The organism is Acinetobacter schindleri (genome assembly GCF_010918895.1).
Lineage (GTDB): Bacteria > Pseudomonadota > Gammaproteobacteria > Pseudomonadales > Moraxellaceae > Acinetobacter > Acinetobacter schindleri.
In genome coordinates, this window is the sequence record NZ_CP044483.1 from 230,562 (window position 1) to 691,934 (window position 461,373).

The 461,373-nt window shown below is 43.0% G+C and carries 434 protein-coding genes, 20 tRNA genes, 6 rRNA genes, 5 pseudogenes and 2 riboswitches (1 of these 467 cut by a window edge); of the genes and pseudogenes, 282 read left to right on the plus strand and 183 right to left on the minus strand.

Translation table 11 applies throughout. The features are described from left to right. Window positions 1–136: 136 nt before the first annotated feature. The gene (locus FSC11_RS01065; protein ID WP_026056747.1) at window positions 137–1,192 is read left to right on the plus strand and encodes a serine hydrolase; all 1,056 of its coding nucleotides are present in this window, start codon (window positions 137–139) and stop codon (window positions 1,190–1,192) included. Between the two features lie 64 nt (window positions 1,193–1,256). On the opposite strand, the gene thrC is transcribed toward FSC11_RS01065, so the two are convergent. The 4 genes from thrC to xerD form a co-directional block, all read right to left on the minus strand. Beyond that, window positions 1,257–2,396, minus strand: coding sequence for a threonine synthase (thrC, locus tag FSC11_RS01070; RefSeq protein WP_004810136.1), 1,140 nt, complete (start codon window positions 2,394–2,396; stop codon window positions 1,257–1,259). A gap of 56 nt (window positions 2,397–2,452) precedes the next feature. Beyond that, on the minus strand, window positions 2,453–3,757 hold the full coding sequence (locus FSC11_RS01075; RefSeq protein WP_004810134.1) for a homoserine dehydrogenase: 1,305 nt from the start codon (window positions 3,755–3,757) through the stop codon (window positions 2,453–2,455). Between the two features lie 127 nt (window positions 3,758–3,884). Beyond that, window positions 3,885–4,700: a DsbC family protein gene (locus FSC11_RS01080; protein ID WP_103799971.1), complete on the minus strand. Its 816-nt coding sequence runs from the start codon at window positions 4,698–4,700 to the stop codon at window positions 3,885–3,887. Window positions 4,701–4,797: 97 nt separating this feature from the next. Further along, window positions 4,798–5,715: a site-specific tyrosine recombinase XerD gene (gene xerD / locus FSC11_RS01085; RefSeq protein ID WP_163164655.1), complete on the minus strand. Its 918-nt coding sequence runs from the start codon at window positions 5,713–5,715 to the stop codon at window positions 4,798–4,800. Between the two features lie 174 nt (window positions 5,716–5,889). On the opposite strand from xerD, the gene FSC11_RS01090 reads away from it, so the two are divergent. The 5 genes from FSC11_RS01090 to ftsW all read left to right on the plus strand — a co-directional run bounded on the left by FSC11_RS01090 (window position 5,890) and on the right by ftsW (window position 11,017). Continuing rightward, window positions 5,890–6,150: a FeoA family protein gene (locus FSC11_RS01090; RefSeq protein ID WP_004810128.1), complete on the plus strand. Its 261-nt coding sequence runs from the start codon at window positions 5,890–5,892 to the stop codon at window positions 6,148–6,150. Further along, window positions 6,147–8,003: a ferrous iron transporter B gene (gene feoB / locus FSC11_RS01095; protein ID WP_163164657.1), complete on the plus strand. Its 1,857-nt coding sequence runs from the start codon at window positions 6,147–6,149 to the stop codon at window positions 8,001–8,003. The genes FSC11_RS01090 and feoB overlap by 4 nt, the downstream gene beginning before the upstream one ends. A 36-nt stretch (window positions 8,004–8,039) precedes the next feature. Beyond that, complete coding sequence (locus FSC11_RS01100; RefSeq protein ID WP_004896377.1) at window positions 8,040–8,291, plus strand: DUF6587 family protein; 252 nt, start codon at window positions 8,040–8,042, stop codon at window positions 8,289–8,291. A gap of 162 nt (window positions 8,292–8,453) precedes the next feature. Further along, a complete protein-coding gene (gene murD / locus FSC11_RS01105) occupies window positions 8,454–9,800 on the plus strand; it encodes a UDP-N-acetylmuramoyl-L-alanine--D-glutamate ligase (RefSeq protein WP_163164659.1) in 1,347 nt (448 codons plus the stop codon). A gap of 20 nt (window positions 9,801–9,820) precedes the next feature. Continuing rightward, window positions 9,821–11,017 carry a putative lipid II flippase FtsW gene (gene ftsW / locus FSC11_RS01110; protein ID WP_004810120.1) on the plus strand — a complete coding sequence of 399 codons (1,197 nt, stop codon included), beginning with the start codon at window positions 9,821–9,823 and terminating at the stop codon, window positions 11,015–11,017. Here ftsW and FSC11_RS01115 read toward each other — a convergent pair. The 7 genes from FSC11_RS01115 to FSC11_RS01145 all read right to left on the minus strand — a co-directional run bounded on the left by FSC11_RS01115 (window position 11,006) and on the right by FSC11_RS01145 (window position 17,739). After that, complete coding sequence (locus tag FSC11_RS01115; protein WP_163164661.1) at window positions 11,006–11,266, minus strand: zinc ribbon domain-containing protein; 261 nt, start codon at window positions 11,264–11,266, stop codon at window positions 11,006–11,008. The two genes, ftsW and FSC11_RS01115, sit on opposite strands and share 12 nt — an antisense overlap. A gap of 49 nt (window positions 11,267–11,315) precedes the next feature. Beyond that, window positions 11,316–12,236, minus strand: a complete 921-nt coding sequence (gluQRS, locus tag FSC11_RS01120) for a tRNA glutamyl-Q(34) synthetase GluQRS (protein WP_227590994.1) — start codon at window positions 12,234–12,236, stop codon at window positions 11,316–11,318. Between the two features lie 2 nt (window positions 12,237–12,238). Continuing rightward, a complete protein-coding gene (gene dksA / locus FSC11_RS01125; RefSeq protein ID WP_163164665.1) occupies window positions 12,239–12,766 on the minus strand; it encodes an RNA polymerase-binding protein DksA in 528 nt (175 codons plus the stop codon). A gap of 210 nt (window positions 12,767–12,976) precedes the next feature. Beyond that, entirely contained in the window at window positions 12,977–13,789 is an 813-nt protein-coding gene (gene cpdA, locus FSC11_RS01130) for a 3',5'-cyclic-AMP phosphodiesterase (RefSeq protein ID WP_163164667.1), read from the minus strand. Window positions 13,790–13,794: 5 nt separating this feature from the next. Further along, window positions 13,795–14,418, minus strand: coding sequence for an NUDIX domain-containing protein (locus FSC11_RS01135; RefSeq protein WP_163164670.1), 624 nt, complete (start codon window positions 14,416–14,418; stop codon window positions 13,795–13,797). 75 nt (window positions 14,419–14,493) lie between these two features. Next, window positions 14,494–16,389, minus strand: coding sequence for a phosphomethylpyrimidine synthase ThiC (gene thiC / locus FSC11_RS01140; protein ID WP_163164672.1), 1,896 nt, complete (start codon window positions 16,387–16,389; stop codon window positions 14,494–14,496). An 86-nt stretch (window positions 16,390–16,475) separates the two neighbouring features. Beyond that, a riboswitch (TPP riboswitch) is annotated at window positions 16,476–16,606 on the minus strand. A 92-nt stretch (window positions 16,607–16,698) separates the two neighbouring features. Then, the gene (locus tag FSC11_RS01145; RefSeq protein WP_163164674.1) at window positions 16,699–17,739 is read right to left on the minus strand and encodes a hypothetical protein; all 1,041 of its coding nucleotides are present in this window, start codon (window positions 17,737–17,739) and stop codon (window positions 16,699–16,701) included. 292 nt (window positions 17,740–18,031) lie between these two features. Here FSC11_RS01145 and abuO point away from each other — a divergent pair, with 292 nt between their 5' ends. The 3 genes from abuO to FSC11_RS01160 all read left to right on the plus strand — a co-directional run bounded on the left by abuO (window position 18,032) and on the right by FSC11_RS01160 (window position 22,153). After that, a complete protein-coding gene (gene abuO / locus FSC11_RS01150; RefSeq protein ID WP_163164676.1) occupies window positions 18,032–19,375 on the plus strand; it encodes a multidrug efflux outer membrane protein AbuO in 1,344 nt (447 codons plus the stop codon). A gap of 482 nt (window positions 19,376–19,857) precedes the next feature. Beyond that, window positions 19,858–21,195 (plus strand): glycosyltransferase family 2 protein, encoded by a 1,338-nt coding sequence (locus FSC11_RS01155; RefSeq protein WP_071319773.1) that lies wholly within the window; start codon window positions 19,858–19,860, stop codon window positions 21,193–21,195. A 1-nt stretch (window position 21,196) separates the two neighbouring features. Continuing rightward, window positions 21,197–22,153: a hypothetical protein gene (locus FSC11_RS01160; RefSeq protein WP_227590995.1), complete on the plus strand. Its 957-nt coding sequence runs from the start codon at window positions 21,197–21,199 to the stop codon at window positions 22,151–22,153. An 88-nt stretch (window positions 22,154–22,241) separates the two neighbouring features. Here the strand turns inward: FSC11_RS01160 and FSC11_RS01165 are convergent, their stop codons facing one another. After that, a complete protein-coding gene (locus tag FSC11_RS01165; protein WP_163164680.1) occupies window positions 22,242–24,044 on the minus strand; it encodes an ABC transporter ATP-binding protein in 1,803 nt (600 codons plus the stop codon). A 150-nt stretch (window positions 24,045–24,194) separates the two neighbouring features. On the opposite strand from FSC11_RS01165, the gene FSC11_RS01170 reads away from it, so the two are divergent. Next, a complete protein-coding gene (locus FSC11_RS01170; protein ID WP_163164682.1) occupies window positions 24,195–24,818 on the plus strand; it encodes an alpha-ketoglutarate-dependent dioxygenase AlkB family protein in 624 nt (207 codons plus the stop codon). Window positions 24,819–24,912: 94 nt separating this feature from the next. Here FSC11_RS01170 and ruvX read toward each other — a convergent pair whose 3' ends face one another. The 3 genes from ruvX to recN all read right to left on the minus strand — a co-directional run bounded on the left by ruvX (window position 24,913) and on the right by recN (window position 27,680). Then, the gene (gene ruvX / locus FSC11_RS01175; RefSeq protein WP_004810094.1) at window positions 24,913–25,356 is read right to left on the minus strand and encodes a Holliday junction resolvase RuvX; all 444 of its coding nucleotides are present in this window, start codon (window positions 25,354–25,356) and stop codon (window positions 24,913–24,915) included. Then, entirely contained in the window at window positions 25,349–25,903 is a 555-nt protein-coding gene (locus FSC11_RS01180; protein ID WP_004810091.1) for a YqgE/AlgH family protein, read from the minus strand. Before FSC11_RS01180 ends, ruvX begins: the two co-directional genes overlap by 8 nt. A 115-nt stretch (window positions 25,904–26,018) precedes the next feature. Further along, window positions 26,019–27,680: a DNA repair protein RecN gene (recN, locus tag FSC11_RS01185; RefSeq protein ID WP_163164684.1), complete on the minus strand. Its 1,662-nt coding sequence runs from the start codon at window positions 27,678–27,680 to the stop codon at window positions 26,019–26,021. A 418-nt stretch (window positions 27,681–28,098) separates the two neighbouring features. On the opposite strand from recN, the gene ppnP reads away from it, so the two are divergent. The 3 genes from ppnP to FSC11_RS01200 all read left to right on the plus strand — a co-directional run bounded on the left by ppnP (window position 28,099) and on the right by FSC11_RS01200 (window position 30,254). After that, complete coding sequence (gene ppnP, locus FSC11_RS01190) at window positions 28,099–28,422, plus strand: pyrimidine/purine nucleoside phosphorylase (RefSeq protein ID WP_004810087.1); 324 nt, start codon at window positions 28,099–28,101, stop codon at window positions 28,420–28,422. Window positions 28,423–28,574: 152 nt separating this feature from the next. Continuing rightward, the gene (rlmB, locus tag FSC11_RS01195) at window positions 28,575–29,324 is read left to right on the plus strand and encodes a 23S rRNA (guanosine(2251)-2'-O)-methyltransferase RlmB (RefSeq protein ID WP_004810085.1); all 750 of its coding nucleotides are present in this window, start codon (window positions 28,575–28,577) and stop codon (window positions 29,322–29,324) included. Window positions 29,325–29,330: 6 nt separating this feature from the next. Next, entirely contained in the window at window positions 29,331–30,254 is a 924-nt protein-coding gene (locus FSC11_RS01200; protein ID WP_034424053.1) for a DMT family transporter, read from the plus strand. A 16-nt stretch (window positions 30,255–30,270) separates the two neighbouring features. On the opposite strand, the gene coaE is transcribed toward FSC11_RS01200, so the two are convergent. The 4 genes from coaE to pilB are packed head-to-tail and all read right to left on the minus strand — an operon-like array spanning window position 30,271 to window position 34,702. Beyond that, window positions 30,271–30,870: a dephospho-CoA kinase gene (gene coaE / locus FSC11_RS01205; protein WP_163164686.1), complete on the minus strand. Its 600-nt coding sequence runs from the start codon at window positions 30,868–30,870 to the stop codon at window positions 30,271–30,273. 1 nt (window position 30,871) lies between these two features. Further along, window positions 30,872–31,732, minus strand: coding sequence for a prepilin peptidase (locus FSC11_RS16375; RefSeq protein ID WP_108619239.1), 861 nt, complete (start codon window positions 31,730–31,732; stop codon window positions 30,872–30,874). Continuing rightward, the gene (locus FSC11_RS01215) at window positions 31,732–32,961 is read right to left on the minus strand and encodes a type II secretion system F family protein (protein WP_163164688.1); all 1,230 of its coding nucleotides are present in this window, start codon (window positions 32,959–32,961) and stop codon (window positions 31,732–31,734) included. Before FSC11_RS01215 ends, FSC11_RS16375 begins: the two co-directional genes overlap by 1 nt. A gap of 31 nt (window positions 32,962–32,992) precedes the next feature. Continuing rightward, on the minus strand, window positions 32,993–34,702 hold the full coding sequence (pilB, locus tag FSC11_RS01220; protein WP_163164690.1) for a type IV-A pilus assembly ATPase PilB: 1,710 nt from the start codon (window positions 34,700–34,702) through the stop codon (window positions 32,993–32,995). A 282-nt stretch (window positions 34,703–34,984) separates the two neighbouring features. Here pilB and tpiA point away from each other — a divergent pair, with 282 nt between their 5' ends. From tpiA to FSC11_RS01275, 11 genes are all read left to right on the plus strand, one after another. Continuing rightward, on the plus strand, window positions 34,985–35,776 hold the full coding sequence (tpiA, locus tag FSC11_RS01225) for a triose-phosphate isomerase (RefSeq protein ID WP_163164692.1): 792 nt from the start codon (window positions 34,985–34,987) through the stop codon (window positions 35,774–35,776). Window positions 35,777–35,789: 13 nt separating this feature from the next. Then, a complete protein-coding gene (secG, locus tag FSC11_RS01230; RefSeq protein ID WP_004810073.1) occupies window positions 35,790–36,119 on the plus strand; it encodes a preprotein translocase subunit SecG in 330 nt (109 codons plus the stop codon). A gap of 52 nt (window positions 36,120–36,171) precedes the next feature. Continuing rightward, window positions 36,172–36,256: transfer RNA gene (locus FSC11_RS01235), tRNA-Leu, on the plus strand. Window positions 36,257–36,310: 54 nt separating this feature from the next. Then, a tRNA-Met gene (locus FSC11_RS01240) sits at window positions 36,311–36,387 on the plus strand. 82 nt (window positions 36,388–36,469) lie between these two features. Beyond that, window positions 36,470–36,546, plus strand: a tRNA-Met gene (locus tag FSC11_RS01245). A gap of 62 nt (window positions 36,547–36,608) precedes the next feature. Beyond that, window positions 36,609–36,685: transfer RNA gene (locus FSC11_RS01250), tRNA-Met, on the plus strand. A gap of 196 nt (window positions 36,686–36,881) precedes the next feature. Beyond that, window positions 36,882–36,958 (plus strand) — tRNA-Met (locus FSC11_RS01255). 224 nt (window positions 36,959–37,182) lie between these two features. Next, window positions 37,183–37,707, plus strand: coding sequence for a ribosome maturation factor RimP (gene rimP, locus FSC11_RS01260; protein WP_163164694.1), 525 nt, complete (start codon window positions 37,183–37,185; stop codon window positions 37,705–37,707). A gap of 35 nt (window positions 37,708–37,742) precedes the next feature. Further along, a complete protein-coding gene (nusA, locus tag FSC11_RS01265; RefSeq protein WP_004810069.1) occupies window positions 37,743–39,227 on the plus strand; it encodes a transcription termination factor NusA in 1,485 nt (494 codons plus the stop codon). Between the two features lie 10 nt (window positions 39,228–39,237). Then, entirely contained in the window at window positions 39,238–41,946 is a 2,709-nt protein-coding gene (gene infB, locus FSC11_RS01270; protein ID WP_163164696.1) for a translation initiation factor IF-2, read from the plus strand. Beyond that, complete coding sequence (locus FSC11_RS01275; protein WP_004810065.1) at window positions 41,946–42,350, plus strand: ribosome-binding factor A; 405 nt, start codon at window positions 41,946–41,948, stop codon at window positions 42,348–42,350. Before infB ends, FSC11_RS01275 begins: the two co-directional genes overlap by 1 nt. A gap of 141 nt (window positions 42,351–42,491) precedes the next feature. Here the strand turns inward: FSC11_RS01275 and FSC11_RS01280 are convergent, their stop codons facing one another. From FSC11_RS01280 to FSC11_RS01330, 11 genes are all read right to left on the minus strand, one after another. Beyond that, on the minus strand, window positions 42,492–42,890 hold the full coding sequence (locus tag FSC11_RS01280; RefSeq protein WP_163164698.1) for a Na+/H+ antiporter subunit G: 399 nt from the start codon (window positions 42,888–42,890) through the stop codon (window positions 42,492–42,494). 10 nt (window positions 42,891–42,900) lie between these two features. Beyond that, window positions 42,901–43,176 (minus strand): monovalent cation/H+ antiporter subunit F, encoded by a 276-nt coding sequence (locus tag FSC11_RS01285; RefSeq protein ID WP_004810060.1) that lies wholly within the window; start codon window positions 43,174–43,176, stop codon window positions 42,901–42,903. Next, the gene (locus tag FSC11_RS01290; protein WP_004896311.1) at window positions 43,173–43,691 is read right to left on the minus strand and encodes a Na+/H+ antiporter subunit E; all 519 of its coding nucleotides are present in this window, start codon (window positions 43,689–43,691) and stop codon (window positions 43,173–43,175) included. The genes FSC11_RS01285 and FSC11_RS01290 overlap by 4 nt, the downstream gene beginning before the upstream one ends. Continuing rightward, window positions 43,691–45,502, minus strand: a complete 1,812-nt coding sequence (locus FSC11_RS01295) for a monovalent cation/H+ antiporter subunit D (protein ID WP_163164699.1) — start codon at window positions 45,500–45,502, stop codon at window positions 43,691–43,693. The genes FSC11_RS01290 and FSC11_RS01295 overlap by 1 nt, the downstream gene beginning before the upstream one ends. Further along, complete coding sequence (locus FSC11_RS01300) at window positions 45,502–45,867, minus strand: Na+/H+ antiporter subunit C (RefSeq protein ID WP_076754526.1); 366 nt, start codon at window positions 45,865–45,867, stop codon at window positions 45,502–45,504. The genes FSC11_RS01295 and FSC11_RS01300 overlap by 1 nt, the downstream gene beginning before the upstream one ends. Window positions 45,868–45,871: 4 nt before the next feature. Then, the gene (locus FSC11_RS01305) at window positions 45,872–48,709 is read right to left on the minus strand and encodes a monovalent cation/H+ antiporter subunit A (protein ID WP_163164701.1); all 2,838 of its coding nucleotides are present in this window, start codon (window positions 48,707–48,709) and stop codon (window positions 45,872–45,874) included. Between the two features lie 423 nt (window positions 48,710–49,132). Continuing rightward, window positions 49,133–50,515, minus strand: coding sequence for an AAA family ATPase (locus FSC11_RS01310; RefSeq protein WP_163164704.1), 1,383 nt, complete (start codon window positions 50,513–50,515; stop codon window positions 49,133–49,135). Between the two features lie 37 nt (window positions 50,516–50,552). After that, window positions 50,553–52,055, minus strand: a complete 1,503-nt coding sequence (locus FSC11_RS01315; RefSeq protein WP_071319786.1) for a UvrD-helicase domain-containing protein — start codon at window positions 52,053–52,055, stop codon at window positions 50,553–50,555. Window positions 52,056–52,070: 15 nt separating this feature from the next. Next, complete coding sequence (gene hisIE / locus FSC11_RS01320; protein ID WP_004896299.1) at window positions 52,071–52,853, minus strand: bifunctional phosphoribosyl-AMP cyclohydrolase/phosphoribosyl-ATP diphosphatase HisIE; 783 nt, start codon at window positions 52,851–52,853, stop codon at window positions 52,071–52,073. Between the two features lie 217 nt (window positions 52,854–53,070). Further along, window positions 53,071–53,958: an SDR family NAD(P)-dependent oxidoreductase gene (locus FSC11_RS01325; RefSeq protein ID WP_004810045.1), complete on the minus strand. Its 888-nt coding sequence runs from the start codon at window positions 53,956–53,958 to the stop codon at window positions 53,071–53,073. A 294-nt stretch (window positions 53,959–54,252) separates the two neighbouring features. After that, on the minus strand, window positions 54,253–55,530 hold the full coding sequence (locus FSC11_RS01330) for an O-acetylhomoserine aminocarboxypropyltransferase/cysteine synthase family protein (RefSeq protein WP_163164706.1): 1,278 nt from the start codon (window positions 55,528–55,530) through the stop codon (window positions 54,253–54,255). 317 nt (window positions 55,531–55,847) lie between these two features. Between FSC11_RS01330 and ettA the strand changes: the two genes are divergently transcribed. After that, window positions 55,848–57,509, plus strand: coding sequence for an energy-dependent translational throttle protein EttA (gene ettA, locus FSC11_RS01335; protein WP_004810042.1), 1,662 nt, complete (start codon window positions 55,848–55,850; stop codon window positions 57,507–57,509). A 57-nt stretch (window positions 57,510–57,566) separates the two neighbouring features. On the opposite strand, the gene FSC11_RS01340 is transcribed toward ettA, so the two are convergent. The 6 genes from FSC11_RS01340 to FSC11_RS01365 all read right to left on the minus strand — a co-directional run bounded on the left by FSC11_RS01340 (window position 57,567) and on the right by FSC11_RS01365 (window position 60,853). Further along, window positions 57,567–57,953 (minus strand): SEL1-like repeat protein, encoded by a 387-nt coding sequence (locus tag FSC11_RS01340; protein WP_163164708.1) that lies wholly within the window; start codon window positions 57,951–57,953, stop codon window positions 57,567–57,569. Between the two features lie 175 nt (window positions 57,954–58,128). Then, a complete protein-coding gene (locus FSC11_RS01345; RefSeq protein WP_004810038.1) occupies window positions 58,129–58,470 on the minus strand; it encodes a hypothetical protein in 342 nt (113 codons plus the stop codon). Window positions 58,471–58,636: 166 nt separating this feature from the next. Then, window positions 58,637–58,712 (minus strand) — tRNA-Glu (locus FSC11_RS01350). 34 nt (window positions 58,713–58,746) lie between these two features. Continuing rightward, a tRNA-Ala gene (locus FSC11_RS01355) sits at window positions 58,747–58,822 on the minus strand. A gap of 57 nt (window positions 58,823–58,879) precedes the next feature. Continuing rightward, entirely contained in the window at window positions 58,880–60,388 is a 1,509-nt protein-coding gene (gene gltX, locus FSC11_RS01360; protein WP_163164710.1) for a glutamate--tRNA ligase, read from the minus strand. 135 nt (window positions 60,389–60,523) lie between these two features. Next, window positions 60,524–60,853, minus strand: coding sequence for a hypothetical protein (locus tag FSC11_RS01365; RefSeq protein WP_004810034.1), 330 nt, complete (start codon window positions 60,851–60,853; stop codon window positions 60,524–60,526). 388 nt (window positions 60,854–61,241) lie between these two features. Here FSC11_RS01365 and FSC11_RS01370 point away from each other — a divergent pair, with 388 nt between their 5' ends. From FSC11_RS01370 to FSC11_RS01410, 9 genes are all read left to right on the plus strand, one after another. Next, a complete protein-coding gene (locus tag FSC11_RS01370) occupies window positions 61,242–62,243 on the plus strand; it encodes a sulfate ABC transporter substrate-binding protein (protein WP_163164712.1) in 1,002 nt (333 codons plus the stop codon). Window positions 62,244–62,497: 254 nt separating this feature from the next. Beyond that, entirely contained in the window at window positions 62,498–63,517 is a 1,020-nt protein-coding gene (locus tag FSC11_RS01375; RefSeq protein WP_005223477.1) for a sulfate ABC transporter substrate-binding protein, read from the plus strand. A 190-nt stretch (window positions 63,518–63,707) separates the two neighbouring features. Next, window positions 63,708–64,619 (plus strand): 16S rRNA (cytosine(1402)-N(4))-methyltransferase RsmH, encoded by a 912-nt coding sequence (gene rsmH, locus FSC11_RS01380; RefSeq protein WP_004896284.1) that lies wholly within the window; start codon window positions 63,708–63,710, stop codon window positions 64,617–64,619. A gap of 10 nt (window positions 64,620–64,629) precedes the next feature. Beyond that, window positions 64,630–64,962, plus strand: a complete 333-nt coding sequence (gene ftsL / locus FSC11_RS01385) for a cell division protein FtsL (RefSeq protein WP_004810026.1) — start codon at window positions 64,630–64,632, stop codon at window positions 64,960–64,962. A gap of 15 nt (window positions 64,963–64,977) precedes the next feature. Further along, complete coding sequence (gene ftsI, locus FSC11_RS01390; RefSeq protein WP_004896283.1) at window positions 64,978–66,801, plus strand: penicillin-binding protein PBP3; 1,824 nt, start codon at window positions 64,978–64,980, stop codon at window positions 66,799–66,801. Between the two features lie 11 nt (window positions 66,802–66,812). Continuing rightward, entirely contained in the window at window positions 66,813–68,309 is a 1,497-nt protein-coding gene (locus FSC11_RS01395) for a UDP-N-acetylmuramoyl-L-alanyl-D-glutamate--2,6-diaminopimelate ligase (RefSeq protein WP_163164714.1), read from the plus strand. 12 nt (window positions 68,310–68,321) lie between these two features. Beyond that, window positions 68,322–69,725 (plus strand): UDP-N-acetylmuramoyl-tripeptide--D-alanyl-D-alanine ligase, encoded by a 1,404-nt coding sequence (locus tag FSC11_RS01400; RefSeq protein ID WP_163164716.1) that lies wholly within the window; start codon window positions 68,322–68,324, stop codon window positions 69,723–69,725. Beyond that, window positions 69,726–70,844: a phospho-N-acetylmuramoyl-pentapeptide-transferase gene (gene mraY, locus FSC11_RS01405; RefSeq protein ID WP_004896280.1), complete on the plus strand. Its 1,119-nt coding sequence runs from the start codon at window positions 69,726–69,728 to the stop codon at window positions 70,842–70,844. It abuts the gene before it with no gap. Between the two features lie 58 nt (window positions 70,845–70,902). Beyond that, entirely contained in the window at window positions 70,903–71,706 is an 804-nt protein-coding gene (locus FSC11_RS01410) for a putative RNA methyltransferase (protein ID WP_004896278.1), read from the plus strand. A 71-nt stretch (window positions 71,707–71,777) separates the two neighbouring features. Here the strand turns inward: FSC11_RS01410 and ponA are convergent, their stop codons facing one another. Beyond that, window positions 71,778–74,306: a penicillin-binding protein PBP1a gene (ponA, locus tag FSC11_RS01415; RefSeq protein ID WP_163164718.1), complete on the minus strand. Its 2,529-nt coding sequence runs from the start codon at window positions 74,304–74,306 to the stop codon at window positions 71,778–71,780. Window positions 74,307–74,475: 169 nt separating this feature from the next. On the opposite strand from ponA, the gene FSC11_RS01420 reads away from it, so the two are divergent. The 16 genes from FSC11_RS01420 (at window position 74,476) to FSC11_RS01495 (ending at window position 95,072) form a co-directional block, all read left to right on the plus strand. Next, on the plus strand, window positions 74,476–75,534 hold the full coding sequence (locus tag FSC11_RS01420; protein WP_004810013.1) for a pilus assembly protein PilM: 1,059 nt from the start codon (window positions 74,476–74,478) through the stop codon (window positions 75,532–75,534). Further along, a complete protein-coding gene (locus tag FSC11_RS01425) occupies window positions 75,534–76,175 on the plus strand; it encodes a PilN domain-containing protein (protein ID WP_163164720.1) in 642 nt (213 codons plus the stop codon). Before FSC11_RS01420 ends, FSC11_RS01425 begins: the two co-directional genes overlap by 1 nt. Beyond that, window positions 76,169–76,888, plus strand: a complete 720-nt coding sequence (locus tag FSC11_RS01430) for a type IV pilus inner membrane component PilO (RefSeq protein ID WP_026056744.1) — start codon at window positions 76,169–76,171, stop codon at window positions 76,886–76,888. Before FSC11_RS01425 ends, FSC11_RS01430 begins: the two co-directional genes overlap by 7 nt. Further along, window positions 76,888–77,415 carry a pilus assembly protein PilP gene (locus FSC11_RS01435; protein WP_004810006.1) on the plus strand — a complete coding sequence of 176 codons (528 nt, stop codon included), beginning with the start codon at window positions 76,888–76,890 and terminating at the stop codon, window positions 77,413–77,415. The genes FSC11_RS01430 and FSC11_RS01435 overlap by 1 nt, the downstream gene beginning before the upstream one ends. Window positions 77,416–77,431: 16 nt before the next feature. Next, window positions 77,432–79,531, plus strand: a complete 2,100-nt coding sequence (locus FSC11_RS01440; RefSeq protein ID WP_163164722.1) for a type IV pilus secretin PilQ — start codon at window positions 77,432–77,434, stop codon at window positions 79,529–79,531. Between the two features lie 36 nt (window positions 79,532–79,567). After that, window positions 79,568–80,104, plus strand: coding sequence for a shikimate kinase AroK (gene aroK, locus FSC11_RS01445; RefSeq protein WP_004896271.1), 537 nt, complete (start codon window positions 79,568–79,570; stop codon window positions 80,102–80,104). Between the two features lie 27 nt (window positions 80,105–80,131). Beyond that, entirely contained in the window at window positions 80,132–81,211 is a 1,080-nt protein-coding gene (aroB, locus tag FSC11_RS01450) for a 3-dehydroquinate synthase (protein WP_163164724.1), read from the plus strand. Between the two features lie 13 nt (window positions 81,212–81,224). Continuing rightward, window positions 81,225–82,067, plus strand: coding sequence for a hypothetical protein (locus FSC11_RS01455; RefSeq protein WP_163164726.1), 843 nt, complete (start codon window positions 81,225–81,227; stop codon window positions 82,065–82,067). Window positions 82,068–82,528: 461 nt separating this feature from the next. Continuing rightward, window positions 82,529–87,004: a glutamate synthase large subunit gene (gene gltB / locus FSC11_RS01460; RefSeq protein WP_171260570.1), complete on the plus strand. Its 4,476-nt coding sequence runs from the start codon at window positions 82,529–82,531 to the stop codon at window positions 87,002–87,004. Window positions 87,005–87,076: 72 nt separating this feature from the next. Next, window positions 87,077–88,498 (plus strand): FAD-dependent oxidoreductase, encoded by a 1,422-nt coding sequence (locus FSC11_RS01465; RefSeq protein WP_163164728.1) that lies wholly within the window; start codon window positions 87,077–87,079, stop codon window positions 88,496–88,498. A gap of 184 nt (window positions 88,499–88,682) precedes the next feature. After that, on the plus strand, window positions 88,683–89,273 hold the full coding sequence (locus FSC11_RS01470) for a LemA family protein (protein ID WP_163164730.1): 591 nt from the start codon (window positions 88,683–88,685) through the stop codon (window positions 89,271–89,273). A gap of 29 nt (window positions 89,274–89,302) precedes the next feature. Continuing rightward, window positions 89,303–90,340, plus strand: a complete 1,038-nt coding sequence (locus FSC11_RS01475) for a TPM domain-containing protein (protein WP_163164732.1) — start codon at window positions 89,303–89,305, stop codon at window positions 90,338–90,340. Then, window positions 90,334–90,894 carry a TPM domain-containing protein gene (locus FSC11_RS01480; RefSeq protein WP_163164733.1) on the plus strand — a complete coding sequence of 187 codons (561 nt, stop codon included), beginning with the start codon at window positions 90,334–90,336 and terminating at the stop codon, window positions 90,892–90,894. The genes FSC11_RS01475 and FSC11_RS01480 overlap by 7 nt, the downstream gene beginning before the upstream one ends. A 220-nt stretch (window positions 90,895–91,114) precedes the next feature. Beyond that, window positions 91,115–91,597, plus strand: a complete 483-nt coding sequence (locus FSC11_RS01485) for a pilin (RefSeq protein WP_420867677.1) — start codon at window positions 91,115–91,117, stop codon at window positions 91,595–91,597. Window positions 91,598–91,658: 61 nt separating this feature from the next. Next, on the plus strand, window positions 91,659–93,347 hold the full coding sequence (locus FSC11_RS01490; RefSeq protein ID WP_163164737.1) for an O-antigen ligase family protein: 1,689 nt from the start codon (window positions 91,659–91,661) through the stop codon (window positions 93,345–93,347). An 87-nt stretch (window positions 93,348–93,434) separates the two neighbouring features. Next, complete coding sequence (locus FSC11_RS01495) at window positions 93,435–95,072, plus strand: PglL family O-oligosaccharyltransferase (protein WP_163164739.1); 1,638 nt, start codon at window positions 93,435–93,437, stop codon at window positions 95,070–95,072. A 54-nt stretch (window positions 95,073–95,126) separates the two neighbouring features. On the opposite strand, the gene bfr is transcribed toward FSC11_RS01495, so the two are convergent. From bfr to gmk, 6 genes are all read right to left on the minus strand, one after another. Continuing rightward, window positions 95,127–95,591, minus strand: coding sequence for a heteropolymeric bacterioferritin subunit Bfr (bfr, locus tag FSC11_RS01500; protein ID WP_163164741.1), 465 nt, complete (start codon window positions 95,589–95,591; stop codon window positions 95,127–95,129). A gap of 241 nt (window positions 95,592–95,832) precedes the next feature. Then, on the minus strand, window positions 95,833–96,027 hold the full coding sequence (locus FSC11_RS01505) for a bacterioferritin-associated ferredoxin (protein WP_005223443.1): 195 nt from the start codon (window positions 96,025–96,027) through the stop codon (window positions 95,833–95,835). Window positions 96,028–96,247: 220 nt separating this feature from the next. Continuing rightward, entirely contained in the window at window positions 96,248–96,631 is a 384-nt protein-coding gene (locus FSC11_RS01510) for a RidA family protein (RefSeq protein ID WP_163164743.1), read from the minus strand. Between the two features lie 75 nt (window positions 96,632–96,706). Then, a complete protein-coding gene (locus tag FSC11_RS01515; protein WP_163164746.1) occupies window positions 96,707–98,809 on the minus strand; it encodes a RelA/SpoT family protein in 2,103 nt (700 codons plus the stop codon). Between the two features lie 216 nt (window positions 98,810–99,025). Continuing rightward, entirely contained in the window at window positions 99,026–99,307 is a 282-nt protein-coding gene (rpoZ, locus tag FSC11_RS01520) for a DNA-directed RNA polymerase subunit omega (protein ID WP_004896248.1), read from the minus strand. A gap of 74 nt (window positions 99,308–99,381) precedes the next feature. Continuing rightward, the gene (gmk, locus tag FSC11_RS01525; RefSeq protein ID WP_163164748.1) at window positions 99,382–100,005 is read right to left on the minus strand and encodes a guanylate kinase; all 624 of its coding nucleotides are present in this window, start codon (window positions 100,003–100,005) and stop codon (window positions 99,382–99,384) included. A gap of 134 nt (window positions 100,006–100,139) precedes the next feature. Between gmk and ispH the strand changes: the two genes are divergently transcribed. From ispH to rplS, 12 genes are all read left to right on the plus strand, one after another. Continuing rightward, window positions 100,140–101,090, plus strand: a complete 951-nt coding sequence (ispH, locus tag FSC11_RS01530; protein WP_163164750.1) for a 4-hydroxy-3-methylbut-2-enyl diphosphate reductase — start codon at window positions 100,140–100,142, stop codon at window positions 101,088–101,090. Window positions 101,091–101,165: 75 nt separating this feature from the next. Further along, window positions 101,166–101,807, plus strand: coding sequence for a pilus assembly FimT family protein (locus FSC11_RS01535; protein WP_227590996.1), 642 nt, complete (start codon window positions 101,166–101,168; stop codon window positions 101,805–101,807). Continuing rightward, on the plus strand, window positions 101,798–102,319 hold the full coding sequence (pilV, locus tag FSC11_RS01540; RefSeq protein ID WP_163164754.1) for a type IV pilus modification protein PilV: 522 nt from the start codon (window positions 101,798–101,800) through the stop codon (window positions 102,317–102,319). The genes FSC11_RS01535 and pilV overlap by 10 nt, the downstream gene beginning before the upstream one ends. Continuing rightward, on the plus strand, window positions 102,295–103,281 hold the full coding sequence (locus FSC11_RS01545) for a prepilin-type N-terminal cleavage/methylation domain-containing protein (RefSeq protein ID WP_163164756.1): 987 nt from the start codon (window positions 102,295–102,297) through the stop codon (window positions 103,279–103,281). Before pilV ends, FSC11_RS01545 begins: the two co-directional genes overlap by 25 nt. Beyond that, the gene (locus tag FSC11_RS01550) at window positions 103,274–104,080 is read left to right on the plus strand and encodes a pilus assembly protein (RefSeq protein WP_163164758.1); all 807 of its coding nucleotides are present in this window, start codon (window positions 103,274–103,276) and stop codon (window positions 104,078–104,080) included. Before FSC11_RS01545 ends, FSC11_RS01550 begins: the two co-directional genes overlap by 8 nt. A 15-nt stretch (window positions 104,081–104,095) precedes the next feature. Further along, window positions 104,096–108,205 carry a PilC/PilY family type IV pilus protein gene (locus FSC11_RS01555; RefSeq protein ID WP_227590997.1) on the plus strand — a complete coding sequence of 1,370 codons (4,110 nt, stop codon included), beginning with the start codon at window positions 104,096–104,098 and terminating at the stop codon, window positions 108,203–108,205. Between the two features lie 11 nt (window positions 108,206–108,216). Further along, window positions 108,217–108,747, plus strand: a complete 531-nt coding sequence (locus tag FSC11_RS01560; protein WP_163164762.1) for a type IV pilin protein — start codon at window positions 108,217–108,219, stop codon at window positions 108,745–108,747. Next, entirely contained in the window at window positions 108,741–109,196 is a 456-nt protein-coding gene (locus tag FSC11_RS01565) for a type IV pilin protein (protein ID WP_163164764.1), read from the plus strand. Before FSC11_RS01560 ends, FSC11_RS01565 begins: the two co-directional genes overlap by 7 nt. 153 nt (window positions 109,197–109,349) lie before the next feature. After that, window positions 109,350–109,607, plus strand: a complete 258-nt coding sequence (gene rpsP / locus FSC11_RS01570) for a 30S ribosomal protein S16 (RefSeq protein ID WP_004281198.1) — start codon at window positions 109,350–109,352, stop codon at window positions 109,605–109,607. Window positions 109,608–109,633: 26 nt separating this feature from the next. Beyond that, on the plus strand, window positions 109,634–110,182 hold the full coding sequence (gene rimM, locus FSC11_RS01575; RefSeq protein ID WP_004787070.1) for a ribosome maturation factor RimM: 549 nt from the start codon (window positions 109,634–109,636) through the stop codon (window positions 110,180–110,182). Window positions 110,183–110,223: 41 nt separating this feature from the next. Continuing rightward, window positions 110,224–110,973, plus strand: coding sequence for a tRNA (guanosine(37)-N1)-methyltransferase TrmD (trmD, locus tag FSC11_RS01580; RefSeq protein ID WP_163164766.1), 750 nt, complete (start codon window positions 110,224–110,226; stop codon window positions 110,971–110,973). A gap of 174 nt (window positions 110,974–111,147) precedes the next feature. Further along, window positions 111,148–111,519: a 50S ribosomal protein L19 gene (gene rplS / locus FSC11_RS01585; RefSeq protein ID WP_004787066.1), complete on the plus strand. Its 372-nt coding sequence runs from the start codon at window positions 111,148–111,150 to the stop codon at window positions 111,517–111,519. Between the two features lie 66 nt (window positions 111,520–111,585). Here the strand turns inward: rplS and FSC11_RS16095 are convergent. The 4 genes and pseudogenes from FSC11_RS16095 to FSC11_RS01610 form a co-directional block, all read right to left on the minus strand. Next, a pseudogene (locus tag FSC11_RS16095) lies at window positions 111,586–112,539 on the minus strand (esterase/lipase family protein). Between the two features lie 102 nt (window positions 112,540–112,641). After that, entirely contained in the window at window positions 112,642–113,610 is a 969-nt protein-coding gene (locus tag FSC11_RS01600; protein ID WP_005223425.1) for an esterase/lipase family protein, read from the minus strand. 267 nt (window positions 113,611–113,877) lie between these two features. After that, window positions 113,878–114,888 (minus strand): lipase family alpha/beta hydrolase, encoded by a 1,011-nt coding sequence (locus FSC11_RS01605; protein ID WP_163164768.1) that lies wholly within the window; start codon window positions 114,886–114,888, stop codon window positions 113,878–113,880. A gap of 396 nt (window positions 114,889–115,284) precedes the next feature. Next, window positions 115,285–116,316, minus strand: a complete 1,032-nt coding sequence (locus tag FSC11_RS01610; RefSeq protein WP_163164770.1) for a lipase secretion chaperone — start codon at window positions 116,314–116,316, stop codon at window positions 115,285–115,287. A gap of 156 nt (window positions 116,317–116,472) precedes the next feature. Between FSC11_RS01610 and truB the strand changes: the two genes are divergently transcribed. The 3 genes from truB to FSC11_RS01625 all read left to right on the plus strand — a co-directional run bounded on the left by truB (window position 116,473) and on the right by FSC11_RS01625 (window position 118,762). Further along, window positions 116,473–117,378: a tRNA pseudouridine(55) synthase TruB gene (gene truB, locus FSC11_RS01615; RefSeq protein WP_163164772.1), complete on the plus strand. Its 906-nt coding sequence runs from the start codon at window positions 116,473–116,475 to the stop codon at window positions 117,376–117,378. A gap of 22 nt (window positions 117,379–117,400) precedes the next feature. Next, on the plus strand, window positions 117,401–118,168 hold the full coding sequence (locus tag FSC11_RS01620; protein WP_163164774.1) for a sulfite exporter TauE/SafE family protein: 768 nt from the start codon (window positions 117,401–117,403) through the stop codon (window positions 118,166–118,168). A 126-nt stretch (window positions 118,169–118,294) separates the two neighbouring features. Then, complete coding sequence (locus FSC11_RS01625; protein ID WP_076754444.1) at window positions 118,295–118,762, plus strand: hemerythrin domain-containing protein; 468 nt, start codon at window positions 118,295–118,297, stop codon at window positions 118,760–118,762. Between the two features lie 54 nt (window positions 118,763–118,816). Here the strand turns inward: FSC11_RS01625 and FSC11_RS01630 are convergent, their stop codons facing one another. From FSC11_RS01630 to serA, 4 genes are all read right to left on the minus strand, one after another. After that, the gene (locus FSC11_RS01630; RefSeq protein WP_163164776.1) at window positions 118,817–119,230 is read right to left on the minus strand and encodes a hypothetical protein; all 414 of its coding nucleotides are present in this window, start codon (window positions 119,228–119,230) and stop codon (window positions 118,817–118,819) included. A 20-nt stretch (window positions 119,231–119,250) separates the two neighbouring features. Beyond that, window positions 119,251–120,129, minus strand: coding sequence for an EamA family transporter (locus tag FSC11_RS01635; RefSeq protein WP_163164778.1), 879 nt, complete (start codon window positions 120,127–120,129; stop codon window positions 119,251–119,253). 245 nt (window positions 120,130–120,374) lie between these two features. Beyond that, complete coding sequence (locus tag FSC11_RS01640; protein WP_163164780.1) at window positions 120,375–121,250, minus strand: EamA family transporter; 876 nt, start codon at window positions 121,248–121,250, stop codon at window positions 120,375–120,377. Window positions 121,251–121,373: 123 nt separating this feature from the next. Further along, window positions 121,374–122,606 (minus strand): phosphoglycerate dehydrogenase, encoded by a 1,233-nt coding sequence (gene serA / locus FSC11_RS01645; RefSeq protein WP_004809918.1) that lies wholly within the window; start codon window positions 122,604–122,606, stop codon window positions 121,374–121,376. Window positions 122,607–122,960: 354 nt separating this feature from the next. Between serA and FSC11_RS01650 the strand changes: the two genes are divergently transcribed. The 3 genes from FSC11_RS01650 (at window position 122,961) to craA (ending at window position 126,370) form a co-directional block, all read left to right on the plus strand. After that, on the plus strand, window positions 122,961–124,370 hold the full coding sequence (locus FSC11_RS01650) for an FAD-binding oxidoreductase (RefSeq protein WP_163164782.1): 1,410 nt from the start codon (window positions 122,961–122,963) through the stop codon (window positions 124,368–124,370). A gap of 142 nt (window positions 124,371–124,512) precedes the next feature. Further along, window positions 124,513–124,890 carry a hypothetical protein gene (locus tag FSC11_RS01655; RefSeq protein ID WP_163164784.1) on the plus strand — a complete coding sequence of 126 codons (378 nt, stop codon included), beginning with the start codon at window positions 124,513–124,515 and terminating at the stop codon, window positions 124,888–124,890. A gap of 250 nt (window positions 124,891–125,140) precedes the next feature. Continuing rightward, window positions 125,141–126,370: a chloramphenicol efflux MFS transporter CraA gene (gene craA, locus FSC11_RS01660; RefSeq protein ID WP_163164787.1), complete on the plus strand. Its 1,230-nt coding sequence runs from the start codon at window positions 125,141–125,143 to the stop codon at window positions 126,368–126,370. 209 nt (window positions 126,371–126,579) lie between these two features. Here craA and FSC11_RS01665 read toward each other — a convergent pair whose 3' ends face one another. From FSC11_RS01665 to FSC11_RS01680, 4 genes are all read right to left on the minus strand, one after another. Then, complete coding sequence (locus tag FSC11_RS01665) at window positions 126,580–126,876, minus strand: DUF3817 domain-containing protein (RefSeq protein WP_163164789.1); 297 nt, start codon at window positions 126,874–126,876, stop codon at window positions 126,580–126,582. A gap of 213 nt (window positions 126,877–127,089) precedes the next feature. After that, window positions 127,090–127,653, minus strand: a complete 564-nt coding sequence (sodC, locus tag FSC11_RS01670) for a superoxide dismutase family protein (protein ID WP_004809907.1) — start codon at window positions 127,651–127,653, stop codon at window positions 127,090–127,092. A gap of 128 nt (window positions 127,654–127,781) precedes the next feature. Beyond that, on the minus strand, window positions 127,782–128,921 hold the full coding sequence (locus FSC11_RS01675) for an AI-2E family transporter (RefSeq protein WP_163164791.1): 1,140 nt from the start codon (window positions 128,919–128,921) through the stop codon (window positions 127,782–127,784). A 116-nt stretch (window positions 128,922–129,037) separates the two neighbouring features. Beyond that, window positions 129,038–129,682 (minus strand): ParA family protein, encoded by a 645-nt coding sequence (locus tag FSC11_RS01680; protein ID WP_163164793.1) that lies wholly within the window; start codon window positions 129,680–129,682, stop codon window positions 129,038–129,040. A 123-nt stretch (window positions 129,683–129,805) separates the two neighbouring features. Between FSC11_RS01680 and FSC11_RS01685 the strand changes: the two genes are divergently transcribed. Beyond that, window positions 129,806–130,282: a Holliday junction resolvase-like protein gene (locus FSC11_RS01685; RefSeq protein WP_004809901.1), complete on the plus strand. Its 477-nt coding sequence runs from the start codon at window positions 129,806–129,808 to the stop codon at window positions 130,280–130,282. Between the two features lie 11 nt (window positions 130,283–130,293). Beyond that, on the plus strand, window positions 130,294–130,872 hold the full coding sequence (locus FSC11_RS01690; RefSeq protein ID WP_163164795.1) for a hypothetical protein: 579 nt from the start codon (window positions 130,294–130,296) through the stop codon (window positions 130,870–130,872). A 14-nt stretch (window positions 130,873–130,886) separates the two neighbouring features. Here the strand turns inward: FSC11_RS01690 and FSC11_RS01695 are convergent, their stop codons facing one another. Then, a complete protein-coding gene (locus FSC11_RS01695) occupies window positions 130,887–131,513 on the minus strand; it encodes a class I SAM-dependent methyltransferase (RefSeq protein WP_163164797.1) in 627 nt (208 codons plus the stop codon). A 195-nt stretch (window positions 131,514–131,708) separates the two neighbouring features. Here FSC11_RS01695 and FSC11_RS01700 point away from each other — a divergent pair, with 195 nt between their 5' ends. Next, window positions 131,709–132,260 carry a hypothetical protein gene (locus tag FSC11_RS01700; RefSeq protein WP_004809895.1) on the plus strand — a complete coding sequence of 184 codons (552 nt, stop codon included), beginning with the start codon at window positions 131,709–131,711 and terminating at the stop codon, window positions 132,258–132,260. An 80-nt stretch (window positions 132,261–132,340) separates the two neighbouring features. On the opposite strand, the gene FSC11_RS01705 is transcribed toward FSC11_RS01700, so the two are convergent. Next, window positions 132,341–132,673 carry a HopJ type III effector protein gene (locus FSC11_RS01705; RefSeq protein ID WP_004896192.1) on the minus strand — a complete coding sequence of 111 codons (333 nt, stop codon included), beginning with the start codon at window positions 132,671–132,673 and terminating at the stop codon, window positions 132,341–132,343. 167 nt (window positions 132,674–132,840) lie between these two features. On the opposite strand from FSC11_RS01705, the gene crcB reads away from it, so the two are divergent. Next, window positions 132,841–133,221: a fluoride efflux transporter CrcB gene (crcB, locus tag FSC11_RS01710; protein WP_163164799.1), complete on the plus strand. Its 381-nt coding sequence runs from the start codon at window positions 132,841–132,843 to the stop codon at window positions 133,219–133,221. A gap of 62 nt (window positions 133,222–133,283) precedes the next feature. Here the strand turns inward: crcB and FSC11_RS01715 are convergent, their stop codons facing one another. Further along, entirely contained in the window at window positions 133,284–133,535 is a 252-nt protein-coding gene (locus tag FSC11_RS01715; RefSeq protein ID WP_004809889.1) for a type B 50S ribosomal protein L31, read from the minus strand. Window positions 133,536–133,652: 117 nt separating this feature from the next. Next, window positions 133,653–134,951 (minus strand): ABC1 kinase family protein, encoded by a 1,299-nt coding sequence (locus tag FSC11_RS01720; RefSeq protein ID WP_004809887.1) that lies wholly within the window; start codon window positions 134,949–134,951, stop codon window positions 133,653–133,655. A 255-nt stretch (window positions 134,952–135,206) separates the two neighbouring features. Here FSC11_RS01720 and FSC11_RS01730 point away from each other — a divergent pair, with 255 nt between their 5' ends. Next, on the plus strand, window positions 135,207–135,416 hold the full coding sequence (locus FSC11_RS01730) for a DUF1737 domain-containing protein (RefSeq protein ID WP_005223403.1): 210 nt from the start codon (window positions 135,207–135,209) through the stop codon (window positions 135,414–135,416). 238 nt (window positions 135,417–135,654) lie between these two features. Here the strand turns inward: FSC11_RS01730 and FSC11_RS01735 are convergent, their stop codons facing one another. After that, the gene (locus FSC11_RS01735) at window positions 135,655–137,013 is read right to left on the minus strand and encodes an MATE family efflux transporter (RefSeq protein ID WP_163164803.1); all 1,359 of its coding nucleotides are present in this window, start codon (window positions 137,011–137,013) and stop codon (window positions 135,655–135,657) included. 40 nt (window positions 137,014–137,053) lie between these two features. After that, entirely contained in the window at window positions 137,054–137,512 is a 459-nt protein-coding gene (locus tag FSC11_RS01740) for a DMT family transporter (RefSeq protein ID WP_048881797.1), read from the minus strand. 124 nt (window positions 137,513–137,636) lie between these two features. On the opposite strand from FSC11_RS01740, the gene hemW reads away from it, so the two are divergent. After that, window positions 137,637–138,791, plus strand: coding sequence for a radical SAM family heme chaperone HemW (gene hemW, locus FSC11_RS01745; protein ID WP_108619217.1), 1,155 nt, complete (start codon window positions 137,637–137,639; stop codon window positions 138,789–138,791). A gap of 119 nt (window positions 138,792–138,910) precedes the next feature. After that, window positions 138,911–139,867 carry an HNH endonuclease gene (locus FSC11_RS01750; RefSeq protein ID WP_163164805.1) on the plus strand — a complete coding sequence of 319 codons (957 nt, stop codon included), beginning with the start codon at window positions 138,911–138,913 and terminating at the stop codon, window positions 139,865–139,867. A 340-nt stretch (window positions 139,868–140,207) separates the two neighbouring features. Here the strand turns inward: FSC11_RS01750 and FSC11_RS01755 are convergent, their stop codons facing one another. From FSC11_RS01755 to hemF, 5 genes are all read right to left on the minus strand, one after another. Further along, the gene (locus tag FSC11_RS01755) at window positions 140,208–140,417 is read right to left on the minus strand and encodes a cold-shock protein (protein WP_004786992.1); all 210 of its coding nucleotides are present in this window, start codon (window positions 140,415–140,417) and stop codon (window positions 140,208–140,210) included. 356 nt (window positions 140,418–140,773) lie between these two features. Continuing rightward, entirely contained in the window at window positions 140,774–142,597 is a 1,824-nt protein-coding gene (locus FSC11_RS01760; RefSeq protein WP_163164807.1) for an acyl-CoA dehydrogenase C-terminal domain-containing protein, read from the minus strand. 391 nt (window positions 142,598–142,988) lie between these two features. Beyond that, window positions 142,989–143,777, minus strand: a complete 789-nt coding sequence (aroE, locus tag FSC11_RS01765) for a shikimate dehydrogenase (protein WP_004809872.1) — start codon at window positions 143,775–143,777, stop codon at window positions 142,989–142,991. Window positions 143,778–143,868: 91 nt separating this feature from the next. Then, window positions 143,869–144,075 (minus strand): hypothetical protein, encoded by a 207-nt coding sequence (locus FSC11_RS01770; protein WP_163164809.1) that lies wholly within the window; start codon window positions 144,073–144,075, stop codon window positions 143,869–143,871. Between the two features lie 282 nt (window positions 144,076–144,357). Next, window positions 144,358–145,302, minus strand: a complete 945-nt coding sequence (gene hemF, locus FSC11_RS01775) for an oxygen-dependent coproporphyrinogen oxidase (RefSeq protein WP_004809868.1) — start codon at window positions 145,300–145,302, stop codon at window positions 144,358–144,360. A gap of 238 nt (window positions 145,303–145,540) precedes the next feature. On the opposite strand from hemF, the gene hemN reads away from it, so the two are divergent. After that, window positions 145,541–146,914, plus strand: coding sequence for an oxygen-independent coproporphyrinogen III oxidase (hemN, locus tag FSC11_RS01780; protein WP_163164811.1), 1,374 nt, complete (start codon window positions 145,541–145,543; stop codon window positions 146,912–146,914). A 143-nt stretch (window positions 146,915–147,057) separates the two neighbouring features. Here the strand turns inward: hemN and ribA are convergent, their stop codons facing one another. Next, a complete protein-coding gene (gene ribA / locus FSC11_RS01785) occupies window positions 147,058–147,660 on the minus strand; it encodes a GTP cyclohydrolase II (protein WP_048881805.1) in 603 nt (200 codons plus the stop codon). Between the two features lie 310 nt (window positions 147,661–147,970). On the opposite strand from ribA, the gene dxs reads away from it, so the two are divergent. From dxs to FSC11_RS01825, 8 genes are all read left to right on the plus strand, one after another. Continuing rightward, complete coding sequence (gene dxs / locus FSC11_RS01790; protein ID WP_163164813.1) at window positions 147,971–149,875, plus strand: 1-deoxy-D-xylulose-5-phosphate synthase; 1,905 nt, start codon at window positions 147,971–147,973, stop codon at window positions 149,873–149,875. Window positions 149,876–149,994: 119 nt separating this feature from the next. After that, the gene (locus FSC11_RS01795) at window positions 149,995–150,825 is read left to right on the plus strand and encodes an inositol monophosphatase family protein (protein WP_004809859.1); all 831 of its coding nucleotides are present in this window, start codon (window positions 149,995–149,997) and stop codon (window positions 150,823–150,825) included. 449 nt (window positions 150,826–151,274) lie between these two features. Continuing rightward, a complete protein-coding gene (locus FSC11_RS01800; protein WP_163164815.1) occupies window positions 151,275–153,122 on the plus strand; it encodes a DEAD/DEAH box helicase in 1,848 nt (615 codons plus the stop codon). 402 nt (window positions 153,123–153,524) lie between these two features. Then, window positions 153,525–154,343, plus strand: a complete 819-nt coding sequence (locus FSC11_RS01805; protein WP_004809856.1) for an ABC transporter ATP-binding protein — start codon at window positions 153,525–153,527, stop codon at window positions 154,341–154,343. Next, a complete protein-coding gene (gene mlaE, locus FSC11_RS01810) occupies window positions 154,340–155,119 on the plus strand; it encodes a lipid asymmetry maintenance ABC transporter permease subunit MlaE (protein ID WP_004809853.1) in 780 nt (259 codons plus the stop codon). The genes FSC11_RS01805 and mlaE overlap by 4 nt, the downstream gene beginning before the upstream one ends. Next, window positions 155,119–155,796, plus strand: a complete 678-nt coding sequence (mlaD, locus tag FSC11_RS01815; protein ID WP_004809851.1) for an outer membrane lipid asymmetry maintenance protein MlaD — start codon at window positions 155,119–155,121, stop codon at window positions 155,794–155,796. The genes mlaE and mlaD overlap by 1 nt, the downstream gene beginning before the upstream one ends. A gap of 17 nt (window positions 155,797–155,813) precedes the next feature. Further along, entirely contained in the window at window positions 155,814–156,449 is a 636-nt protein-coding gene (locus tag FSC11_RS01820) for an MlaC/ttg2D family ABC transporter substrate-binding protein (RefSeq protein ID WP_205681848.1), read from the plus strand. Window positions 156,450–156,461: 12 nt separating this feature from the next. After that, window positions 156,462–156,752 carry an STAS domain-containing protein gene (locus FSC11_RS01825; protein ID WP_008303021.1) on the plus strand — a complete coding sequence of 97 codons (291 nt, stop codon included), beginning with the start codon at window positions 156,462–156,464 and terminating at the stop codon, window positions 156,750–156,752. Between the two features lie 268 nt (window positions 156,753–157,020). Here FSC11_RS01825 and FSC11_RS01830 read toward each other — a convergent pair whose 3' ends face one another. After that, complete coding sequence (locus FSC11_RS01830) at window positions 157,021–158,034, minus strand: CorA family divalent cation transporter (protein WP_004809844.1); 1,014 nt, start codon at window positions 158,032–158,034, stop codon at window positions 157,021–157,023. Window positions 158,035–158,187: 153 nt separating this feature from the next. Between FSC11_RS01830 and FSC11_RS01835 the strand changes: the two genes are divergently transcribed. Together FSC11_RS01835 and FSC11_RS01840 are read left to right on the plus strand one after the other, a co-directional pair. Then, complete coding sequence (locus FSC11_RS01835; protein ID WP_008303018.1) at window positions 158,188–158,778, plus strand: LOG family protein; 591 nt, start codon at window positions 158,188–158,190, stop codon at window positions 158,776–158,778. 31 nt (window positions 158,779–158,809) lie between these two features. After that, window positions 158,810–159,211, plus strand: coding sequence for an NUDIX hydrolase (locus tag FSC11_RS01840; RefSeq protein WP_005223363.1), 402 nt, complete (start codon window positions 158,810–158,812; stop codon window positions 159,209–159,211). Window position 159,212: 1 nt separating this feature from the next. Here the strand turns inward: FSC11_RS01840 and FSC11_RS01845 are convergent, their stop codons facing one another. Next, window positions 159,213–159,848: a ComF family protein gene (locus tag FSC11_RS01845; RefSeq protein WP_004896158.1), complete on the minus strand. Its 636-nt coding sequence runs from the start codon at window positions 159,846–159,848 to the stop codon at window positions 159,213–159,215. Then, window positions 159,835–161,880 (minus strand): ATP-dependent DNA helicase RecG, encoded by a 2,046-nt coding sequence (gene recG, locus FSC11_RS01850; RefSeq protein ID WP_163164817.1) that lies wholly within the window; start codon window positions 161,878–161,880, stop codon window positions 159,835–159,837. Before recG ends, FSC11_RS01845 begins: the two co-directional genes overlap by 14 nt. Before the next feature lie 34 nt (window positions 161,881–161,914). Between recG and FSC11_RS01855 the strand changes: the two genes are divergently transcribed. Next, window positions 161,915–162,733: an NAD-dependent epimerase/dehydratase family protein gene (locus tag FSC11_RS01855; RefSeq protein WP_163164819.1), complete on the plus strand. Its 819-nt coding sequence runs from the start codon at window positions 161,915–161,917 to the stop codon at window positions 162,731–162,733. A gap of 119 nt (window positions 162,734–162,852) precedes the next feature. On the opposite strand, the gene plsB is transcribed toward FSC11_RS01855, so the two are convergent. Next, on the minus strand, window positions 162,853–165,414 hold the full coding sequence (gene plsB, locus FSC11_RS01860; protein ID WP_008303010.1) for a glycerol-3-phosphate 1-O-acyltransferase PlsB: 2,562 nt from the start codon (window positions 165,412–165,414) through the stop codon (window positions 162,853–162,855). Window positions 165,415–165,699: 285 nt separating this feature from the next. Between plsB and FSC11_RS01865 the strand changes: the two genes are divergently transcribed. Then, the gene (locus FSC11_RS01865; protein WP_004809832.1) at window positions 165,700–166,572 is read left to right on the plus strand and encodes an acyl-CoA thioesterase; all 873 of its coding nucleotides are present in this window, start codon (window positions 165,700–165,702) and stop codon (window positions 166,570–166,572) included. A gap of 58 nt (window positions 166,573–166,630) precedes the next feature. Here the strand turns inward: FSC11_RS01865 and FSC11_RS16165 are convergent, their stop codons facing one another. After that, window positions 166,631–166,759, minus strand: a complete 129-nt coding sequence (locus FSC11_RS16165) for a hypothetical protein (protein WP_005223361.1) — start codon at window positions 166,757–166,759, stop codon at window positions 166,631–166,633. A gap of 199 nt (window positions 166,760–166,958) precedes the next feature. On the opposite strand from FSC11_RS16165, the gene FSC11_RS01870 reads away from it, so the two are divergent. Next, window positions 166,959–168,209 carry a dicarboxylate/amino acid:cation symporter gene (locus FSC11_RS01870; RefSeq protein ID WP_163164821.1) on the plus strand — a complete coding sequence of 417 codons (1,251 nt, stop codon included), beginning with the start codon at window positions 166,959–166,961 and terminating at the stop codon, window positions 168,207–168,209. On the opposite strand, the gene FSC11_RS01875 is transcribed toward FSC11_RS01870, so the two are convergent. The 7 genes and pseudogenes from FSC11_RS01875 to FSC11_RS01905 all read right to left on the minus strand — a co-directional run bounded on the left by FSC11_RS01875 (window position 168,191) and on the right by FSC11_RS01905 (window position 175,470). Then, window positions 168,191–168,610: a VOC family protein gene (locus tag FSC11_RS01875; RefSeq protein ID WP_163164823.1), complete on the minus strand. Its 420-nt coding sequence runs from the start codon at window positions 168,608–168,610 to the stop codon at window positions 168,191–168,193. The two genes, FSC11_RS01870 and FSC11_RS01875, sit on opposite strands and share 19 nt — an antisense overlap. A gap of 97 nt (window positions 168,611–168,707) precedes the next feature. Continuing rightward, window positions 168,708–169,652: a metal-dependent hydrolase gene (locus tag FSC11_RS01880; RefSeq protein ID WP_163164825.1), complete on the minus strand. Its 945-nt coding sequence runs from the start codon at window positions 169,650–169,652 to the stop codon at window positions 168,708–168,710. 249 nt (window positions 169,653–169,901) lie between these two features. Continuing rightward, window positions 169,902–170,678 (minus strand): annotated as a pseudogene (yihA, locus tag FSC11_RS01885) (ribosome biogenesis GTP-binding protein YihA/YsxC); the annotation flags it as partial. 99 nt (window positions 170,679–170,777) lie between these two features. Then, complete coding sequence (locus tag FSC11_RS01890) at window positions 170,778–171,218, minus strand: RrF2 family transcriptional regulator (protein ID WP_163164829.1); 441 nt, start codon at window positions 171,216–171,218, stop codon at window positions 170,778–170,780. 85 nt (window positions 171,219–171,303) lie between these two features. After that, the gene (hmpA, locus tag FSC11_RS01895; protein ID WP_005223350.1) at window positions 171,304–172,512 is read right to left on the minus strand and encodes an NO-inducible flavohemoprotein; all 1,209 of its coding nucleotides are present in this window, start codon (window positions 172,510–172,512) and stop codon (window positions 171,304–171,306) included. Between the two features lie 152 nt (window positions 172,513–172,664). Beyond that, window positions 172,665–174,248: a helicase HerA-like domain-containing protein gene (locus tag FSC11_RS01900; RefSeq protein ID WP_163164831.1), complete on the minus strand. Its 1,584-nt coding sequence runs from the start codon at window positions 174,246–174,248 to the stop codon at window positions 172,665–172,667. A gap of 19 nt (window positions 174,249–174,267) precedes the next feature. Continuing rightward, window positions 174,268–175,470 (minus strand): PLP-dependent transferase, encoded by a 1,203-nt coding sequence (locus FSC11_RS01905; RefSeq protein ID WP_048881821.1) that lies wholly within the window; start codon window positions 175,468–175,470, stop codon window positions 174,268–174,270. A 162-nt stretch (window positions 175,471–175,632) separates the two neighbouring features. Here FSC11_RS01905 and FSC11_RS01910 point away from each other — a divergent pair, with 162 nt between their 5' ends. From FSC11_RS01910 to FSC11_RS02055, 30 genes and pseudogenes are all read left to right on the plus strand, one after another. Next, the gene (locus FSC11_RS01910) at window positions 175,633–176,367 is read left to right on the plus strand and encodes a type 1 glutamine amidotransferase (RefSeq protein WP_163164833.1); all 735 of its coding nucleotides are present in this window, start codon (window positions 175,633–175,635) and stop codon (window positions 176,365–176,367) included. A gap of 274 nt (window positions 176,368–176,641) precedes the next feature. Continuing rightward, the gene (gene rpsJ / locus FSC11_RS01915; protein ID WP_000070912.1) at window positions 176,642–176,953 is read left to right on the plus strand and encodes a 30S ribosomal protein S10; all 312 of its coding nucleotides are present in this window, start codon (window positions 176,642–176,644) and stop codon (window positions 176,951–176,953) included. Between the two features lie 60 nt (window positions 176,954–177,013). Then, window positions 177,014–177,652, plus strand: a complete 639-nt coding sequence (gene rplC / locus FSC11_RS01920; RefSeq protein ID WP_004809812.1) for a 50S ribosomal protein L3 — start codon at window positions 177,014–177,016, stop codon at window positions 177,650–177,652. A gap of 11 nt (window positions 177,653–177,663) precedes the next feature. Continuing rightward, window positions 177,664–178,266, plus strand: coding sequence for a 50S ribosomal protein L4 (gene rplD, locus FSC11_RS01925; protein WP_004786925.1), 603 nt, complete (start codon window positions 177,664–177,666; stop codon window positions 178,264–178,266). Continuing rightward, window positions 178,263–178,583 (plus strand): 50S ribosomal protein L23, encoded by a 321-nt coding sequence (gene rplW / locus FSC11_RS01930; protein WP_004809809.1) that lies wholly within the window; start codon window positions 178,263–178,265, stop codon window positions 178,581–178,583. Before rplD ends, rplW begins: the two co-directional genes overlap by 4 nt. Window positions 178,584–178,594: 11 nt before the next feature. Then, the gene (gene rplB / locus FSC11_RS01935; protein ID WP_004809807.1) at window positions 178,595–179,419 is read left to right on the plus strand and encodes a 50S ribosomal protein L2; all 825 of its coding nucleotides are present in this window, start codon (window positions 178,595–178,597) and stop codon (window positions 179,417–179,419) included. Window positions 179,420–179,438: 19 nt separating this feature from the next. Further along, complete coding sequence (gene rpsS / locus FSC11_RS01940) at window positions 179,439–179,714, plus strand: 30S ribosomal protein S19 (RefSeq protein WP_004673001.1); 276 nt, start codon at window positions 179,439–179,441, stop codon at window positions 179,712–179,714. 11 nt (window positions 179,715–179,725) lie between these two features. Continuing rightward, on the plus strand, window positions 179,726–180,055 hold the full coding sequence (gene rplV / locus FSC11_RS01945) for a 50S ribosomal protein L22 (protein ID WP_001982638.1): 330 nt from the start codon (window positions 179,726–179,728) through the stop codon (window positions 180,053–180,055). A 1-nt stretch (window position 180,056) separates the two neighbouring features. Then, window positions 180,057–180,834, plus strand: a pseudogene (gene rpsC / locus FSC11_RS01950) (30S ribosomal protein S3). Then, on the plus strand, window positions 180,813–181,226 hold the full coding sequence (gene rplP / locus FSC11_RS01955) for a 50S ribosomal protein L16 (RefSeq protein ID WP_004809805.1): 414 nt from the start codon (window positions 180,813–180,815) through the stop codon (window positions 181,224–181,226). The pseudogene rpsC and the gene rplP overlap by 22 nt, the downstream one beginning before the upstream one ends. Next, window positions 181,226–181,423, plus strand: a complete 198-nt coding sequence (gene rpmC, locus FSC11_RS01960; RefSeq protein WP_004786915.1) for a 50S ribosomal protein L29 — start codon at window positions 181,226–181,228, stop codon at window positions 181,421–181,423. The genes rplP and rpmC overlap by 1 nt, the downstream gene beginning before the upstream one ends. After that, the gene (rpsQ, locus tag FSC11_RS01965; RefSeq protein WP_004809803.1) at window positions 181,420–181,677 is read left to right on the plus strand and encodes a 30S ribosomal protein S17; all 258 of its coding nucleotides are present in this window, start codon (window positions 181,420–181,422) and stop codon (window positions 181,675–181,677) included. The genes rpmC and rpsQ overlap by 4 nt, the downstream gene beginning before the upstream one ends. 91 nt (window positions 181,678–181,768) lie before the next feature. Next, window positions 181,769–182,137, plus strand: a complete 369-nt coding sequence (gene rplN, locus FSC11_RS01970; protein WP_001982634.1) for a 50S ribosomal protein L14 — start codon at window positions 181,769–181,771, stop codon at window positions 182,135–182,137. Window positions 182,138–182,146: 9 nt separating this feature from the next. Continuing rightward, on the plus strand, window positions 182,147–182,464 hold the full coding sequence (gene rplX / locus FSC11_RS01975) for a 50S ribosomal protein L24 (protein ID WP_004809797.1): 318 nt from the start codon (window positions 182,147–182,149) through the stop codon (window positions 182,462–182,464). Window positions 182,465–182,480: 16 nt separating this feature from the next. Beyond that, entirely contained in the window at window positions 182,481–183,017 is a 537-nt protein-coding gene (gene rplE / locus FSC11_RS01980) for a 50S ribosomal protein L5 (protein WP_004809796.1), read from the plus strand. Window positions 183,018–183,026: 9 nt separating this feature from the next. Further along, a complete protein-coding gene (gene rpsN, locus FSC11_RS01985; RefSeq protein WP_004809795.1) occupies window positions 183,027–183,332 on the plus strand; it encodes a 30S ribosomal protein S14 in 306 nt (101 codons plus the stop codon). 12 nt (window positions 183,333–183,344) lie between these two features. After that, window positions 183,345–183,740: a 30S ribosomal protein S8 gene (rpsH, locus tag FSC11_RS01990; protein WP_004809793.1), complete on the plus strand. Its 396-nt coding sequence runs from the start codon at window positions 183,345–183,347 to the stop codon at window positions 183,738–183,740. Between the two features lie 13 nt (window positions 183,741–183,753). Then, window positions 183,754–184,287: a 50S ribosomal protein L6 gene (rplF, locus tag FSC11_RS01995; RefSeq protein ID WP_004809790.1), complete on the plus strand. Its 534-nt coding sequence runs from the start codon at window positions 183,754–183,756 to the stop codon at window positions 184,285–184,287. A gap of 14 nt (window positions 184,288–184,301) precedes the next feature. Beyond that, window positions 184,302–184,652, plus strand: coding sequence for a 50S ribosomal protein L18 (gene rplR / locus FSC11_RS02000; protein WP_004281497.1), 351 nt, complete (start codon window positions 184,302–184,304; stop codon window positions 184,650–184,652). A gap of 2 nt (window positions 184,653–184,654) precedes the next feature. Beyond that, the gene (gene rpsE / locus FSC11_RS02005) at window positions 184,655–185,152 is read left to right on the plus strand and encodes a 30S ribosomal protein S5 (protein ID WP_004657688.1); all 498 of its coding nucleotides are present in this window, start codon (window positions 184,655–184,657) and stop codon (window positions 185,150–185,152) included. Window positions 185,153–185,157: 5 nt separating this feature from the next. Then, on the plus strand, window positions 185,158–185,334 hold the full coding sequence (gene rpmD / locus FSC11_RS02010; protein ID WP_004809788.1) for a 50S ribosomal protein L30: 177 nt from the start codon (window positions 185,158–185,160) through the stop codon (window positions 185,332–185,334). Window positions 185,335–185,337: 3 nt separating this feature from the next. Further along, window positions 185,338–185,778, plus strand: coding sequence for a 50S ribosomal protein L15 (rplO, locus tag FSC11_RS02015; protein WP_004809786.1), 441 nt, complete (start codon window positions 185,338–185,340; stop codon window positions 185,776–185,778). Window positions 185,779–185,823: 45 nt separating this feature from the next. Further along, window positions 185,824–187,143, plus strand: coding sequence for a preprotein translocase subunit SecY (gene secY / locus FSC11_RS02020; protein ID WP_171056626.1), 1,320 nt, complete (start codon window positions 185,824–185,826; stop codon window positions 187,141–187,143). Between the two features lie 19 nt (window positions 187,144–187,162). Next, the gene (rpmJ, locus tag FSC11_RS02025; protein WP_000867907.1) at window positions 187,163–187,279 is read left to right on the plus strand and encodes a 50S ribosomal protein L36; all 117 of its coding nucleotides are present in this window, start codon (window positions 187,163–187,165) and stop codon (window positions 187,277–187,279) included. Window positions 187,280–187,386: 107 nt separating this feature from the next. Next, window positions 187,387–187,743, plus strand: a complete 357-nt coding sequence (gene rpsM / locus FSC11_RS02030; protein ID WP_004281492.1) for a 30S ribosomal protein S13 — start codon at window positions 187,387–187,389, stop codon at window positions 187,741–187,743. A 19-nt stretch (window positions 187,744–187,762) separates the two neighbouring features. Further along, complete coding sequence (rpsK, locus tag FSC11_RS02035; protein WP_001040166.1) at window positions 187,763–188,149, plus strand: 30S ribosomal protein S11; 387 nt, start codon at window positions 187,763–187,765, stop codon at window positions 188,147–188,149. A 12-nt stretch (window positions 188,150–188,161) separates the two neighbouring features. Beyond that, window positions 188,162–188,788 (plus strand): 30S ribosomal protein S4, encoded by a 627-nt coding sequence (gene rpsD, locus FSC11_RS02040; RefSeq protein ID WP_004809780.1) that lies wholly within the window; start codon window positions 188,162–188,164, stop codon window positions 188,786–188,788. 16 nt (window positions 188,789–188,804) lie between these two features. Further along, window positions 188,805–189,812, plus strand: a complete 1,008-nt coding sequence (locus tag FSC11_RS02045; RefSeq protein ID WP_004809777.1) for a DNA-directed RNA polymerase subunit alpha — start codon at window positions 188,805–188,807, stop codon at window positions 189,810–189,812. A gap of 18 nt (window positions 189,813–189,830) precedes the next feature. Next, window positions 189,831–190,196, plus strand: a complete 366-nt coding sequence (rplQ, locus tag FSC11_RS02050) for a 50S ribosomal protein L17 (RefSeq protein ID WP_004786886.1) — start codon at window positions 189,831–189,833, stop codon at window positions 190,194–190,196. 219 nt (window positions 190,197–190,415) lie between these two features. Next, on the plus strand, window positions 190,416–191,921 hold the full coding sequence (locus FSC11_RS02055) for a flavin-containing monooxygenase (RefSeq protein WP_163164834.1): 1,506 nt from the start codon (window positions 190,416–190,418) through the stop codon (window positions 191,919–191,921). A gap of 62 nt (window positions 191,922–191,983) precedes the next feature. Here the strand turns inward: FSC11_RS02055 and FSC11_RS02060 are convergent, their stop codons facing one another. Beyond that, window positions 191,984–193,156, minus strand: a complete 1,173-nt coding sequence (locus FSC11_RS02060; RefSeq protein WP_163164835.1) for an acyl-CoA dehydrogenase family protein — start codon at window positions 193,154–193,156, stop codon at window positions 191,984–191,986. Between the two features lie 176 nt (window positions 193,157–193,332). On the opposite strand from FSC11_RS02060, the gene FSC11_RS02065 reads away from it, so the two are divergent. The 5 genes from FSC11_RS02065 (at window position 193,333) to FSC11_RS02085 (ending at window position 198,555) form a co-directional block, all read left to right on the plus strand. Next, a complete protein-coding gene (locus FSC11_RS02065) occupies window positions 193,333–193,590 on the plus strand; it encodes an FAD assembly factor SdhE (protein ID WP_163167696.1) in 258 nt (85 codons plus the stop codon). Beyond that, the gene (locus FSC11_RS02070) at window positions 193,583–193,969 is read left to right on the plus strand and encodes a hypothetical protein (protein WP_163164836.1); all 387 of its coding nucleotides are present in this window, start codon (window positions 193,583–193,585) and stop codon (window positions 193,967–193,969) included. Before FSC11_RS02065 ends, FSC11_RS02070 begins: the two co-directional genes overlap by 8 nt. Before the next feature lie 535 nt (window positions 193,970–194,504). After that, the gene (locus tag FSC11_RS02075; protein WP_163164837.1) at window positions 194,505–195,545 is read left to right on the plus strand and encodes a hypothetical protein; all 1,041 of its coding nucleotides are present in this window, start codon (window positions 194,505–194,507) and stop codon (window positions 195,543–195,545) included. A gap of 59 nt (window positions 195,546–195,604) precedes the next feature. Further along, window positions 195,605–196,183, plus strand: a complete 579-nt coding sequence (gene rrtA / locus FSC11_RS02080) for a rhombosortase (RefSeq protein WP_081405842.1) — start codon at window positions 195,605–195,607, stop codon at window positions 196,181–196,183. A 176-nt stretch (window positions 196,184–196,359) separates the two neighbouring features. Then, window positions 196,360–198,555: a TRAP transporter large permease subunit gene (locus FSC11_RS02085; protein ID WP_163164839.1), complete on the plus strand. Its 2,196-nt coding sequence runs from the start codon at window positions 196,360–196,362 to the stop codon at window positions 198,553–198,555. Between the two features lie 47 nt (window positions 198,556–198,602). On the opposite strand, the gene FSC11_RS02090 is transcribed toward FSC11_RS02085, so the two are convergent. The 6 genes from FSC11_RS02090 to rnr all read right to left on the minus strand — a co-directional run bounded on the left by FSC11_RS02090 (window position 198,603) and on the right by rnr (window position 205,438). Beyond that, window positions 198,603–199,490 carry a DMT family transporter gene (locus tag FSC11_RS02090; protein ID WP_163164841.1) on the minus strand — a complete coding sequence of 296 codons (888 nt, stop codon included), beginning with the start codon at window positions 199,488–199,490 and terminating at the stop codon, window positions 198,603–198,605. A gap of 55 nt (window positions 199,491–199,545) precedes the next feature. After that, window positions 199,546–199,977 (minus strand): hypothetical protein, encoded by a 432-nt coding sequence (locus FSC11_RS02095; protein WP_163164843.1) that lies wholly within the window; start codon window positions 199,975–199,977, stop codon window positions 199,546–199,548. Window positions 199,978–200,005: 28 nt separating this feature from the next. Next, the gene (locus FSC11_RS02100; protein ID WP_171056624.1) at window positions 200,006–200,206 is read right to left on the minus strand and encodes a YheV family putative zinc ribbon protein; all 201 of its coding nucleotides are present in this window, start codon (window positions 200,204–200,206) and stop codon (window positions 200,006–200,008) included. Between the two features lie 40 nt (window positions 200,207–200,246). Then, a complete protein-coding gene (locus FSC11_RS02105; protein ID WP_163164845.1) occupies window positions 200,247–202,286 on the minus strand; it encodes a M3 family metallopeptidase in 2,040 nt (679 codons plus the stop codon). A gap of 69 nt (window positions 202,287–202,355) precedes the next feature. Next, on the minus strand, window positions 202,356–202,910 hold the full coding sequence (locus FSC11_RS02110) for a hypothetical protein (protein ID WP_163164847.1): 555 nt from the start codon (window positions 202,908–202,910) through the stop codon (window positions 202,356–202,358). Between the two features lie 80 nt (window positions 202,911–202,990). After that, window positions 202,991–205,438 (minus strand): ribonuclease R, encoded by a 2,448-nt coding sequence (rnr, locus tag FSC11_RS02115; protein WP_163164849.1) that lies wholly within the window; start codon window positions 205,436–205,438, stop codon window positions 202,991–202,993. Between the two features lie 262 nt (window positions 205,439–205,700). Here rnr and FSC11_RS02120 point away from each other — a divergent pair. The 4 genes from FSC11_RS02120 to FSC11_RS02135 all read left to right on the plus strand — a co-directional run bounded on the left by FSC11_RS02120 (window position 205,701) and on the right by FSC11_RS02135 (window position 206,381). Next, window positions 205,701–205,790: transfer RNA gene (locus FSC11_RS02120), tRNA-Ser, on the plus strand. 16 nt (window positions 205,791–205,806) lie between these two features. Next, window positions 205,807–205,883, plus strand: a tRNA-Arg gene (locus FSC11_RS02125). Between the two features lie 48 nt (window positions 205,884–205,931). Further along, window positions 205,932–206,008, plus strand: a tRNA-Arg gene (locus FSC11_RS02130). Window positions 206,009–206,304: 296 nt separating this feature from the next. After that, window positions 206,305–206,381 (plus strand) — tRNA-Arg (locus tag FSC11_RS02135). 101 nt (window positions 206,382–206,482) lie between these two features. On the opposite strand, the gene FSC11_RS02140 is transcribed toward FSC11_RS02135, so the two are convergent. Further along, the gene (locus FSC11_RS02140; protein WP_163164851.1) at window positions 206,483–207,784 is read right to left on the minus strand and encodes an SRPBCC family protein; all 1,302 of its coding nucleotides are present in this window, start codon (window positions 207,782–207,784) and stop codon (window positions 206,483–206,485) included. A gap of 171 nt (window positions 207,785–207,955) precedes the next feature. Here FSC11_RS02140 and FSC11_RS02145 point away from each other — a divergent pair, with 171 nt between their 5' ends. Together FSC11_RS02145 and FSC11_RS02150 are read left to right on the plus strand one after the other, a co-directional pair. Continuing rightward, the gene (locus FSC11_RS02145) at window positions 207,956–208,453 is read left to right on the plus strand and encodes a YcxB family protein (protein ID WP_004809751.1); all 498 of its coding nucleotides are present in this window, start codon (window positions 207,956–207,958) and stop codon (window positions 208,451–208,453) included. A 31-nt stretch (window positions 208,454–208,484) separates the two neighbouring features. Further along, a complete protein-coding gene (locus tag FSC11_RS02150) occupies window positions 208,485–209,126 on the plus strand; it encodes a fumarylacetoacetate hydrolase family protein (protein ID WP_163164853.1) in 642 nt (213 codons plus the stop codon). A 59-nt stretch (window positions 209,127–209,185) separates the two neighbouring features. On the opposite strand, the gene FSC11_RS02155 is transcribed toward FSC11_RS02150, so the two are convergent. After that, a complete protein-coding gene (locus FSC11_RS02155) occupies window positions 209,186–209,986 on the minus strand; it encodes an AraC family transcriptional regulator (protein WP_163164855.1) in 801 nt (266 codons plus the stop codon). A gap of 106 nt (window positions 209,987–210,092) precedes the next feature. Between FSC11_RS02155 and FSC11_RS02160 the strand changes: the two genes are divergently transcribed. After that, window positions 210,093–211,019: a DMT family transporter gene (locus FSC11_RS02160; RefSeq protein WP_163167698.1), complete on the plus strand. Its 927-nt coding sequence runs from the start codon at window positions 210,093–210,095 to the stop codon at window positions 211,017–211,019. A 124-nt stretch (window positions 211,020–211,143) separates the two neighbouring features. On the opposite strand, the gene FSC11_RS02165 is transcribed toward FSC11_RS02160, so the two are convergent. Then, window positions 211,144–212,427, minus strand: a complete 1,284-nt coding sequence (locus tag FSC11_RS02165; RefSeq protein ID WP_163164857.1) for a YihY family inner membrane protein — start codon at window positions 212,425–212,427, stop codon at window positions 211,144–211,146. A gap of 110 nt (window positions 212,428–212,537) precedes the next feature. On the opposite strand from FSC11_RS02165, the gene wrbA reads away from it, so the two are divergent. Then, window positions 212,538–213,134 (plus strand): NAD(P)H:quinone oxidoreductase, encoded by a 597-nt coding sequence (gene wrbA, locus FSC11_RS02170; protein ID WP_163164859.1) that lies wholly within the window; start codon window positions 212,538–212,540, stop codon window positions 213,132–213,134. A 25-nt stretch (window positions 213,135–213,159) separates the two neighbouring features. Here wrbA and FSC11_RS02175 read toward each other — a convergent pair whose 3' ends face one another. Next, the gene (locus tag FSC11_RS02175; protein WP_163164861.1) at window positions 213,160–213,588 is read right to left on the minus strand and encodes a hypothetical protein; all 429 of its coding nucleotides are present in this window, start codon (window positions 213,586–213,588) and stop codon (window positions 213,160–213,162) included. Between the two features lie 855 nt (window positions 213,589–214,443). On the opposite strand from FSC11_RS02175, the gene FSC11_RS02180 reads away from it, so the two are divergent. From FSC11_RS02180 to FSC11_RS02190, 3 genes are all read left to right on the plus strand, one after another. Then, window positions 214,444–214,827 carry a hypothetical protein gene (locus FSC11_RS02180; RefSeq protein WP_004809738.1) on the plus strand — a complete coding sequence of 128 codons (384 nt, stop codon included), beginning with the start codon at window positions 214,444–214,446 and terminating at the stop codon, window positions 214,825–214,827. After that, complete coding sequence (locus tag FSC11_RS02185; RefSeq protein WP_163164863.1) at window positions 214,821–216,023, plus strand: CsgG/HfaB family protein; 1,203 nt, start codon at window positions 214,821–214,823, stop codon at window positions 216,021–216,023. Before FSC11_RS02180 ends, FSC11_RS02185 begins: the two co-directional genes overlap by 7 nt. 83 nt (window positions 216,024–216,106) lie before the next feature. Then, the gene (locus FSC11_RS02190; RefSeq protein ID WP_163164865.1) at window positions 216,107–216,784 is read left to right on the plus strand and encodes a hypothetical protein; all 678 of its coding nucleotides are present in this window, start codon (window positions 216,107–216,109) and stop codon (window positions 216,782–216,784) included. Window positions 216,785–217,044: 260 nt separating this feature from the next. On the opposite strand, the gene FSC11_RS02195 is transcribed toward FSC11_RS02190, so the two are convergent. From FSC11_RS02195 to FSC11_RS02205, 3 genes are all read right to left on the minus strand, one after another. Further along, window positions 217,045–217,620, minus strand: coding sequence for a xanthine phosphoribosyltransferase (locus FSC11_RS02195; protein ID WP_005223320.1), 576 nt, complete (start codon window positions 217,618–217,620; stop codon window positions 217,045–217,047). A gap of 90 nt (window positions 217,621–217,710) precedes the next feature. Beyond that, a complete protein-coding gene (locus FSC11_RS02200; RefSeq protein WP_004809730.1) occupies window positions 217,711–218,424 on the minus strand; it encodes a DUF3108 domain-containing protein in 714 nt (237 codons plus the stop codon). Window positions 218,425–218,575: 151 nt separating this feature from the next. After that, on the minus strand, window positions 218,576–219,265 hold the full coding sequence (locus FSC11_RS02205; RefSeq protein ID WP_071319875.1) for a hypothetical protein: 690 nt from the start codon (window positions 219,263–219,265) through the stop codon (window positions 218,576–218,578). A gap of 267 nt (window positions 219,266–219,532) precedes the next feature. Here FSC11_RS02205 and FSC11_RS02210 point away from each other — a divergent pair, with 267 nt between their 5' ends. Beyond that, entirely contained in the window at window positions 219,533–220,396 is an 864-nt protein-coding gene (locus tag FSC11_RS02210; RefSeq protein ID WP_205681856.1) for an energy transducer TonB, read from the plus strand. Here FSC11_RS02210 and FSC11_RS02215 read toward each other — a convergent pair. From FSC11_RS02215 to miaB, 5 genes are all read right to left on the minus strand, one after another. Then, window positions 220,393–220,692 (minus strand): antibiotic biosynthesis monooxygenase family protein, encoded by a 300-nt coding sequence (locus FSC11_RS02215; RefSeq protein WP_004896079.1) that lies wholly within the window; start codon window positions 220,690–220,692, stop codon window positions 220,393–220,395. The two genes, FSC11_RS02210 and FSC11_RS02215, sit on opposite strands and share 4 nt — an antisense overlap. Before the next feature lie 31 nt (window positions 220,693–220,723). After that, complete coding sequence (locus tag FSC11_RS02220) at window positions 220,724–221,116, minus strand: hypothetical protein (RefSeq protein WP_163164869.1); 393 nt, start codon at window positions 221,114–221,116, stop codon at window positions 220,724–220,726. A 143-nt stretch (window positions 221,117–221,259) separates the two neighbouring features. Continuing rightward, a complete protein-coding gene (gene ybeY, locus FSC11_RS02225; RefSeq protein WP_004809720.1) occupies window positions 221,260–221,742 on the minus strand; it encodes an rRNA maturation RNase YbeY in 483 nt (160 codons plus the stop codon). A 22-nt stretch (window positions 221,743–221,764) separates the two neighbouring features. Beyond that, window positions 221,765–222,841 (minus strand): PhoH family protein, encoded by a 1,077-nt coding sequence (locus tag FSC11_RS02230; RefSeq protein WP_004809719.1) that lies wholly within the window; start codon window positions 222,839–222,841, stop codon window positions 221,765–221,767. Between the two features lie 39 nt (window positions 222,842–222,880). Next, on the minus strand, window positions 222,881–224,338 hold the full coding sequence (gene miaB, locus FSC11_RS02235) for a tRNA (N6-isopentenyl adenosine(37)-C2)-methylthiotransferase MiaB (RefSeq protein WP_163164871.1): 1,458 nt from the start codon (window positions 224,336–224,338) through the stop codon (window positions 222,881–222,883). A 366-nt stretch (window positions 224,339–224,704) separates the two neighbouring features. Here miaB and FSC11_RS02240 point away from each other — a divergent pair, with 366 nt between their 5' ends. From FSC11_RS02240 to FSC11_RS02265, 6 genes are all read left to right on the plus strand, one after another. After that, window positions 224,705–226,606 (plus strand): lytic transglycosylase domain-containing protein, encoded by a 1,902-nt coding sequence (locus FSC11_RS02240; RefSeq protein ID WP_227591016.1) that lies wholly within the window; start codon window positions 224,705–224,707, stop codon window positions 226,604–226,606. Between the two features lie 31 nt (window positions 226,607–226,637). Then, on the plus strand, window positions 226,638–227,276 hold the full coding sequence (locus FSC11_RS02245; protein WP_163164875.1) for a ribonuclease T2 family protein: 639 nt from the start codon (window positions 226,638–226,640) through the stop codon (window positions 227,274–227,276). A 173-nt stretch (window positions 227,277–227,449) separates the two neighbouring features. After that, entirely contained in the window at window positions 227,450–228,436 is a 987-nt protein-coding gene (locus FSC11_RS02250; protein WP_004809714.1) for a malate dehydrogenase, read from the plus strand. A gap of 169 nt (window positions 228,437–228,605) precedes the next feature. Continuing rightward, complete coding sequence (locus FSC11_RS02255) at window positions 228,606–228,884, plus strand: DUF2789 family protein (RefSeq protein ID WP_004809710.1); 279 nt, start codon at window positions 228,606–228,608, stop codon at window positions 228,882–228,884. Between the two features lie 54 nt (window positions 228,885–228,938). Next, window positions 228,939–229,193, plus strand: coding sequence for a DUF2789 family protein (locus tag FSC11_RS02260; RefSeq protein ID WP_004809708.1), 255 nt, complete (start codon window positions 228,939–228,941; stop codon window positions 229,191–229,193). A 117-nt stretch (window positions 229,194–229,310) separates the two neighbouring features. Continuing rightward, on the plus strand, window positions 229,311–229,568 hold the full coding sequence (locus FSC11_RS02265) for a DUF2789 family protein (RefSeq protein WP_004809704.1): 258 nt from the start codon (window positions 229,311–229,313) through the stop codon (window positions 229,566–229,568). Between the two features lie 68 nt (window positions 229,569–229,636). Here FSC11_RS02265 and FSC11_RS02270 read toward each other — a convergent pair whose 3' ends face one another. Both FSC11_RS02270 and FSC11_RS02275 read right to left on the minus strand, forming a co-directional pair. Further along, window positions 229,637–230,164, minus strand: a complete 528-nt coding sequence (locus FSC11_RS02270; protein ID WP_108619613.1) for a hypothetical protein — start codon at window positions 230,162–230,164, stop codon at window positions 229,637–229,639. 59 nt (window positions 230,165–230,223) lie between these two features. Continuing rightward, on the minus strand, window positions 230,224–230,826 hold the full coding sequence (locus FSC11_RS02275) for a 2OG-Fe(II) oxygenase (RefSeq protein ID WP_163164877.1): 603 nt from the start codon (window positions 230,824–230,826) through the stop codon (window positions 230,224–230,226). 114 nt (window positions 230,827–230,940) lie between these two features. Here FSC11_RS02275 and FSC11_RS02280 point away from each other — a divergent pair, with 114 nt between their 5' ends. The 9 genes from FSC11_RS02280 to FSC11_RS02320 all read left to right on the plus strand — a co-directional run bounded on the left by FSC11_RS02280 (window position 230,941) and on the right by FSC11_RS02320 (window position 241,400). After that, window positions 230,941–231,798, plus strand: coding sequence for a 23S rRNA (adenine(2030)-N(6))-methyltransferase RlmJ (locus FSC11_RS02280; protein WP_163164879.1), 858 nt, complete (start codon window positions 230,941–230,943; stop codon window positions 231,796–231,798). Between the two features lie 37 nt (window positions 231,799–231,835). Continuing rightward, complete coding sequence (pssA, locus tag FSC11_RS02285) at window positions 231,836–232,654, plus strand: CDP-diacylglycerol--serine O-phosphatidyltransferase (RefSeq protein ID WP_004809697.1); 819 nt, start codon at window positions 231,836–231,838, stop codon at window positions 232,652–232,654. 18 nt (window positions 232,655–232,672) lie between these two features. After that, a complete protein-coding gene (locus FSC11_RS02290) occupies window positions 232,673–233,749 on the plus strand; it encodes a DUF6670 family protein (RefSeq protein WP_163164881.1) in 1,077 nt (358 codons plus the stop codon). A gap of 431 nt (window positions 233,750–234,180) precedes the next feature. Beyond that, window positions 234,181–235,718, plus strand: a 16S ribosomal RNA gene (locus FSC11_RS02295). Window positions 235,719–235,779: 61 nt separating this feature from the next. Further along, window positions 235,780–235,856, plus strand: a tRNA-Ile gene (locus FSC11_RS02300). Window positions 235,857–235,921: 65 nt separating this feature from the next. Next, a tRNA-Ala gene (locus FSC11_RS02305) sits at window positions 235,922–235,997 on the plus strand. Window positions 235,998–236,446: 449 nt separating this feature from the next. Continuing rightward, window positions 236,447–239,340: ribosomal RNA gene (locus FSC11_RS02310) — 23S ribosomal RNA — on the plus strand. Between the two features lie 179 nt (window positions 239,341–239,519). Next, window positions 239,520–239,634 (plus strand): 5S ribosomal RNA (rrf, locus tag FSC11_RS02315). Together the 16S, 23S and 5S rRNA genes with 2 tRNA genes alongside form the textbook arrangement of a ribosomal RNA operon. A gap of 149 nt (window positions 239,635–239,783) precedes the next feature. Further along, window positions 239,784–241,400 carry a Na/Pi cotransporter family protein gene (locus FSC11_RS02320; RefSeq protein ID WP_163164883.1) on the plus strand — a complete coding sequence of 539 codons (1,617 nt, stop codon included), beginning with the start codon at window positions 239,784–239,786 and terminating at the stop codon, window positions 241,398–241,400. On the opposite strand, the gene FSC11_RS02325 is transcribed toward FSC11_RS02320, so the two are convergent. From FSC11_RS02325 to FSC11_RS02335, 3 genes are all read right to left on the minus strand, one after another. Continuing rightward, window positions 241,363–242,745: a dihydrolipoyl dehydrogenase gene (locus tag FSC11_RS02325; protein ID WP_163164885.1), complete on the minus strand. Its 1,383-nt coding sequence runs from the start codon at window positions 242,743–242,745 to the stop codon at window positions 241,363–241,365. The two genes, FSC11_RS02320 and FSC11_RS02325, sit on opposite strands and share 38 nt — an antisense overlap. Window positions 242,746–242,998: 253 nt before the next feature. Next, a complete protein-coding gene (locus tag FSC11_RS02330) occupies window positions 242,999–243,421 on the minus strand; it encodes a protein tyrosine phosphatase family protein (RefSeq protein WP_008304907.1) in 423 nt (140 codons plus the stop codon). After that, complete coding sequence (locus tag FSC11_RS02335) at window positions 243,414–243,749, minus strand: protein tyrosine phosphatase family protein (RefSeq protein ID WP_004816001.1); 336 nt, start codon at window positions 243,747–243,749, stop codon at window positions 243,414–243,416. The genes FSC11_RS02330 and FSC11_RS02335 overlap by 8 nt, the downstream gene beginning before the upstream one ends. A gap of 124 nt (window positions 243,750–243,873) precedes the next feature. Here FSC11_RS02335 and FSC11_RS02340 point away from each other — a divergent pair, with 124 nt between their 5' ends. From FSC11_RS02340 to FSC11_RS02350, 3 genes are all read left to right on the plus strand, one after another. After that, window positions 243,874–244,770 (plus strand): alpha/beta hydrolase, encoded by an 897-nt coding sequence (locus FSC11_RS02340; RefSeq protein WP_163164887.1) that lies wholly within the window; start codon window positions 243,874–243,876, stop codon window positions 244,768–244,770. Further along, window positions 244,771–245,202 carry a thioredoxin TrxC gene (gene trxC / locus FSC11_RS02345; RefSeq protein ID WP_005223287.1) on the plus strand — a complete coding sequence of 144 codons (432 nt, stop codon included), beginning with the start codon at window positions 244,771–244,773 and terminating at the stop codon, window positions 245,200–245,202. Window positions 245,203–245,276: 74 nt separating this feature from the next. Then, window positions 245,277–245,648 (plus strand): acyl-CoA thioesterase, encoded by a 372-nt coding sequence (locus FSC11_RS02350; RefSeq protein WP_218954330.1) that lies wholly within the window; start codon window positions 245,277–245,279, stop codon window positions 245,646–245,648. Window positions 245,649–245,850: 202 nt separating this feature from the next. Here FSC11_RS02350 and FSC11_RS02355 read toward each other — a convergent pair whose 3' ends face one another. Together FSC11_RS02355 and FSC11_RS02360 are read right to left on the minus strand one after the other, a co-directional pair. Next, window positions 245,851–246,363 carry a DUF4442 domain-containing protein gene (locus FSC11_RS02355; protein ID WP_163164889.1) on the minus strand — a complete coding sequence of 171 codons (513 nt, stop codon included), beginning with the start codon at window positions 246,361–246,363 and terminating at the stop codon, window positions 245,851–245,853. Window positions 246,364–246,390: 27 nt separating this feature from the next. Then, window positions 246,391–246,879, minus strand: a complete 489-nt coding sequence (locus FSC11_RS02360; protein ID WP_004816006.1) for a YajQ family cyclic di-GMP-binding protein — start codon at window positions 246,877–246,879, stop codon at window positions 246,391–246,393. 91 nt (window positions 246,880–246,970) lie between these two features. Here FSC11_RS02360 and FSC11_RS02365 point away from each other — a divergent pair, with 91 nt between their 5' ends. Further along, window positions 246,971–247,285 carry a rhodanese-like domain-containing protein gene (locus FSC11_RS02365; protein WP_004816007.1) on the plus strand — a complete coding sequence of 105 codons (315 nt, stop codon included), beginning with the start codon at window positions 246,971–246,973 and terminating at the stop codon, window positions 247,283–247,285. 183 nt (window positions 247,286–247,468) lie between these two features. Here the strand turns inward: FSC11_RS02365 and mnmC are convergent, their stop codons facing one another. The 4 genes from mnmC to FSC11_RS02385 are packed head-to-tail and all read right to left on the minus strand — an operon-like array spanning window position 247,469 to window position 250,879. After that, a complete protein-coding gene (gene mnmC / locus FSC11_RS02370) occupies window positions 247,469–249,367 on the minus strand; it encodes a bifunctional tRNA (5-methylaminomethyl-2-thiouridine)(34)-methyltransferase MnmC2/FAD-dependent 5-carboxymethylaminomethyl-2-thiouridine(34) oxidoreductase MnmC1 (RefSeq protein ID WP_163164891.1) in 1,899 nt (632 codons plus the stop codon). Between the two features lie 39 nt (window positions 249,368–249,406). Beyond that, window positions 249,407–249,931, minus strand: coding sequence for an SH3 domain-containing protein (locus FSC11_RS02375; protein WP_163164893.1), 525 nt, complete (start codon window positions 249,929–249,931; stop codon window positions 249,407–249,409). A 5-nt stretch (window positions 249,932–249,936) separates the two neighbouring features. Further along, window positions 249,937–250,239, minus strand: coding sequence for a YciI family protein (locus tag FSC11_RS02380; protein WP_163164896.1), 303 nt, complete (start codon window positions 250,237–250,239; stop codon window positions 249,937–249,939). 28 nt (window positions 250,240–250,267) lie between these two features. Then, a complete protein-coding gene (locus FSC11_RS02385; protein ID WP_004816013.1) occupies window positions 250,268–250,879 on the minus strand; it encodes a septation protein IspZ in 612 nt (203 codons plus the stop codon). Window positions 250,880–250,923: 44 nt separating this feature from the next. Between FSC11_RS02385 and FSC11_RS02390 the strand changes: the two genes are divergently transcribed. After that, on the plus strand, window positions 250,924–251,775 hold the full coding sequence (locus FSC11_RS02390; protein ID WP_163164898.1) for a PHP domain-containing protein: 852 nt from the start codon (window positions 250,924–250,926) through the stop codon (window positions 251,773–251,775). 6 nt (window positions 251,776–251,781) lie between these two features. Here FSC11_RS02390 and FSC11_RS16225 read toward each other — a convergent pair whose 3' ends face one another. From FSC11_RS16225 to radC, 4 genes are all read right to left on the minus strand, one after another. Further along, window positions 251,782–252,240, minus strand: coding sequence for a hypothetical protein (locus tag FSC11_RS16225; protein ID WP_227590998.1), 459 nt, complete (start codon window positions 252,238–252,240; stop codon window positions 251,782–251,784). A 149-nt stretch (window positions 252,241–252,389) separates the two neighbouring features. Further along, window positions 252,390–252,809: a hypothetical protein gene (locus tag FSC11_RS16230; RefSeq protein ID WP_227590999.1), complete on the minus strand. Its 420-nt coding sequence runs from the start codon at window positions 252,807–252,809 to the stop codon at window positions 252,390–252,392. Between the two features lie 78 nt (window positions 252,810–252,887). Further along, entirely contained in the window at window positions 252,888–253,799 is a 912-nt protein-coding gene (locus tag FSC11_RS02400; protein WP_004816019.1) for a bestrophin family protein, read from the minus strand. Between the two features lie 68 nt (window positions 253,800–253,867). Next, window positions 253,868–254,566: a RadC family protein gene (radC, locus tag FSC11_RS02405; RefSeq protein WP_163164900.1), complete on the minus strand. Its 699-nt coding sequence runs from the start codon at window positions 254,564–254,566 to the stop codon at window positions 253,868–253,870. A gap of 113 nt (window positions 254,567–254,679) precedes the next feature. Here radC and coaBC point away from each other — a divergent pair, with 113 nt between their 5' ends. After that, complete coding sequence (coaBC, locus tag FSC11_RS02410) at window positions 254,680–255,954, plus strand: bifunctional phosphopantothenoylcysteine decarboxylase/phosphopantothenate--cysteine ligase CoaBC (RefSeq protein ID WP_005223254.1); 1,275 nt, start codon at window positions 254,680–254,682, stop codon at window positions 255,952–255,954. A gap of 202 nt (window positions 255,955–256,156) precedes the next feature. Continuing rightward, on the plus strand, window positions 256,157–256,660 hold the full coding sequence (locus FSC11_RS02415; RefSeq protein ID WP_005223251.1) for a hypothetical protein: 504 nt from the start codon (window positions 256,157–256,159) through the stop codon (window positions 256,658–256,660). A 57-nt stretch (window positions 256,661–256,717) separates the two neighbouring features. Here the strand turns inward: FSC11_RS02415 and dusA are convergent, their stop codons facing one another. Then, on the minus strand, window positions 256,718–257,746 hold the full coding sequence (dusA, locus tag FSC11_RS02420; RefSeq protein WP_163164902.1) for a tRNA dihydrouridine(20/20a) synthase DusA: 1,029 nt from the start codon (window positions 257,744–257,746) through the stop codon (window positions 256,718–256,720). A gap of 319 nt (window positions 257,747–258,065) precedes the next feature. On the opposite strand from dusA, the gene FSC11_RS02425 reads away from it, so the two are divergent. The 3 genes from FSC11_RS02425 to FSC11_RS02435 all read left to right on the plus strand — a co-directional run bounded on the left by FSC11_RS02425 (window position 258,066) and on the right by FSC11_RS02435 (window position 259,889). Beyond that, window positions 258,066–259,034, plus strand: a complete 969-nt coding sequence (locus FSC11_RS02425; RefSeq protein ID WP_227591000.1) for a tyrosine-type recombinase/integrase — start codon at window positions 258,066–258,068, stop codon at window positions 259,032–259,034. A 109-nt stretch (window positions 259,035–259,143) separates the two neighbouring features. Further along, window positions 259,144–259,692 (plus strand): hypothetical protein, encoded by a 549-nt coding sequence (locus FSC11_RS02430; RefSeq protein ID WP_163164906.1) that lies wholly within the window; start codon window positions 259,144–259,146, stop codon window positions 259,690–259,692. Window positions 259,693–259,715: 23 nt separating this feature from the next. Continuing rightward, window positions 259,716–259,889, plus strand: coding sequence for a hypothetical protein (locus FSC11_RS02435; protein ID WP_163164908.1), 174 nt, complete (start codon window positions 259,716–259,718; stop codon window positions 259,887–259,889). A 28-nt stretch (window positions 259,890–259,917) separates the two neighbouring features. Here FSC11_RS02435 and FSC11_RS02440 read toward each other — a convergent pair whose 3' ends face one another. From FSC11_RS02440 to FSC11_RS02490, 12 genes are all read right to left on the minus strand, one after another. Next, the gene (locus tag FSC11_RS02440; RefSeq protein WP_163164911.1) at window positions 259,918–260,184 is read right to left on the minus strand and encodes a hypothetical protein; all 267 of its coding nucleotides are present in this window, start codon (window positions 260,182–260,184) and stop codon (window positions 259,918–259,920) included. Next, window positions 260,181–260,468 (minus strand): phiTE_015 family protein, encoded by a 288-nt coding sequence (locus FSC11_RS02445; RefSeq protein WP_205681850.1) that lies wholly within the window; start codon window positions 260,466–260,468, stop codon window positions 260,181–260,183. The genes FSC11_RS02440 and FSC11_RS02445 overlap by 4 nt, the downstream gene beginning before the upstream one ends. Beyond that, window positions 260,468–260,836 carry a hypothetical protein gene (locus FSC11_RS02450; protein WP_163164916.1) on the minus strand — a complete coding sequence of 123 codons (369 nt, stop codon included), beginning with the start codon at window positions 260,834–260,836 and terminating at the stop codon, window positions 260,468–260,470. The genes FSC11_RS02445 and FSC11_RS02450 overlap by 1 nt, the downstream gene beginning before the upstream one ends. After that, a complete protein-coding gene (locus FSC11_RS02455; protein WP_163164918.1) occupies window positions 260,826–261,452 on the minus strand; it encodes a 3'-5' exonuclease in 627 nt (208 codons plus the stop codon). The genes FSC11_RS02450 and FSC11_RS02455 overlap by 11 nt, the downstream gene beginning before the upstream one ends. After that, window positions 261,449–261,949, minus strand: a complete 501-nt coding sequence (locus tag FSC11_RS02460; RefSeq protein WP_163164920.1) for a hypothetical protein — start codon at window positions 261,947–261,949, stop codon at window positions 261,449–261,451. Before FSC11_RS02460 ends, FSC11_RS02455 begins: the two co-directional genes overlap by 4 nt. Next, window positions 261,939–262,232: a pyocin activator PrtN family protein gene (locus tag FSC11_RS02465; protein ID WP_163164922.1), complete on the minus strand. Its 294-nt coding sequence runs from the start codon at window positions 262,230–262,232 to the stop codon at window positions 261,939–261,941. The genes FSC11_RS02460 and FSC11_RS02465 overlap by 11 nt, the downstream gene beginning before the upstream one ends. After that, on the minus strand, window positions 262,229–262,420 hold the full coding sequence (locus FSC11_RS02470) for a hypothetical protein (RefSeq protein WP_163164924.1): 192 nt from the start codon (window positions 262,418–262,420) through the stop codon (window positions 262,229–262,231). The genes FSC11_RS02465 and FSC11_RS02470 overlap by 4 nt, the downstream gene beginning before the upstream one ends. Then, window positions 262,414–262,584, minus strand: coding sequence for a hypothetical protein (locus tag FSC11_RS02475; RefSeq protein WP_163164926.1), 171 nt, complete (start codon window positions 262,582–262,584; stop codon window positions 262,414–262,416). The genes FSC11_RS02470 and FSC11_RS02475 overlap by 7 nt, the downstream gene beginning before the upstream one ends. Then, window positions 262,581–262,760 (minus strand): hypothetical protein, encoded by a 180-nt coding sequence (locus tag FSC11_RS02480; protein ID WP_163164928.1) that lies wholly within the window; start codon window positions 262,758–262,760, stop codon window positions 262,581–262,583. Before FSC11_RS02480 ends, FSC11_RS02475 begins: the two co-directional genes overlap by 4 nt. Next, window positions 262,757–262,972, minus strand: coding sequence for a hypothetical protein (locus FSC11_RS02485; protein ID WP_163164930.1), 216 nt, complete (start codon window positions 262,970–262,972; stop codon window positions 262,757–262,759). The genes FSC11_RS02480 and FSC11_RS02485 overlap by 4 nt, the downstream gene beginning before the upstream one ends. Then, window positions 262,951–263,076, minus strand: coding sequence for a hypothetical protein (locus FSC11_RS16385; protein WP_264821126.1), 126 nt, complete (start codon window positions 263,074–263,076; stop codon window positions 262,951–262,953). Before FSC11_RS16385 ends, FSC11_RS02485 begins: the two co-directional genes overlap by 22 nt. Before the next feature lie 212 nt (window positions 263,077–263,288). Further along, window positions 263,289–264,008 carry a hypothetical protein gene (locus FSC11_RS02490; RefSeq protein ID WP_163164932.1) on the minus strand — a complete coding sequence of 240 codons (720 nt, stop codon included), beginning with the start codon at window positions 264,006–264,008 and terminating at the stop codon, window positions 263,289–263,291. A gap of 227 nt (window positions 264,009–264,235) precedes the next feature. Between FSC11_RS02490 and FSC11_RS02495 the strand changes: the two genes are divergently transcribed. The 33 genes from FSC11_RS02495 (at window position 264,236) to FSC11_RS02655 (ending at window position 291,821) form a co-directional block, all read left to right on the plus strand. Continuing rightward, window positions 264,236–264,463, plus strand: coding sequence for a hypothetical protein (locus tag FSC11_RS02495; protein ID WP_163164934.1), 228 nt, complete (start codon window positions 264,236–264,238; stop codon window positions 264,461–264,463). A gap of 46 nt (window positions 264,464–264,509) precedes the next feature. Beyond that, window positions 264,510–265,004 (plus strand): phage regulatory CII family protein, encoded by a 495-nt coding sequence (locus FSC11_RS02500; RefSeq protein ID WP_163164936.1) that lies wholly within the window; start codon window positions 264,510–264,512, stop codon window positions 265,002–265,004. Next, window positions 265,001–265,930, plus strand: a complete 930-nt coding sequence (locus FSC11_RS02505; RefSeq protein ID WP_163164938.1) for a primase-helicase zinc-binding domain-containing protein — start codon at window positions 265,001–265,003, stop codon at window positions 265,928–265,930. The genes FSC11_RS02500 and FSC11_RS02505 overlap by 4 nt, the downstream gene beginning before the upstream one ends. Beyond that, window positions 265,927–267,675 carry a primase-helicase family protein gene (locus FSC11_RS02510; RefSeq protein ID WP_163164940.1) on the plus strand — a complete coding sequence of 583 codons (1,749 nt, stop codon included), beginning with the start codon at window positions 265,927–265,929 and terminating at the stop codon, window positions 267,673–267,675. The genes FSC11_RS02505 and FSC11_RS02510 overlap by 4 nt, the downstream gene beginning before the upstream one ends. Continuing rightward, on the plus strand, window positions 267,662–268,015 hold the full coding sequence (locus FSC11_RS02515; RefSeq protein WP_163164942.1) for a hypothetical protein: 354 nt from the start codon (window positions 267,662–267,664) through the stop codon (window positions 268,013–268,015). Before FSC11_RS02510 ends, FSC11_RS02515 begins: the two co-directional genes overlap by 14 nt. Window positions 268,016–268,028: 13 nt before the next feature. After that, entirely contained in the window at window positions 268,029–268,496 is a 468-nt protein-coding gene (locus tag FSC11_RS02520; protein WP_163164944.1) for a hypothetical protein, read from the plus strand. Between the two features lie 151 nt (window positions 268,497–268,647). Continuing rightward, a complete protein-coding gene (locus tag FSC11_RS02525) occupies window positions 268,648–268,854 on the plus strand; it encodes a hypothetical protein (RefSeq protein WP_163164946.1) in 207 nt (68 codons plus the stop codon). Continuing rightward, window positions 268,814–269,398: an HNH endonuclease gene (locus FSC11_RS02530; RefSeq protein WP_163164948.1), complete on the plus strand. Its 585-nt coding sequence runs from the start codon at window positions 268,814–268,816 to the stop codon at window positions 269,396–269,398. Before FSC11_RS02525 ends, FSC11_RS02530 begins: the two co-directional genes overlap by 41 nt. A gap of 457 nt (window positions 269,399–269,855) precedes the next feature. Beyond that, window positions 269,856–270,380, plus strand: a complete 525-nt coding sequence (locus FSC11_RS02535) for a phage terminase small subunit P27 family (RefSeq protein ID WP_163164950.1) — start codon at window positions 269,856–269,858, stop codon at window positions 270,378–270,380. 10 nt (window positions 270,381–270,390) lie between these two features. Then, a complete protein-coding gene (locus FSC11_RS02540; protein WP_163164952.1) occupies window positions 270,391–272,226 on the plus strand; it encodes a terminase large subunit in 1,836 nt (611 codons plus the stop codon). Then, on the plus strand, window positions 272,223–273,491 hold the full coding sequence (locus tag FSC11_RS02545; RefSeq protein ID WP_163164954.1) for a phage portal protein: 1,269 nt from the start codon (window positions 272,223–272,225) through the stop codon (window positions 273,489–273,491). Before FSC11_RS02540 ends, FSC11_RS02545 begins: the two co-directional genes overlap by 4 nt. Further along, a complete protein-coding gene (locus FSC11_RS02550; RefSeq protein WP_163164956.1) occupies window positions 273,466–274,206 on the plus strand; it encodes an HK97 family phage prohead protease in 741 nt (246 codons plus the stop codon). The genes FSC11_RS02545 and FSC11_RS02550 overlap by 26 nt, the downstream gene beginning before the upstream one ends. Window positions 274,207–274,275: 69 nt before the next feature. Then, window positions 274,276–275,595: a phage major capsid protein gene (locus FSC11_RS02555; protein ID WP_227591001.1), complete on the plus strand. Its 1,320-nt coding sequence runs from the start codon at window positions 274,276–274,278 to the stop codon at window positions 275,593–275,595. Window positions 275,596–275,674: 79 nt separating this feature from the next. Further along, entirely contained in the window at window positions 275,675–275,971 is a 297-nt protein-coding gene (locus FSC11_RS02560; protein WP_163164958.1) for a head-tail connector protein, read from the plus strand. A 1-nt stretch (window position 275,972) separates the two neighbouring features. After that, window positions 275,973–276,206, plus strand: coding sequence for a hypothetical protein (locus tag FSC11_RS02565; protein WP_163164960.1), 234 nt, complete (start codon window positions 275,973–275,975; stop codon window positions 276,204–276,206). 9 nt (window positions 276,207–276,215) lie between these two features. Beyond that, a complete protein-coding gene (locus tag FSC11_RS02570) occupies window positions 276,216–276,566 on the plus strand; it encodes a phage head closure protein (protein WP_163164962.1) in 351 nt (116 codons plus the stop codon). Then, window positions 276,557–276,985 (plus strand): HK97-gp10 family putative phage morphogenesis protein, encoded by a 429-nt coding sequence (locus FSC11_RS02575; protein WP_163164964.1) that lies wholly within the window; start codon window positions 276,557–276,559, stop codon window positions 276,983–276,985. The genes FSC11_RS02570 and FSC11_RS02575 overlap by 10 nt, the downstream gene beginning before the upstream one ends. Further along, complete coding sequence (gp17, locus tag FSC11_RS02580; protein WP_163164966.1) at window positions 276,982–277,350, plus strand: tail completion protein gp17; 369 nt, start codon at window positions 276,982–276,984, stop codon at window positions 277,348–277,350. Before FSC11_RS02575 ends, gp17 begins: the two co-directional genes overlap by 4 nt. Window positions 277,351–277,404: 54 nt before the next feature. Beyond that, complete coding sequence (locus FSC11_RS02585; protein WP_163164968.1) at window positions 277,405–277,941, plus strand: phage tail tube protein; 537 nt, start codon at window positions 277,405–277,407, stop codon at window positions 277,939–277,941. 73 nt (window positions 277,942–278,014) lie between these two features. Next, window positions 278,015–278,545 (plus strand): phage tail assembly chaperone family protein, TAC, encoded by a 531-nt coding sequence (locus FSC11_RS02590; protein WP_163164970.1) that lies wholly within the window; start codon window positions 278,015–278,017, stop codon window positions 278,543–278,545. 8 nt (window positions 278,546–278,553) lie between these two features. Continuing rightward, window positions 278,554–278,703 (plus strand): hypothetical protein, encoded by a 150-nt coding sequence (locus tag FSC11_RS02595; protein ID WP_163164972.1) that lies wholly within the window; start codon window positions 278,554–278,556, stop codon window positions 278,701–278,703. A 65-nt stretch (window positions 278,704–278,768) separates the two neighbouring features. After that, window positions 278,769–279,104 carry a hypothetical protein gene (locus FSC11_RS02600; RefSeq protein WP_163164974.1) on the plus strand — a complete coding sequence of 112 codons (336 nt, stop codon included), beginning with the start codon at window positions 278,769–278,771 and terminating at the stop codon, window positions 279,102–279,104. A 58-nt stretch (window positions 279,105–279,162) separates the two neighbouring features. Beyond that, a complete protein-coding gene (locus FSC11_RS02605) occupies window positions 279,163–283,047 on the plus strand; it encodes a tape measure protein (protein WP_163164976.1) in 3,885 nt (1,294 codons plus the stop codon). Between the two features lie 41 nt (window positions 283,048–283,088). Next, the gene (locus FSC11_RS02610; RefSeq protein WP_163164978.1) at window positions 283,089–284,300 is read left to right on the plus strand and encodes a hypothetical protein; all 1,212 of its coding nucleotides are present in this window, start codon (window positions 283,089–283,091) and stop codon (window positions 284,298–284,300) included. Then, window positions 284,300–285,220: a phage BR0599 family protein gene (locus FSC11_RS02615; protein WP_163164980.1), complete on the plus strand. Its 921-nt coding sequence runs from the start codon at window positions 284,300–284,302 to the stop codon at window positions 285,218–285,220. Before FSC11_RS02610 ends, FSC11_RS02615 begins: the two co-directional genes overlap by 1 nt. A 7-nt stretch (window positions 285,221–285,227) precedes the next feature. Then, entirely contained in the window at window positions 285,228–285,533 is a 306-nt protein-coding gene (locus FSC11_RS02620; protein WP_163164399.1) for a hypothetical protein, read from the plus strand. Between the two features lie 8 nt (window positions 285,534–285,541). Then, complete coding sequence (locus FSC11_RS02625; protein WP_227591002.1) at window positions 285,542–285,718, plus strand: hypothetical protein; 177 nt, start codon at window positions 285,542–285,544, stop codon at window positions 285,716–285,718. Further along, window positions 285,705–288,422, plus strand: coding sequence for a phage tail protein (locus FSC11_RS02630; protein ID WP_163164984.1), 2,718 nt, complete (start codon window positions 285,705–285,707; stop codon window positions 288,420–288,422). The genes FSC11_RS02625 and FSC11_RS02630 overlap by 14 nt, the downstream gene beginning before the upstream one ends. Then, entirely contained in the window at window positions 288,419–289,369 is a 951-nt protein-coding gene (locus tag FSC11_RS02635; RefSeq protein ID WP_163164986.1) for a hypothetical protein, read from the plus strand. Before FSC11_RS02630 ends, FSC11_RS02635 begins: the two co-directional genes overlap by 4 nt. Window positions 289,370–289,411: 42 nt before the next feature. Further along, window positions 289,412–289,693, plus strand: a complete 282-nt coding sequence (locus FSC11_RS02640) for a phage holin family protein (protein WP_034702970.1) — start codon at window positions 289,412–289,414, stop codon at window positions 289,691–289,693. Further along, window positions 289,690–290,439, plus strand: coding sequence for an N-acetylmuramoyl-L-alanine amidase (locus FSC11_RS02645; RefSeq protein ID WP_163164988.1), 750 nt, complete (start codon window positions 289,690–289,692; stop codon window positions 290,437–290,439). Before FSC11_RS02640 ends, FSC11_RS02645 begins: the two co-directional genes overlap by 4 nt. After that, window positions 290,439–290,699: a hypothetical protein gene (locus FSC11_RS02650; RefSeq protein ID WP_163164990.1), complete on the plus strand. Its 261-nt coding sequence runs from the start codon at window positions 290,439–290,441 to the stop codon at window positions 290,697–290,699. The genes FSC11_RS02645 and FSC11_RS02650 overlap by 1 nt, the downstream gene beginning before the upstream one ends. Before the next feature lie 477 nt (window positions 290,700–291,176). Continuing rightward, window positions 291,177–291,821, plus strand: a complete 645-nt coding sequence (locus FSC11_RS02655) for a hypothetical protein (RefSeq protein ID WP_163164992.1) — start codon at window positions 291,177–291,179, stop codon at window positions 291,819–291,821. Window positions 291,822–291,828: 7 nt separating this feature from the next. On the opposite strand, the gene FSC11_RS02660 is transcribed toward FSC11_RS02655, so the two are convergent. Next, on the minus strand, window positions 291,829–293,019 hold the full coding sequence (locus FSC11_RS02660) for an MFS transporter (RefSeq protein ID WP_163164994.1): 1,191 nt from the start codon (window positions 293,017–293,019) through the stop codon (window positions 291,829–291,831). A 953-nt stretch (window positions 293,020–293,972) separates the two neighbouring features. Here FSC11_RS02660 and FSC11_RS02665 point away from each other — a divergent pair. From FSC11_RS02665 to FSC11_RS02685, 5 genes are all read left to right on the plus strand, one after another. Further along, window positions 293,973–295,100: a Re/Si-specific NAD(P)(+) transhydrogenase subunit alpha gene (locus FSC11_RS02665; RefSeq protein ID WP_163164996.1), complete on the plus strand. Its 1,128-nt coding sequence runs from the start codon at window positions 293,973–293,975 to the stop codon at window positions 295,098–295,100. A gap of 11 nt (window positions 295,101–295,111) precedes the next feature. After that, entirely contained in the window at window positions 295,112–295,435 is a 324-nt protein-coding gene (locus FSC11_RS02670) for a proton-translocating transhydrogenase family protein (RefSeq protein ID WP_004783638.1), read from the plus strand. Between the two features lie 3 nt (window positions 295,436–295,438). Further along, window positions 295,439–296,884, plus strand: coding sequence for an NAD(P)(+) transhydrogenase (Re/Si-specific) subunit beta (locus FSC11_RS02675; protein ID WP_163164998.1), 1,446 nt, complete (start codon window positions 295,439–295,441; stop codon window positions 296,882–296,884). A 289-nt stretch (window positions 296,885–297,173) separates the two neighbouring features. Beyond that, on the plus strand, window positions 297,174–298,508 hold the full coding sequence (locus tag FSC11_RS02680) for an ammonium transporter (RefSeq protein WP_163165000.1): 1,335 nt from the start codon (window positions 297,174–297,176) through the stop codon (window positions 298,506–298,508). 18 nt (window positions 298,509–298,526) lie between these two features. Beyond that, entirely contained in the window at window positions 298,527–299,138 is a 612-nt protein-coding gene (locus tag FSC11_RS02685) for a hypothetical protein (protein ID WP_163165002.1), read from the plus strand. A gap of 77 nt (window positions 299,139–299,215) precedes the next feature. Here FSC11_RS02685 and rsfS read toward each other — a convergent pair whose 3' ends face one another. The 5 genes from rsfS to FSC11_RS02710 form a co-directional block, all read right to left on the minus strand. After that, window positions 299,216–299,620, minus strand: coding sequence for a ribosome silencing factor (rsfS, locus tag FSC11_RS02690; protein WP_004816041.1), 405 nt, complete (start codon window positions 299,618–299,620; stop codon window positions 299,216–299,218). A gap of 88 nt (window positions 299,621–299,708) precedes the next feature. Then, the gene (locus FSC11_RS02695; RefSeq protein ID WP_111810318.1) at window positions 299,709–300,491 is read right to left on the minus strand and encodes a hydroxypyruvate isomerase family protein; all 783 of its coding nucleotides are present in this window, start codon (window positions 300,489–300,491) and stop codon (window positions 299,709–299,711) included. Between the two features lie 45 nt (window positions 300,492–300,536). Further along, complete coding sequence (locus FSC11_RS02700; protein ID WP_163165004.1) at window positions 300,537–301,400, minus strand: NAD(P)-dependent oxidoreductase; 864 nt, start codon at window positions 301,398–301,400, stop codon at window positions 300,537–300,539. 32 nt (window positions 301,401–301,432) lie between these two features. Then, window positions 301,433–302,221, minus strand: coding sequence for a crotonase/enoyl-CoA hydratase family protein (locus FSC11_RS02705; RefSeq protein ID WP_163165006.1), 789 nt, complete (start codon window positions 302,219–302,221; stop codon window positions 301,433–301,435). A gap of 99 nt (window positions 302,222–302,320) precedes the next feature. Beyond that, a complete protein-coding gene (locus FSC11_RS02710; RefSeq protein ID WP_163165008.1) occupies window positions 302,321–305,131 on the minus strand; it encodes a GacS-like sensor histidine kinase in 2,811 nt (936 codons plus the stop codon). 368 nt (window positions 305,132–305,499) lie between these two features. Here FSC11_RS02710 and cysM point away from each other — a divergent pair, with 368 nt between their 5' ends. From cysM to FSC11_RS02735, 5 genes are all read left to right on the plus strand, one after another. Then, a complete protein-coding gene (gene cysM, locus FSC11_RS02715; RefSeq protein WP_163165010.1) occupies window positions 305,500–306,429 on the plus strand; it encodes a cysteine synthase CysM in 930 nt (309 codons plus the stop codon). 18 nt (window positions 306,430–306,447) lie between these two features. Further along, window positions 306,448–307,266 carry a 3'-5' exonuclease gene (locus FSC11_RS02720; protein ID WP_163165011.1) on the plus strand — a complete coding sequence of 273 codons (819 nt, stop codon included), beginning with the start codon at window positions 306,448–306,450 and terminating at the stop codon, window positions 307,264–307,266. A gap of 6 nt (window positions 307,267–307,272) precedes the next feature. Then, window positions 307,273–308,649, plus strand: coding sequence for a 23S rRNA (uracil(1939)-C(5))-methyltransferase RlmD (gene rlmD, locus FSC11_RS02725; protein WP_163165013.1), 1,377 nt, complete (start codon window positions 307,273–307,275; stop codon window positions 308,647–308,649). A gap of 44 nt (window positions 308,650–308,693) precedes the next feature. After that, the gene (locus FSC11_RS02730) at window positions 308,694–311,003 is read left to right on the plus strand and encodes a RelA/SpoT family protein (RefSeq protein ID WP_005223232.1); all 2,310 of its coding nucleotides are present in this window, start codon (window positions 308,694–308,696) and stop codon (window positions 311,001–311,003) included. A gap of 103 nt (window positions 311,004–311,106) precedes the next feature. Then, entirely contained in the window at window positions 311,107–311,757 is a 651-nt protein-coding gene (locus FSC11_RS02735) for a S24/S26 family peptidase (protein WP_163165015.1), read from the plus strand. Between the two features lie 49 nt (window positions 311,758–311,806). On the opposite strand, the gene secF is transcribed toward FSC11_RS02735, so the two are convergent. From secF to queA, 8 genes and pseudogenes are all read right to left on the minus strand, one after another. Further along, on the minus strand, window positions 311,807–312,781 hold the full coding sequence (gene secF, locus FSC11_RS02740) for a protein translocase subunit SecF (protein ID WP_171056659.1): 975 nt from the start codon (window positions 312,779–312,781) through the stop codon (window positions 311,807–311,809). Between the two features lie 8 nt (window positions 312,782–312,789). Then, a complete protein-coding gene (gene secD, locus FSC11_RS02745) occupies window positions 312,790–314,688 on the minus strand; it encodes a protein translocase subunit SecD (RefSeq protein WP_163165017.1) in 1,899 nt (632 codons plus the stop codon). 52 nt (window positions 314,689–314,740) lie between these two features. Further along, on the minus strand, window positions 314,741–315,070 hold the full coding sequence (gene yajC / locus FSC11_RS02750) for a preprotein translocase subunit YajC (RefSeq protein ID WP_004816064.1): 330 nt from the start codon (window positions 315,068–315,070) through the stop codon (window positions 314,741–314,743). 102 nt (window positions 315,071–315,172) lie between these two features. After that, complete coding sequence (gene tgt / locus FSC11_RS02755; RefSeq protein WP_004816067.1) at window positions 315,173–316,303, minus strand: tRNA guanosine(34) transglycosylase Tgt; 1,131 nt, start codon at window positions 316,301–316,303, stop codon at window positions 315,173–315,175. Window positions 316,304–316,462: 159 nt separating this feature from the next. After that, a pseudogene (locus FSC11_RS02760) lies at window positions 316,463–317,278 on the minus strand (hypothetical protein). A gap of 111 nt (window positions 317,279–317,389) precedes the next feature. Then, entirely contained in the window at window positions 317,390–317,956 is a 567-nt protein-coding gene (locus FSC11_RS02765) for a LemA family protein (RefSeq protein ID WP_163165019.1), read from the minus strand. 24 nt (window positions 317,957–317,980) lie between these two features. After that, window positions 317,981–319,009 (minus strand): hypothetical protein, encoded by a 1,029-nt coding sequence (locus tag FSC11_RS02770; RefSeq protein WP_163165021.1) that lies wholly within the window; start codon window positions 319,007–319,009, stop codon window positions 317,981–317,983. A 15-nt stretch (window positions 319,010–319,024) separates the two neighbouring features. Next, window positions 319,025–320,059 (minus strand): tRNA preQ1(34) S-adenosylmethionine ribosyltransferase-isomerase QueA, encoded by a 1,035-nt coding sequence (queA, locus tag FSC11_RS02775; RefSeq protein ID WP_163165023.1) that lies wholly within the window; start codon window positions 320,057–320,059, stop codon window positions 319,025–319,027. Between the two features lie 168 nt (window positions 320,060–320,227). Between queA and FSC11_RS02780 the strand changes: the two genes are divergently transcribed. Continuing rightward, a tRNA-Leu gene (locus FSC11_RS02780) sits at window positions 320,228–320,314 on the plus strand. A 165-nt stretch (window positions 320,315–320,479) separates the two neighbouring features. Here FSC11_RS02780 and FSC11_RS02785 read toward each other — a convergent pair. Next, a complete protein-coding gene (locus FSC11_RS02785; protein ID WP_163165025.1) occupies window positions 320,480–320,932 on the minus strand; it encodes a hypothetical protein in 453 nt (150 codons plus the stop codon). Between the two features lie 181 nt (window positions 320,933–321,113). Here FSC11_RS02785 and FSC11_RS02790 point away from each other — a divergent pair, with 181 nt between their 5' ends. After that, a complete protein-coding gene (locus tag FSC11_RS02790) occupies window positions 321,114–321,536 on the plus strand; it encodes an RcnB family protein (protein WP_163165027.1) in 423 nt (140 codons plus the stop codon). Between the two features lie 219 nt (window positions 321,537–321,755). Here FSC11_RS02790 and FSC11_RS02795 read toward each other — a convergent pair whose 3' ends face one another. After that, window positions 321,756–322,250, minus strand: coding sequence for a phosphate-starvation-inducible protein PsiE (locus FSC11_RS02795; protein WP_004891463.1), 495 nt, complete (start codon window positions 322,248–322,250; stop codon window positions 321,756–321,758). A gap of 181 nt (window positions 322,251–322,431) precedes the next feature. On the opposite strand from FSC11_RS02795, the gene FSC11_RS02800 reads away from it, so the two are divergent. Beyond that, window positions 322,432–322,638, plus strand: coding sequence for a hypothetical protein (locus FSC11_RS02800; protein ID WP_004816085.1), 207 nt, complete (start codon window positions 322,432–322,434; stop codon window positions 322,636–322,638). A gap of 69 nt (window positions 322,639–322,707) precedes the next feature. Here FSC11_RS02800 and FSC11_RS02805 read toward each other — a convergent pair whose 3' ends face one another. The 3 genes from FSC11_RS02805 to FSC11_RS02815 all read right to left on the minus strand — a co-directional run bounded on the left by FSC11_RS02805 (window position 322,708) and on the right by FSC11_RS02815 (window position 327,421). Further along, window positions 322,708–324,489, minus strand: coding sequence for an acyl-CoA dehydrogenase C-terminal domain-containing protein (locus tag FSC11_RS02805; RefSeq protein WP_163165029.1), 1,782 nt, complete (start codon window positions 324,487–324,489; stop codon window positions 322,708–322,710). Window positions 324,490–324,659: 170 nt separating this feature from the next. After that, window positions 324,660–326,462, minus strand: a complete 1,803-nt coding sequence (locus tag FSC11_RS02810) for an acyl-CoA dehydrogenase C-terminal domain-containing protein (protein WP_004816089.1) — start codon at window positions 326,460–326,462, stop codon at window positions 324,660–324,662. 329 nt (window positions 326,463–326,791) lie between these two features. Continuing rightward, window positions 326,792–327,421, minus strand: coding sequence for a hypothetical protein (locus FSC11_RS02815; RefSeq protein WP_163165031.1), 630 nt, complete (start codon window positions 327,419–327,421; stop codon window positions 326,792–326,794). Between the two features lie 136 nt (window positions 327,422–327,557). On the opposite strand from FSC11_RS02815, the gene baeS reads away from it, so the two are divergent. From baeS to FSC11_RS02835, 4 genes are all read left to right on the plus strand, one after another. Then, complete coding sequence (gene baeS, locus FSC11_RS02820; RefSeq protein WP_004891474.1) at window positions 327,558–329,213, plus strand: sensor histidine kinase efflux regulator BaeS; 1,656 nt, start codon at window positions 327,558–327,560, stop codon at window positions 329,211–329,213. A gap of 12 nt (window positions 329,214–329,225) precedes the next feature. After that, complete coding sequence (locus FSC11_RS02825; RefSeq protein WP_004891477.1) at window positions 329,226–329,912, plus strand: response regulator; 687 nt, start codon at window positions 329,226–329,228, stop codon at window positions 329,910–329,912. A gap of 294 nt (window positions 329,913–330,206) precedes the next feature. Then, complete coding sequence (locus FSC11_RS02830; RefSeq protein ID WP_163165033.1) at window positions 330,207–331,562, plus strand: amino acid permease; 1,356 nt, start codon at window positions 330,207–330,209, stop codon at window positions 331,560–331,562. Between the two features lie 430 nt (window positions 331,563–331,992). Next, complete coding sequence (locus tag FSC11_RS02835; protein ID WP_163165035.1) at window positions 331,993–333,675, plus strand: carboxypeptidase-like regulatory domain-containing protein; 1,683 nt, start codon at window positions 331,993–331,995, stop codon at window positions 333,673–333,675. 137 nt (window positions 333,676–333,812) lie between these two features. On the opposite strand, the gene FSC11_RS02840 is transcribed toward FSC11_RS02835, so the two are convergent. From FSC11_RS02840 to FSC11_RS02865, 6 genes are all read right to left on the minus strand, one after another. Continuing rightward, window positions 333,813–335,054: a KGG domain-containing protein gene (locus tag FSC11_RS02840; RefSeq protein ID WP_205681852.1), complete on the minus strand. Its 1,242-nt coding sequence runs from the start codon at window positions 335,052–335,054 to the stop codon at window positions 333,813–333,815. A gap of 790 nt (window positions 335,055–335,844) precedes the next feature. Next, window positions 335,845–337,290 carry a protein adenylyltransferase SelO gene (locus FSC11_RS02845; protein ID WP_163165037.1) on the minus strand — a complete coding sequence of 482 codons (1,446 nt, stop codon included), beginning with the start codon at window positions 337,288–337,290 and terminating at the stop codon, window positions 335,845–335,847. Window positions 337,291–337,415: 125 nt separating this feature from the next. Continuing rightward, window positions 337,416–338,582, minus strand: a complete 1,167-nt coding sequence (locus FSC11_RS02850; protein WP_163165039.1) for an acyl-CoA desaturase — start codon at window positions 338,580–338,582, stop codon at window positions 337,416–337,418. 516 nt (window positions 338,583–339,098) lie between these two features. Next, entirely contained in the window at window positions 339,099–339,812 is a 714-nt protein-coding gene (locus FSC11_RS02855) for a glycerophosphodiester phosphodiesterase (RefSeq protein ID WP_163165041.1), read from the minus strand. 145 nt (window positions 339,813–339,957) lie between these two features. Further along, the gene (locus tag FSC11_RS02860) at window positions 339,958–340,542 is read right to left on the minus strand and encodes a cob(I)yrinic acid a,c-diamide adenosyltransferase (RefSeq protein ID WP_004816112.1); all 585 of its coding nucleotides are present in this window, start codon (window positions 340,540–340,542) and stop codon (window positions 339,958–339,960) included. Between the two features lie 94 nt (window positions 340,543–340,636). Then, window positions 340,637–342,475 (minus strand): TonB-dependent receptor plug domain-containing protein, encoded by a 1,839-nt coding sequence (locus tag FSC11_RS02865; protein WP_163165043.1) that lies wholly within the window; start codon window positions 342,473–342,475, stop codon window positions 340,637–340,639. A 38-nt stretch (window positions 342,476–342,513) separates the two neighbouring features. Further along, window positions 342,514–342,732, minus strand: a riboswitch (cobalamin riboswitch). A gap of 145 nt (window positions 342,733–342,877) precedes the next feature. Between FSC11_RS02865 and FSC11_RS02870 the strand changes: the two genes are divergently transcribed. The 3 genes from FSC11_RS02870 (at window position 342,878) to FSC11_RS02880 (ending at window position 346,386) form a co-directional block, all read left to right on the plus strand. Further along, window positions 342,878–343,519: a phosphoribosylanthranilate isomerase gene (locus FSC11_RS02870; RefSeq protein WP_253170761.1), complete on the plus strand. Its 642-nt coding sequence runs from the start codon at window positions 342,878–342,880 to the stop codon at window positions 343,517–343,519. Next, a complete protein-coding gene (gene trpB / locus FSC11_RS02875) occupies window positions 343,503–344,732 on the plus strand; it encodes a tryptophan synthase subunit beta (RefSeq protein WP_004816119.1) in 1,230 nt (409 codons plus the stop codon). The genes FSC11_RS02870 and trpB overlap by 17 nt, the downstream gene beginning before the upstream one ends. 661 nt (window positions 344,733–345,393) lie before the next feature. After that, entirely contained in the window at window positions 345,394–346,386 is a 993-nt protein-coding gene (locus tag FSC11_RS02880) for a DUF2804 domain-containing protein (RefSeq protein ID WP_103800925.1), read from the plus strand. Window positions 346,387–346,444: 58 nt separating this feature from the next. Here FSC11_RS02880 and FSC11_RS02885 read toward each other — a convergent pair whose 3' ends face one another. Beyond that, entirely contained in the window at window positions 346,445–347,323 is an 879-nt protein-coding gene (locus tag FSC11_RS02885) for a metal-dependent hydrolase (protein ID WP_163165047.1), read from the minus strand. Between the two features lie 143 nt (window positions 347,324–347,466). Here FSC11_RS02885 and FSC11_RS02890 point away from each other — a divergent pair, with 143 nt between their 5' ends. Continuing rightward, complete coding sequence (locus tag FSC11_RS02890; RefSeq protein WP_163165049.1) at window positions 347,467–348,507, plus strand: helix-turn-helix domain-containing protein; 1,041 nt, start codon at window positions 347,467–347,469, stop codon at window positions 348,505–348,507. A gap of 47 nt (window positions 348,508–348,554) precedes the next feature. On the opposite strand, the gene FSC11_RS02895 is transcribed toward FSC11_RS02890, so the two are convergent. Further along, window positions 348,555–349,889: a Na+/H+ antiporter NhaC family protein gene (locus FSC11_RS02895; RefSeq protein WP_163165051.1), complete on the minus strand. Its 1,335-nt coding sequence runs from the start codon at window positions 349,887–349,889 to the stop codon at window positions 348,555–348,557. A gap of 367 nt (window positions 349,890–350,256) precedes the next feature. Here FSC11_RS02895 and trpA point away from each other — a divergent pair, with 367 nt between their 5' ends. From trpA to FSC11_RS02915, 4 genes are read left to right on the plus strand one after another with little or no spacing between them, the layout of a single operon-like run. After that, window positions 350,257–351,060, plus strand: coding sequence for a tryptophan synthase subunit alpha (gene trpA / locus FSC11_RS02900; RefSeq protein WP_004816131.1), 804 nt, complete (start codon window positions 350,257–350,259; stop codon window positions 351,058–351,060). After that, window positions 351,057–351,953 (plus strand): acetyl-CoA carboxylase, carboxyltransferase subunit beta, encoded by an 897-nt coding sequence (accD, locus tag FSC11_RS02905; protein ID WP_004816134.1) that lies wholly within the window; start codon window positions 351,057–351,059, stop codon window positions 351,951–351,953. The genes trpA and accD overlap by 4 nt, the downstream gene beginning before the upstream one ends. Continuing rightward, complete coding sequence (gene folC / locus FSC11_RS02910; RefSeq protein ID WP_163165053.1) at window positions 351,950–353,236, plus strand: bifunctional tetrahydrofolate synthase/dihydrofolate synthase; 1,287 nt, start codon at window positions 351,950–351,952, stop codon at window positions 353,234–353,236. Before accD ends, folC begins: the two co-directional genes overlap by 4 nt. Next, on the plus strand, window positions 353,233–354,264 hold the full coding sequence (locus tag FSC11_RS02915; RefSeq protein WP_163165055.1) for an SPOR domain-containing protein: 1,032 nt from the start codon (window positions 353,233–353,235) through the stop codon (window positions 354,262–354,264). The genes folC and FSC11_RS02915 overlap by 4 nt, the downstream gene beginning before the upstream one ends. 12 nt (window positions 354,265–354,276) lie before the next feature. On the opposite strand, the gene FSC11_RS02920 is transcribed toward FSC11_RS02915, so the two are convergent. Then, window positions 354,277–354,858 carry a dual specificity protein phosphatase family protein gene (locus FSC11_RS02920; protein ID WP_171521695.1) on the minus strand — a complete coding sequence of 194 codons (582 nt, stop codon included), beginning with the start codon at window positions 354,856–354,858 and terminating at the stop codon, window positions 354,277–354,279. A gap of 418 nt (window positions 354,859–355,276) precedes the next feature. Then, window positions 355,277–355,912 (minus strand): peroxiredoxin, encoded by a 636-nt coding sequence (locus FSC11_RS02925; protein WP_163165059.1) that lies wholly within the window; start codon window positions 355,910–355,912, stop codon window positions 355,277–355,279. A 322-nt stretch (window positions 355,913–356,234) separates the two neighbouring features. Between FSC11_RS02925 and secA the strand changes: the two genes are divergently transcribed. The 20 genes from secA to hisC all read left to right on the plus strand — a co-directional run bounded on the left by secA (window position 356,235) and on the right by hisC (window position 376,303). Beyond that, a complete protein-coding gene (secA, locus tag FSC11_RS02930) occupies window positions 356,235–358,961 on the plus strand; it encodes a preprotein translocase subunit SecA (RefSeq protein ID WP_163165061.1) in 2,727 nt (908 codons plus the stop codon). Window positions 358,962–359,096: 135 nt separating this feature from the next. Further along, window positions 359,097–359,450, plus strand: coding sequence for a hypothetical protein (locus tag FSC11_RS02935; RefSeq protein ID WP_163165063.1), 354 nt, complete (start codon window positions 359,097–359,099; stop codon window positions 359,448–359,450). 155 nt (window positions 359,451–359,605) lie between these two features. Continuing rightward, window positions 359,606–360,826: a bifunctional glutamate N-acetyltransferase/amino-acid acetyltransferase ArgJ gene (gene argJ / locus FSC11_RS02940; protein WP_103800872.1), complete on the plus strand. Its 1,221-nt coding sequence runs from the start codon at window positions 359,606–359,608 to the stop codon at window positions 360,824–360,826. Between the two features lie 160 nt (window positions 360,827–360,986). Beyond that, complete coding sequence (nadA, locus tag FSC11_RS02945; RefSeq protein ID WP_163165065.1) at window positions 360,987–362,054, plus strand: quinolinate synthase NadA; 1,068 nt, start codon at window positions 360,987–360,989, stop codon at window positions 362,052–362,054. A 153-nt stretch (window positions 362,055–362,207) separates the two neighbouring features. Further along, window positions 362,208–362,284 (plus strand) — tRNA-Pro (locus tag FSC11_RS02950). 35 nt (window positions 362,285–362,319) lie between these two features. Then, a tRNA-Arg gene (locus tag FSC11_RS02955) sits at window positions 362,320–362,396 on the plus strand. A gap of 34 nt (window positions 362,397–362,430) precedes the next feature. Further along, window positions 362,431–362,506: transfer RNA gene (locus tag FSC11_RS02960), tRNA-His, on the plus strand. Window positions 362,507–362,523: 17 nt separating this feature from the next. Continuing rightward, window positions 362,524–362,600, plus strand: a tRNA-Pro gene (locus FSC11_RS02965). 974 nt (window positions 362,601–363,574) lie between these two features. Beyond that, window positions 363,575–365,112, plus strand: a 16S ribosomal RNA gene (locus tag FSC11_RS02970). Between the two features lie 61 nt (window positions 365,113–365,173). Continuing rightward, window positions 365,174–365,250: transfer RNA gene (locus FSC11_RS02975), tRNA-Ile, on the plus strand. 65 nt (window positions 365,251–365,315) lie between these two features. Next, window positions 365,316–365,391 (plus strand) — tRNA-Ala (locus FSC11_RS02980). Between the two features lie 449 nt (window positions 365,392–365,840). Beyond that, window positions 365,841–368,734: ribosomal RNA gene (locus tag FSC11_RS02985) — 23S ribosomal RNA — on the plus strand. Window positions 368,735–368,912: 178 nt separating this feature from the next. After that, window positions 368,913–369,027, plus strand: a 5S ribosomal RNA gene (gene rrf, locus FSC11_RS02990). Window positions 369,028–369,287: 260 nt separating this feature from the next. Continuing rightward, complete coding sequence (locus FSC11_RS02995; protein WP_163165067.1) at window positions 369,288–370,739, plus strand: RNA polymerase factor sigma-54; 1,452 nt, start codon at window positions 369,288–369,290, stop codon at window positions 370,737–370,739. A gap of 177 nt (window positions 370,740–370,916) precedes the next feature. After that, window positions 370,917–371,249, plus strand: coding sequence for a ribosome hibernation-promoting factor, HPF/YfiA family (gene hpf, locus FSC11_RS03000; protein ID WP_004814456.1), 333 nt, complete (start codon window positions 370,917–370,919; stop codon window positions 371,247–371,249). 134 nt (window positions 371,250–371,383) lie between these two features. After that, window positions 371,384–371,635: a BolA family iron metabolism protein IbaG gene (ibaG, locus tag FSC11_RS03005; protein ID WP_004814457.1), complete on the plus strand. Its 252-nt coding sequence runs from the start codon at window positions 371,384–371,386 to the stop codon at window positions 371,633–371,635. 7 nt (window positions 371,636–371,642) lie between these two features. Then, window positions 371,643–372,899, plus strand: coding sequence for a UDP-N-acetylglucosamine 1-carboxyvinyltransferase (gene murA, locus FSC11_RS03010; RefSeq protein WP_163165069.1), 1,257 nt, complete (start codon window positions 371,643–371,645; stop codon window positions 372,897–372,899). Continuing rightward, window positions 372,899–373,600 (plus strand): ATP phosphoribosyltransferase, encoded by a 702-nt coding sequence (gene hisG / locus FSC11_RS03015; protein WP_004814462.1) that lies wholly within the window; start codon window positions 372,899–372,901, stop codon window positions 373,598–373,600. Before murA ends, hisG begins: the two co-directional genes overlap by 1 nt. Window positions 373,601–373,785: 185 nt before the next feature. Then, on the plus strand, window positions 373,786–375,087 hold the full coding sequence (gene hisD, locus FSC11_RS03020) for a histidinol dehydrogenase (protein ID WP_163165071.1): 1,302 nt from the start codon (window positions 373,786–373,788) through the stop codon (window positions 375,085–375,087). Window positions 375,088–375,214: 127 nt separating this feature from the next. After that, window positions 375,215–376,303 (plus strand): histidinol-phosphate transaminase, encoded by a 1,089-nt coding sequence (gene hisC / locus FSC11_RS03025; protein ID WP_163165073.1) that lies wholly within the window; start codon window positions 375,215–375,217, stop codon window positions 376,301–376,303. An 80-nt stretch (window positions 376,304–376,383) separates the two neighbouring features. Here the strand turns inward: hisC and pabB are convergent, their stop codons facing one another. Beyond that, complete coding sequence (gene pabB, locus FSC11_RS03030; protein WP_163165075.1) at window positions 376,384–377,715, minus strand: aminodeoxychorismate synthase component I; 1,332 nt, start codon at window positions 377,713–377,715, stop codon at window positions 376,384–376,386. Window positions 377,716–377,973: 258 nt separating this feature from the next. On the opposite strand from pabB, the gene filA reads away from it, so the two are divergent. From filA to filF, 6 genes are all read left to right on the plus strand, one after another. Continuing rightward, window positions 377,974–379,086, plus strand: a complete 1,113-nt coding sequence (gene filA / locus FSC11_RS03035) for a putative pilus system protein FilA (RefSeq protein WP_163165077.1) — start codon at window positions 377,974–377,976, stop codon at window positions 379,084–379,086. A gap of 188 nt (window positions 379,087–379,274) precedes the next feature. Next, a complete protein-coding gene (gene filB / locus FSC11_RS03040) occupies window positions 379,275–380,108 on the plus strand; it encodes a putative pilus system C39 family peptidase FilB (protein ID WP_163165079.1) in 834 nt (277 codons plus the stop codon). A 49-nt stretch (window positions 380,109–380,157) separates the two neighbouring features. After that, on the plus strand, window positions 380,158–381,333 hold the full coding sequence (filC, locus tag FSC11_RS03045; protein ID WP_171521696.1) for a putative pilus system protein FilC: 1,176 nt from the start codon (window positions 380,158–380,160) through the stop codon (window positions 381,331–381,333). A gap of 11 nt (window positions 381,334–381,344) precedes the next feature. Further along, window positions 381,345–383,012 (plus strand): putative pilus system OmpP1/FadL family transporter FilD, encoded by a 1,668-nt coding sequence (gene filD, locus FSC11_RS03050; RefSeq protein WP_004814477.1) that lies wholly within the window; start codon window positions 381,345–381,347, stop codon window positions 383,010–383,012. 43 nt (window positions 383,013–383,055) lie between these two features. After that, on the plus strand, window positions 383,056–384,216 hold the full coding sequence (gene filE / locus FSC11_RS03055) for a putative pilus assembly protein FilE (protein ID WP_163165083.1): 1,161 nt from the start codon (window positions 383,056–383,058) through the stop codon (window positions 384,214–384,216). A 10-nt stretch (window positions 384,217–384,226) separates the two neighbouring features. Beyond that, window positions 384,227–386,275 (plus strand): putative pilus system protein FilF, encoded by a 2,049-nt coding sequence (filF, locus tag FSC11_RS16170; RefSeq protein ID WP_205681853.1) that lies wholly within the window; start codon window positions 384,227–384,229, stop codon window positions 386,273–386,275. 80 nt (window positions 386,276–386,355) lie between these two features. On the opposite strand, the gene FSC11_RS03065 is transcribed toward filF, so the two are convergent. Next, complete coding sequence (locus tag FSC11_RS03065) at window positions 386,356–387,990, minus strand: phospholipase D family protein (protein ID WP_420867675.1); 1,635 nt, start codon at window positions 387,988–387,990, stop codon at window positions 386,356–386,358. 101 nt (window positions 387,991–388,091) lie between these two features. Between FSC11_RS03065 and FSC11_RS03070 the strand changes: the two genes are divergently transcribed. Beyond that, the gene (locus FSC11_RS03070) at window positions 388,092–389,102 is read left to right on the plus strand and encodes a metallophosphoesterase (RefSeq protein ID WP_163165085.1); all 1,011 of its coding nucleotides are present in this window, start codon (window positions 388,092–388,094) and stop codon (window positions 389,100–389,102) included. 22 nt (window positions 389,103–389,124) lie between these two features. On the opposite strand, the gene FSC11_RS03075 is transcribed toward FSC11_RS03070, so the two are convergent. From FSC11_RS03075 to trhA, 3 genes are all read right to left on the minus strand, one after another. Next, window positions 389,125–389,565 (minus strand): hypothetical protein, encoded by a 441-nt coding sequence (locus FSC11_RS03075; protein WP_163165087.1) that lies wholly within the window; start codon window positions 389,563–389,565, stop codon window positions 389,125–389,127. Window positions 389,566–389,708: 143 nt separating this feature from the next. Then, entirely contained in the window at window positions 389,709–391,016 is a 1,308-nt protein-coding gene (locus tag FSC11_RS03080; RefSeq protein WP_163165089.1) for an MFS transporter, read from the minus strand. Window positions 391,017–391,158: 142 nt separating this feature from the next. Continuing rightward, window positions 391,159–391,803 (minus strand): PAQR family membrane homeostasis protein TrhA, encoded by a 645-nt coding sequence (gene trhA, locus FSC11_RS03085; protein WP_163165092.1) that lies wholly within the window; start codon window positions 391,801–391,803, stop codon window positions 391,159–391,161. 101 nt (window positions 391,804–391,904) lie between these two features. On the opposite strand from trhA, the pseudogene FSC11_RS03090 reads away from it, so the two are divergent. Then, a pseudogene (locus FSC11_RS03090) lies at window positions 391,905–393,123 on the plus strand (class I SAM-dependent methyltransferase). Next, entirely contained in the window at window positions 393,117–393,548 is a 432-nt protein-coding gene (locus FSC11_RS03095) for a GNAT family N-acetyltransferase (protein ID WP_163165094.1), read from the plus strand. Before FSC11_RS03090 ends, FSC11_RS03095 begins: the two are co-directional and overlap by 7 nt. Before the next feature lie 60 nt (window positions 393,549–393,608). On the opposite strand, the gene FSC11_RS03100 is transcribed toward FSC11_RS03095, so the two are convergent. The 4 genes from FSC11_RS03100 to FSC11_RS03115 form a co-directional block, all read right to left on the minus strand. Beyond that, a complete protein-coding gene (locus tag FSC11_RS03100; protein WP_163165096.1) occupies window positions 393,609–393,959 on the minus strand; it encodes a hypothetical protein in 351 nt (116 codons plus the stop codon). A gap of 154 nt (window positions 393,960–394,113) precedes the next feature. After that, window positions 394,114–396,246, minus strand: coding sequence for a 3-hydroxyacyl-CoA dehydrogenase NAD-binding domain-containing protein (locus tag FSC11_RS03105; RefSeq protein WP_163165098.1), 2,133 nt, complete (start codon window positions 396,244–396,246; stop codon window positions 394,114–394,116). Window positions 396,247–396,256: 10 nt separating this feature from the next. Continuing rightward, the gene (locus FSC11_RS03110; protein WP_163165100.1) at window positions 396,257–397,462 is read right to left on the minus strand and encodes an acetyl-CoA C-acetyltransferase; all 1,206 of its coding nucleotides are present in this window, start codon (window positions 397,460–397,462) and stop codon (window positions 396,257–396,259) included. A gap of 220 nt (window positions 397,463–397,682) precedes the next feature. Continuing rightward, the gene (locus FSC11_RS03115; RefSeq protein WP_004814497.1) at window positions 397,683–398,693 is read right to left on the minus strand and encodes an AraC family transcriptional regulator; all 1,011 of its coding nucleotides are present in this window, start codon (window positions 398,691–398,693) and stop codon (window positions 397,683–397,685) included. A 212-nt stretch (window positions 398,694–398,905) separates the two neighbouring features. Between FSC11_RS03115 and FSC11_RS03120 the strand changes: the two genes are divergently transcribed. The 3 genes from FSC11_RS03120 (at window position 398,906) to FSC11_RS03130 (ending at window position 402,405) form a co-directional block, all read left to right on the plus strand. After that, window positions 398,906–400,027 (plus strand): CaiB/BaiF CoA transferase family protein, encoded by a 1,122-nt coding sequence (locus FSC11_RS03120; protein WP_163165102.1) that lies wholly within the window; start codon window positions 398,906–398,908, stop codon window positions 400,025–400,027. Between the two features lie 256 nt (window positions 400,028–400,283). Next, window positions 400,284–401,927 (plus strand): nitrite/sulfite reductase, encoded by a 1,644-nt coding sequence (locus FSC11_RS03125; RefSeq protein WP_163165104.1) that lies wholly within the window; start codon window positions 400,284–400,286, stop codon window positions 401,925–401,927. Next, on the plus strand, window positions 401,920–402,405 hold the full coding sequence (locus FSC11_RS03130; RefSeq protein ID WP_163165105.1) for a DUF934 domain-containing protein: 486 nt from the start codon (window positions 401,920–401,922) through the stop codon (window positions 402,403–402,405). Before FSC11_RS03125 ends, FSC11_RS03130 begins: the two co-directional genes overlap by 8 nt. A gap of 43 nt (window positions 402,406–402,448) precedes the next feature. On the opposite strand, the gene FSC11_RS03135 is transcribed toward FSC11_RS03130, so the two are convergent. The 3 genes from FSC11_RS03135 to FSC11_RS03145 all read right to left on the minus strand — a co-directional run bounded on the left by FSC11_RS03135 (window position 402,449) and on the right by FSC11_RS03145 (window position 404,982). Then, a complete protein-coding gene (locus FSC11_RS03135) occupies window positions 402,449–402,910 on the minus strand; it encodes a VOC family protein (protein ID WP_163165107.1) in 462 nt (153 codons plus the stop codon). 263 nt (window positions 402,911–403,173) lie between these two features. Continuing rightward, window positions 403,174–404,349 (minus strand): thiolase family protein, encoded by a 1,176-nt coding sequence (locus FSC11_RS03140; RefSeq protein WP_163165110.1) that lies wholly within the window; start codon window positions 404,347–404,349, stop codon window positions 403,174–403,176. A 111-nt stretch (window positions 404,350–404,460) separates the two neighbouring features. After that, window positions 404,461–404,982, minus strand: a complete 522-nt coding sequence (locus tag FSC11_RS03145; protein WP_163165112.1) for a GspH/FimT family pseudopilin — start codon at window positions 404,980–404,982, stop codon at window positions 404,461–404,463. A gap of 372 nt (window positions 404,983–405,354) precedes the next feature. Between FSC11_RS03145 and omp38 the strand changes: the two genes are divergently transcribed. Continuing rightward, window positions 405,355–406,425, plus strand: coding sequence for an outer membrane protein Omp38 (omp38, locus tag FSC11_RS03150; RefSeq protein ID WP_163165114.1), 1,071 nt, complete (start codon window positions 405,355–405,357; stop codon window positions 406,423–406,425). A 108-nt stretch (window positions 406,426–406,533) separates the two neighbouring features. Then, window positions 406,534–407,067, plus strand: coding sequence for a peptidase C39 (locus tag FSC11_RS03155; RefSeq protein WP_163165116.1), 534 nt, complete (start codon window positions 406,534–406,536; stop codon window positions 407,065–407,067). Between the two features lie 45 nt (window positions 407,068–407,112). Here FSC11_RS03155 and FSC11_RS03160 read toward each other — a convergent pair whose 3' ends face one another. The 3 genes from FSC11_RS03160 to FSC11_RS03170 form a co-directional block, all read right to left on the minus strand. Next, a complete protein-coding gene (locus tag FSC11_RS03160) occupies window positions 407,113–408,576 on the minus strand; it encodes an amino acid permease (protein WP_163165118.1) in 1,464 nt (487 codons plus the stop codon). Then, window positions 408,576–409,610 (minus strand): methyltransferase, encoded by a 1,035-nt coding sequence (locus FSC11_RS03165; RefSeq protein WP_004814512.1) that lies wholly within the window; start codon window positions 409,608–409,610, stop codon window positions 408,576–408,578. Before FSC11_RS03165 ends, FSC11_RS03160 begins: the two co-directional genes overlap by 1 nt. A 65-nt stretch (window positions 409,611–409,675) precedes the next feature. Next, window positions 409,676–411,046: a uracil-xanthine permease family protein gene (locus FSC11_RS03170; protein WP_004814515.1), complete on the minus strand. Its 1,371-nt coding sequence runs from the start codon at window positions 411,044–411,046 to the stop codon at window positions 409,676–409,678. Between the two features lie 162 nt (window positions 411,047–411,208). On the opposite strand from FSC11_RS03170, the gene typA reads away from it, so the two are divergent. Together typA and mscL are read left to right on the plus strand one after the other, a co-directional pair. Next, window positions 411,209–413,044: a translational GTPase TypA gene (typA, locus tag FSC11_RS03175; RefSeq protein WP_163165121.1), complete on the plus strand. Its 1,836-nt coding sequence runs from the start codon at window positions 411,209–411,211 to the stop codon at window positions 413,042–413,044. Between the two features lie 173 nt (window positions 413,045–413,217). After that, window positions 413,218–413,655 carry a large conductance mechanosensitive channel protein MscL gene (gene mscL, locus FSC11_RS03180; protein WP_004891580.1) on the plus strand — a complete coding sequence of 146 codons (438 nt, stop codon included), beginning with the start codon at window positions 413,218–413,220 and terminating at the stop codon, window positions 413,653–413,655. A 107-nt stretch (window positions 413,656–413,762) separates the two neighbouring features. Here mscL and FSC11_RS03185 read toward each other — a convergent pair whose 3' ends face one another. Together FSC11_RS03185 and mutM are read right to left on the minus strand one after the other, a co-directional pair. Next, window positions 413,763–414,047: a peptidylprolyl isomerase gene (locus tag FSC11_RS03185; RefSeq protein WP_163165123.1), complete on the minus strand. Its 285-nt coding sequence runs from the start codon at window positions 414,045–414,047 to the stop codon at window positions 413,763–413,765. Then, complete coding sequence (gene mutM, locus FSC11_RS03190) at window positions 414,047–414,904, minus strand: bifunctional DNA-formamidopyrimidine glycosylase/DNA-(apurinic or apyrimidinic site) lyase (RefSeq protein WP_163165125.1); 858 nt, start codon at window positions 414,902–414,904, stop codon at window positions 414,047–414,049. The genes FSC11_RS03185 and mutM overlap by 1 nt, the downstream gene beginning before the upstream one ends. A 383-nt stretch (window positions 414,905–415,287) precedes the next feature. Here mutM and FSC11_RS03195 point away from each other — a divergent pair, with 383 nt between their 5' ends. The 3 genes from FSC11_RS03195 (at window position 415,288) to FSC11_RS03205 (ending at window position 418,774) form a co-directional block, all read left to right on the plus strand. Further along, window positions 415,288–416,541: a carbohydrate porin gene (locus FSC11_RS03195; RefSeq protein WP_163165126.1), complete on the plus strand. Its 1,254-nt coding sequence runs from the start codon at window positions 415,288–415,290 to the stop codon at window positions 416,539–416,541. Between the two features lie 91 nt (window positions 416,542–416,632). Further along, window positions 416,633–417,757, plus strand: coding sequence for an NADH:flavin oxidoreductase/NADH oxidase (locus FSC11_RS03200; protein ID WP_163165128.1), 1,125 nt, complete (start codon window positions 416,633–416,635; stop codon window positions 417,755–417,757). An 81-nt stretch (window positions 417,758–417,838) separates the two neighbouring features. Next, window positions 417,839–418,774 carry an AEC family transporter gene (locus FSC11_RS03205; protein WP_163165130.1) on the plus strand — a complete coding sequence of 312 codons (936 nt, stop codon included), beginning with the start codon at window positions 417,839–417,841 and terminating at the stop codon, window positions 418,772–418,774. A 47-nt stretch (window positions 418,775–418,821) separates the two neighbouring features. Here the strand turns inward: FSC11_RS03205 and FSC11_RS03210 are convergent, their stop codons facing one another. Beyond that, the gene (locus FSC11_RS03210; protein WP_163165132.1) at window positions 418,822–419,640 is read right to left on the minus strand and encodes a tetratricopeptide repeat protein; all 819 of its coding nucleotides are present in this window, start codon (window positions 419,638–419,640) and stop codon (window positions 418,822–418,824) included. Between the two features lie 227 nt (window positions 419,641–419,867). On the opposite strand from FSC11_RS03210, the gene FSC11_RS03215 reads away from it, so the two are divergent. Continuing rightward, window positions 419,868–420,119, plus strand: a complete 252-nt coding sequence (locus FSC11_RS03215) for a hypothetical protein (protein WP_163165134.1) — start codon at window positions 419,868–419,870, stop codon at window positions 420,117–420,119. Window positions 420,120–420,162: 43 nt separating this feature from the next. On the opposite strand, the gene ygfZ is transcribed toward FSC11_RS03215, so the two are convergent. Further along, window positions 420,163–420,888 (minus strand): CAF17-like 4Fe-4S cluster assembly/insertion protein YgfZ, encoded by a 726-nt coding sequence (ygfZ, locus tag FSC11_RS03220; protein WP_163165136.1) that lies wholly within the window; start codon window positions 420,886–420,888, stop codon window positions 420,163–420,165. A 116-nt stretch (window positions 420,889–421,004) separates the two neighbouring features. Continuing rightward, window positions 421,005–423,143 carry a multicopper oxidase family protein gene (locus tag FSC11_RS03225; RefSeq protein ID WP_163165138.1) on the minus strand — a complete coding sequence of 713 codons (2,139 nt, stop codon included), beginning with the start codon at window positions 423,141–423,143 and terminating at the stop codon, window positions 421,005–421,007. A 781-nt stretch (window positions 423,144–423,924) separates the two neighbouring features. Here FSC11_RS03225 and acnD point away from each other — a divergent pair. The 15 genes from acnD to FSC11_RS03300 all read left to right on the plus strand — a co-directional run bounded on the left by acnD (window position 423,925) and on the right by FSC11_RS03300 (window position 437,430). Continuing rightward, window positions 423,925–426,531, plus strand: a complete 2,607-nt coding sequence (gene acnD / locus FSC11_RS03230; RefSeq protein ID WP_163165140.1) for a Fe/S-dependent 2-methylisocitrate dehydratase AcnD — start codon at window positions 423,925–423,927, stop codon at window positions 426,529–426,531. An 83-nt stretch (window positions 426,532–426,614) separates the two neighbouring features. Further along, window positions 426,615–428,375 (plus strand): ATP-dependent nuclease, encoded by a 1,761-nt coding sequence (locus FSC11_RS03235; RefSeq protein ID WP_163165142.1) that lies wholly within the window; start codon window positions 426,615–426,617, stop codon window positions 428,373–428,375. A gap of 132 nt (window positions 428,376–428,507) precedes the next feature. Next, window positions 428,508–428,651, plus strand: a complete 144-nt coding sequence (locus FSC11_RS03240) for a zinc ribbon-containing protein (protein ID WP_004814545.1) — start codon at window positions 428,508–428,510, stop codon at window positions 428,649–428,651. Between the two features lie 124 nt (window positions 428,652–428,775). Continuing rightward, on the plus strand, window positions 428,776–429,354 hold the full coding sequence (locus FSC11_RS03245) for a DUF4126 domain-containing protein (protein WP_163165144.1): 579 nt from the start codon (window positions 428,776–428,778) through the stop codon (window positions 429,352–429,354). A gap of 189 nt (window positions 429,355–429,543) precedes the next feature. Beyond that, window positions 429,544–429,756 carry a hypothetical protein gene (locus FSC11_RS03250; protein WP_163165146.1) on the plus strand — a complete coding sequence of 71 codons (213 nt, stop codon included), beginning with the start codon at window positions 429,544–429,546 and terminating at the stop codon, window positions 429,754–429,756. A 144-nt stretch (window positions 429,757–429,900) separates the two neighbouring features. Continuing rightward, window positions 429,901–430,599 carry a hypothetical protein gene (locus FSC11_RS03255; RefSeq protein ID WP_163165148.1) on the plus strand — a complete coding sequence of 233 codons (699 nt, stop codon included), beginning with the start codon at window positions 429,901–429,903 and terminating at the stop codon, window positions 430,597–430,599. 129 nt (window positions 430,600–430,728) lie between these two features. Next, complete coding sequence (locus FSC11_RS03260) at window positions 430,729–430,986, plus strand: hypothetical protein (protein ID WP_163165150.1); 258 nt, start codon at window positions 430,729–430,731, stop codon at window positions 430,984–430,986. A gap of 523 nt (window positions 430,987–431,509) precedes the next feature. After that, window positions 431,510–431,749 (plus strand): DUF6868 family protein, encoded by a 240-nt coding sequence (locus tag FSC11_RS03265; RefSeq protein ID WP_163167708.1) that lies wholly within the window; start codon window positions 431,510–431,512, stop codon window positions 431,747–431,749. 140 nt (window positions 431,750–431,889) lie between these two features. After that, entirely contained in the window at window positions 431,890–432,603 is a 714-nt protein-coding gene (locus FSC11_RS03270; RefSeq protein WP_005223125.1) for an SIMPL domain-containing protein, read from the plus strand. Window positions 432,604–432,769: 166 nt separating this feature from the next. Continuing rightward, entirely contained in the window at window positions 432,770–433,435 is a 666-nt protein-coding gene (locus FSC11_RS03275) for an RluA family pseudouridine synthase (protein WP_163165152.1), read from the plus strand. A 596-nt stretch (window positions 433,436–434,031) separates the two neighbouring features. Then, a complete protein-coding gene (locus FSC11_RS03280; protein WP_163165154.1) occupies window positions 434,032–434,967 on the plus strand; it encodes an SNIPE associated domain-containing protein in 936 nt (311 codons plus the stop codon). 239 nt (window positions 434,968–435,206) lie between these two features. Then, entirely contained in the window at window positions 435,207–435,590 is a 384-nt protein-coding gene (locus FSC11_RS03285) for a ribonuclease E inhibitor RraB (RefSeq protein WP_004814565.1), read from the plus strand. A gap of 222 nt (window positions 435,591–435,812) precedes the next feature. After that, a complete protein-coding gene (locus FSC11_RS03290; protein WP_163165157.1) occupies window positions 435,813–436,151 on the plus strand; it encodes a zinc ribbon domain-containing protein YjdM in 339 nt (112 codons plus the stop codon). 140 nt (window positions 436,152–436,291) lie between these two features. Then, the gene (locus tag FSC11_RS03295) at window positions 436,292–436,654 is read left to right on the plus strand and encodes a 5-carboxymethyl-2-hydroxymuconate Delta-isomerase (protein WP_008304470.1); all 363 of its coding nucleotides are present in this window, start codon (window positions 436,292–436,294) and stop codon (window positions 436,652–436,654) included. Between the two features lie 326 nt (window positions 436,655–436,980). Then, window positions 436,981–437,430, plus strand: coding sequence for a YybH family protein (locus FSC11_RS03300; protein WP_163165159.1), 450 nt, complete (start codon window positions 436,981–436,983; stop codon window positions 437,428–437,430). Between the two features lie 137 nt (window positions 437,431–437,567). Here the strand turns inward: FSC11_RS03300 and FSC11_RS03305 are convergent, their stop codons facing one another. Beyond that, on the minus strand, window positions 437,568–438,338 hold the full coding sequence (locus tag FSC11_RS03305) for a hydroxymethylpyrimidine/phosphomethylpyrimidine kinase (RefSeq protein WP_004814574.1): 771 nt from the start codon (window positions 438,336–438,338) through the stop codon (window positions 437,568–437,570). 93 nt (window positions 438,339–438,431) lie between these two features. Here FSC11_RS03305 and FSC11_RS03310 point away from each other — a divergent pair, with 93 nt between their 5' ends. From FSC11_RS03310 to FSC11_RS03335, 6 genes are all read left to right on the plus strand, one after another. Further along, window positions 438,432–439,082, plus strand: coding sequence for an HAD-IA family hydrolase (locus FSC11_RS03310; RefSeq protein WP_163165161.1), 651 nt, complete (start codon window positions 438,432–438,434; stop codon window positions 439,080–439,082). A 535-nt stretch (window positions 439,083–439,617) separates the two neighbouring features. Further along, the gene (locus tag FSC11_RS03315) at window positions 439,618–446,517 is read left to right on the plus strand and encodes a BapA/Bap/LapF family large adhesin (protein ID WP_163165163.1); all 6,900 of its coding nucleotides are present in this window, start codon (window positions 439,618–439,620) and stop codon (window positions 446,515–446,517) included. Between the two features lie 119 nt (window positions 446,518–446,636). Further along, on the plus strand, window positions 446,637–447,662 hold the full coding sequence (locus tag FSC11_RS03320; protein WP_004994718.1) for an IS30-like element ISAba125 family transposase: 1,026 nt from the start codon (window positions 446,637–446,639) through the stop codon (window positions 447,660–447,662). Window positions 447,663–447,964: 302 nt separating this feature from the next. Continuing rightward, entirely contained in the window at window positions 447,965–449,224 is a 1,260-nt protein-coding gene (locus FSC11_RS03325; RefSeq protein WP_163165164.1) for a carbohydrate porin, read from the plus strand. Window positions 449,225–449,384: 160 nt separating this feature from the next. Further along, window positions 449,385–451,787: a glucose/quinate/shikimate family membrane-bound PQQ-dependent dehydrogenase gene (locus tag FSC11_RS03330; RefSeq protein ID WP_008305437.1), complete on the plus strand. Its 2,403-nt coding sequence runs from the start codon at window positions 449,385–449,387 to the stop codon at window positions 451,785–451,787. 234 nt (window positions 451,788–452,021) lie between these two features. Next, window positions 452,022–454,148 (plus strand): TonB-dependent receptor, encoded by a 2,127-nt coding sequence (locus tag FSC11_RS03335; RefSeq protein WP_163165166.1) that lies wholly within the window; start codon window positions 452,022–452,024, stop codon window positions 454,146–454,148. A 109-nt stretch (window positions 454,149–454,257) separates the two neighbouring features. Here the strand turns inward: FSC11_RS03335 and arsH are convergent, their stop codons facing one another. Genes arsH through FSC11_RS03350 form a run of 3 tightly spaced genes read right to left on the minus strand, consistent with a single transcriptional unit; the run spans window position 454,258 to window position 456,335 of the window. Further along, the gene (arsH, locus tag FSC11_RS03340) at window positions 454,258–454,962 is read right to left on the minus strand and encodes an arsenical resistance protein ArsH (protein WP_163165168.1); all 705 of its coding nucleotides are present in this window, start codon (window positions 454,960–454,962) and stop codon (window positions 454,258–454,260) included. 4 nt (window positions 454,963–454,966) lie between these two features. Continuing rightward, on the minus strand, window positions 454,967–456,007 hold the full coding sequence (arsB, locus tag FSC11_RS03345; protein ID WP_163165170.1) for an ACR3 family arsenite efflux transporter: 1,041 nt from the start codon (window positions 456,005–456,007) through the stop codon (window positions 454,967–454,969). Between the two features lie 10 nt (window positions 456,008–456,017). Then, window positions 456,018–456,335 (minus strand): metalloregulator ArsR/SmtB family transcription factor, encoded by a 318-nt coding sequence (locus tag FSC11_RS03350; protein ID WP_163165172.1) that lies wholly within the window; start codon window positions 456,333–456,335, stop codon window positions 456,018–456,020. A gap of 83 nt (window positions 456,336–456,418) precedes the next feature. Here FSC11_RS03350 and arsC point away from each other — a divergent pair, with 83 nt between their 5' ends. After that, window positions 456,419–456,847, plus strand: coding sequence for an arsenate reductase (glutaredoxin) (gene arsC / locus FSC11_RS03355; protein WP_163165174.1), 429 nt, complete (start codon window positions 456,419–456,421; stop codon window positions 456,845–456,847). A gap of 339 nt (window positions 456,848–457,186) precedes the next feature. Here the strand turns inward: arsC and FSC11_RS03360 are convergent, their stop codons facing one another. Then, the gene (locus FSC11_RS03360) at window positions 457,187–458,521 is read right to left on the minus strand and encodes an ISNCY family transposase (RefSeq protein ID WP_015060273.1); all 1,335 of its coding nucleotides are present in this window, start codon (window positions 458,519–458,521) and stop codon (window positions 457,187–457,189) included. A 240-nt stretch (window positions 458,522–458,761) separates the two neighbouring features. Between FSC11_RS03360 and FSC11_RS03365 the strand changes: the two genes are divergently transcribed. Beyond that, window positions 458,762–459,229: a hypothetical protein gene (locus tag FSC11_RS03365; protein WP_163165176.1), complete on the plus strand. Its 468-nt coding sequence runs from the start codon at window positions 458,762–458,764 to the stop codon at window positions 459,227–459,229. A 132-nt stretch (window positions 459,230–459,361) separates the two neighbouring features. Here FSC11_RS03365 and FSC11_RS03370 read toward each other — a convergent pair whose 3' ends face one another. From FSC11_RS03370 to FSC11_RS03380, 3 genes are all read right to left on the minus strand, one after another. Continuing rightward, window positions 459,362–459,820 (minus strand): hypothetical protein, encoded by a 459-nt coding sequence (locus FSC11_RS03370; protein ID WP_178896421.1) that lies wholly within the window; start codon window positions 459,818–459,820, stop codon window positions 459,362–459,364. Window positions 459,821–459,833: 13 nt separating this feature from the next. After that, window positions 459,834–460,160: a hypothetical protein gene (locus FSC11_RS03375; protein WP_163165178.1), complete on the minus strand. Its 327-nt coding sequence runs from the start codon at window positions 460,158–460,160 to the stop codon at window positions 459,834–459,836. Window positions 460,161–460,538: 378 nt separating this feature from the next. Beyond that, a protein-coding gene (locus FSC11_RS03380) for a ribonucleotide-diphosphate reductase subunit beta (RefSeq protein WP_163165180.1) crosses the window boundary here: on the minus strand, window positions 460,539–461,373 show its 3' portion. 449 nt of this gene lie beyond the right edge of the window; only the last 835 of its 1,284 coding nucleotides appear in the window; its start codon lies beyond the right edge, outside the window; its stop codon occupies window positions 460,539–460,541.

Sequence of the window (461,373 nt, forward strand, 5' to 3'; positions counted from 1 at the left end):
CTACAGACATGTCATATTGAACTGTATCACGCAGTGTAGAGATCAATAATTGTTCTGCATTGTGGTAAATGTAATGTAAGCCATATTAGAGGTAATACGCAAATCAATCTTACCTCGTAAGTTGGGTGAAGGAATAGTGAAGAAAACACATAAGTCTTTGATGCATGTACTGGGTCTGTCGCTGGCAGTCAGCATGAGTACGACGACGAGTTTTGCTGAAATTATCATGAATTCGTCAGCAGCGGCCCCTCAGTCTAGCCTGAGCTGGTCTTCTGAACAGGCCAACCAGTTCTTGAGTGATGGATCGGATGCCGATGATGAGCCTTCTCCGCTTGGCTCTACGACAGTCACCACGACCATCCGTAGTCAGAATGGTCAAGCAGTACAAGAACCTGCCAAAACTGTACAGATTCTGGATACCAAGACCTATGGCACGCAGCCATCTGTCAATGCGCGTTCAGCGCTGGTAATGGACGCGCAGACCGGTGAAGTGCTGTATAGCAAGAACAGTAATACAGCAGTGCCGATTGCATCGATTACCAAGCTGATGACAGCAGTGGTGATCTCTGATGCACGTTTAAACATGAATGAAAAAATCACACTACAACAGGGTGATTTTTCATGTTCAGGTTGTAAGAGTTCAAGCTCGACGTTACGTGTCGGAGACACGATGAATCGTGCTGAAGCTTTATTGTTTGCACTGATGAAATCTGAAAACCCGGCTGCAGCAGCGTTGGCACGTACCTATCCAGGTGGTCGTAGTGCTTTTATTTCTGCCATGAATAGTAAAGCCAAAGCATTGGGTATGAATTCAAGTAAATTTCTGGAATCTACCGGATTGCATCCGGGCAATAAGTCATCTGCAAGAGACTTGGGGATTCTGGTAAACACCGCTTCGCAATACGGCTTGATCCGACAGTTCTCAACCACAGCAAGTTATGACTTTAACTTGGGTTACCGTGTGTTGAAATCGAATAACACCAATGCGCTGGTACGTAATGGTGGCTGGAATATTAATATTTCTAAAACCGGTTTCATCAATGAAGCTGGACGTTGTGTAGTGATGCATACCACCTTAAATAACCGTCCAGTAGTCGTAGTGTTGCTTGGAGCAGATTCATCTGCTGCACGTACCAATGATGCAACACGTCTCATGACTTGGGTGTCTAGTTTGCCGAAACAGCGTGTTTAAGCTTTTATAAAATATTTAAGTCATAAAAAAGCCCTGCAGATGCAGGGCTTTTTGATTCTGTCTCTTACATATTAGACAGAATAGAATCGCGTACTTGATCCAATGTTGCATCGATCGATAGCATTACTGCATCAGAACATTGTTTGATTGCAGTATCGGGATCTTTCAGACCGTTACCTGTCACAGTACAAACAATTACTGAGCCTTCAGCAATCTTGCCAGCTTTAATGTCACGAATTGCACCGCCGATAGACGCTGCAGAAGCAGGTTCTACGAATACACCTTCGTACATGGAAAGTAGACGTTGTGCTTCAAGAATTTCAGCATCAGTCAGTTCGTCGAACCAACCTTGAGAATCACGAACAACCGCTTTGGCATGGTTCCAGCTTTGTGGATTACCAATACGGATTGCAGTTGCCACAGTTTCAGGGTTTTCTACTGGTGCACCACGTAGGAATGGTGCAGCACCAGCCGCCTGGTAACCGACCATTGTCGGAAGACCTTCAGGTTTAGGACCGGTGAAGGCATCTGTTGCAGGATCATAAACCACTTGCTCAAACTGATCAGCAGGTTGGTTGGCAACGGCTTCGGTATAACCCATCCAGTGTGCAGTGATGTTACCTGCGTTACCGACAGGTAGGCAGTGGTAGTCAGGCGCACGGCCCAGCTCATCTACGATTTCGTAAGCAATGGTTTTTTGACCTTGCAAACGGTATGGATTGATTGAGTTCACGATCGTCACCGGAGCTTTATCCGCAATTTCTTTCACCAGACGCATACCATCGTCAAAGTTACCGCGGATTTGCATAGTGATTGCGCCATACATCATCGCTTGTGCCATTTTACCCATGGCAATTTTGCCTTCAGGAATTAACACAAACGCTTTCATGCCTGCACGTGCAGCATAGGCAGCCGCAGCAGCAGAAGTGTTACCTGTAGAGGCACAGATAATGGCTTTTGAGCCTTCTTCAGCGGCTTTGGTCACCGCCATGGTCATACCACGGTCTTTAAATGAACCAGTCGGGTTTAAGCCCTCGTACTTCACATAAATTTCAACATTTTTGCCAATAATGCGCGGAATATTCGCAAGCTTAATCAGTGGTGTATTACCTTCGCCTAGAGAAACAGCAGGGGTAGTTGCAGACACTGGTAAACGGTCGCGATAGCGGTCAACTAAACCAGTATAACGATTGGCATTCGACATGATGATGTTCCAATTGTGTGTAGAGCTTGGTGAGGAGTGTAAACCCCTCAACCCGATTAATTATCAAGCGATTCTAAACGAATTCGCACAATTTCGCCATGAATGACAGGAAGAGCTTGAATTTGCTTTAACGCTTCATCCATTTTCGCTTCCTTGACTGGATCAGTCAGGATCACGATAGGAATAAGGTCTTTTAAGCGAGACTGCTGCATGATGGCATCAATACTAATACCGTTACGGCTCAGAATAGAGGTCACTTCTGCAAGAACGCCGGTTTGATCTTCAGCGTTAATACGGATGTAGTAGCCTGTGGTCATTTCTTCACGAGGAAGAATTGGCAAGTCGCTTAAGCTTTCAAAAGCCAGTTGTGGAATTGTTCCTGCGCCATCCTCAGTGTAAGAGATGTCACGCACGATATCCACCACGTCAGCGACTACAGCAGATGCTGTAGGACCAGCACCAGCGCCAGCACCATAGTACAGTGTAGGGCCAACGGCATTGGCTTGTACCAGGACTGCATTTTTCACGCCATTTACATTGGCGATCAGTTGCTCCTCAGGAATCAGGGTCGGGTGAACACGAAGTTCAATCCCTGTTTCTGTACGACGAGCAATACCGAGGTGTTTAATACGGAAACCTAAGTCTTCAGCATATTTTACATCTTGAGCCGTGATTTTGCTGATGCCTTCGGTGAAGACTTTATCAAATTGCAGCGGGATACCAAATGCAATCGATGCAAGTAAGGTTAGTTTATGTGCGGCATCAATACCTTCAACGTCAAAGGTTGGATCTGCTTCAGCATAACCCAGTTCTTGCGCTTCTTTCAGTACATCTTCAAAAGCACGGCCTTTGTCACGCATTTCAGTCAGGATGAAGTTACCTGTACCGTTAATGATGCCCGCCAGCCAATCAATTTTGTTGGCAGCCAAGCCTTCACGCATGACTTTAATAATCGGGATGCCACCTGCCACCGCTGCCTCGTAAGCAATTTGCACAGCGTTGTCATCAGCAAGTTTGAACAGTTCATTACCGTGTTCAGCGAGCAAAGCCTTGTTCGCAGTCACGACCTGTTTGCCATGCAGGATAGCTTCTTTAATGACTTCATAGGCAGGATGAATACCACCCATCACTTCAACCACAACATCAACATCTGGCTGACGTACGATCTCTAGCAGGTCAGCACTTTGCTTGATACTGTCATCGAGTTCCAGGTCAGGACGCGGACGACGGGTACCCACATAAGTAATTTGAATTTCACGACCGGTGCGACGTTTAATCTCAGCAGCATTTTGTTTTAATAGTTTAAGGGCACCACCACCCACAGTACCAAGACCGAGGATTGCCAGACGAACTGGTTTCACGTCACACTCCAAATATAAACAGTTTTTTACGAGAGCCTAGATCATAGCTAAAAAAACGCGCTGACTCTAGGGTGATCTCAGAATATCTTTATGTATAACATAAAGTAAAATAACTTATTAAAATGAGTTATTTAAGACGGTCCAAAAGTTCAGCGGTCGACATATAACCACCCAGGTAAACACCTTCTGAACTATAGACACCCGGGGTACCGTTCACACCGATATTCAGACCCATTTGATATTGATCTTTCACAGGATTTTGACAGGTTGCTGGTGTAATTGATCCACCGGCAATGGCGGTATCGAAGGCAGCACGACGGTCAGCACTACACCAGATTGCTTCCATGGCTGGCATATGCTGCTCACCACGTGGCCACGCGATATAACGTACCTCAATGCCTTTATTGTTCATTTCATCCATCTGTTCGTGGAATTTATGGCAGTATGGGCAGCTAACATCGGTAAAGACATAGATAACATGCTTGGCTTTGTTGCCTTTGGCAGGGTAAATCAACAGGTCTTCTGCTTTTAGTGCTGCAAAGATTTTCTTGTTTACATCGGATTGCAGGGTTTCGCTGACATTATGCAGCTGTTTGTCACCCAGACGGATCACATCACCTTGAATGATGTATTTACCATCACTAGTCGCATAGACAGACGACATGCCTTCCAAGCTAACCCAGAACAGATTGGGTACTTCAGTGGTTTTAACGCCAGTGATTTTTGCCTTAATACCAGCCTTTTTGAAGTGACCTTCCAGGGTTGAGATCAGACGTTGCTGAGCATTACGTTCTGATACGGTAGATGCTTCACCCGTCGCTGGTGCACTTGCAGTTAAAGTATCTGACTTTTTATCGTTTTGATTAGAGTTGGAGCAAGCAGTAAGACTGAAACCTGCAGCAAGCATACATGCGATAAACAGACTGGAGCGGGCAAATGTCATGGATAACCCTTTTTGTTCTTAGATAAAAATAGATGCCTAGCATAACAAAAAAATAGTTTGCAGGTTGAACTTCTCTGTACACGTTGTCAGTTCAGGTTCAGGCCCGGGGATGATGTGATGCATGCAGCTGCTGCATACGCACTTGTGCCACGTGGGTATAAATTTGGGTGGTCGACAGGTCACTATGTCCCAACAGCATCTGCACGACACGTAGATCTGCACCATGATTCAATAAGTGGGTGGCAAAGGCATGACGCAAGGTATGGGGAGAAAGCTCTGCCTGAACACCGGCCTGTAGTGCGTAACGCTTGATCGCATACCAAAAATTCTGTCGGCTCATGATGCCACCATGCTGGGTCAGGAACAGATAGTCGGTTGCTGTCTTGTACAATTGCGGACGTGCTTCATTCAGATATTTCTCGATCCATTCGCAGGCGACCTGCCCCATGGGTACTAATCGTTCTTTGTTGCCTTTACCTACGATACGCAGATAGCCTTGTTTTAGGTTAATCAGTTCCAGTCGCAGGTTGAGTAATTCTGTCACACGTAATCCACAGGCATAGAGCACTTCCAGCATCGCCCGGTCACGTAAACCCAACGCAGTATTGATATCCGGTGCATTGATTAGTGCTTCAACATCGGCTTCAGAAAGATCTTTGGGCAGGGCACGTCCCAGTTTTGGTGTCTTGTGTGCAGCAACCGGATTGTCATTTCTCAGCTTTTGTTCACGCAAGAATTTATAAAATGAGCGCAGGGCGGACAAACAGCGTGCAATTGAACGTGGACTTTTTTGCTGTTTGGTCAGCTCAATCAATACATCCGAGACATCATCATGATCCCATTCTGGTAAGGCTTTAGTTAGGCAACTACTGCATTGAATTAAATCAGATAAATAGGCATTCCGCGTATGAGGACTTACGGTTTGTGCAATCAGATAGTCACGATAGCCATGCAGAAACTGGGCATTTTCCGGAATCTGGACAGGAGCGGGAATACGGGGTTTTTTATTCAACATAGGATGAAAGAATCTGATCTAAAAAAGCGATAATGAGTATTGATATTCTCCAATGTAGTTTAATTTTATTACAGTGTCGATGTGATATAAGCTAAATCGGTTTGTAATTAATCTTATTTGTTAATTATTCTCATTTGTTTGTATACTGTACAAAATAGTTTAGGAATTTTCGCGGTGCGTTTGTCGGATTTGAAAGTGAAGCAAACAGCTATCATTCGAAAGGTTAATCGAACTACTGATGGCGAGGGCGCTCAACACGATGTCGTGGCGAGTCGCCTGGAAACGTTGGGTTTTGTGCCTGGCACAGAAGTGCAGGTCATTACCAAAGGTATTTTTGGTGGGGATCCGATTTTAATTCAGGTCGGTTTTACCCGTTTTGCCCTGCGTAAGTCAGAGGCAGCCAAAATTGAAATTGAAGCTGGAGTGTCGGCATGAGTGATGCCTTACGTATTGCCCTTGTCGGTAACCCTAACTGTGGTAAAACCTCATTATTCAACCATTTAACAGGTACACGTCAAAAAGTTGGCAACTATGCCGGAGTGACAGTAGAACGTAAAGTCGGTCACTTTACTTTGCCATCGGGCAAGGCTGTGCGTGTACTGGATTTACCGGGCACTTACAGTCTGGATGCTACCAGTCCGGATGAAGCGATTACCCGTGATGTTGTACAGGGCAAAATTGCAGATGAAGAACAGCAGGATGCATTCCTGTGTGTGGTCGATGCCACCAATCTGAAACTGCATCTCGGTCTGGTTCTGGAAATGATCCAGCTCGGCCGTCCAGTGTTACTCGTTCTGAACATGATGGACGAAGCACGCCGTCGTGGGATGCAGATCAATACCCAGAAATTGTCCGAGCGTTTAGGTGTACCTGTCGTTGAAACGGTTGCAGTGCGCAGGTCAGGTGTTGAGAACCTGATGAATGCACTGGATCAGGGAAAATATGCTGTTCCAGAGACTGAAATGACCGGCTTAAGCGGTGACGGTCATCACAAAGTTGAAAGCATCCTGAAAGATGTGGTGAACTTTGTAGATCAGGAAGACAAGCGTACCGATTTTCTGGATAAAATTTTCCTGCATCCGGTACTCGGTCTGCTTAGCCTGGCGGTGATGATGTTTGTGATCTTCCAGGCGGTATTTGCCTGGGCGGCACCCTTCATGGATGGGATTGAAACCTTCTTCGGCTGGCTCGGTGAGGTAGTCGGAGATAACATTGCCCATCCTTTGCTGAATAGTCTGCTCGTAGATGGGATTATTGCCGGTGCCGGCGGCGTTGTGGTGTTCCTGCCACAGATTCTGATCCTGTTCTTCTTTATCTTGGTATTGGAAGAATCCGGTTATCTGCCACGTGCTGCATTCCTGCTAGATAAATTGATGTACAAAGCCGGTCTTTCTGGTCGTGCCTTCATTCCATTGTTGTCGAGCTTTGCCTGTGCAATTCCGGGCATCATGGCGTCACGTACCATTAGTGATCCACGTGACCGTTTGACCACAATTTTTGTAGCACCCTTGATGACCTGTTCAGCTCGTCTGCCGGTATATGCATTGCTGATTGCTGCATTCATTCCATCACAGTCGGTCTGGGGTATTTTTAACCTGCAAGGCCTGGTGCTGTTTGCTCTATATATGGCAGGCATTCTAAGTGCACTGATTGTTTCGTTTGTGTTGAAGTTTTTCAGCAAAGACAAATCAGAGCATATGCTGCTAATGGAACTACCAAGTTATCGTTTTCCAGATATCAAGAACGTCTGGATTGGTTTGCTGGATCGCGGCAAGATCTTCTTGAAGCGTGTTGGTGGCATCATCTTCGCATTGTCGATTCTGCTGTGGTTCCTGTGTACCTTCCCGCAACCGCCTGAAGGTGCCACGTTGCCAGATATTGATTATTCCTTTGCCGGGATGATTGGTCATTTTATCCAGCCGATCTTTGCACCGTTGGGCTTTAACTGGCAGATCTGTATTGCACTGATTCCGGCAATGGCAGCTCGCGAAGTGGTTGTGGCCGCACTGGGTACAGTTTATGCCTTGTCAGCAGTTGATGAAGATGCGATGTCTGAAGGGCTTGCAGCTTTGATTAGCGGTGGCGGTGACTTAGGCTGGACACTGGCAACCGGTTTATCGTTACTGGTCTGGTTTATCTATGCGCCGCACTGTTTGGCAACTTTGGCAACGGTAAAACGTGAAACAGGTTCATGGAAAACTGTGGGCTTTATGACAGTTTATCTGTTTGGTCTGGCATATATCATGTCATTCCTGACTTATCAGATTGCTTCACACTATTTCGGTTAATACTGACTGAAACAGCACAGTGAAGGGGAGATTGAGATGATTGAAATTCTGATTGTGACGGCACTGGTGCTTTGGAGTGCAGTGGTGGTATTTAAGAAGGTATTTCCGAATACTTCACGCTCGGTCTTCCTGAAGCTATCCAATGCTTGCGAAGCCCAAGGCTGGCATAAGCTGGCGAAATGGTTAAAACCTGCGATGGCGAGTGGCTGTGGAGGCAATTGTGCCTGTCCGGCATCCGAGCAGCCAGCAGAGAAAAAGCCTGCTCAGCAAGCAGTGAAGTGGAAATAGTTTTCCAGCAAACTTAAAAGTGAAAAAGCCATCATGTTTATGATGGCTTTTTTTATGCAATATACAAAAAAATCTGCAGAAAGATGAAACAGAAAAAGCATTCAAAACGGCAAAGTGCTAACATTTCAAAAGTTTCAAATTAGACCAGAACATGAGGCAAAAATGTTAATACAACGTGGTGGACTTAAGGTCGTTGCAGGACTTGGAATTTCAGGTGTTGCAGCAGTCAATTTCTTACATAACAAGGGCTATCGCGTTGCAGTAACAGACTCTAGAGCAAATCCACCGGGGCATGACCAGATTCCTGCCGAAGTACAAACCAGCTTTGGTAAATTTGACCAGGAATTATTACTCTCAGCAGAAGAAATCATCATCAGTCCGGGGCTTGATCCGAAACTTCCTGAAATTCAGGCAGCGATTGCCAAAGGTATTCCAGTGGTGAGTGAAATCCAGATTCTGCGCCGTTCTACCGATAAACCCATTGTTGCGATTACCGGTTCAAATGCCAAAAGTACCGTCACCACATTAATTGGTCTGATGGCCGCAGATGCGGGTAAAAAAGTGGCAGTGGGTGGCAACCTTGGCCGTCCTGCGCTGGATCTGACCAAAGATGATCCTGAACTCTATATTTTAGAGCTTTCAAGTTTTCAGCTGGAAACCACATCGAATCTGAAGGCTGAAGTGGCAGTGGTGCTGAATATGAGTGAAGACCATCTGGATCGTCATGGCGATATGATGGGCTACCACACAGCAAAACACCGTATTTTCCAAGGCGTCAAAAAAGTGGTGTATAACCGCGATGATTCACTGACTCGTCCACTGGTTCCGGATGCAACGCCAATGCAAAGCTTTGGTTTAAATGCACCTGATATAAACCAGTACGGCGTGTTACGTGACACGGATGGCACGATCTGGTTAGCGCGTGGACGCGAACGTTTATTGAAAAGTTCTGAGATGTATATTCAAGGCACGCACAATGTCGCGAATGCTTTGGCCTGTTTGGCTTTAGGTGAAGCAATGGGCTTGCCAATAGACAGCATGCTGGAAACACTCAAAACCTTTAAAGGTTTGGAACATCGCTGTGAGTTCGTTAAAGAAGTGCAGGGCGTGCGTTATTATAACGACTCTAAAGGTACCAATATCGGTGCGACTCTGGCCGCTTTAGACGGTCTAGGTGCGGCGATCGAAGCACAAGGTGGGAAAGTGGCAATCATTCTTGGTGGCGAGGGTAAAGGCCAGGACTTCACTGCTTTACGTAACTCATTGTCTAAATACGCGAAGGTAGCAGTGGTGATTGGTGTGGATCGTCCAATCATTGAAGCAGCAATTGAAGGAACCACGACACTTGTGCATGCGGAAAGCCTGCAGGAAGCAGTAGAAATCTGCCAGAGCAATACCCAGCCACATGATGTCGTGCTATTGTCTCCGGCATGTGCAAGTTTTGATATGTTCTCAGGCTATCCTGAGCGTGGCCGTCAGTTCGTTGCGTATGTCAACGCACTTAATTAAGAACAACAAGGATTCGTGATATGGCTGAGTTTGCTCAGACTGCGATCAATAAAATTACTCAAATCTACGAGCAGTGGCTACCCAAGTTACCCGCTGAAGTTAATCCACGTAATGTGCTGATTTTCTGTGTATTGGCTTTGCTATGTATTGGTTCGATTATGGTGGCATCCGCCTCGATGCCGTATGCAGAACGAATTAATGGCAATGCCTTTCACTATATTACCCGACATGCCATCTCGATCGGGGCTGGGGCAGCAGTCGCCTATGCTACTTATAAGATTCCTTTAAATCGCTGGTTTAACAGTACTTTCTTTTTATGGTTTGTGACCATTCTACTGCTATTGGCAGTATTGCTGGTCGGTACTGAAGTCAATGGTTCCAAGCGCTGGATTCGTCTTGCTGGCTTTACCTTACAGGCTTCCGAAGTAGCGAAGGTAATGATGGCAATCTTCACTGCAGACTACGTAGTGCGCCGTGCTGAAGAGGTACGCAACAAGATTTCCGGTTTGGGACGCTTAAGTATCATCATGGGGGCAACCATCCTGTTGGTCATGCTTGAGCCGGACTTGGGGGCAACCGTAGTCATCACGCTAACCATGCTTGGAGTGTTCTTCCTGGCGGGTGCGCCGTGGAACCAGTTTGGTCTGGCTTTCGGCGTCATTATTGGCGCGTTGATCGCTGCAATTGCTTTTGAGCCATATCGTCTGCAGCGTTTCCTGTCTTTCTCGAATCCTTGGGAAGATCCGCTGGGCACGGGTTATCAGCTATCTAATGCGCTCATGGCTTTTGGTCGTGGAGAATGGACGGGTGTCGGTCTGGGACACAGTATTCAGAAAATGTCTTACCTACCTGAAGCGCATACCGATTTTATGCTGGCAATTCTGGGTGAGGAATTCGGTTTTCTGGGCATTGCGATCGTTCTGATTCTGTCTTTCAGCATGATTGTCTGCTGTATTCGCATTGGTCATCGTGCCCTGAAAAACCATTACCTGCGTGCTGGTTATCTGGCATATGGCATTAGTATTATTTTCCTGTTACAGGTTTTGGTGAATGCAGGCATGAACATGGGCATGCTGCCAACCAAGGGTTTGACCCTGCCATTTATCAGTTATGGTGGTTCTTCGCTGATTATGTGTGCCATGATGATCAGCCTGATTCTCAAGATTGATGCCACGACTCGTGAAAGTAATCCAAGCCGTGAGGAATCAAGCTTCTAGATTAGACTGATGGTTCGAGTCAGGCTGGGCATGGTCGAGAACTGTGCTTGGCATGACCGTACCGCAGTGATTACAGCGCACAAAAGCATCCTTGGCTTTCGACAGGGGAATCAAGGGAATAAAGAATAAGGAAAAATAATTACGCTGCTGTCTCAGTTCGTAACCGGCTCGGGTTCGGCACACTGGACACAAGAACTGACTTTTCTCAATGACTTTGGTTTTCGGTCCAACACCAAAAATAAAAAACATAGACTGACTTCCACCTGAATTTTTCTTTAGCTTAAGCCAAAACAGCCCTTTATAAATAGTAGCCTTGTAGCTCAGTTGTGTGTGGAATCCGTTCGATATTCCATTGTGCCACCGCTTGTTTCAGCATTTTTTCCGGAGTATCCAGTTCAACTTCAGCTTGGTGTAAAGCCCGGATGGCCTTTTTCAATAACTCAGGTGCTTGAGTCAGATCGAGCGCCTGCGCCAGATTCTGTTTAGAGAGTTTCTGACCCTGATTATTCATTGCGAGTGGCAGGTGCATATACTGCAGACGAGGGTAGCCGAGCATTTGCCCTATATAAATCTGACGTTCGGTATTATCCAGCAGGTCCGCGCCACGTACCACATGAGTTATGCCTTGCAGGTAATCATCCACCACGACTGCCAGCTGATAGTTAATGATGCTATCACGGCGCTTCAGGACAAAATCTCCCAGATCATGCTTAAGATTAGAGCAATGATGACCTTGCAACGGATCATCAAAACAGATTTCGACATCTTCAACTTTTAAGCGAATGGCCTGATGTTCGAAAGCTAAGCCTAAATCACGGCAGGTATCCTGATAGATATGATTGGAACCGAGCATCTTGCGCGTACATTGACAGGCATAGACCAGACCCTGCTGACGTAGCTGTTCAATCACAGCATCATAAATGTCTAGGCGGTCTTTTTGAAAAATGATTTCGGCATCAGGATCGAAACCAAAGGCATCCATGGCACGAAGAATATGATCTTCACTGCCAGGATAAATGCGGGGAATGTCGGTATCTTCAATACGAACCAGCCATTGACCCTGATGGGCACGGGCATCGCAGTAGCTGGCGACTGCGGTAATGAGGGAACCAAAATGTAAAGGGCCGGTTGGCGATGGCGCGAACCGACCCACATAAGCCATCCTGTTGTCCCCCTCCTTTTTTAAAGGAGGGGTTAGGGGAGGATTATTGAATAACATGCTTAACCGTTATTTTGCTTCTCTTTGATTTCAGCAAGAGTCTTACAGTCAATACATAAAGTCGCAGTTGGACGAGCTTCTAAACGACGCAGACCGATTTCGATACCACAGGTTTCACAGAAACCGTAGTCATCATTTTTGATTGCTTCAATAGACTGTTCGATTTTGCGGATCAGTTTACGTTCACGATCACGGGTACGTAGTTCAATCGCAAATTCTTCTTCTTGTGTTGCACGGTCGTTTACATCTGGAAGTGCCGTATTTTCGTCTTGCATGGTATTCAGCGTACGGTCAACTTCAGTCATCAACTCAGATTTCCAGGCCAGCAGAATCTGGCGGAAATGTTCGAGCTGACCCTCAGACATGTATTCTTCATTTTTTTTCGGTTGATAAGGTTCGATACCAAATAAGCTAGCAGTAGAACCACCTTCAGTCGTTTTTGGCTTAGATTTGCGCACACGTTTTGTAGCTTTTTCATCTACCACATCAGTTTGTTCATCTAAGACTTGATTTTGGTTGTCATTCGCCATTTAGGGCATTCCTCATCATATGCATAGGTAACTACGCAAAAAATATGGTGATATGCAAATTTTTATCCACCCTGAAGAAAGATTATCCTCCTATGGGGGTCGTCATCATATAGACTTTTTATGCGTTTTGATAGTCTTTGATGGCGGGATTGTAGATATCACGTTTCCTTTAAGAGCAATAAAGTAAAGCAAAAAAAACAAATTGAAAAGTTAATAACCTGAAATTTCAGTATTAATTTTAGCTTGCTTTAAAACTACCCTTTGAATGTAAGTCTGGTACTCACCATTGTCTTTTAATTGTAATACGCGATAGCCGGGCTGTGCCTGGTCTAAGGCAAAATTTTCGCTCAAGGGTTTGAACTGTACACTGGTTGAAGGGGTAGACAGATAGCGTACGCCCTGCCATTCATTTTCAGAATCCTGATGCACATGTCCAAATAGCACCATTTTGACATTGGTATGTCGTGCAATCACATCTTTCAATGCTTCTGAATTTTTCAGCCGATGTTGGTCAATCCAGTGTGATTGCATCGCAAAAGGATGATGATGACAGGCCACGATCACATACTGCTTGCTATGCTCAAGCAATAACTGTTCCAGCTGATCCAGCTGTTTTTGTTCTACCCAGCCATCGACCCGACCTTTTACAGCACTGTTGAGCAGAATTAAAGTCCAGCAACCAAAGCTAATCGCATGCGCTTCATCGCTATTTTTATAAAAAGGGAAAATAGCGAGATAATCATCATGATTACCTGGAATCTGATAATGCGGCACATTCCACGCCCGCATAAATTGTAAGTAACGTTGATAGGTAGATTCTGCTGCAACCTGGGCCAGATCTCCGGTATGTACCACCGCATCAATATGCGGAAAACGCTGCTGAATGTCGTGTACGACCTCTAAAAAGCTCTGCTCCGGATTCATGCGGGCAAATTCAAGCTCAGGCTGGTCCATCAGATGCGTGTCTGAAATCTGGATGAGCGTCCAGACTTTTTCAGATGCAGGAGTAGAGGTCTGTGTCATCTGATCTACTCCTTTGGATAGGCTGTTGAGATATGTTGCTGTAACCACTGTAATGCCATAATGACGGGCGCATTTTTGAGGCGGTTATAACGGAATAATTCTGGAAGGTGGGCATAATCAAAAATATGCAGCTGGATATTTTCCCCTTCATCCGGCATGCCATGTACACCGCCATGTTCAGGCAGTTCCGCCTGAGCCACATAAAGGTGGAACAGTTCAGAGCAGGCACCCGCTGAAGGATAGAAACTATACAGATGTTGCAGCTCCTGGATTTCACAGCCAGATTCTTCCAGTGCTTCACGACGGATGCAATGCTCTGGAGATTCATCACCATCTAAAACCCCGGCGATAATTTCCAGCTGCCATGGGGAGTCGGTATCATCCAGTGCACCAATACGGAACTGCTCGATCAGGGCAAATTTTTGTTGTTGGTCATTATAAATCAGCACCCCAGCTGCAGGGCGCCGCGCAATCAGTTCACGCTGAATCGGAGGAATATATTCATTGCTCTCAAAAAGACGATGACTCAGCTGCACTTTTTCGACTTTCACGAATCCTTGATACAGATATTCGCGCTGTTGCAGGTCGACATCATTATAGTTATAGGACGCTTGCTGAATAATCTTCATAAATCAGAAAAGGATGAAAACATTTATTTCATCCTATCTGAGTTTTTAGCAAAAACAACTGATTTTCAGTGGGAATTAGACTTTATGATATAAATTTCGACCACTTTCAATGAAGCTGGTTTTCATGCTGTTAAGACCTGCTTCAACCTCTGGATCGAGCTCTGCTGCCTGCTGTGCATTTTTATGATTATTCGCATAATCCCGCACATTCTGGGTGATCTTCATCGAACAGAATTTTGGACCGCACATGGAACAGAAATGCGCTGACTTGTGTGCCTCTTTCGGCATGGTCTCATCATGCATGCTGCGCGCCGTATCCGGGTCCAGACTCAGGTTAAACTGATCTTCCCAACGGAACTCAAAACGGGCTTTGGACAGGGCATTGTCACGTGCCTGTGCACCCGGATGGCCTTTGGCCAGATCCGCTGCATGTGCGGCAATCTTGTAGGTGATGATACCGTCTTTGACATCCTTTTTGTTTGGCAGACCCAAATGTTCTTTTGGCGTCACATAACACAGCATCGCGGTGCCATACCAGCCGATCATCGCGGCACCAATGGCAGAAGTAATATGGTCGTATCCCGGAGCGATATCGGTGGTCAGTGGTCCCAATGTATAGAAAGGCGCTTCTTTGCAGACTTCCAGTTGCAGATCCATATTTTCCTTGATCATATGCATTGGCACATGGCCTGGACCTTCAATCATCACCTGTACATCATGCTCCCAGGCACGATGGGTCAGTTCACCTAAAGTACGTAACTCAGAGAATTGTGCTTCATCATTGGCATCCTGAATACAACCCGGACGCAGGCCATCTCCCAGACTGAACGAGACGTCATAGGCTTTCATGATTTCGCAGATCTCATCGAAATGGGTATACAGGAAGTTTTCCTGATGATGGGCCAGACACCATTGCGCCATGATTGAACCACCGCGTGATACAATCCCGGTCAGACGGTTCGCAGTCAGTGGGACATAACGTAATAACACGCCAGCATGTATGGTGAAGTAATCCACGCCCTGTTCGGCCTGCTCAATTAAGGTATCTTTAAAGATTTCCCAGGTCAGGTCTTCGGCTACACCATTCACTTTTTCCAGCGCTTGATAAATTGGCACAGTACCGATTGGCACAGGGGAGTTACGGATAATCCATTCGCGGGTTTCATGAATATTTTGACCTGTAGACAAATCCATAATCGTGTCAGCACCCCAGCGGGTTGCCCAGGTCATTTTTGAAACTTCTTCTTCAATGGATGAACCCAGTGCCGAGTTACCGATGTTGGCATTAATCTTGACCAGGAAATTACGCCCGATGATCATCGGTTCGCATTCAGGGTGGTTGATATTGGCTGGAATAATGGCACGACCCGCTGCCACTTCCTGACGTACGAATTCTGGCGTGATTTCGGTCAGGTTTTTCGCACCAAAGTTCTGTCCGGCATGCTGGCGCATGTCGACCCCTTCACGCTGGCGCAGGTTTTCACGAATGGCAATGTATTCCATTTCCGGTGTAATAATGCCTTGCTTGGCATAGTGCATCTGGCTGACATTGTGACCGCGTTTGGCACGACGGGGTTTTTGAATATGCGCAAAGCGGATATTGGCAGTACGGATATCGCGTAGGCGCTGGCGACCAAATTCGGAACTTAAGTCTTCTAGTACTTCGCTATCACCACGCTGTTCAATCCAGCTTTCGCGTACATGCGGCAGACCTTTGTTCAGGTCAATCGTGATTGCAGGATCGGTATAAGCACCAGACGTGTCATACACCATTAAAGGTAGATTTTTTTCACCGCCCAGGCCAGTCGGGGTATCTGTCAGTGAGATTTCACGCATTGGCACCTGAATATCAGGGCGTGAACCTTGAATATAGATTTTGCGGGAAGCTGGTAAAATACGGGTGAGATCTCGAGCTTCCTGCTCATGATGAGCATCGGTTGCGGGAGTGGAGAGATTCGTTAATTGGTTCATGGCAATGATCCTTAGAATGACATCAACGAATCAAGCACGACCAAAAACGCAGGCGGATCTATCTTATAGATAGAAAGAGGGCTTTAAGTTTTTAGAGGCTTGATTCCTACGCAGGTCTTAACCTGATCAGGTTCAACGGTACTCACCATCAAATTGCACTTTAAAAGGCTATTTTGGTGATCTCAGCGAGTGATTACTCGCGCTCCGTCAAGCTCAGGCGATCATATAATAGTTAGGGAATAAAAAGTAGACGTGATGCGCTACTTTCTAGCAGAAATATGCAGTAAAGATTTCAGGGAAAAAAGGCTGTTATAAACAGATGGCGTCCCTGAAACAGTCTTTTTTATAGTCTTGGGCTGGCATCTGAATTCCGGAATAATGGGCAATCTGTTCCCAGGCTGAACGGTTCTGATATTCGCTGTCAAGCACCTGTTTGCGCTGCTCTTCATTCATATCCAGAAACTCTACAAAGCGTTGTGCCTTGGAAGTGATACCGCCTTCATTTCCTTTAGACAGGCCGATAATGGTTTCCAGATGGCTGTGATCAACGGCATAACGATCCCGATAATCCTGGGAAATTGGCGCACTATTCATGCCATGAAACAGGAAGTAATTATATTGCTGTAGCAGATATTCGGCATCTTTCTGGTAAGGGCTTTGCGGAAAACGTTTGAGATAATCCTCCCAGTCCAGAATACGCGCAGCAATTTCAGCAGGTTCAATCATTAAGCGTTGTTGCGTGAATACCGGTTCAAGATTCTGCTGAGACAAGGTTTCAATAAAAGCACGTTCTGCTGCCGGGAGATAAGGTGCAAAGATACGAGCCAAATATTCAGGACTACGACGATAAGTCAGTTGCTGTTCTCCTTGCTCCACCACTTCGACATATGCTTGTCCCTTATGTTTAAGCAGGTACTGGTCACGGGCAGTCAGTTCAACAAAATGACTTTGCTGAATAGTCGGATGTTGAGCCATTTCCAGCGCATATTGTTCAAATGCACGTTGCTGGGCTGGTGTTCTTTCAACTTTCAGGAAACGGCTATACATGGCATTGGCATGACGCATCAGGTTTTTTTGCTGTTTATGCTCTAACAGTGGCAGACACACTTTAAGATTCTGATTGATCTGCTCAAGCGCAAAAGTCGTGCGCTGGTCATCAATTTCAGCCATCTGTTTTTCAATATTCTGGCACATCAGGCTAAAATCTTGAGTTGCAGTATTTTTCTTGACACTGGTTTCAGCAGGCTCAATTTCGACCTGCGGCTGTTTGGGCTGCTGACAGGCAAGCATCAGCAACAGCAACAGGGCAAGGCAGCTGGCAACTAAAATTGAGGAAAAACGTGTAGACACTATAACTCTATGCTCTGATACAAATAATGAATAACAGCGGGGAATGCGCCTATTGTATACATCTTGTGCCAACAGACTGTTTAGTATTGTGAAGCTGTTTGTTAAGCTGTTGTCATCGATTCAAAAATGTGAATCAATATAGGATAAATTCACTTATTTGAATTAAAAAATTAATAAAAATCATACGTAAGTTTAGGAATAGACAAGTAATATTTGTATCACTTTAAGATTCAAGCATTTGGCTATATTTTGTTATGTATGACGATGCAGCAGTTAGGGATTCACATTATAAATGAAGATAAAATTCATCCTTAGTGCCAGCCTATTGTGTTCAAGTTCTGCCGTATGGGCACTGGACTTGGTTGAGGCTTATGAGCGTGCCAAACAGAATGATCCAAACTGGCAGGCCAATGTGCTGCAATATGAAGCCGACCAGCTGAATCTTGGAATTGCCAGCGGTAATTTACTTCCAACTGTAAGCCTGTCGGGAAATGTGACCCGAAAAAACCAGTCGACTGATAATTCTGGAACACAAGGCTTGCCTGCGGAATTTGGGGAATTACAGGGTTCAAGTACAACCACCCGACAGATTGCTGTGACTGCGCGTCAACCTTTGTTTCGCTGGGATGCCTGGCAAGGCTACAAGCAGGTCAAAACCTCAGTAGAACTGAGTGAAGTCAATTTGCGTCTGCAGAAGCAGCAGCATATTTTGCAGGTAGCGGAAGCTTATTTTAATGTACTGCGTCAGCAATCCCTGACCAGTGCCTATTTACAGGAAGAGCAGGCGCTGGCTGAACAGTTGCGCATGATGAATGCCAAACTCAAAGAAGGTCTGGTTGCACGCAGTGATGTCAGCGAAGCCAATGCCCAATATCAGAGTGCCCAGGCTAACCGAATCGCCACACAAGTACAGTTGGTGTTGGCACAGGAGCAACTGGCGCAGTTAATTGGTCCTTATCAGGATAATCTGGCGGTCCTACGCAATGATTTCCAGTTCCAGAAACCATTACCAGCCAATATCCAGTCCTGGACCGAACTGGCACAAAGCCAGAACCTGGAAATTCTACAGGCTCGTCTGCAAAAGCGTTATTCCGAAGATGCCAAACGTGTTGAAGAAGCAGCACGTTATCCGCAAGTTGAAGCAGTGGCAACTTATGGTTATCTGAAACAGTCGCCAGAAACCGTTTTATCTTCGAATGGAGACTTTGATCAGGTCGGAGTAGAGGTCAACTGGAATCTGTTTAGCGGTGGCCGTACCAGTAAGAATATCCAAAAAGCAGGGGTGCTGGTGCAGCGTAGCGATGCCCAGCTGGATGCTGCGATGCGTAGAGCCAATACCGATGTGAAGCAGTCTTATCTACAGGTGGAAACAGATGAAGCCAAGCTGAATGCCCGCAAGGCGGCAATGGAATCAGCAGAAACTGTTTCCCAAGCATCCCGAGCACAATATCAGGAAGGGCTGAAAGCTATGGTGGATGTGCTGCTGGCACAGCGTAATGCTTTTTCTGCCAAAACTGATTATCTGAATGCTAAGTATGATTACCTAATTCATGTGCTGCAGTTGCAGGCCTCAGTAGGGCAGCTCAATGAACAGCAGCTAGCGGAAATGAATGCCTGGCTAGTAGAATATAACTAAAATCTAGCAAGCTCTTTTGAATAGATTGCCACCCTACTTTCATTATTGTAGTACTTTAGGACTGGGGGATTTCTCTCTAATACGGTTCGATGCAGCGTTAATTTTCCAGATAAATAAAGCTATAAAGAGAAGTCAATTTATAGTAAATTTTTATTATAAATTAATAAAAATGAAATCCTAATTATTTGTTTAAGATAGTGAATCATTTAAATGTTAATAATTTTTTAAGAATAAACTAATGTAAAAGTTACAAAAAATATATTTTTTAATAAAAAAATAATACAAAAAAGCGTACAATTGTGCGAAATGTGATCCAATCTCCCTTGAAAGTGTGAAGTAGTTCTTGAATTCACGCAGGCATATTTAATGCAACAGATATTTATATAAGAAAATATCCGCATTTCTTCTGATCACATAATTAATTCTATTTAGGATGGTTTAGGCATCCTATTAAGCAAATTCACGCATTGAAGAAAAAATCTATGATCATAGATGAAAATAAAAAAGCAGGGTCTGGGCTTTACTTTACTGTACAGCTTAAGTTCGTTGTAGCATTTATTGGTGCCTGCTTCTGGGCAGGATTTTCAATATGGATCGCTCAAGATTGGATAGATGATCTGAGTAACTACATTGGTCAATTTGCGGCTATTTTTTTCGTATATGGTATAGCTATTATTCCTGGTTTTATGAATTCATTTGCAGCTTTTAGTCTGCTGATGGATCGAAGACCGAAGCGAGAACCTTTACCCGTTTATCCTGGGATTACAATGCTGGTTGCTGCCTATAATGAAGCTGCCTCAATTAAAGATACACTGGTCAGTATTGCTCTGCAAAAATATCCAGGACCATTACAAGTAATTGTTATCAATGATGGCTCCCAAGATAATACAGCAGATATTGTTCGACAGGCTGAAGCCAAATATCCTTGGCTAGCCTTGCTGGATTTAAAGAAAAATGCAGGTAAAGCAAATGCATTAAATCAAGGTTTAAAAATTGCCGAACATGATCTTATCATTACTGTTGATGCTGACTCTTACTTACATAAAGTGGCATTAATTAATATTGTTGAGCGCTACAAGTTAGATCCCCCTAATACACGTGCTGTGGCCGGCAAGATTCTGGTGCGTAATTCTCGTGAGAATATGCTTACCAAGGTACAGGAATGGGATTATTTTCTGGGCATCGCTGCTACTAAACGTTTGCAATCTTTATATCAAGGAACTTTGGTTGCTCAAGGTGCTTTTTCTATTTATGACCGTGATGCATTAATTGAGGTGGGAGGATGGCCTGAATGTGTAGGTGAGGATATTGTGCTGACCTGGGCTTTATTGAAAGCAGGCTATCGTGTTGGGCATTGTGAGGACGCCTGTTTATTTACCAATGCACCCATGACTCTTAAAGTCTTTGTCAAACAACGTCAGCGTTGGGCACGTGGTATGATCGAAGCCTTTATCAAACATCCCGCTATTTTAATTAAACCAAGATTGTCTACATTTTTTATTCATTGGAATTTATTTTTTCCCTGGTTAGATATTGCTTTTACTTTTGGCTTTATCCCGGGGCTCATCTTGGCATGCTTTGGACACTATTGGATCGTTGGGATTATGACTCTTGCACTATTGCCACTGGCATTCCTACTTGGTCTACTTAATTACAAGATTGAGCGGAGCATGTTCAAAGATTTAGATCTCAAAGTAAGAAAAAATTTTGTTGGTTTCTTACTGTATGTGCTGACCTATAGTTTTCTGCTACAACCCGCCAGTATTTTAGGATATCTGGATGAAGTTTTCAGAACAAGAAAAACCTGGGGGACAAAATAAAATGAGAAGTTATAAAATCTGTCTGTATGGTGTTGCTTTAATCATTAGTATGACGAGTACCAGTAATTATGCAGATGTATTACAAGAAGATAAAATTGGAAAAGAGCATGCGGCTGGAACTGAATTCTTTTTCAGTGACGATAGCGAAGGTTTCCAGACTCGTAAATTATCAGCAGAATTTTTGCCTCAATATGAAGATGCTGATCATTATTTAGGGGTACGTGGCAGTGCTTATCAATATAGAGCTGATGACTGGAAACAAGATGGTCAGAAGATCTCATTTATTGGACGTGATATTGAATCTGCTACCGCTAATGGCTGGGTCTTAGAAGCGGGGCTATTCGAGCAAGGTGATCATACTTTATTAACTTTCGATGGTAGTTATCGTACGCTTCTTGCAGAAAAGACAGCTATTGAAGTTTTTGCTAACCGAGATTGGGTTGAAACCCAAGCTGCTTTAGAACATGGAACACATTTTACTTTTGTGGGTGCTGCACTGGATCAAGGTCTGGGAGATCATGTTACCGTAGTAGGAGTAGCGGGTTCACAGCTCTTTTCAGATGATAACCGCCGTGATCATGGACGAGTTAGGCTTATCTATCAGCCTTCACTTGACCTAGGCCTGACATTGCAAGCCCGATATCGCACTTATCGCAGTAGTGAGACGGATGTAGGGGGCGAGTACTTCAATCCGAAAGATTATCAAGAAAGCATGTTTGCTATTGGCTGGCGTAAACGTATTTCCGGATGGACCACCGGTATTACTGCCGGGCTAGGCCGTGAAAAAATTAATGATGATGCTAGTCAGAACACACGATTATTTGAATTGAACTTACAAAGTCCTGTACGTAGTGAGCAGTTTTTACGCCTGAATGCCGGATATAACCGCAGTGCTTCTTTCTATGGGCCAGATTATAACTATCGTTATGTTCGAGGTGAGTGGATTTTACGCTTTTAGGCAAAGTGAACTGGTTTGCTGAATAGCGGTCTATTAGGCCGCTTTTTCTTTAGATCTATGTTTGAGGGAATAGAACTTTTTCAGCTTTTTAACTATGTGTTTCCTCTTCTGAATCCTCCTCAAAGGTCTTGGCAATCTTTTCAATATTGAGGCTCTTTGCCATCGCGTCAAAGATTTGCTTATACACGCCGTCCTGATGATAAAGCTGATCATGCTCGCCATGTTCAGCAATCGCGCCTTCTTTCATCACGTAGGTATAATCCGCATCAATAATCTGTGACAGGCTATGCGAGATAATAATCACGGTACGACCTTGCTTGATCTGATCCAGACTCTGCTTGATCTGTTCAGCAGCAATGGCATCCAGGCTGGCAGTCGGTTCATCCAGAAAAATAATTGGCGGATTTTTCAGGAACATGCGTGCCAAGGCAATGCGCTGCTGCTGTCCACCAGAAAGCTGCAAGGCATCGGAATCATAACCATTGGGCAACTGTAAGATCTGTTCATGAATCGAAGCTTTCTGCGCAGCTTCAATGACATCTTGCATACTGGCACTGGTCTTGCCATAACGGATATTGTCAAAAATCGTGCCCTGGAAAATATGATTTTTCTGTAGAACCAAGCCAATATGATCACGTAAATATTGGGTGTCATAATCCTGAAGATCAATACCATCCAAGGTGATCTTGCCTTGCTGTGGTTCATAAAATTTATCCAGTAAACTAATCAAAGTGGATTTACCCGCACCCGATAAACCGACCAGTGCAGTGATCTTGTTAGGGCGGATTTCCATATTGATATCTTTCAGTGCATGGTGTCCATTCGGATAATAGAATTCGACATGGCTCAGCTGAAATTTGCCCTGAACAGGTGGTTTCTGCTGTCCACTGGATTCAATTTCATGATCTGCTTCCAGAATATTAAAGAAGCTCTCGGAATAGATCATGGCATCATTGACTTCATCATAAATCCGGTGCAACGAACGGATTGGCGCCGAGACATTATTAAACAACAACACGTGGTACATGATCATGCCAATACTCATCTGACCAGCAAGCACAAAATAAGCGGTCAGAATAATGATAAGGACGATGCCAATCTGCTCAATAAAGGTTTTCAGACCATCAAACAGAAAACTGGTTTGACGGGTTTTCATCTGATTATCGGTCAATTCACGCTGTAGGCCGAGCTGCTTTTCGGACTCAATCGACTCACGGTTAAAGGATTTAATTACGGTTATCGAGTTAATAATACTGAGAATGCCCTGACTCTTTTTCTCGCGACCATCTCTTAAACTACGGCGCCAGCCGCCCAGTTTTTGTGCCTGTTTGTAGGTCAGCCAGAAGTAAATTGGTACAATCGCCGTGGCTACCATCCCCACATAAATATTGGCATAGTACATCAGGCCTAAAGCTACAATCGCGCTGGTAAATAGCGGCAGAATATCAATGAAGAAGATCTGCACCAGACGCGTCAGTGAGCCAATGCCACGGTCAATACGGGTTTGCAATTTACCGGCCTGGTTATTGTCCTGATTAAAAAAAGCCAATCGATAGGTCAGAAACTTTTCAATAATGCCTTGTGCCAGATCCTGAGATACAAAAATTCGCAACTTTTCCCCATAGAATTTTTGTCCAAACTGCACAAAAGCATTAATCACTTCTTTCACCAGCAAGATCGCTGAAATGGTAATCAGGATATGCCAGCCCTCATTCAGTCCTTCACCTGCTTCAAGCAGCTTATTGATACTGTCGACTGCATATTGCAAAGTGATCGCGTTGACCTGAGCGGTAAATGAACCGATCAGGGTCAATATCAGGGTCGCAATCACCAGCAGCCGGTAAGGACGGACAAAGGGACGCAGCTTGTGAAAGAGTTGCCAAAGATCCATGCAGTATTATTTTTATTGTGAAAGTTAAAACAAGTTTATGCCCCTGAATGATCATTCACAAGAAGCTGATTTGTATTGATTTGTGCAATTTTAGTTGTGTGCAGAAAGCGAAAATGACAGGATAAAAGCTCTAAAGAGAATGAAACTGACATGACACTGGATTTGTTTTCACCCCAGCCTCAAACCAATCTTTTGCCCTGTGACGGGGTAGTAGAAGACCATGGTCTGATTTTGAATGGAGGGCAAAGTCAGAAATATCTCGACTATTTTTTGCAGCATCTGGCTTGGGAGCAGGATGAGGTTTTCCTTTTTGGCAAGCACCATGTCACTGCCCGTAAAATTGCCTGGTATGGTGATGCAAATTACCAATACCATTATTCGGGCAGCTTGAAGAAAGCCCATATCTGGCAGCCAGCACTATTGAGATTGAAACAGCATATTGAACAGCAGGTAGGTCATCCCTTTAATTCCTGTCTGGCCAACCTGTATGAACATGGTCAGCAAGGCATGGGCTGGCATAATGATAATGAAGCCAGCTTGATGTCAAAACGGCATGAAACTGTCATTGCTTCTTTAAGTTTTGGTACTACCCGCAAAATGCGTTTTAAACATAACTATACTGGGGATCTGGTAGAGTTGCTGCTTCAAAGTGGGCAGCTGATTGTGATGCGTGGGCAAACCCAGCAGTTCTGGAAACATCAAATTACCAAGACCACGAAAGTCATTACACCAAGGATCAATCTGACCTTTCGCTATTTTTATCCCGAAAATTAGAAATATATAAGGAGCAAGATTACATGCGTATTTATTTAAGATTTATTGTTTCACCTATCCATTTAAAAAAGCATCCATCTGGATGCTTTTTATTTTAAGGATTCACTCCGACCGGATGTCGATACCAGCTTTCAATAAATAGCGCTGCTGCAATACTGTCAGCCGCTAACTTTTTAGCTCGGCCTTGAGTCTGATAACTCTCTAATTCATCCCGCGCTTCACGTGTAGTGAGACGTTCATCGACCATCAAGGTTTCAATATTGGTTTGATGACGTAAACGGCGGGCAAATTTACGTGCACGCGCAGAAAGTTCAGATTCTGTATCATCCATATTCAGCGGTAGACCGACTAAAAATAAAGTCGGTTGATATTGCTTGACGATTTTCAGTAATGTATCCCAATTGGGAATTCCATCTTTCATGGGAAATAAAGCAAGAGGGTTGGCACTTTCAATCAGGGATTGTCCAACCGCCATGCCCATTTTTTGTGTACCAAAGTCAAACGCCATAATCATCTGTGGCGCGTTTACATCAGGCATGTCCAATCTCAGAAGACAACCAGTTTCGATCTACGCCCATCTTTTTATAGGCAGCATCCCAACGGTCGTCATAAGGTAAATTAAAAATTAAATCCATATCCGATTCACAGATCAGCCACTCACCTTTAGCAATTTCTTTTTCCAACTGGCCTTTACCCCAGCTGGCATAGCCAAGTGCAATCTGGTAACGTCCGACACCTTGGTTGTGGGCGATGGCATCTAGAATGTCCTTGGATGTGGTGATACAGACATTTTCGCCAACGGCAATTGAAGAATGCCAGGTAGGCTGACCAGTGTGCAACACAAAACCAGCTTCAGGTCGCAATGGGCCACCTTGCAACACTTCATGAGGATTGACATTATCTGCTTCGATTTCAAGATCATTCAATAATTCTTTGATCTGAATGCCTGCAGGTCGATTGATAATGATGCCTTGCGCTCCATCTTCGTCATGTCGTGCGAGATAAATGACCGTGTTGGCAAAAAAATCGTCACGCATTTCTGGTGGAGCAATCAGACAACGGTGTGTCAAATATTGTTTGTTCACCGAAAAGCTTCTCCTTAAAATCAATTTCTTGGCAAAGAAATCGTGTGATCTTCACCTTTAACTTACTAGAGCTTTGTTAATTCACCAACAGTTTTTTGTGAGCATTGTAATATTTTTAAACATGCTGAAACTTTAACTGACGTAATTGACGCGCGTGTTGCAGTGTTGTTTCATTAATTTCCACGCCGCCTGTCATTCGTGCAAGCTCTTGAATACGTTCATCTTCTTCTAGATCAAGAATTGTGCTGCTAGCCGGATCGGTTTGCTGCTTTTTCACCAGCAGATGTTGATCAGACTGTGCTGCAACCTGTGCCTGATGGGTGATACACAGAATTTGTACATGCTGCGCCAGATCGGCCAACAGACGTCCCACAATTTCCGCCGTACCCCCACTAATGCCAACATCAATCTCATCAAAGACCAGAACTTCAGCTTCAGTTTTTTCAGCATTCATCACTTGCATTACCAGTGCAATACGGGACAGTTCACCACCGGATGCCACACGTGCCAACGGCTGTGCCGGAATACCTTTATTGGCAGTAAATAACAGCTGAATAAAGCTCAAGCCTTCACTACTCGGTTCATCAAGTGGTTCAAATTTAAATTCAAAATAAGCTTCTGGCAGGGCAAGCTGTTTGACCTGTTCTGTCAGTTGTTTCGCCAATGGGCCAGCTGCTTCACGACGAATCTCATCCAGATGCTGTGCTTTGGCCAGAAACTCCTGATAAGACAATTCGACTTGTTCTGCCAATGTTTCTGGATCTTCGAGTTGATGCAATTGCGCTAGTTCAGCCTGCCAGGTTTCATACTCTTCCTTTAATAATTCGGGTTGGGTACGGTATTTACGTGCCAGACGGTGAAACACTTCAAGTTGTGAATTCAGCTCTTCCATACGTTCAGGATCAAAACTTTGACGATCCATAAAATGACGCAGGTTGGCTGTAGCATCTTCAATTTCACTCTGCGCATTGAGCAAAGAGGTGTAGATTTCAGAAAGCTGCTCACTGCGACCAGCATGGGACTCTACACGACGCAGGATAGAAGAAAGCTCCTGATTAATATTCTGTTCCGCTTCATCTAAGCCATTCAGACTATAGACACAGTCCTGCATGATCGCTTCATGATGAGAGAGACGATCAAATTCCTGTTCAATTTCCTGATAATCAATCTGTACTACATCTTCAAGTTCTTCGAGCTGCAGTTCCAGTGTTTCCATGCGCTGTTTGCGGGTGGCTTGAGCATCAAGCGCTGCCTGATGCTGGCGGATATTTTTATGCCAGGTACTGTATGCATCACGAACTGCCTGGGCGGGCTCATAAAAATTATAATAACGGTCTAACCAGTGTTTCGGGTAAGGTGGCTCCAATAGCTGTTGCTGGCTGTGCTGGCTATACAGTTGTACCAGCAAACGGCCAATTTCTTTCAGTTCAGACAGACTGCTAGGACGGCCATTAATCCACGCCTTGCTACGACCTGTAGCAAAAATCACCCGACGTAGATGGATTTCACCCGACTCATCATCCAGTTCATGTTCTTTTAGCCAAAGCGCTTCGGGACTATTATCCTGATAACTGAAGGTTGCTGTCACATCGGCTTTTTCTGAACCATAGCGCACATAGTTGGTGTCGGTGCGTTCACCCAGACAGGCCGAGAGGGCATCCAGCAACAAAGACTTACCAGCGCCGGTCTCGCCGGTGAGCACGTTAAAACCTTGATGAATATCAAGGGCCAGGTGGTCAGCTAAGGCAAAGTTGATCAGAGTTAAATGTGTCAGCATACACGCATCCAAGCTGCGAAAAGTTTGATTGAAATCAAGTAGGATCTGATATGCATCAGATCATGTATGTCATTATAAATCAGGATGAAACCCTTTGATTCTATCTTATATTATGGTCAATGATACAAGCAGATTTTGTAGTATTGTCAGTATGCACGACTAAAGCAGGTCAATCTTCCCACAAAATTGATTACTCCCTATAGTTCAGCGAATCCTACTAAATTTGATTTTGCATTGCAGAATTGTTCATCCTCCTTTAAATCACTTTATTTTATATATTTGCTTATTGAGTATATGTACAAAATATATACAGAAAATTTTAAGCTGAGCCAGGCAAACTTCGATTGATTAGTTAGGAGTGCGCATTTAAACTACAGCCATTCCAATATTATAAAACCCGTGCTCTGGAGATAAACGGATGTCAGCTCAGTTTGACCATGTTTCAGTACTTAAGAAATCAAATGTATATTTTGGCGGTCTGTGCATCAGCCATGTGGTTCAGTTTGAAGATGGTACGAAAAAAACCCTGGGAGTCATTCTACCGACTGAAACCCCACTTACATTTGAAACACATGTGCCTGAGCGTATGGAAATCATTTCCGGTGAGTGCCGTGTGCAGATTGCAGATAGCGAAGAAAGCGAACTGTTCCGTGCTGGCCAGTCTTTCTACGTGCCAGGCAATAGCCGTTTTAAAATCGAAACTGATGATGTATTAGATTACGTTTGTCATTTTGAAGGCTGATTTTATTATTTCATCTCCCTAACCGGACTGAAGCTGATCAGGAAATTTTCTGCCGAATCGGTTAAACTTAATTTATACAGAAATCCTGTGAAGCTGGCTTTGCAGGATTTTTCTTTTGCAGCATATTTCCCAAATTAATTTAGAGGTCGTTCATGGCTAAACCTGAGTATTTTTATGGCGTACATTCAGTTGAGTCATTACTGGAGCTTGAGCCTGAACGCGTCCTGACGCTGTTTACTCTGAAAGGTCGTGATGATCAACGCTTAAAGCGTGTATTAGAGCTTGCTGAGCCATTTGGGATTAGTGTGCAACAGGCTAGTCGCGACAAACTGGAAAAACTGGCAGGTTTGCCGTTCCATCAGGGGGTGGTAGCAGCAGTGCGTCCGCATCCAACTTTAAATGAAAAAGATTTAGAAGAGCTTTTAAAACAAGATTCGCAAGCACTTTTATTAGCGCTTGACCAAGTCACCGATCCGCATAATCTCGGTGCCTGTATCCGTACGGCAGCAGCCATGGGTGTTGTGGCTGTAATCGTGCCACGTGACCGTTCTGCAAGTTTGACACCGACAGCGCGTAAAGTCGCAGCCGGTGGTGCCGAGAAAGTTAAATTTATTCAGGTGACCAATCTGGCACGTACTTTGGGTCAGATCAAAGACGACTTTAATGTCCGCGTTGTGGGGACTATGCTGGATGAGAAAGCATTACCGATTCAGCAATTTGATTTTACTGGTACTGGTGTCTGTGTGGTAATGGGGGCGGAAGATACTGGTCTGCGTCCAATTACGCAAAGTCAATGTGATCAAACGGTCTATATTCCGATGGCGGGCAACTTGCAAAGTTTAAATGTCAGTGTGGCAACAGGTATGGCTTTATATGAAGCTTGCCGTCAGCGTAATGCTTAATCCCTGATGAGATTATCCACACGTGCACAAGGTTATTTTTTCCTCTTAACGACCATGTGTATCTGGGGCGGTTTTACTTTAACCGCTCGCCTGAATGCAATCTGGCAGATCAGTGCCTGGGATATTGTCGCACTACGCTTCTCTCTGGCTTTTCTGATTCTCATGCCGATTTTAATCTATCGTAAAGAGGCTTCTTTTTTACTGAAAAAAGAATCTTTTATCCTGGCTATGATCGGTGGAGTGGTGTATTGCCTGTTTGCTTATAGCGCATTCCATTACGCGCCGACTGCCCATGCCGCCATTTTCTTGAATGGCTGCATACCGTTGTGTACCGCAGTGATGGCTTATTTTCTGATGAATCAGGCTTTTGATAAACATACCTGGATCAGTCTGAGCATTATGATCGCGGTGCTGTGTCTGATGAGCGTACTGATGTATCAGGAAACAGGTGTGGCCTTTGGGGCAGGGGATGTCCTGTTTTTCATCAGTGCGATTTTATGGGGGATATTTACGGTCTTGTTACGTAAATATCAACTGTCTGCCTGGCAAGCCATGTGTGGCGTGGCAATTTGGTCGGCTGTGGTGTATGTGCCGATTTATTTACTGTTCTTACCTAAAAATTTAACTGTACCTGAGCCACAACATTTATTGTTTCAAACACTTTTCCACGGGGTGTTTGTAGTCATCATTGCAACCCTAACCTATGTGGAAGCGATTAAGCGGCTTGGCGCATTTAAAGCAGGCAGTATTACCAATCTGGCACCTTTTATTGCGGCTATTCTGGCAGTGCCCTTGTTGAATGAAACGCTGAGTCTGGCGATGGTCTGTGGTCTGATCGGGATGGCAATCGGTGCCTTGCAGCCATGGCGCTGGCTGCAACATCAGGATAGTTTGGCCATCAAACTTGAAGAACAAAAAAAGCAGTCTTGATGACTGCTTTTTTTTATTAATTCAGAGCTCTTTGTAAATATTGTTCATGGAGAGGCTGTAGATGCGCATATAAGTGCTCCAGATGGCCATCATTTAATACGATATCATCCGCCAGTTGCTGTTTTTGTTCACGAGGCATCTGAGCAGCAATAATACGGTGAATCTGTTCAATATTTTGACCATCACGCTGTGCAGCACGCTGGATCTGCAACTCAATCGAAGCATCAATCAATAAGGTATGGTCGGTAAGTTCATGCTGATTGGTTTCAAACAGCAGGGGAGACACCAGAATCACATAAGGACTTTGTGCATCCTGTAATTGCTGAATAATTGATTGGCGAATTGCGGGATGAGTAATGCTTTCTAAGATTCTACGGGCATCATTGGATTGGAAAATATGTTCGCGTAAAGCACGACGGTTTAAGGTTCCATCTTTCTGTAATACCCAGTCACCAAAAGCTTGCTGAATTTGTAGCAGTGCTGGCTGACCGACTTCGACAATCTCGCGTGCCACAACATCAGCATCCACGACCACAATACCATGTTGTTCAAACCATTGACTGGCAGCAGATTTGCCGCTGCCAATACCACCTGTCAGACCTAGTATAAATTTCAAATTATTGACCTAAATAGACTTTCATAATCTGCTCGCCCCACAGGAAAGCGATCCAGCCGGCAATGGCAATATAGGGACCAAAAGCAAAAGGCTGATTTTCCTTACGCACTTTTAGCAGGATAATGCCAATGATTGCACCGACGAGTGATGACAATAATACAACTAGTGGCAACATTAACGGTCCCATCCAGGCACCTAGTGCAGCCAGCAATTTAAAATCACCATAGCCCATGCCTTCTTTACCAGTTACTATTTTGAACAGGTAGTACACGACCCATAAACACAGAAAGCCAATGATATAACCCCAGATGGCTGAAGTTGGTGAGGTGTAAATTGCATAGCTATTCACCCCTAAGCCTAAAGCTGCAAGTGGAAGGGTATAGCGATCTGGAAGCAGCTGGGTATCAAAGTCAATAAAGGTTAGTGCAATGAGAATATAAGTCAGCACCAGACCGAACAACATTTGTACTGTAGGACCAAATACAGCCAAAACGGTCAATGCACAAACTGCTGTTAGAATTTCAATGAATGGATAACGGGCACTAATTGGATTTTGACAATTCGCACATTTGCCGCGAAGAGCCAGCCAGCTGATCACGGGGATATTTTGATACCAGCGAATTGGTGTATGACATTTTGGACAGGTCGACGCAGGTTTGCTTAATGTGAGCTTGCTTTCATCAATGATCGGTTGATCAGGGTGTAAAAACAGCTGGCAGTCGTTACGCCATTCCTGTTCCATCATTTTAGGGGTGCGGTAAATTACGACATTCAGGAAACTACCGATACAGAGACTAAAAAGCCCGACTGCAATATAGAGCGCAGTCGGGTTTTGAGTGAAATATAAAATAAGATCTTGCATTAAACCACTGAACCCATCTGGAAAATTGGCAGGTACATTGCAATAACAAGACCACCTACAAGCACACCAAGAACGGCCATAATCAATGGCTCCATCATGGAGGTCAAACCATCAACGGCATTGTCGACTTCATTTTCATAATGGGTCGCAACTTTATCCAGCATGGCATCTAGTGCACCAGATTCTTCACCAATCGAGACCATTTGCACGGCCATAGAAGGAAACTTATTGGTAACACGCATGGCGAATTGCAGTTGTTGGCCAGTAGCAACATCCTCACGAATTTTCATTACCGCATCTTCATAAACTACATTATTTGTAGCGCCTGCAGTTGATTCCAGTGCATCAATTAATGGAACACCAGCAGCAAAAGTCGTTGCCAGAGTACGACTATAACGAGCAATAATCGCTTTATAAACCAGATCACCGAAGATAGGTGCTTTTAGTGCAGCCTTATCCAAGAAATCACGGAATTTTTTACTGCGTTTTTTTGCTTCCAGGAAAGCAGTAATGACTACACCAATCCCAATGATCAGCAGGAACCAGTATTTCTGCATCCATTCAGACATATTGACTACCATTTTTGTAAATGCTGGCAAGTCTGCACCAAATGACGAGAAGAGATCCTGGAAAACTGGAACGACTTTAACCATCAAAATAATCGTAACAATAATTGCAACAACAACCACTGTTGCTGGGTATTTCATGGCTTTTTTAATTTTCTGCTTTAACAGTTCACTTTTTTCTTTATAAATCGCAACACGATCCAGCATGGTCTCTAAAGCACCGGATTGTTCACCGGATTCAACCAGCGAACAGAATAGCTTATCAAAGTATTGAGGATACTTGCGCAGTGCACCTGCAAAGGTATTTCCGCCTTCAACCTCACCTTTAATCCCGAGTACAACCACGCGCATTGAAGGATTTTCAAGGCCTTCCGCCACAATTTCAAAGCCTTGTACGAGTGGTACACCGGCTTTCATCATGGTAGCAAGCTGACGGGTAAAAATGGTGATATCCAGTGTGGTCACTTTTTTCTTCATCAGGCCTTCAAGAATATTCTTCTTTTTTTCTCGAATACTCTTGATACTGATACCCTGCTTACGCAACGTGACCTTGGCCAAGGCGAGGTTACGTGCAGGTATTTCCCCTTTAATCTTTATACCTTTACGGTCTACCCCTTCATAGGTGAAGGTCGGCATCATTTGACCTTTTTTCACTGAAGCCATGAGTTTATCCTTATTTTATAGCAGCACCTGATCATTCGCTGGTAACACGATTGACTTCCTGAAGAGAAGTCACCCCCTGCATTACCTTTAATAACCCTGATCGGCGTAAATTGTTAAAACCTGCGCGTGCGGAAGCTTCGGCAATCTCAATTGCATTGCCATCTTCCATAATAATACGTGAAATCTCTGGTGTCACTTTCATGACTTCATAAATACCGACTCGACCTTTATATCCTTCACGACATTCATTACATCCGACAGGTTCAAAAATATTAAATTCCGGATTCTGTAAATCATTATCGCTAAAGCCCATTTCAAGCAGGCTCTGACGTGGAATATCTGCCGGTTTTTTGCAATGTGGACAAAGGCGACGCGCCAAACGCTGAGCAATCACCAAATTCACCGAGGTGGCAATGTTAAATGATGGCACGCCCATATTACGTAAACGGGTCAAGGTTTCTGGTGCACTGTTGGTATGTAGTGTTGACATCACCATATGACCTGTTTGTGCTGCCTTGATTGCAATCTCTGCAGTTTCCAGGTCACGGATCTCACCGACCATGACAATATCAGGATCCTGGCGCAGGAATGATTTCAATGCAGCAGAGAAGGTTAGGCCGACTTTATTATTGACGTTAACCTGGTTGATCCCTTGCAGGTTAATTTCGACTGGATCTTCAGCAGTTGAAATATTCGTGTCTTCACGATTTAGGATATTTAAACCGGTATAGAGAGATACAGTTTTACCAGAGCCTGTCGGACCGGTGATCAAGAGCATACCTTGAGGCTTATCTAGTGCCTCCATAAATAAGGCTTTTTGATCAGGCTCATACCCCAAAGCATCAATTCCCAGCATGGCACTCGATGGATCCAGAATACGCAGTACCAGTTTTTCCCCAAACAGGGTTGGGAGTGAGTTGACACGGAAATCGATAGCCTTATTTTTAGAGAGTTTTAACTTGATCCGGCCATCTTGAGGCACACGCTTCTCGGAAATATCCATTTGTGACATAACTTTAAGACGTGAAGCCAGACGTGTTGCAAGCTGTAAAGGTGGCGTGGCGATTTGACGCAAGACCCCGTCGACACGGTAACGCACACGGTACATTTTTTCATAAGGTTCAAAGTGTAAATCAGATGCACCCATACGGATTGCATCAATCAGTAACTTATTAATATATTTAACAATTGGTGCTTCATCACCTTTATTGTCATTCTCATCATCTTTATTCGGGTCAGAGCTATCGATATCAACATCTAGATCAAAATCATCATCAAAGTCAAAGGTGCTTTCTTCAGTAAAATTCTGCTCGATCAGTTTTTCGAGTTTATTATGTTCAACAATGATGGTTTCAATGTTGAGTTTGGTCGCAAAACGAACGGCATCAATTGCCTCTATATTGGTCGGGTTACTGGTCGCGATAAACAGAATATTGCTATTTTTAAAGATCGGCAGTACGCGGTGTTTGGTAATAATCTTTTCATCAAAATCTTCGCGTACGATCAGGGCAGGATCATAAGCACTGATGTCAAATAGCGGTTCACCGAATTCAAGAGAAATCGTTTCTGCGATTTTGGTTGGCGAGAGGCGGTGATGTTCAATCAGATAGGGAACAATATCAATTTTATCTTTTTTGGCACTGCTCAAAGCACCCTGCATATCTTCTGCAGATATAACCCCTTCATCGACAAGTCGACGAATAAACCCCGTAAATCTTGGAGATCCCTGAATTGCTGTCATGCTCTAATATGCCCGTGAATCAAAATTGTTTTAATTGCTTTATCAAAATTATACGTTGCTTGCGTAAAATTACCATAGCGTAAAATGCTGCCTTCTTCGCATTAATATTCAAAATACTGAATGAATCCTAAGAAGTGATCCCCATAATCTTAAGTGATAACAAAAAATGAGCAGTTTGAACAGACCTGGCACTGAAAATGCCGCAAGAAAACTCTTCTTCAAATTTTCTAATTCCGTGTAGAATGTGCCCAATTAAAGATAGGTATTCAGAATAGGTTGTTTATGTCGTTGTCGACGATTACCCCATGGGTAGTGGGTAACTGGAAAATGAACCCGCTGCAGACAGATGCGCAGACATTGCTTCGTGGGGTGAAAGATTTACTTGAATCTACACCGATTTCAGCAGAAAAGTGTCATTTAGGCGTAGCACCTGTAGCAATTGCACTGACTCAGGTTCAGGCTGAATTGGATTCTGCCGTTCGTCCGGTTTATACCGTTGCTCAGGATGTATCTCGTATTGCAGGCATGGGCGCCTATACGGGTGAAGTGAGTGCAGAATTGCTGGCAGACAGGGGTATTGGTTATGTTCTGGTAGGACATTCTGAACGTCGTGAAATCTTTAGTGAGTCACGAGAGATTCTCAATACCAAAATCAAAAATGCTTTAAATGCAGGTTTGACTGTGATTTATTGTGTAGGTGAAAGTCTGGAACAGCGTGAAGCCGGTCAGGCGGAAGCTGTGGTATTGCAGCAAATCTGTGATATCGCGGCTGTAGTTGAAGCAGAGCAATGGAAAAATATTGTAATTGCCTATGAACCGATCTGGGCGATTGGTACTGGTAAAACTGCTTCTCCGGAAGATGCACAAGCGATGCATGCTCAGATCCGTCAAGGTCTAAAACAGATTACTGGTTATGGTGAAACCACTGCAATTCTGTATGGTGGTAGTGTTAAACCTGAAAATGCAGTAGAGTTGGCAGCCTGTCCTGATATCAATGGGGCACTGGTGGGTGGTGCATCACTTAATGCCGAGTCATTTCATAAAATTGCCCAGGCATTTGCAAATACACAATAATTAGGAGTTCAGCATGCAAACTTTTGTGCTGGTAGTACATATTATCTTAGCGATTTTGATGATTGTCTTGATTTTAGTTCAGCATGGTAAAGGTGCAGATGCTGGTGCATCTTTCGGTGGTGGCGGTGCTGCGACTGTTTTTGGTGCTTCAGGTTCAGGTAATTTCCTGACCCGTTTGACTGCAGTATTTACGGCATTGTTCTTTATTACCAGCTTGACTTTAGCGGTATTTGCTAAAAAGCAGACCACAGATGCTTATACTCTGAATAGCGTTCCAACGACTCAGACTGCACCTGCTCAATCGACTGAAACTTCACCAACTGCACCAAAAACTGGTGAATAATTTCGCCAAAGGCTTTCTTTTTGTGCATGATGCGAATAGAATGCCTGCAGCTGCGGTGGTGGTGGAATTGGTAGACACGCTACCTTGAGGTGGTAGTGCTTTCGGGCGTGGGGGTTCAAGTCCCCCCTTCCGCACCAACTTATAATCCAGAACATAAGTTGGTGTATGCAGCTAAAAAAAACTTCTGTTGTTGCGGGATGGAGCAGTCTGGTAGCTCGTCGGGCTCATAACCCGAAGGTCGTTGGTTCAAATCCAGCTCCCGCTACCAATCAATCCTTTTATAAAGACGCAAACTTTAAAGAGGCAACTTGAAACCAGTTTTAAGTTGAGAAGAGTTATTTGCATGTTGTTGCGGGATGGAGCAGTCTGGTAGCTCGTCGGGCTCATAACCCGAAGGTCGTTGGTTCAAATCCAGCTCCCGCTACCAATCCTTTAAAGATGCAAACTTTAAAGGCAGTTCTATGAACTGAAAAGTTTTTTGTATGCTGATGCGGGATGGAGCAGTCTGGTAGCTCGTCGGGCTCATAACCCGAAGGTCGTTGGTTCAAATCCAGCTCCCGCTACCACTTTTTGGAAAGTGTGATTTCGTTATTTTAATCAGTTGCAAGCTCGTCGGGCTCAACTCTTTATAAAATCTCGAAGATCGTTGGATTAAAGTCCAGTGAGCGCTACCAATTTTTCAGCGACAAAAGACCAACATATCGATAGAGATAGTTTTGATTGAAAACTTATCGTCTTTTGTATATAATTTTTGCACGTTGATGCGGGATGGAGCAGTCTGGTAGCTCGTCGGGCTCATAACCCGAAGGTCGTTGGTTCAAATCCAGCTCCCGCTACCAAGTTTCTTAAAAGAGGCTCACAACTATGGTGGGCCTTTTTGCACAGTGGGATTTGAAAAAATCCGAAATTGTGCATTAATTGGGGCGATTTACGCCCTTTTTTATTGGCTATCGTGTAGTGTCGACAAAATTTGGTCATATCTCCATGTTTCACTACTACTATAGTTTGTATTGGTTTGTAGTGGTCAAATAGATCATAAAATCGCACCAGATGACGAGAGTAAATGAAGCTATCAAATAAAACTCAAGCACTTCAGGACTTGATTGCACCTGCAGTTGAAGCCTGTAATGTAGATCTTTGGGGAATCGAATTTGTTCCTCAGGGTAAACGTTCTCTATTACGTATTTATATCGACAAGCCAGTCGATCCAACTGCTGAACCGGTCATCAATGAAGACGGTGAAGTGGAGCAGGGCCGCGGAATTGGTGTGCAGGACTGCGTACGCGTTACCCAACAGGTGGGCGCGATGCTAGACGTACATGATCCGATTTCAGGTGAATATGCACTTGAAGTGTCGTCTCCAGGCTGGGACCGTCCATTCTTCCAGCTTCAGCAAATGGCAGATTATATCGGTCAGACCGTTGCCTTACGTCTGATCAGTGCGGTGGACAACCGTCGTAAATTCCAGGCAAAACTGGTTGCAGTCGACCTTGAAAATGAAATGATTCAGGTAGAAGTAGAAAAGCAGCAGGTTCTGGACATCGACAGTCACAATATCGATAAAGCAAATTTGGTCTATCAAGATTAACTAAATCAATAAGAATCTGAACGAATAGGTGACATATGGCACGTGAAATTCTTACCGTCGTTGAAACGGTTAGTAACGAAAAAGGTGTACCTCGTGAAGCAATTTTTGAAGCACTAGAACAAGCTTTAGTTGCAGCGACCAAGAAAAAGTTCTACGAAGGAACCAACTCGGAAGAAGCACGTTTACGTGTAGAAATCGATCGTAAGACTGGTGACTACCGTACTTTCCGTCAGTGGGAAGTGGTTGCAGACGAAGATCATGAAATGCCAGCTTGTCAGGATGCCATCTCTGATGTTGATCCGGCAAAATGGTCAATCGGTGACATTCGTGAGCTGGAAGTTGAGTCAATCGATTTCGGTCGTATTGCTGCACAGATTGCTAAACAGGTGATTGTACAAAAGATTCGTGAAGCAGAACGTGCACTGGTTGCTGATGCTTATGAATCTAAAGTCGGTGAGCTGATCTACGGTGAAGTGAAAAAACAAACCAAAGACGGTTTCATTATTGACTTAGGGGACAATGCTGAAGCATATCTTGCACGTGAAGAAATGATTCCGAAGGAAATCCTTCGCCCGAAACAACGCGTAAATGCGATTCTTTTCAATGTCAACCGTGAAGGTCGTGGTGCTCAGCTACAGCTTTCTCGTGCTAAACCTGAAATGCTGATCGCATTGATGAAAAAAGAGATTCCAGAAATCTCGGAAGAAATCATTGAAATCAAGGCAGCCGCACGCCAGCCAGGTGTACGTGCCAAAATTGCAGTGAAAACAAATGACCACCGTATTGATCCGGTTGGTGCTTGTATTGGTATGCGTGGTACACGTATCCAGGCAGTACAACAGGAACTCAATGGTGAGCGTATTGATGTCGTAGTATGGTCAGATGATCCTGCTCAGTACATCGCAAGCGCACTTGAACCAGCAGATGTATCCAGTATTGTTATCGATGAAGATGCACGTACTGCAGACATCATTTTCGCAACGAGTGATCAGTTGGCTCGTGCGATTGGTTCACAGGGTCAGAACGTTCGTCTGGCATCAGAACTGACTGGCTACAAGCTGGATATGATGCTGGAAGAAGAATACTACGCACGTCAACAAAGCGAAGCGCAAAAATACCTGGACATGTTTGTAACACGTCTGGATATTGCTGAAGATTTGGCTATGGCGTTGGTAGAAATGGGCTTCACCTCGCTTGAAGAAATTGCATACGTACCTGCAGAAACGTTTGATGAAATCGAACTGGATGCGGAACTGGTTGAACTACTGCAAAGCCGTGCAAAAGAAGTTGCACTTGCTGATGCATTACAACAGCAAGAAAACGTACAAGCGCCAAGTGAAGAACTTGTTGCAATGGATGGCATGACAGCAGAGATCGCGCAAGCTCTAGCAGCTCGTGGTGTGGTAACAGTGGATGACCTTGCAGATCAGGCAACTGACGATATCGCAGATATTGAAGGTTTAGGCGCTGAAAAAGCGGGTCAGCTCATTATGAAAGCGCGCGAATCATGGTTTAACTAGGAGGTAGTATATGACGGACAAGTCGATTAAAGAGTTAGCCCTCAAATTGGGTCGCCCAGTTGAGAAGCTCCTGGAACAGGTTCGTGAGGCAGGTTTACCACAGAGCAAATCTGACGAAATTATTACCGCCGAACAACAAGATCACCTGATGAGCCATGTGAAAAAATCACAAGGTTCGGATGGTCATGCAGGACAAATCACGTTGAAACGTAAAACGACCAGTACGGCTAAAGTAGCCAGTACTTCGGGTAAGGCAAAAACCATTAATGTAGAAGTTCGCAAGAAACATACATTTACTAAGCCTGATCCAGAACAAATCAAGGCAGAAGCACTGGCAAAAGCGCAATCTGAACAGCAAGCAAAAGCTGAAGCTGAGCAAAAACCAGCAGCGCCGAAGCCAGCTGATGCACCAAAATCAGGTGCAAACAATGCCAGCAAAGCATTAGAAGCCATGCGTGCTGCTGCAAAGCAAACCAGCGACAAGCAAGAAGTTTCTAAAGCGGCTGTAGTTGTAAAACGCAAATCTACAAACAAACCAATTGTGAAGCAGGTTGTTAAACCGACTGAAACTGCTGAACAGAAAAAAGCACGTGAAGCGCAAGCAGCACAACTCAAAGCTGTTGAAGAAGCTGCACGTCGTAAGGCTGCTGAAGAAGCGCAACAACGTACGCTTGAACAAATGCGTCAAATGGCGTCTAAGTACACAGCGGAAGATACCACAGCAACGATTCGTGTTGTTGATGATTCTCCTCTTGCTGCTGGTCTGGTTGGTCAAGCATACGAAGACTCTTTCGCAAAAGAAGACCGTGAAATTAAACGTGGTACGAACACGAATAATACTCGCTCATCTAAGAAAGGCGGTCGTCGTGGTGAAGAGCAATCTTTCCGTGATAACTCACATAAACGTGGTCTGAAAACAAGTCAATCGAACAAACATGGCTTCGAAAAACCTGTTAAGAAACAAGTTTATGACGTTGAAATCGGTGAAACGATTGTCGTTGCTGACCTGGCTGCGAAAATGGCAGTTAAAGTTCGTGAAGTCATCAAATCACTGATGAAAATGGGTGAACTGGTTACTCAGAACCAGGCGATTGACCAGGAAGTTGCTGCGCTGATCGTTGAAGAAATGGGCCATCATCCGGTACTGGTTTCTGAAACTGCAGCAGAAGATACACTGATGGAGCAAGCTGAAGAGGCGCGTGGTGTGCAATCTACACGTGCACCTGTTGTTACCATCATGGGTCACGTTGACCATGGTAAAACATCGCTGCTTGACCGTATTCGTCGTGCCAAAGTGGCTGCGGGTGAAGCGGGTGGTATTACACAGCATATCGGTGCCTACCACGTAACAACTGATAAAGGCATCATCACTTTCTTGGATACTCCGGGACACGCAGCATTTACAGCAATGCGTTCACGTGGTGCGAAAGCGACTGATATTGTAGTGTTAGTTGTGGCGGCAGATGATGGTGTAATGCCACAAACTGCTGAAGCAATTGACCATGCGCGTGCTGCGGGTACGCCAATCATCGTTGCGATCAACAAAATGGATAAAGAATCTGCTGATCCAGATCGCGTGTTGAATGAATTGACGACCAAAGAAATCGTGCCTGAACAGTGGGGCGGTGATGTTCCTGTGGCCATGGTTTCTGCGCACACGGGTGCCGGTATCGACGAGCTTCTTGATCTGATTTTAATTCAGGCTGAACTTCTAGAGCTTAAAGCTTCTGAAGAAGGTGCTGCACAAGGTGTAGTTATTGAAGCACGTGTTGATAACTCTCGTGGTGCAGTAACGTCAATCCTTGTACAAAACGGTACCTTGAAAGTAGGTGATCTTGTTCTTGCAGGTTCATCATACGGCCGCGTTCGTGCCATGACAGATGAAAACGGTAAACGTATTCAATCTGCAGGTCCTTCGATTCCAGTGGAAATCTTGGGTCTTCCAGAAGCGCCAATGGCAGGTGACGAAGTTCTTGTTGTGAATGACGAGAAAAAAGCACGTGAAGTTGCTGATGCGCGTATGGATCGTGAACGTCAAAAACGTCTTGAGCGTCAATCTGCAATGCGTCTTGAGAATATCATGGCGTCAATGGGCAAGAAAGATGTGCCGATTGTGAATGTGGTTCTGAAAACTGATGTACGTGGTACATTGGAAGCATTACACGTTGCGCTTGCTGACCTGGCAACTGACGAAGTTAAAGTACGTATTATTGGTTCAGGTGTCGGTGCAATCACCGAGTCTGACGTAACACTTGCTGAATCTTCTGAAGCTGTACTTTTAGGCTTTAACGTCCGTGCCGACAACACTGCCCGTCAAAAAGCAGATGCTGACAGTATCGATATCCGTTACTACTCAGTAATCTACCAGTTGATCGACGATGTGAAAGCAGCCATGAGTGGTAAGCTTGCACCTGAACACCGTGAAACAATTCTTGGTGTTGCGCAAGTACGTGAAGTATTCCACTCTAGTAAATTTGGTGCAGCTGCGGGCTGTATGGTACTTGAGGGTACTTTACACCGTAATAAACCGATTCGCGTATTACGTGATGACGTGGTTGTGTTCCAGGGTGAACTTGAATCTCTACGTCGCTATAAAGAAGTGGTTGAAGAAGTTCGTGCCGGTATGGAATGTGGTCTTGCAGTGAAAGGCTATAAAGACATCAAACCTCTCGACAAGATCGAAGTATATGATGTTCAACTGATTAAACGGAGTCTTTAATGGCGGGTAGTCAGCGTCTTAAGCGTATGGCTGATACAGTTCAGAGAGAACTCTCTGAACTGATTCGTCAGGAGCTTAAAGATCCACGTCTGGGTGGTCTGGTGACCATCTCGGCGGTGAAAGTCAGCCCTGATTTAGGCTATGCTGAAGTTTATGTGACTGTAATGGGGCGTGAACTGGGTGATGAGCAAAGTGAAGCGGCAAATAAAGAAACGCTGGATGTGTTAAACAAAGCGTCCGGTTTCTTGCGCCACGAACTAAGCCGTCGGATCAAGACACGTATTACGCCACGTCTGCGTTTCCATTACGATAAAACCAATGCATATGGTAACTATATGTTTGGTCTGATTGCTGAAGCTGTGAAGGATTTACCTCCAGCTGAAGACAAGAAAGATGAAGAATAAGCACTGATCAAGTGCAATAAAAAAGCCACCTTCGGGTGGCTTTTTTATTGGGCAGAGGAATAAAGAAAAAGGAGTTTCGCTTATTTATACCCTCTTTTTATTTTTTTTCAGAAGGAAAATAGAGGGAAATGAAAGCGCTTACTATTTTAAATCCTCATCGCAGTTTTTCTTTTCAAAAAAAGCACGACGACGGGTTTTCTGCCAGGGTAGGGGACGTTCCAGTGCTTCCGGTACTTCACCACTCATTGAGCGCAAACGTAAGTGCAGTGCTGCCTGAGCCATCAGATTGGCCGAAACTGGTGCTGTAATAAAGGCAAACAGGGTAATCAGCACTTCAGCAAAACCAAAACGACCAAAGCTTGCAGAATAGATCATCGCAGCGATCAGAAAGCTACCGAGGCCCAGAGTGCTGGACTTGGTCGGTGCATGCAGGCGCATAAACAGGTCGGGTAATCGAACCATACCAATCCCGCCGACCAGCATAAAGAATGAACCGATCAGCAGGAAAATCGAGATCAGAATTTCTAGGTATAATTGCATCTGAGAACTCCTAATCGATCACATGGCCAGTGGTAAAGTAACGTGCCAGCGCAGCCGTAGAGACGAAACCTAACATTGCCACGAGTAAAGCACCTTCAAACATAAAGGTACTGGCCCAGTAAATACCGAGGATGACGACCAGACAGGTAGCATTCAGGAACAGGGTATCCAGAGCCAATAGTCGGTCCACAATAGAGGGTCCTATGACCAGACGTGCCAGACACAGGAACATGGAAATGGTCACAGCACCCAGACAAATCAGTAAGGCATAAGGCAAAATCGTCATGCATTTTCTCCAGTCTGAGCGCTAAAAATCTCAATCAGTGGACGTTCATAGCGCTGTTTGATAACTTCAATCTCAGCAGCTTCATCGTCGGTACTTAAGGCATGCACCAGAATGTCGCCACGATCCTGATCAATTCCCGCAGATACCGTACCTGGCGTTGTGGTAATGATCATTGCCAGTAAGGCATTTACTTCTTCATGTTCAGTATCCAAAGGAACACGGAACCATTTGGGATGCAAATTCTTGGTTGGCCCTAAGACCAGAATAGCGACTTTAATATTGGCAACAATAACGTCCCAGATCACCACAAAGAACAGACGAATGGCGGGTAGCCAGTGAATATTCGGTGTGTAGTCAATAAACCGGAATACCATTCGTGGGATTAGTACTGCAAGGACTAATGCGGTGACGAGTGTACCGGCATCTAGACTATGATTGAGTAAAGACCAGCTTACTCCGACAATGACGGAAACCAGTGGATGAGGGAACCAGCGGCGTAAGAACGATGCTTTCATTATGGTCCCTCCTGCGGTTTAAGCTGGTTATCGCTTGGCGCATTTTTCTGTTCAATATACTGTTCATTAATCTGACGCTGTTTGAATTCAGAAATATTTTCACCTTCTAAAGTTGCCGGTGAAATTACATATGGAATCAGATGTGCATTTGGATCTGGATTTTCCCCACCATATTTGGTTTCAGGCAAATATTCCGGATCAAATGGCTGCACGCTAATGACCTTGCCTTCAGCATCACGTTTTAATAATGCCGCTTCATAGACTGGATTATCTTTAATTTGTACAGCAGTGCGATACACATAATTATAGACAGGTGAAGCAAATACCACATAGGCTGTCAGTCCGGCGAGCAACAGGTAAATCACCTTATCATTACGCAAAGGTGCCCGGCTTGGCAGGGTTTCGTACTGGGTAAAGGCTTCAGAATGGACATTATCATCCGGTTTGCTGGTGCGCCAGAACAGGATAAAACCAACCCGGGTAAAGGCGAGAATACTCAGCAAGCTAACCAGTAGCACCGTAATAATGATAATCATCTGATAAGGCGAGCCTGTCGTAGCCTGCAAGATGAAGACCTTACCGAAGAAACCACTAAATGGTGGCAGACCGGCCATCATCAAGGCAATGATAAAGTAGACTATCGATACCAGGGTATTCTGTTTCATCTGTGGTGCGATTTTAAAATGATCTTTAAACTCACCACGCTGAGAGGTGATCCAGCCGCTAAGCATATAGAAAGCGGCAGCAATCACGGTACTGTGCACCATATAGTACAAACCGCCTGCCCAAGCTGCTGAATTATTCAAGGCAATCGCAATCAGAATAGTACCCACTGAAGACAGCAGCATAAAACCAATAAAGCGGCGCAAACGATCTGTGCCAATAGCTGCCACAGCACCATATAAGGAGGTGATCAGACCGATGACCATCAGACAGTTCATCAGAATCTGATGGCTGTATTCATCATCAAAGACCGTACCATTGACCCGCAGGATGGCATAAATACCCACCTTGGTCATGATGGTAAACAGGGCTGCTACCGGTGTGGTTGCCACAGCATAAGTTTTCGGAAGCCAGAAGCCGACAGGCAGCATGGCAGCCTTGATCCCAAACACCACAAATAACAGCAGCGCACCAGCAACTGCAATTTTATGCTGATCATTTTCCAGCGTTGGCATCAGTCGGGCAACGTCGGCCATATTCAGGCTGCCAACACTGCCGTAGATCATGCCTAAGCCAATCAGAAACAGGGCAGAAGCTAGCAGGTTAATTGTGACATAGTGAATACCCAGCTGGAAACGAGCCTTGCCTTGACCATGCAGAAGCAGGACATAAGATGCCATCAACAGGATTTCAAAGAATACAAACAGGTTGAACAAGTCACCTGTGAGGAAAGCTCCACTGAGTCCCATCAGCAGGAAATGCATCATGGCATGGAAATAACGCCCGCGCATGTCCCAGTCACGACTGGCATACCAGATAATCGGCACAGCCAGTGCATAGGTCAGTACCAGCATCAAGGCAGACAGCTGATCCAGAACCAGTACAATTCCGAATGGAGCAGACCATTCACTTAGGGTATAAACACTGATTTGTCCCTGACTGGTGCTTATCAAGTAACTGATTGAAACCACCAGGCCCAGCAGCGTCGAGACATGGCTGATGCCACGACGCCAAGGTTGACGCCAGTCTGTCGCCAGTGAACCTGCACCAGGATTACCTAATAACAGCAGAATGAATGCAGTGAATGCTGGCAGGAGAATACTGAAAATAGGTGTATGTTGGACCCAGAAATTATAAAGATCAGTCATTAAGGCTCATCCTCACGTGGGTCATGGTTTGATATTTCTTCTTTGGAATCAACGTGGTCTGTCCCTGATTCATAACGGCTGCGAAGTGCCAGCTGAACAATGAATGCCGTGGTGGCAAATCCGATTACAATAGCAGTCAGTACCAATGCCTGTGGCAGTGGATCCGTAGTTTTGGTGGTTTCTGTAAGGACCGCAGGTGCATTGAGCTGAATACGTCCCATGGCAAACAGAAACAGGTTGACGGCATAGCCGATCATTGCCAGACCCAATACTACAGGGAAGGTACGGGCACGCAGGATCAGGTAGATCCCGGTTGCTGTCAGGAGTCCAATTGCAGAGACCAATAAAAATTCTAGACTGATCATTGCATTATCCTCTTGGTACCGGGCCAGTCATAGACGAGTGACGTGAATCCCCAAGCACAGAAATCATTAACATGGTCGCACCGACCACGGTGACATAAACCCCGACGTCGAACAGCGCTGCAGAAGCCAGATGCATATCGCCCAGTATTGGGGGATGGACATAAATATGTGCACTGGTCAGGAATGGACGTGACCAGAACCAGGCAGCAACACCAGTTAGGCCAGCAAACATCAAACCGCTACCAATCCAGATTTCATAGAGACGACCAGATTTAGCACCCAGCATTTTTTCTGCATGATCCTGACCGATGGCAATGTACTGAATAATCAACGCTAAAGAAGTCACCAGGCCTGCGATAAAACCACCGCCAGGCTGATTATGGCCGCGCATGAAAATATACAGGCTCACCACCAGCGCAACTGGCAAAATCCAGGAAGCAGTAATTCGCAGCATCAGCGGGGAGGGATTAAAACGATAAGTCAAACCTTGAGTCATGGTAGTACCATGGGCACGCATACCATCCATCAGGCTCAATACGCCAATCGCCGCAATACCGAGTACAGTGATTTCACCAAAGGTATCGAAACCACGGAAATCCACCAGAATCACGTTCACCACATTGGTCCCGCCGCCGAGCGGTATTGACTGCTGGGCAAAGAACCAGGAAATTGAATTATGATCTCGGGTCATGACGAGCCAGGCTACCCAGGCAATACTCAGACCACCCGTAATTGCAATAATGGCATCGCGCCAGCGTCGGGTCGGGCTGGATTCATAAGGGGTAAGCTGTGGTAATAGAGACAGGCTCATCAGCAGCAATACTGTGGTAACTACATCAACGGTAATCTGGGTCAGGGCCAAATCTGGTGCCGAGAAACCGATAAAGATCATGGTCACGACCAGACCTACTGCACCGCTGATCAGTACGGCTTTAATCCGCTCGTGATGGAACCACAGCATCATCCAGCAGGCTGAGAATAATAGCAGCCATAAGATAATCGCTAAAGCCGGTGCATGAGTCAGTTCACGTGCGCCAGTACCAATCTGATGGGTCAGCAAAGGTACAGCAACCAGACCGATGGTAAAGATCACAATCCACAGCAGATAGCTTTGCAGTTTGCCATTTTCAGTGGCACGGCGGAAACGACGTGAATTTAGCAATAATGATTTTAAGAACAGATCAAATAAAATCCGGCCCTGAAATTTGCCCAAGCTTGGATCAAGATCAATTTCACGAATCAAGCCACCTTTGGCCAGCGAGAAATAGAACAAGATTCCGCCAATCAGGGCGATTACGCTCATTAAAAGTGGTGCGTTAAAACCATGCCAGATGGCAAGGTGGGTGCCTTCAAATGCCAGGTTTTGTGTGGCAGCCCGGGTAGTGCTATTAACAATTTTCTCAACCAGTAAGGCAGGCAAAATACCGACCAGAATACATAAGGTTGCCAGTAAAGTTGCTGGCGCACGCATGCCAAATGGGGGTTCATGCGCATTTTTATTCGGTACATGGCGTCCAATTGGACCATCGAAGAATACGCCGTGAACCAGACGAATCGAATAGGCTACCGCGAAAATACTGGCTAAAGTCGCGACAATGGCAGAGCCAATCATCACTGGACCACTTAGGTTGGCCAGCAGTTCAGTAAAGAACATTTCCTTGGACAGGAAACCATTCGTTAATGGGACACCTGCCATTGAGGCAGCAGTGATCATGGTAAGTGTTGCAGTAAAAGGCAGTAATTGCCATAAGCCGGACAACTTGCGTAAGTCGCGTGTACCCGATTCATGGTCAATAATGCCGGCAATCATAAACAGTGCAGCTTTAAAGGTTGCATGGTTAATGATATGGAAAATTGCAGCAGCCACCGCGAGTGGTGAACCAATCCCCAGCAGACACATGATCAGGCCAAGATGACTGATGGTTGAATAGGCCAGCAAGCCTTTCAGGTCTTCCTTAAAGATGGCAAAAAAGGCTGCGATGCACAGGGTAAATAGACCGATAAACGTAACAATATTATGGAAAAGTGCCGCACCAGCAAAAATTGGCAACAAGCGTGCGACCAGAAATAAGCCCGCTTTTACCATCGTGGCAGAATGCAGATAAGCAGATACCGGTGTCGGTGCTGCCATGGCATTTGGCAGCCAGAAATGGAAAGGAAACTGCGCACTTTTGGTAAAGGCACCCAGCAAAATCAGCAGCAGGGTAGGTACAAACAGGCTATGCGATTGGATCAGCTCGGTCATCCCAAGGATCTGATCAATCTGATAAGTTCCTGTAATCTCGCCCAGTAAAACGAAACCACCCAGCATTGCCAGACCACCCATGCCGGTAATGGTTAACGCCATGCGTGAGCCACGTTGGGCCACTTCATAATTGCTCCAGTAACCAACCAGCAAGAACGAGGAGATACTGGTCAGTTCCCAGAAAATTAATAAAATAATCAGGTTATTCGACAAGGAAATGCCGAGCATCGCTGCCATGAACAGCATCAGCAGGATATAAAGTTTGCTGAGCGAGTTCTTCGGACTTAAATAATAGTAGGCATAAATAAAAATCAGGGTGCCGATGCCACTGATCAGCAGAGCAAATAACAGCCCCAGAGAATCCAGGCGGAAACTGAAATCAATACCAAGTTGAGGCAGCCATGACCAGCTTTCGCTAATGACTGCGCCATCTAGCACCGCAGGCGCCTGGCTAAGTAATAATGCAAAACTGCTGAGGCTGACACCAATGGCCCCTAAGGCCGTTACCCCGCGCGAAAATCTTTTCAGCCACGAGACAAGGGTTGTGCCTAATACTAACGGTAACAATATAATAATCGGCAGCACACTCGTATCCATTGTCGTGAGTTAGGTCGTCATGAACCTAGGGTGAATCTTTATCTTTCAAGGATTACAGGAATGCAAGGAGCAGCCCAAATTTCTCAATCTTGAAAGCCAAATCGTATTCAAAGAATAAAAACAGTTGTATTGCGCAACTTATAAACGATAGCAAATTCCGATTTTACAATGAAAAATGCAAGTAATTCCGATCATATTACAGGATAACAACAACATCAATCTTTTTGTGTACGACTTAACAATTATACGATGACCCCATGAAAACATGGGGTGCATGCTTGAGCACATCGACCAGATTGAACTGAAAATAAAGATCAAACTTGAAGATTCTATTGAAAAAAATGGACAGCCTTGAAGGTCTGCTTCGATAAGGAGCTATTCAGAAAAATTAAATCAGGTTAATTCAAGAGCCAGCTTATTCGCTTAAAACGGAATTTGGGGAATTTTCCGGTCATTCTGATTCAGTAAACGTAGCAACTCCTGTTGCTGCTCTTCATTCAATGTTTGCTGAATCAGTTGCAAGATTGAAAGTGGCGTTACTTGTTCAAGCTCGGGCTCGAGCAGCACGATTTCCTCAGTATTCAGGGTTTCTTGACCTAGGCCTAAATTCGCATAGAGTTGATCAAATTGCGCTGGGATTGTATCAACTTGAACTGGATAGAGTTGTTTATCTTCAAGACACAAACATTGAAAATCTGCTGCCTGTTCCAGTAACTCAGGACGGTTACCAGTCACAATGATTTGCAGTTCAGGAAAGGCTTGATGTAGACGAGACAGAATGACTGCTGCCATTTCTTGATCCAGCTGATGATCAATCGCATCAATCAGTAGAATGCCACTGCCTTCCTTGCACGGAAACAGGCTTTTCGGATTGAGCAGACACAGGCGACGCACAATATCTCCAACTAAGGCAATCCAGTTGCGGATGCTATTCGGTAATTGCTGTAAAGTCTGGGTTTGTCCTTGGTAGCTCACCATCAGCTGCATTTTAGGTTGGTACTGCAAATAGAGATTGCTGACTTCAGGCAGAACGATCGACAAAGCTTCACGCAGGCTATTTAAACTCGGAGTATTCACCTGGATCTGGGCATGTTCAATATGTTTGACCAGTTCATCCATATTGTGTTTTTTATCCTGCTGCGAAGCGCGGCTCAGGATCTGCTCTAGAATCTGCGCACTTTGCGCATTTTCAATGTCGCTGATTTCCCGGAACCATTCAAAAAAACGGGTAAAAGTCGTGAAGGGAATAGCTGCAATTTCATAGGCATACACCGTCTGTAAAATCGCCGGATTGTTTTTACTGAGTAGATTGATTTCATTTACAAAACGCTCAGCCGGATAATAGGCAATCAGCGGTAAGCCCAGCATTGGATCTTTGGCGAGGGCTTTCTGATACAACGTGACCATCGCTTCGAGTTGCGATGTATCTACCTTACTCAGTCCCACACCCTGACTATTTAAAGTTTTATAAAGCTGCCAGCTGCACTGCTGGGTAGCAGATTGCTGTTGATCGCTACTTTCTGCAAAAGAGCCAATTTCTTCAGGAAAACGGACCTGAATATTGATCTTGGATTGCAGACGATATTGCATGATGTCCTGATCCAGCATCACCATACCGGCAGTACGCAGGTCACGATAGCGCGCAGCGAACCAGGTCAGTGCCTGATAGGCGCTACGCAGCAGCGCCGTTTTACCCGAACCCTGATCACCGAGAATTAAGGTAACAGGCAATTTATGATATTTAAATTCAAGCTGGATATCAGAAAAATGCAGGGTATGTTTGAGTTGTATGGATTCGACTTGCATAGACCACCTGTATCGTGATGCCTACATCCATGCCGTACTAGCCTGCTGCCTGCCGTAATGATAGAGGCATTTTAATTTTTAGCTGCTGAATCAGGTCATAAATGTGGTGAATATTTAAGCTTACTTTAGCACGTGTACAGGCCACGTAAAGCAGTCTTAACTCTTCATCACTAATCTTGTGATCTTTTTCATTTAATTTAAACTGGTAGTCATCTTCAATATGGACCCGGTCCCATTCCAGTCCTTTGGCTTTGTGGGCGGTGGAGATGATGTAGTCGGCCTGTCCGATTGGTGTGATCTTGGCCAGCGCAGTTTTCAGCGGATCGGTACCATGCTCATCGACCAGTTTCACCAAAGGTTTAATGTCACTGCCTTCATTGGTCTCGCAATATTCATGCACATCATGCCAGGAGTTAAACCAGGCCAGTTCAGGCACATCCACTACGCGTTTTCCCTGTTTCAGCATGGCAGCCGCTTCGACAAAACGGTTCAGCTTGACATGGTCGGCCTGCAGACTGACCTTTTCACCACGCACAAGTCCAGCAAGTAGCAGTTCCATGGCTCGGGCATTAGTACGGCATAAAATCGCATCACGCATTTTGGTATGTGGTTTATTCACTACTTTAGAGTTCAAATGCGGATTACCGAGTAAGGGCACGGTTTCATTCAAGGCTCCCAAAATTGCATTGGCATTCAGGGCAATTTCAGGACCAAAACGGAATGAGGTAGTTAGGCGGGATTCTGGTAATGGCAGTTGCTGCATGGCATTGACTGCACCACGCCAGGCATAAATCTGCTGATGCGCATCCCCGACATAGATCACCTGGGTGCTGCGCTGTTTTAGCAAAATACCTAACATCAGGGGGTCAGCATCCTGAGCTTCATCAAACAGTACATAATCCGCTGGAATATTCGGTTCTGACAATGCCCAGAGTTTCAGATAAATATCATGTCCGATTCCGGCCTGATGATTCGGATCAATCGATTCCAGCCAGCGACGCTCAACCGCAGGATAGAGTTTCTTTTGCAGGGCTTCGACATCGTCCGGATGTAACCAGCTTGGTGCCTGAATATGCCGTGGAGCAGGGTATTGCGAACTGGTTGAACAGAAATAACCGACCGCATTCGCGACCAGACTGGCCAGACGCGAAGGCATCATGACATATTTTTCATAACGGCCACCCATCATGCGGCGCAGGGTCATCGGCTCAAGGCGATATTCCTTGGCAATGAAGCTTGGACTGAGACGGGGCAGGCGCAGTTTATCCGTGACTCCACGTGGAACACTGCGATAGGCCAGTGAGTGGAAAGTCCGGCAGTCCACACCACGATGGAACTTATTTTGTGCTTCCGCAGCAATGGATTTGTTAAATGCCAGATACATGCCACGCCGCTGCGGCATGGCATCGCTGATCATTTGTAAAGTTGTGGTTTTACCTGTGCCGGCATAGGCAATCACTTTAAAAGATTTGCCCAGACGTGCGTTATCAATGGCAGTGGCCTGCTCATAGGTTGCGGTCGGTTTAATTGGCTCAGACACAGTTAAATTGAAAACTTAGTGTGAACGGTTGGCTTTTTCAACCAGACCGGATAAGCCCTGACGACGTGCCAGTTCATTTAAAACCAGTTGTGGATCAAGGTCGAAATAGCCCAGCATCACGATAGTATGGAACCACAGATCTGCCACCTCATAGATCAGGTCATTTTTATTGTCTTCGGTTGCTTCAGCTTTAAAGTCTTTGGCAGCAATCACAGTTTCAAAGCTTTCTTCACCGACTTTTTCCAGAATTTTGTTTAAGCCTTTGTGATAGAGCTTGGCAACATAAGATGAATCGGGATCAGCCTGCTTACGTTCAGCCATCATCTGACCCAGATAAGACAAGACCTCAACCTGTTCTGATTGGGCATTAGATGCATTCATCGCCATGGTATGCGGGTTTGCAGATTTTTCACCATAGATCGCTGCAGGATCTTTAATTTGTACATCGACAATTTCCCAGCCATTCGGCGTCAGTTTGCGATAGAAACAAGATTCACGACCAGTATGACAGGCAATCCCACCATGCTGTTCGATTTGCAGCACAATCACGTCAGCATCACAGTCCAGACGGATTTCATGCACCGTCTGAAAATGACCTGATTCTTCACCCTTATGCCATAACTTATTGCGGGAACGAGAGAAATACACGGCCTGATTCTTTTCTGCAGTCAGCGCCAGTGCTTCACGATTCATCCACGCCACCATCAATACACGACCGGTTTGATGATGCTGGGCAATGGCAGGTACAAGTCCTTGTTCGTTAAATTTTACTTCATCGAGCCATTGCAGGTTATTCATAAGGGTGTCCATCTGTTGAATCAATATCTAAATGTTTAATACATGCGGATCAAATATCCGTCCGATAGTGTACGTGATCTGAGATCATTTGCGGCAAAAATCTGCATCTGAAATGACAGGATCTGTCGTGATAATTCAGGGTATCTTGATTGATGACCGATCAAAATAACAAAGCCGCCAGCAGGCGGCTTGGTTCAAATTGCATTTTCGCCTGGACTTACCAGTGCTCACCCGGGAAGATACGTGCATATGCTTTCTGCACCCAGTTCAGCTTCTGTGGCTGACCTACAGAGGCAGATGAACTTGGGAACAGGTTGTAGCCGATTGACATCAGTTTATTGTTAATGTCTGGTGCAATTGCATAAGTAATTGAAGCTAGACGGCCCAAACCGGTAGCAACTTTTTTCGGTCGTTTCACAATTGCATGTGCAATCAGATCAGATGCTTCTTCAGGAGAAAGCGTCGGAACATATTTATAGATCTTAGTTGGTGCAATCATTGGCGTACGTACCAATGGCATATAGATAGAAGTAATTGCGATCTTATGTGAATTGACTTCTGCAGACAGACAGCGACTAAATGCATCCAAGGCTGCTTTCGATGCCACATAAGCAGAGAAGCGGGTCGCATTTGCCAATACCCCAATCGAACTGATGTTGATGATGTGACCCTGACGACGAATCATCATATGTGGCAGGATGTTCATCACCAGACGCACAGCACCGAAATAGTTTAGCTGCATGGTACGTTCAAAATCGTGGAAGCGGTCTACAGATTCATGTACCGCACGACGGATCGAGCGACCGGCATTGTTAATCAGAATATCAATGTGATCAACAGAAGCCAGAATCTGTTTGGATACTTCATCAATGGCGTCCAGATTATTCAGGTCACACGGAAAAACTGTTGCCATGCCGCCTTTTGCTTCAATTTCTTCTTTTACCTGGTCCAGAGTCTCTTTGGTACGTGCTACTAGCAGGACATGTGCACCTGCATCTGCCAGACGGTGTGCTGCTGTCAGGCCAATGCCGCTGGATGCACCCGTAATGAGGATGGTTTTGCCTTGAACTCGTTTCAGTAGATGTTTCTGTAGTCTGGATTTCACGTTTGTTATTCCTGAAATATGCTGTAGGTTTACGTTTTTTCTTATTTGGTTTGTACGTAGGTATGCACGAAAGTTCGTACACAATGAAGTCTGTATATGATAACGAATTATACAGGAAAATCCAGAGATTAAGTTGTTGAAAATAAGAGAAATTTTAGAGTAATTGCTCTATTTTTAAACTACGTTTCAATTAATTTTTATTGTGATCTAACCATAAGATAAAGCTCATGAAAAGTAAAGCCAGATAAAAAAACTCCATCAGAAATGATGGAGTTTTTTGCTTTAAAAGAGGGCTTAAACGGCTGCGAGTGACTGTTCCAGATCAGCAATCAGGTCATCAATGTGTTCAATCCCGATAGAAAGACGAACCATATCTTCACTCACGCCAGCCGATTTAAGTTCTTCTTGATTAAGCTGGCGATGAGTCGTAGTGGCCGGATGGCAGGCCAGACTCTTGGCATCTCCAATATTGACCAGACGGGTGAACAGCTGCAGAGCATCAATAAAACGCGCACCGCCTTCACGACCGCCTTCTACCCCAAAGGTTAAGATTGCAGACGGTTTCCCTTTCACATATTTCTGTGCCAAAGCATGTTGAGGATGATCTTTCAGGCCAGCGTAATTGACCCATTTTACTTTCGGATGCTGCTGCAAATATTCCGCAACTTTAAGTGCATTTTTAGTATGACGTTCCATACGTAGACTTAAAGTTTCCAGGCCTTGCAAAATTAAAAATACATTTTGCGGGCTGATCGCAGCACCAGTATTACGTAATGGCACGACACGGGCACGGGCAATATAGGCTGCTTCACCCAAAGCTTCAACGTAGTTTACGCCATGATAGCTTGGGTCAGGTGTATTCAGGGCAGGGAAGCGTGCTGCATGTTTACCCCATGGAAACTTGCCGCTATCGACAATAATGCCGCCAATTGAATTACCATGCCCGCCAATATATTTGGTCAGCGAGTGCACCACGATATCTGCACCGAAATCAAAAGACTTCTGCAAGACAGGAGTTGCTACAGTGTTGTCGACAATCACGGGTACGCCGTATTCATGCGCAATCTTTGAAATCGCTTCCAAGTCGATAATGTTGCCGAGTGGGTTACCAATTGATTCCACAAAAACCAGTTTGGTTTTGTCGTCAATCAGACCACGCAGTGCTTCCGGGTTTTGATAGTCAAAGAAGCGGACTTCAATGCCTTGCTTTGGCAGGGTGTGTGCAAACAGGTTATAGGTGCCACCATATAAAGTAGATACTGAAGCAATATTATCCCCAGCTTCAGCAATGGTCTGAATCGCATAGGTAATCGCAGCCATACCGGATGCCAATGCCAGTGCGCCAATACCACCTTCTAGCGCAGCAATACGCTGTTCCAGTACCGCTGTGGTCGGATTCATGATACGGGTATAAATATTGCCTTGAACTTTCAGGTCAAACAGGTCTGCGCCATGCTGGGTATTGTCAAAGGCATAAGAGGTAGTCTGGTAAATTGGCACCGCAACAGCTTTGGTGGTTGGTTCCGGGCTATAACCTGCGTGAATTGCTAAAGTTTCTGCTTTATAAGTCATGATCGTTAGTCTTCTTTGTGTTTTGCTTTAATAAAGTTGCTCAAATATTAGCACTTGAAATATGAAGAAAAGTGCATATTTATTCAGATGAATATCTTAATTAACGATATAACATCAACAAAATAATGCAAGTTCAGGTACTAAAAATTCTGTTTGAAAAATAAACAGGATTAAACTTGTAACAAGGCATTAACTTCACCGGAATGGCTTATGTTTTGTAGACATTCTGCGTATAATAGCCGATTATTTTTTCGCTCATGATTGAGCAGGGGAAATTCATTTTTTCCCCATCTGGTTTTTCAATTGAGGAGTCCTACGTGGCCCAATATATTTATACGATGAACCGAGTATCCAAGATGGTTCCGCCGAAGCGCGAAATCCTCAAAGATATCTCCTTATCATTTTTCCCAGGCGCAAAAATTGGTGTGCTTGGTCTGAACGGTGCGGGTAAATCTACTTTGCTTCGTATTATGGCGGGCGTAGATAAAGATTTCTCTGGTGAAGCTCGTGCGCAACCGGGTATCAAAATCGGTTATCTGGAGCAAGAACCACCTTTGGATGAAACCAAAGACGTTCGTGGTAATGTTGAAGATGGCGTACGTGAAGCACTTGATGCTTTGGCACGTTTGGATGAAGTTTTCGCTGAATATGCAGCAGAAGATGCAGATTTCGATGCACTTGCAAAAGAGCAAGAAAAGCTAGAAGCGATTATTCAGACTTGGGATGCGCATAACCTGAATAACCAGCTTGAACAGGCTGCAGCTGCATTAAATTTGCCAGCTTGGGATGCTGATGTAACTAAATTGTCTGGTGGTGAGCGCCGTCGTGTTGCACTTTGCCGTCTGCTTCTGTCTAAACCAGACATGTTACTTCTAGACGAACCGACGAACCATTTGGATGCATCATCTGTATCCTGGTTAGAGCGTTTCTTGAAAGACTTCCCAGGTACCATCGTTGCGATTACGCATGACCGTTACTTCCTGGATAACGTAGCAGAGTGGATTCTTGAACTTGACCGTGGCATGGGCATTCCATACCAAGGCAACTACTCTTCTTGGTTAGAGCAGAAAAATGCCCGTTTAGAGCAGGAACAGAAGCAAGAAGAATCTTTTGCTAAAGCGCTTAAGAAAGAACTTGAATGGGTTCGTTCTAATGCAAAAGGTCAGCAAAAGAAAAACAAAGCACGTATGGAACGCTTTGAAGAGCTTAACTCGCGCGAATTCCAGCAACGTAATGAAACATCTGAAATTTACATTCCACCTGGTCCACGTCTAGGTAACAAGGTTGTAGAAGTTGAAGGTATCAGCAAATCGTTTGGTGATCGTACGCTCTATAAAGATTTATCGTTTGTTGTACCGCCTGCTGCGATTGTGGGTATCGTCGGTGAAAACGGTGCGGGTAAAACCACACTCTTCCGTATGATGACAGGCGAATTACAACCTGATACGGGTACAGTAACTTTAGGTGATTCAGTTAAAGTTGCTTATGTAGGTCAGATTCGTGACACCTTAGATAACAACAAAACTGTTTGGGAAGAAGTTTCTGGCGGTTTAGATATCTTACGTATTGGTGAATACGAAATCGCGTCTCGCGCGTATATCGGTCGCTTTAACTTTAAAGGCCAAGATCAGCAAAAACGTGTCGGTCAGTTGTCCGGTGGTGAGCGTAACCGTTTACAGCTTGCAAAAATCCTGCAAATGGGCGCTAACGTAATCTTACTCGATGAACCGTCAAACGACTTGGACATCGAAACTTTACGTGCACTGGAAGACGCGATTCTTGTCTTCCCGGGTACAGTGATGGTGATCTCGCATGACCGTTGGTTCCTTGACCGTATTGCAACGCACATCTTGTCATTCGAAGGTGAAACACCTGAATTCTTCACCGGTAACTATGCAGAATTCGAAGAATACCGTCGTAAACGCGATGGTGATGACCTTGTTGCGAAACGTCAGAAATACCGCAAAATTGGTGCTTAACTAAAGCGCAAAAAACCAGCCCTAGGGCTGGTTTTTTATCCTATATTCTTAAGTTCTTCAGCTTTCTATTTCTGATAAAAGTTGTGCAGCCTTACTATGATTTTGCTGTTTGGCTTTATCTAACCATAATCTGGCCTGTTCATCATTTTGATCTAAACCTAGTTTCCCATGCAAATAATACACGCCAAGTCGATATTGTGCTTCCATATGTCCTCTTAACCCTGCACTCAGGTAGTTCCAGACAGCATTGCGTTGATAGATGTGTTTTGGGGGTAGGCGTTGGCTAATCTCTGGTACAGCCTGAAGTTGTTGCAGGGTCATACAAAGTGACTCATATTGCAAAGCCTGTAAATAATAAGTATCTGCTTCACTCGGCTGCTCCTCAATGAATAGAATAGGCGGATCATTACAAGAAAATAGAAAATTTATAATTTTTTTAAGCATTTTTATTATTCCTTTATGCTGCATCCCTGCAATAAATTGGAATCCTTTTTTATAAGAATAAATTACACCAATTTGTCTGATGATGTTTTTAAATTTTTAGATAATCCGATAAAACTAATCTAATGAAAGGCATAAAAAAGACTGCCGAAGCAGCCTTAAAGACGAGAGAGAAAAATCAGATTTCCCATTCATGATTACATTCACGGCATTTCCATTTTTTCTGGCTTTGCATGAATGCCTGCATAGAGATTTTAAAGTCAGGCAAGTCTTTATAGAACATAAAGCCTGCAATCAGACAGATCACGAATACAATCACTGTCGCAGTCTGTAGGGTAGTGCCTGCGCCGTCACCAAAAATCCACATACCAATACTGATGATCACCAGCAGAAGTAAGACAAATAGGGCAGGTACAAGAAGTACCAAGCTTTTTGGCACGACTGGACGTGCTGCTGGCTGACCTGGTTGTGCAAGCGGCATAATTTTAGGACTTTGACATTTCGGACAACGGTATTGCATTGCAACTCCAGAATTTTTCAATTTTGTCTATTTTAATCTTAATCATACAGAAAGCCAAAAGTGGCTCAAAGTTATCATAATAAATTTCAGACAATAAAAAACCCAAGTCGCAATGCTTGGGTTTTTTTATTAAGATCACCCTAATATATTATAGTGATCTTGAATATGGCGTCCCTACGGGGATTCGAACCCCGGTTACCGCCGTGAAAGGGCGATGTCCTAGGCCTCTAGACGATAGGGACAAATGAGGCAAATACACAAGTAAAGCAAGACTTTTGGTGGAGTCAAGGAGGATCGAACTCCTGACCTCTACAATGCCATTGTAGCGCTCTACCAACTGAGCTATGACCCCAGTCTGTGTGAGCGCTATATTATGGATATAACGTTCACACGTCAACTAAAAATTTAATTAAGCTTCATCAACTGCATCATTTTTCGGCAATTTTAAGCTTTCATTAAGTTTTTCCCAGACTTTCAGCTCTTTTTTGCTTGGACCACCGACAATTTCCAGGGCATGACGCAGACGGGCAAAGGTCAGGTCCGGTCCAATCGTCACCATGGTTTGCATCACTGGCGTAGATGCAGTTGAACCGGCAATGGCAATAAAGAAAGCTGGCATAAAATCACGTAGCTTGATGCCCATCTGGTTGGCAAGATCCATCAGAGTTTGGCTGACCGTATCATTATTCCAGGTAAACAGGCTTTCCAGACGCCAAATTGCAAACTGCAAACTTTGACGTACCTGTTCTTCAGTCAGTTTTTTGCTTTCAAACTGTTCTTTGCTCAGGGTCGGGAAGTGGTTGAAATAATGTGCCGACCAGTTTACCGCTTCAGACAGCAGGTTGATACGTGGTTGAATCGCAGCAGCGATTTCTTCCAGCTTCGCACGGTCTGCTTTCCAGGCCAGTAAAGTATCCAGCAGTTCGGCAGGAGAAAGTGCCTTAATCCACTGACCATTCAGCCAATTTAATTTTTCAACATCAAAGATCGGGCCGCCAAGAGAAACACGATTAATGTCAAAGTGTTCAATCATCTCAGCCAGCGTAAATTTTTCACGCTCATCTGGCATTGACCAGCCCATACGACCCAAGTAATTCAACAGGGCTTCTGGCAATACACCGATGTCTTTATAGTAGTTAATAGACGTCGGGTTTTTACGTTTAGACAGTTTTGATTTGTCCGGGTTACGCAGTAGTGGCATGTGGCACAGCACTGGCATATCCCAACCAAAGTATTTGTATAGCAATTGGTGTTTCGGTGCAGAAGGAATCCATTCTTCACCGCGAATCACATGGGTGATTTGCATCAGATGATCATCGACCACGTTTGCCAAATGATAAGTTGGCAGACCGTCTGTTTTTAACAGAATTTGCATGTCGACTTGCGCCCATGGAATTTCTACTTCACCACGCAACATATCATTGAAGGTACATACACCTTCAGTTGGCACTTTCATACGAATCACATGCGGTTCGCCAGCTGCCAGACGACGTGCGACTTCTTCTTTAGAGAGTTTCAAACCACGGCCATCGTAACGTGGTGATTCACCACGTGCCTGCTGTTCAGCACGCATTTCATCTAACTCTTGCGCAGTCGCAAAACAGTAGAAGGCATGACCTTTATCTACCAGCTCTTCAGCATATTTTTTATAGATGCTCATACGTTCTGACTGACGGTATGGCGCATGTGGACCACCAATATCCGGACCTTCAGACCAGTTCAGGCCTAACCAGCGCAAAGAATCCAGAATCATTTTCTCTGACTCAGGGGTAGAGCGCAGCTGATCAGTATCTTCAATACGAAGAATAAATTCACCGCCGTGCTGCTTGGCAAAGCACAGGTTAAACAAGGCAATATAGGCAGTTCCTACATGAGGAAAGCCTGTAGGAGAAGGGGCAATACGAGTACGAACAGTCATAGTCGGATGGAATCTAAATATAAATTTCTGGCTATTATAACGAAAAAGCCACATCACTTAATGCTTAATTCAACATTGAATGATATGGCTTTAGATCAGAAGCAGTTTTAAATGTTGCGAGCTGTCAGCTGATAATCAGGAATTGCTGCTAAAGAAGAAATTTTGCAGAAAGCGGGTAAAACTCTGGTTTTGATCGGCAAAAAAGTTTTGTGATGGACGTACTTTAATTGCAGTCAAAACTTTCAGGTTTTCTTCAGGATGCAGAGATTTTTCAGTTTTTTGCTGCTGAATTGCCTTTACAATAGGAGATGACTTAGTCACTGTTACTGCTGGTTTAGAGGCAGCAGCTGTTAGTGCAGCCGGATTATTAACTAGCTCAGGGTGCGCAACAACAGCGTTGCTGAATTGTGCGGTAAATAAAATGGATAGGCTCAGGATGCCGGTCTTGAACGTTGCAAATTTCATGTCCAAACTCCCTCTCTTGTTGTGGTGCTGGATTTATAGTCTTAGGTTTTTTGTTGTGTTGAATACAATTCAATCACATTTAACCTCTAAAAAGTAGAACCAAGTCACAAAATTTACAAAAAAAATAAATATGACAATGGAAAATTGAGAAAAATCAGAGATCACCTCATAACGGCGCTATTTTTAGCACAGGACTATGAAGAGACTATGAAGATTATATCCTAAAGTAATCAATTGATAGGCGATAAGTATAAAAAATGCAGAGAATTGTCATTTATAAGATATCTGAAAATAAGAAAAAATTTAAAATTATTATTATAAGCATATGATTGTTAAATATATTTCAAATTTATATAGTGTTTTTTAGATAAACAAAAGAGCTATTGTAATGAAAAAAATAATTGTATCTGCATTTTTCGCAGTGCTTTCGGGGACAAGTACACAGCTGGCAATAGCCAAAGATTTCCTGAATGTTTCCTACGATCCAACCCGTGAGTTCTATCAGGAATATAATGAAGAATTCGGCAAATTCTGGAAACAAAAAACCGGACAAACGGTTAACTTTAAGCAGTCACATGGGGGTTCAGGTAAACAGGCCCGTTCCGTAGTGGATGGTTTACAGGCAGATGTCGTAACATTGGCACTGGCCAATGACATTGAAGAAATCGTCACTGCTGGTCTGATTAATAAAGGCTGGCAAAAAGAGTTTCCGAATAACTCAGCACCTTATACTTCGACTATTGTCTTCTTGGTGCGTAAGGGTAACCCAAAACAGATTAGAGACTGGAATGACCTAACCAAGCCAGGGGTCGAAATTATTACTCCAAATCCGAAAACCGGTGGCGCACCACGCTGGATTTATCTGTCTGCCTGGGGCTATGCGCTGAAACAGCCGGGTGGTAATGATATCCAGGCCAAAGAACTGGTGAAAAAATTATATGGCAATGTCAAAGTGCTGGATTCAGGTGCGCGTGGATCTTTAACCACTTTTGCTGAGCGTGGCATCGGTGACGTGTTGTTGTCTTGGGAAAATGAAGCCTTGCTGGCGACTCAAGGTTTAGGTAAAGACAAATACGAAATTGTTTATCCGTCTATCTCGATCTTGGCTGAACCATCGGTGGCAATTGTCGACAAAAGTGTCGCGAAAAATGGTAATGCGAATCTGGCTAAAGGTTATTTGAACTACTTGTATTCACCGAAGGGACAGGAACTGGCAGCGAAATATTATTTCCGTCCGCGTGACCAAAAAGCGGCTGCAAAGTATGCAAAACAATTTCCAAAAATTCAAACCTTTACAATTGATAAAGTGTTTGGTGGTTGGACCAAGGCACAGAGAACTCATTTCGTAAATGGTGCAATCTACGACCAGATTTCTGCTGAAAACCGCTAATTTGCCATGGTTTTCTAAATACTTGACAAGACGGTGAAACGGATAAATTGCTTATCCGTTTTTTTCATATCTAAAGAATAAAATGCTATAAAACCTGCATAGCTCTATATTATTAAAATTTTTATTATATAAAACATGATATTAAAACAAAAAATAACTGAATATTACCCTGTATACACTTTGTTTGCTGAATTGCGAAAAATAACTTTATTTCATATAGTTATATGAATACAAGATAATCCTCCCTTGCTCTCATGAAAACTCAGTTAAAATCAATATTTAGCGCTGCCTTATTGGCAACAGGTTTGACATTTACCGCAACTGCCACGCAAGCAGCTGACCGTGATTTTTTAAATGTTTCCTATGATGCAACCCGCGAGTTCTATGACGAATTCAATAAATCTTTTGGTGCTTACTGGAAAAGCCGTACTGGTATTAATGTGAACTTTAAACAGTCGCATGGTGGTTCTGGTAAACAGGCACGTTCGGTTGTTGACGGTCTGAAAGGCGATGTTGTGACGCTGGCTTTAGCCAATGACATTGAAGAAATCGTAAAATCGGGCCAGATCAAAGCGGGTTGGCAAAAAGAATTCCCATATAACTCTGCACCGTATACCTCGACTATTGTATTTATGGTGCGTAAGGGTAACCCTAAAGGAATTAAAGACTGGAAAGATCTGACTAAACCAGGCGTGGAAATTATTACACCAAACCCGAAAACTGGTGGTCTGCCACGTTGGGTGTATTTGTCAGCTTGGGGTTATGCAGAAAAACAACCAGGTGGCAGCAAGGCAAAAGCTCAAGAGTTTGTGGGCAAGCTTTATAAAAACGTAAAAGTCATGGACTCAGCTGCACGTGCATCGATGACCACCTTTGCAGAGCGTAATATTGGTGATGTATTGCTAACCTGGGAAAATGAAGCTTTAGTGACGCAAAAAACACTGGGTAAAGACAAGTTCGACATTATTTACCCATCTCTGACGATTCTGACTGAACCTTCTGTAGCAATTGTGGATCGTACTGTCGAGAAAAATGGCAATAAATGGTTGGCAACAGGCTATATCAATTATTTATATTCTCCACTCGGTCAGGAAATGGCAGCGAAACATTATTACCGTCCACGTAATCAGGAAGTTCTAGCGAAATACTCGAAGCAGTTCCCGAAAATTAAAACTTTTACCATTGATGAAGTATTCGGTGGCTGGGCCAATGCACAGAAAACTCATTTCGTGAATGGGGCGCTATTTGATCAGATTTATAACTCAAAACGTTAATCTCTTGATTCAAGGTTTAATTTTATAAATAAAGAAGCTTCCTCCAAGGAAGCTTTTTTATCGTTTGAGCAAAAATAAAAACGGTTTTCTCTATGGAAAATAATATTTATCTACAAAAAGTCGTTTGGAGCTTTAGCTAAACAGAGTGATAATGTGCAGTTAAATTTTCCGCCCTATTGATTGAGTTTTTATGTCCCATATTTCTGTATTGCTTCACGAAACCGTTGATGCCCTAGTGGCTGATCGAAATACGGGAATTTATGTGGATGGAACTTTCGGCCGTGGTGGCCATACGCGTCTTTTATTATCTAAATTAGATGAAAATGCCCGTGTTTATGCCTTTGATAAAGACCCCCAGGCACTTGAAACAGCTGCGATCCTGGAACAGGAAGATCCCCGGTTTAAAATTATTCATGCCAGCTTTGCTGACCTTAAAGAAGCACTTGCTGAGCATGGTATAGAAAGCGTGGATGGCGTGATGGCGGATTTAGGCGTGTCATCTCCACAGCTGGATCAGGCTGAACGTGGCTTTAGCTTTATGAAAGATGGTCCGCTGGATATGCGCATGGACAATTCACAAGGCCCGACCGCAGCTGAGTGGCTGGTGAATATTGAAGAAGAAGCTTTGGCCAATATCATTTTCCAGTATGGCGAAGAGCGATATAGCCGCCGGATTGCCAAAGCGATCAAGGCTGCCGGATATATTGATACGACAGCCAAGCTGGCAGAAATTGTCAAAGTGGCACACCCGAAATGGGAAAAAAATAAACATGCGGCAACTCGAACTTTCCAGGCGATTCGTATTGCTATTAATAAAGAATTAGAAGATATTGAAGTTTTCCTGCCACAAGCCGTTGAAGTACTTAAACCTCATGGTCGTTTGGCGGTTATTAGCTTCCATTCATTGGAAGACCGTTTAATTAAACAATTTATTCAAAAAGAATCTACCTTAGAGGAAGACTCGGGCTGGGGGATGCCGCAACAACGCAAGGATACACGTCGACTGAAAAAAGTATCCCGTATCAAGGCAAGTGATGAGGAAGTGAAAGCCAATCCTCGTTCACGTAGTGCATGGCTCCGAGTTGCAGAACGTTTAGCTTAATAGGCAAATAATGAAAACTGAAGTGGTCGAAAGGAAGTTGAATCAGTCAGGGATGAAGAAAGCCATTACTTACGGCATTCTGTTGATGATGGTTTTCATCAGTGCTGTATTTGTGGTATTTCAAGTCTTTGAATATCGTCAGGATTATCGAAAACTGAGTAGCTATCTGCGTGAGCGTGATGATCTCAATGCAGAGTGGGGACGTTTGCTGATTGAGCAGCAGACCTTTGGTGCAACCGCCCAGATTGGAACACGTGCCGTGACCCAGCTCAGAATGTATTCTCCTCCTGTTTCACAGACCGTGGTGATTTCATTGCCACAAACTTCAGATGTAAAAAAATAAGGCTAGCGCTCAGACATGGTAGACAAGAAAACCAAGCAAGTGGCACGTAAAAAACAGTCCGTGACGACAAAAAATGCTTTAAGCGTTGATATTAGCCGTTTTTATATTATGTGGGCCGTGGTACTGCTGTGCTTTCTGGCTTTGATCGGGCGCGCTTTCTATGTACAGGTGATTAATAAAGAATTCCTGCAGAATAAGGCCAATGCCAAGATTTTAAGAACCGACAAAATTAAAGCCATGCGTGGTGTGATTTATGACCGTAATGGCGTACCACTGGCGATCAGTACTCCAATTATGCGGGTGGTGATTGATCCACGTGATTATTTTGATAATAAAAAACTCTATGATGAAACGATTCAGGCTTTGGAAAAGGATCCGAATAATCGCAAGCTGAAACGTCAGTTACCGGATAAAAACCTGAACCTGGATGAACTGGCTGATGCGGTGGGTATGGATCGTGCCGACCTGCGCAAGAAGATGGAAGCGCGTCCGCGTTCCCGTTATCTGATTCTGAAAAAAGAAGTTCCGCCTCAACAGGCTGAGCTGATTATGAAGCGTAATTTCCAGGGTGTATACACCGAGAAAAACTATAAGCGTTACTATCCGCAGCCACAACCGAACTCACAGATTATTGGCTTGACCAATAGTGAGAGCGTGGGGATTGAAGGCCTGGAAATGCAGCTGAATACCCGTCTGTCAGGTGTAGACGGCGAGCAGCAGATAGTACGTGATAAGAAGGGAAACCGCGTTAAAGACCCTGAAATTATTAAAGAAGTTGAAGCAGGAGAAAACATCACGCTTAGCATCGATTCACGATTGCAGTACATTATGTATCGTGAACTGACTGCAGCAGGTGTTGCAAATAATGCCCGTTCTGCAACCGCAATCGCGGTGGATGTGAAGACTGGTGAAATTCTGGCGATGACTTCATGGCCAGCTTATAACCCGAATGATAAAAACGGATTATTGAACAAAGATGCGATGCGTAACCGCGGTGCGGTCGACTCTTTCGAGCCAGGTTCAACCATGAAGCCGCTGACTGTAGCGATGGCGCTGGAAAGTGGTAAATATACAGCTAATTCAGTGGTGAATACGACCCCAGGGAGTATGCGGGTCGGGAATCACACAATCCGGGATACCCACAATTATGGGCAATTAACCTTGGGTGGTATTATCCAGAAATCCTCTAACGTTGGTGTCGCCAAACTGGCGCTATCACTGCCTTATGAAACCTTGCCGACTTTCTATAAACGCCTTGGTTTTGGTCAGCGTTCTGCCGTGAAATTCCCGGGTGAAAGTGCCGGTCTGATTCTGCCACCTAGTAAATGGAACGTATCTGAAGTGGCGACTATGTCTTATGGTTATGGTCTGAATGCGACGGTGCTACAACTGGCTGATGCCTATGCCATGCTGGCTAACAAGGGTGTAAAAGTCCCGCTAAGCCTGTACAAGTTAGAAGAACAGCCGAAAGGCGAGCAGATGATTGATCCGAAAATTGCAGACCAAGTTCTGCTGATGATGGAAACTGCAACCTTGCCAGGGGGTACCGCTACTCGTGCGACAGTGCCAGGTTATCGGGTTGCAGGTAAAACAGGGACTGCGCATAAATTGCGTGCTGACCGTAAAGGTTATTCGACCAATGAATACCGTGCTTTATTTGCCGGCGTGGCACCAGTCAGTGACCCACGGATCGCTATGGTGGTGGTGGTAGAAAATCCGCAAGGCACCTACTATGGTGGTACGGTATCTGCGCCGGTCTTTGCGCGTGTAATGCAAGAGTCTTTACGCTTGCTGAATGTCCCATTGGACAAACCTTTAGAATCTCCCCAAGTCCAGTAAACAGGTGATCAATGTCGATAACATTTCAAGATCTCTACGCCGTTCAAAATAGTGCTGAATGGATGCGACAATCCTTTCAGGGCTTTGAGCTGGACAGCCGAAAAGTAAAATTAGGGCAAATTTTTATTGCCCTGACCAGTCTGTCTCAACCTGAGAAAACTGTGGAATATGCGAGAAAAGCGCTATCTCTAGGAGCACTGGCAGTCATTTCTGAACAGGATCTCGGAATCTCTCCTGCATTAGTCGTGACAAATGTACGGCATCTAATGGGGGAGTGGCAGAAACGCTATCTGCAAGCGACCCAGCCAGTACAGGCTGCACGTATTCTGGCCGTGACTGGAACCAATGGAAAAACCACCATTTCACGTCTCGTGGCTGAACTCCTGATGCTGCAAGGCAAACCTTGTGCGGTGATGGGCACCACGGGCAATGGAATTTTGCCAAATCTGGAAGCCTCTTCGCATACCACACTGGATGCGCTGCAATTGCAAAATGCCCTACATGGTTATGCGCAAGCGGGCGCAGAATTTGCTTCGATTGAAGCCAGTTCGCATGGTCTTGAACAAGGCCGCTTAAATGGCTGTGATATTGAAATTGCAGCTTATAGCAACCTGAGCCGTGACCATCTGGATTATCACGGTACGCTGGAAGCTTATGCTGAGGCCAAGTCACGTTTATTCAAATTTGAATCTCTGAAAGTTGCGATCATTAATCTGGATGACGCACATGCTCAGGTGATGATTGAGGCGGCTCAGGCCAATCCAGCGCAGCCGAAAATTTTGACTTATTCATTGTCGCAAGCTGCTGACTATCAGGTACAAGATATTCAATACCGGATTTCTGGTGCAGAATTTAAACTGATCACTGCGCAGGGTACATTCACCGTACAAAGTCCACTCTTGGGTCATTTCAATATTGAAAACTTGGTGGCGAGTCTGGTTGTTGCAGAACAGGCTGGTTTTGATTTAGCAAATTTGATTGAGACTGTGCCTAATCTAAAAGGTGCACCGGGTCGTATGCAGGTACTGCGTGATGGTGAGCGCTTGTTTGTAGTGGATTATGCCCATACGCCAGATGCTTTGACACAGGTATTGGTGACTTTAAAACGCCATGTCAATAACAAGCTCTGGGCGGTATTTGGCTGTGGTGGTGACCGTGATCGTGGTAAACGTCCATTGATGACACAAGCGGCTCTCAATGGTTCGGATATTGCGATTTTAACCTCTGACAATCCGCGTACTGAAGATCCAGAGCAGATTTTTGCGGATATGAAGCAAGGTATAGATTTCGTTGGTAAAACTTATCAGGAAATTCATGACCGCCGTGAAGCGATCAAGTTTGTAGTGAAACATGCGCAAGCGGGTGATATTGTAGTCATTGCAGGCAAAGGGCATGAAAATTATCAGGAAATCGATGGTGTTCGCCATTGGTTTGATGATGTTGTCGAAGTACAGGCGGCCATTGATGCGCAGCACTGTAACTCTGATTCAGCATATCCAGCGCAGTAATAGGACGAATTTATGCATACTTCAACTACCAGTACTGTGCCTTTGGTACCTTGGACTGCAGCACAATTACAACAGGCGACTCAGGGTTACTGGCTGAATGACAAGCAGCCTGGAGGCGAAATTAAACGTATCCTGATGGATTCTCGTGATGCTGAAGCTGGTGATGCTTTTCTGGCTTTGAAAGGTGAACGCTTTGATGCACACGATTTCGTAGCGCAAGTTGCGGCAAACGGTTGCCAGATTGCCATTGTCGATCATCCGGTTGATGCTGAAATTTGCCAATTGGTTGTGAACGATACCCGTCAGGCGCTGGGTCGTCTAGGGGCTTTCCGCCGTCAGCAAAATCCACAACTCAAAGTCATTGCCCTGACTGGCAGTAGCGGTAAAACCACCACCAAGGAAATGCTGGGCAGTATCTTGTCTCGCCTGGCACCGACTTTGGTGACGCGCGGTAACCTGAATAATGATCTCGGTGTGCCTGTGATGTTGCTTGAGCTGCGCCCAGAGCATCAATATGCAGTGATGGAACTGGGGGCCAGCCATCAGGGTGAAATTGACTATACTGCTGGTCTGGTACAGCCGCACGTGGCCGGTATTATTAACATCGGGACTGCACATCTGGGCGAATTTGGCGGCCGTGATGGGATTTGCCGTGCCAAGTCAGAAATTTATTCGCATATTTCTGAAACCTCTATTATTCCTGCAGCGGATGATTATGCCGAGCAGATCCGAGCTGCTGTGAAAACCGAAAAGACCTTAAGTTTTGGTCAGGGTGGAGAGGTCTACGCAACTGAAGTGGAATTACATCCGCAGTCTGCAAGCTTTATCTTGAATACACCTCAAGGTAATAAAACAGTAAACCTGCCATTTGCTGGTGAGCATAATGTGCAGAATGCAACTGCTGCTGCGGCCTTATCTTTAGCCCTTGGTATCAGCCTGGATGATATTGTGGCTGGCCTGGAAGAGGCAGTAGGTGCCAAAGGTCGTCTGAACTTCATCAAGCACAAAGAATTTTTGTTTATTGATGATACCTACAATGCCAACCCAAACTCGATGCGTGCTGCCGCTGACGTTTTAGCACAGCAGGAAGGTATCCGTGTCATGGTAATGGGTGATATTGGCGAACTAGGTGCGTCAGCTGCGATTGAGCATTATAAGCTGGGTCGCGATCTGGTTTCGGTAAAAGGCCTGAACTTTGTGGTGGCAGTCGGTGAATTTGCACCTGCCGCACAAGAAGGTGCGCGTAGTACACAATATGGTAAGAAAATGCAAGCTTTCCTGAATCAGGAGCAGGCATTACCGTTTTTAATTCGTTTGATTGAAACACATCAACCTCAGCCGATGTCATTCCTGTTTAAAGGGTCGCGTTTTACCCATATGGAAACATTGATGGCTGCATTGATGGAGAAACTCTAAATGCTGTTATGGCTATTTGAACAACTGGCGGGCTATGACAGCACGTTTCAGGTGGTTCGTTATTTAACATTACGTGCTTTGCTCAGTGTCTTGACGGCATTGACCATTGGTTTGGTGCTGGGCCCTGTGATGATTCGCAAATTACAGGCACTGAAATATGGTCAGGCAGTCAGCTCATTTGCACCTGAAAACCATGCCAAAAAAATGGGTACACCGACTATGGGTGGTGTCCTGATTCTGCTATCAATTGGTATTTCGACCTTACTCTGGGCAGATTTGTCGAACCCATACGTGTGGATTGTACTTGCAGTGATGGTGATTTTTGGTGCCGTTGGTTGGGCAGATGACTGGATCAAGATCCGTTATAAGGATAATGCCGGTTTGCCTGCACGCAAGAAGTTTTTCTGGACCTCTGTAGGTTCAATTGGTGCCGGTATTGCGCTTTATGTGATTGCACAGCAACAACCGAATCCGATCGTGACAGCCAACATGCTGGATGTGCTGATTCCATTCTTTAAGGATCACACGATTCCACTCTCAATTATTCCACTCGGTATTGGTTTTATTATCTTTACTTATTTCGTGATTAATGGCGCATCGAATGCCGTTAACCTGACGGACGGTCTGGATGGTCTGGCGATTATGCCGATCGTACTGGTGGCTGCTGGTCTAGGTGTTTTTGCTTATCTTGCCGGTGATGTACGTTTTGCGAACTACCTGCATATTCCATATGTAAAATATTCATCTGAGCTGGTGGTGATCTGTGCCGCGATGATTGGTGCCGGCTTAGCCTTCCTTTGGTTCAACGCTCATCCTGCCCAAGTGTTTATGGGGGATGTAGGAGCTTTATCATTAGGTGCGATGTTGGGTACGATTGCTGTCATGGTTCGTCAGGAAATCGTGTTCGCGATCATGGCGGGTGTGTTCCTGGTAGAAGCGATTTCGGTCTTCCTGCAAATCGGCTCATTACGGATGCGTAATAAACGTGTATTCCTGATGGCGCCATTGCATCATCATTATGAAAAGAAAGGCTGGCGTGAAACCCAGGTGGTGATCCGTTTCTGGATTATTACGATTATGCTGGTAGTTTTGGGTCTAATGACCTTAAAATTACGCTAAGAAATGCATTTGAAAAAGTCGGCGCATGCCGGCTTTTTTGTTTTGGAGAAATTATCAAATGAACCTACTCATGTGTCCGGTGTGTCGTGAGCAGTTACGTCTAAATGAACGGACTTGGCGCTGTGACAATCAGCATAGCTATGATGTAGCAAAGCAAGGCTATGTGAATCTACATGTGGTTCAGCATAAACATAGTAAAAATCCCGGTGATACGCCTGAATCAATACAAGCGCGTCGTGCATTTTTAAGTGCAGGTCACTATGCTCCTTTGCAACAAGCAGTGGTACAAAAGATTCGTGAACTGCGTATTGAAAATCTGCTGGATATTGGCTGTGGGGAAGGGTATTACACTGATGCCATGCAACAGGAAGTACTACAGTGTGTAGGCGTGGATATTGCCAAAAATGCGATTCAGGTAGCAGCGAAGCTGAATAAAGAGATTACTTGGGTAGTAGGTACAGGCGCAACTTTGCCTGTATTAGATGAATCAATAGATCTATGTACCAGCCTGTTTAGCCCGATTCCGAAACAGGAAATTCTGCGTGTACTCAAGCCGAAATCTTATTTAATGGTTGTGACTCCTGCACCACAGCATTTGTATGCCATGCGAGAAGCACTATTTGAAGAAGTGAAACCACACGAGCCACAAAAGTTTGTCGAGCAGTTGCAAGATGCATTTGATTTAGTGAGTGAACAGATTGTTGAAGCGCCTATGAATTTGCCACAAGCAGACTTAAAAAACCTGATTGCTATGACTCCGTACGCTTATAAGGCTAAGCCGGAACGCCGTCTGGCCCTTGAACAGCAGGAGCAATTTGAATTGATGGCACAATACCAGATTTATCTTTTTCAAAAGAAATAATACTGATTATTATCTAAACAATATAAAGCCCTCAATTGAGGGCTTTATATTTGACTGCTTAATCGGGAAAGTTACTGAACCTGTTCAATCAGACTATCAAGAGAATCAGCTTTCTTTGGCTGCAATGGTTGTTCCTGCGTTGCTGGTGTTTCACCAGGTACAGTCAATTCTTCCCCCGGTAGATCTTCAAAATCATTTTGCTCACGTCTAGGTATAACGACTGGAGCTGGACGATACAGTGGAGTGGCCATTGGTGGAGAAGAGTGGTCTTCCTGTACTTCTTCTAAATCCTGATTGATGACTTTAGTACGATTAACTGGGGCTTTGGCTTTACGATCCAGACGCACCCAGGATTCTGGTGTACCTTTTAGCGCATTGGCCATAAAGTCGGTCCAGATTGGCAGGGCAGCTACACCGCCATACTCACGACGACCTAAAGTTGTTGGCTGGTCAAAGCCAACCCAGGTTACTGTTACCAGCTTGCCATTAAAGCCGGCAAACCAGGCATCCTTGGCATCGTTAGTCGTACCTGTCTTACCCCCCAGGTCACTACGCCCAATGCGTAAAGCTGCACGGCCAGTACCGTGCTGGATTACATCACGTAAAATATTAGCCATTTCGTAAGCAGAGCTGGATTTAAGAATACGCTGTGCCTGACGGTAATTGCTATGTTCAGCCGAAACTTTCGGTGCTACTGCTTTTGTTTCCAGTGAGCGGTTATTCATTTCGATCACTTCATCATCTGGCGTCACCACGTCAGCAGATGCAATCGTTTGTTCTTCCTGATTAATACAGGAAATGCAGGCATATTCAGGTTTTGCTTCAAAAATCGTCTTGCCATAAGCATCTTCAATACGGCTGATGAAATGCGGCTGAATTCGATAACCACCATTTGCGAAGGTGGCATAACCGGTTGCCATCTGAATAGGTAGTACTTGCGGCGTACCAAGGGCAATGGTGTAGTTGCGTGGAATCTGTTTATCTTCCAGACCAAAATCCATAAACAATTGACGGGTGCGCTCAATTCCCACCGTTTGTAGCAGGCGCACAGAAACAGTATTACGTGAAAGGTATAAGGCACGACGTAAAGGAATCATGCCCAGATAACGACCATCTGAGTTTCTAGGAGTCCATTTACCAATCGTAATCGGCGCATCATTCACCAGGGTATGCGGACTCATGCCGCGTTCCAATGCCAGTGCATAAACAAAAGGCTTGATGGTCGAACCCGGCTGACGCCAGCCTTGAATAGCACGGTTAAAAGTCGATTGATAAAAATTATAGCCACCCACCACTGCTTCAATGGCACCATTATTTGGATTGATGGCAATCAGCTGGCCTTGGACTTTAGGAATCTGTACCAGTGCCCAGGAAGTTTTTTGTGCATTAGGACGTAAACGGACAATATCTTTCAGTTTAACAATATCCGCCGCACGCTTGGGTGCAGCGCCAACACTATTGGCGTTTCGGTAACGGCGCGCCCATGACATTCCTGACCAGGGAACGGTGACGGTTGTTCCATCCAGCATTAAGGCTTCAAAACTATTTGGGTTGATTTTAGTGACTTGAGCAGGGTAGGTATTGGCAAAAGGCTGGAAATTTTTTAAGGGTTGATCATTTGCTTCAGCACCGCGCCAGCCATGACGCCGGTCATAGGCTTCAAGGCCTTCTTGTACCGATTGCTCAGCATACGCCTGACGTTGACTATTAATCGTGGTATAGACTTTATAGCCAGAATCAATAGCCTGTGCACCAAAATTCTGGATCAGTTCAGAACGAACCATCTCTCCAACATAGGGAAACTTATTGCGAGTGCTACGATCCGGCATATCCAGATTGATCGGTTCCGCAATCGCTTGCTGATACTGTGTCTGATTCAGATAACCAAGCTGCAGCATACGTCCCAGAATCCAGTTGCGACGTTCAAGAGCACGTTTGGGATTGGCGACCGGATTGTACTTGGAAGGGGCTTTCGGCAAACCGGCAATCATCGCCATCTGGGCAAGAGAAAGTTCTTCCAGGCTTTTGTTGTAATAGATTTTAGCTGCTGCTGCGATGCCATAAGCATTTTTACCCAAGAAAATTTTATTGACATAGAGGGTTAAAATTTCTTCTTTAGTCAGGTTTTGCTCAATTTTACGTGCCAGGAAAATTTCAGTCAGTTTGCGCTTCAGTGTTCGTTCTGGACTGAGATAATAGTTTTTTGCCACCTGCATAGTGATGGTCGAACCACCGGTCTGTACATCGGAACCAGTGACGCTTTCACTTAATGCCCGGCCCAAGCCTTTAAAACTGATGCCACTATGTTCGAAAAAGCTGGAATCTTCTGCAGCGAGGAAGGCATGAATAAATTCTGGTGGAATCTGATCATATTCCACAGGCACAGAAAGTTTGCCGCCATATTCTGCAATCAATTCTTGATCGGAACTAAATACTTGTAAAGGCTTAAGTAAAGGTGCCTTTTTAAGGATAGACATTTCAGGCAAAGATGGGGCAATATAAAGGTACATGCCATAAAAGCCCATCGGAATTGAGATCATAATTATGATAATGATCAAAAAAAATGGATGAACAAGGCCTGAACTGGATAGCTTTTTCATAACAAGTAAGTTTTAATAAGAGCTAATGGCAAACTAAGTGAGCGGTCAGTATATCCTTTAGATATACATAATGTTAGATGACTTATTGTATCTAGATAAAATTATTAGACCGATTATACCTAGTAGGCTACTTTATTTTTGGGGATAAAAAAATAATAGGAATGATATTGTGCGCAGGTTATATCGTAAGCCAAACAAGGGGTTAATAGGCGTCGACATCAGCTCGACTTCTGTTAAAGTTTTGGAACTCTCTATGAAAAGCGGACGGTACTGGGTAGAAAGCTATGCTTTAGTCCCATTACCAGAAGGTAGTGTTGTTGAAAAAAACATCTTAAATCCAGAAGCCGTCGGTGATGCTTTGGCTCGTGCTATTAACTTGGCCAATACCCAATCTAACCAGGCTGCATTTGCGATTCCTACGTCTATGGCGATCACCAAAACGATCGAAATGGATGCAGATATGACAAGTGATGAACGGGAAGTTCAAATTCGTGAAGATGCCGAACAATACATTCCATTCCCGCTCGATGAAGCCAGCATTGACTTTGAAGTCTTGCCTGATCGATTGTCTAATCCAAATCGTGTCAACGTTCTGTTGGTCGCAACCCGTATTGAAAATGTCGAAGCCCGTTCTGAAGTACTGCAAATTGCGGGGATCACACCCAAGATTGCAGATGTAGAAAGCTTTGCATTGGAAAATGCTTTCAGGGTGTTTGCTGATACTTTACCAATGGGCGTAAATACTGTCGGTATTCTGGATATTGGTCATAGCATGACAACTCTATCAGTTATGCGGAACAACAAGATTATTTATACCCGTGAGCAGGTGTTTGGGGGAAAACAGCTGACTCAGGAAATCCAGAATCGTTATGGTCTGTCTTTTGAAGAAGCGGGACGTGCCAAGAAAACACGTGCATTGCCAGATGACTATGATATTGAAGTCTTGGAACCATTCTTAGATGCTGTGGTACAACAGGCGGCTCGTTCATTGCAGTTTTTCTTTTCATCTTCTCAGTTTAATGAAATTGACCATATCCTGTTGGCAGGGGGGAATGCCAATATTCCGGGTCTGGCAAAATTATTACAGCAAAAGCTTGGTTACCGTGTCACGATCGCGAATCCATTTTTACAAATGGGCTTTTCTCCTCAAATTGATATTAAAAAAATTGAAAATGACGCGTCCTCACTCATGGTTGCATGTGGTTTGGCATTGAGGAGTTTTGATTAATGGCAAAAATTAACTTACTTCCTTGGCGTGATGAGCTCAGGATAAAAAGAAATAACGAATTTGTCGCATATTGCGTCGGGGCCTTGTTGCTAGGGGTAACAGCAGCTGGAGGAAGCTGGTTCTACTATGATCAAAAATTACAGGATCAAGAACAAGCCAACCAACTCATCATCAGTACCAATCAGAATCTGGATGTACAGCTAAAATCTCTGGAAGGTTTACAGGAACAGCGTAATGCGATTGTGGAACGCATGAAACTGATTCAAGGTTTACAAACCCAGCGTCCAATTGCCGTACATCTTATTGACGAGATTGTACGTGTGACACCAAGTGATATGTATATCACCAGATTTGTTCGTAGTGGTGATAAGTTCACTATTGAAGGGAAAGCAGCAAGTCCAAATACGGTTGCAGAATTATTGCGTAATCTCGAAGCTTCTACCTGGTACCGTAATGCTTTCATGAATGCATTCCTGGTGGCGGAAGAGAACAAGGACAAGGCGCCAAGCTCTATTATTCCACGTGTTGAAGAATCTTATGGCACATTTACAGTGACAGTGGATCTAGACCAGATTGCTCAACCGGTGCTTTCAGAACAACAGCCGCAAGCGGCTGCAGCAATAGGAGGGGCGACATCATGAGCGAACAATTTGATGAATTAGGTCAGGAAGCTGTTGTTGTACCAAAAAATAAAATGACGGTAGAAAAGTTTTTTCAGCAATTTAATACCCTCGATCCAAATAACTATGGTAGCTGGCCACTGGCTGTAAAGATTACCTGCTGGGTATTTATTGTTTTTCTGGTTTTGATGCTGGCTTATTTCGGTCTGATTCGAGGCAAGATTGAATCAATTACTCAGGCCAATGCGCAAGAACAGAATCTGTTAAATGAATTCCGTGAGAAAGATTCCAAACTGCGTAATTTGCAACAATACCAACAGCAACTTCAGGATATGGAAGCAAGCTTTAACCAACAGCTTGAACAGTTACCAAAGGAAACTGAAATCCCAGGTCTGGTTGAAGATATTAACTTGAGTGGTGTCAATGCCGGGCTGAAGTTTAAGAATATCCGTCTTGAACCTGAAGTAAAACAAGAGTTCTTTATTGAACAGCCAATTTCTATTGAAGCAACGGGTGATTATCATGCCTTTGGTTCATTTGTCAGCGGGATTGCAGGATTGTCTCGTATCGTGACGCTACACGACTTTACGATTACAGGCACTGAAAATAAAGAGAAGAAAACAGATATCCCGGTTGTAGATTATACCTTGAAGGCAAAAACCTATCGTTATGTCGGTAGTGCCAACTCAGCATCGGCAGATACAACAGCTGCAAATAGTCAGGGGGCACAGTAATGAAGATGATCAAGATTGCTTCAGCACTTACTGCCGGATTGATCCTGGCAGGTTGTGAATCACGTATTGATGTGGTCAATCAGGAAATGGCCAATATCCGCAATCAACCGGCATTGCCCATTGAGCCAGCACCCGATTTTGCTCCGGTTGAAACTTTTAGTTATGCAGCACATCAGCTAAAAAGTCCTTTCTTGCCAAGTTCATTGGCAGCAGAACTGAAAATTATGGCAGGGAAACGGGTTTATCCAAACCTATCACGTCAATTGCAACCCTTAGAAAGTTATCCGCTTGAAACTTTGACCATGAAAGGAAGTCTCAAAAATCAGGCTGGACAGATTATGGCTTTAATTAATACGCCAGATGGGGAAATTGAACGTGTACAGCGCGGTAGTTATATGGGACTTAATCATGGTCGGGTGATCCATATCACACCGACACAAATTGATCTGATCGAGATTATTCCAGATGGACGCGATGGCTATGTGGAACGCCCTCGCAGTATGGTCCTGATTGGGCCTGCGCCATAAGTTAAAGGGAATAACAATGAATAAAAGTTTTAAAGAATTTATTTTTGGGGATGCTAATACAATGAATCATGTGTTTCGTCAGTTTTCAATGGGGGCAGTTGCCATTGCTGTTATGCAGGCGGCAAGTGCACAGGTTTCGATGACCAATGTGGTGCCAATGCAAATTCCAGGACAAGGTACTGAAATTCGTGTGATGTTTAATGGCTTGCCACCTCAACCACAAGCTTATCAATTAGAATCACCATCACGTCTGATTCTGGATTTTGATAAAGCACAGCAGAATTTAAAGCAAAGCAGTATTGCTGTTGCAACGAAAGAAGCAAGTTCTGTAGATGTGACTTCAGATGCCCAGCGTGCACGTTTAACTGTGAATCTGGCTGATGCGGGTGCATTTACCACGCGTGTTGAAGGCAATACCTTTATTCTAAAAATCAATTCAACCAATCCAGTTATCCCTGTACAGCCAGTCGTACAACAAAATACTCAAGGCATTACCAATATTGGGTTCCAGCGCGGGGCGAAAGGTGAAGGTCAGGTCGTGATCGATCTGGCGAGTGGTAATACACCGGTTGATGTACAACAGCAAGGCACTAAAGTTATTGTACGGGCATTAGGCTCCAAGATCCCGGCACATTTAACCCGTCGTCTGAATGTGAATGATTTTGCTACACCTGTTTCGACAGTAGATGCAGTCAACCAGAATGGCTCTGGAGTGATTACCATTCAAACTTCAGACAGCTATGAATACATGGCTTATCAAACCGATAATAAACTGACAATTAGTTTAAAACGCCCAGAAGAGAAAAATCCATTACGTCCAAAAGCTGTTCAACATTATACCGGTAAGAAAATTTCTTTAGATTTTCAGGATATTGAAGTACGCCGAGTATTACAGCTGCTAGCAGATTTTACTGACATTAATATGGTTGCAGCAGACAGCGTACAAGGCAATATTACTTTACGTCTTAAGGAAGTGCCTTGGGATCAGGCTTTAGATATTGTTTTAAAGACTAAGAACTTGGACAAACGTCGTAATGGTAATGTGATCTGGATCGCGCCTGTATCTGAGCTCATTAAAGCTGAAGAAGAAGAAGCCAAAGCACTTGCACAAAGTGTAAAGCTTGCTCCTATTCAGACAGAGTATATGCAACTCAGTTATGCCAAAGCAGCGGATATTGAAAAGCTCATCACGCAAAATAAAGGAGCCTCAAGTACCGGTTCTAATTCAGGTAGTACAAGTGGAGATGATAAGGAAAGTCTACTGAGTTCTCGTGGCTCAATTTCAATTGATACTCGTACAAATACATTAATTATTAATGACACACAGCCCTTCATTGATAAAATCCGTAATATGGTCGATCTGCTTGATGTACAGGTAAAGCAGGTGATGGTTGAAGCACGTATTGTAACGGCAGAGACAAATTTTTCCCGTGATTTGGGCATACGTTGGGGATTGCAGCGTAATAATCCTAGTTTAAGCGCTGGTCCTAATGGTTCTAATGTCTGGGGTGGCGATTATTCTCCAAAATTAGATTTAAGTGTAGATTTAGGTACACCTACCGCCGGAACCTTTAGCTTTGGAATATTAAAGATTTCCGATTATATGCTTGATCTACAATTAACTGCATTACAGTCCGATGGAATGGGGGAGGTACTCTCGGCTCCTAAAATTCTTACTGGTGATAAGCAAAAAGCTTATATCTTAAGAGGTACAGAGATTCCTTATCAATCATATAGTGCGGAAGGTGGTACAACAACTTCATTTAAAGAGGCAAACCTTAAGTTAGAAGTAACGCCGAGTATTACTCCTGATGGAAAAGTACAGATGGAACTTACAATTGAAAAAGATTCAATTGGAGAGCTTACCTCTGACGGTCCAGCAATTAATACGAATGAACTGCAAACTAACGTGCTAGTAAATGATGGAGAGACTGTTGTATTGGGAGGTATTTTTGATGATTTTAAATCAAATCAATACCAAAAAGTGCCTTTTCTTGGAGATCTGCCTGTTATTGGGAATTTATTCAAGAATAACAGTAAAGTTTCGGAACAAGCCGAGCTCCTGATTTTTGTTACACCTCGAATTGTTAATGACAGTGTTTCAAGAAATCATTAATATATTTTGAAATTAACAAAATGAATAGGTGACTCCTTGCCAAGCAAAGAGTTTGAATCCCTGCCAAATATCTATTTGGTAGGGCCGATGGGGGCGGGAAAGACAACAGTAGGACGGCATTTAGCAGAATTGTTAGGACGAGAATTTCTGGATAGTGATCATGAAATTGAGCGTAAAACAGGTGCAACGATTCCCTGGATCTTTGAAAAAGAGGGTGAGCAGGGCTTTCGCAGTCGTGAGACGGTTGTCATTGATGAGTTAACTTCACGACCACAGTTGGTTTTGGCCACAGGTGGTGGTGCGGTGACTCAGGCGCCTAACCGCGAATATCTGAAACAGCGAGGCATCGTTGTTTATCTCTATACTCCTGTGGAAATCCAGCTCCAGCGAACCTATCGCGACAAAAACCGTCCCTTATTACAAGTTGAAAATCCGGAACAGAAACTTAAAGATCTGCTGGCAATTCGGGATCCGCTGTATCGGGAAGTCGCACACCATATTATTGAGACCAATCAGGGTGCTGCACGTGATCTGGCACAGCGTATTCTGCATCTCATCCTTCCGAAAAAATAAGTTCAGTAGAAAAGTGGTTACCCCATCATGCAAACCTTACATGTCGAACTCGGTGAACGTCGTTATCCAATTTTTATTGGTAGCGATTTAAATCCTCAGCAGCTGTTAGAACCTTATATTCATGGTAAACAGGTGATGATTGTCAGTAATGATACGGTGGCACCACTATATCTGGAACATTATAAGACAGCCTTGGAAAACCTGGGTAAAACGGTAGCGAACTGTATTTTGCCTGATGGCGAGAAATTTAAGGATATTCAACATTTAAACCTGATTTTTGATGCATTGCTTGAAGCGGGTTTTAACCGGGATTGTACGGTATTGGCGTTGGGTGGTGGCGTGATTGGTGATATGGCTGGTTTTGCTTCAGCCTGTTTCCAGCGTGGTGTGTACTTTATTCAAGTTCCAACAACTTTGCTTTCGCAGGTGGATTCCAGTGTTGGTGGTAAAACCGGGATCAACCATCCACTCGGTAAAAACATGATTGGTGCTTTCCAGCAGCCACAAGTCGTGCTGGCGGATATGTCCCAGTTATCAACCTTGCCAGATCGTGAATTATCAGCAGGTCTTGCTGAAGTCATTAAATATGCATTACTCGGTGATAAGGACTTCCTGGTTTGGCTGGAAGCCAATATGGAAGGTCTGATTGCTCGTGATGAGCAGTTGCTCGCTGAAGCTGTTTATCGTTCCTGTGCGCATAAAGCCCGTATCGTGGCGAACGATGAAAAAGAGCAAGGTGAGCGTGCTTTACTCAATCTCGGTCATACTTTTGGCCATGCCATCGAGTCTTATCTGGGCTATGGTGAATGGCTGCATGGTGAGGCGGTGGCAACCGGTATGGTCATGGCCGCTGATTTATCACAGCGTATGGGCTGGATTTCCGAAGCCGAGGTAGAGCGTACAAAAAAAATCATTTCTCGTGCCAAACTTCCGATTGTTTGTCCTAAAATTCCTCTGGATGATTTCCTGGGATATATGGCACATGACAAAAAAGTCTTAAATGGACAGTTACGTCTGGTATTGCTGGAACAATTAGGACAAGCGATTATCACCCGAGACTTTGATGTAGAATTAATGAAGCAGGCCATTCTGGCCAATCAAGCATAGGTAATTTTAGAAAATGACAGCACTCCATACGCCATGGCAAAAGATTCAGCATTATTTTTGGCTGGTGACTGCGGTAGGCTGTCTTTTTGTTGCGCTCATTTTTTGGGCAATTACAGATAAGGATCAGGTCACTCCTGTAGAGAAAAAGCCTGAAACAGAGGTCGAACTACTGATTCAACCAGAAAAAGTCGCTTCAATGACCCATCTTGGTGCATTAAATGAGGAAGTTCATCCGCTGGATATGACTACACGCACCATTGTAAATGCAAACCATGAAGCCGAGTTTCGTGGTACCAAATATGTTACTCAATTTAAAAATCAGTATGCGATTGAACTGTTTCGGGTCTCTGATGAAATAATTATTAAAAACTTCTTAAGAAAACAGATAGATCGTAATAAATTCATATATTTACGACTGTCAGACGAAAATATGCCTGAGCAATATGTTTTACTCTATGGTTCTTATAAATCAGCAAATCAAGCGAAGCAGGCACTGGATCATTTGAATATGGATTTGCCAAAATCAGTTAAACCAGCTGTGCAGCAAATTCAAGATTATCAACCTTATGTAAATAACTTAGGTTCTGATGAGCTGACGTCTAACCAGAAACTCTATCAAGTGCGATTAAAAAATGTGCCTCTACCAAAAGTAGAGGAAACAGTAGTTCCTAAACCGCAGAGCCAGCCGTCATCAAATACGCCAAGTACCACCAGTACAACCATTGTTCGTCGTGATCCATCGGGGAATATAGTAGATGTGCAGAAGTCTGAAAGCACTGTACTGTCAACGCCACGTGCTCAACCTAATGGTCAACAACGTGCTGAAGAACAAGAGATAAGTGATCCTTTTAACTAATACAAATTTGGGTGCGAGCTAAAATAGCGCACCCTGTATGAAAAAATGCTATAAATGTGCGCTTTTGGTGCAAAAAATACACAATAAAAATCATCACTCTGTATCTAATATTTGCTAAATCTTTGTCATTGGTATTGTTTCTGTCTTAGTGCATCAAGTTGGCATGTTCTTTGCTTTATTGGTGCATGAATTGAATTAATCTCCCTGTTTTGGCGCGAAAATGATTCGATGATTATGCGTAAGTGTCATATTTAGTCGTTATTTTTATGTGATTTCTGAGTCTTTTAAACTTTATTTTTCATGCGTATTAATCTGAAAAGGTTTATCTTCAAGGTGTGAAGAAAAGTTTTACTCTGCTAATAGAAATTTCCTCGAAAGTAAATTGGACGCCATCGCAAAGACGGATTTAGATTGTTTAACAGCCCGCCAGGGCTTTGTGATAAGAAGGGTACGCTATGCACATGCCATCGCCTAATAATGTAGCTCCCGCTCAAGGTTTATACCAACCGGATGAGTTTAAAGATAACTGTGGTTTCGGTTTGATCGCCCATATGCAGGGTGATGCAAGCCATGATCTCGTCAAGACCGCAATTCATAGTTTAAGTTGTATGACCCACCGTGGTGGTATTGCCGCAGATGGTAAGACTGGTGATGGTTGTGGTTTGCTTTTGGCAATGCCAAAGGAATTCTTTCGTGAAGAAGCAAAGCGTTTAAGTGATATTACCTTAAGCGAAATTTTTGCTGTAGGTACGATCTTCCTGAACTTGGATCCTGCACTGGCAGCACACGCAAAACAAGTATTAACCAAAGAAATTGAAGAAGAAGGTTGCCGCGTTATCGCATGGCGTGTGGTACCCACCAACAATGGCGCGTTAGGTGAGATTGCGATGCAGTCTTTGCCTGCTTTTGAACAGGTCATTGTTAACTGCCCAATCGGTGTCACTGAGGTTGAATTTAACCGTAAGTTATTCCTGGCGCGTCGTCGTGCCGAGCAGAAACTGACAAATGATCCATACTTCTATGTGACTACCTTATGCTCAACTGTGATCAGCTACAAAGGTCTGATGATGCCAGCAGCAATTGCTGATTTCTATACTGACCTGGCTGATGAGCGTCTGGCGTCACATATTGTAGTGTTCCACCAACGTTTCTCGACCAATACCTTGCCGCGCTGGCCGTTGGCACAACCGTTCCGTTACCTGGCGCACAATGGTGAAATCAATACCATTACTGCAAACCGTAACTGGGCGCTGGCGCGTACACCTAAATTCGAAAATCCATTACTGCCAGGCTTGACTGAACTGAACCCAATTGTTAACCGTACTGGTTCGGATTCTTCTAGTCTGGATAATATGCTGGAAATCCTCGTAGGTGGTGGTATGGACCTGTTCCGTGCACTCCGTATGCTGGTTCCACCCGCTTGGCAGAATGTTGAAACACTTGATGCTGACTTACGTGCCTTCTATGAGTTTAACTCTAAGCATATGGAAGCATGGGATGGTCCTGCAGGACTTGTAATACAGGATGGTCGTCATGCGATCTGTATGCTGGACCGTAATGGTTTGCGTCCTGCGCGTTGGGTCGTGACTAAAAATGGTTATATCACCCTGGCGTCTGAAATCGGTGTCTGGGGTTATGAGCCTGAAGATGTAGTATCTAAAGGTCGTGTAGGTCCAGGCCAGATTCTGGTTGTGGATACCTTGACTGGTAAAGTATTAGATACTCAGGATGTCAATAACCACTTGAAACGTATGCGTCCATACCGTGAATGGCTGCGTGAAAATTCAGTACGTCTACAGGGTAGCCCTGAGCTGGAAGAATACCTGTGCGATCAAGGCTTAAAAGGCGATAGCTTAAAAGCAGCACAAAAAATGTTCATGGTGACTTTTGAAGAACGTGACCAGTTATTACGTCCAATCGCAGAAAGCGGTCAGGAAGCTGTAGGTTCAATGGGTGACGATACGCCAATGGCCGTGTTATCACGTCAGGTACGTCACGTTTCCGATTACTTCCGTCAGCAGTTTGCGCAGGTCACTAACCCGCCAATCGATCCACTACGTGAATCGATTGTGATGTCACTGGAAACCTGCTTCGGTCGTGAACAGAATGTATTTGAACAGAGCCCAGAACATGCAGACCGTTTGATCGTATCCAGCCCGGTGCTGACGAATTCAAAAATGCATCAGATCCGTACCATTGGCCGTAAAGGTTACGAAATCGCGGATATCGACCTGAACTATCCAGAAGCGGAAGGTCTTGAAGCGGCGATTGCACGTATCTGTGAAGAATCTGCCCAAGCGATTCGTGATGGTAAGACTTTACTGGTTCTTTCAGACAAGAAAATCCGTGAAGGTTTCTTGCCAGCGAATGCTGTGATGGTCACTGGTGCAGTACACCATTATCTGATCAATACAGGTCTGCGTACCGATGCGAATCTGATTATCGAAACTGGTTTTGCTCGTGATCCACATCAGTTTGCTGTACTTCTAGGCTTTGGTGCGACAGCGATCTATCCATACCTGGCGTATGACGTGATCAATGATCTGGTTGCGAAAGGTGAATTGCTGGGTGATCCGGTATACGCGCAAAACAACTTCCGTAAGGGTATTGAAAAAGGCTTACTAAAAGTCCTGTCCAAGATGGGTATTTCAACCGTTGCTTCTTACCGTGGCGGTCAGCTGTTTGAAGCAGTGGGCTTATCCAATGAAGTCGTGAACACATGTTTCGTTGGTGTACCAAGCCGTATTCAGGGTGCAACATTTGTTGATCTTGAAAATGACCAGAAACAATTGGCTGATATCGCGTGGAAAAACCGTAAACCAATTGATCAAGGTGGCTTGCTGAAATTTGTATTCGGTAAGGAATACCATGCATTTAACCCGGACGTAATTAATTCACTGCATAAAGCAGTACGTTCTGGTAATTATGCTGATTTTAAAGAATATGCAGAACTTGTGAATAACCGTCCGATCGCAACGATCCGTGACCTATTTAAACTGAAAACAGACAATTCGATTGCACTGGATCAAGTGGAATCGGTAGAAGAGATCCTGCCTCGCTTTGACTCTGCGGGTATGTCTTTAGGTGCATTGTCGCCTGAAGCACACGAAGCGATTGCGATTGCCATGAACACGATTGGTGGTCGTTCAAACTCAGGTGAGGGCGGTGAAGATCCAGCGCGTTACGGCACCATCCGTAACTCGAAAATCAAACAAATTGCATCGGGCCGTTTTGGTGTGACTCCTGCTTACTTAACGTCAGCAGAAGTCCTGCAAATTAAAGTCGCGCAAGGTGCAAAACCAGGTGAAGGTGGCCAGTTGCCGGGCGGTAAAGTAAACGGTCTCATTGCTCGTTTGCGTTACTCTGTACCAGGTGTAACCCTCATTTCGCCACCACCGCATCATGACATCTATTCAATTGAAGATTTATCACAGTTGATCTTTGATTTAAAACAAGTTAACCCACAGGCGATGGTGTCAGTTAAGCTTGTTTCTGAACCAGGTGTCGGTACGATTGCGGCAGGTGTAGCGAAAGCCTATGCTGACTTCATTACCATTTCTGGTTATGACGGCGGTACAGCGGCTTCTCCACTTTCCTCTATTCATCATGCAGGTTCGCCTTGGGAACTTGGTCTAAGTGAAGCGCATCAAGCCCTTCGTGTAAATGACCTGCGTGGCAAAGTCCGCGTACAAACTGATGGCGGTTTAAAAACTGGTCTGGACGTTGTGAAAGCAGCAATTCTAGGTGCAGAAAGCTTCGGCTTTGGTTCAACACCAATGATCGCATTGGGCTGTAAATACCTGCGTATCTGTCACTTGAATAACTGTGCAACCGGTGTAGCAACCCAGCAGGATCACTTGCGTCAAGAACACTACATCGGCGAACCACAAATGCTGATCAACTTCTTCACCTTTATTGCTGAAGAAACCCGTGAATGGTTAGCAGCACTCGGTGTATCTAGTCTGAAAGACCTGATTGGCCGTACCGATCTGCTAGAAGTCTTGCCAGGTGAAACTGACAAGCATGCACATCTAGATCTGAGCAAACTGCTGGAGTCACATCCTGCAGCTGAAGGTAAAGCACAGTACTGTGAAGTTCAGGGCAATGCGCCGTTTGATAAAGGTATTTTGGCTGAGAAAATGGTAGAAGAAATTCTGCCAGCGATTGAAGCGGGTACTGGTGGCGAATATCACTACAGCATTGGTAACTGTGACCGTTCGATTGGTGCACGTCTGTCTGGTGAGATTGCAAAACGTTATGGCAACCTCAGCATGGAAGCTCATCCGGTTAAAGTAAACTTGCTGGGTACAGCAGGTCAGTCACTGGGTGTATGGAATGCCGGTGGTCTGCACATCAGCCTTGAAGGTGACGCCAATGACTATGTCGGTAAAGGCATGGCAGGCGGTCGTATCTCGATCTTCCCACCGAAAGGTTCACCATTCCAGACACAAAATACCGCAATTATTGGTAATACCTGTCTGTATGGGGCGACTGGCGGTAAACTGTTTGCTGCAGGTACTGCGGGTGAGCGTTTTGCGGTACGTAACTCTGGCGCCTTCGCCGTGATTGAAGGTGCGGGCGACCACTGCTGTGAATATATGACTGGTGGTATTGTGACTGTGCTTGGTAAAGTAGGCCACAACTTCGGTGCAGGTATGACCGGTGGGTTTGCCTATGTACTTGATCTGGATAATGACTTCGTTGACCATTACAACCATGAACTGATTGAGCTGAATCGTATTTCTACGGAAGCGATGGAAGAGCACAAAGAGTTCCTGGGTCGTATCCTGGATGAACATATTAAAGAAACAGGTAGTGCTTGGGCGTACAAGATCCGCCACGAGTTTGACTTCTATAGCCGTAAGTTCTGGTTGGTAAAACCAAAAGCTGCCAACTTGCAAACGCTGTTGAAAACAACTCAAGCTGATCCACAATAATTCCACTACTGCAGAAATAAAGGCAGATGCAAGGTAACTGTGAATCCCTTGCATCTACCCACGGAGAGAGACATGGCAGAACGCCTAAGTAATGACTTTCAATTCCTGGATGTAGCACGCCAAGATCCAGAGAAAAAAGAGATTGACGTCCGCAAAGCAGAATTTGTGGAAATTTATAAACCTTTCACAACTGAAGTGGCTGCAAATCAGTCACATCGTTGTCTAGGTTGCGGTAATCCGTATTGTGAATGGAAATGTCCGGTTCATAATTATATTCCAAACTGGTTGAAGTTGCTGGCAGAGGGCCGTATTTTCCAGGCAGCAGAACTGTGCCATCAAACCAATACACTGCCTGAAGTCTGTGGTCGTGTTTGTCCACAAGATCGTCTATGTGAAGGTGCTTGTACCCTGAATGATGGTTTCGGTGCAGTCACCATTGGTAATGCAGAAAAATATATCAATGACACCGCCTTTGCATTGGGCTGGCGTCCAGATATGTCCAATGTAAAATGGACTAATAAAAAAGTTGCCATCATTGGTGCAGGTCCTGCCGGACTTGGTTGTGCGGATATTTTAGTTCGTGCCGGCGTAAAGCCAGTCGTGTTTGACAAACGTCCAGAAATTGGTGGTTTGCTCACTTTTGGTATTCCAGAATTCAAGATGGAAAAAGATGTGATGAAACGCCGCCGTGAAATTTTCACGGGCATGGGCATTGAATTCCGTTTAAATACTGAAATTGGTACAGATATCACCATCGATCAATTGCTTGCAGAATACGACGCTGTGTTTATGGGGATGGGAACATATACCTACATGAAAGGCGGTTTTGCTGGTGAAGATTTGGATGGCGTTTATGATGCACTCGATTTCCTTATTGCCAATGTCAATCGTTGCCAGGGCTGGGAAAAAGATCCATCGGAATACATCAGCGTTGAAGGCAAGAAAGTCATCGTTTTAGGTGGTGGTGATACGGCGATGGACTGTAACCGTACCTCCATCCGTCAAGGTGCTGAGTCTGTTATCTGTGCCTACCGTCGTGATGAAGAAAATATGCCGGGTTCACGTCGTGAAGTAAAAAATGCACGTGAAGAAGGGGTGGAATTCCAGTTTAACCGTCAGCCAATCGAAATTGTCGGTGAAAATGGCAAAGTCACTGGCGTGAAATTTGTCACTACCCAACTCAGTGAGCCAGATAGCCGTGGTCGCCGTAGTCCGGAACCAATTCCAGGTTCAGAAGAAATTTTGCCTGCGGATACTGTATTACTTGCCTTTGGTTTCCGTACCAGCCCAGCGGACTGGTTTGCAGATGTCGAGATTAATCTGGATGGTTCTGGTCGTGTCGTTGCCGCTGAGCAGCAGCAATATAAATTCCAGACTTCAAATCCGAAAATTTTTGCCGGTGGTGATATGGTGCGTGGTTCTGACCTAGTAGTCACTGCGATCTGGGAAGGTCGTCAGGCTGCAGAAGGTATCCTGGATTACCTCGATATCTAACAGTTAAAAATTCACTGTAATCATTTAAGGAACCCGCTACGGCGGGTTTTTTAATCTTTAATTATTTCCAAACTTAAAATAGGAAGCATTAAAAAGATTATAAAAAGTAACAAAACTTTAGAAAATACTGTTTAAAATCAAATTAATTATATAAATATCAATAAAGAATTGAGGACGAGACATCATGCGTGTATTCAAACAATCTCTCATAGCTGTGATGCTGGCCAGTACCTTAACCCTGAGTGGCTGTGGCTATAACACTTTACAGGTCAAAGATGAGGCTGTGACTGCAGCCTGGTCTGAAGTACAGAACCAGTATCAGCGTCGTGCCGATCTTGTGCCAAATCTGGTGAATGTCGTAAAAGGTTATGCCGCGCATGAAGAGCAGGTGCTTACAGAAGTCACTCAGGCACGAGCCAATGTAGCAGGCCTCAAAGTCGATCAGGAAGTACTGGAAAATCCTGAACTATTCCAGCGTTATCAGGAAGCACAGTCACAAATGACCAGTGCTTTGTCACGTTTATTGGCGGTCACTGAAAATTATCCAGACCTGAAAGCTAATCAGCAGTTCCGTGATTTGCAAGTACAGCTAGAAGGTACAGAAAACCGGATTGCCGTAGCGCGTAACCGTTATATTACGACAGTACAGGACTTCAACTCTTATGCGCGTCAGTTTCCACAAGTCATGACCGCCAAAGTGATTGGCATGGACACCAAACCGAACTTTAGCGCCGAGCAAAGTGCACAGAAAGCTCCAACGGTTTCCTTTGAATAACTAAGATCTGTAAATAAGTGAGGAATCAGATGTCTGAGATGCTGCTGAAATACTGTGCTGGTTTAATTCTTATGTTGGGCATGGGAATGACAACACTTGTTTCAGCAGAAACGGCGACGGCTACAGATACTGAAGAAGTCATCGTAGCTCGTGAAATCTTACAGCCTAAAACGAATCAAAATACTCCGGATCAAAATACAGAAACTGCAGCATCACAGCCACAAATTGCCAATGATATGGCAGAAGGGCAGCTTCAGCGCGACTTGCCAAGTCTGAACGAACCGGTCATTGATCAGGCAAATTTACTCAGTCCTACTGAAAAACAGCAGCTGAGCCAGCGTATCCTGAAACTTTATAATGAAGGTAAAGGTCAGATTGGTGTGGTGATTGTACCGACTACCGGACAGGAAGATATTTTTGATTATTCCATGCGGGTCGCTGAGGCCTGGCAGCTTGGTTCGGCTAAACGGGATAATGGTTTATTGATGACCATTGCCATCAATGATCGCCGTATTCAGATTCTGACTGGCTATGGTCTGGAAGGTGTACTGCCGGACATCGTGGCAGGACGGATTATTAACGATAAAATCACGCCATATTTTAAACAAGGCCAATATGCTCAGGGGATTGATTCAGGACTGGAGGAAATTGAACGGATTTTAAATCTTGATCCTGAAATTGCCGCCCAAGCCGCGGATGAGCTAAAAGAGCGACACGAACAGGCTTATAAAGCCCAGCAAGCTTCTCAAGCAACTTTTGGTGCCGTGATTTTTATTATCATCGCTGGTGTGGTTGCTTCGATGATTTTCGGTAAAAAGCTCAGTGCTGCAACTGCTGCAGTTGCAGGCACAGCTGCTGGCTTAGTCAATGGCATGGGCTTAATTGCCAGTTTAATGATTGGGATTGGCGTATTTTTTGTATTAATCACTTCACTGGCGCAACTACTTTTGTATGCCTTTGCTTCTGGTGCTGGTCGTGGCGGTGGAGGAAGAGGTGGATTTGGTGGCGGCGGCTTCGGTGGAGGCGGTGGCGGCTTTGGTGGGGGAGGAGCATCAGGCTCATGGTAACAACGACAGATACAACAGAGATTGTCACACAGCCGAAGCTGGAAGAGTATGCACGGCCGAGTTTTAAACGCTGGCTCAAGCATTTCTTTTATATGCCGGCAACCAAGCGTTTTTTCTCCAAGCAGGATCAACATGCGATTGCACTAGCTGTTGAAGAAGCAGAGCATGGGCATGTGGGGGAGATTCAGGTCGTGATAGAAGGCTGTCTGCCTTCACGATCTGCCTATTACCAAGATACCTTATGTCGTGCCCGACAGCTATTTGCTGAACTTGGAGTTTGGGATACTGAATATAATAGTGGTGTGCTGCTATATTTAAACCTGTGTGAACATAAGGTTGAGATTGTGATTGATCGGGGAATTAAGAATGCAACGACCCAACAAGTCTGGGATGAAATCTGTCAAAGCATCATTCGAAATCTGGCTCAGCAACAGTATAAGGAAGGTATAATTGAGGGTGTGAAGCAGGTTGGACAGGTCTTAGATCAGTACTATGATCGTAAAATAGATGATTTAAACAATGAATTAGGGAATAAACCGATTATTCTGGGGTGATTTTAGTCAACTAACTGACATTTTTTGTCAGTTAGTTACACAAAAGAAAACAAAAAAATTACAAAAATAAAAATATTTTTTTAAAGTGCTGTTTTTTATCTCAATTTTATTATAATAAAACTTGGCACACTTAGTGCTAAATATAAAATTAAGCTAAATGAGCTTTTTCTTTAGGCTTATAAATAAACAAAAAACATTTGTGGAGAATGTTATGAACACTATGCAAAAGGGTTTTACTCTTATTGAATTAATGATTGTTGTAGCAATTATCGGTATTCTTGCTGCTGTAGCGATTCCTGCTTATCAAGATTACACTGTACGTGCTAAAGTAACAGAAGGACTATCTTTGGCGTCATCTGCAAAGACTGCTGTTTCTGAAAATGCTGCAAATGCAACTGCTTTTGGTAGTGGTTGGACAGCGCCATCAGCAACACCAAACGTAAGTAGTGTAAATATTAACTCAACTAACGGTCGTATTACGATTACATATACTACAGCTGTTGCTCCAGCTAATGCTAATACATTAGTATTAAGTCCTTTGAATGGAGATCGTGCAACTGGTACTGCTCTAGTAAAAGGTGTTCCACCTGCAGCTGGTTCAATTACATGGGTATGTCGTTCTGCAGGTGCAACAACAGCTGTTGCTAATGCAGGAGCTGGTACGCTTGAATCTAAATATGCTCCAGCAGAATGCCGTAACTAATATCTTAGACATTGAAAAAGCCAGTTATATAACTGGCTTTTTTTTTGAAAGGCAAAAGTAAATGATTTTAGAATTTTTTAAAAAATATTTGTTTATATTTTTATTTGGAATGGCTTATTTATATGGGGTAATTAGCCCACAGCATTATTCTCCAAGTTCTCATGATTTTTATATAAATACCATATGTTTTATTATTGTTTTAATAGGGTTGTTTTTCTTTTTTTTTAATAAAGAAATTAAAATAAATTATTCAAACTTAATTTGGGTGTTGATATTTTTTATTATATTGTTGCAACCTTTATTTAACAATATTATATATGTTGATGCTCTTATTTTCCCTTTGTCGGTGGTATTTGTTTGTTTTCTTATTTCGATTTTGGGTGATTATGTTAAAGAAAATTATAATATAAAATATATTTTATTAATTTTAAGTGGTTTTTTTGTGGTTGGTGCTTTTCTATTGTTTATAACACAATTAGCACATGTATTTAAATTAAATGAAATTGTAGATTTTTTTGGGCTGCCTTTACAATATCAAAGATTTTCTGGAAATTTATATCAATCAAATCAAACTGCTTTTGTATTTGTATTGGGCATATTATCAGTTATTTTTTTAGCGAGCCAAATAAAAAAATATAAATATTTAACGATTTTATATATATTTTCTCTTGGTATAGGGGTTGCCTTAACCTCTAGTAGAGTTGGCGTACTTATGCTGATTTTACTTGTTTTGATGTATAACATTTATTTAAACAATAAGAATCACCACTTTTTAAAATTTAACTATACATTTAGTGCATTTACAGGACTTTTTTCAGGGATTATTCTCTACAACTTTATTGCTTCAAATGACCAAATTATACAACGAACTTTAAAAGCAGTTGATGACCCTCGCATTTCGTTATTTAAACAATCTTTTTATATTATAAAAGATAATCCTTTCTTTGGTGTAGGTTGGAAGAATTTTTCAAGTACAAATTTAGAGTATTATCATTACTTAGATTGGATCAGTATTACAGATCACTCACATAATTTATTTACACAATTATTAGCAGAATTTGGTTTTTTATTTGGTGGAATGATTATTGGTTACTTTTTTTGGATATTCTTGAGGGGTATTTTTTTAAATAAATTTGACTCAATAAAATTTTATATACTAATGGTTTTATTGGTATTTTTATTTTATTCAATGTTTGAATTTCCATTGTGGTATTTTAGATATATATTTATTTTTTCTCTTTTCTTGTCATTTTTTAGTTTAGATGGGAAAAATATTTGCATTATTAAGAAGCCAATATTGATTTCAGTAACATGTTTTTGTTTATCTATTGTTTCAGTGTTCTATTTGGTTGAATATAGAAAGATCGCAACAACAAATGCTATTTTGAATGATATAAACATTGCACAAAAGGATAAATTTATAAAAGTCGCTAATATGAGCAATGTCATTGGATTTAGTAGCTTTAAAGATCAGTTACTTTTTAGTTTGGTTACACCTGATGGATTTATGCTTGAAGAAGCAATTTCTTTAGGTGATAGAGTTACTAAATATACACCTACGAGAGAATTTTTGGTTAAGCAAGGAACGTTATTGGCTTTGAATGGAGATACTACAAAAGCAATCAGTTATTTTAATCTAGCATGCAAGTATGATTGGAATGCAAAATGTTCATTAATTCGAAATGATATTTTACAACTCTATAAGGCTTATCCATCTTCTTTTGAGGATATTGTAAAAAGGGTTAATTGATTTTTTAAATATGACAATCAAAAGCAGATTCCCCATCTATCTGCTTTTTGATTATCATATGCCCAACCTCCATCGCACATTTTTCACATGAAATCCACGCTTGCCCTCATTGCAGCAATTCTGATCTCCCTCGCATGGCTTATGCCCATCCACTACCGCCCATGGATAACCTATACCGGTGAGCTCTATGCCTTCTTCGCTTTATTCGCGCTTGCTACACTCTATCTAAAAGAAAAACTCAAAATTCCAGCTCTCAGTCTGCCATTGTTGCTACTCGCCTGTGTACCACTGATACATTTTCTGACAGGACAGGTATTTTTCTTTAGCACCGCCATGATGGGCTTTATTTTTGTTTTTAGCTTTTGGCTGGCAAGTGTACTTGGCTATAACTTTTCTACAGGAAACTATAACCGGGAAGAAACTTTCGCTAATCTGAGCTATGTGTTTTTGGCTTCAGGGACGATTACTGGTTTAATTGCGCTGTGTCAGTGGTCTAATCTGGATTCAATATTGCCAGGCATGGTCAATATTAGTGGCAACCAGCGACCTTATGCCAACTTTGCCCAACCCAATAATATGGCAACTTTTTTAGTCATGGCTTTGATGAGCTGTTTGTACCTTTATGAAAAGAAAAAAATCCAGACCAAATGGCTATTTGCTTGTGCTGCTGTGATTGTTATGGGAGTGGCGTTAAGCCAGTCCCGTACTGCTTGGGTGGCTGCGATTGCGATCATGTTGTATCTAGGTTTCTATCAATATAAAGGCATTATCCGCCTGAAGTGGTATAACAGTATTCTGTGGTTTATCTTCTTTATTTCTTGTATTGTCGCTTTTCCATTACTCAGTCAGCTGGCTACACAGATCATGGATGCCCAAGTGGTGCAAAGCCGTGATGTAGTTTCGCGTGCTACAGGTGATATGTCACGACTTGCCATCTGGCAGCAAATGCTGGCCGCGATTCAAGCTCAGCCATGGTTTGGTTATGGCTGGTATCAAACCAGTGTTGCTTTTGTCTCGATAACTGATACGGTTCAAGGTCCGGTCTGGATTCGTAGCGCACATAATTTTATTATCGATTTCCTGATCTGGAACGGGATGGTGATTGGTATACCTTTCCTAGCTTATTTCGGCTACTTGGGCTATCAAATGCAGCGATGGGTAAAGACGCCGGAGTCAGTCATTGGCATATTAATGATCGGTGCTTTTGTCACTCATGCCATGTTTGAGTTTCCACAGCACTATGCCTATTTCCTGTTACCAGTTGGTTTTATTATGGGGACAGTACTGGCGCAGCGAGCTGATGTAGCTAAACAGCTTGTTATACCATCGTGGCTGATAAAAGCAATCTTTGCGGTGGGTGTTATTTTAATTGCAGTCATTTACCGGGATTATGATACCGCTGTACCAAAACTCGGTCAGAGCATTCGCTATGAACAGCAGCCGGAAAAAATTACCAATGAAAAGCCGATCTTCTTGCTGACAGAATTTAATCATCGTATTGCCTGGATTCGTGTAAATCCTTATACCAAGATGAGTCAGGATGAAATTCATGAATATGAAAAATTGGTGGTGAGTTATCCAACCAAATACAACTTGTTAAAATATATTCGTTTACTGGCTTACAATGGTTATATCAAAGAGGCACATCACCAGCTCTGGCGTTTGAATACCATTCAAAAAACTGAACTGAACTATAATGAAGTCATTAAAGATATGCCGAAATAATTTGAATCTAATAAAAAAGCCATCATCATGATGGCTTTTTTATGTCTTTTGAAATCAAAGCTGGCTTTGAATATAGTTTTCAATACTTACACTTTGAATCAGATCAAGCTGAGTCGTTGTCCAATCTAAATATTCTTCTTCTTTTTCCATGATTTCTTGAACCAGATCACGAGTCACATAATCCATTTGAGTTTCAGCTAAAGCCACGGCTTGCTGGATGGTTTCAATATTCTCTTTGACTTTGCGTACGTCACATTGCAACACTTCTTGAGTGTGCTGACCAATATATAGTTTGCCTAAATGTTGCAGGTTTGGCAGACCTTCTAAAAATAAAATGCGTTCAATAATTTTATCGGCATGTTTCATCTGCACGATCGATTCTTTGTATTCGGCAGAACCGAGCTTCTCAATACCCCAGTCATTAAACATGCGTGAGTGCAGAAAATACTGGTTAATTGCAGTCAGGTGGTGATACAACACCTGGTTCAGCTGATTAATTACATCACGATTGCCTTTCATTGTATCACTCCGTATAGCTTGATGACCCATTTGTATTTATGGGTTTTTATATCAGATTATCTTAAATCATATGACTCGGCAATGGCGAGTAATTTATTGAACTGCAAATGAAAATCGCAATCAAATAGTATCAAATGAAATCTAAAACAATAAAAACCCGCCAGAGTCGAGGGCGGGGAGGAGTAATGATCGGAGATCATTGTTTTTATCATTATATTTATAGGGGTATTCAATATGCTATTTAGGCTGCAACTGCCAGACGCGCCGCAATCTGGGAAACTTCATCACTGATGATCATACGAGCTTCAGGTGCACAGCGGCCGCAACACGTGCCCAGGTCAAGCATTTCGCGTACTTCACGATAGCTTTCCGCCCCATTGGCAACAGCTTCTTTAATGTCTTGATCAGTAATGCCACGGCATAGACAAACATACATGTCAGATAACCACAGTGATTAAATAAGATAAGTGATATTATTGATAATTATTATCGTTTGTCAATAAAAATCATTTGAAAATGCGTTCAAAATAATTGGGGATTTAGATAAAAAAATACCACCTGAGCGGAAATCCGAGTGCTGCTCGGATTTCCGCGTAGGAGCGATTTATAATTTAGAATTAAATATTGCAGATTGGGGATTTAGGGATTTTTATAACTTATTGATTAATAATCACTACACCATCCATTTCAACCAGTGCATCCTTAGGTAGGCTTGCTACACCCAAAGCTGCACGTGCAGGATAAGGCTGGGCAAAGTATTCACCCATAATCTGGTTAACCAGCTGGAAGTGAGAAAGGTCAGTCAGGTAAATGTTGAGCTTGGCAATATCTGCCAGAGAGCCGCCAGCTGCTTCGCAAACTGCTTTCAAGTTGTCAAATACACGACGAATCTGAGTCTCAATGCCTTCAACCAGTTCCATGCTGTATGGATCTAGACCAATTTGACCTGAAAGATACAAGGTATTGCCAACAAGAATCGCTTGCGAATAAGTACCGATCGCAGCAGGGGCATTTTCAGTATGGATCACTTGGCGGGACATCAATTTCTCCTTTTATCATCAACATACATCATATTAGATCATTGCCATGGGCAAAAGCATTATCGTTTTAAATGATCAACTTGCTTTGGAGGTTTCGGCAATATTGATCGGTTGGGGTAAACGGATAATACGCGGGAAACCATAATGCATGCGCAAGTCACGAATCAGCTGGGCAATCTGCTTACGGTTATGTACGACTACGTTGACATAAGTCTTACCTTCATAACTACGTACCGACTCTACCCCAGACTTGGCTTTGCGGCATTCATAGATCAGTTCGGAAATCTGTTCATCATCCATGGACAGGTCAATACAGAGATAAGCGGTAAAGCTGATATCTTCAATGTCCTCAGAGGTCCACTGCAGTGGCATCATATTTTCTGGATGCAGATTTTGTTCATGTAGCAAGTTATGGCAGCGTGCACGATGAACGATCAGGCCACGGCGGGTCAGATGACCTTGAATCGGATCACCCAGTACCGGATTACAGCAGTGCGCATATTTGACATCTACACCTTCTGTACCCTGAATTAAACGAGTCGAGTTGGAGCCAGTTTCTGCATCCTGAGCAAAAAGGTGATTGGCGACCAATTGAGGTAATAAATCACCCACAGCAATCTGTTCATACAGACGTTCCTGAGTCGGAATATGACGCCATTGCAGAATATTGGCCCAGTCCGCGTCAGTTAAATCCTGAATAGAACGATTAAATAATTTTAAAGCACGATTTAAAGCCTGTTCACCGACCATACGCTGCTCGTCAATATCCTGATCACGCAGGATGTTTTGAATCGCACGACGGGCTTTTTGAGTATTAATAAAGCTGAGCCAGTCTGGATTTGGTGAAGCTAACACATCAGTGATCACTTCAATGACTTGACCACTACTTAAAGGTGTAGAAAGCGGCTTGGTATCGCCATTAATTTTGGCGCCAACCGCATGGTTACCCAGGAATAGACTGGCAGAATAGGCGAAATCCACGACGGTCGCGCCTTGTGGTAATTCATGTAGCTGACCGTGAGGAGTATAAACCCAGATTTTTTCCTGATGCAGATAATCCAGTAATTCATTAAAAGTGGTCTTGGCACAATCACCATCCACCAGAACATTCAGATTCTGCATAGAAGCCTGAATCGCAGAACGGCAGGCTTGTGGTGCATTTTCACCCAGTACTACACCAAAACGTGCTGCCTTACGCATCAGTTCGGTTTGAATGGTCAGGGAAAGTGTTGTCTTTTCCCCTTTGATACGCATACTCAGCGACTGGTTGCCACCCGGCAACGGGCGACGAATATGATCGGCAAAACTTAATACCTGGAAGCTCTCTTCCAAGAGTTCTGCAAAGCGGTCACAGTCAGCAATGCTTTGTAAAATGATTTCAAAGGCATGACTATGGGTCAATTCCTGCAGGTTAATATCATTCTTAACGAAGTGGCGTAGCAACTCGATATTATTATTTTTCTTCTTGATTCGGCCCTGGATATTATACTGATTGAGTAATTCATTCAGTTTTCTTTCCCAGATCGCCTGATATTCACAGCGTTTGGATTTGGTTTGCTGTAGGACAGTCTGGACATTATTGTACATGTCCAGATCCAGGTTCTGGTAGCAGAGATGTTCCAGATTATCGGCCATCTCATTCATACCAACCAGCCGGGCCATCGGTACGAAAATTTCAAAAGTCTCTTTGGCAATACGTGCACGTTTATCTGGACGTAAGGCATCTAAGGTAGTCATGTTGTGATAACGGTCTGCCAGTTTCACAATAATGACACGTGGGTCCTGTAGGGTAGCCTGAAGAATTTTCCGGAAAGAAGCGGCTTTATTATATTCCTTATCACTGGATTGGCTTAGTTTGGTGACGCCGTCCACCAGTTCAGCTACCGTCTTGCCGAACTTTTCAGCAATATCGTCCTTATTGAAATCCGTATCTTCAATCACATCATGGAGTAAGGCTGCCATGAGGGTTTCGGCATCTAAACGCATATGCGCCAGGATGCTGCTCACAGCGATCGGATGCAGGATATAGGGTTCGCCACTTTTACGGGTAATGCCATCATGGGCAATATCCGCATAATCACAGGCGGCAAGCACACGCTCGACTTCACTGGCACTCAAATAAGCGTCGATGATGATATTAAGCTGTTGCTTGGCTTGACTGACCTGTGGGCCTGGCATAAAACACCTTTAAAACTGAATTCTTTACTAAAAATGCGCGAATACTTTAATGAAAAGCAAATCGCAAAGTTTGTCAATTTATTCCGTTTCTATTCACGGAAAAACTGCATAAACTTGGTAACTCGACCTTATGTTATAACCGTTCTAGACAGAATATAAAAGTCACAAAACAAAAAAAGCCTAGTTGAAAACTAGGCTTTTTATAGGAAGGGTTTCTTATTGGAAAGAAAAACCGTCCAGATTCAGGTTATTTGCTGAAAGTGCAAGGTCTAGACTAGAAGTCTGGTAGTCCTGGTCACGTTGTTTCAGGATGTCTTTAGATACATGACCTACTGCAATTTCACGTAGAGCAACAACGGTTGGCTTGTCATTGTCCCATTCTACAGTTGGTTCAATGCCTTGACGTGCCAATTGACGCGCGCGTTTGCTTGCCACTAGTACAAGCTCAAAGCGGTTGTCTACATGGTCTAAACAATCTTCAACGGTTACGCGTGCCATAAGAATTCTCGTTTGAATAATATTTTAACAGACTGCGAAGTATAAAAGGCTTTGCCTGTAGACTCAAGTTTTAATCACTCTTCGCTTGGCGTAATTAAAGCCTGAATCAGTTTTTCATGACGATTAGCTTGTTGATGAAGTACCAGTCGGTTGGCAATAATCACGGCTTCCAGATCATGCAGCGCTTTATTGAAGTCATCATTGATAATGACATAATCAAAGTTCACATATTGCTGCATATCTTCTACCGCACAGCCCAAACGATGTTCAATCACGTCAACAGAATCTGTACCACGGTTAGATAAACGTTGACGCAAGTCAAACTGGCTCGGCGGTAAAATGAAAATTTGTTTGGATTCAGGAAATAAGTGACGGACCTGCTGTGCACCCTGCCAGTCAATCTCGAGCAGGACATCATGACCTTTGGCCAGTTGTTCTTTTACAGTCGCTTGCGCAGTACCATAATAGTTACCAAAGACTTCAGCATATTCAATAAAGCCACCTTCATTGACCAGATTGAGAAAATCTTCTTTGGTAGAGAAGTGGTAATGCACACCATCGAGTTCGCCAGGTCGTTGACCGCGTGTCGTATGAGAAACAGAAACATGAAGATTGTTGACACGTTCAAGTAATGCTTTAACGAGGGATGTTTTGCCTGTTCCAGACGCAGCAGAAACGACAAACAAGAGACCCGACATGATATTTTTCCTGATATGATAAAATATCTTCTCTATTTTAGAGTAGAGCGACTTTAAACTAAATAGTTGTACGTCGATTGTTTTACATTTATTTCAATTGTTGCAGCATAAATTGAGTGAGTATTGAGGATTCTATGGAAATTGTTTTAGCCAACCCGCGTGGTTTCTGTGCCGGTGTGGATCGTGCCATTGCGATCGTGAATCGTGCCTTAGAATGTTTCAATCCACCGATCTATGTGCGTCATGAAGTCGTGCATAACAAATTTGTGGTCGATGACTTACGCCAGCGCGGTGCAATTTTTGTTGATGAACTGGATGAAGTTCCTGATGATAATATTGTGATTTTTAGTGCACATGGCGTTTCTAAAGCAGTCCAGCAAGAGGCTGAACGCCGTGGTCTGAAAGTTTTTGATGCCACTTGTCCCTTGGTAACCAAGGTGCATATTGAAGTGACCAAATATGCTCGTGAAGGGGTTGAAGCGATCTTGATTGGCCATGAAGGACATCCGGAAGTTGAAGGCACTATGGGGCAATATGACAAAAAAAATGGTGGTGAGATTTATCTGGTTGAAGATGAAGAAGATGTCGCTGCTTTAACGGTACGCAATCCTGAAAAAATCGCTTTTGTCACGCAAACCACTTTATCAATTGACGATACGGCGAAAGTGATTGATGCTCTTCGCCAGAAATTTCCTCTGATTCAAGGCCCACGTAAAGACGATATTTGCTATGCCACGCAAAACCGTCAGGATGCAGTGCGCGACTTGGCTGAACGTTGTGATGTGGTTCTAGTAGTAGGTTCTCCAAACTCTTCAAATTCAAACCGTTTACGTGAACTGGCGGAACGTATGGGGAAGGCGGCCTATCTGGTCGATAATGCCGATGAGCTAAAGCAGGAATGGTTTGCAGGTAAATCTCAAATTGGTGTAACTGCTGGAGCTTCAGCACCAGAAATTCTAATTAAGCAGGTCATTCAACGTTTGCAAGATTGGGGCGCAGATGTGCCTCAAGAACTAAATGGTCGTGAAGAAAATATCACTTTTAGTTTGCCTAAAGAGTTACGTATTCCAGTCACTCAAGCTTAAGATGTGACGCACTTATCACCTGATTTATAATTTTTTTAAAACAGATAACTGCTTTTTGCGGTTATCTGTTTTTTTATGCCATTTATCTCTAATTGTGTGGGTTTTGTAAAATTTATAGATATTATTTTTACTGAGGTAAAGTATTGTTGCCTTGGGGATGATATGCAAAAAAATAAAGGTCTTACATTAATTGAGCTGATGGTGACAATTGCTGTGTTGGCGATTATTGCGATGATAGCAGTTCCTTCTTTTACCGATATGTTAAATAAAAGAAAATTAGAAGGTGAGCTTAAGGATTTAGTACAAACACTAAGTTTGGCTAGAAGCCAGGCCACGTTGCTGAGAACGAATACTACAGTTGGATTAAACTCTTCTTTGCCAAGTACACCTACCAATTTTTTTTGGGCTCCCAAAACAAGTGACATTGTTATTTTAAATATACCTAATGGACATAATAGTCCACCAGACATTGTTTTTAATACGCAGGGAATGTTTATTCCGCGTAGCTTTACCAAGATGAAAAAAGTTACTAATACTGATGGTGATGAGGTATGGGTAGCTGATCAAATACGTATTGAGAGCGGTGAGATGATTAATCAATTGGAGCATTATCCTAGGACAATTATCCTGTGTTCTAAAAAAACTAGAATTTCAAAAACAATAACTTACTCAGTAATTGGTGCTCTTGAATCTGTAACCGAAGGGACATGTACATGAGTAAATCATTTCAGCGTGGTGTAGGGTTAATGGAAGTTTTAGTTGCACTTCTGCTTTTGGCTATTGGTGTATTAGGTTATGTTGCGTTGCAGGTGCGTGCTGTTGAAGCAAGTACTGAGGCAACACAGCGTTCTCAGGCATTATTTGTTTTAAGAGGATTAGCTGAGAGCATAAGGGCAAATAATGCAGGTCGTTTGAGCTATCAAGCATTGGTTAATGCACCTCAAACCTCTAATAGTGCAAGAGCTTGTATTAATACTGATTCTCTATGTACTGCGAATACACTTGCTCAAGCTGACGTTGCTCAAGCTCAAGCGAATGCAAATAATTTTGGTATGCAATTACGTATGCAGGTATGCCCAGGTGTGAATAATATGGCTGGTGAGGATCGTCGTATGTGCTTATATGCAGCATGGGGAGCAACTGATATATCTGGAAATACGAATGCTTGCATGACAGCAGCTGGTGTATATGTTGTTGGATCTAGTTGTCTGATGATGGAGCTATATTAATGAGAAAGGTCACTCCATTTAAACAGCAGGGTTTTACGCTATTAGAGCTTATGGTTGCTTTGGCATTGGGTTTAATAGTATCTGCTGCAGCTATCCAATTGGTATTAGGTAGCTTTATAACAACTAAACTACAAGATGCAAATTCACAAATTCAGGATGGTGGTTTATTCGGACTAAACTATATAGTTAAAGATATTCAGCTACTTAATTATGGCAATGGGAATAAATATGAGATTACAAAAAGTACTGACAATGGTGGCTTGGTATTAGATAACGCAAATATCGTAGCTACTACAGTAAATGGTATATCGATTGCTAATTTAATCAGTCAAACAAATGGCCCATCGAATATGACTGGTATTGCGAGTGACCAATTGACCATACAATTCATTGCTCCAACTCAGATGTCAAACTGTGAGGGGGTTAATGTGAGAGCTGGAGATTTGATTGTTCAGCGTTATTTTTTAAGAAATGATACAACACATTTATCTTTGGTGTGTGATGCAAATACACCGACCCCAATTAAAGTGACTGAAACAATAACAAATGCTGATGGCACTGAAACAAGTGCTGAGGTTAATAATCCACCACAAAATAGACCAACTAACTTGAATGGGCTTGGATCTGATGCGCAAGTAATTATTCCGAGAGTAGATCAATTTAAGATTCTTATTGGTGGGATGAATAGTGCTGGCCAGCTTGCTTATTATGATATTAATACTTTTAAATCCAAGGTTGGTTTAAGAGTGGTTGCTTTGAAACTAAGTGTTTTGGTGCGAGCAGAGTCTGTTGTTTCAAGTCAAAATATTGATCAAACCAAGGCATTTAATCTGTTTGGTATCGAGAATTTGACAGGTTTATCAGGGACTTTGGCTAACCAAACTGTTGCTAATCGAATTCCTAGGCAGGTGTATATTGCCACTATAGCGATTCGAAATGGATTGGGGAAAAGTGATGACTAAAAAAGAAATTAAATTTTTCCCTCATAATGAGAAAGGCTCAACATTATTGGTCGTACTATTCCTGTTGCTTATTATTATGGTTGTAGGGACATATGCTATTAAAACAGGTATGTATTCTTTAAGAATATCAACTAATGCACAAATTAACGAATTACTTACTCAATCGGCGGATACTCCTCTTAATAAATATTTGAATACATCAGATTTGAATTCGTTAATGAGTTATTCGACTGCTATTGGTGCGGCTATTGATGAAAAACAACCTAATAGAGAATTTATATTTTGTTATAAGCCCACGGTCAATCGTATTTTTGGATCAATTTTAGATACTTCTGTGATTACAGCGAAGGATGATTCAAAAGGTGCAAAACTAGTAGATAGCGGTACAAATGGTTTTTGTAATATAGCTCAGGATTTTGGTAGCGCAAGACAAGCCGTTGTCACACAAGTGGCTATAACAATTCCGCGTGAAAAAGATGATACGAAAGAGGCTGGATCGCACTTGGTAAGAGGTACTAATTTAAGTTCTGGTTCTGGGTTACCTAAAAACCTAATTTCAAAACAATCTGTTCGTGTAACTACTACGGCATTTTTACCAGCCTATGCAAGTATCTCTAGCGCTGATTTGCAGACTAATTGTTTGTCTAGTGCTAATGCCTTTATTTCAGATAATTTAAGTGCTTCTATGAGTAATAAAACTACATTAAAAGATTGTTTAATGAGCTTTAACGTTCCTGTTGTAAGTCAAGTGCAAGAATTTACTCTAGCTTCATCCTTAGAACAAACAGCAGCACCATAAGTTGAGGATATGATTATGCAACTCAAAAAAATTCAAATGTCAGTATTGAGTGCTTCATTGACAGCACTTATGTGTAGTGGTGTTGTTCAGGCAAGTGACTTACAGATCTATGCTATGCCGACGGCGGGTCAGAAAACACTTGTCATGATGGTTGATGTATCTGGAAGTATGGCATATAAAATGACAGATAATACAAATCCGGGACGGGGAGAAAAAAGCCGATTAGATGAATTAAAAGCAGGCTTACTTGAAGTTGTGAATAGTACTGATTCTAAACTAGAAAATATTGTTATTGGTTTAGGTAAATATCCAGGGAATGGTTATGCACAAAATCCAGAAGGCTCAACTCCAGCGAGAATGAGAGGCAAAATTTTGGTTGAGGCAAAAGCATTAGGTCCTTCGACTAAAACAAATGGCGTATTTGATTCTCAACAACGACGTGACCTGCTGGCGGCAATTAATGATTTAACCGCTATAGGTGGAACACCTACAGCTCACGGTCTAACGGAAGCAGCATCCTATCTGATGGGAACACGAACAGATAATTATGCTTTAGAAAGAGATGTGTTGGTATACGACCAACTATACCAAACCGTAGTAACGCAGACGCAGAAAGAAGAATGTTATGATTGGCGTACTAATAAATGCGATGATAGTCGGAATGATGTTCGAGAATTTGGATCGCCATCTAATGGAACTGTAACAACGAAAAAATGTGGAAATCTTGAAACTACTTGGATTACTGCAAATGGTCGAAATTATTATAAGTGTGCATCAGGTTGGAGTAATACTTCCGAAACATTTTCTAAGAATCAATACACTGAAGACTTCACTGCATGGTCTACACCTGGGAATTGGTCTAGTAGCAACAATACGAATGGTAGAAGAGAAAGAACTAAAACAAGAACGTTAACGACTTATTACTATGTTAATGGTCGAGATATAGTCGTTAAAGATACTTATAATACAAGTGACTATGCTGGTATAGCAGATTCTACAGGAACAATGATAACAGATGGTATTACGCATTATAAATCACCATTACCTGCAGTAGCGAAACGAGTAAGCTGTGATGGACAAGGGGTTTATATCTTATCTGATGGTAAACCTAATGCATCTTCAGAGTCAGCTGCAGAAACTCAAATGAAAAATGCCTTAGCAAATCCTTTAGGACAGCGTAGCGCGCCAACATTTACATGTGCAAGTGGTACTTTTACAAATGCTTTAAGTGGAGGCGATAGTACAGGGGCATGGCAATGTATGGGAGAATTTGCTAAGCAGCTTTTTAAAGGTATCAATCCTGCAGGTGTTCGTATACAAACGGCATTTGTTGGCTATAGTTCTGCATTTAGTACAGTTGGTGCTACAGGTGATGTGACAAATGCATGTAAATTAGGTTCTAGAAAATCAGGGGATACATGCTCGTACTATCAAAGTAATAAAATCACTCCAAATTTTACGGGTACTAAGCCTTATAAAATCAACCATAAAGAAGAGCTAACCGGGACGACTATTACTACAGAAGCGGGTTATGGTAATGGTGGATTTTACACGGCTAACTCTGCAGATGATGTAACTACGAGTGTTTTAAACTTTATCGATAATTTAGGCACAGATCCTTTAGCTCCGATCCCTACTGGAGCTCTTTCCGTTCCAGTTGATGCATTAAATCCTAATGGTCTACAAAATGTAGGTTATTTACGAATGTTAGAGCCAAATCCAGCTCAGCCAAGTTTGTTGGTTTGGACTGGTAATTTAAAAAAATACAGCATGAAAGATGGTGTATTAGTTGATGGTTCGACTAGTGTCTTTGATGTGACTGGTAATTTTATAGCGAATACTAAAAACTTATGGGGTGCTAGAACCAATTATGATGGTGGTAAGATTAACGTAGGCGGCACATATGAAATGTTACCTATGCCAACTAGCACAAATACTGGGAAGCTCAGAAATTTATTTACAGATGCCGCTAGCTCGACAGCGACTACAATTACGCGATTAAATACCTATAAATTAACAGGTGAATATGATTCACCAAAATTACTTTTAAAAATACCAAATATTTCCTCTGGTACACCGATTTCTAAAAATGCAGTTTTAGACACATTTAGATCTCAATCTGTTCTAAGTAGTTTCCCATTAGCTGTGCGATTAAAGCTTCTAAACTATTTAGGTTTCAATGTGGACCCTACATTAACTGATTTCCCCGCAAATAATGATGTGGAATATTCAGGTTCACCTTTTATTTCTATGGGAGGAATTATACATTCATTTCCAACACAAATGACTTATTCTGGTGTTTTGGCTGACTCAGGCAATTTACTTGCTGAAGATGTTCTACTTGAGGACGGTCAATATGTTAGAGCGCGCCAACAATCTGTCTTATATGGATCAATGGAAGGTGGTTTACACATAGTTGATTCACGAACAGGTGAAGAGCAAATGGTTTTTGTACCAACTGAAATTTTGAATGATTCAAGAGCTACAAATGGCTTAGTTCCAAAAGGTTCAGGTACACCAGCACCTGCTCATGGGGTAGATGGTCAATGGGTTGTAGATGCTACCTATCGAAATTCAGGTCAATACCCTGATGCACAAGTTGTAGCAACCCAAATGAATGTTTATGGTGGTCTCCGTATGGGGGGTAATAGTTACTATGCTTTAGATGTCTTAAAACCAACTGAACCTAAGCTAAAGTTTAGGATTGGACCTGATAACACAAAATTTGCACGTATGGGACAATCATGGTCAAAACCAGTACTTATTAATGTCCGTATTAATGGAGTACCTAAACGCGCTATGGTTGTCGGTGGTGGTTACGATGCATGTTATGAAGAGCCTAGATTTACTCTATCATCATCAAATACTCAAAGTGACAATGCTTCATGCACAGTAAAAACTAGAGCTAAAGGTAATGCTGTGTATGTGGTTGATGCTGATACAGGTGAGCGACTATTTTGGGCTAGTAATAGTGATTCCGATGCTAATAATGCAAATCTAAAGCATAGTGTTGTATCACGAATCAGTGTATTAGATCGAGATGGTGATGGATATGAGGATCATCTGTATTTTGGTGATTTAGGTGGACAAATTTTCCGCATTGATTTAGATAATTATCATGATAAAACTCCAAACAAAAACTTTGGTGTGCGTACTGTAAGACTAGCTAATTTGGCAACGGATGCTACAGGTGGAGCAATTACTAATGGTGATAATCCTCGTTTTTACGAACCTGTGACTCTAACCATTCATGATGAAAAAGATACTACAGGTAGTAAAACGTTTATATTAGTTGGAGCAGCCTCTGGAGATCGTAGTACACCTTTAGATGTTGCGCCAACTACTGGGCGAGATGGTTTGTCGCCAAATAGTGCTTTAACGGGTCGACCAACAAACAAAGTGTATGGTGTTTTTGATTTAGATTTTATTAAAAAGGATTTGATTACAAATACAAATCTAACAGGAGACTATACATCTACAACGACACTAACAGCAGTACCACTTGCAAATAGGTTAATTTCAAGAGATTTAACACTAAATAATTTGTTAAGTAATCCTCAAGTCGCACTTACTGGAAACCAAACTGCTTATAGTCAATACTTTAATAGTACCTCTCCCAAATATGGTTGGTATCGTTCGCTGTCTTGGAGTTGGGATGTTAATCCTCAGACAGGAAGCGAGCTTGCAAATGGTACATTTAGACAGCCAGGTGGTTTAAAAGCTTTTGAAGAGTTATTCGCAATTGCTAATAACTTATTTATTCCAGTTTATGATCCAGAGGGGACGGGTATTACCCCACAAGACCCTTGTTTACCTCGCGTCATTGGTGAAACAGATAGACAGCAATATTGTTTACCTTTTGGTGTCTGTGTTGAATCTTCAGGGGTAATAAATAGTGTGAGAGAGAAGAAAACAGGTTTCCGTGTTGAGAAACAAGGAGATGTTTGGAAAAACTCTAATGTAATTGGTAAAGGTATACAGGGTATTGCCTTGGCTAATAATAGTGGAGCGCCAGGAGGGGTAAATACTTGTGGTAACTTTACTTTATCAGGGAATACATCGGGTATTGGTAATTGGAAGTGTACACGAGCACTAAACCCAACACGTTGGTTTGAGAAAAGATAAAGGCTAACTATATGTTAAATAAAAAACTTGGCTTTACTTTAATCGAATTGATGATTGTCGTTATGATGGTAGCAATTATTGCTGCCATCGCTTTGCCTTCTTATCAAAATCAGGTTCGCAAAGCCGCCGAATCTCATGTTACTCAAGAAATATTGAAAATATCAGAATTACTGGAAAAGCATAAAGCTAAAAACTTTACTTACCGCTGCTTTGATTTGGCAGCTTATTATGGTGGTACAGCAAATAGATCAACTCTTACTTTACCAATAGGAGCTACAGGTAATGCTGTTCGTTATACAATTACTCTTGGACAGTCTGATAATACAAATACACCTTTGGTAACGGCAGCATGTAGTAATCCTCAGACTCAGGCCCTAGGAAGTGTGAATACGTGGAGTATCATTGTTACAAAGAATACTAATAACACTTTGGTAGGTGCCAAAAGTTATAACTATCTGATAAATAGCAGAGGATTGCGTTGTAAAAATAAGGCTAGCAATCTTACGACAACTGCTTGTGGTGAGGGAGCGGAGACATGGTAAGTCAAAAAGCATTTACACTGATTGAACTGATGATAGTCGTTGCAATTATTGGCATATTGGCTGCAATAGCATATCCATCATATCAAGAGTATGTCCGTAAGACAAAAAGAGCAGAAGTTAAAGCTGAGATGCTAGATATTGCTCGAAAATTAGCCAATTATAAAGCCACAAATTATAGATATAATAATGCAAATATCGCAAATTTAGGTATTCCAGCTACATTTCCACTATCACAACCTAACTATGATCTCACGATTACACCAACTAATAATGGACTGCTTACTGCGGATAGTTGGTTGCTAGTTGCCAGTCCAAGAGTCAATACTACTCAAGATGGTAGCGGGGTAATATGTCTAGATCATCTAGGAAGAAAGTTTTGGTCCAAAACAACAACAACTACAGCAGCTTGCCAAGCTGCTTTGTCTGCCACTTCGAGTTGGGAAGAGTAGGTCAGTAATAACCAAATTCAAAATTGTGGATAACCAACTTTTGATCTTTCATTCAGGGCAAACTTCGCGTAAAATATTGCCCTCTATGAAAGGGGTTTGAAGTGTTCCGGTGGTCGGTGCATGAATAATCCGTAAAAACTATAAGGTTCTATCATGGTTGTTATTCGTCTTGCACGCGGTGGTGCTAAAAAACGTCCGTTCTATCAAATCATTGTGACTGATAGCCGTAATGCACGTGACGGTCGTTTCATCGAACGTATCGGTTTCTTCAACCCTACAGCTCAAGGTAAAGCAGAAAAACTTCGTTTAGATGCTGACCGTTTTGCTCACTGGGTTTCTCAAGGTGCTCAACCTTCTGATCGTGTTGCTTCTCTAGCTGCTCAAGCTAAGAAAGCTGCAGTTGCTGCATAATTTTATATAAATTAGGTAGCTTGCCCATGACACCAACACAGAATGTTCCCGAAGATCGTATTCAGATTGGACAGTTACGTTCAGCATATGGATTAAATGGGTGGCTCTGGGTCTATTCCAATACAGAACCTATGAGCAATATATTTGACTATCTTCCTTGGTACATTGAAACCAAAGCAGGGTGGCAAATTGTCGATGTAAAACGTTGGAAACCACATGGCAAAGGCCTGGTTGTTTCGCTAAAAGGTGTGAGTGATCGCACTGCAGCAGACGGTCTGGTTGGTGCTAATGTCTGGATCTCTAAATCGCAACTGCCTCAACCAGGTGTGGACGAGTATTACTGGTCTGATTTGAAAGGTCTAACTGTGTTAGGTCTGGATGAAGAAGAACAGGAAGTCAATCTCGGTCAAATCCATGAAATGTTTGAAACAGGTGCCAATGACGTGATGGTAGTTCGCGCTACTGCTGACAGTGTCGATGGCGAAGAGCGAATGATTCCATGGCATAAAGATGTGGTACAGCGAGTTGATCTCGAAGCTGGTCGTATCTACGTGAATTGGGGCGTAGATTATTAATCCTTAAAGGGTTAACGCAGCAGGAAAATGAGGAGTCTGCGGTGTTCTTTGCAGTCATTACGCTTTTTCCTGAAATGTTTGAAGCGATTACACGTTTCGGTATTAGCGGGCGCGCAGCACAACGTGATTTGATGCAAATTCATTGTATCAATCCACGCGAATTTGCTGAAGGGAATTACAAACGGGTGGATGAACGTCCATTTGGTGGTGGTCCCGGTATGGTGATGATGGCTGAGCCATTAGCGAAAGCAATTCATTGTGCCAAAGAGCTTGCAAGGCAAGCGGGTGCAGTTCATGTTCCTGTGGTATATATGTCACCACAAGGGAAAACCTTAAATGAACCTGCGGTACAGGATTTCGTTAAATATGACGGACTGATCGTATTGTGCGGACGTTATGAAGGTGTCGATGAGCGTTTGATCCAAAAATATGTTGATCAGGAATGGTCGATTGGGGATTACGTTTTATCGGGCGGTGAACTCCCTGCGATGGTTTTATTGGACAGTATTATCCGGAGACTTCCGGGTGCGATGTCGGATGAACAATCCCATGTGCAAGACTCATTTGTGGATGGTCTTTTAGATTGCCCACAATATACCAAGCCAGACCATTTTGAGGGTATGGATGTGCCAGACATTTTAAAATCGGGACATCATGCCAATATTGAAAAATGGCGTTTTTTGCAGCGTTATCAGCGTACGCTTGAACGTCGACCTGAATTGGTCGAACAAGTCGAACTGACAAAGCAACAAAAAAAATGGCTAAAAGATTTGCAAGGAAATAGATCTTAATTTATTCTCCGAGCGCAAAAGGCAAGAAGCTTCGCTTTTTTGCCTCACTTAAATAGACTCTTTATGCATTGAAGCGGTCAAGCATAAAGGGAAAGTCAATCGGGTCTATGCGCTTTAGCCTCTAGCCCCAGTGGATATCAGACCTCTTCTGACCCACAATATTGGAGATACCCCATGAGCGGTAAGCATCCTTTAGTTCAAGCTGTTGAAAATGCTCAGCTTAAACAAGACATCCCAGCTTTTGCACCAGGTGACACAGTAGTTGTCCAAGTAAAAGTAAAAGAAGGCGACCGTGAACGTCTACAGGCGTTTGAAGGCGTTGTAATCGCTAAGAAAAACCGTGGTCTGAACTCTGCGTTCACAGTACGTAAAATTTCTAGCGGTGTTGGCGTTGAGCGTGTATTCCAAACTCACTCTCCAATCGTTGCTAAGATTGAAGTGAAACGTCGTGGTGATGTTCGTCGTGCTAAACTTTACTACTTACGTGAACTTTCTGGTAAAGCTGCACGTATTCGTGAAAAGTTGCCAGCTCGTAAACAAGGTTAATTTTAGCCTTGCTTCCAAGCAAAAAAATGCGCCTTTCGGCGCATTTTTTATGTCTGAATTTTAGGTTTATAAACCTTGCAGTTTTAAACGATTGGCATGTTGGCGGTAGACATTGACAGGATCCGGCGCAAAAGTCCCTTTGATGCCAAACATCAGGTTAATTTCATCTAAATGATTCCATGGATAATCATCACGGATAGTTTTACCAAATTTTGCCCTACACACCGATACGATGCCATCATTGGCACCTTCTTTATAGGCAGATAATCTATTTAAGACTTTCATGGCCACATCACTGATATCTAGAGCATTGGTTGCAGGCTGATTACCGGTGCTTGAATACAGCGCTATCCCTTGATCTTGATATTTTCCTTCACCACATTTCTTTAAGAATAGTCCCGTATTAAAAAGTTAGTTAAATTCGACTGTTCCTTCAATAGAGGTATTATGACCAGCTGCCAATGCATTTTGTGGGAACGCTTTCCCATCTAGCCCTTGTGCCCACATTAGTTTTCCGAAGGTATTAATCAGTACATTCAGTAGTTCAGCAGTGCCTGGGCTATTTGCTAGTTTCATAACATCAAATGCGACAATTGTGCCTTGGTTGGCATCGCCTACCGTTAGTACAGATGCAATTCGCTTAGGCATCACACCCGCAGCATAACGTACCGCATGTGCACCATGGCTATGCCCAATTAAATTGATAAATTGAGTTTTTTCGCATGTGTAGTGGCTAGGACTTCCTGAAGTTGAGCCACACATTGCTCGCTACCTAACTCGCTTGAGTTAAATGGGGGACATGCGTGTTGCAAAAGCGGTGGAACCATTTCGTGCTAAATCAGGCAGGATTTGATACCAATAATCCATTGCTAAATTTTCTGTTGCTAAGCGATTAAAGCCGAGGAGTGCATGTGCAAACACAATCGGATATTGGGTTTTTGCATAGCTTGATATGATAAATTTTGTTCCTGCTTGTTGGAGATGAGAGATATTGGCTTGAACATTCAAGGTTGATGTCATGGCTAATAGCATCAATGCAATATTAAGTTTCATAAAGTTCCATTTTAAGAAGATATGAAAAAGCCCTACTCATGTTGACTAGGGCTGATCATACAAATTGCTTTATAAGCCTTGTAGTTTTAACCGGTTGGCATGTTGACGGTAAACATCCACCGGATCTGGAGCAAACAGGTTTTTCAAGCCAAGCACCATATTCACTTCATCCAGATGGTTCCAGTTGTAATTATCACGAATGGTTTTACCGAACTTGGCGCTACAGCGTGATACCAGCCCATCATTTTCTTTACCGCCATCAATGAGCAGGGCAGTGACTTTAAGTGCTGAATCAGGATCAAGCAAGTTCGTGACTTGGCCAACACCTGTGAAGGAATAGTTGTAAATGCCTTTCTGTTGATAGGCACCTTCACCGCAAGCTGTAGTTGGCATACCAATTGGATATTTCTGATTAAATTTCGCAGATCCTGCCAAGGTTAGACTGCTACCACCTGCCAGAGAGTCATGTGGGAAACTGTTTGGATCCAGACCTTGTGCCCAAGTAATGGCTTTAGATACCAGATTGATACCTCCCACTAAAGGACCTTGTACAGGTGTTCCTTCTGCTTGCAGGATCAGGTCTGCAACAGGGGAACCTTTATGTGGTGCGCCGACTGAAGTCAGAGAAGCAACCAGAGCTGGTGCTACACCTGCGACATAGCGAATGGTTGGACCGCCGTGAGAATGACCAATCAAGTTGACTTTTTCTGCACCGGTAATCGCCAGAATTTCTTCAACTTGATGTTGAAGTTGTTCACCGCGGATTTCGGAGGAATTGAATGGTGAAACACGGGTTGCCCAGACATTGGCGCCGTTACGCGCCAGATCTGGCAGAATCTGGTACCAGTAATCTAAGCCAAACTGATCGGTACCAATCCGAATAAAGCCCGCCATACCATGTGCAAAAACAATTGGATATTTGGTTTTCGCATAGCTGGAACTGGCTTTTGCAGTGACCTGGCTGGCTTGGGTGGATGCCTGAGTACTGAGACATGTACCCACCAGCAGTAGACCAGTGATTAACACTCCACATTTCATCATATTTTCCTCACTTTGTTGTTTTAACCGGATGATCCTCATCCCGTTGTGCAAAGTTCCCTTATCGCAGGAACTCAGTTTTCTATGCTGTTACGGTTATAAAGGTACTACTTGATTAAAAAATAAGGGTCAGCCAATCGGGAAACCCACAGCAAAAACTTAAGTGATCTATTATTTTTCCATTACAGCTTTTAGATCACGGATAAACCAAATAAAAAAAGAATCAGAAAAAAAGCCTATATTTCACTGGAAATATAGGCACTCGCGTTATAAGCCCTGTAATTTGAGTCGGTTGGCGTGCTGGCGATAGAGCGCAACCGGATCTGGTGCAAACATTCCTTTCAGACCAAACATCATATTGGCCAGATCAGTATGGTTAAGTTTGTACTGGTCATGGATGACTTTACCCATGAATGCGCTACAACGTGACACCATGCCATCATTGTCTTTATTGCCATACGATAAAGGGCCTAACTGCATCAGGATCGTATCAATATCCAGAGCATTGGTGGCTTGGGCTACGCCTGTCCAGGAATAGTAATGAATGCCTTTACTGTCTTTCTGTTTTAAATTTTTATTACAGTTTTCGGTGGAAGCCAATACACCATCTTTCACCATTTGCTGTGCCACGGTGGCATTAAAGGTATTAGATCCGGTCTGGGTCAGAGATTTCATGGAGGCATCAAAATCAATTTCCAGTTCCGGCTTCAACTGACCGAGTGCAATCAAAGGTCCAACAATATAATCACCTAGAATATTGAAGGCAGTACGGCTCAGGCTATTGTTCTGGATATCATCTGCGACTTTGGAACCGTGGTAGGTGCCTGCCACGCCGGTAATCGAAGCGATATACTGCGGTTGGGTCGCTGCAACATAGAGTACCGTCGGCCCACCATGGGAATGACCAATCAAGTTCAGTTTTTTCTTGCCGGTAATGGCCAGAACATCTTCAACCTGATGAATCAGTTGTTCACCGCGATGCATCGTGGTATTTGCCGGAGACAATTGTGCAGCAAATACGTTCGAGCCATTACGAGCCATATCAGGCAGAATCTGATACCAGTAATCCAGTCCGATGCTATCGGTACCAATGCGTGACCAGCCTAGCCATCCATGTACCATCAAGATCGGATATTTGGTTTTGGCATAATCGGACTTGGTCTTTTCGATAACTTGTGTGGCACTTGCCGCTGCCTGGGTTTGTGCAGCAAAGCTTAAGCCCAAAGCCGCTGCTAAAGTCACAGTCAGTAACTGTGCTGTCTTGTTGAAAGTACGCATAACCGTCCCTTTTTAATTTTATCATTATTCAAGCAATCATTGCTTTTCTAGAGTGATGTAGCCCACACCATCAGACGTTTTAAAATAAAATACAGTCTTAGCCTTGAGTGACTGAGCCATTTTTCTTTGAAAGTAGCGGTATTTTTTCATTTTAGCTGTCTGAAACCATGTCATTTGGGGACATGTTTGACGGAAGGAAGTTTAATTTTAAGTGTATTTTTTATATACACATGTATTTAAATAAAAAGTCTTTGAAATATTTATAATTTGCTTAAGTAAATTTATGTAAAAGAAAATATTTTGAAACAATCATAGAAGTAGCTCCTTGAAGGTCAAGTACAAAATTGTCCAAATGGCATTGATAAAAAAGCCATCAACAGGTGATGGCTTTCAGGCTTAATCTGCGAAGGGTAGCTTACCTCCCTGATCATGTACCTGTTCAAAAGTTTCTACACGTAGACGTTCTTCCGGTTTTTTGAAATGCTGCGCACGTAGCTCTTGAACTGCTTTTTGCTTGGCACTGTCATTCAGGCCGCTTTGCATGATGCTATCACGCTCATTTAAATAGCTGGTCACACTGGACTTCCAGCTCGTGCGTTTACTATCCAGATTTTCCAGACGTTGTGTGGCTTCAGGGCCCACCAGGTTTAAACGCATCTGGCGGATTTCTGCAGACGAGCCACCACGCGCTTTAATATCTGCGGTCAGTTTGCGTAGATCTTCCAGCTTATTGAGCTGCTCCAGATTTTCCTGCCAATCTTCTGGAAGCTGCTGAAATAGTTCTTTCAGTTTCTGTGCTTTTTCAGCTTCACTTAAGTTCTTATCTGCCAGAACTGCCATACGGTCCAGTGTATATTCATGATAAGTATCTTCAGTGCCAAACAGCCCTTCAATTTCATAATTAGAGAAAAATCGTTTACGCAGATTCTGGGTGCTGGTATAGATACTGCGGTAATAGGCAGGATCTTCCTGATTCAGACCGGCAGGTGGGGTTATTTCACCAAGACTTTGACGATACTGCATATAACGATCCCACAGATCCAGAATCTGGGACAGGGCAGGCTCTTTGTGGTTTTGAGAAATATAGGTCTTAAAGTCCTGCTGAATCTGTTCAATGGTTTTTTCACCGTACTGGGTAATGAAATATTCAAAACAGTTGCGGGTCTGTTCATTCACGATCAGGCGATTACTGCTATCCAGCTGCATCTGACAGTTGATTTCGGTATCCTGCTGGCTGGCGCTGGCAAAAAAAGTATTGTTCTGGACACTGACATTCAGGGCGTTTGCTTCCCTATCTAGTATGGCTGGCTGAGCGCTACCTGGTTCATTCGAAGTCTGCTTTTCATCCTGAGGGGAAAGCCACAGTAACAGCGTGACCAGACACAGGATCACTAAAGCAACAATGATCCATATTTTATATTTCTGCATGTCCTATGCACCTTTATTTTGTTTTTCTTCAATTATTATCAAGAAATGAATCGGCTCAATATGCCATAAATACAGATTGAATAGCATAGAAAAGTTGTAAAACATTGACCAGGGTTTTACCATTGCGCCAACTTAAAAATTGTCTGATTTTTTGCCATGAAATCTTCATCTCCTAAAATTCAGCGTCGTCATATCAGCGGTGTGTTCCTGTTAAATAAGCCTCTAGGCATCAGCTCAAATGCTGCACTGCAAAAAGTACGCTGGCTATATCGTGCGCAAAAAGCCGGACACACAGGTGCGCTGGATCCACTGGCATCTGGTTTACTGCCAGTCTGTCTGGGAGAGGCGACCAAGTTTTCGCATTATCTGCTGGATTCAACCAAGCGTTATCAAACGACTATTTTTCTAGGTCATAGCACGACTACCGGTGATGTCGAAGGGGAAATCCTGCTTGAACAAGATGTTCCTGAACTGAATGAACAGCTAATCAAGGATACGATTGCCCAATTTGTTGGTGAAATCCAGCAAGTACCACCGATGTATTCAGCACTGAAAAAAGAAGGTCGTCCACTGTATGAGCTGGCGCGTAAAGGTATTGAAATTGAGCGTGAAGCGCGTCCAATTACCATTTATGCCATCGAACTTTTATCTTTTACTGAAAATAGCATCACGCTGGACGTGACCTGTTCTAAAGGCACATATATCCGTGTACTGGGTGAAGATATTGCCAAGGCATTGGGTACTTATGGTCATCTGACTTATTTGCATCGTACGCAAACGGGTCATTTTGACATCATTCCAAGTTATACCATTGAATATCTGGAAAGCCTGAGCGAAGAAGAGCGTGAAGCTTTATTGCTACCGGCTTATGCGCCCGTGCAGCATTTTCCGCAGGTTCAAGCCCCAGAAGGCCGTGCTGAATATTTTAGCCGTGGTATGGAAAGTAATATTGACCATCCGGTAGAGCCACAAGTGCTGGTATTTGACGGTGAGAAATGTCTAGGTCTGGCAGAAATTACTGATCGTAAGCGTCTGGTGCCGAAGCGTGTGTTAAATCTCTAGTAAATATTAAGAGAAAGTTGATATGGACATCGAGATCATCATCAGCCTGATTAGCTTTGCCTTTATGGCAGGGGCAATTGATGCCGCCGTCGGTGGTGGTGGTCTGATCCAGATTCCAGCGATTATGAGCAGCCTACCGTATCTGCAGCCAGCGACCGTGTTCGGCACCAATAAGCTGGCTTCCATTTTCGGCACCGCCTCCGCGGCACTTTCCTATTTGCGACAGGTAAAATTGCCGTGGGCTTTGCTCGGCGTAGTTGCCTTGTGTAGCTATATCAGTTCTTTTGCTGGCGCGGCCAGTGTCACGCTAATTCCGGTCGACATTCTCAAGCCTTTTGTGCTGGTCATGCTGATCGTGATCGCGGTCTATACTTTCATGAAAAAACAGTTCGGCCGGGTACATGTCGAGCAAAAATTGACACGGAAAATGCTGATGTTCGCTGCCATTGGTAGCTTGATGATCGGGTTTTATGACGGAATTTTTGGTCCGGGCACGGGCAGTTTCTTTATCTTTTTCTTTATCCGTTATCTGAGCGTGGATTTTTTACATGCGTCAGCACTTTCGAAAATTGCCAATTTCACTACGAATCTGGCTGCACTGAGTTTTTTTATTCCAACAGGTCATGTGCTGTTTATGGTCGGTGCTATGATGGCGGTGGCGAATATTGCAGGCTCGATTGTTGGGGTGAAACTGGCCTTTAAATATGGCAGCGGTTTTATCCGGATTCTGTTTCTCATACTGGTCAGTTTGCTGATCTGCCGGATGGCTTATCAGATGTTTTTGATTTAAAAATAGATGTAAACCATTCTCGATATTAAAGTTTTTTATACAATTTCTACTTATAAAACCTCCTGAATCCATGCCATTTCCTCTTTATGATGCAAAAAGGCATGACAAAAACAGGAGAAAAATTACATGACCACCATTTTTGAAGCACTCAGGGAAAGTCATGAAATTCAGCGTGATCTCGCTGAAAAATTATTACAAACTTCCGGGGATACGGCAGAACGCCGTGAGTTGTTCAAGCAGCTTAAAAACGAACTCTTTGCCCATGAAACCGCAGAAGACCGCTATTTCTATATTCCATTGATGATGACTGATTCGGGATTGAATATTACCCGTCATGCCTTGGCAGAACATCATGAAATGGATGAGATGATTGAAGAGCTGACTGCAACCGAATTTAGTAATCCGGGCTGGATTGCGATTGCCAAAAGACTTTCAGAAAAGGTTCATCATCACTTAAAAGAAGAAGAACATGGCTTCTTTCAGCAGGCAGGTAAAATTCTTGGAGAAGAGCAAAAGACCACTTTAGCTGTACAGTACAAGAATGAATACCAGCGTTATAAAGACATGAAAAAAGACATGCTGGTACAAAGTTAAGTTTTAAATTCAAAACTTAGAATATAAAAAAGATGGCTGAACAGCCATCTTTTTTTATTTATTTTCTAATTGGAATTCGATTTCAAAATTAGTATTGTCCCAATGAATTAACTTACCAATCCAATTGGTCTTCGCATTAAATCTTTTTGGATACTGGCTAGCATCATGCCCACTTAATATGTATTTAAAATCAGAAAAATTATTAAGCATTACAATAATGGGGCGAATAGGTAATTTAGAGGAATATGCTAAATCTAAATTTACTTTAAATTCATTACGTCCATGTCCAGACCATCGATCTATACGATCTTTATAAATCTGTTTTCTTTCGATGGGATGTTTTGTTAGTAGGGGTGCATGGCCCCATAAGCTTACTATAAGTTCATTTTTCGAGTTTATAGCAGATACAGACCAGTTAGAATTCTTAAGTTCTGCATCAAATTTTTTAAATTCAGCGACAATTCCCATAATATTATCCTTTTATATTTCTAACTGAGTTTTTCTTTTCTAGCCTGACGTGCAGCACGCAATGTGACCCCGACAGAAGCCAGCATAATACAGGCCAAAGCAATCCATTGTAATACGCCGATACGTTCACCAAGCAGGATAAAACCGGTTAAGGCTGCCAGCGCAGGAGAAAGGCTGGACAGTGTGCCATAGCTCATCTTGTTCAGCTGTTTAAGTGCTTTCAGATCCAGCGCATAGGGAATCGCTGTTGCCAGAATTGCAATAGTAATGGCTTTGCCCCACTGCTGGGTATCGAGAATTGCTGCCGCATTGTGATATAGTCCGAATGGAAGTAAACATAGCGCAGAAATACTGATGGCAATGGTCAGGGCATGCATACCCATATTCTGCTGTACCACACGCTGACCAAAGAAAATATAGAAGGCCCAGCATAGACCAGCACCTAATGCACAGGCAGCACCCAGCAGGTCAAACTGATGATTGGCAGCTTGTCCCCATGGCACCATCAATGCGATTCCTAAAATGGCCAGAATTACCCAGATATAATCACTGCGATTTTTAATCGATAACAGTGCCAGCCCTAGCGGTCCTACAAATTCCAGGCCGACTGCAATCCCTTGAGGCAGTCTGCCCAGTGACATATAAAACAGGATATTCATCAGGCCAAGTGCTGCACTGTAGCAGAGTAAATCTTTCCATTTGAGATAGGGGAGTCGCGAGATAATTTTCCAGGAACGGAACATCACACAGACAATAATGGCGGCAAAACATAGACGCAAAATGGTTACTGTCAGCGGGTCCAGTACAGTAAATAATTGCTTCGCGAAGGATGCACTGATCTGGTATGAAGTCATGGATAAAACCATGTACAACACAGCAAGGAGTTGGGCGTTTGGCATGGGAGTTTGATATGCCAGGCAGGCACAGAATTCAGGTCAGGGAGAAAGGCAGATTATAGCAAACTGGTTAATTTTTGATGAGTAGGCGGAAAGAATATTTTGTGAACAGTTGCCTTAAATTTAAAGCAAATGAATTTAAATTTTTAAGCTCCATAAATGACCAGAAAATTTTAAATTCAAAGTGTAAAAATCACTGCGCAAAACTTTGAATTTAAAAATTCCTACAGTAGAAAATGATCAATGATTTAAATATTTTTATTTTTGCGCTTTTGCATGGTCACTGTACAGCCAATTGAAGCGCTAATGATTGTGCCTAATGCCAGCCATTGGGTCCATAATAAAGTTTCACCCAAAAAGATAAAACCGGAAAATGCTGCAATTGCAGGTTCCAGACTCATCAAGGTTCCAAAACTCAAAGCGGTTAAATTTCTAAGTGCAATCATTTCCAGGGTAAAGGGCAATGCACTGGCCAATATTGCCAGAGCTAAAAAGTACATCAGGCTGATTGGTTCAAAAGTATGAGCTGGCATTCCTGCAAAGAGTGCAATTGGCATCAGTACCAGCATACCGACAAACATGCCTAAGCACACGGTATGGTTGCCGGAAACCCCGGAAGGCTTTTGTCCCGCGACGATATACAGTGCCCAGCAGGCACCTGCACTCAAGGCAAATAGAATACCAATCGGATCAAGCGGCTGTGCGGCCTGATCAAAGGGAAACAGCAGCACCAGTCCCAGAATTGCCAGTCCGACCCAGATAAAATCAAACTTTTGCCGAGCATGAAATAGCGCCACACTGAGTGGTCCAATAAATTCAAAAGAAACCGCAATACCAAGTGGCAGGCGATCAATCGCCAGATAGAACAGCATATTCATGCCAGCCAGAGCTAAGCCATAACTGATAATCGCTGACCATTTCACCTGACGGAAATTGATTTGCCAGATCTTAAAAATCAACGCCAACACGGCTACACCTAAAAGCAGGCGCATTACGGAAACCGTCAGAATCGGGAACTGGCCAAACAGATATTTGGCAAAAGAACCACTGCTTTGCATACTGATCATGGCGATCAGTAGAATTAACGGCGCTTGCACCATCGGTGCAATTTTAAAATCTGGCATGACTAAATTTGGCTTCGAAGTAATCGAATACTGTGCACAGGAGCGGACTGTACTCAGGGAAAATAAATCCCTAAAAAATAAAAAAACCGCAGACCGAAGCCTGCGGTTTTTTCAGTAGTTGAATTAGAACAATACGCGTACGCGGATCGTGCCTTCAACTTCGTGTAGCGTATCAAGTGCTTCTTTAGATGCAGTCGCATCTACATCCATCACGAGGTAACCTACATCACCTTTGGTCATTAAAGACTGACCAGAGATGTTGATGCCGTGTTCAGCAAACAGATTGTTAATCTTAGACAGAACACCCGGGATGTTTTTGTGGATGTGAAGCAGACGGTGTTTGCCTTCAGTCAATGGAAGCGCAATTTCTGGGAAGTTCACCGCAGAAAGTGTCATACCTTTGTCAGAATAAGCCACGAATTTTTCAGCAACTTCCAGACCAATATTCGCCTGAGCTTCCATAGTAGAACCGCCCACGTGTGGAGTCAGAATCACGTTTGGAATGTTACGCAGTGGAGAAACGAATTCTTCACCGTTCGCTTTCGGCTCTTTCGGGAATACGTCAACCGCGGCACCTGCAAGGTGACCTGATTTCAGTGCATCCGCCAGGTCTTCGATCACAACACAGGTACCACGTGCCGCGTTAATGAAGATAGAACCTTCTTTCATTTGCGCGAACTGGTCTTTGGTCATGAAATTACGTGTAGACGGAACATCTGGCACGTGTAGAGATACCACGTCAGCATTTGCCAAAAGTTCACCTAATGAACCGACCTGACGTGCATTACCTAAAGGTAATTTAGTCACTGTATCGAAGTAGATGACTTTCATACCCATGCTTTCAGCAAGCACAGAAAGTTGTGAGCCGATTGAACCGTAACCTACGATACCTAAAGTCTTACCACGCGTTTCGAATGAACCTACAGCAGATTTGTTCCAGCCGCCTGCATGTGTATCTGTTGATTTTTCAGGTACACGGCGAAGAAGAAGAATTGCTTCAGCAAGTACAAGTTCAGCAACCGAACGAGTATTTGAATATGGTGCGTTGAATACCGGAATACCACGACGCATTGCTGCATCCAGATTTACCTGGTTGGTACCGATACAGAAACATCCTACCGCGATCAGTTTGTTCGCAGCTTCAAACACTTCTTCAGTGAGCTGAGTACGGGAACGGATACCAATAAAGTGCGCATCTTTGATCGCTTCTTTCAGTGCTTCACCCTCAAGCGCTGTTTTGCGATAGTCGATGTTGGTATATCCAGCTGCATTCAATGTGTCGATTGCGTTCTGGTGAACGCCTTCTAGCAATAGAAAACGGATTTTATCTTTAGGTAGAGATAGATGTTGGCTCATTACGGCTCCGCTACAAAGGCCAAATTTAGTCGCGGTATAATAGCATAGGAAAGTACCTGATTTACATTTCCTTCGTGACGTGAATATCAGGTATTTTTGCAAGTGATATTGGTGAAAATGATGATTCTGGTTGAATTAAACTATCATTTTCAAAGGTATATTAGCTAAATTGTCATTTTTTCAGGGAATCGGTTAAAAATAGCTTATAATATTGCGCCATGCTTTTAAAGCAGCCCGTTTTGATGCTTTAATGGTCATGTATCGTCTGAATTTCATACAGGCCTTGATGCCTGAAAAATATGCAAATGAACAGACGACCTCTCTCTTGTTTACTTCATGCTAGGTCTGCAAACGATGAATGCTCCAGTCGCTTTAACCCCTGAGTTATTGACCCAATTGACTGCAATTGTGGGTGAAAACCGTATTAAAATCGATACGGACAGCCTCCAGAATTGGGGTCGCGATCATACTAAGCACTTTGATCCAAACCCGTCAGTCATCGTTTTCCCATCAACCACTGAGCAGGTTCAAGACATCGTAAAATTGGCGAACCAATTTAATGTTGCAGTGACACCGTCAGGTGGTCGTACTGGTCTTTCTGCAGGTGCAGTGGCTGCCAATGGCGAGATCGTAGTCAGCATGGACAAGATGAACCAGATTCTGGAATTCTTCCCGGCAGACCGTATGGTACGCGTGCAGGCAGGTGTCGTGACTGAACAGTTGCAAAACTATGCGGAAGAACAGGGGATGTACTACCCGGTAGATTTTGCGTCTGCGGGTTCATCGCAAATTGGCGGTAACATCGGGACCAATGCTGGCGGTATTAAAGTAATTAAATACGGCATGACCCGTAACTGGGTACTTGGTCTGACTGTCGTGACAGGTAAAGGGGATATCCTGCGCTTGAACAAAGGCATGATCAAGAACGCGACCGGTTATGCGCTACAACACTTATTCATCGGTGGTGAGGGTACGCTGGGTCTGGTGACAGAAGCGGAAATTAAATTAGAACGTCAACCACAAGATTTACAAGTGATGGTACTGGGTGTACCTGACTTTGATGCGATCATGCCGTTATTGCATGCCTTCCAGGCGAAAATTGACCTGACTGCATTTGAGTTCTTTGGTGAACTGGCAATGCAAAAAGTTTTGGCCAATGGTCATGTACAGCGCCCCTTTGAAACCGAATGTCCATTCTACGTATTGCTTGAGTTTGAAGCGCCATTTGAGCCGATTATGGACAAGGCGATGGAAATCTTCGAACACTGTATGGAGCAGGGTTGGGTACTGGATGGTGTAATGAGCCAGAGCCTGGATCAGGTAGAAAGTTTATGGCGTTTACGTGAAGACATCTCTGAGTCAATCGCACCGTTTATTCCATACAAAAATGACATTTCAGTTCTGATCACTCACGTCCCAGCATTTATTAAAGAAATTGATACGATTGTTTCTGAGAACTATCCTGACTTTGAGATCTGCTGGTTCGGTCATATCGGTGACGGTAACTTACACCTAAACATCTTAAAACCTGCTGATTTGTCTAAAGATGAATTCTTTGCCAAATGTCAGGTCGTAAACAAGTACGTATTTGATACCGTGAAAAAATATGACGGTTCAATTTCTGCGGAACATGGTGTAGGTATGACCAAAAAGCCATATCTTGAATATTCACGTTCAGCTGAAGAAATCGAATATATGAAAGCCCTGAAAAAGGTGTTCGATCCGAAAGGCATCATGAACCCGGGTAAATTATTCGATCTTTAATCTGGTCAAATTTACAAAAGCGCATCGAAAGGTGCGCTTTTTTTATTGTTGTGTAATCGCATTTACATTGTCTCAATAGTCGGCAAAAAGAAAGCCCGGCATCATAGTTTTTGATAATAAAGACAACAATGGAAACAAGACCATGCTACGAATAATTTTATTGGCAACTTTGACTTTGGGTGTGGCTGTAACAGGTGGTTGTGCAACGACGCAGGATACAATTTTTAAATTACAGTCACCAGATACCCCACTAGAGCAGGTTTTAAAATTGCGCCCTGAACTGCGTGAGAACATTGCAACAGTGGAACTACGTCAATTCTTTAATAATGTAGAGTCACCTACTGCAGGTCAGGTGAAAGTGACAGAAACCGGACTGAAAGATGATTCGGTAAAAGCCATTCAAACCATTTATCACTTTAAACTGGATGGTCGTCAGTGGGAGCTGGTCAATACCCAGAAAGCTTATCAATGCTTGCGGGGAAATGATAAGAAAAAATTCCAGCAAGAGCCGTGTCCATAATATTGTTTGCTCTTTAAACAGGTTTTAGTTAAAAGCGTATTTTAAGGATGCGCTTTTTTCTTTTTTTAAAGAATGGCTTAATTTATTTTAAATTTATAAATACGCAAATTATAGAAGTTATTAAATAGTTATATTTAGATAGACTTAACCCAAAAAGCTTTAAACAATAAACTCTGCTACACTTCGCTCAATTTTTTAAATTCAGCTCTTTTAAAAATTCTAAAAAGAGTAAATGAGCCTTAACTCCTCCATGCAAAATATTCAAACGACAAAACTCACCCGTGCCACCATTATGTTCCCGTTGGCGCTGGTACTGTTTGAGTTCTCCGTCTATATCGGCAATGACCTGGTACAACCCGCCATGCTCGCCATTACCAAAGAATTTGGTGTGAGCAGTACCTGGGCGCCGTCGTCCATGTCTTTTTATTTATTGGGTGGGGCATTTATTGCGGCTGTGCTTGGACCCTTATCTGATCGACTCGGTCGTAAAACTGTATTACTCGGTGGTGTCGCTTTCTTTGTTATAACTTGTCTGGCAATTCTGTTTGCTCCAAATATTGAAAGCTTTATTGCACTGCGCTTTTTACAAGGCTTCGGCCTGTCTGTGATCGGTGCAGTAGGTTATGCCGCAATTCAGGAAACCTTTGAAGAACGTGATGCCATTAAAGTCATGGCACTCATGGCAAATGTGTCTTTGCTCGCACCATTGTTGGGGCCTGTGCTCGGTGCCTTTATGATTGAGCATGTATCCTGGCATTGGGGCTTTATCGGCATAGCCTTCTTGGCTTTTTTGAGCTGGTTTGGTCTTAAAGCGAAAATGCCTGACCCTCAAATCAGTCGGGTTAAACAGCCGCTGAGTTATATCTGGGATGACTTCAAAGAAGTACTAAAGAATAAGCGCTTTGTAACACTAACCATGTCATTGCCTACCATCTGCATGCCGTTAATGCTGTGGATTGCACTGTCTCCAGTCATGCTGGTGGAACATTTGGGTCTAACCAGTATGCAGTACGGTTTGGCCCAGATTCCAGTCTTGGGCGGCCTGATTGCAGGTAATCTGGTCCTGCTGAAAATCATCGACAAAATGCCATTAGGTCACACCGTCATGCGTGCCGTCCCGCTGATGTTTATTGGAACATTGGTCATCGTCATGGGGCTGTTTATTCCAGACTATTTTGTACACTGCCTGATTCTTGGCATGACTCTAATCAGTTTCGGCGAAGGCTTGAGTTTTTCGGTTATTTACCGTTTTGCTTTGATGTCTTCTGAAGTGTCTAAGGGCACCGTAGCGGCTGCATTATCTGTACTGATGATGCTGAGCTTCTTCGCTGTGATTGAGCTGGTACGGGTGATTTATGAAGCTTATGCTATTTGGGGTTATAGTATTTCTTGTACTGTGCTGATTGCACTGTGGTTTGGCATTCCAAGAGCATGTTTAAGGACACTGATAGCAGAAAGAAAGGAAAGAGGGGAGTTTTAAGCCCCTCCTTTTTAAATTTTCATATAAATGAAAGTATTTACTTTATATCCCTTTGATAAAATGTATTGAATGTTCTCTCTCCCTCTGCGAGAGAGTTAGAGAGAGGGTAATATTAATAAAATAACCTCACCCTTGCGCTGCAGTGCTGCTCATCTCCTAAAAGGAGTGGGAATGTCCATTACCATTTGATAATGATTGCAATCCCCAAATTAAGCTTCAGCCGGCTGCTCCAGCTTTTTCAATTTCATATCAAAGATAAATGGCCCAAATGGCAGAATTGAAGCGATCAGGCCCATAATAAACATACTGAGTGCCCATTTCTGTTTTTCACATACCGTAAATAGTACTACCAGAAAAAGAATAAATAACACGCCATGCCCCATGCCGATATATTTCACCAAAACAGGATTGTCCATCATGTACTTCACTGGCATGGCAATAAATAACAACAGCAGGAAAGAAATACCTTCAATCAGGCCAACAAGGCGTAGGGTTTTGATGTTCATAAGCAAGTCAGAATATTTGGAAACTCTACGAGTGTAGCCGATATAAGTAGCAGAATAAATAGGCTTTATAATTATAAGTAATTGTATTTAAAATAAATAATTCAGAGTTGTGTAGTTGGTTTTAGCTGTGTTTTTATATTGGTAAAATAATCTGTATGATTTATAAGACATAAAAAAGCACCTCCGGGAAGGTGCTTTGCTGTAGTCAACGAATTAGATCACGCCACAGGCAATACGGTCACCGCCACCGCCAAGTGGTTTAGGTGAATCAGAGTAGTTATCACCACCGGCATGAACCATGATGGCACGGCCTTGAACATCAGCCAGCTTTAAGCGTGGTGCAACCACAGTCACTTTCGCAGTACCATCAGCAGCTACTTTCAGCGCTGGCAAGTCACCGAGGTGACCACTCATTGGCGTACCGTGATTCGGTGCCTGATTGGTATTCAGGTGACCGCCCGCAGCAATTGCAGCGCCGACTTTACCGTCTTTTTCAGCAGGGGCACATGAACCATTTTCATGGATATGGAAACCACGTTCACCCGCAGGTAAGTTGCTTAAATTAGTACGAATCACCAGACCCGCCGGACTATCAGCCAGGTAAACCATACCAATCGATTGACCCACACCTTGTGGAGATACAGCATTTACCGTAACCGCTTTCATATTGTCGATACTTGGTTGAGTCGAAGAGGTTGCACAACCAGTGAACAGGGCCGCACTGATGATACCCAGTGCAGATAACTTGAACATTGATGACTTAAACAATGCAGACATGATATGGCATCCCATACTTATTTTGATTTTGTGTCCTCATTGAAACAGAGAATTTATGACAATTCTATATGGATTAAGCACTTAAATGTTTTAGCTTTGTAATGCGATATAAGCGCTGCCAACACCACTTAAAGTGACGATGTTGGTGGATCTTTCTTTTCTTCTTCCAGATCATAGGCCAGCGTGGCTTTCGGCATCATCAGCGGTTCATTCTGGCCATTTTCATGCAGCCATTCACGCCAGATCGCCAGTAATACAGCTAGAATCACTGGACCGATAAATACCCCAATCAGACCGAAGCTGGCAATACCACCAAGTACACCAAACATGATCAGCAGGAATGGAATCTGGGTTGCGCCGGAAATGACCAATGGACGAATCACGTTATCGGCCGTGCTGACGATACAGACGCCCCATGCCATCACGCCAATCGCTTCGATGGTTTGACCTTGTGAAAATAGCCAGAGGGATACTGCACCATACGCCATAGGTGGGCCAAACGGAATCAGGGCAAAAATAAAAGTAATAATGGTCAGAACCATCGGGTTTGGCACACCTGCGACGAAGTAACTCACACCCGCAAGGAGGGCCTGTGCAATTGCAGTCAGTCCGACACCATAGACCACGGCACGCGTGGTATCAGAAATGGTATCCAGATAATGATGCACACGTGGGCCAATCACTTTTTCTAAGGCTTTGCTGACCTGTTTCAGAATGATTTCGCCATCACGGTAGAAAAAGAACAAAGACAGCATCGCAAAACCTAACTTAATCAGGTTTTTGCTGATTTCATTAAATACCACTTTACCGTAGTTCAGGTGCCCCTGAATCCAGATGGAAATATTCTGAACAATGCTGTTCGGGTCGTTATTGATATCACGTAAGGTACGGGAAATTTCCTTACCTACGAGGGGCAGATTACGAATAAAGTCTGGAACATTGAGATGACCAGAAAAGACCTGTTTCTGTAATTCGTAATACAGGCTACGACCTTCATGTTGCAGCAGGAAGATGGCAAATGTCAGTGGAATACCGACCACCAGCGTCACCATAATCATCATGATAATCGCACTCAGGTTCGGTCTTGAACCGACAGAGCGTTTGATAGATTGATACAGAGGCCAAGTCATATAGGCAATAATGGTTGCCCAAACTACAGGTACAATAAAGTATTTGAGTACATTAAAACTCAAATAAAGTAGGATAAAAAATAATCCAAACAATAAAACTTTTTGTAATGTAGGCGCGTATTGTTGCACTGAATTCAATGACTCATTCCTTAGGTCTGTCAGGCATATTAACTGAAAAAAAGCCGGGCGCAAATGTACACTGACAAAGTTATACGGATTCTTTTATCAAAAAAAAGATATCGTACGCTGCGAGTTTAGAACCATTGGGCTGGATCATCGATAATGGCATTTAATACAGGTTGCCATTGTGCCTGCATTTCCCGGTACATTTTTTGTGATTTATCGAAAATCGACAGACCTTCCATTGCCAGACGTCCATACGGTGCACGTTCAGAAATCCATGCCACTGGCTGCTGTTCAATCCGGTCAAAGAACTGCTGAATTTCCTGATTCGATGCTGCATTCGGCCTGTTACGATTTGCCAGAAGCAGGATCTGCACTTTACCTTTACGAATCCGCTTGATCTCCTGAAGATGTTTCAGAAAACGGCGGGTCGAATCGATATCAAAAAATGAAGGCTGTAAAGGAATGATAATGGCATGTGCTTCACTGACCAGTTGCTCGGCATGATCGCCATTCAGGGCGCCGGGTGCATCAATGATCAGGTATTCGATTTTCTTGGGTGTATCGCCAATAGATTTAGGACTACGCCAGTCCAGACTCTGAATCGGTGCAGCATTTTCAGGACGATGTTTTAGCCATTGCAGTGCAGACTTCTGGTTATCGGCATCAGCAAGCGCAACCTTGTAACCTTTTTGGGCCAGTGCTGATGCTAGGCTGATGGCAGTCATTGTCTTGCCACAACCACCTTTCTGATTTGCAACTAAAATTGTTTTCATGAGTCGGGGTGATTTATTTATGTACATTGCTAGCATATCATTCTTTTCTGATCGGCAGATGGCGGAAAACCTCGACTTCAGTCGAATCTACCCATAACTTCAGTGAAAATTAAGGAAGATTGAATGTCCATATGGATGGCAATGTTAATAGGAGCATGTATCGGGATTGTGCTGACCACACTCATTCTGGGGCAAAGCCGTAATGGCCGCATCAAGGCAGAATATGAACAGTACATTGCCGAGCTGGAACTGGAACATCAGCAGGCTCTGACCGCCGCCCAGAAGCGTAGCGTAAATACCAGCCGTGCTGTACTCAAGGGGAAAATGGCCGAACAGTTGGCACCGATTATGCCTGAATTTCAATATTTACCCAGTGATGCAAAGTTCCTGGGTGATCCCGTAGATTATGTGGTTTTCGATGGTTATACCGACTTCCGTGATGGTGATGGTCTGGCTGAAGATATTGAAGTGGTGCTGATCGATATCAAGAGTGGTGGCGCACGGCTGAGCAAAGGGCAACAGGCAATTGCCCGGGCAATTCAGGAAGGACGGGTACGCTTTGAAACCATCCGTATCGATTTTGAAGAATTCGAGGATTAGGAAAAGATCATATGGATAAATTACTGATTACCGCAGCACTATTCGCATTTGGGATCTGGGTCTGGTCAGAGTATTTTCGCGCCATCCCTCATCTGGAAGAAAGCGGCGTCCTTAAGAATTTTAAGGTAGAAGCGGTGCAGCCTGTTTCAGCAACGTATACAGTGCTGGATAAATCGTTCATCAAACCAAACCGTCGGGTTTTGCATCAGGCCAGTCCCTTTGTGGGCAGTTTTAATGATCTGGCCTATGTCAGCAATATTGATGTCTTGCTGACGACTCAGCCTTTGCCCACTATGCAGGCCAGACTGCAGCTCGATCAGCCGAAACGCTGCTTCCAGATTGAAGGTGCGATCAATACAGCGCAGCAGGAAGCAATTAAAACCCATGTACAGCATTTTAGCCTGATTGCCACCAATGAAAATATTGCCAATCAGATTCGCCATCTGAAATCAGGACAGCAGATTCATCTTCAGGGTGACATTGTCACTGTACAGTCGGGTACTACAGGTCAGGCTTTTCAGGCAGGAATCGGGTCGAAACATCGCGCCCAATGTCAGTTGCTTAAAGTGCATGCTATTCAGGTAAATTGATTTTATTTAATGCATCAAACAGGCTTACGTGCCCGGGCCAGCAACATACGCTGTCCAATACTTGGAATACCAGCGGCATCGATATATTTTACTTCATCTAGTTCAAAACCAGCTTCAAGTAAAGCAGTTTCAATATCCCGATCAAGATGGCAGCCATCCGCGACTTTCTTCTGAATCGGAGTCAATAAATACTGTAAACGCTGCACGTTCAGATTCTGCCGATTCAGTACATGTTCTACTACATGCAAAGTTCCACCTGGCATCAGTACCCGGTAAATCTCCTTCAGGCTTTGATGCAGATCAGGAATACTGCAGAGAGTCCAGGTTGAAACTACATTTTCCAGCTGATCACGATCAAAAGGTAATGCTTCAGCACTGGCAAGAATGTGCTCAACCACAAAAGGCGCTGCCTGAATCCGTTCTTGGCCTAATTTAAAAATTTCGGTACTTGGCTCTAAGGCATAGACAGTATCTACGCCTTGATAGAAGGGCAGATTCAGCCCGGTACCGAAACCGATTTCCAGAACTTCACCAGAAACCCCAAGTAGCAGTTCACGGCGCAGATTCATAAGTGATGGGGTTTGCATGACCTGATTTAGTAGGTGCGGGAAAATGTGTTTTTGATAAAGTTTATACAGCATGATTTTAGGTTCAATTTATTGCTGGATTGCGCTTAGCTTAACCGAAAATTCCTTGGTAAATATAATTTTTAGTACGACTCATTCATAGCACATTGTTACCAATTTCAACTATTTCCTTCATAAGTTCGCGCTAAGATATTTGGTAAACAGATGAACTGAGATGGTTGGGATAAAAGCAAGATGAGGTTGAAAAGCATGAAGCATATTGCCCTGTGTCTGGGTCTGATGTTACCGGTGCTGTCACAAGCATCCGTAGAACATAATATTGCCAAAGGCTTGCCGCCCGTGGCAAAAGGCCAGTCAATTTCGGTATTGCAGCCGTTTAAAGGTGATTTCCGGATCTTGGGTTCAAAAATTTATAATAATGATCCGCAGGCCAAGTTTTCTCCAATTGATTATGCAGTAAGTTGGGGACTATTTGCTGAACCAGAAATTGCCCGGCATATCACGGTAAACCAGTATGACCGCTATCTGAACTGGAAAATGGATCGTATTCCAGTGCCTAAAGCACAGGCCATGCAGATGGTATCCAATATGCATATCATTCCTGCCAATCCGCAGATTGCCAAAGCCATTAAACAGGTCAAACGTGGTGATCTGGTCCGCTTGAAAGGCGAGCTGGTTGAAGTGCGAGATAAAGATCTGGTGTGGACCTCATCATTGACTCCAACTGATACAGGTGATGGCGCGTGTGAAGTGTTTCGTGTCAATTCAATTCAGTGGATTGAAAAGGTACAACGTAGCTAGTGATAAAAGTTCATTCATGGCAATTTATAGAAAAAGAAAACCGCTCAAAGGAGCGGTTTTTTTATAGCTTGATTGAGCATTTATTTAGCAGCTAGCGCTTCGCCTTCAAACTGAATACCATCCCAGCCATTGAGCATGAACTGACGGATATTCTGGTGGTCGGTCGCTTCAGGCGTTGCCAGTACTGCGGCATAGTGTTCAGCAAACAGACTTAAGGTTTGCGCCTGATCCAGACCATTCAATTTAGCAAAAGAGAATACTTTTGCACTACCCTGGTTTTCAGTAGCTGCATTGGCTTGTTGCCCATTTTTAAAAGCTGTTGGTGTGTGCTGATAGCGTGCATCAATGAATGCAATTACATCAGCAAATTTTGCTTCGCCAGCTGCCAATTGAGCCAGTAATTCCTGAGCCATGGAGTTTTCCTTTAGAACTTAAATAAATATGAATGGCGTCGAATATACCAATTTTTTGGCAAAGATCCATGTTCATTGTGCAATTTTAGGTGCATGATGTTATTCATTATTCTCGCCCAGTATAAGGGTTGATAACGTATTCAGGATTGAAGGATAACGGAGAGGACATGAACTGGCTTTTGGTGGCAATGGGCGGCGCAATCGGGGCGACACTGCGTTATGCAACAGGTATGCTGATTTTCAAGCCGCAAATATTATTTCCTTGGCCGACCTGGTGGATCAATATTATCGGTTGTTTGTGTGCGGGGATCTTCTTTGCATTTAGCCAAAAATACAGCTTTCTACAGAATGAAGCACGGCTGCTATTCATGGTAGGGGTCTTAGGCGGTTTTACTACTTTTTCCAGTTTTGGTCTGGAAACTTTTCAGCTACTTAAACAGGGGGCGCTAACAATTGCTGTCAGTTATGTCGTATCCAGTGTGATTGTCGGTGTACTGCTACTGGGAATTGGTTTCTATCTGACTCAGCTGGCTTTAGCGCAGGCATAAAAAAGTCAGGAAACTAGGGAGATTTCCTGACAATAGAGGATTTAGAAATGAGACATTAAGATTTAGCTGCGTTTAAAGCGTGCAAAACGTTTATTGAAGCTTGCTACGCGGCCTTCATTACTGGTTTGACGCTGTTCACCGGTATAGAAGGGATGAGACGCACTTGAAATATCGAGAGTGACATAAGGGTAAGTTTTGCCTTCGTATTCACGGGTCTGGCTGGAATTCATGGTGCTGCCAATAACGAAATAAACATCGGCATTGGTGTCATGAAATAGTACTTCACGATACTCTGGATGGATATCTGGACGCATATTTTTACCTTGCTTGAACAACAATGACTAGATTTAATGTTATGTTATAATATAACAATATTATTTTCAATATAAGCCCGGTAACGATGTGTATCCTGGTGTAACTCTTGTTAAAGCTTAGGCACGTTTCGGCACCAGCTCCTCAAATACATCACTGAGATCATCTTTAACTTTTAAATGAATCAGGTTCCAATATTGTCCTGAAATGGTCCGGTTTACCATCAAAGTATCAGGAGAAGGTTTAAAAACGTCCCAATATTTTAAGGATGGCTTGATCAGCTCTACACCGTCATGGTGCGCCGAGTTTTCCTCAAAATCATAATAGCCATTTAGTGGGCGTAACAGTACTTCCAGCCACTGTTCATACAGTTCCTGAGGGAATTTTCCAAGCTCTGTAAGTGACTTAAGCGAGTCTAGCTGTTGCTCGATCATCGGAATATTCTGTTCCCGAGCTGCATGTACTAACTCTCTAAAATGACCAATCACTTCAGTAGATAAAGTTTTTACACCACCGAAATCGTAAATAATCACTGTGCCATCTTCACGGAAGGCGAAGTTACCCGGATGCGGGTCACAGTGGAAACGACGCAGATAGAAAATTTCCTGGCCAATGGCACGGAACAGGCGACGACCCAGATCATTACGGATTTCTACCGGCCAAGTACTGGCAGTTTCAATACTTTCACCATGTTCCAGACTTAAAGTCAGAATATGCCGTGACGAATAATCCGGATAGACTTGTGGAATCACAATTTTGCTATCCAGTGTTTCGTGGAAAGCACGAGCAACCTCTAAATTTTGTGCTTCGATTTCATAGTTTAGCTCATCGTCCAGACTGTGCTGAATTTCCTTAAACAGCTGATCTTGCAGTTTACGGTCAATTTTCAATACACCCATCAGACGTAACGCCAGACGGACCTGTTTTAGGTCGCTTTCACAAGCTTCTTCCACACCCGGATATTGCACTTTCACCACGACTTGCTGACCATTCGGCAAGGTGGCTTTATGCACCTGACCAATCGAGGCAGCCGCAAAAGGTTTAGGTTCAAAATCCTGGAAGATCTGCTCCAGCGGTTTGCCAAGCTCTTTTTCAACCTGTGCTTTAATCACATTAAACGGCATGGCTGGCGCCTGACGTTGCAGCTTGGAAATGGCACGTGCGACTTCAGGCGGAAAAATATCTTTATATTGAGAAGCGATCTGACCGACTTTCATCACTGCGCCTTTCATTTCTCCAAGGGTATCGGCAATCTGTACACCAATATCCTGAAAAAGTTTGCTGCGCGCTGCATTTTTCTGCTCTTCGTCGGCAGTTAAATTTTTAATAGAATTTGATAATGTTTTGCTGGCGATACTTGCTGTCATACCGGCAAGTTTCATAAAGCGACGACCGGGTGTGCTAGCCGTTTTTGCCATGCGGAATTCCTCAAAATCATCTTTTTAATGCTGTCTTTGATCATAGGCGACAAAGGCGTAAATGCCTATAACTAATTGTAGAGGTTGTGTTGCCAGCCCAATCTCATACTTCACAATTTCTTCAATAGTCTTCCAAAAACTATGCCAATACCACTTTGATTCATTACTTAGAGTGATTGGATTCACCATTAATTGTGAGTTTTTATGCATTGATGAGATTAGAATAGTCAGCATGATTTAAGCTAAGATTATTCCATGAAAGTTTATCGTTATTTTACCGGCAAGGATGATGTGCATTTTTGTGCCCGTGTCACCAAGGCATTAAATGAAGGCTATGAGCTGTATGGTTCACCAACCATGACTTTTAATGGGACAGAAGTGATTGTGGGGCAGGTTGTCATTAAAGAAGTAGCAGATGAATCTGAGATTCCCCAAGGTTTAAAAGCAGCTTTAGAAACAAACTAGAGTTTTGAATGATCATGCCCTCAGTGTTTCATTCGCATTTTTATCTTATTGTGTAGGTGGTTTTTACTTTCGCAGCGGCAAAAGTAATAAAACCCCTTTATTAATCTGATGCTCTATCCTGAGCACGCTTTAAGCACTGCTTTAAAGCATGGCACAAGACCACTGATCAACGGCGACATCCATGTCGCTTGCGAGCTAATTGAATATAGGATTGAGAATTCATCCTTTTTAATTCTTTTTAAGCCTGCTGAATTAAACGTTTATTGTTGCCATAAAGGCGCATCAGCAGTAGTACACAGGCCACACTCAGACCGACAATCAGCCCTACCCAGACACCTGCCGCACTCATATCCGTAAATCTGGACAGATAGACACCGACCGGGAAGGCAATCACCCAATAAGCAATCATGGTGATCCACATCGGGCCTTTGGTATCTTGCATACCACGTAAGCAACCTGCCGCACTGATCTGCCAGGCATCCATCAGCTGATAGGCAATAGCAAATAGCACCAGATACACTGCGATCTGGGAGACCTGCATTTCTGAGGTATACAGCGCCACAATCTCATGCTTAAAGAACCACAGCAGCAGCATGGTCAATACGGCGAGTATAGTAGCAGTGGCTAAACCCAGCCATTGCACCTGACGCATCGCGACCCAGTTTTTCTCGCCATAATAGGTTCCAACACGGATCGTCAAAGCAATTGCTAAAGACATCGGAATCATAAATAGCTGCGATGTAATGGAGATCGCAATTTGATGTGCTGCGACAATAGTTTCACCCAGCGGACTCAGGACAATCGCTGCCGTACTGAAAATGCTCACTTCAAAGAAAATTGCCAGACCAATCGGTAAGCCTAGCTTGAGAATACGTTTGAGCCAGTAAGTATTAATTTTTTCCCAGTGAGTAAAGGGTTGGGTTGCCTGATAGGACTTATTTTTTAAAATATAAATCGCGAGCGTAATCAGCATCAGCCATTGCAGAATCGCTGTAGCAAAACCACAACCAGCGCTGCCCAATGCAGGAATTGGACCGAAACCATACATGAAAATAAAGTTGAGTGGTATTAATGCCAGCAGGGCCAATAGACTGATTACAGTGACTGGGCGTGGATAACCGATTGCCTCGGAATAGCCACGCAGTGCTGCATACATAGTCACGGCTGGCATACCAAAACCAATGGCATGCAGGAACAGGCCAGCCTTAGGCTGCAAGCTTTCCGGCACACCCAGCAAAGGTAGGGTTAGAGGTAAAATCTGCAAAACTAGCCCTGCGATTACTCCGAGTACTAAAGCCACCCAAAGGGATTGACGGGCAATCGTTGAAATTTTCTCGGGAGTGCGAGCACCGTAAGCTTCAGCCACTAAAGGAGTAGTAGCAATCATGATGCCACTAAATAATAACATCACCGGAATCCATAACCCGACCCCGACTGCAATGGCTGCCAGATCAGTTGCAGACAGATGCCCTGCCATAATAGTATCAATCAGACCAAGACCAGCTTGGGAAAACTGGGTGATCAAAATGGGCAACATTAAGGTGAACAGTCGTTTTAATTCAAAGCTTAGGGTTGTGGCTGACGAAACATTCGACACAAAAAATACTCATCTTTCATCATGTGCTTAGATATAAGGTTTAGCGTTGTAAAGTGAGAAGCACACCAATAAAAATCACCACGCCACCCAGAAGACGTTGCCAGTTGAGTTGTATTTTTTCACTGTCGAACCAGCCAAAATGATCAATGATCATGGAAGAGACCAGCTGTCCAAAAATCACCAAAGCAGACAAAGTCAGTAGCCCAAGCTTAGGTGCACTATAGATGCTCATGCTAATCGCATAGACACCGATGACACCGCCCAGCCATAAATACCAGGGCAATTGCGTAAATGTACTGAGGCTCGGTTTATCCACCTGTTGAAAAAATACCAACACAGCAAGCAATATTGTACCAATCAGAAAGGAGAAAAGGGCAGCTTGTAAGGGAGAATATAAATATTCCCGTAGCTGGGTATTGATACCGGTCTGAAAACTTAAAGCAATACCAATTGCCATTGCCAAAGGGATAAACAGCAGGATCTCGGAAGATATTTTCATTCTCAGGGTCTTGTTTTTGTTGAGTTAAAATGAGTCTACTGTAAAGCGGGTGAGAATTCATAAGCAGGGTACTTTTGTCATGCTAAAATACAACAAAATTCATCTGATGTTCTGAGCACTGTCCTTGACTGATTTAAATCCTGCCGCTATTCCCTTGTCCCTGTATATTCATATGCCATGGTGTGTGCGTAAATGTCCATATTGTGATTTTAATTCGCATGCGGTACCAGATGGCAAGCTGTCTCTGGATCTTGAGCAGGAATATTTGCATGCCTTGGTTGAGGACTTTAAGACCCAGCTTGACTTTGCACACGGACGTCAGATTCATAGTGTATTTATTGGTGGGGGTACACCATCTCTCATTTCTGCTCAAGGTTATCAGTGGTTATTTAGTCAATTAAAAGCACTACTTCCTTTTGAAGAACGCTGTGAAATCACCTTGGAAGCCAATCCAGGCACAGTAGAGCATGATCCATTTGCGGGTTACCTGGCAGCGGGTATTAACCGTCTTTCGATCGGTGTACAAAGCTTTAATACTGAGCATTTGAAAAAGCTGGGGCGTATTCATAGTAATGAAGATGCGATCTCGGCAATTGCGCATGCGAAAGAGACAGGTTTTGAGCGCATTAATGTTGATCTGATGCATGGATTACCAGAACAGACTTTAGAACAGGCTTTAAATGACTTGAAATTAGCTGTGGAAAATGGAGCGACTCATATTTCCTGGTATCAGCTCACTATTGAACCCAATACGGTGTTTTTCCGTACGCAGCCCATTTTACCTATGGATGAGGTCTTGGAAGATATTCAGGAACAGGGTGAGGCTTATTTAAAAGCTCAGGGCTTTATCAATTATGAAGTCTCGGCTTGGCGTAAAGAGTTACCGTCAGCACATAACCTGAATTACTGGCAGTTTGGTGATTATTTATCAATTGGGGCAGGGGCACATGGGAAAGTCACCCAAGCTGATGGGGTCTATCGTTTCCAGAAAACCCGTTTGCCGAAAGATTATTTAGCGAAGGTGCCAGCAGAACATTTGCAGTTTAAACGGATTGAAGCTGAAGATATGCCGTTTGAATTTATGATGAATGCCTTGCGTTTAAATAATGGTGTAACAGCAAAGTTGTATACAGAGCGTACTGGCCTTAGTCTGGATGGTCTGAATGCATTATTAACTTCACTGCGTCAACGTAAACTCATGGTTGAGGATCCAGAACGTCTGGCTTGTACCGAGCAGGGGCATGTATTTTTAAACTCAGTACTGGAAGAGTTTTTATAAGCCGGTGGATTTCTATTCAATAAAGTTTAATTCCATCTGCCTCTATTAATTTCTCAATAATTTTGTGATTATTCAAATATTAAGTCATTTGAATAACATAACAATATTGTGAGGGGCGGGTGAGTTCTTTATTAGATTTCTACAAAGTAGAATTAGACGATGCACGTTTTTTTATTTTTGATAGTAAAAGTGATCATCTGGTTTATGGTGACTTGGATTTTGAGGAATATCATTGGGACAAAGCAAAATTTAATAAAGTTCGTCCAGGTGATTTCTTTCTCTACCGTCGACCACAAAAAGCTTCAGAAATAAAAAACCAATTCTATATTTACGGTGCTGGCCGCATTGGTCAGATGATTGAAGTTCCGAATGCATCTAGGCCCGATAAAGTTCGTCAAAAGCCAGTCTATGCCACTATTGAACAAGGCATTGCCTTTGAAAATCCTATCCTGCAATCCGATTTGGAAAATTTTCAGTGGAGCTTTAAGACCCGTGGCCCAACTTGGGAATATTGTTTCCAGCAATATGGTATGAATGAAATCCATGCTGATGATTTTTGGCGATTGCTGAATATTGGGGTGCAAGGTAATACTTATGAATTCAATGCATCCCAAACTCGTGTAGAGCAAGAAGTTGCTGATTATTTTGTTGAAGATAAGCGTGCCCATGTCAAGATCCGAGGCGTTGAACAAAGAGAATTTGCTTTAAAAGTAAAGCTCAATTATCAATATCAATGTGCAATTTCAGGGATCAAAACCAAAGATTTTCTAGTAGCTTCACATATCATTCCTTGGTCAGAAAATTATGCGCAACGAACTAACCCACGGAATGGAATTTGTCTATCTTCTCTGTTAGATAAAGCTTTTGATACTGGTTTTATGACTATTGATGAAAAGTTTAAAGTTTGTATCGCGAATAAAGCACTACACGACCAGTCTTTATATATTTATTTAAAACAGTATGAGGGGCAGAGATTACAGGTGCCAAAGAGCTATCAGCCCGATCAAAACTTTTTAGCTTGGCATCGGCAGCATGTATTTTTAGATAATCAAAGTACCGATATCAGCTTTAAGTAAGAGTAAGCAATAGATTAACCTTTGATATCATTTTGATTTTTTGAAAAATAAAAAAGCCCGATGGATTACCTAGGCTTTTTCTTCTATTTCGACTATGCATTCAAGTCATTCGTATTAACGAAGCTTAGGCGATATTTTGTAATATGAGCTGTTGCGATGATTATGACTTAGTGTAATTTTTTACATGACTGTAATCAGATGGAGAAATTGGACAGAGCATTTTGAATAAAAATATAAGGTTTATAAAAAATATAACTTTAATGGGCTGATCTAAAATAAATATTTATTTATGGCACAAAAAAAGCACTCTAATGAGTGCTCTTTTTCATCTTAGCAACGATTAGATTGCAGTGATGTTAGTCGCTGTAGGGCCTTTTTGACCTTGAGCAACGCTGAAAGAAACCTTTTGGCCTTCAGCTAAAGTTTTGAAACCTGAACCTTGGATTTCGCTGAAGTGAGCGAAAACGTCTGGACCGTTGTCTTGTTGAATGAAGCCAAAACCTTTAGTTTCGTTGAACCACTTTACTGTACCAGTAACTGTATTAGACATAATATAACCTATTGAGTTTTATTGATTTATAGTCAATCTATGGGATGACTAAGATGTAACTTGGAAAAATAGACTGGATGGAGCTTTTGATCTATAAAAACGGAGGTTTATGACTAAAACTGCGATACTTAAAGAAGACTAACCAAAACAAGAATTTTTCTAGTTGCAACCATCATACCCTGAATTCAGAGATATTCAAGCTGTATATCACTATTATTTTTTATGCAGTTGATATCACTTAAAATAAAATTGTAGAAAAATTATACAGAATTAAAAAATCAAGGACTTAATATGCTTTAACAAAAAGAGCGCCGTGGCGCTCTTTTTGTTATTTGACTTTCAAAGTCAGTGAAAACTTAGTAATCGAAACTGAAGTGCTCAGATGCCAGTGAAGTCATCGTTTTAGATGGGTTGACCATGGCTTCAGCATGACCTTGAGTACGCGGCAACATGCGCTCAAAGTAGAAATCAGCTGTCTTGATTTTTGCCTTATAGAACTCAGGAACTTCAGTACCGTTGCCCTCAGCCAGTTTTGCGGAAGCTACCGCAGCCTGTTGTGCCCAGAAGTATGCCATCATCACATAGCCTGAGAACATCAGGAAATCTACAGATGCAGAAGAAACGATATCACGGTCCTTACGTGCAGCCAGCATGATACGAACCGTTAATGCATTCCATTGTGCGCAAAGTTTGGTTAAGTCCCAAGCAAAACGACGCATGTATTTGTTACGTGCATGTTGACCACAGAATTTCAGGATTTCTGCCGTGTAATCACGAATCACTTTACCTTTAGAAGTTAACAGTACTTTACGGCCAATCAGATCTAGTGCCTGTACACCTGTTGTACCTTCATAAAGAGTAGAGATACGCGAGTCACGTACGATTTGTTCCATGCCCCATTCTTTGATATAGCCATGACCACCAAAGACTTGCATACCGTGATTGGCTGCTTCATAGCCCAGTTCAGTCAGGAAACCCTTCAGAATAGGGGTATAGAAACCTAAGTGATCATCATGCGCCTCGAAAGCTGCTGTATCGCCACGAACCAGAGCATCATTCATTTTGTCTGCAATTTGTGCTGCATGATAAATCATTGCACGACCGCCTTCAGCAATTGCTTTTTGCGTCAATAGCATACGGCGAACATCAGCATGGTGAATGATGGCATCAGCTACTTTTTCTGGTTCTTTCTTGCCAGAAAGGGCACGCATCGACATACGTTCTTTGGCATAAGGCAGGGCTCCTTGGAAAGACAGCTCTGCATGACAGATACCCTGAATTGCAGTACCGATACGTGCCGTATTCATAAAGGTAAACATTGCATGCAGACCTTTATTCTTTTCACCAATCAGGTAACCAACCGCATTGTCAAAGTTCAGTACAGCTGTTGCAGATGCACGGATTCCCATTTTGTGTTCAATCGAACCACAAGTGACCGGATTGCGTTCACCAATGCCGCCATCAGCTGCCGGAATGAATTTCGGTACGATGAACAGGGAAATACCTTTAGTGCCTGCAGGTGCATCTGGCAGGCGTGCAAGTACGATATGAATGATATTTTCAGTCAGATCGTGTTCACCCGCCGAGATGAAGATCTTGGTACCTGAAATGGCATACGTGCCATCTGCATTTGGCTCAGCTTTGGTTTTTACTTGACCCAAGTCGGTACCACATTGCGGCTCAGTCAAACACATGGTGCCAGACCATGTGCCTGCTACCAGGTGAGGCAGGTAAAGATTTTTTTGTTCATCTGAACCAAATTGAATGATGGTATTAATACAGCCGATACTTAAACCTGGATACATTTGGAATGACCAGTTTGCAGTGCCCATCATTTCAGACTTAACCAGATTCAAAGATTGTGGAAGGTTTTGACCGCCAAATTCTTCAGGATAAGAAAGACCTTGCCAGCCGCCTTGTACGAACTGTTCGTATGCTTCCTTGAAGCCTTTAGGCGTAGTGACTTCATCATTTTCAAAATGACAGCCTTCCAGATCACCACTTTGATTCAATGGAGACAGTACATTTTCACAGAAATCTGCTGCACCTTCCAGAATCATGTCCACGGTATCAGCATCGGCATATTCACCATTTGATAGTGTCTGGTAATGTGCAGGGTAATCAAGCACTTCATTCATAAGGAAGCGAATGTCACGTAAGGGGGCTTTATATGCTGGCATGCGTTTTAATCCTGATTAATAGTTTTGGATTATCTGTATCGATTCTTTGATTATTCACATTGCGGCTAAAAATACATTGATAAGGCAAGCAAATAAAAATGTCAGAAAGGCGAATCGAGGAGATAGGAAAATTAGGGTGATTCAGGTTAAAGATATGGGCTAATAATAAATAGCTGAAAAATAAAAAAGACTTATATGAAACGACTTTAATAGATAATTATTCTGTTTGTCTAGGTGGTTTTTTGGGTGAATTGTACACAAGTGTTATTGTTTGAAAATAAACAGAAGTGCTGTCATTAAATCCACTTATTGCTCTGTAGATTTCCTTCTGTCGGAAAATCAAAAGAGCCTCCATAGAGACTCTTGAATCATATTAAAAGCTTAAACGGGCTTAAAGGAAATCTTTGAGCTGTGGCTTGACCCCATTCCAGATCGAGAAAGATTCAATCGCTTGACCAACCAGCATGCCAAAACCTTCAGCGCTAGGAACACCACGCGCACGGGCTTGATCTAAGAAAGTAGATGGTTTGCCATACGCCATTTCATAAGCGTGTTTAAACTGCAGTGCTTCCGGCAGGATTAAGGCATCACCACTCAAGCTGGCAGAAGTTGCATTGATAATGATATCGAAATCACCCGCCAGATCAGTTAAAGCAATCGCTTGCAGTTCAGCTTGTGGTACTGCATCTTTTAAATCCGCAATCAGCTGTTCGGCACGGGTGAGGGTACGATTAGCAATAACAATTTTCTTCACACCTGCCTGTACCAGTGGATAGATCACCCCACGAGTCGCACCACCAGCGCCAATAATCAGAATATCGGTATTTTCTAAGTTCCAGTCTAAAGCACGAATAGCTTCAACCAGACCTTGACCATCGGTATTATCACCATGCAGGACGCCATTTTCCATCCATAGTGTATTTACTGCACCGGCAATACGAGCGCGTTCAGTCAGCACTTGACACTGAGCATAAGCTTGTTCTTTAAACGGGACCGTGACATTCATACCGATACCGCCTTGGGCAAAGAAGTCCTGAATATTGGCTTCAAAGCCATCCAGCGGAGCCAGACGTTTACTATAGGTGAGATCAATACCGGTTTTAGCGGCAAATGCATGATGCAATTCTGGAGAACGTGATTGTTCAATCGGGTTGCCAACAACAGCAAATTGTTTGCTCATTTCACAGTGTCCATGTGCTAAAATGCTCAACAATATACGTGAAAACAGGTAGGGACTAAAGTATTGAAAGGTCTAATTCTAGGGGCTTATTTTAGGAGTTACAGGTTTTAATAATGCGTTCAGTCAGAAGCAGGGCACCACTTAAGATAATACCGATAATCATAATAATGCTGACACTGATTGCCAGACTGTCCAAGATAAGATCCTTTGTTAAGAATGTTGTAGTAATTGCGCTGACTGTAACGGCCAGAAATACCCAAATCATCAGCACATGACTTTTGAAATGTCGTAGCTGCATATATTTTTACCCAATATTTTTTAAGATTTTACTATACAGCAGAGCTTGTGACGAAGTGAGGACATTTCTGCTTATTTATATAAAGAAAAGTTTCTAAATGTTTATAGGAAAATTTTTCGTTCAAATTAATAGTCTTGAAGAATCACTTTTGTAAATTTAGGAACGAATTAATTGCATGGAGTTTTCAGGAGAAAAAAATTAGAGGTATTGTAAGCAAAAAATAATTGGAACAGTTTTATAAAAAATGCCCTCAAACTGAGAGCATTTTGGTTAAGCGTACACCTACTTCTTTAACTCTTTCAGCCAATCTCGTGGCTTTAAATAATAATCGGTGAGTTGTTTCTCTGGTGAACCTTCGGCCCATTCCGGACGATAAGACCAGCCAGTGAGTGGTGGCAGACTCACTAGAATGGATTCGATCCGACCACCGGTCTGTAAGCCAAACAAAGTACCACGGTCATAAACCAGATTATATTCAACATAACGACCACGACGATACAGTTGAAACCCACGCTGTGCTTCGCTATAAGGTTTGTCCTGATTGCGCTGGAAAATCGGAATAATGGCATCTAAGTAACCATTGCCCACCGCCTGCATATATTTAAAACAGGTTTCAAAATCCCATTGGTTCAGGTCATCAAAGAACAGGCCACCGACACCGCGCTGTTCATCACGGTGCTTTAAGTAGAAATAATCATCACACCATTTTTTATGCTGTGCATAAACTTCTTCGCCAAATGGCGCACACAGGTCATGCGCCGTCTGATGCCATGAAAGAACATCTTCATCATTCGGATAGAACGGCGTCAGATCGAAACCACCGCCAAACCACCAGATCGGATCTTGGCCTTCTTTTTCAGCAACAAATAGGCGCACATTGGCATGTGAGGTCGGCACATTTGGATTTTTGGGATGGATCACCAGTGAGACACCCATCGCTTGTGCCTTAGCCCCGGCAATTTGTGGATGACGTTCAGTGGCTGAAGCCGGTAGTTTAGAAATATTGATGTGCGAGAACATCACCCCACCTTTTTCAATCACTGTCCCATTTTGCAGCACACGTGAACGGCCACCACCACCTTCAGGTCGCTCCCAGTCATCAATAATAAATTCAGCTGAGCCACCACCAGCACGTTCTTGTTGTTCGAGAGCCGCACAGATGCGCGCCTGTAAGTCGAGGAGGAATTCGCGTACGCGTTGAATATCCGCAGAAGTTGGATGCTGCATCAAAGCCCTCATGGGGAGAAAGAAAGACTTTTTACATCAAAGCATAAAATGGTATAAAAATTAAGATGTATTTGCCGATACTAATGATCTAAAAAGACTTTGTGTTCACAGTAAATTAAAGCAGGGTAGCGTATTAAATCCGACCGAGATGCTAGGTTGAATTCTTTTTTCGAGCCCCACACAATAGCTTTAGATGGCCCATGCTTGGGTGAATTTTCGATGGTCATAGGTGGATATTATGTCGGTTCAGGCTACTTCCCTCATTCAAAAATACAATGTCCCAGGTCCACGCTATACCAGTTATCCAACTGTACCGTATTGGGAAGAACAGTACTTTTCTCTGGAACAGTGGAAACAGACTTTAAAGCGCTCTTTTACCGAATCGAATCAGAAAGAAGGCATTAGTCTATATATCCATCTTCCCTTTTGTGAAAGCTTGTGCACTTTCTGCGGATGCCATAAACGTGTTACCAAACGGCATGAAGTCGAGCAACCCTATATTCAGGCGGTGCTGAAGGAATGGGATCTGTACTGCGAATTATTGGAAGAAAAGCCAATGATCAAGGAAATCCATTTGGGTGGTGGTACACCGACTTTTTTCTCGATTGAGCACTTAACTCAACTGATTAAAGGTATCTTGGCTAAGGCTGAAATAGCGTCTGAGCATGAATTCAGCTTTGAAGGCCATCCAAACAATACCACGCGTGAGCATCTGCAAGGCTTATATGACATGGGCTTTCGCCGGGTCAGCTATGGCGTGCAGGACTATAATGAAACTGTGCAGAAAGCCATTCACCGCATTCAGCCTTATGAAAATGTCAAACAGGTCACCGAATGGGCGCGTGAAATAGGTTACACCTCGATTTCGCATGATCTGGTCTTTGGCTTACCATTTCAGAGCCTAGATGATGTACTCAATACTATTGGTCAAACCAATACCTTAATGCCGGACCGTTTAGCCTTATATAGCTATGCCCATGTGCCATGGATCAAGGGCAATGGCCAGCGCGGTTTTAAAGATGCCGATGTGCCTAAAGATGAAATCAAGCGTCAGTGCTATGAAGAAGGCAAGAAGAAACTGTTGGCACATGGCTACCATGAAATTGGCATGGATCATTTTGCGCTAGAAAGTGACAGCATGTATCAGGCTTTTAAGGAAGGGTCTTTGCACCGTAACTTTATGGGGTATACCGCATCTAAAACCCAAGTCATGATCGGGCTAGGGATTTCATCAATCAGTGATAGCTGGTACAGCTTTGCCCAGAATGTAAAAACTATTGAAGAATATTATGAATGTCTGGAACAGAATGAGATTCCAGTCGTTAAAGGGCATGTATTAAGTCGGGAAGATTTAATCATCCGTAAGCATATACTGAATCTGATGTGCAGCTTCACCACTTCCTGGGCAGATGATCACATGCAATTTGCTGAAATTGACGCAGTACTAGAACAGCTCAAAGAAATGTCACAGGATCAGTTGATTAAAATTGTAGACTCATCAGTCACAATTTTGGAGAAAGGGAAACCTTTTGTACGTAATATCTGTATGGCTTTTGACCTGAGATTAAAACGTAAAATGCCGGAGAACCGGATTTTTTCGATGACGATTTAGAAATCCCTTCAATCCTCCCTTTCTTACACTTCAACTTAAAGCAGTGCTTAAGTCTTGCTTAGGGAGGCTTTTCCCCCCCCATTAAGAAAGGGGAGGAACTCCCTCCTTTAGCAAAGGAGGGTTGGGGTGGATTTGTATGAAAGCTAAAAATCATCCTTCCGATACAGATGCGCCATACGTTCATGCTTGGTCTTAAGATACTGTTCATTAAATGGATTTAGACCAACCGTCAGCGGTACACGATCCACCACATTAATACCCAAATCTTTAAGTGCATTGATTTTTGTAGGGTTGTTGGTAATCAAACGTACTGCTTTTACCCCTAAATGATCCAGCATGATGCTACACATATCGTATTGGCGTGCATCGGCTGGCAGGTTCAGCATCAGGTTGGCATCTACGGTGTCATGACCTTGATCCTGCAGGGCATAGGCACGGATTTTATTGGTCAAACCAATCCCGCGGCCTTCCTGACGCAAATACAGAATCACACCACGACCGACTTCATTAATCAGCTTTTGTGTCGCCTGAAGTTGCGGTCCACAATCACATTTCAGTGAGGCAAAAGCATCACCCGTCAAACACTCAGAATGTACACGTACCAGCACGGGTTCATCACTCGATTCTTCCAGTCCTTTAGATAACGCGACATGTTCTTCGCCAGTCTTAGGGTCTTGAAAAACAGTAATTTTAAATTCACCATGAGCGGTAGGTAATCTTGATGTTGCGACAAACTCGATAGGCACAGCTGAACCCGTTAAATCCTGAAATTGCTCAAAGTATAGCGTAATGATTGGACATTAGTAGGGTTGCATAGATGAATTTCTGGAGAACATTTTCTTTTTTGTATAAAGCGAACGATAATAGTTGATAAACAGTAAGATTATTCAGGATAATCGTATTCTGCAAATTTTGCCCTGATCAAGATCATTGTTTAATATTGCGCCGTTAACAGCTTTAGTCAATTGAAGCTGCTACAATTCGACTATATGATCGGGACTCCCCATAGACAGACCTAGCTTAGGATTTGCCAGGCTTTTGAAGGCTTTGCCATTTATGCTGTATACAGAAATACCAACTCAACGCCCTGTAACACCGTTGCTTGATGCGATCGATCATCCAAAGCAATTGCGTTCACTTGAGCAAAATCAGCTTGAGCAGGTGGCCGATGAGTTACGTCAGTACATTTTGTATGCTGCAGGACAAAGTGGTGGGCATTTTGGTGCCAATCTGGGAGTGATTGAGCTGACTGTGGCTTTGCACTACTGCTTCAATACCCCAGACGACCGCCTGATCTGGGATGTAGGTCATCAGGCATATCCGCATAAAGCCTTAACTGGTCGCCGTGAGCAATTAACCACGATTCGTGCTAAAGATGGCTTGGCCGCATTCCCGGCGCGTGATGAATCTGAATTTGATACTTTCGGGGTAGGGCATTCTTCTACTGCGATTTCAGCAGGCTTGGGCATGGCCTTGGCGCGTCGCTATCAAAAGAATCCATGTGAAGTGGTGTCCATTATTGGTGATGGTGCAATGACGGCAGGTATGGCCTTTGAAGCCATGAATGACGCCGTCGCGCACAATGCAGATCTGATGGTGGTGCTGAATGATAATGACATGTCGATTTCCTGCAGCACTGGTGGTTTTGCCAAGCATCTCGCTGCACTGTGGGAACGTGGTGAGTCGGTGAATATTACTGAAGAGGGTGAAGCCTTCGTTCAGCCGCATCCAGAATGGGTGTATAACTCACGTCTGCATTGTGCCGCGACTGATGCTGCCGATAACCTGTTTAAGGCGATTGGTTTTGATTATTTTGGTCCTTATGATGGTCATGATCTGAGTCAATTGGTGCATGTGTTTAATGCACTGAAAAAGCGTAAAGGTCCACGTCTGATTCATGTCTATACCAAAAAAGGCAAAGGCTTTGCTCCAGCAGAAGCAGAACAAATTAAATATCATGCGATTAGTCGTTTAAATGCAGGATCTACTGTAAATCCAGCACCAAAATATTCTGATGTCTTTGGTCAGTGGTTGTGTGATGAAGCGGCGAAAGATGACCGTTTGCTGGCCATTACTCCAGCCATGTGTGAAGGCTCAGGCATGGTGGAATTTGCTAAGCAATATCCTGAACGTTTCTTTGATGTCGCGATTGCAGAACAGCATGCGGTAACGCTAGCAGCAGGTATGGCTTGCGAAGGTTTGAAGCCGGTTGTAGCGATCTATTCAACGTTTTTACAACGTGGTTATGACCAGTTAGTACATGATGTGGCGCTACAAAATCTGGATGTGACGTTTGCTATCGATCGTGCTGGTCTGGTTGGTGAAGATGGTCCGACCCATGCCGGAGCATATGACTATGCTTATATGCGTACTATTCCAAACCTGGTGATCATGGCGCCAAAAGACGAAAATGAATGTCGCCAGATGCTACACACTGCCTATCTCTATAAAGGTCCGGCAGCAGTACGTTATCCGCGTGGGAGTGGTCTGGGTGTCGAGATTCAGCAGGATATGATTGAATTACCAATGGGTCAGGCTGAAATCGTAGCGAGCTTTAATAGTCAGCATGATGACTATATCTCTGTACTGGCATTTGGTAGTCGAGTGCAGGCCGCTATCGATGCAGCCCAAGCCTTTGCTGCAAAACATGATGTGGCAGTACGTGTGGTGAATATGCGTTTCATTAAACCACTGGATACCCAAATGCTGGATGATATTGCGCCAAGTACCACTCTGTTCGTGACAGTCGAAGAACATGCAGTGATGGCAGGTGCGGGCAGTGCAGTCAATGAATATCTGGCTAAAGCGCAGATCGTAAAACCAATTTTAAATCTTGGTCTTGCTGATACCTTTATGGCGCAAGCGACCCATGCACAGATGCTGCAACAGGCAGGACTTGATGCTCAAGGCATTGAAAAGTCAATGAATCAGGCCTGGTCTTCACTTACCCAGCCAGTCTGAAACAACGTCTTCAAAATTTTAGACACATTTTTTCCCAAAAAGCCCTTATATTTGCTAAAATGTAGGGGCTTTTATGCATTATTCTTTATCAATATCTTCAAATTTGTAGTGGGTGTTCAATGGAACCTATGGTGGTGATGGCTGCGCGTGCGGCTCAATTAGTTGGTCAAGAGCTTTTAAAAGCGCATCAAAATCGTCATAAACTCGATCTACAAGTCGAAGAGAAAGGCATTGATGGTCCTGTAACGCGTGTTGACCGTTACTTGGAGCAACTGACTATCGATACGCTGCGTAAAAGTTATAAAAACCACAGCTTCCTTGGTGAAGAGTTTGGCCTGCAAGAAGGTAAAGGTCACGACGCTGAATGGTGTTGGGTGATTGATCCTCTTGACGGTACACTGAACTTCATCAACGGTTTCCCGCATTTCTGTATCTCTATTGCTGTTCAGCACAAAGGCGTAACCCAACACGGTGTTATTTATGACCCTGTGAAAGACGAGCTATTCTCTGCAAGTCGTGGTCGTGGCGCGATGCTGAACCAGCGTCGTATCCGTGTAAATGTGAAAGACAACTTGCAGAATTCTTTCCTGGCAGTCGGTCATGCTTACCGTGCTCAACGTGGCGGTGAAGTGGTGTCTTATGCGAAAAACCATTTCGAATCACTATTAAACGTCACTGAAGCAGGTGCTCAATACCGCCGTGCAGGTTCTGCTGCGCTGGATCTGGCTTATGTTGCGGCAGGTCGTTTAGATGGTTACTTTGAACTTGGTTTGAAACCTTGGGATATCGCTGCTGGTGAACTGATTGTGAAAGAAGCGGGCGGTACAGTGGTTGATGCACGTGGTGGCAGCGAATCTATGGAAAAAGGTCAGGTCATTGCCTGCTCTATGAAAATGCTGAAACCTTTAATGCAGGCAGTTGTTCCTGCATGGGGCGAGGCAGCTAAATAATCGGGTTTAGACATTTTGGTTTAAAACATATAAGAGGCATCCTAAGGGATGCCTTTTTCATGACTGGATAATATTTTTATTGCTAAATATGGTTAAAATATCAACTAATTTTAGATTAATACAAAATAACAATAAAACTTAATGACATTATTTTAAATCCTGCTATAATCCGCGCACGCACTTAATTTCTGTTCGTTACCTGAACATTTCTCTTCTTATCATTGTGTATGCGCGTGCGGTCCAAAGAGAGGACGATATCTCGCGCCCCAATCGCTAAAGCGATTCCTTCAGGTTATGCCGTAATCATGCGTGCGTTATATCACATCGTCGTTACTCGGATCGCCGCTGAATGATCTCTTATTTTCAGCGTATATTGCTGTACCGCTTTTTGTCGATGTTCATTTGACTTTATTTTTAATGGAGCACCCAATTTCCGGGTGAAAGACTCTATGAGCAAAACTTTTGCTGATTTTCCTCTACACGAAACCTTACAACAAGCTTTACAAGCACTAGGCTTTACTGCACCTACACCTGTACAGGAACAATCTATTCCTGCGGCGCTTGAAGGTAAAGACCTTCTAGTGTCAAGCCAGACTGGTTCTGGTAAAACTGCAGCCTTCCTTCTCCCTACATTGAATGGCCTTGCAACTGAAGATACTTTCGTTCCGTTCAAAGAACGTATGAAAGCGGTAACTCAACCAAATATCCTGGTAATTTCACCAACACGTGAACTTGCACAACAGGTTTGTCAGGATGCGATTGCATTTGTACGTCACATGAAAGGTGTTCGTATTGCTGCAATCATGGGTGGTATGCCATTTGGTAAACAAATCCAACAATTAAAAGGTGCACAAGTTGTAGTTGCGACACCAGGTCGTTTACTTGATCTTGTTAACCGTCGCCAGATTAAACTGGACAAAGTTGATGCGTTAATCGTCGACGAAGCTGACCGTATGTTAGACCTCGGTTTCTCTGAAGACCTAGAGGCAATCGGTGACTTGGCTGCGAACCGTAAACAGACTTTGATGTTCTCTGCTACATTTGCACCGCGTATCATCACGCTTGCTGAACGCATGATGAATGAGCCAGAGCGTATTGCGATCGAAACTGGTCACTCTACGAATACTGACATCACTCAGACTTTGCACTGGACTGATGGCTTTGAGCACAAGAAAAAATTATTAACTCACTGGTTAAACGAAGAAGACGTTGATCAGGCAGTTGTATTCGCTTCTACGCAAGAAGATACCGATATGCTGGCTGAAGAACTTGCTGAAGCAGGTCTATCAGTAGTAGCACTTCATGGTGCAATGCCACAGACAGTTCGTAACCGTCGTCTACGCAGCATCCGTGAAGGTCGTGCAAAAATCTTGGTTGCAACTGATGTTGCAGCACGTGGTCTAGACGTACCAACAATCTCTCACGTCATCAACTTCGGTCTTCCAATGAAGAACGAGGACTATGTACACCGTATTGGTCGTACAGGTCGTGCGGGCCGTACTGGTAAAGCGATTACTTTAGCGACTTACCGTGAACGCGGTAAAATCCGTGCGCTTGAAGACTACTTGGATGCTCGTTTAGAAGTATCTGAAATCGAAGGTCTTGAGCCATCTCCACCTCCTGCACGCGGTAGCCGTGATGGCGCTGGCCGTGGTCGTGGTCGTGATGGCGGTCGTGGCGGCCGTGGTGGCTTCGGCGGTGGTCGTCGTTTCGAAGGTGAAGGTAACTTCAAACGTCGTGATGGTGGTGATGACCGTCCACGTCGTAGCTTTGATGACAAACCTCGTGGCGAACGTCCTGCGTTCGGTGGCGAAGATCGCCCACGTCGTGACTTCAACAGTGATCGTCCACGTCGTGAAGGCGGTTTTGGTGATCGTCCTAAACGTGACTTCGGTGATCGTCCAGCTCCACGTCGTGAAGGTGGTTTCGGTGACCGTCCAAAACGTGATTTTGGCGACCGTCCTCGTTTCGAAGGTTCTGATGACAACCGTGGCAACCGCGTAGATTACAAACCACGTCGTGAAGGCTCTTTCGGTGACCGTCCTAAACGTGATTTCGGTGATCGTCCGGCACCACGTCGCGAAGGTGGTTTTGGTGATCGTCCTAAACGTGATTTCGGTGATCGTCCGGCGCCACGTCGTGAAGGTGGCTTCGGTGACCGTCCAGCACGTTCATTTGGTGATGACCGTCCTAAACGTGATTTCGGTGGTGATCGTCCACGCCGTAACTTCGATGACAAACCACGTGGTGAGCGTTCGTTCGGTGAAGACCGTCCACGTCGCAAATTCAATGACTAATTGAATCTAGCCAGAAAAAACCAGCGATAACGCTGGTTTTTTTATGGATGCATTTTTTTAAAGTTTTAGGTAAAGTGTGTGCCATTCCTGAATTTGAATCGGTTATGATAACTAATCCTCAAAAATCACACTTGGCTCGTTATATCCATGAGGTTGTTATGCCTTATATTGCGCTGATCCTGATCTTATGTAACATCATTCTCTTTCTCTATAATTTTTATAATTGAATGATTATTGAACATATAAGCAGACGATAAAATTATAAAAATAGATCATGCTTTCTCATTTTTTTCATTCAGATATTGCCTTTTTGCCATTGTAACATTCCGATCAAAAGGTAACATTTAGAGAGTTAATCCTTTATAGTACGCATGCTGAAAAAATGCAGGAAAACGCTTAGCTATGAAAAATCAAACAGCGTTTGAGACTCAATCACTCATAGAAGTGAAAGGTTTGAGCTTCAAGCGAGGCGAACGTGTGATTTATGAGAATGTCAGCCTGAACATTCGACGTGGTCAGATCACTGCCATTATGGGACCTTCTGGTACCGGTAAAACTACATTATTACGTCTTATTGGCGGACAGCTAACGCCAGATCAGGGACAGGTGTTGCTGGATGGCAAGGATATCGCACGCATGTCACGTAGTGAGCTGTTTGCTGCACGTGCACGTATGGGTATGTTATTCCAGAGCGGTGCATTGTTTACGGATATGAGTGTCTATGAAAATGTCGCTTTCCCGATTCGTGCACATACCAAATTGCCTGAGCACTTGATCGCAGAAATCGTGGCGCTCAAGCTGGAATCTGTCGGTCTGCGCGGTGCAGAGCAGATGATGCCCTCTGAATTATCTGGTGGTATGAACCGTCGTGTGGCTCTAGCACGTGCGATTGCACTTGACCCAGAGCTGATCATGTATGACGAACCATTCGCCGGGCAAGACCCGATTGTGATGGGCGTATTAACACGTCTGATTCGTTCCCTGCGTGAAGCATTAGACCTGACTACAATTATCGTTTCGCATGATGTAGCAGAAACTCTATCCATTGCGGACTACATTTACGTAGTGGCAGAAGGAAAGATCCAGGGCGAAGGCACACCTGAAGAATTAAAAGCACATCCTTCTGCATTTGTTCAGCAGTTCCTGACGGGTTCCGTTGAGGGGCCTGTGGATTATCAGTTTAGTCATGCGGCTTATTTAAGTGATGAGGTGCGTTCATGAATGCAATTGCCTTATTGGGTAGACGTGTCATAGAACGTGTGCGCGGGATTGGGGTTGCGACCCTGATGCTGTTACAAATTCTGATTTCGATGCCAACCTGGCTGGGGTTTAAGCTATTTGTCTACCAGATGTACCGTGTTGGGGTGCTCTCTTTACTGATCATCGTAGTTTCGGGTCTGTTTATTGGTGCTGTTCTCGGTTTGCAGATGTATACCATTCTGGCTACCTTCGGCAGTGAAGCCATGTTAGGTACCGCAGTAGCTCTAACCTTATTACGCGAACTGGCACCGGTTGTGGCAGCGCTCTTGTTTGCTGGTCGTGCCGGTTCCGCATTGACAGCTGAAATCGGTCTGATGAAAGCCACTGAACAGTTATCCAGCATGGAGATGATTGGGGTTGATCCGCTGAAAAGGGTCATTTCACCACGTCTTTGGGCAGGGATTTTCAGTCTGCCAATGCTGTCCGTAATTTTTGCTGCCGTGGGGATTATGGGCGGTAAAATGGTCGGTGTAGATTTCCTTGGCGCAGATGAAGGCGCGTACTGGAGCGGTATGGAAAGTACCGTGCAGTTCTACAAGGATATCTTTAACGGTACCATCATTAAAAGTTTTGTATTTGCATTGATTTGTACATGGATTGCGGTCTATCAGGGTTATGCCTGTGAACCGACATCTGAAGGGATTGCAACGTCCACAACACGTACTGTGGTGTATTCATCGTTGTGTGTTTTAGGTTTTGATTTCGTGTTGACTGCGGTCATGTTCGGAGGTGTTTAATGAAATCACGTACCAGTGAACTGGCCGTTGGTGTTTTTGTCATTCTGTTTGGAATTGCAATTTTCTTCCTGGCAATGCGTGTCAGTGGTTTGGTCGGAACCAATATTGCCGACAGCTATAAAATGACAGCAACTTTTGAAAATGTAAATGGCATTAAGCCGCGTGCCAAAGTGGCTTTAAGCGGTGTGAAAGTCGGTCAGGTCGATACGATTACACTTGATCCAGTCACCCGATTAGCCACTGTACATATGACGCTAGATGGTTCATTGACATCATTTAATGCTGAACAGTTAAAGAAAGTACAGCAAGAAGCCCTAGATGAGTTACGTTACAGCACTGACTATGAAGCTGCGGCACCTGCGCAACAAAAAGCAATGGAAAAGCAACTCTTAGACAACATGACATCCATTACCAATATTGATGAAGATGCTTACATTATGGTAGCAACCAATGGTTTGCTGGGTGAAAAGTATTTGAAAATTATTCCAGGCGGCGGTCTGAATTATTTGAAACGTGGTGATCAGATTGCCAATACCCAGGGCACAATGGAAATTGAAGATTTAATTACCAAATTCGTGACAGGTGGAGCAGGCAGTAAGTCATCAGAAACTCAGGAGGCATCTGCTGATGCAGTAACTTCTGAAGCTACAGATGCAGAACCTGCATTTGTTGAATAATGATTGAGGAAATTTGAGTGAATATTTTAGTAAAGCAAACCCTTGCAGCAAGCATTCTATCTATCATGGCGATCGGAAGTGTTTTCGCTGCACCGGCTGAAGCACCACCTGCATTTATCAAGAAAGTTGCAGATAACCTGGTGGCTCGTCTCAAAGCAGACCATAGCAAGTTGCAGAGCAATCCGGCACTGGTGAAAACTATTATTCGTCAGAATCTTGATCCATATATCGATTCACAAGCATTTACCCGCATTGTGATGGGAACGTATGCAACTAATCAGTATAGTTCTGCTGCACAGCGTGCTCAGTTTGAACGTAACTTCCGTGAAACGTTGACTGAAAATTATGGTTCAGCATTTGCCAAATATACCAACCAGTCTTATAGCATGCGTCCGTACAAAGACACGGGTAGCAAAAATCCAGTTGTGACCATTGATTTCCATAATAATGGCGAGAAAATTCCGGTTTCTTTCCAGTTGGCCGATAAAGGTTCACAATGGAAAATCCGTAATATCAACGTGTCTGGTATCGATCTAGGTTTACAGTTCCGTAACCAGTTTGCAGCGACTGTAAAACGTAATGGCGGTAACTTGGATAAAGCAATTGCAAACTTCAAGCCAGATGCAGAAGCAGCGGTTGAAAAGAAAAAATAAGATAGGTGAGCTGTGATCAAATTCAGTAATCAGGAACTGCATGTTATAGGCAAAATCGACTATAACAATGCGCAGCAATACTATGAACAGGGGCTGCGTGAAATTCAGTCACAGACAGTTTTTCCTATTGTGGTAAATCTGGCTGAGCTTGAAAGTGGCAGTACTTTGGCTTTGGCGATATTGGTCAGATGGTTACGTCAGACGCCACAAGCCAAAGGATTGCAGTTTAAAGCTGTTCCTGCAAAAGTGATGAAGATCATACAGTCCTGTCACCTGGAGAATGATTTACAGATCATTCAGTAAAAAGAAAAAGCACCGAAAGGTGCTTTTTTATTGTGATTAAATTTTAAGAAATAATGAAAATCAAATAGATCTAAGTATAGATTGCAAGTCCTCTCTCCCTGAGGGAGAGTTAAAGAGAGGGTGAAAATCCTCACCTAACTCCTCCTTTGGAAAAGGAGGGGGAATTTTCTTCACTTTTTTAGAGAGAAGTTGACGAGGGATTAAATAGATATAAATTAAATATAGAGATTTCTTGCGCTTTGCTTTGAAGCAGCGCCTCAAAGCTCGCTCAAATCCATTTCTTCCATCTAAAGTAAATCAATGGTCCAATGAAGAATGCGACCAGAATCAGCCCGACAATAATAAAGCTGGTGGTGCCATGTGCAAAAGGCAGAACTTCTGTGTTCATCCCATAAATACTCGCAATCAGCATCGGTGGCGCAAGCATACTTGGCAAGATCGAGAATCGACGGATCGTGTCATTCTGTTCGGTATTAATGAATCCGGAAGTGGTATCAAGCAGGAATCGCACCTTTTGGAATAAGAAAGCATCATGCTCAACCAGAGAACGTACATCTTCACTGAGCTCTCGAATGTCCGCATCATAGATATGACTACCGAGCGCCCGTGGACGGGACAGGAAGGTCAGTACCCGGCGTAAATCGATCAGACAGAGCTGGGCTTTTCCAAGCATATCCTCGAGCTGTGCCAGACGGGTAATCATGTCATCCAGATCCAGAATCTGTTCACGATGGCGATTATTCAGAACTTCGGTTGAGTATTTTTCCAGATCCTTGTGCACATCTTCCAGAATATCCGCCAGCTCATCCAGCTTGGCTTCAAGCAGGCCAAGTAGAATCCAGGTCGGATCCTTATAATCAATCTCATAATCATTGCGGCGCGCACGAGCACGAAAAGCACGGAACGCGACTAGTTTTTCTCCACGCAAGGTAAACAGCCGATCTTTATGCAGAATGAAGGCGACGGTTTGCACCGTGGCTAAAATGCTGGATTGATCTTCAGTATCTTCTTCAACCTGATAGTTTTTATTTTTCGTTAAAAAATAAGTGCTAATATGCAAAATACCGTCATCATCGCGGTAGAATCGGGCACTGGATGAAATGTCTTCTAATGATTTGAGGGTAGGAAGATTTTGCTCATAAGCGTCCATGATCCATTGCTGCTCTTCCTGTGAAGGAGCAATCAGATCGACCCAAACCAAATCTTGATGTAAATCAAAGTCGCCATTAATAGTGGCATCTTCTAGGCTACCGCGCTCTGTGGCATAAAAGGCTTCAAGCATGCTGTCTTTTCTCCCTTGCGCAGTATGTAAATTGGAATGGGTGTATTTTAGACAAGGAATTGAATAAAAACACTGATTGAACAGTTATTTTTTCAAAAAAAGCTTCGATCAGGGATTCCTTGCGATACAGCTAGAACTAAATGGTGAAAAATGATGAATTCTATCGCAATTTTTTGTGGTTCCGCACTGGGGATCGCACCTGTTTATACCGAGATTGCTGAAAAAGTCGGCCAGACGCTGGCAGCTAGACAGCAAACACTGGTCTATGGTGGTGGCCGTTCAGGCTTGATGGGAATTGTTGCGGACAGTACTCTGGCTGCGGGCGGCCAAGTGATTGGGGTGATTCCAAAGCAGCTGGTAGACCGTGAATTGGCCCATCCAGGTCTGACTGAACTGCATATTGTTGAAAATATGCACGAGCGCAAAACCAAAATGTCAGAACTGGCAGATGGTTTTATTGCGATACCGGGTGGTGTAGGAACACTGGAAGAAATCTTTGAGCAATGGACCTGGGCACAGCTCGGTATTCATGAAAAGCCATGTGCATTTTTAAATGCAGAAAACTTCTATACCGGTTTGATTCATTTTATTCAGCACACGACTGAACAGGGTTTTACCAAGGCACGTTTTACCGAGAAACTCATTGTCAGTGAAGAAATTGAAACAATTCTGGATGCTTTTGAGAATTATCAACCACCGCAAGCGAAATGGGGGATGGTTGATCAGCAAGATCTCGTGAAATAAGCCCATTGATCATTTTTAAATTTGAGTTGTTATGAAAGTTATTACTGTTGCCGCCGGCATTGTACTGAATGAAGCACAGCAATTATTGGTTGTGCGTAAGAAAGGCACCAGCTGCTTTATGCAGGTGGGTGGCAAGCTGGAACCGAATGAAGCACCTGAAGTGACGATTGTTCGTGAAATTCAGGAAGAAATCTGCTGTCAGGCTGAAGTGCAGCAATTTGTTGGTCGTTTTGAAACGAAGACCGCGAATGAACCCGACCACCAACTGGTCAGTTATGTATATCTGGTCAAACTGGATCAAATGCCCAAAATTGAGGCGGAGATTGCCGAGATGAAATGGATTGATCTCAATGAACAAGACTTAGCGCTGGCCCCGTTAACCACAGAAATTGTAATTCCATGGGTGAAGTCAAATCTTTTAGCCCAAGCTTAATTTAAAGCTTTGCACCTGCGACACAGGCTGTATAAATTTGCTGGCAGCCAAGTTCTTCGAGCTTCTGATTAAGTGCACGAATTGAACTACCAGTTGTTACCACATCATCAATAACCAGCACCTTACGATAACGCAATTTTGATGATGTACTGATCTGAAATTGTGCTTCAATACCTTCAATCCGTTCCAGGCGGCTTAAGCCTTTTTGTGAATGCTGTTTGAGCCGGCTCACCGGTTGCCAAACTGGAACTTGAAGATGCTTTGCGACCTGTTTAGCCAGCAGTAAGGACTGGTTATAGCCGCGCTGTACCAATTTGTCTGTTGAGATTGGCATCGGGACGACTGCGCTGACTTTGGGAAGTTTTAAACTGATAAGCGCGCCTGCTAACAAGTTTTCCAGATAAAGCTTCTGCTCATATTTGAACAACTGAATCAGACGATCCATCGGATAGTCATAATGGCAGGCAATCTGTACCTGCATTTCCTGGCGCTGGATGGTCTGATGTGCCCAGGGTAGCTGGTTCCAGCAATCCTGGCATACTGAATGAATTGTTTGATAATCGTTGTGACAAAGCTGGCAGGGTTGTAACTTGCCCAGCCAATGCTTGCCTTGCTGAATCAGTTTAGACATAGGCATAACGTGGTGCCTCAGGTAACCAGCGTTTTAATAACGCATCGGCCTGTTTCGGATAATCCTTTAACATCTGCTGCGCCACATAATGTGCCTGATTAAGCAGGTGGTCATCCCGTTCCAGCTTGGCTACCCGGAAACCCATATCTCCGGTTTGTTTGGTGCCAAGCAGTTCACCTGGACCACGCAGTTCCAGATCCTTTTCTGCGATAATAAAGCCGTCATTGGTTTCCCGCATGATACGCAAACGTTCCTGACCATTCTGAGAAAGAGGATGCTTATACAGGAGTACACAGAAACTGGCTTTGGCACCCCGACCAACACGGCCACGCAGCTGATGCAGTTGTGAGAGGCCGAGACGCTCAGCATTCTCAATCACCATCAGAGAAGCATTCGGTACATCGACACCCACCTCAATCACGGTCGTGGCAATCAATAGCTGCAATTCATTATTTTTAAATTGTTGCATCACCGCCTGCTTTTCATCAGGCTTCATCTTGCCATGGACCAGACCGATATTGATTTCCGGGAAGCGTTCCTTAATTTCGGCAAAAGTGGCTTCGGCTGCTTGGGCATCTAAAGTTTCCGACTGTTCGACCAGAGTACAGACCCAATACGCTTGCTTACCTTCAGCACAGTTGGTGGCAATACGTTGGAGTACCTCTTCACGGCGGTCCAGTGGGATAGTTACGGTCTGAATCGGAGTACGACCTGGTGGCAGTTCATCAATAACTGAAGTGTCCAGATCGCCATACGCAGACATGGCCAGGGTACGTGGAATTGGTGTCGCCGTCATGACCAGTTGATGTGGGGACATACCATCCAGCCCTTTATTGCGTAGAGCTAGACGCTGATCCACACCAAAGCGATGCTGTTCATCAATAATTACCAGCCCCAATTTGGCAAACTCGACATTTTCCTGAAACAAGGCATGGGTGCCGACCACCAGATTGGCACTACCATCTCTAATGCTTTGTTCTGCCGCAGTACGGGATTTACCTTTTTGCTTGCCAGATAGCCAGGAAACAGTCAGTCCCAGTGGCTCAAACCATTTTTTAAAATTTAAATAATGCTGTTCTGCTAGAATTTCGGTTGGTGCCATCAGGGCCACTTGCCAGCCTTCTTCCAGAGCATGACAGGCCGCCACACCAGCAACCAGTGTTTTACCTGCACCGACATCGCCCTGTACCAGACGCAACATCGGTTTGTTGCCTTTCATGTCATGGGCAACTTCTCTTGAAACACGTTTTTGCGCCCCCGTCATGTCAAAAGGTAGACCCGCGAGCAACTGTTTGGCATAACGCTTACTTGGTGAAAATGCAGGCGCTTCAATCTGCTGGATAAAAGCACGGCGGGTCAGTAAACTGATCTGATGCGCGACCAATTCTTCAAAGATCAAACGCTGCTGTGCCGGATGAGAACCCTGTGCCAGCTGCAACATATTGGCATCGACTGGAGGATGATGAATATATTCCAGTGCCTGCTTCAGGTCATAGCCATTGCTGAATTGAGCTGGTAACAATTCCGGCAGATCATCACTGTGTAGGGCGAGCGCCTGCTTGATATATTCACGTAATTTGGGTTGGGTCAGGCCTTCAGTTGCCGGATAGATCGCGGTAAGTTGTATCTGTGGAAGGGGGGTATGTTCAGTAATGACCTGTAATTCGGGGTGATACATTTCCAGGCCACGGGCCCCAACACGCACTTCGCCAAAGACTCTTAATCTTGCACCAACTTTGCAACGGTCAGTAATACCTTTATAGATATGATAGAAACGTAGGGTCACCTTGCCGCAATCATCATCCAGCAGTACGGCCATGGACTTGCGTTTACCCGGTGGAAAATCCACGCCTTTGACAATACCTTCCAGCAAATAGCTACGTCCCACAGTCAATTGATTCATGGGAATGATCGTGCTACGGTCTTCGTAGTCACGTGGCAGATGAAAGAGCAAATCATCAGTTGTGAACAGATTTAATTTTTCAAGTAATGTGGCGGCGGCATTGCCGACACCTTGTAACTGATGGACTGCAGCCATGTCCCCTCAACCAGGTTTTGTGATTCGGTGCTGAATGCATATTTTATTTATCGGTTATGGTAAAACATCCGCACGCATAGCTAAACAATTATTTGAGCAAGGTCATCAAATTAGCACAATCAGTCGCAGTGCGAAAACAGATTCCTGTGCCACTCATCATGTTCAGGATGTGCATCAGCTCGATTTAAGCAGCCTTGCACCGATTGACTGGGTCTACGTCTTGCTCAGTCCTGACCAGAGTACGCTCGAAGCTTATCAGCAGACTTATCTGGACTCAGTCGGTCCAATTGTTAGGGCGCTAAAATCCCATCCGATACAACGTCTGGTTGTTGTATCTTCCACCCGGGTCTATGGTGAGAATGCCGGAGAGCAGGTGGGTGATGACAGTGCAATTTATCCGAATGATCCGCAAGGCAAAGTCCTGCATCAAATGGAGCAGACTTATTTAGCTGCTTATCCAGACCAATGTACGATCATCCGCCCAAGTGGGATTTATGGAACTTCAGTTGCACGCTTGGAAAAAATGGCACGATCTATGACCAGTTATCCAAATCTGCACTGGTCGAATCGGATTCATATTGAAGACTTGTCACGTTTTATGGCTGAGATGATTCACGTGGAACATCTTGAATCTTCATATATTTTGACCAATAACCAGCCACAACTGTTGCATGAAGTTCTGCAATGGTTTCAGCAGCAGATGAGATTGCCTTTATTAAAGGTAGAAAGTGAGCAGGTGACGGGTAAAAAGCTCTATGCCACCCGTATGCAAAAAATGGGATATGAGTTAAAGCATCCGGACTGTTATGAGGATTATTTAGAATTGATGAAGTTAGCCACTCATCTTGAATAAAGTTGAGTTCCCTCTCCTTTTAGGAGAGGGTTAGGGAGAGGTAAGTTTTTAAACATTTTCTCTCATCCCTCTCGCGAGCAGTGCTTCTCATCCCAGAGGGAGAAGGAGCTTAAATAATCTTACTTTTTCTTCCGTTTCGCACGCTTCTTGGCTTGTTCAGCTGCCAAGGCATCCAAAGCTTCTTTCAATTCTTCATCCGTAAAGGCTGTAAGATTATGAAGCATTTGCAGCTTTACTTCATCCAGTACCAGATCAGCATACTGAGCGATATTTTTGAAGCTTTCATCAAAGACAATCGCATTGTCTTCATTAGTACTGATATAACCTTTTTGAGTTAGCGTTTTGATAAAGCTTTGGAACAGTGCCTTATCAAAGAATTCTGGTGAATTGAATTCATACAGTACAGACAGACGCTGACCTACCAGATGGCTTAATTCTTCAACCTGACGGGTGGAGATATTGCCTGAACCACGTTGGGTAATCAGTGCCAGCGTCATGTAATAGCGCTCGATACTTTGCATGACAGGTGCAGCCAAAACTTCTAGCTGATGATGCGCTTCGCTGTTTGGTGTAGGTGCCACCAAATTTTCACCATCCTGTGCAATTAGATTCGCTGCAATCAAGGCATCAATATAAGTGTTTACTGGTGCTTTGATTTCATCTTCATGCCATTTCAGGAACAGTTCAGCTTTCAGGAATGGGTATAAGGTACTGCTGATATTCACCAGATCATCACGGCGAATAATGCCATTATGATTTACCAGGGCGGCTACCAGTGACGGTAATACAAAGGCATGCACAATATTGTTGCGGAAATAGGTCAGTAAAATCGCCTGATTATCTTCGATGGCGATAATATTGCCCAGCACATGATTGACGCGTTTGATCAGTTTCAATTTCATTGCATAGGCAATGATTTCTTTCCCTGACAACGGCGTCACTTGCATACGTTCATCATATGGCAAAGACGTCAGCAGATTACGATAAGTATCTAACTGTTTGATACAAATCGCCTCATCCAGCGTGTGTTTTGGTGTCGCTAATAAAATGAGTGACAACAGGGATACCGGGTTAATGACGGCTGCACGGTTAATATTTTCCAGAATCGCCTGTGCAGAACTATTTACTGCTTCAGATACTGCTGGCGGGATCGGATCATCATTCTTTTCAATCTTGATCTCATCCGCACCATGCTGTTTCAGCATGTCATCCAGAAAGACGGGTTCACCAAAATTCAGATGTACCTTACCGAAAATACGTTCAATTTTGCGCAAGGTTTTTAGAATGCCAAAAATAGATTCTGCTTCTTTTTCCTTACCGTTCATTTCACCTACATAAGTTGCACCTTCCATCAGACGTTCATAGCCGATATAGGTGGGTACAAATACGATAGGCTTCGCTTTGCCACGCAAATGACCATGCACGGTCATTGCCAGCATGCCGGTTTTCGGTGGTAACAGACGACCGGTACGTGAACGGCCACCTTCAATAAAGTATTCCAGTGGAGTATTACGTGACAGAACGCTATATAGATATTCTTTGAAAACTGTCGTATAGAGTGCATTACCGCGGAAAGTACGGCGGATAAAGAAGGCACCACCGCCACGCAAGATCTGGCCAACAAATGGCATGTTCAGGTTATCACCCGCTGCGATGTACGGCACCATCAAACCACGACGATAAATCACATAAGATAATAACAGGTAGTCGATATGACTACGGTGACATGGTGCATAGACAATTTCATAGTCTTTCGCCAGTTCACGTACCGTACTGAAGTTATGTACATCAATGCCGTCATAGAGCTGAGTCCAGAGACGGGTCAGGGCCTTATCGGCAAAACGTACGGTTGAGTTGGAGTAATCTGATACGATTTCATTTAAATAACCAATGGCACGGCGTTCAGCTTCATCCACACTGATCTTGCTGCGGATACTTTCATTACGGATAGCCGCCTGCACATCTGGAGATTTGATCAGACCCTGCATCACATTACGGCGATCTGAAAGGTCAGGTCCCAGCACTACTTCTCGTTGGGCATCCAGATAGTCATTCAAGGTGCTGACAATATAAGTTGCTGGAGACAGGTTCGGATGTGTCACTTTGGCATGATCAATCAGTGCACGCAGAGACTGTGCTTCATGGAACTCCAGATAAGACTGACGACCATGCAGACCAATATTCACCAGCTGTTTCATCTTGCTTGGTGTTGACCAGGTATCGGTAAATAACAATTTGAACCAGGAATCTTCTTTCTCTGGCTCACGACCCCATAGCACGGTCACCGGAATCAGTTCCACATCCAGTTCTGGATTCTGTTCCAGTACTTCAATCAAACGCAGCAGACGTGGTGGAAAAGCATGTGGCGGCGAGCTCAGCAGATTGCTTTCATCATGATATTGCAGGAACAATACCGAAGCTTTTTCCCGGCGCGTACCTAAATCCATTGGATCAAGTGCAGCAGGCAATTTGAGACGACGGGTTTCACCATCTACCACCAGCGCATTACTGCGAGAATGGTTTTGCAGAACATAACAGACAATTTTTTTCTGATCTTGCTGGTCAGCCGCTGGAGCAGGGACTTCCGTTGGTACTTCCCCAAGTACATGCGGGGTAACCACAAGTTCAAGCATCTTACTTGAAAGCTTGCGATACATTTGACCAAAGCCACTCTTGGACATACCTACTCCTAATTTTACTGACCAGAACCACAGGATTTCTGAGGGGGATCTATTTTGATAGATTGTATTTGAAAACAATATGTCATTTTCTAACAAATTCTACAAAAGTTCTTTGATTTTAACGTGAAAAAACGTTTTTTTTAGCGAAACGTCCATTAAGGGAATGACAGGTCAGTCAGTCAATCTCTAGGGATTTACTCAGAATTTATGGCAGAATATTACCAGAAATGAAGCACATTGTTATTTTTCCAATTTTGGATATCCCGAACATCGTATAGGTTGCCTATGAATGTCTTAACACAAGAACTGGTTGAATTGCTTAGCCTGGAAAAGCTGGAAGAGAATATTTTCCGTGGAATTAGCCGTAACCTGGTAGGCAAGCGCGTATTCGGTGGGCAGGTATTAGGACAGGCTTTGCGTGCTGCATCGTATACGACAGATCGTCCAGCACATTCATTGCATGCCTATTTCCTGTTTGGAGGAGATGTCAATGCACCGATTATCTATGAAGTAGATCGTATTCGTGATGGCAAGAGTTTTGCCAGTCGTCAGGTGCGTGCGATTCAGCATGGCCGTACTATCTTTATGTGTATGGTGTCTTTTGCCGAACCAGAAGAAGGCTTGAACTATCAGATTTCTGAACCAGAATATCCCTCAGTTGACAGCCTGAAAAATGAGGCAGAACTGAAGCATCAGATTGTTGAATTTGTACCGGAAAATGTCCGTGCTTCATTTATGCGTGATCGCCATGTAGAAATTCGTCCTGTGATGCCGGTGAATCCATTCCAGCCGCAACCGGAAGCGCCAAATTATGCGCACTATATCCGTACCCATGGCCAAGTCGCTCCGGAAGTTGATGAGGTTTCGCTGCATCAGGCAATTGCGGCCTTCTACTCAGACTTTACCTTGATGACGACAGCATTGCGTCCACATGGTCTGAGCTATATTTCACCAAACCTGCAATGTGCCAGCATCGACCATGCCATGTATTTCCATAAGCCATTCCGGGCCGATGAATGGATGCTTTATGACATGGATGCGACAGTGAGTGCCAGCTCACGTGGCCTGAACTTCGGTCGTATGTGGCAGAATGGGGAACTGGTCTGTAGTACTACCCAAGAAGGACTGATCCGTCTGCGGGAAATTGAAACCCAGTAAGATTCAAAATAAAAAAGCCGGATTAGAGTTCCGGCTTTTTTATGGGTATGATTTGAAGTTAGTGGCAATGTGGCACATCATTGCTTGAATGCTTATGGCAGCCTTGCTGTTCTTTACCGCCCGAAGAATGTGCAAAAACCTGCCCGATGCTGCAAATGAGTGCAACAGCAATGATCATTTTTTTCATGAACGTATATTTCCTTTGTATAAAACCAGCTTATTGCACTGATTAAGCACATCGCGTGCCAAAATTCGGTACATCACCATATGGATTAAATGAATAATAAAAGATATTTTGCTGTAAAGCGTTTATAAAATTTTACTCGATTATCCGAAACTTGCATGGCATAGTGCCGGATAAGTTCGATATTAAAATGTCCATGAAGATGAGCTTAAATACGCAGATTCTAGTTGCCGCAGTATTGGGTGTCCTGTTTGGTTTTTTATTAAATCTTTTCCCGCAAACCACGTTTGAAGAGCTCAGCCTGTATAGTCTGGGTATCATGAGCAGCATCTTTATTGGTTTGCTAAAAATGTTGCTGGTTCCACTGATCTTTAGCTCGATTGTGGTTGGAGTATCGAATCTGCAAGCTGGTGGTCAGCTGAGCCGAACCTGGAAAATTACCTTGGCATGCTGTGTCACCACGACCACCCTGGCTTTAATCTTGGGATTGGCTTGTGCCCATCTGTTTGATGTAGGCAAGGGTGTCGATGTAGTAATGTTCCAGGATGCCATGGCTCAGCATAAAACTCCGGATACCTTAACGCCGTCTTCATTCTTTACCAACTTTATTCAGAATACCCTGATCAATCCGTTTAAGGCCTTTGCCGATGGTAATGTGCTGGCAGTGGTGGTCTTTGCACTCTTTATCGGTGTGGCACTGGTGGCAGGGGGAGACAAGTTCCGGACGGTACGTAAGCTCAGTATGCAGTTCTTTGACATCATGATGCTGATGATTGGCTGGGTCATGAAACTGGCGCCATTCGGGATTTTTGCGCTACTGGCCAAGCTGATTGCCACTGAGGATATTTCGGTGCTGAGCCGTCTGGCAGAGTTTGCTGCTGTAGTAACGGGCACCACCATTTTCCACGGTCTGGTAGTTCTACCATTATTGTTGTGGATCTTCGGGAAAATGAACCCGATTACCTTTTTCAAAGGCACTCGCGCAGCCTTGATTACCGCTTTTGCAACCAGTTCCAGTTCTGCAACCATGCCATTATCCATGAAATGTGCCCAGGAAAATCTGGGAGTACGTCCACATACGGCAGGCTTTGTCATTCCGCTTGGGACTCAGCTAAACATGGATGGTACGGCACTGTATGAAGCCGCAGCAGCTTTGTTTATTGCCAACCTCATGGGACTTGATCTGACGTTGGGGCAGCAATTGGTCGTGTGTGCCACAGCAATGATTGCATCTTTAGGCGCACCGGGTATTCCAAGTGCCGGAATGGTGACTATGATCATGGTACTGCAATCAGTGGGTCTACCTGCAGAAGCCATTGCGATCCTGTTGCCGATTGACCGACTGCTCGATACGGTCAGGACTGTGGTGAATGTGCAGGGTGATATGATGATCAGTGTCGTGGTTGACCGACATACCCGTGAACCGCAGCTGGATCAGTCCATCTCTAGTTGAGGATTGAAAACCACCTCCCACAGATGTCCATCTAGATCCTGAAAATAGCCTGCATAGCCGCCATAAAATGTGGTCTGTGCAGCTTTCACAATCTTGGCTCCAGCTTTTTCAGCCTGAGTCATGACCTGATCGACATCTAATGGGCTATACACATTGTGTCCCAAGGTCATTTGCGTGGGACACATCAGGCTCGGTTCGAGTCCGGTATCATGCTGGATGCTGCTTTGCGGCCATAAAGCCAGTTTTAATCCAGCCTGTAGTTCAATAAATGCGACTGCGCCATATTCAAATTCTTTGCCAACAATGCCTTTGCTGGGAAAGCCCAGCCCATCACAATAAAAGCGTAGTGCAGCCTTCAGGTCGCGAACACCGAGTGTAATCACTGAAATCCGTGCTTGCATGAGCTCATCCTTATGGTCATGTCTATAGCTTTATCTTAGGTCAAATAAAAAGCAGGGAAATGATCCCTGCTGTTAGAAATTGTAATAAGAGGAGAGCTTAGGCGACTTTTAAACCTGCCCGTTTGGCCGCAGGGGAGTGCTCAAGATAATACAGGGCATCATGGGTACTGCCTTCATGCACCGGATCATACCATGGCATCAGATAGCCGAGTTGCTGAGAAACCAGCCATAGGGGATTCGGTAACAAACGATTATCCTGCTGTGAAATACGGAACCATTCTTTCCAGATCCAAGGTTTATACACCGCTGGTTTCAGCTGCTTAAAACGAGGGTCTTGTGCCAACAAGCGTGCTGCACCGTCGACCCACAGACCAATTACTCCAATAATCACCACTACACTTAAATAGTAGCGGGCAATATATCTGCCACCAAGATGACGATATAAGTCAAATGCCACACTGCGATGCTCAATTTCTTCTGCGCCATGCCATTTCACCAGATCTAGCATATTTGCATCAGCACCGAGCCGTTCCCACTCGGTGTTATAGAGCGCATATTTTCCAAGGACACAGGTCATATGCTCTACAGTTGCGACGACACCAAGCCGGAACAGATCCCATTGATGTTCTGCGATTTTAGGAATTTTCAGACCAAGCGGCTGATCGGCCAGCAATTGATTGAACAGGAAATCCATAATGTCCAGATTACGCTGGATATCAATCTGGCGTTCAGATAGATACTCTTTATTGGCCGAATTATGTGCCTGAGCATGCATGGCTTCCTGACGGATAAAAGCCTGTACATCATGCTTTAATTTTTCGTCGGTGATCTGAGCGAGAACCTTGTTATACAGGCGACAGAACCAGAATTCACCGGCCGGCAGAATATTATTAATTTCATTCACAAAGTAACTGGCAAAAGGCTGATTTGGAATCCAGTCAATCGGGGTAGCCTGCCATTCAAACTTAACTTTGCGCGGTTGGATAAAATAGGAAATTGAAGAGCCAATTTTTGTTGTTTTAAATCGTGAGAGTAAAGACATGGGGCGGATCCATCACTGCTTGATCAATACAGTATGAAAAAAATGTCCCGAATCGCTGCAGGCAATACGGGACATTATTTTGTCACTTGGATCACATCGGACTTATTTTGGCTGTTCCTGTTCGACAATCTTTGTTTGATCAGCTTCAACCGGCTCATCCAGATTATTTAATTCACTTGCAGTGATTTCATGATCTGGGTCTGAGTCAGTTTCATCTTCTAGCTCAACAGATTCAATCGGTTCATCAGCTTCGTTTAAGTCATGGATTGACGCTTCTGGAATACTATCCAGGTCAAATTCCGTTGGTTGATCCAGAGTAAAGTTCAGACGACCGGCCATCACACTTGCCAGTTCTTCCAGACCTTCTTTATTTAAAGAGGAGAATAATTGAATCGAGAAGTTCAGCTTCATTTTATTTAATGTTGCTTTGACTTCCTGCAGGGCTTTGGACGCAGGACCACGATTCAGTTTGTCTGATTTGGTCAGCAAAACATGTACGAACAGGTGACGTGAATAGGCCCATTCCAGCATCATTACATCGAAATGTTGTAGTGGATGACGGATATCCATCAACAGCACCAGACCTTGCAAGCTCTTACGGTGAATCAGGTAATTTTCTAGTTCTTTCTGCCAGACCAGTTTCATTTTTTCAGGTACAGCTGCATAACCATAACCGGGTAAGTCAACCAGACGCTGGTCTGGATTGCCGAGGCTGAAGAAGTTAATCATCTGGGTACGGCCCGGTCTTTTCGAAGCACGTGCCAATTGTTTCTGATTGGTCAGCGCATTGATGGCACTGGATTTACCTGCATTGGAGCGACCGGCGAATGCCACTTCATAACCTGTATCTTCAACACACAGGTTAAGTTTGGGTGCACTCATTAAAAATTCAGCTTTGCGCAGCCAATTGAGCGAGCGCACAGAGTATTCAGTAATCGCAGGATCGACTTTTTTGGTATAGCTAATCTTTTGCTTTGGGGCAGCAGCTGCCTTACTGTTTTTCGATTTTCCTCTGCTGTGGTGCATGGCTCAACTTCAAACTTAAATTTACAAGCAGCTATTATAAAGGAAGTCGCTTGGGCAAGCGAACTTTCAATGCAAGACTTGGTAAGCAGAAAGTGAAAACTAAAGATTGATCAGGCTGATTGGTGACTGGATGCTGTAATGACCTTGCAGTGGTGTTACCACTTCACTGAGCGTATATTGATCCAGGCTGGCATAAAACTGCTCTACGGCATCATCTAAAATGCCTTTTAAACCACAATTTTTACGCAGCACACAGGGTGGGGTATTGCATTCTACCACTTGGCTATCCTGTTGCAGGATACGCACGATTTGACCCAATGGTATTTTTAAGGTGAGCGGATTCATGCGAATGCCGCCGCCTCGCCCACGAGTAGTGATGAGCCAGTCCTGCTTTGCCATAAAATGTACGATTTTCATGGCATGGTTCTCTGACACCTGCAGCTCATTCGCGAGTTCCGCAATGGTATACGGCATTTCTTTCGGCTGAGCGATGTACATGAGAATCCGTAAGGCGTAATCGGTAAATTTATTTAACTGCATTATAAATCTAGAGTTTTTATACAAAGCAGGGCTAGTCTAACACAGCCAGACTAGCCCTTGCTTGATTTCAGTTTAAGCTGACTGCTTAGTGGCGAACGCCACCAGTACCAAAGGCTTCACTGTGAATATTCTCAGCAGGAATGCCTCGTGCAACCAGCGCTTTGTGTTGTTCTGCCATAAATGGCATTGGGCCACATAGATAGTAATCAGCATTTTCTGGTAATAAAGCACGATCAACTGTACTTAGATCCAGACGGCCTGCTACATCATAGTCTTCACCCAGTTTGTCACCTTGGTGCGGGAATTCGTAAGCAGTCAGCGTGCTTAAACGTGGATATTTGGCTTTCAAATCATGAATGTGCTGTTTCATGGCATGCACCTGTTTGCTACGGCAGGCATGAATGAAAGTCACAGGCTGTGGCATATCCAGAGTTACCAACTGATTTAGCATGGCTACCATTGGAGTCAGACCTACACCCCCACTGATGAATACATTACGTTTGTTTGGATCAATCAGGTAGAAATTGCCTGTTGGTGCAGACACTTCAATTTCTGAGCCTTCTGCCAAGCTATGTAAAGTATTAGATACCCAGCCTGGAACCAAATCACCTTTTTGATCTTCACGCTTTACTGAAATACGCAGGTATTCATCTTGAGGACAAGTTGAAAGCGTATATTGACGTGGTTGTCTCAAATTCAGTTCAGGCACAAACACACGTACAGAAATATACTGACCTGCTTCATACTTCGGTAATGGTCCGCCGTCGACTGGTGCCAGGTAGAACGAAGTGATCTCTTCACTTTCTACTACTTTCTTGGCAATCTTGAAATTGCGCCAGCCTAACCAGCTACCTTTAGTCTGTTCATGTTGATCATAAATCGCTTTTTCAGTCGCAATGAACAGGTCTGCTAATTGTCCATATGCAGTAGCCCACGCATCAATCAGTGGATCATCCATAGAAATATTGAGTACTTCACTGATTGAATGCAGCAGGTTTTCCCCAACAATGCCGTAATCAGGTGCTTTAATATTTAAGCTGACATGTTTATGCGCAATGAGTTCAACCACAGGTAATAACACAGAAGGATCTTCGATATTTTCAGCATATGCTAAAACTGCACCTGCCAAGGCTTGCGCCTGAGCACCGCTACGCTGGTGACCCATGTTGAAGGTTTCTTTTAGATCAGGGTTATTGTTTAACATGCGGTTGTAAAAATAACCGGTTAAAGCAACCCCATTTTCACGAAGCACAGGTACTGTAGCTTTTACTAGGTCAATTTGCTGTGGAGTCATAGCGGATCTCTCATGGCTGTTATTTATAAGATGTATTTAAAATACATCTTTAAAGATATATTCACAATACATCTTTAAGTAAAAACCATGAAAAAATTATGGGATATTAAAATATCCCATAAAAATAAAGAAAATAATCGGAGAAAGAAGGGTTATCTCTTACCAAATAATGACCCTAATAAACCACGGACAATTTTCTGGCCGGTAGTGCTACCCAAAGTGCGTGCGGCACTTTTAGCAAAGGTGCCAACAATGTCTTGGGTGAACTTTTCACGCTGTTTCGCTGCACGTTCAGCTTCTTTCTGCTGTTCGCGTGCAAGACGTTCCTGTTCGCGGGCTTGCTGCTTAGCTAATGTTTCCTGCTCTTTTGCGACTTGTTTGGCATACGCTTCTTGTTCTTTGGCTTGCTGTTTGGCAAGTTCCGCAGCCTGAAGCTGTTGCTGGCGTTCAGTGACTTTGTTTTGCAGCATTTCATGCGCACTGTCACGATCAACTTGCTGTTCATAAATCCCAGCCACAATGCTTTGTTGCATTAAAGTTTTGCGTTCTTCAGGAGAAATGGGGGTAAAAGAGGAGTGTGGCGGCATCACCCAGCCGCGTTCTACAATTTGCGGTATGCCTTTTTCATCCAGGCAGCTAATAAGTGCTTCACCGACGGCAAGCTCAGTAATGGCATCCTGAACTTTAAATTCTGGATTAGCTCGGAAAGTATCCGCTGCCGTTTTTACCGCTTTTTGGTCTTTAGGGGTAAAAGCACGTAAAGCATGTTGCACACGGTTGCCGAGTTGGCCTAAAACGCTTTCGGGTAAATCAAGTGGATTCTGAGTGACAAAGTAAATCCCCACACCTTTAGAACGAATCAAACGCACCACCTGTTCGATCTTTTCTTGCAGGGCAGGGCTAGCATTATCAAACAGCAAATGGGCTTCATCAAAGAAGAACACCAGTTTAGGTTTATCCAGGTCGCCGACTTCCGGTAACTGTTCAAACAGCTCTGAAAGCATCCATAGCAAGAAAGTGGCATACAGCTTAGGTGTGTTTATCAGCTTGTCAGCAGCAAGCAAGTTGATATTGCCATGACCTTGACTGTCGGTTTGTAAAAAATCCATCAGATCCAGCGCTGGTTCACCAAAGAATTGCTCACCACCTTGATCAGCCAAGGCAAGCAGATTGCGTTGAATCGCACCCAGACTGGCAGGAGACAGATTGCCATAGTCGGCCTTAAATTCGGCAGCATGCTCAGTAACATAACTGATCATGGCCTTTAAATCTTTAAAGTCGATCAGTAATAGGCCTTGATCATCAGCAATACGGAAAATGACTGAGAGCACACCTTCCTGAGTGTCGTTTAGATTCAAAATACGGGCAAGAAGGAGGGGGCCAATCTCGGAAATGGTAGTGCGAATCGGATGGCCTTGCTCGCCAAATAAATCCCAGAACACCACAGGCGACGCTGAAAAAGGGATGGACTCGATATTCAGGCTTTTAATGCGTTCATCAAATTTGGGATTACTTTCCCCGGCTTTCGCCAAGCTGGAAACATCGCCCTTGGCATCGGCCAAGAATACAGGTACACCAATTCGGGAAAAACTTTCTACCAGTACCTTTAATGTCACGGTCTTGCCAGTACCGGTTGCACCGGCAATCAGACCATGGCGGTTGGCAAGCTGAGAATGCAGCACGATATCCTGTGTAGTATCGGCGGTTTTTTTAGCGATTACGATTGGTGTACCCATATAATTTCCTATTTGTTATTTATTCATTTTTAACTTTTTTCATGTTTTGTAGTGCGTGTTGAATGTCTTCAATCAGATCTTCCGGATGTTCTAATCCAATACAGAAGCGCACCAGGAAGCCTTCTTTCAAATGTGAATGTTCAAGCACACGCATATCTTTTAAGTTATATAGCATGACCAAGCTAACAGGACCACCCCAGCTAAAACCAAGCTTAAATAGTTTTAAGTTGTCACAAAAATTGCGGATATCTTGCAGTTCATATTTACTGTCAAAAATTACACTGACCAGGCCGGCACTATGACCTTCCTTGCAAATTTCTTTCCAATATTGATGACCTGCGCTATGCGGATCGGCTGGATGCAGTACCTGCACAAACTCCGCTTGCTGTTTTAACCAGGTGAGAATGTTGAGTGCACTACTGGATTGATGTGCATAACGCAGCTGCATGGAAGCAAGACTACGTTGCACCTGAGCAACGTCATCACCTGAGACAGCAATGCCTTGAATGGCATGTGCGCGGAACAATTGGTGATGCAGTTCTTTATCACGCGTGACCACTGAACCCATCAGAATGTCACCACCACCGCTTGGATATTTGGTCAGCGCATGTACGGATAAATCTACACTTAGGTGTTCATCACCAAAATCAAAGGCATTAAAGGCCAGACCCGCGCCCCAGGTATTGTCCAGTGCAGTCAGAATATTGTGTGCTTGAGCTTTCTTCACGAGGCCATTTAAATCCGGAAATTCCAGTGTGACTGAGCCAGCTGCTTCCAGCCAGATCAGTTTGGCTTTATCTGAAGGATTAAAGCTTTCCAGGCATAATGGATTATAAACTTGTACCTGAATGCCATAACGTGTTTCCAGGTTGCGTAGATGCTCCATGTTTGGGCCATAAATATTGTCCGGTACCCAAACTTCCTCTCCCTGACTTAAAAAGCAGGAATTCACGAGATTAATCGCAGATAAACCGCTAGGTGCAAGCAAATGGTAGAGCCCACCTTCGAGCTGGGCAATGTTATCGCCTAAGGTAAATGTGGTTGGGGTACCATGCGTGCCATAGCTATAATCATAATCATCGGTCCAATGGCGATTAAACAGGGCATCGGTATTGTTAAAAATAATGGTTGATGCACGATAGAGGGGAGGTTGAACCGTCGAAATGTACTGGGGGGCCTTTCGTGGTGCATGAATCAGGGCGGTTTGAGGATTTTTTTTCATGCTGCAGCTCATATCTGGAGTCAAAAACAGCTTTAGCTTAAGAGAATCTTTGCTTTAGCGCTACTTGCGTTATCAATTGTTTAAAAACCTCACATAAAATAAAAAGTTGGCTTCATTTTTGCAAAACCTAGCCTATATAGATACAAGAACAGGTTCGAGCGCATGAAGTCGCATTTACGAGTACATTATTTTCAGCATATTGCTGGTGAAGGTTACGGTAGTTGTCATGAATTTTTAAAGCAGCATCAGGCGCAAATTACAGCGACTGAATTCTTTGCTTTACCTGTGGATCGTCCTTTGGAAATAGAAGCGCTACCTGCAGTAGAAGAAGTAGATTTGCTCATTATTATGGGCGGGACCATGAGTGTAAATGATGAAGCAAATTTCCCCTGGTTGAAAATAGAAAAACGCTGGTTACGTCGTTACTTGTCTCAGGGGAAGCCAGCGATTGGTTTGTGTCTAGGTGGACAGCTGATTGCCAATGCCTTGGGGGCAGCAGTTAGTTATAACCCGGAACAGGAACTGGGGTGGATGTCTGTCAGTAAAGTGGCTAATGTGCCAGCAGACTGTTTTAGTTTGCCTGAGAAATTCCGGATCATGCAGTGGCATAGCGAGACCTTTGAAATTCCCAAAGGGGCAGTACATCTGGCAGAAAATGAAGCCTGTCGCAACCAGATGTATCAATTAGGCAAAAATGTTCTCGGTTTCCAGTTCCATCCAGAAATAACCCCGGAAACCTTGGCCCTGTTTTTAGAAGATGAAGATGAGTTGCTAAAATTTTCAGGAAAATATGTGCAGCCTGTGCATGAGCTCAGAAAAAGCCCAAAATCTAATTTTATTGAAGGAAATCAAATACTAAATCGCGCAATCGAATATGTGGTAGAGAAATCAGCTTGACGGGTGAAAAACAAACTCTTGATTTAGCAACCAAATTGATTTGCAGACGAAAACTATAAAAGGCATTTGCTTATGCATTAAACAATGGCTATAATAAGCCACCCTTCGATAGGAAGGATGTTAACTGCGAAGAAAGTAGTTAACTATCGTTACAGTCGTGGCATCGATCATGACCTTAGTGATAATTCACTGCTCTTGACACTTACCTCAAAAATTAGTGGGGTGAGATGCGTCAAGAGTGATTCTTTATATATTTGGCTTGGAGTTTACTGGTATGTCTAACCAGAGAATTCGTATCCGTCTTAAGTCTTTTGATCACCGTCTAATTGATCAATCAGCTCAAGAAATCGTAGAAACAGCAAAACGTACTGGCGCACAAGTTTGTGGTCCAATTCCAATGCCTACACGCATTGAACGTTTTAACGTTTTAACATCACCACACGTAAACAAAGACGCGCGTGACCAGTACGAAATCCGTACTTACAAGCGTTTGATCGACATCGTTCAACCTACAGACAAAACTGTAGATGCATTGATGAAGTTAGATCTTGCAGCTGGTGTTGATGTTCAGATCGCATTGGGTTAAGGCTTTCGGGTTAATTAACGCTCTAAGTTAATTAGGCCGCTTTTTTAGAGGTTTATGCACATGGCTATTGGTTTAGTCGGTCGCAAGTGCGGTATGACACGTATCTTTACAGATGCTGGTGTTTCTGTGCCTGTTACAGTGATTGAGGTTGATCCTAACCGCATCACTCAAATCAAAACGCTTGAAACTGATGGTTATCAAGCGATTCAAATCACTACTGGTGAACGTCGCGAATCTCGCGTAACTAACGCTCAGAAAGGTCACTTCGCTAAAGCGGGTGTTGCTGCTGGTCGTCTGGTTCAAGAATTCCGCGTTTCAGAAGCTGAGCTTGAAGGTCGTGAAGTTGGTGGTACGCTTACTGTTGAGTTGTTCCAAGTAGGTCAAATCGTTGACGTAACTGGTACTTCTAAAGGTAAAGGTTTCCAAGGTGGTGTTAAGCGTTGGAACTTCCGTACTCAAGATGCTACTCACGGTAACTCTGTTTCTCACCGTGTTCTAGGTTCTACAGGTCAAAACCAGACTCCTGGTCGCGTGTTCAAAGGCAAAAAAATGGCTGGCCATTTAGGTGCTGAACGCGTAACTACACAGGGTCTTGAAATCGTTGCTATCGACACTGAACGTTCAGTTCTAGTAGTTAAAGGCGCGGTTCCTGGTGCTACTGGTGGCGACGTAACTGTTCGTCCTACGATCAAGGCCTGAGGGGAAATAACGTGAATTTAAATACTGTTTCCGGCTCTGCTGTTGAATTATCAGAAGTTGCGTTCGGTCGTGAATTTAATGAAGCTCTTGTACACCAAGTTGTTACAGCTTACCTAGCTGGTGGTCGTCAAGGTTCTAAAGCTCAAAAATCACGCGCAGACGTTTCTGGCGGTGGTAAAAAACCATTCCGTCAAAAAGGTACTGGCCGCGCTCGTGCTGGTTCTATTCGTAGCCCAATCTGGGTTGGCGGCGGTAAAACTTTTGCTGCTCGTCCACAAGACTGGTCTCAAAAAGTAAACCGTAAAATGTACCGCGGTGCTATGCAATGCATCCTGGCTGAACTTGTTCGTCAAGATCGCTTAGTTTTAGTTGAAGAGTTTGCTGTTGCAGCTCCAAAAACTAAAGAATTGCTTGCAAAACTTAACGACTTAAATGCGACTCGTGCATTGATCGTTACTGATGCTGTTGATGAGAACTTGTATCTAGCTGCTCGTAACCTTCCACACGTAGATGTGGTTGATGCGACTGCAATCGATCCTGTTAGCTTGATCGCGTTCGATAAAGTTGTTATGTCTGTAGCTGCTGCTAAGAAAATTGAGGTAGAACTCGGATGAACAACGAACGTTTATATCAAGTCCTGCAAGGACCTGTTTTCTCAGAAAAAGCACAAGTTTTAGGTGAAACTGCTGGTGTTCAAGTTTTTAAAGTTGCTACTGATGCAACTAAACTTGAAATCAAAAAAGCAGTTGAGCAATTGTTTGGTGTTCAAGTTGTTAAAGTTAACACTACGATCACTAAAGGTAAAACTAAACGCTTTGGTAAAACTATCGGACGTCGTTCTGATGTTAAAAAAGCATACGTCACCCTGAAAGCTGGCCAAGATGTAGAAATGGCTGACTTGGGCGATGCCGCTGAAAGCGCAGCGGAATAAGGACGAAAACTATGCCTATTCAAAAATGTAAGCCAACGTCTCCAGGACGTCGCTTTGTAGAGAAAGTCGTTCACGACCATCTTCACAAAGGTGCTCCTTATGCTCCACTAGTTGAAGCTAAAAAACGTACTGGCGGCCGTAATAACAACGGTCACATTACGACTCGTCACGTTGGTGGCGGTCACAAGCAACACTACCGTATCGTAGACTTCAAACGTAACAAAGACGGCATCCCAGCTGTAGTTGAGCGTATCGAATACGATCCAAACCGTTCTGCGCACATTGCGTTGTTGAAGTATGCTGACGGTGAACGTCGCTACATCATCGCGCCTAAAGGTTTACGCGCTGGTGATTCAGTACAATCTGGTAACGATGCTCCAATTCGTCCAGGTAACTGCTTACCACTTCGTAACATGCCTATCGGTTCTACTCTTCACAACATCGAGCTTAAAATCGGTAAAGGCGCACAGTTAGTACGTTCTGCTGGTACATCTGCTCAATTGTTGGGTCGTGACGGTTCATACGCTATCATCCGTCTTCGTTCAGGTGAGATGCGTAAAGTACACGTTGAATGTCGCGCTGTGTTAGGTGAAGTATCTAACTCAGAAAGCAACCTTCGTTCATTGGGTAAAGCTGGTGCAGCGCGCTGGCGTGGCGTTCGTCCTACCGTTCGTGGTATGGCGATGAACCCAGTAGATCACCCGCACGGTGGTGGTGAAGGTCGTAGCAAAGGTATTCAACCTGTAAGCCCATGGGGTCAAAAAGCTAAAGGGTACAAGACACGTACCAATAAGCGTACGACTAAGATGATTATTCGCGACCGTCGCGTTAAGTAACAAGTAAAGGAATCTGACAATGCCTCGTTCTCTGAAAAAAGGCCCATTCGTCGATGCGCACTTGTTCGCTAAGGTTGAAGCGGCTATCGCGGCTAATAACCGTAAGCCGATCAAAACTTGGTCGCGTCGTTCGATGATCCTCCCGGATTTTGTTGGTTTAACAATTTCTGTACACAATGGCCGTAACCATGTTCCAGTGATCATCTCTGAACATATGGTTGGACACAAGCTTGGTGAATTTGCACCGACTCGTACCTACCGTGGTCACGGTGTTGACAAGAAATCTAAACGTTAATAGGTGCTATGATGGAAGTAACTGCTAAATTACGCGGTGCCGCTATCTCGGCACAAAAAGCTCGTTTGGTTGCAGATCTTATCCGCGGCAAATCTGTTGCGCACGCACTTAACATTTTGAACTTCAGCAACAAAAAAGCTGCAGTCCTAGTTAAGAAAGCGTTAGAGTCTGCAATTGCAAACGCTGAACACAATAACAGTTTAGATGTAGACGACCTTAAAGTTTCTACGATCTACGTTGATGAAGGCATGAGCCTGAAACGTATTATGCCACGTGCTAAAGGCCGTGCAGATCGTATTACTAAGCGTACTTGTCACATTACCGTTAAGGTAGGGGTTTGATATGGGTCAGAAGGTTCATCCAATCGGTATCCGCCTAGGTGTTGTGAAACGTCATAACGCTAACTGGTATGCGAGTCCGAAACAATACGCTGAATACTTGCTTAAAGATTTGCAAGTTCGTGAGTTTTTAACTAAAAAACTTAAGAATGCAATGATCAGCAATATTCTTATCGAACGTCCTACAGGCGCTGCTAAAGTAACTATTAGCACTGCGCGCCCTGGTATCGTTATCGGTAAAAAAGGCGAAGACATTGAGAAATTACAACGCGAATTAACATCTATCATGGGTGTTCCTGCGCAAGTAAGCATCAACGAAATCGATCGTCCAGACTTAGACGCACGTCTTGTTGCTGAAGCTATCGCTTCTCAATTAGAAAAACGTGTAATGTTCCGTCGTGCTATGAAGCGTGCGGTTCAAAACACAATGCGTGCTGGCGCTAAAGGTATCAAAGTTGAAGTTTCAGGCCGTTTAGGTGGTGCTGAGATCGCTCGTACTGAGTGGTATCGTGAAGGTCGTGTACCTCTACATACACTTCGTGCAGACATCGACTATGCTACTATGCGTGCTGAAACTACTTACGGTACGATTGGTGTTAAAGTTTGGATCTTCCGTGGTGAGATCTTGGGCGGCATGAAACAAGTCATGAACCCGGCTCCAGCTGAAGAACGTCCAGCTAAACGCGGTCGCGGTCGTGGTGAAGGTCAAGAGCGTCGTGGTCGTCGCAATGATCGTTCTGCTGAAAAAGGAGAATAATCCATGTTGCAACCTAAACGTATGAAATTCCGTAAGGTGCAAAAAGGCCGTAACACTGGTCTTGCACACCGCGGTAGTTCAGTATCTTTCGGTACAATCGCTCTTAAATCAATTGAACGTGGTCAAATGACTGCGCGTCAAATTGAAGCAGCGCGTCGTACTATCAGCCGTCGTATTAAACGTGGTGGTAAGATCTTTATCCGTGTCTTCCCAGACAAACCTATTACTTCTAAACCTCTTGAAGTTCGTATGGGTAAAGGTAAAGGTTCTGTGGAATACTGGGTTTGCCAAATCAAACCAGGTAAAGTCTTGTACGAAATTGATGGTGTTAACGAAGAATTAGCTCGCGAAGCATTTACGCTTGCAGCTGCTAAGCTTCCGTTTAAAACCACTATCGTGACTCGGACGGTAATGTAATGAAAACTAAAGATCTACGTGAAAAGTCGGTAGAAGAGTTGACAGCTTTGCTTGATGAGCAACAGCTTAACCAATTCCGTCTTCGTATGGCGAAAGCAACTGGTCAACTGGGTAAATCGCACGAAGTGCAATTAACTCGCAAGACTATTGCTCGTATCAAGACCCTCCTTACCGAAAAACAGGGGAACGGACAATGAGTGAACAAACAGTCCGCACGTTAACAGGCAAAGTAGTAAGCGACAAAATGGACAAGTCTATTGTTGTGCTTATCGAACGTCGTGTTCAACACCCGTTGTATGGCAAATCAATCCGCCGTTCAACAAAATTACATGCTCATGATGAAAACAACACAGCTAAAACTGGTGATGTTGTAACAATCAAAGAAAGCCGCCCAATTTCTAAAACTAAGTCTTGGACTCTAGTTGAAGTTATTGAAGCAGCTGCTGAGTAATTAACGTTCTTGTTGCATCATCGGTCAAATTCGAGTACTCTTTGAGCCTTTCGAATTTGCGACCGGTGATGCTCGGTTTTGGAGTAGGGCAATGATTCAGACCGAAACTATGCTCGACGTAGCAGACAACAGTGGTGCTCGCCGCGTACAATGTATTAAAGTACTTGGTGGTTCACATCGTCGTTATGCTTCTGTTGGCGACATTATTAAAGTTACTGTAAAAGAAGCAATTCCACGCGCACGTGTTAAAAAAGGTGACGTGATGAATGCAGTTGTGGTTCGTACTAAATTCGGCATCCGTCGTCCAGATGGTTCAGTGATTCGTTTCGACGATAACGCTGCTGTTATTTTGAACAACAACAAAGCGCCGATTGCAACTCGTATTTTCGGACCAGTGACTCGTGAACTTCGTACTGAACAGTTCATGAAAATTATTTCATTGGCTCCTGAAGTTCTATAAGAGGCAATCATGGCTAAGATTAAAAAAGGCGATCAAGTAATTGTGATCGCAGGTAAAGAAAAAGGCAAACAGGGTACTGTTCTGTCTGTTTCAAATGACCAAGTGAAGGTAGAAGGTCTTAACCTAGTTAAGAAACATCAGAAGCCTAACCGAGCTACTGGCGCTGAAGGCGGCATCGTAACTCAAGAAGCTTCTCTTCACATCTCAAACGTGGCACTTTTTAATGCTACAACCCAAAAGGCTGACCGTGTTGGTTACCAAGTGATTGATGGCGTGAAAACTCGCGTATTCAAATCAAATGGTGAATCAGTGGCGGTAGCGAAGTAATAGGTTGAAAAAGGCAATGGCCAGACTTAAAGCACGTTACAACGACGAACTTAAAGCTCAATTACAAGAACAATTGGGTGTTAAGAATGTGATGGAGATCCCTCGCATCACTAAAATCACTATCAACATGGGTGTTGGCGCAGCTGCTGCTGACAAGAAACTCCTTGATGGTGCTCTTTCTGATATGCAAGCTATCGCTGGTCAAAAACCAGTACTTACGTTAGCTCGTAAATCTATCGCTGGTTTCAAAATCCGTGATGGTTGGCCGATTGGTTGTAAAGTTACTTTACGCGGCGAACGCATGTACGAATTCTTAGACCGTTTGATCTCTATTGCGATTCCTCGTATCCGTGACTTCCGTGGTTTCTCAGCGAAATCATTTGATGGTCGTGGTAACTACTCAATGGGTCTTAAAGAACAGATCATGTTCCCTGAGATCGATTTTGACAAGATTGACCGTATTCGTGGTATGGACATTACCATCACTACGACTGCTCGCACCGATGACGAAGGCCGTGCGCTTATGCGTGCATTCGGCTTCCCGTTCAAATAAGAGGTCGAAATGGCTAAGAAAGGTATGATTAATCGCGAATTGAAACGCGAAGCTACTGTTGCTAAATACGCTGCAAAACGTGCTGAATTAAAAGCTGTTATTGCTAACGTAAATGCGTCAGACGAAGAACGTTTCGAAGCGATGATGAAATTACAAGCATTACCACGTAATGCATCTCCAGTACGTCTACGTAACCGTTGTGGTTTAACTGGTCGTCCTCATGGTTACTTCCGTAAGTTCGGTTTAAGCCGTAACATGGTACGCGAAAAAGTAATGCAAGGTGATGTACCTGGCGTTGTTAAGGCAAGCTGGTAAGGAGCACTATAAATGAGTATGCAAGATACCGTTGCCGACATGCTAACACGTGTTCGTAACGCACAAATGGCGAAGAAACAAACTGTTTCTATGCCTAATTCTAAGTTGAAGGTTGCTATTGCAAACGTTCTTCAACAAGAAGGTTACATCTCTAACGTAGAAGTTGCTGATGTTGAAGGCAAAGCAACTTTAACAATTACGTTAAAATATTTTGAAGGCAAACCAGTTATCGAAACTGTGAAACGCGTAAGCCGTCCAGGTCTACGTCAGTATCGCGGTAAAGATGCACTTCCAAGCGTTAAGCAAGGTTTAGGTATTGCAATTGTTTCTACAAGCAAAGGCATCATGACTGATCGCGCTGCACGTGCTGCAGGCATTGGTGGTGAAGTTATTGCTTTTGTTTCTTAATAGGTGATTCCTCATGTCTCGTGTGGCTAAAGCCCCAGTAACTGTACCTAACGGTGTAGCAGTTACTCAGAACGGCCGGCAGGTCGAAGTGAAAGGCACTAAAGGTACATTGTCTTTCAACCTGCATGCGCTGGTCGAGCTAAAACAGGAAGACGGTACTCTAGTTATTGCTCCTAAAGCTGAATCTAAAGACGCTTGGATGCAGGCTGGTACTGCTCGCGCTGTGCTTAACAACCTTGTTAAAGGTGTTAGCGAAGGTTTCGAACGTAAGTTACAACTTATCGGTGTTGGTTATAAAGCTGCGGTTAAAGGTAACATTGTTAACCTTAACCTTGGTTTCTCTCACCCGATTGACTACAACCTTCCTGAAGGTGTAACTGCAGAAACTCCTACAGCGACTGAAATTATCCTAAAATCTGCTGATAAAGCAAAATTAGGTCAAGTTGCTGCGGAAATCCGTGGTTACCGTCCACCAGAGCCGTATAAAGGTAAAGGTGTTCGTTATTCTGACGAAGTTGTACTTCGTAAAGAAGCTAAGAAGAAATAAGGCGCGAGGTTCTTATGAACGAAAAGAAACAATCCCGTTTGCGTCGTGCGAAAAGCACACGCTTGCACATCCGTGCATTGGGTGCGACTCGTTTGTGTGTAAACCGCACTCCGCGTCACATCTATGCTCAAGTTATCTCAGCAGATGGTGGCAAAGTATTAGCGCAAGCTTCTACGCTAGACGCTACTCTACGTGCTGGTACAACTGGTAATGTTGAAGCAGCTCAAAAAGTAGGTGCTTTAATCGCAGAACGCGCTAAGGCAGCTGGTGTAACTAAAGTTGCATTTGACCGTTCTGGTTTCAAATATCATGGTCGTATCAAAGCCTTGGCTGATGCTGCTCGTGAAAACGGCTTGGAGTTCTAATCATGGCTAAAGTTGAACAAAACGAAGGTCTTGTTGAAAAGCTGGTTGCCGTTGATCGTGTAGCCAAAGTTGTTAAGGGTGGTCGTATCTTCTCTTTCACAGCATTGACTGTGGTAGGTGATGGTAATGGTCGCGTAGGTTTTGGTCGTGGTAAAGCACGTGAAGTTCCAGCTGCTATTTCTAAAGCACTTGAAGCTGCTCGTCGCAACATGATCACTGTAGATCTTGCTGGTACGACTTTACAACACCCTGTGAATGCTCGTCACGGTGCAAGCCGTGTTTACATGCAGCCTGCTTCTGAAGGTACTGGCGTAATCGCTGGTGGCGCTATGCGTGCCGTTCTTGAAGCTGCTGGTGTACACAACGTACTTGCTAAATGTTACGGTTCTACTAACGCTGCTAACGTAGTTAACGCGACTTTTAAAGGTCTGCGTGATATGACTTCTCCTGAGAAAGTTGCTGCGAAACGTGGTCTTTCAGTAGAACAAATTCAAGGGTAATAATCATGAAAACGATTAAAGTTACCCAGACTAAATCTGCATCGCATCGCTTGAAAAATCACAAGCTGAGCCTTAAAGGTTTAGGTCTGCGTCGTATTGGTCATACTGTTGAAGTGTTAGACACTCCATCTAACCGTGGTATGATCAACCAAGTCTACTATATGGTTAGTGTAGAGGAATAAGCCATGACTCTGCGTTTAAATACTATTGCACCTGCAGAAGGTGCTAAGCGTGACAACCTACGTTTAGGCCGTGGTATCGGTTCTGGCGTTGGTAAGACCGGTGGCCGTGGTGTCAAAGGTCAAAACTCACGTAAGAGCGGTGGTACTCGTCCAGGTTTCGAAGGCGGTCAAACAGCACTTTATCGTCGTTTGCCTAAATTCGGTTTCACTAGCCAACAGGCTTTGAAAACTGCTGAAGTACGTTTATCTGAGCTTGCTAAAGTTGAAGGTGACATCGTGTCTCTAGAAACTTTAAAAGCTGCGAACGTTGTACGTAAAGACATGACTCGTGCACGTATCGTACTTTCTGGTGAAATTACTCGCGCATTCACTGTACAAGGTGTTGTGTTGACTAAAGGCGCTAAAGCTGCTGTTGAAGCTGCTGGCGGTAAAGTCGAGGAGTAATCTCCAGTGTCTATGTCTCCTAGTTCTTCAGGTCATGTCAACATGATGAAAGGCCAACCATTTCATGTGAAATACCGTGAAATTATTCGTCGAATGATGTTTCTCATTGGTGCGTTGTTGGTGTTTCGACTGGGAGCACATATTCCAGTACCGGGCATTAACAATGCTGCGCTGGAGAATTTGTTTAATGCAAACCAAGGTACGATCCTTGGTTTGTTTAACATGTTCTCTGGTGGTGCATTGGAGCGAATGTCTATTCTTGCTCTTGGGATTATGCCATACATCTCTGCATCGATTATCGTGCAGCTGATGTCAACAGTCGTTCCTTCGCTGGAAGCTTTAAAGAAAGAAGGCGAGCAAGGCAAACGTAAAATAAATCAATACACACGACAGGGCACACTGTTCCTTGCATTTGTGCAAGCGGTCGGTATGTGCGCGGGCTTGATCAGCCAGGGAATTACCCTGACCTCTGGTCTGGCTTTTTATGTTCCTGCGGTAACCTCATTGGTTGCGGGGACCATGTTCCTGATGTGGTTGGGTGAACAGATTACCGAGCGTGGGGTGGGGAATGGTATTTCTATGATCATCTTCGCAGGTATTGTTGCAGGTCTGCCAACTTTGGTTATGCAGTCCCTGACTTCTGTCGATAATGGTCAGTCTAGTCTTATTGGTCTGGCGATATTTGCATTGTTATCCATCGCCGTGCTTGCAGCAATTGTGTTTATCGAGAAGGCGCAACGTCGTATTCCGGTCAACTATGCTCAGAAGCAGCAGGGTCGTCGCGTATTTACTGCACAGCAGACACATTTACCATTAAAAATTAATATGGCCGGTGTGATTCCTGCAATTTTTGCAAGTTCATTGCTTTTGTTCCCAGCGAGCTTAGGTCAGTGGGTTGGCAGTGCAGATCCTGATGCAGGAATTATCAAGCGTAGTCTGCAAGATTTGGCATTGGTGTTGTCGCCTGGTCAGCCGTTGTATTTGGTGCTCTTTGGTGCGTTAATTATCTTTTTCTGTTACTTCTATACTGCGCTAGTATTTAGCCCGAAAGAAGTGTCAGAAAACTTGAAACGCAGCGGAGCTTACGTGCCTGGTATTCGTCCAGGTGAGCAAACTGCTCGTTACTTAGATCATATTCTCAATCGTTTGACCTTCATTGGCGCGATTTACATCACTGTCATCTGTTTAATGCCGATGATCTTGCAGAGCTCGTTTGGTATTCCATTCAGCTTGGGCGGAACATCGTTGCTAATCGTGGTAGTGGTGGTGATGGACTTTATGGCTCAGCTACAAGCACATCTCACTTCGCACCAGTATGACAATCAAACATTAATGAGAAAAACGACTGCTCATCCTAAGGGATAGTGCACTTAGAGGTTTCATCATGAAAGTACAAGCTTCTGTAAAGAAAATTTGTGGTAGCTGTAAAGTTATCCGTCGTAATGGGGTTATCCGCGTAATTTGTAGCGCAGAACCTCGTCATAAGCAGCGTCAAGGTTAATCTGATCAAGACCTGTTGATTTCAGTAGGCGAATTAGGTTATTATCCGCCCCTCAAGATTTTTGTGGGGCGGTTGATTATCTCTACTGCCTTTTTGGAGAAAATTGAATGGCTCGTATTGCCGGTGTAAACATTCCGGATAACAAGCATGCTGTTATCTCTCTAACGTATATCTTTGGTATTGGTCGCCATACTTCAAAAGCTATCTTAGCTGCTGCAGGTATTGCTCCAACGACTAAGATCCGTGAATTAGATGACGCTCAGCTTGATGCGATTCGTGCAGAAGTTGCCAAGGTTCCGACCGAAGGTGACTTACGTCGCGAAATTTCCATGAACATCAAACGTTTAATGGATTTAGGCTGCTACCGCGGTCTTCGTCATCGTCGCAGCTTGCCTGTCCGCGGTCAACGCACCAAAACTAACGCACGTACCCGTAAAGGTCCGCGCAAACCAATTAAGAAATAAGATTTCTGGAAGCTAAAAGATGGCTAAAGATACTCGCACACGCAAGAAGGTCACTCGTACCGTCTCTGAAGGTGTTGCACACATTCACGCTTCTTTTAATAACACCATTGTGACTATTACCGATCGTCAAGGTAATGCACTGGCTTGGGCCACTTCAGGTGGACAAGGCTTCCGTGGATCACGTAAATCAACTCCGTTCGCTGCTCAGGTAGCTGCTGAAGTTGCTGGTAAAGCAGCTTTGGATTACGGTTTGAAAAACTTGGACGTCCTTGTTAAAGGCCCTGGTCCAGGTCGTGAATCTGCGGTTCGTGCTTTAGGTGCAGTGGGTTATAAAATTAATAGCATTACCGATGTGACTCCAATTCCTCACAACGGTTGCCGTCCACCTAAAAAACGTCGCGTGTAAGGAGAAACATTCATGGCTCGTTATATTGGTCCAAAATGCAAACTCTCTCGCCGCGAAGGGACAGACCTGCAATTAAAATCTGGCGTTAAACCATTTGACGTTAAGACTAAAAAACATGCTAAAGCGCCTGGCCAACACGGTGGTGCGCGTGGCAGCAAACAATCTGAGTACTCACTACAATTACGTGAAAAACAAAAAGTACGTCGTATGTACGGTGTTTTAGAGCGTCAATTTAGTAACTACTATAAAGAAGCAGCTCGTGTTAAAGGCGCAACTGGCGAGAACTTGTTAAAGTTACTTGAAAGCCGTCTTGATAACGTTGTTTATCGCATGGGTTTTGGTTCTACACGTGCTGAAGCTCGTCAGTTAGTATCTCACCGTTCAATCACTTTAAATGGCCGTCGCGTTAACATCGCGTCTATCCAAGTTAAAGCTGGTGACGTGATTGCAGTTCACGAAGGCGCTAAACAACAATTACGTATCAAAAACGCAATTGAATTAGCTGCTCAACGTGGCATTCCTTCTTGGATGGAAGTAGATCATTCTAAACTAGAAGGTACGTTCAAAGCTGCACCGGATCGTTCTGATTTACCTGCTGAAATCAACGAAAGCTTGATTGTAGAATTGTATTCTAAATAATCCTTGAGGTAGCAATATGACGCGTACTGCAAATGAGTTTCTAACTCCGCAAGCGATCAAGGTCGAAGCGGCAAGCGGGACCTCGGCAAAAGTTATTCTAGAACCCTTAGAGCGTGGCTTTGGTCATACTCTGGGCAATGCTTTACGTCGCATCCTTCTGTCTTCTTTGCCTGGCGCTGCTGTGGTTGAAGTTGAGATTGAAGGTGTTGAGCACGAGTACAGTACTTTGGAAGGCTTGCAGCAGGACATCGTCGAGCTCTTGCTGAACCTAAAAGGATTGTCTATTAAGCTGTTCGATCAAAATGAAGCTTATTTAACATTAGAGAAACAAGGTCCAGGCGATGTAACTGCGGCTGACCTTCGTTTACCTCATAATGTTGAAGTGGTTAACCCTGAACACTTGATCGGCACATTAAGTGCTTCAGGCAATCTTAAGATGCGCCTGAAAGTGGCTCAAGGCCGTGGCTACGAGACTTCTGACTCACGTTTCCCAGAAGGCGAGACTCGCCCAGTGGGTCGTTTACAGTTAGATGCCTCTTACAGCCCGATCAAACGTGTGTCTTACACAGTTGAAAATGCTCGTGTAGAACAACGTACTGACCTTGATAAACTGATCATTGATCTTGAAACCAACGGTACAGTTGATCCTGAAGAAGCAATCCGCAAAGCGGCAACAATCTTGCAACAACAAATTGCAATCTTTGTTGACCTTCAGAAAGATCAAGCTCCTGTTGCTCAAGAACCTCGTGAAGAAGTTGATCCGATTTTGCTTCGTCCAGTAGATGATCTAGAGCTAACTGTTCGTTCTGCTAACTGTTTGAAAGCAGAAAACATTTACTACATTGGTGATCTTGTACAGCGTACTGAGGTTGAGTTACTTAAAACTCCTAACCTGGGTAAAAAATCGCTTACTGAGATCAAAGATGTTCTGGCTTCTAAAGGCTTACAACTCGGCATGCGTTTAGAGAACTGGCCACCAGCTAGTCTCCGTATGGACGATCGTTTCGCCTATCGTAGCCGTTAATTAAGTAGGACTATCACCATGCGTCATCGTAATAGTGGTGTGAAATTAGGCCGTACAAGCAGTCATCGTAAAGCGATGTTCCAAAACATGGCTAACTCTTTGTTCGAGCACGAGTTGATCAAAACAACTGTGCCTAAAGCAAAAGAATTACGCCGTGTTGCTGAGCCTTTAATCACTTTAGCTAAAGTCGATACAGTAGCAAACCGTCGTTTGGCGTTTGCTCGTACTCGTTCAGCTGCAACTGTTGGTAAATTATTTACCGTTCTTGGCCCTCGTTACAAAGAGCGTAACGGCGGTTATCTACGTGTTCTTAAAGCGGGCTTCCGTGCAGGTGATGCTGCACCGATGGCTTACGTTGAGCTAGTAGATCGCGAAGTTAACTAATTTCGTGAAGAGCAGCAAACGTTGTTCGGAAAGGTCGGTTGAATAAACCGGCCTTTTTTAATACCTAAAATTTATCTTTTTATAAATTGATGATCGGTTTAGCTATAAAATTGTCCCCAAAAGATAAAAAAAATAGGGCAAACATACAAACTTGACATGGAGTATTGTCAGTTTTGTGCTTTAATAAAATAAATGACAAACTTGGGTGAAAAGAAGAATATGGAAAAACAGGTTGATATCTTAATTGTGGGTGCCGGCATCTCGGGAATTGGTTTAGCAGCACATCTCTCTAAAAATTGTCCGAAGCGTTCTTTTGAAATTATTGAACGTCGGGAAAGTGTAGGTGGTACTTGGGATTTATTTAAATATCCGGGCATCCGTTCAGATTCTGATATGTCGACTTTTGGCTTTAATTTTAAACCTTGGAAAAAAGCCAGTGTGTTGGCTGACGGTGCATCAATTAAAAACTATCTGTCTGAAGTAGTAGAAGAATTCAAACTTGAATCCAGAATTCACTATCAGCACCGTGTTTTAAATGCCGATTATGATACGCATACGCATAAATGGTCAGTGAAAATAGAAAATGCTCAAGGTAAGACTGAAACCTGGGTAGCGAATTTTGTTTTGGGTTGTACTGGTTATTATAATTATGACCAAGGTTTTCAACCAGAATTTCCAAATCAGGATGCATTTAAAGGAACTTTTATTCATCCGCAACATTGGCCTGAGAACTTCGATTATAGCTGTAAAAAAGTGGTAATTATTGGTAGTGGTGCAACTGCTATTACGTTAGTTCCAGCGATGGTCAAAGGTGGAGCAGGCCATGTGACTATGTTGCAGCGTTCACCGACCTATATTGCTTCGGTACCCTCCATTGATATGGTCTATGACAAGATGCGTAAGTATCTGTCTGAAGATATGGCTTATAAGCTTACCCGTGCACGAAACATTGGTATGCAGCGCGGGATTTATGCCCTGGCGCAGAAACAGCCGAAATTGCTTAAAAAGCTGCTTTTAAATGCGGTGAAGTTCCAGCTTAAGGGTAAGGTGGATATGAAACATTTTACCCCGGACTATGAGCCTTGGGATCAGCGTCTGTGCGTGGTACCGGATGGAGATTTATTCAAAATTTTACGTGAAGGTCGTGCATCGGTAGAGACTGACCATATCGAGAAATTTACGGAAACCGGTATTCAGCTTAAATCCGGTAAACATCTTGACGCCGATATTATCGTATCAGCAACAGGATTAAATATTCAGATTTTGGGCGGGATGCAGGCTTCCATCGATGGCAAGCCCATCGATACCTCTAAACATATGTTGTATCGCGGCGTGATGGTGAGTGATATTCCGAATATGGCGCTGATTATTGGCTATATCAATGCATCTTGGACACTGAAAGTAGACATTGCAGCCGAATATATCTGCCGTCTGCTGAACTATATGGACATGAACGGTTTTGATGAGGTATTACCAGAAGGTAATGCTACAGAGTTACTCGACGATACGGTGATGGGCAGCCTGACCTCAGGTTATATTGCCCGTGCCGCAAACGTCATGCCAAAACAAGGTAAGCATGGCCCTTGGCGTGTCAGCAATAATTATTTAGCTGACCGTAAAGATCTTAAAACTGCAACTTTCGAGGATGATATTCTTCAGTTTAAATCTAAAGTTGAACAGGGAAAAGTTAACGGCAAAAAAGTTAAACCACGTCTGGTATCTTAATATCTGAACCTATAGAAAAGGAGCATTAAATGCTCCTTTTTTTATCTGTTTATATATCTGAATTAAATTGCTCGTGAGATCAATTCTTTCATAATTTCATTGGTTCCAGCATATATACGGTTCGCACGATGATCGATGTAGGCGCGAGCAATTGGATATTCCAGCATATAGCCATATCCACCATGTAGTTGCAGACATTCATCGACTACCTTACTGAACATTTCTGAAATTTTGTATTTTGCGGCAGCAGCTGCATCTACGCCTAGCTGTTGCTGTAATTGTTGTTGCATACAGCAATCCAGATAGGCTCGACAGATTTCGATTTCAGTACGTAGTTCAGCCAACTTAAAACGAGTGTTCTGAAATGCTGAGATAGGTTTGCCAAAAGCCTGACGTTCCTTGGTGTATTTCACCGTATGCGCGAAAGCAGCTTCAGCGCCTGCCTGACAGATCATTGCCACAATCAGGCGTTCCCAAGCCAGTTCTTTCATCAGCATCATAAAACCCATACCGGGCATACCCAATAAATTTTCTTTAGGAACACGCACGTTATCAAAGAATAGTTCACAGGTATCCTGGCCTTTCATGCCGATTTTATTCAGCGGTTTGCCTTTACTAAAACCAGCACGGTCAGCTTCCACCATGATCAATGACAGATTTGCTGAGCCTTTATCACTATCGCCTGTTTTACACACTACAATTGCCATATCGCAAAGATAACCGTTGGTGATAAATATTTTCGAGCCATTAATCACATACTCATCACTCTCCAACACGGCACTGGTGCGTACAGCCTGAAGGTCTGAACCTGTGCCGGGTTCAGTCATCGCAATCGCAGTAATCACTTCGCCACTGGCCATTTTTGCTAGCCATTGCTGTTTCTGTGCTTCATTGCCGAAATTCAGAATATAATTCGCCACGATATCGGAATGCAGGGAAAAACCGGTTGCTGAATCACCGGCATAAGCTTGTTCTTCAATCAGAATCATACTGTAAAGCCGATCCACACCTGAACCACCATATTGTTCTGGTAAAGTCGGGCAAAGTAGCCCTAGGCTTCCTGCCTTATTCCACAGCTCGCGATCTACGTGTTGTTGCTGTTCGAAGCGTTCGGTATGCGGAATGACTTCCTTTTCATAGAATTTGCGCACCGTCTCGCGGAAAGCATCATGCTCAGCATTAAACAAAGTACGCGGTAAAAGATGCGGCAGTGGTCGAATCGCAGCAGATTGCATGATCAGGATTCCTTGTTCTGGTTATTGTTCTCATGAACATAAGGGCAGGGTCTATCTGGGGACAATGTGCGAAATGTACAAAATACAGATAATGCTGATGCTTTCCGCCAATTCCCTCGAAAATTACTTGGCGCTTAGGTAAACTACTCATGTTTTTAACACGTTGGGGAAATATGATGACTGAAGACATCAGCCTGGAAGAGCGTAAAGTGATTTACCGCGCACGTCGTGGTCTTAAAGAGTTGGATGTGTATTTTGATCCCTATGTCAAAAACTGCTATTTGACAGCAGACTCATTTGAAAAAGAAATGTTTGCTGAACTCGTAGCGCAAGAAGACCCGGACCTGCTGGACTGGTTTATGGAAGTATCCGAACCGCCACGTCCTGAATTACGTGAGTTTATTAACAAGCTTAAACACTACGTTCATGGATAATCGTTGTTATCAGCTGAAACGCAGCCTGCTTGCACTTGCGTTTCAGTTTTTCATTTTTATTGTGTTGATGTTTGTGATGTACCAGTTACTGCCCTTATGGCTATGGGGAATCTGTCTGGTTGCAGGACTGATCATCTATCATCTGTTTTATCGCAAGCGTCCGCAGATCGCCCAGTTTGAATATCTGGATGGTCGGGAATGGACCATTAACCATCATGATCAGCGCATACAGCGTGCCCAGATCAGTCATGTGATTGATCACCAAGCTTATCTGGTGGTGTATTTTCAGCATGCCAAAGTACCGCCATTGCTGATCTGGTGTGACCAGTTACCAACACAACAATGGAAGTCATTGAAAGTCCTTACGAAAATGATCTGATTGCCAGACAATCGGTATTTTCATCAAAATTAAAATTATATATTTTTCAAATTCTTATCTTTATATACTGATCCTTTGTCAGACAATTCACATAATTCTTCGGAAAATATTTGAATTGTCTGACAATTTTCTTAATTGCTTTTATTTTAAACAGGTACATTTGAATCACCGAAGTCAACAGAGGAGATTAATATGGAATTTCCAACGTGGATATTTCCAGTAATCGCGGTAATTCTGGCACTGGTCATTGGACGACTCGGCACTATAGTTAGGGAACAAATTTCAACTCAATCACATTAACAAGCTAAAACGATAAGTTAAAGCTTTCCCAGTTAATAAGTAGCATGTGCTGAACCGTCGCAATGCTACTTTTTTTTGCCCAAAATTCAGTATTTCTTTCGATCAAGTCAATTGCAGAACCGGTAATCAATGGCAAAGTGACTCATCTAATTTAGAGTAAATACTCTTTAATTCATATAGTTCATCTGCTATGTTTAGCAGCATGGACATAATCACAATTATAGAGGACAGGAAAATGTCAAAAGTCCAACAAATATGCCAGGGTATGGCGGCCATAGTAATAACAACAACGGCTTTAACAGGTTGCTCACAGGTGATTAAAACGGGTGCCAATGTGGCGCTGAGTTTCACTGAAAAACATATAGTGCCACCAATTCTGGCGATGGATGATGCAGAAATGGTGTGTAATTCAGGCAATGCCTTAACACCAGCGATCATGTCAACCAAGGAGATGGGGGCGGATCCAACCCGGGTTGCCGTACTGATGTACTCTGCAGCCGGTATTTGTGCGGAGCAGAAAGCACTAGATGCCGAACTACGCTATATGCGTGCATCTAAAGCCAATCAGGTTACTGAGGCGCAGGATGCTCGCGTAGAGCAGAAACGTTGGGCGGCATTGGCTGCACAGCGTCAATATACCGGTTATCAGATGTTCCAGAAGCGTTACGAGAAAAAATATAATGTCGCGCTGGGTGAGAGTTGCCCAACCTTGAAGGGTGATACAGAACAGACTGTCTATCTGCTGGGCATGCTCAGTGGCCTACAAGCCATGACCAATGATATTAACTCGGGTGGAGCGGTGCAGGTACCGAAGGACATCGCTGCTGTGGTAGAACGCGGGATGACCTGTCTGAACAATGAAAAATTCTGGGGCGCACCAAATGCTACACGTGCTGTGATCTGGACCTTGTTGCCAGGCGCAGGTGATGGCAAGCCGGATCCATATCAGACCTTGAAACAGTCGACCCAGATTGGTGAACAGAAAGGTGTGCGTTTATCACATGCACTTTATGCCGTAGCTGCTCAGGCATCAGGTGATGATGCCAAGTTGCGTGATGCGCTGAAAACTTTTGCACAGGCACGTTCTGATGAAAAACCGGTGAATCCACAATTCAAGTTGATCGACAGTATGGCTTCGATTATGGTGGGTGGCATTGCAGACCGTTACTGGACCGAGCATACCGGCGTTCGTACTGGAGACGATGGCATGCAACGTTTCTGGGATGAAGCGGATACAGCATCTGACCTTGATGAGCTGTTTAATGCGGATTCCTGATCCAGTCGGGTCCGTACGTTAAGGCGAACCTAAATTGACATACGCTAAGGGACTAAGCGATGCAGATGCATGATCACTATCTTCGTAACAAGATTGTCTTTCTGGCAGTCTTTGTTGCTTTCTGCGCATGGCTGCAGATTTTTAAAGATAGTTTTATCTTTTGGCAAGCTAGCCTGATAAGTGAGCCCTGGCGGCTGTGGACGGCACATTGGGTGCACGTTGGCTGGACACACTATTTCCTGAATATGCTGGCCTTTATCTGCTTGCCCTTTATCTTTCCACGTGTTTCGGTGTGGAACTTCGTCAGTATTCTACTGGTCTTGCCTCCGCTGATCAGTCTTAGCTTTTATTATTTCCTGCCAGATATTGAGGCTTATGCTGGACTGTCGGGTGTCTTGCATGGTGCGTATGCCGCCGTGGCCTGTGTGCATCTGTTGTATAAGAAAGAACGCAGTTTTGCGGCCTTGGTATTGTTTCTGATTTTTGCCAAGCTGGTCTGGGAAAATACCATCGGCAGTGAGGGCACGGCCCAATTGATTGGTAGTCCGGTACTGGTTGAAGCGCATTTGCTGGGTGTGATCTGGGGGATTGTAGTAGCTAATCTATATATCATTGGTAATTACTGGCTGGATCAATGATGCAGTTGGCATAAATAACAAAAAAGAAAATGCAAATTGTCATTTTCATTTTGCACAGTCTGGTGCAGAGTCAGAAGCATAATAATCAGATTGGTCTGTAAATCGGACTTACAAGACAAAGGGAAAGAGAAGCCAGGTATGGTGGACATTCCCAGAGAATAACAATAGGAATACACATGCAAAATGATGCTGAAAACAGATCGGGACTAGGTCTGTTGCGTTATATCTGGACAGAATGGATCTCGACATTCGTCGTACTGGTTTTGCTGTTGCTGACTCTTGTCATTGGTACTGGTGAAATGATCCATGGGCAATTGCTGCGTATGGGCGAACGGCTTTATGGCGACCCAGCTACGGGGATGCAGTATTCATTCCTACGTGCTGAACCAACCCGACCGCAATGTGAACGGAACATCGATGTCGATAGCCGTGTCCAACAGCAGATGAAAGCTGATGCTGCCGATGAATATGCCGATTTTTTTGGCGTGCGTTCCGAGGCGGATGTACGTGCAGCAGTCATGCAGGCGCAACAGGTTTGTGAAGAGTCTCATGCTTTCTATACCCAGGCCATAAATCATATCAATGCTCATCCGAGTATTCGTGCTTACCGTAGCTTTGAAACCAGTTTCTTTGGTCTGTTCAAGTTTGGTGTGGAAAACCGTGCGTTGCTGCTGGTGATTATGGTGGTATTTGCTGCTATCAGTGCGACCCTAAAAACTCATCATATTGGCCTGCGTAGCCCAGCCACCAAAATTGATTTCCGGGTCTATACACTGGCTATGCTCGTCGCGAATGCTTTCCTGGCATTCTCCTCCTATAGCCAGTATCAGTCAGTACTGAACTCTGGCGTGGCCATGGGAGAGATGAAATATATCTACTGGCTGTGGATGATTCTGTTTAGCACCTTAACCCTGATCAGCTTGTTCCAGGTGATTAAGCTGCCGAAGCCTACCCGTGAAGGCGGCAGTTTTGGTCTGGCTTTCCTGAGCGTACCGCTGTATGCCTATATGGCCATCAGTACCGGGATTAACTTTACCTTCTTCATGGATTATCCAATGGGGCAAGGGATTTATCTAGGTCAGCTGGTCGAGTTCTCTAGCATCTTCCTGAACTTGGCACTGTTTATCTGGGCCGGTATGTTGCTGAAACAGACCCGTGTCGTGGACATGTTCCTGAATATTCTGCGTCCATGGAATCTGGCACCGGAAACCCTGACTTGGTTAATCCTGTTGGCAGCTGCATTGCCAACCGCTTATACCGGCGCATCAGGGATCTTCGTGATTGCTGCTGGTGCGATTATCTATAAGGAAGTCTGGAATGCCGGCGGTCGCCGTCAGTTTGCCTTGGCAGCTACTGCCATGTCGGGTTCTCTGGGTGTCGTATTACGTCCATGTCTATTGATTGTGGTTGTAGCCTCATTAAATAAAGAAGTAACAACAGACTTGCTGTATCACTACGGTGTGTATGTATTCTTACTAAGTTCGACCCTGTTCCTGGTAATTTCACTGTTTTTTGCTGAAAGCAAGTTTCGTATTGCCCCAGCAGGCGTAGCAGCACCACAATCAGGTCGTGCCTTCCTGGCTGTGATTCCATACATCGTGATCTTTGTACTGATCTGGATGTTCTACAAATATGCATTGTCGACCAATCTGAACGAGTTCACTGCACCAGTGATGATGCCAGTCATTTTGTTAATGATTGTACTGTATGACAAACTGCGCCATCACCCTGCACCAATACCACCAGTAGGACATTGGGATGAAAGTCTTAATATGAATCTGAATGGGATTGGTGGTACAGCGGCACAGCCTGAATCGTCACCTGGTTCATCCTTACGTCAGTTCGGTTTCTGGAAATCCATGCATATCTCCAGCAGTGAAACAGTAGGGCATATCGGTGCACTGGTCATTTTGATGGCTTTGTCTGTCAGCGTTGGCGGTTTGCTGGAACGTCTGGAAATCATGGAAGCTTTCCCGACAGATATAAACAGCACGATTCTGGTCATTACTATGATTGTTGGTTTGATGATCTTTGTGGGCATGATCATGGATCCGTTCGGCGCCGTGATTCTGATTTCCGCAACGGTAGCACCCGTAGCGTACCAATATGGTATTCATCCGGTACATTTCTGGATGATCACCCTGATTGGCTTTGAACTAGGGTATGTGACGCCACCAGTAGCACTGAATCATCTGCTGGCCCGGCAGTCGATTGGCGATGCTGAAGTGGCAGAAGCAGATGCAGAGGTACGACATTTGTCCTTCTATTACCGCTATGAGCGTTGGATTCTACCAGTAATTGTATTACTGCCAGCAATGCTGATCATTGCCTATGTACCCTACCTGTTCAAGCTGTTCGGCTGGTATCACTAACACCGGATATTAAAAAAGCACCTACGGGTGCTTTTTTATTGCTGCCTTTAAGAGGACGGATGATTTCGTTTAAAGTGGTTTTGTAATAGGGGGCTACACAGTAAAATGGCTGAGAAAATCAGAGCCAGTCCAAGCAGGCTCATAAGATCGGGGATTTCTTTCCAGAAGATATAGCCCCAAATTCCGGCAAAGATGATCGCCACATAGTTGACAGGTCCGATCTGTCCGGCAGGTGCCAGCTTGTAGGCATTGGACATCAGGATCTGGCTAATATTAGCCAAAACGCCTGCTGCAATCAGATAAGCCAGTTCAGTCAGATGATAAGGGCGCCAGTGCCAGAACATCGGAATCACTGAAACCAGTGTGCCAATAAAGCAAAAATAGAACACGATTCGTTCTGGTGGTTCAGTATCTGTCAGCGCACGTACAGTGACAAAAGCCATAGCTGCTAAAAAACTGGCACTGAGTCCAATCACTGACATGAGATTAAACAGCCCCGAATCTGGCTTTGTTACACACAAGACACCAATAAATCCGATAGCAGCGGCAAGCAGCATCGCTTTGGTGATCTTTTCTTTTAAAAATAGCCAGGCAATAAAAGGAATGAAAATTGGAGAGGAATAGGTAAACACCATGGCATTAGACAGCTTGAGATGGGCAATGGCATAGAAGAAACCATACATTGCCATTAAACCCACCACAGAACGCCAGACATGCATCCATAACTTTTCAGTTTTAAAGAAACCAACACCTTTACTGAGCAGCAAAGGTAGGAATAACAACATACCTACCGCATTACGGAAAAATACGACAGTTGCGTTATCAACCGTATGTGAAGCATAACGAATACACACCCCCATCATAGAGAACAGCAAAGCCGAGCAGGTAAGCAAAAGGATGGCTTTAATCAGATCAGAAGGGGCTGCGCTGGGCATAAGAAAGCATCGCTAGAAGATTGTGGAATATTCTAGCGAACTATTTGATCAAAAATTATGAATTTTCTGCAAGTTGGGCTTCCAGCAGCTTGATCTGTTCTTCCTTCAGCCTGATCAGTTCATCGGCATCCTTATGCTGAGCATCTAGCATGGCTTTTTGCTCATCTAGCTGTGACTGGATATCTTCCAGACGGGAGATTTCCTCTTTGGCCAGTGCAGGGTTTTCAGGTACTGGAGCTTTAATGAGATCGTCCTGTACCAATCGATTGGCAAGATTTGCTTCTGTTTCAATTGGAGCTACTTGAGCTGTTGCCTCAGTCTTAATAGGCTCTTGAGCAGGAGTAACTGTTACAGTTTCCTGTTCAGGTATTTCCTGAGATGAAGATGCACTGAACCACTGATAAGCAAATACCAGAATCACGACAGTAACGAAAGCCCCAATAATCCCCACTAAAAGTTTAGAACTATGCCTTTGCTCTACACTCATATGTTCAACCTTATTTATTTTTCTATACTTAACGCGGTTTAAACTGAATCACACCCACTTCATCAGGTACAGCAGGAACTTCAGGTTGCTCAACGTGGGTTGGACGGTTTTCCTCATAGCCACATTCAATACACTCAATCCATTCATTCTCGCCGGAGGTCAGCATGACAATCCGATCCATCGCCTGACATTTTGGACATTTAGCACCTGCAATGAAACGACGTTTGATGGTCATCATACTCACCTGTTGATTAATTTAAACAGCTAGTTTAAGCATTTTTTACCGTATTCGTCCAACCTTGATGACGGAGTAGGGCATCCATTTTCGGCTCACGACCCCGGAAGTTTACAAAAGCATCCAGTGCAGTATCTTTGCCGCCGACTGCCAGGATGTTCTTGCGGAAAGCATGACCCGTATCAGTATTGAAAATACCTTCTGTTTCAAAACGGTCAAAGGCATCACTGGCCAGTACTTCCGCCCATTTATAAGAATAATATCCAGCAGCATAGCCACCTGCAAAGATATGGCTAAAGCTATGCTGGAAACGGTTATACGGTGTCGTTGGCAACACGGCATATTTGTCTCGGATCTCATTCAAGGTCGCCTGAACCTGTTCAGCATTCAAAGCTGGATTGGCACGATGAATGGACAGATCGAACAGGGCAAACTCGAATTGACGTAAGGTTTGCATGCCTGACTGGAAGAAACGGGCATCTAGCAGGGCTTTCAGCAAATCTGCTGGTAGGACTTCCTTGGTCTCTATATGCTCGCTGAGCAGATTTAGACTGTCCTGATCCCAGGCCCAGAATTCCATGAACTGACTTGGTAACTCAACTGCATCCCAAGCCACACCATGTGTACCAGCAACAGAGATATTGTCTACTTCAGTCAGCATATGATGCAGACCATGACCAAATTCATGGAACAGGGTAATCACTTCATCATGGCTTAGCAGGGCAGGTTTGTCGCCGACCGGTGGGGTAAAGTTGCCGACCATATAACAGATGGGCTTTTGTACGCCGTCATGGGTACGCATGCGAGAGCGGAAACCACTCATCCATGCACCACCACGTTTACCTTGACGGGCATACAGGTCAAAGTAGAAACCACCGATGACTTCACCCTGATCTTCCAGTTCAAAATAATGTGCATCCGGATGCCAAAGTGGAGCCTCACGTTCGATGACCTGAATGCCATACAGACGGTTCACAATGCTGAATAGACCTTGAATTACTTTTGGGGTCGGAAAATAAGGTTTCAGTGCTTCCTGTGACAGGTTGAACTGCTGCATTTTCAGCTTTTCAGAATAATAACTGCTGTCCCAAGGTTGCAGCTCGGTAATACCATCTTCTGCTGCAATTGCTTTCAGCTCGGCAATCTCTTTTTCAGCAGGCGCACGCGCATGTTCAGCCAGATCACGTAAAAACTCATCTACGGCGTCAACACTTGGTGCCATTTTGCTGGCCAGTGAATATTCAGCATAGTTGTTAAAGCCGAGGAGTACAGCCATTTCCTGACGCAGACTCAGGATTTCTTCCATCACAGCTGTATTGTCAAATTCAGACTTGTCGGACTGATCTGATGCACGTGTGGTATAGGCCTTATAGATTTCCTCACGCAGACTGCGGTTTTCTGAATGGGTCATAATGGCTAAATAGGATGGGAAATCTAGAGTGGCTACGGGCTGATCCAATTCATGCTGTTTGCCATACTGTTTGAGCAGTTCAATATTACTTGCCGATAAGCCTGCCAGTTCATCCTCATTTAATGGTCTGAAGTAGGCTTGAGTCGCATCCAATACATGATTGGAAAAATCTGAAGATAGCTGAGATAAACGTGCGGAAATTTCTGCATAACGTTTTTTCGCTTCACCTTCTAACGCCACGCCCGAAAGTTTGAAGTCGCGCAGTGCCAGTTTAATGGCACTTTGCTGTGCTGCAGGCAGGTCAGTAAATACCGGTGCATCATGCACATGCTGATAAGTTTGATACAGTGCCGTATGTTGGCCGAGTTGGGTATAGTATTCACTTAAGCCCGGTAATAAGGCTTGATAAACTTCACGCGTTTCCGCATTGTTTTTCACGGCATTGAGATGCGAGAGAATGCCCCAAGCCTCACTCATATTATTTTCAAGTGTGTCGACATGTTCCAAAATGGCAAGCTGTTCCTGAGCTGAATCCGGTATTTCGTTAAGTTCATTCAGGAATTTTTGACCTTCAGCAATACAGCTTTCAATCTTTTGTTTCAGTTCTGCTAGTGTAAGCTGATCAAATTGTGGAACAGGCAAAGTTGCCTTTTCTAAAGTCATGTCGGTCTGCCGATTTATTTCCTATGTTAAATCTAGATGTAGGGGTTTTAAGCTAGGAAATCAAGATATCTATAGTTTTTTCTCAATCTTTTGATTTAAGGTTATTAATGATTTATTGATATTTTTCAATTGTTCTAATAAGCCTCCATTGGAAGAGGGAAGCGACTCTAGTTCATTTATATCAATTGTAGAGATATTAATGATTTTGGTTTTCCAAAGATTTAAAGGATGTTTATAAGAATATGTCACCGTGAAAGTGATGGGAGTATTATTTAATGATTCCTTGAGGCCTCCATATTGTCGCCAATCGTATATGTAGCTTTGTTTAGGTGGAAATACTTTGATTCCACTTTTAAAAATACCAGTATTAAAATACTGTTTATCAGAATTTAACTTTTCAATTCCGAATGCTGCACGAGGGACAGGCTGATTGCTAAAGATTTTTACATTGTGAGCGATGGATTTGCCGATATTTTTAACATGAAGTTGAATTACAGATTCTTTTCCATAATGAGGCGTAGCAAAAATAAGAATTTGTGGTTGCTGATCTGACTTAAATACTGCATAGGTTACGAGTAAAGCTAGTAATGAAATAACTAATGTTATGATATTTAGTACATCCATTTTTCTAATTTTCCTTATAGTTATTATATTGATTATAAATAAAAAAAAGAGCGCCGTAGCGCTCTTTTTAACTGTGAAAATTATTCACCCTTTGGCTTTGCATTGGATTTTTTCTTTTTCACTTTGGCTTTTTTCTTTACTTTACCTTTATCCTTTGTTTCAGGCTTTCCTGCAGATTTTTTAGCAGGCTTTTTGCTGTAGGAACTGGGTTTTCCTTTGTCTTTTTTGCGTCGTATGGGTTGTTCTCCATCTGCATTATCTTTGGCTTTGGACTCGCGTTCATGTTTGCCAAAGACTTGTTCAGTAGCTTCCGGACGGACTAAAGGCTTTTTCTCTGCGACACGTGGTGCACGGGCGCGGATTTGACGGCCAGCATGGGTTAACTGTTGTACCAGTTCAAAGTCAATCTTACGTTCTTCCAGATTCACCCCGGCAACCTTGATCTTGACTTCATCCCCCAGACCGAAGATTTGCCCACGGTTCTGACCGACCAGGCTTTGGCTGCTTTGATCAAAGATAAAGAAATCATCGCCGAGCTGGCTGACATGTACCATGCCATCTACATAAAGATCTTTCAGGGTGACAAACAGACCAAATTCCGCAGTCGCACTGATAATGCCAACAAATTCTTCACCCAGATGCTGCTGCATGTAGTGACATTTCAACCAGGTCGTTACAGAACGTGAAGCCTCATCAGCACGACGCTCAGTTGAAGAGAAATGCTCACCGGCATCATCCAGCGATGCACCCGAAATCGGATATGGTTTTTGTGCCAATTGCGCTTTAATCGCCCGATGTAACAACAGGTCAGGGTAGCGGCGGATCGGCGAAGTGAAATGCGTATAGGCATCATATGCCAGACCGAAGTGACCATCATTCTTCGCGCCGTAGTATGCCTGCATCATTGAGCGTAACAGGACTGCATGAATACTTGGGGCATCAATACGGTCTTTGGTCGCTTCAATCACTTCCTGATAATCTTTCTGGGTGGGCTGTTCCGGGAATTTCAGACCGAGTAGCTTGACGAAGTCACGCACTTTCTGAATACGGGAAAATTCTGGTGGCTGATGCACACGGTACAGCATTGGAATTTCATTTTTCAGCGCATATTCTGCCGCCGCCACGTTGGCGAGCAACATGCACTCTTCAATCAGCTTATGCGCATCATTACGGGTGCGTGGCAGAATTTCTTGAATACCACCCAGCTCATCGAAAGTCATATAGGTTTCGACAGTTTCGAATTCCATCGCATGACGATCTGCACGCAATTCTTTCAGCACCTGATACAGCTGGAACAGTGTATTCAGTGATTTGCGTACATCACGATCTTCAGTAATCGCGTTACTGTCACCATCAAAATATTGCGCAACCTGGTTATAGGTCAGACGCGCTTTGGAATGCATCACAGAAGGATAGAACTCAAAACTGGTCACACGGCCTGCACGTGACAGTTTTAAATCACAGACCATACAGAGACGGTCAACATGCGGGTTTAAGGAACATAAGCCATTGGAGAGTGCTTCAGGCAGCATCGGCAAGACATAATGCGGGAAGTAAACCGATGTACCACGTTCCTGAGCTTCGTCATCCAGTGGCTTGCCAACACGGACATAATGGCTCACATCTGCAATTGCCACGACAACACGATAACCACCGCCAGGACGTTTCTCTGCATACACCGCATCATCGAAGTCGCGGGCATCTTCACCATCAATGGTGACTAAGGCCAGGTCACGCAGGTCGATACGACCTTCTCGATCCTTAGCATTTGGTTCTTTAAAACTTTCTGCTTCTTTGATGACTTCATCAGGGAATTCGTAAGGCAGGCCATATTCCAGAATGGTTTGTGGAATGATGATTTCCGTATCTGCTTTATCTGCCATTGACTGGATAATATGCGCAGTCGCAAATTCTTCTTTGGTTGGGTAAGTATCAATCGCAACACGAATCGAATCACCAACTTTAACCTGAGCATGTTCAATCAGTTCTTTTTCTAGGGTGATCGGCTGATGCGCATTCGGGCTGGCAGGTTGTACGAAATATTCACCTTCATGCTGGCAGACTTTACCAATAACCTGTTTGACACGATGTTGTACTACTTCAGTAATAAAACCCCAGGCCTTACCTTTGCGGTCGACTGAAGTTTGGCGGACTTTAACGCGATCACCATTAAAGACCTGACGCAATTCACGCTCGGGCAGTAACAAATCATCCTGACCGGAAATATTGGCTGTACCCATGCCTTTAGAATTAATATACACCGTGGCTTCATATTCCGGTTGTTCAGTAGCAATCTGGAATTTATAACCATCTTTCATTAACTGGCCATCACGCACCATGGCAATCAGGCGGTGACTCAGGGCATCAATACTTTTTTGATCTGCAATTTCAAAATGTTCCACCAGGTCGGCATGCGACTGGGCATTATTCTTTTCTATGGTTTCTAAAATCAGCGTGCGACTTGGGATAGGGTTGTCATAACGTTCAGCTTCAGCTTTTGCTTCAGGATCGACCCAATTTTTCATCATGTCTTTAAATTTTCCTAGGAGATGCGATTAGCATAAGACATGTGCGCTCAGACTGCACGTAAATGATTGCAATAATCTGTTTAAGTTTCCGTTTTTCGGCGGATTTTCGACTATTGGATAGAAAGCGGAGCTTTTTCGCGCAATAAGTGTAGAAAAACAGATGAATTGTTTAAAAAGTATTTAATTGAGCAAAAAACTGCACTTTTTTTTAAAGCTTTGCTTGCAGTGCTATGCCGAAATTTGTATTATGGCGGCACGTTACGGTGAGATGGGTGAGTGGCTGAAACCACGTCCCTGCTAAGGACGCATACGGGTAACTGTATCGAGGGTTCGAATCCCTCTCTCACCGCCACGCTTACTTATGTCGCGCGCTCATAGCTCAGCTGGATAGAGCACTTGGCTACGAACTAAGGGGTCGGGAGTTCGAATCTCTCTGAGCGCACCAAGTAAGTTAAGCAGAAAAACGTATTGCCAACCTAGGCACACAAGTTACGCGCTCATAGCTCAGCTGGATAGAGCACTTGGCTACGAACTAAGGGGTCGGGAGTTCGAATCTCTCTGAGCGCACCAACTTGAACAATCAACCGCACATGTTGCGGTTTTTTTGTGCCTGAAATTTTCTGGAATTAGGCTCAAATGCCAGTGCTTAATTTTCGCTATGCCGCTATGAATCTGATAGCTAAACTAGCTTAAGGTCGAAAGCTGATACGCTATTAATTGCTTTTAGATATAAATCTGCAGGAAAATTCACCGATAAAACCTGAATTTAACCATATCGTTTATTTACTGTACGTTCGGTTGGGTTTTTATTAAAAAAGACTTAACAAGTTTAGAAAAACATATATAATGCACCCCATCAAGACGTCGCGCTCATAGCTCAGCTGGATAGAGCACTTGGCTACGAACTAAGGGGTCGGGAGTTCGAATCTCTCTGAGCGCACCAATCTTGATAAGAATTCTCAAAAAAACCGCATATTGATGCGGTTTTTTTACGTCTGTAGTTTTTGATTTATAGATATAAAAAAACAATAACTGCTTTTAAATTTACTTCAGCTTTTGCTGTACTTTAAGTGCATAGACCGTATTTGCTCCAACAGCTGGCAGAATATCGTGATAAGGCATACTGCGCATCGCACGTAATAAAAATGGGGCTTGATCATGAATCTTCATGCTGCTGGTCATTTGAAATAAAGTGCCATGAGCTTGTGGTAGCAGTTTCATTCCTGCCTTTACAAATTTTAAATCTCCGCCAATCGCATCAAACTGGCTTTGTAAAGGCGAGGGCTGTTGATAACGAAGCTTGAAATTGAATGGAATCTGGATCACTCCCAACCCAACCGATACCTTATAGTTAGCATCCATCTGCTGACGATTCACTGGATTGAGTTCCACTTTACGAATCTGTCGTGGGAATAATTGCTGACTGGCATCAGCTGCAAGCCAAGGCTGCAGTTTCTGAACCGGTTGTGGATAATAATGAAAACTGCTACTAAAACGCATGTTTTCTGAGGTTTGACTATATTTGAGCTGACGTGCAGGCAGAATAAAGCTGACAGGCTGGGCAGACTGCTGACTCAGTTGAGTGATCTTCTGAATTTGCCCGCCATTAAAATGTACTTGCGGGATCTGGCTTGCAGATAATGGAATGCTCGACTGGGATTTAAAACGTTGCTGTAAAGCTTCAAGCAGGAAAGCATTGGTACCAGCAGGAATACCCAGTTCAGCTTCAGGTAAGGCATTTAAAATTTTGCTAAACAGAAAGCCTTTCGGCTGATTTAAGTCGCCCCATTGCGTCACGGTGACCAAGGTTTTATTTGCTCCAAGTGCAAACCATTCCAGCCGTCCAGCACCATAAGGAATCGGGGCATCCACAATCAAAGTCTCAATACTGTTTTCTGACACCTGATGCTGCATCACCACATTTTCCTTGAAATTCAGTACTGGAATGGGCGTAGGAATATGTACCTGATAACGCACCTGCTGGATATGTCCGCGGGATTCCACAATCTGAGCGGACTTGAGCGCTGGAAACAGGCCGGCATAGCCCTGATAATTTAAAAGATGTTTTTTAACCTGAACCTCAGGAATCGGTAATACCACCGCACTGCTATAAAATTGCACACTTTGAGCAGCTGCCTGCTTAAAGGTTGGAAGCTGTAAGGATTGTCGAGGATGTGCATAGATGAATAGTCGGTCACCGGTCAAATCCGCTAGCTGCTGTGGACTACCGGAAAAGACATCGATACTGCTCGGAAGTGCCGGCGTCCAGGGAATAATTTTCGCCCAGCTGAAAGGAATATAAGTCGTGCAGAGGCAAAGAAGCAGACATGATTTTAGTGATTTCATACAACGTCCTGTTGTGCATTTTATTATTCTGATAGTTGTGGATTAAAAACGATTTTTATAATGAGCGGAAGCAAAGATATGTAATTCATTTCCGAATACATTTTGCTAATGGGGATAGCAGTGAATTTGATATAGTATGAGCCAAGGATTTTTATATTTTGATGTGATGCTATGACTGAGTCAGCACCGACTTTATCGACCCGCTATTTTCTGACTTTAGAAGAATCTCAGGATGGATTTGCTTTGGCTACTTTTGGCAAAAAGCAGATCAGCCGATTTCTGACTCCTTTGGTAAGTGTCGGGATCATCATCTGGGGCTTTTCTATGGGCTTTGATGGGGTAGGGCGTTATTACGTGGCACTGGGTGCATTCTTCCTGCTTTTACAGGGCATCATGCGTTACTGGTTCCTGCCGATGATGTTCAAACGCCAGTTTGTAAAATACCAGTTCGGCAAGAGCGAGCAAGGTATTGACCTGTATCAGGACCATGCCGAAATCTTCCATAATGGCCGCAACAAGATCGTGCATTACAGTGAAGTGCAAAACTTTGCCAAAGGCAAGCTGACCTATATGCTGGAACTTAAAAATCGTACCGTGGTGATCGTACCTAAACGCGCCTTTGCCGATGCCACCGAACAAAGCATTTTCGAACGTACTTTCAAGAAATAATTTCAACATTTAAAAGGGAAAATAGTCAATCATGAGTACACGTCCATCCAAGATCGTTTGTGTCGGCCGCAGTTATGCAGATCATGCCAAAGAGCTGGGTAATGCCATTCCGGACCGACCGGTCCTGTTTATCAAGCCACCAAGTGCATTAGGCGATCTGGATGCAGGAATTGAATGGAATCGTGATCTGGGCAGCTGTCATTATGAATGTGAGCTGAGCCTGCGTATTGACCGTACCCTGAAAAATGAAACTGATCCTGCAAAAGCTTTAGAAGCAGTGGGTGCTGTGACTTTGGGTCTGGATCTGACTTTACGTGATTTGCAGGATGGCCTTAAGAAAAAAGGCCAGCCATGGGAACGTGCCAAGGCTTATGATGGCGCTTGCCTGCTCTCTGACTGGGTGTCAGTTGAAGACGTAGTAAATGACTGGAAAGATGTACACTATACGCTGCACGTAAATGATGAACTGCGTCAAAAAGGCGATACTGCTTTACTGATCTTTGATGTGGGAACATTGCTGGCAGATATCAGTCAGGTATTTACCTTAGAAGAAGGGGACGTGGTAATGACTGGTACGCCGGCGGGTGTAGCAGCATTGCAATCCGGTGAACAGTTGAAAATGACCTTAAAGGGTAAAAACCAGGAATATATCTGGACCACCTTTGTGAAATAAGCTGAATCTTATGTGGAAATAAGGGAGTCGAAAGGCTCCTTTATTTTTATTTAAAATTTTTAACTGGCTTGATGAATCTTCCTGAATTGATCGGGTGTATAGCCCATCCAGCGCTTAAACATCTGAATAAAGGCTGAGGCATTGGCATAGCCCAGATCAAAGGCAATATTTTCTACAGTTTTTTGCTGTTTCAGCATCGACATGGCTTTGATGACTTTCAGACGCTGCCGCCATTCATTGAGTGACATTCTCAGCTCCTTCTGGCAGTAGCGCGCCAAGGTGCGTTCAGTCAAGTTATGCATAGCTGCCAAATGCTGCAAGGTACTGTTATTCTCTGGATTTTGATGTAGGTAATCCAGAATTTTCCTGAGTTGAGGATGTTCAGTATGCGGCAAATAACTGCCAATCATCTGTGCCTGTTTAAGTTGATCAAGCAGCACGTGTAATAAACGTTGATGCTCTTCTGACCTTACATTAGTCGGATGTAATTTTAAATGCTGCAAGAGTGAAGTGACCAGAGGACTGGTTAATAAGATTCCCGGCTGATTTGGTAAACCTGTACATAAACTTTCATGAATATAAAAAGTTCCATGTGAAACATCGGTACGATTTAAACCACTATGTTGTAAGTTAGGTGGTAGCCATACACCGTAAGGCGGAGGGGTAATATAATCAATATGCCCAATTTTCACTTCCATGATGCCATTAAAAGCATAGATAAACTCTCCCCAAGCATGATCATGCAATGGATAGACTGACAGAGCCGGGTCTTCACGAAAATTAATCCACAGAGCTGCGTCAATATCATCATTGGTTCTAAGTTGCTTGATATCTTGAGCGACTGTTTTATTGCTTCTCACGGTGAATTGCCTGAATAATGCGATTATTTGTCTGTTTTAAAGTATATCTTTTATTTCTGACAGATTTATAGTGTACATCTTTGATAGTGTGCGTAGAGTTGAAATTGTGGAGCAGCGTAAAGCGCTTGATGCGCAAGCCTCGTTAATTATGTTTGTCCTGTGTCTGTTATGGGGACTACAGCAGGTAATGCTTAAGCTGGCAGCACCAGATATTTCAGCCTTGATGCAGATTGCATTACGTTCAGCCTTATCTGCATTAATGGTTTATCCTTTGATTCAAGCAGGTGTAAGGCGCCAGCTATGGAGCTGTAGCTATCTTCCGGCAGGTTTGCTGGTCGGGGTATTGTTCGCTTTAGAGTTTTACCTGGTCGCTGAAGCACTGCGTTATACCTCTGCTTCACATACCATCGTATTACTATATACCGCACCAATTTTTGTGGCATTGGGATTGCACTGGAAACTTCCTTCAGAACATTTATCTCCATTACAGTGGGGTGGAATTCTCGTTGCGTTTAGCGGGATCGTGGTGAGTTTCTTATTTCGTAGCCACACTGGTCAGGCTATGCAAGCCAGTATGCTTTGGGGAGATTTGTTGGCTTTAATGGCTGGTATATTTTGGGCTGCTACCACTGTGAGTGTTCGATTAACACGATTAGCTGAAGCTCCAGCAACACAAACTTTGTTCTATCAGCTCTTGATGGGCGGCATGCTGCTGTTACCACTTGCTTGGATGACAGGACAAGCAACGGTGAACTGGACAACCTTATCTATTTCTAGTCTGATTTTCCATACAGTGGTCATTTCTTTTGCCAGTTATCTGATCTGGTTCTGGATGCTGAAAAAATATTTGGCTTCACGTCTGGGTGTATTTTCTTTTCTAACGCCGGTGTTTGGTATGATTTTTGGAATTCTGTTATTGGATGAAGAAGTTGAGATGAACTTTATTATTGGCACGATCATGGTCATGCTGGGTGTTGTGTTAGTAAGTTTGCAGGGATGGCTAAAGCCGAAAAATATAAAAGTAGCTCCTTAAAATATTGGTTATCAATAGTGTTTAAAAAAGCGTGAATAACGCAGTGAAAATTTTTACTGAAAAACTTACTTATATAATTCCCAAAAAAAAATCCTCTCATAAGAGAGGATTTTTATTAAAGTGTTTAAGGCTTGGGTGGAGTTTGAGCTTCATTCTGCATTTCCTTTTGCTTAAACAGCTCTGAAAGGGGAATACCCAGATTTTCCGCTAAATAATGATCTGCTTCTCGTAATTTGGGTTGTAGTCGCTGCATCCAGAGGTCATTGATCTGAAGATTTTCAATTTGATGTGTGTGTGGCAGGGCATAAGGAAGTTTGAGGTAAAAATCCCAGAAATTGACCTGATCCAGATCACGTACCAAGACATATTCATTATCTTCAGTACGTTTAATCAGATTCTGTTTTTCAAACATGCTGATATAGCTTGGCAGGCGGCCAATTTCATCTCGTCCTAAAACTTCGAGTGCCTGTGCTTCACTAATACTTTCTCCAGTTTTCTGCTTGCGGTAAAACAGCTCAAGTAAATCCAGTAACATTAGAATTGGATGGATTTTACAATCCTGACCTGATTCAAATGCCGTGATTGCATAACTGATTTCAACCCCGAGCAGGACAATATTCCAGGACAGATAAATCCAGAGCAGGAAAATAGGCACCGCTGCAAAAGCACCATAGACAATTTCATAACTGGTGAAATTGGACATGACAAAGCCAAACAGGTTCTTTAAGAGTTCAAAGACCACTGCACTAAATAAACCGCCCACGAATGCAGATTTGATCGGTACACTGCGGTTAGGAATGGTCCAGTTCAGGATAAAGAAGCCGATAATCGTCAAAGAAAATGAAATGAGCCACAGTATAAAAGCACCATTCAATTCGTAGCCGGCAAAGTTATTGCTCAGTACATTCATGGACGCTACAGTTGAAGAAATCACGAAAGCGCTACCAAGTAAAATTGGACCCAAAGAAATAATGGTCCAATAGCGCATAAAGCCGATAATCCCGCCACGTGTTTCCGTGACACGCCAGATCCGGTTAAATACTGTTTCAATACTGGTCAGCATCATCACGGTGGTAATAAACAGGAACAGGATCCCGATGATGGTCAGATTGCTGGATTTGTCAGTAAAAGCACTCAGGGCTTTATCAAAGGCAATGGTGGTCTTAGGCAGGAAATTGGTATAGATCATTTCCTGAAGTTGCTGACGTGCAGGTTCTAATGCCTTAATTGAAGAGATGATCACCAGAAAAACCGTCAGCATTGGTACTACAGCAAACAAAGTAGTATAGGTTAATGAGCCTGCCTGTTCACGGCAACGATCCGCCTCAAAGCGCCTAAGTACAAATAAAATAAATTGAAACCAGTGTTTTTCATAAAAAGGTAGTTTCTTTAAGTATTCAACGATCATGCGCTTGTTGTCTCAATTTCTTATACATCATGAATTTTCTGGTTCAGCTTACCCAAAAAAACAGAAAAATACCGTATAGTTTTCTTTTTTTAGTATCGAACATTCATCATATGCAACCTTATGTCCTTGTTTTATATTACAGCAAATATGGTTCAGTCAAAGAGATGGCACATCTGATTGCCAATGGGGTTGAATCCGCAGGTATGGCAGTGAAGGTCAGAACAGTGCCGAATCTTTCCACTGTGGTAAAAGAAGCAGAGGCGAGTATTCCAGCGGAAGGGGATATCTATTGTACGCTAGATGAATTGGCGAACTGTTCTGCTTTGGCAGTGGGTTCGCCAACACGTTTTGGCAATATGGCTGCTGAAATGAAATATTTCTGGGATCAAACCACCAGTCTTTGGCTGAATGGAGCTTTGCATGCTAAGCCAGCATGCGTGTTCACAGCCTCTGGTGCAATGCATGGTGGCCAGGAAAGTACATTGCTGAGTATGCTTCCGCCGTTGTTCCACCACGGTATGATGATCATGGGACTAAGTAATGCTGTTCCAGCATTATCAAATACTAAAACGGGTGGTACACCCTACGGCGCCAGCCACGTTAGTGGTGCACGCCATGATCAGGCACTAAGCCAGGATGAAAAGGTACTATGTGAAGCACAGGGTAAGCGCTTGGCAGAAATAGCTTTAAAGTTAAATCAGATTTAATAATTCTCAATCAGGACAATAAGTTTCAGGCTTTATTGTCCTGATTACTCGATTCCTCAGAATCTTCTTTATTCACTTCCAGTGCCTGAGCAGTTGTTGCCTGAATATTAAAGCGGTATTTGCACTTCAGGCAACGATAATCCAGAAACAGGTTGCGATCCACGGTTACACCAGCTTTTTTACCCAAGAAGTTACCGACCACACCACCAGTAATCCCAACACTAATTGCGCCAACGAAAGTCCCGACTGTTCCGCCGACAATTACACCAAGTGGGCCTGCCACAGTCCCGATCGCAGCACCAATCGACGCACCTGAAGCTGCGCCACCTACAGTTCCCGCCGTTGCACCTGCAGAGGTCATGAGTAGACCGCCAATTTTTTTCAGATTTTGCTCATGATCACGTTGTTCAATATCTGTTGAGCCACATTTAGGACATTGCATAAGGTATTCCATCAATGATTGTTATGGGCTGATGTTCAGCCTATTTATGATTTGTCATTTTGCCTAATCAGGTGGATATATGACAGCTCTACAGTATGTCTGTCTTATATTTTGATGTCAGGGACATTTCCTGCCAATCTGATTGTAGAGGAGACTTTGATAAGGCTTTGTATTTGTGCTGTAAATTATTTTATATCGAAATCCATCTTGGAAATTCTTTCAATTTTTAGCTGTCTGATAATCTAAAGATACTAAAAATAATATCTTCAAAGTATCTTTTCTATTCCTTATAAAAAATAATTTACTTGTCATCTTTTTACACTAAATAACATGATCATCATAAATTGAAATTAAGGGCTGTTTAGTAGAGGTATTGAGTATCTATATTGAGTATTTTGTTTTGAGAGTTTTTAAGGAACAAAAAAATGTATTTAGATAATAGTTTTCATATAATCGGTTAATTATATTTCTTAATAAAGTGATTTATTAAGGATGATTAAAATATAAACTTTTATAAAATGAAAAATTATTAATAAATGATCGTGAAAATCATCATAAATATTTCCTTGATTAAAGTATTTTTTATAATTTTATAAATACTTCTAAAATATTATTTAAACTAATTTTTAAAAATAAATTTATGGTTTGAAAATATTTATAAAATATTTTTTATAAATAAAAGGATTGATCAAAATAATTAATATTAAATGAAAACAATAGCTTGAATTTAATTAAAAATCAAAAAGTATGTGAATAATAATTAAACGTAATTTTTAAATTTTTATATGATCTAATTTTTGTCAGATAAATTAAATCTTAATTAAGCAGAAAACGAATAAACATACTAAATCAGAGGATACTAAGGGTATGAAAATATTGGTCATCAATGCGGGTTTATTGTGTTTGTTTTTTTTGAGCAACGCTTATGCTACATCAGATGAGTGGACTCAGCGCTGGAAAGCATCACCTGCACGTTCTAATGAGCATCTGGCACAGGCAAATCTGATTGAACTCAGAGAGTCTGATTATTATGAAAGTTTTGGAAAAGCAAGAACTACCGTATATAACACCTCTTCAAATTCTATCGGCACTGTGAATACTCCAACCAATAATATTACGGTGGAGGGCTCAGATAATGGTGTAAATATTTCCAGTGAATTATTCAATGAAGCTCCAGTGAGTTCTAATTCCAATCGGAATTCACCACGCTGCCCAAATGTGAGTAACCAGCCGGGAGAAACACTATGCTGAATTTCCCGTATGGAAGGTCTTTATCTTCCGCCGGTATCATTTTGATTTTTACTCAATCCTTGACAGGATGTACCGGCCTGGCATCTTCAAATTCAAAGCCGGTAGAACTGGTACAAGGTCCGCCAATTACTGATATTTTTACTCCATTTGATATGGCCTTATCTTGCTTAAAGGGGCAATTACGCAATGACATCAGCTTTTCTGTAGGTGCAATTTTAGACCAGACAGGTAAAGACGTCGTAACCAATGGTGGTAGTGGAAAAATGGTGACCCAAGGCGCGGGAGATATGGTGCAATCCGCCTTATTTCAGTCTGGGGTCAGTGTAATGAACCGGCGTGATCCTCGTATTATTGAAAGTGAGGCCAAGTGGGGGATTCGTGATCCAAGACAAATCCAGGCCTCTGATTATTATGTGACGGGCAGTATTAATAGCCTGGATTTTATTCCAGGTGGCGGGTTGGACATGCAGATTGCGGGGGTTGGACCGAATTACAGTCAAACCCGAATTATGGTGGGTTTGGATCTATCCCTGACTGATACACGCAGCAGTAAAGTTGTCGCGAATGTCTCATTACAGAAACAGATTGCTGCACAGGATTATGGTATCAGCGCTGGAAGATTTACCGGCCGTACCTTATTAAATATTCAGATCGGAAAAGGTGAGCGTGAAGCGACGAATTTTGCTTTACGTCAGATGTTGAATCTGGCCACTTTTGAATTACTGAGCCAGGTCGTTCCACCACCAGTATTCGAGAAGTGTCGTGCAGAAATTCCACCAGAATTTGGACGTTTAAACTTAACCCGAAGTTCGGTGGCTTTGCATAAGTATAAGAAAAATCAGCAACAAAATAATCTAGATTCAAGTACCCCGGTTCAGGAATTAACCTCGGACGATATTCAGCAATCTCAAGAGAAAAACAAATCTACCAATACACCGAGTAAAGATACCAAAGAACCAAAAAACAAAGAATCCGAGGTAATCCAAAATCCTGATCCAGAACCTGAAATAAGTAAACAGGATCTCATTAAATATATCAGTAAAAAACACTCTCCAGACTCTTCAGACAAAATGCTAGAGGAAAAAGAGAAGCAGGAAAAAAACAGCAAAGAAAAAGACGAGGAGAAAACATCCATGCTGTGGGATGCCAATCCTGAAGTTGTTGAAAACTATTGGTCAAGCACATTGCGTGATTAATAGTTTCACAAGTGGGCTCGCTCCCATTAGTAAAAGAAGTACTTAGCGAGGAGTGCTTCAAAACTAGAAAAGGAAAAACAAAGATGAAAAACACGATCAAAACAATCGCTTTATCCGTCACCTTCCTGTCTGGTGCAGGTATGGCATATGCTCAAGACACAAATGTAGAGGTAGATACCGGTTTACAGGCATCTCTGGATGCAATTTCCCAGCAGGTCGAAAATGGATCTGCCCTGAATCTGGCTGTCAATAGTGCTGATATCAATGCAAGTGTTAATACAGAGGCTTATGCCAATTTAGGAACAGATCTCGGAACAGATACTCAAGATGTCGTTAATTCAGTTGAAAATACAATTGAAACTACAGCAATGGGTGCAGCTAATACAGGTAGTATTGAAATCGCGCAAGGTAGCTTGAGTACAGTGACTTCAAATACACTTAATGAAACCCTAGATTGGGCATATACTGATGTAACTAGTGAAATCAATAACGAAACAATTGGAGAAGATATTTCGGAGAGTACAACGAGTGCGGATATTTCAGATACATTGAGCACAACGCTGGATAGGACTTTTGATGAGGAAGTTAATAAAACTTTAAGCAATTATAGTGTAGCGAATATTGCTTATAATGCTGGAGCAGTTGATGCCTCTGTAAGTGCGATTGCAGAAGGTGTAGATAATAGTGTGGCCAACACTATTACTACTACTGCAATTGGTGCAGTAAATACTGGGAGTATTACTGTCACAGTAGGAGAATAATATAACTTGCTTGATTTTCTTACAGGTCTAACTATTGGCAGATAGTTAGGCCTCTTATTTTATATAAAAATTTTTTAAAAAATTGTCTACTTGTCGGAAAGTAAAGCAATTTATATTAATGATTATTTTTTAATTGAAATTTTTTAGGAAAAAACGAAGCAATAGAAGAATATGGTTGTCTTAAAAATATTTCAATTCAAGAAAAACGGATATAAAAAAAGAGCACCTCAGTACTCTTTTTCAATTTAAGTCAAGAAATTTTATTCTTGAACAAATTCAACCGTACCATTTGCTAATGATTTCACACGCGCTAATGATTCTACGCGATAACCTTTTTCAAGCAGAATGTCACGGCCCGGCTGGAATGATTTTTCAATCACGATACCAATACCCACGACAGATGCTTCTGCTTGGTGAATCAGGTCTGCCAAGCCAAGAGCCGCTTGACCATTTGCAAGAAAGTCATCAATCACCAGTACTTTATCAGCAGCGTTGATGTGCTTTTTAGAAATTGCAATAGTACTTTCAGTTTGCTTGGTGAAAGAAAATACCTTAGAGCGATACAGATCATCTTTCAGAGTTAATGATTGATATTTGCGTGCAAAGATCACTGGAACACCCAGCTCAAGGCCAGCCATTACAGCAGGTGCGATCCCTGATGCTTCAATAGTGATGATTTTAGTGATACCAGCATCTTTAAATAGACGCGCAAATTCCTGACCAATTTGCTGCATCATAACAGGATCGATTTGATGATTTAAGAAAGAATCAACTTTCAAAACTTCTTCAGATAGAACGATACCTTCAGCTAAGATTTTCTGTTCTAGTGCGTGCACGGGAGAATCCTCAAGACCAGATGCTTTTTCAAGCAAAAGCGTATTTTAAAAAGCACCCGGAAAAAATCAAGCGAAAATCGTTAAAAATGCTTAGTTCGTTGGACCTTTATAGCCAGTGAGTAACAAACCATAGGAAGTTTTCTTATCGACATGCGCTACCTTGACTGGTAAATAATCAAGTTTTGGGGCTAACCAGAAGATGGTTTCGCGTCCTGGCTTGTCATGTTTCATTACGACTTTCATGGTGCTAAAGGTGCCGTAATTGGTTTTGATATTTTCTGTACCTTGTTTAACAAATTTACGTGCTTCCAGTTCTTTAGCATCTGCAATGTAATAATTGCTTTTTAAACCAGAAGCTTTTAGGTCTTCACGGATCTGTAACTCGGCATTTAATTCATCCAGGGCACCATCTCTCCAAGCAAATGAACGTGCCTTGTCATCTTTTTTAGTATGAATAGTTTTAGAAGACGGATTGAACTTGATACTCATGGTATTGTTATTAACCAATACCTTACTGCTACGGCTAAAATTGCTAGAATTAATCTTGCCATTATTAAAAGTAAAATGACTGGTTTCTGTCGCAGAAGCAATCGCGGCAGCCTTGGCTGCAAATACATAAGTCCAGTTATTGCCTGACTTAGTTAAGGTTCGTGTTGCCGATCCCATGTTCTTGCCATTATAGCTAAACTGATAAGTCGCCTGGAATGGGCTCATGGCAAACGCTTGACTGGACATGCCTGTGAATACCAGTGCTGTGGTCAGTCCTGCAGTCATACCAATAGTTTTAATTAAGTGTTGTGCCATAAGTGAATTTTCCTGTATGAAAGGGCAGTCAGTCACTTCTGCCAAGCTTTTATTATCAGACTAAAATGTGGAGGGAGAATGAACTGATAAAATTTGCAGAAGTGTATCATTCATGTCATTTTTTTCATTGTTGTTTCACAACTTAAACACTTTACGAATCTTGTTTCTGCTTGATGGGTGTAACCTGATTTTCACTGAATTCATCTGCATCATCCCAGCTTTCTTCTTTTTCTTGAGACAGCTTTCTGAACAAGGCTGCTAAATTTACATTCCCAATAACGACCAGTTCAGCCTCACGTAATACAGCATGATTGACATGTACTTTAGACAAAGTATCAATCACTGATCGGCTTTTACCGAGCCAGCGGTTAAGATCTAAATGTAGTAGGTCATCAACAACTTTAATTACACCCAGCTTTTCCAGAATCATACCGAGAGGATCTTTATTCAGGATACGCTGATAGAAAAATAGGGCACAACGTACGCCAATTTTATAGAACACATTTGGGTATTTAGCATCAATTACTTGGGTATCGCTAATCTGTTCAAAAACAATCAGCTGGCGGTCTTTATTCAGTTCCATTTGTACCAGTTTCAGGTCAACAGACAGAGTAATGACCATGCCATTGTAATCAAGTGTTGCATATAAGCGTAACCAGTCATCATGCAGATCCGCATGCAGATCTTTTAAGGCTTTGACGTTATCAGTCACAAAACGCTGAAAAGTTGCATTCAAAAATACCTGAGAGAGGGGAAACTCGCGTTCATCTTCAATAAACCCTTCCGCCTTCTGATACACCTGGCGAATGCGTCTGGAAATATTGGAAATGATGGTTTGCATATGGAAGCATCCTGGCAACTATATTTTTGATAGCATGTATCTTGTCGAAAAGTATAAAAAATACAAGAGCGTGTGCTTGCAGTTTAGCAAAATAAATTGCACCATTTTTAGTGTTTTGTTTATACAACGTAGAAGATTTGATATAGCTCTCACTATCTACTCAAAGTGAAAGATATATCAATATTTGTATATTGAAAAATTTTCTTTGCAAGATATTAAGGATAAAGGCTCCTGGCTGAGCCTGAAAATGTGACTAGAATGACCCTGATGCCCTTGGTTAAATCATGGTGGAAAGATCCAATTTTTAGCAGTGCTGTAGGGATTGCTGCATTGTTACATATCATGATTTTAATGCTGCAGTTTGGAATGCCATCGGAACAGGATACTTCGACCAAGGAAATTGCAGTCAGCCTGCGAATCAGTAATGACAAAATCGAGCATGCTGATTTTCTTGCCCAAACAGATCAGCAAGGTTCCGGTCAGTTCCGTGAAGTGCATCGTATGTCCAGTGATGCTCCATTGCCGATGCCGGATCAGGCAGCTGGAAAAGAAGCAATGCTTCAAAACAGCCAAGATATGCTGCAACAAAAACAGGAGTTGAGCTTTGAAGAAAAAGTTCTGATGACAACCCTAAGCTGGCAGAAACAGGCAGAAGAAAATCATCGCAAGAAACGTCAGGAAGAACTCAACAGCCAGCTTCAAGCCAAAGCTGCTATGGTCGCGAGTCTGGAAGCTCAATATACGCAGCGCCAGAAAAACTTTAGCCGTCAGCAGAAAATTAAAACTGTTGACGGTATCCAAGCCAAGCAGGATGTATCTGCAGCTTATCTGGAAAAATTCCGTCAAAAAGTCGAATTTTATGGGAATCGTTTTTATCCTGAATCTGCCCGTATACAGCGCTTGGCGGGTGACGTCCGCTTAATGGTGATTCTGAATCAAAATGGGGGTATTCGAGCGATTCGATTGTTGGAATCTTCTGGTCATACTGTATTGGATGAAGCTGCTCGAACCTCATTACGTAAGGCTGCGCCGTTTGGTGCTTTCGATGCCAAAATGAAAGATATTTCAGAATTACGAATTATCCGAACCTGGCGTTTTGATCCGGCAGAAGCCGAGTTTGAAGTGCGTTAATCTGGCGCTGTTTCATAATGGCGTAATACCTTACAGACATCCACGCTGAAATAGCGATACCAGTTATCTTTACCGAATTGTTGCGCGGCCTGGTGTTCAGCGTCCTGATGCCAGGCATGAATATCCTGCAGGCTGCTCCAGTAGGAAAGTGCAATCTCAGTGATTCCTTCAGTTAAACTTTCAAAATGCTGACAGTGAAACTGGGTCAAGGCCTTTTCCCGCATCTGTTGGGCAGTGGCAAAGTAATCTGTGTCTAACTGCTTAATTTTAGCTTTAAAAATAACGACATATTGCATAGTAACTTCTAATTTTAACTAATTTCTGAAATTATTCTTCCACACGATGATAATAACCGTGTTCTCCGGAACTGTTCCAAATCACATTTAAAAATTTGCCTTCAATTTTTAGATGCTTTGGAAAAATCCTCAGATGCTTTTTATATTTACGCTCAGGTTTTAAACCGATGCAGTTGCCATTTTTCCACCATCTACCTTCAGCATATTGATCTAGGGCTCCATAAGTCAGATACCATTTAAATTTACCTTCAGGCAATAACAGCATTTCAGAGCCTGTTTCCATGACGCCATTTAAATAATAATGACCTGTCCAGACTTCATCTGCTTTTTGAAATTGGGTTTCTTTACATAGCGTCTTTGAACTTGCATAAGAAGATAGAAGGGAAGTACCCATGAGTAGCAATACGAGAAGAATCTTTTTCATTTTTATCCTGAACTTTAGCTAATCATCTTTATTGTTATGAGGTGTATTTTATCAGCTTTGGTTGAATTAAATAGCATTGATTTGATTGCTATTTACAGGCATAAAAAAGCGAGCCGAAGCTCACTTTTTATAGTCGGAAAATTTTAGTCTCTTTCCAGATATGGATTTGCAAAACCGAATTTTGCCAGAATCTCGATCTCAATGCCTTCCATCTCTTCTGCATCTTCATCTGAAGTCTCATGATCATAGCCCATCAGGTGCAAGGTGCCATGAACCAGCATATGGGTAAAGTGAGTCAAAGGTGCTTTGCCTTGTTCAACGGCTTCACGCAATACCACTGGGATACAGATGACCAAGTCTCCAATCGGAAAAGCATCCAAAACTTCTGCCATTTCATCCGGAAGATCACTTGGAAAAGACAACACATTGGTGGGTTTGTCCTTTCCGCGATATTCCAGATTCAGTTTGTGGCTTTCATCATTGTCGACACAGGCAATACCAATTTCACAATCACTTTGCGTACCGATATGACGTAAAGCAGTTTCTACAACTTTCTTGATATAGGCACGCTTAATCACGAGTTCAGGTGCCTGAAAATCCTGTTGTAGACTAAGACTAAGTTTCAAAACAAATCCTTAAAAGTAAATATTAATGCTGAGCGTCAGCTGCCGCATCATTTTCAGCGACCAAGGCTTCCTGACGTGCTTTGCGTTCGGCACGTGCTTCGGCAGTTAAACGTTGTTGTTCACTATCCCAGCCCTCATAGGCTTCAACGATTTTCTGAACCAGCTGATGACGTACCACATCACGGGAATGGAAGCGGGTGATATGAATCTCTTTCACATTTTCCAATACACGAAGTGAATGGGCCAAACCAGATTGCTGACCACGTGGCAAGTCGACCTGGGTCACGTCACCGGTAATCACTGCACGAGAGCCAAAGCCCAGGCGGGTCAAAAACATTTTCATCTGTTCAGGTGTCGTGTTCTGTGCTTCGTCCAGAATCACAAAGGAGTGATTCAAGGTACGACCACGCATATAAGCCAGTGGTGCCACTTCAATGATCTGACGTTCAATCAATTTAGCTACTTTTTCAAAACCTAGCATTTCATACAGAGCATCGTAAAGCGGACGTAAGTATGGATCGATTTTTTGTGACAGATCACCCGGCAGGAAGCCAAGTTTTTCACCGGCTTCTACTGCAGGACGTACCAGGAGGATACGCTGAATCTCATTACGTTCCAGCATGTCCACTGCAGCTGCTACCGCCAGATAGGTTTTACCTGTACCAGCAGGACCAATACCGAAAGAAATGTCACTTTGCAGAATGCGCTGCACATAACGTTTCTGGTTGGCACCGCGTGGATTGATACGACCTTTGCGAGTCTGCAACCAGACATTGTCCAGACCAGTATGTTCCTGATCATGCAGGTCGTCCTGCAATTCACGGTCGGTTTGGCTGCCTTGGATCATCAGGTGCAGGGTATCTGCACTGATCTGACCGCTCTGTTCAGATTCTTCATGAAGTCGCTGTAGGAGCAACTCCGCTCTCTCAACGGCATCGATCTCACCATCAATAAAAAAGCTGTCGCCTCGATGGGAAACTTTGACGTCTAAACGTTGTTCAATTTGCTTCAAATGACCGTTATAAGCACCGAGCATGCTCTGTAAACGGTCCATTGAAATTCCAGGAAAAGCTACTGTACGTCGAATCGCTGCTGTCAAAGAGAGTTCCTTATAGAGATAGGTTCTTATATCCCTACATTACGCCACGTCAGGCTCAAGATTCAATAGCTCACCGTAAACTAAATTGAGTGTTTTTATTTCAGTGATTTCAATCTCGGCAAAACGTCCAACCCATGCAGGATCACCGATAAATGTCACATAACGTGTGTTATCTGCGGTGCCTACCAGGACATTTGGATCCTTGTCAGAAACTTTTTCAATGAGAACACGTTGAATGGTACCAAGCATCGCATCCGTTTTCTCAATGCTGGATTGCTTGATCCATTTTTGAACTTTTGCCAGACGTTCTTTTTTCACCTGTTCAGGTGTAGTGTCTTCAAGTTCCGCAGCAGGCGTACCCGGACGTTTTGAATACACAAAGCTGTACGAATGATCAAAGTCCATATCTTTAATAAACTGATATGTTTCTTCGAAGTTTTCATCGGTTTCACCCGGGAAACCAATAATGAAATCTGAAGATAGGTGCATATCCGGACGGACTTTACGGAGTTTGGCAATCTTCTCGATGTAGACATCAATCGTATGGTTACGCTTCATCGCCTGAAGGACGTCATTGGAACCACTTTGTACTGGTAAATGCAGATGTGACACCATTTGTGGCAGGTCACGATAGCATTGAATCAGGTCATCATTAAATTCGAGCGGATGCGACGTGGTATAACGTAAGCGGCCAATGCCTGGAATTTCTGCAACTAAACGTAACAGATCGGCAAAAGTACAGATCTTGCCATCAAAGGTTTCACCACGGTAGCCATTTACGTTCTGACCCAGCAATGAAATCTCACGCACGCCTTTTTCTGCCAGACCTGCAATTTCTGCCAGGACATCATCCAGCGGACGTGATACTTCTTCACCGCGGGTATATGGCACTACACAGAAAGAACAGTATTTTGAACAGCCTTCCATAATTGATACAAAGGCTTTATAACCTTCAACACGTGGTTCAGGCAGAAAGTCGAATTTCTCAATATCCGGGAAGGAAATATCGACCAGTTTAATTTTGTCTTTTTTGGGCTTTTCCACTTGCTCAAAGTGCTGATCCAGCATTTGCGGCAAACGGTGCAGGGTTTGTGGACCAAAAATCATGTCGACATAATTGGCACGTTTCTGGATGTTGTCACCTTCTTGTGAAGCAACACAGCCACCCACACCAATAATCAGGTCCGGATTTTTTTCTTTTAGCTTGCGCCAGCGACCTAATTCAGAGAATACTTTTTCTTGTGCTTTTTCACGAATTGAGCAAGTATTCATCAGGAGAATATCTGCTTCTTTAGGGTCAGTGGTTAGCACGTAGCCATGTGAGTCGCCCAAAAGATCGGCCATACGATGACTGTCATACTCATTCATCTGACACCCTTGCGTTTCAATGTACAGTTTCTTGACTGCAGCATCGTGGGCTGGGGTGTGCGCTGGCTGGGTAACAGTGTTTTCTGAGGCAGCTGGGGCACTCTTCGGAATGAAGGTTTGAACCGTCATGAAGGCTCCTAGGGATAATACGTTTAAATTGTGAACGGACGACCTTGTTAATTTGCGAATCAGGTCAATTAGACTTCAATTCACAGAATGAATTTTTTGGAAGTCGCATATTTTAGCAGGAAAGTCGCTTAAACTTATAGCCTTTATTGGTGCCCTGAAAATATTGATTTATGGACAGAAAATGTTTGAAAATTAATATTGCTGAATCATAAGGTTACATAAGAGAACAGTAGAGTCGGTCTAGAATTTATAAACTAGCACCGATGTTGAACAAAATTGTCTGGCACGAACTACATGATAGAAGTTAAGTTAATGTTGAAACAGATTATAAGTACACATAAATATTCAAGATTATTCACTGTAGGGATGGCCTGTCTGAGTTCAATGGGCGTTCAAGCTGCCGAAGAACAATTTAATGACGCACTCACTGCGGCAAATGCTGGAAATATTGAATTATTACAACAGTATCGTGCAGCCATGCAAAATGATGCCTTGGGTTACTACCCGGAATACTGGATTCTGAATCAAAATCTTGGCATGCAGCCGGCCAGTCAGATTATTAATTTTGCCCAGCGTTATCCGCAATCTGCCATGGCAGAAAAGCTGGCAGCAGACTATGTTGAAGAAAAAGTAAAGCAGGCCGATTTTTCAGCAGCACAGCCAGTCTTGCAATATGTGACCAATCCAGATCAGGCAGAAAGCTGCGCGATTGCTCAGGTACGTGCCAAAAGTGGTGATCCTCTGGTCTATGCCGAGTATAAAGATGTCTGGCTGACCACAAATGCTCAGCCGGAATCCTGTACCGGTCTAGGTCGAATGATGCTGTCCAGTCCCTTATTAACCACTGAAGACCGCCAGCAACGACTCTGGACACAATTGCGTGCCGGTCAGTCTGGACAGGCGATTGCGACCGCTCAAAGTATCGGCCTCAACCTTTCTTTGGCGCAGCTTAATAGCATTCAGGCCAATCCGACAGCCTATTTATGGACGGCACCCAAAGCGACCGCTGCTGATCATGCTTATCTGGTGTATGCCATGGGGCGACTGGCGGATAGTGATCTGAATACAGCATTTTCGAGTGTACGACGTACTGCTGAAGGCACCCCTGAACAGATCCAAAAAGCTTTGTACCGTGTAGTCGGCTATATCGGTGGCACCACGGTGATGAAAAACAACTTTAATCGTGAAGTTCTGAATTATCTGGATCTGAGTTATGGCCTGCCATTTAGTCCGGAAGAAGCAGAAATTTATGCACGTCAGGCGATTCGCTTCAGTGCTTGGGAAAGTCTGATTCGAGCGATTGATGCGATGAGTGTGACCCAGAAACAGGAAGATCGCTGGCAATACTGGCTGGCTCGCGCAAGTGAACAGCGCTCAGACCGAGCATCAAAAAAAGCAGCTGAAGACATTTATCGCAAACTAGCCACTGGTGATGATTATCATAACCTGCTGGCACGTGACCGCTTAGGACAGTTAACCTTAGGTACACCGAAATCCGCACAGCCTTCTGCTCAGGCCATGCAACGCCTGAATCAGGATATTCATTTCCGTCGTGCTTTTGCCTTGCGTAATATCAATGCTTCAGCGGCGTATGTAAACCGTGAATGGAACTGGGCCGTGCGTCAGGCTTACTTGAAACATGATGATGATCTACTGCTTGCCGCAGCGAAACGTGCGCATGATATGGGCTGGCATGACCGTGCTATTTATGCTGCAGATCGTACAGTGAATAAGCACAACTATGATTACCGTTTCCCAATGCCCTATCGAAATTATGTGGTCAGCCATAGCCAGAATGCCAGTGTTGATCCGGCATGGGCTTATGGTTTGATGCGTCAGGAAAGCCGATTTAATACTGTGGCGCGTTCACATGTCGGGGCAGGTGGCTTGATGCAGATCATGCCAGATACGGCCAAGCTGGTCGCGCGTCAGATGGGCGAAACCTATAATCCGGCAGCATTAAGCGACATGAATACCAATGTTCGTTATGGCACCTTCTATTTGTCTACGATTCAACGTCAGCTCAGCAACAGTCCTGTTTTAGCAACGGCAGGCTATAATGCCGGACCGAATCGTGCACGCCGTTGGCAGCCAGACGTCCAGAATCTAGCAGCAGATCAGTACACGGAAACCATTCCTTTATTAGAAACACGGGATTATGTGAAACATGTCATGACCAATGCGACACATTATGGCATCCTGTTGGGCCAGGGAGCACAATCAATCGGGAAACGTATGCAGGCAATTCCGCTACGTAGTACACAATAAAAATTAATGATTTAGGGATAGTGAATTATTCATGAAGTTAATGAATAGTCGTCGAGTATCAGTATGGCTTTCCGCTTGTATAGTCGCAGGAGGGAGTTTTCCTGCGCTTGCGGCACCGACGGGCTATATCATGGATGTGCAGATGGTTCCCGCACTTTGCAGTTTGTATCCTGAATTGGCCAAAAAGCGAAAATGTCTGGAAGGTTATTCCTTGAATATCTCCGGCTTATTTCCTGAAACCAGTCAACAGGATTGCAGCACGCAGACTTCATCCGCACTTCCACCTTTACAAGCCAAGGTGGTTGCTCGTGTCATGCCGGACGAGGCTTCACGGGCACGCTTATGGCAGAGTATTGGGGGCTGTATTCCCATGAGTGCCAGCCAGTATTTTCGGACCATTATTAATTATGCGGATCGCCTGAAAGTACCACAGGAACTGACAGACCAAGAAAACATGGTTATGTCGATTAATACACTGCGTACAAAATTCCTTAAGATTAATCCGCAATTGCCCGCCAGCGGCATCCGGTTTAACTGCCAGACCAACCGTAGTGTCAGCCTGCTGACCGCGGTTAAGGTGTGCTATCGCAGCAATGGCCAATATAAGCAATGTCCGAGTAGTGTAGTAAATACCTGCCCTCAGAACATTACAATTAAAGGTACATACTGAGCTTTTCAGCCAAATTAATTTATATTTCCTATCAGACTTTTGTTGGAATTCATTCGCTTTTACATGCATCTCCGAAAGGATTGGAGTACAATCTTTGCCGTTTATGATTATTAAGATTAGATAGAACAGCTATTTAATCCGCATTGACTATCCTCTCAATTGGAGATAATTACATGAAGCAACCTGTTCGCGTTGCCGTTACTGGCGCTGCTGGTCAAATTGGTTACAGCCTATTATTCCGTATCGCTAGCGGTGAAATGTTGGGTAAAGACCAACCAGTTATTCTTCAATTATTAGAAATTCCTGTTGAGAAAGCTCAACAAGCGCTTAAAGGCGTGATGATGGAACTTGACGACTGTGCTTTCCCATTATTGGCAGGCATGATCGGTACTGATGATCCTAAAGTTGCATTCAAAGATGCTGACTATGCATTGTTAGTAGGTTCTCGTCCACGTGGTCCTGGTATGGAACGTGCTGACCTTCTTAAAGTAAACGGCGAAATCTTTATCGGTCAAGGTCAAGCACTGAACGAAGTTGCTAGCCGTGACGTTAAAGTGCTTGTTGTGGGTAACCCTGCGAATACAAATGCTTACATCGCAATGAAATCTGCGCCAGATCTTCCAGCGAAAAACTTCACAGCAATGTTACGTCTTGACCACAACCGTGCGTTGACTCAACTTGCGCAAAAAGCAGGTGTTGCAGTTTCTGACATCGAAAACATGACTGTTTGGGGTAACCACTCTCCAACGATGTATGCTGACTACCGTTTTGCAAACGTAAACGGCGAAAGCTTGAAAGACAAAATCAACGATGCTGCATGGAACAAAGACGTATTCCTTCCAACAGTTGGTAAACGTGGTGCTGCGATCATTGAAGCACGTGGTCTGTCTTCTGCTGCTTCTGCTGCAAACGCTGCAATCGATCATATGCGCGATTGGGCTCTTGGCACTAACGGCAAATGGGTAACGATGGGTATTCCTTCTGACGGTTCTTATGGTATCCCTGAAGGCGTAATGTTCGGTTTCCCTGTAACGACTGAAAACGGTGAATACAAAATCGTTCAAGGTCTTGAAATCGACGAATTCAGCCGTGAACGTATCAATGTTACATTGAACGAACTTGAAGAAGAGCGCGCAGCAGTGGCTGACATGCTTAACTAATTTAGTCTTTTAAGATTAAATAAAAAAAGCACTCCAAATGGAGTGCTTTTTTTATTTCAGAATATCCTAAGAACAAAAAATAACATCCTGTCAAAGAGCGACAACTGAACTTTCTATATAAGTCGTTTAATTTGTAAGCAGAATCATCAATAAAAGAGGAGGTACTGAGATGTTAGAGCAGCGACCTACCATGGAAGTTTTTTTTGAGCAGCTCGGCTTGGATTCAAGCCCCGAAGCAATCGATGAATTTATCAGAACCCATCAGATCGGGATGGATGTGCCATTACATAAAGCACCTTTTTGGACCAAGAACCAACATGACTTTCTAATTGGGCATTGGAAGCAAGATGATGATTGGGCCATTTTTGTCGATGTACTGAATGAACAATTGCATATAGAAGCAGAGGGTTCAGGTACATGTGATCTGCCGACCTCCTCACATCCCTGAAAGTTAAAAAAACTAGCAGCAAATTATTTTTTATTTCTATTACGGAGCAATCAAATGGTATTGGAACAGCAACCTACTTTAGAATTATTATTTGAACAACTTGGCCTTCCAGCAGATGAAAGGTCGATTGATGAATTTACCCGTACCCATCAGCTTCCATCTGAAGTTATTCTGCCAGATGCAGAATTTTGGAGTGAAGGGCAGAGTGCATTTCTTCGTGAACATTGGCATCAAGATGACGAATGGATTGTAATTATTGATAAGCTCAATCAATTGCTGCATGTAGAGAGTGATAAGCAAAGCGCTTAATCCACTTTTATACAAAAAGATACAAACAAACCTAGTCGCAGGACTAGGTTTTTTTTGTCTTATCTTATAAGTTGGTTCTATAAAGAATTACAAATTAACTGATATAAGGAGGGCGAGATGCTCGGAACAATGCAACCATCCTTACCCCTATTATTTTCGCAACTCGGTTTGCCGAATAGTCCTGCTGCCATTGAGCTATATGTACGTACTCATCAGTTACCTAAGGAAATCTCATTGCATGATGCGCATTTCTGGAATAAAGCACAGCGTTCATTGTTAATTAGTCATTTGGTACAAGATGATGACTGGGCAATTTGGGTGGATGAACTGAATCAACAGTTACACTTAGATGCCGATCGCCGTCGACTGGCTTGAGAAGATAAAACTAGCAATAAAAAATGCCTCATTCCTGAGGCATTTTTTATGAGAATAATTTCGCAGTTTTAATGCATCCGGCTGTGTAGAATTTGAATAAACCAGTCCTGTTGACGGTATTCTGCAAATGCTGGATGTTGATCTACCAGTTCCAGATCAAAATTGTTCAATTTACTGTATTTATTTAACCAGTGACGGGTCATAGCCGGTTCTTTTTTGCTTGCTGAGGCATATGCTAGGAAGAAATAGATATCCGCATGCTCATAACGGGTCATCGGTTTTAAAATCTGCTGGGTAATCAGTGCATAGCGATTTTCTTTTGTGAGTTCAAAATAGATCATGTAGGCTTTAGCCAAATGCAATGACAGATTGATATACAGATCGAGTGGCATTTCTTCAAACTCGATTCGGCCTTGTTCCAGCAGAACAATCGCTTCTTGCAGGAAATGCACCTGTTCCTGACGTAACTGACTGATCGCTACCAGTTGCAGGCGAAGGTCAGCCCGTTCAAGCGCCAGCTCAGGGGTATTGCCATTTAAAAATAGCTGATCTGTTTCACCAATGCGTGCAATGATCTCTTTGGTGGTTGGTCGCATGAACGCAGTCCTCGTGTCTTAATGATTGCTATATGAGGATGATTGTCTGCTTTTAAAGGCTAAATTAAAGAGGTATCTGAGCGTAACCACGCGGTAAGGGATAAACGTTGATGTTTGGCTACTAATACTTCGTGCAATAAATCACTTTGGAAGAATGCTAAACGGTTGGGCTTAGGTGAAATCGTATGCCACTGTCCATTTTTATCTTGTAAATGTAGTTCACCCCCCCAGTCATCTTGCCATTCTTCATGCAGATAATATACCGAGGAAATCATGCGGCCATTCTTACCTTGCGGGTTGTCGCGGTGAAGAGCATAGAATTCACCTGCGTTATAGCAGGCAAAATGTGCTTCGACATCTTTAATACCCAAATAAAATGCGCGGTTTAAAACTTGAGAAAATTGTTGCAGGGTTTCGGTATGTTGGTGAGAGATTTGAAATTCAGGTTGTAACCAAAGAATATGATCACTGCGGATGTTGCTCACTACGCCATTTTGAATCGCGGCATCACGAAATTCGTTTAAGTGACTTAGGCATTCTTGACTGACCGCATGTTGATATTCAATTGAATAAGCACCGTCAATAACACTAAAGCCATGTTGATCTAAATCATCTAAGATTTGATCAACATTCCAATCCCCTGGGATGACAACTGCTTCCATTTTTCAATTCTCGAGCGTGTGGTAAAAAGGTTTGCTATTTTAGAGCAATAATCGTTTCTGAACGAATCAGTTTTTCATGTTAAAATAGCTATTGATCTTAGGAATAATTGAAACATGAATTATCGTCACCACTTCCATGCAGGCAACTTTGCCGATGTCATGAAGCACGTGTTATTGCTTCAGATTTTGTCTCGCCTTAATAATAAAGACAAGCCATATCGTTATATTGATACGCATGGCGGCGCAGGTAAATATGACTTGTCGACTTCAGAAGCGCAGAAGTCTGGTGAGTTCTTAAACGGTATTCATCGCCTGATTAAACTGGATGATTCAATTAAGCGCAATGCCCCTGAAGGCATACAGCAATATTTAAAAATTGTTGAAAAAATGCGTGAAAATTTTGGTAAAGGCGCGTATCCGGGTTCCCCGTGGTTTGCCCTTGAAGGCATGCGTGAAATCGATAAAGCCACCATTTTTGAAATGCAGCGTGATGTCTTCCAGCAGCTTGATCAGAATATTTTTGACAAGCGTGCTGGTCTGCATGAACGTGATGCTTATGAAGGTTTGCTCGCAGTCATTCCACCGAAAGAAAAACGCGGTCTGGTAATGATCGACCCACCGTATGAGCTGGAACGTAAAGATTTCCCTCAGTTAGTCGAGTTGATTGCAGCAGCTTATAAAAAATGGCCGACAGGCGTATTTGCTATTTGGTATCCAATTAAAGACCGTGCCATGATTGAGCGTTTCGAGAAAAAAATGTTCAAGACTGGTATTCGCCGTCAGCTGATCTGTGAAATATGTGTATGGCCAGACGACACTCCTGTTGGTTTAAATGGTTGTGGCCTGTTGGTGATTAACCCGCCTTGGAAATTCTCTGAAGATGCTGATGAAGCACTTCAATGGTTATTCCCGCATTTACGTATGCAGGAAACTGGTGGTCACGCCGCAGTTCGCTGGTTAGTAGGCGAATAATTTTTTAAAGATCAGGTCATAGCTAGGATCGACAAGAATGACAAATATAAGCAAACCGGAACGTGACTCTTCCACCGAAGCGCCTTTTGATGGCATCACCTTTGAGGTGGAAGAAGAAGAGCATACTCAGGAAGGGCAAAAAATTAAGCGTCGAGGCATCTATCTATGGCCGAACCTGATTACAACCGCAGCGTTGTTAGCAGGTTTTTACTCGATTATTGCCAGTATGAATGGCAATTTTCAGCAAGCCATTTATGCGATCTTTATTGCAGCATTACTCGATGGCTTGGATGGACGTGTTGCACGTGCCATTGGTGCGCAAAGTCCGTTCGGTGAACAGTTTGATTCGCTATCGGATATGCTGGCCTTTGGTGTGGCACCGGCTATCTTGATGTACAGCTGGGGCTTAAGTGAGTTGGGCCGGATCGGTCTGGCGGCATGTTTTGTTTATACCGCTTGTGCGGCTTTCCGTCTGGCACGTTTCAATGTGCAGATCGGTGTGGTTGATAAGCGCTACTTTATTGGTGTCGCGAGCCCACTTGCTGCCGTAATGATTATTTCGCTGGTCTGGGTTGGTTTAGATTTCCCGGAAATTTTCGATATTAAAGATTCAGTGGTTCAGATCATCAATGCCGTTGCGATTGTGATTACAGGTTTGCTGATGATCTCTAATATCAAATACTATTCTTTTAAAACGGTAGAGCGTAAGCGGGTTCCATTTTTTGTCTTGCCAATTGCCGTATTTATCTTTGCAGCGATGACTTATAACATTCCGGTCGGGATTCTGGTTATCTCTGTAATTTATGCTTTGTCTGGTTTTGTTACGACTTTTATGGCGAAACGACAAGTGAGCTAGTATGCAGGAGAGTCTGATATGGCGTTTCTTCAGGATTTATTGGATCGTTCGAAACAGCTGAATCAGACTCCTGCTGCCCAGGCCGATCTGGCCTGTCATGGTCCAAATAAAAAATATAAATATATTCACCATCGTTTTGTTATTCCTAATCTGCCTGCGCCACTGCATTATTTCAATTTTTTTAGCATGATCGGTCAGCCAAATGTGCCGATGCTATGTAATCCCGATGCCATTCATACGGATGCCTTGGATACAGCAACGGTAATCTGTAGTACCAGTCCGCACATGGTTGGTCAGTTGAATCATTATTCCATCCAAAATGAGTGTCGTTTTGAAAGCTGTAACTTTAATTTTCATACACGTGAGCAATTGAGCAGTATATTTCCGGAATTTCATTTCACCCGCCAGGATGACGAGCTCAGTGTTGATTTGAAAATTAGAGCTATCGAGTTGATTACCCACTTTACCCAGCTTCGATTTTCTCTGGCAGATTATTGGTCGATTCCATGCTGGTGTGAAGGTGTCATTCAATATAAAGATCAACAATACCAAATCGAAAGTCTGGGCAGCTTTGAATATGCTCGTAGTTTCAAGTTTCCCTATTTGCCATTTGCTTTCTTGACTTATCAGATGATTAACCTGAGTCAAAACCGGCAGATTATCCTGGTTCAGGTACGAGATAGCTTTAACAAGATTATTCAGTCACGCATTTACTATAAAGATCTGGAAAGCCAGCAGACCCAAATGCTGGATGAAAAGGTAATTTTTAAAGTGCATCGGGTCTATCCAAGTGTGACCACACCAAATGGCCAGAAAATGTATTTACCACGTGAATTCGAATGGCACTGTGAAAGTAAAGATAGAATTCAGATTTCAATTCAAGGACAAAGTCGAGGTGATTTTAAATTTGGTCTTGGGGCAGGCTATGTGGGTAGTTTTAGCTATCAGGTAAAGATTAATGATCAGGAAGAAAATGGGGAAGGAGGTTATATTGAATACATCGATTGCCGAGCTTTACGCTTCCAGGAACTCAGCAAAGAAGAAAAAATATTAAGTAACGTGCCCGATTCTGTACCATTTTTAGTCAAAAGATAGAGAAAAAGCTGATTTCTGTAGAATAAATAAACAGACGGTGATTTTTGTTGAAAAAGGGGGTTGCACGTGGAGTGAAATACTGTAGAATGCACATCCATCGGCGGTGATGAAGATTAAAACTTCTGATAAAACAGTGACTTAGCATAGAGTGGTTGAGTTGGGTTTTAGAAAGAAAGTTTAAAAATTGTTTTCATTACTAGTTGACTTTCTGAAAAGAAAGCGTAATATAGCCGACCTAGCTTGATGCTGACGAAGTATTAAGAAGATCATTAAGAGATTATGAAGAACAACTTGTGTGGATTTTTACTGGTTGATTGATCGAAATTATTTTCATTGATTGAATGGTAGAAATTACTCGAAGTTTATTTGAGCAAATTTTTTGTCAGTAATTGATGAGCCAAGATTGGCACCCTATAGGTGCTATTGATTTTAAACTGAAGAGTTTGATCATGGCTCAGATTGAACGCTGGCGGCAGGCTTAACACATGCAAGTCGAGCGGGGAGATGTAGCTTGCTACATATCCTAGCGGCGGACGGGTGAGTAATGCTTAGGAATCTGCCTATTAGTGGGGGACAACGTTCCGAAAGGAACGCTAATACCGCATACGTCCTACGGGGGAAAGCAGGGGATCTTCGGACCTTGCGCTAATAGATGAGCCTAAGTCGGATTAGCTAGTTGGTGGGGTAAAGGCCTACCAAGGCGACGATCTGTAGCGGGTCTGAGAGGATGATCCGCCACACTGGGACTGAGACACGGCCCAGACTCCTACGGGAGGCAGCAGTGGGGAATATTGGACAATGGGCGGAAGCCTGATCCAGCCATGCCGCGTGTGTGAAGAAGGCCTTTTGGTTGTAAAGCACTTTAAGCGAGGAGGAGGAACTCTAGACTAATACTCTAGATGTTTGGACGTTACTCGCAGAATAAGCACCGGCTAACTCTGTGCCAGCAGCCGCGGTAATACAGAGGGTGCGAGCGTTAATCGGATTTACTGGGCGTAAAGCGTGCGTAGGCGGCTTTTTAAGTCGGATGTGAAATCCCTGAGCTTAACTTAGGAATTGCATTCGATACTGGAAAGCTAGAGTATGGGAGAGGATGGTAGAATTCCAGGTGTAGCGGTGAAATGCGTAGAGATCTGGAGGAATACCGATGGCGAAGGCAGCCATCTGGCCTAATACTGACGCTGAGGTACGAAAGCATGGGGAGCAAACAGGATTAGATACCCTGGTAGTCCATGCCGTAAACGATGTCTACTAGCCGTTGGGGCCTTTGAGGCTTTAGTGGCGCAGCTAACGCGATAAGTAGACCGCCTGGGGAGTACGGTCGCAAGACTAAAACTCAAATGAATTGACGGGGGCCCGCACAAGCGGTGGAGCATGTGGTTTAATTCGATGCAACGCGAAGAACCTTACCTGGCCTTGACATACTAAGAACTTTCCAGAGATGGATTGGTGCCTTCGGGAACTTAGATACAGGTGCTGCATGGCTGTCGTCAGCTCGTGTCGTGAGATGTTGGGTTAAGTCCCGCAACGAGCGCAACCCTTTTCCTTATTTGCCAGCGGGTAATGCCGGGAACTTTAAGGATACTGCCAGTGACAAACTGGAGGAAGGCGGGGACGACGTCAAGTCATCATGGCCCTTACGGCCAGGGCTACACACGTGCTACAATGGTCGGTACAAAGGGTTGCTACCTCGCGAGAGGATGCTAATCTCAAAAAGCCGATCGTAGTCCGGATCGCAGTCTGCAACTCGACTGCGTGAAGTCGGAATCGCTAGTAATCGCGGATCAGAATGCCGCGGTGAATACGTTCCCGGGCCTTGTACACACCGCCCGTCACACCATGGGAGTTTGTTGCACCAGAAGTAGGTAGTCTAACCGCAAGGAGGACGCTTACCACGGTGTGGCCGATGACTGGGGTGAAGTCGTAACAAGGTAGCCGTAGGGGAACCTGCGGCTGGATCACCTCCTTAACGAAAGATTGACGATTGGTAAGAATCCACAACAAGTTGTTCTTCATGACGATGTATCTGAGGGTCTGTAGCTCAGTTGGTTAGAGCACACGCTTGATAAGCGTGGGGTCACAAGTTCAAGTCTTGTCAGACCCACCACTACTGACGAAGCAAGCAATTGCAGAGTAAAACAGAAGATCAGAACATTGACTTATTGATAAGCTGGGGACTTAGCTTAGTTGGTAGAGCGCCTGCTTTGCACGCAGGAGGTCAGGAGTTCGACTCTCCTAGTCTCCACCAAATTTCAAGACAAGAAAAGCATGCTTTTCCTTGAAATTTAAGCAAGAAGCTACGCTTCGCGCAGTTGAAAGACTACGTAGTAAGCAAACGAACTGATAGCTTATAGAGCTTAGTGATTAAGTTGCGTATAATGCGCGGCATTGTTATTAAGCTCTGTGATTTATCGCAGTTGACTGTAGTCCGACGAGGATACAGTGAATCATTAACAGAATATATTTGAGTTGAAATAATTTGTTCAAACTCGTTTTAAACAACCTAACAAGCAATTGTGAAAGTTGGATGAAATGAGTTCTAGCGATTAAACTGAATCAAGCGTTTTGGTATATGAATCTAATTGAAGCTGTACGGTGCTTAAGTGCACGAAACTCTAACTGTGAGAAAGGCTAGTTTACTAGTTGATCTTGTTGTTAATCTTACTTGTAAGGATTAACGACTGTTTGGGGTTGTATAGTCAAGTAATTAAGTGCATGTGGTGGATGCCTTGGCAGTCAGAGGCGAAGAAAGACGTGATAGCCTGCGAAAAGCTCCGGGGAGGCGGCAAATATCCTGTGATCCGGAGATGTCTGAATGGGGAAACCCACCTGGTATAAGCCAGGTATCGTATGATGAATACATAGTCATACGAGGCGAACGGAGGGAAGTGAAACATCTCAGTACCTCTAGGAAAAGAAATCAATTGAGATTCCCTCAGTAGCGGCGAGCGAACGGGGAACAGCCCATTAAGTCATATCAGTTTTAGTGGAATGCTCTGGGAAGTGCAACCATAGTGGGTGATAGTCCTGTACACGAAAGGGCTGATATGATGATGTCGAGTAGGGCGAGGCACGTGAAACCTTGTCTGAATATGGGGGGACCATCCTCCAAGGCTAAATACTCCTGACTGACCGATAGTGAACCAGTACCGTGAGGGAAAGGCGAAAAGAACCCCTGTGAGGGGAGTGAAATAGATCCTGAAACCGCATGCATACAAGCAGTGGGAGCCAACTTGTTTGGTGACTGCGTACCTTTTGTATAATGGGTCAGCGACTTATATTCAGTAGCAAGGTTAACCGTATAGGGGAGCCGTAGGGAAACCGAGTCTTAATAGGGCGTTTAGTTGCTGGGTATAGACCCGAAACCGGGTGATCTATCCATGAGCAGGTTGAAGGTTAGGTAACACTGACTGGAGGACCGAACCCACTGTCGTTGAAAAGCCAGGGGATGACTTGTGGATAGGGGTGAAAGGCTAATCAAACTCGGTGATAGCTGGTTCTCCCCGAAAGCTATTTAGGTAGCGCCTCGGACGAATACCATTGGGGGTAGAGCACTGTTTCGGCTAGGGGGTCATCCCGACTTACCAAACCGATGCAAACTCCGAATACCAATGAGTACTATCCGGGAGACAGACTGCGGGTGCTAACGTCCGTAGTCAAGAGGAAAACAATCCAGACCGCCAGCTAAGGCCCCTAAATTATAGTTAAGTGGGAAACGATGTGGGAAGGCATAGACAGCTAGGAGGTTGGCTTAGAAGCAGCCACCCTTTAAAGAAAGCGTAATAGCTCACTAGTCGAGTCGGCCTGCGCGGAAGATGTAACGGGGCTAAAACTATATGCCGAAGCTGCGGATTTACACATTAGTGTAAGTGGTAGGGGAGCGTTCTGTAAGCCGATGAAGGTGGATTGAGAAGTCTGCTGGAGGTATCAGAAGTGCGAATGCTGACGTGAGTAACGACAAAGCGGGTGAAAAACCCGCTCGCTGAAAGACCAAGGGTTCCAGTCCAACGTTAATCGGGGCTGGGTGAGTCGACCCCTAAGGCGAGGCCGAGAGGCGTAGTCGATGGGAAATTGGTTAATATTCCAATACTTCTGTTTAATGCGATGAGAGGACGGAGAAGGTTAAGTCAGCCTGGCGTTGGTTGTCCAGGTGGAAGGTTGTAGGCATGTATCTTAGGCAAATCCGGGGTACTCTATGCTGAGAACTGATAGCAAGCTGTACTTGTACAGTGAAGTGGCTGATACCATACTTCCAGGAAAAGTCTCTAAGCTTCAGTTAAACAGGAATCGTACCCGAAACCGACACAGGTGGTCAGGTCGAGTAGACCAAAGCGCTTGAGAGAACTCTGCTGAAGGAACTAGGCAAAATGGTACCGTAACTTCGGGAGAAGGTACGCTGCCGGCGGTGATAGGACTTGCTCCTTGAGCTGTTGGCAGCCTCAGAAACCAGGCCCCTGCAACTGTTTATTAAAAACATAGCACTCTGCAAACACGAAAGTGGACGTATAGGGTGTGATGCCTGCCCGGTGCTGGAAGGTTAATTGATGTGGTTAGCGCAAGCGAAGCTATTGATCGAAGCCCCAGTAAACGGCGGCCGTAACTATAACGGTCCTAAGGTAGCGAAATTCCTTGTCGGGTAAGTTCCGACCTGCACGAATGGCATAATGATGGGGGCGCTGTCTCCAGCAGAGGCTCAGTGAAATCGAAATCGCCGTGAAGATGCGGTGTACCCGCGGCTAGACGGAAAGACCCCGTGAACCTTTACTGCAGCTTGACATTGAACTTTGATCTTACTTGTGTAGGATAGGTGGGAGGCTTTGAAGTCGCGACGCTAGTTGCGATGGAGCCGTCCTTGAAATACCACCCTGGTAATATTGAGGTTCTAACTCTGTCCCGTTATCCGGGACGAGGACCATGTCTGGTGGGTAGTTTGACTGGGGCGGTCTCCTCCTAAAGAGTAACGGAGGAGTACGAAGGTGCGCTCAGCGTGGTCGGAAATCACGCGTAGAGTATAAAGGCAAAAGCGCGCTTAACTGCGAGACCCACAAGTCGAGCAGGTACGAAAGTAGGTCTTAGTGATCCGGTGGTTCTGTATGGAAGGGCCATCGCTCAACGGATAAAAGGTACTCTGGGGATAACAGGCTGATACCGCCCAAGAGTTCATATCGACGGCGGTGTTTGGCACCTCGATGTCGGCTCATCTCATCCTGGGGCTGAAGCAGGTCCCAAGGGTATGGCTGTTCGCCATTTAAAGAGGTACGCGAGCTGGGTTTAGAACGTCGTGAGACAGTTCGGTCCCTATCTACCGTGGGCGCTGGAAATTTGAGAGGATCTGCTCCTAGTACGAGAGGACCAGAGTGGACGAACCTCTGGTGTACCGGTTGTGACGCCAGTCGCATCGCCGGGTAGCTATGTTCGGAAGGGATAACCGCTGAAAGCATCTAAGCGGGAAGCCTACCTCAAGATAAGATTTCCCTGTGACTTTATGTCACCTAAAGAGCCGTTGAAGACTACGACGTTGATAGGTTGGATGTGGAAGCATAGTGATATGTGAAGCTGACCAATACTAATTGCTCGTGAGGCTTGACTATACAACACCCAAACAGTTGTTGTATCAAGCATCAATTGATTCGATATTAAGCAAAGTAACTTGATTTAGTTAACGCTTAAGAACAAAATATACAACTCAAGTATCCCTGTTAATGAATTCTATTTGGTAGAAAGCTCAGGCATCTAAATAAGACCTAAGTGAGTATCCATAAACAGTTGTGCTGGCGACCATAGCAAGAGTGAACCACCTGATCCCTTCCCGAACTCAGAAGTGAAACCTCTTAGCGCTGATGGTAGTGTGGGGTTACCCATGTGAGAGTAAGTCATCGCCAGCTCATTATTCTAAACACCCCCTTCAATAGAAGGGGGTGTTTTTTTATGCGTGGGAAAAATAGGTGGGTTTAAAGTATTTGATAGGCTTGGTTTAGTTTCAGCTATCGTATATAAATTATTAAAACTTAAAAAATTATAAAAAGGGATAAGTGTGTTTGATGTATTTGCACAACTTTGTGGTGGAATAGGTTTAATCCTGCTCGGCATGACCTTGATGACCGACGGCCTGAAGGATATTGCAGGTGAATCTCTGAGACAATGGTTAGGTAGATTTACGGGTTCTCCTTTAAAAGCGATGAGCTCAGGTATTATCTTTACCTTGATTGTGCAGTCTTCAACAGCGACAACACTTGCTACTATTGGTTTTGTAAGTGCAGGAATACTAACTTTTGCTCAATCTGTTGGCGTGATTATCGGTGCAAATATTGGTACCACTAGTACTGGCTGGATGGTAGCACTGCTTGGTGTCAAATTCTCGATTGGAAAATTCGCTTTACCCTTAATTGCAGCGGGTGCATTACTCAAGATCTTAGCTCAGGGTCGGCTGGCTTTGACTGGGCTTGTAATTGCGGGATTTGGTCTGATTTTCTTTGGAATTGAGTTATTGCAGATGGCAATGTCTAGCCTGGCAAATCGTATAGATCTTTCTATATTTAGCACCCAAAACTTTTTCTCAAAATTATTATTAGTCTTGATTGGCTTGGTGATGACGGTAATTTTACAATCATCTAGTGCCGCAATTACGACGACAATTACTGCATTGGCAAGCCAGATTATTCAGCTAGAACAGGCACTTTTGCTGGTTATTGGTCAAAATATTGGTACTGTAGCTACGGCAGTCTTGGCGGCAATTGGGGCGAATAGCAATGCACAAAGAACGGCTGCAGTACATGTGATTTTTAATCTGAGCAGTGCAACTTTTGCCTTCCTGGTATTAATTCCACTTTTTCTCTGGTTATCCCACCAAGGTCACTTGCTGGCTTCTTGGGATTCTGTAGTAATTGTTGCAGCTTTTCATACGGTATTTAGTTTATGTGGGGCTGTATTATTAATGCCTTTCATCGAACAGTTTAAGCATTTTTTGACTTGGCTCATTCCTACTGATGAGGACAGTTTAATTCAGTCTCTGGATGAGTCGAGTCTTTCAGTACCCGCAGTCGCAGTTGCGAATGCTGAACATGTCATTGATCAGACGATATGGCAACAATATGGTTGGTTTATTGCAGCATTTAAAGATGGGCAGATGGTTGCAGCCAATCAACTTAAACAACAAGATCAACTTATTGTGAAGCTCAAACAATATTTAGCTCAAATTACCGTGTCTGAAAATACCGAAGAGCAAGCACATTTATTGGCCTTACTCAGGAAAGTGGTCTATCTCAATGTATTCCGTAGTGATCTTGAACAATTATCCTATAGTTTGGATATACGGACTCAGCCTGCTTTATATCAAGTTTTATTGGATTTTGTTGAAATTTTTGATAATTATTGGAAGGAAACTGCAGATTTAAAGGATTATGATAAAATTTGCATGTTACAAAATGAACTGATTCTGCTGGAACAATGGGCGAAACAACATCATGCTGAACTTCGTGAAAAAATTAATCAGTATGCTTCTAGCAATCAATTGAGTGCTGCCAGAACCTTGGAATTACTCGCAGCACATCGCTGGCTGGATCGGTTTATTTCCCATAGCCAGCGCTTTGTAAATGTATTAAGTGAAAATGAACTCAATACTGATCAGCTAACTGACGACGTGCATGCTTGAGTGCAGTACGTAAGCCCTCTTCTAGAGTCGGATGATAGAATGGTTTTTCTAGGATCTGATCAATTGTCACTCCTTCACCAATTAACCAGACAAGAAGATGACCTAGATGTTCTGCCTGTGCACAAAATAGTTCTGCACCCAAAAGTTTACGCGTAGACCTGTCTACATATATTTCAGCACCACCCATATTGGTAGCTTCCACCCGCGCTCGGCCCTGTCTTTCATAAGAAATAAAACCTATAACGAAATCAGTTTTTGCTTTTTTTAATTGCTGATAATTTTTTCCAATAATAGCCATTTCAGGCTGACTGAACACAATTGCCAAAGGGGTTAGTTTTGGAATTGCTTGTATATCTGGATAATTTAGGCAATTTTTAACGATTTTTTTACCTGCATATGCAGCTTCATGCTGAATTGGAGCATCAGGAGCTGCATCACCAATAATAAAAATTGGATAGTTAGCTAATTGTTTTGTAGAAAGATCAATTGGAAGAGTTTTGATGTCTGTATATGAAGGATCGATTTTTTCCAGTTCGAGTTGATCAAGGTTGCTGCTTCTTCCGGTTGCCGCTAATACGTAATCAACTTCTAAGATTTCTGCTTGGTCATTTTGCTTAAATTTTATCTGGATTTGATCACCTTGTCGGATCATCTCATCAGGAACAGTTTTAAATTTAATCTCAAGTTCTGAGCTGAGTTGCTGTTGAGCAAGTTCCTGAAGCACAGGACTTGTGAGAGAGCCGACTTTTTGACTACGGGCAAATATAGTGGTCTTGACTCCTAAGCGTTGCATGGCTTGAGCAAGCTCAATGGCAATTACTCCGCTACCAATCACTGCCAGTGACTCAGGTAGGGTAGGAAGCTCAAACACTTCATTAGAGCTAAGCAGTCGCTCACCAAGTACTTCTTTTTGTTTTGTATCGATATTTGGTCGTGAGCCTACAGCTAAAATAAAACTTTTAGCTTGATAATATTGTCCATCTACTTCTACCGTTTGGGCATCTACAAATTTGGCATGACCTGAAATTTTATGTTTTGGATTCCATTGATTGACTTCTTTAAGGGTGGCTTGAGTAAAGAAATCACGTAATTCACGAACACGTGACATGACATTGTTCGGAGTAACTTCACTATCAATATTTAAAGCTAAATCATGTGCATGTTGAATCAGGTGCATACGATTGGCTGAAGCAATTAAAACTTTACTTGGCATACATCCGACGCGTGCACAGGTCGTATCCCAAGGGCCAGCATTAATGATCAGAATATTATACGTATGTTTGATTGCTTCTTTATAGGCAGTGATGCCTGCTGTGCCTGAACCGATGATGATGAGGTCGTACATATTAAAATTATTCGCCTAAGTTTTTATTCCAATATACAAAAATTATCTCCTTTATAGCGGGGTATTATCAAATTTTTACAGGATGATGCGATGAAATTTATCCTTATTTGAAAAGCAAAATGGCGCAAAGAGCGCCATTTATATTTTATTGGGAAATTATAGTGCTGTTCCCACACTTACACCCACCGTCGGTTTCACATTCATCGAACTACAACCAACAAAACTTAAACTTAAGCAAATGATCAGTAAAACTTTATTCATGAATTAATCCTTGGTCCTTCGCCTTGTAATACAAGGCAGCAGAGCGTGTACCACTACGGCAAACCATTAAAATGGGTTTAGGTAAGTCATTATAGTATTTGGAAAACTCTTCAATGTTCTGTTGTGTAATTTTTCCGCTAATCACTGGCTGATAAATTACACTGGCATGATGGCGCTCTGCGATAGTGCGAAGCTGAATAACCGATACTTCATTGCCTGTTTCCTGATCTGGACGATTGACAATGACAGACTTAAAACCCTGTTTCATTAATTCTTGAAACTTAATGCTATTCATTTGTCCAGCTACACTTACTGTAGGAGTTAATGGCCGGCTTAATTCTGCAGAAAAACTGAGTGTAGCAAAGCTTAGACCGAGTCCAAGCATTGCACATTTCCAGAAGCAGGGATTAGTCATCCAATAAATCCATTTGTTTTGCGATCTGGTACAGGTTATTAGAACGGTTACCAGTACGGCAGAACATCAATAACGGTTTTGGTAGTTCGTTATAGTGATTGGCAAAAGTACGGACATCGAGTTCAGTGATCTGACCTGCAACTACAGGTTGATGCACATAATCCAGACCTGCTGCACGAGCAGCTTCTTCAATTTGTGCACTGGTTGGCTGATCCGAACCACCTTCCATATCTGGGCGGTTATTGATAATGGATTTAAAGCCTTTCTCAACTACCTGTTCGATATGTTCTGGACCAATTTGACCTGCAAAACCTACATTTTCACTCATGATGTCACTCCATCATTTCATTTATAAAGATATGCTTTATGATAGCATTAAGCTCAAAAATGAGCAGGAAGATCTGAAATTTTTATAAACGAATACAACCATAAAATAACGCAACGGAGCGCGTATGCATGTATATACAGTTGAACCACTGTATGTCAAAAGCGGTCAAGATGTCATTGCTGCCGATTTTTATCGCCCCAAGAATATACAAAAACCAGCAGTCATTTTAATGGCACATGGTTTGGCTGCCTTACGTCATTTTGAACTGGTCAAATATGCCCAACGTTTTGCAGCAGCGGGTTATGCCGTCATTTTGTTTGATTATCGCTACTGGGGTGGAAGTACCGGACGACCACGAGAACTGGTTTCAATTAAAGCCCAGCTTGAAGACTGGCGAACTATGATTGCTCACGTTAAAGCACGTAAATCCGTGGATGCTAAACGTATTGTGCTCTGGGGAACGAGTTTGAGTGGCGGATATGTACTAACACTTGCCGCAGAATCCAAAGATGTACAGGCCATTATGGTCCAAGTCCCCTTTGTGGATGGTGCTGAAAGTGCCAAATTGTATCCTTTACAGCAGCTGCCTAAAGCGCTGAAAATTTCCAGTCAAGATTATATGGGCTCTAAAGTCGGGATGACGCCACGAACTTTACCCGTCGTGGCCCAGAATGAACTCTGTTTCTTGCCAACACCCGATAGCTACGAAGGTTATCTGTCAATTGTTCATCCAGACCATTACTGGAGCGGGGAAATACCAGCCCGGGTATTCTTTAAATTGATCCGCTATCGACCGATTCAGGACGTCCGCAAAATTACAGTACCGGTTCTGTTTATCGCTGCGCAACAGGATAGCCTGATTCCGATTGAGTCTAGCCGTGAAACGGTAACCAATATTGCACCATTTGCCCAATATCATGAGTGGAATATGCGACATTTCGATATATATCATGGTGAATGGTTTGAAAAAGCAATTTCGACCCAATTAGAATTCTTACATCAATATATTGGAGTTCGTTAGATGATCATTGTATGTCCGTCATGTCAGGCCAAAAACCGTGTGCCTGAAGATAAACTCACCGCGAGTCCTGCATGTGGCCAGTGTCATCAGGGCCTGATTCCACTTGCGCCGATTGAACTGAATGAACAGAATTTTAGCCAGTTCGTGACTGGTAGTGATTTACCGATTCTGATCGATCTCTGGGCGGACTGGTGTGGTCCGTGCAAAATGATGGCTCCGCATTTTGCAACGGTAGCGCAGCAGTATCCAAATGTGGTATTTGCCAAAATTGATACGGAAGCGAACCCAAGACTCAGTGCTGCATTTAATGTTCGTAGTATTCCGACACTAGTTTTGATGAATAAAACTGATGAAATTGCTAGAATAAGTGGCGCACTCAGAGCACCACAGCTACAACAGTGGTTGGATCAGCATTTGAATGCCAAATCTTAATACCCAGGCCTGGAGTTAACGTGTCAGATTCTCATGTACAACCAGAGGGAATTCTTTCCCTACAGACGATTGCAATGCCAGCAGATACCAACTGGAGCGGTGACGTATTCGGTGGATGGATTGTTTCACAAATGGACTTGGCCGGTGCAATTCACGCAGAACGTTTTTCTAAGGGACGTTGTGCGACAATTTCAATTAATCAGATGACTTTTCTGGTGCCGGTAAAAGTCGGTGATGTGATCAGCTGTTATACCAAGATTCTGAAGGTGGGGAATACCTCGATTCAAATGCAAATTGAGGTATGGGACAGTCACGATGATTCCCGTCCACCTGTACGTGTTACTGAAGGGGTATTTACCTTTGTTGCCGTGGATGTCAAAGGCAATAAGCGCCTGATTCCGGATGAAGCAAAACAAAAGTTCATTGATGCTCAACAAGCGAATTGATGAATGCAAAAACCAGACGATATGTCTGGTTTTTTATTTTTGAAAAATTAAATCATAAAATCTTGATTTTAAAACTTGTCCTGATTTTAAAGCTAAAGATCAAATCCTATTAAGCTCAGAAGGGTATGGTAGTCATCATCTCTATAAATAATAAGAATGCTTTAACTCGATCCCAATTTAATTAGTACAGATTATTAAAATATTAAGAAGCAACTCTATTTTTAAGTTGCGATTTAGCGATCCAGGCCCAGAGCATTTCACACTGAATCGGTGCTTCGCCGGATTCATCTGTTATGACGACCTGCACCAATGTTTCGCCTTTATCTGTACTTTGCATCAATTGCTGCTGTTCATTAGTCAGAGTGGCTATAGCACGCATTGCCCCCTGGGTAGGGCGTTTATAATCAATTTTGATACTTTTGATGAGGACGACTGCAGAATCAGGCACGTTCATTGCGGTGACAAATCCCGTGGCTGTTTCTGCAAGCAGTGCCATGGCACAGGCATGAACCTGACCAATATGGTTCTGCATAGCCTTATGATTGGCCATGCTGACCATGACCTGATCATGACTCACCTGTTCATAGCGAATTCGGGCAGAACCGACCATCGGCACCACACGTCCAAAGGTTTTACTCAGCAGTGCAGTACGAATGCCTTGTGGAAGTCGTGAACTTGCTTTTACCAGTTTGGAGAGTCGATTGCTTTTGGCCATGGTTCTATTATCCGAAAATAGACTGTCTTAGTCTTTAAAGTTGTTGAACTGTAAAGGCACACCAAATTGCTGTTCTTTGAGGAATGCCATAATTTGTTGCAAAGTATCGCGTTTTTTATCGGTCACACGAATCTTGTCGCCTTGGATAGAAGACTGCGCTTTAATGCCACTTTCTTTAATGGCTTTATTAATTTTTTTTGCGGTATCTGAGTCAAGACCGTCTTTCAGCTTGATCACCTGGATATAGTTTTTACCTGAAGGTGCACCTTTTTGCGGATCAAGCGCCTGAATATCTACTTTACGTTTAAAGAAATGATTTTCTAACATACTATAAACTTGTTCACACTGGAAATCACTTTCAGTCTTGATTTTGATTTCTTTATTTTTTTCGTTCAACTCGATTGAAACGTCCTGACCACGGAAGTCAAAACGGGTCGCAATTTCTTTTTGCGTGTTTTGAACTGCATGGTTTACTTCAAAAATTTCTAATTCAGAAACAATATCGAAAGAAGGCATAGTTTAGACCTTTACAAATGGAAAGAATATCTGAGATGCTAGGGATGTTTTCTTCATTTGCCAAGTGTTGTTTACATCAAAGGAGTGCGCAATGATCCGTAAACAAGAAATTACAACATTTGAGTTCCCAGAAGGTGCCGTAATCTGGGATGTACGTGATTCTAATGCTTTTGCTGAAGCACATATTAAGGGCGCGGTAAACCAGCCCATTAACGATCTTTCAGCAGATAGCCTTACTCAAGTGTCCACGGATCAGCCGATTTATATCCTGTGTGGTGGAGGCAGTAAAGCCCCTCGTGCTGCTGAAAAATTAGAGGGTTTCGACAGCTCTCGTGAATATGTCATCCTGATGGGGGGTACACGTGCTGCCCGTGATGCAGGCTTGCCGCTGGAACAGGGTGCCTGATTAAGCTTTAAAAAAGAAAAAAGCGCCGTCAGGCGCTTTTTTCTTGGCTATATTTTTTCAAAATGTTCCCCTTTGAAAAAGGTGAACCATAGATGGCGCAAGAGGAGGATTAAATTCTTTCTATAAATCCCTTCCTTGCGGAACAGTGTTCCTCACCCTTTAATAAAGGGAAGGGCTTTAATACTAAGGTTTAAAATAAGGCTTCTTGGTTTTGATTTTCTTTTCAAAGCGTTTGACATCCAGTTTCTTCACTAGATTTGTGGATGCAGGACAAGCTTCTCCTAGAATCTGTGCAGCCAAAATTTCACTACACAATGGAGCAAATAGAAAGCCTTTGGAACCTAAGCCAGCCAGACTATAGATTTCCTGATCTGATTTGAGTTTTCCAAGCAAGGGGAAATAATCTTTGCTCTGGGCACGAACCGAAGCACGACCTTGCCATTCACTGACATCAGCCAAACTCTGTGCATACTCTGGAAATACTGAATGGATCAGTTCAAGGTTATGGATATGGTCTTCTTCCAGTACCTCTGTATCATCACGATTCAGGCAGAATGAAGCACCGAGCAGCAAATGCTGTTCATCAAACTGGATGCAGTAACCGCCGTAGCTATAGGCAATATTCGGATTGAGTGGTTGATCGCTATTTTTGAGCCAACTGACCTGTCCACGAATGGGTTTAAGTTCAGGGTGCTCTTCAAGCAGCTGTGGCGTATTTAATGCGGTACAGACGATGACATGATCAAACTGACCGAGTGAGCTATCACCATCAAATAATTCTGGACATGAGTGTTGTTCAATTCGGCTAATTTGGGCCTGGATATAGCGAATATTGCTATGTTGTAGGATTTCATCACGCAACTGATGAGGCGATACAGCTCCTGCCTGTAACAACGCCAATGCTGGATATTTCGCTGTTAAAGACTGCTGATTTTGATCTGGAACTTGTAGAATACCATCAGGATACTCATCAGCCAGAGCCAACAGGTTTTCTGGATTTTTCAATACCAGCTGCTGAACCTGAATCGGGCGGAAGGCTTTGAATTGTGCATAATGATTTAGGGCGTGTTGCCAAGCCTGCGTCATTAAATGTTCAGCGCTTTGTGCAATCGGTGACAGTTTCGGATTGAGTAGCGCTAATGGATTACCAGAACCACCGGAAAGTGGTGCTGTTTGATCGAATAGGCTGACTTGATGACCACGTAGAGCAAAAGCCCAGGCTATACTTAAACCGGCAATACCAGCACCAATCACGGCAATCTGGCGTGCCTGACATTTCAACTCTTTATTGAGCGAAGTTTTTTTTTGAGTATGATGTTCAGGAATTGCTGTTACTGGCTGTGCAAATTCAGGCGGATTCCAGATGGCTTTCAGCATTTCACGTTTATGACCAAAGCCACGTGGACGTGAAATCGAAATACCATGATTTCTAAGACCGCGTTTCAGTATACCCGCGACACTAAAAGAGGCAAAGGTGGTGCCATAATCCGAGAGTCGAACAATATTGTTCAGGACATTCTCTTCCCACATATCCGGATTGCAGGAAGGCGCAAAACCATCAAGGAACCAGGCATTTACTGACACAGTTTTTTCAATGACTGGAAAGACATCTTGTGCATCACCTAGCCATAAATCCAGAGAAAAACGTTCTTCAGGAAAACTGAGGCGATGACAGCCAGCAATTGGGAGTGGATATTGGGAAATCAGCTGATCTGCAAGGGGTTTTAGTTCCGGCCAGGCATTTAAAGCACGAATCAGATCATCTTTTGATAGAGGAAATTTTTCTACTGAAATGGCATGCAGATGGCTCCGGTTATCTGGACGAACCTGTTGCCACAGTTGCCATAAGGCCAGAATATTGAGTCCTGTACCAAAGCCCGTTTCCCCTACACAAAAATATTCAAAAGGTTTGAGATCCGCGAGCCGGGTACCGAGATCATTACCGTTTAAAAACACATGGCGTGTTTCAAGCAGACCATTGTCCTTGGAAAAATAAACATCACCGAACTGTTTGGAAACTGGCACGTCAATGCCATCTACCAGCTGCCAATCGAGATCGGCAGTTTGAATTGCATGAGACAAAACGGATACAACCTTCAATACGTCAGGAGAGGGAATAGCTTACCACTGACGACGGCGTTTGGTATAAACATAACTCGCGATCAGGAAGCCAAGTAGTACGCCTACAGCCAATGTCGCAGCACCGTAGAGAAACATTTGTGCACTACGTTCACTTTGTAGCACCTGCACCTGAACGCCGAGATTATCGTTTTTCAGCTGCAGTTCCTGATTCTGGGTCAATGCTTCAAGATTGGCTTTTTCCAGTTGTTGCAGACGTGTCGCCTGATTTTTGACCAAAGCCTTCACTTTGGCATCTTGCTGAGCTTTATTCTGTGCAATATCTTCTGCAGTCAGTGGCTTGGCAGCAGGATTTTGAACAAGAGGATTATTCGAAGCAGCCACTGGCATGATGCCAGGTTTATTGGCAGGCAGTGTTTGCGGTGGCGTATTGGCTACCGCGGGTTGCACAGTTGCTGGTGTATTTTGCGCTGGGGCAGCAGATTCTGCTGCCGATGTTGCTTCAACTGCCCAAGCAGTTGTACAGGCAAAAGATAAACCGATTAAACTGGCAATTACAGCGTGCATGAACCTTATCCTTGTGGGAATGCTTTATTGAATGGTTTAACGTCAATATGCGCATAGACGCCTTCTTTTAAGAATGGCTCTTCCTGTAACCATTCATCTAATGCTTCACGGCTGTCAAAGTCCACAATGATGGTGCTGCCATAAAAACCCGCTTGAGGATTATCTGGTTCTTTTGGCATCGCGCCGGCAACGATTAAACGACCTTCATCATTTAATTTTTGCAGACGTGCAAGATGTTGAGGACGAATCGCAAGGCGTTTTTCGACAGTACCTTCCTGATCGGTACAGCTGACAACAAATAATGGCATGGTAGTTCTCGATGACTTAGTCTAACTTTTATTCAGCAGTTTTAAAGTATTTGCGCAATACAATGAACTGAATAATGATAAAGGAAAACATTACGATCATGTCACCAAATGCGGTAAATTCTCCCCAATATTTTCCATCCATAAAGATATAGGCAAAGAAGCAATGCAAGAAAGACATCACCGCAAACATTGCTGCCCAAGCATAGTTGAGCTTAAACCAGCCTTTTTCAGTTAAATTAAAAACAGGTCCAAACAGACGCTGGATCAATGGTTTTTTATCTTTACTGAACCATGGTGAAAGCAGGAATACGCCAGCAAAGACCAGATTCAGCAAGACAGCTTTTAAGCGGATATAGAAATCATCACTGAGTATTAAGGTGATTCCACCAAAGATCACCGTCATGAACAATACGATCCATTGCTGTTTGTCCAGACGGAATTTCTGTGAAACAAATAACGCGCCATAGACCACTAACATGGAAATGATCAGACCTGTGGTTGCCACAAGAATATTGTTATTGTCGACACCGCCTGCGGAGCCAATCAGCTGGAGTAATGGATGGTTGGTGTCTTTAGGATCTACTGTCTTATATAAATAAAAGAAAATAATGAGTGGCACAAAGTCTAAAAGTGCTTTCATGTTAGAGTATCTAAATCTGATCAAATAAATGTCATAGTATAGAGATGCACGGCGTAGATTTACATACACACAGCAATATTTCTGATGGAACCTTAAGTCCACAGCAGCTGGTTGAGGCCGCGGCAGCGAGCTTTATCCATACGCTGGCCTTGACTGATCATGACACCATGGACGGTTTAGAGCTGGCGCGTGAAGCCGCGAAAGATCACGAAATTAAGATCATTTCTGGGGTAGAAATCTCCAGTCAATGGTCACGTCCGGCCACCAAGAAGAATTATGGCGTGCATATTGTGGCGTTAGATGTTCAAAATCCTGAGCCATTGCAACAGGCTTTAGAACAGCAAAAACGGATTCGTGCTGAACGCTCAAAAAAGATTTGTGATCTACTGATACCATTGCTTGGACAAGATATTTATCCAGATGTAGTAGCTAAGGTCGATAATATTCCAGACCGTGTCACGCGAACCCATATTGCCAAAACACTGGTTGAAAAGGGGATTGTCACCCGTCCACAACAGGCTTTTGATAAATATATCAAGGAAGGCAAGAAAGCTTATGTGAAGTTTGATGGACTGGGACTGGAAGAAACTATTCAGGTGATTCATGCCAGTGGTGGTTTTGCAGTGCTAGCGCACCCCACCCGTTATGATCTGTCTGCAACCAACATCCGTTACCTGATAGAAATTTTTGCCAGGTTCGGTGGGGACGCCGTTGAGCTGCCACCAGCAGTTGACCCGGCTTCTACCCGGCAGATGGTAGATCGGATGATTGCTGAACATGGGCTAAAAGTATCTGTAGGCAGTGATTATCATGGTGACAATATGCCCTGGATTAAGCTCGGCCATATTCCAACAGTTAAAGACGAGCAAGTGGGCATCTGGGAAAGTTTTCGGTAATAGGCGTCAGGCTTCAATAAATGGAGACTGCTTTTGCTGCTGGATTTTTATGCCTAGAAGGCAGGCTAGAGCCAAGCTTAGTAATGCCAGTTGCCAAGTTGCTGTAGTCGCTGCCAACAGTAACAATGCTGCAATAAGCGTATAGTTCAGTAAATTGCGATAAAGAAAAGGATGGTTTCGGGAAATTACCGCCTGCTGGATGTCTGGATGATGTTTGAATTCTCGATAGCGTAGAAAATCGATCAAATTCGCGAGCGCCAGTTCCAGCTTGTCAAAATGTACTGCCTTGCAGGACACCCGATAGTACTTACCATAATTGGTACTCAGCTTAAGCGTATAAGTTGGAGAGTCATCTTCACGACTCGCCTGAATATGTACAATTCTCGGTAAGTCCAGCATGAGTCGACTGGGAATATGGTCGAAGTAAATCCGTCCGCGGAGCGGTGTCGCGATATAGTACTGCAAATGCTGAAAATTCTGATCTCCATCATGTGCATACAGTTGAACAATCCAGCGTGTACGCCTCAGGTAATAGACCAGAACCTGCTGGCCGATGAGCGCATTACTTGGTTGAACATGAATATCCAGATACGATTCTGTGTTAAACAGCTGATTCAGATCGACATTAAACCATTGTGGGCTTCATGATCATTGATCTTTAATAGGAGTTGCTGCTGTTTGCGTAGCCGGGTCGTGTGAATCTGACGTTGGCCCATAATTGTAGCATCTGAGCTGCGTAAGGCTCTTTCACGGATATCCTGAGCCAGTTTCGAATCAATCAGGTGTTGCTGAATCAGAAAAGGAAATTTGAAATATTGTTTCCGGTCATAGCTTAGACCGAACACCAGTATGAAACTGATGAGAAGCAGTAAAATCCAGTATTGTTCTAATCCAGTGAATAAAATATTTTGCCAGGCCAGTACACAGCCAAATGCAAACACGACCCCACTACAAAGCAGTAAAGCTGCTAAAGTTGTACCCAGACGCGTCACCGGTTGCGGTGTATAACGATGAATCCGTTGCTTGATATTCATGAGATCTTATTTTTATTGTTTTCATTATTTTAATTTTGAATTGAATATATGAGCTGCGTTTAGCTGTAATCGTATTTCTTATAATAGATTATGATCTTGGGCCTGAATAGGTGGTGGGGTTGGTTTGCCTAAAGTACCCAATAGTTCAATTTCAATGGTACGTACCATTGAATCAAGGGGTAAGTCATTGCTTTGCGTACCAAAAGGTTCTTCAATTTCTGAACTGAGCGCATCCAGTCCCAAGAAAGTATAAGCCAAAATTCCGACCAGCAGCGGTGTCACCATTCCAAGGGTTGAACCCAGACTAAATGGCAGCATAAAGCAGAAAAAATATACGGTACGATTCAGCAAGACTGAATAGGCGAAAGGTAGTGGGGTGGTGGCAATCCGATCACAACCTGTCTGTACAATACTCAACTCAGCTACATGCTGGTTCATCTGCGCATAAATGATATCCGAAATTTCGCCTTCTTTCAGGGCTTGCATAAATTCCCATTGAATCAGACTGAGGGTGTACTGTGGGGCATTGGCCTGTTGATAGAGCTGTTGCAGGGCTTGAGGACTCATGCCACTGGTCTGTACCAGTTCGGTTGGATTGGCAGTCTGATGCCGCAAACGATCGCGCAGTACATTGGCAAAGACAATTACATGCTGGATGACCCGCTCACGGCGTGCCTGCGTCAACATACGGCAGTCTCGGTCAAAATGACGTGCATTGGCAATCAGGATCCCCCAGAGCTTACGCGCTTCCCACCAGCGCTCATAGGCGGCAGAGTTCTTGAAACCAAGGAAAATCGACAGTACTACTCCGATCAGGGTAAAACCGACCAAGGGTAATTCCGGTAAATGTAAATAATTGGTATAGGATAGCCCGCCAATAATGGCAGAAATGAGCATGACCACGCCTAGAGGCGGCAGTACCTTAGGTAAAATCGTTCCCCGCCATGAAAATAATACTTTAAAGATACTAGGTTGGTCACGTACGATCATTTATTGGAATCATCACAATTTTTTTCATGATCTTGTTGAGTTGTGCCTGCTTTGTCAAGTGCTATCGTTCAGGGCTTTACCGTATTGATGAGTTGCTGTTCTGCAAAGGAAAAACTGCCTTCCCGGGCAATGATACAGTGATCAATCAGGCAGATTTCGACCAGGTGACAGGCCTTTGCAATCTGCTGGGTGAGTTCAAGATCTGCTGCGGAAGGTCGAGGCTGACCGAGTGGATGATTATGGGCAATCACAATCGATGTTGCCTGTTGCTGAATGGCATGGCGTAGTAACTGATTAATCGAAATCTCACATGAATTAAGCGAGCCATAAAACATTTTCTTAAAGCTGATCTTTCTTAACCCGGCATCCAGACAGAGTACAGCAAAGACTTCCTGAGTTTCTCCCAGCAGTTCAAAGCGCAGATAGTCCATAATTTTGCGGGAATGATTCAGTTCCCATGCATCTTGGCGAAGGTGCTCGGCAATATAGCGCCGTCCCAGTTCCTTAACAGCCATCAGCTGGGTGAATTTACTGACACCCATCCCGTGAAACTGGCTGATCTCTTGCAGTGGGGCATCCAAAAGAGTACTTAAATGACCAAAATGCTGAATCAGAAGTCGAGCCAGTTCCACTGCGGAATGCCGCTGGGAACCTGAGCGCAGGAAAATTGCCAGCAATTCGGCATCAGAGAGGCTTTGTGGGCCTGACTGTAACAGGCGTTCGCGTGGACGTTCCTGTTCAGGCCAGTGTTTAATCGAAAATTGCATATTTATTAGACTTATTTATTATTAATTATTGTTTTTCACACAAGAAGGTCTCTTGGGCATGATCTTATTTAATGCTATTGTGAGCGCCACTGCAACAGAAAGGTAGCCTGTTTGTGAGCTTCGACGTAAGTGTAATTCCTCATAAAAATATTATTTTAGCTGTGACAGGCGGTATTGCTGCCTATAAAAGTGCAATTCTGGTCCGTCGTCTGAAAGATGCCGGTTTTAATGTTCGTGTGGTCATGACTCAAGGCGCACAGGCCTTTATCACGCCGCTGACGTTCCAGGCACTGTCGGGTAATCCTGTCCATACTGAATTACTGGATCCAGAAGCTGAAGCAGGCATGGGGCATATTGAACTGGCACGCTGGGCGGACCTGTTACTGGTCGCCCCAGCAAGCTGCGATACTTTGGCCAAATTCGCTGCCGGTCTGGCCGATGATTTGCTCAGTACACTTTATCTGGCGACCAACGCACCGGTTTGGGTAGCACCAGCGATGAATCAGCAGATGTGGGCAGCCAAGCCGACGCAACGTAACTTGGCCACTTTGATTGAAGATGGCGTGCATGTGATTATGCCGGATGCAGGTTCACAGGCCTGTGGCGATGTAGGTTTAGGCCGTATGCCGGAACCGGAAGATCTGGCACGTCAGGTAACCGAGTATTTCCATAAGGCGCAACGAGCGATTGCAGAAAAATTTGGTCAGCTTGCAGGTAAGCGCGTCACGATTACCGCAGGTCCAACGCGTGAAGCGATTGACCCGGTTCGTTATATTTCCAATCACAGTACCGGGAAAATGGGTTTTGCCTTGGCTGCAGCCTGTTATGCCGCTGGTGCAGATGTAACTTTGATTGCAGGACCAGTGACGCTGGATACACCAAATGGCGTTAAACGTAAAAATGTCAGCTCAGCCGTGAAAATGCTGGATGAAAGTCTGCATATGCTAGAACAGGGCTGTGACATTTTTATTGCGACCGCTGCGGTTGCGGATTACCGCGTAGCGCAAGTGGCAGAGCATAAGATTAAAAAAGCCGGTGATGAGCTGAATGTCGCACTGATCAAAAATCCGGATATCGTTGCAACCATTGCCCAACAGGAAAAACGTCCATTTATGGTTGGCTTTGCCGCAGAAACACGAAATATTGAAGAATATGCAGCTGGCAAACTGGTCGCTAAAAAACTGGATATGATTGCCTGCAATGACGTTTCCCGTGCAGATATTGGCTTTGCCTCAGATGAAAATGCCATGACGGTATTCTTTGCAGAGTCCTATCATATGGAAAAACGTGATCTGGAAAAGGCTTCTAAACAGGAAATTGCCCAGCAACTGGTTGAAGCCATTCATGATGCTCTACATCATGATCCTTCTAAGGATGATGATTTCTAAGTTATTTTATAAAAAAGCCCTGCATAGTCAGGGCTTTTTTATTTCTGCAGAATTGACTGAATGTTCAAAAGAAAACCAAGTATTTTGACCTTGAAAGACACTTTTGGCTATTTCGTGCCCAGTTTGAAAAAGATAAAATCACCTTATAAGAATCAGAATTTTTTTATTTTCCAGCCTCACTAATTTGAGCACTGGGGGTGGTATGAAAAGAATAAGTCTATTGTTTCTGACCTTGCTATTGTTTTCCTGCAGTTACTTTGTCTCTATTGATGAACTGTCGCGCAATATTCAGTCTCAGATGCAACGTGAATTTAATTCCAGTCTGGATTATCGCCATTACCGGTTAAAAGTCATGGATGTAAAAATCATGGAACGTTCTGGTGATCATTTTCAGGCCATTTCCCAGATACAGTATCAGGGCCAATCTTTTCCAGTTAAGGTCTCTATCCAGAAGGTGGAGCAGGGTTATAGCTGGCAGCTGGAAGATGATGCTTTTGCCTTTATTGATGAAGTTGAAATTCAGCGTTATGAACAGCAGTTACAGCAGGAACTGGCTATGATTTCTGCAGAATTCGAACAAGATGAAGGCTTTGGGAACGAGAAGGTCAATGAGATCACTGAGGCTGCAACGCGGGAATCCAGGACAACATCACAGCGGGTTGAAGAACCCATTCCTGTGGGAAATATTACCGCTTATACCCAATAAATTCTCTAGTCAAAAAACCTTAATTTAAAAAGCACCGGGGAAACGGTGCTTTTTAAATTAAAGATTCTGGGTTTGCTGTTCGAGCAGGTAGTCTTCAGTGCGTTTGATCGCCTCCTGAATATTGAACAAGGCATTTTCTACATCTTTTAAGGTTTTGGCATTACCACCGCTTAATGCCTGACGCCATTTACGCGCACCTGGCAAGTTCTGGAACAAGCCCAGAATATGACGGCTAATAATCGAAAGTGGTGCACCTTCTGCCATACGCTGGGCAATATAAGGCATCATTTGTTGCATGATCTCAAAACGATCAGGAGCTTCAAGATTCCAAAGTTGGCCTAACTCGGCCAGTAAATACGGATTGTGATAGGCTTCGCGACCAATCATCACGCCATCCACATGTTTTAAGTGTTCAACCGTTTCCGCATAGGTTTTGATCCCGCCATTGATTTCAATCAGCAGCTCAGGACGTTCCTGTTTTAAACGGTAAACATCTTCATAACGTAATGGGGGAACTTCACGATTTTCCTTCGGAGATAGGCCTTGTAACAGGGCAATTCGGGCATGCACGATAAAATTATTACAACCCGTCTTCGCTACGGTATCGACAAAATGCAGCATCTCTTCATAAGACTGCATATCATCAATCCCGATACGATGTTTCACCGTCACCGGAATATCCACGGCATTGCGCATCTCACCAATACATTCTGCGACTAGATCAGGCTCCGCCATCAGGCAGGCTCCAATTTTATTGTTTTGTACCCGGTCACTTGGGCAGCCGACATTCAGGTTGACTTCATTATACCCCCAATCCTGTGCCATTTTACTACAGGTGGCCAAGTCTTTGGGATTAGAGCCACCAAGCTGTAACACAACTGGCTGTTCTTGCTGATTAAAGTCCAGATGACGTTTGGCATCACCATGAATGATGGCACCTGTCGTTACCATTTCGGTATAGAGAATAATATTGGGATTAAACAGACGTGCAAAGAAACGATAATCTTTGGTGGTCCAGTCCATCATAGGTGCAACGGATATACGTGGAACCCTTGATATATCTACGTTTTGTTTTAAATCAGTCATTTAAGCACCTGTGAATGGTTGAATCATTTACAATTTTATCTAATCATTTCTAATCTTTTTGCTACGCTTGCAACTATAATTGCTCACATTTTCCGGTCACTTAAAAATAGTTGCAAAAATGGGCTATATCTCAGAGTTAAAATCAAAAACTAAAGGAACCCGATATAAAGCGGTCATTAACATTCGCAGAAAAAGTGACGGTATAGAATACTTTGATACAGAAACTTTTGGATCGAAATCTTTAGCGAAAGCATGGCTAAGAAGAGAAGAGGAGAGATTAGAAAAGAATCCTCACTTGTTGTCAACCAGCAAGGGTTCCATGGCCTCTGCAGCCATGCCATTAGCATATGCAATTACCAGGTATAAATCCGAAATTTCAGATTATGGCCGTACTAAAGCATTTACTCTTGAGATGCTGAAAAAGTTCGATATTTCTAAAAAGTCCTTAGCGGATCTGAAGCGAACTGACTATGCAAATCATGCTTTACGTCGCAGAGATGGTTATACGAATGAAAGTTATAAATTAGATCCGGTAGAACCCAGTACGATCTTATTTGAATTTCAGTGCATCAAATCTGTCCTGGATCATGCCGAACTGCTTTGGGGTGTGGAAGTTGATTTCAATGAATATGAAAAGGCCATTAAAGGTTTAAGAAAATCCCGTGTCATTTCTGAATCTGAAGAACGGGACCGCTTGCCAACATCTAAAGAACTGCAAGATCTGACCACATTTGGCTATATCGACTTTCATCTGCGTAATCATTCCAGTGTGCCAATTCATCTGATCATGTGGCTTGATATTTATACAGGTAGACGTTTGGGGGAGTTATCACGTTTAAAAATTGAGAATTTTGATCGTGATCACAAAAAATGGTATCTGGAGGCAGTGAAGCATCCGACCAAAAAGAACAATGATAAATGGTTTGTGGTGTCAGACCAGGCATTAGAAATTATTGACCTGCTGCTGCAGCCAGAGATCCGTAATCGTATGCTTAAACGTGGTGGTGATGACTCAGTACTGATTCCATGTCATGAAAATAATATTGCAAAGCAGTGGCAGAAAATTAAGAAACAGGCGGGTATTGATGACCTACGTTTTCATGACCTACGCCATGAGGCTGCTACACGTCTGGCAGAGCAGGGGCTGACTATTCCTCAGATTCAGCAATATACGCTACATGATGACTGGAACAGCCTCAAACGATATGTGAACCTGAACATTATTCGAAAGAATCTTTTGAATTATAAGGATGCAATTCTGAAAATTGATATCTTAAAGATTAATTAAAGATGAAAGTGAAATATAAAATTTATTATTTCATTTGATTTTATAATTGTTGTTCTGATAATAATGTTTGTATTATTTCGTTAGTTTTTGAATGGGGTTTTATTTTACAGTGAAGATTATTAATTTTGATTTAAACGCTTTGCATGTTGTACGAAAATATTGGATTGATAGCGCAAATACGTTAAGTGGTTTGTCGGATGACTCAATGGAATTGACAGAGCAACTATTTGATTTTGTTGAGCAAGGTCAATTATTTGGTCAGTATTCAGATCGGGAAAATCTTAATACTTTTGTCGGTGTAGATATTGATGAAGATGGTTCTGTAGATGCTTTAGTAGAGGTTATTTATTCTCGTCGAGCCCGAGTAAAGACTATCAAGATCATGGATATTTACTATAGCCCCACTATTGAAGCTAAAGACGATAAAGAATATGATAAGGCTTGCGTGGATGTGCTGAAGTTTATTGTAGATGAATTTCTTACAGCTACATCGGATTCAGTTGGTGGTTCCACTAAGATCTATGCACGTACAGATGTTTCACTAGACTTTCTTAATCAGCTTCATGAGGCTATCCAGCATACGCAGGAAAAGCTTGAAGATGTGGGTCTAGAGGTAAAGCTAGAAGGTAAGCGTTGGCTTGCTCTACGTTTTAAATAATTTCAGCGTTTAAGGTGTGCAATATGACTATTATTAATTTAAATAAAACTGAATATAAAAATAATCAAAGGGAAATCTCACGTTTGCTTGGTGAATGTATCACTACAGCAGCTAACCAAATGGGCTCTATGCGTGGAGTTTTAACTGGTGATAAGCGTGAGTTAGTCGCAACCAAAGATCAAGTAAAAGCAGCTTAACCATTAGTTTCTTTTATAAAAAAAGCCTCTATTTAGAGGCTTTTTTTATTTGGTGAGGTTCTTCTTTGATCTTCATCTTCTCATCCAGTAATTGAGCTAGCATTATTGCACCAGCACGACATCGGGTTGCAAGTTTGGCCACATTTGGATCATCGTAGGTGGCTATATTGTTTCTGAACTTTGGTAGTGGTAATTCAAGACCACGTTTAGAAAATTCATTATTGATATGAGCCACAATTTTGCTTTCCAGCTGGCGTTTAAAATTGGGGTCTTGGAGCATTTCAACGTGAGTCATTGGTTGGCTCCTGTTAATTTTTCAATTACTTCAGCTAATGCGTTTGCATCAATAATAGGGAAGTCACCAACAGCATCCGAAGCGGCGAAAGAATTTACTGCCACCCATGATTGCAATTCATCGCCAACACTTGTTGCTTCCGGCACCGCTTGAGCTTTGGCTTGCCATGCCAACCAACAATGTATTGTGCTCGTAACTACGTAATTCCCATCCTTCTTCTCTATGTGATATCCATTATTTTCAGCCCACTTTTCAAAAGCTTCTCTTTCTTTCTGAAGGTCCATCACACCACCATCGCCTTTTCTTTAAGTTTATTGAAAGTCGTTGTATCCAGTTCTTTTTGAGCGACCTTGAAAAAACGTAAAGCCAGGTCTTGCGTAGCTTGGTTATTTTTCTTCATGATCTTGGCATCCTGATCTAGCAATGTGATGGTCTGGTTCACCCGAGTCAGCATTGCATTTACTTCACTCAGATGCACATTAAACAAAGCGATGCTATTGCCATTGGTACATTTTTCTTTTGATTCGATCAGGCTGGCACGTTTTGCTTTGAGCTGATCCTTCAGATCTACCAGTTCATCACGGTTGAATTCTTGGCTAAGTTGTAAAGGACTAAGGGTTAAAAGAGTTTCTTGTGCATGTTCAAGCTTCATATGTAGCTTCCTTATGTTGTAAAAGTTGAAATTCCAAATCTGCTACTTTTTGAGCCATTTCATTAAAACGTTGACCTTGGTCAATCAGTATTTGCATCTGATTGGTTTGAGTTTTTTTGAGTTGAATAAATTGCTTAGCCTGGTGGATCGCATCATCCAAAGCATTGTGGGGAACACCTGCGAATGGGATTTCAAACTTTGGTGCTGATTTCAGCAAAGTTCTAAAGCAAAATTCTTTATAGTGCTTCCAGGGCCGTTCCATGCCGAAATGATCTAATGCATTATTAATCCAGCGGATATCGGCTAATGCACCTTTGCTCCAGATTTCTGAACAGCCATGATTCTTATAGAAAGCCACTAATTTCTGTAAAACGATATCGACTCGTTCTTTACCGGAAAATGCCATATTTCTGGCAATTGGATCTTGTTGATCCCACCAGTCCAAGGTTGACTGGCTTACCGTAAATCCAAATTCCTTCGAGCTTTCAATATCAATGTCAGCTTGGAAGTATTCATAAATTCCATTTTCATCGAAAACTACAGCCCCGATACTAAGTAGAACAGGACGTTCACCAATATCTAAAGTTTCACAGTCAACCATTAATTTTCTGGTCATACAGCCTCCTGCTTTAAAAGCTCTTTTTGTTTTTCACGGGACTCTAAAATGCATTTACTGCAGCGATGATTAGAACCTTCCATTCTGATCGCGAATATGTGTTCGCCATGCACAGGGCATAAGCCAATAAATGTTTTTTTACCTTCCTGCCATGCTTGTTTACGTGTTTGACGGTTATAAAGCAGGCGTTCATCTTCATTTTTAATATCTTCAATTCGTTCACGTAAAACAGTTTTGGCTTTACGTGGCTTGGATCCAAGCTTTTTACCTTTGCTGTCAAAAGATTCCTGAACTGAAGCAGTCATCTGCTCACTAAAAGTGGACTGATAAGGCGTGATCTTGTTTTCTTCACAGTGTTTGAGGTACCCAGACTGTCCAGGCGGAATCTGCTCAGGCTGTACCATTTTTTGCTTTCTCAGAAACCAGCGCACCTGGATATCAAGTCTTCTGGCTTCTTCTTTTTTTCTGAATACTTTATGGTCCAGGTTAGTGCGCATACTGACCTCCATTCATTGCTTTATGATCGTGTTGAGCCAGTGCAGTTTGCTGGTCAATGTACACAGCAAGATCGGCTAAATTGACCATCCATGCAGCTTTAGAACCTTCACCCATACGTAAAACAGGAAAAGGGAGTTCTTGAATGACAGCTTTACGTTTGGCAATAACCAGACTCATTTGAGGAAAGAAGTCTTTTACTACTGTCTCAAGTGCAACAGTAGGTGACATATAGCGAAGTACCAGCAACGTATAGGTCGGTAGAACAGCAGGTGTATTTTTCATTTCATCACCTTCAATTCGTTTTTGACACGTTCAGCAGTCACGCGATCCACAGTGATCGGTACCGCGTGATGGTCACGCATATGGAAAGAAATGATGTGAGTACCTGATTTATTGCGGAAGACCACATTGTTCAGGTTGCTTAAATTGATCAGGTGCACTTCATGATGAAGATCGGTAATTTCTAGCATTCGTGATCCTCCAGTTTTTTGAAGAGCTCATCCGATTGCGTTTTAAGCTCTTTCTGGAATTTGTAAGCTTTAAAGAAAACAACAGCTACAGTTACAGCGCCAATAATCAAAGGCAGTGCAACACCTAACAAAGCGAAAAAATGTCCTGGGGTGAACTCGTTCATGGGATCTCCCGGATAGATTGCATTGCAGCTTCAAAATGTGAATCCACTGACTTGATGTATGCTTCTTCTGGCGCTACACCCAATTCAAATTCACGGGCTTCAATTTGGATTAAGCAGTTACGACAATGTTCATCGGTGAAGTCTGAACATTTGTCCTGGCATGGATGATTTGTCATGCAGACTCCTCGATAAGTTGATTGCGGTAGATACGACGTACCTTTTTTTCTAAAGTCTGCTTTTCTGCCTGGTTAAGTTCATCGGCTTCGAAAGCAGCTTGGATAAATGAAAGCGCTTGGTTTTGTGCATTTACCAATGTACTTGCAGCAGTAGCAGCTTTAAGCTGCTCAATAGCTGCATTGATTTGATTTAAGCTGTTTTCGCGGCACATAACTTTCTCCAGATACGGACATGGATCGGCTGCTTTGCAGGTTGAGCGAAGTCTTCGGCTTGAAGGCGGTTGATGACAATTTTGTCTAAAGTTGATTTATTCATGCTTAAAATCACCTGATAGGTTATTTGATAGGTGAATTATTAATTTTTAAAATCAACTTTGTCAAGACCTATTGGTTGATTAAATTTAATTTAAGGTGATTTTATTAAGTAAATTAAATGTACAAAAGAATAGTTTTTGATATAAATGACGCGAGGGTAAATTTTTGGACATAAAAAAAGGTGGCATGTGCCACCTTTTAAAATTAAAGAGATTACTTAATTTGGCTCGGGGATATAAACATTTTCACTGGTGAAATGCGTGCAATGTGTTCTTTAAGAATGCGGTCATTAGATCCATCGACTGAATCAATGCTGATTAAGATATCTTCTTCACGTAAGAACTCACCAGCATAGATCGAATCATCTTTGCAAAATACTAAGACTTCTTCTCCCGGAACAGGTGTTCCTGAAAACTCACAAACAACCGCATAACCATTTCGATACGGCTTTGAAAACCCCGTGCCGCGTATTAAATACGCAATTGGATTATGAATACCCGCTGGAATATTAACGTCCTTTACTACTTCTATATTATCTATTACTGCCAACTCTTCACCTTTGGACATTTTTAAAATGTTTTTAAGTGGGACTATTCTAAGCACAGAGCTTTCATCAAATCTAGGGTGATTAGTTGATTTGTTTTTATTTTTTTCATCTACCGCGACAACGCTTGTCGTTTGCTGCGATCCGACAATATTTTTAATCGTAGGTATATCTTGTGGGTGATCAAGCCATCCCAGAGGAAGGTTATGTGCACTGGTAATTTTTTCAGCAAATTTGTCACCAATATTCTTTTTGCTGTTTTTACCCAAATACTGATTTAAGTGATTGTATTCAACACCTAATTTCTCACAGAAAGCTCTGCGGCTTTCGTAGAACTCAAGCATTTTGAGTAAATTGTCCTTGCGGGTTTCGTAAACTGTCATATGCATTCTGAATACCTATACACCAAATAATGAGGCTGGTGTTCCTCCGTCTATTACAGGGCTCATCAAGCTCCTGAAGACTTTTACTTATTGCTATGCGGTGATTATCAGGCATAATCACATGAAAAAAAATCACTCTTCATTCAATCAAATCACCTTTTAGGTGTTGACTTTAAATAATTAAAAATTTAATAATGCAAATAAATAAATAACCTTTTGGGTGATTTAACATCATGAAAGTTGATTTCAATTTTAATGAATATGTACTGCAAATGTCTGATGAACGTCTGGCTGAGTTTGCAAGCAAATCTGGTACGACTCCTAACTACATCAAAAGGCATTTGATTTACAAGAAAAAGATTCCCCGACCAGAAATGATTGATGCTTTGGTTATTGCTTCTAATGGTGATTTTTCTAAGCACGCTTTTATCTCTTGGTTATATGACTTAGGCACAGCGTAGGTGATTTTTAAATGAATGAATATGATTATTTAACGGGGTTAAAATCATGATTAATAAGAATAATAAAGTTTTATCGCTTTCAATGGCGCTACGTGCAGCGGTTTATAGTGACGGTGATCAGTCGTTGATTTCACAGATTGCTGAGAAGAATTGCTGGAATTTAACGACCTTCAGAAATTCTCTGTGTCCGACAACGACGACTCATAAAGCGAACATCCATCACCTGGAAGCTGTACTGGCTGAAACTCAAGACCGTGGGATTATGGACAGCATCTGTGCCATTCATGGCAATGCCGGATGGTTTGAACTTCCAGAGGTGAATAAGAATCTGGATCAGGCAAGTTATATCAATAAATTGGGTGAATTGGCTCAGGAGCAAGGGCAGTTGGCCCATTCTATTGCTACTGCAGTTTCGGACGGTTTGATCACTCTGGATGAAAAAACTGAAATCCAGAAGGAAGTTTTAGATCTGGTACGTGTAGCAACAACGATTTTGGCCATGGTGAAAAATCAATATCAAGTTGATCAGGGGGCGAAATGACTAAACCTACCTTTCAAATTGGGGATGTTAAGGCAAGAGCATCGGGAATGTGGGCCGATACTATTTTTCCTAGATTTAATATTGACGTTCGTTTCAAGAAAAAAACGCCATGTCCAGCATGCGGTGGCAGCGATCGCTTCCGTTATGACGACAAAAATGGCAATGGGGATTATATCTGTCAGCAATGCGGAGCTGGTGACGGCATCAGTCTGATCCAGAAAGTCACTGGCTTATCTTTTCCAGAAGCATTGTCAGAGGTTGCAGCTATTGTCGGCCTTGATGCTACTTCTACCATCACGGATGAAGACCGGGCGCGCTGGCGTAAAGAAAGGGAATTACGTGAGAAAGAGCAGCTGGAACGTGAGCGCAAAATGCAAGAGCAGATTGCCCGTAAAGCGGAAGGAATGTGGCGTGGTGCTTATCTGGGTGACTTCAGCTTGTATTTAAAAGAAAAGCAGGTTCATAAAGACCCAAATATCAAGATTACTCATGACGGGAACCTGTTAATTCCAGCCTATGATGAAAATGGAAAAATGTGGAATGTTCAGACCATTACTCCAGATGGCCAAAAGTACTTCATTACAGATGAAGGTGGTCGGACGGGTGGCTGTTTCTTCATGATCGGTGAGGTCCAGCCAGATCTGTACGATACACATTTCATTTGCATCGCTGAGGGTTATGCCACAGGCATGTCCATTCATATGGCAACAGGCTATCCAGTTGCCTTGGCATTTGTGGCCAATAACCTGCCAAAAGTCGGTGCAGCACTCAAAAATAAATATCCGAATGCCACCTTTGTATATTGTGCTGATGATGACTCAGCCAAGCAAAGTACAGGTCAAACGTATGCCCAAAGGGCAGTTGATATTACTGGGGGCATCATTGTATTGCCCGATTTTAAGCAAATGCAGGAGTCTATGGCATGAATTCTAAGGTCTATACAGACTTCAACGATTTGCATGTTGTTTGTGGATTGGAAGAGGTTAGCAGACAGATCCATTCTGCTATTTCTTCTTTGCAGTTTTCCCCCGAACCCCCAATAAATGAAGCCCACAATTTTCAGGGGCAAACATTGGTTGAAAATGAAAGTAATGCTGTTTTTGACGGGGGTGGGGGGAATATTTCGTTAGAAAATGATGCTCCTGCTGAACCTAAGCAAAAACCTGATATTAATGAAGTGCTGCTTCAGGGATATTTGAACCGCTATTTTCTGGTAGAGGGAAAGACTGAGATCTGGGACAACGAACAGCATACTGTCATGAAAAAGACTGCTTTTATTGCTCTGATCAGCCAGAAATATTTCAAATTATGGTCGGCTAAACGCCAGGTGATTTCACAGGATGTATTTCGTAATCACATGGATGAAGCAAATGCTGCAACGATTCAAGAACTTTTAGATAACTTTGTCATTTTGGCAGGTACACAAGAATCTTGGAATATTAATCGTCGTGAACGCTGGCTTAATAAGGCGATTAAAGAGGCTTATCCAAATATTTATGATTTGTGGTTCAAGTCTCCAGCGCGGAAACAGATCTATCATCGTAACCTGATTTTTGATCCGACCTGCTCGCATGATTTAGACGAAAATTATATCAATATGTTTAATGGCCTGCCGTTGGATGTATTGCGTAATGCTGCAGGTGAACAATTACCTATTCAGGAAGCGGCAAAAATGTGCCCTGGCATTATTCAGCTGATTCATCATCTATGCAGTCAGGAAAAAGAAGCTGTAATGTTTTTACTTAGATGGCTTGCTTATCCATTGCAAAACATGGGTGGGAAAATGGCTACTTGTGTCCTGATGCATGGTGATACTCAAGGTGCTGGTAAATCTTTGCTATTCGGAAAAATATTCAAAAAGATCTATGGTGATTACCATACAACTGTTGGTCAGCAGCAGCTGGACTCCAACTATAACGAATGGATTGAAAATAAACTTTTTGGAGTATTTGAAGAAATTGTTGATAACAAGAAAAAGCATAACGTGATGGGAATGATCAAACACTTGATCACTGGGGAGTCACTATACGTCAGTAAAAAGTTCGTCAGTGGTTGGGAAATGGACAACCATTTAAACACGGTGTTTTTATCAAATAATACTCAGCCTTTGCCAATCGAAGAAAAAGACCGTCGTTTCCTTGTGCTCAACCCAACGAAACCATTGGAGGGGAAATTGTATGAAGCAGTTATGCAGGAAATAAACTCTGAAGGTATTCGAGCATTTTTTACGGTTCTCATGGGTATGGATCTTAGTGACTTCAATGGGCATACCAAGCCACCAATGACTATGGCCAAAAAAGCATTGATCGATTATTCAAGACCTGGCTTTGATACGTTTTATACGGACTGGAAAAATGGGGAAACGAAGTATCCGTTTGTTTCATGTAAGTCTGAACAGTTGTACCAGGCATTCATCCAGTGGACGAAAAAGACAGGTGAACATCCAATCAGTATGAAACGGTTTATAGGTGAAGGCCGGAAACATGGCTTCATACCGAGTGAAAAAGCTAAGCATTGGAAGGGCTTAAAGAAGAGTGGCCAGAATAAAATCATCATAATTGGAGTAAAGCCAGATGGGGAAAAAGAACAGAATTGGCTGGGGTTGCAAGTTGAAGAATTTCAAGATAGTCTCGATGGTACTCCAGAGGTTTTGGGCTATGGCAACAACTAAAATAAGCATGCCATGTGAACCATGTGAACCGTTACGTGAACCATTTAAGCACAATGGTTCACACGCCAAACCATTGAAATTAATAGAAAATAATGTCCTTGTGAATGATGTGAACCATTTGCATGCGCGCGCGCGTGTAGAAGAAATTTTATTTTCTGTTCTCTCAGCACTTAAAACCCATAAAAAACTAATTTCTCTCACACGAGAAAAATCACAAAAATCATTCACATCATTCACATTTTTTGAAAATGCTCATAAAGCATTAATTTTAAATATGAATTCTTGTGAACCATTTTTCAAAAACCATTCACAGCTTGTTCACATCATTCACATTTTTTAAAAGGGACAACAAAATGGAAAAATATTTGCGTTTATTAAATCCGAAAACAACAAATTTTGATTCTATCGGTGGGGGAAATCATGGTGCTTTAACTCGTGAAGACGTGCTTATAGCAATCAGTTATGCACGTTTAACTGTGGCACAAGATACTTTGCTTAAATGTTTTATGGGACACTTTAAAGCGCATGAGATTGAAAAGGTTGCGATCACGCTATGTTCTGCATATGTGAACGATATAAAACAAGATCATTTGGTATCTTTCAAGGTGGCAATGATTGAGTTATTTGCTTGTCCAGCTAACTATAAGCCGAGTCAACGTAATCGTGCTGTCCTTGCTGGTGTTTCAGATACAACCGTGCATCGTCGTCTTGGTAAAGTAATTGATACAGTTAAGGAGCAAATTGAAGATGATTTAGCTCATGCATTAGAAAAAATCACTAAACAATTAAAAAATCACCTTAAAGTTGATTTAATGTATTGACAGGTGAAGCAGTTTTAATCTACATTTCTCCACAATGAGTAATTGTATTCAGCGCTGTAAGTTCTTAAGAGTCTCTCCCCAGAGACTCTTTTTTTATGGCTGTATGTTGGGCGCTGGGCTTGGCATACAGTCTTTTTTTTGAGTGTAAGCAATGGCATACGGATCGATAGAAGTTCAGATCTCAGTGAAGTTGAGCAAGCGTCGAAAGCTGTTGCTGATTGCTCTGGCTGCAGCAGACAAAATTATTCAACTCAAAACTACAGATAAATTACGCAATTTAATTATTAATCGTTCAATCAAACTTGTTCCGGTGAAACATGAAGAAGGTACCCCAGAAGGCGAAAAGACCTTGCCTTAGTCAGTCTTGTAAGGATTACGCAACTAACCAAGGTTATTGCGATAAACATCAGGATAAGATCAGAAAGAAAGATCGTGAACGGGGCACAGCGCATCAGCGTGGCTATGATGCTCGCTGGAGCAAGGAACGTGATGAATTCTTAAGACAGCATCCATTATGTGTTGAGTGTCGAAAGAAAGATTATATTAATCCTGCCACAGTGGTTGACCATATCATTCCACACAAAGGCGACCAGACATTGTTCTGGGATAAAACAAATTGGCAGCCGTTATGTGAAACTCACCATAACATCAAGACTGCTACCGAGGATCGGGGCGGTTGGTCTCCAGTGACAAAGCAAGTCAAGGCCAATCGGGAAAGCAAAAATGAATTCCAAATTAATGATCAACTTGTTGTTGCTACTGAGTACGCTCAAGAATGTTTGCTCTGTGATGACAAGACTGTGTTCACTGTGATTGAAGTCCATGACAAAACAGTGTTTGTCCAGGATGAAGATGGCAACGGTGGCCGGCTACATCATTCACACTTCAAACGGGCTAGCTGATGAGCAGAAAAGAATTTGAAGAAACCATTAAGCTATCTCCAAAGTACTGGCGTTTGGTTTTCTGCTATGGAGCCGAACTATTCATTTTCGATACTGATTTAAATGAATATAGAAACTTAGCAATCCAGATTGCATATGAAGTCTGGTGTAAGCAAAATACAAGCAATCAAAAGATATAACGGTCTAAGATTAGCGTCTTGACTGTATGTTGGCAGCTGGGAAGACAGCACGTTCAAGTGTAAACAACTAGAACATTCTCCATGATGACAAACCCATTTCGTTGGCTTCAGCGGAATGGGTTTTGTTTTTCTAACAGATTCAAAGGGGGATATGGGGTCAAAAGTCCAAACCGACCTCTCATAAAAGACCGCCCCCCCGTCAAATTTTTACGTGGTCAAAAGTCCAGAGGGGGGTATACCTCCGAATATTTATACAGATTGAAATTTTGGAGGCTCCTATGTCTAGAACTGGCCGTCCTCCTAAACCATTGCAAGAAAAGATTTTATCCGGTGCCCGAATTCGGAATGACCGTGATGAAGATGCACAAGTAGCAAATGCTGCAGTGGCTCTAGGAATGCCGCCTTGCCCGGCATGGTTAAACAAAAAGGCAAGAAAGCATTGGGATACATTAGGGCCGGCACTGGTCCAAGCTGGCTTGCTGTCAGTGGTGGATGGTGATGTGTTTGGATTGCACTGTGACAACATGGCTGCTTATGCCGAAGCAATGGAACGGCTGCAGGAAGTCGAAAAATGGGTGGCTAAAACGCCAAACGGTTTCGAAGTCCAGGCAGCATGGCTGCAGATCCGTAACAAACTGCAGGAACAAATTATCAAAACAGCGCGTGAGTTTGGACTTACGCCAGCTGCTCGTTCAACTGTGAAAGCAAATAAACAGCAGCAATTAGATTTATTAGGTGCTGGTACCGCTACTGGTGACAGCAACGATCCATATGATGGCTTTACTGCCCGTCAAAGTTGTTGAGTAAGTTTTCATGCGGGATTATTTCAAGATTTCGCTCCAGTACTGTCTTGATGTCCGATCTGGAGCAAGAACGGCAGGGCAGTTAGAAAAACTTGCTGTAAAAAGATTTTTAAGTGATTTAAGCCGTTCAAATTTTGATGTTGAATCAGTCGATGAAGAAACCCAGGCTTTACTTCAAAAGCTGAAGTTTAAGCCAAAGCCAGACATTGATTTCGACTATGAATTAGACCTGGAAAGAGCGCATCATGCACTCTTTTTTGTGGAAACCTGTCCACACGTTAAAGGGAAACTCGCAAAGCTTAGACCAGATGGCACACGCCAGTCTTTGATTCTGGAACCTTGGCAGGTCTTTGCCACACTGAATATTTTCGGTTGGGTAGACCATGAAGGAAAAAGGCGGTTTTTGTATGTTTATATTGAGGTCGCAAAGAAAAACGGAAAATCAACCTGGCTTGCAGCCATTGCCTTGTATTTGGCTTTTATTGATGGCGAGATGGGAGCTGAGGTTTACACTGCAGCAACTTCGGCTGAACAGGCAAAAATTGTATTTAACGATGCAAGTAAAATGGCCGAGTACTCGCCAAAAATGCGTGAGCGCTTCGGCATTGAATACTCGAAATATTCAGTGTTCCAGACCCATACAAACAGCGTTATTAAGGCGCTATCACAGGATCGGGGCGGCACAAAAGACGGTCTGAATGTTCATGCTGCCATCATTGATGAACTGCATGCCCATAAAACCGCTGACATGTACGACATTGTGGCCAATGGTATTGCAGCTCGTGAAGAGCCCCTGATTCTGGCCATTACCACTGCTGGAGACGATACAACTTCCAAGTGTTACCAGGAACGTCAGGTGGTGGTCGATATTCTCAAGGGCAAAGCAGTCCATGAGCAGTACTTCGGTATGGTTTTCTGTCTGGATCGTGGTGATGACTGGCTAGATCCAAAGGTCTGGCCAAAGGCAAACCCGAACTATGGGGTCTCAGTGACTGAAAAATACCTGCATTCGGTATTTGAAAAAGTCAAAGTAAGTCCGAAACAGGAAAGTATTACCCGCCAAAAACACTTGAATGAGTGGGTCGGTGCTGTCGATGGCTGGATTGCTCCAACGATTTGGGAGAAAGCGGAAAGTGAAATCAGTGAAGAAAGCTTTACTGGTCAAACTTGTTTCGGTGGTTATGACCTCGCAAGCCGTCTGGATTTAGCAGATTGGTGCCGATTAAGGCCAAGACTGGAAAATGGCAAGGTTCACTGGCATGCATACTGTAGTCACTACATTAATGAGCATGTGGTCGAGACCAAAGAAGCCATTAATGGTGAAAAACGTCCAGATGAATATCCTGTCTGGCGTGACCAAGGGCATTTGATTGTCACGGAAGGTAAATCCACTGATTTCAACCGAATTCAGCAGGATATCGAAAAATTCCACATGGACAATCCATTTTATGAACTTGGGCACGATCCATACCATGCAGCACAGCTGACATCGAATTTGATGGACCAGGATATCAACGTTATTGAAGTGCCACAGCGGGTTGAGTTTCTAGATCCTGCCATGAAATGGATCGAAGTCTTACTTACGGAAGGCCGGCTGCATCACAATGGCGATCCGGTGCTCAAGTGGTGCATGTGCAATGTGGTGGTGAAACCTGATGCCAAGGAAAATATTTTCCCGCGTAAGAGTGCGCCAGCCAAAAAGATTGATGCCGCAGTAGGTTTAATTATTGCTGCATCACGGGCCATGCACTATGACAACGAATCCGTTTTTGATTTGGTACCAGGTGAAGAAGATGGAAACATTGATGACTGGTTGAATGACTTGATTAAGGTAGCTAAGCGATGAGTAAAAAACGCGATAAACCAAAAATTCGTGATAAAACCAATCGCGATAAGCTGAAGGCCCGGGGCACTGGACCGATGCAAGACAAAACGGGGACGGTCATTTGGGATCGTCCCCGTTCTAGTTTTAAAACAGCGAAGCCTGTGACATTCGACAGTGCGATGACGCTCAGTGCTGTGTTTGCCTGCGTAAAAATCTTGACTGAGTCTGTGGCCACTTTGCCATTGCAGATGTACAAGTTGAATGATGATGGTACTCGTACTCAAGTCAAAGATCATGATGTGATCCGGCTGTTATATAACAAGCCGAATCGTTACCAGACGCGAGTCGAATTTTTTGAACAGTTAATGCTGAACCTGGTGGCAGGCAATGCCTATGTCAAAAAGGATTTTTCAGGAAAGAAACTGGTCAGTTTACAGGTGATCAACTCGGGATCTGTGGACCCTAGTATTCAGGAAAATGGCACGCCACTGTACAAGTGCAAGATTGGCAATAAAACAGTCGAATATACCGATAAAGAAATCTGGCATATCAAATTATTTGGTACTGGTTTTGTGGGAATGTCGCCTATTGCTTATGGTGCTCAATCTATTGGTGTTGGTCTTGCTGGTGTCGATAAAACATCTCGTTTAATGTCCAACGGTGCCAAGCCAACAGGGGCCCTAAAGACTGATAAATATCTGAAAAAAGAGCAGCGTGATGCATTACGCGGTGAACTGGATATTTTAATCAATGGCGATGATGGGGATTTGGCAGTACTAGAAGGCAATATGCAATTCGAGCAAATTAGCTTAACACCTGAAGACCTTGAGTTGATTGAAATTCGAAGATTATCAGTCGAAGAATCTTGTCGCTATTTTGGTGTCAATCCAATTCTAATTTTCAGTACAGATTCCAGTACGACTTGGGGCAGTGGTATCGAACAATTGGTCGATGGCTTCCATAAATTTGGATTACGTCCTTATTTAGAGCGTATTGAAGAAAGTGCGCGGATTCATCTATTGCAACGGCATGAATGGGATGAATTTGAGTTCGAATTTAAGACCAAGGACTTATTGAGAGCTTCTTACCTTGAACGAATCAAGTCGAATAAAGATCGAATTTTGAGTTCTCAGGCGACACCTAACCAGATCCGTGTTGAAGAAGGGGATGCACCATTGCCTTATGGGGATGAATTACTGGTGCCAGTCAATATGACAACTGCCGAACGTATGAAAAAAGGCAATTATGGAGCGAAAGCTGATGAAACAAAACCTGCTAGTGCGTAATAAGGCACTGCCAAATTTGCCGAAAGTTCAATGTCGGCGCATGCCAATTACTGTGGATAACTGTCGATTTATCAACAAAGATGAAAAGACAGGTGTAGTAAAGATCAGTGGTTACGCTGTTAAATGGGATTCAGTCAATTATTACGGTGAAAAATTCATTCGTGGTGCCTTTGCTGAAGTTTGTGCAGCATTTGCAGCTGGTACGAAGAAAGTTCACTGCTATTACAACCATGGCTGGCGACTGTATTACGTCGATTCCCGAATGGGCATGCGTGTCGGTAAAATTACGGTCTTAAAAGAAGATGATGAAGGTCTATATCTTGAGATCGAACTGACACCAGGACTGGCAATTGCGCAAGATGTCGCAGCAATGGTCATGCATGGCACGATAGATGGTTTTTCGATTGCATTTTATCCACCAACGTCAATGGATATGGAAGATAAAGGCACTTACATCGAAATTAAGCGTGCTGATATTTATGAAATCAGTATCGTGGATGAGCCAGCCGACAGTGCAGCACGAATTATCAGTGAAGAGGCAATCGAAGCAATACAATCGGCAGATGATGCTGAAGAATTGCTGCGATCCGTTGGTCTTGTTGGTGATTATGCCAAAAAGCTGATGGCACGTATTTCTGGTATTCAGCAGCCTGAAGAAACTCCACCAAAATCTGATCCAGTTAAAGATCCTTTCGAGTTTCTTGACAACGTATAAAGCAATTTTTTTAAACATGACCCGCTCTAAATAGGCGGGTTTTTCATTTTCTATGCATGGAAAAAAATTATGAAAGCACTTTCACCAACAGCAATTGCATTAGCTATGACAGCTGCACAAACTCAACCGGCTCAACCTTTATCAAATCTGCAAACTCGTGATACGTCACAGCTTGATCAGCTGGCCATTCAATTACGTAACCGAGTTGGGCAATTCGATGAATTACTTGAGCGTTATAAATCTAAACTAGAAGCACTTGATGGTTTGCCAGATGACCTAAAAACTGATTTGGAAGCTCGTGCCAAGAAAGTTGCTGAGCTTGCTGGAGAAATTGAAGAAATTCAGCAGCAACTGGTCGATGGTGTTCATGAACGTAGCAAATCTGAACAAGATACCATTGCAGCAGCTCTGATCCGCAATAAGGATGCTGTTGAATTTGCTAAAACAATGGCGACTCGTTCTGGTAAGAAAAAAGAATCAGTGGTCTTTGAAGGGATCAATGCACGTAACGTCATCACTTTGGCAGGCTTAGGTACCAATGGATCGTTGGCAAAAAATGATGTATCTCGTACATCATTCCAGGCACCTTTATCAGTGATTGATTTAATCAACTGGGGTTCAGCTGATGGTGATGTGGCTGTATTCCTGCGTGAATCTGCTTTCGAAATCATGGCAGATATTGCTCCTGAAAATACAGACAAAGCAGAATCTGATCTTGAATTCGGTCCAGTTCAGTTGAACATCGGCACGATTGCACACTGGATTCGTGCATCTAAGCAAGTTCTTGCAGATATGACCTGGCTTGCAAACTACATCGAAACTCGTATGACATACGGTGTGCGTTTGAAGCTTGAATACTTTGTTGTCAATGGTCATACACCAACATCGCAGAATCCAAAATGCTTCAGCGGTCTTCTTGAAGAAGACAACTATGTTGAAATCGTAGCAGATGACAATGCAACAGCGATTGATGTGTTGAACCAGGCGAAATACAAAGCAGCTGATTCTTACCTATTGCCAGACAGCATTATTTTAAACCCGGAAGATTGGGGCAAAATTGAGCGTATCAAAGGTGAAGATGGCCATTATGTATTTGGCGCGCCAGGTGCAGCAGTTCAGCCAGTACTTTGGGGTGTACCAGTCGTTTTCGCAGCTTCAATGCCTAAAGGCAAATATTGGGTAGGTAACTTGGCGATTGGTTTTGATGGTTTAATCCGTGAAGATGTTGCTGTGACTGTATCAACAGAAGACGGCAACAACGTAACCAAAAACTTAGTGACAATTTTGGCAGAAATGCGTGCTTCTGGCGCAGTTGTATTGCCTGATGCATGTGTCGCTGGTGATTTGCCTGAAATCCCTGCAGTAACGCCTCCAGTTGGTGAAGGCTAATTTCTGAAATAAAAAGCCCCTATTTATTATATTTAGGGGCTTTTTTTACCTCTTTTCCAGTTTCAAAAAGGCTATTTTTATGAGTGATTACATTGACCCAGCCATTGTGAAAAAGCAGTTACGTGTCCTGCATGACCGTGATGATGACTACATTCAATTACTCACAAAAGCAGCTTTAAAACATATTCAAAACTTCCTGGATCGACCACTTGAAGAAGTACTGGACGCTGGGAAATTGCATGAAGATCTGACCATTGCAGCCTTGTTGATCATTACAGATATGTATGAGAACCGGGCAGCTCAAACTGAGGTCAATCTATACGTCAATAATGCAGTTGAGTCATACATGCTGCCGTATCGAAAAATGGGAGTGTGACATGCCTAGAACTTATGTACAGAACTTCTATGCCAATACTGCTGAAGAGCTTACTAATGACATTAATGCTCATGCGCGGTTGATGACTGCAGAGATCCAAAGCTTACAAGTTTTTAAAAGCCCAAAAAATGAATGGTTTGAAGCCATCGTGGTTTTTGAAAATCCCATAGTGGTTTCCATGTTAGAACCGGACATTATTGATGGACCGGGTATTACATGCAGTCAAACCGGATAGGAGACTGATATGCGTACAGGACAGCTTCATCATTTCATCACTGTTCAGCGTGAAACCTCTGTCCGTGCAACGGATGGATCAGGAGACCGGATCAAAAGCTGGCAGAAAGAATTCGATGTTTGGGGTGATATTGATGCACTCAGTGGACGCGATTACATTGCAGCAAAAGCACAGCAGAACATGATTAGTCATCGAATCAGTATTCGTTACTCAGATATTCCGCCTGGCTTCGAATGGCCAGGTTGCCGGATTGAATCTGAAGGCGTGATTTACAAAATCAATGCTGCCTTGCCTGACAATAAAAATGGCAAACATTGGATCACATTGATGTGTGAATCAGGGAGCGCGGTATGGGTATAAAAGGATTAGATGAAGCCATTGAAAATATGGCCAAGCTGCGTCGCGGTACCCAGAACAAGATTGTGGGGAAAGCCCTGCGTAAAGGTATGGTACCAGTGCGGGATGAAGCGAAAAAAAACGCCAAGCAGATCGATGATCCTGAAACCCGTGAAAAAATCTGGCGAAATATTCGGATTCAAAAGAAAAAGAAATTGCCCAAAGGTGAAATTGGCTATGGGGTCGGGGTGGCTGGTGGCGGTAAATCAGGTGGTAAAGGACCGGGTTTCGATACCTTTTACTGGTGGTTTGTCGAATTAGGCACATCCAAAGTGGCTGCTGATCCGTTCATGCGTCGGGCATTTGAAGCAAAAAAAGCAGAAGCAGAACAAATTGCAGCAGAAGAAATTAAGCAAGGGATTTATCAGGAGTTGAGCAGATGATTATTTTGCCACTTGAAGAGCTTTGCCAAAAAGATCCCTTACTGGTTCAGTTATTGTCAGATCGGGACGGGCTCAAGCTATTCGAGTTTGATCCGGATGTTAATGTCAAAACACCTTATGCCACCTGGCAGATTATTCATGCAGCAGGTGACGAAAACCTTTCTGGTGTATCAGAAATGGATGAAGTCCTCCTGCAAATCGATATTTACGGAAAGAATAAGGCTGAAAATCGCCAGATTGCAAAACTGATCCGTAAAGCAATTGAAGAAGATTGCCAGGTTGAAGGCTTCAGCGGAAATATACGTGAACCAGACAGTGATCTGTTCCGTATCAGTCTGGATACCAGATGGTTTGAAGAATCTTAAAAAATCATACGTGACCGCCCGTTTGGCGGTTTTTCTTTTTTTGGAGTAAAAAATATGGCTCGTCGTACACAAGGCAGCGCGATGTGGATGGTGGTTCCTACGACCTCTGATCCTGAAAAATTTGAACTGATTAAAATCGGGGCACCAAAAGATCATAAGCCAGGTACCGATACCAAGGAAAAACTGGAAATTACGGATCTTGAAGAAGAGTACTCTAAAAAGTACTTGGATGGTGGCGGTCTTTCCGATACCGGTACTGCAACTTTCTCAATTCTTGCAGATCCGAAAAATCCTGCACATCAGCGTTTATTCAGCATGGTGGCATCTGGTGAAAGTGCAACATTTATCCAGGGCTGGCCAGGGGAAAAACGTGGTTCGGTTGCTCACATTGTGCCAGAAGTGGCTGAAAATGGTGAAATCACTTTAAGCAACCAGCGTACCTGGACCAAATACAAGGCTTATGTAGACAGCTTCCCGCTGGATATTGATGCCAATACAGTAGTGCAGACTACGGTTACCCTGCAGCGTCAAAGTGCACCGGAATGGATCTGGGAAACAGCTGCACCACAGCCACCAGTCGTTGTACCTTAATTAAATTCAGCTTAAAGACCCTGCTTTCGAGCGGGGTTTTTATTTCGTTCTCAAAAAATAAAGCGGGTAAATCATGAAGAAATTAAATCCACTTGAGCTGAAAAAACACGTTGATGAAACCAACTCCCAGCGAGCAATTTTAAAAGACATCGTTTTTGTGGAAAATGGTGTTGAAGTCATCGGCCAGATTTACGTTAAAAAGGTCAGCTATAAAGACCTGCGTGAAATTGAAAAGTCTTTTAACTGGCTACCGGATGAAGAAGATCCAGGACTGCTGACCCTGCAGGATATTGATGAACTGCGTCTGCGTTCTGCTCAGATCCTGGCCACAGTCTGTATTGATGAAAAAGGCACGCCATTCTTTAAGGACATTGATGAAGTCCTGCACTCTTATATGAATATGTGTAAGGCGATGTGGTCAGTATCCAATGAAGTCAACTTATTTGTGGGAAAGTTAGCGACGAAGAATTCGACGAAAACGAAATCTTCGCGGAACTCGCGATCCAAGGCATCTGCGGAAACAGCATTGAATCCATCCGAAACAACATCAGTCAATGGGAATACGCCTACTGGCGAGAATACCGGAGACGACGCGGAAGCCTGAATTTAGGCTTGCGCTTTGAAGAAGTCCTGGCACAGCTGAAGATGATGTTTGCACAGTCTAAAGGTGCTGAGCATCCAGACATTTACGATTATTTGCCGCATTTTGATAAACCTGAACTTTCTGCCCGTGAAGCTTATGAGCAGTTCTGGAAGGAATAATCACATATTAATTTGATTTCCTTTCTTGCATCTGCGTATATTCTAGACATTCATGGGGGAAAATTATGAAAAAACTGGTTTTGATAATGGCATGTCTGGTGAGTATGCCTACATGGTCAGCATCAACAGATAAAGATGCTGATCAAAACTGTCGTAAATATCTAGAGATGGCCGAAGTGATCATGTATGGTAGGAATAATGGAATTCCCTTGTCTAAAGCTCTGGAATTTAATGACCAAGTGAATAAAAAATATAAAGATAAGAACATGGAATTTATCATGCGTAGCATGATTGTGGATGCTTATAAGCAACCAACTTATTATAGTGAAAAGATGAAAACTGATCAGCTGAATGAGTTTGCGACCAAATATTATTTAGGTTGTATAGAAATTTTAAAGTGAAATTATTTTACAAAAGCCACCCAAACGGGTGGTTTTTTTATGCCTGGAGTTTTTGTGTATGTCTAAATCAATCGGTGTTTTAACACTGGATCTGGTGGCACGTACTGTTGAATTTGACCGTAACTTGCAACGTTCTCAGCAGCAAACCAGAACTTCAGGTAATGCTATGGCTGCTGATCTGCAACGGGTAGAAATCCAGGCTAAAAGTACAGGTGAGTCAGTTAAAACATTAGGTAATACAGTCAAGACAGCTGTTGCAGCTTTCGTGACAGGTAGCTTAATCCAGCAGGCCGATGGTTATACCCAGATGGCAGCGCGTGTGCGAAATGCGACATCTAGTCTGTCTGAATATCAGGTGGTACAGGAACATCTGTACCAGACTGCACAGGGCACATTCCGAAATCTGGCTGAAGCCCAGGAAGTCTTTCTTGCCAGCTTTGATGGATTGAAAGAAGCGGGTTATAACACTCAGCAAGTTCTGGCCATTACCGATTCATTAAGCTATTCCTATGTACATAATGCAGCATCAGCTGAAAAAGCGGCATCGGCAACGGCTGCTTATGGCACGGTGATTGATAAAAACCGTGTTGAGGCTGATGCCTGGTATTCATTGATTGCAGCTGCTCCAAACCTGCTGAATGATATTGCATCAGCTACTGGAAAAAGTACTAAAGAGATTCGCCAATTAGGTGCTGAAGGTAAACTGGCAGCCAATGACTTGCATGCAGGGTTATTGAAATCCCGTGATGCCAATCAGGCTCTTGCAGATAGCATGGAAAACAGCTTGCAAGATGGTGTCACAAAAGCAACAAATGCAATTCAGCGCTTTACTGGTGAGCTGAATATGCAGTATGGCGTAACCGCCAAGGCTGCAGATGCATTTGGATATATGGCAGACAATATTGAACTTGTTGCCGGTACCGGTGCAGTATTTGCGGTGGGTGCATTAACCACGGCTATTGCCAATAAAACAGTCGCGTTAAAAGCTGAAATTACAGCAGGAATTGCAGCACGTCAGGCAGCAGTAGCACAAGCTGAGGCACAAATGCAGGCACTAGCTGCTGAGTCTTTGCGCATGCGCCAGCAGGCTGCATTGGCAGCGACTGAAGTTAATTTGGCTCGTGCAGAATACAATGCAGCTATGACAGCAAATGCCCGGGCGGTTGCAGTTCAACGTCTGACTTCTGCAGAAATTGCCCTGAATATTGCGACCAAAGCCAGTACTCAGGCTACAGCAGCATATACGGGTGCTCAGACTGCAGCAGCAGCTGCAACCACTGGTTTGGCACGGGCTAAAGCCATGGCATTAGGGATTCTGGGTGGTCCTGTAGGGTTAGGGGTGACAGTTGCTACTGTAGCAGCAAGTTATCTGTTGCTCAGTAATAATGCCAAAGAAAATACCCAATCTTTGCGGGATAACAATGTATCTGTAGATGATGCTATTGCCAAATATCGTGAACTGAATGCAACCAAGCAAGCTGGCCAGATGGTTGAAGAGCGTAACAAGCTCCAGGAACTTGAAAAACAATACAAGCAGACTGAAACAGCGTTGTCGATGTATGCCACTGGAATGGATCGAGCCAATGATTTTGTCAGCCAGTCGCAGCTTGAACTGGAAAAACTGTTTAAGGAATACAAAAAAACAGGAGATCTGGACCAGTTCACAAAGAGCGTTCAATCCTCTGGCAAAATCACGCAAGTGGCCAAAGATGAAGTTGCACGTTTGGCAACACGGGTCAATGATGCAGGTAGTGCTGCCAAAACCCAGAAACAGTTTATCGAGCAGCTTGGTACTGGCGTGAAAAAGGTGGGTGATCAGGCAAAACAGTCAGCTGCAGAATTAAGTGGCATGACAGCTGAGCTTGAAAAACTGCTCAAACAGGGCAAGTCAGATACCTTCAAGAATAATTATCTGGCACAGATGATCGATAAATATAACTTCGATCCGAAGTATGCAGAATTGCTTTATGAAGCACGTAAAGCCAGTGGCCTAAAGGATAATCAGGCATTGCCGGCAAGTGTATATAAAGAACTTAATGAACGGTATCAGTCTGAAAAGCGTTTAAATGACATCCTAGATGAACGAGCTAAAAAGCTGAAACAGGAGGCAAACCAACTCACGGTTAATGCCAAGGTTCGAGCTAATGCAGAGAAATATAACTTTGCATCACTTGAAAGCCAAAATGGTTTACCTGCTGGCTTGTTAGCTGCAGTACAAATGCAAGAAAGTGGAGGTGATACTTATCGAAAAGGTAAGCTTCTTACTTCTCCTGCAGGTGCCAAAGGTTCTTTCCAGTTCATGGATGCAACAGCGAAACGTTTTAATGTCAATGTTGCAGATATGGCTTCAAGTGCTCAGGGTGCAGCAAAGTATCTCGGTGTGTTAATGAAACGCTATGATGGCAATATTGAAAAAGCCATCATGGCCTATAACGCTGGTGAGGGTAATGTTGATTCAGGCAAGGCTTATGGCTTCAAGGAAACAAAAGGGTATTTAAATAATATCCTGGGCTATATGGCGGGTGAGTCTGGTTTTTCAGTTAATGACATCAAGAAATCAGCCAATGACTTTCTGAAAATTCAGGAAGAACAGGCTGAGATGCGTAAGCAGCTGGAACTTGATGTTGCTAATGAAGTTACCCGTATCCGTTCAGATCTGAAGGATAAGGTCAGCGAAATTGAGAAAGCAGGTTTTGCGCCTGAACGGCAAAAAGAGCTGATCAATGAATATACCTTGCGGGCTGAGAACGAGATAGCAGTCACTGAGCAGGCACTCAAAACCAAGCTGGATGACTTCGGCAGTTATTTACTTACTGAAGAAGCTCTGATCAAGCAAAGTTATGCCCGTCGCCAGTTTGAGGTACAGCATGATTTAAGTTTGACCAAGGCACAGCGGGACCAGGCATCAGAAGCCTTGCGTAAGCAGATGGTTTATGAGCTTGAGCAGAACCGTATTGCTGAAGAAAAAGACCTGCTGCAAATCAAGAAAAAGTGGATAACCTCTGCTGAATATGCTTCTCAGTATTATCAACTGGTGCGTGATGAGATCCAGTCCACTGCAAGCTATACACCAAATCAGAAAGCCATGCTGTTACAGCAGGCACAATTTGAATATGGTGAAGAGCGTAATACTGTTGCGGAAAATTATCGTCGAGTCACGAATGGCGGTATTGATACTTCCCTTGAAGACCGCTTTAAAGATGAACAGGATGCGATTCTTGAAGCCTATGAATGGGAGCTAATTACTCATGAAGAGTTTAGATCCCAAATGATTGCTGCTGAAGAGCGTTATTATAACGCCAAAGCACAATTAGGCCTTGAATCCATGGCTGGCATGATGGGTGGCTGGGCGGATGTCTTTAAAAATGTCTTGGGCGAATCATCTGGTTTTTATCATGCAGCTTTTGCTTTAGAGAAAAGTTTTGCAGTAGCCAAAGCAACGCTGAACGCGCCTTTGGTCTATACCCAGACGTATGCAGCTTTAGTGGGTATTCCATTGATTGGTCCATACATTGCAAAACCTGCAGCAATTGCTGCAGCAGGTTTGCAAATTGCCCAGGCAGCAACAGCTGGTAGTGTGGCATTTGCAACGGGTGGTCTGGTTCGTGGCCCTGGTACCGGTACCAGTGATTCAATTCCTGCCCGTTTGTCAGACTATGAGTATGTAGTGAAAGCAGCCTCAGTTCAGAAAATTGGTGCATCCAATCTGGATTACATCAACCGGACTGGACAGCTACCGCCACAAAGTAATGCTCTGGTACCCAATGTTGGTAGCGGATTGCAGTCAGTTCAACCTGCAGCAGCTGCACCACAAATCATTGATAACCAAGTGTCGGTGATTATGGTCAAAGATATGGATGAGGCTAAGAACTACAAGTCATCAAAGGAATTTGAAAAAGCGGTTCTTTACCACATGAAACGAAATCGTAATGCTCTTGCATAAGCTCACTTCGGTGGGCTTTTCTTTTATCTCATGAGGACAAAATGAAAGTACAAACCAAATATGGTGATGCAGTTGTATTGGCACAATGTCCTTTGCTCACGTCCACAGAAAAACTGGAATGGCTGACTGAAGTGCATGAAAGCTTTAGTGGTGATGAAATCCGTCATCCTTTACGTGATGCTCCGCGTCAGGTACTGAAATTTGAATACGCTGCATGCAAAAAGGCATTGGGCGATATGTTTCATATGATTTGGGCACATATGAGTGATCTTTGGGCTATTCCCTTGAAGCAGATCTCATTGCCGGTACCGGATACAGATGGAGATTTCATAGTATTTGATACAGCAAATGTGGCCACTCATTTATTTGTAGGCGGGTATGCACTGATCGAAACTGCAACTGAACAGCATGTTGTAGAGATCACGGATATCGGGCGTTATGTGATTATTCAGGAAGAGATCCGGGACCCGGATACAGATGAAATTATCCAGGAACTGGAAACTGAATATCAGGACGGCTTTCGGATTTCCAAAAGTATTGATGTGATCAATGCCAAGATTTCACCTTTGCGTATATGCGTAATGACGGATGATGTTGATTTATCAGTACGCAGCAAAATGGTCGGTTATGGCATCGAATTTCATGTCCTGACTGAAGATGCTCCAAGTTATACAGCAGAAGTTCCAGCACAGTACCAGGGCTTTGATTTCTACACCATGCCATTGTTGCTTGATAGTACCTCCTTAGGCATGCGGCTGCATAAACACCAGAATCGTGTCGATGGAGATGTTGGGGGGTTCAAAACGTACAGTCACTGGCAAAAACCGCGGTATGAAAAAAAGCTGAATAGCCTGATTTTTTCAAAACAACATTACCTGGATTACTACAAATTTTTGTACAGGCGTTCAGGCCGGTACTGTGAGTTCTGGCAGCCGCTGTATGAGAAACATCTGAATATTTTGAATACCGGATTTGTTGGCACAGTTTTAAATATTGGCACCAAATTCATTGTGGAAGCTGACCGTAAACATATTGCAGTCAGAAAGATGGATGGAACCTGGTCTGCTCATGAAATCACCCAGAAATCAGAACAATATTTCACTGTATCACCACCAATCAATGCACAGCGTAGCCAGATCAAATCAATCTGCTATCTGGGCCTGTACCGTTTTGATTCAGATCATATTGAGTTCGAATTTTTAGGAAAAGGTCGTGCACGGACCACTGTGCAAATTGTGGAGATTGGCAATTAATGGCACGTTCAGAACTTTATCAATTTAAGCACGGGGAAAAGCAGTGGTTTTTTACCAGTGCACGCAAGGCGATTACCCATAACAACATCACCTATTACCCAGTGAAAGGCTTGAGTCGGGGAGATATTTTAGATGCAGATATTGATAAGTGTGAAGTCGATCTGACTTTTCCGCATCCCTATCCGTTATTTAATGATTCTGATGATAATTTTGCGCAGGTCTTTCTCAACAAGATTTACTTAGAATCGGTGTATTTTACCCTGATTGAACTGGATGCTGGTGAATCACTGGTGCTGTTTAAAGGCCGGGTGACGCAGCCAAAATTCGATGACCGTGATAATACGATGACGCTTGTCTGTTCGACTGCAGAAAGCTTTATGCGTCGCAAGATTTTGACCCGTAAATACCAACGTACTTGCCCGAATACAATTTACGACAAGTACTGCGGCCTTGATTTTGATGAATGGTCATTTGATGTGACGGTGACCTCAGTCAATGGTCTTGATGTAGCGTTTACTGTCAATCCAACTCAAGTCAAAGATGATGAAGGTAATCCGGTATTTGAGCAGGTTCCAGTGCTTGATGAGTTTGGCAACCCTGTTCTTGATGAAGATGAGAATCCAATCTTTGAAGATGGTGAACCGGTGATGGAAATCAAATCCTATCCGTCTGGTTGGCTGAATCGCGGTGTGCTGAAAAAGGATGGTGTGTTCACCTTCATCACTGGCAATGGTGCAAATGGCAGCATTCGCCTGTATCGCCAGCATATCGGCCTAAAAGTGGGTGATGTAGTGCGAGTGGCACCAGGCTGTGATCAGTCCATAAAAATGTGTCATGAAAAATTCAATAACCATAAGCGTTTCGGTGGCCATCCAAATATGCCGACCGAAAACCCACTCGAAACTCAGTTAATTAAGTAGGATAAAAATGAATATTGATATTTTATTGGCTGGTTTTGATGTTGATCAAATTCAACGCCTGGTTTCTTTGGCACCTTTGGTGTGGCTTGCTATTGGGGTTGCAGCGCTATCCGCTGCTGTCGGTGTTTATACATTCTTGCAAATGCGCAAGATGCAGAAGAAAAACCGACCAAAGCCAAATCAGCTGGATGGCACAATTGCAGACGAAGGCACTTCTTTTTGCGACATTGCTGGTAGTCCGCATGTGCATGCAAATATCACTGACATTTGGGACAAATCCACCAAGGCAATTAAAAAGAAGGGTGGGAAGTGAAAATCTATATGTCTGATATTAGAAAAGCAAAAATGTGCTCGGCAGGTGCCCGGGCATTTTTTTTGCGTCAAGGCTGGGACTGGCAGGATTTTCTTAAAAACGGGATTGAGCTGTCAGTTGTCGAGAGTTCAAAAGATGCAATGGCTTTGCAGGTAGTGGAGTTAGTGAGAAATGGGCGGAAGTAGTTCACAAGTTGTTGGCTATCGCTACTATGCGAAGTTTGCAGCATTTATCGGGAATCGTATTGAAAAGTTTATCGGGATTAATTTTGATAACCGTGGCTGGATTGTAAAAGATCAAGACGATAACAGTAGCTCATTAATAATTGACAAGCCTTCTTTATATGGAGAAAACGAAGGTGGTGTTGCAGGAATTGTAGATATTCATCCAGGACTGCCAGATGCAGAGCCAAATGCAGAGTATCAGAAATACTTTCCCTTGGTTTCTGGCTACCCCTATCAATCATACTTAGTCTTTCGTGGCCTTGGTGGAGTGAAGACAGACGGTGGATTAATTGGTGGTGTAATTGGATCACTGCAAGCACATCGCCACAATTCCTTCTACCTCGGTAACTCCGGCTACATGAAAGAGATGCTGCTATGGGTGAAGCGGATTCATGTGAAAAATAATGGGGATGTGCAGTGGTATGACATAAAAGCTGAGGTTCCCGAAGGTGGCGGGATTGAATCATCGCCAACAAATCCAAATGCCGAACCCCAAGAGATACCTGAGGGTCTAATAATCTCAAGATCTATCAAAGTGAATGGAAGTGTTGTAGTAAGTGGAGACGGCCAAGCCATACTTTCTAGTGATAAAAAGACAGTGAGCTTCCCCGGGATAGGGTGGAGCACAAGTAGTGTTGAAGATGAAGAAATAGCCACTTTGGAGTCAAGTGCAATACTAGGCTTAAGCCGATGGGTTGGCGAGATAAAGATAAGAACTCAAAACATGGCCAGTGTGTCAATCACAGGTGGAACATTTTCCCACGTTGATCCATATGACGGTTGGTTGGTTTATACCATTGATTTCATCGGATCTTCATTTAGTGTGCGTATGAGTAGTAAGCGCGTTGTAAATACTGATTATGCGGTATTAAAGAGATATCTTGTTCCAGTTCCAACGCCCGATTCCGGGGAAATGAATCCAATTCATAAAATCCGAGAAATACTTACCGATGATACTGCAATGGGGAAGCCTGAAACCGACATCAATAATGCAAATTTCATGCAAGCTGCAAATAGAATCTGGAAGGAAGGATTGGGGATTTCATGGGCGATTGATGAGAAGTCATGTATTGAGGCGATTGAGGAACTCTGTTATCACATTGAAGCTGGTGTTCGTGTTAATCGCCAAACCGGTCTTTATGAGATGGTTTTGTTCCGTGACGACTGGTTTTTTGAAGATGAAATTCACGATATTGCAGAAAACAAGATCAAAGATTTATCTCTTGAAGTCATGAATAGTGATGACATTGTGAATCAGCTCAATGTCACATATTACGACAGAGCGCGCATCAAGAACTCTACTTTTTCTGTTTATGAGAACGGCTCGATTTTAACAATGGGTCATGCAAATGCTGAGTCTGTTGAATTTCCGTATTTCATGAATATGCGCAATGCTGAAATTGTGGCGAACTGGAAGCTAAAGCAGTTTTCCACCCCCGCATGGTCCGGTAGTTTTGCGACTGGCTGGAAAGAGGCTAGAAAGTGGAACCGCTACGACTTAATTCGTTTGCCGTGGTCGAGCAAATGGAATGGAACTATTTTAGTTCGAATCATGAAGATTAACTTAGGCAACAGCACTGACAACACTGTAACTATTGATTTTGAAGAAGTAATTCCCTATTCAGGCGAAATGGACACCAGTATTGTAGTTGACACTCCTGTTGATGTTGGGCCACGACCACCACAACCAAACATCAGTGCAGTATTTGAAGCGCCATATTATTTAACTGTACTCCGTGCTGGCCAAACAAATACGGATTTAGAGCTATCCAATAATCCGGACATTGGCTATGTCACAGCAATTGCGGCTAAACCACAAAGCAATTCACTTAATGCGCTTCTTTATACGGATGGTGGTGCTGGTGAATTTGAGCAAGTTTCCCGGCTCGATTACTGCGATATTTTACAGCTTGATCAGCCGATTACTGAAACTACCTCATCGTTTGTGGTCACTGGCTCATTAACCCAAACAACAAACTCAAACAATTTGATTTTATTGAATGATGAATTAATGGGGTTTGTGGGTTTTGATGATGAAACAAAGGTTTTAAGTGTGAATCGCGGTGTGTTGGATACTGTGCCTAAAAAGCATAATAGCGGATCTTTATTTGTATTTGACTTGCCTGATGTTGCTTTTGATTCTACTCAATACGCACAAAGCGAAATTGTTGAAGCGCAGGTTTTAACAACAACGCCGAGTGGGATTCAAGAGCTTTCAACAGGAGTAGCGGTTGAAATTCAATCTCGTGCTATTCGACCTTATCCGCCAGCCAATGTGAAAATCAACAACACATTTATGCCGCTCTATATCGATGGTGGTTTACAACTTACGTGGTCTGATCGAAATCGATTGCAGCAGACTGGTGGTGAAATTATTGGTTATTTTGAGGGATCTGTTGGACTTGAACTCGGCACTCAGACATTGCTCACGGTGACTGAGTATGGTGCAGATGATTTAGAGTTATCAACACAAAATGCAAATGTCACTGCCGTGAATAATTTTATATTAACTGAAGCGGGGATGAGTCCAGGTGTGAAAAAAATCAGGATTTTATTGAAAACTGTGCGCGATGATTATGAGTGTTTAAGCCCATTCGATCATACTATTTTTATCTCAAACCTTGCGGCTCCAAGCGATGTTACTTTTGAGGTGCTTGAATTATGAGTGTAAAAATCAAAACCTCGTGGTCTGATAATAATGTGATTATCGAGGGTGTGCGGATATATAAAAGCCTTGCGCCATTTGATGTTTATTCAAGGCCTGAGCCTCTTGTAGAAATACTTGATGGCTCTTTAGTCTATGAAGATTTTGACGTTGAATACGGTCAAACGTATTTTTACATGCTGTCCTGCTTTTTGGGGGAGCAGGAGGTTTTTACTGAATGCTTTGAGGTTCTTGCTGCTGTCGAAACGTTTGCTGTTTTAGATTTTATTAGTTCAGCAACAACACCGGTTCGACTTTATAGCTCCTCATCGCCTGCGCCACTGCAAATCCCTGCGCATAATGCAGGCGATATTATCATTGTCTTGAAGAATGGAACCGATAACGAGTTGAGTAGTTACGGCTTCACCCAAGCCCATCTAGGGGCTTTAACTCACGAGATTAAACCATGGTTCAAGATCGCCAAGACATCGCAAGGAGCGACAAGCATACCAATTACAGCGTCGTTTTCACCCAAGGCTTGCGTGATATTAAGACCTAGCAAACCTGTCAATGAGGTTAATTTTGATTTAGGTAGTGCGCCAATTAGCGTAAGAGGGTATGGTGATTCTAATACACAAATTCAATTCACAACGCCTTTAGTTGATGTAATGCAGGTAGATGGATTCTTTGTGCAGGTGGTATCGACAGTAGGTTTTGCTACATATGGCAGTGCTCAACTTGTTACAGCAACCCCGTCTAGTCTTTTGTTATTTTCACCTAAAAAGCCGACAGTTTATATGTATAGCTATCCCGGCGATAATACTGTTGATGGGTATTACTGGAGTGGTTTTGGTGGAAAAACAAGCGCTGAAACACAAGCGCTGGGTGGCTATGCAGCTTCAATTAACAAGATACCCAATAGTAATAATACTTTTAATTTTTTAAATCTTCAAATTACAGCTAAGTAGCACCTCCGGGTGCTTTTTTATTACCAAAATTTAGGGGGGATCATGCAGGAGCATGAAAAAACATTTTGGATGCTTGTCGTGATCGGGGCTGTCATTGGCCTGTCCAAACTTCTGGTATCTGAGGAAAGGCTAACTGTTCGACTTGTTTTAGGTCGGACTATTTTAGGATCGGCTTCATCCGTTTTGGCAGGTGGGGTCTTATTACAAATTCCGGATATTCATCCACTGGCTTTGATCGCAATTGCATCAGCTCTGGGAATTCTTGGAAGTACATTTATTGAAAACTGGCTTAAGAATAAGGCTGCGAATTGGAGTGTCAAATGAAATTAATTGAACAAAGTGCCTGGAAGTATCTTTCTGTAAAGCTCCCAATTTTGGGAGCTTTTTTATTACTTGTCATTATTCCGGCATTGCAATGGGCGATGGACTTTAAAGTAATCCCTGTTGAGTACCATGCCTACGTGACAGGTGGTGTTATGGTCTTTTTATCATGGCTTGGTAAAAAGTGGTATCAGCCAAGTTTGCATCAGCCTTTGGGGTTTGCCACCATTACGGCAGGCCATAGTAATTCTGATCCAGGTGCAGTAAATGGTAAGATCAAAGAAGCTGACCTAGTGACTAACTTCCGTAATGCCGTTTCTTTTTATTTGCGTGAAGCTGGTGTCCAAGTCAAAAACGATGGTACCGGATCACAGAATGATCCGCTTTCATCGGCCATCAAGTTGATCAAAGGATCTAGTGTTGCGGTTGAATTCCATATGAATGCTGCGACTTCGAGACAAGCGAATGGAGTAGAGACAATTGCCTTGCCAAAAGATAAGAAATTAGCACAGGATCTATCTGCAGCTGTGGCTTCAGCACTGGGTAGCCGCTTACGTGGTAACAATGGCTGGATTGATCAAAGCCAATCGGCCCGTGGAAGTCTGGGCTATATCAATGCCGGTGGTCTGATTGTAGAACTTGGTTTCATCTCAAATGAAGATGAGCTTGCTGCATATCAGGCACGTTATTGGATCGCAGCAAAAGCTGTGGCCAAAGTTCTGATTGAATATGAAAAGGGGCATAAATAATGGCAGCTTTGACAATTGCGAGTGCTGTTTCTGAATTTGTTGAAGCAGCTAAGGTTGGCCGTGAAATCTATGAAGCGGCTGCAAATGCGATGGATGCAGCAGAAAAAGAACGTGATTCTGGAGCGGATAAAAAAATTTGGGTTCTGGCTTTCTTGAAATCATTTATCACGGATCTTGGCCAGAACTGGGAGCGTTGGGCAAAGGTAATTATTACTTTTATTGACTTCGCCAAATCTGTATTTAACAGCAAGCGTTATTAACAGGTGGTCCACTTATTTTCATGCCCTTAGTCTTCGGACTGAGGGCTATTTTTTTGTTTGTGTGCAACCATTTTGCAACTATGGTTTTTATAATAATTATAAGTAATTGAATTTATATTAATAAAAATATGATTATTGCCAGTCCATCATCGGCGCAACACTGATTCGTGGTTGAAGTTGTTGTTCAATGGTTTTGAGATCAGTCATTCAAAATCACGCCTTAAGTTAGAAATGGAAGAGACAGCACGCCGTTGGGTCTTTGGGCGCTCACCGGCAGTGATACGACCAGTAAAAGAGGGCGCAATATTAGCATAAAAATAATCAGGCTTCATGGCTGAGTACTAGCACTGCAAGAAAGCCTTCTAGGAAATTAAAAAGTATTGAATTCATTCAAATAGATGCAGAGGTCAAGGAATAGTTTACTAAACAGTAAAAGAGTTTAAGATAAAGAAAACAGGATAAAAAAGGAGAAAAATAATGATGTTACTAGAAGAGATTTACAAAACAACAAAAGCTCAGCATTCAGAATATTTCAATCTGCGTATTCAACGCAGTCTAAGCTGGTTAAGAAAAGCGGTAGAGTTACAGGCCGATTATGATTTTCAGTTTCTGAGCCTGTGGATTGGTCTGAATGCTCTTTATGTACAGGAAAATGAAGATAGTCTTGATCAGCAGGCCTTATCACAATTTCTCCATCTCATCCTTAGCAAGGATCAGGAGAAAAGAATTTTTCAAATTTTATTGGGTCGTTATGAGGTTACGCTGCATGCACTACTGGATAATCAATATCTCACTCAGCACTTTTGGGATTATCAACACAATAAGATTAGCCAAAGTGATTGTCGTGAAATGCTGAAGCAACAGAAAATAGAGATTCAAAAAGCAGTAGAACAGCAAGACATAATGAAGCTTTTGCTAGAAGTTTTTAAATGTTTCACTACTTTAAGGCAACAAATTCTGCAGGGTGGAGTGAGTTATGCTAGTGCTGTATGCCGCAAGCAGATGCAGGAAAGTTGTAGTCTATTTTCAGCCTTGCTGAACACCTTTATCTATATATTGCTGGAACATGCAGCAGTGATGGATTCCGGCAAAGCCTACTATCCAGTGGTGCAAGTAAATTAGATGATCATTAGTTGGTTTTTATACGCGCATGATAAAACTGATCAATCAGGGCAAAGACGGTGGCAGCTAGTGCAAATATGAGTCCAGTTAGGCAGCTCATGCTCCAGCCACCATGATGCCACGCGTATACTCCCGCTGCAGAGCCACAGGCACCTCCAATAAAATACAGGGTCATATAAATAGAGTTAATCCGGGATTTGGCATCCGGACGCAGGCGGAAAATTACATTCTGGTTACAGCTATGGGTAATCGCCAGTCCCAGGTTAATTAGCGCATAACCTGCGATATAGCTAATCAAGGATGTGCCACCAAAATAGAGAAACAGCCAGCTGCCTGCCAGAATTGAACAGCCAATCCAGCTCAGCAGTTTGATATAACCTCGGTCTGCCCATCTCCCAATCACTTGAGTTGATAATGCGCCAAAAACTCCTACTAAAGTGACTAATCCCACCATAACATCTGCCAGATGAAAGGGAGACTGTGTTAATAGCAGGGCAATGGTAGAGAACAGAATACTCATCGCAGCAAAGGCAAAAGCACCGGTAAGAGAACGAAATACCAGTCGTGGTTCTTGGGCCAACAGACTGCCCATAGAGTGGAAAATTCTGGCATAGCTGATTCTGAATTTTGGCAGCGTCGGTAGCTGCCCACGTAAATAGATTCCCAGGCACAGCATCGAGACTGAACTCAATGCATAGATGACTTTCCAGTGAAACAAGTCAGAGAGTAATCCGGCAATACTGGTCGACAGCAAAATCCCGACCAGTAAACCACTCATCAGAAAGCCAATCACTTCACCAGTTTTTTCCGGTTTGACCGTCATGGCCGCTAAAGGAATCAGCACCTGTGCCGCCACAGAAAATAAACCGGCGATAACCGTCCCTAACCAGAGCATAGGCAAATTGATTGCTGTGGCACAGATCATCAGTCCCAGCGCAGCCCCCCACATCAGGGCAGGAATCAGCTTGGTCTTATTCAGCATGTCACCCAATGGCACGATGAACAGCAGGCCCAGTGCATAAGACACCTGAGCAAAGGTCACGGTCAGGGCGACTTGCGATTCAGGTACCTGATAATGTTGCTGAATTGATGAAATCAGAGGCTGACAGTAATAATTCGCCCCAGCACATAGACCACATGCAATTGCCATCAGCCAGAGCAAAGGCTTATTTTGACTGATATCCAGTGCAGGATTCATGACAGCTACCTTATAAGAAGCGGAAAACTATTTTTGATAATGGCATCAAAAAGATGCAAAGATTGCAGGCACTATAGGTCAAAATAGCACATGATAAAAGTAGAAAAATACAACAGAAATTGAAGACAGATCTGGTTATTACCATCTCTGAATATCTTCAAAACCATAACTGATGCGTATTTAATCTTTTTTTTCTTACAAAGTATCTTAAGTTGTCGAAACGGCACTGAAGAAAAACATTGCAATTGAGTCCGAGATAAAACTGTATTTTATTGCACAAATATAGTGCAAATTTGACAATTTATGATGCTGAGCCAGTTTAAGGTATTAATATAATAAATGACTCAAAAATTATTTTTTAACGATTAATAGCGTAGTTTTAGACTTGAGTAGAATAAGTCAAAAGAGCCAATTAAATGAAACATTAAACTCAACTGATTTAAAAATTTTATGATTAAAAAAGGAAAAAGTTATAGGAAAACATGGTTTTCAGTAGTTCCAAATGAATCATTATAATTCAGTTAAATTTGTCAAAGAAGTCAAGGAATCAAAAAGTGCCCAATAAAAGTGCCTAAATTAGGGCATTCTGGCATGGCGGAAAAGGGAAGGATTACAGCAAAAAAAATGGAATGACTGTCAGAATGATCAATGTAACAAAGTGCAACAAAACTTAAGCTAAGAAAAAATGAACAAAAAAGGAAATATCCTTCAAGAGAATGAATATCGTTTATAAATTCAGCAGATCAAAAAAGCAGGGCCTAACTTATAAATGATATATGACAACATCATTTTTATGAATCATCAGTTCAAAATATGGCTATTTATTAAATAAATATTGGGTAGTATTTTGGAATAGTTTGATTAGAATCCAAAAATTCAACAAAAACACATCCTGAGGGGAAACATCGTTTTTGCGATGTTTACTTAAGAAAAAATTAGCTTGAGGGACGCTCATGCAAATCGGAATTCCAGCCGAAACTGTCGTCGGTGAACATCGTGTCGCTGCGACACCTGAGACAGTAAAGAAATTGATCAGCGCTGGTCATAGCGTGATTATCGAACGTGGTGCAGGGGTAAAAGCTGCCTATATCGATAGCGCTTATGAACAGGTTGGTGCAAAAATTACGGATGATGCCTATACCGGTAGCCAGATGATTTTGAAAGTTCGTGCACCGAAGGGTGAAGAAATTCAAAGATTACCTGCGAATGCTACGGTTGTGGCGATGTTTGACCCATACCGCAATACCGAGCTTGACCATTTCGCGGCACAGAATGTGTCTGCATTTGCATTGGAACTTTTGCCACGTACTTTATCCCGTGCGCAAAACATGGATGTCCTGTCTTCTCAGGCGAACCTGTCGGGTTATAAAGCAGTACTTCTTGCTGCAGCAGAATACCAGCGCATGTTCCCGATGCTGATGACGGCAGCAGGAACGGTTAAACCGGCTCGTGTCGTGATCATGGGGGTAGGGGTTGCAGGTCTGCAAGCGATTGCAACTGCAAAACGTCTCGGTGCTGTTGTAGAAGCAACCGACTTGCGTCCTACAGCTAAAGACCAGGTTGAATCTTTGGGCGGTAAGTGGTTAGACGTACCAATGTCTGAAGAAGAACAGCAAAAAGCAGCTGATGCGGCTAAAAATGGTTACGGCTGGATGCCTGGTGAACAGTACATCAAGGATCAGGCGATCATCGTTGATAAAGCAGTTTCCAATGCGGATATTGTGATCACGACTGCATTATTGCCAGGTCGTGATGCACCGCGCTTAATCCGTGCCGAGACCGTTGCCAAAATGAAACCAGGTTCAGTCATTTTAGATATGGCGGTTGAAACTGGCGGTAATGTAGAAGGCTCTCAATGCGGTGAAACGGTGGTAACTGAAAATGGCGTGAAGATTCTGGGTATTCCAAATATTCCTTCGACCTTGTCGACTGAAGCATCTGCACTATATGCACGTAACGTTTTGAACTTCGTTGAAACTTTATTTGATAGCGAAAAGAATTTTGCCATCAATCCAGAAGAAGAAATTCAGAAAGCCCTACTCGTCACTCACGGCGGCCAAGTGCTGTTAAAGCGTGGTTAAGGAGAGTACTCATGGTTGAAACTATTACGATTTTTGTCCTTGCCATCTTTGTAGGCTACTACGTGGTATGGGGCGTGACTCCAGCTTTGCATACGCCGTTGATGGCGGTAACCAATGCACTTTCTTCAATCATTATCGTGGGTGCGATGATTCAGACTGTTGGTTTACCAATGGTCGGTGTTGAAGGCAGCGTAGACTTCCAGACCATTAACGTGGTGAGCGTACTGGGCGCGATTGCAGTATTCCTGGCGAGCATTAACATTTTCGGTGGCTTTGCCGTGACTGCACGTATGCTGGAAATGTTCAAACCAAAACAAAAGAAAAAAGAGGGCTAATTGATGGAATTCATTCGTGAATATGCAAATTGGTTCTATTTGATTGGTGCCATTCTCTTTATCTTGACATTACGTGGTTTATCCGGGCCTAAAACAGCAATTGCAGGTAACCGCTACGGTATGCTTGCCATGGCGATTGCAGTGCTAACAACTTTCTTTGTTGCAGAAAATCCGGTGATCTGGATGATTCTTGGCGCAATGGTGCTTGGTGCAATCGTAGGTATTGCCCGTGCGAAAACTGTACCTATGACTCAAATGCCTGAAACTGTGGCTTTGATGCACTCTTTAGTCGGTTTGTCCGCAGTTCTGATTGCTATTGCTGCGATTATCCATAACAACAAGTTAATCGAATTGGGTCCAGACCTTTTAGCTGCAAATAGGGTAACTTTCCATGAAATGAGCAAAGTGCATTTGTTCGAACTCTTCGTGGGTTGTTTCGTCGGTGCGATTACTTTTACTGCCTCTGTATTTGCTTACGGTAAACTGGCTGCGAAGAAATGGGCAAAAACCATTTCAGGTGCTTGGGTAAAACCAGTTCAGGCATTGATCTTTATCGCAATGCTGGCAGCAGGGATTCACTTCTTCCTGACTGGTAACATGACATCCTTCTGGGCAATGACCGGTCTTGCACTGGTATTCGGTTGGGTATGGATTGCACCAGTCGGTGGCGGTGATATGCCAGTTGTGGTATCGCTTCTGAACTCCTTCTCTGGTTGGGCAGCTGCAGGTATTGGTTTTACCTTAGAAAATAACATGCTGATCGTTGCTGGTTCGCTGGTGGGTTCTTCAGGTGCAATTCTGTCTTACATTATGTGTAAAGCGATGAACCGTTCGATCATCAACGTTCTGTTCGGTGGTGCGATGGGCGGAACCGCAACTGCGACAGCGGGTGCAGGCGAGCAGGTACAACGTAATCATCGCTCAGGTTCTGCAGATGATGCCGGCTTCCTGATGTCGAATGCAGATAGTGTAGTCATTGTACCTGGTTATGGTATGGCGCAAGGTCGTGCACAGAATGCGGTGAAAGAGTTGGCGAACCTGTTAAAAGAGCAGGGTGTGACTGTACGTTTCGCGATTCACCCGGTTGCAGGTCGTATGCCTGGGCATATGAACGTATTGCTGGCTGAAGCTGACGTGCCATATGAAGACATTCTGGAAATGGACGAGATCAACTCTGATTTCCCGGCAACAGATGTAGTGCTGGTAATCGGTGCGAATGACGTGGTTAACCCGGCGGCCAAAGATGATCCAAGCTCACCAATTTACGGTATGCCAATTCTGGAAGCGCACAAGGCACGTACGATTCTGGTGATCAAGCGTTCTATGGCAACAGGGTATGCTGGTTTGGACAATGACCTGTTCTATAACGATAAGACCATGATGATCTTTGGTGATGCTAAGAAAGTTGTGGAAGATATGACCAAAGCCATTAATGGTACGGGTCACTAATTCCTAAAATCTTCTTCCAGATCTTCTTTTGTAAAAGGAAGGTCGAGATGAATTAAAAGATTTAGAAAAAACCACCTTCGGGTGGTTTTTTGTTTTTGTTCTTATTTTTTATGCACCACAATTGAATGATATTTGATCGCAGATAAATATTTATCTTGTGAATTAAGAGTTATTTATTTGTGAAAATTTGATGGATTCATCATTAAATTACTTCTTCAAAGAATTTAAAAATTCATAGATTGTATGGCATTGTTCTTGCTATTCCCTCATTAAGAGCTAGGGGGATTACATGACAAAAATAAAATATTTAGGGTTTTTACTGGGGCTACTGAGTTTGCCTATCTATGCAGCTGAACCAGCAGAAATGGTAAAAAATATCCAGGAAATCCGGATATCGCTGGACAGTGTCTGGGTGGTGATGGGCGGTATTCTGGTGTTCTTCATGCAGGCGGGTTTTGCACTGATTGAGAGCGGCTCAGTCAGAAGTAAAAATAGCGTGAATGTTTTAATGAAAAATTATATGGATGCCTGTCTTGGAGGGCTGGTTTTCTGGCTGCTAGGTTTTGGGCTTATGTTCGGGATTAATCATACCGGGTGGTTTGGTAGCTCACATTTTGCACCGGATAATTTAGATAGCTGGAGCTGGAATTTACTCTTCTTCCAAATGATGTTTGCCGCAACAGCAACCACCATTGCCAGTGGTGCCATGGCAGAGCGTATTCATTTTGTCGCCTATGTGGTGAGTGCCGCTTTTGTGAGTGGCTTAATTTATCCAGTTTTTGGCAGTTGGGCATGGGGGAGTTTATTTGAGGGTGAAGGCTGGCTCAAAGCCATGGGCTTTATTGATTTTGCTGGTTCAACTGTAGTGCATTCGATTGGTGGCTGGGTTGCTTTGGCGGGCATTATTGTATTGGGTCCACGTATAGGACGTTTTGGCCGCAATGGCCAAGTGCACTATTTACCCGGCCATAATCTGCCTTTAATTGCCTTAGGTGGTTTTATTTTGTGGTTAGCCTGGTTTGGCTTCAATGCCGCTTCCACAGTTAATGCGGATGTCAGCATTGGGCGGATTGCTTTAAATACCCATCTCGCAGCGTGTGCGGCGGCAGTGGCCTATATGCTGTTTGCCCTAGTACGACGTAAAGCCATTTTAATAAGGACTACGATTAATGCTTCCTTAGGCGGGCTAGTGGGGATTACAGCGGGTTGCGCCACAATGAGTCCTATGTTTGCTGTTATAACCGGACTGGTAGCAGGGTTGCTGGTTAGTGTATTGCCAGCATTACTCGAAAAAATGCGTATTGATGATGTGGTGGATGCTGTCACTGTACATGGCTTTTGTGGTGCATGGGGGACGCTAGCTGCCGGTATCTTTTATGAAAATAAAATGTTTGATAGCAGCATTATTGCTGTTCAGGCACTAGGCGTTGGTGCCGGATTTGCCTGGGGTTTCGGGGTGGCATTTATTGTATTTAAAGTGCTGCATATTATTTTAGGTGGTCTACGTGTGAGTGCACAGCACGAGCAGCGTGGTCTGGACTATACCGAGCATGCTGAACTGTCTTATCCAGAATTCCAGCGAGATGTAACTTTCGATACGGATCACATCACCAAACGACATTAATAGACAGGAGGGTATAATATGAATGCAGAAGTGCTCAATCTAGAACAGCGCCGCCAGGCTATTCAGCGTGGGCTACAGCATTATTTTCAAGGATCCCACCTGGAACAGATCGTAGGATATTGGGAACAGGAATATAGCGGGCAGCCTGCTTTTGTACTGAATCGCTTTCTGAGCGAGATTTGTACTACAGAGGAGCTTAAGCAGAATCGGAAAGATATGCTTAAACAGGTACTGCATGAACTGACCATTCTGGAAAAAAGTGAATGGATCGAGTCTGAAGATACAGAGGCAGTATCTCTGAATCAGAAGGCACAGTACCAGGCTTATATTGAGTTTGGAGAATCAGTTCTTGATCAGGTCAAGCTAGAAGATCAGAAAGACTTTTATAGGGAGCTGGTACAGCAACTGGTAAAAGACCGGATTTTGTTCCAGGAAACTAGTCAGAAATTGCAGAAAAGTGCGGATTTGCTGAGCTATGTATCTTCAAAACTTTATGCACAAGCCATTACCAGTCTATATCAGGTATTCTGTGACTTCTATGGCCCCCAACGTAGTGATCAGGTCTATGCTCAGGCCAAGAATTTGATGAAACAAAAATATCCAGAAGCTAATTTACAGCAACTCCTTTGAATCTTTTCGGTTAAAGTTTATTTTGAGCGAATAAAAAAAAGCGGCCTCCATGGGCCGCTTTTTTTTAAGAATCTGTTTTATGCCACTGAATCTGCAGGAGCATTGCTCCACAGGCTTTCTAGGTCATAGAATTTACGCGCTGTAGGAAGCATGCAGTGAACCACTACATATCCGAGGTCTAGGAGAATCCATTCAGCATCACGTTCGCCTTCGATGCCAAGTGGACGGAAGCCAGCTTTACGTGCTTCTTCAGCAACATTGTTGGCAAGAGATTTGATGTGACGGGTAGAGGTACCGCTGGCAATGACCATGGCATCAGCAACATTGCTCATACCGCTGACATCAAGCACAACAACTTCTTTGGCCTTTACATCTTCAAGTGCAGCATGCACAACTTTCAAGCAGTCTTGTACAGTCTGTAAGTGTGAATTCATAGTAAGATCGTGAGAATTAGAAGCGCTGGGCGATGGTTCTAAATTCATGGGGGATATAATTTCCTAACAATTATGCATGATCTAATATAGCGGTTTTGCCCCGAAATTTCAAATCAGCACATTGTTCGGTTTGTAATCAATCTGCAAAATATCGGGTCTTCCAGCCAAAAGACGCTGCTGAATGCTTCAGCGGGCGATATTCTGCTGCCACATAGCCTTGATATTGGCTATTCTCTAACCATTGAAAAATCTCGACATAATTGACAATAGCTGTACCCGGTTCATGTCGCCCTGGACAGTCTGCAAATTGAATGTGTCCAATTGTGTCAATGTTCTCTTTTAAAGCTTCAAATACATCTTCACCCATCATCGCCATATGGTAACAGTCATATTGCATCTTTAAGGCTGGATGTTGGACTGCTTCGAGCATTTCCTGTGCTTGAGCTACATTTTGCACCAGGAAGCGTGGCATGTCGGTCCCATTGATCATCTCAAAAACTGGCTGAATACCATGATCTGCCAACATCGAACAGGCCATTTTCAGATTATCTGCCAATGTATTCAGGCAAGGTAACAGGTCACTATCCAGCGGCTGTTTACCTGCCAGAATATTGACGCTCGGTACTTTCAGCGCAGTTGCATATGCAATCGCTTGTTGCATCGCTTGATGAAATTCAATTTCCTTGCCGGGTATGCCAGCCAGCCCATGACCGCCTTGCATCAAGTCACCTGCCGGGACATTGATCAGGCATAAACTCAGCTGATGCGCTGTCAACTGTGCCTGAATCTGCTCGATAGTCAGTTCATAGGGAAACTGGATTTCTACATGGTCAAAACCATGCTCACGGGCAAGGGCAAAACGCTGCAGCAGGGGGACTTCCGTAAAAATCATGGAAAGGTTGACTGCGAATTTTAACATTTGAAGCTCCTTGCACTAAATATGGAAATAATCGTGAAAATGAAGTTATTGAACGTGCTGAATGACAGTGGCCAGATCTGTTTCACTATAGCCATTCTCTTGATGAGCCTTGAGCTGAGATAAAGCTTGAGAAGCAACCGGAATATTCAGCGCATGTGCTGCTGCAAGCTGTACTGCATTATTGAGGTCTTTGGACAAAGTCTGAACTTTCCATTGCACCGGTTCAAAGGTCTGGGTGGCCATACGCGGTGCCAGAATCTGAAACGGTTTTGAATCCGCGAAACCACCTGCCAGTGCTGGGGCAAGCAGGGTGGTATCTACTCCAGCACGTCCAGCCAGCGCCACAGCTTCGGCAATCAGCGTACTATTTGCCGCGACAATTAACTGGTTACAGATTTTCGTCGCTTGTCCTGTACCTGAGTCACCCATGCGAGTCACGCGTTGCGAGAGGACTTGGTAAATTGCAGCTAAAGAAGAAATAGTCTGTTCATCACCGCCGGCAAAGACAACAAGACTGCCTTGTTCAGCACCGGCAGTACCGCCAGAAACTGGGGAATCAATCCAGATCACCTGTTGGGCCTGCGCACGTTGTGCCAGTTCCAACGTCTGCTGCACAGATAAACTGGAGAAATCCACAATCACCTGTTGTGCAACCAAATAAGGCTCAATCTGTTCATACACTGCTTTAACGGCTAAATCGTCCGCCAGACAGATGAGAACTACCGGATAATTTGCAATCTGATCAAGCTGCAATGACTGTGCACCTTGAGCAATCAATGCATCACAAGCAGAAGCAGTACGGTTCCAGACAGCAACTTCAAAGCCTGCCTGAATCAGCCGGCTGGCCATACGGCTACCCATCAGGCCCATACCAAGAAATCCGATTTTAGTGGTTTGATCAAACTGCATGATGCTATCCGATATCTACTGAGATAATGATCTTATGAATACTGGCGAGGCTGGAACTGGACTTCTGGATTTTTGTCTTTTTTGCGTGCCAACTGGCTGTTTTTGCCGAGGAGTAATTTTAACTGCCAGATTTTTTCCATACGTAAGGATTTATTTGGTTGATGTTCCATGGCATCCAGCACATATTTAGACGCCATTAAAGCATCTGGAGAACGCTGCAACATTTCTTCAGCCAAGGCTTGTGCTTTTGCTAGAGGTTGCTCATCTGCATGAGTAATCAGGCCGATCTGCTTAGCATAGTTACCGTCAAAAATACGCGCGGTCAGTGTCAGTTCTTTGGCTAGATCCAGACTGATTAAGCCTTTTAACGAGCGGCTCAGCCCCATATCCGGTACTAAGCCCCAACGGCTTTCCATAATTGACATTTGAGTCTGTGGATGAGCAATCCGAATATCTGCTGCCAGTGCCAGCTGCATGCCTGCACCAAAACAATAGCCTTCCAAAGCTGCAATCACGGGAACCGGTAATTCTTGCCAGATCAAAAATGCTTTCTGAAATAGGCTTTGACCCGGACGCAGCAGTTCCCAGGCTGCATAGGCACGATTTTTGGGGTTATTTAAATCAGCGAGATCAATCCCGGCACTAAAGACCTGTGCTTCACCTGTCAGGATGACACAGCGGATACTTTTATCCTTTTTGATCGTGTTGGCGGTTGCAACAAGTTCACGCAATAGCGCAAAACTCATGGCATTACGTTTGTCCGGACGGTTTAAACTCACCGTGGCAATTCCATTATTTTTTTCTAAACGAACCAGTGACATGGCTAAGCCCTTCATTTTTATTGCCCTGAGCATAGCATGTGCGTTAGATCACGTGCATGACACTTAAGTCACGCTTTGTGATTGTCCTTAACTTGCGCATTAGATCATATGCTTATTTAGCACCTGTTGTGCAGCCTGTTCCACCTGGTCAATGCCTGCTTTAAGCTCATCGAGGCGTTTCATCACCTCCTGAACAAAGGCTTCATCAGCTTTGCGGCGTTCTTTACGTAGGGTAGAAACAAACTGTTCAAAACTGCCTGTCAGCTGTTGCAGATTCGGCGTACCAACATAACGGGTCGCGCCGTAGAGCCGGTGCAGTACATGTTCCAGTTGTGGAAAATCTTCCAGTTCAATCAGCTGTTCTATTTCACTGAGTTCAGTTTCAAAACTGTCGACCAGCATTCTCAACAGATCTACGGCCAGATCTTCTTTATTGGCAGCCAGTTGCAGACTTTGCTGCCAGTCCAGAATATTGCTATCCAGAGCATCAATGACATTCGCACGTTCTAGCATGGGTGCCTTGCGGAAATTTTCCGTGGTCCATTGAGTCAGAATCTGGATGATCTGTTCAATCTGAATGGGCTTGGTGACATAGTCATCCATGCCACCCTGTAGTAATTTCTGCTTTTCATCAGACAGGGCATGTGCAGTCAGGGCAATAATCGGCAAACGTCGATGGTTTTCAAAGGTGGATTCCAGCGAGCGGATGGCACGGGTCGTATCCATGCCGGACATTACCGGCATCTGAATATCCATAAATACCAGATCAAATGCACTTAAACCTTCTTCATGACGTTTCTGGATAATATCAATCGCTTCCTGACCGCTGGTGGCCTTGGTTGTGGTGACATTCAGTTCACCCAATAGTGCTTCAAGGACGATCAGGTTGGGTAAATGGTCATCGACCGCCAATATATGCAGCCCTTGACCATTGAAGTCTTCATGAGCTTCTTGGTCGAATACAGGCTGGTTATTCAGAAGTTGAATCAGTGCACTACGGCTAAGTGGCTGGTAGAGCGCACGGGCACGGTATTCATTCAGCATATTTGGATCAAGCTGCATCTGATAGCCATAGACTGCCAGATTGCCATGGTAACGCGCACGAATTTCCTGTAGCAGGGCCTGACTGTCACCGCTATGATCAACGATTAGCCAGGTATTTTCAGTCGTAGTTTTTAGATGATTCAGACGGCTAAACAGATCCAGAATCGAAGCACACTCGGTATGCTTCACGTTATAGTTTTCCAGATAATGACGCAGTACATTCGCTGTCGCTGGATGTGCCAGATAAGAGACCACAGTCAGATTGCTAAAGTCTGGGTGTTCGATCACATCATCTTCATCGACCAGGAACTGGGCGGTAAACCAGAAGGTTGACCCTTTCTCGGTTGGGGCGCGTTCCTGGTTGTCTTCAAAGCCGATCTGACCATGCATCAGACTGACTAGCTGTTTGGAAATCGCCAGACCTAATCCAGTGCCACCAAACTGACGTGTAACTGAGGTATCGCCTTGTGAGAAGGATTCAAACAGCTTCTTGCGGTCAGTGCCGCTGAGGCCGATACCACTATCCTGTACGCTAAAATGCAGCAGGCATTGCCCGATATCATCGTGTTCCATTCGTACCCGCACAATGATTTCACCATCCGGTGTAAACTTGATCGCATTGGAAATCAGATTAGTCAAAATCTGCTTAAAGCGCAGTGCATCACCGTTGACGCATTTTGGTACATTATCGGCATAGTAGAAGGCCATATCGATATGCTTCTGCGCTGCCAGTGGTGAGAGCATGTCCATTACATCAAAAATCGCTTCTTCCAGATCAAACAGCGCCGTTTCAAGTTCTAGTTTACCGGCATCAATCTTGGAAAAATCTAGCACGTCATTGATCAGGGCCAGCAGATGCGCCGATGATTTGCGGATGGTTTGTAAATACAGACTCTGCTCATTACTTAAATTACCCTGACGCAGCAGCAAATGAATAAAGCCATCAATACTGTTCAGTGGGGTGCGTAATTCATGTGAAATATTGGCTAAAAATACTGACTTGGCCTGATTGGCAGAAATCGCCTGGTCACGGGCCTGACGGTAGGTGATGTTCTGCACTTCAAGAGTGTCGAGGGTGCGGCGCAAGTCATCTTCGGTCTGTTCAGTATGTTCGCGCAATTCCAGAAAACTGAAATGCAGCCGTTTTACCACATTGGCAATATCGCGCTGTAACAGGCGCAGTTCACCGGTACTGTTGATGACCATATGCTGATCCAAAGTATCTGCATTCAGGCGTTGTAATTGCATGCGGATTTCATACATCGGTGCAATCCAGCGGCGCGAGTAGAAATTCAGACACAATAAAAGTAGCAACAAGGTCAACAGGCCGGTAGCAATCAATACGATCATCACGCGGTAGCGGGCAATTTCGAGGGGCTGATTGTCCAGCTCAATCGCAAGCCAGCCCGGATTGCCCGTATTGTCATTAATGCGAACCGCAAAAATGTGATTATTCTGATTGACAATCGGGCCAACAAAACTAGCTTCCTGCTTGAACTTTGGCCAAGGTGCCTGATCCTGAAAACCAATACCGAGGCGGTTTTTGCCTTGAGGATCCAGAATTGCAGCACGAATCAGATGCTTTTCATTGAGCATGTTTTGCATAGCATTGCGTGCCTGTTCATACTGCCAGGGGGAGTAATTGACAATATCCAGCGCAGATTCAGAAGTGGTCTGAAAACGGGTCAGAATGGCAATCGCCATCTGTTTTTGCTGGGCACGGGCTGCATTGGAGGTTTCTGTCAAAACCAGTGCTGCACCCACACAAGCCAAAATTGTAATTGGCACAAAGATCAGGGCAATCAACTGGCCATAGGCATGATTTAAGTGTAGGCGTTTAAACAGCTTTTTATTGATATTTGACATGATTCAAGCAGTGTTTTCCTTATGCTCCGCATATTAGCACGCTTTAAATCTTCAGTTAAAATTTCATCAAGGTTTTTCGCAATACCAAATCAAACAGACTTTTTAAGAATAAATCTGGATATGAAAAAAATTCAAATAGATAACGTATAAAATGCTAAGAAATGAAAGCCTTTAAATCTGAAATGACCTGAGAAATATTGAAATAACAGCGATCAATTTGCAAATAGGCTACTGACAGAAATAATGTTTTTTAATTTTTAGACCATGCTGCACGAGTTTTGATCGGTTTTCTGAAAAAGACTGGCTAAATGGGTGCAGGGAAATGCAAATTTTCATACAATAGCCGCACCTCGACATAGGTGCAAATAATGAGTAATACAACCCCTGATTTTCAAGCAGACGAATTTTTATTGGACTACTACGTAGGCAAAACGCCACTGGTACGTCTACAGCGTCTGGCAAATCACACTCAAGCGACAGTGTTAGCAAAGCTCGAAGGCAATAATCCTGCAGGTTCGGTGAAAGATCGTCCGGCCTATAACATGATCATGCAGGCGGAAAAGCGTGGTCAGATCAAGCCAGGTGACACCCTGATTGAGGCGACGAGTGGAAATACAGGGATTGCATTAGCGATGGTTGCGGCAATGCGCGGCTACAAAATGAAGCTGATCATGCCGAATAACATGAGCCAGGAACGTAAGGATGCCATGCGTGCTTACGGGGCCGAACTGATTGAAGTGACCAAAGAGCAAGGCATGGAAGGTGCACGTGATCTGGCACTGCAAATGCAAAACGAAGGCAAAGGCCTAGTCCTAAACCAGTTTGGTAATCCGGACAATGTTGAAGCGCATTATCTGACCACTGGTCCGGAAATCTGGCAGCAAACGAGTGGCAAGATCACTCACTTTGTCAGCTCGATGGGTACGACCGGTACTATTATGGGTGTATCTAAATACCTGAAAGAGATGAATCCGGATATTCAGATTGTTGGTTTACAACCTTCTGACGGTTCAAGTATTGCGGGGATCCGCCGCTGGCCAGAAGAGTATCTGCCAACCATTTTCGACCGTAGCCGTGTGGATCGTATTATCGATATTCCACAAATTGAAGCTGAAAAAACCATGCGCAAGCTGGCACAAAAAGAAGGGATCAGTGCTGGAACTTCTTCCGGAGGTGCAGTCTGGGCATCGATCAAGCTGGCAGAAGAAAATCCAGGTGCCGTAATCGTGTGCATTATTTGTGACCGTGGTGACCGTTATCTGTCTACAGGTTTATTCTCTGTACAAGATCCTGAATAATTCCTGAGTAATCAATTTATGCGCTTGCCTGTTTTAACGTTTGATATTGAAACCCAGACCGATCTTAAATCAGGCGCACATCTGTTTGGCCTGGACCTGCCCGAACAAAGCCTGGATCAGGCCCTGACCAAACTGCGTCGTCAGGAATCCGGTTCTGACTTTCAGCGTCTGCCGTTACATGAAATTGTCTGTATCTCCGGACTGTGGATTGATGAGCAGGGCATGAAACTGTTTTCCTTTAGTCGGGAACAGAATTCAGAAGCTGAAATTTTACGAAAATTTTTATCGATTTTTGATAAGCGTCATCCAACCCTAGTGAGTTGGAATGGTTCACAATTTGATCTGCCCGTGATTCTTTACCGGGCCATGTACCATGGCTTGTCTGCGCCAAGTCTGTTTGATCAGGGCGAAATTGATACGCAAAAGCGCTATAATAACTATCAGAACCGCTACCATCAGCGTCATGTCGATTTGATGGATGTGATGGCCATGTTTCATGCCCGTCATTTCCAGAAACTGGATGACGTTGCGCACTTGCTCGGTTATCCAGGCAAGCGTGGCGACGGTGGCTATTATGTGCCTGAATATGTGCGCAATCAGGAATGGGACAAGCTCACCAGCTATTGTGAAGGGGATGTTCTGAATACCTGGCTGGTCTATATTCGCTGGCTGTTGTTAAAAGGACAGCTATTATTGCCTGATTATCAACATCTGGTACAAAGCACGATCCAGTATTTGCAAATGCAACCGCAGCATGCGGACTTTTTATCGGTCTGGCGTGAAACGTCACGACGGACTGAATTTACTCAATTTGATTTTCCCATCTCCACACATTAGGTTTTCATGAAACATCGAGCTCAACCACGGCCCAAGCAGCAACCCGAATACATCTTCCAGGTTGAGTCACTATCGCACGAGGGGCGTGGCATTGCTCACTATGGTTCACATCCAGACCATCCAGCGGACAAGCACGGTAAAAAAGTTTTTATTCGTTATGCACTGCCGGGTGAAACAGTCCGTGCCCGAATCACCCGTGAAGTGAAAAAGCTGGAAGAAGCTGACTCGCTTGAATTGTTGAGTGAAGCATCAGAAATTCGCATACAGCCCCCTTGTCCACATTTTGGGAGTTGTGGTGGCTGCAATATGCAGCATATCGCTCCGGATGCACAGATTGAGCTCAAACAGAGTGTGTTGAAATCACATCTGCAACATTTTGCTGGAATTCAGCCAGATGAATGGCTGGCGCCATTGCGTTCACAGCGTGAAGATTACCGTCGTAAAGCCCGTATTGGTGTGCGTTATTTACCTGGTAAAGACAAGCTGGTGGTGGGATTCCGTGAAAGCCAAAGTAACAAGCTGACTTCGATTGATCGCTGCATGATTCTGGATCGGGAGTTTGGCTCGGTTACACGTCTTAAACAATTGCTCCAAAGTCTAAATGGTAAGGCTGACGTTGGTCATATAGAATTGGCCATGGGTGATCAGGAAATCGCATTAGTAGTTCGTGAAACTGCACAATTACCTGAACAGGATGTCAACCAATTACGCGAATTTGCGTTACAGAAGGGGTGGCAGCTTTATATTCAGCCAGCAGGTCAAAACCAACTGACGCGTATTGATCAACCGCAATTGCCTGCGCGGCTGCATTACCGTCTGGATGACTTTGATGTTGATTTTGGCTTTGATCCGCTAGATTTTACCCAGGTCAATTCCACAGTAAACCCGCAGATGATACGTCTGGCATGTGATTTGCTACAACTACAACCAGGAGAGCGTGTTCTGGATCTGTTTTGCGGATTAGGAAACTTTTCCTTGCCATTGGCGCGCTGCGTTGGTGCGAGTGGAAGCGTCGTAGGGGTTGAGGGTAGTGAAGAAATGGTGCAACGTGGTGCGGAAAATGCCAAAATAAATGGTATTGCACAACTTTCATTCCATTCGCAGGATTTAACCCAGGATTTTTCGCATCATTCTTGGGCAAATCAGGGTTTTGATGCATTACTAATTGATCCGCCTCGTTCCGGCGCGGAAGAAGTCATGCAATATATTCCTAAGTTTGGTGCAAAAAGAATCGTTTATGTATCATGTAACCCGGCAACTCTAGCCAGAGATGCCGGATTGCTGGTACAACAGGGGTATCGTCTGAGCAGGGCAGGTGTGATGGATATGTTCACACATACGGGCCATGTTGAGTCGATTGCCTTGTTCGAAAAAGAAAATTAAATAAACGATTAAAGAGATGATGTATATAAAAGTAGGAGAATGGTATGGTCACAGTACGTGAACAGCTGCCTGGGCGACTGAATGAGTTGTCACAGGAGGCGACTGTAGAACATGCCGATCAAGCCCTGCAGGATATGACCGAATGGTTAGATCGTGTACGCGGCATATTAGATGGGGCCCCATTAAAACAGCTCGAAGAAGTCGCCCATCTCACTTTAGAAAATGAGTTAGAAACCACGGTTCAGCATCGCTCCAATACTTTCTATACCGGTATTGAGATGGCGGATATCCTTGCCCATTTGCATGTCGATGAAGACACTTTGTCTGCAGCCATGCTGTATCGTTCGGTACGTGAAGGTGTCACACCGCTTGCAGACGTACTGGAGAAATTCGGTGAGAGTGTACATGGCCTGGTGAAAGGCACCCTGTCGATGGGTAAGCTGTCCGAGCTGATTGAAAATAACAAACGTCTGGAAGACCATTTCAATAATAACCAGCGCGAGCATTTGACTGGCATTTATAAAATGCTGATCTCAGTCACCGAAGATGTCCGTGTAGTACTGATCAAGTTGGCCGAGCGTACCTATGCATTGCGTGAACTGGCGAAATCACCTCGAGATCGTCAGGAACGTGTTGCACGCGAAATTCTGACCATTTACTCGCCACTGGCCCATCGTCTTGGTATTGCCCAGTTGAAATGGGAGCTGGAAGATCTGGCCTTCCGTTATCTGGCGCCAGAACGTTATAAAGAAATTGCTTCTTTACTAAATGAAAAGCGCTTGGAGCGTGAACATTATATTCAGTTTGTAATCGACAAGTTGCGTGGTGAACTGGCTGAGCATGGCATTGAGGCCGAAATTACCGGTCGGGTCAAACACATTTATTCGATTTATCGAAAAATGAAGAGTAAGGATCTGAGCTTCGATCAGCTCTATGATATCCGTGCTGTACGTGTCTTGGTAAATTCAGTACCTGAGTGTTATCACACTTTAGGTATCGTACATCAGATCTGGCGTCATATTCCGCACCAGTTTGACGACTATATTACCAATCCGAAAGCCAATGGTTATCGCTCACTGCATACTGCCGTGATTGCAGAAAACAAATCGCTTGAAGTGCAGATTCGTACCTATCACATGCACGAAGAGGCAGAGTTAGGAGTATGTTCACACTTTAACTATAAGGAAGGAGCAAAAACCACAGACCATTCCTTTAACCATCGCCTGCATTCCTTACGTGCTGTATTGGAGCATTACCAGGAACGTAATGATGCCAGTGCACATAAAGATTCTGAGGCAGAAGTTGAGAATTTTGAACAGATTCAAGACTTTGAAGGCTTTGAAAAAATTTATGTGTTTAGCCGCGATGGAGATATTAAAGAATTGCCGCGTGGCTCAACAGTCTTGGATTTTGCCTATCATGTCCATACCGAAGTGGGTAACAAGTGCTATGCCGCACGAGTGAACCAGCGCTACGTGCCGCTGACCTATACTCTGAAAACCGGGGAACAGGTCGAGATTCTGACCAAAAAAGACCGTGAGCCAAACCGTGACTGGCTGGTGAACTCGCTCGGTTATATCAAGACTGCACGTGCACGTGACAAGTTACGTCACTGGTTCCGTCAGCAGGATCGTAGCAAGAATCTGGAAGTTGGCCGTGAAATTCTGAATAAAGAACTTTCACGTCTGGCAATTCACCCGAAATCGATCGACTTGGGCGACTATTGCAATCACTTTAATGTGAAGAGTGGCGAAGACATTCTGATTGGTATCGTAAATGGCGATATCAGCCTGCATGCGCTGATCAATCAGGTGAATCGCCATATGCACCTGGATCAGGATGAACCTGAACTGGTACTGAAGCCGGCGCTGAATCCACGTGCCAGTCATACTTTGTCTGCTCATGGTATTCTGATTGATGGCTTAGACAATGTTGAACTGCATGTGGCGCAATGCTGTCAGCCTGTACATGGCGAGTCGATTGGGGGCTATATCACGCTTAATCGTGGGGTAAGCATCCATAAGGTGGCTTGTCCGGATTATGTGCGTATGATTTCGCAGGAACCAGAACGTGCGGTAGAAGCTGATTGGGAAATGCAGCCAACCCGTGGTCAGAGTGTCCAGATCGTAGTGGAAGCTTATGACCGCCGCGGCCTGCTCAAAGATCTGACGCAAGTGATCTTCTCTGATCAGATCAATATCCGTCAGGTAAATACCATTTCAGAAGCTGATGGTATTGCCAATATGAAGCTATTGATTGAAGTCAAAGGTCTGGCCCAGCTGTCCAAACTGCTGGCTCGATTAGAACAGCAGCCAGGGATTATCAGTGCCCGTCGTTTGGTACAAGGTAATTGAATCTACTGATTAATTTGTCTAGAAAAGCCTGCCATTTATTGGTGGGCTTTTTTATTGTAAGGTGCTCAGTAGCACTTAATAAAAATGAAGTCACCCAATTGCGATGAGTACGACAGAACTATTTGAACGTAGACGGGAAAATCTGAGCAGGATCATTGATCAATGGATTGCCAGTCAGCGCTTTAAAACAGGCAAAGAGATCTGTGAATATTATGGCCTGTCTGCGACTTATGTCGCTCAGTTACTGAATAGCAAGCGCCAGATTGGAGAAAAGGTAGCTCGGGAACTGGAACAGCAACTCGGCTTGAAATCCATGAGTCTGGATCAGCAAGAGCTTCAGATAGAACAAATAAAAAATACTCTGGTTCCTCATTTATATAGCATGCAGGCGGTGGAGCAGGAACTGTTTTGCTTAAAGCCTCTGAATGCTGTTCATTATGAAATAGAGCCTACTATTCAGTTGCAGGCGAATCACTATGCGATACAGATTAATGGTGAAGCCTATGCACCTACACTAAAATCGGGTTGGTGGTTGCTATGTGACCGTCAGCAGTCAGCTCAAACAGCTGATTGGCTTTGCATACAGTTCATCAATAAATTCTGTTTAATTTTAGAATTACAGCGAGAAACTGAGCAGGAGTTACAATGTCAAAGTCTGGATGGCAAACGTCAGGTTTGTTTTCAGAAACAGGATGTTCATCAAGCTGATGTAGTAATCGCCATTCTGCATCCAGAACAGATTCAACGGCGATAAAAAAGCCCATCTGTAGATGGGCTTTTCATATTTTAAAAGAAGGCTGAAATTATGGAATTTCGTTTTCTTCCTCAAACTCAGGTTTCACTTGCACAATGAAATCCTGACGGTTCAGGCCACGCCATAAAGCAAAGGCTGTACCGATATAGATCGATGAATAGGTACCTACAAAAACACCAACAAACATTGCGATCGAGAACCATTTCAAACCATCACCACCCATGATCATCATGGCTACGACTACCAGCAATAACGTCATAGAGGTATGAATGGTACGGCGTAAAGTTTCAGTCAAGGCAATATTGATGATTTCCAATGGTTCAGCACCACGGATTTTACGGAAGTTTTCACGAATACGGTCAGAGACCACGATGTTATCGTTGAGTGAGAAGCCGATAATCGCCAACAACGCTGCCAGTACGGTCAGGTCGAATGGCCATTGCATCATGGCAAAGATACCCAGTGTCACCACGATATCGTGGAACAAGGACAGTACTGCACCAATCGCCAGCTTGAATTCAAAGCGGATGGTGACATAAACCAGCATCAGCAGCAGGGCAAGGGCAACCGCACCTGCAGAACGCACGTACAGCTCATTACCGACCTGACCACCAACCACATCAACTTTTGGTACTTCAGCTGCATTACCTGGCAGCTGAACTGCTGTGGTAATGGCTTTGGTCAAGTCTTCTGCTTCAACATCTTCCTGAACAGGCATACGCACCATCAGGTCACGATCTGACCCTAAGGTTTGTACCACAGCATCATTAAAACCAGCTTGACTCAATGCCTGAGTAACTGATTCTGGCTGAACCGGATTGGTATAGTTCAGCTCTGCTGCCACACCACCAGTAAAGTCCAGACCCAAGTTCAAGCCTTTAGTGGCAATAAAGAAGATGCTGGCAACCGTTAATAAAATTGAAAACAATGCCGCAGGCAAAGCAATTTTCATAAACGGGATAACACGTTCGTGATCCGGGCGGCCGTATTGTTTTGAATTAGGTTGAGTATTCTCAGTCATCAGTGATCTCCTTAAATGCTCAACTTTTTCAAGTTACGTTTTTTGCCATAGATGATCTGTACAATCGCACGGGTTACAGTAATTGCTGTAAACATCGAGCAGACAATACCAATCATCAGAGTTACGGCAAAGCCTTTGATCGGGCCGGTACCAATCGCGAACAGAATGAATGCCACCAGGAAGGTAGTTAAGTTCGAGTCGAAAATGGTGTTATAGGCCCGGTCATAACCGGCCACAATCGCCTGTTTCGGCGAGGCCCCCCACTTCATTTCTTCCCGTATCCGCTCGCAGATCAGGACGTTGGCATCGACCGCCATACCAATGGTAATCACGATACCTGCAATACCTGGCAAGGTGAGGGATGCACCAATCCATGACATGACTGTCAGGATCATCGCCAGGTTAAATACCAGCGCAAAGTTGGCAATCACACCAAACAGACGGAAGAACACGACCATCCAGATCGCCACCAGGAGGAAGCCGATTTGGGTAGACAATACACCTTTATCGATGTTTTCCTGCCCCAGACTTGGCCCAATCACACGTTCTTCAACAAAGTACATTGGCGCAGCCAGTGCACCGGCACGTAACATCAAGGCAAGTTCAGATGCTTCCTGTGGAGAATCCAGACCGGTAATACGGAACTGAGAGCCCAATACCGCCTGAATGGTTGCCGCGTTAATTACCACAGATTCGGTATATGGCGTACGAACTTCAGTTTGCTGACCTGTTGCAGGATCTTCAACATAGCTGATCTTCTGCTTGTTCTCGATGAACAGTACAGCCATACGTTTGCCAACGGCATTACGTGTGGCATCCGACATGAGCTTACCGCCCGCAGCATCGAGGGTAATGTTTACCTCAGCACCACCAGTATCCTGGCTAAAGCCACTTGAGGCATTTTGAACACGCTCACCCGTCAGAATACGGGTACGGTTCAGCAATAACTGACGACCGCTGTCCAGAGATTCATAAGCAAATGCTTCAGTACCAGGGGGCAAGGTACCTGTTGCCTGACCCGTATATGGATCGATATATTGATCGTTCAGATCTGAGACCAGACGGAACTCGAGGTTTGCAGTACGGCCAAGGACACGTTTTGCCTCAGCAGTATCCTGAACACCAGGAAGTTCAACCACAATACGGTTGCTGCCCTGAGTTTGTACCAGTGCTTCAGCCACACCTAGCTCGTTAATACGGTTACGCAGCGTGGTTAAGTTCTGGTTGACTGCATAGCTTTCAATTTCCTGCTTACGCACATCGGTATAGTTCAGGCGCAGGGTAGATCCGGTAGCCGTCGCTACAGCCTGCTGGGTGAACTCATTGTCATTACGGCGCAAAAAGTCCATTACCGCAGAACGATCATCATTATTGGCAAACTGCATGGTAATGGTGTTGTTGCTGAGGGTCAGGCTGTTGAATTTCAGATTGTTATCACGTAATTGACGACGCAGGTCAGTTGCCGATGTTTCCATACGCTGCGCAATCGCCTTGTCCATATCCACTTCTAGCAGGAAGTGAACACCACCACGCAAATCCAGACCTAGCTTCATTGGCTTGGCGCCAATTTTTTGCAGCCATTCTGGTGTTGTTGGTGCAAGGTTCAATGCTACAACATAATCATCGCCCAGGCCACGACGCAGTGCTTCCTTGGCTTTGAGCTGTGCTTCGCTAGAATCAACGCGGAGTAAGGCCGCATTGTTGCTGAAGCTGTTGTCATGAGTTGCAATATTTTCAGTTTTTAATAATTGCTCTGCTCTTTGTACGATGCCCGCATCGATCTGAGTGCCGGCTTTGGCACCCGAAATCTGTACGGCAGGTTCATCTGGATACAAACTAGGCAGGGCATATAATGTACTGATCGCCAGGACAACCAGGATCAGTACATATTTCCATGCTGGGTAACGCATTTGTTTTCTTCTTAAAATTAAAAAGTCGTGCAGGGAGCACGACTTCTTTTGATTAAATGTTATTCAAAGTGCCTTCAGGAAGTACTGAGACCACGCTCGCACGCTGAACTTTTACTTCTACGCCACGGTTGAGTTCAACCACAGCAAAGTCACCTTCAATTTTTGTGATTCTGCCCATTAAGCCGCCTGCAAATACCACTTCGCTGCCAACCCCCAGACTTTCAATCAGTGCACGATGCTCTTTGGCACGTTTAGATTGAGGACGCCAGATCAGAAAATAGAAGATTGCTACGAATACCGCAATCATCAAAAGGTTCGCCATCAGACTTGGTTGTTGTGCAGCTTCACCTGCAGCGTGAGCAGTCGAAATAAATAAGCTCATTTACATTTTCCTAAACTAAAAATGGTTAATTAACTGAATGATAATAAATTGACTTGTTCTGCAATTTACCTTGTCTTTTTCTTTAGCGCAAATACTGAAAGATTAATCTTCAGGACAAGGCGGCACTTGCATGCCACGGCGGGCATAAAAGTCCTCAACAAATTGCTCAAATGTGCCTTGATCCAGTGCTTCGCGCATCGCTTCAGTCAGACGCAGGTAATAGCGCAAGTTATGAATCGTACCCAGCATAGAACCTAGCATTTCACCGCATTTTTCAAGGTGAAACAGGTAGGCACGGCTAAAGTTTTGGCAAGTGTAGCAATCGCAGGCTGGATCTAGCGGACTTTGGTCATGACGGTATTTCGCGTTACGGATACGTACTAAACCGCCGGTCACAAAATAATGACCGTTACGTGCATTTCGGGTTGGCATTACGCAGTCGAACATATCGACACCACGGCGTACTGCTTCCACGATGTCTTCCGGTTTGCCGACACCCATCAGGTAACGTGGTTTATCTTCCGGCATTTTCTCTGGAAGATAATCCAGCACCTTGATCATTTCTTCTTTCGGTTCACCAACAGACAGACCACCAATGGCATAACCATCAAAGCCGATTTCAAGCAGGCCTTTTAAGGATTCATCACGCAAATCTTCGTACATACCGCCTTGAATAATCCCGAACAGGGCATTGCGGTTTTTCAGTACGTCGTGATGTTGAGTCTTACAGCGTTTTGCCCAACGTAAAGACAGTTGTAGCGATTTCTGTGCTTCTTCATGCGTTGCCGGATAAGGCGTACATTCGTCAAAAATCATCACGATGTCAGAGTTCAAGGTGTGCTGAATGTCCATCGAGATTTCAGGAGACAGGAATACTTTAGAACCATCAATCGGCGAGCGGAAGGTCACGCCTTCTTCCTTGATTTTACGCATCGCACCGAGGCTAAACACCTGGAAGCCACCAGAATCGGTCAGGATCGGGTTGTTCCATTTCATGAACTGATGCAGACCACCATGCTCACGGATGACATCCAGACCTGGACGCAGGTACAGATGGAAGGTATTGCCCAGAATTACCTGAGACTTAATTTCTTTAATGTCACGAGGCAACATGCCTTTTACCGTGCCATAAGTCCCCACCGGCATGAACATTGGGGTTTCAACCACGCCATGCTCAAGCGTTAAACGGCCACGACGGGCACGGCCCGACTGCGCTAATTTTTCAAACTTCATAGGAGTTCCAAATCAAGGCGAAAAAACAGTTCGCTGATTGTTAATGCTAAAACCGGCTATTTTCCTTGATTCTGACCGTAAACACCAGCGCTCCATCCAGTCTGGGCTGTTTTATTTATGTTGCCTGTATGAATAAAAAATGAAGAATAAGCTTGCGATCTAACGTTCAAACTGGCGGATGCGCTCCTGAATTTCCGCTTGTGTCATGGCACAACTGCCATCAATTTCAGTTGCCATCGCTGCGATATACTGGATCAGTTTCTGGATATAAAGATTAGCATCGATAAAATGCGGTTCCAGCGTCAGTAAATAGGCCTGATGGGCTACATGTAAATAATCATAAGCTTCTAACTTGACCAGCTGCGCCAGATCAATCAGCAGATCTTTATCGTTCTGGTTTAGCTTAAATGACTTTGACACAGCAGGTTGATTTGCAGACTGTTTGCTGAACAGAAACTGTTGTCTTAATGAACTTTCCTGATTTAGAGAAATAGCCGATTGGAATTCTATTTGTGGCTGTGTTGGCATATGGATAAAAAACACAATCCGGTTTAAGTCCAGACCATAATCCTGTTCCAGAGCATCACGTGCCTGTTGAAAGAGCTTTAGCAGCACATCCAGTGTATTGGCCTGATCGGTCTTGCTATGTTCCAGCAAAGGATTGCCAAAACTATGCTGGTTCTTGAAATAGCTGTCCAGCAGTGCACGAAACTGCGTCATACCATTATTAGAACTGTGGATGGTACGGCAACGCCATTTCGCTGCATTCCAGCGTTCAGTTTCAGAAAGATACTGTGCACGATCTTCCTGATCATTAAAAATACTGCGTTCGGTTGAAATGGCGAGATAATCCACTCGCAGAAACTCGTCAAAGACCAGGCTACAGGCATATATTCCGTCGTCACTATAATGATCATAGAGTTGATAAAACTCCTAGATCAGGACTTCCTTTAAGGTATCGAGATGATCCAGCATAGTTTTAATTCTTTATTTTTATTTTGAAGCAAAGTGCCTTAGCTGGAATCTCCTGATTCATCGCTAAGGCAGTTGGATATTTCTTATCATCGCATAAATATACGTCAGGGTTTAAAAATTCGGACGATAGTCAAAACTTTGGGTCACGGCCTGATCGCGGAAGGGACGCACAGCTTTCTTTTGTAGCAGCATGTTATTGACTATATTATGCGGGAAAACCTGAATCTGGTTATTGAACAGTTCAACATTACGATTATAGATACTGATTGCGGCACCGACATTTTCATTCTGTTCTTCAATTTCATTCATCATTTTCAGATAAATTTCATTGGCTTTCAATTCAGGATAGTTTTCGATCACCACATTCAGATTATGCATCAGCTCCCGGTTCAGGCTTTCAATGCGCTGTAACTGCCCAATATCGGCATCTTTAATATTCAGGTTCATGATGTTCTGACGCAGTTCAGTCACTTTCTCCAGCGTGCCTTTTTCGAAACTGGAATACTGCTCGACCAAAGGTTGCAGGCCATCCAGAATTTTCAGTTTCTGCCGTTCATAGCTGGCAACATCAGACCATGCACGAATTGTGGCATTATGATAACGTACGATACTGTTGCGGATCATGATGATGGCAACAATCACCAGAATCGGGATAATGACAAAAACAACAAATCCCATAAAAGCAGTCCCCAGAGAAAATAATTATTTTAAAAACTGAATCAGGTCAGTTTGCAGCTTTTCCAGTTCTACTAATTTAAACGTTCTCAGATGTCCACGCAATGCAGAAATATCTTGGATATTTTGCTTGCGTTCAGGCGCATTAAAAATGTCATGTGGCCCTAAATAGCACAGCACACGTTGTTGGCGATGAAAAATAAGATCGCCTTCACGGTACTGGAAAAATTGACTTAATCGGAGCACAAAACCCGGGCTAAGCTGTTTTGCCATTTGCATGGGATCTGTGCCATAAAATTTTAAACGCTGATTGGTGCGTATATCACTGCTATGCCAAGGATGGCGATAAGGTGAGGGGAATGGACGTCTTGATGTGCTAATGGCAAGCCCTTGCACAGAGACATCAAAGACAAATGCACCCCACAAATTTTTATGTTGTTCAATGAGTTTGACGGTATTGCCATTTTTGTCGATGGTTTTAATTTCATCTACATAGTGGTATTCAAACAACAAGACTTGGTGTTCTTGTTCATTTTCATCTAACCATGTGGTGCTGGCATAACGTGAGATGTCATTGCGTAATGAGCCACGTTCAAATACAGGAAAAAGACGTTTTAAATTGCCAATAAATTGCCGAGGATTAAGTGGCATTGAAATATGCTGTGGCTGTTGTTGAAAGTGGAGATGATATTTATGTGTCAGCACACGTTCTTCTAAATATTCAATCACATCATTGATGGAGTGCTCTTGCTCATAAATCAGATAGGCCCAAAACAACATGCCAAAACCCAAGGCAAAATTGCATTGCAGCCAGAAATTGTGCGGTGCAATGATAAGGCTGAATACTTGCATCAAACCAAAGAGTGCCAGGAACCACGGCAGGGTGTTTTCAAATTTTAGAGAAATTGAACCTTGCCATGGATGCAAGCCATTAAGAATGTCCTGATGGCTTTTGGCATCACTCGATAAGTGCCACAGCCGATCGATATTTTTAAACACCACTTCATTTTTCTTACGACGAATATGAATGGAGCGTTGCACTGCATCGATCGGCATAGGCGGGTCCTGTAATTATTTGGCCTGATCAATCAGCATGGCATCACCATAGCTGAAGAAGCGGTATTTGCTTTCTACGGCATGCTTATAGGCATTTAGAATATTGTCACGATTTGACAACGCTGATACCAGCATTAGCAGGGTAGATTCAGGCAAATGGAAGTTGGTAATCAGACGATCTACCACTTTAAACTCATAACCCGGATAAATGAAGATTTGGGTGTCACCAGTCCAGCCTTTCAGCTCACCACCATTGGCCTGTGCCGCACTTTCAGTCGCGCGAGTCGCTGTTGTACCGACAGCAATGACTTTATTGCCACGTTCTTTGGTGGCTTTAATCAGCGCCATAGATGCATCAGACACTTGGCACCATTCGCTGTGCATGATGTGATTTTCAATATCGCTGGTGCGCACGGGTAAAAATGTACCTGCGCCAACATGCAAGGTTACGAAAGTTTTTTGAATGCCTTTTTCTTCCAGTTTTTTCAATAAATCTTCGTCAAAGTGCAAGGAGGCGGTCGGGGCGGCAACGCTGGCAATTTTAGTCGGGTCGTTAAAGACCGTCTGATAGCGTAAAGTATCAATCTCTTCCGCTTCACGGTTGAAATAAGGTGGAATAGGCAGGGCGCCGTATTGATCCAGGACATCTAAAATCGGCTGGGAGAATTCCACAACAAACAGATTCTCATGACGGCCTTGAACAGTCACTTTAACGGCATCTGGGCCAATAAACAGTTCAGCACCGGCTTTCGGTGTATTGCTGGCTTTAATGTGACAGTGCGCGATGAACTGATCCATCATGCGTTCAACCAGAACTTCAACTGCACCACCTGACGCACGTTTACCTTTCAGGCGGGCTTTCATCACCTTGGTATCGTTCAGAATCAGCAAATCACCTTCATTCAATAAATCCAGAATGTCGGTAAATTGGTGGTCATGATATTGACCTTCAGCATCGAGGTGTAAAAGGCGAGAAGCACTACGTTGTTCAAGCGGATAGCGAGCAATCAGCTCATCTGGGAGATCAAAGCTAAAATCAGAAAGTTGCATGACAAGTTACGGTAATAAAAACTGGGCTTAGTATAAACTTTTTTCCTTTTTAGGGAGGAAATTGCAGCTTTATAGATCAAAAAAATGAGTTTTGTTTTAAAATTAAACAAATGCGGAGAATCTGCGTTGACATCTGATCGAAACCGGGTAATATACCTTTCATCCACTCCCGAGGTGGTGAAATTGGTAGACGCGGTGGACTCAAAATCCACTGTCAGCGATGACGTGTCGGTTCGAGTCCGACCCTCGGGACCAAAATTCTAAAGAGCCCTAAGCATATTCAGTCTTGGGGTTTTTTATTGCCTGATATTTAATTTAACTATTTTAATTCCTTTAATTTCAGTAACTAAAGTGTTAAATGAATTCTTTGCTATAAAAAAATCCCTCTAAATTTAGAGGGATTTTTTTATTTCAAAAGCTTTAGGGTGCAGGATTTGGTGGAACCAGTTTATCCAAATCTTTATCGGACATCTGGTCGAGTTCAGCAATATCGGTTTTGATTTTCCATTGAGATTCATCATCCACCGGATTCGGCAGGCGTGCTTCTAACCAGTCACATACCACATCCGGCGGGAAATCTGTATGATTGCATTGAATCACCCAGCACAGGAAATCCTTCGCTTCACCATTCATATACGGAGGAGGGGATACCGGTAAAAACTGCGTTGGCAGGCGTTCATTCTTAGAAATATAATTCAGAACATGACCGAGTTCCTGTACAGTTTGCCAAGCCAGCGGATGGTCTACATCAATACGGAACTTGAACCACCATGCCTGCTTGCCATCAGATCCATAGCTATCAATCAGGTTTTTCTGAACACTTGGGACTTTACAGAAATATTCATATAAACGATCAAAACTTAAATCGGACACGATGTTGGACTCAAAATTCGGAAAATCAAAGTTTAGCACAAAGCATGCACGCAGCACCTGAGCCGCAGCACAAATGTCTTTTCACTATCGGCTGTAAAACCTTGTGGTATAACTGCATAAATTCATATTTTCTCCGTAAATTCTGTATAAAATATAGGCAAACCTATCAAAGGAAGTTCCTATGAAAATCATCTTGTCCGGCGCCTGTCTAGCTGCACTATTATTTGGAGCTTCTGTCCCAGCTGTAGCAGGAAATAACTGGGTCGGCTATACCAGCAAAGAGACTTATAAACGCCCGCAGCACCCACGCCCACCACAGCAGCATTATCCGCAGCGTCCGCGACCGCCTGCCCATCATTATCCGAATCAGTGGGGCCACCCATCGATTAAAAACGGGGTGAGTATTCGTTATCAGGCACCGACCACTATTTATCAAAACTCGACCAGCTATAGCTGGGTAAATGGTGATCCGAATGTGGCACATATTGAAAGCTCACGTTATGTATTGATCAATGACTGGCGCCGTTTGGGTCTACCTGATCCGCCTACTGGAATGCACTGGATTTATGAAAATGGACGTTATGTCTTGGTGAATAATCGTTAAACCGTCCTAAATGAATGAAGAAATACTTCAGTTATGCCTAAATAACTCAAAAAAACCAAAACAGCTCCCTCACCGGTAAGGAGATGATTAGGGTGAAATGATTTGAAATAATTGTTTCTCAAATTCTAAATGAGATTGACACATATAAATTAAGTCCCTCTCTTTAACTCTCTCCCAAAGGGAGAGAGTACTCTTCAATATGGTTATGAAGAAAACATTTTATGCCAACTCATCATCTTCAGGGCGAGGGGTCTTGCCTTGAGGAACTGGTTTTTCAGTATGTTTGTCTCGGATAATTGATGGATAGTTCCAGGATGCATAACGCACAATTAAAATGGCGAAAGCCAAAATGAGGATAGAACCCGTAATAATCACTTGATCCATACTGGCTTTATGCGTGTGTTGAATATCAGAAATCAAGAGACGTGTCAGCGCAGTAATCGCAATATAAATCAGGAATCGAACTGGCATATGATTGGTTTTAAAATAAATACCCACCATCGCGCCTAATTCAAGATAGATAAATAACAGCAGAATATCATCAATACTGGCAAATTTTTTGACTGTCAAAATGTCGATGACGGTATGACCGGCAGACCAGATCACCATACAGCCAATAATGAACAGGGCGAGATAATGAAAACTTTCTACGGCAAGATTACCGCCGCGGTCGAGGAGGGCTTCTATTTTCTTGGCTTTGGAATTAGGTTTCATCACTATGTCCTCCTGATTAAAAATAAATAATTTATAAATCTCAGGAAATTTTCTGCAAATTTCATGCAAAGAAAATGAAAATATGGAAAATAAAAATGTAAAAAGATGAAAAAGTGTACTTTTTTCATACCAAATTGCTATATTGTAGAAGTTGTACATCGAATAATGAGGGAGAAAAAAGATGTTAGAAAAAATCCAAAATAAGATCAGTCAATTAGAAACAGGCAAAAAATTAATTCTGGGTACAGGGATTAAAAGTGATGACATGCAGAAAGTATTAGAGTTATGTGAATCTTTGCAGTCTGAAGGGGAAATCCGAATTGTGAACAAGCATCTGAATCCTAAGGTGGCCAATCAGCCAGATACGATTCTGATCGAAAAAGTTTAAAAGAATAATAAAAAAACGCCTGCAATTGCAGGCGTTTTTTTATGACTTAAATCTTAAGACTTAACTATCTTAAGACTGAGTTGTGAAGTACTCTTCAGAGAACTGTGTTAATGCTTCTGAACCTGCTTTGACTTTAGTAATACGCAGTGCCAGTTCAGGCAGAATGCGTTGTACGAAATAACGAGCAAGACCCAGTTTGTTCTGATAGAACTCACCTTGTTTATCTTTCGCAGCATGGGCAATGCGCGCGAACATATAAGAGAAGCTCAACAGGCCTACTGCATGCAGGTAATCTACTGCTGCACCATTCGCATATTCTGGATTTTCTTTCGCAGCTTCAATAATATGCTGGGTTACTGCTTCAACTTCTGCAGCCGCATCAAGGGTCGCATCTTTAATGAAGTTCAGGTCAGCATCCAGTGCATTGGTAAAATCACGGATTTCCTGAATGTATTCAGCAATAAATTCACCGTTACATTTAATGGTCTTACGGCCAATCAAGTCTTGTGATTGAACACCATTAGTCCCTTCGTAAATCTGTGAAATACGTAAATCACGGATACACTGTTCCATACCCCATTCACGAATATAACCATGACCACCGAAGACCATTTGTGCATCAAGTGTTGCATTGAAGGCTGTATCAGTCAGATACGCTTTCGCGATCGGTGTTAACAGTGCAACACGATCATTGGCTTTCTTGATTGCTTCTGCATCAGTCGAGAACTTGGTGATGTCAAGCTGTTGACCAACGTACACAGCGAATGCACGAGAGGCTTCATTGTTTGCACGTACATTTAAAAGCATACGACGGACATCGCCATGTACTAAAATGCTGTCAGCTGGTTTGTTTGGAGACTGAACGCCAGAAGCACTACGGCCTTGCAGACGATCTGTCGCATATTGCGCCGCATTTTGGTAAGCGAATTCAGAAGCGCCTAAGCCCTGGATCCCCATAGACAGACGTTCGTAGTTCATCATCACGAACATGGCTGCCAGGCCTTCGTTTTCTTTACCTACCAGGTAACCTTTGGCACCGTCGAAGTTCATGACACAAGTGGCAGATGCTTTGATCCCCATTTTGTGTTCAATCGAACCTGGACCTACCGGGTTACGTTCGCCCATCGAACCATCTTCATTCACCAGGAATTTAGGCACGATGAACAGGGAAATACCGCGAGAGCCCGCAGGCGCATCTGGCGTTTTTGCCAATACCAGGTGAATAATGTTCTCAGCCAGGTCGTGGTCACCACCAGTAATGAAGATTTTGGTACCGGTAATGCTGTAAGTACCATCCTCATTGCGTTCAGCTTTGGTTTTGATGATACCCAGGTCAGTACCCGCATGTGGTTCGGTTAGACACATGGTGCCTGACCATTCGCCAGAATAGATTTTTGGCAGGTAAGTTTCTTTTTGCGCTTGAGAACCATAGCTGTTCAATGCCATACCCGCACCGACAGACAGCAATGGATACAGCATGAAAGACGGGTTAGTAGCGAAAAGCATTTCATCTGACAGAACGGTCAGCATTTTTGGCATTTCCTGACCGCCCCATTCAGCATCAGCACCAAGGCCAATCCAGCCGCCTTCAGCATATTGTTTGAATGCTTCTTTAAAGCCTGCAGGTGTGGTCACAGCGCCATTTTCATATTTCGCGCCTTCTTCATCACCGGTACGGTTCAATGGAAGGGTGACGTTCTGCGCAAATTTAGCCATTTCTTCAAGAATTGCTTCTGCTGTTGCAGCGTCTAAATGAGCTAAATTTTCATTGGCTTGCCAGAATTGTTCGGCATTGAATACATCGTTCAGGATGAATTTCATATCGGCAAGTGGCGCGTTATAAATTGGCATAGTGGGTCACCTGTTTCTTGTTTGAATCGATTGATTTTGAGTCAGTCTAATGCATTAAAAATCTTATTGTTAGACGACTAAAGGTTAATTCTGTAACGCTTTATAAAGAAAAAGGACGCTTTAAAAGTAACCGTCCTTTTCCTTGTTTCTGCATTTAAAATTGCATCAGCTTAGAATGCGAAATGTTCCGCATCCAGGCTCATTAACGGCTCTACACCAGTCGCAATCAGGTCAACGTGTGAACGAACACGTGGCAGGATTTTCTTGAAGTAGAAACGTGCAGTCGTCAGCTTCGCGTTGTAGAAGTCTACGTCTGTAGTACCTGCAGCCAATTGCTCTTGAGCAACCAGTGCCATACGTGCCCATAGGTAAGCAAGCGTTACATAACCAGAGAAGTACAGGTAGTCTACTGCAGCAGCACCCACTTCTTCAGGGTTTTGCATTGCACGCATACCGATCTGCATGGTCAGGTCGCCCCATTCCTTGTTCAGTGCAGCCAATGGTTCAACGAACTCTTTCAGACCAGCGTTGTCTTTGTTCGCTTCAGCAAACTTGTGGATGATCTTGGTGAAGTCTTTCAACATTGCACCTTGAGTACCCAAAACTTTACGGCCTAACAGGTCAAGCGCCTGGATTTCAGTCGTACCTTCGTACAGGCAGGCAATACGTGTATCACGTACGATTTGCTCCATGCCGTGCTCAGAGATAAAGCCGTGACCACCAAATACCTGTACGCCATGTTTAGCAGCTTCTGAACCAGTTTCAGTCAGGAATGCTTTCGCAATTGGCGTCAATAGAGACAGGATGTTGTCAGCAAATTTGCGGTCTGCTTCTTCTACACCATGTTCAACCACGTCTGCATATTGCGCTAACAGGTAAACCAGTGCACGACCACCTTCAGCAAATGCTTTTTGAGTTAACAGCATATTACGTACTGCCGGGTGAACGATAATCGGGTCTGCTTCTTTTTCAGGTGCTTTAGGACCAGTTAAAGAACGCATTGCCAAACGGTCTTTGGCATAAGCTAACGCGCCTTGGAAAGAAGACTCAGATGCAGACAAACCTTGTACAGCAGTACCGATACGTGCAGTGTTCATGAAAGTGAACATGCAGTTCAGACCACGGTTTTCAGGTCCAATCAGGAAGCCTTTTGCGTTATCAAAGTTGATGACACATGTTGCATTACCATGGATCCCCATTTTGTGTTCGATCGAACCACAACGTACGCCATTACGCTCACCGATAGAACCGTCAGCATTCAGGTTGAACTTCGGTACGATGAACAGTGAAATACCTTTAGTACCTTTAGGTGCACCCGGTAGACGAGCCAGTACGATATGGATGATGTTTTCAGCCATGTCATGTTCACCAGCAGAGATAAAGATCTTCTCGCCAGAGATTGCATAGCTGCCGTCCGCTTGTGGCTCAGCTTTAGTACGGATAATACCCAGGTCAGAACCTGCATGAGATTCTGTCAGACACATCGTACCTGTCCAGACACCTGATACCAGGTTAGGCAGGTAAGCATCTTTTTGTTCTTGAGAACCATGGTGTTCTAAAGTACGTACCGCACCATGAGACAGGCCAGGGTACATGCCCCATGCCCAGTTCGCAGTACCGACCATTTCAGAAATAGTAATACCTAAAGAGTTCGGTAAGCCTTGGCCGCCATATTGCTCTTCCGCAGAAAGAGAAGGGAAGCCAAGTTCGATGTATTTTTGATACGCTTCTTTAAAACCTGTTGGAGTCGTTACAACACCGTCGTTCCAGGTACAGCCTTCGCGGTCACCCACCTGGTTTAAAGGAGATAATTCATTTTCACAGAAATCAGCAGCAGCTTCCAGGTACTGGTCCACGAGCTCACGGCTTACGTTGTCTTGGAATGCAGGCAGGCTGGCATAATGTTGTTCAACATTTAAAAGCTCATGCAAAACAAATTGCATATCACGTAAGGGCGCTTTGTATTGTGGCATATCGGTTTCCTCAATACTGGTTTATACCAGCGTTATAATCCTGAATTAAATTGAAACGTGCCTTCATTGACACGTATTGACATGGTCTAATCGTGCAACATCTTCCTTGTTGGCACAAGCATTTCAAGGCTATTTCTTGGTGACTGTAAAGTCAAAGATAATTACCCTTGAAATCTTAAGTATATTGAGTGTAAACGTTTTTATAAAAAAATATCTGACACGAATGGTCAAAAACCTGCACACTTAGATAGACTTAGTTCTAACAATCAACACGCATAAAAAAAGACACCCGGAAGTGCCTTTTTTAATAATAAATTTGAAACGTTCAGTTAAGAAGCCTTAACGGCTGGTGCTTTAACTGAAGCATTTGGCTGGAAACGGACGTGACACTGACCATTAATGGTTTTTTCACCTATTTTGAGCTGTACAGCTGCGCCATCTTTTTTACCCTGACAGGCCTGAACAACAGCTTTTTGCTGTGCCTGACGTTCAGCCAGACGCTGGTCAAACTGTTTTACCATTTCCGCACGTTGCGCATCAGTCAATGCTTCACCACGGTTTAATGCTCCGCGAAAGTCACCACGCATTGGGCGATGTTCACCTTTCATACCACGGAACTCGCCACGCGCAGCTTTTATATCTTTACGGTCTGCTTTGAAAAAGATCTGACAAGTACCGTCTACAGTTTTATCATTGGCCTTCACCTGAATTGCACTGCCAATAGCTTTGTTATCACAGGCCTGTTGCATTTGCTTATGCAGCTGCGCACGTTGTGCACGCATTTGCTTGAACTGTTCACGCTGTTCTGGAGTCAGGTGACGACCTTTATGATCTTGATGATGTTTCATCATTTGCGGATGATCTTCACTTGGTGCATGCTTGGTCGATTGACACGCGGTCAATGCCCCCATTGATAATATACTTGCACCCAGAACGATGATTTTTGTCATTGCTTTCATTGTATTTGTCTCCAAGCTACGAGCCTGATCTATATGTTGCAAAGAATAAACAATAAAGATGAAGAAACAATGAAGAGTTTTTTCAGCTTGTGTTCGCTACAATAATGAATCTAGAGGAAAAACTGAGACTCTGCTTTTGAATATTCGCCGCATTCCGATTGCACTCCGGCTGTTTTTAACAGTGCTGTTTACCACCTTGGTGATTACCACGGTGAGTCTCGGTGTGCTTCATCTCAACATGCAGCGTAATTTCACTCGCTATGTCGCTGATGTAGAAATGCAGAAACTGGATCATGTCATTGAAAACCTGGCCGAAGTCTATGGCGTTTATAATGACTGGGGCAATGCAATTCAGGCTCAGATTCTACAGATCGAAGGTGAGGCAGCGCCGGATGATTATGACCGTCTGTCACGCTGGTGGTTACGTCGTCAGTATGACATTGCCTTACAGCAACGTTATTTTCAGGACCACACCTTAGCCAATGTAGCACCAAGCCTGATGGGCACAGATGCTGAACAGCGTACTGTAAATGAGGAAGAACTACGTGTATTGGCAGCAAATTTACCTTCGCAGTTTCAGCCTTTTGAAGGTTTAAAGTTCCCGCTGAGTTCTAATCAGAACCTGTTTAGAACCGATCGTAAAAATGGCTCGCAGTTAACAACACAGCCGCAAGCGGGTAAAAAACAGTTTATCCAGATGCCTGACCGTTTGGGTCTGAGCTCACGTTTATCTCTTTATGACGCCAAACGCCGTTTTGTCGTAGGTGAACCTTCGGATGAGCAGATTTCTTATCGCCCGATTATGGTAGACGATAAAATTGTCGGTTACTTGGGGCTAAAACCGGTACTGGATCAGGAAGATGCATTAAGTATCAATTTCTTTAGTAATCAGAAACGTTACCTGTTCCTGGTATATGGCCTCAGTATCCTGACCAGTCTGATCGCTGCACTCCTGTTAGCGACTTATTTCAAAAAGCCGATTCAACGCTTGTTGCAAGGTACACGTGAGTTAACCAAAGGTAATTATCAGCATCAGGTTAAAGTCAACCGCAATGATGAGCTAGGTGATTTATCCAATGAGTTAAATCAATTAGCTGTCATTCTCAATCAACATGAGACTTCACGTCGCCAATGGGTAGCAGATACCTCGCATGAGCTGAAAACACCACTAGCCGTGTTGCAGGCACAGATTGAAGCGATGCAGGATGGAATCCGTAAGCCAACTCCAGAACATTTTGCTTCGATGCTGGCACAGGTGACCAGTCTGAAAAAACTGACTCTAGATTTGGCAGCCTTGGCACAGGCTGATGCCCAGCAATTACAGATGTACGTCAGTACGATTAATCCATGGGATGTGGTACAGCAGGAATTAATGAACTTCCATCCAAAGTTTGAACAGGCGCAATTAACTGTGACTGCGGAAGGTGAAGGCGCAGACGTAGAGCTAGATCTGGACCGCTTTAAACAGATCGTGGCCAATTTGCTGAGCAACAGTATTCGCTATACTGAAGCGGGTGGACAGGTACATATTCATACTGAACAGAATGACAAAGAATGGACCTTATATGTCGATGACAGTCCGTTTGGTCTGACCGATGAACAGCTGGCCCGAATAGGTGAACGTTTCTATCGTGTAGATGACTCGCGTACCCGTGCCACTGGTGGTACCGGACTGGGTTTGGCATTATCGTGTAAAATTACGCAAGCATTAGGTGGAAGTTTAAGCTTCGATCATTCGCCACTTGGTGGATTACGTTGCAAACTGACTTTTCCTAAACAAATAAAATCATAAGGAAGTTTATTCATGAAACACATTATGCTGGTTGAAGACGAAGTCGAACTTGCACAATTGGTGCGAGACTATCTAGAAGCTGCTGGTTTTGAAGTCAGCATGTTTCATGATGGACAGGAAGCTTATAACAGTTTCACTCAACGTAAGCCGAGCCTGATGATTTTGGACCTGATGGTGCCACGTATGGACGGCCTGACCATCTGCCGTAAGGTGCGTGAGCAGTCCGATCTACCGATTATCATGGTGACGGCACGTACTGAAGAAATTGACCGTGTACTCGGCCTGAATATGGGTGCAGATGACTATATCTGTAAACCATTTAGTCCGAAGGAACTGGTCGCGCGCGTGCAGGCAGTTCTACGCCGTTTGGATCGTAAAGCTGAACCGGAAAGCAATGATTTGTTCCGTATGGATAAATCGCAACAGCGCATCTGGTATCAACAAAAAGCGCTGAACCTGACCCCAACAGAATTCCGTTTATTAGAACTGTTTTTGGAACATGTGGGTCAGGTGTATTCACGTGCGCAGTTGCTGGATCATATTAACCCGGACAGCTTCGATGTGGCAGACCGTGTGATTGATAGTCATATCAAGAACCTGCGCCGCAAGATTTCCGAGGCTGCTGAAACGGGTAACCGTCATGAGTGGATTCAGGCAGTTTATGGTGTAGGTTACCGTTTTGAATATCCTGAGGACTAACTCTGGTTCAAGGAAATCACGAAAGCGAATAGATTTTCTCTATTCGCTTTTTTATTCACTAAAGAATACTGTGGTACGTTTTACTATAAAAATAGCGCGATAAAAGCAACTTAAATGGATATCTGAATTGGTGAGGAATAGGAGATCGATACTCGAGCACGTAAAAATTTGATGAAAGAAACCTTCTTAAATAAAAAATAAAAGTTTAAGAACTAATCACTTAAATTTATGAGTTAGCTGATTGGCACTAGACTCGGTACAATCCTATTTTTTTATTCATTATGAGAATATGTTTTGGAGAGTGAAACACCGCAGCTTCAACGCCGTTTGAAGAATCGTCATATCCAGCTGATTGCCATGGGCGGTGCGATTGGTACCGGTCTATTTCTAGGTTCAGCTCATATTATTCAGTCTGCTGGTCCATCCATTATTTTGGGTTATCTGATGGGCGGTTTGATTGCTTTCCTGATTATGCGCCAACTCGGTGAAATGATTGTACATGAACCTGTAACCGGTTCATTTAGCTATTTCGCCTTTAAACATTGGGGGAAGTTTCCAGGATTTTTAACAGGCTGGAATTACTGGATTCTGTATATTCTGGTAGCGATGACTGAGCTGACTGCGGTTGGTAAATATATCAATTACTGGTGGCCAGAAATTCCTGCATGGGTTTCGGTTTTATTTTTCTTTATTCTGGTCACTGGCATGAATTTGACCAATGTAAAGATTTATGGCGAATCTGAATTCTGGTTATCAATGATAAAAGTCCTTGCGATTGTCGCGATGATTTTATTTGGGATTTATTTACTAGTCACTGCTGATGTTGATTCTACTGCTTCAATAACGAACTTATGGGCACATGGTGGTTTCTTCCCGAATGGCTTTGAAGGACTGTTTTATATGCTGGCCTTTATGATGTTTGCATTTGGCGGGATTGAGCTGATCAGTATGGCTGCTGCGGAAACTGAAAATCCGGATCAGAATATTCCAAAAGCTGTAAATCAAACTGTAATTCGTGTATTTCTATTTTATATCTGTTCACTTGCAATTCTATTATCACTTGTGCCGTGGAATCAGCTGAACTTAGGTGATTTAGAGCATAGTCCATTCGTGATGATTTTTAATCTGATGGGTATTGATTGGGCCGCCCACTTATTAAATTTTATTATTTTGACAGCCTCGCTGTCGGTGTGTAATAGCGGGATGTATGCCAATAGCAGAATGCTATTAGGCCTGGCAGAGCAGGGTAATGCTCCAAAAGCCTTTAAGAAGGTGAATGCACGAGGAATTCCAGTACTAGCGGTGCTATTCTCAGCATTACTGATTTTTGGCTGTGTTTTATTAAACTATTTTGTACCTGAAAAAGCCCTAAGCTATCTGATTTATATTGTGGTGGCAGCAGCGGTACTGAACTGGATCATGATCACACTGATTCATCTTAAATTTAAGCAAGCCATTCGTCTCCAAACTGTACAAACTAAATTCCCTGCATTGTTTTCACCCCTGAGTAACTATCTGGTTTTAGCCTTTATGCTGACAGTGCTCTATATCATGTGGGATCAAGGTTTCATGTTGTCAGTACTGATGTTGCCAGTGTGGATTGTAATATTATTTATTCTTTTCAAAATATTACAGGCCAAGAAAACTTAAATTTTTTATTCTTTTAAAAATGGGTTCATTAGAGCCCATTTTTATGTGCCTTTTTTCATGCTTTAGTAGAAAATAATAATGTGATTTATATTTGCTTGAATAATTGAAGTTGGAATAAATTGATTTATCCATATTCTATTTAAAACAAGGTGATATAATTCTTATTAAGGGTAAATCTGGTAACTAATTATAAATATTCTTATGAAAAAAATAAGTATTAAAAGATAATTTAATTGAGGGGTTGATTGAATTAATAAAATAGAATTTTATATTAATAAATACTTTTTGAATAATTGGGTTTGAAATAATTTATATTTTTATTTTCTATGGATTTGTTATATATTTTTTAGGCTTCTTAATAATAAAAATAAATACCTATTAAAAGGCGAATTATAAGAATTAATTTATTATTTTAATAAGGATTTTACTCATGAAACTCAATATTATAGCAACAATGCTGCTTGCCTCTACGGGAATGATAATGACTGGCTGTGGTTCAGATTCAGGCAGTTCTGGTAACTCTACACCACCATCTCAAACGACCCCGGAAGAAACCGTCACGCCAGCAAATGGAGTAGAAAGATTAATCATTACTGATGCAAGTCATCTGGCGCTTGCAGATGCTGACATTCGAATTTTATCAGCTGCACAATGGAGTAATAACGTCACCAGTATTTCTGATAATAATACGGTTGATCACAGTCTCTTTGTCCAGTATGACCGTCTTCCGGTGATTAGTGATTTCTCCTCGGCACGAGAATATACAACAGACCATTTGGGTGTTTCTGGTTCAGTTCATTTAGCACCAGGTATTTACTATATTTTGGTCAGAAAGCATTCTGAAACTGCAATCGTGCCATTCATTATTCACCCGACAAATACCAATAAGGAATTGTCGATCAACGTGCCTTTAACTTGTAATAATGCTGAATGTGGAACGATTCATCCGGTAAATGAAGCAATTATTGGGACACTATCAGGGCAAGTTCTGGTGCAAGGTCAGCCTTTGGCAAATGCACAGGTTTCATTATCAGGTGGTGCGGCTACCAATGGCGCATTCGTTACAGCATTAACTGATACGAAAGGATATTTCAGTCTAGCTTTTAATGTATCTGATGAGCTTGGCGATACCTTAAAAAATGCAACGCTTATGATCAGCGCACCCGGGTATATAAGTTTAACAAAGCAGGTTGCAGTGACGTCCTCTATTTCAGGGGGTAGTCAATTTACCTTGATACAAAATACTGAAGCTACGACCAGTATTTGGCAGGAAACTTTTGAAGAAGACTCTGCTACCCGAGATGAATGGGAAAATGCCTCTACAGTTGAAGAAACAAAATGGTCTTTACTGCAAAAAAATCACAAGATTATCAATAAAGATGTGAATCGTTTAGTGACCTTGGCACCAGATGATAGCAGTAATGGCAAACTGCCAGATCCTGCTCAAGGCAATTATGCATATTGGTATGGCAATGGTGTTGCAGGTAGTTTCTTAAATAAAGAAGCCAGTCTTTTAACCGAGGAAGGGCAGCCAGTAGAAACAAGACTGAATGGTGGAACGTCAGCACAGGCGTATTATGGAACACTGACTTCACCAGTAATTGACCTGAGCACTACACAAAAACCAATCAGCTTAAGTTTTAAAACCTGGTGGGAAATTGAATCAGTAAATCCAAGTAGCAGAGGGTATGATGCCATGGATGTGGAAGTTTCAGTGAATGGAGGGGAATTTAAAAAACTGGCGCGATTAAATCCGCTGTCTGATCCGCAAACAGATTATAACCGCTGGTCAATTCCATTCTCAAACTTTGGCTTTAACCTTGCACCTCAATTTGCCCAGCAAGAAGCTATTTCTTTAGATGAATATGCGGGGCAATCCAATGTTAAAATCCGGTTTAAATTCGATACTGTCGATCAGTACTATAATGCATATCGTGGCTGGATTATTGATGACATTGTGATTCAAAACCAGCCTGGTACTTTCCCGCTTTATAGCAACAATGAGGAAGTAGATGACGAGGTTTCGATGTTTGTCGCAAAAGCAGCGAAAGCTTTAATGCAATTGGCATCGAGTTCCCGATGGATAGAAAATCCGCCAGAGCGTACTCAATAAAATAGCATGTAAATAAATCATATAAAAAGCGAGCAGACTAATCTGCTCGCTTTAAACTTATAAGAAATTCAAAATGTTTTTCTTTTTAGAAAAATATAAACCTTTCATCTATATCTTTCCGGTTGCTCCCAAATAATTTACCTGGAAGTGAAGCGACCTCGGTCATCGCGTGGCGGGGTATTTCTTCCGCCTCGACCTCCCGAACGACCGCGATCGTCATCATCATCACGGCTGCGACTGCGTCCACGACCACCTGAGCGACCACGATCGTCATCATCGTCGTCATCACGGCTACGGCCACGGCCTCGACCGCTGGAACGACCACGATCGTCATCATCATCGTCGTCATCACGGCTGCGACCACGACCTCGACTGCTGGAACGACCGCGATCATCATCATCGTCATCACGGCTGCGACCACGTCCACGATTACTTGAACGGCCACGATTATCATCATCGTCGTCATCACGGCTGCGTCCACGACCTCGACTGCTGGAACGACCGCGATCGTCATCATCATCGTCATCACGGCTGCGACCACGACCTCGACCACCGGAACGACCGCGATCATCATCGTCGTCATCACGGCTACGGCCACGTCCACGAACATTTGAGCGGCCACGATCGTCATCATCATCGTCATCACGGGCGCGACTGCGTCCACGACCACTTGAACGGCCGCGATCGTCATCATCGTCGTCATCACGGTTACGACCACGGCCTCGACCATTTGAGCGGCCACGATCGTCATCATCATCGTCGTCATCACGGCTGCGTCCACGACCTCGACTGCTGGAACGACCGCGATCGTCATCATCATCGTCATCATGGTTACGACCACGGCCTCGACCATTTGAGCGGCCACGATCGTCATCATCATCATCATCATCATCACGGCTACGGCCACGTCCACGACCACTTGAGCGACCGCGATCGTCATCATCATCGTCATCACGGTTACGACTACGGCCTCGACCATTTGAGTGGCCACGATCGTCATCATCATCGTCGTCATCACGGCTGCGGCCACGACCTCGACCGCTGGAACGACCGCGATCGTCATCTTCGTCGTCATCACGGCTGCGACCTCGACCGCTGGAACGATCGCGATCGTCATCTTCGTCGTCATAGCTGCTGCGGCGTCCTGAATGACTACGGCTACCAGCTTCACGGGCTTCTTCTGAGGTAAATTCATGTGCATTACCGCTTCGATGAGCCGCACGTCCTGCTTCTCTGGCTTCTTCAGAGCTAAATTCGTGAGCATTTCCACTGGCATGGGCAGCTCGACCGCCTTGACTTGCTATTTCTCGTTGTCTTTCGGAGTCCATACTTGCAAATCCGCGATTTGAAGTATCGTTATCATTATCTTGAGTTGCCATGTTTTCCTTCCTTTAAATTATTTTTTTCAGCAAAGGTTAATTTGCCTGTACTAAGGTAGGAGCTAAAAGTTAAATACAGAAGGGATATTATGTGACTGAATTTAAAAATAGTAATACCAGTTTTTATTTTTATTATTAGAAAATGAAGAGTTAGTTGTTAATCTGTATTTTTTAATTACAGAGAACGACAATTCAATCTCATTATTTTACGCATAAAAAATATAGAGAGAAGAAAAATAGGAGTTGTGTATATATTCTGAGATGTCTAACTATATATTTAAATTTACTAGGTTAAGTCTGTTAATTATTTTATTAAAATAATAAGCTCAGTTATAAATTTAAATAATTAATAAAATAGAAATAATAATATAAGAGATAATAAATAATTTTTTAGAAGGTGGATAATTTGATCTGCTTCAATAGTTCAATATCTTTCTGTTTCACTCGAGATAAATTGAAAGCCATCTGTTGATAAGAGTTTTTTATCAACTCTTTGATTGGAGATGCATCGAGATTTGGCTCTTCCAATCCTATAATTTAATGTTTTTTATTCATATGCCAACTGATGCGGATATAAGGGTAAATATCTCGTAGTATTTTTCTATATTCAATTTTCAGCTTAACTGTATACATCACTGCTCTCACTGAACGATTGGGTACAACTGACCTCATGGAGAGAGTGTGATTTTCAGATGCTATTGGGTGCAAGGTCATAAGCTTTGAATAATTTAAAGAAAAGTTGTGGATAATTTAAATATTATCCACAGCTTAGTGGAAAGTTGTGAATAAATTAAGATGAACAACTCACCATGACTTCTGGGACATCACTTGGTAAAGGGCCTAAATCTTCAGGCTGTTCGAGTTCTGATTGCTTGGTAAATGGCTGGCCAAGTAACTTGAACAGGCGATCTACTTCTGAGAAGTCATCTGCTTCAGCAAGCTCGATGGCTTTCTGGGCCATATGATTACGCAAAATATAATGTGGATTGGCTTTAGTCATTTGCGTATCCAGCTCAGTGGTATCTTGAAACTCGCGAATAGTTTCATACTGGCTCAAGAAACTTTCAAAAGCACGACGGTCTAAACAATCATCCTTAATGACGTCATACTCTTTATTCTGCAAACGGATAAAGTTTTGCGTGTAGTCCAATTGCTCAGATTGCAAGATACGCAGGAATGCCATGGCACAATCAAAACTGTCTTTGTGAAAACCTGGCAAGCCCATTTTTTGATTTAGACCGAGTTTATAGTGCTCCAGAAAAGTCGGCTCGTAATGCTCTAAACAAGCGGCTAAATCCTGCTTCCATTGTTCCCTGTCATAGTCAGTAGGGCAGAGTGGTACAAGATTATTCAGCCATTGCCATAGATTCCAGTGAGCAATACTTGGTTGCTGTTGATAGGTATAACGCCCTTGATAATCCGAGTGGTTATTGATCCAGTTCGGGCGGAAACGCTCCATAAATCCATAAGGACCAAAGTCCAGTGTAGAACCGGTGATATTCAGGTTGTCGGTATTCATGACGCCATGAGCAAAGCCGACCAGTTGCCACTTCGCAATCATCACAGCCGTACGTTGAATGACTTTTGTAGCACACGCCAGAATCGGCTGCTCTGCTTCAAGACATTCTGGATAATGCCACTCAATACATTTCTGGGCAAATTCACTCAAAAGATCAGGTTGATACTGATTAATCCATTCAAAATGACCAAAACGAATATGACACTCGGAAGTCCGTAGCATCATCGCGCCAGGTTCAAGTTTTTCACGCTGAATCCCTTGAGCAGAGGAGGTAAAACCAACAGCATTACTGGAAGCAATGCCTAAACAGTTTAGGGCATGGCCTGCAAGATATTCACGAATAACTGAACGTAATACAGCACGACCATCGCCCATGCGGGAATATGGTGTAGATCCAGCACCTTTTAAATGTAGATCAATAGTCTGATTATTTTTATCTAGAATTTGCGCAATCAATAGACCGCGTCCATCACCGAGCTGTCCCGCCCATTGGCCGAACTGATGCCCGGCATATACCATTGCGAGGGGTTCAAATTCAGCAAAAGTTTTCTGACCACTACAAATTTCTATCCATTCAGCTTTGTCCTGTTCCGACCACTGCAGCCGATCAGCCAAAGCCTCATTGAAATGACCTGCTTTAGGTCCTTTTAATGGAACCGGTTGTTGATGATGATAGAGGCGGGAAGAGAGCGTGTTATAACGGGCATTAAAGTGCATAGCAATCAGATTTAACGTATGTTTAGTTCACTATAACAAAGAATGATAACGAAAACTGTTGATCATTTTTGACCAGCTATAAATAAAAAATGCCCCGAATTCGGAGCATTTGTACAGTATCTAAATTATTCAGATACTGGCGTTTTTTTCAGGTTACGAACCAGTAAATTCAGAGTTTCACGGTGATGAGACAGGCGTTGCTCCACCAGCTGGAATTCCATCTTCAACTTGTCATCCATCTGATGGATTCTTTCAGCAACTGCTGCCTTTTTCACTTGAATTTCTTTTTCTTTTAGCTTAGCCCAGTCATTCAGGGTTTGTGTGAAAGCATCATATTCAAGAGCAATCTTGCTTTTGACATTGGCAATGTCTTCATTAACATCATGACCATACACGGCAAGATCTTGCTCGGCATATTTAAACTTCATTGCCAGCTCAGCTTTCTTGATGTTAAAGCTTGGAATACGGCGTAGGTTTTTTGCCAGACCCAGTTTAGAGCAGGTCCAGATCAACCATTTTGTTGGATCATACTGCCACCATTTCACCCCATTACGGTAATCGTACTGGAAAATGTGATGGTAATTATGATAACCCTCACCCCAGGTGGCAATTGCTAACCAGAAGTTATCACGTGCTGTATTTTCATCGGTATATGGACGTGAACCCCACATGTGACACAATGAGTTAATGAAGAAAGTCACGTGATGGCTCAGAATCAGACGAAGTAGACCACCGAGTAACAATACACCCCAGACATCGCCTACTGCCCAGCCAATAGGAAGCAGAATCGCAGCATGCACAGCAATCACCAGCGGTACATAGTACTTATGCTGGAACATCACGACTTTGTCATTCTGCAGGTCAGGTGCATTTTTGTAGTTCGGTTCTGCTGCTGGATAATCACGAAGCATCCAGCCTAGGTGCGCATACCAGAAACCATTGTTGATCGAGTATGGATCTTTTTCGACATCATCGACATGGCGGTGATGGGTACGGTGACCTGAGCCCCAGTACAAAATACTGTTTTGTACAGCAAATGTACCCATAATCATCAGAATGATTTTTAGTGGTAAAGTCGCTTCATAAGCACGATGTGCCCAAAGACGATGGTAACCCGCTGTAATACCAAGGCTACTAACGCCAAGTAAAACAAACATACTGATCCAGGCAGCAAGACTGAAATCATGGTGATACGCATACAACGGGATCGCAATGACAGCTACGATTGGTAATGCAACCAAAGCAAATACAGCGACCCAGTTAATTGGGGCTTGAGGTAGGGGAGCATTCATCTCCAACAGCACTCCTGGAACCTAGGAAGAAGATGTTTCTGAACCTAGGAAGGTATATCTAAAAGGCCAAATCCTCTAAGCTTTATAGGGGATTGAACTTATGCATATTAACATGGGCAATAGGGTGGCACTAGCTTTATTGCACAGGTGTATTGTACTTATGAGTAACAGAATAATTAAAACGAAATGTGACATTTTTAAGCTGTGATAAGGTGCAGTTTTTAACCATCAAAATTAAGAATTTGACCTGTTACGAAGCAGAAAATTTCTATTTAGTTCATGCGTGTATCAGTATTAGTCATATAAACATAAGGTCGCAATAAATCGTTCTAAAAATGTATCATCAGTCATGACCATCAGGTCCGTACTTTCATGGAAGCTCTCCATAATGAGTACACTGTTAATAAGATTAGATACAGATGTATAGCAATATGTTTACTCAGCTTTTCACTATCTGACAATTAAAAGAAAACCTCTTAAATCTAAGAGGTGGAGAAAACAAAAAATTTATTATCTTTAGAGTTGTTGCAGCATAAGTTTAGGATAATCAGTGATTAAACCTTGTACACCTAAATCACGTAATTCTTTGGCACGCTCAATATCGTTGACTGTCCATACACTGATATTCAGTTGGGCAGTTTGAGTTGCCTTAATCATTTCTTTGTTGGCCAATTCATTCATCCAGCCAATCTGACAACAACCCAGTTCAAGTGCCTGATCAATGGCTTTATGTTTTACATCAGTTTCAATCAATAAACCACGCTTAAACTGTGATTTTTGTTGTTGCAGTGCAGCATGAATTTTGGCATCAAAACTGGTGATAATAGCTGAATGTTCAAAGCCCTGGAGTTGTTGCTGTAATTCCAGGATGATTTGTTCCGCGGCAGCTTCGGAAGCCACTTCTTTGATTTCGACTTCGATATGATCAAAGTTCTGAATGACATTTAAAGTCTGATTTAAAAGAGGAGTTGGTTCAACCTGATTCCATTCAGACCATTGTACGGCATGATTATATGGAGACAGTTCTTCACGGTTGCATTCATAGAGATGCTTTTGCTGGCCTGTGGTACGTACAAAATCATCATCATGCATAATAATCAAGACATTGTCTTTAAGTTGACGTACGTCAAACTCAACCGCGCGAATCCCGATTTCCTGAATATATTGAAATCCACCGAGGGTGTTTTCTGGTGCTTCCCCACGCGCACCACGATGGCCGATTATACGCATGTTGCGATAACCTGAAAAAATAAAGATAAATACATGATGTCGAATAATTATGACGGAACAATGACGATATTCTGCGCCATTGGAACTTTATTGCAAAGATCGTCGACGCAGATTTTTCTGTGGAGTTTAATAAGTTTTAGCGGTTTTATTGATCAATAGTTTCATTGATATTTTTCTGCCATAGTACTTCAGAACCACCTTCAGCACGTTGTAAGGTACGTGAAGCTACAAATAACCAGTCTGATAGGCGGTTAAGTAGTTGAAGTGAGGTTGCCTGAATATTCTGGTCACGACTATGTACAGACATGACACTGCGCTCAGCTCGACGGCAAACAGCGCGTGCCTGATGGGCATAGCTACAAGACAATGAACCTGCTGGCAAAATAAAGTCTTTCAGCATTGGTAAGGCTTCATTCATGCGGTCAATATCATTTTCTAAAAAATCAATAGATACCGGTTGAACCAAGTTAAAACCGGGAATACAGACCTCACCACCCAAATCAAACAACCAGTGCTGGATCAGGCTAAGTGATTTGTCCCAAGTCGCTTTATCTTCAATTGGACTTATGCTGATCTGGGAGCGTAATACACCAATGGTTGCGTTGAGTTCATCAACATCACCCAAAGCGGTGATACGTAAATCATCCTTGGCAACGCGTGAACCATCACCGAGACCTGTAGTTCCTGAATCGCCGGTACGGGTATAGATTTTACTTAAACGGTGGCCCATGTAATTTCCTTAAAATTTTGATATCTCAATTTAAAAAGGATAATGCCACAGGCATGACATTATCCTCAAAAGTATTTGTTCAAGCTGGATGAAATTAGTATTTGAAAGTTACACCGGCAGAGGCAAGGCGGCCGCCGTTAATGTAGTAACTGCCGCTACCATAAGCTGTACGATATTTGCTATCACCCACATTTTGAATATTAGCAAATAACTTCACAGCTTCATTAACGTTGTAATAACCATGCATATCAATATTGAAATGACCTGGAATACGGACATTATCGTATGCGCTATTATCAGAAGATGAGTTAGCAGTCAGGGTAGTAGAAAAACCAAAAGTTGGTTCCTGCCAACCAGTCGTAAATGCTGCTTTTTGACGAGGGCGACGGCTCAAATCTTCATTTGTGGAATCATCTTGGGCCCGTACATAATTGTATGTTGCATTCGCATAAAGATGTTCGCCAGCCCATTTCAGGTAAACTTCAGTACCCTCAAATGTCGCCTTGTCCAAGTTTTTAAATTTATAACCCGTTGCACCAGTCGCATCAATTAAATGATCTACTTGATTTCGATATAGGGAAATACCACTACTAAACCCATAAGTAAGTTTTTGATCTAAACCGATTTCATAAGAAATACTTTCTTCCGGTTTTAAATCCGGATTGCCAGATGAACTATATAGCTCATTCAATGTGGGTGAACGGAAAGCTGTACCGATATTTGTATAAATACTAGTTAGTGGCAGAATCTGATAGCGAACAGCAGCCTGTCCTATTGTATGAGTACCATATTGTTCATGATCTTCAATACGAAGGCCAACCTGTGTGTTTAAGCCAGAATGATTGTATTGGTGTTGAATGTAATAACCTTGAGAATCTACGTCGGTATCATATTTTTTGCCATATGATAAAACGTCACCTTTAATATTCTGGAAAGTGGAACCAAGTAAAATATTTTGGTGAGGGGTGATTTGCCATTTACCGTATAGTTCAGCTTCCTGAGTTTTACTTAATACATAATCAAGTTCGCCAAGGTAATTAGGATCATTTTGATACAGATCATCTTTGAACTGAGATAATCGTGCATTTAGTTCAATAGAAGGCTGGACTTGAATATGACCTTTCAGGTTAATAATTTCATTTTTGAAATCCTGATCGGTCAAAGCACCAAAATTATCATATTGGCTGTTGCCTTCATTTTGGCTGTAGTCTAAAGACAGACCGTAAGCATCTTTATCTACACCAATTTTGGCACTATAGCCTTTTTGTTCGAAAGCAGCTTTAGGGTTATTTTTAATTTCTTTAACTGCTGTTCCATCTGTTTCTAAGCGTTGACCACGGATTTGGGCATAAAGTCCGTCTTCGGCCAGATCAGCGCCTACCAATGATTTATAAGTTTTATTTTCGCCGATTTCTCCAGTAACAAATGCACTTGTTTTTTCAGGCGTTTTCGAAATGAGTTGTATCACACCACCAATAGCATCTGTTCCATAAAGTACAGATGCTGGGCCTTTGAGAATTTCAATTTGCTTGATATCGGTCGTATCAAGGAAAGGAATACTTGCAGCACCTGTAGTTGCGGTATTTAAGCGGACACCATCCCGTAGAACTAGCGTTTGAGTCGAGTTTGTACCCCGAAGAAAAATTGAGGATTGCTGTCCCAAGTCACCTAATTGGACAATATTTGCTGAAGCTTCTGATTTTAAAAGCTCAGGAAATGAGGCTATAGGAGATTGCTCAAGGACTTGTGGCTCAATAATCGAAATTCGCGCTGGCACATTTTCAATTTTTTCCTCAGAACGTGTAGCCGTAACGACAATCGTATCTAAAGCCACTTTCGCTACTCTTTGCTCTGCAGCATAAACAGAAGATGCGAAACCCAACGCAAGTGCGATCGAACCCGCTAAAGCAGCAGGCTGAAATTGAATAGTCATGATATGTGCTCCATACATTCACTCCCCGTGAATGATTGAGTTAAAGAACACAACAAGCAGGTATCCGGACTTAAATGTGCAGGGCCGTTGCCATGCTGCCAATCCACCTTCCCACATCTCTATATCATTATATGCAGTGGTGTAAACCTGAGGTTTAAACTGATTGACGTTTCATTTTTTACCGTTGCGGGGGCAGTGCTGGATTTACACCAGCTTCCCTAAAGCAGAAAGCTTTGACTTGTTGCAAGTTGAGCGCAGTATAAGTCGAGCATGTCATTTAAACAATCTGAATAAATAAATATCAGATCGAACTTTACGCAAGCTATAAAAATTGCTTTACAATGATTTGCTCAATTTTATAGATCGGCTATGACATTGAGGAAATTTTCGAGCCAAATCAATATGCGAACCCGTGCCAAAATTTGTGGAATTACCCGAGTTGAAGATGTACATGCTGTAGTCAATGCAGGCTGTGATGCGATTGGATTTGTATTTTATCCGCCGAGTCCGCGTAGTGTGACTTTAGCGCAGGCTGAAATACTGATTCAGACAGTTCCTGCCTATGTACAGGCAGTGGGATTATTCGTAAATAGCAGTGCCGATGAAATTCAGACTATTTTAAAAACTGTGCCGCTGGATATCCTGCAATTTCATGGTGATGAAACACCAGAGCAGTGTCAGTCGATTGCCAGACAGGTTGGACGCCGTTGGTACAAAGCCATTCAGGTCAAATGCGGTCTGGATGTAGTAGCTGAAATTCAAAAATATCAGGATGCAGGCGCAAGTGCAGTATTGTTAGACGCATGGCATCCAGATTTAAAAGGTGGAACTGGGCATAGTTTTGACTGGACCACTTTCCCTAAACTCAATATTCCTTTGATCTTGGCAGGGGGATTAAATCCTGACAATATCGAACAGGCAATTCTCACCACACATGCGTATGCGGTGGATGTGAGCGGCGGTGTCGAGTCCGCAAAAGGTATTAAAGACCAACAACTCATCGAACGCTTTATGCAAGGAGTCCTACGTGGATCAGCAAAATAATGTGATTGACTATACCCAATTCCCTGATGCAAAAGGGCATTTCGGTATTCATGGCGGGCGTTTTGTGTCAGAAACTCTTATGGCAGCTCTGGAAGACCTGGAGAAGCTGTATTTCCGTATGAAAAATGACGAACAGTTTTTGGCAGAATTCGACCGTGACCTCGCTTACTACGTAGGTCGTCCAAGTCCGCTTTATCATGCTGAACGATGGTCGAAAGAGTTGGGTGGTGCGCAAATTTACTTGAAACGTGAAGACTTGAACCATACAGGTTCGCATAAAGTAAATAACACGATTGGTCAGGCGCTGCTGGCAAAACTGTCTGGTAAAAAACGTATTATTGCGGAAACTGGTGCAGGTCAGCATGGCGTTGCAACAGCAACCATCGCAGCACGTTTGGGTCTTGAATGTGTTGTATATATGGGCGCAGATGATGTAAAACGTCAGGCCATGAACGTGTATCGTATGCGTTTGTTGGGTGCAAAAGTTGTTGCAGTAGAAAGTGGCTCTAAAACTTTGAAAGATGCCATGAACGAAGCAATGCGCGATTGGGTGACAAATGTTGATACTACATATTATGCAATCGGGACGGTAGCAGGCCCACACCCGTATCCGCAACTGGTTCGTGATTTCCAATCGATTATTGGTCGTGAAGCACGCCGTCAGATTCTGGAACAGGCGGGTCGTCTTCCGGATGCTCTGGTTGCTTGTGTCGGTGGCGGTTCAAATGCGATGGGTTTGTTCTATCCATTCCTGAATGATCAAGATGTGAAAATGTATGGCGTTGAAGCAGCAGGTCATGGTATCGAAAGTGGTAAGCATTCTGCACCATTGAATGCTGGTCATGTCGGTGTGCTACACGGTAACCGTACTTATCTGATGTCTGACGAACAAGGTCAGATTATCGAAACGCATTCGATTTCTGCGGGTCTGGATTATCCGGGTGTTGGACCGGAACACAGCTTCCTGAAAGATATGGATCGCGTGAAATACGTACCGATCAATGATGAAGAAGCATTACAAGGTTTCCGTGATCTTACCAAGATCGAAGGTATTATTCCTGCGCTAGAAAGCTCACATGCGATGGCATACGTAACCAAACTTGCTCCAACGATGTCTAAAGACCAGATCATCATTGCCACTGTTTCAGGTCGTGGTGATAAAGACTTGATGACCGTTGCAGGTATTGATGGCGTGGAAATGGTTGAGATGTAAATAATCTCCCTAACCCTCTTTACGAAAGAGGGAATAACCCTCCTTTGAAAAAGGAGGGTTGGGAGGATTTAAAAATCGTATTCAAGCAATTGAGTGCGATTTTTTTATGCAATAAAAATCCTCCTTCTTTGTAAAAGGAGAGGGAGGCAAGGATTGAGAGTTACCGCCTTCTTTTTAATGCTTACGTATGAGCAGATCGGTTAGACAATATAGATGTTGCCGTAAGGCTGAGGTATAGGGATATACTTGCAGTCATTACAAAATAGTTTTGTTTCTTTTGCCAAAACAAAAGTAAGGATTTACTAAAGAATCAATATGCAGACTTATAATGAAAATGGGTGTGTGAGAAACATGCTTCAAAAACTTTTCTTCAGGTAGATATTATTCTGGAAAAGCCCAAAGTAACCAAAGGCTTTTTAATCAGAAGACATTACATCCTGATAATGCTGCTCAATGACCCACATCCATGTCGCAAAAAATGTCTCCTATACAGATAACTAAAATTTTGGATCCTCATAAAAAGAATGAGATTCAAATGAAATCAAATCCTTGCTAATAATTTGGCGATAAACGGTAGAAAAATTTCCTTATCAAGACTAAGGAATTAGCATAATATTGAACACGGCTGTATAAACTCTCCGACTTAGATGGAATGCCTTATATGGATTTAATTCAGGCAAATGGACAACCCCGTTACGGACGTTTCAAAGAAATTCCCAAAAGTATCGATTACAATGCTTACCAGTACAAAACTCCTTATGGCCAGATTGTTGCCGGCTGGCGTAAGCATCTTAAATACAAAAAATTCAAATTCTGTAGCATTCAGCATGAACACTACAGTATTGGCGTAGCGATCGCTGATATTGCCTGGGCAGGGCATGGTTTCTTCTATATCTATGATCATCAGACCAATGAAGTGCGGGAATGGAATGCGATCAATTTTCTGTCACGTCACACTGTTTTAGATGAACAGCCACTGTTTAATCATAGTTATTTTCATAAATCTCCATACCAGATTGAAATCCAGCATGCCAATGGTGTGCGTTATATCACTGTGACCAAATATGGAGATATAAAGCTGAGTGCCCGGATTTTCTGTGCCGGAACAGATCCACTCAGTATGTGTAGTCCAACAGGTATTAATGGCTGGACTTATACCCAGAAATTAACGACTTTAGGCTGTGAAGGATATTTCGTTAACAAACAAGGGCAGACCATCCAGTTTAATGAACGTACCTTTGCTTCACTGGATGATACCTGTGGTTTTCTGCGTCCCGAAACAGCATGGTTCTGGTTATCTTGTAATTTTTGGGATACCAAGCAGAACCGGATTGGAATTAATCTTGCATCAGGCGTGAATGAAAGCTTTGGCAATGAAAACTGTCTATGGGTCAACGGCAAGATTTATGCCTTGACCGACGTGCTGTTTCAGCAGGAATCAGAAAATCAGTGGAGTATACACTCACTGGATGAGAAGCTGAATTTGCGTGTGACGACGGGCTGGCGCCGTTATGAAAATTTGAATCTGCGTCTGGTCGGTAGCCAGTTTAGCCAATGGCAGGCACGAGTATCCGGGACCATTCAGCAGGATGATCAGGAATATGTATTGTTAGATGAATATGCTTTGCTTGAACAGCATTATGCCAAATGGTAATCATCAGCAAGAAAAAAGCCTTTAGTTAAAGGCTTTTTTCTTTTATTACTTTTATTTTTTAGTCTTTAGCTGCTCGCCAGAATGCTTCACCCGCCTGAATTGGATCATCGGTTTCACTCAGTGTTTTTACCCAGACGTCATATTGAGCAATCACAGGATGCTGGCTAGGATGGAAATCCTTTTTAAACCAATCACCATACTGTTTGCCCATACGGGTCAGCTTGCCTTTTTTACCAAAGAACCATGGCAAGCCGCGAATATTCATCTGCAGACGTTGGCGTGGCGTAAATCCGTCATGCTTTAACATCACATTGGCCCGATAAATGGTAAAACCGATCATCAATACACTGGTCCATGCTAAGGTGAACTTTCTTAGGTTTTCTGGTACCTCACCCACTTGTTTCATTACATCAAACGCAACATCACGGTGTTCCATTTCCTCGATTGCATGCCAGGCAAATAGAGCTCGCACATAAGGATGCGCTGCTTTCAAGGTGTCTTTATAAGCATAGAAGGTTTCTGCCATCAGCGCAGTCATATGCTCAGCCGCAGCGGTCATGGCAATGTTGTATTGAGGTGAGCGTTTTTCCAGTTCGAATTTAAAAATTCTGTTTAAACGCTGAATGAATTGATCTACCGGCATACCTTGCTGTTTCATGATCTGGTTCATCTTTTCATGCGCAATACCGTGTTGTGCTTCCTGACGGATAAAGTCTGCTACACGTTTTTGTAGGTCAGGATCGGCAATTTTATCGCGAAATAGGCGTACGCTTTGAATGAAGTAGCGTTCACCATCCGGGAAAGTCAGACTCAAGGCGTCAAACATACGGGTCAGGAAAGGATCACCGCCAAACCAGAAGCGAGGAATTTCATCAAGTTTAAAGTCAAGATTGGTGCGAACCACCGGCTGTACAGTTGTTTTTAATGGTGCATTCATCTTTTGTCATTTTTGTTGATGTCGATGCTGACAGTATGTCGACCATTACACAAATTGTTTTGACAGTTATTGCCAATTTTTATACATTTTACGCCAAATGAAAATAAAACTTGTCAAATTGCTGCACTCATCGAGAATTACACATGCAGGACATAAGAATATCAAATGGTTATATTCAGCTGTGGGCTACGCATCTGCGCAGCCTGAATATAGAACCTCTGCAGGCTGATTTTCTTGAAGATCTAAATACTCCACTGCGCCATTTAATTGACCAGCCTTTTGATACTGAAGTTCCTCTTGAGTTATTAAACACAATTATTGGAAGAACCCAAACGCATCTGCATTGTCCGCAATTAATTTTTGAAATTGTCCAGTCTATTCGTCCGGAGCATTTTGGGGTATTGGGTTATATGGCCTCGAAAAGTAGCAGCATTTCCGAGATGATCGGTTATATCATGCGTTTTCAACGGCTAGTAGTGGATGGTAGTGAGTTTGTCCCTCTGCAGATAAAACAGCATGAACAAAGTATTGAACTGTACTGGGATTTTCTGCATGAGAAATATCAGTTGCTGAATGAATTAACGATTGCAGCGATGGTGCAACTGGGTCGTTATATTTTACAGGATCATCCGCTGGTACTACGTTGTGTTCGGTTAGCTCATGCACCGTTGATGGCGCAACGGCATTATCAGAAATTCTTTGGCGTGGACGTGCGTTTTTCTCAGGCCTATTATGGTTTTGAACTGGACTTAAAAGATTTAAAAATCAAGTCGGAACAGGCTGATCCGATGCTGTTACAGCTGCTCGTCCGCCAGGCTGAAGAAGCCATTGCTACCAGGTCTTCAAATGAATCAATATTACAGCAGGCACGAAAAATTATTGCTGATCAGCTACGTACTGAATATCAAGCAATTAAAATTGAACAACTGGCCCAGCAGTTATGGATGTCATCACGGAGTTTGCAGCGTTATTTAAGCGAGCAGGGCAGTTCCTTTAAAAAGTTGCTGGAACAGGAGCGAATGAAACGCTGTGAGACGTTATTACAGCAGGGGCTTAGCCTGACTGAAATTGCTCAGCAGTTGGATTATTCTGATCAATCTGCATTGGCGCGTGCCTATAAAGCTGCAACTGGGCAAACACTTTTACAGGCACGAAAAATTTTCAAAACAAAGGAGGAAAAATAGAAATAAAAAAGCGACCCATAAGGATCGCTGATTTTTACTTTTACTGCTTAAGCATTTGCTTTGAGTCGGGGAAACCTAAACGCAATTGCCAGTACTGCAAAGATCGCCAGAATCCAGCAATAATAAACGCCACCAATCAATTCTACCGGAGACAGCTTGGCAATCGAACAGGCCAGCAATAGCTGTGCGCCGTAAGGAATTAGGCCTTGAACTACACAAGAGAAAATATCCATCAAGGCAGCAGACCGTTTTGGATCAACGCCATATTCTTTTGCCACTTCACGTGCCATATCACCAGACAAGATGATCGCCACGGTATTATTGGCCACAAACAGGTTTGAGAAAATTACCAGAAAACTGATACCAATTTCACCGGCACGTTGACGGCCAACTTTAAATAAACGCGTTAGCGCATAGATCCGTTCGATCAGCCAGCGTAAACCGCCTTCACGTTGCATGATGGCGGACAAACCACCGAGAAACATCGACAGCAAAGCGACTTCGAACATCCCGACAAAACCATCATAGATTGAATTATTCAGTTTAAGTAGGTCAAACTCTGATGTCGCGAACAGACCAAATAAGCCCGATAGCAATACGCCAATTGCCAAGACCGCAAGTACATGCAGACGACTAAAGGCCAAGACAAAAACCGCAATATAAGGCAGGACTAATAGCCAGTTAAAGTCCTTATATTCCACGCCGCTTGTTGTGCTGGTGTGAAAGAAATAAATCGCAATAGTGACAATTGATGCCGGTACCGCAATCCAGACATTGACCCGGAACTTGTCCCGTAACTGGACTTTCTGGCTGCTAGTCGCTGCAATCGTAGTATCCGAGATCATCGACAGGTTATCACCAAACATCGCACCACCGACAACAGCACCAATGGCATGAATCACGGTAATATCTGTGGCTTGAGTAAAGCCAAAGGCAATCGGTGCACAGGCAGCAATCGTTCCCATTGAGGTACCCATTGCAGTTGCAATGAATGCCGAAATAATAAATAGCATCGGCAAGACAAATTCTGGTGGAATCACCGATAGACCCATTTGCACGGTGGCATCGACACTGCCAATGGCACTGCTGACACTGGCAAATGCCCCCGCCAGCATAAACACCATGAACATCAGAATCAGGTTAGGATGGCTGGCACCCTTAAGAAATTCTTCAATGCCCTGGTTGAGTTTGCCGCGATACACTAATGCAGCCAAGATAATCGCAGGCAGGGCAGCAACAGGCGCTTTCACCTGATAGAACGCGAACTCGGTTCCAATCATGGTGTGATAAATCCCGCTGCCTAAAAAGATTGTTAAAAATACAATAAGCGGCAACAGTGCAATGGCCCGTGCCTGCACTGTAGCTTCTGAATCAGTCTGCATAGGAGATAGAAAAGTAAAAAAGTGCACGTAGTATAAAGCAGGTTTTGCAATTTCAGAAAACTTTAAATATATGCGCTAACACCTGTGTTTTTATTCAATTTTTAGTGATAAAAATAAGTTTATCTAAACATTCAATATTTTACAGAATAGCGAAATTAGTCATCTTTGATCATTGAGAAAAAAATCAAAATATTCGTAAATACTGTCTTTCGGGTTGTTCTGAAATCTTCGCGCAGGAAATGAAATACAATACCGCTTCGCTGTGTACTGTTCAATGAACAAAAAATAGCGTTACAATGCGGTGTCTTGTATTTCTACAATAGTCAACGCTTCAAGTTTGAAAACACGTTAAGGAACGCACAACCCTATGTCACGTTTAGCCACACGATTTGGACAACTTAAATCTCAACAGCGTAAAGCTTTAGTTTCTTATGTTATGGCTGGTGACCCGCATCCTGAGGTGACTGTACCTCTGCTCCATCAAATGGTAGATGCCGGTGTCGATGTGATTGAACTGGGTCTTCCATTTTCAGATCCGATGGCTGATGGTCCCGTGATTGCACTTGCTGCTGAACGCGCACTTGCAGGCGGAACCAATACCCTGAATGCTCTGGAAATGGTGAAAGAGTTTCGTCAGAAAGATAACGAAACTCCAGTGGTTCTGATGGGTTATTTAAACCCTGTTGAAGTGATTGGCTATGAAAAGTTCGTGGCTTATGCTCATGAATGTGGAGTCGATGGTGTACTTTTAGTGGATTTGCCACCTGAAGAAGCAGATGATTTGAAAATCGTATTGCAAAAATACGAGATGGATCAAATCTTCCTGCTGGCGCCAACTTCAACCGATGCCCGTATTCAGCACGTGGTAAAACAGGCCAGCGGCTTTATTTACTATGTGTCACTAAAAGGGGTGACCGGTGCAGCAACTTTAGATGTATCTGAAGCTGCCGCTCGCATTCAGAAAATTAAGACCGAGACAGATGTTCCTGTTGGCGTTGGTTTTGGTATCAGTGATGCTGCATCTGCGAAAGCGATGGGTGTTGCTGCCGATGCAGTGATTGTAGGAAGTGCGTTCGTGAAGCAGTTTGCAACGCTCGCGCCAGAACAAGCCGTTGTCGAAACGGTGAATAAAGTCAAGGAGCTTCGAGCAGCGCTCGATGAGTTAGTATGAGTCAACCAGTCAAATCAGGCAAAATTCTGAGCCCATCGACCCCATGGACGGAACGTACAGTTCCAGGTATTGATGTTCCTGATGAGCAAACCGCGCTTAAGGCGACGTTTACTGAGCCAACGATTGAGTGTCCAGAATGTCATGCTTTGGTGACACGTACCGCGATGTCATTTAATGCCTATGTTTGTCCACAATGTGATGAACATCTGAGAATGAAGGCACGTGACCGTCTGAACTGGTTCTTTGACCAGGTACAGACAGAAATGGGTCAGGAATTTAAGGCAAAAGATCCATTAAAATTTGTCGACAGCAAAGCCTATCCAGACCGCATGTCGGAAGCGCAGAAAAAAACTGGCGAAACTGAAGCCTTAGTTGTGATGCAAGGTCAGCTGAAAGGCGTAGCAATGATTGCAACTGCTTTTGAATTTGATTTCATGGGCGGTTCAATGGGTACTGTAGTGGGTGACCGTTTTGTGCAAGCTGCTGAACGTGCGATTGAACTGCAACAGCCATTGATCTGTTTTGCCGCTTCAGGTGGAGCACGTATGCAGGAAGGCATGTTGTCTTTGATGCAGATGGCTCGTACATCAGCGGCGATCCAGCGTCTGAAGGAAGCAGGTCTGCCATATGTAGTCGTGCTTACCCATCCGGTTTATGGTGGTGTAACTGCATCTCTAGCTATGTTAGGTGATGTGCATATTGCTGAACCGAAAGCAATGATCGGTTTTGCGGGTAAACGTGTCATCGAACAAACAGTACGTGAAAAGCTGGAAGAACCTTTCCAACGTGCAGAATATTTGCTTGATCATGGTGTGATCGACCAAATTGTTCACCGTCATGCATTACGTGATACAGTCTATCGTATTGTCACGAAATTGATGAATTTGCCTTGAACACAGCAGCACCTTTAGCAACAGATTCTTTAGATACATGGCTCGATTATTGGAGCCATGTTCACGTTACGGGTATTGATTTAGGTCTGGAGCGGGTCCTTCCAGTCGCTGAAAAGCTGGGCGTTACACAGCCTGAAGCCAAAGTGCTGACCGTTGCTGGAACCAATGGCAAAGGTTCGACCACGACCACCTTGGCCGCCATTCTAAATGCACAAGGTTTGAGGGTGGGTCTGTATCAATCCCCGCATGTGTATCGCTTTAATGAGCGCGTCAAACTACGCGGTATTGAAGTTGAAGATCAGTTGTTGATAGATGCTTTTGTTGAAGTTGATCAGGCTCGCCGCGAATGTGGTTTGAGCCTGTCTTTCTTTGAAGCAACCACACTGGCGGCCTTTGTTATTTTTAAAAATGAAGCGTGTGATGTATGGGTGCTGGAAGTAGGGTTGGGTGGTCGTCTGGACGTGGTCAATGTCGTCAATCCAGACGTTGCAGTGATTACCAATATTGGTCTGGATCATACCGACTGGCTCGGTGATACCATTGAAAAAATTGCCTTTGAAAAAGCCGGCATTATCCGCCCAAATATTCCGGTGGTTTTTGGCGGACAGCAGGACATTCCTCAAGCGATTTTAGATAAGGCTGCCGAATGTACAGCGCTGTTATATGTCATCAATCGTGATTATTTTTACGAAGCCTTTGAAGATGGTGAATCCTGGGGTTTTGCATCTTCCGGGACAACATTGAAACTTCCGACAGGTTCATTGGCATTGGATAATATCTCGACAGCTGTTGCAGCAATTCTGGTGAGTGGTCTGGAAGTCAGTCAGGAAGCCATTGCACAAGGAATTCAGACGGCAAAATTGCCAGGTCGTTTTGAGATTCGTGAAATTGCAAATAAAACTGTGATATTTGATGCCGGGCATAATCCGCATGGAGTCGAATTCCTGTTAAAACAGTTAAGTCACTATTTAAATCATCATTCACAGATTTCGGAAGTGGTCTGTGTTTTTTCGATGTTAGGTGATAAAGATATAAATTCTGTAGTCGGGTTATTGAAAGACAGTATCCGATTATGGAAAATTGCACCGTTAAATGTTCCACGTGCAGCAGAGCTGTCGGTATTGACTGATGCTTTAGCTGGGCAAGCGGTGGAAACCTATAACAATGTTAAATTAGCTTTTCAATCAGCGCTGGATGAAACGAATAATAATCAGCTGATCTTGGTGTGTGGTTCATTTCATACGTTAGAAGCGGTATGGGAGTATTTGGAAGAATGTCAATGAATAACAAACAACGCTGGATGGGAGGCGTTGTTTTATTAGGTGGTGGTGTTTTATTGGCAGCATTACTCCTGAAAGGCAAAGCAGAAATTGATCATCATAGTGTGAATGTGCCGGAACAGCCGGCTCAGGTGGAAAGTCGGGATGTAGGTGGTCCGAGTTCATTGACGGTAGATGTGGAAACTGAAAAACGTCTTCTGGAGCAGCAGCGCCGTGACCGTGAAAAGGCCGTGGCTGAGCAGGAAGCACGTGCAGCAGAATTCCTGGCGATGCAACAGCAGGCTGAAGCGGATGCAGCACGTAAGGCGGCTGAAGAATATGCTGCCCTAAATGCACACCGTATGGGCCAGCAAAGCTCAGACAATATTCCGCCAGAACTGGTAGAAGATGAACAGGCCAAACAGAAACGTTTAGCCGAAGACAAAGCGGCCGCGCAAAAAAAGCTTGAGCAGCAGAATTTAACCCAGCAGCAAGATTCTTCTGATGCTGTGAAGAAAGAAGCTGAACGTAAAGCTGCAGAGGAAAAGCGCAAGGCAGAGGAGCGTAAAGCGGCTGAGAAGAAAGAAGCTGAGCGCAAGGCTGCTGAAGAAAAACGTAAGGCGGAAGAAAAGCGTAAAGCCGAACAGCAGAAAGCAGAAGAACAGCGTAAAGCGGCTGAGAAGAAAGAGGCTGAACAAAAAGCTGCCGAAGAGAAACGTAAGGCTGAGGAAAAACGTAAAGCTGAAGAAGCCAAGAAAAAGGCCGAAGCTGAAAAAGCACGTAAGTTGCTGGAAGGCGAAGATGACAAGCAGTGGATGGTTCAGGTGGCACTGGCTGCCAATGAAGCCAATGCTGATGCGATTGCAGCAAAACTGCGTGCCAAAGGCTATAAGGTGACCAAGAGCCCAACTTCAAAAGGAATACGGATTATGGTGGGTCCATCGAAAGACCGTGAAGCAGCTGATGCGATCCGTAAGAAAATCGCCTCTGATGCCAGTCTGAACATGAAATCAGCCTGGGTTAACGATTGGGTACCTTTAGATAAACGTTAATTTAAGTCTGCTTTAAACAGATGGATCCTTGAGTTGCTCTCGGATCCATTTTACATTTTCAGGAGTAAATAATTTTTCAATATTGCGCCAGATACTATGAAAACCATAACCGCCATGTTTCATTTCTTTTACCGCATTATCAATACTCCAGTTCTGAAAAATAATCCGGTACATGGCTACACTGGCACCGGTACGATCAGAACCGTGATAGCAGTGTAATAATACCTTTTCATTATTTTGCCGTGTCTGCTGAATCAGCTGCATCACCTTGAGTAAATCTTCACTTTGCATAGCCCAGGTATGAATGGGTATATGTCTCAGCTTTAGATTTTCATTGTCGAGTATTTCCGAATCTTTATCACGTGAACGCAGGTTAATGACCACATCAATGTCATACTGTTTCAACAAAGGCTTCAGTTCATGGCTGGGCTGTTCACTGCGATAGAGTTCATTACTAATCTGATAGAAATTATATTGTTGATGAATTTCCTGTCCCCAATGCGCAGGACGCTGATATTCTGGCAAGGCAGGTGTAGTCATACAGCCAGCTAAGGCAAAGATAGAAACAATAACAAACGAATAATAATTTTTCATGGTGCTCTGAATTGTAGTTTTAATCACTATTTTAAACAGAATAAAACTTTTCACAAAGAAAAAGCCTGTCTGAAGACAGGCTTAATAGGAAGCTTGATAACCCGGCTCGTCAATGGGTTTTAATCAAAACATGGAAATGAATATTTATGATTTTGACTATCTTCACTTCCATGGTGGAGAGTTGATTACAGCTTAATTTTAGTTTAATGAGCAACTCGGCTTTAGTTTACCGCTTGAAGCATGGCTTCTCGTCTTCTTGCGGAATATATTCCTCAGGACGGAGCAGTACTTTCTTTTAATACTACGCGCTTCGCTTGTCTTGAAAAAAACTAAAGCAGTGCTTTAGTCTTAACTCGAAGCATAGCTTCTCGTCTTCTTGCGGAATATTCCTCAGGGCAAGGCAGTGCCTTGCTGATTCTCACTCAGGCTGGGGCGTTAAACGCAGGTAAGGAGTTACTGCCTTATAACCTTTAGGGAAGCGCTGTTTGATTTCTTCCTCGTCTTTCAGTGACGGAACAATCACTACATCATCGCCCTGTTGCCAGTTTGCAGGTGTTGCCACTTTATGGTTATCAGTCAACTGAAGTGAATCTACCACACGTAGAATTTCGTGGAAGTTACGACCAGTCGATGCGGGGTAAGTGATGATCAGACGCACTTTCTTGTTCGGATCAATGATCACCAGAGAACGTACGGTCAGTGTTTCACTGGCATTCGGATGAATGAAATCATATAGGGTAGACACCTTACGGTCCTGATCTGCAATGATCGGAAAATTCACGCTGGTATTTTGAGTTTCATTAATGTCTTTGATCCAGCCATGATGTGAATCCACATCATCTACGGATAAGGCGATAGCTTTTACACCACGCTTTTCAAATTCATCTTTAAGCTTTGCGGTAAAGCCAAGTTCAGTGGTACATACTGGCGTATAATCCGCTGGATGCGAGAACAGAATGCCCCAGCTATCACCTAAAAAGTCATAGAAATTAATTAGACCTTCGCTTGATTGTTGTTCAAAGTTCGGTGCGGTATCGCCTAAACGTAAAGTCATGATATGTGCCTCAAAATTCTGTTATTGGTTTGGATAAAACTAATATGAACCAGTTTTTTTATAATTAAAAATAGTGTTTTTAGCTTTTCTTATGAGCAAAAGTGCATAAAGATAAAATCCATCTATCTGCTTTTGAATCAAACAGCCATGCATTTTACTATATTGCGTGTTCAAAATTTGCTACATTACGTTGCCTTAGATCTCCGGGCTGGAAGCTGGAATAAGGTTTTTTTATTAAAACCCTTGTAGTTCAAATTTCTAGCACCATAATAAACGACTAAGAACATATTCATTTGACAAGCAAGATTTAGAGAGTCTATTCATGTTGGCAAGTCTGATCGGAGGAATCTTCGGTACCAAAAATGAGCGCGAACTCAAACGCATGCGTAAAATCGTAGACAAGATTAATGCGCTCGAGCCGACGATATCAGCCCTAAGCGATGCAGACTTATCTGCAAAAACTGAAGAATTCAAACAACGATATAATAACGGCGAAAGTCTAGATAAATTACTCCCTGAAGCGTTTGCGGTCTGCCGTGAAGCAGGTAAACGTATTATGGGAATGCGTCATTACGACGTACAGCTGATCGGTGGTATTACCCTGCATGAAGGCAAAATTGCCGAGATGCGTACCGGTGAAGGTAAAACCCTAATGGGTACCTTGGCCTGTTATCTGAATGCTTTAAGTGGTCAGGGCGTACATGTCATTACTGTGAACGATTACCTGGCACAGCGTGATGCTGAGTTAAACCGTCCATTATTCGAATTCTTGGGTTTGAGCATTGGTATCATTTACTCCATGCAAAACCCGGCAGAAAAAGCTGAAGCTTATAAAGCCGATATCACGTACGGTACCAATAACGAATTCGGTTTTGACTATCTGCGTGACAACATGGTGTTCTCGCTGGCAGAGAAAAAGCAGCGTGGTCTGACTTATGCGATTATCGATGAGGTCGATTCGATCCTGATCGATGAAGCACGTACACCATTGATCATTTCTGGTCAAAGTGAAGACTCTTCTCAGCTTTATTCTGCAATCAATAGCATTCCACCAAAATTACATCCGCAAAAAGAAGAGAAAGTGCCGGATGGCGGTCATTTCTGGATTGATGAAAAACAGCGTTCTGTAGAAATCACCGAAACCGGTTTTGAATTTGTTGAAAATGAACTGATTTCTATGGGTTTGCTAGCTGAAGGCGAGAGTCTGTATTCAGCATCTAACCTGAATCTTGTGCATCACGTGACTGCGGCAATTCGTGCGCATTACCTGTATCAACGCAATGTGCATTACATCATCCATGAAGGTGAAGTCATCATTGTTGATGAGAACACTGGTCGTACCATGCCGGGCCGTCGCTGGTCTGAAGGCCTGCATCAAGCAGTAGAAGCGAAAGAGGGCCTGGAAATCCAGCCTGAAAACCAGACGCTTGCAACGACAACTTTCCAGAACTATTTCCGTCTTTATAAAAAACTGTCTGGTATGACCGGTACAGCGGATACTGAAGCTGCGGAAATGAAAGAAATTTATGGTCTGGATGTGGTGCTGATTCCAACCCACCGTCCAATGATCCGTAATGACCAGAATGACTTGATCTACCTGAATCGTGAAGGTAAATACAACGCGATTATTCAGGAGATTCAACGTGTTCATGAAGCTGGTGTAGCACCGATTCTAATTGGTACTGCGACTATCGAAGCTTCTGAAATTCTTTCTGACAAATTGCGAGAAGCGGGCATTCAGCACGAAGTTCTGAATGCAAAACAGCACGAACGTGAAGCAGATATTATTGCCCAAGCTGGTGCACCACGTGCAGTAACCATTGCAACAAACATGGCAGGTCGTGGTACCGATATTTTGCTGGGCGGTAACTGGAAAGCCAAACTCGCTAAAATTGAAAATCCAACAGCTGAAGATGAAGCTCGCTTGAAAGCTGAATGGGAAGAGAACCATGAAGCCGTATTGGCATCAGGTGGCTTGCATATTATTGGTTCTGAGCGTCACGAATCGCGTCGTATCGATAACCAGTTGCGTGGTCGTGCTGGTCGTCAAGGCGACCCGGGTGTATCCCGTTTCTATCTGTCACTTGAAGATGACTTGATGCGTATCTTCGCAGGTGACCGTATCATTGCCATGATGCGTGCCATGGGTCTGCAAGAAGATGAAGCGATTGAGCACAAGATGGTATCGCGCTCAATTGAAAATGCACAGCGTAAAGTTGAAGCGCGTAACTTTGATATTCGTAAAAACCTGTTGAAATACGATGACGTAAATAACGAACAGCGTAAGATCATTTATTCTCAACGTGATGATATTCTGGCTGAAAGCTCGCTACAAGATTACATCGAAGAAATGATCCGCGATGTCATGAAAGGCATGATTGCGAACTATGTTCCGCCAGAATCTATTCATGACCAGTGGGATATTGAAGGTCTAGAACAGGCATTGAAGGAAGACCTGAACTTCGAATTACCAGTAGGTCAATGGTTAGAACAGGACCGTCGTCTGGATGAAGAAGGTCTGGTTGAACGTATTACCGATGAAGTGATTAATCGCTACCGCGAACGTCGTGAACAGATGGGTGCTGAATCGGCAGCGACTTTGGAACGTCACTTCCTGTTGAATTCTCTGGATCGTCATTGGAAAGAGCATCTGGCTGCGATGGATTACCTGCGTCAAGGTATTCATCTACGTGGTTATGCACAGAAAAATCCGGAACAGGAATACAAGAAAGAAGCCTACAACCTGTTTGTGAATATGCTGGGTGTGATTAAATCTGATGTGGTAATGGACCTGTCCCGTATCCATGTACCAACTGCTGAAGAACTGGCTGAGATGGAAGCACAGCAACAGGCTCAGGCTGAAGCAATGCGTATCCAGTTGTCTCATCAGGAATTTGACAGTCTGCTGGAAGGTGGGGAAGAAGATCATACCCTGCAAAATGCCAATACAACTTCAGTTGCACCGGTATTTGAAGCGCCTGCAAGCCGTAATGCACCGTGTCCATGTGGTTCAGGTCTGAAATACAAACAGTGTCACGGTAAAATTTAAGTGATATAAAAAATCAGAGCTCCAGGGCTCTGATTTTTTTATGTGAAAAAGTTTTTCAAAAGCACATTTTGAATTGCAGTCCATAACATTAAGTGTTATTTAGTTGCTCATTGGACATCAAATTGCGGACAGACAATGAAAAAAGTATTACAACCGTTGATGATTGCTGCTTTGGCAATCCCTACATTGAGTTTTGCAGCTTCAGAAACCACAACTGTAGATAAAGTCAAACAAGCCATTGGCCCAACGACTGCACCTGTTCAGGTAGATGCAAGCGGTCAGGTGACTGTGGAAAGCCCTCGTACAGGTATCCGTTATACCTTTGCCAATCCGAACCGTCCGATCGTACTACAAACTGCTGCAATTACTGCTGCCAATGCAGCCAATGCTGATCGTATTGTGGCATCTAATCCGGCATTGTCCGCGACTAGTCAGCAACAGGCGAAACAAGCATTGCTAAATGAAGCTGCCCAGCTGGCAAAAAACTAAGTTTTGCTGAGCTTAATAAAACCAGTCACTATGACTGGTTTTTTTATTGTGAAAAACCATAAGAAAAGTGAGCGTCTATCAGGCTTTGGCTCGATTTTTTGTCTCAGATCAACTAAGCTGTATTTTTCTAAAACTTCAATATTGGACATTTTAAAATGGCAGTTGGTGACGTATCTATGCCACAGATGCATGTGGTGAAAGGGGTAAAAATTGGTTCGGCAGAAGCGTATGTGCGCTATCAGAACCGACGTGACCTGGTGATATTTGAACTGGCTGAAGGCTCCAATGTTGCAGGTGTATTTACCCAAAATGCTTTTTGTGCAGCACCGGTTCATGTGTCTAAGGCACATTTGACAGTAGGCAATCCACGTTATTTAGTGATTAATACGGGTAATGCAAATGCTGGTACAGGCCCAACCGGTATGGCAAATGCAGAAGCAACTTGTGCAAAGCTTGCTGAGATTGCTGGCGTAAAACCAGAGGAAGTACTTCCATTCTCAACAGGTGTGATTGGTGAGCAACTACCAATGGAGCGCCTATTGAGCGGTTTACAGCCAGCACTAGACTCATTGCGTGATGATGCATGGGTAGATGCAGCGACAGGGATTATGACCACAGACACCACACCAAAAGGTGCTTCTGAACAGTTCGAAATAGATGGCATCACCTATACCATGACTGGTATTTCTAAAGGTGCGGGCATGATTCGTCCGAATATGGCGACCATGTTAGGGTATGTAGCCACCGATGCACCGATTAGCCGTGAACTGGTTCAACAGTTGCTATCTACAACAGTGAACGTGTCATTCAACCGTATTACTATTGATGGTGATACTTCAACCAATGACTCTTGTATTTTTATTGCGACTGGACAGGCGGGCGGTGTTGAAATCAGCTCTACTGAAGATCCACGTTATGCAGTAGTTCTTGAAGTACTTGCACGTACCATGAAACGTTTGGCTCAATTGATCGTACGTGATGGTGAAGGCGCGACCAAATTTATCACTGTGGCAGTTGAGGGTGGGGCGAATACACAAGAATGTTGTGATATTGCCTATAGTATTGCCCATTCTCCGCTGGTGAAAACAGCGATCTTTGCTTCTGATCCAAACTGGGGGCGTATCCTGGCTGCGATTGGTTATGCTGGTGTGGCAAACTTAGACGTTGCAAAAATTCAGGTTTGGTTAGATGATGTACAAATCTGTAAAGATGGTGGTGCAGCGGCAGATTACACGGAAGAAGCTGGTGCGCGAGTGATGTCTCAGGCAGAAATGACTATTCGTGTTGACCTTGGACGAGGTACAGCGAAAGATACGGTTTATACCTGTGACCTGTCTTATGACTATGTCCGAATCAATGCGGACTATCGTTCATAATGCTGATTTAATTCAAAAGCCTCCGTCTGGAGGCTTTTTTATACTTTTAAAATTTTTATTGAATGGTCAAAAAAAGGCATATTGCCAAAACTGACCGGTATGTGATGTAGGGTGGATGTCTGGCGTAAGGCAGGCATATAGGAAAAGAGAAGATGTTGTTATGAATGATGCAACCAAACTGATAGCCAATGAAGCTAAATCAATCGTGCAGGCACATTTGGACCGCCTGGGTGAGACGAAAGAGCATCAGTTAAGTGAACAGGCCAAGCAGGAAAAGTTTGCACAGATCCAGGCAGAGCTTAAAAAGCGTGATGCTGTACTGGTCGCACATTATTACTGCGATCCTGAAGTTCAGGAACTGGCAGAACTCACCGGTGGTTGTGTGTCTGATTCATTGGAAATGGCTCGTTTTGGTCGCGATCATCCAGCGTCTACTTTGGTCGTCGCTGGTGTAAAATTTATGGGGGAAACTTCAAAAATTTTATCACCGAATAAAACTGTACTTATGCCAACATTGGAAGCGACCTGTTCACTGGATCTCGGCTGTCCTGTCGATGAATTTACCAAGTTTTGCGATGCTCATCCTGATCATACTGTAGTGGTTTACGCCAATACTTCGGCAGCTGTAAAAGCACGTGCGGACTGGGTGGTGACGTCAAGCTGTGCAGTAGAAATTATCGAGCATTTAGATAGCTTAGGTGAAAAAATCATTTGGGCGCCAGATCAGCATCTTGGTCGTTATATTCAAAAGAAAACCGGTGCCGATATGTTGCTATGGGATGGTGCGTGCATTGTGCATGAAGAATTCCGGTCACGTGGCATTGCCAATATGAAAGCGTTGTATCCAGATGCTGCGGTACTGGTACATCCTGAATCCCCTATGTCTGTAGTTGAAATTGCAGATGCTGTTGGAAGTACCTCGCAACTCATTAAAGCTGCTCAGACTTTGCCTAATGAGCGACTAATTGTGGCAACAGATCGCGGTATATTCTACAAAATGCAGCAGGCGGTACCGGACAAGATCCTGATTGAAGCACCAACTGCTGGCGAGGGAGCTACCTGCCGCTCATGTGCGCATTGTCCTTGGATGGCGATGAATGAACTTGATGGTATTCTGCATGTGTTGCAACATGGTGATCAGGAAATTCATGTCAATCCTGCTTTGGCAGAACGGGCAAAATTACCACTTGACCGGATGTTGGACTTTAGTGCCAGTCTAAAACGTTAGGATTTGTATAAAAAATGTCTGAAATGCTTGATAAATATACGCTTGAAGCGATTTTTTGATTTTTTTTAAATATAGGTGTTGACGTCTTTGGGCGTCGCGCCTAGAATGCACACCGTACCAAGCGATAAGCTTGATACGAAAGCTGAGATGAATCGGAGCATAGCACAGCCTGGTAGTGCACCTGGTTTGGGACCAGGGGGTCGTAGGTTCGAATCCTACTGCTCCGACCAATTCTTCAAGGCGGATGATAAGTATCATCGGTAAAGCGCTTGTAGCTCAGTTGGATAGAGCATCCGCCTTCTAAGCGGATGGTCACAGGTTCGAATCCTGTCAGGCGCGCCATTTGGTTGCCTGGTATTTTAGAATCAAAATGATGGTGGATGTAGCTCAGTTGGTAGAGCCCTGGATTGTGATTCCAGTTGTCGCGGGTTCGAATCCCGTCATTCACCCCAACTTTTAAAGTTGAAATCGGAGCATAGCACAGCCTGGTAGTGCACCTGGTTTGGGACCAGGGGGTCGTAGGTTCGAATCCTACTGCTCCGACCATCTCCTTAAAGATGGTCGAGATAAAAGATACCGCGTTAAGCGGTTTTTTTATGCCTGAAATTTAATAATTCAAATCAAATTAGAATGAGTTCTTAAATTACTTCTCAATTAGATTACTTATTTCTTTAAATATTCTGCTTTGTATATTGTCTGACTTTACTGAGATAACTTTGCTTTCGTCTGATGTGATCACTGATTGGTGGTCCAATAATATAACCATAAGTAATAACGATGCTGAAACCATTATTGCGACACTACTTATTGAAAATAACGAGCTTGAAGTAATTATCTATATTTCGCTAAAAGATATTTATCGGGGTTTTTCTTGAGGATATGTTTTAAAAGTATGAAAAATTATTTTTTGAAATGATAAGAATGAGCGGCTGCTAAAATAAAAGATAATGAATATTTAAATAAAAATTATATGAAGAGTAATCAGTTTATATGCAGATTTAGAAAGGTAATGAAGCTTTTTATAAGAAAAACAAAGAAAATATTAAGTAACGTGCCTGATTCTGTACCATTTTTAATCAAAAGATAGAGAAAAACTGGTTTTTTGTAGAATAAATAAACAGACGGTGGTTTTTGTTGAAAAAGGGGGTTGCACGTGGAGTGAAATACTGTAGAATGCACATCCATCGGCGGTGATGAAGATTAAAACTTCTGATAAAACAGTGACTTAGCATAGAGTGGTTGAGTTGGGTTTTAGAAAGAAAGTTTAAAAATTGTTTTCATTACTAGTTGACTTTCTGAAAAGAAAGCGTAATATAGCCGACCTAGCTTGATGCTGACGAAGTATTAAGAAGATCATTAAGAGATTATGAAGAACAACTTGTGTGGATTTTTACTGGTTGATTGATCGAAATTATTTTCATTGATTGAATGGTAGAAATTACTCGAAGTTTATTTGAGAAATGAATGTCAGAAAATTGATGAGCCAGATTTGGTGTTTTGAATAAAGCACTATTGATTTTAAACTGAAGAGTTTGATCATGGCTCAGATTGAACGCTGGCGGCAGGCTTAACACATGCAAGTCGAGCGGGGAAAGGTAGCTTGCTACTGGACCTAGCGGCGGACGGGTGAGTAATGCTTAGGAATCTGCCTATTAGTGGGGGACAACATTCCGAAAGGAATGCTAATACCGCATACGCCCTACGGGGGAAAGCAGGGGATCTTCGGACCTTGCGCTAATAGATGAGCCTAAGTCGGATTAGCTAGTTGGTGGGGTAAAGGCCTACCAAGGCGACGATCTGTAGCGGGTCTGAGAGGATGATCCGCCACACTGGGACTGAGACACGGCCCAGACTCCTACGGGAGGCAGCAGTGGGGAATATTGGACAATGGGCGGAAGCCTGATCCAGCCATGCCGCGTGTGTGAAGAAGGCCTTTTGGTTGTAAAGCACTTTAAGCGAGGAGGAGGCTCCTTTAGTTAATACCTAAAGTGAGTGGACGTTACTCGCAGAATAAGCACCGGCTAACTCTGTGCCAGCAGCCGCGGTAATACAGAGGGTGCGAGCGTTAATCGGATTTACTGGGCGTAAAGCGTGCGTAGGCGGCTTTTTAAGTCGGATGTGAAATCCCTGAGCTTAACTTAGGAATTGCATTCGATACTGGAAAGCTAGAGTATGGGAGAGGATGGTAGAATTCCAGGTGTAGCGGTGAAATGCGTAGAGATCTGGAGGAATACCGATGGCGAAGGCAGCCATCTGGCCTAATACTGACGCTGAGGTACGAAAGCATGGGGAGCAAACAGGATTAGATACCCTGGTAGTCCATGCCGTAAACGATGTCTACTAGCCGTTGGGGCCTTTGAGGCTTTAGTGGCGCAGCTAACGCGATAAGTAGACCGCCTGGGGAGTACGGTCGCAAGACTAAAACTCAAATGAATTGACGGGGGCCCGCACAAGCGGTGGAGCATGTGGTTTAATTCGATGCAACGCGAAGAACCTTACCTGGCCTTGACATACTAAGAACTTTCCAGAGATGGATTGGTGCCTTCGGGAACTTAGATACAGGTGCTGCATGGCTGTCGTCAGCTCGTGTCGTGAGATGTTGGGTTAAGTCCCGCAACGAGCGCAACCCTTTTCCTTATTTGCCAGCGGGTAATGCCGGGAACTTTAAGGATACTGCCAGTGACAAACTGGAGGAAGGCGGGGACGACGTCAAGTCATCATGGCCCTTACGGCCAGGGCTACACACGTGCTACAATGGTCGGTACAAAGGGTTGCTACCTCGCGAGAGGATGCTAATCTCAAAAAGCCGATCGTAGTCCGGATCGCAGTCTGCAACTCGACTGCGTGAAGTCGGAATCGCTAGTAATCGCGGATCAGAATGCCGCGGTGAATACGTTCCCGGGCCTTGTACACACCGCCCGTCACACCATGGGAGTTTGTTGCACCAGAAGTAGGTAGTCTAACCGCAAGGAGGACGCTTACCACGGTGTGGCCGATGACTGGGGTGAAGTCGTAACAAGGTAGCCGTAGGGGAACCTGCGGCTGGATCACCTCCTTAACGAAAGATTGACGATTGGTAAGAATCCACAACAAGTTGTTCTTCATGACGATGTATCTGAGGGTCTGTAGCTCAGTTGGTTAGAGCACACGCTTGATAAGCGTGGGGTCACAAGTTCAAGTCTTGTCAGACCCACCACTACTGACGAAGCAAGCAATTGCAGAGTAAAACAGAAGATCAGAACATTGACTTATTGATAAGCTGGGGACTTAGCTTAGTTGGTAGAGCGCCTGCTTTGCACGCAGGAGGTCAGGAGTTCGACTCTCCTAGTCTCCACCAAATTTCAAGACAAGAAAAGCATGCTTTTCCTTGAAATTTAAGCAAGAAGCTACGCTTCGCGCAGTTGAAAGACTACGTAGTAAGCAAACGAACTGATAGCTTATAGAGCTTAGTGATTAAGTTGCGTATAATGCGCGGCATTGTTATTAAGCTCTGTGATTTATCGCAGTTGACTGTAGTCCGACGAGGATACAGTGAATCATTAACAGAATATATTTGAGTTGAAATAATTTGTTCAAACTCGTTTTAAACAACCTAACAAGCAATTGTGAAAGTTGGATGAAATGAGTTCTAGCGATTAAACTGAATCAAGCGTTTTGGTATATGAATCTAATTGAAGCTGTACGGTGCTTAAGTGCACGAAACTCTAACTGTGAGAAAGGCTAGTTTACTAGTTGATCTTGTTGTTAATCTTACTTGTAAGGATTAACGACTGTTTGGGGTTGTATAGTCAAGTAATTAAGTGCATGTGGTGGATGCCTTGGCAGTCAGAGGCGAAGAAAGACGTGATAGCCTGCGAAAAGCTCCGGGGAGGCGGCAAATATCCTGTGATCCGGAGATGTCTGAATGGGGAAACCCACCTGGTATAAGCCAGGTATCGTATGATGAATACATAGTCATACGAGGCGAACGGAGGGAAGTGAAACATCTCAGTACCTCTAGGAAAAGAAATCAATTGAGATTCCCTCAGTAGCGGCGAGCGAACGGGGAACAGCCCATTAAGTCATATCAGTTTTAGTGGAATGCTCTGGGAAGTGCAACCATAGTGGGTGATAGTCCTGTACACGAAAGGGCTGATATGATGATGTCGAGTAGGGCGAGGCACGTGAAACCTTGTCTGAATATGGGGGGACCATCCTCCAAGGCTAAATACTCCTGACTGACCGATAGTGAACCAGTACCGTGAGGGAAAGGCGAAAAGAACCCCTGTGAGGGGAGTGAAATAGATCCTGAAACCGCATGCATACAAGCAGTGGGAGCCAACTTGTTTGGTGACTGCGTACCTTTTGTATAATGGGTCAGCGACTTATATTCAGTAGCAAGGTTAACCGTATAGGGGAGCCGTAGGGAAACCGAGTCTTAATAGGGCGTTTAGTTGCTGGGTATAGACCCGAAACCGGGTGATCTATCCATGAGCAGGTTGAAGGTTAGGTAACACTGACTGGAGGACCGAACCCACTGTCGTTGAAAAGCCAGGGGATGACTTGTGGATAGGGGTGAAAGGCTAATCAAACTCGGTGATAGCTGGTTCTCCCCGAAAGCTATTTAGGTAGCGCCTCGGACGAATACCATTGGGGGTAGAGCACTGTTTCGGCTAGGGGGTCATCCCGACTTACCAAACCGATGCAAACTCCGAATACCAATGAGTACTATCCGGGAGACAGACTGCGGGTGCTAACGTCCGTAGTCAAGAGGAAAACAATCCAGACCGCCAGCTAAGGCCCCTAAATTATAGTTAAGTGGGAAACGATGTGGGAAGGCATAGACAGCTAGGAGGTTGGCTTAGAAGCAGCCACCCTTTAAAGAAAGCGTAATAGCTCACTAGTCGAGTCGGCCTGCGCGGAAGATGTAACGGGGCTAAAACTATATGCCGAAGCTGCGGATTTACACATTAGTGTAAGTGGTAGGGGAGCGTTCTGTAAGCCGATGAAGGTGGATTGAGAAGTCTGCTGGAGGTATCAGAAGTGCGAATGCTGACGTGAGTAACGACAAAGCGGGTGAAAAACCCGCTCGCTGAAAGACCAAGGGTTCCAGTCCAACGTTAATCGGGGCTGGGTGAGTCGACCCCTAAGGCGAGGCCGAGAGGCGTAGTCGATGGGAAATTGGTTAATATTCCAATACTTCTGTTTAATGCGATGAGAGGACGGAGAAGGTTAAGTCAGCCTGGCGTTGGTTGTCCAGGTGGAAGGTTGTAGGCATGTATCTTAGGCAAATCCGGGGTACTCTATGCTGAGAACTGATAGCAAGCTGTACTTGTACAGTGAAGTGGCTGATACCATACTTCCAGGAAAAGTCTCTAAGCTTCAGTTAAACAGGAATCGTACCCGAAACCGACACAGGTGGTCAGGTCGAGTAGACCAAAGCGCTTGAGAGAACTCTGCTGAAGGAACTAGGCAAAATGGTACCGTAACTTCGGGAGAAGGTACGCTGCCGGCGGTGATAGGACTTGCTCCTTGAGCTGTTGGCAGCCTCAGAAACCAGGCCCCTGCAACTGTTTATTAAAAACATAGCACTCTGCAAACACGAAAGTGGACGTATAGGGTGTGATGCCTGCCCGGTGCTGGAAGGTTAATTGATGTGGTTAGCGCAAGCGAAGCTATTGATCGAAGCCCCAGTAAACGGCGGCCGTAACTATAACGGTCCTAAGGTAGCGAAATTCCTTGTCGGGTAAGTTCCGACCTGCACGAATGGCATAATGATGGGGGCGCTGTCTCCAGCAGAGGCTCAGTGAAATCGAAATCGCCGTGAAGATGCGGTGTACCCGCGGCTAGACGGAAAGACCCCGTGAACCTTTACTGCAGCTTGACATTGAACTTTGATCTTACTTGTGTAGGATAGGTGGGAGGCTTTGAAGTCGCGACGCTAGTTGCGATGGAGCCGTCCTTGAAATACCACCCTGGTAATATTGAGGTTCTAACTCTGTCCCGTTATCCGGGACGAGGACCATGTCTGGTGGGTAGTTTGACTGGGGCGGTCTCCTCCTAAAGAGTAACGGAGGAGTACGAAGGTGCGCTCAGCGTGGTCGGAAATCACGCGTAGAGTATAAAGGCAAAAGCGCGCTTAACTGCGAGACCCACAAGTCGAGCAGGTACGAAAGTAGGTCTTAGTGATCCGGTGGTTCTGTATGGAAGGGCCATCGCTCAACGGATAAAAGGTACTCTGGGGATAACAGGCTGATACCGCCCAAGAGTTCATATCGACGGCGGTGTTTGGCACCTCGATGTCGGCTCATCTCATCCTGGGGCTGAAGCAGGTCCCAAGGGTATGGCTGTTCGCCATTTAAAGAGGTACGCGAGCTGGGTTTAGAACGTCGTGAGACAGTTCGGTCCCTATCTACCGTGGGCGCTGGAAATTTGAGAGGATCTGCTCCTAGTACGAGAGGACCAGAGTGGACGAACCTCTGGTGTACCGGTTGTGACGCCAGTCGCATCGCCGGGTAGCTATGTTCGGAAGGGATAACCGCTGAAAGCATCTAAGCGGGAAGCCTACCTCAAGATAAGATTTCCCTGTGACTTTATGTCACCTAAAGAGCCGTTGAAGACTACGACGTTGATAGGTTGGATGTGGAAGCATAGTGATATGTGAAGCTGACCAATACTAATTGCTCGTGAGGCTTGACTATACAACACCCAAACAGTTGTTGTATAACGCTCAATTGATTCGATATTAAGCAAAGTAACTTGATTTAGTTAACGCTTAAGAACAAAATATACAACTCAAGTATCCCTGTTAATGAATTCTATTTGGTAGAAAGCTCAGGCATCTAAATAAGACCTAAGTGAGTATCCATAAACAGTTGTGCTGGCGACCATAGCAAGAGTGAACCACCTGATCCCTTCCCGAACTCAGAAGTGAAACCTCTTAGCGCTGATGGTAGTGTGGGGTTACCCATGTGAGAGTAAGTCATCGCCAGCTCATTATTCTAAACACCCCCTGTCAAATGACAGGGGGTGTTTTTTTTATATAATTTTTTAATTTATTTCGAATTTTTAAAAGCAGATAAGATCATTTGATAAAAATAAGATACTAATTAATATTAATATTTAAAATGAATAGCTTAAATGGTGCATAAAAAATGCAAGGAATTGTATGTAATTTAACAAATCTATGTTATAAAAAATTAAAGCGGCATAAAAATTGCTTATAAAGCGCGGTTTGAATAATGAGGGGTAACAATGAAATTATCAGTGGGCTTAAAAGTTGCGAACTCGCTGTCATTAACTCCACAATTACAGCAAGCAATTCGTTTATTGCAACTGTCGAGTCTGGAACTTGAACAAGAAATTCAGTTACAGCTAGATAGTAATCCTTTGCTGGAAAAAGTTGAAGAACAATCAAATTTAGAAAGTTTGTCTACTTCTGAACTTGAGCCTGACCAAAAAGACTTAACCAATGAATTGAATGCAGATCATTTGCCTGATGATTTGCCTGTAGATACCGATTGGGATGATGTATATACTCATCAACCAACCAGCTTGGGTGCAGCTGAATACGAAGAACGTGAAGATAATCGTCAGGGACATTTAAGCCTACAGCAACATCTCATTGAACAGGTAAATCTGCTACATTTTTCTAAGATTGATAAGTTGATTGCACATTGCATTATCGACTCCTTGGATGATAAAGGTTTTCTTGAAGTTGATATTTCGGAAATTACAGCCTCAGTTCAACACTTGCTGCAAAGCATGGACTATGAGGAAGAAATTGAAGATGATGAAGTCCTTGTAGTACTCAAACATATTCAACGATTAGAGCCTATTGGTGTCGGTTCGCGCAATTTGGCTGAATGCCTGATGGTTCAGCTGGATAATTTGCCCGCTTCCACACCTTGTCGTAATGATGCAATCAAGCTGCTACAGCATTATGAACTACTCATTACTAATGAATTACCTCGGCTGATTAAGCAAACTGGTTTGAATCCAGAGCAGTTGCGCTGTGCAGTAGATTTACTTAAAACCTTAAAGCCACATCCTGGTCTGGAATTTGAAGATCGTGAATCTGATTATCAGGTGCCCGATGTTGTCGTGTTGAAAAAGAATGACTGCTGGCAAGTAATGTTGAATCCTGACGTGATGCCAAAACTACGTGTGAATTCGTTTTATGCCAATATGATTCGTCGTGCGGATCAAAGTGATGACAACCAGTATTTAAGAAATCAGATGCTGGAAGCCAAAAATTTCATTAAGAGTATCGATGAACGTCATAAGACTTTGTTAAAAGTAGCCACTTGTATTGTCGAACATCAAAAAGCTTTTTTAGAAATTGGTGCTGAAGGGATGAAACCTCTAGTATTACGTGATATTGCTGAAGAAGTGGAGCTCCATGAATCAACAGTTTCCCGGGTGACAACCAATAAATACATGCTGACACCGCGTGGTCTTTTTGAATTGAAATATTTCTTTTCCAGTCATGTCGGTACGACTTCGGGTGGGGAAGCATCTTCAACTGCGATTCGTGCCAAGATTAAGAAATTGATTTCTGAGGAAAATATACGTAAGCCGTTGTCGGATAATGCAATTGCCAATATGTTAAAAGAGGAAGGTATTGATGTAGCAAGACGTACAGTCGCTAAATATCGTGAATCGTTACATATTCCTTCATCTTCTGAACGAAAGGTCTTGATCTAAGTTTTAAAATCTGACTATTCTAGAGATTCATCATGACACTATGATGAATCTCTTTTTCTTTTGAGGAACCGTAAAATGATTTGATCCAATTTCTGAACTGTAACCTTGCATTGGTTATTGTCATCGAATCATTTGACTGTGACTCGTCTAATCCTAACGAAGTTGAGGGATAGAACTATGCAAATAACAATTCGTGGACATCATTTATCTATTACGCCAGCAATTGAAGATACTATAAAAACAAAGTTCCAGCAGATGACTAAACATCTGGATCAAGTGAACAGTATGCAGGTTAAACTTTCAAAAGATCATCAGATTGATAAGCGCTCTAAAAAAGGAAGCAGTAATCATATTGCGGAAGCGATTATCAGATTACCGGGAATCGAATTTTTTGCGCATGCCAATGCCGATGATATGTATACCTCGATCAAGCTTTTGACAGAAAAATTAAAAAAACAAATTGATCGATATCGAAAAATGAACCTGAATTATCAGCCATTGGCTTTATAATCGGGCAGAATGGAAAAAGAGGTTTTTAAAAGCCTCTTTTTTTATATATATAATGTATGTGACTAATGAATTATTTTTTTTATTTATAGTAAAATGATCCGTTTTACACCCTTAGTCCTATAAGAGGTCTTGTGATGAATAATGAACAGCTCGCTGAAATCTTAAAAGCCGCGTTCCCAGAGGCTGACATTGCTGTGAGTGGTCAGGGCGGCAAATATGATCTCCGTATTGTGGATGATCAATTCGATGGTAAGCGACCAGTTGCTCGACAACAAGCTGTTTATGCTCCTCTCAATTCTTATATCGCCAGTGGTGAAGTCCATGCCGTAACAATTCGCGCAATGACCAAAGAAGAATGGCGCAAAGCAAGCTTATTTGGAGCTTAATAGATTAATGGATAAATTTTTAATTCAGGGCGGCAATAAGCTCGAAGGTGAAGTGCGTATTTCCGGTGCGAAAAACGCAGCACTTCCACTACTGGCTGCAATGATTCTTGCAGATACTCCCATTACCTTGACCAATGTGCCTAATCTGAAAGATGTAAACACATTGGTTAAGCTTATTGCCGGTCTCGGGATCACCATGAAATATGAAGGTGATACTGTGGTTGCGGATACTTCAACCCTGGATAACCAGTTTGCACCATATGAGTTAGTAAAAACTATGCGTGCATCCATTTTGGTGCTTGGTCCATTGCTGGCGCGCTACGGTAGTGCACAGGTGTCTTTACCTGGCGGTTGTGCGATTGGTTCTCGTCCTGTTGATCAGCATTTAAAAGCTTTGGAAGCGCTTGGTGCTGAAATTCAGGTGGAAGCTGGTTATGTCCATGCCAAAGTTGATGGTCGTCTGAAAGGTGGCGAAGTTGTCTTTGACATGGTGACTGTGGGTGGTACCGAAAATATTCTGATGGCGGCTGTGCTGGCAGATGGCGTAACGACAATCCGTAATGCAGCACGTGAACCTGAAATTACCGATCTTGCGCAAATGCTGATTAAAATGGGTGCCAAGATTGAAGGTTTAGACACAGATACGCTGATTGTCACTGGTGTTGAAAGCCTGCATGGCTGTGAATATGCTGTGGTTGCTGACCGTATTGAAACTGGTTCATATTTAGCTGCTGCTGCAATTACTGGTGGTAAAGTAAAAACAACGAATACAGATCCAAACCTGCTTGAATCAGTATTGGAAAAATTTGAAGAAATGGGTGCAGAAGTTACACGTGGTGACGACTGGATTGAACTGGATATGATGGGTAAACGTCCGAAAGCAGTTAGCTTCCGTACTTTGCCGCATCCAGAATTTCCAACAGATATGCAGGCTCAGCTAATGGCAGTGAATGCAATTGGCCGCGGTTTTGCGACAATTTCCGAAACGATTTTTGAAAACCGTTTCATGCATGTTCCTGAGTTAGCTCGTATGGGGGCGAATATTCAGGTTGAAGGTAATGATGCTGTGGTGATGGGTGTGGAAAAACTTTCTGCAGCACCGGTGATGGCGACAGATTTACGCGCTTCATTCTCTTTGGTACTGGCAGCGCTTGCCGCTGAAGGGGAAACAGTGATTGACCGTATCTATCATATTGACCGCGGTTATGAAGATGTCGAAGCGAAGTTACAAGGTTTAGGTGCCCAAATTAAGCGAGTAAGTTAATGAGCGATATGAGAAACGATGATCCAAACTTTGACGTAATGGGCAATTTTGATCATGGTTTAACTTTAGCATTAAGTAAGGGCCGTATTTTAAAAGAAACTCTACCGTTACTTGAAACGGCAGGTATTAACCTGCTGGAAGACCCGGATAAGTCGCGAAAGCTGATTTTCCCGACGACCCATAAACAAGTTCGTATTCTGATTTTACGTGCTTCTGATGTGCCAACCTATGTTGAAAATGGCGCAGCAGACATCGGTGTGGCAGGTAAAGATGTGTTGATGGAGCATGGCGCGCAAAATGTCTATGAGCCATTAGATCTAAAAATTGCCAACTGTAAACTGATGACAGCAGGCAAGGTTGGCATGGAACGTCCGAAAGGCCGTCTTAAAATTGCGACTAAGTATGTGAATTTAACCCGTCAATATTATGCAAGCCTAGGTGAGCAGGTTGATGTGATCAAGCTTTATGGTTCTATGGAACTTGCACCGCTTGTGGGCCTGGGTGATTATATCGTTGACGTTGTCGATACGGGTAATACCCTTCGTGCTAACGGCCTAGAGCCACTGGAAGAGATCTGTAAAGTATCTTCACGTTTGATCGTCAATAAAGCCAGCTTTAAACGTAAACAAGTGTTGTTAAATCCAATTTTGGCACAGCTTGAACAAGCGGTTGAAGCACGTGAGCAAGCGAAAAAAGCTTAATTTTTCATTGTTCTAAAAGACCGTCCATAGGGGCGGTTTTTTTATATCTCGAAATTTATTGATATTTTAGAGAAATCATCAATTTTGCCGAAAGCTATTTCCAATAAAACTCATGCTCAAGAAAGTAGATAGATAACCACAAAGCCTGTTAAAACAGGTAAACTAATCTTTTCCATATCAACCTTGTGGGTAAATTGATGCGACGTTTATCGACTCAAGATCAAAACTTCAAGCAGGTATTTGCTGACTTGTTAGCTTTTGAAACAGTGAGTGATCCTGAACTTTTAAAAACCGTAGATCAAATCATTGCTGATGTGCGTCAGCATGGTGATGCTCATGTTCTTAAACTTACTCAGCAGTTCGATCGACATCCAGCGCATCAATTTTCAGATCTGGAACTGACTCAAGAACAATTGAAAGCTGCCTTTGATGGTTTAACAGTTGAAGTGCGTGAAGCTTTAGAACTCGCTGCCAACCGTGTACGTGAATTCCACCAAGCACAAAAGCAAGATGGCTGGACCTATGTCGATGCTTTAGGTAATACCTTAGGTCAAAAAGTCACACCACTTGATCGTGTGGGTATTTATGTACCGGGCGGTTTGGCATCGTATCCATCTTCAGTATTGATGAATGCAGTACCTGCCCATGTTGCAGGTGTACCTGAAATTATTATGGTGGTACCTGCGCCAAATGGTGACTTGAATCCATTGGTACTTGCAGCAGCATATTTGGCAGGCGTGACCCGTGTATTTACCATTGGTGGTGCGCAAGCGGTTGCAGCATTAGCCTATGGTACAGAAAACATTCCATCTGTAGATAAAATCACAGGCCCCGGTAACCGTTTCGTTGCTGCGGCAAAACGTGCGGTATTTGGTCAAGTCGGTATCGATATGATTGCCGGACCTTCTGAAATTCTAGTGTATGCAGAAGGTGAAAATAATGCTGAGTGGCTGGCAATGGATTTATTGTCACAAGCTGAGCATGACACGGTTGCGCAAGCAGTATTCATTACACCTGATGAAGCTCTGTTAAATGCAGTCGGCGAATGGATTGAAAAACACTTAGAAGCTTTACCAAAAGCTGAGATTGCTCGTACATCGATTGAAAACCGTGGTGCATTAGTTTTAGTGAAAGACCGTGCTGAAGGTGCTGAACTCATTAACCAAGTAGCACCAGAACATTTGATGCTGTGTTTAGATGAAGCCGAAGAAATGGCTGAAGATATTCGTCATGCTGGTGCGATCTTCATGGGGCGTTACACCCCTGAAGCGATTGGTGACTACTGTGCAGGGCCAAATCATGTCTTACCAACTTCGGGTACAGCACGTTTTTCATCACCACTTGGTGTATATGATTTCCAAAAACGTTCAAGCTTGATTATGTGCTCAGAACAAGGCGTGAAATCATTAGCGAAAACTGCAGACATTTTGGCGCAAGAAGAAAATCTTGATGCGCATGCACGTTCTGCTCGTTATCGTTATCAATAAGATATTAAACAGAAATTTATTAAGAAATAAATTTTCCTCTCCCTTTGGGAGAGGTTAGGAGAGGGGGAATTGATACACCTCTCCCTAACCCTCTCCTAGCAGGAGAGGGAATTTTGAGAATTTAAAAATGAATATCACCACAGAACAAATGCGTTTTTGGAGCCCTGAAGTACGTGAGCTTGAGCCGTACACACCGGGTGAACAGCCAAAAATCCAAAATCTTTTAAAATTAAATACCAATGAAAATCCATATCCACCGTCACCAAAAGTGGTGGAAGCAGTCCAGAAAGTATTAGCAAATGGTGCAGATGTTTTACGTTTGTATCCTGACCCTGATGCTTCTGAACTGAAACACGCGATTGCGAAACAGCAAAGTGTGCCAGTTGAGCAAGTCTTTGTCGGCAATGGTTCGGATGAAGTTTTAGCGCATATTTTCAAAGCATTCTTTGTTCAAGAATTGCCATTGCTCTATCCAGATATTACCTATAGTTTCTATCCTGTATACAGCCAATTCTTTGGTGTCGAAACCAAAGTATTGCCGCTCAATGATGATTTTGAAATTGTAGTCGATGACTATAAACAGCCAAATGGCGGCATCATTATTACCAATCCAAATGCACCAACCAGTATTGCACTGGGTTTATCTGCAATTGAAGAAGTGCTTCAAGCTAATCCAAATTCGGTTGTGGTGATTGACGAAGCCTATGTCGACTTTGGTGCAGAATCAGCGGTGGCGTTGGTTGAGAAATACGACAATTTGGTGGTATGCCAAACGACGTCTAAGTCCCGCTCATTAGCAGGTCTACGGGTTGGTTTTGCGATTGCGCAGCCACATTTAATTGCAGCATTGGAAGCGGTTAAAAACAGCTTTAACTCTTATCCAATGGATCGTTTTGCCATTGCAGCAGCAGTAGCTTCCTTTGAAGACCAAGCTTACTTTGAAGCGCAAAATGCCAAAGTAATAGCGAGCCGTGAGAAATTAACAGCACAACTTAGTGAACTTGGATTTAAAGTCTTACCATCAAGTGCTAATTTCATTTTTGCATCATTCCCAAGCAAAGATGCAGGTGAGTTAGCATCTGAATTACGTGAACATGGTATTATCGTGCGCTATTTTAATAAGCCACGTATCAATCAGTTCTTACGTATTACTATTGGTACAGATGAGCAGAATCAACGTTTGATTGATACATTGAAAAATGAGATTTTGATTTAAGTGAATCTATCCCTTGCGGAGCAATGCTCATCAAGGGGTGAGATTCATAAAAAAACGACTCAATTGAGTCGTTTTTTTATTTATTCAGGTGTGTACCAAGTATTGAGTAGATTCAACATAGCTTCGACTTTATCAAAACATTCCTGGTATTCGGCATCGCAGTCTGATGAAATGGTAATCCCGCCACCAGCCCATAGTGACATCTCATTTTGGTATTTCTGTATTGAGCGGATCAGAATATTCCAGGAACCAGTTCCATCAAAATTAAAATACCCCATTGAGCCACAATATGCACCTCGTGGCGCATCTTCAAGTTCTTCAATAATCTGCATGGCACGGATTTTAGGTGCACCAGTAATAGATCCGCCAGGAAGGGCGGACATTAAAACATTAAATGGATTTACATCTTTTTTTAATGTAGCTTGTACCTCACTAACCATATGATGAACTTGATTAAAGCTTTCAATATTGAACAGCTTTGGTGTTTTAACTGAGCCAGTTTCCGCATAAACACTTAAATCATTACGTAATAAATCCACGATCATCACATTTTCAGCTTGATCTTTCTCAGAATTTTTTAAGGTCTGTTTGGACTGTTCATCCAATATTGGATCTATATAACGCGGCATCGTGCCTTTGATCGGTTTGGTAATAATCCGTCGCTCAGATTGAAACTCAATAAACAGTTCTGGTGAACAACTTAACAGCTCAAACTCACCTACGCGTAAATAACCAGCATAAGGTGCATTGGTTAGCTGCCAAAATTGTTCTGCTGTAGCTAACACAGAGCCTTTAGCTTGTGCTGAAAATTCTTGAGTCAGGTTGATCTGATAACAATCACCAGCTTTGATATATTCCTGAACCTGACTGAAAGCCTCCTGATAAGCCGATTTATTCCAACGCGCTGTACATGGAGAAACTAAATTAAATTCAGACTTATCCTGGAATTGATCAAGTAAAGCCTGAATCTGCTGAAAAATATGTTTCGCTTGAGGATCACTACTTTTAAAAATCCATCCTTGAGGGTTGAGTTCTAAATAAGTAGAGAATTGCCCAATAAAAAGTGCTGGCTGCTGGCGCTGTCTATAATGAACTTGCTGCTGAGCTGCGTAGTCATAAGAAATGAATCCTACAAAGCCGCCATTAAATCTTGTAGAGTCCGAGGTTGATTTAGACGTGAAATTAATAGTTAAATCTGGCGCAACGACTTCATACTGATTAAAAGAAACAGCCTGATAAGTTTGTATAATATCATCCTGTATAACTGTATAACGTTCAGCACAGCAGGCAATAAATGGCGTACCGTTGTCATATAAATATACAGCATGATCCAGGGAGCGCAATGCTTCCAAAATGGCATGTGGAGAAGTATTTGAAGTAGATAGGAGATGTTGATAAGTTGGGCTATGCATTCAGTTTAAAGCATTCAAGAGACTGAGATGATTCTATCTCAATTATCAAGAAAAATGAGGTAGAACTTGTATATACCGTTTATCGGTGAATAACGAAATGCGACCAACAACAGTTGAACAAAAAATGACACACGGCTAATTTAGGGGGGCGAGCAAATCACTCAAGGATTAATTGTTCGTGCTGTCGTAAAATAAAAATACATCATGGACAAAGAGTGATTCACAACCAAAAAAAATAATACTCTTGGGAGAGTACGAATGAAAAAATTCACTAAATTAGCTTTAATTTCTTCAATGGCGATCAGCGCAAATGCGATGGCAATGCAAGCCATGGATGATTCTGCATTGAGCGCAACTACAGGTCAAGACGGTATCAATATTGGTATTGGTATTTCACGGGTTACTATCGATAAGTTATTTGTGCATGATAATGATGGTTTGGCAGAAGATGCAACAAATACATATATTCCTATGAATCCTGGTACTCCTGCATCAGCGGTATCTAAACCAATTATTGGTGGTTCAGGTGAAGCTGGTGCAATTGTAATCCAGGGTGTAACAGATCCTACTCGTGCGAGAACGATTACCTTAACATCTTTAAACAATGCAGGAACTGCTACAATTAGTAATGCTAGTCAGGCAATCTTTATTGGTGCTAACTACTCTGATGGCGGAAAGTACCTATTAAATACGGGTAACTTGGCAGATTTGCAAATTGATGCTGATGGTAGTGCGGATGGTGCATTCCTGAATATTGCAGCTCAGGTTTCTGGTCTTGAAATTCACATTGGTGAAATTGGGGTAGCAGAATCTAATGCTTATACTGCCGGTGCAGTTCAGCGTGGTGCTAAGCTTACAGGTGCTGACAAAAACTACAATGCAATTTTAAGTGGTCTGTCTATTAAAACTGGTCAAATGAGTGCCAATGTTCAGTTAGGTGCTGCTCCACAGGGTGCAATGATCAAACTGGATACTACAATGATTGGTGGTCTAGAAATTGAAGGTTTGGGCATCTTGGATAATTCAACTGCTGGTGCAACACTTGCAGCTGGTGTTACTACTAATGGCCCTGGTGAAATCTATATAGAAAGTATCAAAGTTACTGATACAAATTCAACAAACTTAAAAATTAAACAAGATGTTCAGGTATTTGGTTCTTCAGCTGCAAATAAAGGCTTTATTAAAATTACCAGCGAGAGTGGTGCACATGACATCTATGTAAAGGGTGTTCATATTGGTAGCTATGACCGTAATTTAGCAGCTAGTGCAAAACAAGGTACTTCAATTGGTGATATTGAAATCCAAGGTATGCAGACTTTCTATGGAACAAGCTATACTCCAGGTTCGGTGCTTACCATTTCTGGTCGTTAGTCTGATCCCTAAAAAGCGCGTGTTTACACGCGCTTTTTTTATGAATGTATCATTTATCTAAAAAAATAAAAAAAGACTGTATTTTTTTGAAAAAAAAGGTATCTTTCTAGTTACAAGGAAGTAGAGTGAAAACTCTATAAAAAGAATAATTAGGCGCATCATGCCGATGATAAGAAAAGTAAAAAAATATGTTAGAGATCGCGTTGGGCTCGGCATTGATCTACTACGCTGCCAAAGAAGCCTTTGATATAAAGGAACAACCCGTTGAAACAGTTCGCTATACCGAAACCTTAGATTCCCGTCGGGATTCTTTTGTACGTATGCATCGTGAGCCCGTGCGGATTAAACCTGCCTTACAGGATCAATTTAGGGGAATTGTCAGACAAGCTTATGACTACAGTTGTGGCTCGGCAGCGCTTACGACCTTATTGAATGGTTATGTAGGTACGCAACTGGATGAGCAGCAAGTAATGAATGGCCTAATGCAATTTGGTGAAACAGATAAGATTGTTGAACGCCGTAGCTTTTCTCTTCTGGATATGAAACGTTTTGTAGCCGCTTTGGGTTTAGAAAGTGGAGGCTATAGAGGAGAATTTGAAGACTTGGTCAAACAAGGGCAGCCGGCTATTGTTCCTATTTCTTATGCAGGATTTAAACATTTTGTTGTCTATAAAGCATATAAAGACGGGCGTGTTTATATTGCTGATCCAGCACTCGGCAATATTAGTTTTGATGAACAACGTTTTAAACAGGTCTGGGAAAATAATACGCTGTATTTAATCAATGTGCCTGAGCAATATCGTAAAAACTTCTTGGCACTCCAAGATTCAGATATGCGCCATGTTGAGGATGCCACGATTAACCGTTATGCATTGGTAGATTTTCAATATCCCCAATTCTATATGGAAAAAATCGCGGATAAGGCATCTACAATTCGTCTGGATACCAATATGAATCCGGAGTCGGATTCCTATGGGAAGCCAACCTATAACTTCTTAAGACTTTATTATAAGAGCAAGTAAAAACTAATTAAAAAACTGAATTAGAAAAATAAAAATGGTGGGATGCAACATGAAACGTGAATGGATGAACAAAACTCTCTTGGCACTTAGTGTTCAAATGGTCATGGGGGCAGCATATGCTGCAGATGAGCCGGCATTAGGGGAATACGAGGAAGTCGTAGAAGTAGAAGAAACTGTTGCTGAATCTGTAGCTGAACCTGAATTAGGTGGATATGAGCAAATCATTGAGACAGAGGAGAAAACAGCAGAATCTACACAACCAACTACCGTAGAACAACGAGTTACAGAGCCAGTACAAGCTTCATCTGCATTACAACAGCGTGAAGGGGATGCATCTCAAGAAACGAATCTTGAGGAGGTCTTTACTTCGAATGAGCGTCAGTATTCACTGATTAAGCAAGGTGAAATTTCATCGTATTACGATATTGACTATACCTATTATCGCGATACTCAGCTAGATCTAGAAATGGCACAAGGCCAGCTGTATCAGTTACGTGTTCAGGAAAATGCAACCCATACGCTGACTAACACATTCACTGCTCAATATGGTTTAAAAGATAACTTAACCTTAACTGCGTCTTTACCGCTGGTGACTAAAACAGATTTACTGAAAGATACGTCTACAGCAGGTTTAGGTGATATAAGTCTTGGGGCGCGTTGGGAACCATTTCCAATAAAAGCAGGACGTCTGCCACTCATTTTATTTGGTAATCTTTCCACTAAGACCGGTGATAGTCCATATGAAATTAATGCGGCCGATGATTTATCCACAGGTAAGGGCTATTACGCTGTAGGCGTGGGAGCAAGTACCCGTAAATATATTGATCCAGTCGTATTGTTTGCCTCTGTTTCTGCCAATTATGGATTTAAAGTAACTGACTTAAATCAGCGTCGGGGTTACCGTGTAATTGATGAATTTGAACCCGGAATCAGTGGTGGTTTTGCTTTTGGTTTTGCTTATTCCTTTAATTACGATGTCTCAATGACAATGTCCTATCAGCAAAGCTTTAATACTGGTTCAGAGTTTAGATATTCAAGTGGTGAAAGTTACTCGCCAGCAGATCAAACCAGTTCAACCTTTGCAATTTCCCTCGGGGTACGTATCTCTCCTGAAACAATTGTCAACGGTACTGTAGGGCTAGGATTAACAGAAGATGCACCTGATGTCTCGCTCGGTCTATCTTTCCCACTGGATATTTTAGGTTTTGGTAAGAAAATTCGCTAAGGGGCTGTCTTATGAGACAAATTCGACTCAGCCCGTTAGTGAGTGCCATTCTTTTAACGGGTTGTTCAGGTGCAGCATTTGCACAATTAGGAACAAATTTATCGGTTGACCTGCGCTCGCTTTCACTAGGTAATGCAGTTACTGCAGATCCGCCAGGAGTTAATGCTGTTCATTTCAACCCGGCAGGTTTGACTAAAATTCAGGGCTTACAAACTGAGCAGCAGATTATTATTGCTAATTTTGATATTGGACGTGAGTTCAGTGTCCCTGCTGGTTATAACGTTTTCGGTTATTCAGATGATCCTTTGGTTTGTAATGATGGACCAGAGGTTAATTCAGATCTATGTACTGATTTTAAAGATGGGCCGATCAGAGGTGATGTTGAATACGTTAGCTTATATGTACCTATTTTAAAAAAGATGGTGGATCTGGGTGAAGGGATGCCAGTGGCTGCACCCACTATGGGGATTGCCTATAATCCACCAGGCTCCAAAGCAACTTATGCGACAGCTGTATATGCACCTCTTATGGCGGGTTTTGGTGCTGAAAGTGGTAATCCTGCAAACTATATGGGGCAGCAGGTTGCACTTGAGCGGATTACCTATCTGTCACCTTCGGTAGGCTATCAGGTCAGTGATACGCTTTCGATTGGAGGTGGTGTCGGAATGTCATATCAAGCGATGGGTATGAAAACCGACCTACGTTTTCCGAATGAACTCATCGGTATGCTGAGAATGATCGATGAAGTGGTATGTACACCATTTAAAGAAAACTCGGACATTATCACCGATATTCTTTTACTCGGGATGTGTAATGCTCAAGAAGGAATGAATCCATTTGGCAAATTTGGTCAAATGCAACTTGGACTGGAACAATCCCTGAGCCCGAGTTATAACTTGGGTGTACTATGGGAACCTACTGAAGATTTCAGTTTTGGTATGGTCTACCAAAGTTCAGCAAAAATGCGCCTTAAGGGTAAATATCACATTGATAATGCCAGAGCGCCGCAGGAGATGATCAAGGGCTTGATGTCTTCTCCGACAGGGCAGATTCTTGCAGCGATTCTCGGATTCCCAAATTCTGTCCCATCGAGTGAATCTGGTTTGGTATCCATGGATCTGGAATTTCCTGCACATTTTCAGGCGGGGATTAAATATAAATTATTGCCTGATTTACAAGTTAATTTTGATGTGGGTTGGACAGATTATAAAGCCTGGGACAAATTCCGTTTCGAATTTGATCGTCAAATTTCAGCATTGAAAATTGCCAAACTTTTATCTGCAAATGTTACCGATACTTCATTGGCATTACCCCTTGAGTTTACCTCGCCATGGAGTTGGGGAATCGGGTTTGAATACTCAGCAACAGACCGATTGAAGCTGCGTGCGGGTTATGAACCACGTTCGAGTGCTATTCCTGATAACAAGCGTAATACGATGGTACCGATCAATAATGCTCAATTATTTGGCCTAGGTGTAGGCTACAAGTTTGATGCAGACACAGATCTCGATTTATCTATTGGTTTCTTACGCAGTAAGGATAACATCCCAGCTAATACCAGTAGCCTTTCAAACCAGACAGGTGTTAACAACTTATTATTAAACCCATATGCGGGGTTAAATGTTAAAACAGATACTAAAATCACAATTTTAGGACTTAACTATAGAACAAGATGGTAGGCATATCAGGATGATAGGACATTTGTGGCTAAGGACGATAGTTGTGTTGATAACAACACAATTAGGGAATGTCTATGCCGGTACATTTCATACGATTATTGGTCCAGATGGTCGACCGATGGTAGTACAAAAAAATAATATTCAAACCCAAAAGGTCTTAGAATCAAATCAGAAAAATCAGATTTTACATCCTCAATCTCAGGTCATGACTGCACCCCCTAAACTTCAAAGCAGTCAAATCGTTAGAGAACAGAAAATTAAACAGAATAATCCAATCGAGGATAAAAATAACTTATCTCATTCTGGGATTATTAATAAAACAGATACTTTATCTTCTTCTATTTTTACCAAAGATATTCCAGAGACTAGATCGAACAACACCTTAAAACAGAATATTGATAATTCAATTGAACCTATTGTAGCCCAGCAGTCTGTTCTTAAAACTGAAGATATCCAGCCAACATTGGCCGAAAATTTAAAAAAGCACCTTGATGATCAAACTGATATTTTGGAAATAGAAGGAAACCAATACGTCAAAAATGAAGTACTTGAGGAAAAAGAATTTAATCTGGATGGTAAAAAACGCTTCTATACCATGCCGGAAGGTATAATTGATACTAAAAATGGAGCAACACGCCTGCAAACGGTTCAACGTGAAAAAGGTATTGGACAATCGGTTATGCAGGCTTTATTTAAGAAAAATAGGGCTACTGGGCAGGATACTCCTCTCATTCTAGCTGTTACCTACTACCGTATTTCTGCAGAAACTGCTTCTGAGGGAATGGGACGGACCTGTTTTCAGGATAAAAAGCTTAAAAAGGCCAAGGATATTGCATTAGATACTCAGGTCAATCTCTGGCCTCGAGCACCTTTAAAGGATGAATTTGACTTTGAAGTGGTGAAGTTAAAACAACCTTTACAAAATATTCAGATTCAATCTTATGCATCCCGTCAAAAAGACCCTACTTTTTATTGGCCTTTTGCAGTGTTCTTGGATGAAAAAGGTTGTATTCTGGAAGGAGCTGGTGGATTTAAAAATAATGATTCAGCATCGGATTACCTGAAATATGAAAATATTGAAGGCATGATACAGGTACCACGTAATAGCCACTATTTATTATTAACGCCATTGGCCTCAGCAATTGATGTTGAGGAACGGGTATTAAGTAATCAGGGACAATTAAAATTAATAGGTGTCCGTTAAGGATAACGATATGAGCATCATGATGAATAAGAATAAATTACTATTACCTTTTGCATTCTCAGCTATGGCAATCATACTGCAAGGATGTGGTGGTGAAAGCGCGGATGTTATTCCAGGAAATAATGATAGTAGTACAGTCAATGGGGCCTGTATTGGCACAAATTCGGGTTGTATTGAATTTGCTTTAGATTATCCATTGCAAACTTTAGATTTCCATTGTGGTGATGATACAAAGCAAACATTTGTCACCACATATGATGTAGATAAGGGTGTGGCAACAGGTGCCTGTAAAGTAGGCCAGTCAATTACTTTCTATATTCTAGGTAAAGATGAAAGACGTGTAGATCTGGGTTCATTCTCAATGAATAGGATTGGTAATGTTACATCTAAATCTCATTATCCACGTATGAATTTATTGGATATCGCTGAGGGCATCCGTAACACCAACTCAGCAGGTGATCTGTCTCAATATGATATTGCTATTCGCTTAGTCCAGTTAATTCAAGCCATGGGTTTAAATACTGATCAATTACGATCAGCAACGGAAATCTATCCTGTTGCGATAAATGAAGATATTCGAGCTGGACTTGATCAATTAGATGAAGATATTACTGTTGAAAAAATCAAGACTTTATCTGATCAGGATTTTGATGCCTTACTGAAAAAATGGTTGGGACCAACAACGATTACTAAAGAACAGGCCGAACAGGTACTTCAAGCATTATTAAATATTTCAAATGCTGCTGTTTATCAGCCAGAATTTTCCCTGTTTTCTACTGAATCCTTAGGTAGTTATGTTACCGGTTCAGAAGGGTTAGTAGGATGCAGTAATCTTAACCGAGAATGCTCGCTAACAGATACTGACCTGACACATATCTTGGGTCATTTTATATTGATGACTGACCGTCAGGGGATGACTTTCGGCAGTGGCTTACAGTGGAAAGGCAAAATAGAAAGCACAACCCAGAATCCTGGTGATTTCACCACGATAGGTGGACTGAATGCTCATTTAATTCGTAGTATTAAACCTGTACAAATGACTGCTGATGCCCAAAATTCATGGATTGACCCGGAAACAAAACAAATTGCCAATACACCAGGTTATCTATTCAGAGTAGGTGACTCTACTACCGAGAAACTCAAGATTGAACAAGGTCGCTTATATAATGATTATATGATTGCTGGTAAAGAGCGTTTTTATAAGGTTTTGACCGGTAAGAGTGTGAGTTATAACTTAAATGAGAGTGAAAAACGTGAGCTAGGTCTGTGGCAGCAAACCGGGGGAACACTGAATTTTGCTGGTACGATGGATCTTTATAAAATCTATCCAATCACACATTTGGACCGAAGGGTTTTCACGACTCAAAATAATGTAAGAAATCAAGAAAATTATTTTTTCCCGCTTTATGGAAATTTAAAATTTACCTTAACAAATGATTCAAACAGAATAATTAATTTGGGCATTGTGATTGATGAGAATGGTGATATTCGTACGAATATTAAACCTGCTACAGCAAAAGTTGATGAATGTAGTGCTGAATACAATCCATCTACAATGCAAACAACCTATTTGGTCGAGGATTCTGAAGATGAGGATGCGGTAGAAACAGTACAACAATATCGTATTGGAACCGTTTCACGTGCCTTTGTACCTGCAGTAGTAAGAAAGAAAACAGACAATACACTTTCTATTCGTATAGTTTTCGCTAATGAGGAATTAGGCGATTTGAACGGCGCTCTCATTGGTATGAACTCCACCATCAAGACCTCAACTGATGGTTCTTCCGAATCCATAGTGGTAGGAGGAGCATTAGTGAATTTGACTGATTTATTTAATGTGAGAGTAACAGGTGACGGTACGAATACTCCTAAACCGGCGATTAGTTTGACAGACTCTGAAGGAAATACAGTGAAATGGGCAAATAGTTTTGCTAGCTTTAGCCAAGTTTATGGTAAACAGAATCCTTCTGATGAAAGTGTTAAGAGATTATCCAAACTTGCAGGAGGTACAGTTGGCCTGACCGCTGCTGAATGCTATAAAGTAAAAACAAAATCCTAATATAAAAATTTCAATAAAAACCAGTCGTATCGACTGGTTTTTATTATTCGGTTCATCTGTTTTCAAGAGGGGTCATGTTGTTACATGAACCCTTCAAGCGGAAGCCAAGACACAAACTTTAACAGGGCTTTTTGATGCCATTTCATTTTTGGTTCTTTGGTCAAAGTTTTAATTTCACCATTCGGTTGCTGGATCTTCCAATTGATATTCTGATTGGCATCTAATACCAATTTATAAGCATATTTACTCAAGTTCTGATCCATGGTTTTATGCACAGCTTGTGCTAAGGAAGGGCTGTTGAGTAATACACCAATCTCTGTATTTAGATAGGCTGAACGCGGATCGAAATTAAATGAACCAATAAACACCTGTTTCTCATCTAAGGCCATCAGTTTTGCGTGTAAACTGGAACGACTCAGACCTTTCAAGCTCACTTTAGCCTTGTCAGCAATTTCCTTGGTATTGGCATTCAGGTTTGCTGCATCTGGCGCCGCTAGAAATTCGTACAACTGTACATCATGTTCCAGTAAATCTTTACGGTACTTAGAATAAAAAGCATGCACAACAGGAACGTCATTGGCTTTATAAGAATTGGTGAGTACTCGAATCTTTATATCTTTTTGAGCCAGACTTTTGAGCCGTTCTGCACCTTCTTTTTCTGGTACAAAATAAGCAGAGACAATATCTACACTTTGTTCAGGTTTTTCCAGATGCTGTAACAACTGGAAATTCAGGTGTTCTTCTTTTTTTGCCTTGGACTTGATCTTAGTAGGCGGGTCTTTGACTACTTCTGCTTCAACCCAATCCAGCTGGATATTATGATCAAGCCATTTATCAAAAGCCTTAGACCTGTTAGCTAAGTCGAGGTAGTTTTGTACTCGTGGGTCATCCTGATGTGCTTTTAGCTGTTGTTTAAGGCTTTCAAAGCGTAGGCTATGATGACGTGGATTAACAATATTCCGCACTGGATAGGCATAGTCATCATTCCAGTATTCATCAAAGGAATGGATAATCTCATCTGAGGCGGCACCAACCAGCAACACATCTACATCGGAAAATTGATAGGCATCACTTACATTGTAATACTGATTGCTCATATTACGTCCGCCAATCAAGGCAATCTGATTATCTGCAATAAAGCTCTTGTTGTGCATACGACGATTGATACGTTTCAAATCCAGTACCATATCCATGGCACGATGCTGACGAAAACGATAGGGATTATATAAGCGGACATCGATATTTTGATGCTGATCCAGTGCCAGATAAATGCCTTCCATCTTCTTGGCATTGTTGTCATCAATCAGAAGGCGGACCTTTACTCCACGGTCAGCAGCCTGAATAATGCCATTTAAGGCCAGTGCACCAATCCGGTCATTGTCCCAAATGTAATATTGCAGGTCTAAAGTCTGCTCGGCCTTATGAATCAGTTGCATACGGGCTGCAAGTGCTTCAAGTGGATCATAGAGAACATGATATCCAGTCAAACCTAGATATTGATCACGTAAAGGTTGAACAATTTTAGCCAGGGAAGTCTGTGAAGTATCAGTTTCAAAGGCAGTATGTGAAGGTCGTTCTACCTGCGGAGGAAGCGTGCTGCAGGCAGAGATCCCCAGAACAAGACTCAAACCCAGTAAAACAGCAGATTTATATGGAGTATTACGTTGGGAAGTGACCATGGGCTGGTCAGCCTTGGAGCGGGGAGCATTCGTCATATGAATCTAAGCGTGATAAATTAGGTTTGAGTATAATTGCCAGCTGTGAAAAGATAAATACAGAGCAGAGAATGTACTAAAGAACTGGACAAGGCAAAATTATGGGGAATATCGATTCCGTGATCTTATATTTCTATATCGGAATGGCGATTTTAGCGCTGTGGTGTATATCGCAGGCGTGGATCAGTCAGTCACATACCCAGACGATTCATCCCTTTAAAGCCTTTACCCATCTGCTCGCTTATTATTTATCTTATCTACTGATTCCTTTATTTTTCTTTAGTATTTATGGCGGTTTTAATGGGTATTATTCCATTCATGAGGCAGTATTTATCTGTCTGCTCAGTGGTGTACTGTCTTATGCACGTTTTATTGAACCGCATTTAATCCAGATCAAGACTACCCGTTATCAGATTAATACTGATAAAAAAATGCGGAAACCTGTTCGTATTGCTTTAATTGCGGATTTGCATATTGGTTTATTTTCTGGTCATGAACGTCAGCTAAAACAAATTGTACATAAATTAAATCAGCAGCAGCCTGATTTGGTGGTCGTCGCAGGCGACTGGACCTATGAACCGGAAGATACTCTGACCCAAGAACTCGCCATTCTGCAGGAAATTCAGGCACCGGTATATTCTGTGAATGGTAACCATGACGAACAGTATCCGGGACCGCCTATTCAGGAGTTATTACATACTGCTCTAGCAAGCAATAATGTTATAGATATTGAAGGGCAAATTGTTGAGTTTGATGAATTTCGCTTGGTGGGTATTGGTGATCTCTGGGCAGGTAAAGCAGATATGCGGTTCTTGCCGGAGTTGCCACAAGATAAGCCTTGGGTGATCCTGTCACATAACCCGGATACGGTAGACATGGTGCCGAAATTGCCAAGCCGGCCATTAATGCTCTCTGGGCATACGCATGGTGGGCAAGTGGAATTGCCGTGGTTGACGGATTATGTGATGAAACGGGTGTCAATTCTCGGACATAAGCGCGGCTTATACCGACATGAACATGCCGATGTATTTGTCACTGTCGGAACAGGTCTCGTGGGTGTACCTTTCCGTTTTCGCGTACCACCCACCATCGATATCATTGAGTTGATATAAATAATTTGGCGGATTTCAGTATCTAGCCAACCATCCAGATAATTAGCAGAATCAGAATAATAATACCTGCAATGATCCAGATCAGATGCGGTCCATTTTTTGCAGTGACCGGTTCAGCGACTTTTTCCTGTAACTCTTGGGTCGACTCTGGAATGGGTGGGCGGGTAGCATTATCTTGTGTAGCGCTTACAGGGATGGAGACTGCAATACAGTCGGTTAGCGCTTCAGTCTTCAGCTGTGGATTAATGGTGACATCATCACTAAATCTTGCGCCTTGTGTCTGTACCTGTAAGGCAGCATCATGCTCCATCACGATCGCGGCAATCACTTCAAGTGCCTGCTGTTGGTCTAATGGCGTGTGTTGAACAATATATTGGATGGCTTCGGTTTTCTTATCTTCTTCCAGTAAGACCACAATATGAACCAGCTGGTCTTCGGTCAAATATTCGATTGGATCCTGCATATCTTATCCTTCTCGTTATGAATCCGTTTCTGTATTGTTCCGTAAATAGAGGAAGAGAAATAGCAGTTTTTTGTTGCACACCAAATTTCGGAAATAAAAAAGCCAGTGCATTCACACTGGCTTTTTAGAGGGTAATCCTAGAATTAGATCTGATTGTTTACATCATCATTCTTGGTTTCACGAATGAGCAGGAATGCCAACAGTGACAGGATAGAGGCTGCTGTCAGGTAATAACCCACGGCAGATAAACCATATTGTGTTGCCAGCTTGGTTGCGATTAAAGGCGCAAAAGATGCACCGAAGATGCCTGCCAAGTTGAAGGTCAAAGCGGAACCTGTATAACGTACTGAAGTCGGGAAGATTTCAGACAATACGGTACCAATTGGGCCATAAGTTAAGCCCATGATCGCAAGTCCGATACACAGGAACAGGAATACGATAACTGTACTGCCTGATTCAAGCATGTCGGCAAAGAAGATACCAAAGATCGCAGAAACGATACATACACCGATGGAAGTCGCTTTACGACCGAATTTTTCTGCGAATACAGCAGATAACGGAATAAATGCAGCAAAGCATAGCGTTGCAACTAATTGTAACTGAAGGAATTCTTCACGTGAATAGCCTAGCTGCTTAGTACCCCATTGCAGCGCAAACACAGTTGTTAAGTAAAATACAACGAAGGTACAGATAGCTGCAATTGTACCCAGTACTAACATTTTAGAATGTTTTTTAAATACTTGAACAAAAGGTACGTTTACTTCTTTTTGCTTGTCCAAAACGTTCTGGAATGCAGGTGTTTCATGCAGTTTTAAACGAATCCAAAGACCTACGATAACAAGTAAAGCACTTGAAATGAATGGAATACGCCAGCCCCAAGCCATGAATTCAGCTTCGGACATCAATGCACCGAGCGTCAAGAATGAGCCAGTTGCCAGGATAAAGCCAATTGGTGCACCCAATTGCGGGAACATACCATACCAGGCACGTTTACCTTCAGGTGCATTTTCAGTTGCAAGTAAGACCGCACCTGACCATTCACCACCCAGACCAAGGCCCTGACCTAAACGGCATAATGCCAAAAGCAAAGGCGCTACAATACCAATTTGACCATAAGTTGGCAGTAGGCCAATCGCTACCGTAGACAGTCCCATGGTCAGCAAGGCAGCGACCAGGGTGGCTTTACGACCAATTCTGTCGCCAAGGTGACCAAACAATGCCGCACCGATCGGACGCGCAATAAAGGCAATTGCGAAAGTCGCAAGTGACTGGATCGTTGCGGTCATTGGGTCTGTACTTGCCGGGAAGAACAAATAAGGGAAAATAATGACAGCGGCAGTAGCATAAATATAGAAATCGAAGAACTCGATTGTAGTGCCTACTAAACTCGCTGTTAAAACGCGGAATTTTGAGTTTTGTGCTGGCTGAGCAGCAGAATTTGACGACGCCATGAATGACCTTACACTTACTAAAAATAAAAGAACTTAGTTTTAAAAGCGTAATCTTTTTAAAAAAGGCGTAATTTCTTAAAAAAACAACTGCAATCTTCTCAATTCAACTCGCTCAGGGTCACTGAAATGGAGAATGAGAGGATTAAATCACGTAAAGATAGATGGACAGAAAATGTGATCCTGCGCCTATCAATACAAAAATGTGCCAGATAGCGTGCGTATATCTTACTCTTTTTAATGCATAAAACAATGCACCCACCGTATAAGCAAGTCCCCCAATGATGAGAAAGGTTAAAGATTGTACTGATAAATATTTCTGCATATCATCAATAACTAACAGTGCAAGCCAGCCCATTGCCAGATAGGCAAACAGGGAAAGTTTCTGAAAACGATGAATGAAAATGAACTTGAATAGTGTTCCAAGGACAGCAATGCTCCATAAAGCAATCAACAAATACTGGGCTTTGGCCGTTGGAATGGCAATTGCCAGAAAGGGCGTATACGTACCGGCAATCAGATAGTAGATCGCAGTATGGTCAATTTTTTTATAGAAATAACGACGGTCTGCAGTTGTGGCCATGTGATACAGCATGGATGCAGAAAAAAGTACAATCATGCTCAGTGCATAGACCCATAAGCCAATCCATTGACCCGTACTGAGATAAGAGCCTTTAATCACCAGTAAAATACCGGCAATTACTGACAAGGCAGCACCTACACCGTGACTGATGTAGTTGATGCGCTCTTCGACAGCATCATAATCCTGAAGCAATGGTGCATTTGACATAGTTATCATTCTTCTTAAATATACAAATGTATAGTAATTCAATTTTGCTTTTAGGGTAAGAACATTTACACTTTAATGGCAATTCATTTCAGGTTTCTTTTATGTCTATTTTGGCTTCTCTCTCGGTTCAAGAACAGCAATTTCTGGATACTTTCCAGCAAGCCATTGAAACAGATCAATTTGATCGCCTGATTTTAAGTCAGTATAAGGGCGAACTGGAACAACTGGAGAAAATGACCTTGCGCGTCATTTGGCTGAATGAGCAAAAAGTACTGAGTTGTCTGTACCGATATAAAACCCAGGACGTCACTAAAAATTATCCTTTAACTGAGGCTTTGTCTCAGGTCACTGAATTATTGGCCTGTTGCAAGCAGGCCAATCTGATCACTACAGCCGAAGAATTGCAGCTGAAAAAAAACAAGAAAAAAGTCATGCTGACCCGCAGCAAAACTCAACCTGTCGTTAAATCCAAAACTGCTGAACAGGGCCATCCGGGTCAAGCAGCGTTATGTGGATCAGGACAGTGTATTTTTACAGCATCTCGGCATTACTGATCAGCAAGGTCAGGTCATTCCGAGCATGGCGCGCAAGTGGAAACAGATTAACAAGTTTGTGGAAATTTTCTCGAATGCGCTTTCGCAGATTAAAGCCTCTCAGGAAGGTCTGCGTGTGGTGGACTTTGGTTCAGGTAAGGGCTATCTGACTTGTGCCTTGTATGACTATATGCAAAAGCATGGACAGACGCCGTGGGTGACGGGTGTAGAACTGAATCCGAAAATGGTCGAGTTTTGCCAGAAGGTGGCCGACCAATCCCAGTTTAACCAGCTCGATTTCTTCCAGGGTGATGTGCGCACCTATGAGCCTGAGCATCTGGATGTGATGATTGCTTTGCATGCTTGTGATGTAGCGACAGATTTTGCTATTCATACCGGTATTCGCCTGAATGCGCAGATCATCATGTGTGCCCCATGTTGTCACAAGGAGCTACGTCCCCAGTTACAGGCGCCAAAAGTTTTGAGTCCAATGCTGCAATTCGGGATTCATGCGGGCCAGCAGGCAGAAATGCTGACAGATACCATTCGTGCCTTGTTGCTGAAAGCCTATGGTTATGAAACTAAAGTATTCGAATTTGTTGCGCTTGAGCATACCAGCAAAAACAAAATGATTCTGGCGGTGAAGCGCAAGGACGATCAGGAACCGGATCAGGACGTGATGAACCAGATTCAGGCTTTGAAAGAGATGTATGGGATTCAGAAACACTCCCTTGAATTATTGCTCAAGGATGAATGGGATCAACAGGGGATTGGTTGTAAATGCTAAATCATGCTGAGCTAAAAATTGTTGCAGGCACTTGGACCGAGCTGGCTGCCGAAGCCAGACTGATTCGCGAAGCTGTGTTTATTCAGGAGCAGCATATTGCACCGGAAGATGAATGGGATGCAGAAGATAAGCTGTGCACCCATTTTGTGGCTTATCTGCATGAGCAACCGGTTGCCACAGCCCGACTATTAACAAGTAATAGTATCGGTCGTGTTGCAGTACTGAAATCAGCGCGTGGTTTCAAGATCGGTCAGCAGTTAATGCAGGCAGTGATTGACTATGCATGCGCTGAAGGACGGCAGTTTGTCAAACTTTCCTCTCAAGTACATGCTATCGGCTTTTATCAGGCTTTGGGTTTTCAGCTACAGGGTGATGAATATCTGGACTGTGGAATTCTACATATTGATATGTATTTACAACTTTAAAGATTCATTTTCAGATATAAAAAAGCGAGGCATGAACCTCGCTTTATTTATCTTAAGATCTTAGTGACCATGTGCACCATTTGCAGCATGTTCGGTATCCATATGGGCATGTTCATCTGCTGACATATGCTGTTCTTCAGCAGCTGTTGATTGCGGTTCAGTACCTTGTTGAGCTGCTGCACGTGCTTCACGATCTGCCTGAGCTTTGGCAATTGCTTCTTCTGACATGGTTGGGGCATTTTTAAATGCGTGTTGCTGGGTATCCTGTTTCTTCTGCTGGCTTGGCATGTAGTCCGGTTCATTGCTGACAGCTAACCAGAAGATAAACATGAATATACCACCAATTATGCAGAAGATAATCAGTGCTCTCCAACCCCAAGGCGAATTTTCAGGAGTATTTTGATCAGACATGGTATGAACCCAAAGAGGATATAGAATCTATGTTACTTTATAACATAGATTGGCTGAAAAGCAGACTGGATTTGCACTGTAAAATATGATCATTTTTTCAGTAGACTTATAAAAAGAGGAGCTGAACGCTCCTCTTTATTCTGTGCGAATTAGATTAGAAAGTTTCAGCAGCAGAAACCTTATTTTTTAACAGTGCCGGTGCTTTAAAGCGTTCACCATATTTTTTTTCCAGTACATTGGCACGTGCCAAGGCCTTCGCCAGTCCATACTGATTTAAATATTGCACTGCACCACCGGTCCAGGCAGGGAAGCCAATGCCAAAGATCGAGCCAATATTACCTTCTACGGTTGACTGCAACACACCTTCCTCCAGACAACGTACGGTATCCAGCGCTTGCACAAACAGGAAGCGTTCAATCATCTCCTGCTCAGAAATCTCGGTATTTTTATTCCAGTGACTGAGGCCTGACCAGAGTTGTTTTTTCCCACCTTCAGGATAGTCATAAAAGCCCGCGCCAGCTGCCTTTCCTTTGCGATTAAACTGGTGAATCATGGTTTGAATGACTGCATCGGCAGGTGAGGCCTGACGTTCTTTACCTTCTGCCTGAAGTGCCTTGCGCGTTTCATTGCTAACATGCTCGGTCAGGGTTAAGGACACTTCATCCTGAACTGCCAATGGACCAACGGGCATACCGGCTTTTAAAGCAGCTATTTCAATACATGCTGGATGCACACCTTCTGACAGCAGACGCAAACCTTCTTGTACAAAAGTGCCAAAGACACGACTAGTAAAGAAACCACGACTATCATTCACGACGATTGGCAACTTGCCGATCTGCTGCACGAAATCAAAAGCTTTGGCGAGGGTTTCGTCTGAGGTATTTTGCCCCCTGATGATTTCTACCAGCTGCATTTTATCCACCGGACTAAAGAAATGCAGACCGATAAATTTATCTTGATCCTTACTTGCCTGTGCCAGATTGCTAATTGGTAAGGTCGAAGTATTTGATGCCATTACGCCGTCGGCAGCCAGATATTGTTCTGCTTCCTGAGTCACCTGAGCTTTCAGTTCCTGATTTTCAAAGACCGCTTCGATGATCAGGTCACAGCCCGTCAAATCTTCTGTGTTTGCAGTGGGATGAATCAGATTTAAAATCTGTTCGTGCTGTCCAGCTGTAAGTCGACCTTGACTGACTTTCTTGTCCAGCAGTTTCTGGCTATAGGCTTTGCCTTTTTCAGCAGCTTCGATCGAGATATCTTTTAGAACGACCTGAATACCTCTGCTGGCGGTGACATAAGCAATTCCAGCGCCCATCATCCCTGCACCCAAAATCCCAACTTTCTTGGCTTGCCAGTTGGCAAAATCTTTCGGGCGATGAACCCCGGATTTAATACTGTTCATGCCATGCCAGAAAGTGCCGATAATGTTTTTCGATATCTGACCGGTCGCCAGATAGGTGAAATAACGGGATTCAATACGGAGGGCTGTATCGACATCGACCTGCGCACCTTCAACTGCTGCAGACATAATCGCTTCAGGTGCTGGATAACAAGCTTTGGTTTTATCACGTAGCATCGCAGGAGCAATTGCCAGCATTTGTGCCACTGCTGGAGTGGATGGTGAGCCGCCTGGAATCTTGTAGCCTTTTTCATCAAAAGGTTGTACGGATTTAGGATGGGCTTTAATCCATACAATTGCTTTTTCCAGCAGCTCATCAGGGCTATCAGCCGTGTCATGAATCAAGCCCAATGCTTTGGCTTTTTCTACACCGAGCTGCTTACCTTCCATCAATAAAGGAAGGGCAGTTTGTAAACCCAGCAAACGAACAGAACGGACTATACCACCACCACCGGGTAGCAGACCTAAAGTCACTTCAGGTAAACCAAATTTGCTTTTCGGATCATTCAAGGCAATCCGGTGATGGGCACACAGGGCGATTTCCCAGCCACCGCCAAGTGCGGTACCGTTCAAGGCTGCAACCACCGGAATACCACGGGTTTCGATATAGCGAAGCTGTGCTTTCATCTCTTCAATCATGTTGAAGAATTCAGTGGCATGTTCTGGTGTAGCTTGAATCAGTTCATCCAGATCACCACCAGCGAAAAAGGTCTTTTTGGCTGAACGGAAAATAATTCCGGAAATTTCATCATCTACTTTAAGCCTATCGACAACTTCGCTAAGTGCAGTGCGAAAGTCGGCATTCATGGTGTTAGCAGACTGGTTTGGAGAGTCAAAAGTCAGAACAACAATATTGTCCGCTGTTTTTTCAAATTGAATGGCGCTCATGGTTCTCTCCTTAAACCAGTTCAATAATGGTGGCAATACCCATGCCGCCACCGACGCATAAAGTTGCTAATCCACGTTTTTTACCTTGGCGTTCCAGCTCATCTAACAAAGTACCGAGAATCATGGCACCGGTTGCGCCGAGTGGATGGCCCATCGCAATGGCACCACCGTTAACATTGACTTTGGCTGGATCAACGTTGAGCTCTTTAATAAAGCGCATAACGACTGCGGCAAAGGCTTCATTGACCTCAAACAGGTCAATATCATCAATGCTGAGACCAGCTTTAGCCAAAGCTTTACGTGCAGCCGGAGCAGGACCGGTGAGCATAATGGTTGGATCAGCGCCTACCAGAGCCGTTGACAAGACTTTGGCACGCGGTTTCAGGTTCTGCTCTTTAACAGCCTGTTCTGAGGCCAGCAGGACCAACGCAGCACCATCCACGATGCCAGAAGAATTTCCCGCATGGTGCACATGATTGACTGTACCGACTTCTGGATATTTTTGCAGGGCAATTGCATCAAAGCCCATCTGTCCCATGGTGGCAAAGCTTGGGTTGAGTTTACTGAGTGTTCCAATAGTCGTATTCGGTTTAATGAACTCATCTTTATCCAGAATCACCACACCGGCTTTATCTTTAACTGACACAATCGATTTATCAAAATAACCACTGGCCTGAGCTGTTGCCGCTTTTTTCTGGGACTGTTCTGCAAAGCTATCTACATCATCACGGGTATAACCATCAATGGTCGCGATCAGGTCGGCACCAATGCCTTGAGGAATAAAGTCACAAGCCATATTGGTTTCAGGATCGAGCGCCCAAGGGCCGCCATCCGAACCCATCGGTACGCGGGACATGGATTCGACTCCACCCGCAACCACTAAATCTTCCCAGCCTGAACGAACTTTTTGTGCAGCCATATTGACTGCTTCCAGACCAGAAGCGCAGAAACGGTTAATCTGTACACCAGCCACATCGTTATCCCAACCCGCTGCAATTGCTGCAGTTTTGGCAATATCAGCACCTTGGTCACCAATCGGGGTGACACAGCCTAAGACAATGTCATCAACCTTGGAGGTATCTAAGGAATGACGCTCTTTCAGTTCATTGAGCAGGGTAGTGAGTAAACTGATCGGTTTGACTTCATATAAGGATCCGTCCTTTTTTCCCTTGCCACGTGGTGTGCGAATGGCATCGATAATATAGGCCTCGCTCATACAATTTCCCTTTTTTGAATGAATAAGATTTGTTCTAATCATTTTGAGTGTAATGATTCTTTAGCTAAGCGCAATGACGAGAACGAACCAGGTCATTTGAGCAATCTGGTCAATGGCGATGATTCAAAAAAAGATCAGACAAAAAAATGCCCAAGTCTGGAGCTTGGGCATGAACTGAGATTAGCAAAAGAGCTAATATTGAATATGAAGAGGATGTGGCTTAATGGTAACCATGTAATTGGCGATATAAACCTGGTGTTACACCGGTCCATTTTTTGAAGGCACGATGGAAGGTGCTGGTTTCACTAAAACCAACTTGCTGCGCGACATCTTCCAGGGTTAAATCTGGATTTAACAAGAGGTGAATCGCAGCATCTCGACGCAGTGCATCTTTAACGCCTTGATAACTCTTGCCTTCCGCAGCCAGACGACGACGTAAAGTTTGTGGAGATAGATATAGCATGGAAGCGACATCATTCAGCGTCGGCATTTCTTCGCCGATCTGGCTCTTCAGTACATCACGAATACGGGAGGTTAGAGAGTTGGTATTTTTGAATTTTACCAACAGTTGAGCAGGTGCAGCTTTCAGGAACTCTTCCAAGGTTTCTTCATTCTGACGGATTGGTAAATCGAGATAATCTGCTGCAAAAGTAATTTCAGTACGCGGCGCATCAAACTGCATCACGGGTGCGAAGAATAATGCATCATATTCATCCGCATGATTTGGACGTGGATAGCTGAAATGTACACGTTCTAATGGAAGGCGGCGTTCAATCAACCAGGAAGCCAGACCATGCCAGATCATTAGCATGCTTTCAGTAATGAAATGATCCGGGTCCATCTCTTTTGGAATTTGAGGGACTAAACGTGCTTCATGCTTGTCACGTTCCAGTGTCACCGCCCAGTCATCGCCAAACAGCTTGTAGAACTGGGAAGAAAGTTCCAGCGCATCACCTAAAGTTTTAGCGTGGATGATCAGCTGACACATGATTGCAAATGTGCCCAGACGGCGAGGCTGTTTGTCAAAGCCGACATGCTCGTCCTGTGTCACCATCCACAGCATTTTAATAAAACGGGTATATTGTTCTGGCGAGATACGGGCCTTAGGCTGATGCAGAAGTTCAGCTTCAATACCAACATGAGACAATAACGTATCGACGTCCATGCCGAGACGCTTCACGCCGTAGAGTGCAGCGTTAACGAAATGGATACTGATCGTATCGCGACTCATGTTTAATCCTTCAGTCTCTTTGATGTTCACTAATGCTTGACCTAATTGACAACAAATAATAAATCAATGGCAATTTACAAAATCGGATTTGCCATTTGTTACATATTAAATTGCCGAAATGATCAAGGTAAATGGCTGAACATGACATTGTTTTTGTGTGTTTATGTTTCTAATATGCATAAAAAACCATCATAAATAGAGTAATTATTCTAATGTCTTATGCATTAAAAGGATTGAAAGTCCTCGATTTTTCTACACTTTTACCTGGTCCTTTTGCCACCATGTACTTGGCAGACCTCGGTGCTGAGGTTGTGCATATTGAATCACTAACACGTCCTGACCTGTTGCGATTAGTGCCACCATACGCACATGGACAGGCAACTGCACACAATTATTTGAATCGTAACAAACAATCTATCACGCTGGATCTTAAAAATCGTGACTGTATCGAACAGATCAAAACCAGGATTTCGGAATATGACATCGTGGTTGAACAGTTCCGTCCCGGCGTAATGCAGCGTTTGGGACTGGATTACGCCACCTTGGCTGAAATCAATCCGCGACTTATTTATTGTTCCATTACTGGCTATGGGCAAACTGGTTCTTATAAAGATAAGGCCGGGCATGACATTAATTACTTGGCCTTATCCGGAATTGCCGGACATAGCGGTCGGGTTCAGGGTGGTCCACCGGCTTTAGGTATTCAGGTCGCTGATGTTGCTGGCGGTTCCATGCATGCGATTATCGCTATCCTGGCAGCGGTGATTGAGCGCCAGCGTAGCGGAATGGGACAGTATATTGATATTTCCATGACCGATTGTGCGGTGACCTTAAATAATATGGCAGCCGCCGCCAGTCTGGCAGCAGGTGTGCATGCCCAACCGGAATCGGGGCATCTCAATGGCGGCACTTTTTATGATTATTACCAAACTCAAGATGGACGTTATCTTTCTATTGGCAGCTTGGAGCCACAATTTATGCAGGGTTTGGCACAGGCATTGCAGTTACCAGTTCTGTTAGAAAAAGGTTTATCCTTAGATGCTCAAGACCAGAAAGAAGTGAAAGCAGCAATTCAAGAGAAAATTCGCAGTAAAACTCTGAATGAGTGGCAGACTATATTTGCTACTTTAGATGTGTGTGTGGAGCCGGTATTACACCTGGATGAAGCCTTAACTTCACAACTGGCACAAGAGCGGGGCTGGGTGGTGCATGTTCCAGTCAAAGCAGGGGAACAGGAGACTGAGCCACAGCTGGCCTGTCCAATCAAATTTTCCCGTTCTAGCTCACGCTATGATTTTATGGGACAGGCACTAGGTGAATCTGAACAGTGGTAAGTTTTTAGATTTTTTAATGATTATTTATTAATCAGCAGAGGTGAGCTGCTTTTATATGAAAATAAATGCTAAAGATTTAAAAAATAAATCATTATTCGTTGAAAAGGAGTTTTGCTCGACAAATCCTTTAAATCACTGAATTTCTGGTAGGCTTATCAATAAAATCGCTATGAAATATGTATAAAAAGCATTTTATTGATAGTTTTAATCTCGTTATCCTTGCCGACGATATAATAGAAACTACTAGCTGTACGCCATGTATTTATATACTGATTTCGATCAGCAACTGATTAATGAACGTGTTGCACAGTTCCGTGACCAAACGGAACGTTACTTAGCGGGCAAATTGACGGAAGATGAATACCGTCCGCTCCGCCTTCAAAATGGCCTATATGTACAACGTTATGCGCCAATGCTGCGTGTAGCAGTACCGTATGGTCTGATGAACTCTAAACAGTTACGTAAAATTGCGGAACTGGCAAAAGAATACGACCGTGGTTATGCACACGTATCAACACGTCAAAACTTCCAGTTCAACTGGCCTGCACTGGAAAATGTGCCAGATATGCTGCAAGAATTGGCATCAGTACAAATGCATGCGATTCAGACATCAGGTAACTGTATCCGTAATACGACGACTGACCAATATGCTGGTGTCGTTGCAGGCGAGATTGCAGATCCGCGTCCAACATGTGAATTGATCCGTCAATGGTCTACTTTCCACCCGGAATTTGCTTTCTTGCCACGTAAGTTCAAGATTGCTGTTTCAGCACTGGAAGAGATCGACCGTGCAGCAACTTCATTCCACGATATCGGTGTATATATCGTAAAAAATGAAGCGGGTGAGATGGGCTATAAAATCAAAGTCGGTGGTGGTCTAGGCCGTACACCAATTATTGGTAGCTTTATCCGTGACTTCCTTCCACGTGAAGACCTGATTGCATACCTTGAAGCTGTACTTCGTGTATACAACTTGCATGGTCGTCGTGACAACAAATATAAAGCGCGTATCAAAATCTTAGTAAAAGCACTCACACCTGAAGTATTTGCTGAGAAAGTAGAAGCGGAATTTGCACATACCATTAAAACATTGAAAATCGATGCTGAAACCTTGGCAAAAATGGATGAGAACTTCACGCCATTTGCTTATCAAGATTATGCAGATGAAGATTTCTCTGAACAGTTCGCGGCGCATCCGAAATTCAAGCAATGGTTCAATATCAATACCAATGCACACAAGGTGAAAGGCTATCGTATCGTTACGATTTCACTGAAACGTGCAGGTGTGGCTCCTGGTGATGTAACCACTGAAGAGATGAACCTGATTGCAGATCTTGCAGACAAGTATACTTTTGGTGAATTACGCACGACTCATGAGCAAAATATTGCCCTTGTTGATGTCCCACAAAAAGACCTGTTCGAATTGTGGACGATCCTGGAACAAAACAATCTGGCACGCGCTCACATCGGCTTCTTGACGGACATCATTTGCTGCCCGGGCGGTGACTTCTGTTCATTGGCAAATGCAAAATCAATTCCGATTTCTGAAGCAATTTCACGTCGTTTTGATGATCTGGATACGATTTATAACCTTGGCAAAATCGACCTGAATATTTCAGGTTGTATGAATGCCTGTGGTCATCACCACGTCGGTAATATTGGTATCTTGGGTGTAGACAAAAAAGGTGCTGAATTCTACCAAATCACTTTAGGTGGTAATGCAGACCATGATGCATCGATTGGTGACATTCTTGGTCCATCATTTGCTGCTGACGTAGTGCCGGATATCATCGAAGAAATCCTGAATACTTATCTTGACCTGCGTCAGGAAGGTGAAGAATTTATCGATACCTATCGTCGTGTAGGCATCCAACCATTCAAGGAGCGTGCATATGCTTAATACCGCACTACAAGTGCTCTCTAAAGATGGCACGATTGCAGACAATACTTACCAGTTGATGGGTGCAGATGGCGTATTGCCACAAGGTGATGTGGTTCTGACTGTTGAACAGTTAGATCAAATTGCCAATGTTTCGGGCAAAAAAGCACTGTACTTAACGGTAGATGCTTCTCCTGAGACCAATGAATTTCCACTGGATCAACTTGATGCAATCTTTATCGAGTTTGCAGGCTTTAACGATGGTCGCGGATATTCATTTGCAGCGTTACTTCGTCGTCAAGGTTTCCAAGGTGAACTGCGTGCAACAGGTGATGTATTTAAAGACGTACTAAACTATATGAAGCGTTCAGGTTTCGATACTTTCGTGATTAAAGAAGGTAAAGATATTCAGGAAGCGGCAGCAGGTTTAAACGATTTTAGCAATCCGTACCAGGCATCCACAGCTGTGCCAAAACCGAACTATCAGACTGGAGCTTAATCCGTCTTCAGTTAAAAGCCTCCAAATGGAGGCTTTTTTATTTCTAGAAATTTGGACTACGTTCTTCTAATAGACAGTTAATCATCCACTGCACACCAAACTGATCGGTACAGGCACCGTAAAGTGCGCCCCAAAAAGTTTTTTCCAAAGGTATTTCAATTTGACCCTTGGCAGATAAAGCCTCAAACAGTCGTTGAGCTTCGGCTTGTTCACTGGCACTTAAAATAATTGCAATATAATGATTGGTCCCTTTGGTAAAAGTAGGGGAGCTAGGGCTGTATAGCTTTTCATTAATATCTGATCCCATTAATTCAGTATATTCATTGATAGGAAGTGAAATATGCAAAATCTGGCTTCTATCCGTATCGGAGAGGTCAATGCCCTCTTGTCCGGGCATATCACCATAACGGCTCAAATTGGAAAATTCACCACCAAACACTGAACGATAAAAAGTAAAAGCGGCTTCAGTTTCACCCTGGAAGTTGAGATAGTGATTAAATCGCATGGAGGTTTCCTTTTTCTTGTTTTGATTCTCTCTAATCTACTCCTTGCAACGTGTCTGATTGATAAAGAAGCTTTATGAAAATGTAAGTAAGGGAATTCTTCTATTGATAGGGTAATCAAGACAAAAATAATTTTTAGTTTAAGACCTGGTTTTAAATGATTGTTCGATTAATGCTTTAGTAGTCATCATTAAAGCCAGATTTTGGATTAATAAAAAAAAAGAGGGCTCTAAAAGCCCTCTTCAGTCGTTTGACTTTTTGAAAATTAGATTAGCTCAATCGCGACTGCAGTTGCTTCACCACCACCGATACATAGAGCTGCAACACCTTTCTTGCCGCCAGTGCGCTTTAAAGCATGGATCAAGGTCAGGATAATACGAGAACCTGTAGAACCCACTGGATGACCTAGTGCACAAGCACCACCATTAATATTGACTTTTTCAGGATCAAGCTTGAACTCATCCATTGGACACATGGTGACCATGGCAAAGGCTTCATTAATTTCCCAAAGATCTACTTCTTCAGCTGTCCAGCCTGCTTTATCCAGTACTTTCTGAATAGCACCAACAGGAGCAATTGTAAACTCGGATGGATGCTGAGAGTTTGACGCGTAGGCAACAATTTTTGCTAATGGGTTTAAACATTGAGCTGCTGCATTGTCAGCAGAAGTTAAAACCAATGCAGAGGCACCATCAGAAATAGAGCTGGCATTCGCTGCAGTAATGGTACCATCTTTGGCAAAAGCAGGACGTAATGTTGGGATTTTATCAATATTGGCATTGAATGGCTGTTCGTCTTTATCAACCACTACATCACCTTTACGGGTGGAAACAGTGACTGGCACAATTTCATCTGCAAAGTAGCCTTCATTGACCGCAGTTTGTGCACGTTTTAATGAACGGATAGCGAAATCATCCATCTGTTCACGCGTATAACCTTTGGTATTTGCCATATCTTGGGCAAAAGAACCCATTAGGCGACCAGTTTCTGCATCTTCTAAACCGTCCAGGAACATATGGTCTTTAATTTCACCATGGCCCATACGAAAGCCGCCACGTGCTTTAGGTAATACATAAGGCGCATTGGTCATGGATTCCATGCCACCAGCAACTACATAAGTTGCAGAACCGGCCTTGATCATGTCAGCAGCTTGCATCACGGCTTTCATGCCTGAACCACAAAGCTTATTAATAGTTACAGCACCTGTGCTGTCTGGAAGACCTGCCTTACGCATTGCCTGACGGGCAGGACCCTGTTTTAAACCGGCAGGAAGAACACAACCCATAATGACTTCTTCGATGTCTGTTGGTTGTAAACCTGCACGTGCAATGGCTTCTTTGATCGTGACAGCACCTAGTTCAGGCGCAGTCACACCTGATAAGCTGCCTTGGAAGCCACCCATGGCTGTACGTGCACCATTGACAATTACGATGTCAGTCATTGTTGTATCTCCATATGAGTTTTAGTCTTTTATTCTCGACCTAAGCAGTATATTGAAAAAACTGCAAGATTAAAGCCTCAAAAAAATTGAATCATAAACCGGACAGTTTTCTCAGCATGTATTTAGATTCTCTTTACGCAGATGCCCCATTTTGCTAAGTACAATTTTGTAATAATAGGAATGCTGAAAAGAACAGTAGTAAAAGCTGCCATTGGAGCCAATAGGTAAATTGGTTTGAGCCTGATAGTTGACACTTGAGATACTTAAAGCACCTCTCCAATCCAGCTGTCCATATTTAAGCCTTAGATGATCAACATGCAGTACGGTTTCGCCGGCATCAACCTGTCTATTTTTATTTTGATCGACAAATACCAGCCAGGCATTGCTCCACTGATTTGTTTGACAGGTCGATAGATTTAATGTGGGACAAATCACAATATTCTGCCGTAATACTGCCGATTGACTACGTGCATAGCGATTCACTGCTGTAATCTTCTGATAAATACTGTTAGCTTCTTGTTTTGACTGATATTCTTGAAACAAAGGAACTGCTAGGGTTGTAAGTATTGCAAGAATGGAAATAACAACAATAAGCTCCACAATTGTGAACGCATTATTTCTTTTTATATACATGGTTTAACCTATTTATATATTATTTTTATTTGAAACATGCTATTAATTAGGCGTTTTTTAATGCTTTTTTTTATTTACCTAGTATTTTTGTACTTGAAATAGGAGAAAGCTGTTAAAATTAGGTAAGAGACAATAAGGTATTCACAATAAAAAATTGAGTAAAAATTTACCGAATTACAACGGAAATTGTAAGTAATTTTGTCAATAATTTACTTGATTAGATTAATCAAGCACTTGGAAAATTTATTCAGTGTTTGTATGATTCCCTGTGAATAGCTTAAAAATAAAACTGGGGTAAAAGAAGCCTATCTCAGGAAAGCCAATTTAGGCTTGAGCTTGAACAACAATTTGTTATCTCTGGAGGATAAATCCATGAAAATGAGTCGTATTGCTTTAGCAATGCTTGTAGCTGCTCCTTTAGCTGCTGCAAACGCAGGCGTAACTGTTACTCCATTACTGGTTGGTTACAATTTCGTAGATACTAAACATAACAACACTGGTAAGTTATTTACTGGCGAAAATGCTGAATTCGCAAATTTTGCTGAACTTCAAGACGATTTATTTGTGGGTGCTGCACTTGGTATTGAGCTGACTCCATGGTTAGGTTTTGAGGCTGAATATTCACAAGTAAAAGGTGATGTTGACCTTCGAGTTGGTAGCAGCAATATTGAAACTGATGTAGCTGAATACAAAAAACAGCAAATCGCTGGTAACTTCTATGCGACTTCTGACCTGATTACTAAAAACTACGATAGCAAAATCAAGCCATACGTACTTTTAGGTGCTGGTCACGTTAAGTATGAAATTGATGATGCGGACTGGGAAGAAGAAAGTACAATTGGTAACACGGGTCTAGGTGCTTTCTGGCGCTTAAACGATGCTTTATCTCTACGTACTGAAGCGCGTGCAACTTACAACTTCGACAACGAATTCTGGGATTACACAGCACTTGCTGGTCTGAACGTCGTTCTTGGCGGTCACTTGAAACCTGCTGCGCCAGTTGTAGAAGTTGCTCCAGTTGAGCCAGTTGCTCCAGTTGCTCCAGCTCCACAAGAGTTGACTGAAGACCTGAACATGGAACTTCGTGTATTCTTTGATACAAACAAATCTAACATCAAAGATCAGTACAAACCAGAAATCGCGAAAGTTGCTGAGAAATTGGTTGAATATCCAAACGCAACTGCTCGTATCGAAGGTCACACTGACAACACTGGTCCACGTGCACTGAACGAACGTCTATCTCTTGCTCGTGCTAACTCTGTGAAATCTTCACTAGTTAACGAATACAACGTTGATGCTTCTCGTTTGTCTACTCAAGGTTTCGCTTGGGATCAACCGATTGCTGACAACAACACTAAAGAAGGTCGTGCTATGAACCGTCGTGTATTCGCGACTATTTCTGGTAGCCGTACTGTACTAGCTGAACAACCAGCTGCTCAATAATTCATTATTGAACACTGATTAAAAAAAGCGACTCTCTTATGAGTCGCTTTTTTTATTGCCCTGATTTGACTACACTGCATAGCCCTAAACCTGTTTTTGAGTCTGAGCATGAGTGTGGAACTTCCTGAAGATTTACAAAATCTGGATGCCAATAGTGGCCTCTATGCGATCTGGATGATTTTTCATCACTATGGTATAGATCTGCATATTCCAGATCTGGTACAGCTCACACGCCATAATTCTGAAATGGGAACTTCCAGTATTGCGCTTGCAGTTGCTTTAAAAATACTGGGTTTGGATGTTAATTTTTATACTGAACATGACCCAGATAAGCAGCCAATTGAAATTGAGTTCTATCAACAAGCATATCGTTTACAAATCCCGGTTATAGAACAGCCATTGTCTTATGCAGACATTCAGGAAAATGTAGAAGCTGGACGTTTCGTGATTGTGTTCTACGACACCTTAGAGGGGGTAGGGAATCATTCTTTGGTGTACGAAATCAATAAAAGTGAAATCAGCTTCTTTGACAGTTTTGAGTCCATGCCGAAAGAGGTGTTTGAACAGCAGCGTCGGGTAGAGGGGATTTGTCAGCAAACTATTATCATTGATGATCGAAATTTTGTTATGCGCCACAGTTAATACAATAAAAAAGCAGCCTGAATGGCTGCTTTTTCAGATCAAAAATTATTCATGATCTATTTTCATCGGCTGAACATCCATCTCTTTATAAGAAATGAGTTTGGTATTGTGTTTCCACTTATAACCTAACCAGATCGCCAAGAATAAGAAAATACCAATGTAAGTAGAAAGTACTGCAAGCCATTCACCATTTAGTACTGCCTGATAGTTTTGCCCCAGGACCACAATCGCACACAGCACAAAAGCAAACCATGGCGCAAACGGGAAGAACTTGGCGCGATACGCCAGATCCTCAAGTTTATAACCTTGAGCCAGATATCCTTTACGGAAGCGATAATGAGATATTGCAATACCCAACCATACAATAAATCCACACATACCAGACATATTGAGTAGCCAGTTAAATACTTCCTGTTCACCAATAAATGTTGTCAGAAAACATAATGCTGCGATTGCAGTGGTGGCATATAGTGCATTCATTGGCACACCGCGCGCATCCAGACGACCAAACAATTTTGGTGCACTGCCTTTACGTGCCATATCAAACAGCATACGAGTAGAGGAGTACATGCCCGAGTTACCCGCAGACAGAATTGCAGTCAAAATCACTGCATTCATCACACTGGCAGCAAAAGCGAAACCAGCTTGTTCATATAGCAAAGTGAAAGGCGAAAGCGCAATATCTTCACTAGACGCTGCCTGTAAAAGACGTGGATCATCATAAGCAATCAGGGTGCCGATAATGAAAATACACACAATATAGAATAACAGGATACGCCAGAAAATTTGCTTGATTGCTACTGGAATGGTTTTCTGCGGATCTTTAGATTCACCTGCAGCGACACCGACCATTTCAGTCCCTTGGAAGGAGAATCCGGCAATCATTGCCACCCCGATCAGGGCAGATAAGCCACCCACAAATGGTGCTTCACCTTTGGTCCAGTTGGCAAATGTAGCAACCTCAGGAGTTAACATGATTTTTGCAATCATGAAGATACCAATGATGATAAACGCAATAATCGCCAGCACTTTGATTAAGGAGAAGAAAAATTCAGATTCACCAAAGCCTTTTACCGTCAGTGCATTAATCCCGAAGACCACCGCCAGGAACAGGGCACTCCAGTAAAAACCAGGAATGTCTGGAAACCAGAATTTCATGATGAACTGGACTGCGACCAGCTCAAAGGCTACGGTGATTGCCCAGTTATACCAGTAGTTCCAGCCTAAAGCGAAACCAAAACCGCCTTCGACATATTTAGTACCGTAAGTAAAGAAAGCACCTGAAGTCGGATTATGGGTTGCAAGCTCCCCCAAGCTGGTCATCAGGAAGTAAATCATGACACCAATGAGCGCATACGCAAGTAATGCACCACCTGGTCCGGCATTGGCAATAGTTGCACCTGAAGCCAGGAACAAACCTGTACCAATTGATCCACCGATGGCGATCATATTCAGATGACGAGCACTTAGCTTACGCTGCAGCTGTGTGCTGTGTTGAGTTTCGCTCATCATGATTCCTTAACATTTTTTTGAGTGCTGGCGAAAAGCACTTTGAAGCCTTGTTGATCAGTTTTGACGGTGCACTGGCCAAAGCTTTGCTCAATTAAAATCGGGTAATTTAAGAAGCGGTTCGCCACAATCCATAATTCACCACCAGACTTGAGATGACGACGTGAAGTCTTGCACAGATTTTCACTGGCATCATAGTTGGTCTGAATACCCTGATGGAAGGGTGGATTACTGACGATAGCGTGCAAAAATAATGGTGCATCTTCAATCCCGCTCACTGCCTTAATTTCAAGCTGCTCAGGCTCAAGCTGATTTTTCTCAAAAGTCATTTTGGTAGAGGCTAATGCAAAAGCATCTACATCTAAGGCAAAGATACGATTGTTCGGATTGAGCTTGGCAAGATAGGCACTAATGACGCCGGCACCACAGCCAAAGTCGGCAATTTTACCTGAAGTCACTTCAGACAGGTAGGGCAGGAAAACCGCTGTACCGACATCCAGATGATTCTGGCTAAATACACCAGGGAGTGCACAGATTTGTAAATCACCTTTGGGAGTAGAGACGCTATAGGTTTGTGCCCAGTCAGCTAATGCCTTTTTCTCGACGTTGCAGTCTAGTGTCAATTGCCATAATTGGCAATGTCGTGCGCTATCGAGTTTGAGACTTTTACCATAGGGTTGCAGCTGTTTTGCCGCGCGTTCCACGCCACCTTTTTTCTCACCTACCAAAAATACCTGGCTGCCTTGTTTTAGGTAAACCGCTACATTGTGAATCAGGTAATTAAGTAATTCTCTGGATTTTGGAACAAAGATTACAGCCTGATCAAATTCACCTTCAGGAAATTCTGCACCAAAATGTACATTAGCTTGCTGGGCCTGAAAATACAGGTAGTCATTATAATTCCATGTCCATACTGCAGCTTGAATGGATTGATCAAATTCAGCCAGCAGATGATCCGTTGGAGGATTAATCAGCAGTACACGACCCGACAAATAATCATATTGTCTTAATAAAACTTCGCTTTTAGCATCCATAGGAATCTCTCCAATAGAAAAACACTGTCCAAGCTCAACTCAGACAGTGTTTTCTGGACATGAACTTACTTCTTTGTTTCAGGAAGTACAATATTTAGAATCAAGGCCGCAATACCGCCGGTCGCAACACCAGAACTAAAGATATTACGGAATAATTCAGGAAGATGTTCCAGAATCTGTGGAACCTGTGCCACACCCAAGCCTAATGCAAGAGAAATTGCAATGATCAGTAGAGCACGACGGTCTAGGTGAATACCAGACAGAATGTTAATACCAGAGGCAGCGACTGCACCAAACATCACCATCACTGCGCCACCAAGAACAGCTTGAGGAACCGCCTGAATCACGCCAGCCACTGCTGGAAGTAAACCCAGAATGACTAAAAGTGCTGCAATCCAGATGCCGACATAACGGCTCGCTACACCAGTCAATTGAATCACACCGTTATTTTGTGCAAATACAGAACTTGGGAATGTATTGAATAAACCCGCAAGTAAAGAGTTTGCACCATTCACTAATACGCCACCTTTAATACGCTTCATCCAGGTCGGGCCATCGACTGGCTGGTTAGAGAGTTTAGATGTTGCAGTAATGTCACCAATCGCTTCTAGTGAAGTCACCAAATAAATAAACGCCATTGGAATGAATAAGCTCCAAGAGAAGCTTAATCCAAAATGCATTGGTGTCGGGATCTGAACCAGTGGGGCATCTTTTAAGCCTTCAAAGTTCAGGTGACCCATAAAGCCAGCAAGAATATAACCTACAACCAGTGCGATCAGAATTGCCGAACTTTTTACCCAGGTAATGCGCACACGATTCAGTAAAATAATCAGTGCCAGAACTGTACATGACATGATTAGGTTATCAGCATTAGCAAAGGTTTTATCATTCATGGCCTGATAACCACCACCCATGCTGATTAGGCCTTCTTTAATTAAAGTCAGACCAATCAGTAAAACCACAATCCCTGTTACTAAAGGTGTGATCAGCTTTTTAATCCATGGCAGGATTTGCGATACGCCCATTTCAATAAATGAACCTGCAATCACCACACCAAAGATCGAAGCCATGACAGCTTCTACCGGTGTACCGGCAGCAACCATCGCCGAACCAATACCAATAATTGGACCAATAAAGTTAAAACTGGTGCCTTGAACAATCAGCAAGCCTGCACCAAATGGACCAACTTTTTTGGATTGTAAAAAAGTCGCGATCCCTGAAATTACCAATGACATGGATAAAATCATGTTGGTGTCTTCTTTAGAGACACCAAGTGCCAGACAGATCAGTAGGCCAGGAGTCACAATTGGGACAATAATGGCCAGTAAATGCTGGAATGCTGCTAGAAATGCGATAAATGGTTTAGGGCGATCTTCAAGGCCGTAGACGAGGTCAAGTTGATCTTTGGAAGAAGGAGATTGATTAAAATCAGACATGTGTCAATGCAAATTAAGGCGGGGTGGCGCTATTCTAATCGAGTTACACGTCATTACAAAAGGCATTGGAAAAAAAATTGACGAAGTCAACAAACTGTCACTGTCAAAAGTTTGTATTTTTCTGTATAATTTGCCCTCAAATTTAATACGTATCGAATTTACATGTCAGATATTAAAACTCTCCGTAACATCGCCATTATTGCGCACGTCGATCATGGTAAAACCACTCTTGTAGACAAACTTTTGCAACAATCAGGTGCTCTCGGTGATCGCGCGGGTGAGATCGAGCGTGTCATGGATTCTGGCGCTATTGAAAGTGAACGTGGTATTACCATTCTTGCAAAAAACACTGCAATCAAATGGACTGATGCACGTACTAACACAGAATATCGCATTAACATCGTGGACACCCCGGGACACGCCGACTTCGGTGGTGAAGTTGAACGTGTTCTTTCTATGGTGGACTGCGTATTGCTTCTTGTAGACTCACAAGAAGGTCCAATGCCACAAACTCGTTTCGTAACGCAAAAAGCGTTCGCACGTGGTTTAAAACCAATTGTCATTATCAACAAAGTCGACAAGCCAAGCGCACGTCCTGACTGGGTAATTGACCAAGTATTCGATTTATTCGATAACTTAGGCGGTACTGACGAACAGTTAGACTTCCCGGTTGTATATGCATCTGGTCTTCGTGGTGTAGCGGGCCCTTCTCCTGAAGAACTTGCTGACGACATGACGCCGTTGTTCCAAACAATCGTAGACATCGTTGAACCACCAGCAGTTGACGTTGATGGTCCATTCCAAATGCAAGTGTCTTCACTTGACTATAACAGCTTCGTAGGTGTAATCGGTGTTGGTCGTATCCAACGCGGTTCAGTGAAATTAAACACGCCTGTGACTGTGATCGACAAAGAAGGTAACACTCGTAACGGCCGTATCTTGAAAATCATGGGTTACCATGGTTTAGAGCGTGTTGATGTTGAATCTGCTCAAGCAGGCGACATCGTTTGTATCACTGGTATTGATGCACTAAACATTTCTGACACAATCTGTGATCCGAAAGCAGTTGAAGCACTTCCAGCACTTTCTGTAGACGAGCCTACAGTGTCTATGACTTTCCAGGTAAACAACTCACCGTTTGCTGGTAAAGAAGGTAAATTTGTAACTTCACGTAATATCCGTGAACGTCTTGACCGTGAATTAATCCACAACGTAGCACTTCGTGTTGAAGACACTGACAGTCCAGACCGTTTCAAAGTATCTGGTCGTGGTGAGCTTCACCTTTCAGTTTTAATTGAAAACATGCGTCGTGAAGGCTTTGAAATGGGCGTGTCTCGTCCACAAGTCATCATCAAAGAAATTGAGGGTGAAAAACAAGAGCCATATGAAAACGTAACGTTTGACGTTGAAGAACAGCACCAAGGCGCTGTAATGGAGCAAATGGGTCACCGTAAAGGCGAAATGACCAATATGGAAGTTGACGGTAAAGGCCGTATCCGTATTGAAGCAACTGTACCTTCACGTGGCTTGATCGGTTTCCGTTCAGAATTCCTGACCATGACTTCTGGTACGGGTATCATGACGTCTAGCTTCTCGCATTATGGTCCAATGAAACAAGGTACTGTTGCGAAACGTCAAAACGGTGTACTGATTTCTATGGTTCAAGGTACTTGCCTGGGCTATGCATTGTTTACGCTGCAAGACCGTGGTCGTCTATTCGCTAAACCACAGTTAGAAGTTTATGAAGGCATGATCGTGGGTATTAACTCACGTTCTGATGACATGGTTGTTAACCCAACTAAAGCAAAACAGTTAACCAACGTACGTGCCTCTGGTACTGATGATGCGTTAACACTTGTTCCTGCAATTGAATACACGCTAGAACAAGCGCTTGAATTCATTGAAGATGACGAGCTCGTTGAAGTAACACCGAAGTCAATCCGTATCCGTAAGCGTTACCTGACTGAAAACGAACGTAAACGTAACCGTGCTAAATAAGTTCGATTACTGATACTTCAAAAAACCGCTGACATTGTTCAGCGGTTTTTTTACGTGCCTAGATAAGGTTGAACAGGATTACATAAACCTGATCAATTAGACTTAAATAGAAATATCTAACTCCTGTATAATCTATCGCAAAATTGAAAATTGTATAAGAAACAGGTGACTTTATGAGTATTATTCAAGAATTTAAGGAATTTGCGGTCAAGGGCAATGTCATGGATCTCGCAGTCGGTGTGATCATTGGTGGCGCCTTCGGTAAGATTATTGACTCGATGGTAAAAGATGTCATCATGCCTTTAGTGAGCTGGGTTCTAGGTGGTGATGTCGACTATTCCAACTGGTTTGTTGTATTAGGAGATAATCCAAACAATATAAGCAACCTGGCTGCTGCACAGGCAGCGGGTCTGAATGTCCTTGCTTATGGTAATTTCCTGACGATTCTAATTAACTTCCTGTTATTGGCATGGGTCGTATTCTGGTTAGTAAAACTAATGAACAAACTGCGTCGTAAACAAGAGGTAGACCCAGAGCCAGCAGCAACACCGGAAGATGTTGCATTATTACGTGAAATTCGTGATGAATTAAAAAAACGACCTGAAGCTTAAGCTTTTTTGATCAAAAAAACGGCGCTTCTCGCGCCGTTTTTTATTTCTTAACCTCTCCCTAAAAGAAGAGGGGAAGTCCCCTTTACTTATAGAGGGATTTAGGGGGATTAAAAATCCATTCGGAACTTGATTTCTAGCAAATGAAAACCAAACTGACTTTTCACTGGTCCATGCAAAACACGTTCTGCGGCGGTAAAAACCAGTTTATCAATCACTGGGACCAGCTGGCCTTTTTTCACTTCGCCCAATTCACCACCACGTTTGGCAGAATTACAGGTCGAGTATTGTTTAGCGATCTTGGAAAAATCTGCTCCAGCAAGAATCTTCTTCTTGAGCTGTTCGGCAGTCTCTTTATCCTTGACCAGAATATGACGGACAATGGCTGTCTTCATTACTTTTTACCTCGTACAGCTGCTACTCGTTTGCTGGAAAGCTTTACCTTTCTTAGAGGCTGGCATTCAGGACAATAAACTGATGCGCGCTGTCCCAACTTGATATTTTCCAGCGTGGTTTCACAGTTCACGCACATTTCCCCGGCACGGCCATAAGCCAGCAGCGTCTGCTGGAAATAACCATTTTCTCCCATGGCATTGGTGTAGTCACGTAAGGTCGAACCCCCCAGATCAATCGCCTGTTTTAAAATACGCTTAATTTCGATGACCAGCTTTTCAATCTGCTCAAAACTCAATGTAGAGGCAGGTTGTGCTGGATGAATACCCATATTGAATAGACTTTCAGTTGCATAAATATTGCCTACACCAACGACAACATGGTTATCCATAATTGCAACTTTGGTGCCAACGTTTTTATTTTTTAGTTTTTCAAATAGATATTCGGCATTAAAGGTATCACTCAGTGGCTCAGGCCCAAGCGTATCAATCAGTTTGCTTTGAGATTGTGCATCGAGCCAGAGAATACAGCCAAATCGACGCGGGTCATGATAGCGAAGTTGAATATCTTCAAACTGAATGATCAGATGATCATGCTTACGCAATTCTTCACTCGCTTCACACAGGCGAAAGCTGCCTGACATACCCAGATGCCACAGCATTGTATCCTGTTCAAATTGCGCCAAAATATATTTGGAACGACGCGTAAGTTTAATTAAGCGTTGTCCTTTCAGGCGAGCAATATCATCAGGAATTGGCCAGCGCAGACTGGACTGACGAACTTCAACTTGCAGGACTTGCTGGTCAAGAAGGGGGAGGAGACTGGTTTTGGTAGTTTCAACTTCGGGTAATTCAGGCATAACACTTAGCAGCTAATATCATGACGCTAATATTGGGCGTTTTAAGGCTGAATGCAAGCCCTGTTTAAAATAGAGTGCTAGATCGAAAGTTGAAAACTATTCGAACAATTGTTTGAAAAATAAACTTTAAAACAATGCTTATTTTTGATTTCAGATGCGAAATCAGGACGAATTTTAGACCTTTTTTATCAATTAAATTACTGAAAAATATAAATTATCTAAAATTAATTTTTATCTGTGTAGTGCTTTCTTATAACTTAAAGTTTTACCAATAATAAAAAAAATGCTGTGTATTTAAATGAAAAGTTATGTAACGTTCCGTATCAAGTCATACTGGGCAAGCATCAGCCTGCCTTCACTCTCTCCGTATGTTTAGGTTTTATATGAAAAAGTTAAGTCTAGCCTCATTGCCATTTATGGTAGCCATGACTTCAGCTCAGGCTGAATCTGCATTTGATCCTCAAGGACAGTACCTGTTAGGGGACTGGGATGGGAAACGTACGGAGCTTGCTCAGCAAGGCGTGAAGTTTGAAGCAAACTTACTTACAGACACAGCATATCTAGCTGATGGTGGTCGTGACGAAGATCATGAAGCGCTAACCTCTGCACAGCTATGGCTAGGTACACAACTAGACATGGAAAAACTTGCAGGTTGGGACGGTGTGACCGTTCGTGCAGTTGCCACAGCACGTCAAGGTCAAAGTGTATCAGGTGAATACCTGCAAGGTGATGTACCACATATGGCCAATGTTCAAGGTACTTATGGTCGTGGTAACCAGAAGAGCCGTTTGTCAGAACTCTCGATTGAAAAGAAATTTAAAGAACAAGGCACTAGTATTAAAGCAGGTCGTTTAGGTCTAGGTATGGACTTTAACGTGATGGCATGCGACTTTGCGAGCACGGCGTTTTGTGCTGCCCAAATGGGTAAATGGCAAGGTAATATCTGGATGAATACGCCAGTATCTCAATGGGGTGCACGTGTGAAGCAAGAGCTGAATCCTGAGCTTGCTGTTCAAGTGGGTGTTTATGAGTTTAATCCTGAAAATGCATTAGAGCGTCATGGTTGGAACTTAGATACAGACAATGCTGATGGCGTAACCATTCCAGCAGAAGTGATCTGGACACCGAAGAGCTTTGTGAATGGTTTGCCAGGCAGTTACCGTGTGGGTGGTATGTATAACACTGCTGATGATGTTAAGAACCAAAATGATGTTGCTACAGGTGAAGGAAAAAATCGTACCTTTGCGGGTTGGTTAGCCTTAGAGCAACAACTTACTTCTACTGGTAATGGTCGTCAAGGTCTGCATTCATTTGCCAACTTTACTTGGCATGACCGAGATACTAATAAAGTTGATAACTCACAACAGCTTGGTGTGAAATATATTGGTCTTGTAGATAGTCAGCCGAATGATATTCTGGGTCTGGCGGTTAACCGTGTACATGTGAATGACCGCTTTGCAGATTCACGTCCAGCATTTGATGCTAGTGCTGAATATAACGTAGAACTTAACTATAGCTATAACCCAACCAAATGGTTGATGCTACGTCCAAACCTTCAATATGTAATTAACCCTGGTTCAACTAACCGTGTAGATGATGCATTCGTTCTCGGTCTGGGTACACGAATCATCTTCTAAAGTTTGATTGTTCACGCTATAACTAAACAGGCTCTTGGGAGCCTGTTTTTATTTTGAAGAAAAACTAGCCAATAAGAAGAGGAAACACTGCGTGACATTACTATTTCAACCTATTCAGTTTGGATCACTGAAACTTGATAACAAAATCGTAATCGCTCCGATGTGCCAGTACTCTGCAACAGAGCAGGGTGAAATCACCTATTGGCATGAGCAGCAATGGGCCAATTATGCTTTGTCTGGTGCCGGTTTATGTATTGTGGAAGCGACTGCGGTACAGCCACAAGGCCGGATTAGCTATGCAGATCTGGGATTGTGGAATGATAGCCAGACAGCACAGATCAAAACCTTACTGGAGAAGGTGCGATCTCTTTCGCCAATGCCTTTTGCGATTCAGCTAGCACATGCTGGGCGTAAAGCCTCCACAGATAAACCCTGGGAAGGCAAGGGGCAAATTGCACCAGATCAGCCTTTGGGCTGGCAGACTGTCTCTGCCAGTGATATTCCTTTTCAGGCACATGAGCACCCACCAAAAGCCTTAAGTCTTGAGGAAATCCAACAAGTAATTCAGGACTTTGCTGCCAGTGCCAAGCGAGCGGTTGAAGCAGGCTTTGAGCTGATTGAGCTTCATGCTGCGCATGGCTATTTGCTGCATCAATTTATGTCACCTCTGTCGAATCAGCGCCAGGATCAATATGGCGGTTCATTTGAAAACCGAATTCGTCTGACTTTAGAGGTCTTTAAAGCGATGAAAGATGCGGTTCCTGAAGGCTATCCGATTGGCGTGCGTATTTCCGCTACTGACTGGATGAAAGAGGTTGAAAGCTGGAACATTGAGGCTGCTGTTGAACTTTCTAAAGCGCTGGAAGCATCGGGTGCTGTCTATATCCACGTTTCGAGTGCAGGTTTACATGTAGACCAGAAAATTGATGTGCATCCGAATTATCAGGTTCCTTTTGCGGAAGCGATTAAAAAGGTGGTCAATATTCCAGTGATTGCGGTCGGTTTGATTACGGAAGCAATGCAGGCAGAAGGAATTCTGCAATATGGACAGGCAGATGCTATCGCGCTTGCACGTGGCATTTTGTATGATCCACGCTGGCCATGGCATGCAGCTGCGACACTCGGTGAAACCGTAGAGGTGACGCCTCAGTATTTGCGTTGCCAGCCACATGGTTTGCGCGATCTGCTTAAGCCTTTCTCTTCAGCGGACAAATAAAACTGCTTGTTAAATGAGTGGAAGTTAATCGTTCAGGGATGAACATATTAAGGAACAGTGCAGTAAAACTGCAGAAAATTAATGTTATTCACTATTCTATTTCCAATTTGTACCGTCGTGTTTTTAGGTTATATCGCTGCACGAACCCAATTTATCACCCCATCGCTGATTACGGCGATGAGCCAGTTTGTAATGAAGATTTCCTTGCCAGCTTTTCTGTTACAAGCCTTGGCAAGTAAACATCTCAGCGATATCTGGAGTCCACAGTATTTTATTGCCTATGCAGGTGGTTCTTTGCTGCTCTATGGCGTAGTATTTTTCTGCTGCCGCTATTTCTTCAAGGCTTCTCTCACTGAGTCAGGGGTGCTGGCCATGGGTGGTTCCATGTCCAATACCGGGTTTATCGGCACGGCGATACTGACCTTATTGATTGGTTCACATTCAGCAATTTATCTTTCATTGACTCTTATTGTAGAAAATCTGCTGATCGTGACCTTGATGCTGATTCTGGCTGAGCGAGGCCTGCAAGCTCCCGGTACAGCTGGCAAAAGTATATTGACTGGAACATTGCTACGGATCTTGAAAAATCCGGTGATTCTTTCGATTATGCTGGGTATTCTGTGCATACTTCTGGATATCCAACTACCAGAATTACTTAGCTCTACCTTAAAAATGTTAGGGCAAACCGCATCGCCACTGGCCTTGTTTGTGATTGGTGGTAGCCTGATTGGCATGAATCTCAGATCGCTTACGGCCTTTAGCTGGTTCCTGACAGCCATGAAAGTCATCGTCATGCCATTGCTGATTTTCAGTTTATTATCGGCTTTCGATGTCAGTCGTGAGATGCTTTTTATCGGCACATTGCTGGCGGCATTGCCAATGCCAATCGCTTTTGGGATTTTTGCCCAGCATTATGGGGTACAGGAAAAAGCTTTACCGCCATTGGTACTCAGTACCTTAATGGGCTTTATTGTGGTGGCAGTCATCCTGACTCAGTCTGGCTATTATCTCAGTTAAACATTCCAATAAAAAAGCCCCGAATCAGGGGCTTTTTATATCTTAGGTTAGCTTTTCTTTTGCGCCGTTGGTTGAGCTGGTTTCTTGCTTTGTTCAGCAATCATTTTCTCTACTGCCGCCAGAGACTCTTTGGCCTGTGGAATATTTTCCTGAGCCAAGGCACTAAAGATTTTCTTCGCTTCAGGCAGGTTTTGCGGCACGATATTACCATTGGCAAACATGTTAGCGACTGCCATCAGGGCAGGGATATAGCCTTTCTTGGCAAGCTCCTGAATCGAGCTTAAACCTTGCTGAATCGGTTTTTCATCTTTATTTTTAAAGCCCAGGCTGATGTCATACAGGGCTTTGGCATGAATTGCCTGAAAATTATCTTTTTTAATCAGTGGTTGAAGTTTTTTCAGTGCTTGCTGATCAGAAGCAGGTTTGCCTTCCGCAAAAAGTAACACTGCCAGATCCACAGTAGCATCATCAAAACCGGCACTGGATGCACGTTCCAGATATTGTTTGGCTTTGGTCAGATCCTGTTTCAGCCCCATTGTGCCGCCTGCATAATTTTTACCGAGGACATAGTTGGCAACCGGGTAGCCTTTGCTTGCTGACTGTTCATACAATTGTACCGCTTTTTTCTCGTTCTTTGCGGTGCCCTGACCAGTCTGTGTTAAATAGCCTAAGTTATACAGTGCTTGAGCATTTCCTTTTTGTGCTAACTCATTCAGTAAAGTGTGAGCACCCTTAAAGTCATTGGCTTTGACTAGGGCTTCAACTTTGGCAAATTGAGGATCAACTACTTCAGCTTTGGTATTTGCATTGGCAAGTGCATATTGAGATGAAACTGCGAGCATCGCAGCAAATATTATTTTTTTCATGGTTCCTGGACCTTGTTGTATGCAACACCTGATTCCGTGGTGTTTTTTAAATTATTACAGCTACATCATAAAATGATTTTTTACTTTGTAAATATCCTAATTGTCACGAAATACAAATATAATGGAGAGTGATGAAGAGAAGATGCAGACTATTTTTACCACAAAACTTTGAAATTCTATGAATCTCTGATTAAATCCGCGTTTGAGCCATGAAGTAGGGTGAAACAATGTTTATTAAAGGCATTAAACGTGCATATGATCAAATCAGTAAGGATGACAGTATCGCTGATGAGGATAAATTTGATGCATTACTCATGCGATTGGGTCAAAACTTTTTAGTCAGCAATGAAGACCGTATATATATTTTTGAGCATGAAGGTAAAACTGCACGCTTCGATGCGAAACATGCACGCGCTTTTCATTTTAAAGATTATGTGATTAAAGACATGAACAAATTGTTCCATGATTTTAATCTTTAAAAAAAATCCTCCATATAGGAGGATTTTTTTTAAAGTGATTTTCTTATTGTGGACGAGCGACATCACCACTGAGTGCTTCAGGCAGGTCGAGTACAGTCAAACCTAATTCAGTAATCGCTTCCGGTTTGGCAACCACGAGCGCTTTAAAGCCGCCGTCAATATTGACACTGTTTACGACTTCTACATCATTATTCAGTTTGCTTGCGATAGCAGGCGCTTCACCTGTACCTTGTACCAGATGCAACCAGTGTTTCGGTTTGGCTTTGAACCATAAACGGGCAATGACTTCCTGACCGAGGTAACACCCCTTGTCATAGTGGATGCCTTCACGCTGATGCAGGCGCAGTTCTTGTGGCTGGAATTGTTCTGCGGTTGCTGCCTGAATCCATGCCTGACCTGATTCAATTGCATTCATTTCCCAAGCTTGAATATCCGTTACTTCAGGACCAAATTCGCTATGAATACCTGCAGTAACTGGATAAGCTGAACCTACTTCTTCTAACTTCATTTTGGAGAAAGCGCCAAACTTGCGGATGTGCTTGGCAAAGTCTTCAGCCTGATCAGCAGTCACAACAATTTCAAAGCTTTCAGAATTAATTTTTTTTAGCCATAAACCAAATAGAATACGTCCTTTTAAACTACAGATCGCGGTATAGCGTGTCTGGTTTTCAGTCAGGGCTTCAGTATTTAAAGTCACTTGACCTTGCAGGAATTTTTGCGCATCTACTCCATTCAGCGTAAATAAGGTAAAAGCAGGAGATGTTGCCATGATCAGCCTCAGTTTGAATACTAAAAATCAATCAAGCTATTGTGCAGCAAGCATTATCTCTAGGCAAATAAAAAAGCCTGCAATATCAGATGCAGGCTTTTAATTAAAAGCGAGAGTTAATGATGATGATCATGTGAACCTGGTAAATCGGCATTACAGTCAAATTTCCCGCCACAGATTCTTACATATTCCATCATGCCCTGATCTTCATGATCGAGAATATGACAATGCTGTACAAAGTCACCTTCGAATTTCTTGTAATGACTTCGAACAATCACTTCATATCCCGGTTTAACAAAGATGGTATCCTTGAATTGTCCTTTTAAACCTCGGTACTGGACATCATCCAGCTCATTTGGCGTGGTTGCAGGTTCCGATATTGCTTCACTTACGTCTTTTTTATCCGGGTTTAAAATTTTAACAATCTGGAACGGATTGACATGGATATGGAAAGGATGTCCCAGATTTGCGCTGGTCAGTACCCATTCATCGACTTTACCTATTTCTAGTTTGCGCACATATTTGCCATTGACCACACTTTCTCCAGTGAAGGTTTCTCCAAAACTATAGATGCCTGGATGATCAGCATGACGATAACCGAATTTACCATTTGGACCAAAAGAGGCATCAAAAGTAGAGCGTTGTTGCGGTCGATCTTGAATCAGGTTATCTATTTCTCTGGTCATCAATGATGGATGATCAGTAAAGGCAGACAAATTAAGTTGCGCTAATTGCGCCTGAATTTCCTTACTTAAGCCGATTTTCTGTGCCTGATCTTTTAAAAACTGAGCAGCAGTTTGCGCCTTCAACTTGGTGGATTTTACATTTACCCAGCCCAGCAGCTGTGCATTCAGCCCACTGTTAGGAGATAACTGTGGGGTGATTTCACCGGAAGTTCTGGTATTGATTTCATCATCAATATTTAATCTTGAATCAAAGATGCAGTATTTATTGGTGGAGGGAAAGCTGAGCATGGCATCGTGACGATAACCTGGCTGGAACACGGAAAGGGTACGGGTCTGAGCCTGAGTCATCGTTAAACCGTCTTGGGCAATCGTGTGAACTGGCAGGCTGGTCAGTTGATCGAAAGCGACTTTTGAGGCGGGAATGAGAATATCCCCCTGATAGGAAAGACAGGCATCCACCGTTTGTTTGGCAGTATATTGACTGGAGTCAGGTAATTCTTTAATGATTAAGCCAATAGTGTCCCGCACCCCTCCATGAATCATACGCCAGCGGTTAAATTCATTTTGATTGACCTGAATTTCGCCTAATACTTTGCCATTAATTGAAGTGTAGTAGTTATTTAACCCCCAAGAGTTGAAGCTATTCAGACCAGCATAGTTTTCCATCGTGCCTATGCCTGCACCTTTACAATCATTGCTGTTTAAAGATTGGCCTTCAGTGTCAGTACAGTCATATTGAATTTGCTGGAAGACCAGGATTTTTTCATTTGCATCATTATGCTTGGCTTTATCTTTCCATAAAATATCGAGATCACCTGTAGAAGTCACCTTGCCATTTTTCACTTTAGGTACACGGCTTCCTTCCACAATGAGCGGACCAGCCATCCCACTAGATACCTGAATTGCGGTCGAGCCATGTAAATGGGCATGGTACCAGTAAGTGCCCGCAGGATGATTGGGCTCAATCTTATATTGATAGTCAAGATTCGCCTGCGGGGCAATTTTCAGGAAGACATTGTCACTATTTCCCTGAGGGCTGACCCAGAAACCATGTGTATGCAGGTTGGTGGTATTAAAACAATGGGGTTCATTCGGATCGAGAATATTTTCACAGCTTTCAGGTGTTTCATCGGGGAGCTGATTATTTAAATTAATCGACAAGGTTTCACCCTGTTTGACCCGAATCTGCGGACCAACCAGTTCATCTACAATTCCGGTTTCACGTGCTTCCTGCCTGTTCAATAAACTGGCTTTAGTCAAATAACCTCGAACCAGTAATTGATCCCATTGCGATTGCCTCGGGTTATAAATCTTATTGGTCTTATATGCTGCAACCAGTTCGTATTTACCTTTACCACCTTTTTGCAGCAAGGGTGGATTATTAATGAGTGACTCCGATTTACCAGAGGCGGGAGGGAAAGGGGGAGAAGGATAATCCGGTTTAGTGGGGTGGGTAGGAGTAGGTTTAGTCGGATTGTATGGATCGGAGGGCTTTTTCCCTCCAATCCAGCTGGAAGCCAAAACTGCCACTAATACAGTAATGATCCCAATAATGGCGATCTGTAACATGTTCTTCACCTTTATTAATTTTTTATGTTGTGTGTTGTTGTTATGAAGTACTTACCGCTTAGATGTACTGAAATGTTTTAAGGGTGAATATCACCAAATTGGGATATACAGATAGATGACAAGAAAAGGTTAAAACTATTCAAGTAATAGGCTACCCAAAATAAGTATTAAGTTTTTGAATTAATTATGATATTTAAAAGAATTTGCAAGAAATCATCGACTGTAAAAAATCTTAAAAAAGTTAGGGATTTTAATCTGACTCACTTGCTTTACAGGTTTCCAGGTACCAAGCGCATATTGTATTTCCCTCAAAATTAAAAAGAGCTAGAAACAAACTTGGAAAATTTTATTGATGCTATGGTTTATTGTCAGGCTAAGGATCTTGCCGAAGATGGAAAAGAGTCAAAAAAATTATCTATTCAACAGTGCTATTTCTACCCAGAAACTCAGGTCATCTAAAAATCGTCTTTTGTCTTTAAATGAAAAAATAAAGCATACCGTTAATCTTAAATAAGTCTATTTTTTGAGCTATAAGGCTATTCTCATACTAAAGAATAAGAAGGATTTGCCCGGTTTTTTTCTAAAAAATAAGGATTTAGAGCCATTATTTTAAAGAATATGTATCCATTTATTTCAAAAACGCTGTTTTTTATATGTAAGTTTATGAAATATAAAAGATTTGGGAAATGGCTTTTCGACAGTGTACTATGCCTGCAAAACGATGTGAAACATCTACAACAAGTATGCAGTACAGAAGAACGATTCAAGAGGCAGGTAAGCTATGAACAACAACTACCGTAAACCACTGCAAGGTACCCAGCTGGAATATTACGACGTGCGTCAGGCCGTTGAAGATATTCAGCCAGGCGCATATGCCAAACTTCCCTATACCTCCAAAGTGCTGGCAGAGCAGTTGGTACGCCGTTGTGATCCTGCCATTCTGGAACAGTCACTGCGTCAGCTAATTGAGCGTAAGCAGGAACATGATTTCCCGTGGTATCCAGCCCGGGTGGTGTGTCATGACATTTTGGGGCAAACGGCATTGGTTGACCTTGCCGGTCTGCGTGATGCGATTGCTGATCAGGGCGGTGACCCTTCCAAAGTCAATCCGGTGGTGCCAACCCAGCTGATTGTCGACCATTCGCTGGCAGTGGAATATGGCGGCTTTGATCCGGATGCATTTGAGAAAAACCGTGCAATTGAAGACCGCCGTAACGAAGACCGTTTCCATTTTATTGAATGGACCAAAACGGCTTTTGAAAATGTTGATGTGATTCCAGCCGGTAACGGCATCATGCACCAGATCAATCTGGAGAAAATGTCACCAGTGATTCAGAACCGTGACGGTGTTGCCTTCCCGGATACCTGTGTCGGTACTGACTCGCATACGCCACATACCGATGCATTGGGTGTAATTTCAGTGGGTGTTGGTGGCTTAGAAGCTGAGAACGTGATGCTGGGCCGTGCCTCGTGGATGCGTCTGCCAGATATTATCGGCGTAGAGTTAGTTGGACAGCGTCAACCGGGCATTACCGCAACGGATATCGTTTTGGCCTTAACTGAATTCCTACGTAAGGAACGTGTTGTGGGTGCGTACTTAGAATTCTTTGGTGAAGGTGCTGACAGTATGTCAGTGGGTGATCGCGCCACAATTTCTAATATGACCCCTGAATATGGCGCAACCGCAGCTATGTTCTATATTGATCAGAACACTATTGATTATCTGACCCTGACTGGTCGTGAATCAGAACAGGTCAAACTGGTTGAAAGCTATGCCAAGGAAATTGGTCTGTGGTCATCGGAAATGACACAAGCAGAATATCCACGTGTACTGCGTTTTGACCTGTCGACTGTGACCCGTAATATTGCTGGTCCATCGAATCCGCATGCGCGTGTATCCACGTCTGATCTGAAAGAAAAAGGCATTGCCGGGGTAGTAGAAAACCGTACCGATGGCCTGATGCCAGATGGTGCAATCATCATCGCGGCGATCACTTCATGTACCAATACTTCCAATCCACGTAATACTGTTGCAGCAGGTTTATTGGCACGTAAAGCCAATGAGCTTGGTTTAGCACGTAAGCCATGGGTGAAATCATCTTTTGCACCAGGTTCTAAAGCAGCTGCGCTGTACTTAGAAGAAGCAGGTGTACTTGAAGATCTGGAAAAACTCGGCTTTGGTATCGTGGCTTATGCCTGTACCACCTGTAACGGCATGTCAGGTGCGCTTGATCCGAAAATTCAGCAAGAAATTATTGACCGTGATTTATACGCGACTGCGGTACTTTCAGGGAACCGTAACTTCGATGGTCGTATTCATCCTTATGCAAAACAGGCTTTCTTGGCATCTCCACCATTAGTCGTGGCTTATGCAATTGCTGGTACGATTCGTTTTGATATCGAAAAAGATGCACTAGGCACAGACAAAGATGGCAACCCGATTTACCTGAAAGACATCTGGCCATCTGATGAAGAAATTGATGCTTTGGTAAAAGAGTCAGTCAAGCCGGAGCAATTTAATAAAGTTTATATTCCAATGTTTGATCTGGGCGAGCGCGAGAAGGCAGCAAGCCCGCTGTATGACTGGCGTCCGCAAAGTACCTATATTCGCCGTCCACCATACTGGGAAGGTGCACTGGCTGCACCGCGTACACTCACCAACATGCGTCCATTGGCTATTCTTGGCGATAACATTACCACTGACCATTTATCGCCTTCAAATGCGATTGTGCGTGATTCAGCGGCGGGTGAATACTTAGCAAAAATGGGTGTGCCCGAGGAAGATTTTAATTCTTATGCGACGCACCGTGGCGATCACCTAACTGCACAGCGTGCAACCCTAGCGAATCCAAAGCTGTATAACGAAATGGTGGTCCGTTCTGACGGTACCATCAAGCAGGGTTCAAAAGCACGTGTGGAGCCGGAAGGCGAAGTGATGCGGATGTGGGAAGCGATTGAAACCTACATGAACCGTAAGCAGCCGTTGATCGTGATTGCTGGTAAAGACTATGGTCAGGGTTCAAGTCGAGACTGGGCAGCGAAAGGTGTGCGTCTGGCAGGTGTAGAAGCGATTGTGGCGGAAGGTTTTGAGCGTATTCACCGTACCAATTTAGTCGGTATGGGTGTTCTTCCACTTGAGTTTAAACCGGGTACAGACCGCAAAACTTTAAAGCTGGATGGTACTGAGCTGTATAGCGTGATTGGTAATATTGCACCACGTTCGACTTTGACACTTGTGATTGAGCGCGCAACTGAAGATGGTAAGGAACAGACGATTGAAGTGCCTGTGACCTGTCGTTTGGATACTGAAGAAGAAGTTTCTGTATATGAAGCGGGTGGTGTATTGCAGCGCTTTGCACAGGATTTCTTGGAAGGGAATGTGGCTTGATGATTTAGTCTAAAAGTTGTTGATATTGTTTAAAAAAGACCCTACTGTGAAGTGGGGTTTTAATTTTTTATGGGGAAATAAAAATGCATAAAATAACAGAGGTAACAATTAAAAATTTTAAATCATGTATTGATACCAAGTTGATGTTGTCAGATTTCACTCCTTTGGTTGGATACAATAATGCCGGAAAATCAAACTGTTTATCTGCAATTCAATGGCTTATAAGAAAAGTTAGTCTCTCAGAAAAAGATTTCTATAATGTATCTCAGCCAATAGAAGTTATAGCAATGATAGATGGGATTTCTCAGGAATTGCTTGATCAATTGCCTCAAAACCAAAGAACTTCAATTGAACGCTATGTCATAAATGAACAGCTTAAAATTCGACGTCTACAAGAGCGACCGAATGCTAAGGTAACGGAGGTTAAGCTTTCGGTTTGGGATACTGCAGCATGTGATTGGATTCCAAACCCGACAGGGCTTGATAATGCGATTAATGTTTTACTACCTGAACCAATTAGAATAGGTGCTATGGAAAATGCAGCTGAGGATGCATCTAAAGCCAAAACGACTACTACTATCGGAAAATTATTAGCAGAATTTTTAGAACCTGTAAAAATAGCCCATGAAGTAGAGTTAAATCAACATTTGTCAGAAATAACATCTAGAATTTCTTGTAATGGTACTCAACGATTTGGAGAGTTAGCTAGTATAGATCAGGGTGTGAATGGAAAGGTTAATAATCTTTTTCCTGGAATGAGTGTAAAGGTCCATTTTGAAACACCTTCAATTGATGATCTAATAAAGGCAGGAACATTAAAAGTTGTTGAAGGGCAAGGATGTGATCGTGATTTTTCATCATATGGTCATGGTGCACAACGTTCAATTCAAATGGCATTAGTTCAATATTTAGCTGAAATAAAACGGCAGAATAATCATCAAATTTCTACAACTTTATTATTAATCGATGAGCCTGAATTATATTTACATCCCTTCGCAATAGAACAAGTGAGAGAAGCCTTAGTTGCATTATCTCAACATGGTTACCAAGTAGTAATTTCAACACATTCAGCTCAAATGATAACCACAGAAGGAGCAGAAACTACTTTATTGATCCGGAAAGATCAGAATATAGGAACTTATTCTAGAAAACGTTTAGTAGATGCAATTCAAGCCGTTGTTCCAAACTCAACACATCAGATGGAACAGCTATTTAACTTAACTCATTCTACTCAATTACTTTTTGCTGAAAACGTTGTTTTGACAGAGGGTAAGACTGAACTTCGTTTATTACCATTTTTATTTAGAGGTATTGCTGGTCTAACGATGGGGCAAGAGAAGCATGCATTAGTTGCGCAAAGTGGTGTTAATGATACGCAAAAATCCTTGGCTATTTTAGCTGAGATGGATTTACCTACGAAAGCCATATGTGATCTTGACTATTGTTTTAACGGAGCCATTAGCCATAATTTTCTCTTGCCAAATGATAGTGATGTTTTAAACATCAAAGCAATTTTACAAAGGATTGCACCCATAAATGGGATTTCATTAAATCCTAGTACGGGACTACCACAAAAGAATCAGAATATTTCTGCTGCGAAAGCTTTTGAAATATTAGCCATAGAAACAGATGCGGTTCCTTTCATTGAATCTCTGCATAATAAGATGAAAGCCCAAGGTATTTGGATTTGGAAAAAAGGTGCGATTGAAGCACATTTAGGAACAGTAAATAAAACTGAGAGTGAATGGGCTAGATTTAAACAAGATGCTAAAAATAATGGTTTTTTTGCTGCTTGTAGAGATCATGAGGGAATTAATGATTTGGTTCAGTGGTTAAGAAGCTGAGGTTAAATTTTTTAATATTAAAAGAATCACTTCGCCCAAATGCCATCATCATTTACAAAAATGGACAATAGACATTCATCACCAGAGGGTTATACTAGTTTCACCATTTTCTAAAAACAACGGAGAACAAAGATGGTTATTGCTGGCTCTAAACCGGGAACAGGTTTCTATTTTTGTGTTCAATGCGGACATCGCGTTTACTTAGAAATTGGTACAGACCGCTTACCACCGTGTACCAAATGCCAAGGCACCCAATATAACGATAAGGTTGCCTAAGCTACAGCAAAAAATAAAACAGAAAAACCTGTTTTAAATAAAAGCCCTATTACCCCATAGGGCTTTTTGCTATTTTAGAGAGAAAGAAAATCACCCATCGCCACAAACAGGTTTGGAGCGCAGTATGGAAACGATCCTCGGTTTATGTATTGGTATTGGACTCAGTGCAGCGTGTGGCTTTCGTATATTCGCACCTTTGCTGGTCATGAGTATCGCTTGTAATCTGAACTGGTTTGAACCAATCCAGGGCTTCGGCTGGCTGGCTTTACCCTCGGTTTGTTTGACACTGGGCATCGCGACCTTATGTGAAATCATCGCTTACTATATTCCCTGGGTGGATAATATCCTTGACATTATTGCTACCCCCGCAGCTGTCATTGCTGGAACGGTATCTACGATGGCAGTAAGTAGTGGGGAAATGTCGCAGTTTATAGCTTGGGCAACCGCATTAATTGTAGGTGGAGGCACCGCTGGAGCAGTACAATTTGGTACGGTGGCTTTGCGAGGTTTATCAACTACCACCACCGGTGGAGTAGGAAATCCGGTCATTTCTACAGGGGAGTGGGTCAGTGCGCTACTGATTTCAATTTTATCCTTCTTGGCACCTGTAATGCTGGTGATAGTATTAATTATTGCTGCCATATGGTTGGTACGCTGGTTTAAACAGATCAAGAAAAATAAAGCTGATCCTGGCATAGCATAAATCCTCTAAGTCACTGTTCTATAAATTTAAAATTAAATAAATAGTTCATTTAAAAAGGCTAAAAAAACTTTTAAAAGTGATTGATTTTCATCCATAAAAGGCATAATTTTAGTATGGGATTAAAAAATACATACTTTTATTATGGCTTTTTAATTCCTACCTTTATAAAAAAGAATATGGGGAGTTTGCATGGATATGATCAAGTTTGTGATTGATGAGCATACGACAGACAATGGTGCACATCTGATCCATAATTCAACGATAGGGTGTGAAAACTTGCCTGATCCTAATGCTCAGATTCTGATTGGTTATTTTGCTAATTATGAACTGGCGTATAAGCGTGCGCGCATGAACTGGCCTAGAGAGAAAGTGACCGGTTGTGAAAAATGCTGCAAGGCATAACTCATGAATCAATCAGTAATTGAAAATGAATATGATGTTGAAATTTTTGACCCTGCCATTGTGTAGGGTCATTTTGTTTCAGCTTTCATCTTTCTATGTTAAAAATAATAAGCAACATGTGCCTATACATATGAGATCAGGAAAATGAAAATAGCAAAACTTGCAGTTTTTTTCAGTGCAACCATATTGATCTCGAATGCAGCCGTAGCGCAACAAGCTTTAAAGCCTCAACAGCGCCAGTCACAACAAGATCAAAAAACTTTTCAGGCCTATGTCCCAAAAAACTATTCTTTCTTTGAAGCGGTGAAAGGTGACTTAAATAAAGATGGTGTGCCGGATGCTGTACTGATTGTCAAAGCTACAGATCCTAAAGCTTTAGTTAAAGATGAATATCGTGGAACCTTAGATCGGAACCGCCGAGGTATCATTGTTCTTTTGGGGCAAAAGGACAAGAACACTTATAAACAGTTTCTGCAAAACCTGAACTGTTTCAGCTCGGATCAGGAAGATGGTGGGGTGTATTATCCACCTGAACTGGTGCCTGAAATTAACAAAGGACTACTGCAGCTTACGTATCAGCATGGACGTTATGGCTATTGGAGCTATAAATTCCGTCTTCAGAATCAGGATATGCGACTGATTGGCTATGACCAGTTTTCTCATCATGGTCCTTTACTTGAGTCGAAAACCAGCTTTAATCTGCTGACTGGCAAAAAAATCTATAGTAAAAACCTAATCACGGATCCGGAGCGCAGACCAAAATATAAAGAAACGCATTCAGTGCATAAAAAGTCACCTATTTATTTATCCAAAATTAAAGACTTTGATCAACTCACATTTTAAATATCTAACTGCCTGAAATTGGCGCACATTTTGCACTTTATTTAATACGAGGATGCAAAGCTTCATCTAATCGTAGAGCTTTGACTTAATTTAGTGCGCTTTTATGCACGATAAAGAGGGCAATTGAGTATGGATATGACCAACCACGTTTCTGAATCCCCGAAACTACCGCTTTCTGCACATGCCTGTGCGGCATGGTCGCTCATATTTGTGCCTTTTTGTGGGGCAATTGGGCTGATCTATTTTGCGCTGGCTTATCTGATCAATCTGAAAGTACTGACATCTGAATTAAGCAAAATGAATAAAGTACTGGCTATTATCATGTCCGGGATGTGTGCCATGAGTGGCTGGTGGTTTACTGCGCAATGGTTGCAGGGAGCTTTTTAAAGTGAAAAAAGGAGAAAAGGGATAAATAAAATTCCAATAAAGCTCATTTTTTTAAAATAAAACGTCATAAAAATGAGTCAATGAGATTTATTTCTCTGAATTGTCTTTTAAATCGGAATAATTTTTCAAAAATTAGAAAAATGATAAAAACATAGGAAATTAATTCCGTGTGCTCAAGGCTAATATATGTCTCAAGGGTGTGACGGGATCGGAAAGAGTAGCATGCTGTGAGCGGCGCAAAACGCGAGAGCAGTACTTACCCAAAAGGTCTTGATCCGGCTTAGGACGCTATGAACCACAAGTTTGTAGGCTATAAGATCAATTCTTACAAAGATTGATAGTTGAAGTAAACCATCACGAGTTTTCCCAACACCCTAAAAAATTCTCCAGTAAAACCCATTAGAAAATATAAAAATAACTCTTCCATTCAAATCCCCTTAACAGTGTTATATCCGCCATTTCTTTTTATTCAGTCAATTTATGCTAGTCTGGAAATTGAACCATATCCTTTAGGGGAATCGTGATGGAGCTTGATTTCTGGCGGCAATTTTTACTGTATGCATTGTTCGTTAATTACAGCATATTAATATTCTGGTTCCTGATCATTGTCTTTGCCCGCGACTGGGTCAAACAGTTGCATGGAAAATGGTTCCAGCTATCAGATTCAACCTTTAATGCCATTCATTATGCGGGTATGGCACTCTATAAGATTGGTATTTTTCTATTTAATCTAGTGCCTTTATTGGCTTTATATTTGATGTAAATATAGAGAGAAATAATAGATTTGAATCTTTCATTAACGTGATTTTAACCTGTGGTCGAATAGTAATCTCAAAGACCCAGTTCAACTTATTAAAATTGACCAACTAAAAACAACAACATCGCTAAAAGGAGTTCAGGCAAATGAATCAGTTTAAACCCGCCCTGATTTTAGGGGCACTCATCGGTTTGGGAATGATTATAGCGGGATGGATTCTGGGGAATAGTGCCGTCAAGATCAAACAGTATGAACGGATTGTTTCGGTCAAAGGCCTGTCTGAACGTGAAGTTAAGGCAAATGTCGCGGTCTGGCCGATTCGTTTTAGTTCGGCCAGTCAGGATCTAACTCAGCTTTATGACATGATGGAACTACAAACCCAGCAAATCCAGACTTTCCTGAAAGGTGAAGGCTTTAAAGCCGAAGAAATTACCACGGGAGCACCCGTTACCACAGATAAATATGCACAGCAGTATGGTGGTGATGCTAATGTTGCCCTGCGTTATACCGCACATCAAACCATTACCGTGTATACCCATAATATTGATGCAGTACGGGCAGCACAAACCCGTTTAGCAGAACTGGGTAAAAAGGGCATTGCCTTTGGTGGCGATGATTCTGGACAACGAACTGAATATCTATTTACTGGCTTGAATGACATTAAACCAGCGATGATTGAACAGGCCACACAAAATGCTCGGAGCGTGGCAGAAAAATTTGCAGCTGATTCGCAAAGCCGTCTGGGAAAAATCAAAACTGCTAATCAGGGGCTGTTCAGTATTGAAGATCGCGACAGTAATACACCTTATCTTAAAAAAGTTCGTGTCGTATCTACAGTCGATTACTATCTGGCAGATTAAATTAACCCGGAAGCAATTCAGCAGTACGATCTGAGCAGCTTGAACCCGGCTGGTCAGGTCGCAAGCCGAGTATAACCTCCTTAAATCAACTTCCTGTAAACGTTCAGATTGACACACTGGATTGACATTGTTATTTTGCGCATCTTTCTCCCCATGCAATTGCGCCATGCCACTAAACGATAACTTTGTTTACTGCCCACCTCAAGATCCACTCAAAATTCTCTATGAAGATGATGATCTGGTGGTGATTGAAAAACCGGCAGGGTTATTATCGGTGCCGGGTCGTCTGCCAGAGCATCATGACAGCGCGTATTTACGTGTGCGCGAGCAATTTCCGGAAGCACGAATTACCCATCGCCTGGATATGGCTACTTCCGGAATTCTGATGTTTGCCAAGCATCGTGATGCAGAAGTAGCAGTCAGTAAAATGTTTCAGGCGCGTACGGTGAATAAGCATTACATCGCTTTAGTACAAGGCAAACTGGTCGGTGAGGGCGAAGTCAATGCCCCACTCATCACTGACTGGGAAAATCGGCCACGTCAGATGGTACATACGGAAATGGGCAAGCCCTCTAAAACCCTGTATCAAGTGTTGGATTATGATGTGGCACAAGATATTAGCCGTGTCTTATTAACGCCGATTACCGGGCGTTCGCATCAACTGCGTGTACATATGATGCATATTGGTCATCCGATTACTGGCGATAAAATCTACCACCCTGAACCACTGCGCAGTCCGCTGCAACGCATGGCCCTGCATGCCAGTTATCTTGCATTTACCCAGCCCTTAAGTGATAAACCGGTAGAAATTTACGGTAGTGTGCCTTTTTAATGTTGTCTAGTTTCAACTCTATGTTTTATTAAATAATATTTGAGTTTGTGGAATGGATGCAGAACACTTTATTCATCTATTGCGTTGTATAAAGTGTGAGAAAATATTTCATATTTTTTCTTTAATTCTCCAAATTTACTTATTTTTTGATCTAAAAAGCATTAGTTTAAATATAGTTATGTGCTTTGTTGAACTATGTAAATTTATAAGTTTACCTATCTTGATACTGTCTTATGAGGAAAATTGAATTTTAAAAAAAACAAAATTTGGTAAATTTAAATATATGTTATTAAACAACATTATATTTTAATTTTGATAAAAATTAAGAAATATAATATTATTTCATTAAATTCAATAACTTGCTGTCTATCTTATAAGTTAATTCATACTTAAAGCTTTAATATTTTTATTGCGGCAAGATTTCAAGAGATAAAGCAATAAGATTCAACAAAAATATCAGTATTATTAAATATTTATACCTAATTCTAGTGATAGGATTTTTGAGAAAATCAGTGCAAAATAAGAATCTTTCATAAGTTCTTTGATTTGATTTAAAGCATTTTTCTTATTTTATTTTTTTAATTAGGGCACGGACGATGTTAAGTATTATTTTATTCGTTCTGGTGGGGATACTATCTGGCGTACTTGCAGTCACACTAAACAAATTAAAATCCCTGCGTGGAAACCTCGATGTTTTACAGGATAATCTGGATCATGCACGTCATAAACTGACTGATTATGAACAACAGGTAGAAGATAGTGAGTACGAGTTGTCTCAGCTACGTGTGCAGATCAGTAGTTTACGCATAACTTTAGAAAAGTATAAGAAATACCAGGAGATCTGCGAAATTGAACAATATGTCATTAACCGTACCTTGCAGGCTGAAAATTTTGTAGAAATGACCAAGGTTGATGCTTCAATCATGGTGGATGACATTAAAGGCTATATCGAGCAGGTGAAGGCATTTATAGAGGCTTATCAGGCTAAGGCAATTCAAAAGGTAGATCAGCAGGCACGGGAAAAACTGCAGCGCTATTATAAACAGGCACAAGAAGAATATCGCTTGCAGAATGTGGTTACTGCCTTAGAGCATAAAATTCATGGTTATCAGCATGGATTCACTTTAGCAGCTAAAGATGTTTTGACTGACTTAATAGAGGGTTATCAGGAGCAAGATGCTGCAAGACATTTACAGGATATTCGTGAGCAGATTGAGCAGGTGATTCGAGACAAAAAAGTTGCACAATGCAACTATGTCGATGAAGATCGCCGTAATACCACCATGGATATGGTCAGTCTGGCCTTTAACAGCCGTGCCGACCTGTATCTGTCTCGTTTAACTGCAGATAATCTGGGACAGATGCTACAGGCACTACAAGATGATTTTTATTTAATTAATCATAAAGGACGTGATTTAAGTCAGGCCCGTATTCAGCAATCGTATCTGAATTTACGTTTGCAAGAGCTCAAGTTTGCAGCCTTGCTTCTGGAATTAAAGAAAACATCAGGAAAAGTTCTTCACCTGGCTTAAGCCGCTTAGTCAAAAAAATTAGGCGTAAAATGAGGATGAAAATATCTCCAAAATAAGCAGTCAAAAGTATCTCTACCAGTTAAAAGTTAAAGAGATACTTTAAAAATAAAACTTCGATTTGATATATAAAATCAGTCATTTAAAAACTGTAAAAAATATTATTTTTCCTATCGTATCCTGTATAAAAATCAGCTAATCTAATTTGTATAATAAAACGGCAGCATAATAAGGACAGCCCTATGTCACGTGATTATCAGCAGTTCCCGGATGATGAAAATGGCAATGTACTCTGGCAGATGTTTCAGGATGGCGATGATCTGACTGAAGCACATGAAATTGAATTTTCGATTGCATTTAATGAAGAATCTCAGGCTGATCGCTGTGCTTTGCATCTATTAAAAGAAGAACAGAAAATCAGCCTGTTCCAGGATGAAGAAAGCGATACACTCGAGTGGGTGATCACGATTTTCGTTTATATGGAACCGAGCTACGAAGATATTGTCGACCTGGAGCAATGGTTTACCAAAATCGCGAGTGAATTTGGTGGCGTTTATGATGGTTGGGGCTGTATGGCTTATGTATATGACGACATCGACGATGATGATACGCCTTTGACCAGTTAAAGCTAAACAAAATTTTTATAACACAGAATGAAGAGTATAAGCCCAGCCCGTCTGGGCTTTTTCTTCTGGTGAATCAATAGTTTCTTAATGAATGATTCAAACTGATATTATTTAAAACGAGCAGAGGAATTGTAGAAATTAAATCCATATAAAATATAAGGTATAAAATGCTATAATGATTCTTTGATTTATTCATTTCTTATTTTTATTTTTGAGGTTCTTATGAGTCTACCCCATTGTCCAAAATGCCAGTCTGAATACACCTACGAAGATGGGGATTTACTGATTTGTCCTGAATGTTCGCATGAATGGAAAGAGGGTGAAGATACAGAAGAGCAGCTAATCATTAAGGATGCCAATGGTAATGTTCTTACTGATGGTGATAGCGTCACAGTGATCAAAGACCTGAAAATTAAAGGTTCCTCATCTGTGGTGAAAGTTGGCACTAAAGTAAAAAGTATTCGCCTGTTGCCAGATGCAGCAGATGGTCATGATATTGACTGTAAAATTGAGGGTATTGGCGCAATGAAGCTCAAGTCTGAATATGTGAAAAAAGCATAATCCAGTCCTGATCTGTTTTAATCTATTAAAGTTTGAACCAGAATGGCGGTTTAAAAAATAGGCCGTCATCACCTGCCTTGGCTTACATTTTATTTCAGACGGGGCATAATCAAGAAAAAATACTGAGTAAATAAAACCTCATGCCTCATCTTCATATTGAATATTCAGATAATATCCAGAATCTGGAGGTCAAGCCGATGCTGCTTAAGATTCACCAGGCCTTATATACTGCAAATTATATTCAGGATCCGAATGATTTAAAAAGCCGGGCAATTTGTCAGCAGAATTATGTGATTGGACTGGATTTGCATACCACTCAGGCCTATGTACATGCAAAAGTATCCTTATTGTCGGGGCGTAGTCCTGAATTGAAACAGGCAATTTCCCAGTGTGTCTTAGCAGTGCTACGACAGCATGTACCAGCCCAGCAGGGTTTGACAATACAGCTCTGTGTAGAAATCATAGAAATGCCAAAGGACTGTTATAGTAAAGCCTTTATTTAACTTTAGTTTAACAATACTTGTATGTTGTTGAAATTATAATTATTATTTTTCGGGATTGTTATGTTGTGACACAACTAAAATCTAGCAAACAGTAAAAAATAACTTAAATAAGCTTAAATTAACTGGGTTCCTTCTTAAGTTTTATGGAAGTTGTTTAGCTAACAATAAAATGATCTTTAAAAAATGAACTTTATGGGGCTTTTAGTATATTTGATGATCTTAACTAGTTAAGGTTTTTTTGCTGTAATTCTAAAAAAATCTATGTCCTTCTGTAGGGGCAGATTGCAGTGATTATTTGACCATTTAAAAAATATAAGAGAATAGAGATGAAAATATTCGGGGACCCATCTTTAGGTAGAGAAATAGTTGATTTATTACATGAATGGGATGGTGCAATAACGGGCTTGGATATTCAGAATGTGCTTAAATTGTGTGTACCAGATGTCAGGTTTTTTGATTTAAGTACAGAAGTTCATGGTCTGGAAGCTTATGAACAGAAATGGAATCTTTACAAGCCTTATATGCTGCATGGAGTGACCATACAGCGACATGATGTGACAATCCACGTAGAGCCTCATTTAGCTTTCATTCATGGTTATGTAAAACTAACACCAGCAAATGCTGAAAAAGTAAAATGGCTTCCCTCAGTGAAATGGTGTCGTACTAGCTTATGTTTGAAAAAGGAACAAGGGCAATGGAAAATGGTGCATCAGCATATTTCGGTACCGGTAGAGATTGAAACACATAGCATGAAAGTATTAGAGCTAAAAATTTAAATTTATAATGACATTATTTATATGAATTCATTCGCTATTTAAGTTCTCTACTATAGGGCAATGTTTAAGTTGAATTCCAAAGCATTATAAAAAAAGAGCCTGAATGATTTAGGCTCTTTTTATTTGCAGAATGAGTATTAACCAAAGCGTTTTGGAATTTTCTGTCCATTAGGTATAGGGGTTTCAGCATTTTTTAATACACCGAATAACCAGGTTTCAGCATGCTGCACGGCGGTCTTGAGCTGATCGCCTAATGCTAAACGACCGGCAATGAAACTGGCCAGTGAACAGCCTGAACCATGATATTCACCCTCCAGACGAGCACAACGGGTCTGGTTCACCAGCTCACCCTGAATATATAAACTGTTCTGGATATAATCGGGAGTATCTTCATGACCTCCTTTGACCAATATAGCTTTGGCACCCATGGCAAACAGTTTTTGTGTCGCAAGTTCCAGATCCTGCTCACCTGTCAGTGCACGTAATTCCACTGTGTTCGGTGTAATAATAGTTGCATGAGGGATCAATTGGGTAAAAGCCTTGACCAGGGTTGCTTGATCTCCCAATGAGCCACCACTGTTCGCGACAAGTACCGGATCAAGCACATAAAAATATTCAGGATGCTCAGCAAGAAACTCGGCTAGGGCTGCAATATTGTCGGTAGTACCAAGCATGCCGGATTTGACACCACAGATGGGCAAGTCACCGACTACCGCATGAGCTTGTGCAAGCAGCAGACTTTTTGATGTTGCTTCAAAGCCAAATACCTGTTGAGAGTTCTGAATGGTAAGGGCGGTACAGGCTATCGCAGCATGAGCCCCGCTTTGGCCAATAGCTTCAATATCAGCCTGGAGACCTGCTCCACCTGAAGGATCCAAACCTGAAAAGCATAGTACGGTAGGGCGCAAAACGATGTCCTTAAACTCTAGATTTGCGTTAGTATAGGCAAAATTTCATAAACACTCGATACTCATTTGCATCGAAGTAACCGGAGGACTGTGGTGATTCAGAATATCCTGATTGATCTGGATGGAACCTTAACTGATCCTAAAGTAGGGATTACTACTTCAGCACGTTATGGCTTGGAAAAAATTGGTCATCCTATTAGTCCCGATACCAATATTGACTGGATTATTGGACCACCGCTTAAAGCCTCACTCGCTAAAATTCTAAACGTTGCAAGCAATCACGTGCTGGCAGAGCAGGCACTAGAAGCCTATCGGGAACGTTTTGCAGTCACCGGGCTGTATGAAAATAAAGTCTTTCCCGAAGTGGCTGAAACTTTAGCTGAACTCAAACGCCGTGGATATCGACTATTCCTTGCGACTGCTAAACCCACCGTTTATGCACGACAGATTCTTGAACACTTTGAGCTAGATCAATATTTTGAAGGCATTTATGGCAGTGAGCTAAATGGTGATCGTACCAACAAAGGCGACCTGATCGAATACATCTTGCAGCAAGAGCAGTTAGATCCAGCTACTTGTATTATGGTGGGAGATCGTGAGCATGACATTTTTGGTGCTAGACGTAATGGGATAGAAACTATTGCAGTCACCTATGGCTATGGTTCACCAGAAGAATTTGCTCAAGCTGAGCCCAAATTTCAGATTCAACGCTTTAATGAAGTTTTTGATTGTCTAGGTAAATAATTTTTATATTTTAAAATTCTACGCTTTGTATATTTAAAATAATCTCGATTTATATTTCATGATTCGAGATTATTTTCTAGTTATTTAATTAACATATTTATATAAAGAGTAAATTAAATTATAAACTTATTATATTAAATTTAAGCTATTAAATAGTGGATTAATAACCTGTTTATAAATTTGTAATTCATGTGTTAAATCAAGTAACTTATTTGTTGTTAAGTGTAATTAATTTACAAATATACAATTAACTAGATATAAAAGCTTGTAATTTAATATAAATCATTGAAATACATAATAATAAAATTAATATAAATTTTCTAATATAATTCATCAATAAATTGTATATAAATATAAATCAATAGCTTAAATCATATTAATTAATAAAATTAAACTTCAATTTAAAATTACTACATAATAATAATAAAATCTTACTTATTTTATGGTTTTAACTTGGATTTACTCCTGCTATGAAGAGCTGGTTGGGAATTATACACGGCACGACTCATCATAAGAATATTCAGGAGTTTCTCTCATGGCTAGCATTGATATATTGGCTAAGAATAATGGACAAATTATTCAAAGTTTAAATGCCGATTCGGTTATATTAAATCAAAATTCCGTAGTTAAAATTGGCGTCAAAATAGAGGATGTTGCCAATATTTTAAGAGAAGGAAATGCGGCAGTTATCACACTTAAAAACGGTGAAAAAATTGTTGTAGAAAATTATTTCGACCCCGCGGTGAATGAAAGTTTACTTGTTTTTGAAGGGAATAATGGTGAGCTGTACTGGGCAGAATTTACCGACAGTTCAGGTCAATTATTAGATGTAGTTAAATACAACCCGATTACTGAGGAAGCCCTTCTTGGAGGAGGGGCAACTGACTTACTACCTTGGATTGGTGGAGCATTAGCTGTTGGGGGAATTGCAGCTGCGGTAGGTGGATCGGGTGGGTCAAGTAATTCAAAAGATTCTACCCCAATAAATCCAGTGGATAATGCTGAAAGGCTAGTATCTCAAGCTGAAACAACCTATCAGAATGCATTAGAAATACTAGAACAAGCACAACAAGATGGCCTGATTACCCCTGAAGAACAACAAGCAGTTCAGGATGCGATTAATACAGCGGAAGAAGCAAAACAAGTTGCCCAAGATGTAGTAAATACTCTACCAGCTGGTACTGATAAAGAAGGTCTACAAGATCGCCTGGATGACCTTGTCGATATCGTAGTTCCACCGGTGAATGATGCCAATGAAAATGGCATTGATGATGGAGATCTTGAAGCCGAAGCAGCTGCCGAATTGGTTGCAGCAGCAGAAGCAGCACGTGCTGAACAACAAGAGATCTTGGATGGTCTTACAGATGCAGATGACAATGGTCTTATTACACCAGAAGAATATGCACAGGCTGAAGAAAGATTAGAAGAACTGCAAGGAATTGTAGATGTAGCGAAAGAACTTGCTCAAAACGCTGTCACAGGACTAGATGATGGTCCTGCAAAAGACACATTACAAGATCGTCTGGATGCGATTGAGGATCTTGTAATTCCAGCAGTCACTGACTTTGATGGTGATGGTGATGTCGATGCTGATGATGCTGCAATCCAGGCACAACTTGATGCAGCGACAACAGCAGTAGAAGACGCTGAGCAAGCGTATGACGACCTGGTTGCTGCCATTGATGCAGCTGGAGATGAAGTCAGCTCGGAAGAGCGTGCTGATTTATTAGCGCAATTAGAGGCTGCACAACAAGCGAAAGAAGATGCACAAGCCCTTGTGGATGCATTACCTGAAACGATCCAGGCAGAAAAAGATGCCTTGGATACACGCTTAGACGGCTTAATAGATCCAGAGATCCCGGCAGTCACTGACTTTGATGGTGATGGTGATGTCGATGCTGATGATGCTGCAATCCAGGCACAACTTGATGCAGCGACAACAGCAGTAGAAGATGCTGAGCAAGCGTATGATGATCTGGTTGCTGCCATTGACGCAGCTGGAGATGAAGTCAGCTCGGAAGAGCGTGCTGATTTATTAGCGCAATTAGAGGCTGCACAACAAGCGAAAGAAGATGCACAAGCCCTTGTGGATGCATTACCTGAAACGATCCAGGCAGAAAAAGATGCCTTGGATACACGTTTAGACGGCTTAACAGATCCAGAGATCCCGGCAGTCAATGATTTGGATGCTGATGGTGATGTCGATGCCGATGATGCTGCAATCCAGGCACAACTTGATGCAGCGACAACAGCAGTAGAAGACGCTGAACAAGCGTATGATGATCTGGTTGCTGCCATTGACGCAGCTGGAGATGAAGTCAGCTCGGAAGAGCGTGCTGATTTATTAGCGCAATTAGAGGCTGCACAACAAGCGAAAGAAGATGCACAAGCCCTTGTGGATGCATTACCTGAAACGATCCAGGCAGAAAAAGATGCCTTGGATACACGTTTAGACGGCTTAACAGATCCAGAGATCCCGGCAGTCAATGATTTGGATGCTGATGGTGATGTCGATGCCGATGATGCTGCAATCCAGGCACAACTTGATGCAGCGACAACAGCAGTAGAAGATGCTGAACAAGCGTATGACGACCTGGTTGCTGCCATTGATGCAGCTGGAGATGAAGTCAGCTCGGAAGAGCGTGCTGATTTATTAGCGCAATTAGAGGCTGCACAACAAGCGAAAGAAGATGCACAAGCCCTTGTGGATGCATTACCTGAAACGATCCAGGCAGAAAAAGATGCCTTGGATACACGTTTAGACGGCTTAACAGATCCAGAGATCCCGGCAGTCAATGATTTGGATGCTGATGGTGATGTCGATGCCGATGATGCTGCAATCCAGGCACAACTTGATGCAGCGACAACAGCAGTAGAAGACGCTGAGCAAGCGTATGATGATCTGGTTGCTGCCATTGACGCAGCTGGAGATGAAGTCAGCTCGGAAGAGCGTGCTGATTTATTAGCGCAATTAGAGGCTGCACAACAAGCGAAAGAAGATGCACAAGCCCTTGTGGATGCATTACCTGAAACGATCCAGGCAGAAAAAGATGCCTTGGATACACGTTTAGACGGCTTAACAGATCCAGAGATCCCGGCAGTCAATGATTTGGATGCTGATGGTGATGTCGATGCCGATGATGCTGCAATCCAGGCACAACTTGATGCAGCGACAACAGCAGTAGAAGACGCTGAGCAAGCGTATGATGATCTGGTTGCTGCCATTGACGCAGCTGGAGATGAAGTCAGCTCGGAAGAGCGTGCTGATTTATTAGCGCAATTAGAGGCTGCACAACAAGCGAAAGAAGATGCACAAGCCCTTGTGGATGCATTACCTGAAACGATCCAGGCAGAAAAAGATGCCTTGGATACACGTTTAGACGGCTTAACAGATCCAGAGATCCCGGCAGTCAATGATTTGGATGCTGATGGTGATGTCGATGCCGATGATGCTGCAATCCAGGCACAACTTGATGCAGCGACAACAGCAGTAGAAGACGCTGAGCAAGCGTATGATGATCTGGTTGCTGCCATTGACGCAGCTGGAGATGAAGTCAGCTCGGAAGAGCGTGCTGATTTATTAGCGCAATTAGAGGCTGCACAACAAGCGAAAGAAGATGCACAAGCCCTTGTGGATGCATTACCTGAAACGATCCAGGCAGAAAAAGATGCCTTGGATACACGCTTAGACGGCTTAATAGATCCAAAGATACCAGCTGTAAGCTTTGCTTATGATGACGACGTTAACTTGGATATGGGTAATGAGATTTCAATCACCGCTCCTGAGATTGTTGACCAAAATGTTCAAGTGATTAATTTACTTGAGTCGACTGGCGGAATAGATGCGGGAACAGAGGTAGTACTGTCAGGTTCAACCAATAGTCTCGCGATTTCGATTTCACAAACATCCTTACTTGCAGTAGCTGATGCTTATCGTGTTGATGTTTTAGATGAAGCTGGGAATATCGTGTATTCAGCAGTAACCCAAAACTCTCAATTAGTGGGTGATGTGGCAGGGCTGGGAATATTAGGTATTACAGGAGATGATACATTAACAACAACAATACCTGATTTGCCTGCAGGAACTTACCGTGTTGTAGTGAGTAATGATGCAAGTGCTTTAACGAATTTACTTGATACTGATGGTGGTGGTATTTCGTTACAGGAGCTTGGGGATGCAGGTGTATTGCTAGGTGCAGGTAACCAAGAAATTATTCTTGAAGCTGTTAATAATGCCTTAGGTGGTGGTGCGATTGCAGGTTTGGTAACAAATATTGTCTTACCACCAGTTCTTCAGTTAGTAAATGGATTACCTGCTGATGAGCTTGTTGGTGCATTAAACGAGAGTTTACTCAGCAATGCTAATGCTATTTCCTTACTTGGCTTTAGTGTGACAGGCTTACTCAATACTATTATTGATGCAACTGCAACTGCGCTGCTTTCCAATACCTTGACCTTATTGCAACAAACCACGATTACGACACAAGTAACTTCCACAACATTTGAAAATAATACTGTGGAGGATAATGTCTTGGCCAATGATGAGGGTGGTACTTTAGCAACGGTTACTCAAATCCAATTTGGAGTGGAAACACCTCAAAGTGTGAGTGCGGCTGGTACAACAATCAATGGAGAGTATGGTGTTTTAACCATTTATTCTAATGGGTCATATACTTATGTTGGGAACGGTGAATTTGCATCTATCGGACAATCAGAAGTATTTACTTATACAGTGTTAAATGCAGATGGAGTAACTACTGATACTGCAACTTTAACTATTAATATTTTGGATCGTTATGCCCCTGATGCACCTACAGTTAATCCAATAAATAATATTAATGATATTACAGGTACCGCAGAAGCTGGCTCAACAGTGATTATAACTGCTGAGGGTGGTAATGAAATCGGCAGGGCAGTAGCAGGGAGAGATGGTTTATGGTCAATCCCAAATCCGGGCTTAACAGATGGAACAATACTGAATGCCGTAACCATTGATCTGGCGGGTAATTCTTCTCAAACCGTAAGTACAAGCGTTGATGCCCAAGCTCCAATAGCGAATCTTGTGACAAATACAACAGGTGATAGTACACCAATTTTACAAGGGACAATTGACGATCCTACAGCAACAATTGTTGTGACTGTAGATGGCATTAATTATGCAGCAGTAAATAATGGTGATGGTACATGGACACTTGCCGATGGCCAGCTTCCAGAATTAGCTGATGGTAGTTATAACGTTACTGTGCAAGCTATTGATGCGGCAGGTAATGAAAGCACAATTACAGAAAGTTTAGTGGTTGATGCGGTTTTATTTGCCAATGACGATTTAAATAATGTGAATGTACTAGACACGGTTGTCGAAAATAATCTGACCGATAGTGGTTTTATTTTTGGATTAGCTTCCGCTGATGTGTTATCGGGGCTAGCTAAGATTAATTTAAGTGCGGGCGCATTTAACTTCACGGTTGAAGCTGATACGACTCAAGATGTTTCGATAGATGTGAGCGGTGCAACAGGTGTAGATTTAAGTGCATTAATTACTTCAATCGGAGCACTATTCGGTCAAACACTTTCTGCAGATTTAATGCTGGTGAATCTTGATAGTGGTGAGGTTGTGGCAACAGCAGCTAATGCTCTTCAGCTAACTCCAGCAGTACTGACTACTGTGATGAGAGCAGACAATATTGAGTTTACTAGTATCCCAGAAGGTAATTATACGATTGCTTTCTCTACTCCATCGGGTAATGGTCCTCTAAGTCAGTTGTTGAATGCGATTGCTGATGTGGGATTACTTAGTGGTGTTAGAATCAATATAGATGCATCAACTCAATACTCAACAGCAGATGCTATAGGTAATGTATTAACGGGTGGAACGGGTACGGATGTAGCAGATATCGGTGATGGTATGAGGGTGACAGAAGTCATTTCTGCTGAAACGACGTATGCAGTCAATACGCCAATCGCAAACATAGGAGAGACAGCAATTGCAGGCAGTTACGGTATTCTTTATATGCAAGCAGATGGGTCATACCGTTATGTAAGTAATGGTGATGCCAATGATGTAGCTAAAGTTGATACATTCACGTATACAGTAGCTGATGCAGCTGGTAATACCTCGCAAGCCTATCTTAATATCCGTACTGATGCAGAAGGTGCAACGATTGTTTGGAATGAAAATGATCTTCAAACTGATGGGGTGATTACTGTAAATGCACTTGATGATGAGACAACTGTATCAATTGCCCAACTTAATACAGTCAGTGAGCTGTTATCAAAAGTTGAAGTTGTAGATGCTCAGGCTATTGGAACTAATGGACCTGTTACAGGAACGCTTATTACTAATACAACTTGGACAAATACCTATACGCTCTCAGAAAGCTTTAATATCACAGAAAATACTGTAGCTAATGGAACATTAACTGTTACAGCTGAATTATTAGGTACGGTATTGAATAACTCTGTAACTGAGAATTGGGGGAATGTTACTGCGACTTACACACTTACTGGTCAAAATGGTGAAGTGACATCGGGTATTTTAACTTTAACTGCAAATAACTCAGTGTCTGATGGTTATTATACAGCAAGCATTCCACTTAATGATTTGATTGCGGGTGATTATGTACTTAATGTTAATGTGGAAAATATAACCACTAATACAGGTGTGGGAGTAAGACCTGCAAATAATGGTGAGTTTACAGTTGATACAACACTTTCAGTGATTGAAACTTCGTTAAATGACTTTACAACTATAGAGGGTATATATAGTGAAGAGGGTAATTTACTGGAAGATGATATCGTTTCTAATATAGCGACTTTCACCATTCAACAAGGCGCAGAAATATATCGCTTTGAAAATGGGCATATCTACCAGAATGATGTTTTGCTGCAGAATCAGGATTCTGTAAATATTACTGGTACTTATGGCATATTAAATGTTGAAGCAAGTGGTAAATACACTTACACAACGCAAGATGGCAACAGTATTGGTCAAATAGAGAGCTTTACTTATACTGTAAATGATGTGGGCGGTTTATCTGATACTGCGAACCTGAATATTGGAATAGGCGCTTCAATTACAGGCAGCCGTTATGATGATAGTTATTCAAGCCATGTAGGCGTAGCAGATACTGTTATTTATAATGTACTTGAAGGTGCAGAAACAGATGCAACCGGCGGAAATGGTACAGATATCTGGACTGATTTCAGCCTGATTGAAGGTGATGCAATTGATATAAGTGCATTGTTAACAGGGGCAAATGCAGAGAATATTAGTGAATATATTTCTGTAGAAGTAAATGACAACAATGCCACAGTGATATCAATTGATCGTGATGGAGCTGGTACGCAATTCCGGGACAAAGTTGAACTTATTACTCTTGACGGTGTGAATACGAACTTGGAAGAGTTGCTTTCAAATGGTCATATCATTTACTAAAACTAAGATAATTATTTAGAAAATGACTAACACAAAGAGGCTTCTCGAAGCCTCTTTGTTCGTTTGGCAGAGTAAAACTTGAAGTGCGACATAAACCACCTAATTAATTTAAAGGGTTTATGGAGTATATAAAATTGTCATACCATCATCTTAACTTTGAAGATCGTACTGCATTAATGCTTGAGTCAAGAAAAGAAGGCTTTTCAGCCAGAAAATTTGCTGAACTCATTAAAAGACATCCTAGTACGATCTATCGTGAGCTTAAAAGAAATAGCATCAATGACGTTTATCAAGCTCGATATGCTTCTGATAACACCTTCGCTAGACGTAGACGTGGTCACAGAAAACTCAAAATCGATTCAATCCTCTGGAAATTTATTGTTGAAGCGATCCGTTGTTTATGGTCTCCTCAGCAAATAGCAAAGCGTTTAAAGACATTTCCTGATTTGGATCAAACAATGAATGTAAGCCATACAACGATTTATTCAACGATACGAGCATTACCAAAGGGTGAGTTGAAAAAAGACTTATTATCCTGTCTACGTCATGAAAATAAAAAGCGAAAAGCTAACGGTGAACCTAAAAAAGATTCTATATTACAGGATATTAAAACTATTCATGAGCGCCCAGCCGAAGTTCAAGAAAGAAAAATACCGGGTCATTGGGAAGCTGATTTAATTAAAGGTAAAGACAATAAAAGTTCGATAGCAACACTTATTGAACGAAATACACGGCTCTGTATCTTGGCAACATTACCTGATGCAAAGGCAGAATCAGTGCGCAAGGCTTTAACTGAAGCTCTGAAATATTTACCTGCAGAACTGCGTAAAACGTTGACCTATGACCGTGGACGTGAGATGTCAGAACATAAAATACTCGAAGAAGATTTAGGCATAGATGTATATTTCTGTGACCCACATTCACCCTGGCAAAAAGGCACATGCGAAAATATGAATGGTTTAATTAGGCAATATTTACCTAAAGGGATTGATTTAAATCAGGCAGATCAGCATTATTTAAATCAAGTTGCCATGTCACTGAATACTCGTCCTAGAAAGGCGTTAGATTGGCTTACACCATTAGAGAAATTTGCTCAGCTTGTTGATTATCATATGGCTTTTGAAACTGTCGCACCTCATGTTTGAATTCGCCTTTATACAGATAAAAAGATTTTTTGATCAATTTCAGAAAGATTAAGGGATTTGATCAGTAGCGAATAAATATCAAACTCTTATTGGCATAACCTGTTCAAAAATAAGTTTTTAATTTACTTAAAAAATATAAATAAATTTCATTAAAAAATTTGAATAATTATTAAGATTTTGATATTTATATATAAATTTTTTTAAAACTATTTAATAATATATAATTTATATTAAAAACAAACAATTTATATAAAGAGGTGTAATATATTCTCCATATAAGTGTGATTAAGGCGACACATTTCATGTCTAACTCCCAATTATCCAAGGCTGTATATACATTCTTGGCTGCTTTGCTATTGGCAAATACTGCTACTCATGCTGCGGATGCATTTAGTACAGAAAATCCATGGATGTTAGGCGACTGGAATGGTCAGCGTACTCAACTTCAACAACAAGGTTATGATTTCAGTTTTGGTTATACCGGTGAAGTAGCATCACTCATTGATGCTAAAAACTCATCTGATCACGGTACTGAATACGCCGACCAGTTTGCAATCGGGGCCCATCTGGATCTGGAAAAAATTGCAGGATGGAAAGATACCGAAGCACAAATTACTGTGACTCAGCGTAACGGTCGTAACTTATCCAATACTGCTGAAGCGCTTGATGGACACTTAAGCTCGGTGCAGGAAGTATGGGGACGTGGTCAAACCTGGCGTTTAACTGACTTCTGGATCAAGAAAAAATTCCTGGATCAGAAACTGGATGTCAAAGTTGGTCGCTTTGGTGAAGGTGAAGACTTTAACAGTTTTGATTGCGATTTCCAGAACCTGGCATTGTGTGGTTCACAGGTAGGCAACTGGGTCGGTGACCAATGGTATAACTGGCCAGTATCACAGTGGGCAGCACGTGTGAAATACAACGTCACACCTGAAATCTTTACCCAAGTGGGCGTCTATGAATATAACCCTGAGAATCTGGAACGTGGTAAAGGCTTTAACCTGAGCACAGACGGCTCTAAAGGCGCGATCATTCCGGCAGAAGTAGTGTGGACACCAAAACTCGGTGAACGAAAACTTCCAGGGGAGTATCGTGCCGGGTATTACTACAGTACCGCAGATTCAAAAATTCTTGACGGTGTAACGCCTCAAGAGATCCAGACTAAAACAGACCATCATCAAGGTGGCTGGATTGTTGCCAAGCAACAATTGACGGCACAGCAAGACGATATATCTCGTGGTCTCAGCGGATTCGTAAATCTCACCCTTCACGATGCCAAAACCAATGAAAAGACCGATATGCAAAATATTGGCCTTGTGTATAAAGGCGCAATGGATGCTCGTCCAAAGGATGAAATTGCGTTTGGTATTGCCCGTATCCATATGAATCATGATGCATTGGGTGACCGTAGTGAAGAAATCGATGCAGAAATCTACTACGGATTGCATGCCACGAACTGGTTAACCATTCGACCTAACCTTCAGTATGTTCGACATGTCGGTGCATACAGGAATGGTGAAAACGTTTGGGTAGGCGGTATCAAGTTTAATACCTCCTTTTAAAAAGAGTTTTTAGTTGCAAATACATAATTGAATCTCCCATGACTTTGAGGCATTGATAAACAGATGCCTCAGGTATGTATTTATAACTAAGAACTTAACAATATGGTGCTCATGCATTCGAATTGCATGAGCGAAAAGAAATCTTATAAAGGTGTTCAATATGAATACTTCGTCTTCAGGTTCAGTACTGAAAACGATTATGGCAGTCATTGCTGTTATTTTCGGTCTGGTACTACTGATCGGAGGGATTTACCTGGCAGTACTTGGTGGGTCTTGGTACTACATCATTGCCGGTATTTTCTTTATTGCGACCGCAGTGTTATTACATAAACAGAAAAGTACAGCACTGATCGTATACGCTGTGCTGATTTTAGGCACAGTGGTATGGGGGCTATGGGAAGTTGGTTCTGACTTCTTCGCACTCGCACCTCGTTTAGACATTTTAGGCCTGTTCGGTTTAGCACTTCTCATTCCAGCCGTGACGCGTGGTTTTGGGGAGACGAAAGGTGCCAAGATTGCACTCACCAGTACTTTGGCAATTACCATTGCGGTAATGATCTATTCTGTATTCAATGACCCGCAAGAAATTCGTGGTGAGCTAAAATCGCAGCAGCCTGCAGTGCATCAGTCTATTCCAGGTATTGCTGACGAAGACTGGCCAGCCTATGGTCGTACTCAATCTGGTCTACGTTATTCTCCATTGAAACAGATTACTGCTGATAACGTAAAAGATCTGGAGCTGGCTTGGGAATTTCATACCGGTGATGTAAAAACGGATAAAGATTCTGGTGAAACTACGAATCAGGTAACCCCGATTAAAGTGGGTAATAACCTGTTTATGTGTACCACTCACCAGTACCTGATTGCACTTGATCCTGCGACGGGTAAGGAAAAATGGCGCTTTGATCCTAAGCTGAAAGCGGACAATACCTTCCAGCATTTAACTTGCCGTGGAGTGTCTTATTATGATGCCAATAACACTGCCGGTTTTGAAAGCAGTCTAGCTGCTCGTTCTACAACGTCTGCCGAATGTCCTCAGAAAGTAATCTTACCAGTGAATGACGGACGTTTGGTGGCGGTCAATGCAACTACTGGTAAGGTCTGTTCCGACTTTGGTAATAACGGCGAAGTCGATCTGCAAAAAGACATGCCATTCCCATATCCAGGCGGTTATAACCCGACTTCACCTCCTGTAGTGACAGGTACAACCATTATCATTGCCGGTTCAACCACAGATAATTATTCAACTGAAGAACCTTCAGGTGTCATTCGTGGTTATGATGTAAATACTGGTGAATTGCTCTGGGTATTTGATACGGGTGCGGAAGATCCAAATGCGATTCCTGCTCCAGGGCAAAAGTTTGTACATAACTCACCAAATGCATGGGCACCTTTAGCTTATGATGCCAATCTGGATATTGTTTATGTGCCTACAGGTGTCGGTACACCAGATATCTATGGTGGTCATCGTACTGAACTGGACGAGCGTTATGCCAATTCAATGCTGGCACTGAATGCCTCTACTGGTAAATTAGTCTGGAACTTCCAGACCACCCATCATGACCTATGGGATATGGACGTACCAGCTCAACCAACATTGACTGATATCAAAGATAAAAACGGGAATATGGTGCCAGCCATCTACGTGCTGACCAAGACTGGTAATGCCTTTGTATTAGACCGTCGTAATGGTGAAGCTATTATACCAATCACTGAGAAACCGGTGCCTCAATCTGTAAAACGTGGTCCACAAACTAAAGGTGAGTGGTATTCAAAAACTCAACCGTTCTCTGACTTCAACCTGGCTCCTCAAGATAAATTGACGGATAAGGACATGTGGGGTGCCACCATGTTTGATCAGTTAATGTGTCGTGTATCGTTCAAAAAACTGAACTATGACGGTATTTATACACCACCCTCTGAAAACGGGACGCTGGTCTTCCCGGGTAACTTGGGGGTATTCGAATGGGGCGGTATGTCTGTGAATCCAGACCGTCAAATTGCATTGACCAACCCAATTGGTTTGCCATTTGTATCTCGTCTGATTCCGCAAGATCCGAACCGTAAGCAGACTGCCAAAGGTGCAGGTACTGAAGCGGGGGTACAGCCAATGTATGGGGTGCCGTATGGTGTTGAAATCAGTGCCTTCCTGTCTCCATTTGGCTTGCCATGTAAGCAGCCTGCATGGGGCTATGTGGCGGGTGTAGATCTGACCACCCATGAAGTTGCCTGGAAACGCCGTATTGGTACGATTCGTGACAGTATGCCGGGTATTCCATTACCCCCATTTAAAATGGGTGTGCCAATGCTCGGTGGTCCAATCTCGACTGCGGGTAATGTGATGTTTGTTGGTGCAACACAGGATAACTATATCCGTGCCATCAACGTAAACAATGGGGATGAGTTATGGAAAGGTCGTCTGCCAGCAGGTGGTCAAGCCACTCCAATGACTTATGAAGCTAACGGTAAACAGTACGTGGTGATTATGGCGGGTGGTCATGGTTCCTTTGGTACCAAAATGGGCGACTCTTTAGTGGCCTATGCATTACCAGACAACAAATAATGAAGTTTTGTAGTTAAGTAAAAAAGCCTGATTCGTCAGGCTTTTTTATGCAGAATACAGGCTGTTATAACAATGAATCTTAACCAGCAAATTATGATTGGTCAGATGAGCATGTTTATAAACATGATGCACTGATCTCATGCTGCTGAGCATTCGAGATACAGCAAAAAAACACTTTATAAATATTTTGGCTTCCATGACATGCATAGACGCCAGACTTCAGGAATATAAGCTATGTACCTTCATATAAGACGGTTGCCGATGAAATCAACGTTGTCCTGCCTGATCGCCTGTATCAGTCAAGGAATTTATGCGGAAGAACCGGTTACAGAGGTACAGCGACTGGCTCCCATTGTGGTTGAAGCAACCCGTACAGATCGTGCCATTCTGGAAACACCGGCATCTACCTATTATCTGCATCAGGAACAACAAAATAGCTTAAATGTAAACTTGTCTGAAACCTTAAAAGGTGTACCAGGGTTGCAGCTGAATAACCGCGAAAATTACGCTCAGGATTTACAGATCTCAATGCGGGGCTTCGGCGCACGCTCGACTTTCGGTGTGCGAGGAGTACGTTTATATGTGGACGGTATTCCTGCGACTATGCCGGATGGGCAGGGGCAAACCTCGAATATTGACCTGAATAGTCTGGATCATATTGAAGTGCTGAGTGGTCCATTTTCCTCGCTATATGGTAATTCTTCTGGCGGAACCATCCTGACACAAAGCCGTGAAGGGCAAGGACCTGATTCAGTCACTTTAGGATATTCAGGTGGCAGTCAGAATAAAGGTCAAACCAATCTGGTACTACAAGGTGGCTCAGATAATGCTTCTGAACCAAGCTATATCATCAGTTCATCTTATTTTGATACCGATGGTTTCCGTGACCATAGTGGTGCACATAAAGTACTGAACAATGCCAAGCTGACTTGGGATCTGGACGATGGCTCTAAAATTAACTGGGTCAATAACTATGTCAAAATTACAGCAGATGATCCAGGTGGTTTAACACGTGAACAATGGCGAGCAAATCCTAAACAGGTGGCAGCAAATGTACTGCTATATAATGCACGTAAAGAAATTGAGCAATTTCAAACTGGATTAACCTGGAACAAGCCGATCAATGATCAGTATGAACTGTATGGTATGGCCTATTGGGGACAGCGTGCAGTTACACAATATCAGTCGATTCCAAGTACAGCACAAGGCGCTCCTAATCATGCCGGTGGCGTGATTGACTTCGACCGTAATTTTTATGGTGCTGATTTGCGTTGGACAGGGCGAGAGATTCTGCCAAATACCAAACTGATTGCTGGTGTCGCCGTAGATGCCATGACCGAAGAGCGGAAAGGCTATCAAAATTTTGTGGGTAATACTTTAGGTGTTAAAGGTGAATTACGTCGTAATGAGGACAATACCTTATGGAATGCAGACCCTTATTTACAGATATCTTATAACTTTGTGCCAGACTGGACTTTAGACGCAGGCTTGCGTTATAGCAATGTGCATTTTAAATCTGATGATCATTACTTAAGTAATGGCGATAATTCAGGTAAAACCACTTATGAGAAATTGCTGCCTTCAGCCGCGCTAAGCTGGCAGATTCTACCCGAATTGATGGCCTATACCAGCTATGCCCAAGGCTTTGAAACACCAACTTTTACAGAAATGGCCTATCCAGCGGATAACAGTAATAACAGCTTGAGCTTAAATGCGGCAGAAAGTGAAACTTATGAAATTGGCTTAAAGGCTGCTAATCGCTTCGGTGACTTTACTGCAGCCGCTTTCCAGACCCAGACTGAAAATGACATTGTGTCTGCAGGCAATGATAATGGTCGCTCTACTTTCCGTAATGCAGATAAAACCTTAAGAAAAGGGCTAGAACTTTCCTGGAGTAAAGACCTCTGGCGTGATCTCACTGCTCAAGCCAGTTATAGCTATATAGATGTAACTTTTGATGCAGATATTCCTGTAATTCTTAATGATGAAGGAGAGATTGTAGTATCTAGAGTGGCATCCGGTAACTACATTCCGGGTATTGCTAAAAATCAGGCTTTTCTTGGTTTAGGCTGGAAACCTGAAAATGGCTTAAATGCGGGTTTAGATGTACGTTATTCAGACCGTATTTATGTCAACGACATTAATTCACAGTATGCGCCAAGCTATACTGTTGCTGGTGCCAATGTCGGTTATCACTGGAATATGAAAGACTGGTCTGTCAAAACTTTTGCGCGTGTAGATAATTTGTTTGATAAAGACTATTCAGGTTCGGTGATTGTCAATGAAAGCAATGGCCGTTTCTATGAGCCGGCAGAAGGGCGAAACTGGAGTGCCGGATTGAGTATAACCAAAGCGTTTTAATTAAAATAATTTGTGGCTGCTCAATTTTCAAAATAAAAAATCCCGCTTCCTGAGCGGGATTTTTTTATATTTAAGCTTTGACCAGTTGATCAGAGGATTTGAGATAAAACTAAATCGTTTTCTGATTCACTCGTTTTGATAATTCCTCGGCACTTTCCACCCGTTCAGAATATCGATCGGTGAGATAAGCAGACTGACCGCGAGTGAGCAGGGTGAACTTGTAGAGTTCTTCCATCACATCCACAATGCGGTTGTAATAAGGTGATGCTTTCATGCGCCCATCTTCCTCAAACTCAAGGAAAGCTTTGGGTACAGAAGACTGATTTGGAATGGTGATCATCCGCATCCAGCGTCCTAAAACACGCAACTGATTCACTGCATTAAAGGATTGTGAACCACCACAAACCTGCATCACGGCCAGTGTCTTGCCTTGCGTGACACGAATTGCACCGGCTGCCAGAGGAATCCAGTCAATCTGGGCTTTTAAAATCGAACTCATCGAACCATGACGTTCCGGTGAACACCAGACCATGCCTTCTGACCAGGCCAAAAGCTCATGCAGTTCTTTTACCTTAGGATGACTCGTATCCGCATCCTCAGGTAAGGGTAATCCTTTGGGATGGAATATTCTGACTTCAGCGCCAAAATATTCCAGTATCCGGCCGGCTTCCTGAACGGCCAGTCGGCTGTAAGAGCGATCACGGTTTGAACCATAAAGCAGCAGAATACGGGGTGGATGATCCAGCGCTTTGGCCTGAACTTTGTCCAGTGTTGGTGTTTCTAGCAGATTCACATTGATATTCGGGAGATCCATCGGGTTATGCCTCTTTAAACACTTTTTTTCTCAGCGATAATGAAACGCTGACCAGCGCAATCAGAACTGGAACTTCAACCAGAGGGCCAATCACGGTGGTAAATGCCACAGGGGATGCGAGACCGAAAGTGGCAATCGCAACTGCCAGCGCCAGTTCAAAATTGTTTCCCGCTGCGGTAAAAGAAATAGCCGCGGTTTTAGGATAATCATTGCCCATCCACTTGCTCATAAAGAAGCTGATGAAGAACATCACCACGAAATAAATGGTCAAGGGAATGGCAATTCTGAGTACATCTAGTGGCAGGCTGACCACATCACCGCCTTTAAGGCTAAACATGGCGACAATGGTAAACAACAGGGCCAGCAGGCTGAGCGGACTGATTTTTGGAATAAACTGTGTTTGATACCATTCCAGACCTTTTTGCTTGACCAGAATCAAACGTGTCAAAAAGCCCAGTAAAAATGGAATACCCAGATAAACCAGAACCGCGTGGGTAATCGTCCAGAAGCTGACATCAATTACCTGTGCTTCAACACCAAAATAAGGCGGCAAGAAGGTCAAAAACAGCCAGGCATAGCTACTGAAAAACAGGATCTGGAAAATACTGTTAAATGCCACCAGTCCGGCCACATACTGATTATCGCCGCACGCCAGACCATTCCAGACCAGCACCATGGCAATACAACGCGCCAAACCGATCAGGATGACACCGGTCATATATTCAGGATAGGATTGTAGAAAAATCAGCGCCAATGCAAACATCAGGCAGGGAGCAATCAGCCAGTTCTGAACCAGAGACAGGGTGAGTGTGCGTTTATCCTTAAATACCTGCGGCAAGGTGGCATAGTCCACTTTGGCAAGTGGTGGAAACATCATGATAATCAGACCGATAGCAATCGGGATATTGACCGAATCAATACTCATCCGGTCTAAAGCAATCGACGCCTGAGGAAAGAAAACCCCAATCCCGATCCCCAGTAGCATGGCGATAAAAATCCAGATGGTCAGATTCTTATCTAAAAAAGACATTTTTGAAGCAGACATGATATTGGACTCAGGATAATTCACAAGTTGTTGAAATGGTGGATTTTAATTTTTGAATTTCCGGATCTTGTGCGATGACTTTTAACACCTCATTTGCCCAGACCGGCAAATCAGGATTTAAACGATAATAAACCCATTGCCCCTGGCGTTGATCCAGCAACACACCCAGATTTCTCAATAAGGCCAGATGACGGGAAGTTTTAGGCTGGCTTAGATTTAATTGTTCTGTGAATTCACAGACGCAGACATTCTGTTTGGCCATGACCAGTTTTAAAATATCTAAACGTGTTGAATCGGCAAGACATTTAAAAAAATCGGTCTGATGCATCGTGATATCCTGATATATTTACTATTGCGAATATACGGATATCCATATATAAAAGCAATATTGTCTATATACTGAGAAAAGTCATGTCGCAAAAGATCAAGATTTATCATAATCCCGAATGTGGAACCTCTCGAAATACCTTGGCCTTGATCCGTAATACCGGTGAGGAACCACAGGTAATTGAATATCTGAAAACACCACCAACCAAAGAAGAACTGATTCAGTTAATTCAGGATGCAGGTCTGTCGGTACGTGAAGCGATTCGTAAAAATGTAAAGCCCTATGAAGAACTGAATTTAGAAAGTAGTGATTGGACAGATCATCAACTGATTGATTTCATGCTGCAATATCCAATTTTGATTAATCGTCCATTTGTGGTGACTGAACTTGGTGTGAGATTGTGTCGACCATCAGAAGTTGTTTTAGATATTCTTTCCGCTCCGCAGTGCGCAGCTTTTAGCAAGGAAGATGGGGAAATGATCATTGATGAAGCAGGGAAACGGTTGAAATAAATTCCAGAATTGAAGACGATAAATCAGATCACAAAAAAGCCACTGTAAGGGTGGCTTTTTATTTCAAGTTAAAATGACACATAGCTTGTCATTAGCATGATAATAAAATCAGTATTTTAGTTCTTCTAACCAGTCATAATGACACTATGCTGCGACTCAACTTCTGTCATTTTTCGAAAATGGTGTTTAGATTGCGTATTCATTTTTAATGGACATTAAATCTCTTGGAGAAGTGAACAGAGATTCTTATCTTACTTGGACGCTTTAAATGGATTTTACATTTTTTGTTATTCACCAATTAAAATGTCTATGCGATAAACCATTTAAAATGTCCTGTTTTTAACTGCAAGAGTCAAGCACAGGATTTAAATTTCTTTGTTCAATAACCGCTTTCTGAGCTTTACGACTCGGCATACTTTTCTTGAGACGGGAACGTTTATTTTGTTTTTCCAACTCTTCATGCTGTTGCTGGATATGCGCCAGAACCGAGCCTAATCTTTTATTCTCAACCACTTCATTCTGCTGTAGTCCAGCCAGTTTATTGAAGACACTATAGTTGATCTTCCGTCCTTCATGCATGATCGCCACAGTGCCATCCGGGTACTCCAGAAATGAAATGTATTGCCCAACAAGCTTATGATTCAGCTCTGTCGGTTCAAGCAGATAAATACACTTGTCATAGGTGATGGTGAGGTTCTTCGTGACCTTACGCGGTTCCTGCCAGGTGAATATATCCTCCAGCTCAGCATCAGACTCTGTTAGCGGACGATGTAAGTTCTTTGAATTTCGCGCACACTTGGCGAACTTCTGGTTGAAATGCTCAATAAAGCAGGGTAACCAGGCATTGGCTTCGGCAATTGAACTGATGCCTTCCAGACGCATCTCCTTGATCAAACGGTCTTGAAGGGTTCTATTCGCGCGTTCTACGCGACCTTTAGCCTGTGGTGAGTTGGCAAAGATAATATCAATGTTTAACTCATTCAGAATCCGGCCAAATTGCGTGATCTTGCTGTCCTGGCTCGATTTCTGGTTCACTCGGAAGACCGAATGTTTATCGCTATAAAAGGCCAGAGGCTTACCGTATTGTTCAATGTAGGCTCGGGTTGAAAGCATATAGTCGAAGGTCGTTTCTGCCTCACAGAAGCGCAGATGCAACAGCTTTCCAGTGGCATCATCGATATACACCAATAAACAGCACTTAGCAGCGCGTCCTTCGAACCAGTCATGATATGAGCCATCAATCTGGATCAGCTCACCGAAGCAATCACGGTTATAACGTGGCTGATATGGACGTTTAAGGCGCTTGGATCGCGGAATCCAGAGGTCATTTGCAGTCATCCAGCGCCGAAGCGTTTCTACCGGGATATTCAGGTCAAATATGCTGCTGAGCTTCTCATGGGCCAAGGTAGGTCCAAATCCCAGCAGATGTTCGGAAATAATGGAAAGACATTTTGATTTTAATAAATCATCATGGCGACGATGGCCAGGTTGACCACGGCTGGCATGCGCCATACCTGAAACACCATCTTGATTGAGCTTCTGTAATAACCGGGTAATTTGACGGGTTGAAAGATTAAGGATTTCAGCAGCACGGACTTGTGTAATACGATGATCTCGAACGTCTTGCAGAACAGCAAGACGTTGAATTTCTTTGTCAGACATAGTGATCAGCATCTATATTTCATATCCAGTCCATGATGTTTAAACCATCATAAACTAGACATTTTTATTGGTGAGAATATAGACATTTTGAATGGTGAGTAACATTTTTATTTCGTATAACAGCCATTATGTTAAATGGATAGATGGTTTGATTATGGCTTCCTTACCCACTTGAAAATGTTTTACCCAACTAATGACTAACAATTTTACTTTTATTACTATGACAAATAGTTTTTTTAAGAAAAATTTGACATGAAAAATATATGTGCACTTACGATAGCTCTTATAAGTATAGGAATTATTCCAAACGTAAAAGTTGAAGCGAATGTTCTTGATATAGTGGAAGCATATAGAGACCAAATTAATTATAAAGAAGAAAAAATTCAAAGTCTTGATTCAAAAATACTAGCACTTACTGTAAAACCTGAAAATATGGAGATTTGGAAAGAGCTTAGCTGTGAAAGAAGAAAGGCTATGCGAAGCTACATTCATTCAGCAAATAAGATACTTGAATCTAAGGAGTTGAAAAGTCCAGAACTTAAAAATGCTGAAGAAATAAAAAGCTATTTGGTAGATTCGAAAAATTACTATTTACTCTTTATAGCAGAAGAGGATCAGGTATTACAAAGCTCTGCTTTCGGGAGCAATACAATAGGATTTGAAACTTTCACATTAGATAATCTTTGTCAGGGTTATGAAGACTATGAACTAGAACCATAGACATAACCTATGGTTGATTTTTTATGTACTTTACAGGTCTTCAAAAATCAACCACTCATAAGTATTAAAAACAGTAAAACTTGAAACAAGTTACTATTTCATTTTTTTAAAATTAAAAGCTGAATTGTATATTTAATTCCAACTTAAAGGACTACCACAGGCTTGAGTCGATATATTTTCTAAATCATCAGGTTTGCCATAGAGCAAAATCATTTCTATGCAAGTCGCTAAATATACTCTAGCTTGTCTTTCATGAAAGCATTGTTTTAAAGTATATTGTTGATTTTCTGGAATAATATTTGGAGCCGTACTCATAATTAATAGCACAAAGTTCGACTTATTTAATCCTGGCTTAAGCATTAAATCTCTGAGCTTACGTAGAGGAATAACATTTAGACCTTCAAGAATAGTACCGGCTTGAATTACTAGGCTATAGCACATTCTCTCTCTATTATTTTGTGTAGAGCTATTAGCTATAATTGCCCATTCAGGCATAGGTCTTAAAGTTTTTTCATCGGCTTCTTTGTGTTTTTTAAAGTAAGCAGAAATGATTAAAAACAAAATGATGCCTACTACAACTATCCAAATCATTATTATTCAACCTTTAATTTATAATTGATACACCGATAACAAGTTGATTATAAATGAATTTTGTTGCGAATACCTTATAATTCACATTTTCTATTTGAACTGTAAATACTACAGAGTCTTGCTTTCTTTCTAGGATATGTACTTGTGTGTTTCTATTAATATATTCTTCCAAATCTGAATAGAATACGTCATCAAAAGAAATTGTTGGATTTTGAGGATTTGTGAACTTAGATGTGTATTGAATTACTTTAGAAATGTCTTTTACCTTAGGTTTCTTTTTCTTGATTTTAAGAAAAATAATTAAAACAGCAATCAATAAAATAAAGATCAAAAATTCCATAAGTATCCCTTAAAATTCTTTAGTTTTCTTAAAATTAACATAATACACCTTATACGAAATTATTTAATTTTTTAATTAAAAATCAGTATTTTACTATAATCTATTCTTAGATTTAGTCCACTGGAACGGCTTTTTATTGATTACTCATGTTCCATGCTTATTTATTAACCAATGTTCCACGGTTTTATGTAATCTAATTTAAATCTAAAGCAGGAAAAAATGTCCCGATAAAACAAGAATAGATGTCCAAGTAGTTATTGATTTTGCAAAACCCATAAAGTTTTAATTGTTTAAAATTAATATGAGACTTGATAAAAAACCGCCATGAATGGCGGTTTTCTCAATGATAACTTATGTGTCGCGTGATGTAAAAAAGCCTTACCAGCTTAACGCACCGCCAGTCTGATAGTCAGTTACGCGCGTCTCGAAGAAATTCTTCTCTTTACGCAAGTCCATCATCTCTGACATCCACTGGAATGGGTTATTTACACCAGCGAATTGTTCAGGTAAGCCTAACTGCGCCAGACGACGGTTCGCAATGAACTTCAGGTATTCTTCCATCATGCCAGCATTCATACCCAATACACCGCGTGGCATCGTGTCACGTGCGTATTCAATTTCCAGCATTGTACCTTCAAGAATCATCTGAATGATTTCTTCCTGGAACTCAGTCGTCCATAAACCTGGATTTTCGATCTTGATCTGGTTGATCATATCGATACCGAAGTTCAGGTGCATTGACTCATCACGCAGGATGTACTGGAATTGCTCGGCAACACCATTCATCTTGTTACGACGGCCCATCGACAGGATCTGGCTGAAACCGCAGTAGAAGAAGATCCCTTCAAGTACACAGTAGAATGCGATCAGGTTGCGAAGCAAAATCTGGTCGTTTTCAGGTGTACCGGTTTTGAAAGTAGGATCACTTAAAGACTGCGTATATTTCAGACCCCATGCTGCTTTACGTGCAACTGACGGTACTTCGCGGTACATGTTGAAGACTTCACCTTCATCCATACCTAAAGATTCGATACAGTATTGATAAGCGTGGGTGTGAATTGCTTCTTCAAATGCCTGACGCAAGATGTACTGACGGCATTCAGGGTTGGTAATGTGACGATAAATTGCCAATACCAGATTGTTTGCGACCAGTGAATCCGCAGTCGAGAAGAAACCAAGTGAACGCATCACGATGGTACGTTCATCTTCAGTC

Excerpts from the sequence above, each read along its gene's own strand:
- thrC (WP_004810136.1), bottom strand. The coding sequence starts at position 2,396 with ATGTCGAATGCCAATCGTTATACTGGTTTAGTTGACCGCTATCGCGAC.
- FSC11_RS01080 (WP_103799971.1), bottom strand. The coding sequence starts at position 4,700 with ATGACATTTGCCCGCTCCAGTCTGTTTATCGCATGTATGCTTGCTGCA.
- xerD (WP_163164655.1), bottom strand. The coding sequence starts at position 5,715 with ATGTTGAATAAAAAACCCCGTATTCCCGCTCCTGTCCAGATTCCGGAA.
- feoB (WP_163164657.1), top strand. The coding sequence starts at position 6,147 with ATGAGTGATGCCTTACGTATTGCCCTTGTCGGTAACCCTAACTGTGGT.
- FSC11_RS01100 (WP_004896377.1), top strand. The coding sequence starts at position 8,040 with ATGATTGAAATTCTGATTGTGACGGCACTGGTGCTTTGGAGTGCAGTG.
- murD (WP_163164659.1), top strand. The coding sequence starts at position 8,454 with ATGTTAATACAACGTGGTGGACTTAAGGTCGTTGCAGGACTTGGAATT.
- ftsW (WP_004810120.1), top strand. The coding sequence starts at position 9,821 with ATGGCTGAGTTTGCTCAGACTGCGATCAATAAAATTACTCAAATCTAC.
- FSC11_RS01115 (WP_163164661.1), bottom strand. The coding sequence starts at position 11,266 with ATGTTTTTTATTTTTGGTGTTGGACCGAAAACCAAAGTCATTGAGAAA.
- gluQRS (WP_227590994.1), bottom strand. The coding sequence starts at position 12,236 with ATGTTATTCAATAATCCTCCCCTAACCCCTCCTTTAAAAAAGGAGGGG.
- dksA (WP_163164665.1), bottom strand. The coding sequence starts at position 12,766 with ATGGCGAATGACAACCAAAATCAAGTCTTAGATGAACAAACTGATGTG.
- cpdA (WP_163164667.1), bottom strand. The coding sequence starts at position 13,789 with ATGACACAGACCTCTACTCCTGCATCTGAAAAAGTCTGGACGCTCATC.
- FSC11_RS01135 (WP_163164670.1), bottom strand. The coding sequence starts at position 14,418 with ATGAAGATTATTCAGCAAGCGTCCTATAACTATAATGATGTCGACCTG.
- thiC (WP_163164672.1), bottom strand. The coding sequence starts at position 16,389 with ATGAACCAATTAACGAATCTCTCCACTCCCGCAACCGATGCTCATCAT.
- abuO (WP_163164676.1), top strand. The coding sequence starts at position 18,032 with ATGAAGATAAAATTCATCCTTAGTGCCAGCCTATTGTGTTCAAGTTCT.
- FSC11_RS01155 (WP_071319773.1), top strand. The coding sequence starts at position 19,858 with ATGATCATAGATGAAAATAAAAAAGCAGGGTCTGGGCTTTACTTTACT.
- FSC11_RS01160 (WP_227590995.1), top strand. The coding sequence starts at position 21,197 with ATGAGAAGTTATAAAATCTGTCTGTATGGTGTTGCTTTAATCATTAGT.
- FSC11_RS01165 (WP_163164680.1), bottom strand. The coding sequence starts at position 24,044 with ATGGATCTTTGGCAACTCTTTCACAAGCTGCGTCCCTTTGTCCGTCCT.
- FSC11_RS01170 (WP_163164682.1), top strand. The coding sequence starts at position 24,195 with ATGACACTGGATTTGTTTTCACCCCAGCCTCAAACCAATCTTTTGCCC.
- ruvX (WP_004810094.1), bottom strand. The coding sequence starts at position 25,356 with ATGCCTGATGTAAACGCGCCACAGATGATTATGGCGTTTGACTTTGGT.
- recN (WP_163164684.1), bottom strand. The coding sequence starts at position 27,680 with ATGCTGACACATTTAACTCTGATCAACTTTGCCTTAGCTGACCACCTG.
- ppnP (WP_004810087.1), top strand. The coding sequence starts at position 28,099 with ATGTCAGCTCAGTTTGACCATGTTTCAGTACTTAAGAAATCAAATGTA.
- rlmB (WP_004810085.1), top strand. The coding sequence starts at position 28,575 with ATGGCTAAACCTGAGTATTTTTATGGCGTACATTCAGTTGAGTCATTA.
- FSC11_RS01200 (WP_034424053.1), top strand. The coding sequence starts at position 29,331 with ATGAGATTATCCACACGTGCACAAGGTTATTTTTTCCTCTTAACGACC.
- FSC11_RS16375 (WP_108619239.1), bottom strand. The coding sequence starts at position 31,732 with ATGCAAGATCTTATTTTATATTTCACTCAAAACCCGACTGCGCTCTAT.
- FSC11_RS01215 (WP_163164688.1), bottom strand. The coding sequence starts at position 32,961 with ATGGCTTCAGTGAAAAAAGGTCAAATGATGCCGACCTTCACCTATGAA.
- pilB (WP_163164690.1), bottom strand. The coding sequence starts at position 34,702 with ATGACAGCAATTCAGGGATCTCCAAGATTTACGGGGTTTATTCGTCGA.
- tpiA (WP_163164692.1), top strand. The coding sequence starts at position 34,985 with ATGTCGTTGTCGACGATTACCCCATGGGTAGTGGGTAACTGGAAAATG.
- secG (WP_004810073.1), top strand. The coding sequence starts at position 35,790 with ATGCAAACTTTTGTGCTGGTAGTACATATTATCTTAGCGATTTTGATG.
- rimP (WP_163164694.1), top strand. The coding sequence starts at position 37,183 with ATGAAGCTATCAAATAAAACTCAAGCACTTCAGGACTTGATTGCACCT.
- nusA (WP_004810069.1), top strand. The coding sequence starts at position 37,743 with ATGGCACGTGAAATTCTTACCGTCGTTGAAACGGTTAGTAACGAAAAA.
- infB (WP_163164696.1), top strand. The coding sequence starts at position 39,238 with ATGACGGACAAGTCGATTAAAGAGTTAGCCCTCAAATTGGGTCGCCCA.
- FSC11_RS01275 (WP_004810065.1), top strand. The coding sequence starts at position 41,946 with ATGGCGGGTAGTCAGCGTCTTAAGCGTATGGCTGATACAGTTCAGAGA.
- FSC11_RS01280 (WP_163164698.1), bottom strand. The coding sequence starts at position 42,890 with ATGCAATTATACCTAGAAATTCTGATCTCGATTTTCCTGCTGATCGGT.
- FSC11_RS01285 (WP_004810060.1), bottom strand. The coding sequence starts at position 43,176 with ATGACGATTTTGCCTTATGCCTTACTGATTTGTCTGGGTGCTGTGACC.
- FSC11_RS01290 (WP_004896311.1), bottom strand. The coding sequence starts at position 43,691 with ATGAAAGCATCGTTCTTACGCCGCTGGTTCCCTCATCCACTGGTTTCC.
- FSC11_RS01295 (WP_163164699.1), bottom strand. The coding sequence starts at position 45,502 with ATGACTGATCTTTATAATTTCTGGGTCCAACATACACCTATTTTCAGT.
- FSC11_RS01300 (WP_076754526.1), bottom strand. The coding sequence starts at position 45,867 with ATGATCAGTCTAGAATTTTTATTGGTCTCTGCAATTGGACTCCTGACA.
- FSC11_RS01305 (WP_163164701.1), bottom strand. The coding sequence starts at position 48,709 with ATGGATACGAGTGTGCTGCCGATTATTATATTGTTACCGTTAGTATTA.
- FSC11_RS01310 (WP_163164704.1), bottom strand. The coding sequence starts at position 50,515 with ATGCAAGTCGAATCCATACAACTCAAACATACCCTGCATTTTTCTGAT.
- hisIE (WP_004896299.1), bottom strand. The coding sequence starts at position 52,853 with ATGAATAACCTGCAATGGCTCGATGAAGTAAAATTTAACGAACAAGGA.
- FSC11_RS01330 (WP_163164706.1), bottom strand. The coding sequence starts at position 55,530 with ATGACTTATAAAGCAGAAACTTTAGCAATTCACGCAGGTTATAGCCCG.
- FSC11_RS01340 (WP_163164708.1), bottom strand. The coding sequence starts at position 57,953 with ATGCTTAAAAAAATTATAAATTTTCTATTTTCTTGTAATGATCCGCCT.
- FSC11_RS01345 (WP_004810038.1), bottom strand. The coding sequence starts at position 58,470 with ATGCAATACCGTTGTCCGAAATGTCAAAGTCCTAAAATTATGCCGCTT.
- gltX (WP_163164710.1), bottom strand. The coding sequence starts at position 60,388 with ATGACTGTTCGTACTCGTATTGCCCCTTCTCCTACAGGCTTTCCTCAT.
- FSC11_RS01365 (WP_004810034.1), bottom strand. The coding sequence starts at position 60,853 with ATGAAATTTGCAACGTTCAAGACCGGCATCCTGAGCCTATCCATTTTA.
- FSC11_RS01370 (WP_163164712.1), top strand. The coding sequence starts at position 61,242 with ATGAAAAAAATAATTGTATCTGCATTTTTCGCAGTGCTTTCGGGGACA.
- FSC11_RS01375 (WP_005223477.1), top strand. The coding sequence starts at position 62,498 with ATGAAAACTCAGTTAAAATCAATATTTAGCGCTGCCTTATTGGCAACA.
- rsmH (WP_004896284.1), top strand. The coding sequence starts at position 63,708 with ATGTCCCATATTTCTGTATTGCTTCACGAAACCGTTGATGCCCTAGTG.
- ftsL (WP_004810026.1), top strand. The coding sequence starts at position 64,630 with ATGAAAACTGAAGTGGTCGAAAGGAAGTTGAATCAGTCAGGGATGAAG.
- ftsI (WP_004896283.1), top strand. The coding sequence starts at position 64,978 with ATGGTAGACAAGAAAACCAAGCAAGTGGCACGTAAAAAACAGTCCGTG.
- FSC11_RS01395 (WP_163164714.1), top strand. The coding sequence starts at position 66,813 with ATGTCGATAACATTTCAAGATCTCTACGCCGTTCAAAATAGTGCTGAA.
- FSC11_RS01400 (WP_163164716.1), top strand. The coding sequence starts at position 68,322 with ATGCATACTTCAACTACCAGTACTGTGCCTTTGGTACCTTGGACTGCA.
- mraY (WP_004896280.1), top strand. The coding sequence starts at position 69,726 with ATGCTGTTATGGCTATTTGAACAACTGGCGGGCTATGACAGCACGTTT.
- FSC11_RS01410 (WP_004896278.1), top strand. The coding sequence starts at position 70,903 with ATGAACCTACTCATGTGTCCGGTGTGTCGTGAGCAGTTACGTCTAAAT.
- ponA (WP_163164718.1), bottom strand. The coding sequence starts at position 74,306 with ATGAAAAAGCTATCCAGTTCAGGCCTTGTTCATCCATTTTTTTTGATC.
- FSC11_RS01425 (WP_163164720.1), top strand. The coding sequence starts at position 75,534 with ATGGCAAAAATTAACTTACTTCCTTGGCGTGATGAGCTCAGGATAAAA.
- FSC11_RS01435 (WP_004810006.1), top strand. The coding sequence starts at position 76,888 with ATGAAGATGATCAAGATTGCTTCAGCACTTACTGCCGGATTGATCCTG.
- FSC11_RS01440 (WP_163164722.1), top strand. The coding sequence starts at position 77,432 with ATGAATAAAAGTTTTAAAGAATTTATTTTTGGGGATGCTAATACAATG.
- aroB (WP_163164724.1), top strand. The coding sequence starts at position 80,132 with ATGCAAACCTTACATGTCGAACTCGGTGAACGTCGTTATCCAATTTTT.
- FSC11_RS01455 (WP_163164726.1), top strand. The coding sequence starts at position 81,225 with ATGACAGCACTCCATACGCCATGGCAAAAGATTCAGCATTATTTTTGG.
- gltB (WP_171260570.1), top strand. The coding sequence starts at position 82,529 with ATGCCATCGCCTAATAATGTAGCTCCCGCTCAAGGTTTATACCAACCG.
- FSC11_RS01465 (WP_163164728.1), top strand. The coding sequence starts at position 87,077 with ATGGCAGAACGCCTAAGTAATGACTTTCAATTCCTGGATGTAGCACGC.
- FSC11_RS01470 (WP_163164730.1), top strand. The coding sequence starts at position 88,683 with ATGCGTGTATTCAAACAATCTCTCATAGCTGTGATGCTGGCCAGTACC.
- FSC11_RS01475 (WP_163164732.1), top strand. The coding sequence starts at position 89,303 with ATGTCTGAGATGCTGCTGAAATACTGTGCTGGTTTAATTCTTATGTTG.
- FSC11_RS01480 (WP_163164733.1), top strand. The coding sequence starts at position 90,334 with ATGGTAACAACGACAGATACAACAGAGATTGTCACACAGCCGAAGCTG.
- FSC11_RS01485 (WP_420867677.1), top strand. The coding sequence starts at position 91,115 with ATGCAAAAGGGTTTTACTCTTATTGAATTAATGATTGTTGTAGCAATT.
- FSC11_RS01490 (WP_163164737.1), top strand. The coding sequence starts at position 91,659 with ATGATTTTAGAATTTTTTAAAAAATATTTGTTTATATTTTTATTTGGA.
- FSC11_RS01495 (WP_163164739.1), top strand. The coding sequence starts at position 93,435 with ATGAAATCCACGCTTGCCCTCATTGCAGCAATTCTGATCTCCCTCGCA.
- bfr (WP_163164741.1), bottom strand. The coding sequence starts at position 95,591 with ATGAAAGGCAATCGTGATGTAATTAATCAGCTGAACCAGGTGTTGTAT.
- FSC11_RS01505 (WP_005223443.1), bottom strand. The coding sequence starts at position 96,027 with ATGTATGTTTGTCTATGCCGTGGCATTACTGATCAAGACATTAAAGAA.
- FSC11_RS01510 (WP_163164743.1), bottom strand. The coding sequence starts at position 96,631 with ATGTCCCGCCAAGTGATCCATACTGAAAATGCCCCTGCTGCGATCGGT.
- FSC11_RS01515 (WP_163164746.1), bottom strand. The coding sequence starts at position 98,809 with ATGCCAGGCCCACAGGTCAGTCAAGCCAAGCAACAGCTTAATATCATC.
- rpoZ (WP_004896248.1), bottom strand. The coding sequence starts at position 99,307 with ATGGCACGCGTAACCGTTGAAGATTGTTTAGACCATGTAGACAACCGC.
- gmk (WP_163164748.1), bottom strand. The coding sequence starts at position 100,005 with ATGTCGGGTCTCTTGTTTGTCGTTTCTGCTGCGTCTGGAACAGGCAAA.
- ispH (WP_163164750.1), top strand. The coding sequence starts at position 100,140 with ATGGAAATTGTTTTAGCCAACCCGCGTGGTTTCTGTGCCGGTGTGGAT.
- FSC11_RS01535 (WP_227590996.1), top strand. The coding sequence starts at position 101,166 with ATGCCATTTATCTCTAATTGTGTGGGTTTTGTAAAATTTATAGATATT.
- pilV (WP_163164754.1), top strand. The coding sequence starts at position 101,798 with ATGTACATGAGTAAATCATTTCAGCGTGGTGTAGGGTTAATGGAAGTT.
- FSC11_RS01550 (WP_163164758.1), top strand. The coding sequence starts at position 103,274 with ATGACTAAAAAAGAAATTAAATTTTTCCCTCATAATGAGAAAGGCTCA.
- FSC11_RS01555 (WP_227590997.1), top strand. The coding sequence starts at position 104,096 with ATGCAACTCAAAAAAATTCAAATGTCAGTATTGAGTGCTTCATTGACA.
- FSC11_RS01560 (WP_163164762.1), top strand. The coding sequence starts at position 108,217 with ATGTTAAATAAAAAACTTGGCTTTACTTTAATCGAATTGATGATTGTC.
- FSC11_RS01565 (WP_163164764.1), top strand. The coding sequence starts at position 108,741 with ATGGTAAGTCAAAAAGCATTTACACTGATTGAACTGATGATAGTCGTT.
- rpsP (WP_004281198.1), top strand. The coding sequence starts at position 109,350 with ATGGTTGTTATTCGTCTTGCACGCGGTGGTGCTAAAAAACGTCCGTTC.
- rimM (WP_004787070.1), top strand. The coding sequence starts at position 109,634 with ATGACACCAACACAGAATGTTCCCGAAGATCGTATTCAGATTGGACAG.
- rplS (WP_004787066.1), top strand. The coding sequence starts at position 111,148 with ATGAGCGGTAAGCATCCTTTAGTTCAAGCTGTTGAAAATGCTCAGCTT.
- FSC11_RS01600 (WP_005223425.1), bottom strand. The coding sequence starts at position 113,610 with ATGAAATGTGGAGTGTTAATCACTGGTCTACTGCTGGTGGGTACATGT.
- FSC11_RS01605 (WP_163164768.1), bottom strand. The coding sequence starts at position 114,888 with ATGCGTACTTTCAACAAGACAGCACAGTTACTGACTGTGACTTTAGCA.
- FSC11_RS01610 (WP_163164770.1), bottom strand. The coding sequence starts at position 116,316 with ATGCAGAAATATAAAATATGGATCATTGTTGCTTTAGTGATCCTGTGT.
- truB (WP_163164772.1), top strand. The coding sequence starts at position 116,473 with ATGAAATCTTCATCTCCTAAAATTCAGCGTCGTCATATCAGCGGTGTG.
- FSC11_RS01620 (WP_163164774.1), top strand. The coding sequence starts at position 117,401 with ATGGACATCGAGATCATCATCAGCCTGATTAGCTTTGCCTTTATGGCA.
- FSC11_RS01625 (WP_076754444.1), top strand. The coding sequence starts at position 118,295 with ATGACCACCATTTTTGAAGCACTCAGGGAAAGTCATGAAATTCAGCGT.
- FSC11_RS01630 (WP_163164776.1), bottom strand. The coding sequence starts at position 119,230 with ATGGGAATTGTCGCTGAATTTAAAAAATTTGATGCAGAACTTAAGAAT.
- FSC11_RS01635 (WP_163164778.1), bottom strand. The coding sequence starts at position 120,129 with ATGCCAAACGCCCAACTCCTTGCTGTGTTGTACATGGTTTTATCCATG.
- FSC11_RS01640 (WP_163164780.1), bottom strand. The coding sequence starts at position 121,250 with ATGCCAGATTTTAAAATTGCACCGATGGTGCAAGCGCCGTTAATTCTA.
- serA (WP_004809918.1), bottom strand. The coding sequence starts at position 122,606 with ATGAGCCAACATCTATCTCTACCTAAAGATAAAATCCGTTTTCTATTG.
- FSC11_RS01650 (WP_163164782.1), top strand. The coding sequence starts at position 122,961 with ATGAATGCTCCAGTCGCTTTAACCCCTGAGTTATTGACCCAATTGACT.
- FSC11_RS01655 (WP_163164784.1), top strand. The coding sequence starts at position 124,513 with ATGCTACGAATAATTTTATTGGCAACTTTGACTTTGGGTGTGGCTGTA.
- craA (WP_163164787.1), top strand. The coding sequence starts at position 125,141 with ATGCAAAATATTCAAACGACAAAACTCACCCGTGCCACCATTATGTTC.
- FSC11_RS01665 (WP_163164789.1), bottom strand. The coding sequence starts at position 126,876 with ATGAACATCAAAACCCTACGCCTTGTTGGCCTGATTGAAGGTATTTCT.
- sodC (WP_004809907.1), bottom strand. The coding sequence starts at position 127,653 with ATGTCTGCATTGTTTAAGTCATCAATGTTCAAGTTATCTGCACTGGGT.
- FSC11_RS01680 (WP_163164793.1), bottom strand. The coding sequence starts at position 129,682 with ATGAAAACAATTTTAGTTGCAAATCAGAAAGGTGGTTGTGGCAAGACA.
- FSC11_RS01685 (WP_004809901.1), top strand. The coding sequence starts at position 129,806 with ATGTCCATATGGATGGCAATGTTAATAGGAGCATGTATCGGGATTGTG.
- FSC11_RS01690 (WP_163164795.1), top strand. The coding sequence starts at position 130,294 with ATGGATAAATTACTGATTACCGCAGCACTATTCGCATTTGGGATCTGG.
- FSC11_RS01695 (WP_163164797.1), bottom strand. The coding sequence starts at position 131,513 with ATGCTGTATAAACTTTATCAAAAACACATTTTCCCGCACCTACTAAAT.
- FSC11_RS01700 (WP_004809895.1), top strand. The coding sequence starts at position 131,709 with ATGAAGCATATTGCCCTGTGTCTGGGTCTGATGTTACCGGTGCTGTCA.
- FSC11_RS01705 (WP_004896192.1), bottom strand. The coding sequence starts at position 132,673 with ATGGCTCAGGAATTACTGGCTCAATTGGCAGCTGGCGAAGCAAAATTT.
- crcB (WP_163164799.1), top strand. The coding sequence starts at position 132,841 with ATGAACTGGCTTTTGGTGGCAATGGGCGGCGCAATCGGGGCGACACTG.
- FSC11_RS01715 (WP_004809889.1), bottom strand. The coding sequence starts at position 133,535 with ATGCGTCCAGATATCCATCCAGAGTATCGTGAAGTACTATTTCATGAC.
- FSC11_RS01720 (WP_004809887.1), bottom strand. The coding sequence starts at position 134,951 with ATGGCAAAAACGGCTAGCACACCCGGTCGTCGCTTTATGAAACTTGCC.
- FSC11_RS01730 (WP_005223403.1), top strand. The coding sequence starts at position 135,207 with ATGAAAGTTTATCGTTATTTTACCGGCAAGGATGATGTGCATTTTTGT.
- FSC11_RS01740 (WP_048881797.1), bottom strand. The coding sequence starts at position 137,512 with ATGAAAATATCTTCCGAGATCCTGCTGTTTATCCCTTTGGCAATGGCA.
- FSC11_RS01755 (WP_004786992.1), bottom strand. The coding sequence starts at position 140,417 with ATGTCTAATACAGTTACTGGTACAGTAAAGTGGTTCAACGAAACTAAA.
- FSC11_RS01760 (WP_163164807.1), bottom strand. The coding sequence starts at position 142,597 with ATGCCAGCATATAAAGCCCCCTTACGTGACATTCGCTTCCTTATGAAT.
- aroE (WP_004809872.1), bottom strand. The coding sequence starts at position 143,777 with ATGAGCAAACAATTTGCTGTTGTTGGCAACCCGATTGAACAATCACGT.
- FSC11_RS01770 (WP_163164809.1), bottom strand. The coding sequence starts at position 144,075 with ATGCAGCTACGACATTTCAAAAGTCATGTGCTGATGATTTGGGTATTT.
- hemF (WP_004809868.1), bottom strand. The coding sequence starts at position 145,302 with ATGCAGCATCCAACTTCTGCGGATATTCAACGCGTACGCGAATTCCTC.
- hemN (WP_163164811.1), top strand. The coding sequence starts at position 145,541 with ATGTCGGTTCAGGCTACTTCCCTCATTCAAAAATACAATGTCCCAGGT.
- dxs (WP_163164813.1), top strand. The coding sequence starts at position 147,971 with ATGCTGTATACAGAAATACCAACTCAACGCCCTGTAACACCGTTGCTT.
- FSC11_RS01795 (WP_004809859.1), top strand. The coding sequence starts at position 149,995 with ATGGAACCTATGGTGGTGATGGCTGCGCGTGCGGCTCAATTAGTTGGT.
- FSC11_RS01800 (WP_163164815.1), top strand. The coding sequence starts at position 151,275 with ATGAGCAAAACTTTTGCTGATTTTCCTCTACACGAAACCTTACAACAA.
- FSC11_RS01805 (WP_004809856.1), top strand. The coding sequence starts at position 153,525 with ATGAAAAATCAAACAGCGTTTGAGACTCAATCACTCATAGAAGTGAAA.
- mlaE (WP_004809853.1), top strand. The coding sequence starts at position 154,340 with ATGAATGCAATTGCCTTATTGGGTAGACGTGTCATAGAACGTGTGCGC.
- mlaD (WP_004809851.1), top strand. The coding sequence starts at position 155,119 with ATGAAATCACGTACCAGTGAACTGGCCGTTGGTGTTTTTGTCATTCTG.
- FSC11_RS01830 (WP_004809844.1), bottom strand. The coding sequence starts at position 158,034 with ATGCTTGAAGCCTTTTATGCCACAGAGCGCGGTAGCCTAGAAGATGCC.
- FSC11_RS01835 (WP_008303018.1), top strand. The coding sequence starts at position 158,188 with ATGAATTCTATCGCAATTTTTTGTGGTTCCGCACTGGGGATCGCACCT.
- FSC11_RS01840 (WP_005223363.1), top strand. The coding sequence starts at position 158,810 with ATGAAAGTTATTACTGTTGCCGCCGGCATTGTACTGAATGAAGCACAG.
- FSC11_RS01845 (WP_004896158.1), bottom strand. The coding sequence starts at position 159,848 with ATGCCTATGTCTAAACTGATTCAGCAAGGCAAGCATTGGCTGGGCAAG.
- recG (WP_163164817.1), bottom strand. The coding sequence starts at position 161,880 with ATGGCTGCAGTCCATCAGTTACAAGGTGTCGGCAATGCCGCCGCCACA.
- FSC11_RS01855 (WP_163164819.1), top strand. The coding sequence starts at position 161,915 with ATGCATATTTTATTTATCGGTTATGGTAAAACATCCGCACGCATAGCT.
- plsB (WP_008303010.1), bottom strand. The coding sequence starts at position 165,414 with ATGTCCAAGAGTGGCTTTGGTCAAATGTATCGCAAGCTTTCAAGTAAG.
- FSC11_RS01865 (WP_004809832.1), top strand. The coding sequence starts at position 165,700 with ATGAATGTCTTAACACAAGAACTGGTTGAATTGCTTAGCCTGGAAAAG.
- FSC11_RS16165 (WP_005223361.1), bottom strand. The coding sequence starts at position 166,759 with ATGAAAAAAATGATCATTGCTGTTGCACTCATTTGCAGCATCGGGCAG.
- FSC11_RS01870 (WP_163164821.1), top strand. The coding sequence starts at position 166,959 with ATGAGCTTAAATACGCAGATTCTAGTTGCCGCAGTATTGGGTGTCCTG.
- FSC11_RS01875 (WP_163164823.1), bottom strand. The coding sequence starts at position 168,610 with ATGCAAGCACGGATTTCAGTGATTACACTCGGTGTTCGCGACCTGAAG.
- FSC11_RS01880 (WP_163164825.1), bottom strand. The coding sequence starts at position 169,652 with ATGTCTTTACTCTCACGATTTAAAACAACAAAAATTGGCTCTTCAATT.
- FSC11_RS01890 (WP_163164829.1), bottom strand. The coding sequence starts at position 171,218 with ATGCAGTTAAATAAATTTACCGATTACGCCTTACGGATTCTCATGTAC.
- hmpA (WP_005223350.1), bottom strand. The coding sequence starts at position 172,512 with ATGACTCCACAGCAAATTGACCTAGTAAAAGCTACAGTACCTGTGCTT.
- FSC11_RS01900 (WP_163164831.1), bottom strand. The coding sequence starts at position 174,248 with ATGGGTACACCAATCGTAATCGCTAAAAAAACCGCCGATACTACACAG.
- FSC11_RS01905 (WP_048881821.1), bottom strand. The coding sequence starts at position 175,470 with ATGAAAAAAAATCCTCAAACCGCCCTGATTCATGCACCACGAAAGGCC.
- FSC11_RS01910 (WP_163164833.1), top strand. The coding sequence starts at position 175,633 with ATGAAGTCGCATTTACGAGTACATTATTTTCAGCATATTGCTGGTGAA.
- rpsJ (WP_000070912.1), top strand. The coding sequence starts at position 176,642 with ATGTCTAACCAGAGAATTCGTATCCGTCTTAAGTCTTTTGATCACCGT.
- rplC (WP_004809812.1), top strand. The coding sequence starts at position 177,014 with ATGGCTATTGGTTTAGTCGGTCGCAAGTGCGGTATGACACGTATCTTT.
- rplW (WP_004809809.1), top strand. The coding sequence starts at position 178,263 with ATGAACAACGAACGTTTATATCAAGTCCTGCAAGGACCTGTTTTCTCA.
- rplB (WP_004809807.1), top strand. The coding sequence starts at position 178,595 with ATGCCTATTCAAAAATGTAAGCCAACGTCTCCAGGACGTCGCTTTGTA.
- rpsS (WP_004673001.1), top strand. The coding sequence starts at position 179,439 with ATGCCTCGTTCTCTGAAAAAAGGCCCATTCGTCGATGCGCACTTGTTC.
- rplV (WP_001982638.1), top strand. The coding sequence starts at position 179,726 with ATGGAAGTAACTGCTAAATTACGCGGTGCCGCTATCTCGGCACAAAAA.
- rplP (WP_004809805.1), top strand. The coding sequence starts at position 180,813 with ATGTTGCAACCTAAACGTATGAAATTCCGTAAGGTGCAAAAAGGCCGT.
- rpmC (WP_004786915.1), top strand. The coding sequence starts at position 181,226 with ATGAAAACTAAAGATCTACGTGAAAAGTCGGTAGAAGAGTTGACAGCT.
- rpsQ (WP_004809803.1), top strand. The coding sequence starts at position 181,420 with ATGAGTGAACAAACAGTCCGCACGTTAACAGGCAAAGTAGTAAGCGAC.
- rplN (WP_001982634.1), top strand. The coding sequence starts at position 181,769 with ATGATTCAGACCGAAACTATGCTCGACGTAGCAGACAACAGTGGTGCT.
- rplX (WP_004809797.1), top strand. The coding sequence starts at position 182,147 with ATGGCTAAGATTAAAAAAGGCGATCAAGTAATTGTGATCGCAGGTAAA.
- rplE (WP_004809796.1), top strand. The coding sequence starts at position 182,481 with ATGGCCAGACTTAAAGCACGTTACAACGACGAACTTAAAGCTCAATTA.
- rpsN (WP_004809795.1), top strand. The coding sequence starts at position 183,027 with ATGGCTAAGAAAGGTATGATTAATCGCGAATTGAAACGCGAAGCTACT.
- rpsH (WP_004809793.1), top strand. The coding sequence starts at position 183,345 with ATGAGTATGCAAGATACCGTTGCCGACATGCTAACACGTGTTCGTAAC.
- rplF (WP_004809790.1), top strand. The coding sequence starts at position 183,754 with ATGTCTCGTGTGGCTAAAGCCCCAGTAACTGTACCTAACGGTGTAGCA.
- rplR (WP_004281497.1), top strand. The coding sequence starts at position 184,302 with ATGAACGAAAAGAAACAATCCCGTTTGCGTCGTGCGAAAAGCACACGC.
- rpsE (WP_004657688.1), top strand. The coding sequence starts at position 184,655 with ATGGCTAAAGTTGAACAAAACGAAGGTCTTGTTGAAAAGCTGGTTGCC.
- rpmD (WP_004809788.1), top strand. The coding sequence starts at position 185,158 with ATGAAAACGATTAAAGTTACCCAGACTAAATCTGCATCGCATCGCTTG.
- rplO (WP_004809786.1), top strand. The coding sequence starts at position 185,338 with ATGACTCTGCGTTTAAATACTATTGCACCTGCAGAAGGTGCTAAGCGT.
- secY (WP_171056626.1), top strand. The coding sequence starts at position 185,824 with ATGAAAGGCCAACCATTTCATGTGAAATACCGTGAAATTATTCGTCGA.
- rpmJ (WP_000867907.1), top strand. The coding sequence starts at position 187,163 with ATGAAAGTACAAGCTTCTGTAAAGAAAATTTGTGGTAGCTGTAAAGTT.
- rpsM (WP_004281492.1), top strand. The coding sequence starts at position 187,387 with ATGGCTCGTATTGCCGGTGTAAACATTCCGGATAACAAGCATGCTGTT.
- rpsK (WP_001040166.1), top strand. The coding sequence starts at position 187,763 with ATGGCTAAAGATACTCGCACACGCAAGAAGGTCACTCGTACCGTCTCT.
- rpsD (WP_004809780.1), top strand. The coding sequence starts at position 188,162 with ATGGCTCGTTATATTGGTCCAAAATGCAAACTCTCTCGCCGCGAAGGG.
- FSC11_RS02045 (WP_004809777.1), top strand. The coding sequence starts at position 188,805 with ATGACGCGTACTGCAAATGAGTTTCTAACTCCGCAAGCGATCAAGGTC.
- rplQ (WP_004786886.1), top strand. The coding sequence starts at position 189,831 with ATGCGTCATCGTAATAGTGGTGTGAAATTAGGCCGTACAAGCAGTCAT.
- FSC11_RS02055 (WP_163164834.1), top strand. The coding sequence starts at position 190,416 with ATGGAAAAACAGGTTGATATCTTAATTGTGGGTGCCGGCATCTCGGGA.
- FSC11_RS02060 (WP_163164835.1), bottom strand. The coding sequence starts at position 193,156 with ATGCAATCTGCTGCGATTCGACCACTGCCGCATCTTTTACCGCGTACT.
- FSC11_RS02065 (WP_163167696.1), top strand. The coding sequence starts at position 193,333 with ATGACTGAAGACATCAGCCTGGAAGAGCGTAAAGTGATTTACCGCGCA.
- FSC11_RS02070 (WP_163164836.1), top strand. The coding sequence starts at position 193,583 with ATGGATAATCGTTGTTATCAGCTGAAACGCAGCCTGCTTGCACTTGCG.
- FSC11_RS02075 (WP_163164837.1), top strand. The coding sequence starts at position 194,505 with ATGTCAAAAGTCCAACAAATATGCCAGGGTATGGCGGCCATAGTAATA.
- rrtA (WP_081405842.1), top strand. The coding sequence starts at position 195,605 with ATGCAGATGCATGATCACTATCTTCGTAACAAGATTGTCTTTCTGGCA.
- FSC11_RS02085 (WP_163164839.1), top strand. The coding sequence starts at position 196,360 with ATGCAAAATGATGCTGAAAACAGATCGGGACTAGGTCTGTTGCGTTAT.
- FSC11_RS02090 (WP_163164841.1), bottom strand. The coding sequence starts at position 199,490 with ATGCCCAGCGCAGCCCCTTCTGATCTGATTAAAGCCATCCTTTTGCTT.
- FSC11_RS02095 (WP_163164843.1), bottom strand. The coding sequence starts at position 199,977 with ATGAGTGTAGAGCAAAGGCATAGTTCTAAACTTTTAGTGGGGATTATT.
- FSC11_RS02105 (WP_163164845.1), bottom strand. The coding sequence starts at position 202,286 with ATGACTTTAGAAAAGGCAACTTTGCCTGTTCCACAATTTGATCAGCTT.
- FSC11_RS02110 (WP_163164847.1), bottom strand. The coding sequence starts at position 202,910 with ATGGATGTACTAAATATCATAACATTAGTTATTTCATTACTAGCTTTA.
- rnr (WP_163164849.1), bottom strand. The coding sequence starts at position 205,438 with ATGATGAAAAATTGGGTCGATCCTGAAGCAAAAGCTGAAGCTGAACGT.
- FSC11_RS02140 (WP_163164851.1), bottom strand. The coding sequence starts at position 207,784 with ATGAAATCACTAAAATCATGTCTGCTTCTTTGCCTCTGCACGACTTAT.
- FSC11_RS02145 (WP_004809751.1), top strand. The coding sequence starts at position 207,956 with ATGACTGAGTCAGCACCGACTTTATCGACCCGCTATTTTCTGACTTTA.
- FSC11_RS02150 (WP_163164853.1), top strand. The coding sequence starts at position 208,485 with ATGAGTACACGTCCATCCAAGATCGTTTGTGTCGGCCGCAGTTATGCA.
- FSC11_RS02165 (WP_163164857.1), bottom strand. The coding sequence starts at position 212,427 with ATGATCGTTGAATACTTAAAGAAACTACCTTTTTATGAAAAACACTGG.
- wrbA (WP_163164859.1), top strand. The coding sequence starts at position 212,538 with ATGCAACCTTATGTCCTTGTTTTATATTACAGCAAATATGGTTCAGTC.
- FSC11_RS02175 (WP_163164861.1), bottom strand. The coding sequence starts at position 213,588 with ATGGAATACCTTATGCAATGTCCTAAATGTGGCTCAACAGATATTGAA.
- FSC11_RS02180 (WP_004809738.1), top strand. The coding sequence starts at position 214,444 with ATGAAAATATTGGTCATCAATGCGGGTTTATTGTGTTTGTTTTTTTTG.
- FSC11_RS02185 (WP_163164863.1), top strand. The coding sequence starts at position 214,821 with ATGCTGAATTTCCCGTATGGAAGGTCTTTATCTTCCGCCGGTATCATT.
- FSC11_RS02190 (WP_163164865.1), top strand. The coding sequence starts at position 216,107 with ATGAAAAACACGATCAAAACAATCGCTTTATCCGTCACCTTCCTGTCT.
- FSC11_RS02200 (WP_004809730.1), bottom strand. The coding sequence starts at position 218,424 with ATGGCACAACACTTAATTAAAACTATTGGTATGACTGCAGGACTGACC.
- FSC11_RS02205 (WP_071319875.1), bottom strand. The coding sequence starts at position 219,265 with ATGCAAACCATCATTTCCAATATTTCCAGACGCATTCGCCAGGTGTAT.
- FSC11_RS02210 (WP_205681856.1), top strand. The coding sequence starts at position 219,533 with ATGCCCTTGGTTAAATCATGGTGGAAAGATCCAATTTTTAGCAGTGCT.
- FSC11_RS02215 (WP_004896079.1), bottom strand. The coding sequence starts at position 220,692 with ATGCAATATGTCGTTATTTTTAAAGCTAAAATTAAGCAGTTAGACACA.
- FSC11_RS02220 (WP_163164869.1), bottom strand. The coding sequence starts at position 221,116 with ATGAAAAAGATTCTTCTCGTATTGCTACTCATGGGTACTTCCCTTCTA.
- miaB (WP_163164871.1), bottom strand. The coding sequence starts at position 224,338 with ATGACGGTTCAAACCTTCATTCCGAAGAGTGCCCCAGCTGCCTCAGAA.
- FSC11_RS02240 (WP_227591016.1), top strand. The coding sequence starts at position 224,705 with ATGGCCTGTCTGAGTTCAATGGGCGTTCAAGCTGCCGAAGAACAATTT.
- FSC11_RS02245 (WP_163164875.1), top strand. The coding sequence starts at position 226,638 with ATGAAGTTAATGAATAGTCGTCGAGTATCAGTATGGCTTTCCGCTTGT.
- FSC11_RS02250 (WP_004809714.1), top strand. The coding sequence starts at position 227,450 with ATGAAGCAACCTGTTCGCGTTGCCGTTACTGGCGCTGCTGGTCAAATT.
- FSC11_RS02255 (WP_004809710.1), top strand. The coding sequence starts at position 228,606 with ATGTTAGAGCAGCGACCTACCATGGAAGTTTTTTTTGAGCAGCTCGGC.
- FSC11_RS02260 (WP_004809708.1), top strand. The coding sequence starts at position 228,939 with ATGGTATTGGAACAGCAACCTACTTTAGAATTATTATTTGAACAACTT.
- FSC11_RS02265 (WP_004809704.1), top strand. The coding sequence starts at position 229,311 with ATGCTCGGAACAATGCAACCATCCTTACCCCTATTATTTTCGCAACTC.
- FSC11_RS02270 (WP_108619613.1), bottom strand. The coding sequence starts at position 230,164 with ATGCGACCAACCACCAAAGAGATCATTGCACGCATTGGTGAAACAGAT.
- FSC11_RS02275 (WP_163164877.1), bottom strand. The coding sequence starts at position 230,826 with ATGGAAGCAGTTGTCATCCCAGGGGATTGGAATGTTGATCAAATCTTA.
- FSC11_RS02280 (WP_163164879.1), top strand. The coding sequence starts at position 230,941 with ATGAATTATCGTCACCACTTCCATGCAGGCAACTTTGCCGATGTCATG.
- pssA (WP_004809697.1), top strand. The coding sequence starts at position 231,836 with ATGACAAATATAAGCAAACCGGAACGTGACTCTTCCACCGAAGCGCCT.
- FSC11_RS02290 (WP_163164881.1), top strand. The coding sequence starts at position 232,673 with ATGGCGTTTCTTCAGGATTTATTGGATCGTTCGAAACAGCTGAATCAG.
- FSC11_RS02325 (WP_163164885.1), bottom strand. The coding sequence starts at position 242,745 with ATGTACGACCTCATCATCATCGGTTCAGGCACAGCAGGCATCACTGCC.
- FSC11_RS02330 (WP_008304907.1), bottom strand. The coding sequence starts at position 243,421 with ATGACTAATCCCTGCTTCTGGAAATGTGCAATGCTTGGACTCGGTCTA.
- FSC11_RS02335 (WP_004816001.1), bottom strand. The coding sequence starts at position 243,749 with ATGAGTGAAAATGTAGGTTTTGCAGGTCAAATTGGTCCAGAACATATC.
- FSC11_RS02340 (WP_163164887.1), top strand. The coding sequence starts at position 243,874 with ATGCATGTATATACAGTTGAACCACTGTATGTCAAAAGCGGTCAAGAT.
- trxC (WP_005223287.1), top strand. The coding sequence starts at position 244,771 with ATGATCATTGTATGTCCGTCATGTCAGGCCAAAAACCGTGTGCCTGAA.
- FSC11_RS02350 (WP_218954330.1), top strand. The coding sequence starts at position 245,277 with ATGCCAGCAGATACCAACTGGAGCGGTGACGTATTCGGTGGATGGATT.
- FSC11_RS02355 (WP_163164889.1), bottom strand. The coding sequence starts at position 246,363 with ATGGCCAAAAGCAATCGACTCTCCAAACTGGTAAAAGCAAGTTCACGA.
- FSC11_RS02360 (WP_004816006.1), bottom strand. The coding sequence starts at position 246,879 with ATGCCTTCTTTCGATATTGTTTCTGAATTAGAAATTTTTGAAGTAAAC.
- FSC11_RS02365 (WP_004816007.1), top strand. The coding sequence starts at position 246,971 with ATGATCCGTAAACAAGAAATTACAACATTTGAGTTCCCAGAAGGTGCC.
- FSC11_RS02375 (WP_163164893.1), bottom strand. The coding sequence starts at position 249,931 with ATGCACGCTGTAATTGCCAGTTTAATCGGTTTATCTTTTGCCTGTACA.
- FSC11_RS02380 (WP_163164896.1), bottom strand. The coding sequence starts at position 250,239 with ATGCCATTATTTGTTGTCAGCTGTACCGATCAGGAAGGTACTGTCGAA.
- FSC11_RS02385 (WP_004816013.1), bottom strand. The coding sequence starts at position 250,879 with ATGAAAGCACTTTTAGACTTTGTGCCACTCATTATTTTCTTTTATTTA.
- FSC11_RS02390 (WP_163164898.1), top strand. The coding sequence starts at position 250,924 with ATGCACGGCGTAGATTTACATACACACAGCAATATTTCTGATGGAACC.
- FSC11_RS16230 (WP_227590999.1), bottom strand. The coding sequence starts at position 252,809 with ATGAATATCAAGCAACGGATTCATCGTTATACACCGCAACCGGTGACG.
- FSC11_RS02400 (WP_004816019.1), bottom strand. The coding sequence starts at position 253,799 with ATGATCGTACGTGACCAACCTAGTATCTTTAAAGTATTATTTTCATGG.
- radC (WP_163164900.1), bottom strand. The coding sequence starts at position 254,566 with ATGCAATTTTCGATTAAACACTGGCCTGAACAGGAACGTCCACGCGAA.
- FSC11_RS02415 (WP_005223251.1), top strand. The coding sequence starts at position 256,157 with ATGAAAAGAATAAGTCTATTGTTTCTGACCTTGCTATTGTTTTCCTGC.
- dusA (WP_163164902.1), bottom strand. The coding sequence starts at position 257,746 with ATGACTGATTTAAAACAAAACGTAGATATATCAAGGGTTCCACGTATA.
- FSC11_RS02425 (WP_227591000.1), top strand. The coding sequence starts at position 258,066 with ATGGCCTCTGCAGCCATGCCATTAGCATATGCAATTACCAGGTATAAA.
- FSC11_RS02435 (WP_163164908.1), top strand. The coding sequence starts at position 259,716 with ATGACTATTATTAATTTAAATAAAACTGAATATAAAAATAATCAAAGG.
- FSC11_RS02440 (WP_163164911.1), bottom strand. The coding sequence starts at position 260,184 with ATGACTCACGTTGAAATGCTCCAAGACCCCAATTTTAAACGCCAGCTG.
- FSC11_RS02445 (WP_205681850.1), bottom strand. The coding sequence starts at position 260,468 with ATGGACCTTCAGAAAGAAAGAGAAGCTTTTGAAAAGTGGGCTGAAAAT.
- FSC11_RS02450 (WP_163164916.1), bottom strand. The coding sequence starts at position 260,836 with ATGAAGCTTGAACATGCACAAGAAACTCTTTTAACCCTTAGTCCTTTA.
- FSC11_RS02455 (WP_163164918.1), bottom strand. The coding sequence starts at position 261,452 with ATGACCAGAAAATTAATGGTTGACTGTGAAACTTTAGATATTGGTGAA.
- FSC11_RS02460 (WP_163164920.1), bottom strand. The coding sequence starts at position 261,949 with ATGCGCACTAACCTGGACCATAAAGTATTCAGAAAAAAAGAAGAAGCC.
- FSC11_RS02465 (WP_163164922.1), bottom strand. The coding sequence starts at position 262,232 with ATGAAAAATACACCTGCTGTTCTACCGACCTATACGTTGCTGGTACTT.
- FSC11_RS02470 (WP_163164924.1), bottom strand. The coding sequence starts at position 262,420 with ATGCTAGAAATTACCGATCTTCATCATGAAGTGCACCTGATCAATTTA.
- FSC11_RS02475 (WP_163164926.1), bottom strand. The coding sequence starts at position 262,584 with ATGAACGAGTTCACCCCAGGACATTTTTTCGCTTTGTTAGGTGTTGCA.
- FSC11_RS02480 (WP_163164928.1), bottom strand. The coding sequence starts at position 262,760 with ATGACAAATCATCCATGCCAGGACAAATGTTCAGACTTCACCGATGAA.
- FSC11_RS02485 (WP_163164930.1), bottom strand. The coding sequence starts at position 262,972 with ATGTGCCGCGAAAACAGCTTAAATCAAATCAATGCAGCTATTGAGCAG.
- FSC11_RS16385 (WP_264821126.1), bottom strand. The coding sequence starts at position 263,076 with ATGAATAAATCAACTTTAGACAAAATTGTCATCAACCGCCTTCAAGCC.
- FSC11_RS02490 (WP_163164932.1), bottom strand. The coding sequence starts at position 264,008 with ATGCATATGACAGTTTACGAAACCCGCAAGGACAATTTACTCAAAATG.
- FSC11_RS02495 (WP_163164934.1), top strand. The coding sequence starts at position 264,236 with ATGAAAGTTGATTTCAATTTTAATGAATATGTACTGCAAATGTCTGAT.
- FSC11_RS02500 (WP_163164936.1), top strand. The coding sequence starts at position 264,510 with ATGATTAATAAGAATAATAAAGTTTTATCGCTTTCAATGGCGCTACGT.
- FSC11_RS02505 (WP_163164938.1), top strand. The coding sequence starts at position 265,001 with ATGACTAAACCTACCTTTCAAATTGGGGATGTTAAGGCAAGAGCATCG.
- FSC11_RS02510 (WP_163164940.1), top strand. The coding sequence starts at position 265,927 with ATGAATTCTAAGGTCTATACAGACTTCAACGATTTGCATGTTGTTTGT.
- FSC11_RS02515 (WP_163164942.1), top strand. The coding sequence starts at position 267,662 with ATGGCAACAACTAAAATAAGCATGCCATGTGAACCATGTGAACCGTTA.
- FSC11_RS02520 (WP_163164944.1), top strand. The coding sequence starts at position 268,029 with ATGGAAAAATATTTGCGTTTATTAAATCCGAAAACAACAAATTTTGAT.
- FSC11_RS02525 (WP_163164946.1), top strand. The coding sequence starts at position 268,648 with ATGGCATACGGATCGATAGAAGTTCAGATCTCAGTGAAGTTGAGCAAG.
- FSC11_RS02530 (WP_163164948.1), top strand. The coding sequence starts at position 268,814 with ATGAAGAAGGTACCCCAGAAGGCGAAAAGACCTTGCCTTAGTCAGTCT.
- FSC11_RS02535 (WP_163164950.1), top strand. The coding sequence starts at position 269,856 with ATGTCTAGAACTGGCCGTCCTCCTAAACCATTGCAAGAAAAGATTTTA.
- FSC11_RS02540 (WP_163164952.1), top strand. The coding sequence starts at position 270,391 with ATGCGGGATTATTTCAAGATTTCGCTCCAGTACTGTCTTGATGTCCGA.
- FSC11_RS02545 (WP_163164954.1), top strand. The coding sequence starts at position 272,223 with ATGAGTAAAAAACGCGATAAACCAAAAATTCGTGATAAAACCAATCGC.
- FSC11_RS02550 (WP_163164956.1), top strand. The coding sequence starts at position 273,466 with ATGAAACAAAACCTGCTAGTGCGTAATAAGGCACTGCCAAATTTGCCG.
- FSC11_RS02555 (WP_227591001.1), top strand. The coding sequence starts at position 274,276 with ATGAAAGCACTTTCACCAACAGCAATTGCATTAGCTATGACAGCTGCA.
- FSC11_RS02560 (WP_163164958.1), top strand. The coding sequence starts at position 275,675 with ATGAGTGATTACATTGACCCAGCCATTGTGAAAAAGCAGTTACGTGTC.
- FSC11_RS02565 (WP_163164960.1), top strand. The coding sequence starts at position 275,973 with ATGCCTAGAACTTATGTACAGAACTTCTATGCCAATACTGCTGAAGAG.
- FSC11_RS02570 (WP_163164962.1), top strand. The coding sequence starts at position 276,216 with ATGCGTACAGGACAGCTTCATCATTTCATCACTGTTCAGCGTGAAACC.
- FSC11_RS02575 (WP_163164964.1), top strand. The coding sequence starts at position 276,557 with ATGGGTATAAAAGGATTAGATGAAGCCATTGAAAATATGGCCAAGCTG.
- gp17 (WP_163164966.1), top strand. The coding sequence starts at position 276,982 with ATGATTATTTTGCCACTTGAAGAGCTTTGCCAAAAAGATCCCTTACTG.
- FSC11_RS02585 (WP_163164968.1), top strand. The coding sequence starts at position 277,405 with ATGGCTCGTCGTACACAAGGCAGCGCGATGTGGATGGTGGTTCCTACG.
- FSC11_RS02590 (WP_163164970.1), top strand. The coding sequence starts at position 278,015 with ATGAAGAAATTAAATCCACTTGAGCTGAAAAAACACGTTGATGAAACC.
- FSC11_RS02600 (WP_163164974.1), top strand. The coding sequence starts at position 278,769 with ATGAAAAAACTGGTTTTGATAATGGCATGTCTGGTGAGTATGCCTACA.
- FSC11_RS02605 (WP_163164976.1), top strand. The coding sequence starts at position 279,163 with ATGTCTAAATCAATCGGTGTTTTAACACTGGATCTGGTGGCACGTACT.
- FSC11_RS02610 (WP_163164978.1), top strand. The coding sequence starts at position 283,089 with ATGAAAGTACAAACCAAATATGGTGATGCAGTTGTATTGGCACAATGT.
- FSC11_RS02615 (WP_163164980.1), top strand. The coding sequence starts at position 284,300 with ATGGCACGTTCAGAACTTTATCAATTTAAGCACGGGGAAAAGCAGTGG.
- FSC11_RS02620 (WP_163164399.1), top strand. The coding sequence starts at position 285,228 with ATGAATATTGATATTTTATTGGCTGGTTTTGATGTTGATCAAATTCAA.
- FSC11_RS02625 (WP_227591002.1), top strand. The coding sequence starts at position 285,542 with ATGTCTGATATTAGAAAAGCAAAAATGTGCTCGGCAGGTGCCCGGGCA.
- FSC11_RS02630 (WP_163164984.1), top strand. The coding sequence starts at position 285,705 with ATGGGCGGAAGTAGTTCACAAGTTGTTGGCTATCGCTACTATGCGAAG.
- FSC11_RS02635 (WP_163164986.1), top strand. The coding sequence starts at position 288,419 with ATGAGTGTAAAAATCAAAACCTCGTGGTCTGATAATAATGTGATTATC.
- FSC11_RS02640 (WP_034702970.1), top strand. The coding sequence starts at position 289,412 with ATGCAGGAGCATGAAAAAACATTTTGGATGCTTGTCGTGATCGGGGCT.
- FSC11_RS02645 (WP_163164988.1), top strand. The coding sequence starts at position 289,690 with ATGAAATTAATTGAACAAAGTGCCTGGAAGTATCTTTCTGTAAAGCTC.
- FSC11_RS02650 (WP_163164990.1), top strand. The coding sequence starts at position 290,439 with ATGGCAGCTTTGACAATTGCGAGTGCTGTTTCTGAATTTGTTGAAGCA.
- FSC11_RS02655 (WP_163164992.1), top strand. The coding sequence starts at position 291,177 with ATGATGTTACTAGAAGAGATTTACAAAACAACAAAAGCTCAGCATTCA.
- FSC11_RS02660 (WP_163164994.1), bottom strand. The coding sequence starts at position 293,019 with ATGAATCCTGCACTGGATATCAGTCAAAATAAGCCTTTGCTCTGGCTG.
- FSC11_RS02665 (WP_163164996.1), top strand. The coding sequence starts at position 293,973 with ATGCAAATCGGAATTCCAGCCGAAACTGTCGTCGGTGAACATCGTGTC.
- FSC11_RS02670 (WP_004783638.1), top strand. The coding sequence starts at position 295,112 with ATGGTTGAAACTATTACGATTTTTGTCCTTGCCATCTTTGTAGGCTAC.
- FSC11_RS02675 (WP_163164998.1), top strand. The coding sequence starts at position 295,439 with ATGGAATTCATTCGTGAATATGCAAATTGGTTCTATTTGATTGGTGCC.
- FSC11_RS02680 (WP_163165000.1), top strand. The coding sequence starts at position 297,174 with ATGACAAAAATAAAATATTTAGGGTTTTTACTGGGGCTACTGAGTTTG.
- FSC11_RS02685 (WP_163165002.1), top strand. The coding sequence starts at position 298,527 with ATGAATGCAGAAGTGCTCAATCTAGAACAGCGCCGCCAGGCTATTCAG.
- rsfS (WP_004816041.1), bottom strand. The coding sequence starts at position 299,620 with ATGAATTTAGAACCATCGCCCAGCGCTTCTAATTCTCACGATCTTACT.
- FSC11_RS02695 (WP_111810318.1), bottom strand. The coding sequence starts at position 300,491 with ATGTTAAAATTCGCAGTCAACCTTTCCATGATTTTTACGGAAGTCCCC.
- FSC11_RS02700 (WP_163165004.1), bottom strand. The coding sequence starts at position 301,400 with ATGCAGTTTGATCAAACCACTAAAATCGGATTTCTTGGTATGGGCCTG.
- FSC11_RS02705 (WP_163165006.1), bottom strand. The coding sequence starts at position 302,221 with ATGTCACTGGTTCGTTTAGAAAAAAATAATGGAATTGCCACGGTGAGT.
- FSC11_RS02710 (WP_163165008.1), bottom strand. The coding sequence starts at position 305,131 with ATGTCAAATATCAATAAAAAGCTGTTTAAACGCCTACACTTAAATCAT.
- cysM (WP_163165010.1), top strand. The coding sequence starts at position 305,500 with ATGAGTAATACAACCCCTGATTTTCAAGCAGACGAATTTTTATTGGAC.
- FSC11_RS02720 (WP_163165011.1), top strand. The coding sequence starts at position 306,448 with ATGCGCTTGCCTGTTTTAACGTTTGATATTGAAACCCAGACCGATCTT.
- rlmD (WP_163165013.1), top strand. The coding sequence starts at position 307,273 with ATGAAACATCGAGCTCAACCACGGCCCAAGCAGCAACCCGAATACATC.
- FSC11_RS02730 (WP_005223232.1), top strand. The coding sequence starts at position 308,694 with ATGGTCACAGTACGTGAACAGCTGCCTGGGCGACTGAATGAGTTGTCA.
- FSC11_RS02735 (WP_163165015.1), top strand. The coding sequence starts at position 311,107 with ATGAGTACGACAGAACTATTTGAACGTAGACGGGAAAATCTGAGCAGG.
- secD (WP_163165017.1), bottom strand. The coding sequence starts at position 314,688 with ATGCGTTACCCAGCATGGAAATATGTACTGATCCTGGTTGTCCTGGCG.
- yajC (WP_004816064.1), bottom strand. The coding sequence starts at position 315,070 with ATGAGCTTATTTATTTCGACTGCTCACGCTGCAGGTGAAGCTGCACAA.
- tgt (WP_004816067.1), bottom strand. The coding sequence starts at position 316,303 with ATGAAGTTTGAAAAATTAGCGCAGTCGGGCCGTGCCCGTCGTGGCCGT.
- FSC11_RS02765 (WP_163165019.1), bottom strand. The coding sequence starts at position 317,956 with ATGGGATTTGTTGTTTTTGTCATTATCCCGATTCTGGTGATTGTTGCC.
- FSC11_RS02770 (WP_163165021.1), bottom strand. The coding sequence starts at position 319,009 with ATGCCGATCGATGCAGTGCAACGCTCCATTCATATTCGTCGTAAGAAA.
- queA (WP_163165023.1), bottom strand. The coding sequence starts at position 320,059 with ATGCAACTTTCTGATTTTAGCTTTGATCTCCCAGATGAGCTGATTGCT.
- FSC11_RS02790 (WP_163165027.1), top strand. The coding sequence starts at position 321,114 with ATGAAAATCATCTTGTCCGGCGCCTGTCTAGCTGCACTATTATTTGGA.
- FSC11_RS02795 (WP_004891463.1), bottom strand. The coding sequence starts at position 322,250 with ATGAAACCTAATTCCAAAGCCAAGAAAATAGAAGCCCTCCTCGACCGC.
- FSC11_RS02800 (WP_004816085.1), top strand. The coding sequence starts at position 322,432 with ATGTTAGAAAAAATCCAAAATAAGATCAGTCAATTAGAAACAGGCAAA.
- FSC11_RS02805 (WP_163165029.1), bottom strand. The coding sequence starts at position 324,489 with ATGCCAATTTATAACGCGCCACTTGCCGATATGAAATTCATCCTGAAC.
- FSC11_RS02810 (WP_004816089.1), bottom strand. The coding sequence starts at position 326,462 with ATGCCACAATACAAAGCGCCCTTACGTGATATGCAATTTGTTTTGCAT.
- FSC11_RS02815 (WP_163165031.1), bottom strand. The coding sequence starts at position 327,421 with ATGAAAGCAATGACAAAAATCATCGTTCTGGGTGCAAGTATATTATCA.
- FSC11_RS02825 (WP_004891477.1), top strand. The coding sequence starts at position 329,226 with ATGAAACACATTATGCTGGTTGAAGACGAAGTCGAACTTGCACAATTG.
- FSC11_RS02835 (WP_163165035.1), top strand. The coding sequence starts at position 331,993 with ATGAAACTCAATATTATAGCAACAATGCTGCTTGCCTCTACGGGAATG.
- FSC11_RS02840 (WP_205681852.1), bottom strand. The coding sequence starts at position 335,054 with ATGGCAACTCAAGATAATGATAACGATACTTCAAATCGCGGATTTGCA.
- FSC11_RS02845 (WP_163165037.1), bottom strand. The coding sequence starts at position 337,290 with ATGCACTTTAATGCCCGTTATAACACGCTCTCTTCCCGCCTCTATCAT.
- FSC11_RS02850 (WP_163165039.1), bottom strand. The coding sequence starts at position 338,582 with ATGAATGCTCCCCTACCTCAAGCCCCAATTAACTGGGTCGCTGTATTT.
- FSC11_RS02855 (WP_163165041.1), bottom strand. The coding sequence starts at position 339,812 with ATGCGTATAATCGGCCATCGTGGTGCGCGTGGGGAAGCACCAGAAAAC.
- FSC11_RS02860 (WP_004816112.1), bottom strand. The coding sequence starts at position 340,542 with ATGGGCCACCGTTTAAGTAAAATCTATACCCGTACCGGCGATTCAGGA.
- FSC11_RS02865 (WP_163165043.1), bottom strand. The coding sequence starts at position 342,475 with ATGACTATTCAATTTCAGCCTGCTGCTTTAGCGGGTTCGATCGCACTT.
- FSC11_RS02870 (WP_253170761.1), top strand. The coding sequence starts at position 342,878 with ATGCGAACCCGTGCCAAAATTTGTGGAATTACCCGAGTTGAAGATGTA.
- FSC11_RS02880 (WP_103800925.1), top strand. The coding sequence starts at position 345,394 with ATGGATTTAATTCAGGCAAATGGACAACCCCGTTACGGACGTTTCAAA.
- FSC11_RS02885 (WP_163165047.1), bottom strand. The coding sequence starts at position 347,323 with ATGAATGCACCATTAAAAACAACTGTACAGCCGGTGGTTCGCACCAAT.
- FSC11_RS02890 (WP_163165049.1), top strand. The coding sequence starts at position 347,467 with ATGCAGGACATAAGAATATCAAATGGTTATATTCAGCTGTGGGCTACG.
- FSC11_RS02895 (WP_163165051.1), bottom strand. The coding sequence starts at position 349,889 with ATGCAGACTGATTCAGAAGCTACAGTGCAGGCACGGGCCATTGCACTG.
- trpA (WP_004816131.1), top strand. The coding sequence starts at position 350,257 with ATGTCACGTTTAGCCACACGATTTGGACAACTTAAATCTCAACAGCGT.
- accD (WP_004816134.1), top strand. The coding sequence starts at position 351,057 with ATGAGTCAACCAGTCAAATCAGGCAAAATTCTGAGCCCATCGACCCCA.
- FSC11_RS02915 (WP_163165055.1), top strand. The coding sequence starts at position 353,233 with ATGAATAACAAACAACGCTGGATGGGAGGCGTTGTTTTATTAGGTGGT.
- FSC11_RS02920 (WP_171521695.1), bottom strand. The coding sequence starts at position 354,858 with ATGAAAAATTATTATTCGTTTGTTATTGTTTCTATCTTTGCCTTAGCT.
- FSC11_RS02925 (WP_163165059.1), bottom strand. The coding sequence starts at position 355,912 with ATGACTTTACGTTTAGGCGATACCGCACCGAACTTTGAACAACAATCA.
- secA (WP_163165061.1), top strand. The coding sequence starts at position 356,235 with ATGTTGGCAAGTCTGATCGGAGGAATCTTCGGTACCAAAAATGAGCGC.
- FSC11_RS02935 (WP_163165063.1), top strand. The coding sequence starts at position 359,097 with ATGAAAAAAGTATTACAACCGTTGATGATTGCTGCTTTGGCAATCCCT.
- argJ (WP_103800872.1), top strand. The coding sequence starts at position 359,606 with ATGGCAGTTGGTGACGTATCTATGCCACAGATGCATGTGGTGAAAGGG.
- nadA (WP_163165065.1), top strand. The coding sequence starts at position 360,987 with ATGAATGATGCAACCAAACTGATAGCCAATGAAGCTAAATCAATCGTG.
- FSC11_RS02995 (WP_163165067.1), top strand. The coding sequence starts at position 369,288 with ATGAAATTATCAGTGGGCTTAAAAGTTGCGAACTCGCTGTCATTAACT.
- hpf (WP_004814456.1), top strand. The coding sequence starts at position 370,917 with ATGCAAATAACAATTCGTGGACATCATTTATCTATTACGCCAGCAATT.
- ibaG (WP_004814457.1), top strand. The coding sequence starts at position 371,384 with ATGAATAATGAACAGCTCGCTGAAATCTTAAAAGCCGCGTTCCCAGAG.
- murA (WP_163165069.1), top strand. The coding sequence starts at position 371,643 with ATGGATAAATTTTTAATTCAGGGCGGCAATAAGCTCGAAGGTGAAGTG.
- hisG (WP_004814462.1), top strand. The coding sequence starts at position 372,899 with ATGAGCGATATGAGAAACGATGATCCAAACTTTGACGTAATGGGCAAT.
- hisC (WP_163165073.1), top strand. The coding sequence starts at position 375,215 with ATGAATATCACCACAGAACAAATGCGTTTTTGGAGCCCTGAAGTACGT.
- pabB (WP_163165075.1), bottom strand. The coding sequence starts at position 377,715 with ATGCATAGCCCAACTTATCAACATCTCCTATCTACTTCAAATACTTCT.
- filA (WP_163165077.1), top strand. The coding sequence starts at position 377,974 with ATGAAAAAATTCACTAAATTAGCTTTAATTTCTTCAATGGCGATCAGC.
- filB (WP_163165079.1), top strand. The coding sequence starts at position 379,275 with ATGTTAGAGATCGCGTTGGGCTCGGCATTGATCTACTACGCTGCCAAA.
- filC (WP_171521696.1), top strand. The coding sequence starts at position 380,158 with ATGAAACGTGAATGGATGAACAAAACTCTCTTGGCACTTAGTGTTCAA.
- filD (WP_004814477.1), top strand. The coding sequence starts at position 381,345 with ATGAGACAAATTCGACTCAGCCCGTTAGTGAGTGCCATTCTTTTAACG.
- filF (WP_205681853.1), top strand. The coding sequence starts at position 384,227 with ATGAGCATCATGATGAATAAGAATAAATTACTATTACCTTTTGCATTC.
- FSC11_RS03065 (WP_420867675.1), bottom strand. The coding sequence starts at position 387,990 with ATGACGAATGCTCCCCGCTCCAAGGCTGACCAGCCCATGGTCACTTCC.
- FSC11_RS03070 (WP_163165085.1), top strand. The coding sequence starts at position 388,092 with ATGGGGAATATCGATTCCGTGATCTTATATTTCTATATCGGAATGGCG.
- FSC11_RS03075 (WP_163165087.1), bottom strand. The coding sequence starts at position 389,565 with ATGCAGGATCCAATCGAATATTTGACCGAAGACCAGCTGGTTCATATT.
- FSC11_RS03080 (WP_163165089.1), bottom strand. The coding sequence starts at position 391,016 with ATGGCGTCGTCAAATTCTGCTGCTCAGCCAGCACAAAACTCAAAATTC.
- trhA (WP_163165092.1), bottom strand. The coding sequence starts at position 391,803 with ATGTCAAATGCACCATTGCTTCAGGATTATGATGCTGTCGAAGAGCGC.
- FSC11_RS03095 (WP_163165094.1), top strand. The coding sequence starts at position 393,117 with ATGCTAAATCATGCTGAGCTAAAAATTGTTGCAGGCACTTGGACCGAG.
- FSC11_RS03100 (WP_163165096.1), bottom strand. The coding sequence starts at position 393,959 with ATGTCTGATCAAAATACTCCTGAAAATTCGCCTTGGGGTTGGAGAGCA.
- FSC11_RS03105 (WP_163165098.1), bottom strand. The coding sequence starts at position 396,246 with ATGAGCGCCATTCAATTTGAAAAAACAGCGGACAATATTGTTGTTCTG.
- FSC11_RS03110 (WP_163165100.1), bottom strand. The coding sequence starts at position 397,462 with ATGAGCGAGGCCTATATTATCGATGCCATTCGCACACCACGTGGCAAG.
- FSC11_RS03115 (WP_004814497.1), bottom strand. The coding sequence starts at position 398,693 with ATGAGTCGCGATACGATCAGTATCCATTTCGTTAACGCTGCACTCTAC.
- FSC11_RS03120 (WP_163165102.1), top strand. The coding sequence starts at position 398,906 with ATGTCTTATGCATTAAAAGGATTGAAAGTCCTCGATTTTTCTACACTT.
- FSC11_RS03125 (WP_163165104.1), top strand. The coding sequence starts at position 400,284 with ATGTATTTATATACTGATTTCGATCAGCAACTGATTAATGAACGTGTT.
- FSC11_RS03130 (WP_163165105.1), top strand. The coding sequence starts at position 401,920 with ATGCTTAATACCGCACTACAAGTGCTCTCTAAAGATGGCACGATTGCA.
- FSC11_RS03135 (WP_163165107.1), bottom strand. The coding sequence starts at position 402,910 with ATGCGATTTAATCACTATCTCAACTTCCAGGGTGAAACTGAAGCCGCT.
- FSC11_RS03140 (WP_163165110.1), bottom strand. The coding sequence starts at position 404,349 with ATGACTGACATCGTAATTGTCAATGGTGCACGTACAGCCATGGGTGGC.
- FSC11_RS03145 (WP_163165112.1), bottom strand. The coding sequence starts at position 404,982 with ATGTATATAAAAAGAAATAATGCGTTCACAATTGTGGAGCTTATTGTT.
- omp38 (WP_163165114.1), top strand. The coding sequence starts at position 405,355 with ATGAAAATGAGTCGTATTGCTTTAGCAATGCTTGTAGCTGCTCCTTTA.
- FSC11_RS03155 (WP_163165116.1), top strand. The coding sequence starts at position 406,534 with ATGAGTGTGGAACTTCCTGAAGATTTACAAAATCTGGATGCCAATAGT.
- FSC11_RS03160 (WP_163165118.1), bottom strand. The coding sequence starts at position 408,576 with ATGAGCGAAACTCAACACAGCACACAGCTGCAGCGTAAGCTAAGTGCT.
- FSC11_RS03165 (WP_004814512.1), bottom strand. The coding sequence starts at position 409,610 with ATGGATGCTAAAAGCGAAGTTTTATTAAGACAATATGATTATTTGTCG.
- FSC11_RS03170 (WP_004814515.1), bottom strand. The coding sequence starts at position 411,046 with ATGTCTGATTTTAATCAATCTCCTTCTTCCAAAGATCAACTTGACCTC.
- typA (WP_163165121.1), top strand. The coding sequence starts at position 411,209 with ATGTCAGATATTAAAACTCTCCGTAACATCGCCATTATTGCGCACGTC.
- mscL (WP_004891580.1), top strand. The coding sequence starts at position 413,218 with ATGAGTATTATTCAAGAATTTAAGGAATTTGCGGTCAAGGGCAATGTC.
- FSC11_RS03185 (WP_163165123.1), bottom strand. The coding sequence starts at position 414,047 with ATGAAGACAGCCATTGTCCGTCATATTCTGGTCAAGGATAAAGAGACT.
- mutM (WP_163165125.1), bottom strand. The coding sequence starts at position 414,904 with ATGCCTGAATTACCCGAAGTTGAAACTACCAAAACCAGTCTCCTCCCC.
- FSC11_RS03195 (WP_163165126.1), top strand. The coding sequence starts at position 415,288 with ATGAAAAAGTTAAGTCTAGCCTCATTGCCATTTATGGTAGCCATGACT.
- FSC11_RS03205 (WP_163165130.1), top strand. The coding sequence starts at position 417,839 with ATGTTATTCACTATTCTATTTCCAATTTGTACCGTCGTGTTTTTAGGT.
- FSC11_RS03210 (WP_163165132.1), bottom strand. The coding sequence starts at position 419,640 with ATGAAAAAAATAATATTTGCTGCGATGCTCGCAGTTTCATCTCAATAT.
- FSC11_RS03215 (WP_163165134.1), top strand. The coding sequence starts at position 419,868 with ATGTTTATTAAAGGCATTAAACGTGCATATGATCAAATCAGTAAGGAT.
- ygfZ (WP_163165136.1), bottom strand. The coding sequence starts at position 420,888 with ATGGCAACATCTCCTGCTTTTACCTTATTTACGCTGAATGGAGTAGAT.
- FSC11_RS03225 (WP_163165138.1), bottom strand. The coding sequence starts at position 423,143 with ATGTTACAGATCGCCATTATTGGGATCATTACTGTATTAGTGGCAGTT.
- acnD (WP_163165140.1), top strand. The coding sequence starts at position 423,925 with ATGAACAACAACTACCGTAAACCACTGCAAGGTACCCAGCTGGAATAT.
- FSC11_RS03235 (WP_163165142.1), top strand. The coding sequence starts at position 426,615 with ATGCATAAAATAACAGAGGTAACAATTAAAAATTTTAAATCATGTATT.
- FSC11_RS03240 (WP_004814545.1), top strand. The coding sequence starts at position 428,508 with ATGGTTATTGCTGGCTCTAAACCGGGAACAGGTTTCTATTTTTGTGTT.
- FSC11_RS03245 (WP_163165144.1), top strand. The coding sequence starts at position 428,776 with ATGGAAACGATCCTCGGTTTATGTATTGGTATTGGACTCAGTGCAGCG.
- FSC11_RS03250 (WP_163165146.1), top strand. The coding sequence starts at position 429,544 with ATGGATATGATCAAGTTTGTGATTGATGAGCATACGACAGACAATGGT.
- FSC11_RS03255 (WP_163165148.1), top strand. The coding sequence starts at position 429,901 with ATGAAAATAGCAAAACTTGCAGTTTTTTTCAGTGCAACCATATTGATC.
- FSC11_RS03260 (WP_163165150.1), top strand. The coding sequence starts at position 430,729 with ATGGATATGACCAACCACGTTTCTGAATCCCCGAAACTACCGCTTTCT.
- FSC11_RS03265 (WP_163167708.1), top strand. The coding sequence starts at position 431,510 with ATGGAGCTTGATTTCTGGCGGCAATTTTTACTGTATGCATTGTTCGTT.
- FSC11_RS03270 (WP_005223125.1), top strand. The coding sequence starts at position 431,890 with ATGAATCAGTTTAAACCCGCCCTGATTTTAGGGGCACTCATCGGTTTG.
- FSC11_RS03275 (WP_163165152.1), top strand. The coding sequence starts at position 432,770 with ATGCCACTAAACGATAACTTTGTTTACTGCCCACCTCAAGATCCACTC.
- FSC11_RS03280 (WP_163165154.1), top strand. The coding sequence starts at position 434,032 with ATGTTAAGTATTATTTTATTCGTTCTGGTGGGGATACTATCTGGCGTA.
- FSC11_RS03285 (WP_004814565.1), top strand. The coding sequence starts at position 435,207 with ATGTCACGTGATTATCAGCAGTTCCCGGATGATGAAAATGGCAATGTA.
- FSC11_RS03290 (WP_163165157.1), top strand. The coding sequence starts at position 435,813 with ATGAGTCTACCCCATTGTCCAAAATGCCAGTCTGAATACACCTACGAA.
- FSC11_RS03295 (WP_008304470.1), top strand. The coding sequence starts at position 436,292 with ATGCCTCATCTTCATATTGAATATTCAGATAATATCCAGAATCTGGAG.
- FSC11_RS03300 (WP_163165159.1), top strand. The coding sequence starts at position 436,981 with ATGAAAATATTCGGGGACCCATCTTTAGGTAGAGAAATAGTTGATTTA.
- FSC11_RS03315 (WP_163165163.1), top strand. The coding sequence starts at position 439,618 with ATGGCTAGCATTGATATATTGGCTAAGAATAATGGACAAATTATTCAA.
- FSC11_RS03320 (WP_004994718.1), top strand. The coding sequence starts at position 446,637 with ATGGAGTATATAAAATTGTCATACCATCATCTTAACTTTGAAGATCGT.
- FSC11_RS03325 (WP_163165164.1), top strand. The coding sequence starts at position 447,965 with ATGTCTAACTCCCAATTATCCAAGGCTGTATATACATTCTTGGCTGCT.
- FSC11_RS03330 (WP_008305437.1), top strand. The coding sequence starts at position 449,385 with ATGAATACTTCGTCTTCAGGTTCAGTACTGAAAACGATTATGGCAGTC.
- FSC11_RS03335 (WP_163165166.1), top strand. The coding sequence starts at position 452,022 with ATGTACCTTCATATAAGACGGTTGCCGATGAAATCAACGTTGTCCTGC.
- arsH (WP_163165168.1), bottom strand. The coding sequence starts at position 454,962 with ATGGATCTCCCGAATATCAATGTGAATCTGCTAGAAACACCAACACTG.
- arsB (WP_163165170.1), bottom strand. The coding sequence starts at position 456,007 with ATGTCTGCTTCAAAAATGTCTTTTTTAGATAAGAATCTGACCATCTGG.
- FSC11_RS03350 (WP_163165172.1), bottom strand. The coding sequence starts at position 456,335 with ATGCATCAGACCGATTTTTTTAAATGTCTTGCCGATTCAACACGTTTA.
- arsC (WP_163165174.1), top strand. The coding sequence starts at position 456,419 with ATGTCGCAAAAGATCAAGATTTATCATAATCCCGAATGTGGAACCTCT.
- FSC11_RS03360 (WP_015060273.1), bottom strand. The coding sequence starts at position 458,521 with ATGCTGATCACTATGTCTGACAAAGAAATTCAACGTCTTGCTGTTCTG.
- FSC11_RS03365 (WP_163165176.1), top strand. The coding sequence starts at position 458,762 with ATGAAAAATATATGTGCACTTACGATAGCTCTTATAAGTATAGGAATT.
- FSC11_RS03370 (WP_178896421.1), bottom strand. The coding sequence starts at position 459,820 with ATGATTTGGATAGTTGTAGTAGGCATCATTTTGTTTTTAATCATTTCT.
- FSC11_RS03375 (WP_163165178.1), bottom strand. The coding sequence starts at position 460,160 with ATGGAATTTTTGATCTTTATTTTATTGATTGCTGTTTTAATTATTTTT.